This is a genomic window from Bacillus sp. LM 4-2, from assembly GCF_000978495.1.
GTDB lineage: Bacteria > Bacillota > Bacilli > Bacillales > Bacillaceae > Bacillus > Bacillus subtilis.
Genome location: NZ_CP011101.1, coordinates 576,201 through 925,000, shown reverse-complemented (window position 1 = coordinate 925,000; position 348,800 = coordinate 576,201). Strand labels below are relative to the sequence as shown.

316 protein-coding genes, 4 tRNA genes, 5 rRNA genes, 14 pseudogenes and 3 riboswitches (2 of these 342 cut by a window edge) are annotated in these 348,800 nt (G+C 44.9%); of the genes and pseudogenes, 94 read left to right on the top strand and 245 right to left on the bottom strand.

Annotated elements, in window-relative coordinates:
* The 3 genes from bslm_RS04600 to bslm_RS04590 form a co-directional block, all read right to left on the bottom strand.
* A 23S ribosomal RNA gene (locus tag bslm_RS04600) occupies nt 1–1,017 on the bottom strand (it extends 1,911 nt beyond the left edge of the window).
* Nucleotides 1,018–1,187: 170 nt separating this feature from the next.
* Nucleotides 1,188–2,737, bottom strand: a 16S ribosomal RNA gene (locus bslm_RS04595).
* The 16S and 23S rRNA genes sit together here, the layout of an rRNA operon.
* Before the next feature lie 292 nt (nt 2,738–3,029).
* Nucleotides 3,030–3,914: a nucleotidyltransferase-like protein gene (locus tag bslm_RS04590; protein ID WP_046380872.1), complete on the bottom strand. Its 885-nt coding sequence runs from the start codon at nt 3,912–3,914 to the stop codon at nt 3,030–3,032.
* Nucleotides 3,915–4,121: 207 nt separating this feature from the next.
* On the opposite strand from bslm_RS04590, the gene bslm_RS04585 reads away from it, so the two are divergent.
* Nucleotides 4,122–4,475, top strand: a complete 354-nt coding sequence (locus tag bslm_RS04585; RefSeq protein ID WP_046380871.1) for a YgzB family protein — start codon at nt 4,122–4,124, stop codon at nt 4,473–4,475.
* A gap of 34 nt (nt 4,476–4,509) precedes the next feature.
* Here bslm_RS04585 and perR read toward each other — a convergent pair whose 3' ends face one another.
* Both perR and bcp read right to left on the bottom strand, forming a co-directional pair.
* Nucleotides 4,510–4,947 carry a peroxide-responsive transcriptional repressor PerR gene (perR, locus tag bslm_RS04580; RefSeq protein WP_003223285.1) on the bottom strand — a complete coding sequence of 146 codons (438 nt, stop codon included), beginning with the start codon at nt 4,945–4,947 and terminating at the stop codon, nt 4,510–4,512.
* A 122-nt stretch (nt 4,948–5,069) separates the two neighbouring features.
* The gene (bcp, locus tag bslm_RS04575; protein WP_046380870.1) at nt 5,070–5,543 is read right to left on the bottom strand and encodes a thioredoxin-dependent thiol peroxidase; all 474 of its coding nucleotides are present in this window, start codon (nt 5,541–5,543) and stop codon (nt 5,070–5,072) included.
* 152 nt (nt 5,544–5,695) lie between these two features.
* Here bcp and bslm_RS04570 point away from each other — a divergent pair, with 152 nt between their 5' ends.
* Both bslm_RS04570 and bslm_RS04565 read left to right on the top strand, forming a co-directional pair.
* Entirely contained in the window at nt 5,696–6,985 is a 1,290-nt protein-coding gene (locus tag bslm_RS04570) for a glutamate-1-semialdehyde 2,1-aminomutase (RefSeq protein WP_046380869.1), read from the top strand.
* A 220-nt stretch (nt 6,986–7,205) separates the two neighbouring features.
* Nucleotides 7,206–8,267 (top strand): aromatic acid exporter family protein, encoded by a 1,062-nt coding sequence (locus tag bslm_RS04565; protein ID WP_003233537.1) that lies wholly within the window; start codon nt 7,206–7,208, stop codon nt 8,265–8,267.
* A 76-nt stretch (nt 8,268–8,343) separates the two neighbouring features.
* On the opposite strand, the gene bslm_RS04560 is transcribed toward bslm_RS04565, so the two are convergent.
* From bslm_RS04560 to fabL, 5 genes are all read right to left on the bottom strand, one after another.
* Complete coding sequence (locus tag bslm_RS04560) at nt 8,344–10,086, bottom strand: ABC transporter ATP-binding protein (RefSeq protein ID WP_009966836.1); 1,743 nt, start codon at nt 10,084–10,086, stop codon at nt 8,344–8,346.
* Nucleotides 10,087–10,172: 86 nt separating this feature from the next.
* Nucleotides 10,173–10,703, bottom strand: coding sequence for a nucleoside tri-diphosphate phosphatase (ntdP, locus tag bslm_RS04555; protein ID WP_003223272.1), 531 nt, complete (start codon nt 10,701–10,703; stop codon nt 10,173–10,175).
* Between the two features lie 143 nt (nt 10,704–10,846).
* The gene (locus bslm_RS04550) at nt 10,847–11,107 is read right to left on the bottom strand and encodes a YgaB family protein (RefSeq protein WP_003242708.1); all 261 of its coding nucleotides are present in this window, start codon (nt 11,105–11,107) and stop codon (nt 10,847–10,849) included.
* 172 nt (nt 11,108–11,279) lie between these two features.
* Nucleotides 11,280–11,534, bottom strand: coding sequence for a gamma type acid-soluble spore protein SspE (gene sspE, locus bslm_RS04545; RefSeq protein WP_003233541.1), 255 nt, complete (start codon nt 11,532–11,534; stop codon nt 11,280–11,282).
* 68 nt (nt 11,535–11,602) lie between these two features.
* Nucleotides 11,603–12,355: an enoyl-[acyl-carrier-protein] reductase FabL gene (fabL, locus tag bslm_RS04540; RefSeq protein ID WP_003223262.1), complete on the bottom strand. Its 753-nt coding sequence runs from the start codon at nt 12,353–12,355 to the stop codon at nt 11,603–11,605.
* 81 nt (nt 12,356–12,436) lie between these two features.
* Between fabL and bslm_RS04535 the strand changes: the two genes are divergently transcribed.
* Complete coding sequence (locus bslm_RS04535) at nt 12,437–12,661, top strand: hypothetical protein (RefSeq protein ID WP_003233542.1); 225 nt, start codon at nt 12,437–12,439, stop codon at nt 12,659–12,661.
* Between the two features lie 7 nt (nt 12,662–12,668).
* Here bslm_RS04535 and mutY read toward each other — a convergent pair whose 3' ends face one another.
* On the bottom strand, nt 12,669–13,778 hold the full coding sequence (mutY, locus tag bslm_RS04530) for an A/G-specific adenine glycosylase (RefSeq protein ID WP_003243838.1): 1,110 nt from the start codon (nt 13,776–13,778) through the stop codon (nt 12,669–12,671).
* A gap of 214 nt (nt 13,779–13,992) precedes the next feature.
* On the opposite strand from mutY, the gene bslm_RS04525 reads away from it, so the two are divergent.
* Entirely contained in the window at nt 13,993–14,976 is a 984-nt protein-coding gene (locus bslm_RS04525; RefSeq protein WP_003244136.1) for a metal-dependent hydrolase, read from the top strand.
* Here bslm_RS04525 and bslm_RS04520 read toward each other — a convergent pair.
* The 6 genes from bslm_RS04520 to bslm_RS04495 form a co-directional block, all read right to left on the bottom strand.
* Nucleotides 14,969–17,554 carry a YfhO family protein gene (locus bslm_RS04520; protein ID WP_046380868.1) on the bottom strand — a complete coding sequence of 862 codons (2,586 nt, stop codon included), beginning with the start codon at nt 17,552–17,554 and terminating at the stop codon, nt 14,969–14,971. The two genes, bslm_RS04525 and bslm_RS04520, sit on opposite strands and share 8 nt — an antisense overlap.
* A 71-nt stretch (nt 17,555–17,625) precedes the next feature.
* Nucleotides 17,626–18,615: a glycosyltransferase family 2 protein gene (locus bslm_RS04515; protein WP_003244113.1), complete on the bottom strand. Its 990-nt coding sequence runs from the start codon at nt 18,613–18,615 to the stop codon at nt 17,626–17,628.
* Between the two features lie 231 nt (nt 18,616–18,846).
* Nucleotides 18,847–19,707: an epoxide hydrolase EphM gene (gene ephM / locus bslm_RS04510; RefSeq protein ID WP_014479220.1), complete on the bottom strand. Its 861-nt coding sequence runs from the start codon at nt 19,705–19,707 to the stop codon at nt 18,847–18,849.
* 1 nt (nt 19,708) lies between these two features.
* Complete coding sequence (gene spdL, locus bslm_RS04505; RefSeq protein WP_038428649.1) at nt 19,709–20,026, bottom strand: SdpC immunity protein SpdL; 318 nt, start codon at nt 20,024–20,026, stop codon at nt 19,709–19,711.
* A gap of 84 nt (nt 20,027–20,110) precedes the next feature.
* Nucleotides 20,111–20,629 (bottom strand): SH3 domain-containing protein, encoded by a 519-nt coding sequence (locus bslm_RS04500; protein ID WP_029317456.1) that lies wholly within the window; start codon nt 20,627–20,629, stop codon nt 20,111–20,113.
* A 144-nt stretch (nt 20,630–20,773) separates the two neighbouring features.
* Complete coding sequence (locus bslm_RS04495; protein WP_015252516.1) at nt 20,774–21,043, bottom strand: YfhJ family protein; 270 nt, start codon at nt 21,041–21,043, stop codon at nt 20,774–20,776.
* A 124-nt stretch (nt 21,044–21,167) separates the two neighbouring features.
* On the opposite strand from bslm_RS04495, the gene bslm_RS04490 reads away from it, so the two are divergent.
* Complete coding sequence (locus bslm_RS04490) at nt 21,168–21,320, top strand: small, acid-soluble spore protein K (RefSeq protein ID WP_003223241.1); 153 nt, start codon at nt 21,168–21,170, stop codon at nt 21,318–21,320.
* Nucleotides 21,321–21,351: 31 nt separating this feature from the next.
* Here the strand turns inward: bslm_RS04490 and bslm_RS04485 are convergent, their stop codons facing one another.
* From bslm_RS04485 to recX, 3 genes are all read right to left on the bottom strand, one after another.
* Nucleotides 21,352–22,545: an MFS transporter gene (locus bslm_RS04485; RefSeq protein WP_003243500.1), complete on the bottom strand. Its 1,194-nt coding sequence runs from the start codon at nt 22,543–22,545 to the stop codon at nt 21,352–21,354.
* A gap of 142 nt (nt 22,546–22,687) precedes the next feature.
* A complete protein-coding gene (locus tag bslm_RS04480; protein WP_003244592.1) occupies nt 22,688–23,002 on the bottom strand; it encodes a YfhH family protein in 315 nt (104 codons plus the stop codon).
* A gap of 1 nt (nt 23,003) precedes the next feature.
* On the bottom strand, nt 23,004–23,798 hold the full coding sequence (recX, locus tag bslm_RS04475; protein ID WP_029726844.1) for a recombination regulator RecX: 795 nt from the start codon (nt 23,796–23,798) through the stop codon (nt 23,004–23,006).
* A gap of 88 nt (nt 23,799–23,886) precedes the next feature.
* On the opposite strand from recX, the gene bslm_RS04470 reads away from it, so the two are divergent.
* The 3 genes from bslm_RS04470 to bslm_RS04465 all read left to right on the top strand — a co-directional run bounded on the left by bslm_RS04470 (nt 23,887) and on the right by bslm_RS04465 (nt 25,221).
* Nucleotides 23,887–24,798 (top strand): TIGR01777 family oxidoreductase, encoded by a 912-nt coding sequence (locus bslm_RS04470; protein WP_033883295.1) that lies wholly within the window; start codon nt 23,887–23,889, stop codon nt 24,796–24,798.
* A gap of 54 nt (nt 24,799–24,852) precedes the next feature.
* The gene (locus bslm_RS20480; protein WP_003223230.1) at nt 24,853–24,963 is read left to right on the top strand and encodes a YfhE family protein; all 111 of its coding nucleotides are present in this window, start codon (nt 24,853–24,855) and stop codon (nt 24,961–24,963) included.
* A gap of 66 nt (nt 24,964–25,029) precedes the next feature.
* A complete protein-coding gene (locus bslm_RS04465; protein WP_003233561.1) occupies nt 25,030–25,221 on the top strand; it encodes a YfhD family protein in 192 nt (63 codons plus the stop codon).
* A 38-nt stretch (nt 25,222–25,259) separates the two neighbouring features.
* Here the strand turns inward: bslm_RS04465 and bslm_RS04460 are convergent, their stop codons facing one another.
* The 4 genes from bslm_RS04460 to bslm_RS04445 form a co-directional block, all read right to left on the bottom strand.
* Nucleotides 25,260–25,844, bottom strand: a complete 585-nt coding sequence (locus tag bslm_RS04460) for a nitroreductase family protein (RefSeq protein ID WP_032723010.1) — start codon at nt 25,842–25,844, stop codon at nt 25,260–25,262.
* Between the two features lie 87 nt (nt 25,845–25,931).
* Nucleotides 25,932–26,813, bottom strand: coding sequence for a PhzF family phenazine biosynthesis isomerase (locus tag bslm_RS04455; protein ID WP_046380867.1), 882 nt, complete (start codon nt 26,811–26,813; stop codon nt 25,932–25,934).
* A 114-nt stretch (nt 26,814–26,927) separates the two neighbouring features.
* Nucleotides 26,928–27,959: a FecCD family ABC transporter permease gene (locus bslm_RS04450; RefSeq protein WP_003243057.1), complete on the bottom strand. Its 1,032-nt coding sequence runs from the start codon at nt 27,957–27,959 to the stop codon at nt 26,928–26,930.
* The gene (locus tag bslm_RS04445) at nt 27,956–28,957 is read right to left on the bottom strand and encodes a FecCD family ABC transporter permease (protein WP_003233570.1); all 1,002 of its coding nucleotides are present in this window, start codon (nt 28,955–28,957) and stop codon (nt 27,956–27,958) included. Before bslm_RS04445 ends, bslm_RS04450 begins: the two co-directional genes overlap by 4 nt.
* 130 nt (nt 28,958–29,087) lie before the next feature.
* Here bslm_RS04445 and bslm_RS04440 point away from each other — a divergent pair, with 130 nt between their 5' ends.
* Complete coding sequence (locus bslm_RS04440) at nt 29,088–30,065, top strand: ABC transporter substrate-binding protein (RefSeq protein WP_014479212.1); 978 nt, start codon at nt 29,088–29,090, stop codon at nt 30,063–30,065.
* Nucleotides 30,066–30,082: 17 nt separating this feature from the next.
* Here bslm_RS04440 and mprF read toward each other — a convergent pair whose 3' ends face one another.
* Nucleotides 30,083–32,653 carry a bifunctional lysylphosphatidylglycerol flippase/synthetase MprF gene (gene mprF / locus bslm_RS04435; protein WP_015715530.1) on the bottom strand — a complete coding sequence of 857 codons (2,571 nt, stop codon included), beginning with the start codon at nt 32,651–32,653 and terminating at the stop codon, nt 30,083–30,085.
* Nucleotides 32,654–32,824: 171 nt separating this feature from the next.
* Here mprF and bslm_RS04430 point away from each other — a divergent pair, with 171 nt between their 5' ends.
* Nucleotides 32,825–33,307, top strand: coding sequence for a MarR family transcriptional regulator (locus tag bslm_RS04430; protein ID WP_003233577.1), 483 nt, complete (start codon nt 32,825–32,827; stop codon nt 33,305–33,307).
* Between the two features lie 111 nt (nt 33,308–33,418).
* Nucleotides 33,419–34,975: an MFS transporter gene (locus tag bslm_RS04425; RefSeq protein ID WP_046380866.1), complete on the top strand. Its 1,557-nt coding sequence runs from the start codon at nt 33,419–33,421 to the stop codon at nt 34,973–34,975.
* Here the strand turns inward: bslm_RS04425 and bstA are convergent.
* Nucleotides 34,972–35,509 (bottom strand): annotated as a pseudogene (gene bstA / locus bslm_RS04420) (bacillithiol transferase BstA). The gene bslm_RS04425 and the pseudogene bstA sit on opposite strands and share 4 nt — an antisense overlap.
* A 122-nt stretch (nt 35,510–35,631) precedes the next feature.
* Here bstA and bslm_RS04415 point away from each other — a divergent pair.
* Entirely contained in the window at nt 35,632–36,885 is a 1,254-nt protein-coding gene (locus bslm_RS04415) for an MFS transporter (protein ID WP_014479207.1), read from the top strand.
* A complete protein-coding gene (locus bslm_RS04410) occupies nt 36,851–37,468 on the top strand; it encodes a TetR/AcrR family transcriptional regulator (protein WP_046380865.1) in 618 nt (205 codons plus the stop codon). The genes bslm_RS04415 and bslm_RS04410 overlap by 35 nt, the downstream gene beginning before the upstream one ends.
* Before the next feature lie 35 nt (nt 37,469–37,503).
* Here the strand turns inward: bslm_RS04410 and bslm_RS04405 are convergent, their stop codons facing one another.
* Nucleotides 37,504–38,592: an acyltransferase family protein gene (locus bslm_RS04405; RefSeq protein WP_003242504.1), complete on the bottom strand. Its 1,089-nt coding sequence runs from the start codon at nt 38,590–38,592 to the stop codon at nt 37,504–37,506.
* A gap of 188 nt (nt 38,593–38,780) precedes the next feature.
* Entirely contained in the window at nt 38,781–39,413 is a 633-nt protein-coding gene (estB, locus tag bslm_RS04400) for an esterase EstB (RefSeq protein ID WP_003243184.1), read from the bottom strand.
* 271 nt (nt 39,414–39,684) lie between these two features.
* On the opposite strand from estB, the gene padR reads away from it, so the two are divergent.
* A complete protein-coding gene (padR, locus tag bslm_RS04395) occupies nt 39,685–40,233 on the top strand; it encodes a transcriptional regulator PadR (protein WP_003233588.1) in 549 nt (182 codons plus the stop codon).
* 72 nt (nt 40,234–40,305) lie between these two features.
* On the opposite strand, the gene lnrN is transcribed toward padR, so the two are convergent.
* From lnrN to glvA, 16 genes are all read right to left on the bottom strand, one after another.
* Entirely contained in the window at nt 40,306–41,463 is a 1,158-nt protein-coding gene (lnrN, locus tag bslm_RS04390; protein WP_038428638.1) for a linearmycin resistance permease LnrN, read from the bottom strand.
* 13 nt (nt 41,464–41,476) lie between these two features.
* Nucleotides 41,477–42,667 (bottom strand): linearmycin resistance permease LnrM, encoded by a 1,191-nt coding sequence (gene lnrM / locus bslm_RS04385; RefSeq protein WP_038428637.1) that lies wholly within the window; start codon nt 42,665–42,667, stop codon nt 41,477–41,479.
* Between the two features lie 11 nt (nt 42,668–42,678).
* Nucleotides 42,679–43,614, bottom strand: coding sequence for a linearmycin resistance ATP-binding protein LnrL (gene lnrL / locus bslm_RS04380; protein WP_024572985.1), 936 nt, complete (start codon nt 43,612–43,614; stop codon nt 42,679–42,681).
* Nucleotides 43,615–43,756: 142 nt separating this feature from the next.
* Nucleotides 43,757–44,419, bottom strand: coding sequence for a two-component system response regulator LnrK (lnrK, locus tag bslm_RS04375; protein ID WP_038428636.1), 663 nt, complete (start codon nt 44,417–44,419; stop codon nt 43,757–43,759).
* Nucleotides 44,416–45,618 carry a two-component system sensor histidine kinase LnrJ gene (gene lnrJ, locus bslm_RS04370; protein ID WP_017696465.1) on the bottom strand — a complete coding sequence of 401 codons (1,203 nt, stop codon included), beginning with the start codon at nt 45,616–45,618 and terminating at the stop codon, nt 44,416–44,418. The genes lnrK and lnrJ overlap by 4 nt, the downstream gene beginning before the upstream one ends.
* 123 nt (nt 45,619–45,741) lie before the next feature.
* Entirely contained in the window at nt 45,742–46,923 is a 1,182-nt protein-coding gene (locus bslm_RS04365; RefSeq protein ID WP_010886447.1) for a Gfo/Idh/MocA family protein, read from the bottom strand.
* A 9-nt stretch (nt 46,924–46,932) separates the two neighbouring features.
* Nucleotides 46,933–47,874 (bottom strand): sugar phosphate isomerase/epimerase family protein, encoded by a 942-nt coding sequence (locus tag bslm_RS04360; protein ID WP_003244504.1) that lies wholly within the window; start codon nt 47,872–47,874, stop codon nt 46,933–46,935.
* Between the two features lie 26 nt (nt 47,875–47,900).
* The gene (locus bslm_RS04355; RefSeq protein WP_003244331.1) at nt 47,901–49,349 is read right to left on the bottom strand and encodes a sugar porter family MFS transporter; all 1,449 of its coding nucleotides are present in this window, start codon (nt 49,347–49,349) and stop codon (nt 47,901–47,903) included.
* A 174-nt stretch (nt 49,350–49,523) separates the two neighbouring features.
* A complete protein-coding gene (locus bslm_RS04350; RefSeq protein WP_003243004.1) occupies nt 49,524–50,468 on the bottom strand; it encodes an AraC family transcriptional regulator in 945 nt (314 codons plus the stop codon).
* A gap of 93 nt (nt 50,469–50,561) precedes the next feature.
* Nucleotides 50,562–51,419 carry a catechol 2,3-dioxygenase gene (catE, locus tag bslm_RS04345; protein WP_003233597.1) on the bottom strand — a complete coding sequence of 286 codons (858 nt, stop codon included), beginning with the start codon at nt 51,417–51,419 and terminating at the stop codon, nt 50,562–50,564.
* A 17-nt stretch (nt 51,420–51,436) separates the two neighbouring features.
* Nucleotides 51,437–51,841, bottom strand: coding sequence for a DoxX family oxidoreductase CatD (catD, locus tag bslm_RS04340; protein ID WP_015252533.1), 405 nt, complete (start codon nt 51,839–51,841; stop codon nt 51,437–51,439).
* Nucleotides 51,842–51,994: 153 nt separating this feature from the next.
* Complete coding sequence (locus bslm_RS04335) at nt 51,995–53,809, bottom strand: ABC transporter ATP-binding protein (RefSeq protein ID WP_042978122.1); 1,815 nt, start codon at nt 53,807–53,809, stop codon at nt 51,995–51,997.
* A complete protein-coding gene (locus tag bslm_RS04330) occupies nt 53,803–55,524 on the bottom strand; it encodes an ABC transporter ATP-binding protein (protein WP_029317467.1) in 1,722 nt (573 codons plus the stop codon). The genes bslm_RS04335 and bslm_RS04330 overlap by 7 nt, the downstream gene beginning before the upstream one ends.
* Before the next feature lie 105 nt (nt 55,525–55,629).
* On the bottom strand, nt 55,630–57,213 hold the full coding sequence (gene malP, locus bslm_RS04325; RefSeq protein WP_003233606.1) for a PTS maltose transporter subunit IIBC: 1,584 nt from the start codon (nt 57,211–57,213) through the stop codon (nt 55,630–55,632).
* Between the two features lie 14 nt (nt 57,214–57,227).
* Nucleotides 57,228–57,992 carry a MurR/RpiR family transcriptional regulator GlvR gene (gene glvR, locus bslm_RS04320; RefSeq protein ID WP_015482966.1) on the bottom strand — a complete coding sequence of 255 codons (765 nt, stop codon included), beginning with the start codon at nt 57,990–57,992 and terminating at the stop codon, nt 57,228–57,230.
* Between the two features lie 64 nt (nt 57,993–58,056).
* Nucleotides 58,057–59,406, bottom strand: a complete 1,350-nt coding sequence (glvA, locus tag bslm_RS04315) for a maltose-6'-phosphate glucosidase (protein ID WP_017696475.1) — start codon at nt 59,404–59,406, stop codon at nt 58,057–58,059.
* Between the two features lie 335 nt (nt 59,407–59,741).
* Here glvA and bslm_RS04310 point away from each other — a divergent pair, with 335 nt between their 5' ends.
* Genes bslm_RS04310 through bslm_RS04285 form a run of 6 tightly spaced genes read left to right on the top strand, consistent with a single transcriptional unit; the run spans nt 59,742 to nt 63,584 of the window.
* Nucleotides 59,742–60,056 carry a WXG100 family type VII secretion target gene (locus bslm_RS04310; RefSeq protein ID WP_046380864.1) on the top strand — a complete coding sequence of 105 codons (315 nt, stop codon included), beginning with the start codon at nt 59,742–59,744 and terminating at the stop codon, nt 60,054–60,056.
* Between the two features lie 5 nt (nt 60,057–60,061).
* On the top strand, nt 60,062–61,285 hold the full coding sequence (locus bslm_RS04305) for a hypothetical protein (protein WP_003243998.1): 1,224 nt from the start codon (nt 60,062–60,064) through the stop codon (nt 61,283–61,285).
* Nucleotides 61,286–61,296: 11 nt separating this feature from the next.
* Nucleotides 61,297–62,064, top strand: coding sequence for a hypothetical protein (locus bslm_RS04300; RefSeq protein WP_024571964.1), 768 nt, complete (start codon nt 61,297–61,299; stop codon nt 62,062–62,064).
* Nucleotides 62,065–62,095: 31 nt separating this feature from the next.
* Nucleotides 62,096–62,653 carry a YfjD family protein gene (locus bslm_RS04295; protein WP_003244496.1) on the top strand — a complete coding sequence of 186 codons (558 nt, stop codon included), beginning with the start codon at nt 62,096–62,098 and terminating at the stop codon, nt 62,651–62,653.
* Between the two features lie 9 nt (nt 62,654–62,662).
* A complete protein-coding gene (locus bslm_RS04290; protein WP_033883271.1) occupies nt 62,663–63,205 on the top strand; it encodes a YfjD family protein in 543 nt (180 codons plus the stop codon).
* A 49-nt stretch (nt 63,206–63,254) separates the two neighbouring features.
* Complete coding sequence (locus bslm_RS04285; protein ID WP_010886445.1) at nt 63,255–63,584, top strand: YnfA family protein; 330 nt, start codon at nt 63,255–63,257, stop codon at nt 63,582–63,584.
* Nucleotides 63,585–63,619: 35 nt separating this feature from the next.
* Here the strand turns inward: bslm_RS04285 and bslm_RS04280 are convergent, their stop codons facing one another.
* The 12 genes and pseudogenes from bslm_RS04280 to bslm_RS04230 all read right to left on the bottom strand — a co-directional run bounded on the left by bslm_RS04280 (nt 63,620) and on the right by bslm_RS04230 (nt 76,424).
* Entirely contained in the window at nt 63,620–63,799 is a 180-nt protein-coding gene (locus bslm_RS04280) for a small acid-soluble spore protein H (RefSeq protein ID WP_003233621.1), read from the bottom strand.
* A gap of 53 nt (nt 63,800–63,852) precedes the next feature.
* Nucleotides 63,853–65,670, bottom strand: coding sequence for an acetoin dehydrogenase operon transcriptional activator AcoR (gene acoR / locus bslm_RS04275; RefSeq protein WP_046380863.1), 1,818 nt, complete (start codon nt 65,668–65,670; stop codon nt 63,853–63,855).
* 115 nt (nt 65,671–65,785) lie between these two features.
* On the bottom strand, nt 65,786–67,162 hold the full coding sequence (acoL, locus tag bslm_RS04270) for an acetoin dehydrogenase complex dihydrolipoyl dehydrogenase (protein ID WP_029317474.1): 1,377 nt from the start codon (nt 67,160–67,162) through the stop codon (nt 65,786–65,788).
* Between the two features lie 20 nt (nt 67,163–67,182).
* Entirely contained in the window at nt 67,183–68,379 is a 1,197-nt protein-coding gene (gene acoC / locus bslm_RS04265) for an acetoin dehydrogenase complex dihydrolipoyllysine-residue acetyltransferase (RefSeq protein WP_033883268.1), read from the bottom strand.
* A 13-nt stretch (nt 68,380–68,392) separates the two neighbouring features.
* Complete coding sequence (gene acoB, locus bslm_RS04260; protein WP_046380862.1) at nt 68,393–69,421, bottom strand: acetoin:2,6-dichlorophenolindophenol oxidoreductase subunit beta; 1,029 nt, start codon at nt 69,419–69,421, stop codon at nt 68,393–68,395.
* Nucleotides 69,422–69,424: 3 nt separating this feature from the next.
* Entirely contained in the window at nt 69,425–70,426 is a 1,002-nt protein-coding gene (acoA, locus tag bslm_RS04255) for an acetoin:2,6-dichlorophenolindophenol oxidoreductase subunit alpha (protein ID WP_015252546.1), read from the bottom strand.
* Between the two features lie 231 nt (nt 70,427–70,657).
* Nucleotides 70,658–70,747, bottom strand: a pseudogene (locus bslm_RS21630) (hypothetical protein); the annotation flags it as partial.
* A 67-nt stretch (nt 70,748–70,814) separates the two neighbouring features.
* The gene (locus bslm_RS04250) at nt 70,815–71,267 is read right to left on the bottom strand and encodes a DUF6884 domain-containing protein (protein WP_019712688.1); all 453 of its coding nucleotides are present in this window, start codon (nt 71,265–71,267) and stop codon (nt 70,815–70,817) included.
* A gap of 192 nt (nt 71,268–71,459) precedes the next feature.
* The gene (locus bslm_RS04245) at nt 71,460–72,437 is read right to left on the bottom strand and encodes a tRNA dihydrouridine synthase (RefSeq protein ID WP_015715509.1); all 978 of its coding nucleotides are present in this window, start codon (nt 72,435–72,437) and stop codon (nt 71,460–71,462) included.
* Nucleotides 72,438–73,173: 736 nt separating this feature from the next.
* Entirely contained in the window at nt 73,174–73,440 is a 267-nt protein-coding gene (locus bslm_RS04240; protein ID WP_009966802.1) for a YfzA family protein, read from the bottom strand.
* Nucleotides 73,441–74,046: 606 nt separating this feature from the next.
* On the bottom strand, nt 74,047–75,447 hold the full coding sequence (gene rlmD, locus bslm_RS04235; RefSeq protein WP_046380861.1) for a 23S rRNA (uracil(1939)-C(5))-methyltransferase RlmD: 1,401 nt from the start codon (nt 75,445–75,447) through the stop codon (nt 74,047–74,049).
* Between the two features lie 113 nt (nt 75,448–75,560).
* Nucleotides 75,561–76,424 carry a DNA-3-methyladenine glycosylase family protein gene (locus tag bslm_RS04230; protein ID WP_046380860.1) on the bottom strand — a complete coding sequence of 288 codons (864 nt, stop codon included), beginning with the start codon at nt 76,422–76,424 and terminating at the stop codon, nt 75,561–75,563.
* A 117-nt stretch (nt 76,425–76,541) separates the two neighbouring features.
* Here bslm_RS04230 and corA point away from each other — a divergent pair, with 117 nt between their 5' ends.
* Both corA and bslm_RS04220 read left to right on the top strand, forming a co-directional pair.
* A complete protein-coding gene (corA, locus tag bslm_RS04225; protein WP_003233650.1) occupies nt 76,542–77,501 on the top strand; it encodes a magnesium/cobalt transporter CorA in 960 nt (319 codons plus the stop codon).
* A 98-nt stretch (nt 77,502–77,599) separates the two neighbouring features.
* Nucleotides 77,600–78,460 carry an NAD(P)-dependent oxidoreductase gene (locus bslm_RS04220; protein ID WP_046380859.1) on the top strand — a complete coding sequence of 287 codons (861 nt, stop codon included), beginning with the start codon at nt 77,600–77,602 and terminating at the stop codon, nt 78,458–78,460.
* Between the two features lie 36 nt (nt 78,461–78,496).
* On the opposite strand, the gene pdaA is transcribed toward bslm_RS04220, so the two are convergent.
* Nucleotides 78,497–79,288 (bottom strand): delta-lactam-biosynthetic de-N-acetylase, encoded by a 792-nt coding sequence (pdaA, locus tag bslm_RS04215; protein WP_014479173.1) that lies wholly within the window; start codon nt 79,286–79,288, stop codon nt 78,497–78,499.
* A 100-nt stretch (nt 79,289–79,388) separates the two neighbouring features.
* Nucleotides 79,389–79,574 (bottom strand): SE1561 family protein, encoded by a 186-nt coding sequence (locus tag bslm_RS04210; protein ID WP_003223132.1) that lies wholly within the window; start codon nt 79,572–79,574, stop codon nt 79,389–79,391.
* 144 nt (nt 79,575–79,718) lie between these two features.
* On the opposite strand from bslm_RS04210, the gene yfkAB reads away from it, so the two are divergent.
* Both yfkAB and mscC read left to right on the top strand, forming a co-directional pair.
* Nucleotides 79,719–80,840, top strand: coding sequence for a radical SAM/CxCxxxxC motif protein YfkAB (gene yfkAB, locus bslm_RS04205; RefSeq protein ID WP_003233655.1), 1,122 nt, complete (start codon nt 79,719–79,721; stop codon nt 80,838–80,840).
* Entirely contained in the window at nt 80,841–81,683 is an 843-nt protein-coding gene (mscC, locus tag bslm_RS04200; RefSeq protein WP_010886444.1) for a mechanosensitive ion channel protein MscC, read from the top strand. It begins immediately after the preceding gene.
* A 38-nt stretch (nt 81,684–81,721) separates the two neighbouring features.
* Here mscC and bslm_RS04195 read toward each other — a convergent pair whose 3' ends face one another.
* Together bslm_RS04195 and cax are read right to left on the bottom strand one after the other, a co-directional pair.
* Complete coding sequence (locus bslm_RS04195; protein WP_003233657.1) at nt 81,722–82,516, bottom strand: YfkD famly protein; 795 nt, start codon at nt 82,514–82,516, stop codon at nt 81,722–81,724.
* Nucleotides 82,517–82,586: 70 nt separating this feature from the next.
* Nucleotides 82,587–83,642: a calcium/proton exchanger gene (cax, locus tag bslm_RS04190; RefSeq protein WP_046380858.1), complete on the bottom strand. Its 1,056-nt coding sequence runs from the start codon at nt 83,640–83,642 to the stop codon at nt 82,587–82,589.
* A 167-nt stretch (nt 83,643–83,809) separates the two neighbouring features.
* Between cax and bslm_RS04185 the strand changes: the two genes are divergently transcribed.
* Nucleotides 83,810–84,985, top strand: a complete 1,176-nt coding sequence (locus tag bslm_RS04185; RefSeq protein ID WP_046380857.1) for an MFS transporter — start codon at nt 83,810–83,812, stop codon at nt 84,983–84,985.
* A gap of 198 nt (nt 84,986–85,183) precedes the next feature.
* On the opposite strand, the gene bslm_RS04180 is transcribed toward bslm_RS04185, so the two are convergent.
* The 3 genes from bslm_RS04180 to yfkJ are packed head-to-tail and all read right to left on the bottom strand — an operon-like array spanning nt 85,184 to nt 86,843.
* On the bottom strand, nt 85,184–86,011 hold the full coding sequence (locus bslm_RS04180; protein ID WP_046380856.1) for a YihY family inner membrane protein: 828 nt from the start codon (nt 86,009–86,011) through the stop codon (nt 85,184–85,186).
* Between the two features lie 23 nt (nt 86,012–86,034).
* Nucleotides 86,035–86,355, bottom strand: a complete 321-nt coding sequence (locus tag bslm_RS04175) for a hypothetical protein (protein ID WP_046380855.1) — start codon at nt 86,353–86,355, stop codon at nt 86,035–86,037.
* A 17-nt stretch (nt 86,356–86,372) separates the two neighbouring features.
* Nucleotides 86,373–86,843: a protein-tyrosine-phosphatase gene (gene yfkJ / locus bslm_RS04170; protein ID WP_024573443.1), complete on the bottom strand. Its 471-nt coding sequence runs from the start codon at nt 86,841–86,843 to the stop codon at nt 86,373–86,375.
* 202 nt (nt 86,844–87,045) lie between these two features.
* Between yfkJ and bslm_RS04165 the strand changes: the two genes are divergently transcribed.
* Both bslm_RS04165 and bslm_RS04160 read left to right on the top strand, forming a co-directional pair.
* Nucleotides 87,046–87,261 carry a DUF1128 domain-containing protein gene (locus bslm_RS04165; protein ID WP_010330293.1) on the top strand — a complete coding sequence of 72 codons (216 nt, stop codon included), beginning with the start codon at nt 87,046–87,048 and terminating at the stop codon, nt 87,259–87,261.
* Nucleotides 87,262–87,370: 109 nt separating this feature from the next.
* On the top strand, nt 87,371–88,561 hold the full coding sequence (locus bslm_RS04160) for an MFS transporter (protein WP_003243812.1): 1,191 nt from the start codon (nt 87,371–87,373) through the stop codon (nt 88,559–88,561).
* A gap of 39 nt (nt 88,562–88,600) precedes the next feature.
* On the opposite strand, the gene yfkM is transcribed toward bslm_RS04160, so the two are convergent.
* The gene (gene yfkM, locus bslm_RS04155) at nt 88,601–89,119 is read right to left on the bottom strand and encodes a general stress protein 18 (RefSeq protein WP_003233673.1); all 519 of its coding nucleotides are present in this window, start codon (nt 89,117–89,119) and stop codon (nt 88,601–88,603) included.
* A 243-nt stretch (nt 89,120–89,362) separates the two neighbouring features.
* Between yfkM and bslm_RS04150 the strand changes: the two genes are divergently transcribed.
* Complete coding sequence (locus bslm_RS04150) at nt 89,363–93,751, top strand: multifunctional 2',3'-cyclic-nucleotide 2'-phosphodiesterase/3'-nucleotidase/5'-nucleotidase (RefSeq protein ID WP_080265328.1); 4,389 nt, start codon at nt 89,363–89,365, stop codon at nt 93,749–93,751.
* Nucleotides 93,752–93,788: 37 nt separating this feature from the next.
* On the opposite strand, the gene bslm_RS04145 is transcribed toward bslm_RS04150, so the two are convergent.
* The 4 genes from bslm_RS04145 to treP form a co-directional block, all read right to left on the bottom strand.
* Nucleotides 93,789–94,454, bottom strand: a complete 666-nt coding sequence (locus bslm_RS04145; protein ID WP_029726870.1) for an NAD(P)H-dependent oxidoreductase — start codon at nt 94,452–94,454, stop codon at nt 93,789–93,791.
* Nucleotides 94,455–94,593: 139 nt separating this feature from the next.
* A complete protein-coding gene (gene treR / locus bslm_RS04140; RefSeq protein WP_046380854.1) occupies nt 94,594–95,310 on the bottom strand; it encodes a trehalose operon repressor in 717 nt (238 codons plus the stop codon).
* A 20-nt stretch (nt 95,311–95,330) separates the two neighbouring features.
* On the bottom strand, nt 95,331–97,019 hold the full coding sequence (gene treC, locus bslm_RS04135) for an alpha,alpha-phosphotrehalase (RefSeq protein WP_046380853.1): 1,689 nt from the start codon (nt 97,017–97,019) through the stop codon (nt 95,331–95,333).
* A gap of 69 nt (nt 97,020–97,088) precedes the next feature.
* A complete protein-coding gene (gene treP / locus bslm_RS04130; RefSeq protein ID WP_003233682.1) occupies nt 97,089–98,501 on the bottom strand; it encodes a PTS system trehalose-specific EIIBC component in 1,413 nt (470 codons plus the stop codon).
* 188 nt (nt 98,502–98,689) lie between these two features.
* On the opposite strand from treP, the pseudogene bslm_RS04125 reads away from it, so the two are divergent.
* The 3 pseudogenes from bslm_RS04125 to bslm_RS20465 form a co-directional block, all read left to right on the top strand.
* Nucleotides 98,690–98,866: pseudogene (locus bslm_RS04125) on the top strand (spore germination protein); the annotation flags it as partial.
* A gap of 135 nt (nt 98,867–99,001) precedes the next feature.
* Nucleotides 99,002–99,082: pseudogene (locus bslm_RS21835) on the top strand (spore germination protein); the annotation flags it as partial.
* 48 nt (nt 99,083–99,130) lie between these two features.
* Nucleotides 99,131–99,403 (top strand): annotated as a pseudogene (locus bslm_RS20465) (endospore germination permease); the annotation flags it as partial.
* Here bslm_RS20465 and bslm_RS04115 read toward each other — a convergent pair.
* The 3 genes from bslm_RS04115 to bslm_RS20460 form a co-directional block, all read right to left on the bottom strand.
* On the bottom strand, nt 99,400–100,815 hold the full coding sequence (locus tag bslm_RS04115) for an alanine/glycine:cation symporter family protein (protein WP_029726873.1): 1,416 nt from the start codon (nt 100,813–100,815) through the stop codon (nt 99,400–99,402). The pseudogene bslm_RS20465 and the gene bslm_RS04115 sit on opposite strands and share 4 nt — an antisense overlap.
* Nucleotides 100,816–100,939: 124 nt before the next feature.
* Entirely contained in the window at nt 100,940–101,332 is a 393-nt protein-coding gene (locus bslm_RS04110; RefSeq protein ID WP_003233692.1) for a DnaJ family domain-containing protein, read from the bottom strand.
* Nucleotides 101,333–101,350: 18 nt separating this feature from the next.
* Entirely contained in the window at nt 101,351–101,488 is a 138-nt protein-coding gene (locus tag bslm_RS20460; protein ID WP_010886442.1) for a hypothetical protein, read from the bottom strand.
* 100 nt (nt 101,489–101,588) lie between these two features.
* Here bslm_RS20460 and ltaS point away from each other — a divergent pair, with 100 nt between their 5' ends.
* On the top strand, nt 101,589–103,538 hold the full coding sequence (gene ltaS / locus bslm_RS04105; RefSeq protein WP_003233694.1) for a lipoteichoic acid synthase: 1,950 nt from the start codon (nt 101,589–101,591) through the stop codon (nt 103,536–103,538).
* A 33-nt stretch (nt 103,539–103,571) separates the two neighbouring features.
* Here the strand turns inward: ltaS and nagE are convergent, their stop codons facing one another.
* The gene (nagE, locus tag bslm_RS04100; protein ID WP_003243372.1) at nt 103,572–104,930 is read right to left on the bottom strand and encodes an N-acetylglucosamine-specific PTS transporter subunit IIBC; all 1,359 of its coding nucleotides are present in this window, start codon (nt 104,928–104,930) and stop codon (nt 103,572–103,574) included.
* A 171-nt stretch (nt 104,931–105,101) separates the two neighbouring features.
* On the opposite strand from nagE, the gene map reads away from it, so the two are divergent.
* From map to bslm_RS20450, 4 genes are all read left to right on the top strand, one after another.
* Nucleotides 105,102–105,851, top strand: a complete 750-nt coding sequence (gene map / locus bslm_RS04095; protein WP_038428604.1) for a type I methionyl aminopeptidase — start codon at nt 105,102–105,104, stop codon at nt 105,849–105,851.
* An 81-nt stretch (nt 105,852–105,932) separates the two neighbouring features.
* Entirely contained in the window at nt 105,933–106,247 is a 315-nt protein-coding gene (locus tag bslm_RS04090; RefSeq protein WP_003233700.1) for a DUF3243 domain-containing protein, read from the top strand.
* A 106-nt stretch (nt 106,248–106,353) separates the two neighbouring features.
* Entirely contained in the window at nt 106,354–106,509 is a 156-nt protein-coding gene (locus bslm_RS20455; RefSeq protein WP_032722995.1) for a hypothetical protein, read from the top strand.
* Between the two features lie 156 nt (nt 106,510–106,665).
* Nucleotides 106,666–106,803: a YflJ family protein gene (locus tag bslm_RS20450; protein ID WP_003239885.1), complete on the top strand. Its 138-nt coding sequence runs from the start codon at nt 106,666–106,668 to the stop codon at nt 106,801–106,803.
* 40 nt (nt 106,804–106,843) lie between these two features.
* On the opposite strand, the gene bslm_RS04085 is transcribed toward bslm_RS20450, so the two are convergent.
* Nucleotides 106,844–107,509, bottom strand: coding sequence for an MOSC domain-containing protein (locus bslm_RS04085; RefSeq protein ID WP_038428602.1), 666 nt, complete (start codon nt 107,507–107,509; stop codon nt 106,844–106,846).
* Between the two features lie 66 nt (nt 107,510–107,575).
* Here bslm_RS04085 and bslm_RS04080 point away from each other — a divergent pair, with 66 nt between their 5' ends.
* Nucleotides 107,576–107,851 carry an acylphosphatase gene (locus bslm_RS04080; RefSeq protein WP_038428601.1) on the top strand — a complete coding sequence of 92 codons (276 nt, stop codon included), beginning with the start codon at nt 107,576–107,578 and terminating at the stop codon, nt 107,849–107,851.
* On the opposite strand, the gene nosA is transcribed toward bslm_RS04080, so the two are convergent.
* The 10 genes from nosA to bslm_RS04035 all read right to left on the bottom strand — a co-directional run bounded on the left by nosA (nt 107,842) and on the right by bslm_RS04035 (nt 118,130).
* On the bottom strand, nt 107,842–108,933 hold the full coding sequence (nosA, locus tag bslm_RS04075) for a nitric oxide synthase (RefSeq protein WP_003233711.1): 1,092 nt from the start codon (nt 108,931–108,933) through the stop codon (nt 107,842–107,844). The genes bslm_RS04080 and nosA overlap by 10 nt on opposite strands.
* Nucleotides 108,934–109,051: 118 nt before the next feature.
* Entirely contained in the window at nt 109,052–109,846 is a 795-nt protein-coding gene (locus tag bslm_RS04070) for an MBL fold metallo-hydrolase (RefSeq protein WP_038428600.1), read from the bottom strand.
* A 55-nt stretch (nt 109,847–109,901) separates the two neighbouring features.
* Nucleotides 109,902–111,203, bottom strand: a complete 1,302-nt coding sequence (citM, locus tag bslm_RS04065) for an Mg(2+)/citrate complex secondary transporter CitM (protein WP_003242978.1) — start codon at nt 111,201–111,203, stop codon at nt 109,902–109,904.
* Between the two features lie 42 nt (nt 111,204–111,245).
* Nucleotides 111,246–111,371, bottom strand: coding sequence for a hypothetical protein (locus tag bslm_RS21760; RefSeq protein ID WP_003233716.1), 126 nt, complete (start codon nt 111,369–111,371; stop codon nt 111,246–111,248).
* A 26-nt stretch (nt 111,372–111,397) separates the two neighbouring features.
* Nucleotides 111,398–112,357, bottom strand: coding sequence for a tripartite tricarboxylate transporter substrate binding protein (locus bslm_RS04060; protein ID WP_038428598.1), 960 nt, complete (start codon nt 112,355–112,357; stop codon nt 111,398–111,400).
* 2 nt (nt 112,358–112,359) lie between these two features.
* A complete protein-coding gene (gene citT / locus bslm_RS04055; protein ID WP_038428596.1) occupies nt 112,360–113,040 on the bottom strand; it encodes a two-component response regulator CitT in 681 nt (226 codons plus the stop codon).
* A complete protein-coding gene (gene yflR, locus bslm_RS04050) occupies nt 113,012–114,640 on the bottom strand; it encodes a two-component sensor histidine kinase CitS (RefSeq protein ID WP_038428595.1) in 1,629 nt (542 codons plus the stop codon). The genes citT and yflR overlap by 29 nt, the downstream gene beginning before the upstream one ends.
* 127 nt (nt 114,641–114,767) lie before the next feature.
* Nucleotides 114,768–116,204 (bottom strand): anion permease, encoded by a 1,437-nt coding sequence (locus tag bslm_RS04045; RefSeq protein WP_003233725.1) that lies wholly within the window; start codon nt 116,202–116,204, stop codon nt 114,768–114,770.
* 126 nt (nt 116,205–116,330) lie between these two features.
* Complete coding sequence (locus bslm_RS04040) at nt 116,331–117,593, bottom strand: pectate lyase (RefSeq protein ID WP_038428594.1); 1,263 nt, start codon at nt 117,591–117,593, stop codon at nt 116,331–116,333.
* Between the two features lie 189 nt (nt 117,594–117,782).
* Complete coding sequence (locus bslm_RS04035; RefSeq protein WP_003233729.1) at nt 117,783–118,130, bottom strand: YflT domain-containing protein; 348 nt, start codon at nt 118,128–118,130, stop codon at nt 117,783–117,785.
* A gap of 243 nt (nt 118,131–118,373) precedes the next feature.
* Here bslm_RS04035 and bslm_RS04030 point away from each other — a divergent pair, with 243 nt between their 5' ends.
* The 6 genes from bslm_RS04030 (at nt 118,374) to bslm_RS04005 (ending at nt 123,807) form a co-directional block, all read left to right on the top strand.
* On the top strand, nt 118,374–118,742 hold the full coding sequence (locus tag bslm_RS04030; protein WP_015252572.1) for a YfmB family protein: 369 nt from the start codon (nt 118,374–118,376) through the stop codon (nt 118,740–118,742).
* A 109-nt stretch (nt 118,743–118,851) separates the two neighbouring features.
* Nucleotides 118,852–119,799: a Fe(3+)-citrate ABC transporter substrate-binding protein YfmC gene (yfmC, locus tag bslm_RS04025; protein WP_003243996.1), complete on the top strand. Its 948-nt coding sequence runs from the start codon at nt 118,852–118,854 to the stop codon at nt 119,797–119,799.
* Nucleotides 119,800–119,870: 71 nt separating this feature from the next.
* Complete coding sequence (fecD, locus tag bslm_RS04020) at nt 119,871–120,872, top strand: Fe(3+) dicitrate ABC transporter permease FecD (protein ID WP_033883245.1); 1,002 nt, start codon at nt 119,871–119,873, stop codon at nt 120,870–120,872.
* Nucleotides 120,869–121,870, top strand: a complete 1,002-nt coding sequence (gene yfmE / locus bslm_RS04015) for a Fe(3+)-citrate ABC transporter permease YfmE (RefSeq protein WP_003243506.1) — start codon at nt 120,869–120,871, stop codon at nt 121,868–121,870. Before fecD ends, yfmE begins: the two co-directional genes overlap by 4 nt.
* A 12-nt stretch (nt 121,871–121,882) precedes the next feature.
* Nucleotides 121,883–122,683: a Fe(3+)-citrate ABC transporter ATP-binding protein YfmF gene (gene yfmF / locus bslm_RS04010; RefSeq protein WP_003233737.1), complete on the top strand. Its 801-nt coding sequence runs from the start codon at nt 121,883–121,885 to the stop codon at nt 122,681–122,683.
* 104 nt (nt 122,684–122,787) lie between these two features.
* The gene (locus bslm_RS04005; protein WP_033883243.1) at nt 122,788–123,807 is read left to right on the top strand and encodes an NADP-dependent oxidoreductase; all 1,020 of its coding nucleotides are present in this window, start codon (nt 122,788–122,790) and stop codon (nt 123,805–123,807) included.
* 52 nt (nt 123,808–123,859) lie between these two features.
* Here bslm_RS04005 and bslm_RS04000 read toward each other — a convergent pair whose 3' ends face one another.
* Together bslm_RS04000 and bslm_RS03995 are read right to left on the bottom strand one after the other, a co-directional pair.
* Nucleotides 123,860–124,306 carry a GNAT family N-acetyltransferase gene (locus bslm_RS04000; protein WP_038428593.1) on the bottom strand — a complete coding sequence of 149 codons (447 nt, stop codon included), beginning with the start codon at nt 124,304–124,306 and terminating at the stop codon, nt 123,860–123,862.
* A gap of 67 nt (nt 124,307–124,373) precedes the next feature.
* Nucleotides 124,374–125,504: a DEAD/DEAH box helicase gene (locus bslm_RS03995; RefSeq protein ID WP_038428592.1), complete on the bottom strand. Its 1,131-nt coding sequence runs from the start codon at nt 125,502–125,504 to the stop codon at nt 124,374–124,376.
* Between the two features lie 172 nt (nt 125,505–125,676).
* Between bslm_RS03995 and bslm_RS03990 the strand changes: the two genes are divergently transcribed.
* Nucleotides 125,677–127,233, top strand: coding sequence for an ABC-F family ATP-binding cassette domain-containing protein (locus bslm_RS03990; protein WP_038428590.1), 1,557 nt, complete (start codon nt 125,677–125,679; stop codon nt 127,231–127,233).
* Between the two features lie 119 nt (nt 127,234–127,352).
* On the opposite strand, the pseudogene bslm_RS20440 reads toward bslm_RS03990, so the two are convergent.
* The 7 genes and pseudogenes from bslm_RS20440 to yfmT all read right to left on the bottom strand — a co-directional run bounded on the left by bslm_RS20440 (nt 127,353) and on the right by yfmT (nt 134,524).
* Nucleotides 127,353–127,506, bottom strand: a pseudogene (locus bslm_RS20440) (hypothetical protein).
* A 291-nt stretch (nt 127,507–127,797) separates the two neighbouring features.
* Nucleotides 127,798–128,988, bottom strand: a complete 1,191-nt coding sequence (locus tag bslm_RS03980; RefSeq protein ID WP_003233759.1) for an MFS transporter — start codon at nt 128,986–128,988, stop codon at nt 127,798–127,800.
* 65 nt (nt 128,989–129,053) lie between these two features.
* Entirely contained in the window at nt 129,054–129,476 is a 423-nt protein-coding gene (locus bslm_RS03975) for a MerR family transcriptional regulator (protein WP_014479143.1), read from the bottom strand.
* Between the two features lie 124 nt (nt 129,477–129,600).
* Nucleotides 129,601–130,047, bottom strand: coding sequence for a YfmQ family protein (locus tag bslm_RS03970; RefSeq protein WP_038428587.1), 447 nt, complete (start codon nt 130,045–130,047; stop codon nt 129,601–129,603).
* A 122-nt stretch (nt 130,048–130,169) separates the two neighbouring features.
* Entirely contained in the window at nt 130,170–132,059 is a 1,890-nt protein-coding gene (locus bslm_RS03965) for an ABC-F family ATP-binding cassette domain-containing protein (RefSeq protein WP_038428586.1), read from the bottom strand.
* Nucleotides 132,060–132,192: 133 nt separating this feature from the next.
* On the bottom strand, nt 132,193–132,597 hold the full coding sequence (locus bslm_RS21830) for a methyl-accepting chemotaxis protein (RefSeq protein ID WP_369888597.1): 405 nt from the start codon (nt 132,595–132,597) through the stop codon (nt 132,193–132,195).
* Between the two features lie 469 nt (nt 132,598–133,066).
* Nucleotides 133,067–134,524 (bottom strand): benzaldehyde dehydrogenase, encoded by a 1,458-nt coding sequence (gene yfmT / locus bslm_RS03955; RefSeq protein WP_019712579.1) that lies wholly within the window; start codon nt 134,522–134,524, stop codon nt 133,067–133,069.
* Nucleotides 134,525–134,773: 249 nt separating this feature from the next.
* On the opposite strand from yfmT, the gene bslm_RS03950 reads away from it, so the two are divergent.
* The 3 genes from bslm_RS03950 to bslm_RS03940 all read left to right on the top strand — a co-directional run bounded on the left by bslm_RS03950 (nt 134,774) and on the right by bslm_RS03940 (nt 138,300).
* Entirely contained in the window at nt 134,774–136,159 is a 1,386-nt protein-coding gene (locus tag bslm_RS03950; RefSeq protein WP_029946523.1) for a branched-chain amino acid transporter BcaP, read from the top strand.
* Between the two features lie 92 nt (nt 136,160–136,251).
* On the top strand, nt 136,252–136,959 hold the full coding sequence (locus bslm_RS03945; RefSeq protein ID WP_015252588.1) for a YjjG family noncanonical pyrimidine nucleotidase: 708 nt from the start codon (nt 136,252–136,254) through the stop codon (nt 136,957–136,959).
* Nucleotides 136,960–137,070: 111 nt separating this feature from the next.
* Nucleotides 137,071–138,300, top strand: a complete 1,230-nt coding sequence (locus bslm_RS03940) for an MFS transporter (RefSeq protein WP_003243467.1) — start codon at nt 137,071–137,073, stop codon at nt 138,298–138,300.
* 30 nt (nt 138,301–138,330) lie between these two features.
* Here bslm_RS03940 and bslm_RS03935 read toward each other — a convergent pair whose 3' ends face one another.
* The 7 genes from bslm_RS03935 to cypD form a co-directional block, all read right to left on the bottom strand.
* A complete protein-coding gene (locus bslm_RS03935) occupies nt 138,331–139,266 on the bottom strand; it encodes a putative nucleotide-diphospho-sugar transferase (protein ID WP_015252589.1) in 936 nt (311 codons plus the stop codon).
* Nucleotides 139,267–140,445 (bottom strand): glycosyltransferase family 2 protein, encoded by a 1,179-nt coding sequence (locus bslm_RS03930; protein WP_003233779.1) that lies wholly within the window; start codon nt 140,443–140,445, stop codon nt 139,267–139,269.
* A 28-nt stretch (nt 140,446–140,473) separates the two neighbouring features.
* On the bottom strand, nt 140,474–141,385 hold the full coding sequence (locus bslm_RS03925; protein ID WP_038428585.1) for a putative nucleotide-diphospho-sugar transferase: 912 nt from the start codon (nt 141,383–141,385) through the stop codon (nt 140,474–140,476).
* Nucleotides 141,386–141,408: 23 nt separating this feature from the next.
* Nucleotides 141,409–142,377: a GDP-mannose 4,6-dehydratase gene (locus bslm_RS03920; RefSeq protein ID WP_003244102.1), complete on the bottom strand. Its 969-nt coding sequence runs from the start codon at nt 142,375–142,377 to the stop codon at nt 141,409–141,411.
* A gap of 6 nt (nt 142,378–142,383) precedes the next feature.
* The gene (locus tag bslm_RS03915; RefSeq protein ID WP_014479136.1) at nt 142,384–143,148 is read right to left on the bottom strand and encodes a glucose-1-phosphate cytidylyltransferase; all 765 of its coding nucleotides are present in this window, start codon (nt 143,146–143,148) and stop codon (nt 142,384–142,386) included.
* A 236-nt stretch (nt 143,149–143,384) separates the two neighbouring features.
* Complete coding sequence (ltaS1, locus tag bslm_RS03910; RefSeq protein WP_003243930.1) at nt 143,385–145,304, bottom strand: lipoteichoic acid synthase LtaS1; 1,920 nt, start codon at nt 145,302–145,304, stop codon at nt 143,385–143,387.
* Between the two features lie 446 nt (nt 145,305–145,750).
* Nucleotides 145,751–148,936 (bottom strand): bifunctional P-450/NADPH--P450 reductase, encoded by a 3,186-nt coding sequence (gene cypD, locus bslm_RS03905; RefSeq protein ID WP_038428584.1) that lies wholly within the window; start codon nt 148,934–148,936, stop codon nt 145,751–145,753.
* 149 nt (nt 148,937–149,085) lie between these two features.
* On the opposite strand from cypD, the gene bslm_RS03900 reads away from it, so the two are divergent.
* Nucleotides 149,086–150,156 (top strand): DUF3900 domain-containing protein, encoded by a 1,071-nt coding sequence (locus bslm_RS03900; RefSeq protein WP_003233793.1) that lies wholly within the window; start codon nt 149,086–149,088, stop codon nt 150,154–150,156.
* 34 nt (nt 150,157–150,190) lie between these two features.
* On the opposite strand, the gene bslm_RS03895 is transcribed toward bslm_RS03900, so the two are convergent.
* On the bottom strand, nt 150,191–151,300 hold the full coding sequence (locus tag bslm_RS03895) for an FAD-dependent oxidoreductase (protein WP_015715487.1): 1,110 nt from the start codon (nt 151,298–151,300) through the stop codon (nt 150,191–150,193).
* A gap of 162 nt (nt 151,301–151,462) precedes the next feature.
* On the opposite strand from bslm_RS03895, the gene yetL reads away from it, so the two are divergent.
* Nucleotides 151,463–151,966: a transcriptional regulator YetL gene (gene yetL / locus bslm_RS03890; RefSeq protein WP_038428583.1), complete on the top strand. Its 504-nt coding sequence runs from the start codon at nt 151,463–151,465 to the stop codon at nt 151,964–151,966.
* Nucleotides 151,967–151,989: 23 nt separating this feature from the next.
* Here the strand turns inward: yetL and bslm_RS03885 are convergent.
* The 4 genes and pseudogenes from bslm_RS03885 to bslm_RS03875 form a co-directional block, all read right to left on the bottom strand.
* Nucleotides 151,990–152,142 (bottom strand): annotated as a pseudogene (locus tag bslm_RS03885) (DMT family transporter); the annotation flags it as partial.
* Nucleotides 152,143–152,205: 63 nt separating this feature from the next.
* The gene (locus bslm_RS03880; RefSeq protein WP_038428581.1) at nt 152,206–152,850 is read right to left on the bottom strand and encodes a Bax inhibitor-1/YccA family protein; all 645 of its coding nucleotides are present in this window, start codon (nt 152,848–152,850) and stop codon (nt 152,206–152,208) included.
* A gap of 109 nt (nt 152,851–152,959) precedes the next feature.
* A complete protein-coding gene (locus tag bslm_RS20425) occupies nt 152,960–153,127 on the bottom strand; it encodes a YezD family protein (RefSeq protein WP_003244522.1) in 168 nt (55 codons plus the stop codon).
* A gap of 154 nt (nt 153,128–153,281) precedes the next feature.
* Entirely contained in the window at nt 153,282–154,154 is an 873-nt protein-coding gene (locus bslm_RS03875; RefSeq protein WP_038428579.1) for an STAS domain-containing protein, read from the bottom strand.
* 197 nt (nt 154,155–154,351) lie between these two features.
* On the opposite strand from bslm_RS03875, the gene bslm_RS03870 reads away from it, so the two are divergent.
* The 3 genes from bslm_RS03870 (at nt 154,352) to hmoA (ending at nt 155,826) form a co-directional block, all read left to right on the top strand.
* Nucleotides 154,352–154,942 (top strand): hypothetical protein, encoded by a 591-nt coding sequence (locus bslm_RS03870; protein ID WP_038428577.1) that lies wholly within the window; start codon nt 154,352–154,354, stop codon nt 154,940–154,942.
* 91 nt (nt 154,943–155,033) lie between these two features.
* Complete coding sequence (locus bslm_RS03865; RefSeq protein WP_003233803.1) at nt 155,034–155,396, top strand: VOC family protein; 363 nt, start codon at nt 155,034–155,036, stop codon at nt 155,394–155,396.
* 103 nt (nt 155,397–155,499) lie between these two features.
* The gene (hmoA, locus tag bslm_RS03860; protein WP_003243958.1) at nt 155,500–155,826 is read left to right on the top strand and encodes a heme-degrading oxygenase HmoA; all 327 of its coding nucleotides are present in this window, start codon (nt 155,500–155,502) and stop codon (nt 155,824–155,826) included.
* A gap of 36 nt (nt 155,827–155,862) precedes the next feature.
* Here the strand turns inward: hmoA and bslm_RS03855 are convergent, their stop codons facing one another.
* The 37 genes and pseudogenes from bslm_RS03855 to bslm_RS03675 all read right to left on the bottom strand — a co-directional run bounded on the left by bslm_RS03855 (nt 155,863) and on the right by bslm_RS03675 (nt 193,526).
* Nucleotides 155,863–156,558, bottom strand: coding sequence for a DUF421 domain-containing protein (locus tag bslm_RS03855; protein ID WP_015252601.1), 696 nt, complete (start codon nt 156,556–156,558; stop codon nt 155,863–155,865).
* 74 nt (nt 156,559–156,632) lie between these two features.
* The gene (lplD, locus tag bslm_RS03850; protein ID WP_038428576.1) at nt 156,633–157,976 is read right to left on the bottom strand and encodes an alpha-galacturonidase LplD; all 1,344 of its coding nucleotides are present in this window, start codon (nt 157,974–157,976) and stop codon (nt 156,633–156,635) included.
* Nucleotides 157,977–157,984: 8 nt separating this feature from the next.
* Complete coding sequence (locus tag bslm_RS03845) at nt 157,985–158,872, bottom strand: carbohydrate ABC transporter permease (protein WP_003242715.1); 888 nt, start codon at nt 158,870–158,872, stop codon at nt 157,985–157,987.
* Between the two features lie 13 nt (nt 158,873–158,885).
* Nucleotides 158,886–159,842, bottom strand: coding sequence for an ABC transporter permease (locus tag bslm_RS03840; RefSeq protein ID WP_038428575.1), 957 nt, complete (start codon nt 159,840–159,842; stop codon nt 158,886–158,888).
* Between the two features lie 54 nt (nt 159,843–159,896).
* Nucleotides 159,897–161,411 (bottom strand): extracellular solute-binding protein, encoded by a 1,515-nt coding sequence (locus bslm_RS03835; protein WP_046380851.1) that lies wholly within the window; start codon nt 161,409–161,411, stop codon nt 159,897–159,899.
* A 121-nt stretch (nt 161,412–161,532) separates the two neighbouring features.
* Complete coding sequence (locus bslm_RS03830; RefSeq protein WP_046380850.1) at nt 161,533–164,106, bottom strand: exo-rhamnogalacturonan lyase family protein; 2,574 nt, start codon at nt 164,104–164,106, stop codon at nt 161,533–161,535.
* A 43-nt stretch (nt 164,107–164,149) separates the two neighbouring features.
* The gene (gene yesZ / locus bslm_RS03825) at nt 164,150–166,141 is read right to left on the bottom strand and encodes a beta-galactosidase YesZ (protein ID WP_046381488.1); all 1,992 of its coding nucleotides are present in this window, start codon (nt 166,139–166,141) and stop codon (nt 164,150–164,152) included.
* A 7-nt stretch (nt 166,142–166,148) separates the two neighbouring features.
* The gene (locus tag bslm_RS03820; RefSeq protein ID WP_017695600.1) at nt 166,149–166,802 is read right to left on the bottom strand and encodes a rhamnogalacturonan acetylesterase; all 654 of its coding nucleotides are present in this window, start codon (nt 166,800–166,802) and stop codon (nt 166,149–166,151) included.
* A 157-nt stretch (nt 166,803–166,959) separates the two neighbouring features.
* Complete coding sequence (rhgX, locus tag bslm_RS03815; protein ID WP_046380849.1) at nt 166,960–168,798, bottom strand: rhamnogalacturonan exolyase; 1,839 nt, start codon at nt 168,796–168,798, stop codon at nt 166,960–166,962.
* A 46-nt stretch (nt 168,799–168,844) separates the two neighbouring features.
* Nucleotides 168,845–170,689 carry a rhamnogalacturonan lyase gene (rhgW, locus tag bslm_RS03810; RefSeq protein WP_046380848.1) on the bottom strand — a complete coding sequence of 615 codons (1,845 nt, stop codon included), beginning with the start codon at nt 170,687–170,689 and terminating at the stop codon, nt 168,845–168,847.
* 138 nt (nt 170,690–170,827) lie between these two features.
* Nucleotides 170,828–171,454: a YesL family protein gene (locus bslm_RS03805; RefSeq protein WP_046380847.1), complete on the bottom strand. Its 627-nt coding sequence runs from the start codon at nt 171,452–171,454 to the stop codon at nt 170,828–170,830.
* Nucleotides 171,451–172,113, bottom strand: coding sequence for a YesU family protein (locus bslm_RS03800; protein ID WP_038428566.1), 663 nt, complete (start codon nt 172,111–172,113; stop codon nt 171,451–171,453). The genes bslm_RS03805 and bslm_RS03800 overlap by 4 nt, the downstream gene beginning before the upstream one ends.
* Nucleotides 172,106–172,804 carry a rhamnogalacturonan acetylesterase gene (gene rhgT, locus bslm_RS03795; protein ID WP_082098068.1) on the bottom strand — a complete coding sequence of 233 codons (699 nt, stop codon included), beginning with the start codon at nt 172,802–172,804 and terminating at the stop codon, nt 172,106–172,108. The genes bslm_RS03800 and rhgT overlap by 8 nt, the downstream gene beginning before the upstream one ends.
* Before the next feature lie 13 nt (nt 172,805–172,817).
* Nucleotides 172,818–175,103 carry a transcriptional regulator YesS gene (gene yesS, locus bslm_RS03790; RefSeq protein WP_038428563.1) on the bottom strand — a complete coding sequence of 762 codons (2,286 nt, stop codon included), beginning with the start codon at nt 175,101–175,103 and terminating at the stop codon, nt 172,818–172,820.
* 22 nt (nt 175,104–175,125) lie between these two features.
* A complete protein-coding gene (gene yesR / locus bslm_RS03785) occupies nt 175,126–176,160 on the bottom strand; it encodes a rhamnogalacturonyl hydrolase YesR (RefSeq protein WP_038428562.1) in 1,035 nt (344 codons plus the stop codon).
* Nucleotides 176,161–176,175: 15 nt separating this feature from the next.
* Nucleotides 176,176–177,066 carry a carbohydrate ABC transporter permease gene (locus tag bslm_RS03780; protein WP_038428560.1) on the bottom strand — a complete coding sequence of 297 codons (891 nt, stop codon included), beginning with the start codon at nt 177,064–177,066 and terminating at the stop codon, nt 176,176–176,178.
* A 3-nt stretch (nt 177,067–177,069) separates the two neighbouring features.
* Complete coding sequence (locus bslm_RS03775) at nt 177,070–177,999, bottom strand: carbohydrate ABC transporter permease (RefSeq protein ID WP_080480984.1); 930 nt, start codon at nt 177,997–177,999, stop codon at nt 177,070–177,072.
* On the bottom strand, nt 177,996–179,279 hold the full coding sequence (locus tag bslm_RS03770) for an ABC transporter substrate-binding protein (protein WP_046380846.1): 1,284 nt from the start codon (nt 179,277–179,279) through the stop codon (nt 177,996–177,998). The genes bslm_RS03775 and bslm_RS03770 overlap by 4 nt, the downstream gene beginning before the upstream one ends.
* 103 nt (nt 179,280–179,382) lie before the next feature.
* A complete protein-coding gene (gene yesN, locus bslm_RS03765) occupies nt 179,383–180,489 on the bottom strand; it encodes a two-component system response regulator YesN (RefSeq protein WP_046380845.1) in 1,107 nt (368 codons plus the stop codon).
* Nucleotides 180,489–182,222, bottom strand: coding sequence for a two-component system sensor histidine kinase YesM (yesM, locus tag bslm_RS03760; protein WP_046380844.1), 1,734 nt, complete (start codon nt 182,220–182,222; stop codon nt 180,489–180,491). Before yesM ends, yesN begins: the two co-directional genes overlap by 1 nt.
* Nucleotides 182,219–182,848 (bottom strand): YesL family protein, encoded by a 630-nt coding sequence (locus bslm_RS03755; RefSeq protein ID WP_072173406.1) that lies wholly within the window; start codon nt 182,846–182,848, stop codon nt 182,219–182,221. Before bslm_RS03755 ends, yesM begins: the two co-directional genes overlap by 4 nt.
* Nucleotides 182,849–182,962: 114 nt before the next feature.
* Nucleotides 182,963–183,265, bottom strand: a pseudogene (locus bslm_RS03750) (YesK-like family protein).
* Between the two features lie 22 nt (nt 183,266–183,287).
* Nucleotides 183,288–183,830, bottom strand: coding sequence for a GNAT family N-acetyltransferase (locus tag bslm_RS03745; protein ID WP_046380843.1), 543 nt, complete (start codon nt 183,828–183,830; stop codon nt 183,288–183,290).
* A gap of 122 nt (nt 183,831–183,952) precedes the next feature.
* Nucleotides 183,953–184,522, bottom strand: coding sequence for a spore coat protein CotJC (cotJC, locus tag bslm_RS03740; RefSeq protein ID WP_003233850.1), 570 nt, complete (start codon nt 184,520–184,522; stop codon nt 183,953–183,955).
* Between the two features lie 14 nt (nt 184,523–184,536).
* Complete coding sequence (gene cotJB, locus bslm_RS03735; RefSeq protein WP_003219491.1) at nt 184,537–184,800, bottom strand: spore coat protein CotJB; 264 nt, start codon at nt 184,798–184,800, stop codon at nt 184,537–184,539.
* Nucleotides 184,784–185,032 carry a spore coat-associated protein CotJA gene (cotJA, locus tag bslm_RS03730; RefSeq protein WP_003219489.1) on the bottom strand — a complete coding sequence of 83 codons (249 nt, stop codon included), beginning with the start codon at nt 185,030–185,032 and terminating at the stop codon, nt 184,784–184,786. The genes cotJB and cotJA overlap by 17 nt, the downstream gene beginning before the upstream one ends.
* A gap of 126 nt (nt 185,033–185,158) precedes the next feature.
* A pseudogene (locus tag bslm_RS03725) lies at nt 185,159–186,024 on the bottom strand (NmrA family NAD(P)-binding protein).
* A complete protein-coding gene (locus bslm_RS03720; protein ID WP_046380841.1) occupies nt 186,021–186,467 on the bottom strand; it encodes a nuclear transport factor 2 family protein in 447 nt (148 codons plus the stop codon). Before bslm_RS03720 ends, bslm_RS03725 begins: the two are co-directional and overlap by 4 nt.
* A gap of 79 nt (nt 186,468–186,546) precedes the next feature.
* On the bottom strand, nt 186,547–187,131 hold the full coding sequence (locus tag bslm_RS03715) for a TetR/AcrR family transcriptional regulator (protein ID WP_046380840.1): 585 nt from the start codon (nt 187,129–187,131) through the stop codon (nt 186,547–186,549).
* A gap of 114 nt (nt 187,132–187,245) precedes the next feature.
* Nucleotides 187,246–187,692, bottom strand: a complete 447-nt coding sequence (gene yeeK / locus bslm_RS03710; protein WP_046380839.1) for a spore coat protein YeeK — start codon at nt 187,690–187,692, stop codon at nt 187,246–187,248.
* Nucleotides 187,693–187,825: 133 nt separating this feature from the next.
* Entirely contained in the window at nt 187,826–188,545 is a 720-nt protein-coding gene (locus bslm_RS03705) for a YebC/PmpR family DNA-binding transcriptional regulator (protein ID WP_003233863.1), read from the bottom strand.
* A 159-nt stretch (nt 188,546–188,704) separates the two neighbouring features.
* A complete protein-coding gene (gene phrH / locus bslm_RS03700) occupies nt 188,705–188,878 on the bottom strand; it encodes a phosphatase RapH inhibitor PhrH (RefSeq protein WP_032722986.1) in 174 nt (57 codons plus the stop codon).
* Complete coding sequence (rapH, locus tag bslm_RS03695; protein WP_046380838.1) at nt 188,868–189,998, bottom strand: response regulator aspartate phosphatase RapH; 1,131 nt, start codon at nt 189,996–189,998, stop codon at nt 188,868–188,870. Before rapH ends, phrH begins: the two co-directional genes overlap by 11 nt.
* Before the next feature lie 163 nt (nt 189,999–190,161).
* The gene (locus bslm_RS03690) at nt 190,162–191,019 is read right to left on the bottom strand and encodes a hypothetical protein (protein WP_046380837.1); all 858 of its coding nucleotides are present in this window, start codon (nt 191,017–191,019) and stop codon (nt 190,162–190,164) included.
* A 127-nt stretch (nt 191,020–191,146) separates the two neighbouring features.
* Nucleotides 191,147–192,150, bottom strand: a pseudogene (locus bslm_RS03685) (hypothetical protein).
* A gap of 104 nt (nt 192,151–192,254) precedes the next feature.
* On the bottom strand, nt 192,255–193,175 hold the full coding sequence (locus tag bslm_RS03680) for a DUF5655 domain-containing protein (RefSeq protein WP_046380836.1): 921 nt from the start codon (nt 193,173–193,175) through the stop codon (nt 192,255–192,257).
* A gap of 12 nt (nt 193,176–193,187) precedes the next feature.
* Entirely contained in the window at nt 193,188–193,526 is a 339-nt protein-coding gene (locus bslm_RS03675; RefSeq protein ID WP_021481280.1) for a hypothetical protein, read from the bottom strand.
* A gap of 166 nt (nt 193,527–193,692) precedes the next feature.
* Between bslm_RS03675 and yeeF the strand changes: the two genes are divergently transcribed.
* The 6 genes from yeeF (at nt 193,693) to bslm_RS03645 (ending at nt 198,788) form a co-directional block, all read left to right on the top strand.
* Nucleotides 193,693–195,699, top strand: coding sequence for an LXG family T7SS effector deoxyribonuclease toxin YeeF (gene yeeF / locus bslm_RS03670; protein ID WP_046380835.1), 2,007 nt, complete (start codon nt 193,693–193,695; stop codon nt 195,697–195,699).
* A gap of 4 nt (nt 195,700–195,703) precedes the next feature.
* Complete coding sequence (locus bslm_RS03665) at nt 195,704–196,174, top strand: antitoxin YezG family protein (protein ID WP_046380834.1); 471 nt, start codon at nt 195,704–195,706, stop codon at nt 196,172–196,174.
* A gap of 332 nt (nt 196,175–196,506) precedes the next feature.
* On the top strand, nt 196,507–196,899 hold the full coding sequence (locus bslm_RS03660; protein WP_046380833.1) for a CDI toxin immunity protein: 393 nt from the start codon (nt 196,507–196,509) through the stop codon (nt 196,897–196,899).
* A 167-nt stretch (nt 196,900–197,066) separates the two neighbouring features.
* Nucleotides 197,067–197,285, top strand: a complete 219-nt coding sequence (locus tag bslm_RS03655) for a hypothetical protein (protein WP_372553893.1) — start codon at nt 197,067–197,069, stop codon at nt 197,283–197,285.
* 188 nt (nt 197,286–197,473) lie between these two features.
* Complete coding sequence (locus bslm_RS03650) at nt 197,474–198,601, top strand: response regulator aspartate phosphatase (RefSeq protein ID WP_052728183.1); 1,128 nt, start codon at nt 197,474–197,476, stop codon at nt 198,599–198,601.
* Complete coding sequence (locus bslm_RS03645; protein WP_003240078.1) at nt 198,591–198,788, top strand: hypothetical protein; 198 nt, start codon at nt 198,591–198,593, stop codon at nt 198,786–198,788. Before bslm_RS03650 ends, bslm_RS03645 begins: the two co-directional genes overlap by 11 nt.
* Nucleotides 198,789–199,165: 377 nt before the next feature.
* Here bslm_RS03645 and bslm_RS03640 read toward each other — a convergent pair whose 3' ends face one another.
* The 6 genes from bslm_RS03640 to srfP form a co-directional block, all read right to left on the bottom strand.
* Nucleotides 199,166–201,037 carry a hypothetical protein gene (locus bslm_RS03640; protein ID WP_046380831.1) on the bottom strand — a complete coding sequence of 624 codons (1,872 nt, stop codon included), beginning with the start codon at nt 201,035–201,037 and terminating at the stop codon, nt 199,166–199,168.
* Complete coding sequence (locus tag bslm_RS03635; RefSeq protein ID WP_046380830.1) at nt 201,037–201,639, bottom strand: hypothetical protein; 603 nt, start codon at nt 201,637–201,639, stop codon at nt 201,037–201,039. The genes bslm_RS03640 and bslm_RS03635 overlap by 1 nt, the downstream gene beginning before the upstream one ends.
* A 229-nt stretch (nt 201,640–201,868) precedes the next feature.
* Nucleotides 201,869–204,871: a DEAD/DEAH box helicase gene (locus bslm_RS03630; protein WP_046380829.1), complete on the bottom strand. Its 3,003-nt coding sequence runs from the start codon at nt 204,869–204,871 to the stop codon at nt 201,869–201,871.
* Nucleotides 204,872–205,920: 1,049 nt separating this feature from the next.
* Nucleotides 205,921–207,303: a 23S rRNA (uracil(1939)-C(5))-methyltransferase RlmD gene (gene rlmD, locus bslm_RS03625; RefSeq protein ID WP_046380828.1), complete on the bottom strand. Its 1,383-nt coding sequence runs from the start codon at nt 207,301–207,303 to the stop codon at nt 205,921–205,923.
* 256 nt (nt 207,304–207,559) lie between these two features.
* Complete coding sequence (locus bslm_RS03620) at nt 207,560–208,471, bottom strand: diacylglycerol kinase (protein ID WP_003233894.1); 912 nt, start codon at nt 208,469–208,471, stop codon at nt 207,560–207,562.
* 323 nt (nt 208,472–208,794) lie between these two features.
* A complete protein-coding gene (gene srfP / locus bslm_RS03615; protein ID WP_046380827.1) occupies nt 208,795–211,953 on the bottom strand; it encodes a surfactin resistance protein SrfP in 3,159 nt (1,052 codons plus the stop codon).
* Between the two features lie 131 nt (nt 211,954–212,084).
* On the opposite strand from srfP, the pseudogene bslm_RS03610 reads away from it, so the two are divergent.
* Nucleotides 212,085–212,955: pseudogene (locus tag bslm_RS03610) on the top strand (TetR/AcrR family transcriptional regulator).
* Nucleotides 212,956–212,969: 14 nt separating this feature from the next.
* On the opposite strand, the gene gatB reads toward bslm_RS03610, so the two are convergent.
* The 3 genes from gatB to gatC are packed head-to-tail and all read right to left on the bottom strand — an operon-like array spanning nt 212,970 to nt 216,177.
* Nucleotides 212,970–214,400: an Asp-tRNA(Asn)/Glu-tRNA(Gln) amidotransferase subunit GatB gene (gatB, locus tag bslm_RS03605; RefSeq protein ID WP_003219444.1), complete on the bottom strand. Its 1,431-nt coding sequence runs from the start codon at nt 214,398–214,400 to the stop codon at nt 212,970–212,972.
* Nucleotides 214,401–214,413: 13 nt separating this feature from the next.
* Nucleotides 214,414–215,871, bottom strand: a complete 1,458-nt coding sequence (gatA, locus tag bslm_RS03600; protein ID WP_003233901.1) for an Asp-tRNA(Asn)/Glu-tRNA(Gln) amidotransferase subunit GatA — start codon at nt 215,869–215,871, stop codon at nt 214,414–214,416.
* A gap of 15 nt (nt 215,872–215,886) precedes the next feature.
* Nucleotides 215,887–216,177, bottom strand: coding sequence for an Asp-tRNA(Asn)/Glu-tRNA(Gln) amidotransferase subunit GatC (gene gatC / locus bslm_RS03595; protein ID WP_003219442.1), 291 nt, complete (start codon nt 216,175–216,177; stop codon nt 215,887–215,889).
* Between the two features lie 413 nt (nt 216,178–216,590).
* On the opposite strand from gatC, the gene opuE reads away from it, so the two are divergent.
* Together opuE and bslm_RS03585 are read left to right on the top strand one after the other, a co-directional pair.
* The gene (gene opuE / locus bslm_RS03590) at nt 216,591–218,069 is read left to right on the top strand and encodes a proline transporter OpuE (RefSeq protein ID WP_003242814.1); all 1,479 of its coding nucleotides are present in this window, start codon (nt 216,591–216,593) and stop codon (nt 218,067–218,069) included.
* Nucleotides 218,070–218,175: 106 nt separating this feature from the next.
* Complete coding sequence (locus bslm_RS03585) at nt 218,176–218,874, top strand: MgtC/SapB family protein (protein WP_080480983.1); 699 nt, start codon at nt 218,176–218,178, stop codon at nt 218,872–218,874.
* A 37-nt stretch (nt 218,875–218,911) separates the two neighbouring features.
* On the opposite strand, the gene bslm_RS03580 is transcribed toward bslm_RS03585, so the two are convergent.
* The 5 genes from bslm_RS03580 to bslm_RS03560 all read right to left on the bottom strand — a co-directional run bounded on the left by bslm_RS03580 (nt 218,912) and on the right by bslm_RS03560 (nt 226,287).
* Nucleotides 218,912–219,922, bottom strand: a complete 1,011-nt coding sequence (locus bslm_RS03580; RefSeq protein WP_080480982.1) for a phosphotransferase enzyme family protein — start codon at nt 219,920–219,922, stop codon at nt 218,912–218,914.
* A gap of 161 nt (nt 219,923–220,083) precedes the next feature.
* Nucleotides 220,084–221,274: a CamS family sex pheromone protein gene (locus bslm_RS03575; RefSeq protein WP_003242795.1), complete on the bottom strand. Its 1,191-nt coding sequence runs from the start codon at nt 221,272–221,274 to the stop codon at nt 220,084–220,086.
* A gap of 15 nt (nt 221,275–221,289) precedes the next feature.
* Nucleotides 221,290–223,296, bottom strand: coding sequence for an NAD-dependent DNA ligase LigA (gene ligA, locus bslm_RS03570; RefSeq protein WP_041333598.1), 2,007 nt, complete (start codon nt 223,294–223,296; stop codon nt 221,290–221,292).
* A 23-nt stretch (nt 223,297–223,319) separates the two neighbouring features.
* Nucleotides 223,320–225,539, bottom strand: a complete 2,220-nt coding sequence (gene pcrA, locus bslm_RS03565; RefSeq protein WP_015383008.1) for a DNA helicase PcrA — start codon at nt 225,537–225,539, stop codon at nt 223,320–223,322.
* 61 nt (nt 225,540–225,600) lie between these two features.
* Nucleotides 225,601–226,287 (bottom strand): heptaprenylglyceryl phosphate synthase, encoded by a 687-nt coding sequence (locus bslm_RS03560; protein WP_014479073.1) that lies wholly within the window; start codon nt 226,285–226,287, stop codon nt 225,601–225,603.
* Between the two features lie 263 nt (nt 226,288–226,550).
* Here bslm_RS03560 and bslm_RS03555 point away from each other — a divergent pair, with 263 nt between their 5' ends.
* Nucleotides 226,551–228,128 carry an FMN-binding glutamate synthase family protein gene (locus bslm_RS03555; protein ID WP_046380824.1) on the top strand — a complete coding sequence of 526 codons (1,578 nt, stop codon included), beginning with the start codon at nt 226,551–226,553 and terminating at the stop codon, nt 228,126–228,128.
* A gap of 37 nt (nt 228,129–228,165) precedes the next feature.
* On the opposite strand, the gene bslm_RS03550 is transcribed toward bslm_RS03555, so the two are convergent.
* The 3 genes from bslm_RS03550 to bslm_RS03540 are packed head-to-tail and all read right to left on the bottom strand — an operon-like array spanning nt 228,166 to nt 231,247.
* Entirely contained in the window at nt 228,166–228,480 is a 315-nt protein-coding gene (locus bslm_RS03550; protein ID WP_003219429.1) for a YerC/YecD family TrpR-related protein, read from the bottom strand.
* 2 nt (nt 228,481–228,482) lie between these two features.
* Nucleotides 228,483–229,478 (bottom strand): DUF3048 domain-containing protein, encoded by a 996-nt coding sequence (locus bslm_RS03545; RefSeq protein WP_046380823.1) that lies wholly within the window; start codon nt 229,476–229,478, stop codon nt 228,483–228,485.
* Between the two features lie 26 nt (nt 229,479–229,504).
* Nucleotides 229,505–231,247, bottom strand: a complete 1,743-nt coding sequence (locus tag bslm_RS03540; protein WP_046380822.1) for an adenine deaminase — start codon at nt 231,245–231,247, stop codon at nt 229,505–229,507.
* 129 nt (nt 231,248–231,376) lie between these two features.
* On the opposite strand from bslm_RS03540, the gene bslm_RS03535 reads away from it, so the two are divergent.
* Nucleotides 231,377–231,604, top strand: a complete 228-nt coding sequence (locus bslm_RS03535) for a YgaP family membrane protein (protein ID WP_003233931.1) — start codon at nt 231,377–231,379, stop codon at nt 231,602–231,604.
* Nucleotides 231,605–231,618: 14 nt separating this feature from the next.
* Here bslm_RS03535 and bslm_RS03530 read toward each other — a convergent pair whose 3' ends face one another.
* Nucleotides 231,619–232,893 (bottom strand): APC family permease, encoded by a 1,275-nt coding sequence (locus tag bslm_RS03530; RefSeq protein WP_046380821.1) that lies wholly within the window; start codon nt 232,891–232,893, stop codon nt 231,619–231,621.
* Nucleotides 232,894–233,036: 143 nt separating this feature from the next.
* Between bslm_RS03530 and bslm_RS03525 the strand changes: the two genes are divergently transcribed.
* Nucleotides 233,037–233,456: an Lrp/AsnC family transcriptional regulator gene (locus bslm_RS03525; RefSeq protein ID WP_003242890.1), complete on the top strand. Its 420-nt coding sequence runs from the start codon at nt 233,037–233,039 to the stop codon at nt 233,454–233,456.
* A 39-nt stretch (nt 233,457–233,495) separates the two neighbouring features.
* Here bslm_RS03525 and purD read toward each other — a convergent pair whose 3' ends face one another.
* The 24 genes from purD to mneS all read right to left on the bottom strand — a co-directional run bounded on the left by purD (nt 233,496) and on the right by mneS (nt 260,044).
* Nucleotides 233,496–234,764, bottom strand: coding sequence for a phosphoribosylamine--glycine ligase (purD, locus tag bslm_RS03520; RefSeq protein WP_003242993.1), 1,269 nt, complete (start codon nt 234,762–234,764; stop codon nt 233,496–233,498).
* Nucleotides 234,765–234,779: 15 nt separating this feature from the next.
* On the bottom strand, nt 234,780–236,318 hold the full coding sequence (gene purH / locus bslm_RS03515; RefSeq protein ID WP_046380820.1) for a bifunctional phosphoribosylaminoimidazolecarboxamide formyltransferase/IMP cyclohydrolase: 1,539 nt from the start codon (nt 236,316–236,318) through the stop codon (nt 234,780–234,782).
* Nucleotides 236,315–236,902: a phosphoribosylglycinamide formyltransferase gene (gene purN, locus bslm_RS03510; RefSeq protein ID WP_015252651.1), complete on the bottom strand. Its 588-nt coding sequence runs from the start codon at nt 236,900–236,902 to the stop codon at nt 236,315–236,317. Before purN ends, purH begins: the two co-directional genes overlap by 4 nt.
* A complete protein-coding gene (gene purM / locus bslm_RS03505) occupies nt 236,899–237,939 on the bottom strand; it encodes a phosphoribosylformylglycinamidine cyclo-ligase (protein ID WP_003233945.1) in 1,041 nt (346 codons plus the stop codon). The genes purN and purM overlap by 4 nt, the downstream gene beginning before the upstream one ends.
* Before the next feature lie 101 nt (nt 237,940–238,040).
* A complete protein-coding gene (purF, locus tag bslm_RS03500) occupies nt 238,041–239,471 on the bottom strand; it encodes an amidophosphoribosyltransferase (protein ID WP_003233947.1) in 1,431 nt (476 codons plus the stop codon).
* Nucleotides 239,447–241,675 (bottom strand): phosphoribosylformylglycinamidine synthase subunit PurL, encoded by a 2,229-nt coding sequence (gene purL / locus bslm_RS03495; RefSeq protein ID WP_046160142.1) that lies wholly within the window; start codon nt 241,673–241,675, stop codon nt 239,447–239,449. Before purL ends, purF begins: the two co-directional genes overlap by 25 nt.
* On the bottom strand, nt 241,659–242,342 hold the full coding sequence (gene purQ / locus bslm_RS03490) for a phosphoribosylformylglycinamidine synthase subunit PurQ (protein ID WP_014663062.1): 684 nt from the start codon (nt 242,340–242,342) through the stop codon (nt 241,659–241,661). The genes purL and purQ overlap by 17 nt, the downstream gene beginning before the upstream one ends.
* Nucleotides 242,339–242,593 (bottom strand): phosphoribosylformylglycinamidine synthase subunit PurS, encoded by a 255-nt coding sequence (gene purS, locus bslm_RS03485; protein ID WP_003219409.1) that lies wholly within the window; start codon nt 242,591–242,593, stop codon nt 242,339–242,341. Before purS ends, purQ begins: the two co-directional genes overlap by 4 nt.
* Nucleotides 242,586–243,311 (bottom strand): phosphoribosylaminoimidazolesuccinocarboxamide synthase, encoded by a 726-nt coding sequence (gene purC / locus bslm_RS03480; RefSeq protein ID WP_046380819.1) that lies wholly within the window; start codon nt 243,309–243,311, stop codon nt 242,586–242,588. The genes purS and purC overlap by 8 nt, the downstream gene beginning before the upstream one ends.
* Before the next feature lie 73 nt (nt 243,312–243,384).
* Entirely contained in the window at nt 243,385–244,680 is a 1,296-nt protein-coding gene (purB, locus tag bslm_RS03475) for an adenylosuccinate lyase (RefSeq protein ID WP_003233955.1), read from the bottom strand.
* The gene (purK, locus tag bslm_RS03470) at nt 244,677–245,819 is read right to left on the bottom strand and encodes a 5-(carboxyamino)imidazole ribonucleotide synthase (protein ID WP_014479059.1); all 1,143 of its coding nucleotides are present in this window, start codon (nt 245,817–245,819) and stop codon (nt 244,677–244,679) included. Before purK ends, purB begins: the two co-directional genes overlap by 4 nt.
* Nucleotides 245,812–246,300: a 5-(carboxyamino)imidazole ribonucleotide mutase gene (gene purE, locus bslm_RS03465; protein WP_003244134.1), complete on the bottom strand. Its 489-nt coding sequence runs from the start codon at nt 246,298–246,300 to the stop codon at nt 245,812–245,814. The genes purK and purE overlap by 8 nt, the downstream gene beginning before the upstream one ends.
* 141 nt (nt 246,301–246,441) lie before the next feature.
* Nucleotides 246,442–246,543: riboswitch (purine riboswitch) on the bottom strand.
* Between the two features lie 79 nt (nt 246,544–246,622).
* Complete coding sequence (locus bslm_RS03460) at nt 246,623–246,820, bottom strand: NETI motif-containing protein (protein WP_003219403.1); 198 nt, start codon at nt 246,818–246,820, stop codon at nt 246,623–246,625.
* The gene (locus bslm_RS03455) at nt 246,820–247,374 is read right to left on the bottom strand and encodes a DUF2179 domain-containing protein (RefSeq protein WP_015482896.1); all 555 of its coding nucleotides are present in this window, start codon (nt 247,372–247,374) and stop codon (nt 246,820–246,822) included. Before bslm_RS03455 ends, bslm_RS03460 begins: the two co-directional genes overlap by 1 nt.
* A 213-nt stretch (nt 247,375–247,587) precedes the next feature.
* Complete coding sequence (locus bslm_RS20415) at nt 247,588–247,755, bottom strand: Fur-regulated basic protein FbpA (protein WP_003244066.1); 168 nt, start codon at nt 247,753–247,755, stop codon at nt 247,588–247,590.
* Nucleotides 247,756–247,913: 158 nt separating this feature from the next.
* Nucleotides 247,914–248,717, bottom strand: coding sequence for a hypothetical protein (locus tag bslm_RS03450; protein WP_046160140.1), 804 nt, complete (start codon nt 248,715–248,717; stop codon nt 247,914–247,916).
* A gap of 210 nt (nt 248,718–248,927) precedes the next feature.
* The gene (pbuG, locus tag bslm_RS03445; protein ID WP_003233968.1) at nt 248,928–250,250 is read right to left on the bottom strand and encodes a hypoxanthine/guanine permease PbuG; all 1,323 of its coding nucleotides are present in this window, start codon (nt 250,248–250,250) and stop codon (nt 248,928–248,930) included.
* Nucleotides 250,251–250,385: 135 nt separating this feature from the next.
* A riboswitch (purine riboswitch) is annotated at nt 250,386–250,487 on the bottom strand.
* Between the two features lie 147 nt (nt 250,488–250,634).
* A complete protein-coding gene (locus tag bslm_RS03440) occupies nt 250,635–252,101 on the bottom strand; it encodes a DUF4179 domain-containing protein (RefSeq protein ID WP_019712793.1) in 1,467 nt (488 codons plus the stop codon).
* Nucleotides 252,083–252,616 carry a sigma-70 family RNA polymerase sigma factor gene (locus bslm_RS03435; RefSeq protein WP_019712792.1) on the bottom strand — a complete coding sequence of 178 codons (534 nt, stop codon included), beginning with the start codon at nt 252,614–252,616 and terminating at the stop codon, nt 252,083–252,085. The genes bslm_RS03440 and bslm_RS03435 overlap by 19 nt, the downstream gene beginning before the upstream one ends.
* Nucleotides 252,617–252,724: 108 nt before the next feature.
* The gene (gene guaA / locus bslm_RS03430) at nt 252,725–254,266 is read right to left on the bottom strand and encodes a glutamine-hydrolyzing GMP synthase (protein ID WP_003233970.1); all 1,542 of its coding nucleotides are present in this window, start codon (nt 254,264–254,266) and stop codon (nt 252,725–252,727) included.
* 162 nt (nt 254,267–254,428) lie between these two features.
* Entirely contained in the window at nt 254,429–256,642 is a 2,214-nt protein-coding gene (locus bslm_RS03425) for a DUF4129 domain-containing transglutaminase family protein (protein WP_046160138.1), read from the bottom strand.
* Nucleotides 256,643–256,663: 21 nt separating this feature from the next.
* On the bottom strand, nt 256,664–257,860 hold the full coding sequence (locus bslm_RS03420) for a DUF58 domain-containing protein (RefSeq protein WP_046160137.1): 1,197 nt from the start codon (nt 257,858–257,860) through the stop codon (nt 256,664–256,666).
* Nucleotides 257,860–258,822 (bottom strand): AAA family ATPase, encoded by a 963-nt coding sequence (locus bslm_RS03415; RefSeq protein WP_046160136.1) that lies wholly within the window; start codon nt 258,820–258,822, stop codon nt 257,860–257,862. The genes bslm_RS03420 and bslm_RS03415 overlap by 1 nt, the downstream gene beginning before the upstream one ends.
* Before the next feature lie 349 nt (nt 258,823–259,171).
* Nucleotides 259,172–260,044, bottom strand: coding sequence for a manganese transporter MneS (gene mneS / locus bslm_RS03410; RefSeq protein WP_003233995.1), 873 nt, complete (start codon nt 260,042–260,044; stop codon nt 259,172–259,174).
* Nucleotides 260,045–260,116: 72 nt separating this feature from the next.
* Here mneS and bslm_RS20410 point away from each other — a divergent pair, with 72 nt between their 5' ends.
* The 7 genes from bslm_RS20410 to bslm_RS20405 all read left to right on the top strand — a co-directional run bounded on the left by bslm_RS20410 (nt 260,117) and on the right by bslm_RS20405 (nt 266,097).
* Entirely contained in the window at nt 260,117–260,404 is a 288-nt protein-coding gene (locus bslm_RS20410) for a hypothetical protein (RefSeq protein ID WP_009966725.1), read from the top strand.
* Nucleotides 260,405–260,441: 37 nt separating this feature from the next.
* Nucleotides 260,442–261,851, top strand: coding sequence for a GABA permease (gene gabP, locus bslm_RS03405; protein ID WP_003233998.1), 1,410 nt, complete (start codon nt 260,442–260,444; stop codon nt 261,849–261,851).
* Between the two features lie 151 nt (nt 261,852–262,002).
* Nucleotides 262,003–263,544: an outer spore coat copper-dependent laccase CotA gene (cotA, locus tag bslm_RS03400; RefSeq protein WP_014479048.1), complete on the top strand. Its 1,542-nt coding sequence runs from the start codon at nt 262,003–262,005 to the stop codon at nt 263,542–263,544.
* Between the two features lie 98 nt (nt 263,545–263,642).
* The gene (locus bslm_RS03395; protein ID WP_032677457.1) at nt 263,643–264,629 is read left to right on the top strand and encodes a DUF4003 domain-containing protein; all 987 of its coding nucleotides are present in this window, start codon (nt 263,643–263,645) and stop codon (nt 264,627–264,629) included.
* Between the two features lie 12 nt (nt 264,630–264,641).
* Nucleotides 264,642–265,457: an alpha/beta fold hydrolase gene (locus tag bslm_RS03390; RefSeq protein WP_041333557.1), complete on the top strand. Its 816-nt coding sequence runs from the start codon at nt 264,642–264,644 to the stop codon at nt 265,455–265,457.
* A gap of 82 nt (nt 265,458–265,539) precedes the next feature.
* A complete protein-coding gene (locus bslm_RS03385) occupies nt 265,540–265,749 on the top strand; it encodes a cold-shock protein (RefSeq protein ID WP_003234008.1) in 210 nt (69 codons plus the stop codon).
* A 189-nt stretch (nt 265,750–265,938) separates the two neighbouring features.
* The gene (locus bslm_RS20405) at nt 265,939–266,097 is read left to right on the top strand and encodes a hypothetical protein (RefSeq protein ID WP_003243985.1); all 159 of its coding nucleotides are present in this window, start codon (nt 265,939–265,941) and stop codon (nt 266,095–266,097) included.
* Between the two features lie 33 nt (nt 266,098–266,130).
* Here the strand turns inward: bslm_RS20405 and bslm_RS03375 are convergent, their stop codons facing one another.
* Together bslm_RS03375 and walM are read right to left on the bottom strand one after the other, a co-directional pair.
* Entirely contained in the window at nt 266,131–267,177 is a 1,047-nt protein-coding gene (locus bslm_RS03375) for a PD40 domain-containing protein (protein WP_042977956.1), read from the bottom strand.
* Nucleotides 267,178–267,242: 65 nt separating this feature from the next.
* Nucleotides 267,243–267,614, bottom strand: a complete 372-nt coding sequence (walM, locus tag bslm_RS03370) for a cell wall metabolism protein WalM (RefSeq protein ID WP_003234013.1) — start codon at nt 267,612–267,614, stop codon at nt 267,243–267,245.
* 436 nt (nt 267,615–268,050) lie between these two features.
* Here walM and bdhA point away from each other — a divergent pair, with 436 nt between their 5' ends.
* Nucleotides 268,051–269,091: a (R,R)-butanediol dehydrogenase gene (gene bdhA / locus bslm_RS03365; protein WP_003234015.1), complete on the top strand. Its 1,041-nt coding sequence runs from the start codon at nt 268,051–268,053 to the stop codon at nt 269,089–269,091.
* Nucleotides 269,092–269,138: 47 nt separating this feature from the next.
* Here the strand turns inward: bdhA and iolT are convergent, their stop codons facing one another.
* On the bottom strand, nt 269,139–270,560 hold the full coding sequence (iolT, locus tag bslm_RS03360) for a myo-inositol transporter IolT (RefSeq protein WP_003234027.1): 1,422 nt from the start codon (nt 270,558–270,560) through the stop codon (nt 269,139–269,141).
* A gap of 584 nt (nt 270,561–271,144) precedes the next feature.
* Between iolT and bslm_RS03355 the strand changes: the two genes are divergently transcribed.
* Nucleotides 271,145–272,170: a potassium channel family protein gene (locus tag bslm_RS03355; protein WP_003242752.1), complete on the top strand. Its 1,026-nt coding sequence runs from the start codon at nt 271,145–271,147 to the stop codon at nt 272,168–272,170.
* A gap of 46 nt (nt 272,171–272,216) precedes the next feature.
* On the opposite strand, the gene bslm_RS03350 is transcribed toward bslm_RS03355, so the two are convergent.
* The 7 genes from bslm_RS03350 to gutB all read right to left on the bottom strand — a co-directional run bounded on the left by bslm_RS03350 (nt 272,217) and on the right by gutB (nt 279,536).
* Entirely contained in the window at nt 272,217–273,188 is a 972-nt protein-coding gene (locus bslm_RS03350) for an SPFH domain-containing protein (protein ID WP_003244029.1), read from the bottom strand.
* A 30-nt stretch (nt 273,189–273,218) separates the two neighbouring features.
* Nucleotides 273,219–273,983 carry a TPM domain-containing protein gene (locus bslm_RS03345; RefSeq protein ID WP_003242723.1) on the bottom strand — a complete coding sequence of 255 codons (765 nt, stop codon included), beginning with the start codon at nt 273,981–273,983 and terminating at the stop codon, nt 273,219–273,221.
* Entirely contained in the window at nt 273,983–275,008 is a 1,026-nt protein-coding gene (locus tag bslm_RS03340) for a TFIIB-type zinc ribbon-containing protein (protein WP_009966712.1), read from the bottom strand. Before bslm_RS03340 ends, bslm_RS03345 begins: the two co-directional genes overlap by 1 nt.
* Before the next feature lie 65 nt (nt 275,009–275,073).
* Nucleotides 275,074–275,757 carry a PspA/IM30 family protein gene (locus tag bslm_RS03335; RefSeq protein WP_003243015.1) on the bottom strand — a complete coding sequence of 228 codons (684 nt, stop codon included), beginning with the start codon at nt 275,755–275,757 and terminating at the stop codon, nt 275,074–275,076.
* Between the two features lie 195 nt (nt 275,758–275,952).
* Entirely contained in the window at nt 275,953–276,915 is a 963-nt protein-coding gene (locus tag bslm_RS03330) for a carbohydrate kinase family protein (RefSeq protein ID WP_009968826.1), read from the bottom strand.
* 94 nt (nt 276,916–277,009) lie between these two features.
* Entirely contained in the window at nt 277,010–278,401 is a 1,392-nt protein-coding gene (locus bslm_RS03325; protein WP_003242688.1) for an MFS transporter, read from the bottom strand.
* A gap of 73 nt (nt 278,402–278,474) precedes the next feature.
* The gene (gutB, locus tag bslm_RS03320; protein ID WP_046381486.1) at nt 278,475–279,536 is read right to left on the bottom strand and encodes a sorbitol dehydrogenase; all 1,062 of its coding nucleotides are present in this window, start codon (nt 279,534–279,536) and stop codon (nt 278,475–278,477) included.
* A 201-nt stretch (nt 279,537–279,737) separates the two neighbouring features.
* Between gutB and gutR the strand changes: the two genes are divergently transcribed.
* On the top strand, nt 279,738–282,227 hold the full coding sequence (gene gutR, locus bslm_RS03315) for a glucitol operon transcriptional regulator GutR (protein WP_003234045.1): 2,490 nt from the start codon (nt 279,738–279,740) through the stop codon (nt 282,225–282,227).
* Nucleotides 282,228–282,332: 105 nt separating this feature from the next.
* Here the strand turns inward: gutR and bslm_RS03310 are convergent.
* The 5 genes and pseudogenes from bslm_RS03310 to ydiR all read right to left on the bottom strand — a co-directional run.
* Nucleotides 282,333–282,851: pseudogene (locus tag bslm_RS03310) on the bottom strand (alpha/beta hydrolase); the annotation flags it as partial.
* A 214-nt stretch (nt 282,852–283,065) separates the two neighbouring features.
* Complete coding sequence (locus tag bslm_RS03305; RefSeq protein WP_010886428.1) at nt 283,066–283,401, bottom strand: hypothetical protein; 336 nt, start codon at nt 283,399–283,401, stop codon at nt 283,066–283,068.
* A 573-nt stretch (nt 283,402–283,974) separates the two neighbouring features.
* Nucleotides 283,975–285,372, bottom strand: a complete 1,398-nt coding sequence (locus tag bslm_RS03300; protein WP_003234050.1) for a type-2 restriction-modification system enconuclease BsuRC — start codon at nt 285,370–285,372, stop codon at nt 283,975–283,977.
* Nucleotides 285,373–285,374: 2 nt separating this feature from the next.
* Entirely contained in the window at nt 285,375–286,406 is a 1,032-nt protein-coding gene (gene bsuRB / locus bslm_RS03295; RefSeq protein ID WP_003234052.1) for a type-2 restriction-modification system deoxyribonuclease BsuRB, read from the bottom strand.
* Between the two features lie 31 nt (nt 286,407–286,437).
* Nucleotides 286,438–287,379 (bottom strand): type-2 restriction-modification system endonuclease BsuRA, encoded by a 942-nt coding sequence (gene ydiR, locus bslm_RS03290; RefSeq protein WP_003244216.1) that lies wholly within the window; start codon nt 287,377–287,379, stop codon nt 286,438–286,440.
* A 290-nt stretch (nt 287,380–287,669) separates the two neighbouring features.
* Between ydiR and bslm_RS21245 the strand changes: the two are divergent.
* Nucleotides 287,670–289,209, top strand: a pseudogene (locus tag bslm_RS21245) (phospho-sugar mutase).
* A 95-nt stretch (nt 289,210–289,304) separates the two neighbouring features.
* Here bslm_RS21245 and bslm_RS03275 read toward each other — a convergent pair.
* The 5 genes from bslm_RS03275 to bslm_RS03255 form a co-directional block, all read right to left on the bottom strand.
* On the bottom strand, nt 289,305–290,474 hold the full coding sequence (locus bslm_RS03275; RefSeq protein ID WP_003242904.1) for a type-2 restriction-modification system methylase BsuMB: 1,170 nt from the start codon (nt 290,472–290,474) through the stop codon (nt 289,305–289,307).
* 21 nt (nt 290,475–290,495) lie between these two features.
* Nucleotides 290,496–291,779: a type-2 restriction-modification system methylase BsuMA gene (locus bslm_RS03270; RefSeq protein ID WP_003234063.1), complete on the bottom strand. Its 1,284-nt coding sequence runs from the start codon at nt 291,777–291,779 to the stop codon at nt 290,496–290,498.
* A 530-nt stretch (nt 291,780–292,309) separates the two neighbouring features.
* The gene (locus bslm_RS03265) at nt 292,310–292,462 is read right to left on the bottom strand and encodes a terminase small subunit (RefSeq protein WP_223257636.1); all 153 of its coding nucleotides are present in this window, start codon (nt 292,460–292,462) and stop codon (nt 292,310–292,312) included.
* Nucleotides 292,463–292,658: 196 nt separating this feature from the next.
* A complete protein-coding gene (locus bslm_RS03260; RefSeq protein ID WP_010886427.1) occupies nt 292,659–292,931 on the bottom strand; it encodes a hypothetical protein in 273 nt (90 codons plus the stop codon).
* Nucleotides 292,932–293,189: 258 nt separating this feature from the next.
* Nucleotides 293,190–293,570: a hypothetical protein gene (locus bslm_RS03255; RefSeq protein WP_003243716.1), complete on the bottom strand. Its 381-nt coding sequence runs from the start codon at nt 293,568–293,570 to the stop codon at nt 293,190–293,192.
* A gap of 413 nt (nt 293,571–293,983) precedes the next feature.
* On the opposite strand from bslm_RS03255, the gene bslm_RS21620 reads away from it, so the two are divergent.
* Together bslm_RS21620 and bslm_RS21615 are read left to right on the top strand one after the other, a co-directional pair.
* Nucleotides 293,984–294,289, top strand: a complete 306-nt coding sequence (locus tag bslm_RS21620) for an Arm DNA-binding domain-containing protein (protein ID WP_009966699.1) — start codon at nt 293,984–293,986, stop codon at nt 294,287–294,289.
* A gap of 625 nt (nt 294,290–294,914) precedes the next feature.
* Complete coding sequence (locus bslm_RS21615) at nt 294,915–295,046, top strand: integrase (RefSeq protein ID WP_223257635.1); 132 nt, start codon at nt 294,915–294,917, stop codon at nt 295,044–295,046.
* 87 nt (nt 295,047–295,133) lie between these two features.
* Here bslm_RS21615 and groL read toward each other — a convergent pair whose 3' ends face one another.
* Nucleotides 295,134–296,768: a chaperonin GroEL gene (gene groL / locus bslm_RS03245; protein WP_003243151.1), complete on the bottom strand. Its 1,635-nt coding sequence runs from the start codon at nt 296,766–296,768 to the stop codon at nt 295,134–295,136.
* 46 nt (nt 296,769–296,814) lie between these two features.
* The gene (groES, locus tag bslm_RS03240) at nt 296,815–297,099 is read right to left on the bottom strand and encodes a co-chaperone GroES (RefSeq protein WP_003155970.1); all 285 of its coding nucleotides are present in this window, start codon (nt 297,097–297,099) and stop codon (nt 296,815–296,817) included.
* Nucleotides 297,100–297,337: 238 nt separating this feature from the next.
* On the opposite strand from groES, the gene bslm_RS03235 reads away from it, so the two are divergent.
* Together bslm_RS03235 and bslm_RS03230 are read left to right on the top strand one after the other, a co-directional pair.
* Nucleotides 297,338–298,072 (top strand): CPBP family intramembrane glutamic endopeptidase, encoded by a 735-nt coding sequence (locus tag bslm_RS03235; protein ID WP_003234069.1) that lies wholly within the window; start codon nt 297,338–297,340, stop codon nt 298,070–298,072.
* Nucleotides 298,069–298,260: a YdiK family protein gene (locus bslm_RS03230; RefSeq protein WP_003225680.1), complete on the top strand. Its 192-nt coding sequence runs from the start codon at nt 298,069–298,071 to the stop codon at nt 298,258–298,260. The genes bslm_RS03235 and bslm_RS03230 overlap by 4 nt, the downstream gene beginning before the upstream one ends.
* A 231-nt stretch (nt 298,261–298,491) precedes the next feature.
* Here bslm_RS03230 and tatC read toward each other — a convergent pair whose 3' ends face one another.
* From tatC to moaC, 4 genes are read right to left on the bottom strand one after another with little or no spacing between them, the layout of a single operon-like run.
* Complete coding sequence (tatC, locus tag bslm_RS03225; protein WP_015252680.1) at nt 298,492–299,256, bottom strand: twin-arginine translocase subunit TatC; 765 nt, start codon at nt 299,254–299,256, stop codon at nt 298,492–298,494.
* Between the two features lie 6 nt (nt 299,257–299,262).
* Nucleotides 299,263–299,436, bottom strand: a complete 174-nt coding sequence (gene tatAY / locus bslm_RS03220; RefSeq protein WP_003234072.1) for a sec-independent protein translocase protein TatAY — start codon at nt 299,434–299,436, stop codon at nt 299,263–299,265.
* A gap of 21 nt (nt 299,437–299,457) precedes the next feature.
* Nucleotides 299,458–300,105, bottom strand: coding sequence for a redox-sensing transcriptional repressor Rex (locus tag bslm_RS03215; protein ID WP_003234073.1), 648 nt, complete (start codon nt 300,103–300,105; stop codon nt 299,458–299,460).
* Complete coding sequence (moaC, locus tag bslm_RS03210; protein WP_046380818.1) at nt 300,102–300,614, bottom strand: cyclic pyranopterin monophosphate synthase MoaC; 513 nt, start codon at nt 300,612–300,614, stop codon at nt 300,102–300,104. Before moaC ends, bslm_RS03215 begins: the two co-directional genes overlap by 4 nt.
* A gap of 125 nt (nt 300,615–300,739) precedes the next feature.
* Here moaC and bslm_RS03205 point away from each other — a divergent pair, with 125 nt between their 5' ends.
* The gene (locus bslm_RS03205) at nt 300,740–302,668 is read left to right on the top strand and encodes an ABC-F family ATP-binding cassette domain-containing protein (protein ID WP_029317385.1); all 1,929 of its coding nucleotides are present in this window, start codon (nt 300,740–300,742) and stop codon (nt 302,666–302,668) included.
* Between the two features lie 230 nt (nt 302,669–302,898).
* Here the strand turns inward: bslm_RS03205 and tsaD are convergent, their stop codons facing one another.
* The 12 genes from tsaD to bslm_RS03145 all read right to left on the bottom strand — a co-directional run bounded on the left by tsaD (nt 302,899) and on the right by bslm_RS03145 (nt 312,088).
* Nucleotides 302,899–303,939: a tRNA (adenosine(37)-N6)-threonylcarbamoyltransferase complex transferase subunit TsaD gene (tsaD, locus tag bslm_RS03200; protein ID WP_038428442.1), complete on the bottom strand. Its 1,041-nt coding sequence runs from the start codon at nt 303,937–303,939 to the stop codon at nt 302,899–302,901.
* The gene (gene rimI / locus bslm_RS03195; protein ID WP_046380817.1) at nt 303,932–304,387 is read right to left on the bottom strand and encodes a ribosomal protein S18-alanine N-acetyltransferase; all 456 of its coding nucleotides are present in this window, start codon (nt 304,385–304,387) and stop codon (nt 303,932–303,934) included. The genes tsaD and rimI overlap by 8 nt, the downstream gene beginning before the upstream one ends.
* A gap of 9 nt (nt 304,388–304,396) precedes the next feature.
* Entirely contained in the window at nt 304,397–305,086 is a 690-nt protein-coding gene (gene tsaB / locus bslm_RS03190; RefSeq protein ID WP_003234078.1) for a tRNA (adenosine(37)-N6)-threonylcarbamoyltransferase complex dimerization subunit type 1 TsaB, read from the bottom strand.
* Complete coding sequence (tsaE, locus tag bslm_RS03185) at nt 305,067–305,543, bottom strand: tRNA (adenosine(37)-N6)-threonylcarbamoyltransferase complex ATPase subunit type 1 TsaE (RefSeq protein ID WP_021481343.1); 477 nt, start codon at nt 305,541–305,543, stop codon at nt 305,067–305,069. The genes tsaB and tsaE overlap by 20 nt, the downstream gene beginning before the upstream one ends.
* 14 nt (nt 305,544–305,557) lie before the next feature.
* A complete protein-coding gene (gene thiL, locus bslm_RS03180; protein ID WP_046380816.1) occupies nt 305,558–306,535 on the bottom strand; it encodes a thiamine-phosphate kinase in 978 nt (325 codons plus the stop codon).
* 180 nt (nt 306,536–306,715) lie between these two features.
* Nucleotides 306,716–306,792, bottom strand: a tRNA-Asp gene (locus tag bslm_RS03175).
* Between the two features lie 60 nt (nt 306,793–306,852).
* Nucleotides 306,853–306,929 (bottom strand) — tRNA-Met (locus tag bslm_RS03170).
* Nucleotides 306,930–306,943: 14 nt separating this feature from the next.
* Nucleotides 306,944–307,059, bottom strand: a 5S ribosomal RNA gene (gene rrf / locus bslm_RS03165).
* 55 nt (nt 307,060–307,114) lie between these two features.
* A 23S ribosomal RNA gene (locus bslm_RS03160) occupies nt 307,115–310,042 on the bottom strand.
* Nucleotides 310,043–310,213: 171 nt separating this feature from the next.
* Nucleotides 310,214–311,763: ribosomal RNA gene (locus bslm_RS03155) — 16S ribosomal RNA — on the bottom strand.
* 161 nt (nt 311,764–311,924) lie between these two features.
* Nucleotides 311,925–311,998, bottom strand: a tRNA-Gly gene (locus bslm_RS03150).
* Nucleotides 311,999–312,011: 13 nt separating this feature from the next.
* Nucleotides 312,012–312,088, bottom strand: a tRNA-Arg gene (locus bslm_RS03145).
* 333 nt (nt 312,089–312,421) lie between these two features.
* Between bslm_RS03145 and bslm_RS03140 the strand changes: the two genes are divergently transcribed.
* The gene (locus tag bslm_RS03140) at nt 312,422–313,276 is read left to right on the top strand and encodes a manganese catalase family protein (RefSeq protein ID WP_042976998.1); all 855 of its coding nucleotides are present in this window, start codon (nt 312,422–312,424) and stop codon (nt 313,274–313,276) included.
* Nucleotides 313,277–313,334: 58 nt separating this feature from the next.
* Here the strand turns inward: bslm_RS03140 and gmuG are convergent, their stop codons facing one another.
* The 8 genes from gmuG to bslm_RS03100 form a co-directional block, all read right to left on the bottom strand.
* Nucleotides 313,335–314,423, bottom strand: a complete 1,089-nt coding sequence (gene gmuG, locus bslm_RS03135; protein ID WP_046380815.1) for a mannan endo-1,4-beta-mannosidase — start codon at nt 314,421–314,423, stop codon at nt 313,335–313,337.
* Nucleotides 314,424–314,441: 18 nt separating this feature from the next.
* Nucleotides 314,442–315,389, bottom strand: coding sequence for a mannose-6-phosphate isomerase, class I (gene manA / locus bslm_RS03130; protein ID WP_041850757.1), 948 nt, complete (start codon nt 315,387–315,389; stop codon nt 314,442–314,444).
* Nucleotides 315,386–316,285 carry an ROK family protein gene (gene gmuE, locus bslm_RS03125; RefSeq protein ID WP_014479017.1) on the bottom strand — a complete coding sequence of 300 codons (900 nt, stop codon included), beginning with the start codon at nt 316,283–316,285 and terminating at the stop codon, nt 315,386–315,388. Before gmuE ends, manA begins: the two co-directional genes overlap by 4 nt.
* A 28-nt stretch (nt 316,286–316,313) precedes the next feature.
* The gene (gene gmuR, locus bslm_RS03120) at nt 316,314–317,027 is read right to left on the bottom strand and encodes a transcriptional regulator GmuR (protein ID WP_015715336.1); all 714 of its coding nucleotides are present in this window, start codon (nt 317,025–317,027) and stop codon (nt 316,314–316,316) included.
* Between the two features lie 148 nt (nt 317,028–317,175).
* The gene (gene gmuD / locus bslm_RS03115; RefSeq protein ID WP_015252688.1) at nt 317,176–318,573 is read right to left on the bottom strand and encodes a 6-phospho-beta-glucosidase GmuD; all 1,398 of its coding nucleotides are present in this window, start codon (nt 318,571–318,573) and stop codon (nt 317,176–317,178) included.
* A 17-nt stretch (nt 318,574–318,590) separates the two neighbouring features.
* Complete coding sequence (celB, locus tag bslm_RS03110) at nt 318,591–319,919, bottom strand: PTS cellobiose transporter subunit IIC (RefSeq protein WP_046380814.1); 1,329 nt, start codon at nt 319,917–319,919, stop codon at nt 318,591–318,593.
* 18 nt (nt 319,920–319,937) lie between these two features.
* Entirely contained in the window at nt 319,938–320,270 is a 333-nt protein-coding gene (locus tag bslm_RS03105) for a PTS sugar transporter subunit IIA (protein ID WP_015252690.1), read from the bottom strand.
* The gene (locus tag bslm_RS03100; RefSeq protein ID WP_046380813.1) at nt 320,270–320,581 is read right to left on the bottom strand and encodes a PTS sugar transporter subunit IIB; all 312 of its coding nucleotides are present in this window, start codon (nt 320,579–320,581) and stop codon (nt 320,270–320,272) included. The genes bslm_RS03105 and bslm_RS03100 overlap by 1 nt, the downstream gene beginning before the upstream one ends.
* 176 nt (nt 320,582–320,757) lie before the next feature.
* A riboswitch (purine riboswitch) is annotated at nt 320,758–320,857 on the top strand.
* 55 nt (nt 320,858–320,912) lie between these two features.
* Here bslm_RS03100 and pbuE point away from each other — a divergent pair.
* Entirely contained in the window at nt 320,913–322,079 is a 1,167-nt protein-coding gene (gene pbuE, locus bslm_RS03095; protein ID WP_003234105.1) for a purine transporter PbuE, read from the top strand.
* 12 nt (nt 322,080–322,091) lie between these two features.
* Here pbuE and bslm_RS03090 read toward each other — a convergent pair whose 3' ends face one another.
* Together bslm_RS03090 and bslm_RS03085 are read right to left on the bottom strand one after the other, a co-directional pair.
* Nucleotides 322,092–322,712, bottom strand: coding sequence for a YdhK family protein (locus bslm_RS03090; protein WP_080031073.1), 621 nt, complete (start codon nt 322,710–322,712; stop codon nt 322,092–322,094).
* Nucleotides 322,713–322,853: 141 nt separating this feature from the next.
* Nucleotides 322,854–323,831 carry an HD domain-containing protein gene (locus bslm_RS03085; protein WP_046380812.1) on the bottom strand — a complete coding sequence of 326 codons (978 nt, stop codon included), beginning with the start codon at nt 323,829–323,831 and terminating at the stop codon, nt 322,854–322,856.
* Nucleotides 323,832–323,913: 82 nt separating this feature from the next.
* Between bslm_RS03085 and bslm_RS03080 the strand changes: the two genes are divergently transcribed.
* Nucleotides 323,914–324,396: a GNAT family N-acetyltransferase gene (locus tag bslm_RS03080; protein WP_080480993.1), complete on the top strand. Its 483-nt coding sequence runs from the start codon at nt 323,914–323,916 to the stop codon at nt 324,394–324,396.
* Nucleotides 324,397–324,414: 18 nt separating this feature from the next.
* Nucleotides 324,415–324,912, top strand: coding sequence for a YdhH/YoaO family protein (locus bslm_RS03075; protein WP_046380810.1), 498 nt, complete (start codon nt 324,415–324,417; stop codon nt 324,910–324,912).
* A 75-nt stretch (nt 324,913–324,987) separates the two neighbouring features.
* Here bslm_RS03075 and fra read toward each other — a convergent pair whose 3' ends face one another.
* A complete protein-coding gene (fra, locus tag bslm_RS03070) occupies nt 324,988–325,359 on the bottom strand; it encodes an iron chaperone frataxin (protein ID WP_038427459.1) in 372 nt (123 codons plus the stop codon).
* A gap of 361 nt (nt 325,360–325,720) precedes the next feature.
* On the opposite strand from fra, the gene phoB reads away from it, so the two are divergent.
* Together phoB and bslm_RS03060 are read left to right on the top strand one after the other, a co-directional pair.
* Entirely contained in the window at nt 325,721–327,109 is a 1,389-nt protein-coding gene (phoB, locus tag bslm_RS03065) for an alkaline phosphatase family protein (protein WP_080480994.1), read from the top strand.
* A gap of 65 nt (nt 327,110–327,174) precedes the next feature.
* Complete coding sequence (locus bslm_RS03060) at nt 327,175–327,885, top strand: membrane lipoprotein lipid attachment site-containing protein (protein ID WP_046380809.1); 711 nt, start codon at nt 327,175–327,177, stop codon at nt 327,883–327,885.
* Nucleotides 327,886–327,923: 38 nt separating this feature from the next.
* Here the strand turns inward: bslm_RS03060 and bslm_RS03055 are convergent, their stop codons facing one another.
* From bslm_RS03055 to bslm_RS03045, 3 genes are all read right to left on the bottom strand, one after another.
* Nucleotides 327,924–329,111: a macrolide family glycosyltransferase gene (locus tag bslm_RS03055; protein WP_046380808.1), complete on the bottom strand. Its 1,188-nt coding sequence runs from the start codon at nt 329,109–329,111 to the stop codon at nt 327,924–327,926.
* Nucleotides 329,112–329,271: 160 nt separating this feature from the next.
* Nucleotides 329,272–330,534: a glycoside hydrolase family 18 protein gene (locus tag bslm_RS03050; protein WP_046380807.1), complete on the bottom strand. Its 1,263-nt coding sequence runs from the start codon at nt 330,532–330,534 to the stop codon at nt 329,272–329,274.
* 126 nt (nt 330,535–330,660) lie between these two features.
* Nucleotides 330,661–331,335 carry a GntR family transcriptional regulator gene (locus tag bslm_RS03045; protein ID WP_003234129.1) on the bottom strand — a complete coding sequence of 225 codons (675 nt, stop codon included), beginning with the start codon at nt 331,333–331,335 and terminating at the stop codon, nt 330,661–330,663.
* A 248-nt stretch (nt 331,336–331,583) separates the two neighbouring features.
* Here bslm_RS03045 and bslm_RS03040 point away from each other — a divergent pair, with 248 nt between their 5' ends.
* On the top strand, nt 331,584–332,321 hold the full coding sequence (locus bslm_RS03040; protein WP_041336928.1) for a sulfite exporter TauE/SafE family protein: 738 nt from the start codon (nt 331,584–331,586) through the stop codon (nt 332,319–332,321).
* Nucleotides 332,322–332,355: 34 nt separating this feature from the next.
* Here bslm_RS03040 and bslm_RS03035 read toward each other — a convergent pair whose 3' ends face one another.
* Nucleotides 332,356–333,564 (bottom strand): Bcr/CflA family efflux MFS transporter, encoded by a 1,209-nt coding sequence (locus bslm_RS03035; protein WP_046380806.1) that lies wholly within the window; start codon nt 333,562–333,564, stop codon nt 332,356–332,358.
* 310 nt (nt 333,565–333,874) lie between these two features.
* On the opposite strand from bslm_RS03035, the gene bslm_RS03030 reads away from it, so the two are divergent.
* Both bslm_RS03030 and bslm_RS03025 read left to right on the top strand, forming a co-directional pair.
* A complete protein-coding gene (locus bslm_RS03030; RefSeq protein ID WP_015252703.1) occupies nt 333,875–334,369 on the top strand; it encodes a MarR family transcriptional regulator in 495 nt (164 codons plus the stop codon).
* A gap of 15 nt (nt 334,370–334,384) precedes the next feature.
* On the top strand, nt 334,385–335,014 hold the full coding sequence (locus bslm_RS03025; RefSeq protein ID WP_046380805.1) for a nitroreductase family protein: 630 nt from the start codon (nt 334,385–334,387) through the stop codon (nt 335,012–335,014).
* A 145-nt stretch (nt 335,015–335,159) separates the two neighbouring features.
* Here bslm_RS03025 and bslm_RS03020 read toward each other — a convergent pair whose 3' ends face one another.
* Together bslm_RS03020 and bslm_RS03015 are read right to left on the bottom strand one after the other, a co-directional pair.
* Nucleotides 335,160–337,817, bottom strand: coding sequence for an MMPL family transporter (locus bslm_RS03020; RefSeq protein ID WP_046380804.1), 2,658 nt, complete (start codon nt 337,815–337,817; stop codon nt 335,160–335,162).
* A complete protein-coding gene (locus bslm_RS03015) occupies nt 337,814–338,272 on the bottom strand; it encodes a MarR family transcriptional regulator (RefSeq protein WP_003242874.1) in 459 nt (152 codons plus the stop codon). Before bslm_RS03015 ends, bslm_RS03020 begins: the two co-directional genes overlap by 4 nt.
* A 168-nt stretch (nt 338,273–338,440) precedes the next feature.
* Here bslm_RS03015 and dinB point away from each other — a divergent pair, with 168 nt between their 5' ends.
* The 3 genes from dinB (at nt 338,441) to vmlR (ending at nt 342,455) form a co-directional block, all read left to right on the top strand.
* Nucleotides 338,441–338,959, top strand: a complete 519-nt coding sequence (gene dinB / locus bslm_RS03010; RefSeq protein ID WP_046380803.1) for a damage-inducible protein DinB — start codon at nt 338,441–338,443, stop codon at nt 338,957–338,959.
* A gap of 171 nt (nt 338,960–339,130) precedes the next feature.
* Nucleotides 339,131–340,507 (top strand): amino acid permease, encoded by a 1,377-nt coding sequence (locus bslm_RS03005; protein WP_014475969.1) that lies wholly within the window; start codon nt 339,131–339,133, stop codon nt 340,505–340,507.
* A gap of 319 nt (nt 340,508–340,826) precedes the next feature.
* Nucleotides 340,827–342,455, top strand: coding sequence for an ABC-F type ribosomal protection protein VmlR (gene vmlR / locus bslm_RS03000; RefSeq protein ID WP_046380802.1), 1,629 nt, complete (start codon nt 340,827–340,829; stop codon nt 342,453–342,455).
* Nucleotides 342,456–342,526: 71 nt separating this feature from the next.
* Here the strand turns inward: vmlR and bslm_RS02995 are convergent, their stop codons facing one another.
* The 4 genes from bslm_RS02995 to bslm_RS02980 all read right to left on the bottom strand — a co-directional run bounded on the left by bslm_RS02995 (nt 342,527) and on the right by bslm_RS02980 (nt 346,900).
* Nucleotides 342,527–343,348 carry a sugar phosphate isomerase/epimerase family protein gene (locus tag bslm_RS02995; protein ID WP_046380801.1) on the bottom strand — a complete coding sequence of 274 codons (822 nt, stop codon included), beginning with the start codon at nt 343,346–343,348 and terminating at the stop codon, nt 342,527–342,529.
* A gap of 15 nt (nt 343,349–343,363) precedes the next feature.
* Complete coding sequence (locus bslm_RS02990) at nt 343,364–344,707, bottom strand: sugar porter family MFS transporter (RefSeq protein ID WP_046380800.1); 1,344 nt, start codon at nt 344,705–344,707, stop codon at nt 343,364–343,366.
* A 69-nt stretch (nt 344,708–344,776) separates the two neighbouring features.
* Nucleotides 344,777–345,781, bottom strand: a complete 1,005-nt coding sequence (locus bslm_RS02985) for a LacI family DNA-binding transcriptional regulator (protein ID WP_029725836.1) — start codon at nt 345,779–345,781, stop codon at nt 344,777–344,779.
* 93 nt (nt 345,782–345,874) lie between these two features.
* Nucleotides 345,875–346,900 carry a Gfo/Idh/MocA family oxidoreductase gene (locus bslm_RS02980; protein WP_029725835.1) on the bottom strand — a complete coding sequence of 342 codons (1,026 nt, stop codon included), beginning with the start codon at nt 346,898–346,900 and terminating at the stop codon, nt 345,875–345,877.
* 397 nt (nt 346,901–347,297) lie between these two features.
* Between bslm_RS02980 and bslm_RS02975 the strand changes: the two are divergent.
* Nucleotides 347,298–347,563: pseudogene (locus bslm_RS02975) on the top strand (HIT family protein).
* Between the two features lie 10 nt (nt 347,564–347,573).
* Here the strand turns inward: bslm_RS02975 and bslm_RS02970 are convergent.
* The 3 genes from bslm_RS02970 to bslm_RS02960 all read right to left on the bottom strand — a co-directional run.
* A complete protein-coding gene (locus bslm_RS02970) occupies nt 347,574–348,047 on the bottom strand; it encodes a GNAT family N-acetyltransferase (RefSeq protein ID WP_003234145.1) in 474 nt (157 codons plus the stop codon).
* Between the two features lie 162 nt (nt 348,048–348,209).
* On the bottom strand, nt 348,210–348,554 hold the full coding sequence (locus tag bslm_RS02965; protein ID WP_046380799.1) for a DoxX family protein: 345 nt from the start codon (nt 348,552–348,554) through the stop codon (nt 348,210–348,212).
* On the bottom strand, nt 348,551–348,800 hold the final stretch of the coding sequence (locus bslm_RS02960; protein ID WP_046380798.1) for a TetR/AcrR family transcriptional regulator. The gene runs 350 nt beyond the window's last position; 250 of the gene's 600 nt are visible here — the last part of the coding sequence; the start codon falls outside the window, past its right edge; the stop codon is at nt 348,551–348,553. Before bslm_RS02960 ends, bslm_RS02965 begins: the two co-directional genes overlap by 4 nt.

The window sequence follows — 348,800 nt, the reverse complement described above, 5'->3', positions numbered from 1 at the left end:
GACTACGGATCTTATCACTCGCAGTCTGACTCCCAAGGATAAGTCATTGGCATTCGGAGTTTGACTGAATTCGGTAACCCGGTAGGGGCCCCTAGTCCAATCAGTGCTCTACCTCCAAGACTCTTACCTTGAGGCTAGCCCTAAAGCTATTTCGGAGAGAACCAGCTATCTCCAGGTTCGATTGGCATTTCACCCCTACCCACACCTCATCCCCGCACTTTTCAACGTGCGTGGGTTCGGGCCTCCATTCAGTGTTACCTGAACTTCACCCTGGACATGGGTAGATCACCTGGTTTCGGGTCTACGACCACGTACTCATGCGCCCTATTCAGACTCGCTTTCGCTGCGGCTCCGCATCTTCTGCTTAACCTTGCACGGGATCGTAACTCGCCGGTTCATTCTACAAAAGGCACGCCATCACCCGTTAACGGGCTCTGACTACTTGTAGGCACACGGTTTCAGGATCTCTTTCACTCCCCTTCCGGGGTGCTTTTCACCTTTCCCTCACGGTACTGGTTCACTATCGGTCACTAGGGAGTATTTAGCCTTGGGAGATGGTCCTCCCGGATTCCGACGGAATTTCACGTGTTCCGCCGTACTCAGGATCCACTCAGGAGAGAACGAAGTTTTGACTACAGGGCTGTTACCTCCTATGGCGGGCCTTTCCAGACCTCTTCATCTACCTCGTTCCTTTGTAACTCCGTACAGAGTGTCCTACAACCCCAAGAGGCAAGCCTCTTGGTTTGGGCTAATCCCGTTTCGCTCGCCGCTACTCAGGGAATCGCATTTGCTTTCTCTTCCTCCGGGTACTTAGATGTTTCAGTTCCCCGGGTCTGCCTTCTCATATCCTATGAATTCAGATATGGATACCACTCCATTACGAGTGGTGGGTTTCCCCATTCGGAAATCTCCGGATCAAAGCTTGCTTACAGCTCCCCGAAGCATATCGGTGTTCGTCCCGTCCTTCATCGGCTCCTAGTGCCAAGGCATCCACCGTGCGCCCTTTCTAACTTAACCGTTAAAAAGAATCACTATGTGATATCTTGTGTTACTAATTGAATGTGATGTCTACTGTTATCTAGTTTTCAAAGAACACGTTTCGAAGGAATGATCCTTCAAAACTAAACAAGACAGGGAACGTTCTGTTTATAAGACCTAAGGTCTTATATTCCGTATAATATCCTTAGAAAGGAGGTGATCCAGCCGCACCTTCCGATACGGCTACCTTGTTACGACTTCACCCCAATCATCTGTCCCACCTTCGGCGGCTGGCTCCTAAAAGGTTACCTCACCGACTTCGGGTGTTACAAACTCTCGTGGTGTGACGGGCGGTGTGTACAAGGCCCGGGAACGTATTCACCGCGGCATGCTGATCCGCGATTACTAGCGATTCCAGCTTCACGCAGTCGAGTTGCAGACTGCGATCCGAACTGAGAACAGATTTGTGGGATTGGCTTAACCTCGCGGTTTCGCTGCCCTTTGTTCTGTCCATTGTAGCACGTGTGTAGCCCAGGTCATAAGGGGCATGATGATTTGACGTCATCCCCACCTTCCTCCGGTTTGTCACCGGCAGTCACCTTAGAGTGCCCAACTGAATGCTGGCAACTAAGATCAAGGGTTGCGCTCGTTGCGGGACTTAACCCAACATCTCACGACACGAGCTGACGACAACCATGCACCACCTGTCACTCTGCCCCCGAAGGGGACGTCCTATCTCTAGGATTGTCAGAGGATGTCAAGACCTGGTAAGGTTCTTCGCGTTGCTTCGAATTAAACCACATGCTCCACCGCTTGTGCGGGCCCCCGTCAATTCCTTTGAGTTTCAGTCTTGCGACCGTACTCCCCAGGCGGAGTGCTTAATGCGTTAGCTGCAGCACTAAGGGGCGGAAACCCCCTAACACTTAGCACTCATCGTTTACGGCGTGGACTACCAGGGTATCTAATCCTGTTCGCTCCCCACGCTTTCGCTCCTCAGCGTCAGTTACAGACCAGAGAGTCGCCTTCGCCACTGGTGTTCCTCCACATCTCTACGCATTTCACCGCTACACGTGGAATTCCACTCTCCTCTTCTGCACTCAAGTTCCCCAGTTTCCAATGACCCTCCCCGGTTGAGCCGGGGGCTTTCACATCAGACTTAAGAAACCGCCTGCGAGCCCTTTACGCCCAATAATTCCGGACAACGCTTGCCACCTACGTATTACCGCGGCTGCTGGCACGTAGTTAGCCGTGGCTTTCTGGTTAGGTACCGTCAAGGTACCGCCCTATTCGAACGGTACTTGTTCTTCCCTAACAACAGAGCTTTACGATCCGAAAACCTTCATCACTCACGCGGCGTTGCTCCGTCAGACTTTCGTCCATTGCGGAAGATTCCCTACTGCTGCCTCCCGTAGGAGTCTGGGCCGTGTCTCAGTCCCAGTGTGGCCGATCACCCTCTCAGGTCGGCTACGCATCGTCGCCTTGGTGAGCCGTTACCTCATCAACTAGCTAATGCGCCGCGGGTCCATCTGTAAGTGGTAGCCGAAGCCACCTTTTATGTTTGAACCATGCGGTTCAAACAACCATCCGGTATTAGCCCCGGTTTCCCGGAGTTATCCCAGTCTTACAGGCAGGTTACCCACGTGTTACTCACCCGTCCGCCGCTAACATCAGGGAGCAAGCTCCCATCTGTCCGCTCGACTTGCATGTATTAGGCACGCCGCCAGCGTTCGTCCTGAGCCAGGATCAAACTCTCCGATAAATGGATCACAGGTTAAGTTCACCGCATCCTGCAGCGACACCTGTATGACCTGCGTCGTGCAGGCCCTAGTTTGACTGACTACGCACATCGCTGTGCGATTTTTAAAAACTGAATTAACAGGTACGTTTTGTCTTGTTTAGTTTTCAAAGATCATTTTCACTTCTTGTTGAAGCGACTTTATTAATATAACATTTTGACTTTCTTTTGTCAAATGTTTTTTTGATTTATTTTCCCGCCGCTGTGAGCTTGTTTTCTCAGAAGCGCATCAGCGACGTTTAATAATATAACACGGTCAAGAATCAGAGTCAACACCTTTTTTAAAAGAATATCCTCGGTGATAGACAGCCTGTCCTTTCGTTTCTATCTGGCAGACGTTGATAAGTCCCTTGTCCGTCAAGTAATCAAGCATAACGCCAAGATCTTGGGTAAAGTGCTTTAGGTCATGATGTTGAAGAAGCTCACCGAATTGCCAAATGTCTTTTTCTTTCATTACTTCGAAAAGATGCGCCGAACCGATCTCGGCTTTGGAATGGATGAGAAAATCATTTGCTAAGAATAATAATTCAAGTCTTTTTTCCAGGCTCTCGTGACTTTCAATCAGCTCGGAATATAACTTGTACACTTGCGGCTCCATCTGGCGCACTTGGCTCCACACCGTGGTTTCGGGATGGAATCCTCTGTCGATTACTTCAATACGTGCTAAATGATGCAGCGCATGAACAACGGCGTTGTAGGCATCTAAAAATTGATTGGCTTCAAAAAAAGCTTTTCCTTCAACATACCTTCTGATTAATTTGCCGTATTCGAGTCCGATCTTCAGTTTACGTTCGGCAAACGGAAATGTATTCAGCCTGTCAATCAGCTCAGCAACGTATTCATTACGGTCAAACAAAACTCTGCCATTTACAATCCAATCTATGATTCTTCTATTTGTTCCGAGTAAAATCCATTCTTGAATCTGAGAATCTGTTACCACATGCAAAGAAGCTGTTTGATGATCAAATTCATAATGCTTTATAAAAACTGGCTCATCAGCATCCTTTACAATCACCAGCAAAGCTGCATCAAAGTTATCTGTTAAGGAAGATGTTTTGTTTCTTCTCTCAATCATAATGACAGCCAATGTGTTGGGGTGACTTGCTCTTTCTTGGTAAATTGGACGGAGAAGATTTTCCATCACTATTCCTCCAATGCAATTGTTCAAATTTTTTTATTCTCTATTTGATTCAATTCTATGGTTAAAACGAAATTCCTTTTTTCTAAACACATTGAACTATTATAAACAATTTCACAGTAACTCTCCATATATAAATTCCAGTTCAACCGAAAACATGAAGAAAATCCCATCGGGTTTGTGCTATAGTTAAATCAGAGGGGGATGGACATGGCGAAATACTCCAGCAAAATTAATAAAATCAGAACATTTGCGTTAAGTTTGGTTTTCGTTGGGTTTATCATTATGTACATCGGGATCTTTTTCAAAGAGTCAGTTTTGCTTTCTAGCTTGTTTATGATACTTGGGCTTTTATCCATCGGTCTCAGCACGGTAGTTTACTTTTGGATCGGAATGCTTTCGACTAAAGCGGTTCGCGTCATTTGTCCAGGCTGTGATAAAGAGACAAAGGTTTTAGGAAGAGTCGATATGTGCATGCATTGCCGAGAGCCGCTGACTTTAGATAAGAGATTAGAAGGAAAAGAATTTGATGAGTCTTATAATAAAAAGAAAATGTCGAAATAAAATAAGCTGACCGTTTCGTGCGGTCAGCTTATTTTTAATGATTTTCTTTTTTCGAACACTCTTGGCAGACGCCGTAAATTTCTAAACGGTGGTGGCTTACCTTGAAGCCCGTGACGTGGGCAGCGAGCTGCTCCACTTCATCAAGGCCCGGGTAGTGGAAGTCCACAATTTTACCGCAGTTTTCGCAAATCGCGTGATAGTGATCAGATGTCACAAAATCGAATCTGCTGGAAGCATCACCGTATGTGAGCTCTTTTACCAAACCTGATTCCCGGAACACACGCAAATTGTTATATACCGTCGCTACGCTCATGTTAGGAAATTTCCCTTCCAGAGCTTTATATATATCGTCCGCTGTTGGATGAGCCATAGAGTTAACGAGATATTCCAGAATCGCATGACGTTGAGGAGTAATGCGAACTCCGGTTTCCTTCAACGTTTCTAAGGCTTCTTTTAGTTCATGTGCAGCCATCCGTCATGCACCTCTCTTCTAAAAAAAATTCTTACATTGTAATGTTTATAATTAGTGTAACTCTTTCTACGATAATTTGTCAATTGATATCAGGGTAAAAGTAAGCATAGGCTCATAGAGATTTACTTTTCCGCCATATCTTTGAGGGTTTGAAGCGCTTCGGCTACATGGTCCTTTACTTTTACTTTTCTCCATTCTTTAATGAGCCGGCCTTCTTTATCAATTAAAAAAGTGGAACGCTCGATTCCCATATACTCTTTTCCGAAGTTTTTCTTCAGCTTCCACACATCAAATGCTTCCGCCAGCTTATGCTCGTCATCAACAAGAAGCAGAAATGGAAGGTTATGCTTCTCTTTAAATTTTCCGTGTTTTTCCTGGCTGTCCGGGCTGACGCCGATAATGACGGCATCCAGTTCGGCGAAGCTTTCGTGACTGTCCCGAAAATCGCATGCTTCAGTTGTACATCCCGGTGTCATGTCCTTTGGATAAAAATAAAGCACGATGTACTTTCCTTTATAATCCGATAATTTTACTGTTTCCCCATGATCACCTTTTAACTCAAGATCAGGCGCTTTTTGTCCGATTTCTATAGTCATTACGTTACCTCCGGATGTTTTTTTATTAAGCGTATCCAATTCTTGTCCAGATTACAACCATCTCAGCTGAATCTGAAGCCCGAAGCCATTGTTCTTGTTCGGAAGCATGCTACAATAGAAAGGACGCATGGAGATATAGGAGGTTTTTATTCTTGCATACAAAATCAATTGAACTTCACAATGAGGCATTACAGCACATTGTCGGCGGTGTAAACAGCCCGTCTAGATCATATAAAGCAGTCGGCGGCGGTTCTCCTGTTGCAATGGAGAAAGCAAGAGGCGCTTATTTTTGGGATGTGGACGGCAACAAATACATCGATTATTTAGCGGCGTACGGTCCGATTATTACAGGACATGCCCACCCGCATATTACAGAAGCGATTAAAAAAGCGGCAGAGAACGGTGTATTGTATGGAACACCAACGAAACACGAGGTTACATTTGCAAAAATGCTCAAAGAAGCCATTCCCGCTATGGACAAAGTAAGATTCGTCAATTCGGGTACAGAAGCCGTTATGACGACCATCCGCGTGGCTCGCGCATATACAGGCCGGACAAAAATCATTAAATTTGCGGGCTGTTATCACGGGCATTCGGACCTTGTGCTTGTCGCCGCAGGCTCCGGCCCGTCTACTCTTGGCACACCAGACTCAGCCGGTGTACCGAAAAGCATTGCAAACGAAGTGATCACAGTACCATTTAATGATATCGATAGCTATAAAGCGGCTCTTGATAAATGGGGCAGTGAAATCGCGGCGGTTCTCGTTGAACCGATTGTCGGCAACTTCGGTATCGTGGAGCCGAAAGAGGGCTTCTTAGAAAAAGTAAATGAATTGACACATAATGCAGGCGCTCTCGTTATTTACGATGAAGTCATTACGGCTTTCCGCTTTATGTATGGCGGCGCGCAGGATCTCTTACAGGTGAAACCAGATTTAACAGCACTCGGGAAAATTATCGGCGGCGGACTTCCGATTGGCGCCTATGGCGGCAAACAAGAAATCATGGAGCAGGTAGCTCCGCTAGGACCTGCTTATCAGGCAGGAACAATGGCAGGGAACCCCGCTTCCATCCTATCAGGCATCGCTTGTCTGGAAGTGCTCAAAGAAAAAGGCGTGTATGAAAAGCTTGATCACCTTGGCGCTATGCTTGAGGAAGGTATTTTGAAGCACGCAGAAACACACGGCATCACCATTACGGTCAACCGGTTAAAAGGTGCGCTCACGGTATACTTCTCTGATGAGAAAGTCGAAAATTACGAGCAGGCTGAACGGAGTGACGGAGAAACATTCGCTACGTTTTTCAAGCTGATGCTGGAACGCGGAATTAATTTAGCACCTTCTAAGTATGAAGCTTGGTTTATTACCACAGCACATACAGAGCAGGATATTAAAGACACGCTTGCAGCGGTCGAGGATGCTTTTAAACATCTTAAAAACTAGAATCAGATACCTTGAACAGGAGCTTTGAGCTCCTGTTTTTTTTATGGAATCAAACAACGTGTAAGATTTTGGTCTTTTTCTAGAAAAATAGCTTGAATATTTGTATCGATCCCTGTATATTACTTAATTGTTTAGCAAATAAACTAACCGGGAATTTTAAGGATTAGCCCATTTGCTATGTCACACAATTTACTATAGAAAGGAATGCACGCACAAACCAATGAAACTTGGTGCCCGCATTTTCAAAACCGGGATTGCGATTACACTTGCCCTTTATTTGGCTTCGTGGATCGGGCTTCCCGCGCCGATTTTCGCTGGAATTGCAGCGATATTTGCGATCCAGCCGTCGATTTACCGCTCTTTTCTCATTATTATTGACCAGGTTCAAGCAAATATCATCGGAGCTGTGATTGCCACAGTGTTCGGCCTTATTTTCGGACCCAGCCCGATTATGATCGGGTTAACAGCAGTTATTGTCATTACAATCATGCTGAAACTTAAAATTGAACATACAATTTCAATTGCTCTTGTAACAGTCATTGCGATATTAGAATCTGCCGGTGACGACTTTTTAATGTTCGCGCTGATCAGAACAAGCACAGTCATCTTAGGGGTGCTTTCTTCCTTTATCGTCAACCTTGTGTTTTTGCCTCCTAAGTACGAAACAAAGCTGATTCATAATACCGTCGAAAACACCGAAGAAATTATGAAGTGGATCAGATTGTCCATGCGGCAGTCGACAGAGCATTCGATTTTGAAAGAGGATATTGAAAAACTGAAAGAAAAAATGATCAAGCTTGATCAGACATATCTTCTATATAAAGAAGAAAGAAGTTACTTTAAGAAAACCACTTATGTGAAATCAAGAAAGCTTGTCCTGTTCAGACAGGCCATTATTACTGCAAATCGGGCGCTTGATACATTGAAGAAGCTGCATCGTCTGGAAAACGAGATCTATCATATGCCGGAAGAGTTTCAGGAAACATTGACTGAAGAACTTGATTACCTGCTTTACTGGCACGAACGGATTTTGATGAGGTTTGTCGGAAAAATCAAGCCGCATGATGACGCGGTTGAAGAAGGCATCCGGTATAAGCAGCTTTTAACAAAGTCATTTTTAAAAAATCAGCAGAATACGGATGAGGAGCTTATTGATTACAACATGCTCAATATTATGGCAAGCGCCGTGGAATATCGCGAGCAGCTTGAACATTTAGAAACACTTATCACAAGTTTTCAAACGTATCATCCGAAAGACTGCGAAATAGAAACAGAAGAGTAACCCGGTTAAACAGCCGGGTTTTTTTATATACAAAAAAATCTTATATCCTTCGTTAAAAGGATATAAGATTGATGTTTTAGTTCAAATTTTGAATGGTAAATAAGTGCTTGTATTGGCTCTCATAGTCCATGAGTTCATCATGGGTTCCGATTTCAATGATTGTCCCGTTTTCCATGACAACAATCTTATCCGCATGGGTGATTGTCGATAAACGGTGGGCGACAACAAAAGTTGTTCTATCCTTCGCCAGTTTGTCCATCGCTTCTTGAATGTAATGCTCACTTTCCAAATCCAGAGCTGATGTAGCTTCATCTAAAATGAGGAGCGGCGGATTTTTCAGGAATACCCGCGCAATTGAGATCCGCTGCTTTTGTCCGCCTGAAAGCTTAACGCCTCGTTCTCCCACCCGGGTCTCATATCCTTCTGGAAAACTCATGATAAATTCATGGGCATTTGCAGCTTTGGCGGCTTCGATTATCTCTTCAAGTGTGGCATCAGGCTTGCCGATCGCGATATTTTCCCGAATCGTTTCACTAAATAAAAAGGTATCCTGAAGCACCATACCAACCTGGTTGCGAAGGCTTCTTGCTTCATAATCGCGAATATCCGTCCCATCAATCAGCAGTCTGCCGCTTGTTACATCATAAAATCTTGGGATCAGGCTGACGAGCGTTGATTTTCCTCCTCCGCTCATGCCGACGAGAGCTACAGTTTCTCCTCTATTTACTTTTAAGGATACATCATGAAGAATATTTTCTTTGTCCTTCTCATATTGAAACGAAACGTTTTGAAACTCCACTCCTCCGCGAATCTGATCGGCCTTTATCGCATTTGGTTTGTCAGTGAGTTCATAGGGCTCGTCAATAAATTCAAACACCCTGTCCATTGATGCGATTGACTGTGTCAAAGTTGTAGAGGAATTGATCAGCCTTCTAACAGGGTTGTACATTCTGTCAATATATCCGACAAACGCGACCATTGTTCCGACTGTCAGCGGTCCATTAATGACAAAATACCCGGCGCACGCTATGACGATGAGCGGCGCCAAATCTGTAATGGTATTAACGACCGCAAAGGTTTTGGCGTTCCAATTCGTGTGGCGGATGGCTTTATCTAAGAAATGACCGTTTTTCTCATTAAATTGAGCCTGTTCATGATCTTCTATCGCAAAGCTTCTGATGACAGGCATGCCTTGAATGCGTTCATGCAAATGCCCCTGCACTTGAGCAAGAGCCTGTGAGCGCTCCCTTGTCAGCTTTCGTAAACGGCCGTAAAAATACTTCACTGATATTCCGTATAATGGGAATAAAACGATAGAGATCAGCGTTAATTTAACGTCCAGTGTGAGCATGATCGAGATTACAATCAAAATCGTCAGCATATCGAGCCATATATTCATCAGCCCTGTGATGACGAAATCCTTTGTTTGTTCTACATCATTAATCACTCGGGAAATGACTTCCCCTGTTCTTGTATTCGCGTAAAAACGAAGGCTCAGTTTTTGTATATGGTCAAACAGCTTAGCTCTTATATCATAAAGCACCTTGCTGGCAGTCCACTGGGCAAAATATTGCCGGTAATATTCAACAGGCGGGCGCAAAATTAAAAATAAGGCGAACATGATCGCCATAATCGTGAACAATGACGTGGTTTTGTCACTGGCCGTGCCGCCTCCTTGAATAATGTCGTCAACTACGTACTTCAGAAGCAATGGGAGAGCAAGCGGAATGGAGAATTTTACGATCCCGATTAACACTGTAACGAAAATTTGCTTCTTATAAGGTTTGACGAATTGCATGTAGCGTTTCATAACCCCCACGTTGATTCCCCCTCTCTCTTTATCATGATGTGTGTGAGCCCATGTGAAAAACCTGTTGTACCCCGCAACAGGTTTTTACGTAACCATTATTTTGTATAGCGCAAATACCGTTCATACCACATATCGACAAACTCGGGCGCAAACGGTCCCTGACGCTGGTGAATCCAATGGAGCAGCGTATTTAAGTAGTCTCTTAAAATACTGTCGATTTCTTTTGGATAATTCATGGCTTTCCGATGATCATCATATTCGTCTTCATCGAGAATATTGTAGGTCATGTCAGGAAAAACCTTAACATCTAAGTCATAATCAATATATTTAATTGCTTCGCCATCATAGGCAAACGGAGAACTGATGTTGCAATAATAATGAACCCCGTCTTCCCTCAGCATCCCGATGACATTAAACCATTGTCTTGCGTGAAAATAACAGATTGCGGGCTCTCTGGTTATCCATGTCCGGCCGTCTGATTCGGTTACCATCGTCCGGTCATTGGCTCCGATGACACACATTTCTGTACTTTTTAAGATTGTTGTCTCATTCCAAATTCTATGAATCAGCCCGTTGTGCTTATAGCTGTGAATTTGAATGGTTTCTCCTTCCTTGGGATAGCCCATATTTCTCCCCTACTTTCTATAAAGCCCTACAGTTAGTATGTCCAAATTTGCTTACCGACAACGTCTTTTACCTATTATAACGTTACAAATTGAAAAATGAAAATAAAAGAGCCATTCCGGCCGGGGAATGGCACATTCCTGCACTACACAAAGGAAGACGGCTTTTCTGAGCTGCGATATGAACGAATGACCTGCTCTGTCTGCTTTTGAAACATATCCTGTATATCGGCAAGGTGTTTCCGTTTTACCGCAATTTCAGCCTGAATCCCACGCAGCCTTGCATCCCTTTCCAAATGCCGGAGTTCCGCCTCAATTTGTTTGCAGCGGTCGAGCTCTGATTGGAGATCGAGAAGCTTATCCATCGTTTTCATCTGTTCACTTACCAGCTTTTCAAATTCGGTCATCGGTTCCTCCTTCAGCCTGATGAAAGTATAAACATTTCCTCCTTTAATCATTTCGTTCTCCGTAAAGCAAACCCTTTGACTCATTCTGTAGACCTTCCACAAGTTTTGTCGTTTTTCAAACAGAAAAAAGCACTTCCACCCGAAGATGAAGTGCTTTTTTCTGTTTCAGTGATTAGCTGTTTTGTTGTTTGTTTTGTTCAGCAGATTGGTTTTGCTGTCTTACCTGCTGTGCGTCAGTTTCACTAGCGAATTCAGTGCCGAATTGACCTTGTTGTCCAGCTGATTGCTGGTTTTGTTTTCTGACTTGCTGAGCGTTTGTTTCGCTAGCAAATTCAGTGCCAAATTGACCTTGACCAGCAGCTGATTGTTGGTTTTGTTTTCTAACTTGTTGAGCGTTTGTTTTGCTGAAGTTATTTGAGTTAGCCATTGTTATCACCTCCACGGTCATTAGAATGTGCAGGTGATCGTATAGCTATTCCTCTTTTTTAAAAATTTTTAAACGAGCAGTGAGCGTCCGCCGTCAACGATAATTGTCTGTCCGCGGATCATGTCAGCCTTGGAAGACACTAGAAACTCCACAGTATCAACCATGTCTTTAATTTCGACCATGCGTCCCGCCGGCGTGTTTTGGCGCGCATCCTCAAGCAGATCTTCTCTATTCGGGAAGTGTTTCAGCGCATCTGTGTCGATCGCTCCGCCTGAAACAGCATTGACGATAATTTGTTTTGGTGAAAGCTCAACGGCAAGATAACGGGTTAAAGCCTCTAACGCTGCTTTTGATACACCGACCGTGGTGTAGTTTTCAAGATAGCGGATAGAGCCTAATGAACTAATGCTGACAATATGCCCGCCACCGTTCTTCTCCATTAGCTTGGCAGCTTCCTGAGCGCAGAAAAGCAATGCTTTCGCATTAATGTTCATCGTCCAGTCCCAGTGTGTTTCTTCTAATTCCATGACAGGTCTTAGTACTCCTGAAGCGGCATTATTGACAAAAACATCAAGTCTGCCGAACGTTTCATCAATTTGCTGAAACATTTCTTTGATTTTTGCAGGCTGTCCTACGTTTGCTTTTACGACAAGCACTTTAACGCCAAGCTTTTCGATTTCTTCCGCTGTTTCTAATGCTGCTTTTTTGCTGCGTGCATAGTTAATGACGATGTTATAGCCGTTCTCAGCAAGTCTGATCGCGGCCGCTTTTCCGACACCGCGGCTGCTTCCTGTTACGAGTGCACATTTATTTTGTTCCATTTTTCCTCATCTCCTTGTAGCGTATAGTTCTTTTATTTCCACAAACAATAATGGCAAGAACTTTAAAGGGGGTCTTCTGTTATGTATGTCGGACGTGATATGAGCGAATTGAACATGGTTTCCAAAAAAGATTGGAAGAACAGTGAACTCGCTTATTTTCATCATGCCTTTCAGCAAATTATGCCTTATTTGAACGAAGAAGGCCAATCAAAATACCGGGAATTAACGCAAGAAATTGAAGCGCGCGGCGGAATGAAGCGCAATGAAGCGGACTACAGCCACGGCACGCGCGTCTCTTACGATTAAGAATGGTTTACGGAGCAGCCGAGATGGCGGCTGCTTCTCCTGCCATCTTCCAGATTTTTTGATGTGACACCGGGAACGCAAATTGTTCGAGCTCTTCTTTCGTTACTTTTTTCAGCTTGCTGGTATCCGACACTTGTTTTACTTTACCGAAAAACACTGAAATATTCCATACCAGGTGGGTGAAAACATGCTCGACTACACCTTGCAGATCACTGATATCAGCTTGTATGCCATATTCGTTTTCTAAGAAAGCAATGAGCTGTTCACGCTCAGTTTTGATCCCTTTTTGTGTTTCAAGATTCGGGAATTCCCACAGGTTGGCGAGCAAACCTTTAGACGGCCGTTTGTGGATATACACTTGTCCGTCTTCATCAGTCAGTACGATCGCGGCCATGGTTTTGATCCCGGGCTTTTTCTTTTTGCTTTTTACCGGAAGCTCCCGTTCAGTGCCTTCTTCAAATGCTGAGCAATGCTGCTGAACCGGGCAAAGCAGGCATGAGGGTGATTTTGGCGTACAGATCAAGGCTCCCAGCTCCATCAAGCCCTGATTAAATTCAGATGGTTTTTCTTTGGAAATAAAAGCTCGTATGGCGTCTTCAAAGATCGTTCTTGTTTTTGGTTTGGCAATATCATCCCAAATAGATAGAATTCTGGACATGACACGCATCACATTTCCGTCAACTGCGGGAATGGGTTTATTGTAGGCAATGCTGAGCACCGCTCCCTTTGTATAAGGGCCGACGCCTTTTAACCCGCCAAAATCTTTCTCGTCTGGAGGAACAATGCCGCCGTATTCCTGTTTCACTTCTTTTACCGCGCTTTGCAGGTTTCTGACTCGCGAATAATAGCCAAGCCCTTCCCATGCTTTCAGCACCTTTTCTTCATCAGCATCAGCGAGCGCTTCCACTGTCGGGAATTGTTCCACAAACCGGAGAAAGTAAGGAATCACTGTCTCTACTCTCGTTTGCTGCAGCATCACTTCAGATACCCACACTTTATATGGATCTTGGTCCTCTCTCCACGGCAGAACGCGCTGCTCTCGTTCAAACCATGAGATTAAATCATCGCGAAATTGCTGTATGTCTTTTTGTTTTAATTTGTCTTCAAGTACGTTCATATGTGTTTCTCCCCATCTTTCGCGCCCCGCTTTTCTTTAGACTGTTTTTTGTTGTACACTAAGGGCACAGTACGATAATATGTTACATTAAATAGTAATAAAGAAAAAGCGGAAACATATGAGAACGATTGAATCAGTTTAAAAATTGGGTATATGAAAATGGGGAATTTCTTACAAAGTGAATGTGCAGGATCACCCTGCAAGGAGGTCACCTATGGATACGGGCACACATGTCGTTATGGGCATCGCACTGGGCGGTATTGCGACGCTTGATCCTGTTGTCGGATCAGATCCGGCAATGGCTCACGCTGTTATGATCGCAACGCTTGCGGGCTCTCAGGCTCCGGATATTGATACTGTGTTAAAGCTTAAAAACAATGCTGTTTATATAAGGAATCACAGAGGATTTACCCATTCAATTCCCGCCGTTTTGTTTTGGTCTGTCATCATCCCGGCGATTCTGTATTTATTTTATCCTCAGGCCGATTTTCTGCACCTATGGCTGTGGACACTGCTGGCAGTCGTTCTGCATGTCTTTGTTGATATATTCAACGCCTATGGAACACAAGCCATTCGTCCGTTTTCGAAAAAATGGGTTGCGCTAGGGCTGATTAATACGTTTGATCCGTTTATTTTTATCAGCCATCTGGCAGCTATCGCGATTTGGTATGCAGGCGGGAGTCCCGGCATCACGTTTCTCAGCTTATATATCATATTGGTAGGCTACTACTTGGTGCGCCTGATCATGCAGCTGAGAATTAAACGGAAGCTTCATGAGATGATTCATGATGAGATCGAAAGCATTATTATTTCTCCAACGATGAAATTCAGGCAATGGCGAATCGCAGTGACGACAGCACATGCTTTCTATGTAGGAAGAAGCATGGAAGGACATGTCGTGATTCTGGATACATTTAATCGGGTGCCTGTTCCTGAAACCGATGTAATGCATGCGGCAAAGCAGGATGATAACATCGCGGCGTTTCTGTCCTTTTCTCCGGTTTACCGGTGGGAAGTGGATACGTTTAAAGATCATTATGAGGTGAGATTTATCGACCTGCGTTATCGGAGCAAAGGCCATTATCCGTTTGTCGCAATTGTTCACATCGGCCATGATCTCACGATTCGTTCGTCCTATACGGGATGGATATTCAGCGAAGAAAAACTTCAGAAAAAATTAAAGCTCGGCTCTATATAGAGCCGGGCTTTTTACGTCTTATATAGAAAACAGCAAACAGCAGACTGACGAGAGATATGACCGCCGATATTTTGAAGTATGGCGGATAGTAAGTCAGCTCAATGTGATTGTCTCCCTTTTGCGCCTTGAAGCCTATAAAAGCATAATCCGCTTTTTCGATCTTCTGTGTTTTTCCGTTGATCTTCAGCTCCCAGCCTTTTTCATATGGGATCGGAAGCATGATGTACTGGTCTTTTGACAGATGATAGGCAAAGGTCAGTCGATTTTTGTTCCAATTCAGTTTGTCTGCTTTCTCTGTTTTATTTTGCATTACAGCGTTTTTCAGCGTTTGGTAATTTTCTTCATAGAGCGCTATGTTTCTCAGCTCATAGGTTCCTTTCGGAAGATTGATTGAGATATGGCCTGATTTAGGCACTCTTACCGTTATATTATTTACTCCGGTTTTATAGATCGATTTGTTCGATTTCCTTGTTGTGACATAATCATTTACCTTTAACGTAAATCCTTTGTCTTTTGCTTTGCTTTTCAAATAAAAGCTGACATAGTAGTCTCCCGCAGCGGATGATGGCTGTTTCGGGGTGATGATCAGCTCTCCTCCGTTTTCTCCAGTTACGGTTAGCAGCCCGTTTTGATACTGGGCTTGTTTTGCGGTGATGTCCGACTTGGTGATCAAATTGGATGGTTTTGGTGTCTGCTCCGTTTTTCCTGATGGATCTTTTAATATAATTCCTTTCAGCATCGCCTGTTCTTTCGCAAGAGCGGGCAATCGGTCCAGCTCACTTTCGCTGTATATGGCATCCGCTGTTTTGACGAATGGAAGCATGTACTGATTCTCATAAACTGCATAATGCTCTGTTTCTAAATGCTTTTTGAAGCCGTACGGGACGCTGGCTTCGTTTGTTTTTTCGGTCATATAATATTTGCCGTAAAGCAGGCTGTATAAATTCGCCCTGTCTCCCAATGACGCGTAACGGCTGACGCTTTCCCTGCCCATATCGATGCTTAAATCATTCCAATAGAAGGCCAGCAGATCTTTGTTTAAAATGCTGGAATACGCGCTGAAGCCATTAAATCCGTAAATGATTGGCGTATTATTGCGGACCCCGTTCATCCAGTCGATTCTCATGAGCGGATCATCGTCTTCCTTCTGTAAACGTCTGATGAGCTCAGATGATTCCCGCCCTCTGTATTCCTCACTTGTAAGATATTCTTTTGTCACACTATCCAAATCGCCGCCTTCTGAGAGTGCGTATTTTTGATAGGAGTTGGCGACAAACAGCGAAGAAAGAATGATTATACCGTACACAGCCATGTTTGCCCGTTTTTTCGCAAAAGCTGCAGCAAACAAGGCTGCGATTGTCATGAGTAAGAGCAATAGAATACTTTCATTCGCAGGCTTCCATATATCGAGCTTATACCTTTGGATATGATACAAGTAAAGAAGCAGGACGACAGCTGCGGCCGGGAGCAGTTCTTTCCGTTTCAATTCAGACAGCTGTGACAAACCAGCCGCAGCTGCTCCCGCAATGGTAAAGGCCAGAACATATTCAAACCGGTTTTGCGGGGCGGAAAAACCGTTAAAGACGCTTGCCGCATACGGACTGAAATGAAAAAGAATAAACAGCAGGCTCAATCCGGCAAAGAGACGAAATACACGGTTTTTGTAAAAAGAAATAATAAACAAAAACAGCAGAAAAGCGGCCGGCACAATGATGATCCGGCTCGAAAATAAGATATTATCATCGAAATTGAGCCACTCTATTTTCTGGCTGTATGGAGGGCGCAGGTTGTTTAAAAAACCGTATACTACGGGCACAAACGCCGCCGCACTGATGCCAAAAGAAATGAAGCCTGAAACCAGAAATAATCTGATTTGAATCCATCTTTTCTCTTCATGTGGTTCCAAACGGATCAGCCATCTGAACAGCAAATAGATTCCGATGAATATAAGGTTTATGTATGCAAAGTAAAAATTATTGATTAACGTCAGCGAACACGCAACGATAAACCACGCCGGACGCCGCTCTCTAATAATTTTTTCTGCACCAAGCACAAGCAGCGGAAGCCAAACCATTGTATCGGTGAAAAATTCCCAATACGCTTCGTGACGGAAATAAATAATTGAGACGCCGTATAACACGGCTCCCGTGAACGATGCCGCCCTGTGCTTGAGAAGATAATGAAAAACAGAAGCGGACGTAAAGATGATCAAGCTCAATTTGAAAATACTGATAAAAACAGCTGACTCTGCCCAAAAAAGCGTATCCGCTTCTCCGATCAGCTGGACGGCTTGAAGCAGCCAAACAGCGGCAGACACAGCAAGAAAAAGAAAAGAAGCAGAAAAATAATAGCCGAGCTGACTGAATGTGCCGCCGCCAAGTCCGAATGAATAATTGTAGAAAAAATTCCCGTGTGTATATTGGTCAAATAATAATTTTTTAAATACGATCATTTGCGCAAGCCCGTCACCCGGACCTGTCATATACCTGCCTTCCGCCCATTCTTTCACAAAAAAAGCGTGTGCCAGAACGGACACCAGCAAACTGGCCGCATAGATCATGATATGTTTTCTTTTCATATAAATTCTCCAGTCTTGCTTTTAAGATAATAGACACGCAAAAAAAGCACTGCCAATGGCGCTTGGTATTTTCAGTGCATTTTTGTCAGACGCCGCATGCTTTTTAATTCGTTCGTTTCAGGCAGGTCTTTGTTCGGGATATTCGCTTCTTTGATCAAATAATGCGGGCGTTTTTTTGTTTCATAATAGATTCGGCCGATATATTCGCCTATAATTCCGAGGCTTAACAGCTGTACTCCGCCGAGAAATAACACTGCTGAGATAATGGTGAAATACCCAGGCACAGAAATACCGTTAGTCAGAATTTTAACGAATGTGGCAATGATATAAATGATGGAAAGCAGCAGGATGAAAATGCCTGTATAAAAACATAATCTCAGCGGCTTATGATTAAATGAAACGACGCCGTCCATTCCGTAGTTAAACAGACTGCTGAACGACCATTTGGAGGTGCCGTTTTTTCGTTCGACATTTTCATAAAATACAATTTTCTGATCAAAGCCAATCCAGCAAAAAAGGCCTTTTGAGAAGCGGTTTCCTTCGCTCAGCTTCAAAAGTGCATTCACAGCTTGGCGGCTTAACAATCTGAAGTCACCGACACCGTCACGCAAATCGACTTCAACCGCTTTATTAATGAACTTGTAATACATAGATGATAAGAGTGAGCGGACAAAGCTGTCCCCTTTTCTGTTCCTTTGAGCAATGACTTGGTCATACCCTTCTTCGTAGCCTTTGATAAATTCCTTCAGCAAATATGTCGGATGCTGCAGATCGGCATCCATGACAATAACCGCCTCGCCCTGAACATGCTCAAAGCCCGCCAAAATTGCGGCTTCTTTTCCAAAGTTTCGAGAAAAAGATATATATTTTACCCGGCTGCACGTCGCTGCCAAGTCTTTGATCTGCTGAAGCGTGTCATCAACACTTCCGTCGTTTATGAAGAATATTTCATAGTCATAATGAATGTTTTTAAATTCCTTTTTTAAAGATTCATGAATGAGTTTGACATTATACCCTTCATTGTAAGACGGGATAATAATCGAGATTAATCCTTGCTTCATTAAGGCACCTTCTTTTTATTATTCTTTTTAAGTATTGCCTTAGGGGAGTTTTACACAAATCTTCAGTAAGGCTATTCCTTTTTTTAAAGTCGTTTAAACCTGTTTTTTGTTACAATTTTATGGTGACATTCATGATTTTTAATGTTATTTTGTCATGTTTAAAACAGACTATGAAAAAAACGCACAGAAAAAGTCTGCCATTATGACAGACGGATGGAGAGAAATTTTAGCTTATTGGTTCTTAAGATATTCCAAAATCAGCTGATTGACGATGGCTGGCTTTTCGTGGTTAATCCAATGGGAAGCTTCATCAACAAAGATGAGATGTCCATTCGGGCAATGCCTTTCCGTCTCTTTCGCAAGCTTTCTGCTCAAAAAGCGGTCTTCCATTCCCCAGATCATTCGGTAAGGTACTGTTTCGTAAGAGGGTTTCTCTGCCAAGCTTCCTTTTCTGAGGGCTCTGTACCAGTTCAGCATAGCTGTCAGCGCGCCCGGCTGTTTCCACGCTTCTTTGTACCTGCTGACATCCTCGGATGTAAAAAGCGCGGGACGGTCGGATAATCCAATCGCTTTGTCTAATGTTTCATAATCATTTTCCCTTAGTGATGCCTCCGGTATATCGGGGAGCTGGAAGTATGCGATATACGAGCTTTTCAGCCATTGCGGCGGATAAAGCGGCGTTACGGTTTTCATGACGTGCGGGTGCGGGATATTGATCGCGATCAGTTTTTCAAGATATTCCGGGCGTGTGGAAGCCAAATGCCATGCGACAGCCCCTCCCCAGTCATGACCGATGACAATTGCTTTTTCATCAGTGAATTGCGTAATAAGCCCGATGATATCATCTCTTAATGTATCAATCCGATATGAATCAATTCCTTCCGGTTTGTCACTGAGATTGTAGCCCCGCTGATCAGGAGCAATGACCCGGTAACCCGCATCAACAAGCGGTTTGATTTGATTTTTCCAGCCGTACCAAAACTCAGGAAATCCATGGAGCAGGACAATTAACGGGCCGTCTTCCGGTCCTGCGGCTGCAACGTGGAGCGTGATTCCGTTCGTATTGACAAACTGGCATTTAACTCCGTCCACTTCAATCTCCTCCTTGACTGTGCGTCATGATTTTCAGCCTTTTCTCCGTTAGCATAAATGTTATGACACTGGCGGCAATCAGCATGATAAGCTGAAGAATAAACAAGTTTGATCCCAGCAGCAAACCCATTCCCGCAATCACCAAGCCTGACAGGATCATTAATGATGCACTGTAACGGTTCGCTTCATTCCATAATCTTTGATCTGACATTGAGCGTCTCGTTCTGTATCCGTACACACTGTTGATCGATTTGGGAGGAAACAGTTTGATCAGTATGCCCGCAATGATCATAAGCCCTCCGCCGACTAAACCCGTCATATCATCATCTCCTTTCTCATTGTTACGTGCAGAAAGAAGAAATGTTTCATGCATAGGCAAAAAGACAAGCCTCGGCCTGCCTTTTTATCGCATTTGTAAATCCTTTGTGTGAATATAGCCTTTAACTCCGCCATAATCCACGAACGCCCAAGTGAAGTCAAATCCGCCGTTTTCACTGAATCCCCACCCAAGTATTGTCACCTCTGTTCCAGATGAGAGCTGTTTAGCTTTTCCATTTTCGGGCGTCGGTGCATAGAAGGCTGTCTGTTTCGTTGTTTTCGCTTGGCTTGCGGTTTTCATTAAAAAGTGAGTTGAAATATATGCTTTCTTTCCTTTGAAATAAATTTGAGCCCAATCGGCATTTACGAACCTATCGACTTTTACCTTTTGTTCTGATGATACAGTGCCGAGAATATCACCTTCATGATTTGGCTCAGTCCGGACATTCAGCTTTCCTGCTTTTATGATGTAAGTATCGGATGATGGCATGCTGACAGATATGTCGTGAAGGGGCGCAGCTTTTGCTGCGGGAGCGGAATGAAGTGCTGTCAAACCCAGTCCTGCGGCAGCTGTTAAAGCGAGCATTACTTGTTTCTTTTTCATATAAAGCTCCTCCTCGCATTTTGACAAGATATAAGTGGTATTCCCTGATTGACAGGCTGGTGAAACATGTTTTGTTTATGATTTCTTCCTGTTAAGGTAATTTTAAGAAAATGAAAAAACCTGCCGGTCGTTAACGGCAGGTTTTTAGTGCAAAAGGCCTTTGCTTTGATTTAAGTAATCATTCACGTCGTTACGGGAGCTTTGAAAAAGGTGGAGCTGGCCGCCATAGTTTTCAATCCATTGTGTGACGATTTTTTCAGTCATTTTTTCACCTTGATAGGCGTGTCCGGCTTTTGCATAGGTTGCTTCGAAATCACTCCATAACAATTCCACCCACGTTTTTGCCTGTATATAGCTGATCATCTCGTTCTTTTCCAGAAGCAGATTAGTCAGTTTCTCAATGTACATATTCATGTGTGCAGTCTCCTTTCTTCAGGAAAAAAATAACGCTTTATTACGTGGTGTTCTCCATATACTAACCTTACGTCTTCATCTGGAAAGACGCAACTTTTTGATCTCGAACCTAGGGGGATATGACATGGTCCGAAATAAAGAAAAAGGATTTCCTTACGAAAACGAAAACAAATTTCAGGGTGAACCGAGAGCAAAGGACGACTATGCTTCAAAGCGTGCTGACGGATCTATCAATCAGCATCCTCAAGAAAGAATGAGAGCCTCAGGCAAACGGTAAAGAAGAACAGCTGCATACACTGCAGCTGTTTTTACCCTTTATTGACTTGATATTCGTAGACGCTCTTCTTTTCTGATAAGTGTGCGAAGGTAGAAAGCACAAGTCCGCATGCAGTCATAAGCGCACCTCCTGCAAACAGCCAGGAATAAGAGCCTGTTCCGTTTAAAATCATTCCGCCGATCCATGCACCAAGGGCATTGGCAAGGTTAAATGCTGATACGCTGACAGCTGCGGCAATGGTTGTGCCGCCCTCAGATGAGGAAATGACCTTTGTTTGCAGAAGAGGCGGCGTGCCGAATGCGCATGCCCCGAATAGGAACGTTGCCACAATGGCTGCAGCCGGGTAAATGGCGATATAAGGAAATACAGCCAGAACACCGATTAAACCGATCATTACGCCGATCATCGTCCGAGTCAGCAAAGGCAGCGGTACTTTTCCAGCAAAGAAATTCCCGGCAACGCCTCCCAATCCATACGCAAAGAGAGCACCTGTAATGCCAACCGTGCTGAATCCGGCTGAATGCCTCAAAATGGGTTCGATAAAGGTGTAGGCGATAAAGACACCGGAATAGCCTAAAATGGTAATCGCGAAGGAAAACAGCACTTGTTTGTGTTTAAAAACCCCCCACTCATTCATAAGCATTGGGATCACTTTTGGTTTTCTGTTCGGCACGGCAGCCATAAGGCCTAAAAATCCGATGACACCAAGTGCCGTAATGATGGAAAACACCGCTCTCCAATTCAGGACATCTCCGAGATAAGAGCCGAATGGAACACCAAGCATTAGAGCCACTGTCAGTCCGCCGTTCATTGAAGCAGCAGCTGCAGCACGCTTTTCCGGCGGAACCATTTCACTTGCGAATACCATGGCAATCGCGAAGAAAGCGCCGTGTATGGACGCAGATAAAATTCTTGAAATGGCCAATACAGCAAAATTCGGCGCCAGTGCGCTCATCAGGTTGGAAAGGATAAATATCGCCATCAGCCCAAGAAGCACAGGCTTTCTCGGAAGCTTGACGGAAATGATGGTGACGAGCGGCCCTGTCAAACAAACGCTTGCCGCATAAGCCGTGACAAGAAGCCCTGCGGATGAAACCTGTATATGAAAGTCATTGGCAATCGACGTCAAAATACCCATCACCGCGTATTCTGTATAGCCGATTGAAAATGTACAAATCATAAGAACAAATATAATAAATTTTACAGATGGGTTTTTGATACTCAACGTCATCGCCTCCTTTGATTTTAAAAAACAACGAGTTTCATCTTAAAAGATTTTTCAAGTGAATTCAATGATTTTTTCTTTAAGAATTCGTGTAAATGTGCTGCAAACAAAAAGAGGCTGATCATCAGCCTCCTGTTACGCTTTATTCTTTTTCTTGCAATACTGAGATTGGCAGCGCTTCCTCTTGCTGAGGGGAAGAGGTCCTGTATCCCCATGCGAAAACGCCATTTAAATAACTGATGGTAAACTCGTCCTCAGTGTTTTCCACACGATATGTTTCTCCCGGTGAGTAATCTTCCGGGTTCAGCAAATATGCTTTTGCCATCGTAATTTTCCGTTCGAGCACTGCCAGTTCGTTTATGATTCCATGCTGTTCGGCTTTTCTTGCTTTTTCAGAAAGTAATGCGATTTCGGTATTGAGTTCGTGAGGTGTCATTTGACTGTATCGTTTCTCCATTTCAGTACTCCTCTTCCTGCAGTAATTGCTCGATTAAATCGAGTGAGAATCCTTTGCGGAATAAAAATTGTTTGACCTTCATGGCGCTTTCATATGAGCCGTCATAGCGGTATTTTCTAAACGCTTTTTCCGCGTGAAGGCGCAGCGCTTCTTTCTCCGTGTCTTCATCATTTTCATATTCAATCTGATCCATCGCCGCGCTGATAACATCAAATGAGAAGCCCTTGCGCTGAAGCTGCAGCTGGGCGCGCTGTTTGAATTCTTTCGTCGAAAGCTTTTTATCTTTTTTGAGAAGCTTTTCAACATGCTTGACCGCTTCTCTTGTCTGATCTTCAAAGGAAAAGGAACTTAGCGCCTCCTTAATTGTATCGTCATCAATTCCCTTCGCTCTTAGCTCTCTGAACAAAACATCAGGGCCTTTTCCGTTTGTTTTTTTGTGAGTGCTGACATAGGCTGCGGCAAATTCCTGGTCGTTTAAGTACTTGTAATCGTTAAGCCTATGGATGACTTCCGCAATGACGGGGGGCGAGGTTTCTTTTTTCTTTAAGTGGTCCTCGACCTCTTTCGTCGACCGCATTCGATAGGATAAAAAGTCAAGCGCACGGTTGAAGCCTTTCTTCACTTCATCGCCGTATTGAATCTCAATGATGTCAAGATCATCGAGTTCTTTTCCCTTCTTGAGCTCAAATTTCACGAGCACATCCGCGTCCACACTGAAGGCGTATTTATCATCCAAAAAAATATTGAAGCGTTCCGTATTCTTTTTTTGCGTTGATATTTTTGTAATAAACGGCATCTTAATCTCCCTTCTCAGGCCTGAAACGCGTTTTCTTTTATTACAATGAGGTAAAGTATATTTATTAGAACGATGAGGAGAGATGTTCATGAATATCGCAATGACGGGCGGAACCGGTTTTCTCGGCCAGCATCTGACAGGCGTTCTTACCCGCCAGGGACACCATGTTTATATTTTATCAAGAAACGCAAGGGAAACTGAACAAAAAAATATGACATATGTCCAATGGCTGTCGGAAGGAGCCGCACCGGAGCAGGAACTTCCTCATATTGATGTCTGGATAAACCTTGCGGGAAAATCGATTTTTGGCCGCTGGACGGAAAAAACGAAGCAGCACATTCTCTCCAGCCGTATCAATGCGACGCGTGAAGTGCAGCGGCTTATTCAGAAACAGAAGGAGAAGCCGCAGACACTGATCCAAGCCAGTGCCGTGGGTATTTACGGCACAAGCCTTGAGAAAACCTTTACAGAGGATTCTGCAACGTCAGATGAGGATTTTCTCAGCCATACTGCACACCTGTGGGAAAAGGAAGGACAGCATATTGAGGCGATGGGCATCAGGACGGTTTATGCGAGATTTGGCGTGATGCTTGGAGAAAAAGGCGCTCTCCCGCTCATGATTCTCCCCTATAAGTTTCTGGCCGGCGGAACGATCGGAACGGGAAGGCAGTGGCTGTCATGGATTCATGTCGAGGATGCGGCCCAGATGATCCGATATGCGGTGGAAAACGCCGGCATCTCAGGCCCAATGAATGTCACCGCGCCCAATCCTGTGGACATGAAGCAATTCGGAAAAACGATTGCACGGGTGAAGCACCGCCCGCACTGGCTCCCCGTCCCGGAATTCTTTTTATCAAAAGCATTGGGTGAAATGAGTCTTTTGATTGTGAAAGGACAGCGCGCTCTTCCGAAAAAAGCGATAACCTCTGGATTTCGTTTTACATATTCGGATCTTGAATTTGCACTCTCACAGCTCATAGCGGACCGAAAGACTGTATAAAAACAGCAGGATGCGTCAACCTTAAGAATAACATGGTTGAAGGAGGTCCTTTTTATGGAAAAAAAGAGGGAGAAGCACCAGCAAGGCGCCAACCTGAAGAAAATGCAGGAAGTTCTTTATTCAGGCGAATTTAAAAAAGCGGAAAAAGCTGCTAAGCGGAAGTAGGAATACATAGCCCCTTAAAACCAAATACTATATTTGTTTGATATCACTTTTTAGGGGGAATTTGATATGGGCAGAAATCATATCCACAAAAACCGTGATAAAAACAAACAAAAGCTTCCACAAGTTCCCGATGCATTAAAAAGGGAAACTGACGGCGTTTACGAAGAATATTCAACCGAGCTTGCTGATGCAGATGACCGCGAAGCGCAAGAGCGTGCGAAAGCAGCCGACAACAGAGCGAAAAAGAAATCTCGTTAATGAAAAACCCCTTGTCTCCGTTTGAGACAAGGGGCTTTTTACATTTCAGTAAACCGGTCGCGGATTGGTGTGCGTTTTTTCACTTCCGGCGCCTCGTCAGGATAACCTGTTTGTATGATGGCGGCGAAACGCTCATTATCCTGCAAACCAAAGGCCTGATGGACTTCTTTGTCATAAAGGATTTTTCCGCTTTTCCAAACCATGCCGATTCCTTTTTCCCAAGCAAGAAGCTGAAGATTTTGAATTAACGAGCTTGTTGCCGCAAAATCGTCGTCCCGCGCTCTTTCGTTTTCATCTTCCTGAAACACGACGAGGAGAAATCCCGGAACGCGCCCAAGTGTGTTTTTGAAATTTTGAAGCTTTTCCTCTGTCATATCCGGCTTGGATTTCATAGAGAACGCTGCAAATGTATTGATGAGGTTCGCTTTACCTGTCTCACTGGAAACGTAAATAAATCTCCATGGCTCTGTCACTCTGTGATTTGGCGCATATTTTGCCGTTTCAAGCATGTCAAGAATGACTGCTGAAGGTACTGGCTCTTGTTTAAACTTTCGAATCGATCTTCTGCTGCGTATGATGTCCCGCAGTACTGAATGCTGATGTATTTGTTCGGTTTGAGGCATACCGTCTCACCTTCCTATGCAATTGAAAATGATTATCATTTCATAATAATAACGGAAAGTGCATCTTTTTGTAAACCATCATCCGTATTAGAATTTAAGAATACGGGTTTCTGAGTAAACGGCTGTTCCTGTCATGTTCACTTTCACATGGCCGCCGGCTTCGTTCATTTCGATCTCCACTTTTCCATCTTTTCCAATTTCCTGCCCTTGTTCAATGATAAATTTATGCTGCTCGGCATTTCCATAATGTTTCATATAAGCCCCCATCACGCCGGATGCTGTGCCGGTCACGGGGTCTTCAATCGTTCCCGAATACGGGGATGAAAAGTGGCGTCCGTGCAGGTCGCTGTCGGGATGAACGGTTTCAAAGGTAAACGGATGGACTGAAGCTTTTGGCAGATCAATTAACACTTCCGGAAATTGTTTGTTATCTGGCACCATTTTTTTGGAAGCCTCCAATGATTTAAGTGGAACGATGGCTGTCCATATGCCAGTGCTGCCAAACACAATCGGAAGGTCTTCATGAAAATCCTCTTCGGTGATACCCAGTGCGTCCGCAAGTTTTTTCCGATCGCCTGTAAATGGTTTGAATTGCGGATAGGCCTGTTCAAGCGTGATATGAATACGGCCATCTTTTTCAGAAATCTTCACAGGCAGGATACCCGCTTTCGTTTGGATGCTGTACGTTTTACCGCTCTCCAGCATTCTTTTCTCACATAATGCGTAAAGAGAAGCAACTGTCGCATGACCGCACAAATTCATTTCGTGTCCAGGTGTAAAGTAACGGAGTTCAAGATCGGCCGACTCGCTTTTTCGGATAAAGGAGGTTTCTGAATACCCGGCACGCTCAGCTATGATCTGCATCTCGTCTTCCGTATAAACGTCTCCCTGCAAAACGACGCCTGCGGGGTTTCCTTTGCCGGGACTGCTTGTAAATGCTTCATATTTTAATACCTCTGCTTCTTTCATTCATCTGCCGCCCTTTCTTTATCAATGTCTCTGTCAGTATAGCAAAAATAGTTACGAATCTTCAGTCATTATCAAAAAAACCCATTTTCTTTTTTAAGAAAATGGGTGTAACGATCAAGAATTTCTTGTTTTATAGAGCAAATAAATAAAATAAGGTGCGCCGATAGCCGCTGTAAAGACGCCGGCCGGCACTTCCACCGGAGCAAATAAGGTTCTGCCGACGATATCAGCTGTTAAAACGAGCAGAGCTCCAATAAGTGCCGACGCTGGGAGCAGCGCGCCATAAGATGAGCCGACAAGCCGTCTTGCAATATGGGGCGCCATCAGCCCGACAAAACCGATTGTGCCGGCAACTGAAACTGCACAACCAGTAAGAGCCGTACTCAAAAGGAGCAAGAAAAAACGATTTCGCTGCACAGCGCTTCCTGCACCCGCCGCAATATCTTCACCCAGCACCTGTATATTCATATTTTTTAGCGCGACAAAACAAATGAATAAGAGAATGACAGATAAGATAATAGCTATTTTTACATGCTGCCAGTTTGACCCATAAACTGACCCAGTGATATACACATTGGCTTGTGATGCCCGGTAAATCGGGCCTTTGATCATTAGCAGAGTAGTCATCGCCTGCGCCGACATTGAAAATCCGATTCCGATAAGCACCAGCCGAAATGTGGAGGCGCCATTTTTGTATGCCAGTAAATAGACGATGAGCCCGACAGCCGAGGCGCCGATAAATGCAGCTGCCGGAAGCCATGACAGACTGATCGTAAGTGAACTGCTGCGGTCTGAGAAGAACATCATTAAAAGCACGACCGCTACCGCCGCTCCTCCTGTTATTCCGATAATATCCGGAGATGCGAGAGGGTTTCTGACGAGCCCCTGCAATATCGCGCCTGCCGCTGCCAAGCAGACACCGGCGCATAAAGCCGTCAAAATTCTTGGCATGCGGAACGACATGATCATCAGTTCATCCAGCTTGGAACCTGCACCAAAGAATGTTTTTGCTACATCCCAGGGAGGAATAAACCTTTGTCCGAGACCAGCGCTTATGATGAGTACAGCAGCTGTTAACCCCAGTAAAACCAAAAATACGATCCATGCTTTCTTTTCAGCCGCAGTAACGCCAAAACGAAGTTTCATAGCTTCGCCCCCCTTCTTGCGATGTACACAAACACAGGCATTCCGATGATGGCGGTCATGACCCCGACAGGAACTTCCTGAGGCATAATGATATATCGCGCACCGATATCCGCACAAACAAGCAAAATGGCACCCAAAACAGCGGAAAATGGCAGAACCCAGCGATAATCATTACCAACGACAAAGCGGGCAAAATGCGGAATAATGATGCCGATAAAAGAAATCGGCCCGGCAATGGCGACAGCGGACCCTGCAAGCATGACAACACAAAGCGCCATCACAAATTTTAACAGGCCTGTTTTTTGGCCGAGTCCTTTTGCCACATCTTCTCCCATAACGAGGAGGTTAATTTTTTGGCCGAGAAAGAAGCAGATTACCAGCGCTGCCGCTGCATATGGAAACATCGTCATCAACAGATCCAGACTCCGGCCCTGCACAGAGCCAGTCAGCCAAAAAAGCACCTGGGCAAGCTCGAGTTCGTTGACAGAAAGCAAGCCTTGTGTCAGAGAAGAAAACATGGCTGCCATGGCAGCTCCCGCCAGCGTCAGTTTGATTGGCGTCAGTCCTTCTCTTCCAAGCGAGCCTGCTGCATAGACGATCGCAGCGGTAAATGCTGCCCCAAGAAACGAGCTCCATACTAGCGCCTGAGGTGACTGAATATGCAGAAAAAACGATCCGGCAACAATAAAAAAACCTGCACCGGCGTTAATCCCGAAAATCCCAGGTGACGCAAGCGGATTTTTTGTGAGCGCCTGCATGAGAGCGCCCGCGGCTGCAAGCGAGGCGCCGACGACTGTCGCAACCAAAGCGCGCGGAAGCCTGACATCCTTGATGATGACATGCTCATTTGTTCCGTTGAAGGAAGTAAACGCCTGATAGACCTGTCTCCATGACGTACCTGTATAGCCGTACACGACGCTTGCGCAGACAGCCGCCAGTAAAATGAAAATCAGACATACTAACACAATCCATTTTGAAGATGCCTTTTTGCAGATCATGATCTAATTCTCCTAGTTATTTACTATGTAATGTTTGTTTTTGAGAATAATCCTCAATTAGGGATTGACACTCTTAACACTGCTTATTATGATCTAAATGATAATGAATTTCAATATTGGGAGGAAAAAGATGAAAAAGCATATCAGCATGCTATTCGTATTTTTAATGGCCTTTATGGTACTTTCTGCCTGTAATAGTTCAGAAAGTTCAAGCAACAGCGAGGGGTCAAGCAGCAAAACAAGAACGGTCAAACATGCAATGGGGACATCAGACAACATCCCCGCCAATCCAAAACGGATTGTTGTTTTAACTAATGAAGGAACAGAGGCGCTCTTAGCGCTTGGCATTAAGCCGGTCGGAGCCGTAAAGTCATGGAAGGGCGACCCGTGGTATGACTATCTGAAAGATGACATGAAAGGTGTTAAAAACGTCGGTCTTGAAACGGAACCGAATGTGGAAGCCATCGCAGAATTAAAGCCTGATTTGATTATTGGAAACAAAGTGCGCCAGGAAAAAATTTATGATCAGTTAAATGCGATTGCGCCGACTGTTTTTGCTGAATCTTTGGCCGGGAACTGGAAGGATAACCTGACTCTATACGCCAACGCGGTGAATAAGGCGGACAAAGGCAAGGAAGTCATTGCCGATTTTGATAAACGCGTTTCTGATTTAAAAAACAAGCTGGGCGACCAGACAAACAAAACAGTTTCAGTCGTACGCTTTTTATCCGGTGAATCAAGAATCTATTATACCGATTCATTCTCAGGGATTATTTTAGACCAGCTTGGCTTCAAACGCCCTGAAAAACAAGTAGAACTGTTCAAGAAACAAAAGGACCAATTTACGTTCTCAACTGACAGTAAAGAATCTATTCCTGATATGGATGCTGATGTGCTGTTTTATTTCACTTATAAAGCCGATAATGCAAAGGAAAATGAAAAATGGGCCAATCAGTGGACAAGCAGTTCACTATGGAAAAACCTAAAGGCCGTGAAATCAGGTAATGCGCATGAAGTCGATGACGTCGTGTGGACAACCGCAGGCGGAATTAAAGCCGCAAACTATCTGCTTGATGATATTGAAACCTACTTCTTAAAAACGAAATAAAAAAAGACTCCGTCTTATTAGACGGAGTCTTTTTTGCTTTTGCCAATCAGACGTGTAACGAGGAACATGGTGACAGAAAGAGATCTGTTTTTCCGATACGCTAAGTATTTCCCTCGCCACTCCGGTTTGTATTTTTCTTTAAAGGCTCTTAGGCCGCTGAAGCTGTACATGTATCTGACATTATTAAAAATGACAGCGGCAAACCTTTCGGACCAGAAGGATGTAAAGGCAGTGCCGACATTGGCCAAGGGTGCCATCCCCATATTAAATGACGTGCAGCCCTCTTCCTTTGCCCATAAAAACATACGGATAAACAATGCGTCCATAATGCCATTTGGAGCGTCGCCGCGATAGCGCATCAGATCAACCGATATCTCTCCTTCCTGGTACATCGGCATGACATTTGCGAATGCAACGATCTCTCCTTCTGCATTTTTCATATAGGCGATCGGCGCTTTCTGTAAATAGGAAGGATCAAAAAATCCGAGCGAGAATCCCTTCTCTTTTTTCGAGCCGAGCCATTCGTCTGAGATTTGCTTCAGCTCCTCCAAAAACGCATCAGAAAATGGGGGATGATCCACATGGAAAGTATACTCCTCCCGCTCAAAGCGGTTATTGATTGCCCGAAGGCCGGCTTTTTTCTTCCCAGTCAAGGTAAATGTATTTAAATCTACATATGCTTCCTCGCCCAATTTAAAGAAGTTGTAGCCAAAATCGTGATACAGCGCCATGTCCTCTCGTTCAATTTGATAGAACAAAACACTGAATCCCTTCTGATGCGCTTCGTTCAGAAATTCTTCCAGCACAAGCGGGAATGATTCTCTTTGGCCAGACGGATCGCCGAGCACGACCAGCCTTCTGGCGATTTTCCCAAACAGAAGCAGTGCATTCCCATCGCTGGAAAAATAAAATCGCTTATCTCCAAGAAAACCGAGATGGCTCAGCGCGTTGCCGCCTTTTTCATTAAGAAACGCAGCAAGACGCTCAGGGTCAGCTTTCTCTCCGATCGGTTTCGTTCTCTTATGATAGACCACTGTAAATATCAAGAAGAACAGCGGCACAATAATGATCGCCATGATGGTTGCATGTGTAATATGCGAGGTGCTGTGGACGAAATATTCGTGACGCAGCACCTTCTTCATCCGGTCCCAAATAAAGCCCGCGATCAGATTGTAGTTAAAGAGCGCCACAGTAAACAGCGCCACAGCGAATATCAATTGTCCCAGTGTATAGGATGCCTGTTCGCGGACAAATTGTTTTTTCAATAGCACAAGCAATACGATAATCATCGGCAGTACGAATATCGCGCTGATGTTAAGCCCTTTTAAAAAGCTGAACACAAAGCCGCCGACAAGCGCTGTAATGGCCATCGTATAGGAACGTTTTGTCCGTTTATAAAGCTCGATAGGCAAAATCAGCAGAATGAGCGCTGAGCTTAAGGACAGGCCGTTGAACAGCAAAAGCGCCGGGCGCGGAATGTGCGGTATAACCGTCAGCCGGTCAATCGGCAAGGAAACTGAGGCCAGGACAATCAGACCTGCTACGAACACAATAAGGGAAAGCGAGCCTTGCAAAATTCTCACTAATACCGCACGCTGAACAACAAGCAGAACGTTTGTCGTCTCAATTGCCGGTGCGATGCGCGGGTTCGTTTCGAGCCGCTTCATTGTATTTTCCGTCAGGTCGCCTGCGGCAAAGAACAGTCCCAAGATAAATGGGATAAATGAATAGGCGAGCCTGTACAACACAATAGAAGTAACGATGGCCTCCTGATGATAGCCAAGCTGCTCCATCCCCAGCAAAAATAAAAGGTCAAACGAGCCGAAGCCGCCCGGCACGAGGCTGATCATTCCTCCGATCGCCGCAATGACGAACACCCCGAACACATACCTGATATCTGCATGAATGCCCATAGCGAACAAAGCAAAATAGATGACGATCCCGGCCATGAGCCATTCAACAACTGAAGCTCCAATATATGCGAAAATCGGATTTTTCACTTTGTCCGCATTCTCTTCGTCCCCAGCTTTGCGGTCTTTTATTTTGGACACCGCCAAAGACAGCGGCAATATCAGCGCAAAACCGATAACGACCGCCCATAGCCAAGGCTTTTCATGAATCACTTCATCCACTGGCAGCACTCTCGCAGCGACGAAAATGCTGAAAACAGATAATCCGAGCAGCATAGATGATGTGAGCCAGGCGATTCCTTTCACGAGTGCCTTATGGTCTTTCGTATGCTCCTTATATAACATCATTCTTAACCCGACGCCGGCTAAACCGCCGAAGCCCAGCACATTATTAAATGAATTGGCGATCCAGGAAACCCTGAATACTTTTCCGTTTGTGATCGATAGGCGAAGTGAGTATTTCAGGACGTAATCATACAGCGACATGGCCGCAACAGCCAGCAAGCCGATCAACACAAGCATGAATAAGTCAGTTCGTTCCAGTCCGTTGATGACCATGAGCGTACGTTTGAATGACAGATTTGTCAGTTCTTTTTTCGATTGATAAATAACAAATAGCAAAACAGCAATAGGAAAAACGATTTTTAATATTGATAAAGCATTCTTTTTAATCAGCAATGGTCTCTCCAATCATATTCTAGTTCGATCCTCTCCCCCAATAATCTCCAACTCATTATACACTACCGTTATTTTTCGGACAAAGTCCCGCATGCGGTTTCTGCTCACTTTCTTTCAGGAGTGAAAATCGAGTAATATGGTAAGAGGAGTGAATGATGAGGAAGTGATGAAATGGAATATAATTTACACGATACAACAGTATTAAACGAAAACATTCTTTCATCGGAGGAACGGGAAATATGGGTGCTCTATATGAAAGTCTTAACGTCCGCCGGGCTCGGTGATGTGTCCGAGTGGATGAAGCTGGATATGAGCATGCCGCAAATGAAAGTGCTGATGCTATTAAACAACCATGGAACATTGAAAGTGAGCGACATTGCTGAAAAAATGGGGGCTTCTCTGTCCAATACAACTGGGCTGCTTGACCGGCTTGAAAAATCAGGATTTGTCAAACGCTCACATTCTGAAGAGGACCGCCGCTCTGTAGTTGTTCAGTTGACAGAGAATGCGAAAAAGATTTTCCGGGGTTTGTATGAAAAAGGCCACCTGAAATTGAAGCGTTCATTAGAGCTGCTGTCCCCTGAAGAAAAGCAGGCTGTTTCCGAAGGGCTGTCTATCCTTTCAAGAGCATTAGAAAAAGCGAAAAAAGAATAAATCTGTAAGTCTGTCATCCGCAAACTGCGGGAGCAGGCTTTTTTTATTTGACATTTAGTTCATTTAAAATGAATAATATACTTCGAGTGAATAAAAAAGGGGTTGATGAATATGTCTGAAGCATTAACAGAGCAGAAAGGCCAAAAGTGGGCGATCAGCCTGTTTACGATTGGTGTATTTATGGCTGCGCTAGATAACGGAATTATTTCAGCTGCCTTAACAACGATAAACGAGTCGTTTTCCGTTTCTCCTTCCTGGGGATCATGGGGCATTACCCTTTATACGCTCGGTCTTAGCGTCAGTGTGCCAATCGTCGGAAAGCTTTCCGACCGCTACGGCAGAAAAAAACTCTTTCTCATTGAGGTTTGCCTGTTCGGACTTGGTTCTTTGCTTGTTGCTTTGAGCCAAAGCTTCCCGCTCTTTCTGATATCGCGGCTGATTCAGGCGCTTGGAGGCGGCGGGATTTTCATCATCGGCAGCTCCCACATTCTCGCGACCCTTCCAAAGGAAAAACAGGGGAAGGCGCTTGGGCTGCTTGGCGCAATGAACGGGATGGCCGCTGTGCTCGGGCCAAATATCGGAAGCTTTCTGCTTGATTGGACCGGGTCTTGGCATTGGCTGTTTTTGATTAATTTGCCGATTGCCGTGCTATTGGTTGTTTTCGGCGCATGTTTTATCGCGGAAACAAAAGCACCTGAGGCTAAGCGCCTCGATGCGGCCGGAATCTTCCTTTTGTCCCTGTCGATTTTAGCTGTGATGTACGGCATGACCAATCTTGACGGGGCAAATCTCTTACACAGCTTGGGGAATCCGGAGGTTTATGGATGTATTATTTTTGGCATACTCTGTTTTGCAGCGCTTATCTCGTATGAAAAGAGAGTTGAAATGCGAGGAGGCGATCCCATTTTGGCGTATTCTCTGCTGCGAAACCATATGTTTCAGCGCACGCTTATCATCGGTTTGTTATCCGGGGGGCTCTTGGCGGCAGTCATTTTTATCCCGTCATATGTCGAACAGTATTTGGGTGTCCCTGCCGCAAAAGCAGGCTATTGGATGACACCGCTTGCGTTGGCTTCCGGAATCGGCGCTTGGCTTGGCGGAGCGCTTACCGACCAAAAAGGTCCTGTAAAAACCGTTATTCTTTCGGGAATCATCTCATGTGCGGGGTTTGCTTTATTTCCGTTCTGGGTGACGGAAAAATGGGAGTTTATGATCGCAAGTGTGGCAGCTGGGATCGGTTTTGGCTTTCTGTTAGGCGCTCCGCTGAACGTCCTTGTATCAGAAGCGGCAAAAACAAATAAGGGTACAGCTCTTGGCACGCTTTCATTAGTAAGGCAAATTGGACTGACCTTGGCGCCTACTCTTTATGCAGGTTTTATCACAGCCGGGTTTGACCAAATAGGTGATGAGATCAACAGCCGCTTATCGGACAGCGGATATTCAGAAAAGGCGATGCAGATGATTCCGGAGATCGACAGTTCTGATGTTTCTTCTTTACAAGAACAAATCGAACGCATTCCCGTTCCTGAAGTCAAAACCGCGATAAGCGACGCCATTCATGCGAGTGTCGCCAGCGGCTATGATCAGTTATATGCAGCGGCTGCTGTGATCTCACTTCTGGTGATTGCTGCTATCAGTATTCCGGCTTTCCGCCGGCAAAAGCGTTAAGACCACCCCATCCGTCTGGAAAGCTCCGTAATATGAGCGATATGATGATGTGAGTGCCAGACATACAGGCCGAGCGCGTTCTCCAGGGTAATGATCTCCTTTGTATCAGGGTGATAAAATCCGCGCTTAAATTGCTGATCCGTCAGAGTGCGGAGCAGAGCCGTCCATCTTCCGTGAAGCTCCTGCAAAAGCGCGAGTGAGCCGCTCGGATCTGCCGTTTTCGAGTCTTTTAGCTCCGACCATGCTTTTTCATCATACGGACGAATAGCCGGTGTCTCTTCCGTCAAGCTCAATTTAAAACGAATATAGCTGTTCATATGACTGTCAGCCAGATGATGAACAACTTGCCGAACGGTCCATCCACCGTCCCGGTACGGTGTGTCAAGCTGGCTGTCCGTCATGCCCTCTACAGCTTGCTTCAATTTTGCCGGCACTTCTTCAAGTACTTGAATCCATTTATCTTTTTGCTCCTTCGAGTATGGATTCCCTCGGCTTGTATTCTCCTATTGGGTAGCTTAGATTGACTGATGTCATGCATGTTCTCCCTTCTATTCAATCTTCTCCTTTATTTTACAAGAAAAAGATTGTGTATTGTGTCTTTTTCCCATACAATAAAAACGACACTAGTGTCATTTTAATAATCAGGAGGATGAATCATGGAAAAACCGTTGTTTCGCAATCAAAAAGGACTGATGACACTGTTAGCCTCGCAAACCATTTCTTCACTTGGAGACTGGCTTCACATTTTGGCCGTGCTAACATTAGCCGCTTTTCAGCTTCATGCTTCTCCATTAGATATGTCGCTTTTAATGATGTCGTTTGCTTTGCCTGTCATTGTACTCGGACCTGTATCGGGTCTGCTTGCCGACCGTTTTGACAGAAAAACGATCATGTTTCTGTCTGAAATCGGACGTGCCCTCACCGTTATCAGCTGCGTTTATGTCAGTGAGCTTTGGCAGCTTTACGTATTGCTATGCCTTCAGAGCTGTTTTTCTTCACTTTTTTCACCTGCTAAAAACGGAAAGCTTAAGGAATTGGCTCCGGAAGCACACATTCAGCAGGCTGTTTCCGCCAGCAGCATCATTGATAACAGTGCAAAAATCTTCGGCCCTGCCCTTGGCGGCATGCTGATCGCTGCTGTCTCTATACATTCTGTTTTCTATATTAACGCCGGCGCCTTTCTTCTTTCCGCTGTCATTTTGTTTTTCCTCCCCAAAGATGCTTTTTTACAAAAAGCCAATACACCTCAAGAAAAAACATCAGCACTTGCTTCTATTAAAGAAGGCCTTCAGTATTTGAAACGGATGCCGCTTCTTTTAATAGGCTTACTCACAGCTTGCGTCGTTCTCTTTGTTTTGCAGATTGGTGATTCCCAGGCTATCATTCTTATCCGTTCTTTTTCAGGCGCTCCGCCTGAGCTTGCAGGCTGGTGCATGGCCGTCAGCGGAGCCGGCATGCTCCTTACGGCGGCAATTGCCGGCAGACGGCGAATCACCTCTTATTTTCTTTATTTCTCAGCTGGGACCTTTCTGCTTGGACTAGCAACTGGAGGCGTGCCATTTCTGAGCGGAATGGGAATTGCCGGCATTGCTCTTTTTATTTTCGCTTTTTTCATCATGGGAGCGGCTTTTGGTCTGGTCCATATTCCATTTCAAATTCTCGTGCAAACAACAGTGCCGGTTGATTACAGCGGCAGGGTGTTTGGCGCCATTCAGAGCGCGACAACCCTCGCCTCCATCCTCGGCATGGCGGGCGGAGGCATGCTGGCGGAATGGATCGGTGTTTCACTTGCTTTTCTTGTCTGTGGCTGCTTGCTGATCTTGATTGGGTTGATTACACTTGTAGGTAAGAAAGTTTCAGAAAGCAGGCGATATCTTGTCACCAAAAGTAACAAAGGAGCACAAGGATAAACGACAGGCAAAGATTTTAGAGGCTGCCAAAACGGTTTTTAAACGTAAAGGATTCGAATTAACGACGATGAAGGACGTTGTAGAAGAGTCAGGTTTCAGCCGGGGCGGTGTCTATCTTTATTTTTCAAGCACTGAGGAGATGTTTCGCCGCATTATTGAAACAGGGCTGGATGAAGGACTCCGAAAGCTTGATAAATCAGCTGAACACCAAAGTGTTTGGTCCGCCATTTCAATCTATTTGGATGAACTGACTGAGGGCCTGCGTGATGTAGCAGATACGCTGGCGCCGGTGCAATTTGAATATTTAGTGACATCTTGGCGGAATGAGGAACGTAGGCAGTATTTGGAGAAAAGGTATGATCTTTTTGTGGAAAGATTTTCAAAGCTATTGCAAAAAGGGATCGATCAGGGAGAGTTTCAGCCGGTTCAGCCTCTTGCGACTATCGCCAAGTTTTTCCTCAATATGAATGACGGCATCATTCAAAACGCCCTGTATTTCGATGAAGAAAAGGCTGATGTATCTGGACTTGCTGAGTCTGCAAAACTATATTTAAAAACAGTTCTGCAAGCGGATGAGAAGTAAAGAAACGCGGCAGGAGCCCTCCTGCCGCTTGTTTTTCACCCTGCGTGATCACGCACTTCGACTGTTACCTTCTTCTGTTTTGGCTGATAAATTTTCCCCACAAATAAATACCCGTATTTGAACTTATTCAGCGCCCATGAGGTCATAATCGGGCCGGCTGTGCACACGGCAAACAACAGGAGAACAGCCGGTACGGCAGGAATTTCGGGCATATTCAAAAGCAACACGTAGCCTATAATCATAAAATAGGCATGAAGCAGATAAATCGAAAAGGAATAGTTGCTGATAAACATCATGATTTTCGGCACATGCTTCATTTTGGAAAACAAATGAAAACACAGGAAAATCATGCTTGTTGAATACAGCATGATATCAGGCCGCTTCGAGCTGATCATGCCGATTTCACCGACATAAGAAACAGTGACAACCAGCGCCCCAGAAGCAATTGCGGCGCCGTACACCACCCAGCGGTATTGGTTCAGCAGCGCTAAAAAACGCTTGTATTCTTTTCCGCAATAGTAGGCTAGACAAAAGTAGAAAAGCCAGCCTGCGAACGGAACCCAGAAGAACGGAAATGCCCCTCCCTCTTCAGAAGCAGGAGCCGGGCTGGCTGCGGAGAAATAGCCTAAATAAGCGGCTGTCACCACAAATGAGATAGACAGCACCCATTTCGGCGATGCTTTTTTCAAATACTCATGAAACATCATATGCAGCATGTAAAATTGAAAGATGACGAGAATGAAGTATCCGATAAAGTTTCCTAAGAATACGTTCGCCAGATATTTTTGCACAAACGCGAGAAAGGTTACCTCTCCCCCCATCGCACTGGTCATCAGCAGCGCATCGATGGCTGCGATAAATAAAAAAGGAACAAAAATCACTTTTCCCCGCTTCTTTAAAAAACCGTCAGGCACCCCATCAGGATAAGAACGGGCCAGTAAAAATTCAGAGATGAAAATAAAAGCGGGCGTGCTGAACATCAGGAGTGTGCGGAAAGAATCAACAGTGTGAGAAATATCTGCAAGAGCTTCTGCCTGAAGCATCAGGACCATTGAAATGATATGGAGCAAGACGACACTTAAGCACGAAATGCAGCGGATCATAAAAATTTCTTTAATTTGCATAACAGCGCTCCTTTTATTTCAAATTGATAGAAATCGATGGTTGTACCTTAACATGTCCGCTCTATTTGAAAAAGTGCCTGATGTCATAAATTGACGTATGCATGATAGACTAAGGTCATAAGACCCTATGGCTTTCTCAGACGAAAAAACCCACTGTAACGGAGGCAGCAGGTTGTTTTTTGAAGATATTAATTTGTATTGAGGCCTCCGCCATTCAGCCCTTCTTTGATATAGCCGTTCACTTGGCTATTAGAAAGCAAGCCAATATGACCGATGCCATAAAGCTGGATGTTTCGCGCTCCTTGTAACCGAGACAAGCTATTGATGACAATTTGATCATTGAGACTGTAAATAGATGTATAGAGGATCTTTTGATTAGGGTCTGTGCCCGGTAGCGCCGTTGATGATACTAAACCATTAGCCCCTCCAAGCGTTACGACATTTTGAATCTTATTGCCTCCGCCTAAATATTTAATATAGTACAGCGTATTGGCGCCTCCCATACTATGAGCCACAATATCTACTTTTTTTGCCCCCGTCTCTTTTAAAACACGGTCAACATATGAAGCAAGCTGCGGGCCGTTATTTAGGTTATTTCCTGTTTTATCATAAAAATCAATTGCGTACAGTTTGTTGCTTTGCCAGCCTTGAGAAATTAAGTAGTTTTTAATAGCGAAAAAGTTGTATGATGCACCACTTATTCCATGAACAAGAACGACAGGATTATGTACTGATTCAGCTTTTGCGCCAGACGGCGGAGCGGCTAAAACAGATAGAATCAGCGATAAACAAATAATGAATGCCATAAGTACTTTTTTCACGTTTCTTCCCCCTTAAAATGTTTATACCACCAATTTCCTATTATACATAAAAAATCAATATGGTTAATATTTTTTCTGAAAATTAAATTTAAATCTCTTTTATATGACGGAGATAAATCGGATACCTTCTGACAAACCTTTTATCTTCATTTCCAAAGAGCCCGGTTGTGTTCCCTTCCTCCCTTTTCTATAATAAGGGGAATAGGCAGTTAGAATCACAGTTGAGCACCGGCTCATCTGTTTTGCGAAACAGCCAGACACGGAGGATAGCATGAGAGTATTAAAATACGCCATATTAGGGCTTTTGCGAAAAGGCGAATTGAGTGGATACGATATTACGAGTTATTTTAAAGAGGAGCTCGGCCAGTTTTGGAGCGCCAAGCACAGCCAGATTTACCCTGAGCTCAAAAAGCTGACGGATGAAGGATTTATCACGTTTCGGACAACGATTCAGGGCACAAAGCTGGAGAAAAAGATGTACACCCTGACAGACAGCGGAAAGCAGGAACTGCATGACTGGCTGATCCGCCACCAGCCGATACCCGAGACGGTGAAGGATGAATTTATGCTGAAGGCTTATTTCATTTCTTGTCTATCGCGCCAGGAGGCTTCTGATTTGTTCAAAGACCAGCTGCAAAAACGACAGGCCAAGCTTTCTGACTTACAGGGAAGCTATGAAAAGCTTATGGCTTCAGCAGAGCCGATGTCATTTTCTTCACCGGACTTCGGCCACTATCTTGTGCTAACGAAAGCGCTGGAGCGGGAGAAAAATTACGTTTCTTGGCTGGAATCAATTTTAGCTATGATAGATAAGGATTAACCGCAGTTCAGGCTACACCCATACGAATGTACCCACATGCTAAAAAACATCTGCCTAAACGGCAGATGTTTTTTAGGCTCGGAGCGCTTTCAGCCCCGCTGCGAAAGTGATCGCAGCAAATGCAAGCAAAATGCCGCAGATTCCGAGAATATCTGTGACGCGGGCACCGTTAGCGATAATCTCCGTCAGCCCGCTCATCGCCCACTTTTGCGGAAGAAATTCAGCGATGGATTGCATAAATTTCGGTTCAATGTCGATCGGCCAATACATCCCGCTCACCATACATGTTGCGATGACAAACAAGTTGCCGAACGCAAGCTGCTGTTCTGGCGTTCTGACGTTGGCCGCAATCATCAATCCAATGCCGACAACGGTCAATAGAAAAAGTGACACTAATACAATAACTGCAGCCGGATTCCCCCAGTTGATGGCAAACAGCCAATGGGTGGAAAGAAGCAATATGCCAAATTGAATCCAGCCAATGACAAAGAAGGACAGCACATACCCAGCACCGATTTCCACTCGGCTGACAGAGGCTGTAAGCAATCTGGACCAGACGCCGTTTTTTCTTGCTTCTAAAATGGTTCCAGCCGCTCCCATCATGGTCAGCATGACAAACAGGATGGAAAAACCTGCTGCTCTGGAGGCTGTGTCACTTGCTTCCGCGCCCTCTTTTTTATCACTGAGCGTCTGCCGTTTTACAGCCGGAACTGTATCTTCATGTTTTTTGGCGAAAACGGTTTTATACGCCGCCTTCCAGTTCTCTCCCGCTGTCTGAGATGCCGTTTTTGCCGCGGTCACCTGAATATTGAGCGTTGCCAATGTGCTTTCTGCATATTGTTTGACCATCGACGCTTCCGACAGTTCAGGGCCGTGACGGAAAATCAGTTCAGGGTTTTTGCCTTTTTCCAGCTGTGTCTGGAACGAGCGGGAAATAACGATGATCCCGGCAATTTTCTTTTGTTTCAGCTTTTCTGACGCTTTGTTTTCAGACACGTTTTCGAATGTATACATATCATCGTGTGCCTTCAGCTGCCGAATATAATGCTGTGAGAGAATCGTATCGTCCTGATCAACGATTGCAAGCCGCACCTTATCATCATTGCCGCCGAGCATACTCCCAAATACAAAGGTAAGCAAAAGCGGGGCAGCAAACATGATCAAATAGTTCTGTGGCTTCTTAAAAATGAGAGAAAGCTCAATGCCGCAAATGGCTAGAATTTTTTTCACCTTTTGTACCTCCTTATCTTGTATGAAGCCGTCTGATACCAATTACAAGTGAACAAAAGCCGATCGCCGCAAAAAGAAGCACAGGCTTTTGAAGGTCAGCCCAGCCTCCCCCTTCCATTAAAGAAAGAAAGCCGTCAAGCGCCCAGCGATTTGGCACCGCTTTGGATACAGACTGCAAGACGTCCGGAAATTGGTACAGCGGCAGCATGGACCCGCCGAGAACCGCAAGCAATTGAATGCCGAAGCCGCCTATCGAGTCTGCAGATTTCATATCGCTGATGCACGACGCAAGCAGCATTGAAATACCAGATACAGCTGCGGCGTAAGAAAGCCCGAGTACACTCACAAACAGCAGATTACCGCCCCAGTCCACACCAAATACATTGATTGTGACGATCAGAAATATGAAAAATTGTATGATAGCAAACAGATACGTCCCAAGCCATTTTCCGAAGAGAATGACGGATTTTTGCGCAGGCGTCATCAGCATTCTGGCAAGCGTCTCCGTATCCTTTTCCTGTAAAAACGATTTCGCCCCGACTGTCATATGAAACAGCATAAACATGCAAAGCATTGCCGCCGAATAGTATTGAAAGCTGGTAACGGCCTTGCTGCCGACAGATTTTTCTGCAATAGTCAGCTTGTCACCTGTTTCTTTTTCTAGCGTCTTTGCCAGCTTTTCTGCAAACTGTGCAGGGTCAAGTTTTCCTTGCTGTACAGCTTCCGTTTTGCTGATGTAGTCCATTGAGGCTGACGCGGCTTCCTTTACCGCTTTATATTGCTCTATAAAAGAGCTGGCAGCTGTTTCGATGATGGAACTTTTCAATGTTTGATCAGGTGCGGCATAAACAACAGCTGAGGTTTTGCCGGCTTCCCAATGGTTCGGGATGACGATGCCTACATCGATTTTCTTTTCATCAATCAGCTTCTTCATCTTGTCTTCGCTGCCGGCTTTTGTGGCCTTTATCGACTTCATTTTTTTGAGAACATCTTTTGTAAACATGTTCGCTGCATCTGACTGGTCTGATTGAATGTAGCCGACTTTGATGTCATCAATCCGGTTGCCTCCGTCAACAACTGATCCGAGCGCCGCCCCTAAAATACACGTTAGGATCAGCGGCATTAGGATAAGCATCATAAACCCTTTTCTGTCCGTGATTCTGATTTTGACATCTTTCCATGCGATCCATATGCTTTTTTTCATTGCCGCCCCTCCTAATCCCGCAACGTGCGGCCGGTCAGATTCAAAAACAGGCGCTCCAGATTCGGTTCCTGCACCTGAAGAGACAGCAGGTTTATATGATGAGCAGCGGCTTCAGCAAGCAGACTGGTGACGACTTTCTCATGATGAGCCGCAGAAATGTCGATTTTGAGCTCTGACTCCTGGACTGTTACATCATTCACATGAGCCAGGGAACGGATCGCCAAAAGAAACGCTTCATCGATCCCGCTGACTGTGAGCTGAATGATGGTATCGCCTCCAAGGCGGCTGCACAAATCAGTTTTTGTGCCAATCGCAATCATTTCCCCCTGATCAATAATTCCGATCCGATCGCATAAAAACTCAACCTCTTCCATGTAATGACTCGTATAGATCACCGTCATGCCCGTTTCGTTGAGCTGTTTGACCGTTTCTAAAATGTGATTTCTCGATTGAGGGTCAATACCGACAGTCGGTTCATCCATAATCAGCAGCTCGGGCTTATGCATTAAAGCCGCACCGATGTTGATTCTTCGTTTCATCCCCCCGGAGAACGTTTCAATCTTATCTTTAGCCCGCTCAGTCAGACCGACATATTCAAGGACCTCAGCCGATCTTTTTTTGGCCTCGCCGTGCGTAAGTCCGTACATTTTCCCCCAAAACATAAGATTCTCATGAGCCGTCAGCGTCGGATATAATGCAATTTCCTGCGGAACAATGCCGATTTTTTGTTTCGCTTTGGCCGTTTCTTTTCCGATGACATAGCCGCCCACCGTGATGTTCCCGCTGTCATGCGGCACAAGGCCGGAAATCATCGAAATGGTTGTGGACTTCCCCGCACCGTTTGGCCCGAGCAGACCGAACGACTCCCCCTTTTGGAGGGAAAAAGAAATACCTTTCACGATTGTTTTTTTTCCATATGCCTTTTTGATGTTTTCTGCTTGCAGCACGTCGTCTCACTCCTTTTTTGATCCATTGCCATTGTAGAAGAAAGAAAGGCGTGCGGCATGTAGCGGCAGATAGAACATAGGGCATGAAAAAAAGGCCTGTAAAAGGCCTTTTCAGAGAAGCATATATGCAAAACGTCATATGTCAAAAGACAGATATACCATATCTGACCGAGTAAATGGCGGCTTGGGTTCTGTCCCTGACAGCCAGCTTGCTGATAATATTTGAAACGTGGTTTTTGACTGTGCCTTCTGTAATGTAAAGCTTTTCGGCAATTTCTTTGTTATTGAGCCCGTACCCCAGCTCAGCCAGAACTTCGATTTCGCGCTCGGTCAGGTCGAGCAGCTCGTTAGGTTTTTCTATCTCTTTTATTCCTTTCAGCTGTTTTTCACGCTTCCATTCATTCAGCATTTGGGCAGTCAATTCCGGCGGAAGCACCATTCCGCCAGAATGAACAGTCATCACCGCTTTTACAATCGTATCTGCCGACATATCCTTCAGCAGGTACCCGCTTGCTCCTTCTTCAAGCGCTTCAGCAATCAGCGCTGAATCCTTAAAGGTTGTCAGCATCAAAACCTTTACGCCGGGCAATGAGCTTGTGATTAATTTTGTTCCCTCCACCCCGTTGGAAACCGGCATGCGGATGTCCATTAATACGATATCCGGCTCCAGCTCTTTCGCCTTTTCGAATGCTTCCTGTCCGTTTCGCGCCGTTGCGATCACATCGAGCTCTTCTCGGAGCTGGAGCAGGGATGCCAGCCCTTCTCTGACGATATCCTGATCGTCGGTAATGATGATCTTAATCATGATAAACTCTCCTTTTGCTGCACGGGCCTGAAGCTCCATTTTTTATTGGCAAGTGAAAATTCTGCATTCACAGTAAATCCTTGATCCTGTTCGCTTTCAAAGCGGATCGTTCCGCCATGCTCCGCTGCCCGCTTTTTCATATTCAAGAGGCCAAAGCCAAGTGCCGCTTCGGGATTGCCTTTTCCGTCATCCTTAATGACAAGGCTGATGCTGTCCGTTGTGCAGGCAAGCTGTATCGAACAAGCTGCGGCGCCGCCGTGCCGTTTGGCATTGGTCAGCGCTTCCTGCACCGTTCTGATCAGGGTCGGATGAAGAGACAGCGGAATGATTGCAGGATCGCCGCTGACCGCAAATTCTGTTGTGACCCCTGCATTTTTGCAAAAGTCCTCTGTCAGCTGTTTCAGCGATTCGATTAGCGAAGGATCGTTTTCAGTTTGCAGAGTGCGTACTGATAAGCGGACATCATCAAGCGCTTCACGGGCAAGTGTTTCACAGACACCTACTGTCTCATCCGCTTTTTGGCTGTCTCTTTTTTGCCATTCACGCAAAAGCTGCAGCTGGACGAGAAGGGCCGTCATTTTATGCCCCACTGTATCATGGATTTCCCGCGCCATTCTGTTCCGCTCGTAAATGGCAGTCAGCTCTTCAACCTGCTTCGCATATAAATGGAGCTCCTGATGTGCAGCAGACAGCGCCAGATGGGACTCCGTCAGTTCCTGAAACTGCTGTTTTGCCGTATCCTGCGCATCCAACAGCTTGCGGATTAATTTGCCCACGACACCGCAGAAGACAACGAATGTCATGCTAGTCAAATGATCAATGACAAATTCATTGCCGAACATCGCATATGTACGGATGAGGACGGTCAAAAATAAAATAGAGGAAAGACATAAGACAGACCATGCTGTTCTTTTAGGAAACCCCCGCAGAAAAAAGGCGACCGCAACCGGACAAAGCATAATAATGAACAAACCTGTGCCGGGAAAGATAAATCCGAACGAAAAGCCGATTGCAATATCAATCAGGCAGAACCAGATGGCATTTGTCTCTTTTGTCAGCAAAACATGATTGGCTGCATACATGGCAGCACCTGCTGCTATAAATACATATCCAAACCAGTTATCCTCTTTCACAATGGACAGATACATTAAACAGCTCACCATCAAGGTGAACATTCTCGTAAAAAAAAGAGCTTTCACGCTCATCACTCCCGATACCCAATTCCCTTCTTATCATACCTGCCTCAGGGCATTTTTGACAGGAGTTTCTGGAAAATAAAAACCGCATATGAACTTTATGTCATATGCGGCGCATTCCCTCATTTATTTAAATTCAACCCAAACTGACCCTTGGTTTGCCGAGCGCACGCAGTTCTCAATCCAGCGAATGCCCTCGATCCCTGCATCAATGTCAGGATAAACCAAGTTGTTCAAGATTTCTTCATCTTCACGGTTTTTGGCGTCTATCGCAATGGCAAATTTAAGATAAATATTGGCCCATGCTTCGGACAGCCCTTCGCTGTGTAAGGCGCCCAGTCGTTCATCGGCGTTGCAAACATCATCTAAATACGGCATGCCGCGAACGAGTGTCTGGCCCGGCTCTCCCTGCACTTCATACGTCAGTTCATTTGGCTTGCTGTCCCACCACTCAATGCTTGCCTTTGAGCCGACAATCCGGATTCTATGGCCATCCATACATCCGGCATTGATTGACGATGTCCACATCGTTCCGACCGCTCCATTTTCATAATGCATCAGCACATGGGCATTATCCTCTAGCGGTGCGCGGCTGCCGACGAAGCTCTGTCGGTCACACAGCAGCTCCTTAATTTTCATCTTTGGCATAATAAGCTGTGACATATAATACGTGTGGGTAGATAAATCGCCCAGCACAAAGCTTGGCCCGGCGATCGCAGGGTCGACACGCCATTTCTGTGCAGCGCTTATCTTTTCACCTTCATCTGTTGCACAAAAACCGTGTGTGTACTGCAAGTCAACCACGCGAATATCGCCGATCATTCCTTGTTCAATCATCGCACGCATTTGAAGAAGCATTTGATTGCCTGAAAAACCGTACGTCACGCCGACAATTTTCCCTTTTTTCTCTGCGAGCGCTTTGATTTCCTGCCCCTCTGCTGAAGTGAAGAACAGCGGTTTTTCACAGATGACATGCACTCCTGCTTCAAGCGCCGCCTTACAAATCTCATAATGAGTGCCGTTCGGAGTGGCAATCGATACTACCTCTATGCCATCCTGTCTTTTCGCTTCCTCGGCAAACATGGTTTGATAGTTGGGATAACAGCGTTCCGCATCCACTCCAAGGTTCACCCCGAAATCTTTTCCTCTTTCTGCATCGATATCAAAAGCGCCAGCAGTTAATTGAAAAGCAGTATTGTCTCTCAGCGCTCCAATACGATGTTTATATCCAACCTGGCTGAGCCGCCCGCCGCCTACCATTGCCCAGCGAAGCGGCTTAGAGATGATTCTTTCTCCATTTAGCATCATGAAAACCTCCTATTGGCTGATGGTTTGTTTTAAAGCTTCTACAGAAGTACGGATGCCCGCTTCAGGTGACATCGTCAGATCCTCCATTTCTAAAGAAACCTCACCTTCATATCCCATCATTTTTACAACTGAAAAAAATTCCTTCCACCACTGTAAATCCTGTCCACAGCCGACAGCTACGTAATTCCACGCCCGGTTTGCAGGATCTGTCACTTCTTTTGTTTCTAAAAGTCCGTTGACCGCCGATAAATATCTTTCAATTCTGACATCTTTCCCATGGACATGGTGAATGGCTGAGCCGAGCTCCCTTGCTGCGATGATCGGGTCTGCGCCCATCCATAACAAATGGCTCGGGTCAAGATTCAAACCGACCATCGGGCCGACTGCATTTCTGAGCCGAAAGAGAGTCTCAGGATTATAGACTAATTGAGAGCTGAAGTTCTCAAGCGCTATTTTCCCCACGCCGCAGGCCTCCGCTTTTTTGACAAGCTTCTTCCAATATGGGATCGCAACGTCTTCCCATTGATAGTTGAGGATATCTTTTAAAACGGGAGGCCAGCTTACTGTGTATGTGATCCAGTTCGGCACTTTGTCGTCCGGGCCGCCGGCTGGCAAACCGCTCATCATGATCACTTTTTTGACGCCTAATAATCCAGCCAGCTCCATCGTTTTGTCAGTTATGTCTCTGTGCGATTTGCCCAATTCACCCGGATCTAAAGGGTTCCCCGAGCAGTTTAATGCGCAAAGTGTCATGTTCCGCTTTTCCAGCGCTTGTGAAAATTCTTTTCTTTTTTCGCTGCTTTGCAGCAATTCATCAAGATTCAAGTGAGGTGCCGGCGACCAGCCCCCGGTTGTCATTTCAAGTGTATCGATCCCAAGCTTTGCGGCAAAATTGAGCATGTCTTCAAAAGGCAAATGCCCTAGGCTGTCTGTTACATAAGATAGTTTCATTGATAGATTCCTCCTGGTATCTCAGGTTACGATAAGTGAGTTGTTTGATTTTGGATTTCCTGATCAGCGCGGCGGCCATACTGGCGAAAGGAATGCTCAAGCTGTTCAAGTGACCGCCCTTTTGTCTCAGGCACATATTTTTTCACAAATAGAATCGCTAGGATATTCATAGCGACAAAGATAAAAAATGTCGCCGACATCCCAATATGATTGAGCAAAATGGGAAAGGTGAATCCAATGAGAAAGTTAGCTGTCCACAAGCAGAAGGTGCTGATCCCCATGCCAAGCCCCCGCACATGCATAGGAAAGATTTCCGAGAGCATCAGCCACGTCACCGTAGAAATGGCAGTCTGCTGAAACGCAAGAAACAAAATGGTCAAACTCAGCACAACATACGGCAGGGCGGGTGTTCCTTCAAGGACAATGGATAAAATCCCGATCAGCAGAAGGGCTGTCATCGTGCCAATCTGTCCGATGATCAGCATGGGCCGGCGACGGACTTTGCCGAGAAGCCATATCCCAAAAATGACCGCAATAACTGAAATAACACCGTTTGCAATATTGCCGATTAATGCAGCTTCTGTTTGAAAACCGGCTTCTCTCAGAATTTCTGTCCCATAGTACATAATCGAATTGACACCGGTAATTTGCTGTACGATGGCGATTCCAATCCCAATGAATAGAATGCGCCTTATCCACGGCTCTTGAAAATCATGAAAGCCGGCCTTTTTTGCTGTGCCCTCAATCGCATGTTTGATTTCTTTTATTTCCTGCTGTGCCTGACTGTCTTCACGGATTTGCCGAAGCACCCGCAGGGCGTCACCCATTCTGCCTTTAGCTGCCAGCCAGCGCGGGCTTTCAGGCACGATGAGCATTCCGAACCATAACACAACAGCCGGAAGTGTCGCGATGACCAGCATATACCGCCATACATTTGCGCTCTCCCCCATTGTGCTGCCAATAATGGCGTTAAAGGTGTATGCCAGAAGCTGGCCAATTACGATCATCAGTTCATTTTGTGTCACGATTCGTCCCCTGCGTTCTGCCGGCGAAATTTCCGCTAAAAAGGTTGGAACCGTTACAGAAGCGCAGCCAACCGCCAGTCCAAGCAGAAAACGAAAGGCAATCATCACGGACGCGTTTGGTGAAAAGGTACAGCCAAGTGTGGCTGCGATGAAGAGTAAGGCTAAATAAAGGATCGTTTTTCGGCGGCCGTGCCGATCGGACAGACGTCCTCCAAACATCGCCCCGAAGGCTGCCCCGAGAAGCAGGGAACTCGCAACCAGTCCTTCTGTAACAGGTGTAAGATTCAGCTGACCTGCAGTTGCCATAAAAGGAAGTGCTCCATTAATGACACCCGTATCATAACCGAACAACAGGCCGCCGAATGTAGATACCAATGTAATCGTTCGTAAAAGCCCTTTATGAGCTAAGCTTTCTTTTCCTATTACAGCCTCTTTCTTTTTTGTACTCACGGCTTTCTTCCCCTTCTTTCAAGAATGGCAGAGCACCCGACACCAAGCATAAGCCAATGCATCCCTCCTTCAGCAATACCCCTTGTTGTAACCGCTTTCTAAAAAGATTATAAGACAACGAGATTTCTCGCGTCTTTATCATATGAAGACATTGTTTTGTCATTTCAGGACATCTTATTCGTGCGGCTTGGCCTGTTCGATTTTTTGAAAAGGTTTATTGATTTGAAATGCGGTCATTTTTGAGTCTTTATAAAGGGAGCGGAAAAGCCCTGGAGAGCTGCCGATTTTAGCGGAAAAGACGCGAGTGAAATAATGTACTGAGAAACCGATTTCTTCCGCTATTTCTTTAATCGACAAATTCGTTGATTTCAGCAGTTCGGCAGCTTTGTTTATTTTTTCATTTTGGACAAATTCTGAGTAGCTGACGCCCAGTTCTGCTGCAAATAAACGTGATAAATGCCTCCCTGAGATATGAAAGTGGCTAGCGACATCCGTCAGCTTTAACGGCTGTGACAGATTGTCTTTTATGTGCAGTTTCACCTCTGTCAGCAAAGCAGAAGATGTGTGAATGGGCTGCTTTTGTTTCGGGCGTTGGGCGTACGGGAGAAAGGTTTGGATTAATGACAGGATCAATGCATGCGACAAATGAGATAGGATCTCTTTGTCAAAAGCATTGACAGGTTGCGCTGCTTGCAGCATTAACGTTTTCCAAAGCAGGCCCGGCGGTTCGCCATCTTTCAATTGCATTGTGATAAAGGGGCTTTGTTTCACTTCTTCCATCACTTTGATCCATTCGGCGCTTGACTGATCCTCGCTCAGCTCGAAAGCGACGTAAAAAAGGAACAGCCCTGTTTCACTTTTGATTTGGTGCAAATGCTCCGGCTTTGACAAAAAAATCGTCTGTTCACGAAGCGGATATGTACGATCGCCTTCAAGGTAATATCCTTCACCTCTTACCACGTAACAAATTTCATAAAAGGAATGCTTATGAAGCAGTGTGTTATAGTGGTTCGTCATCGCTCCCCAGTAGTGGACGTAAAATGAAACATCCTTTTGCTCTAAGCGATGCACATATTGATTTAATGCTATTTTGCCCGTCACAAGGTGGTTGAGTTCCATGTAAACGCCTCCTAACAAGTTGGTTCTCTCATCATAACAAGGCGGACAAAAATAAAAAATCCCCCTGCCGTTATTTCGGCAAGGGGATTGCAGTTAAATCACAAATGTAATATAGGCGCCGGAAACAGGGTCTTTCACACGAAAGCTGTTTTCCGTCTCTTCAATCGAATACCCGGCATGTTTGACTCGGTTTGCCACCAAATCCAGCTCCTCTTGGTGGGGCAGGACAACAGTATAATAATCTAGTCCGCTGGCATTTGTCGGTTTAGGCGGCGCATTTCTTCCCGCCCAAATGTTTAAGCCGATATGATGGTGGTACCCCCCGGCTGAAACGAAGAGGGCGGACATGCCCGCATAGTTTCCGACAATGTCAAAGCCCAGTACATCTGTATAAAACGCCTTTGCTTCTTTCAAATCACTGACATGCAGATGAATGTGTCCGATGATTGTATCGTTCGGAAGCGATGTTTTCCGCTCATCTCCTGCCTCTTCCAGAAGGCCCTCAATGTCAACAGCGGTTGTCGTCATGACGTAGTTTCCTTCCCGATCACGCTGCCACGTGCTGCGGGGGCGGTCAGCGTACATTTCAATGCCGTTTCCGTCAGGATCAGACAGGTAGAGCGCTTCGCTGACAGCATGGTCTCCATGTCCGATAGCAATGCCGTGTTCAATCAGGCGGGCGAGCGCGATCCCAAGTTCTTTCCTGTCCGGAAGAAGAATCGCAAAGTGATAAAGGCCTGTCACAGACCGTTCAGGCAAGACGACAGCGCTCGGATTTTCTTCAAGAATAAGCAGTACGCGTTTCCCGTCAGCCGTTAATTCCGCTTGGCGATCCGTCTTTTTTAAGACTTGAAAACCGATGACGTTACAGTAGAACTGAAGCGAACGCTCCAGACTGCGAATTGTGAGTTTGGCATAGCCAATGTGTGTATCCTCATGAATGCTGGTCATGCTGCATGCCTCTTTTCTTATGCTGAAACGTTTTCGTTCTTTTTTCCTTTAAACACAAATGGGTCCAGCGCCAGGAATCGACTTCCAGTAAGCGCCAGGTGAATGGATGTCAAAAGCAGAAGGTAATCAAATTCTGCATTGCCCATGAATGGCGCTTTCAGCTTAACAGTGATGATGGCGCCGATCAGTGTAAGAGCGAACAGTACACCGACAATACGTGTAGCCAATCCGAAGAAGACAAGCACTCCGCCAATGAGTTCAATCGCTGCGATGACATACGCCATAAAGCTTGGAAGGCCTATGCTGCCGAAAAATTGGATGGTGCCCTCCATTCCCTGAAACTTTGATAAACCGTGAACAAAAAAGATAATACCTGTAATAACTCTTAAAAGTAATGTGCCAATTTCAAATGATTTATTCATTTTATCCTCCTTGATAAATGTTATCACTTACTTAATGTAAGCTAGTATATATACATAACTTGTTTACGTCAAGTAATTTTGTTACATTTTACGAAAATGAAATAAAAGTACTATAAAACTGTAACAAAAAAGACCTCTGTGCAGGACAAAGGTCTATTTCTCAAATTGGCTTTCATATAAGTCACTGTAAAATCCTTTTTGCCGAATCAGCTCATCATGGCTGCCTTTTTCAATCATTTCACCGTCTTTTAGCACCACAATCTGGTCCGCTCTTTGAATGGTGTTCAGCCTGTGGGCAATGATGACGCTTGTTCTTCCTTCCATTAAACGGGCGAGCGCTTCTTGAATGTTGACTTCTGTAACGGTATCAATGTTGCTTGTCGCTTCATCCAAAATGAGAAGAACCGGATCAGCAAGCACCGCCCTCGCTATAGAAATCAACTGCTTCTGTCCTTGACTGATGCCCGAACCGTTTTGCGTCAGCACGGTGTCATACCCTTTTGGCAGCCTTTCAATAAAGCTATGGGCATTCGCTGTTTTTGCAGCGGCTTCGACTTCCTGATCAGAAGCATCGAGCCTGCCGTAGCGAATGTTTTCTCTGATCGTTCCCTGAAATAAGAAAGAATCCTGAAGAACAAACCCCATGTTTTTTCTCAGGCTTGCTCTAGTAAGGGTTTTAATATCTGTACCGTCGATTAAAATTTTTCCTTCGTTAGGCTCGTAAAAACGGGCGAGAAGATTAGTGACGGTTGTCTTCCCCGCCCCCGTCGGTCCGACAAACGCGATGGACTGCCCCGCAGGCACGGTAAACTGTAAATGCTTCAGTGTCTGCTGCCCTTTATCGTAACCGAAGGACACATCCCGGAATTCAATGCTGCCTGTTTGGATGGGCTGATGCACGGCGTTCTTTTCATCCTCGCGCTCTTCTTTTTCATCAAGCACGTCAAACACCCGTTCAGCGCCGGCGATTGCGGACAGCATCGTATTAAACTGGTTGGCCAGATCGTTTAAAGGGCGTGTAAATTGTCTTGAATACTCGGCAAAGACGACGATGGAGCCGATCGAGATCCAGCCTTTCAGCGCAAACAAACCGCCGATTGCCGCTATCATTGTAAAGCTTAAGTTATTCAAAGAGTTCATGACCTTCGGGATAAACCCGGAAATCGTCTGCGCCCAAAAGCCCGACGTCTTGAGTGCAGCGTTTTTTTCGAGAAATTCAGCAGTAATCTGCTTCTCACGTGAATATGCTTTGATGACCTTTGCGCCTGAAACAGATTCCTCAATATACCCATTCAGATCACCAAGGTTTTTCTGCTGTTCTTTAAACAGCTTTCCCGTTCGGTTGGTGATCCATTTCAGGCTCGCTGCCATCACCGGAATAATGGTCAGCGTAATCAATGTAAGGAGCGGGCTCATGTACAGCATCACCGCAATTGTTCCGACAAAGGTGATCACGCTTGACAAAATTTGAATGACTGACGTGTTTAAGGTAGAACTGACATTTTCGATGTCATTCGTCACCCGGCTCATCAGCTCGCCGTGCCGCTGTTTATCAAAAAATGGAATCGGCAGCTCATGCAGATGGGTGAACAATTCGCTTCTCATTCTGAAAACCGTGCCCTGCGAGATCGTAATCATCCAATAGTTTTGAAACCAAAGCGACAGGGACTGAATGATATAGATAGCGAGCAGAAGAAGCAAAACAGGAATCAAGCCGCTGACCGTTTTCCCGACGATAAAATGGTCGATGGCCTTTCCGATCACAAAGGGGCCAAGGAGCCCGAATATGGCGCTGATGACAACCATCAGCATGACAAGTATGAGCAGTCCTTTTCGTTCAGCCAAGTAAGACCAGATTCGTCTCAGTGTGCCCTTTGTATCCTTTGCTTTCGCCCGCTTTTTCGCGCCTTCTTTTTTGTCAATTGGCAGTTTGGGATATTGGAAAGGCTTGCGGATGTCTTTTAGCATGACTCGCTCCCCTCCCTTCCGAATTGTGACTCGTAAATGCGCTTGTATAATTGAGATTCAGAAAGCAGCTCACTGTGAGTGCCTTTTTCAATCAGTTCGCCGTCCTCAAGCAACAAAATCTGATCAGCTTTCATCGCCGTGGTCATTTTTTGTGTAATGATCAAAGTTGTGCAATGGTATGTGCTGATTGCTTCAAGCAGCTTCGCCTCCGTTTGCAGGTCAAGCGCGCTTGTGCTGTCATCTAAAAGAAGGATAGCCGGTTTTCGAATCAGCGCCCGCGCAATGGAAATTCGCTGCTTTTGGCCGCCGGACAGGTTGACGCCTCTTTGCCCCAAAACTGTATCATATCCATTTGGGAGCTTCAAAATCGTTTCATGAATTTGCGCATGTTTGGCCGCATCCATTATTTCATCTAGTGAAGCATTTTCTTTGCCCCAAGCGATGTTTTCTTTGATTGTGCCGGAAAACAAGAGGACTTCCTGCGGTACATATCCAATTTGCCTGCGCAGCCCTTCAGCCGGAAAATCTTGAACCGGCTTTTCATCTATGTAAATGCAGCCTGAATCCGGCTGATAAAGCCGCGGAATGAGCTGAAAAAGCGTGGACTTGCCCGAGCCCGTCGCACCGAGAATCGCGATCGTTTCTCTTGGCTTTGCGGAAAATGAGACATTCCTGAGCGCTTCTCTGTCCATTTCAGGATAGCGAAAGGATACATGCTGAAACTCAATCCGTCCTGACAAACGATCAGATATGATGCCTTCCTCCCGCTCATCGCCTTCTGTTTCAAGCACCTCGCCGATTCTATCCCCTGAAGCCTTCGCCCTGGTGAAAATCATAATCAAAAACGGAAACATCGAAAGCGCGCCTGTAATTCGTGTTGCGTAGTTAATTATCGCAACAACATCGCCGACCTGAGTGCTTCCGCTCGTGATACTGTAGGACCCCGCCCACAAAATCAAAAGAATGCAGAGATTCATCAGCAGCATCAGTACAGGCATCGTGAATTCCACAAGCTGAAAGGCCGAAACCGTTTTTTCCATCAGCCTTGTGTTGGCTTTGATAAATCGTTTGACTTCGTGGCTGCCGCGAAGCAGCGCTTTGATCAGCTTGATTGCGATTAAATTTTCCTGCATGATGGTGTTCACTTGATCCAGCCTTTTCTGCACTGAGCGGAACAGCGCCCCGCCTTTCCTTAATACCCACAGCAAAAACAAGATCAGGATCGGAATGGTCACAAGCAGAAAAAAGCCGAGTTTCACATTAACGGCAAGCGACAGCACAATGCCGCCTGCAATCATTAAGGGAGCCCGCAGCATAAACCGCAAACTCATAAAAATCATATTTTGAACCTGTGTGACGTCGTTTGTCAGCCTTGTAATATAAGAAGAGGACGAAAACTGTCCAAATGTGGAATAGGAGAAGGACTGGATTTTTTGAAAAAGCCCTTTTCTCGTATCATAGGAAAAGCTTTGGCTGACATGGGCGGCATAAAAGGAATTCAGCATCCCCGCCGCAAAGGATAACACGGTCAGCCCGATCATGACCGCGCCCCATATCCATACATGCCGCAGATCTTGCTTCAATATCCCATCGTCGATGATTTTTGCAATCAATAAAGGCTGCATCAGTTCAACTGCAAGCTCCGTCAACATAAGAATCAGCGCAATTCCCGCCAGCAATGAATATGGTTTTAAAAACGACAAAGCCTTTTGCATGTAAAAGCCTCCAAACCCCTTTTTACTCGATTGTCTCTTTCTTTACTTTACTATGGCGGTCTTTTTGACGGCAAACGAAAACCCTCCCGAAAAGGAGGGCAGTCTTTATTGATTCAATATTTTTTCCACACGCTCCCGCATCTGCGGTACGCTTAATCCGATAATTACCTGAAACGCCTTCCCGTTCCTGACAACGCCGTGTGCGCCAAGCGCGCGGAATACGCTGTCGGGTTCAACCTTTGTTTCGTCCTTGACACTGACTCTGAGGCGGGTGGCGCAGTTTGTGACTTCAGTGATGTTGTCTTTTCCGCCCAGCGCTTCAATATACAGAAAAGCGGTGTCATCAGCCGTTTCAGCAGCGGAGGCCGTTTCATCCTTGTTTTTTCGTTCTCTGTATTCCTTTTTCGAATATAGCTTTGTTTCCTGCTGTTCATCCTTTTCCCGTCCTGGTGTAGCGATATTGAATTTGAGGATTAAAAATCTGAAGACGAAAAAATAAATTGCTGTAAACGAGAGCCCGATCAAAATTTGATACACATATGTCATACCGTGGCTGCCAAAGAGCGGAATCCAGTTCAAGGTTACCGCCTCAATCAGTCCGCCTCCCATATTTCCGACGACGCCGGCCATATACATAACTGTCGACATTGTGGCGGCAAGCACGGCGTGAACCGCAAATAAGAAAGGTGAAATGAATAAGAACGTAAACTCAATCGGCTCTGTAATACCGGCGACAATCGCTGTCAGTGTGACAGGAATCAGCAGCCCTGCGACGAGTTTTTTCTTTTCCTTTTTGGCTGTTACATAAAAAGCCAGGGCGATACCCGGAATACCGAAGATTTTCGAGTTGCCGTGAAGCGCGAATCCGCCTTGCGGAAAGAGCTCCTTCAGCGGTTTGGCGCTTTGCGAATATTCGCCAAGATGCTGTGCCCAATACGTGACGATCCCGCCTTCTGCTACAGCCGGGCCATAAATAAACGGCGTGTAAATAAAGTGATGAAGGCCGGTCGGAATTAAAATCCGTTCCAAAAACGTGTATATCCAAACGCCCACCGCCCCAGAAGCAACCAGGAAGCTTTGAAGCGAGCCGATTCCCGATTGAACCATCGGCCAAATATAAGACACAGCCAAGGCAATTGGGATCATAATAAAGAAGGAAATCATCACGATATATGTTGAGCCTTGAAAGATGCCGAGAAAATCGGGCAGTTTTTTATCAAAATAGCGATTATGCAAAAAGACGACAATCGAAGAAATAAAGATGGCTCCGATGATGTTGGTATCGAGCGTTTTTATGCCCGCAATCATCGTTAACCCGCTCGTTCCGCCGACCTCTTGATTCATGTCGACGCCAAATGCTCCTCCCCATACCGTCAATATCGCGCTGACAAAATAGTTGAATGTCAGGTAGACAGTAAGCGCTTCCAAACAAGCGCGTGCCTGAGCTTTCTTCGCCAAAGCAACCGGGATGCCAATGGCGAATAAGAGCGGCATTTGGTTAAAAACAGTCCAGCCGCCCTGCTCAATGATATACCAGCACTGATACCAAAAACCGTCAGGATCGGCGAGCGGTCCCATGAGGGTTTTATTTTTAAAGAGCGTGCTGATACCGACGATAATGCCGGCGAACGCGAATAATAAAACAGGCACAAACATCGCGCTTCCAAAGCGCTGAATTTTTTGCATCATACCAGAACCCCCTGCTACTCATTGTCATTTTTTTCTGCCTCTTTGTAATCAACATATGCGCGGAACAATGCTTCGCCAACGAGAAAAAACGGTGCAAAAGCGACAATTTCCGTTTTATCGCTTAATGTCACAGGTTTGCTTGTCGCATAAAGATTATGCGGAGTCAGCTGGGCGAGGACATTGTTTTTTAAATTCGTAATGGAAATAAAGGGAATACCCTTTGCAGAAAGCATTCTTGCCTGAGGAATCAGCTCCGGTGTTTCTCCGGAAAGAGAAATGATGATAAACAGATCGTTTACTTTAAAATCATCGCGCATCAAATTAAATTCATTTGTGTCTTCAATTAAAATAAGATAGCGATGGCGCGGAATAAACATTCTTTGCAGGTCGCGGGCGCATATCTTTTGCGCATTTCCAGAACCGTAGACGAAAATGCGGTCAGCTGCATCAATCAGCTGGCACATGTCCGTCATGTCCTTTGTCCGTAAGAACTTCAAATTTGCTTCAATATCATCAAGCAGCTTTTGAAAACTCATACTCTCGCCTTCTTCCGGCTGATCTTCCCACTTTAAAAAGACGCGAAATTCACTGTAACCGCTGAAACCGAGCTTTTGGGCAAGCCGTAAAATTGAGGAACGCGATACACTGCAAGCTTTGGCCAGCGCGTCGATTCCAAGGTGATAGCATGTGTGCTTATGATTCAATATATATTTTAAAATATGAAAATCGTTGTCATTCAATTTGCTGTAGTGCTGATTGATCAGTTCTTCGAGCTGCATATCAGATCCCCCCATTTTCTTTCTATTATATACAATTACAGATTCGAAAATGGGGGAATTTCAGTTATGATATACGGGTCGGGCTTTGATCAAGCTCAGGCCAGAAGCCTTTGTTGGCCTCCATTAAATCCTCGAGAATGAGTCTTGCCACACGCGCGTTCGGCACTGTTTTTGACAGGATTAGCGCCTGCCACAGCTTTTGGAACGATTTCTCCGCCCACGCTTCAACAGTCAGCTTCTCAACGGATACCTGCTGCTCCATAAGCCCTTTTTGGAATTGCGGAATGGTGCCGACGGTAATCGGTTCAGGCCCATTTGAGCCGACAATGCATGGAACCTCGACCATCGCAGTCGGGTCAAAGTTCGCAATTGCGCCGTTATTTTCAACGATCAACAGCATTCTTTCACCTGTGTTGTAGGCAATCGCCCGGGCAAGATCAACGATATATGATGCGTGGTCATCGATTTTGATTTCGCTGTTTTCTGTGGACTGCTCACGTGTAATCATGTCACATTGGCTGAAAATAAAAGCTTCGCGCCCTTCCATCACTTCATTTGCCCGCGTATGATTCGGATTTGATTTTTTCACCATATCATCCGGGAACAAATAATATTGCAAATACGTATTCGGCAGTGTATCAGGATCTGCGGCCTGCACGTCACGCGCTTTGGCGAATGTGTCATTCCAGCTCGCTTCCACCGCTTCAGCCTCTGTTTTCGGAATATAGCCGTATTGAGATACATGCTCCTTCAGCTTCGGCATTAAATCGTTGCCCTCTTGATCCTGAATTGATGTCCACCAGCCGAAGTGATTTAATCCGTAATAGCGGACCTTCATTTCTTTTCTTGAGGATAAGCCAAGAATTTGCGCCATCCGGTCTTCGATCCCAACCGGCATATCACAGATATTGAGAATTTTAGAATTCGGTCTAAGGCGTCTCGTAGCTTCAGCCACAATTGCCGCCGGATTGGAATAATTGAGCATCCACGCGTCAGGCGAGTATTTTTCCATGTAATCTAATATTTCAAGCACACCGCCGATCGAACGCATACCGTATGCGATCCCGCCCGGCCCGCACGTCTCCTGGCCGACAACTCCGTACTTTAACGGAATTTGCTCATCAAGCGCACGCATCGCGTATTTCCCTACTCTGATGTGCGCCATAACAAAATCGACATCTGTAAAAGCTTCTTCCGGGTCAGTCGTCGCTGCAAATTCAATATCCGGCGCTTTTTCTCTGATAAAAACGTCACAGGCGCCTGCAATTCGATCCTGTCTCTCCTTATCATTATCATACAGCTTCAGCTTTCTGATCGGAAACTCCTCCAAATGGTCCAAGAGCATGAGTACGATCCCTGGAGTGAAAGTGCTCCCTCCGCCCGCTATTACGATTGAGAATGATTTTTTCTTCATATGACGACCTCCTTGATAACGTTTACAATTCCATTTATACCATGAGATAGCCCGTCCCGTAACACGTTTGGCGCACTTAGGTCATTTGATCAACTTTAGTGTTTTTTCCCATAGAGCGGGAAATTTCTCATTTGCCTTATGTCTGAGGGATTTGTTTTTTTTACCTTTTTTGTAATCTTAAAGTCTCACCAACTGTGAATTTTAAGTGAATATACGCCCTTCCAATTCTTATGAAAAGGTTCTTTTGTACGATTCGGATACATGCCGAATTATTTATAATCATTTATATAAAACATCCAATTGTGCGTGAATTTAGAAAAGGCAGGGGACAAAAGTTGGACTCATATAAAGTCATTGAGCTGGCAAACAAGTACAGTGCGGCCGCAGAAGAGGTCAGAAGCTCCAAAATGCTGCTTGAATCCCGGTTATCTGCATTGGGAGATGCTTGGCAGGGCAAATCAAGAGATTCGTTTGACCAGGATTTCGAGGAAACGAAAGCCGCCTACGATCAATTCGAACAGGAGCTGCTTGAAACAAGCCAAGAGCTGAAGGCTACCGCTGTCAAAATAGAAGAACGAAAAGCTGAAATTGCCAGAATGGAAGAACTGGAGCGTAAAGCAAGAGAGGAAAGACATAAACTCGGGAGGTGAACGGTGTGTCAGGAAACATTGCAGTTGATCCGGATAAGCTCGAACAGCTTGCAAATGATGTTGTCACTGAATTAACTGATATGGAAAACAAATATAAGGACCTGCATGTGGAGCTGGGGCAGATGATTTTGCAATGCGATCCCCGCTACAGCAGCTGTTTTTCTGGAGTGGGCGATGCGTGGAGCTCAGGAAAGGCGCTCGTCACTAAGCTGAGTGACAATGAGATTTTCATCAGAAAAACAGGCGATAAATTTGTGGAACAAGATGATATTTTGCGAAAGCTCTACAATGCCTACGACAAATACGGTACGATGACAAGCTTAACCGCTCTTATGCTGACGCAGGGAAAATATTACGGATTAGGGCTTACGAAATTTGTGAAACAACCAAGCGGCTTGCATACAGCCCAGCACTCAAAACTGCTCTTGGATATTTCCAGGGCCGTTGACAGCTCACGTTATCAAAAAGCGGCAAGAGTGCTTTTGAATCCTAAATATTTGTTGAAAAAGACAAACCGTCCATTTTCAGATTTGGTACATAAAAAGTTTACAAAATACTTTCCTCAGGACACGGTGGATTTTTCAAACAGCGTCAGAAGCTACACAAAAGGATTTCTTAATGAAGCCGGCGTACGCTCCACTTTGAAGGATGTGGGAAAAACGGGCTTGAGATTCGCGAAAGGAAATGCCATTACCGCCACACTGATTACCGGAGCGACCGAAACATTCGGAGCAGGCGTGAAAATTGCTGAAAATTATGCAAAATACCAGGATAAACCGGAAGTTCTCAAGCGTGAAAACGCCAAGGCCGTCGGGAATGCTGTGAATAATACGATTTTTGTTGCCGGCGGTGCCACAGCTGGTGCTGTCATCGGCGGTGCAATCGGAAGCTTTGCAGGACCTGTGGGTACTGTCCTTCTTGGGGCAGCAGGTTCATACATTGGCGGAGTCGTCGGAGAACAAATCGCCAAATATACAGCCGGTTTTGCTGAAAAAGCAGCCTTAAAGCTGAAAGAACCGATCCATGCTGTTGTTGATACAGCCAAAAAAGGGCTGGAATCAGCCGGCAAAGTCGTCAAATCAGTGAATGACGGCATAGATGCGGCGAATAAATCGATACATAAAGGGATAGACAGCGCGAAAAAAGGAATGGAAAAAGCAAAGAAAACAGCGGATTCGCTTATACACGGCGCAACCCATTTCCTTAAAGGGAAATTTTCATTTGGATAGGAGAATAAACAATGAAGCAGTTTACAATTAGCATAGAAGAACTCTTATTTTGCTTTTACAGCGAAGGGTTTTTTGAACAGGGGATGGCCTTGAAGCAGGCCTATTTTCCGGAAATAGAAGATGAACAGCTCGGCGCTTTGTTCGAAGCAGCTTGCCGCTCACTCTTAGCTAAGGATGCAGCGGAATATCGGAACCATCAATATCGGTTAAAGGACGAGTACTGTCCGTTTATCCATGTATTAAACGACGCTGACTATACAGTGAAGCTTTCTAAATTTAACGGGCAAGGCGCCGAACAGAATGTGTCCTGCCATGTATCAAAATTCGGCACCTACTCTCACGAACTCCTTTTTGATGAACAAGTCCATCGCATTACAAAAATGGAATCAAGTGAAGGGTTACTTGCTAAGACAGATGAGTTTTTACATATAATAGATACAGAGGATAAAAGAGAATCGATTGTGACATTGACATCAAATGAATTTGAAAAACTCTTGGAGGGCGCTTCAGACAACCCTTCATATCTAAAAGAGTTCCTTGAAAAACATGACCACCAAGAGGACGTTACCCGATTTACAAATGATTTGGCTTTGCGGAAAGGGAAAATGGATACACTTATGCGTCTGGCATATGGCAAAGATAACACTCCTGAAGTGGCTGACATGGCATTTGTCCTGCCGGGGGCCCACCATACTTGGCTTGTCACAGGCATCACCCAGAATGAATTTTCTATCCTCCCTGCTCATAAGGATGTTGTAAATCAAATCATTTCACAATGATAAGAATTGAATTAACAAAAGGAGAAAAGCATTGAAAAACCAAGAAATCATTGAAGTCAAAAGCAAAATGTTCCTGAGAATATGGGCTTTTGTCGGATCTGCCGGTATGGGATTAGCATGTTTGTGGCTCTTTTATATGGGTATTACGTTTCAAACGAAATATTACCTATTAGCCATTCCTGCTGGCTTTCTGTTCACTTTGTTTTGTTTATATTTATTTATCATCTTCTTTCCGGCTTTCACCCCGCGGGGAAATACCATTTTCCGCATCAAGACAGGAAAAAATGGAGAAGTGTTCACTGACAAAGTGTCTGTTACGTTTACTGATATCAAGAAAATTGAGATGAGCCGCCATAAATTTAGTCTAAAAGGAATCTTCCAAGAAGATATATTGATCCAAACCGTTGATCAGAAGACCATTCGCATTCCCACTTGGAACATCATTCCGAATCCGTTGTTTTTCGAAGCGGTTGAACGCTATATCCTTCCCCATCTGAATGAAGAGGCGAAAAGCAATTGGATCGGACAGTTTACAGACATCCAACGCAGTGCGTATTTAAAGGAATTTGAGAATCATCCGAAGCTTTAGGGGCAGCACATGATTGAAGTAAAAAGCATGATGTTTCTAAAGGCTTGGCTGTTCCTCGCTACAGGGGGCGCCTTTATTGTGGGAGTCTGGCTGGTGTCTGAAGCCCTCACGTTTGAATCTAAATATGCCCTGCTTTATTTGGGCGGCGGATTACTGGCGATAATTTATGGATTGATCACATTCTTTATGGCTTTTCCTGCGTTCACAAGCCGTGGAAATGTCATTTTCAGCATAAAGACCGGACCTAGTGGCGAGATCTTCTCGAGAAAGCGCAGCGTGCTGTTTTCCGAGGTGAAGCGGCTTTATATGGGACGTCACCAATACAGTCTGAAAGGGATCTTTTTTGAGGATATTATCATCGAGAAAACAGACGGGAAAATCGTTCGCATCCCGACCTGGAACATCATCGCGAATCCGCTGTTTTTCGAAGCGGTTGAACGCTATGTCCTTCCCCATTTGAATGAAGAGGCTCAAAACAATTGGATCAGCCAATTTACAGAGGTTCAGCGAAAAGCGTATTTGAAGGAATTTGAGAATCATCCGAAGCTTTAAAAGCTCTCCTCCTCTATAATGAAAGATAAATGCAAATTGAGGAGTGCTCATGATGCTGATTACCATTCTTTTATTTCTCGCGGCAGGGCTTGCCGAAATTGGCGGCGGATATCTGGTTTGGCTATGGCTGAGAGAGGCAAAGCCAGCCGGCTATGGAATCGCCGGGGCGCTGATCCTCATTGTATACGGCATTCTTCCGACGTTTCAGTCCTTCCCATCTTTCGGCCGTGTATACGCCGCTTATGGCGGAGTATTTATCGTGCTTGCGGTCCTGTGGGGATGGCTTGTTGACCGGAAAACACCTGATCTGTATGACTGGATCGGCGCATTCATTTGTCTCATCGGTGTCTGTGTTATTTTATTTGCGCCGCGCGGATAACAAAATGGCCTGCTTATGAAGCGGGCCATTTTTGTTTAATCCTCTTTTAAGCTGTTCAGCTGCACTTCATGCTCCTGCTGCGGTTCGTCAAGCGGATAAATTCTTGCTGTTCCGTTTTCTTCATTCACGTGCTGAATGTATATAGGAACGCCGTTATATGTTACTTTTTTCATATCGGGAGATTCTACTATTTCTTTCGCCCTTTGAATATTCATCGTAACACCCTCCTTCAATACATAACGTTTCCATTTCCTGAAGGAAGTATGCTTTACGATTCAGCGGACAAGTTGAATTTTTTCAGGCGTTTGTAGAAAGTGCTTCGGGGAATCCCGCTGATTTTGGCAGCTTGAGAGACGTTTCCTTTTGCAGATTCAAGCGCTTTGATCATCATATCCTTTTGGATTTGCTCACGAAGTTTGAGCACGCCGGCAGCAGCGGGCTGTTTTTCTGCAGTGCTGACCGGCAGTCCAGCGGCTTCCAGTAAAGCGGAAAGCGGCTCATCCCCAAGCCCGCCTTCCGGAAATCTGATGGAAAGACGTTCAAACACATTAAATAGCTCACGGATATTTCCCGGCCACTTCCATTGCTTCAGCACATGACAAAAATCAGAAGGAAGTTCGCCTGGCCAATGATTCTTCTGTTTGTAGTACTCAAAGAGGTCCGGGATATCCTCGGTGCGATCGCGTAATGGAGGCAGTTCAATTGGATAGACATGAAGACGGTAAAACAAGTCCTCTCTGATTTTTCCGTTTTCGGCAAGCTCGCGTAAATCACAATGTGTGGCGGCAATAACTCTGATATCAACCGGAATTTCTTTCGTCCCGCCGATTGGCGTTATCTTGCGTTCCTGAAGCACCCGTAAAAGTGCAACCTGCATCGAGTGGGAAATTTCTCCGATTTCATCTAAAAATAATGTGCCTTGATTTGCTTTTTGAAAGGCGCCTTTATAGCCATTTCGTTTCGCTCCCGTAAAAGCGCCCTCTGCATAGCCGAACAGTTCGCTCTCAATCAAATCAGACGGAATCGCTCCGCAATTGACAGCAACAAACGGACCGTGACGTCTCTCACTGTTCTCATGAAGAGCGCGAGCCGCGACTTCCTTTCCCGTACCAGTTTCGCCCGACAAACAGACCGTTGCATCTGCCGCAGCTGCACGTTCAAGGTTCATCAGCATCGCTTGCGATCGGCCGCTTTTCCCGATCACTCCATTGAATCGGAACACCTTCTTTTTCTTTTGTTCCGAAAGATAAAAACAAGTGCCGCCATCTCCTATGGTGACAGCTTTTTCGATTGAGTAGCCCCGTTCTTTCAACTCATACAGGTGCCGGCCCTGCCAATCAGGCATTGAGGTTCGAATCGGTATGCTCGCACTGATGATGTGCTGCTTGTTATTGCATAGCACCATCGGCACACTGGATGCAGCCCTCTCTCCAAAACGGCTGATCAGCTCGAGCTCTTTCTCACGGCTTTTAGCTGCGAGTTCCCGTTCAGCTGCATAGGCGATCGCAGAGGCAATACCGAGCATATGAGGATGAGCGCCTGCCGCCGGACACGATATGTCAATCACACCCGCAAGGCTGCCATCCTCATGGTGAATCGGAGCGGCTGAACAGTTCCAAAGATGGGAAGCAATGGAGTAATGCTCTGATCCTTGTATCGCAACCGGCTCGCTGATGTGGAGCGCCGTGCCAATCGCATTTGTTCCGACAGCCGTTTCCGTCCAGCATGCCCCTTCGACAAAGTTGATGCGTTTGGCTTCATAGAGCGCGCGGGGATGGCCGTCCAATGCCAGAACAACACCGTCTGAATCAATTAGCAGCGCCATCATTTCCATTTCTTTTATGGCAGGCAGCAGTTTTTCGAGGTAAGGCTTTGCGGTCGTCAAGAAGAATGAATGTTTTTTTGACTGCTGATCCAGCTCCGTTTGCTGTAAAACCTTCGGGCCTTTTTCTAAATAAGGATTGACCTCAGCTTTTTTGCAGCGATGCCATGACTCTGCAATCCGTTTTCTTAATCGGGCTTCGTCAAGCACACCGTCTTTCACAAAACGTTTCCAGGTTTGCAAATCGTTTGGGACCGAATTCATTTCCTTGATCGCTCCTCCCTTACACGCCGTTTTCATCTATTGTAGGGGAAAAATAAAGCGCTTTCAACAATAAAAAAGCAGGCGCCTTATATCCATGCGCCTGCTTTTTCCTTTATTATGCATGTACCGCAAGGCCGATCGTGCTTAACAGCGCCTCATGCAATGTTTCCGATAAAGTCGGATGGGCGGCGATAAAATGCTCCGCCATATCTGCCGTCATCTCACCATTCATGATCGCTGCCGCTTGGCCGATGAGCTCGGTTACATCCGGGCCAATCATCGAGACACCCACGATTTCGCCGAATTCCGGTTCAGCCATGATTTTGACCTTTCCTTCCGCTTGCTGTTTAATGAGCGCCTTGCCGTTTGCGGAAAAAGAAAATTCGCCAATTTTCACATCGCCGTAAATGCTTCTTGCCTGTCGTTCTGTCATTCCGATACACGCGATTTCTGGGGACGTATAGATGCAGCGCGGCACATGTTTCTCATTGATTTTGACATCCCTTCCGGAAGCATGAGAAGCAGCGATGATGCCCTCATGGAAAGCGGCATGCGCCAGCTGAATGCCCCCTATAGCATCTCCGCACGCGTAAATATGAGGCACGTTCGTCTGCATGTGCCCATTCACCGGAATGCCCTTTGGAGAAAAATCAACTCCAGCCTGTTCCAGCTGTAATCCGTCAAGACGGGGTTTTCTGCCGATCGCCACCAGCACATAATCGGCCTTCGTTTTAAACTCTCGCTGACCGCTTTTCCATATTGCCGTTTTGGCCGTTTGATCCACCCGCTCTAATCTGGATGAAGTATGCACTTCGACACCGTCTTCCTCAAGTTTCTCCTGAAAGAGACGGGCAATATCTTCATCTTCAGCCGGAATCAGCTGGTCCGCTGTTTCAATGATGGTCACCTTCGATCCCAATCTGGCGAACAGCCCTGCATACTCACACCCGATGACACCGCCGCCGACAATGACTAGTGAAGACGGAATCTCGGAAAGAGAAAGCGCGTCTTTGCTGTCGATGATCCATTCGCCGTCAAACGGAGCGAAAGGCAGCTCGATTGGCTCTGATCCGGAGGCAATCAATACTTGGTCCGCCTCTCTGATTTCTTTTCCGTTTTCTCCTTCGATTAAGAGCTTTCTTTCAGAAAGAAAGGAGGCTGTTCCCTTTACAACCTGTATTTGATTTTTCTTCATTAGGTACTGTACGCCTTGGACAAGCTGACTGACAACCTGTTGTTTTCGGCTTTGCATTTTACTCCAATCGACTGATATCGCACCTGCCGGAAGTTCGATCCCAAAGCTGTCGGCATGCTTGATTTTATCAAGAACGTTTGCGCTTTCTAACAAAGACTTTGTCGGGATGCAGCCTTCATTCAGGCAGGTCCCCCCAAGCTTGCCTTTGTCAATGAGCAGCACGTTTCTGCCCTGCTGTGCCGCGGAGACCGCAGCCGCATAGCCTGCAGGTCCGCCGCCGATAATGGCTAATGTCATGTCGTTTTCACCTGCTTTTCCTATAAAATTAATGCTGCGGGTTCTTCCAAATATGTTTTCATCGCCTTCAGGAATGCAGCGGCTGGGGCGCCGTCACACGCTCTGTGATCAAATGTCAGGCTGAGCGGCAGGATCGTGCTTCTGACGATCTCCTCCCCTTGATACACCGGCGTGTCATAGCTTGCTCCGATGCCGAGAATGCCTGTTTCCGGCGGATTTAGTATCGGTGTGAAATGCTCAACTCCAAACGCGCCAAGGTTTGTAATGGAGAAGGTAGAGCCTTGCAGTTCTTCGCTTCCCGCACGTCCCTCGCGTGCTTTTTTGGCATTTTCTGAGATTGATTGAGCCAGTTCAATCAGCGATAGCTTTTCAGCATGGCGGATGACAGGCACCACTAAGCCGTTTTCCAAGGCTACAGCCATACCAAGGTGTACATGGGGATGTGTGATGATGCGCTCATTTTGATAAAAGCTGTTCAGCACAGGGTGAGCTTGCAGAGCGAGAACGGCGGCTCTTGAGACAAAATGAGTGATCGTCAGTTTTGTGCCGTATCTCTCTTCCGCAGTTGATGAAAGCTGTTTTTGAAGAGTGGCAAGCTTAGTGATATCAGCCTTCATCGTGATCGTCAGCTGCGCGCTGTTTGCCAGGCTTTCCTGCATTCGGGCAGCGATGACCTTTCTCATGCCTGTCACCGGGATTTCCTGCGCTTTCTGTTCCGAACCAGGCTTTGCCTGATCTTTTTTCTGTTCAGCAAGAGCCTTTGTTACGTCATCCTTCACGATTCGTCCGCCTGGTCCAGTTCCTTTCAGTTGTTTTAGGTCTAATCCTGCTTTTTCTGCTATTTTTCTGGCGACTGGAGATATTTTCATTCGATCTTTTTTGGAGGCTGCGGGTTTGTTTTCTTGTTTGACGGGCTGAACGGCTTGCGGCATATTGTCTTCAGCAACAGGCGCACTCGCCTCTTCCTGCACCGACTCATTGGCGTCCCCGATATAGCAGATAGCTGTGCCGGGCGGAACCTCTTCTCCCTCTTTCACTTTGATATCGATCAGCGTTCCTTTTTCAGGCGCTTCGATCTCCATTTCAATTTTCTCCGATTGAATGCTGGCAATGCTTTCTCCCTTTTCAACCGGGTCGCCTACTTTTTTATTCCATATCGATACTTCCCCTTGTTTCATGGCCATTCCCAATTTTGGCATCACTACTTTTACCGCCATTTGTGTTCCCCCTTTAATTCATTGCCGGCTCGCCAAGCAATTCAAGCGTGACGCTGACAATTTTATCTGGTGTCGGCAAATATTGATCTTCAAGCACTGGTGAAAACGGAACCGGTGTATGCGGCGCTGTAATCCGTTTAATCGGCGCATCAAGCAAATCAAAGCCCTTGTCAGCGACAAGCGCAGCAATATCCGTGGCAATGCTGCATCGCGGATTGGCTTCATCAATGATGATCAGCCGGTTTGTTTTTTCTAACGATGTGAAAATCGCATCCTCATCCAGAGGGGACAGACTGCGCGGATCAATGACCTCGGCTTCGATGCCCCTTTCTGAAAGCTGTGCAGCCGCTTCAAGCGCAGTATTGACCTGCTTGCCGACTGCAAAGAGCGTAACATCATTGCCTTCGCGTTTGGTATCCGCTTTTCCGAGGGGAATTGTATAATAATCTTCCGGCACCTCGCCCTTCATGTTGTAGGACGTTTTGTCTTCAAAGAAGAACACCGGATCATTATCTTCTATTGCTGCAAGCAGAAGACCTTTGGCATCATACGGATTGGATGGAACAACCGTCTTCAGTCCAGGGATGCTCGTGAAAAGGCCATACAGCGCTTGTGAATGCTGGGCAGCGGCCCGGAACCCTGCTCCGTATGTGGTGCGGACGGTAATCGGCACTTGCGCTTTTCCGCCGAACATATAACGGAATTTCGCCCCTTGGTTGATCACCTGATCAAAGCACGTGCCGATAAAATCGTTAAACATCAGCTCGGCAATCGGTCTCAAACCGGTTGATGCCGCAGCCATAGCCGCACCCATATAGCCCGCCTCAGAAATCGGAGTGTCCAGCACTCTTGTACGCCCGAATTCCTGTACGAGTCCCTTTGTGACCCCTAATACACCGCCCCATGCTTCATCATCCTGCAAATGATCGACCGCCGCTCCCCCGGCGACATCCTCACCGATCAAAAGCACATTTTCGTCTCTTCTCATCGCAAGCTTCATTGCTTCATTGATCGCGTCTGACATGCTTATGACTCTCGCCATCTCTTACATTCCTCCTTTTTCATATGACACGTACACATCTGTCAGCAGCTCCGAATCTTTTGGATATGGGCTGTCTTCGCTGAACGAGACGGCTTTTTCAATCGATTCGCTGACACGCTGTTCAATGTCTGACAGCTTATTAGCATCTGTTTCTTTTAAAAGGTAGTTTTTAAAACCTTGAATGGCATCTTTTTCTTCAAGGTGCTCAACTCTTTCATCCTTCGTTTTATAGGTTTGGGCATCTCCTTCGAAATGGCCGTAGTTTCTGTAGGTCATACATTCAATCAAAGACGGGCCGCCGCCGTTTCTTGCTCTTTCTATCGCTTCCTCGGCTGCCTGGTAAACTGCTAAAATATCTTTGCCGTCAACTGTCACCCCCGGCATGTTATAAGCAGCCGCCCGATCGGCGATTGAATCGCAGGCTGATGCGTACTCAAATGGGGTAGCTTCGCCATAGCCGTTGTTTTCAGCAACAAATACGACAGGAAGGTTCCATACAGCCGCTAAATTCAGCCCTTCGTGGAAGGTGCCTTGGTTATTTGCCCCGTCCCCGAAAAAGCAAACGCTTACATTTTTAGTCTGTTTATATTTAGCCGTGAGCGCTGATCCGCATGCGAGCGTAAAGCCGCCCCCGACGATTCCATTTGCGCCTAACATGCCTTTATCAAGATCCGCAATGTGCATAGAACCGCCCTTGCCTTTGCACAATCCGGTCGCTTTCCCGAAAATTTCCGCCATCATGCCGTCCAGGTCACAGCCTTTGGCGATACAATGTCCATGTCCCCTGTGGGTGCTTGTAATGCTGTCGCCATCATGTAAATGAGCGCACACCCCTACAGCCACGGCTTCCTCACCGGCATATAAATGAACGAATCCGGGAAGCACTCCCTGGGCGAACAGGTCATGCACTTTGTCTTCAAAGCCCCTGATCTCCAGCATCTTTTGGTACATCCACAGCGCTTTTTCCTCAGTTAATGACAAGCCCTCTCGTTTTAACAATTCCATTTTGTGCGCCTCCTTCTATTTAGGGTTCACCATTAAAAATGCAAGAAGTGTGCCAGTCTTTTGAGCCCGTAAAATCAGTCTTCTCGTCTTCACTTTGGAGACAGTTTGAGACGTGTGTCTCGTTTTGTCTCAAACTGATTCATTTGTCTCGTTTTACAGCATGCAAAAAAAAGACCGGATATCACCCGGCCTTTGACAATGATCGACGTATTTATTTCCTTGGAAATCTTTTTAACTTCCTAGTTCCTCTGCATCGTTTGACTGAATAGCTGCTTTTGAAAGAAAATCAATTGAATATTTGACATATCCGATACCGCCATCTTTTCGGCATCTGTTTTTGATAACCCGCTGGCACACATGATCCCACTCTTTTCTTCATATGTGCGTGCTACAGTTCATGCTTTTCTTCAACAGCCCGGTTCAGCGCTTGGAGCATATAGCCTATGCCTTTGTAAGATGATAGCGGCCAGCTGATATGCTGGTGTTCTCCGATGACGGCGTTTAGAATGCTTCGATATTTTTTTCCGCCAAGCATGACTAGCTCTTCGATATCAGAAAAGCCTTTTTCGTGAAATTGACGGCCTAGCTCGTCCGCTGTCATGATTTCCGGATGACCGGTGCCAAAAGTGACATCGTAATTTCCCGAAACGAGATCACTAGGGCGAAGAAAGCCATGCTTCGCCGACAAAATCACCCACTCATCGAAAAATGCTTTCGCATACCGCTCGCACGCCTGATGAAACGGGCTGAGATAAGCGTCCTCTGCTCTTACCGGCCCGGCATCAGGCTGGACGTCCCAGATTTTTTTCTTGCCGCAGGGGATGATGCATAGCCGTTTCATTTTTCTCTCCCCCTTTATAAGATATCTCCACTAAATATACCATTATTTTCTTACAATAAATTAGAGAAAAGACAGGCTGAGTAAAGCTGCGTACAAAAAAGACCCGGATTTACCGAAAATCCAGGTATTTTAGTCAAGAATTGTGTAAAAATCCCTTTATTTTGTTAGCCTTTTTTGAATCAAGCACTGCAGTTACTCTATCCCATCAAGATACTTTCTCTCAAAGTCGTCGAGCAATGCACGCACTTCATCTGTTGACTTTGTGTTCATGCATTGATTTCTTAATTCACTTGCCCCTCGGAACCCGCGGAGATAAATTTTGAAAAAGCGAGGAAGAGGCTTGTACGGACGGGCTTCTAATGCTGAATATTTATCATGAAGATCCAGATGCAGCCTTAAGAGATCAAGCAATTCCTTGCTGCTATGCTCTTTCGGCTCCTTTTCAAAGGCAAATGGATTTGTAAAAATACCACGCCCAATCATAATTCCATCAACACCGTATTGTTCAGCAAGTTTCAAGCCAGTTTGGCGGTCAGGGATATCCCCGTTTATTGTTAACAATGTATCTGGTGCCACCTCGTCACGAAGTTTCTTAATCTCCGGGATGAGTTCCCAATGCGCATCTACTTTGCTCATTTCTGCTCTTGTGCGCAGATGAATAGAAAGATTGGCAATATCCTGTTTCAGTATGTGTGTCAGCCACTCGCGCCATTCGTCTACATCCGTGAAACCAAGTCTTGTTTTTACGCTTACGGGCAATCCCCCTGCTTTTGCTGCTTGTATTAACTCTGCTGCAACTTCCGGCCGGCGGATAAGACCGCTTCCCTTACCGTTCTGTGTCACATTAGGCACAGGACAGCCCATATTGATATCTAGTCCTTTAAATCCTAACTCTGCCATGCCAATACTCATTTTACGGAAGTTTTCAGGCTTATCTCCCCATATATGGGCCACAATTGGCTGTTCATCCTCTGTAAAAGTCAAACGGCCGCGCACGCTATCCTTCCCATCCGGGTGGCAATAGCTCTCTGAGTTTGTGAACTCTGTAAAAAACACATCCGGTCTGCCTGCTTCACTTACTACATGCCGGAAAACAACATCTGTCACATCTTCCATTGGTGCCAGTACAAAAAATGGCCGTGGCAATTCACGCCAGAAATTTTCTGTCATAACAAAAATCAAATCCTTTCATTAGAGGATACAGCTAGACCTGTATCTCAATATTAAAAAACTGACCATGCTTCTTTTTACACTTATCGCATGCGAAAGCATTTCTTATCAATCTATAGTAAATTTTGAACATTTCACGTGGGATAATTATCTACCCTATTTTTTATATTGTGGTTAACTCGCGCTGACCTTCGTCTTTCTTAGTGGCCTTACTTTTGAACTTTTGGATAAAAAGGATTCCAACCTAAATAGAATATCATATGAGTTCTCCATATTACCAACGCAAAATAATTGCCCTGTTATTGAAGATAAGATATTTAACACTACACCATATCCGTATCTCTATATCATATTTGCGGAAAAACTAATAGAGATAAAGCAAATTGAGTTGGGGGTGGTATAACTGAGTACTCAAGAGAATAAAAAAAACTCTACTTAAGCTGCTACCACTTGTGAATCACATGGAGTAAAGAGGATGAGAAGAGAAAATAAATCCTTATTTAAAAGAATTCAAGAACTTCAATCTGAATCATTTGGGATTTGCTCATGATTTAGAAAATAACCAACGCAGCAAGTGGCAACCTACTATATATTTGTATAGGGTTATAATTCGGTAATCCTGATCCAGAACCAATAAAATAGACTGCTGACTAAATGTCGCAGTCTTCACTCATAAGATAATTAAGAAAGTGTTCATTTTCTTTCATCATTAAATAAGGCATCAGAAGTTATTGCTTTAATTTCGAATATCCTTTGTTATCCCTGTAATTATTTGTATAATAGTGAAAACTCCCAAGAAAACAGTAATAATATTAAACCATGGATTATCATAGAATGAAAGATATGTTTGAAAGAAATCTAGTTCAACTATGTTTGCTGGGAATCCATTCATTTCTCTATACTTAGGACCCCATCCCGTTAATTCTACAAAATTAAAATAAAGCTGAGATACTAAAAATGCCAAAAATGTTTGAAACCAACTTCTTTTATATACTTTATCCATTTAATTATCCATTTCCTTCTCTGCAATACTTTTTAGCCAAGTGTCAATCTAAAATCATTATATTATGAAGCATGATTGTCGCAAGGATATAACCATTGTAGGTATTACTGTAATAGTTGTTATCGTCTCGGCACTATTATTTAATTGTTGTAGTGCTCATACGTTATGCATTTTAAAATGGGGTTGGCCATCATTTTCACCTCTTTCATTTATTACAATGTTTCAACTTTTTACATCGAATGACTCTTGAAATGATATACGCCATACTTTCCTTATATTCCTATCATCAATATTTCACACGTAATAACTGCAAGTCAATATATATTTTTACAAATTATGAAAATATATCTATGATTTTACATCATTTTACTCATGTATTTTAATCATACTGGGAGGATATTTTTCCGGTTAAATAACGCTTTTTTTCACCCGCTTTTCAACACGTTTTTTCAACTCTTTTCGCCAGTTAAAATAAAGATCTCCGAGAATGAGAAGGAAGATAAAATTGGGAAAAGACAGTCAGGACAAGGGCTGCGCACGAAAAAGACCCGGAAATCGGAATTGTTTATTTTACCGAAATCCAGGTCTTATTAGGTATTGTTTATTTTAGTTAGACGATTTCAATACAAGTCTCGCCACTGCTTCAACATGCGCCGTCTGCGGAAACATATCGACAGGCTGAATATAGTCCACGCGATAGTCCTTCGACAGCGTCTGCAAATCCTTCGCAAGCGTGGATGGATTGCAGGAAACGTAGACGAAGCGTTTCGGTTTGACTTGTTTGATCGTGTCCAGGAACGTGCTGTCACAGCCGGTTCTTGGCGGGTCTACGATGACGACGTCCGGGCGGAAGCCTTCTTTCGTCCATTTCGGGAGCCAGTGCTCGGCTGTTCCTGTTACGTATGTGGCATTTGCCATGCCGTGTTTTTTGGCGTTTTTCTTAGCATCGTCAATCGATTCCTTGATGACGTCCATGCCGCGGACTTCCTTCGCTCCGTCCGCCACCCACATGCCGATAGTGCCGACACCGCAATACGCATCAACGACTTTTTCTTTTCCGGTCAGCCGCGCCGCTTTTTTCACTTCATCATACAGCTTGACGGTCTGTTCCGGATTGAGCTGGAAGAAAGCACGGGCGCTCAATTCAAAAGATACGTCGCCGAGCACTTCTTGAATTACTGTTTTTCCGGCGAGCGGTTTTGTTTTCTCGCCAAAAATCACTGAAGTTTTCGCCCCGTTTACATTCTGAATAATGGATTTGACCTCTGGCAATCGCTTTTGAATCGCTTTGACGATTTCTTCCTTGTGCGGAAGCGTTTCTTTTGCGGTTACAAGCACGACCTGCACTTCGCCTGTTTCAAAGCCGACTCTCGTCACGATCGTGCGAACGTCGCCTTTTCGTTTTCTTTCATTATAAACAGACACATTGAAGTCCTCTAAAATGCGGCGGACGATGCCTGTTGTTTTGTTCGTTGCCGGATGCTGAACGATACAGTCTTTAATCGGAACGATGTCATGAGAATCAAGGCCGTATAAGCCGGCGATGATGCTGCCGCTTTGCGAGCGCCCGATCTGGAATTGGCTTTTATTGCGGTAATTCCACGGGTTGTCCATGCCAATCGTTTCTTTGATTTCCATGTTTTCAACTTTAAACTTCGTATGGCGTTCAAGAGACTGAATGACGATATCGCGTTTTTCCCGAAGCTGCTGGCTGTATGCAAGGTGCTGAAGCTGACAGCCGCCGCATTGTTCATAAACAGGGCAAGGCGGTGCCACCCGGTGCTCAGATGCCTTGCGGATTTTCTTAATGCGGCCCTCCGAAAACTTCGGCTGGACCTTTGTGGCCTGCACAACAACTTCTTCGCCAGGAAGCGCGCCGGGCACGAAGACGACTTTTTTCTTAAAATAGCCGACACCTTCTCCGTTAATGCCGAGACGCTTAATCGTCAGCGGAAAAGTTTGTCCGACCTTCAGTTCGACGGGCGCCTGTTTCTTTTGTTGGTTCACGTTGTTCTCTCCGTTTCTATATGAAGCTTTCTGCGGATGGCAGAAAGTGAAATGGTTTTTTCACATCTTTCTAGTATAACACGTTTGCAGGATTTCCTTCATTGTCAGACGAATTATTCTATACTCCTCCACAAATATAAAGACGCATAGCTTAAATAAGGCTCCCACTCCTTGCTCATCGCCAGCATGACATCCTTTGCCGGCTTATCGTCCAGCTGAAAGTGGCGTTTGATGGCATTCTGGAGGCCGATATCGGCAAGCGGGAATAAATTGGGACGGCCAAGTCCGAACATGAGGACGTTTTGCACGGTCCACGGGCCGATACCCCTGATTTTGATCAGTTTCTTCATAATGTCTTCATCCGCCATATGCGGCAGCTGTGACAAGCTGAGTGTGCCTTCTGCGATCATCCTTGATGTATCAATGGTGTATTCCGCTTTTCTCATGCTGAATTGCAGATCACGCAGATCTTGATAATCAAGTTCCGCAATCGTTTCCGGCTTTGGATAGCACCACACGCCATCCTTCTGCTCGCCAAACGCATGAACAAATCGTTCTGTTAGCGTGTAAGCGAAGGAAAGATTAAGCTGCTGGTGGATAATGCATTTCATCATGCAGTTGTACACGCTGTAGTCCAGAACAAGCGGCGTCCCGGCATGCTCTTCAAAAATGGCGGACAGGCTCGTTTTTGAAAAATGATCCAGAACGTGCTGCAAATGATTTTCCCATTGAAAAATCCGCTTGATTTCCTTCATCATTTCTCCCTGATCCGTTTCCCCGCTGACGAGGAACTCAGGCTCGCCCGCATGGCCTAACGCCTGTACCTTTACAATACATACGTCCCCCGCTTGATTTCTGATTGGCACACGGACTTCCCTCGCCTCTCGATCAACAGCATTGAGGGGGTCTAAAGACAGCCTGTCCAGCACGCGGTCAAAATGATACGGAGGCGTGACAGATACTTTTTCCTTCCACATGAGATCCACCCTTTTTCCGTTTTTGTTCAGTATAACATGCCGCTTGAATTAGGCAGAGAGTACCGTATACTTTTCTCATAAAGACCGCATGATATAATGGCAGGTGGAGGGTTGTTTATGATCAACATTACCGCAATCACAACAGAGCATCAGCTGCTGAAAAATATACCAATCGAACGAGTGGAACAGCCTGATATTGCATGGTACTGGGTTGATTTTTACGGCCCGGAGGATACGGAAACGGCGTTATTGAGAGATTTTTTTCATTTTCACCCGCTTGCCATTGAGGATTGCTTCCAGCACATGCAGCGGCCGAAGCTTGACCATTATGACGGCTATCGTTTTTACGTGATTCATGCGCTGAATAAGGAAACACTTGAGACGGAGGAAGTCGATATCTTTCAAGGCGAAAAATTTGTCGTCACCTTTCATTTACACGAAACGCCCGGTATCGCTAAAGTCCGGGAGCGTTTGTATGCTTCACCGGACATATTGAAAAAAGGGCCCGGGCATATTTCTTATATGATCATGGATCAGCTTGTTGATGAATATTTTCCTCTCGTGTATAAAATTGAAGACCGGCTGAATGAAATTGAAGAAAGCCGTCCCCACAAAACGTATGGAACGCTGATGAACGAGGTGTTTGATCTCAGAACAGACCTATTGCATTTGAGACGGACGATTATCCCGATGCGTGATTTGCTCTATCGGATTTTAAGCCTTGACCATGTGAAAGAGCAACGGGAAACGAAAGCCTATTTCAGCGACATATATGATCATTTGTTAAAGTTGTCTGAAATTGTGGAATCCAACCGTGACATGACGTCCGACTTGCGTGACAGCTACGTGACGCTAAACTCAAACCGGATGAATGCGATTATGATGACACTGACGATCGTATCAACCATTTTCATCCCGCTCACCTTTATTGCCGGTGTATACGGTATGAACTTCGACTTTATGCCGGAACTGCATTGGAAATACGGATATTTCGCTGTACTTGGCCTGATGGCCGCGCTTGTGATTGGAATGCTGATTTGGTTTGTACATAAAGGATGGTTCAATATTTTTAAATGAGGACAGCGAGCAGCTGTTCTTTTTTGTTGTAAGCCGATCGCTATGCATATTCTGTTCATATTGTTTATAATGGAAAAAATATTCAGGGAGTGATTAGATTGAAAATTGCTGTCATCGGACTCGGCAATATGGGACAGCCCATTGCCCGAAATGTTCTTCAAGCAGGCTACGAATTGACTGTCTATAACCGGACGAAACAAAAGACAGAAGACCTTGTCACAGAAGGCGCACAGGCAGCTGATACGCCGCGGCTGGCGGCAAAGTCCGCTGATATTGTCATCACAATGCTTGCAGATGATGATTCTGTCAGCACCGTGACATTCGGAGAAGACGGGCTGCTTGAAGGATTAGCAGAGAACGGCATTCACATCTCGATGAGCACAATCAGTGTTGAGTTCTCAGAAAAGCTCGCAGCGGCTCATGCAGAGAAAGGACAATTTTTTCTCGCCGCTCCTGTCCTTGGCAGACCGGATGCCGCAGCCAAAGCCGCGCTTCGCATCATAACAGCAGGACCGGCAGAAGCGAAGCAAACCGCCAAGCCTCTGCTCGACAGCCTCAGCCAGCAGGTATTTGACGTCGGCGAAGAAAGCAAGACGGCAAATGCAGCCAAAATCAGCATCAATTTCTTGCTTGTGTCCATGCTGGAGGCGTTATCTGAATCCTTCTTAATGATGGAGAAATACGGCTTAGAACAAAAACAATTTTTAGAAATCGCCAGCGCGCTCTTTGGTTCTCCAGTCTATCAAAATTACGGAACCATTATGGCCGAGCAGAAATTTGAGCCGGCCGGCTTCAAAATGTCTTTAGGGCTGAAGGATACCAACCTGGCACTCGCCGCCGCAAAACGGGTTTCTGCAAATCTTCCTCTTGCCGAGCTGGCCAAAAGCCATTTTGAAAACGGGATTGAGAAAGGCTTCGGGGATCTGGACTGGGCCGCACTGATTAAATGTATAAAATAAAGAAAAGCCTCTCCATTTCAGGAGAGGCTCTTCTCATTACAAGGACGGCATCTTCATTTCTTTCTCAAACATCAGATCATCAATGCTTTTAAAAGTGTAGCCCTGTTTTTTCAGATCTGTAATCGCATCATCCAGTGCTTCAGCATTGTCCCTTGATACGGTGTGCAGCAGGTAAATGGCTCCCGGGTGCGCCTGCTTAATCATATGATCGTAGGCATATTTCTTCCCCTTTTGGTTGTTGATTTTCCAATCAACAAAAGCGACCGACCAGAAAACGGTTTGATAGCCGAGGCGTTTCGTTTCTTTCAGTACGTACTCACTGAACACGCCACGCGGCGGACGCAAGTACAGATTGTCCTGCTTTCCCGTAATTTTATAAACCTCTTCGTTGACTGAATCTAGTTCATCCTGAATCTGATCAGCTGTTTTTGTCGTTAAATCCGGATGGTGAAAGGAATGGTTGCCGATAATATGGCCCTCATCTGACATTCGTTTGATCAGCTGAGGCTGGTCCTTTACGAAATGCCCGGTGACAAAAAACGTTCCTGTTACGCGATGTTTTTTTAAGACATCAAGCACTTTTGGCGTATAGCCATTTTCATATCCGTTATCAAACGTTAAGTAAATCGTTTTTTCCTTTGTATTCCCTAAATAAAACGCGTCATATTTTTCAATTAAACTGTTCAGCTGCTTCCCGGCATCTGGCGGCTGATGATTGACACTTCGTTTAAAGCCCCAATTAATCGGCTCATTCGGCACCGCTTCCGCCTGTGCTGCACCTCCGGCAAGCAATACGGCGGCGCAGCATATTGAACACATCCACTTCATGGCCAGCGCTCCTTCTGCATTTTTTCTTATTTTACAGATAGGGGCTTTGTTTTATACTGTTGCTTTATGCCAATAAAAAAACCGCGGCGGGCGCGCGGTTTTATTCCCAATCTTTTTTAAAACGTTCGTATTTGGCTTCCAGGTCATCAAGCATGCTGATAAGCCTGTCTATATCTTCAACGTCGGTTGCTTCAGGGTCTAATGAATCGATGACGTTCATAAACATGTCAAGTCTGTTCTTTAAATAATCAATCTGCTGATCTTTATTGTTTACGGCATTCCCCATTCTGTTCCTCCAATCATTTTTTATTATGGTAGCTCATTTTTTGCCGTTTTTCAATCGCCGCGCTACTTGCGATCTTGGCAAATCAGGTCTAAAATTAACTGTTGGCAGCGTTAGTATGCCCATTTATAAAGGAGTTAGATAGTCATGACACAAAACACGAAGCTGCGTCCGATTACGCCCGAGTTTGACCCTTGGGAAGCCTATATGGATGTTGACCAATACGGAGACATGCAGCTGACAAACGTTGAATTCACAACAACGACACTGTGCAATATGAGATGCGAGCATTGTGCTGTAGGCTATACATTGCAGCCTAAAGACCCGAATGCTCTGCCAATAGATCTTCTGTTAAAACGGCTGGAGGAAATCCCGCGCCTCAGATCCATCAGCATCACAGGCGGAGAGCCGATGCTTTCGTTGAAATCAGTAAAAGAATATGTTGTTCCTTTATTGAAATATGCCCATGAACGGGGTGTGCGGACACAAATTAATTCAAATCTGACCCTCGACATCGAGCGGTACGAATGGATCATTCCGTATCTCGATGTGCTACATATTTCTCATAACTGGGGTACAGTTGAAGATTTTGCTGAAATCGGCTTTGCCATGATGGACAGAAAACCGACCTTCGAACAGCGCGCGCGCTATTTTGAAAAAATGATCGAAAACAGCCGCACGCTCGTGGATGCCGGAGTAATGGTATCTGCGGAAACGATGCTGAACAAACGAACACTTCCGCATATTGAGCATATTCACCGCCAAATCACAGAAGATATGAAATGTCAGCGTCACGAGGTCCACCCAATGTATCCAAGCGATTTCGCAAGCGCTCTTGAATCCCTCAGCCTGAAAGAGATGAGACAGGCCATTCACCGCTTGCTGGATATTCGTGATGAAAATACGTGGATGCTGTTCGGAACGCTGCCGTTTTATGCCTGCAGTCCGGACGAAGACGACCAAAAGCTGCTTCGCCGGCTTCGCGCGGCGAAAAACGTCACAGTGCGAAATGACCCTGACGGCCGATCCCGCCTGAATGTGAACATTTTCGACGGAAACATTATCGTGACCGATTTCGGTGATACCCCGCCGCTTGGCAACATTCAGACGGACAGCCTCCCTTCCGCCTATGAAAAGTGGAGAGAGACCAAGCTTGCGAAGGAACTAAGTTGCCACTGCCCGAATGTCCGGTGCCTCGGACCGAATGTTCTTGTCAAAAACAGTTATTATCAGGATACAGACTTCACAAAACGTCAAGCCAGGAGTTAGATGCGGATGAAAGAAACACTTACGGAGATTTTTCAAAATAAAATCGTCGATATTCTCCTCGTTGCCGTTATCCTTTGGATCGGTGTCTTTATCATCAACCGGCTGGTACAGCTATTTTTTAAACGGACGGATTTTATTGAAGAAAAAAAGGAAAAAACGATTGAAAGCCTTGTCCGTTCTGTCACCCAGTATACGGCGACAATTGGTTTTATCTTTTACGTTATTTCTTTATTTGTGCATGATTTCGGCAAGATATTGGCCGGGGCGGGCGTAGCAGGTATCGTGATCGGTTTTGGCGCCCAATCGCTGATCAAAGATGTGCTGGCTGGTGTGTTCTTAATATATGAACGCCAGCTGCACAAAGGCGATTATGTCACCGTCAACAACTTGTTCAACGGAACAGTGGAGGAAATCGGCCTCCGCTCGCTGCAAATCCGGGAATGGAGCGGGAAGCTGCTCACCATCAGCAACGGCGAGGTCAGACAAATAGAGAACTATAATATTGATTTTATGCGGATTACCGAATCCTTTCTTATCAGCTTTAAAGAAGATCCGGACCGCGTGTACAGCGTGTTGGAAGAGGCATGTGACATGCTGAATGAAGAGCTTCGTGATTCATTGAAGCGGGATGAATTCGGCAATCCGACAGAACCATTTCAAATCCACGGCATCACCGCATTGAATAAAATCAATCGCGGCGTCGAATTTACGGTTAAAGGCATGGTGAAAGATGATGATTATTTCAGTGCCAGCCTTGCAGTAAGACGGGTTCTCGTTCGCCAGCTCTACCAAAACAATGTGCAAATGCTTGAGGAAGCGGTCCGAATTGAGAGAACCCAATAAACAAAAAAACTGATTCCGAGTTGGAATCAGTTTTTTATTTATCTTGGCAGTGAGGAAAGCTGAAAACCAAACGTGACATGATCTTGAACTGGAATCCACGCGCCGATTCCCTGTGACGTGACATTTTTCACGACGAGTTTTCGTTTATTTCCTTTCAGCACTAAGTACACTTCTCCGTAAGTCACTTTTCCTTTTTCATTCACAGCCGGTGCATATGCATGTAAATAACCGATTTTTTTAGGAGCGACTTTATAAATCTGATCCCGTTTTGTGCCAGCCCCAATGACCGTCTCAAATGCAAGCGGAAGGTTCGTTTTCTTCATTGCTTTTTGCATCATCATGCTTTTGACATCTTCAGCATTTGGAACTTTAGCTGTGAGGCCGCCCTTCACTCTGTACTGCTGTTCCTGGGCATAATGCATTTCAGCCGTTTCTTTCCCGCCGCGGTTATCCGCACGGTTTGTATTGATTTTTTTATATTCCCAGTTTGCGACTGTTTCATTTGATTCATAGCCGAGCGCCCATTTCCCGAGAAATATTGTCGCCCGGTACCCTACTGCAAGCGGTGTGCCGGATATGTTGGATTCATTCAGCATTTTGATGAGATGCGGATTTTCAATCTTCACCTCAGAATGATCGAGCAATTCCTTTGCCAGCTTACTCGGCTGAAGCATTGGCTGATCCTGTGAAGCATTCGGATACGTGTTTTCCTTTGAAATGCTTGCGACAGAATTAGGAACCTTAAACTGCTTTTTCGCGTGGATGGGCTGAACGCCGAAAAAACTAAAGAATAACAACACGATAAGTGTGGAATGAAATAGCTTTTTCATCATATCACTCTTTCTATGGCATTTTCCCTTAGTCTTTTCATCCCGCTTTGTTGTTATCCATCATTTTTTCAGGTTAAAGAAGGAAAAAGCCGATCGCCATAATGACATATGCAGCAAGCAGTGTCGCCCCTTCAAACCAGTTGGAATCCCCGTCATTCGAAATCGCGATCATCAAGAGAACCGCTGATACCATCGCGACGAGCTCCGGCAATGTAAATACAAGCGGCATGCTTGTCGGAAAAAAGATAGAACAGAGGACGAGAACCGGTGCGACAAACATAGCGATCTGCAGCGTAGAGCCGACTGCAATTTCAACCGCAATGTCCATTTTATTTTTGAAGGCCATAATAATCGCTGACGCGTGCTCCGCCGCATTTCCTACAATCGCCACGATGATGACCCCGATAAACAGCTCGCTCCACCCGAACTGTTCAGCAACCGAGTGAAAGGTATGGACCAGGTTTTCGGATATGTATGCAACCACAATCGTTGCCGCAAACAAGACAATCGTCGCAACCTTCCCTGACCATTCCGGCTCTTCCTCTTCTTCAGACTGAGCGGCATTATTCGGCTGATAAACGCCCCGATGCGTGACAAGTTTAAAGTACAGCGCCGCCACATACAACAGAATCATAATGATGCTGATGCCGATGCTTAAATTGAGCTTGCTGGCGTTTCCCATACCAACAGAGAATACCTCCGGAATCACAAAGGCGACAATGATGGCAAAAATCAGAAGCCCGGAGTTATGGCGGGCATCATGGATATTAAATTCCTGCCGCTTATATTTTAAACCGCCGACAAAAAACGATAGGCCCGCTACCAGCAACAGGTTCCCCAGCACTGAACCGGTTAAAGAGGCAAGCACGATTCCTGTCAAGCCTTCTTTTAATGCAAAAAGGGAAATAATCAGCTCCACCGCATTCCCGAAGGTTGCATTCAACAAACCGCCGATACGCGGTCCTGCAATGATGGACAGTGATTCTGTCGCCCTCCCCATATAGCTTGCAAGCGCGATAATCGTCACGCAATAAACGGCAAATAGAACCGCGGAAGGCCAATGCATCAAACTGCCAATCACAGAAAGCGGAACACCGGCCGCCACTAAAATAAAAAAGATACGATTCATGGTGAAATAGCTCCTTTTTTATGACTTGTTTTATTTTTATTCTTCACAAAAACCTTCATGATTACACGAGGGCAAATGTATAGCGTGATATAGGCTTTTTTCAGGTTGCCTGCTTTTGGAAAACATTGTACGATCAACATAGATTCCACATAAGGAGAACTGACACGATGTCACGATTTCATTTCTTTATCCTTGTCTTGCTCGTATCCATTTCCGGGTTTTCACAAGGCATGCTGCTGCCTGTCATTTCAATCATTTTTGAAACAAATGGAGAATCCGCTGCTATCAACGGCCTGCACGCGACCGGGCTGTATATCGGTGTGCTTTTGGCTTCGCCGTTTATGGAAGCGCCGCTCAGAAAGCTCGGGTTCAAGCCGCTGATCGTCATGGGCGGAAGCATTGTCATTTTAAGCTTATTCGGATTTACTTGGCTTCAGTCAGTTTGGGTTTGGTTCCTGCTTCGCCTGTTCATTGGGATCGGCGACCACATGCTTCACTTTTCTACGCAAACGTGGGTGACCTCCATGTCATCAAAACAAAATCGCGGAAGAAATCTGTCTATTTATGGGCTTTCCTTTGGCCTTGGCTTTGCCGCAGGCCCGTTCATGGTGCCGCTTGTCAAGCTGAGTCCGTCGCTTCCTTTTATCGTGTCCGGCTGCATCAGTCTGTTTGCGTGGCTTTTTGTTTTCTTTCTACAAAATGCATACCCGGAAACCAGTCCTCATGAAACCAAATCAGACAATAGTTTCAGGCGATTTTATCAGGCCATGCTGTTTGGATGGGTTGCCTTTATGCCTACATTTGGCTACGGCTTTCTGGAAACGGCGCTGAACGGAAGCTTTCCGGTGTACGCGCTCCGTTTGGGGATATCAGTAGACGCAGTAGCGATCATCCTTCCCGCATTTGCGATTGGAAGCATTATCTTTCAGTTTCCGCTCGGCATCCTCAGCGATAAATACGGCAGGCGGAATGTGCTGCTGGTGATTTTGCTGACTGGGGCTCTTTGCTTTTTCATCGCCGGTGTATTTCCTTCGCCTTACGTGATCGGCGGCTGCTTTTTTATTGCAGGAATGGCAGTCGGATCAACCTTTACACTTGGCATCAGCTATATGACAGACCTTCTTCCGCCTCACCTCCTGCCGGCGGGGAACCTGCTTTGCGGCATTACATTCAGTCTCGGCAGCATCCTCGGCCCGGTTGCCGGCGGCTGGTATATGCAGACATTTGAAAGCGCAAACTTGTTCTACTTCATTACTCTCACGCTTAGCGCTGTGTGGCTGGCCCTTGTGCTGGGCAAACCGAAAAGCTGGTCACCGGCTGAAACCTATTCTTCATCTTCTTAATCAAAAAGCCTCCCGACATCATGTCAGGAGGCTTTTATGCTAATGGTAGCCGTTTTGTCCGTTGGCGCTTCCGCTTGTTTTATGGCTCGATTTGCTTTTCGAATTTTGTTTGTTATGGCTTCCGCCTTTTTTCGTATGCTTGGTCATCACGATATCCCCCCGACTTCTTTTTGAACCGAAGTTCGTTTATAGGGTGCGCTAATGGTAGGGATTTTCATCAGGAAGCTTTTTACGTTTATGTAAAAGAGCGTTGATTTCTCCGCCTAGGATAATTAAAATGCCGCTCAAGTAAAACCAAATCATCAGAACGATGATTCCCCCGATGCTCCCGTAAGTGGCGCTATAGTTCGCAAACGTGCTGACGTAAAATGAAAACAATGTGCTGACAATGATCCAGCCGATAGTCGCAAAGACCGCACCCGGTATGACAAACCGGAGAGACAGCTTTTTGTTCGGCGCAATCACATACAGCGCGGAAAAAACAATCAAAAGCACAAGCGGGCTGACACCCCAGCGAATGGCGGCCCAGACGGATAAAAACAGATCCGACGCGCCGACAAAGTCAGAAGCGAGCCTTCCAATCTCCCGGCCAAATACCGGCAGAAGCAAAGCCACTAAAATCGTAAATACCATGGCAACCGTCAAAAAAATCGAGGTTAGACGAACAATGATAAAAGAGCGGTTTTCTTCCACATCATACGCGTGGTTCAGCGACCGGACGATCGCGTTCATTCCATTAGACGCAGACCATAATGCGGCGATAATCCCGAATGACAGCAAACCGCCATTTCGATTATTTAAGGTTTGATGGGTAATGGATTCAACGAGTGACATCGCACTGGCGGGAGCATATTGTTCTATGACTCCTAAAACATCATCGGTAGAAAGCGGAAGATACGCGGTGAGCGTCAGCATAAAAATCAAAAACGGAAACAGTGACAATAGAAAAAAATACGCCAGCTCCGCTGATTTACTTTGTCCTTCATGAAGGGTGTATCTGCTGAAAAGCTCTTTCAAAAAACTCATGTCGTCTCACCTCGCATGTTTGATCATTTTTTTAAAAAATGCTCTTTCGTTTCTTGCACGAGTTCCATCACTTGCGGCGTTGTTTTCTTCAGCTCTTTCACCTGCTGGTTCACAAAGTCGACTTCCTTTGAAAGCGTTTGGGCGAGCTTTTTGGCCTCATCCACTTTTGTGATGACAGTGTTTTTTAACAGCTCCGGATTGCTTTTATACAGTGAAAGTTTATGCTTGCATGTCAGCCATCTCATGCCGCACGCCTGTCTTGTCGGCTTATGGAGCAGTGATAACGCCGCGCCTGCCGCAGCTCCGAGAAATATCCCTTTCAGCATTAAACGTTCGTTGTTCATGCAAATTCTCCTTTCACTCACAATTGTTTTTCTTTTTGAATAGACGCAAGCAGATGCTCACAGCCCGATTTGATTAATTGGCAGACTTCTTCAAAATTCCCTGTGTAGTAAGGATCGGGAACGTCGGCAAGATCTGAATCTTCAACATAGTCCAAAAGCCTTTTGATATGTGAGGTGTTTTTAAATCCCGCCATGCTTCTGAGACTTCCGATATTTTCTGCATCCATTGCAATGATGTAATCAAAATCGGCCAGATCCTGTTCGCTGACTTGACGCGCCAGCATGCCATCAAAGCTGATTCCTTCTCTGCGCAATATCTCCTGCGTTCCCTCATGCGGCGGATTGCCGATGTGCCAGCCGCCGATTCCCGCTGAGTCCGCCTTGATTTTCCCCTCTAATCCTTTTTTGGCTGCCAGGTCCCGAAAAATCGCTTCCGCCATCGGAGACCGGCAAATGTTTCCTAAACAAACAAATAACACGCTTATCATGTTGTCCAACCTCCCTATTCTTTGCCCCTATTTCTCTAAAAAGAAACCTTCATGAATATCTTAGTAGGATGTTCATTTTCTTTTCAACTGATGTCTTCACTTTTTTGGAATGAACAGCCTGCTTTTAGAATAGGGTTTTTTTCTGATGGAATTCTGTTAGAATAAAACATACCTATATTGCGCATAGAAAGGATGGAACCATTTGTCCAGCCCAAATACAGAAACATTAACTCAAATGATTGAAGAGATTTCCCAAAAGCTGAACATGCTGAACGTCGGCGTAATCAAAGCGGAGGATTTCAGTGATGAGAAGATTGAAGACCTCACGTACCTTCACAGCATGGTGATGAAAAAAGAATCATTCAGCCCAAGTGAAATGCAGGCGATTGCTCAAGAATTAGCCTCGCTTCGTAAATAATGGAGACTGGCCGGAAACTCGGCGAGTCTTTTTTATCATTTCCCCAAACCAATTTTCCTTAGAACAGTAAACAGCAAAGTGTTCGAATAAGATTTGAAGGAGTACAAGCATGCAAACGACATCTATCAAAACAGCATCCGGAATGTATATCAACTACTTCTTTCTGGGGATGGTCAACATCATTCTCGCATCCAATATGTCTTCATTAACAAAACAGTGGAATACCGATCCGACTGGCATCAGTTATGTCATTGCCGCTATCGGGTTTGGCAAACTGCTGACATACGGCATTTCCGGCGTTCTATCAGATAAAATCGGCAGAAAGCCGCTTGTTGTCGCTTCTGCAGGAATTATGGCCGTCTTTTTAGTCGGTATTCCTTTATCACCGAGCTATGAGCTGGCGTTTGTTTTCGCCTTATTAGCCGGAGTCGCAAATTCAGCGATGGATGCCGGAACATATCCGGCCCTAACCGAGCTCTTTCCGTCTGCTTCCGGTTCGGCGAATGTCTTGGTCAAAGCCTTTATGTCTGTCGGGGCCGCACTTTTGCCGCTTTTGATCACATTTTTAGCAGACCACAGCATGTTTTACGGATTTGCTTTTTATCTGCCGGCAGCGGTCTATCTCCTGAATATTATTTATTTATCAACGCTTTCGTTTCCTAAAAAACATAAGAAACCAACTAATAGCGGCCAACAGGAATCTCCCGTTTTCTTGTCTGAACCCGTTTTTCAGAAAGAAGGCACTGCACTGATTATCATCGGTTTTACATCCACGGCTTTATTTACGGTTTCTCAAATCTGGCTCCCGAGCTACGCGCAAAAGGCAGCCGGTTTAGCTGAATCAGCATCCGTTCAATTGCTGAGCTATTATAGTATAGGATCTCTGGCATCTGTTTTATTATTAGCCGTTTTGCTGAACAGATGGGTCAAACCTGTCTTCATAACGCTCTTATATCCTATTATTACTTTATGTACCCTCGCAGTCATGCTGACCGTTCATATCCCAGTTGTGCTGGACATCACTGCCTTTTTCTTAGGCTTTTCAACTGCGGGTGTGTTTCAAATTACCATTACGTTAATGACAGAGCTTTTCTGGAAGCGAAAAGGAACCGTTACCGGAATTGTAGCGACCGCTTCAAGTCTTGCATCAATTCTGCTGCCGATTGCAACAGGGCTTATCGCAAAAGCGGGGGGCATCGCCCATATTTTCATATTCGACTTCGGCATTGCGGTCATCGGAACGGCTGCAGCTGCTTTCTTGTATTACAGGTACAAGAAACTGACAGGTGCTCAAGCCTAAGCAACAAAAAAACGGACGCCCAAGAGCGTCCGTTTTTTCTTATTTCTCAAGCAATGCCAATGACTCGCGGTTAAATGCCGGTATATCGTCCGGTGTGCGGCTAGTGACCAATTGATCCTGGCAAACAACCACTTCCTTGTCCACAACGTCGGCACCGGCGTTTTCCATGTCAACACGAATGGACGTATAGCCCGTCGCTTTTCGGCCGTCGAGCGCTTTCGCATTGATTAAAAGCTGCGGGCCGTGGCAAATGGCGAATACCGGTTTTTTGTCAGTCATAAACGCTTTTGTAAATTGGACGAAACGATCGTCAGCGCGAAGCTGGTCTGGTGAAAATCCTCCGGGAATCAAAAGCGCATCAAAGTCTGAAGGGTTTACGTCGTCAATGGACGCGTCAACCGTCACTTCCGCTTTTCCCTGCTTGCCTTTTACTGTTTTTCCTTTTTCATTTTCGATGACAGTCAGTTCATGTCCCGCTTCTTTAAAGGCTTTCGCAGGCTCAGTGTACTCGCTGTCCTCAAAGTAATCTGTCAAAACAACTGCAATTTTTTTCCCCATGGTTCATAACCTCCCGCTTTATATGTCTACATAAAACACTCTACCCCAGCCACACTAAAATAAACATTTTGCGAATATGGACAAACGATAAGCATAAATACCCAGTATTTGTCGCTTGAAGCTGCTACATAGTACTCATTTTTCTCCCTTTTACAATAATCATAAAGAAACACCTACAAATAGTTACAAAATATTCTTACAATAGGAGCTGTAACACAAATTTCGTTGAAAGGTGGAGAACTGGTGAGAATACAGAAAAGACGAACACACGTCGAAAACATTCTCCGTATTCTTTTGCCCCCAATTATGATACTTAGCCTAATCCTCCCAACACCACCCATTCATGCAGAAGAAAGCGCGGCTCCTCAGGTGCATCTGAGTATTTTGGCTACAACTGATATTCATGCCAACATGATGGATTACGATTACTACAGCGACAAAGAAACGGCGGATTTCGGTCTGGCAAGAACAGCGCAATTGATCCAAAAGCACCGCGAGCAAAACCCTAACACTCTGCTTGTGGATAACGGCGACTTGATTCAAGGGAATCCGCTGGGTGAATACGCGGTGAAATATCAAAAAGACGACATTATCTCCGGCACGAAAACCCATCCGATTATCAGCGTCATGAATGCGCTGAAATACGACGCCGGAACGCTTGGCAATCATGAATTCAACTACGGGCTCGACTTTCTCGACGGCACAATCAAAGGAGCCGATTTCCCGATTGTAAATGCCAACGTCAAAACAACTAGCGGCGAAAACCGTTATACGCCGTATATGATTAATGAAAAAACCCTCATTGATGAAAACGGTAATGAGCAGAAAGTAAAAGTCGGCTACATAGGCTTTGTCCCGCCGCAAATCATGACATGGGACAAAAAGAATCTCGAGGGGCAAGTTCAGGTGCAGGATATCGTAGAATCCGCCAATGAAACGATCCCGAAAATGAAGGCGGAAGGCGCAGATGTCATTATTGCCCTCGCCCACACCGGCATTGAAAAGCAGGCGCAATCATCAGGCGCAGAAAACGCCGTGTTTGACCTTGCCACTAAAACGAAAGGCATTGACGCGATTATCTCGGGCCATCAGCACGGACTCTTTCCTTCCGCCGAGTATGCGGGTGTTGCTCAGTTCAATGTGGAAAAGGGAACAATTAACGGCATTCCTGTCGTCATGCCAAGCAGCTGGGGCAAATATTTAGGCGTGATTGACCTCAAGCTTGAAAAGGCGGACGGCTCATGGAAAGTAGCAGATTCCAAAGGAAGTATTGAATCTATTGCTGGCAACGTCACATCAAGAAACGAAACCGTTACAAACACCATTCAGCAAACACACCAAAACACACTGGAGTATGTCCGAAAGCCAGTCGGCAAAACCGAAGCAGATATTAACAGCTTCTTTGCACAGGTCAAAGATGATCCTTCCATTCAGATCGTGACTGACGCGCAAAAGTGGTACGCTGAAAAAGAAATGAAGGATACCGAGTACAAGAACCTGCCGATTTTATCCGCTGGAGCGCCGTTTAAAGCAGGCGGCAGAAACGGAGCCAATTACTATACAAACATTCCAGCCGGAGATCTTGCGATTAAAAATGTCGGTGACTTGTATCTTTACGATAATACTGTTCAAATCGTCAAGCTGACAGGCAGCGAGGTCAAGGACTGGCTGGAGATGTCAGCAGGCCAATTCAATCAAATTGATCCAGCTAAAGGCGGCGACCAGGCCTTGCTGAACGAGAATTTCCGCTCCTATAATTTTGACGTGATTGACGGTGTCACATATCAGGTCGATGTGACAAAACCGGCTAAATACAATGAGAACGGAAAAGTGATCAATGCGGATTCATCCCGGATCATCAATCTTTCCTATGAAGGCAAGCCGATCAGCCCAAGCCAGGAATTTCTCGTGGTCACCAATAACTATCGTGCGTCCGGAGGCGGCGGGTTCCCTCATCTGACGAGCGATAAAATTGTCCACGGCTCTGCGGTTGAAAACAGGCAGGTGCTGATGGACTATATTATTGAACAAAAAACAGTCAATCCAAAAGCAGACAACAACTGGTCAATCGCGCCTGTTTCCGGCACGAATCTGACGTTTGAATCCTCGCTTTTGGCCAAGCCATTTGCCGATAAAGCAGACGACGTCGCTTATGTAGGCAAGTCTGCGAATGAAGGCTATGGTGTGTATAAGCTGCAATTCGATGATGATTCAAATCCAGATCCTCCTAAAGACGGACTGTGGGACCTGACCGTCATGCACACCAATGATACGCACGCACATCTCGATGATGCAGCAAGACGAATGACGAAAATCAACGAAGTACGCAGCGAAACAAATCACAACATTCTCCTTGATGCGGGAGATGTGTTTTCCGGCGATCTGTATTTTACAAAATGGAACGGTTTGGCCGATCTGAAAATGATGAACATGATGGGCTATGACGCCATGACCTTCGGAAATCATGAATTTGACAAAGGCCCGACAGTGCTTTCTGATTTTCTAAGCGGAAACAGCGCAACCGTTGATCCGGCGAACCGCTATCTCTTTGAAGCGCCGGAATTTCCGATTGTCAGTGCAAACGTAGATGTGTCAAATGAGCCCAAGCTGAAATCATTTGTCAAAAAGCCGCAAACCTTTACGGCAGGTGAAAAGAAAGAGGCCGGCATTCACCCTTACATTCTGTTAGACGTTGACGGGGAGAAAGTCGCCGTATTCGGCCTGACAACAGAAGATACAGCCACCACATCAAGCCCGGGCAAAAGCATCGTATTCAATGATGCCTTTGAAACAGCACAAAACACCGTCAAAGCGATTCAAGAAGAAGAACAGGTAAATAAAATTATTGCTTTAACCCACATCGGGCATAACCGGGATCTTGAGCTAGCCAAAAAAGTAAAAGGCATTGATTTGATCATCGGCGGACACACTCACACCCTCGTAGACAAAATGGAGGTCGTGAACAACGAAGAACCGACGATCGTGGCACAGGCAAAAGAATACGGCCAATTCTTGGGGCGCGTTGATGTCGCGTTTGATGAAAATGGCGTTGTGCAAACAGACAAATCAAATCAGAGCGTGCTGCCAATTGATGAGCATACAGAAGAAAACGCAGAAGCAAAACAAGAGCTTGATCAGTTCAAAAGTGAATTAGAAGACGTAAAAAATGAAAAAGTCGGCTATACGGATGTGGCGCTTGACGGCCAGCGTGAGCATGTGCGCACGAAAGAAACGAATCTCGGAAACTTCATCGCGGACGGTATGCTGGCAAAAGCGAAAGAAGCAGCCGGCGCCAGAATAGCGATAACAAATGGCGGCGGCATCAGAGCCGGCATTGACAAAGGTGATATCACACTCGGCGAGGTGCTCAACGTGATGCCGTTCGGCAATACGCTTTACGTGGCCGATTTAACCGGAAAACAAATTAAAGAAGCCCTTGAACAAGGCCTAAGCAATGTGGAAAATGGCGGCGGCGCTTTCCCTCAGGTGGCCGGAATCGAATATACCTTTACATTAAACAACGAACCTGGGCACCGTGTGTTAGAAGTGAAAATTGAATCGCCTAACGGAGACAAAGTTGCTATAAATACGGATGATACCTACCGCGTGGCAACAAATAATTTTGTCGGTGCCGGAGGAGACGGATATTCTGTCTTTACAGAAGCCTCCCATGGTGAAGACCTTGGCTACGTTGATTATGAGATTTTCACCGAACAGCTGAAAAAACTAGGAAACAAGGTCTCTCCTAAAGTTGAAGGACGGATCAAAGAAGTATTCCTGCCGACAAAGCAGAAGGACGGCAGCTGGACACTTGATGAAGACAAATTTGAGATTTACGCTAAAAATGCCAACACGCCGCTTGTCTATTACGGAACACATGAAGGATCACAAGAGAAGCCTATCAATCTCAAAGTAAAAAAAGATCAGGTCAAACTTTTGAAAGAAAGAGAGTCAGATCCTTCATTGACGGTGTTCAACTACTGGTACAGCATGAAGATGCCAATGGCGAACCTTAAAACTGCAGACACTGCAATCGGAATCAAGTCGACGGGAGAATTGAATGTGTCATTGGCAGATGTATATGACTTTACAGTAAAGCAAAAAGGAAAAGAAATAAAATCATTCAAGGAGCCCGTACAGCTTTCGCTTCGCATGTTTGATATTGAAGAAGCTCATAACCCTGCCATTTATCACGTCGACAGGAAAAAGAGAGCTTTCACAAAGACAGATAACGGATCAGTTGACGATGATATGGTGACAGGATATACAAACCACTTCAGCGAATACACGATCTTAAATTCCGGTTCGAACAACAAACCGCCGGCATTCCCGTCCGACCAACCGACAGGCGGTGATGACGGCAGTCATGGCGGAGGCTCCGACAAACCAGGCGGAAAACAGCCGACTGACGGAAACGGAGGAAATGATACGCCTCCCGGCACTCAACCGACTAACGGCTCTGGAGGAAACGGTTCGGGCGGATCAGGAACAGACGGTCCGGCTGGCGGCCTGCTTCCGGACACAGCCACATCCATGTACTCGATACTGTTGGCCGGATTTCTTATCAGCGCACTCGGAACGGCAATGTACTTACATCAGAGGAGAAAACAGAATAGAACGAATCAGGCATAAAAAAAGAGCTGCTCGCTAAGCGAGCAGCTTTCTTTATTTAAACCCACTTCACAACATCTTCAACAGCAGATCTTGTTTTCGGACGAGGGTCTCTCACTCGGTAGCCAAATGCCACCATCACAGAAATATCGAAGCTTCCGTTTTCCAGAAGGCCTTCTTCTTCAAGAATACGGTGAATGTGATCGTACTGGAAGCCTTCGATCGGGCAGGAATCAACACCGATTTGCGCAGCGGCAGTCATCATGTTGCCAAGCGCGATATAGGTTTGTTTTGATGCCCAGTCAAACAATGTTCTGTCACTTTCAAGCAAATGCAAATCGTTTTTCTGGAATTCTTCTGTTTTGCTTAAATAGCCTTCGTACACGTCTTGAGGCATTTGTTTTACTTCTTTTAAATGACGTTTGATGTAGTCCGCATTATATTTGATATCCTTCGCTGTACGCGCAAGAATCAGGACGAAATGGCTTGCGGTCGGCAGCTGCTTTTGCGCGCCCCATGTGTATTCACGAAGCTTCTCGCGGAAATCCGGATTTTGGACGACGACAAATTTCCAAGGCTCAAGGCCGAGTGAGCTCGGAGACAGTCTTCCTGTTTCTAAAATAAATTCAAAATCGCTGTCTGACACTTTTTTATTCGGGTCAAATTCCTTAGTCGCATGCCTGAAATTGTATGCATCCAGAATTTGTTTCTTTAGATCTGCCATGTAAAACACCTCTCCTTTAGGTTACTCTCATCTCTATTGTAGCCATTATGATAAAAAGTAAAAGTACGCACATTTTTGTTGGATAGTATCAATTTTGATACCAAACAAAAAAGCGCACTGCCGCAGGCAGGCGCCTATCTCATCTCCCCCGCCGCGCAAAATCAACAAATCGGAATTTGTCGAGACGGTGTCTGCTTTCCGTATATTGAAACAAACTGGTATCCTCCAAAAAGACGTAGTTTCTCACCACGACCATATGGTCATAGCCGCGTAAATCGAGCAGCTCTCTGTCCTCGTCCGTACACGGCTCGGCGACAATTTCTTTTTGGGCGTAACTGATCGAAAGACCTAGCTCTCCTTCTATATATTCATATATGGAGTTTTCACAAATTTCTTTCGTCAGGTGAGGGACATGCTTTCTGAAAAAGTAATCCTTGTCCAAAATCACATGTTCCCCGTCAATCTTTCTAGACCTGATGACTTCCCAGATGTCGTCATCCAGATTGGCCCGGAGCTGTTTTTGGATCAGCTCTGACGGAGGCTCCAGCCCGAATTTGTGTACAGTTGTTTTCGTTTCTTTGCCAAGCGTTTGCGCGAGCTCCTTGAAGCTGACAAGGCCCGAAACGGGAAACTGCATTTTTTCACGATTGAGCACGACGGAGCCTTTTCCCCTGATTTTCTGAATATAACCGTTTTGCGCGAGCATATGAAGCGCCTTTCGGACCGTTTCTCTTGATGTACCGTACTGTGCGGTCAACTCATGTTCAGACGGAAGAATCTCCTCCGCTTTCCATCGGCCGCCTTCAATTTGCTGTGCGATGTCTTTATAAATTGTGATGAATTTATTCACCTTCATTATGGACCACCCAGCTTAGTTTAACACGGTTTCGTTAAACGATAAACAATGGACTCATACGGGCGAAGCGTCATGTTCTGAAGCCCTTCCCTTGCTTCATCGTTCGTCAACAGCACCTCTGCCTTCCATTCGTCAGGCGCTAAAGAGTCCGGCAGTGTAAAGGCCGCCTCTGTCCCGTAAAAATTATTGATCACGAGCAGCTTTTCATTGCTGCCGTGTCTGAGATACGCAAAAATGTTCGGGTCATCCTTTGCGATTAACTCATACGTTCCCTCTGTCACAATGTCATACATTTTGCGAATTCGAATCAATTTTTGATAATGGTAAAACACCGAATTCTGATCCCTCAGCGCCGCTTCAGCATTGATTTCCCGGTAATTTCCTGCAACCGGTATCCATGGTGTGCCCGTTGTAAAACCGCCATTCTCCGTAGCATCCCACTGAACAGGGGTTCTGGAATTGTCACGGGATTTCGCCTGCAAAATGGCTGTGATCTCTTGATCAGCCATTCCTTTTTCCTTAAAGGCGTGATACATGTTCAGCGATTCGACATCCCGATAGGAACTGATGTCAGTAAACTTCGGATTCGTCATTCCCAGCTCCTCGCCCTGATAAATATAAGGCGTGCCCTGCATCATATGAATGGCCGTAGCAAGCATTTTCGCCGATTTCACCCTATATGCGCCATCATCTCCATATCTTGATACTATGCGCGGCTGATCATGATTGCACCAGAACAGAGCGTTCCATCCCTCTCCTGCGTGCATCCCCGTTTGCCAGTCGGATAGGATCTCCTTCAGCTTCAAAAAGTCAAACGGTGCCAAGGCCCATTTTTCGCCGTTAGGATAGTCAACCTTGAGATGATGGAAGCTGAATGTCATATCAAGTTCTTTATTGTCAGGATTCGTATACCGGATACAGTGGTCTATGGTTGTTGAAGACATCTCACCGACCGTCATGCTGTCGTAATGTGAAAACACCTTTTCGTTCATTTCATGCAGAAATTCGTGCACTCGCGGCCCGTCAGTGTAAAAAGAGCGGCCGTCGCCGCCGTCCTCCGCATTCGGAAAGCGCTGATCTTTAGAAATCAGGTTGATGACATCAAGCCTGAAGCCATCTATTCCCTTTTCAAACCAAAAATGCATCATGTCATAGACATGCTTTCTGACCTCTTCATTTTCCCAATTCAAATCAGCCTGCGTCACATCAAACAGATGCAAATAGTATTGGCCCGACGCTTCGTCAAGCTCCCATACCGAGCCGCCGAATTTCGATTCCCAGTTCGTCGGAACAGAACCGTTTTCCTGCGGGTTTTTCCATATATAAAAATCACGGTACGGACTGTCTATTGAAGAGATCGCCTCGCGAAACCATTCGTGCTCTGTTGACGTATGATTGACAACAAGATCCATGACGACTTTCAGGTCTCTTTTATGTGCTTCGGACACTAGCCGCTCAAAATCCTCCATCGTTCCGTATTCAGGATAAATCGAGTAATAATCACGAATATCGTACCCATTATCATGCTGGGGAGAATCATAAATCGGCGTCAGCCAAAGCACATCCACCTGAAGTATTTTTAAGTAATCCAGCTTTTCAATAATGCCGTTCAAATCGCCGACACCGTTTCCCGTCGTATCGTTAAAGCTTTTCGGATAAATTTGATAAACCACAGCTTTTTTCCACCATGGCGTTTGTTCTGTTTTCATCTGTCTCACCACCATATTTAAATTGAAAATGGGAAAAGGGAACGTTCAACACGTCCCGCTCCCCATTTGTTATTTATGTTTGAATCTCGCATACGCGTATGTTCCGGCAAACGGCACGATCAATACAATAGCCATCCCGATTGCAAACGCGCCCCAGTACTGGCTCATGATTGAGAAAATCCCCGGCACGCCGCCGACACCAACGGAGCTTGCCAGCACACCTTGAGAAGAAATATACATTCCGGCCAGGCCAGAGCTGACCATTGCAATGATAAACGGGAATCTGTATCGCAGATTCACCCCAAAGATGGCAGGCTCTGTAATGCCAAGATAAGCAGAAATCCCTGATGTGAGGGAGAGGCCTTTTTGTTTCTCATCCTTCACGATAAACATCATGGCCAGAGCCGCCGAACCTTGTGCGATATTAGAAAGCGCCAGCATCGGCCATAAAAAGGTGCCGCCGAGCTTTGAACCGATGAGCTGCAGGTCGACTGCAAGAAACGTGTGATGCATACCGGTAATCACGAGCGCTGAGTAGAAACCGCCATATAACAGACCGCCCAGTGCGGCAAAAGAACCAAACACCGAGATAAGCCCTGAAGTCAGTACATTACCGATCGCAAATGTAATCGGGCCGATAATGATAAAAGAGGCAAATCCCGTTAAGAGAAGCGTAATTGGTGCGACAACGAGCAGCTGTATGCCCTCAGGTGTGCGTTTTGTTAAAAATACCTCAATCTTCGCCAGCATATAAGAAGCAAGCAAAATTGGGAGCACCTGGCCCTGATAGCCGACTTTCTGCACCTCTAGGCCGAATAGATTCCATACCGGGATCTCTCCGCTTTGTTCTGCCGCGCCATATCCCCACGCATTCAGCAAATCAGGATGCACGAGCATAACCCCGAGCACAATGCCGAGAAGCGGATTGCCGCCGAACCGCTTGACGGCAGACCATCCGATTAACGCAGGCAAAAACGTAAAGGCCGTGCCTGCAATCAGGTTAATCATATTAGCAAGATCCGCCCACTGCGGATAAACCTGCACAATCGATTTTGTGCTGAAGAAAATGCCTTCCGCCGTTAAAATGTTATTGATCCCCATTAAAAGACCCGCCGTAACAATCGCAGGCAATATTGGAATAAAAATATCTGCAAGCGTTTTCACAGCACGCTGCAAAGGATTCATATTTTTTTCTGAGGCCTTCTTCACTTCATCCTTTGTTGACTCGCCAATCCCCGTTTCCTTAACCAGTTCAGCATATACTTTATTGACAGTTCCCTGGCCGATTACGACCTGAAACTGTCCGTTTGTCGAGAATGATCCCTTTACCACATCAATTTGATCAAGCATCTCTTGGTCAACCTTGCTTTCATCTATTAAAGCAAAACGCAAACGTGTAACACAATGAGTTGCCGCTGCAATATTTTCAGCACCGCCGACTGCTTCGACAATCTGACGTGCCGATTTGTTCAGTTCCCCCATGCCAACCCCTCCGTATCCGTTTTTATAACTTGTATATACAACTTATAATCATATTGTATTCCTGTATATACAGGTAGTCAACACTTTTTTATAGCGCTTTCATCCTAGTCTGGAATATATGAAACAGACAAGGTTACCCTAAAAGTCACAAGCACTTATTGTGACATTAAAAAGCAGGGTGAGCCTCTATGAATATACGCGACAAAGCGCTTCAGCTCATCAAAGAGCTTGAAGACAATCAGGACAGACCGATCTCTCCCAATTTGAAGGAAAACCTCGATAATCTGACCTTATTAACAGAAGGCTGCTCAGACATCGTATTTAGACAATTTGACTTTGGAAACGGGCTGTGCGGATTTATTGTTTGTGAAGAAACTTTGAAAAGTTAATAACAGAATCGACCATCAAAGGATCGAGAGAGGGCTTCACTGAAAGCCTCAGGGTATAATGTTCAGCGCGGCGTCTGCCCGCTAGCCGATTTCTTTCCCCGCCATACAGCTGAGGCTCTCCGTGAAGAGGGAGTGCGCCTGCCGAAAACCGTTGGTCAGACGGTCAGCATCCTCGGCGCTCTTGTTATTGGGACAGTACTGATGCGGAAATTGTGTCTGCTCCATGGTGATGATTGTATCTTGGATCGTTCAGGCCTGATCATCACAGCCTTTTGGATTTCCGTCATTATAGTGAAGTATCGTGGTACAGCCTATCGCTCTTACACTCAAAAAACGACCCGAAAGCCATGTATACACCAACCGGCAGCTTTTGGTTCTTCTTACATACAAATCAGCTTCGACTTTAACAGAATCAAACCAATCATTAATGTAGTGATTTCTCTTTTGCTGCCTTTACTCATTTATTTGATCATAAAAAGCAAAGCGTTGTTCGGCGCCAAAGCAAAGCACTAGGAGTTTTTAGCTTCTTTTGTTTGATAAACAGGATTCTGTTTTGTTTTCCTTATATCTTTCAGGTAGTACTGTTCAGATGTAAAGAATTCGGTGTACAGCGCTTTTACCTTTCTGCTCAATAACAACAGCGCAATCACATTTGGAACGAGAATAAAAGCCAATGCTAAGTCCAAAAAGCCCCAAATGGCTTTTGCTCCGCCTGCGGCACCTATGATAATAGCCGCTAAATAAACGAATTTGATCACGTGTCCTGCCAGCCGCCCGAACAGAAATTCAGCTTGCTTTACGCCGTAAAAAATGACAACCATAATGGTTGATACGACAAAGAAGACTAGGGAAACCGAAACGAAGTACCCTCCGCCAGAACCGAAATAATGCTGAAATGCAGCCGTCGTCAGTGCTGCCGGGTCAATTGAGGCGTTCTTCCCTGTCCAGACACCAGATGCAAGAACGACAAAAGCGGTGGTCGTGCAGATGATCAAGGTGTCAATGACAATGCCGATCACAGACCAAAACCCTTGCCGCACAGGATGATCAGTCATTGCTGCCGCATGTGCAATCGAGGCTGTTCCCATTCCGGCTTCATTAGAATACAGCCCGCGGGCAAATCCCCAGCGAACGGTTTCCGCCAACGCAGCACCTGCGAACCCTCCAACTGCTGAAGAAGAGGTAAACGCATTTGAAAAGACGAGAGAGAAAAACGCCGGCACTGATGATAGATTCATGAGAACAATCAGGAGACCGGCACCTGCGTATGCCCCTGCCATAAGAGGCACGACAAACTCTGTTACTTTTCCGATCCGCTTTACCCCTCCTATCACCACTAACCCAATCAAAAATGCAATTCCGATTCCTGCGTATATTTTATTGAAAGAAAACGTCTCGGCAAGCGAGACTGAAACCGAATTTCCCTGAACCATAATGCTGGGAATCAGCTCCACAATCAGCGCAACAGAGAAGAATACGCCGAGCCATTTCATGCGCAGCCCTTTTGTTATGTAATACATCGGTCCCCCGACGTATTCACCCTGCTCATTTTTTTCTCTGTAATGAACAGCAAGAACACTTTCAGAAAACTTAATCGCCATGGCAAATAAGGCAATAAGCCACATCCAAAAAACCGCTCCTGGTCCCCCAAACATAATAGCGGCGGGCACACCGACAATGTTCGCTGCACCGATCGTTGAACTGAGGGCTGAGGTCAATGCCTGAAGCGGTGTGACTGTGCCTTCTCCCTTCGGCTTTTTTCCTACACTGCCGATTGTCTGTTTGAAAATGTATAAAGGATAGCGAAATTGAAAACCTTTCAGCAAAATAGTGAAATACAAGCCCGTCCCCGTCAGCAGGATGATTAGCGGCGGACCCCACAGCCAATCAGATATATGCTCTATCCATACTAATAGTCGTTCCATCCCATCACCCTTTTTTCGTTTATGAATCATTTCCCATAGATGGAAAAACATAAACCTTTTGACATAGAACTTGGAACATAAAAAGGATGGCTTTTATCAATCGCCATCCTGCAGACAAGACAAATCAGCTGGAAGAAGGTCTGTTTCGTCCAAGCCGGTCATATACTTTATTCTTATAAAAAGCGGATGCTGGCTTTGAAAACATGCCTTTTTTGTCGACAAGCTTATCAAGCAGCAATTGCTTTTCAGATTTTTTTCTGATTAATTGCTCGCGTTCTTTTTCGTCATAGCACTTTTCGATTAAATGGTCGATGGTCATAAGCTCTTTTTTGAGCGCGCCCTCGTCCTCTGCCATTCCCGCGTTTTTCAAAATACGATAGCCCATGCGCAGCGATTCCGGCAAGTGTGCCGCGTCATCCTTCGGCAGCGGCTTCCCCATTCCCGGGAGGTTTTGAAAGTCCCCGTCTTTGATGGCGCGCTTAATTTTATCTTCAGACACAATATGGGAAAAATCCATCATTTCACCTCTTTTTATCTATACCTTATATTTTATCATACAATTCTCAATGTACCATTTTATTCCTTTATTTCTAGAAAGATACCTTGTTTTACATTTGGTAATATCAAAGCGAAACGTTGATTCGACGGCGTTTTTCGCCACTTTCTCCCTCATACGATTTTCACTTTTCTAATCTGCTGATTCGTGTTATATTGGATACGTTCGTTTTTTCTATCGTTTCGCTCGAACTGGATCGGAAAAAAGGAGTGTAACAATGAAAACATTTATAAAAGAAAGAGGACTGGCCTTCTTCTTAATTGCGGTCGTCCTGTTATGGATCAAAACGTATGTCGGTTATGTCCTGAACTTCAACTTAGGAATAGACAACACGATACAAAAAATATTGCTTTTTGTGAATCCTCTTAGCTCAAGCTTGTTCTTTCTTGGCTTTGGACTCTTGTTCAAGAAAAAATTACAGCAGACAGCCATTATAGTGATTCATTTTTTAATGTCTTTTTTACTGTACGCCAACATTGTGTACTACAGATTTTTCAATGATTTTATTACAATTCCGGTCATTATGCAGGCTAAAACAAACGGCGGCCAACTCGGTGACAGCGCATTTTCGCTGATGAGACCGACTGACGCCTTTTACTTTATCGATACGATCATCCTGATCATCTTGGCGATCAAAGTAAACAAGCCTGCCGAAACGTCAAGCAAAAAATCGTTCCGAATTATTTTTGCGTCTTCAATTCTTGTGTTCTTGATCAACCTGGCAGTTGCGGAATCAGACCGTCCTGAATTGCTGACAAGATCATTCGACCGGAACTATCTTGTGAAATACTTGGGAACATACAATTTCACGATTTATGACGCTGTACAGAATATCAAGTCCAACAGCCAGCGCGCGCTTGCCGATTCCAGCGACGTAACGGAAGTAGAAAACTACATGAAAGCCAATTACGATGTGCCGAATAACGTGTATTTCGGCAAAGCGGAAGGAAAAAACGTCATTTACGTTTCACTTGAATCTTTGCAGTCATTTATCATCGACTATAAAATTGACGGCAAAGAAGTGACACCATTCTTAAATAAACTGGCACATGATAACGAAACGTTCTACTTTGATAACTTTTTCCACCAAACGGGACAAGGTAAAACATCTGATGCTGAATTTATGATGGAAAACTCTCTGTACCCGCTGGCTCAAGGTTCAGTTTTCGTAAACAAAGCGCAAAACACGCTGCAATCCGTTCCGGCGATTCTGAAGTCTAAGAATTACACATCTGCTACTTTCCACGGGAACACGCAGACGTTCTGGAACCGTAACGAAATGTACAAGGCGGAAGGCATTGATAAATTCTTTGATTCTGCTTACTATGACATGAACGAAGAAAACACGAAAAACTACGGCATGAAAGACAAACCGTTCTTCAAAGAATCAATGCCGCTGCTGGAAAGCCTGCCGCAGCCGTTCTATACGAAGTTCATTACCCTTTCCAACCACTTCCCATTCGGAATGGATGAGGGAGATACAGACTTCCCGGCTGGAGACTTTGGTGACTCTGTCGTCGATAACTACTTCCAGTCAGCCCATTACCTTGACCAGTCCATTGAACAATTCTTCAATGATCTGAAAAAAGACGGGTTATATGATAAATCGATTATTGTGATGTACGGAGACCACTACGGCATCTCTGAAAACCACAATAAAGCGATGGCGAAAGTGCTTGGCAAGGATGAAATCACTGATTACGACAACGCCCAGCTTCAACGGGTGCCGCTCTTTATCCACGCTGCCGGCGTGAAGGGCGAGAAAGTTCATAAATATGCCGGAGACGTTGATGTGGCTCCTACCATTCTGCATCTGCTCGGAGTGGATACGAAGGACTATCTGATGTCCGGTTCTGATATTTTATCGAAAGAACACCGTGAAGTGATTCCGTTCCGAAACGGAGACTTTATTTCACCGAAGTACACGAAAATATCCGGTAAGTATTACGACACGAAAACCGGAAAAGAACTCGATGAATCCGAAGTCGACAAGTCAGAAGACTCACTCGTCAAGAAGGAACTTGAAATGTCCGATAAAATCATAAACGGAGACCTGCTGCGGTTCTACGAGCCAAAAGGTTTTAAGAAGGTGAATCCTTCTGATTATGATTACACAAAACATGACGAAGATTCTTCCGAAACGTCAAAGGATAACGAAGATAAATAAGAAAAAGCGGAGAGGTTGCCCTCTCCGCTTTTTTTATTTGACAGCAGCTCTCAATTCTTCCGCCGCAAATTCCACATTCGGGCCAATAATGACTTGAACCGATTGCCCGCCCGATTTGACAACCCCTTTTGCGCCTGCTTTCTTTAGCAGCGCTTCATCCACCAAAGCGGTATCCTTCACAGTCAGTCGCAGCCTTGTGGCGCAATGATCAATGGTTTGAAGGTTTTCTTTTCCGCCGAGCCCTTTCAGCATGATGTTTTCATTTACATCCTGAACAGTATTTTCATCCAGCACTTCATCTACATCATCGTCTTCCCGTCCAGGCGTTTTTAAATTCAAAGCCTTAATCAGTACATAAAACACGATAAAGTATACTGCCGCATAGCATATACCTACCAAAAGCAGAAGCAGCGGTTTTTCTGCGATTCCATAGCTGAGCACATAATCGATAGCTCCGGCTGAAAAAGAGAAGCCTGAGCGGATGCCGAGCCAGTTGACGATAAATAAAGATAACCCGGTTAAGACCGCGTGAACAGCGTATAAAAGCGGAGATAAAAACATAAATGCAAACTCAATCGGCTCCGTAATCCCTGTGATAAACGCCGTTAAAGCAAATCCAATCATCATTCCAGCCGTCGCTTTCCGTTTAGACGGCTTCGCAGTCACAACCATAGCCAGACACGCCGCCGGAAGACCGAACATCATGATTGGGAAAAATCCGGTCATATATGTGCCCGCTGTCGGATCTTTCGCGAAAAAGCGCGCCAAATCCCCTGTCACTCCGTTATATTCTCCGAATTGGAACCAGAAAATATTGTTCAGCACATGGTGAAGGCCAAGCGGAATTAACAGCCTGTTGAATAGGCCGAATATGCCTGCCCCGATGCCACCGAGCCCGAGCATCCACTCTCCAAACGAGTTGATACACGATTGAATCGGCGGCCAGACCACTCCGAATATGCCCGCTAAAATGATCGTAATAATGGCTGTTAAAATCGGCACAAGCCGTCTGCCACTGAAGAACCCGAGATATTCAGGCAGCTTGGTATCCTTGAAGCGGTTATAGGTGTAACCGGCAATTAAACCGGCAATAATTCCCCCAAACACCGCCATGTTATTTGTTTTATCAATTGTCTTTGTTGCCGCGTCAAGCATCAGATACGATATCGCCCCTGATAAACCCGCTGCCCCATTGCTGTCTTTTGAAATGCCGATGGCAATTCCGATCGCAAAAATAAGCGGCAGATGATCAAAAACCGCCGTCCCCGCCTGATAGACAAACGGGATATTAAATACATCCTCTCTGCCAAGCGCAAGGATAATTCCAACCGCAGGCAGAACTGCAATCGGGAGCATAAATGACTTCCCGAGTTTTTGTAAAAATGAAAGCATACCCATCCCCCTCATACCCTTTTTTTTCAAATATACCACATAAGATATCTAGTGATCTATACCAATTTTCCCGGGGGTATTTCTTTTTTCCCAGGTCCGTGTGTTTCCTATTTTTAAGACAGTTGTGGTAAGCTTAATCTAGATTATTTAAAAAGAAAGCGGGAATGACAGATGATTGTAACAAACGATCAAGAATTAGAAGGCCTGAAAAAAATCGGAAGAATCGTCGCGCTTGCGCGTGAAGAAATGAAGCGGAAGGCAGAGCCCGGCATGAGCACAAAAGACCTTGACCTTATCGGAAAAGCTGTGCTTGATGAGCATGGCGCCGTTTCAGCTCCTGAGAAGGAATACGATTTTCCAGGCGTGACATGCATCAGCGTAAATGATGAAGTGGCTCACGGCATACCAAGCACATCCAAAATTTTAAAAGCAGGGGACCTTGTCAACATCGACATCTCCGCTGAATTTGGCGGCTTCTATTCCGACACAGGCATCTCATTTGTGCTCGGTGAAGGAGAAGAACGCCTTCATAAGCTTTGCCAATGCGCGGAAAACGCTTTTCAAAAGGGGCTTCAGCAGGCAAAAGCGGGCAAGCGCCAAAACCAGATCGGAAGAGCCGTTTATCATGAAGCACGCTCTCAAGGCTTTACCGTCATCAAAACCCTGACCGGCCACGGAATCGGCCGAAGCCTGCATGAATCGCCGAATCACATCATGAACTATTATGATCCGTTTGATAACGCACTGTTCAAAAATGGCACAGTCATCGCGCTTGAACCGTTTATTTCAACGAAAGCAGAAACGATTGTTGAAGCTGGAGACGGCTGGACGTTCAAGACGCCGGATAAAAGCATGGTTGCCCAAGTTGAACACACGATCGTCATCACAAAAGATGAACCGATTATCCTGACGAAACTGTAAAACACATTCCGGGCTTCCGGCAGGTTTAACCTCCTCCATTAGCAGGTAAAACATCATTATTCTGCACGAGGAGGTCTTGCAATGAACAGAGATCAAGAAAAAATCCAAATTGAAAACGAAATGAACGCGATGCATGGCACAATAAAAGAAGACATTTTAAAAGACTTTGATGAATTTAAAGGCTACCTGAAAAAACAAGTCAACCGAGGCAAAAAGCTGGGATTGGATGACGGCAAGCTTGTGAAAAGCGCTGCGATCCTGGGAGACTATCTCGCAAAGCATGAAGAGCCGCAAAACGGTGAAGAAATGCTGCTGCAAGAGCTTTGGAGCGTTGCAGACGAAGATGAGAAAGAACATTTGGCACAGCTTCTGGTCAAATTGGTTGATAAACAATAAAACATGAGCCGGGCGATATGCGCCCGGCTTTCTTGATATTATCACAGCCCGGCTCTTTCAGATATGCTACACTACTATTATGTCTGTGAAAGGAGCCTTTATCTGCATGTGGTTTATTATTTTCGGCATCATTTTTTTCATTGAAGGCATCATTATAACCGTTTACGGCGTTAAGAAAAAAAACGGGATGCTCACATATATCGGCATTGTTTTCGCCATTATGACATTTGGCGTTGTCATGATCAAACTAACCGGCCATTAAATCATATTCGGCTTTTGCTCCGCATATACATACAGAAGAACATTCGCACATCTAGTTCGAAAGGCTCAGTTTTCCCCGCATCTCTTTTCAGCATCTTTTTATAGATGTTACAATGCCAATCGTTTCGAAATCAGATAGGGAAAGGAGTTTTCTGACATGCATTACGGCAGTAAAGGCTGGTATGTGGCAGAACTAAAAAAGCAGGGGATCACGCACCATGAGGGAAGAAAGCTTCAAAGCTATAAAACCTATTTTCTTGCCAACCTGCTTGAAACAAAGAAAAAACAATCTTAAATATGGCAAAGCCGCGCACGTTGATATGCGCGGCTTTTTTCTATTCAACCGGCAGCAGCCTGTCCTTTTTTTTCATAAAGGACGCTCTCCAGCTTTCCGATAGTGCAGCCTCACTTAAAATCCGTTCAATGGCGGTGAGATTTTTTGCATCATGGTAGTTGATGCGGTTGGCGAACTGGACGGATATGCCCTTCTCTCCTCTGGACAGCAATTCAAGGTTCGCGCCGGGAGACACCCTGCCCTCCTCCAGCACGCGAAAATAAAACCCTGTATAGCCGGTTTGCTGGACCTTCAGCACCATTTCTTTTACACCAAACTTTTTCGCCAGCTTTACACACGGCTGGCGCGGCTGGCTGACCTGAACAACAGCTTCATCAAGCCTGAACACATCCCCGATGCAAACATTCTCCTCAGTCAGGCCCGCGACCGTCAGATTTTCTCCAAATGCGGCATTTGACAGCGGTCTTGAGAGGAACTCTTCCCAAAACGGATAATGCTCCGCCGGGTAGACACAGACAGCCTTATCAGGTCCGCCGTGGTTGACGAGGTCCGCCTGTCCGTCTCCTTCAAAATTCTCCCGATACAGCATGACGGCTGATTCAGCCGGACGCTTCATGATGCCGGTATCGATTTTCTTTCCGTCATATTCAAGCGTCTGCGGTTTTCCCAGATTAAGAGAAAGAACTGAATAGCGCTCTGGTTTCATACAAACACATCCCCTTTACAGGTTGTAAAATGATTGATTATCATAAAAAGAAAAGGTGGTTTTTACATGCTTCAATACCGAATCATTGTAGACGGCCGGGTTCAAGGTGTGGGCTTTCGCTATTTTGTTCAAATGGAAGCTGATAAGCGAAAACTGGCCGGCTGGGTCAAAAACCGTGATGACGGGCGTGTCGAGATTTTGGCAGAGGGTCCGGAAAACGCCCTGCAATCGTTTGTTGAGGCTGTAAAGAACGGAAGCCCTTTCTCAAAGGTTACCGACATCTCTGTGACTGAATCCCGCAGCCTTGAAGGCCATCATCGATTTTCTAGTGTTTACTCATAAGGCTTATCTTGATAAAAATAGTTCGGCTTAACGATTGAGTTATCATAGGATCGGTGGAAGATATGAGTGGCAGCGGGTGAAATTGGCGGAATCAGCCACGTCCAGTCCCCCGTCAGCTTTCTGCCCGCTTCTTCCTCCTGTTCTTCAAACCGTTTAAACTGGCTTGCCGCTGTATGATGGTCAACGATGCTGACACCCTGCTTTTTATACGAGTGCAGCACAGCTTTATTCAATTCAACTAGCGCTTGATCCTTCCATAAATCCGTATTGTAATCAGCGGCGATGCCGATCACGGACGCTACTTTTTTCAGCTTGTCGTACCGCTTTTCATCTGCGAGGTTTCTCGCTCCGATCTCCGTGCCCATATACCAGCCGTTAAATGGCGCGGCATTATAATGAATGCCCCCGACCTCAAGCTTCATATCAGAGATGATAGGCACGCCGTACCACTTCAGCTCCAAATCAGAAAACGCCTCGATGTCCGGATGTGTGATTGGAACCTCGATCACAAGTGAACGCGGCAGCTCATACCAGACAGGCTGTTCGTCGCCTTTCATGCGAAAAATGAGCGGCAGCAGGTCAAAATCCGTTCGTTCTCCGCGCCAGCCGAGCTCTTCGCAGGCTGCTGTCAGGGAACAGGAAGCCGGGTCGCCGATTCTTTCTCCGTCTGACTCATATCCAGCGTACCGGATCAGCTGATGATTCCAGATCTCGACTTGCTTTTCACCCTTCTCTTCCGGAGGGAAAATCGTAATGGTCGGTCTGATTTTCCCGTTATTGGTGGCGGTTTCAATATGGTGAAAGAGGGCGTCACGCACTTCCTCCTTCGTCCGGACGTCTCGTCTGTCAATAACATTCAGCGAATTCCAGAACAATCTGCCGATGCAGCGGTTGCTGTTTCTCCAAGCCATTTTCGCTCCGTGCTCCAGCTCTTCCTTCGTATGTACATAGCTTCCGGTCAGGTCAATTTCACTTTTAATGTCCTCGAGACGGTCTTTCACTTCCTCCTCCTTTCCCAATTCCTGATAGCATGCGGCAATAAACGCTTTCGCTTCGTTCCAGAGTATTTCTTTTTCTTCCAACAAACTCTCCCCTTCACATCACTTCATGCTTTTCATTGTATCGTTTTTAAGCGGCAAGACAAATGATTTTTCTGCAACTTCCTGGAAAACAATAAAAAACACCCGCGTGGTGCGGGTGTCAAATAGACGATAACCGATTTGCCAATTCAGTTAAGTCACTTCGAAAGTTTTTGCCGGTCATCGGTATGCCGTGCCCTGTCAATAACGCTTCCGGTTCAAGACCGGCCAGCTTTAGAATGGACTCCGCGGCCGTCTCTGTGTCAGGCGTGAAATAAGCCGGCGGCCCGTGAAGCTCCTGTTTTTGTATCAAGACGTCAGCCATTTTCTCCTGTTCCACTGTAATAACAGCATCACCTGCTACAAGCACGCGGCCGTCATCGCGGAATAACGAAATATGGCCCGGCGTGTGTCCTGGTGTCGCGATCCACATCCACTCGTCAAGAAAAGGGACTGAACCGTCTTCCGGCAGTGCCTGGACATGTGAGGAAATATCGATGGAGTGCCGCGGAAACAGCGGCGACAGCTTAGCGACCAGCCCGCTCTTGCTGTCAGGACGAGCCGGAGGATAATCCTCTTTACCTGTTACATAAGGCATTTCCCGAGAATGGACATAAACAGGCACATCCCAATGCTCAAGGATCTCTTCGATTGCCCCAATATGGTCAAAGTGCCCGTGTGTGAGGATAATCGCCTTCAGCTGAAACCCTTCACCGAATCTTTGTTTGGCTTCATTGACAATCATGCCGGCTGCTTGAGGCATGCCGGCATCAATTAAAACAAATGAGTGAGGTTCAGAAGGCAGCTGAATAAAATAGACATTCGCAATTTGCACAGTCAGGCCGTGCACCCCTTTTGCCGCTTCGAACCCCGTTCCGCTTCTGACTGAAGTCAGCGGCATATAAGGATCACTCATAATGACACCTCCGGAATGTTATATGCCGTTAGTGTGTGTCATTACGCCTGAATTATCATACGGAAATAGAGATCGCACCGATCAATAGAGCGATAGCCGTCATGACGATCACTGCGAGAACCGCCCATTTCAATGCGAATTTTTGATGGTCATCAATAGAAACTCCGACGAGCCCGACAAGCAAATGAGTGGATGGCACAAGCGGACTCAGCATATGAATCGGCTGGCCGATAATAGAGGCTCTGGCAATTTCCACTTTATCCACACCGTATGCGACAGCTGTTTCTGATAAAATCGGCAGCACCCCGTAGAAATACGCGTCATTCGGCATCAAGAATGTGAAAATGCCGCTTGTTAAGGCAACAATCGCTGGGATCAATCCGCCCATTTGTTCCGGTATCATGGACACGAGCGAGATCGCCATTTCATCAACCATTTTCGTGCCTGTCAAAATCCCCGTGAACACCCCCGCGGCAAAAATCATTGAACCGATAGCCAGCACGTTGCTGGAATGCGCCGCGATGCGCTGTCTCTGATGCTCGAGATTGGGATAATTCACAATCAGCGCAATACAAAACGCAATGACAAACAGTACGGTTAAACTGACTTTACCCGATACTAAACATCCTATTAAAGAAAGCGTTAACAATAAATTGAACCACCAAAGCTTCGGCCGCTTCCACTCATCTTCAACCGCAGCAGCCGGTTCATTGGCATTGGCTGGCTGTTTCAGTTCAATCACACCAAGGCGCTTTCGTTCCGCTTTTCCAAGCACATACGCAACTGCCACCATACAAAGCATCCCGCTTGCAATGACAGGAATCATCGGCCCTGTAAGCTCAGCTGGATCAACCCCCAGCGCACTCGCCGCCCTCGGCGTCGCACCGCCCCATGGAATCGTGTTCATGATTCCCATGCCGACTCCCGCGATTCCTGCCAAGATAATTGGCCGGATGCCTAGCAGCAAATAGAGCGGAAGCATGGCGCTTGTCGTAATCATGTACGTTGTCGAGCCATCTCCGTCCAAGGCGACGAGCATTGTAAGGACCGCTGTCCCGACAACAATTTTTAAAGGGTCTCCTTTGACCATGCTTAAAATTTTGCCAACCATTGGATCAAACAGGCCTGTATCAATCATAATTCCAAAATATAAGATCGCAAACATAATCATGACCGCAGTCGGCGCGACTTGCTGAATCCCCGAAATCATCATGTCCCCAACTTCAGTAAATCCAAATCCGGCGATAAGCGCAAACACAATCGGCGTCAAAACTAATGCTGTTAAAACAGAAAGCCGTTTTGTCATGATCAATGCCATAAACACAAGCATCATGAGAAAGCCTAAGATTGCTAACACATCCATTCCCCCTTAAATGAATCCGCTTACATTTTTTCTCCCTTACTCCCCTTTTTGTCTTGCCTTTTTGCCATCGTATGGGAAAACCAACCGCAAGTAAATAATTTGGTTTTTTTGTATTTTTAATTTTTTAAAACCGTTTTGTTCTTTTTGATCAATTTTCGGCATGAAAAAAATCCCGGGATGCCGGGATCTTAATTTCCTGTCATGATGCTTTGATAAAAAGCGGATTGCTCTTCTAAAAACCGTTTCGTTTCCCTGCTGTTTAAATAAAAGCTTTCCCAGTCCTGTTCGTTTATTTTCCGCTTCCATTCAGGTGAAGAGGTGACCTTCTTTAGCGCTTGATCCCAGTAAGAAATCTCTTCCTCAGACATATTTTTCGGGCCCAAAATCCCTCTCCAATGAGAAAAAACAAACGGGATTCCCTGCTCCTTCCACGTCGGTACATTTGGAAAACCGGGAAGTCTTTTATCAGATGTTACAGCGGCTAACGTGATATCGCCGTTTCGTTCATATGGTTTCGCTTCAGAAAGGGTCATGGAAGCCGCTTCTATCTCATGTCTGATCAGCGCCTGAATGAGCTGTTCGCTGCTGTCATACTGTGAGAATTGAATGTCAAACGGGTCAATGCCGTACATATCTGCCGCTCTGACGAACGAGAGCTGATCATCATTGCCAAACCCCGGGGCAAAGCCGATTCTCACCTTGCCGGGATGCATGTTGATCTCATTCAGCACATCCTTGCCATTTGTTAACGCTGATCCTTTTGGCAATGCAACCGTCTGCCATTCCTTGGAGAGAATGGCGAGCGGCGTAAAATCGGCCATTTTTAATTTGCTTTGCCCGAGAAGATCATTGCTCAATATTAAGCTGGACGTCATGCTGATGGTTTGTTTGCTGCTTTTGTTGACATATTTCCAGCCTTTCTCTCCCCCGCCGCCGGATTTATAGACGATATGAACATCATCCTTCACGATCTGCTTCTGCCTCAAAACTGATTGGATCGCCTGCGCTGTGACATCCCAGCCGCCAGAAGGTTCGGCAGGGACGACAATTTCTATCGGCCCGTCCGGCAGGCGCGGCGCAGCCGCCTGCCTGATATCACCCTGAGTAAAGATCAATAGAATAATCAATAGGATTATAGATTTTTTCATATCTAATCCGCCGCCAAATAATATTTTCTCTCCGGCCTGCCGATAATTCCGTATTCAAGCTCGGCTCTTGCTTCTTCCTTTGACACAAGGTACTCGGCATAACGGCGGGCAGTTGTTCGTGACGCCCCCATTTTTTCCCCAAGTTCCTCCGCTGTCAATCCTTCTGACGCAGTCTGAAGCGCTTCCTTAATTTTTCGCAGTGTAATCGAATTAATGCCAGTCGGCAAATTCTCTGCCGGCAAAGCTGTCTTCACACTGTTCCCAAAAATATGGTCGATCATGGATTGGCTGACCTCCGGCTGAGACATGAGCAGCTTCCTTTTTTCTTTATACTGAAGCAGCACCTGCCTGAACTTGTCAGCTGTTACGGGTTTGATCAAATAGTGGGCAATTCCCGCCCTTAGCGCTTCCTGCAAATGACGGGTTTCTGTTGCCGCTGTGATAATCATAATGTCCACTTCAGGAAATCGGCTTCGTATATCAGGAATCAACGCGGTCCCAAGCTCGTCCGGCATATAAATATCCAGCAGAAGCAAATCAGCCTTGTGTTCCTTCAAAAGCGCCAATGTCTCTTTTGCGTTAGCCGCCTTGCCGATAATCTTGAATCCATCAAGCTGTTTAATCAATCTCTCATGGATTTGCGCAACTCGAAAATCATCCTCCGCAATCGCGATGTGAATCAAATGGATTCCCCCTTTGTTTCTCCTTCGGTATAAACACAGTGAATACCGCCCCGCCAGTTTTTTGATTCGCCAGTTCGATCCAGCCGCCCAGTTCACGCACTGAGTCTTTCACATTGGCCAGACCGTAGCCTCTCCTCATCCCCTTTGAAGAATAGCCTCTCTCAAACACAGCTTCTATTTTCTCTGGCGGCACACCGGGCCCTGTGTCTGATACTTCAATGACAATGTCATGGCCCATATCCGTGATAAAAAACAAAACTTCCTTCACGCTTTGCTCCGCTACAGCTTCGAAAGCGTTATCAATTAAATTGCCAATAATCGTAATAAGATGGGACAAGCCGATATGCGCAGGAAGAGGCGCGAGTGAGCTGTTCTCATCAATCACCAGCTTGACCTTCTTTTCCGATGCCTTGCTTATTTTCCCTAACAAAATGGCCTGCACCTGCTGCGAATGGATGTTATGGAATAAAAGATCATGCTGTTCATTTTGTATCGCATATTCCTCTTTTATCAGATCAATGGCTTCATCATACTCCCCAAGTTCAAGCAGCCCTAAAATCGCATAAAGCTTATTTGAAAATTCATGAGTCTGCGCCCTGAGATCCTCAGAATATTTGCGAACCTCTGTCAATGTGTCGATCAGCTTCTTCAGCTCTGTTTTCTCCCTGAAGCTGACGACAATCCCATATGCCTGCCCGCCTTGATTCATCACTTTCGTATTGATAATAAACACTTGATCGTTGACGCTTACTTCCTGGTTCGGCAGCATTTCTCCTTTTTCAAGCACAGACATCAGCCCTGCTCCCGGCATGACGTCATCTATAGGAAGATGGGTCACAGGCTCGGGCAGCTTCAGCATCTCGGCCGCCGATACGTTCATCATGGTGACGACGCCTTCACGATTGGTGGCAATAATCCCTTCTCGAATCGCGAAAAGCATTGCGTTCCTCTCACGATATAGAGCCGCGATCTCATGCGGTTCAAGCCCAAGCGTATCCTTTCTGATGCTTTTCGCCAGCACGGCGGCGCCAATAAATCCGAGCAGCAGTACAAGCACAGCAATCACACTCAAATTTCTCAAATGCTTTTTGATGCTTTGCTCTGTCTCCGTTTGCAGAAAATCAACAGATACGCTGCCGATCACTTGGCTGTATCCCTTCTGTTCTTTTATAATCGGCGCGCTCCCTCTGATCACTCTTCGTCCATCCGCTTTTGTTTCAGAAACATACGAACCGCCAAACAAAATTTCTCTGCTGCGCTCCAGTTTCTTTAATCCGCTTTTTCCAGAGGCGCTGCGAATGTCTCCTTTTTCGTCCAAAACATAAATGGCAAACGCGCCAGTCTGTTCTTTCATTTGTTCAATGACCTCTTGCGTCTGAGCCGCATGTCCGTCTTTTCTCTCAATGAGCTCTTTAACCGGCGGCATATAGGAAATGGTTCTCGCCGTTTGAACCGCCAGCTGCTCTGCCTGTCTCCGTTCTCCCTGTGTATGCTGAACGGCTAACGTAATGGTCAGCACACCAATGACAAAGACCAGCAGAGCCGCAATCAGCCCCATTATTTTTGTTTGCAGGGAAAAATGGAACCGCTTTTTCACCACAGCACCAGCCGTCCTTTCTACCTAGATCATACCATTTTTCACAGGAAATTTTCTCATTTTTCAAAATCCGTTTTCTTGCGAAGGAGTGAAAATAAAAAAAAGGCAGACCGCGTCTGCCTTTTTCTTTCTACCATATTCCTAGTACTTTCCACCATAATCCGCCGATCACAAGCCATACGATGATATGAACAATCGACAGGATAAATCCGATGGACCACCATTTGCCTTGCGGGATGTAGCCTGCTCCGAAGAAGACCGGAGCCGCTCCAGAACCGTAGTGAGTCGTTGACCCGAACAGGTTACTGATGAACGCGAGGCTCAGCGCTGCTAAAAGCGGCGGTGCGCCCGCTGCCACGACGACAGCCAAAAATGCTGAATACATCGCACTGATGTGGGCTGTCGCACTTGCAAAGAAATAGTGAGAGTAATAATACACAACAATTAAAATGATGAATGCCACAATCCAAGAGAACCCTGATACGGATGATTTCATGGCATTACTGAACCAAGACACCATGCCTAATTCATTCAAGAAGTTGGCGAGCATGACAAGCGCCGCAAACCAAGTGAGCGTATCCCAAGCGCCCTGTTCTTTCTTGATATCATCCCAAGTCAGAACTTGTGATAATAAGAGAACGGCCAAACCGATCAATGCGGTTGTGGTTGCGTCGATGTTGAAGCTGCCGCCAAAAATCCACAGCACAAGCACCAAAAGAAACACGATAACCATGGAAAGCTCCGATTTTTTGAACGGTCCCATTTCTTTCAGTTTTTCTGTTGCGATTTTCGCCGCATCCGGTGTTTCTTTGATTTCCGGCGGATACAGCTTGTAAATCACAAGCGGCGTGATGATTAAGCTTACAAGTCCCGGCACAATCGCGGCAATTGCCCAGCTTGTCCATGTTAAGTCCACCCCTGCGACATCATGGGCCAGCTTGGCAATCAGCGGGTTCGCCGCCATCGCTGTCAGGAACATAGCAGATGTGATCAGATTCCCCTGAAAACCGGTTTTTAATAAGAATGCACCGATTTTTCTCTCTGTTCCATTTGCCGGGCTTGATCCGAATGTTTCGGATAATGATCTGATAATAGGAAATATAATGCCTCCTGCACGCGCCGTATTACTTGGAATAGCAGGTGAAAGTATTAAATCACTGAATAACAGTGAATAAGAAAGTCCAAGGGTTTTTTTCCCGAATTTCTGAACGAATACATACGAAATTCTCGCACCGAGCCCGGTTTTGATAAATCCCCGGGAAATAAAGAATGCGATAACGATAAGCCAAATGGTCTTATTCCCAAATCCGCTTAATGTATCCTCAATTGATAGTGTTCCAGTTAGTGCAGTAACCGCCAATGCAAAAATTGCAATTGCACCCATTGGCAAGGGCTTGGAGATAAAGCCGATAATTGTCGCGACAAAAATCGCAAACAAATGCCAAGCTTTAGGTTCAAGTCCGGACGGAGCGGGAATAAACCAGATGATTAGTCCCACAGCGACAGTAATAAGCAATGGAACAAGCTTTACTGCTGACTGTTTTCCTGCGTCTTTTTCTGAAGCCATAAATAGGTCTCCTCCTATATACTTGTTTTCCGATCCCCTTTTCCATTCTACTCCTTAACTAAGTTAATAAACATTTTAATTAATTAAAAAACACAAAGGTTAGCACCCTTTGTGTTTTTCACTTTCTTAATTTAATTTACCCGCACCCGCTTGATTTATAACATTTGATTTTACATTAGCAGAAGCATCAATCGCCCCATGCAGAGACGGCGTCCAGCCGACAGAAGAGCTCAGCCCGTTTGCAGCCGATGCGTTGATCTGTGTGCCGTTCAGCAACGTGCCGGAGTCATATAAAGCCGTTCCCCCGCTGAATACGCTGATCGTTTTAGCAGCTGAGAGTCCCGGTACGTCAATGACATTGTTTTGGGCATAGATTTTAGATGACTTTCCGATTCCCCATGCATAGCTGAAAGGATAACTTGAAGAGCTTGTGCTTCCTTCATAATAATTGTTGTATACGTGCACTTGCCCGAAGCGGACTCTCGGCGCGCGCTGGACAATATTTTTATAGCGGTTATGATGCAGCGTAATTTTTAATTTGCCGTCATCGGAGGTTTTGCTGTCACTTGATCCGAAAATGGAGCTTTTATCATGATCGTGATAATAGTTGTAGGACATCGTGATATAGTTAGCACCGTTGGAAGCATCCGTTTGGCCGTCATGGTGCTGATATTTTCTTCCATAATATTTCGGTGATGTGCTGTCCGGACGCGAACCGTCATTAAATGTACAGTGATCAATCCAGATGTGTGTGCCGCCGTTTATCGTGATGTTGTCGTATTGTGAGTTCCAGTTCCCTGAGCTTCCGTCAGTCGGATCCCATTGCGGAAAATAGTCATAGGCATCCTGGAATTCAATGTTGCGAATAATGACGTTATCACTCTTGATTTGGAAGTTTCCTCCCACGACTTTAGCGTTAGTCCCTGAACCGACGATCGTCGTGTTTGCAGGAATATCGACCATGACCCGTGCTTTTTGGTTTTTCTGCGAGCGTGCTCTCGCTTCTTCTTGTGTGCCCGACGGCTCTTTTTTGCCCCATGTGCTAGGATCATAGGCTTTCAAATATTTGTCCAAATCATACTCCGGATCTTTATAGTCATTTAGGCCAAGCGGCTTCAGATTGTCATCCACGTTCATGTCAATCGTTCCCTTGATATAAATGATTTTTGGCGTTGTGTTCGTTTCCTTCCCTAATGCCGAGACAAGCTGGTTTCTGTTGCTGACGGTATACACATTTGAGGACGATGCTTTTGATCCGCCTGTCGTGCCGGTCGAGTACGCGCCCCAGCCATCATTGGATCCCAACGTCTGGTGGCCTAAATCAGCTGCGTTCGCGCCAGCTGGAGTCAATCCTAAAAACAAAGCCGTAGCTAACATCACTTTTTTCATCCACTATGTACCCCCATTTTCTATTTTGTGAGATTTTATTCCAATTTATCACAAAAATATAATAGCAAATTGAGGGACATGCAGAACCGAAAATTTTCCGCTATCCTATTGCGGCATTCTGCAAAATGCCACCGCAAAGACCGCAAAAAAACCAAAAGGCCGTCATGGCCTTTTGGTTTTTTCCTTGCTTTATGCCCAAGCTTTCACTTTTTCGTTATCTGTCACAAAGAGAAGCACTTTTCCTTCATCTAAGCGTTTTTCAAATTGAGCGGCTTCATCTTCAGAAAAACCGATTTCGTGAATTTTATTGCGGAGCTCGTCTCCTTTTTTATTGAAGATATTTCCCACCGCGTGCTTGAAACCTGTTTCTTTGGCTCCGATCGTGTTGGCGTTCGTGTTGTCTGCCAGGCGTTCCGTTCTGTCATCGTCGTGAGCTAAGACGTATACATCCTCTTTCGCAACACCCATTTTCTGCAATTCCTCTACATCCTTCATGAGCTGTTCGTCATTTGTATACTCTTTTACAACTGGTTTCATGTCGATATTCCTCCTTCATGTTTTCTATATTTCTTTCATACCCGATCGTCTGTACCTGAAACAGATTCCAGAACATTAAAGAGAAAAACAGGAGGAATGGTAGTAGCTATTTGTTTTCCGTCCATGGTAAAGTGATAGGAACGGAACCTATTTTCAGAAAAATCAAAATTAAGGAGAAGCCGCTGCACGGAGCACACGACCATGAAACGCTGCCTTTATCCGTACGAGCAGGAGGTATGTCTAATGCAATACTTTTCACCAGAACAGCAATACAATGCTTGGATTGTGAGTGATTTAGTCAAACAGATTTTCCATAAGCGTGCCGGATGTTCACCAGGAATTCACGAGCTTGCGGTTTTTGCCGAGGAACATTTTCATATCGATATCGACTTTGTTTTCTCGATTATCATGAATATCGGCGACATTGAATTTGCACTAACAGATGAAATAGAAAAGAAATTGTCCGGTTATCTCAGCACTCTCCTTCCTTATGTCACTGCTGATATGTTCGAAACCTCTAAAGCCAACGCCCATGCGTTTTTGTCTCGAAGACACGGTAACGCTTCATACCACTTATTTGTGTCTGATGATGCTTTCATGAGAAAGCAGTAAAAAACGCAGCTTTCTTTACTAAAAAAATATTGACATGATAAGCCATGCTATTATAGTGTTACATGTGATAATGATTCTCATTACTAAATCTGAAAAAAGGAAGAATGACATGCGCACCTATTCTAACAAGTTGATTGCCATCATGAGTGTTTTATTGCTCGCCTGCCTCATTGTATCCGGCTGTTCATCAAGCCAGAATAACAACGGAAGCGGCAAAAGCGAGTCTAAGGATTCCAGAGTGATCCATGACGAAGAAGGAAAAACGACAGTAAGCGGCACACCTAAGCGGGTGGTTGTGCTTGAGCTTTCATTCTTGGATGCCGTTCACAATCTCGGCATTACGCCGGTGGGCATCGCCGATGACAACAAAAAAGATATGATTAAAAAGCTTGTCGGCAGCTCCATTGATTACACATCTGTAGGCACACGCAGCGAACCCAATCTTGAGGTCATCAGTTCCTTGAAGCCTGATTTAATCATCGCTGACGCTGAGCGCCATAAAAACATTTATAAACAGCTGAAAAAAATCGCCCCGACGATTGAATTAAAAAGCCGTGAAGCGACATATGACGAAACGATCGACAGCTTTACGACCATTGCTAAAGCATTAAATAAAGAAGATGAAGGAAAAGAAAAGCTTGCCGAGCACAAAAAAGTCATCAACGATCTAAAAGCCGAACTTCCGAAAGATGAAAACCGCAACATCGTTCTCGGCGTTGCAAGAGCGGATTCCTTCCAGCTTCATACATCATCATCCTATGACGGAGAAATCTTTAAAATGCTAGGCTTTACACACGCTGTGAAGTCAGATAACGCCTATCAAGAGGTCAGCCTTGAGCAATTGAGCAAAATCGATCCTGATATTTTGTTCATCTCAGCCAACGAAGGCAAAACCATTGTAGATGAGTGGAAAACGAACCCGCTCTGGAAAAATCTCAAAGCGGTGAAAAATGGACAAGTCTATGATGCGGACCGTGACACTTGGACAAGATTCAGAGGCATCAAGTCTAGTGAAACAAGCGCCAAAGATGTGCTTAAAAAAGTGTATAATAAATAGGACAAATGAGAAGCGAGGGGAATCCTTGCTTCTTCGTTTTTGCAACCAGACGCAGTAAGGAAGTGAGACTGTTGTATCAATCAGCCAAACGGCGCTCATCATCAAGACTGATGATGTTCATCATTGCACTGATTATTTTTATATTTGGGCTTGGGCTGAATCTTTCAGTAGGAGCCTCAGACATCGGCATCATAGATTCATTGAAATATCTTTTTGTATGGGACGGTTCAAAGGAACAGCTCATCATCTCTACTCTTCGCCTTCCCCGCACATTAATCGGCGTTTTTGTCGGCGCCAGCCTAGCTGTAGCAGGGGCGCTGATGCAGGCTATGACCAGAAACCCTCTGGCTTCACCCCAAATTTTCGGTGTGAATGCGGGTGCATCGCTTTTTGTCGTTGCTTCTCTCGTCATTCTGCCGGCATCGCCCTATTCATCTGTTATATTCGCTTTTGCGGGTGCGGCAGCAGGCGGCGCGATTGTGTATATGATTGCCTCATCCGGCGGAATGACACCTGTCAAGCTGGCGCTGTCAGGAATGGCCGTGCACTTGTTCCTCTCCTCTATGACACAGGCCATCATTATTTTAAATGAGTCAGGTGAGGATGTTCTGTACTGGATGACAGGCGCAATCGACGGCAGCAACTGGCAGGACGTCATAACCATCGCTCCGTTTTCTGTCATTGGCATCGGGCTTGCCCTCGTATTTTCCGGTTCTGTTTCTGTTCTCGGTCTCGGAGACGAAACAGCAAAAGGGCTTGGACAAAATATGAACGGCATCCGGATTCTGATCAGTTTGATTATTTTAATCCTTTCCGGCGCTTCCGTAGCCGTCGCCGGGCCGATTGGCTTTGTCGGGCTGCTCGTCCCGCATATTGTCCGCAAGCTGATCGGAGAACATTATCAATACGTGCTTCCGTTTTCGGCACTGTTCGGTGCCATTTTGCTGGTGTACGCAGATGTTCTGGCCAGATGGATTGCATTTCCTTATGAATCACCGGTCGGCATTGTCACCGCGATTATCGGAACGCCGTTTTTCTTATATTTGGCAAGGAAAGGGCGACATCTGAAATGAAGAAAACAACCAGAAAACAAAAACGCCCCTTGCTGGCGATACTCATATTGGCCGTGATTTTGATCGTTCTGTCCGTCATCAGCATTGGAATCGGTGCATTATACATTTCACCTGATGCGGTAGTGACGAATCTGCTGGGATTGGATCATTCCTTTGAATTTATCATCCAGCAATATCGTCTGCCCCGCATCATATTAGCGATTTTGGCCGGTGCTGGGCTTGCCGCTGCCGGAGCGATTTTACAGGGTGTGATCCGAAATCCGCTCGCTTCCCCAGACGTTGTCGGCATTTCAAAAGGCTCCGGACTTGCGGCGATGGCTGTGATTCTCATCTTTCCTGAGTCGCCGGTATACGTGCTTCCGTTCTCCGCATTTGCCGGAGCCGCCATTATTGCTGTACTATTATTAATGATAGCCCGAAAAAAGAGCATTCAGCCCTCTTCACTGGCTTTATCAGGCATTGCTTTAGGCGCGGTCTGCCACGCCGGAATGCAATATATGATGGTCAAGTTTCCAGGCGACGTGAATGCTGCACTCATTTGGCTGACAGGAAGCCTCTGGGGAAGAAACTGGGAAGAAGTCAAGCTGCTTGCGCCATGGCTTTTGATTCTTTTTCCGATCGTCTGCATACTCATACCGAAGCTGGATCTTATGTCACTCGGGGATGAGCTTGCACAGGGTCTCGGAGAAAACGCAAACCGGCTGAGATTCATCCTGATTTTCACCGCGGTGGCGCTGGCGGGAAGCTGTGTAGCCGTCGTCGGCTCAATCGGTTTTATCGGCTTGCTTGCTCCGCATATCGCCAGACGGCTTACCGGAGAAAAAGCTAAATATTTACTGCCTGCATCGGCATTGATTGGTGCTATTATATTATTAATTGCAGATACGTTAGGGCGCGGCATCATGCCTCCGGTTGAAATACCTGCCGGAATACTGACAGCCGTGATCGGCGCGCCTTATTTCTTATATTTATTGAAATTCGAAGCGAGGAAACAGTAGGGAGAGGATACCATGGGAAAACTGGCTGCAGACCAGCTCACTCTTTCATATGACAGTACAGTGATTATTGACGGAGTCGACTTAAAGATAGAAGAAGGAAAAATCACTGCGCTCATCGGCGCTAATGGCTGCGGTAAATCAACAATCCTCAAATCGCTCGCCAGGCTGATGGCCCCGAAAAGCGGTACAGTGCTACTAGAAGGAAAAGACATCCACCGCCAGCCATCAAAAGAAGTCGCAAAAAAACTGGCCATTCTTCCACAATCTCCTCAGGCCCCTGAAGGATTGACGGTAGAGGAGTTATGCTATTTTGGCAGACATCCTCACAAAAAGCTGTTATCCAAGCATACCCAAGAGGATCATGACATGGTAGAGTGGGCGCTGGAAGCAACGGGCATGATTGAACTGAAGGATCGGACACTTGATGCCCTCTCAGGCGGCCAAAGACAAAGAGCCTGGATTTCCATGGCACTTGCGCAAGGCACTGATTTGCTTTTGCTTGATGAGCCGACCACGTATTTAGACATCTCACATCAGATTGAAGTGCTTGAACTGCTGAAAAAGCTGAACCGCGACCATGGCCGCACCGTTGTCATGGTGCTCCATGATTTAAACCAAGCCGCTCAATACGCTGACTATCTAATCAGTGTGCTGGACGGAAAAATATACAACGCCGGAACACCGGAAGATGTGTTCACCCAGCCATTTTTCCGTGAAGTCTTCGGCTTGGAATGCTGCATCATGAGAAGCCCGATCGACCAGAAGCCAATGTGCCTGCCGACGGGACTGTGCCCGAAATTACGGGCGAAATGAAAAGGAGAGGAGCCCCCTCTCCTTTTTTGTATGCCAGCTTACCTTTTGTATTTCCTCTCCTGTCCATGTTACAGTGGTGTCAACCAAGTGATAGGAGGATGAAAATGACAGCATCTCAGCAGCAAATTCAATTAGCAAGACGTCCACAAGGTATTCCTGTTCATGAAGACTTTCGCTTTGAAACCATTCCGGTTCCTGAACCCAAGCAAGGGGAAGTGCTTGTCAAAACGCTTTATGTATCGGTTGACCCTTATATGCGCGGCCGTATGCAGGATACGAAGTCATATGTTGAGCCGTTCGCCTTGGATAAAGCGCTTTCTGGCGGGGTTATCGCTGAAGTTGTGTCAGACGGGAATCATCTGAAAAAAGGCGATATCGTCATCGGAAATCTCAGCTGGCAGGAATTTTCCGCTGTGAGCGAGTCTGCCTTGCGAAAAATTGATACAAGCCTTGCTCCCGCTTCGGCCTATCTCGGCATTTTGGGAATGACCGGCTTAACAGCATACTTCGGATTGCTGGACATCGGACGCCCGAAGGAAGGCGAAACCGTGGTTGTCTCCGGAGCTGCTGGAGCCGTCGGTTCAACAGTCGGGCAAATTGCCAAAATCAAAGGCGCGCGAGTCGTCGGCATCGCGGGCTCTGATGAAAAAATCGACTATTTAAAACAGGAGCTTCAGTTTGACGAAGCCATCAATTACAAAACAGCGGATGATATCCAAAAAGCGCTTCAAAACGCTTGTCCTGACGGTGTCGATGTGTATTTTGACAATGTCGGCGGACCGATTTCAGACGCGGTGATGAATCTGCTCAATGAATTTGCCCGCATTCCGGTGTGCGGCGCCATTTCTTCCTATAACGCAAAAAGCGAAGCAGATGACATGGGCCCTCGTGTCCAATCAAAACTCATTAAAACGAAGTCGCTGATGCAAGGCTTTATCGTAAGCGACTACTCCGATCGTTTTTCTGAGGGAGCAAAACAGCTGGCCGAATGGCTGAAGGCTGGTAAACTCCATTACGAGGAAACCATCACAGAAGGCTTCGAAAACATTCCTGACGCGTTTCTCGGTTTATTTAAGGGAGAAAATAAAGGGAAACAGCTGATCAAGGTCAGTGATCCGAGCTGAATGAAGATGAAAACGGGAGGGCTTTTTGCCCTCCTTTTGTGTTTCGATGAGATCAGTTGCGAAGAATCAGCGTAAGAAAACCATCTTCATCAGGTTCCGTGTCTTCTAAAGTGAATCCTGCTGCTTGAAAGCAAGCTAAACTGATTCGATTGTCTTCTTCAATGCATGCCACCCATTCTCGCACGCTAGTAAAATCAGGTTCGGTCATCAGCTTTTGCAGTATCCGTTTTCCGTACCCTTGAAGCCGGTACAAAGGATTGACGATCAATCCAATATACGTCCGCTCCTCTCCGAACTCAATAACGACCATCCCTGCCGGCAGCTGTCCATCATACGCCATGATGACAGTATCGTGTTTATCTTTATTTACTCGTGCATACCACTCATCTAATGGCAGCATCCCTTCCATTCTCCGCCTGGTATCCTCATTCTCAAACCAGTGTTCAAGGATTTTCAGCTCTGGCTCCTGCATTACTTGAAACCTGTCTATTGAAGACATTTTCCCACCTCCGCGCAAAATCTTTTCTATTATTTTACAACAAAAAAAGGGCTCTTCGCCCTTCTTTTTATTTCGTCTTCAGTTTTCCGCCTGCATACACAGCTTCACTCAGTTCAACACCAAGCTTCTTCGCCATTTTTTTCAGCTTTGATTCCTCCAATTTCGTCACAAGGCTCAGCACGTTGCCTTCTTTTCCGGCCCGGCCTGTTCGTCCTGATCTGTGGACATAGCCATCTTCATCAGGAATATCAGCATGAATCACGTATGGCAGGTTTTCAATGTCTAAACCGCGTGCGGCAATGTCAGTCGCCAATAAAAGAGGAAACTCTCCGTCTTCGAATGCGGCAATGATTTTTGCCCGCTCCATTTTTTTCGCTTCACTGTGCAAAACGCCGAGTTCAACGTGGTGATATGCCAGTTTTTCCGCATATACACTCAGGTTGCCGATGTCTCTCACAAATACGAGTGCCTGCATGCCTTGAAGTCTAGACAGCTTTTGCAGCAGCTTCACTTTGTCGCGCTGGTCGCAAATCAGGTATTGATGCTTCACTTTCCCTGCCTCCGCCTTGCTTCGCTGCACCTTCAACACCTCAGGCTCTTGCGCCAATTCGCGGAGCACATCCTCTGTTTCCTTTTTAAGCGTGGCAGAGAAACATAGAAGCTGGCGGTCTCTTAATGTCGTTTTAATAATTTGTTTGATCGTCTCGCGATGCTCCGGCAGGATAAGCTGATCCGCTTCATCAAGTACAATCGTTTTCACTTCATGCATTTTGAGTTTCTTCGCTTTAATCAGTTCAAACACCCTGCCCGGCGTGCCGACGATGATATGCGGATGTTTCTTCAGCTTTTCGACCTGCTTCTTCACATTCGCCCCGCCGATTAAGGAAGCCGCGCACAGCTCTGAGCCCGCTTTCCAATCCTGAATCACCTGAAAAATCTGCATGACCAGCTCACGGGAAGGCGCTAAAATCACCGCCTGCGGATGCTTTTGCTCTGGTTTGATCCGCTCCAAGACCGGCAGCGCATACGCCAGCGTCTTCCCTGTGCCTGTCGGCGATTCTGCAATGACATCCTTTCCGTCTATGATCAGCTGGGCTGCCTGCTCTTGAACAGGGGTTGGCGTTTGAAAGCCGGAAGCATTCCAATTCTCTTGTATAAATGATTGTGCATTATGTAAAAATGGCCAAGTTTGCGTCATTTTGTTCTCCTCAATTCCTGAAATCTATTCCATAGTATCTCAAAACCTCGCCCGGAACGCAATTTTTCTTTTTCTTTCCTATACCTTTCAACATTCCGAATCCTCCTTTATAATCAAAAGGGTGAATATTACACGCCGATTGTGCGTGTTTGATAACGATAGAGGTGTAAACATGAGTATTTTGTCTGTAAAGGATTTAAGCCACGGCTTCGGGGATCGGGCCATTTTTAATAACGTTTCCTTCCGCCTGTTAAAAGGCGAGCACGTCGGCTTGATCGGCGCAAACGGTGAAGGAAAATCAACCTTCATGAATATTATTACCGGAAAGCTTGAACCTGATGAGGGAAAAGTCGAATGGTCAAAAAATGTCCGTGTCGGATACCTTGATCAGCATACCGTGCTGGAAAAAGGAAAATCTATTCGCGACGTCCTGAAAGACGCATTCCATTATTTATTTGCGATGGAAGAGGAAATGAACGAGATTTACAACAAAATGGGCGAGGCTGATCCCGACGAGCTCGAGAAGCTGCTTGAAGAAGTCGGCGTCATTCAAGACGCGCTGACAAACAATGATTTTTATGTCATTGATTCCAAGGTGGAAGAAATCGCCCGCGGTCTCGGTTTGAGCGATATCGGTTTAGAGCGGGATGTCACCGATTTGAGCGGCGGACAGCGCACAAAGGTCCTTCTCGCTAAGCTTCTCCTTGAAAAGCCGGAAATTCTGCTTCTCGATGAGCCGACCAACTATCTTGATGAACAGCATATTGAATGGCTGAAACGCTACCTGCAGGAATACGAGAACGCGTTCATCCTGATTTCCCACGATATTCCGTTCTTGAATAGTGTCATCAACCTGATTTATCACGTTGAAAATCAAGAGCTGACACGCTATGTCGGCGACTACCATCAGTTTATGGAAGTCTACGAGGTGAAGAAACAGCAGCTTGAAGCGGCCTACAAAAAGCAGCAGCAGGAAGTCGCGGAGCTGAAGGATTTCGTTGCCCGCAACAAAGCGCGTGTCAGCACGAGAAACATGGCGATGTCCCGCCAAAAGAAACTCGATAAGATGGATATGATCGAGCTTGCGGCAGAAAAGCCAAAGCCGGAATTCCACTTTAAGCCGGCGAGAACGTCAGGCAAGCTGATTTTTGAGACGAAGGATCTCGTGATCGGTTACGATTCCCCGCTGTCCCGTCCGCTCAACCTCCGCATGGAACGCGGCCAAAAAATCGCCCTTTACGGCGCAAACGGAATCGGAAAAACAACGTTGCTGAAAAGTTTGCTTGGTGAAATCCAGCCGCTCGAAGGCTCTGTTGAACGCGGTGATCACATCTATACCGGCTATTTCGAGCAAGAGGTCAAGGAAACAAACAACAATACGTGCATCGAAGAAGTATGGAGCGAATTCCCTTCTTATACCCAGTATGAAATCCGTGCCGCACTGGCAAAATGCGGACTGACGACAAAGCATATCGAAAGCCGCGTCTCCGTATTAAGCGGAGGCGAAAAAGCGAAAGTCAGATTGTGCAAGCTAATCAACTCAGAAACAAACCTGCTGGTGCTCGATGAGCCGACAAACCACTTGGATGTCGATGCCAAGGAAGAGCTCAAGCGCGCCCTGAAAGAATACAAAGGCTCCATTCTGCTCATTTCCCACGAGCCAGACTTTTATATGGATATTGCGACAGAAACGTGGAACTGCGAGTCTTGGACGACGAAAGTGCTTTAATTTATAAAAAAACCCGCCTGCTAAAGGGCGGGTTTTTTACTGCCATTTATTCTGAACGATTCTCAAAAGCTCTCTGTCTTTTAAAATGAGCTGCAATGGAGATGTGAATTCATCAAGTGTCAGCTCTCTTTTGGCAGACAGCTCATAGTCTTCCTCATCAGCCCATGCGGTGAACCATTCAACCGAAAAGCTGTTTTTCATGACGCTGTGTATATAATGATAGAGCACCTGTAAACACTTCTGATCATATTCGTCAGGCTTTGCCTTATCCATGGCAAACGTCCCCTCTACAGCATGAACCATCACTTGAAATGGCAATCGTAAATGAACGGACACATTCTCAGCTTCTGCAAGATAAATCCCAGCCGCATCAATGTCTGACCGAAGCGGATGCCCTTTCCGCGAACGCCGTTCTTGCTGACCGAAAAAACCGGTTTCTAAAGGGAGTTTTCAGCCGAAAAATAGTAAAATTGTGTCATAAAGGTTGTCCTTTCCTTCACCAATTCGATTATGATGCATTATAACGAATAAAAAGACACTGCATCTTCGCAGTGTCTTTCGTTATTAATGTCCCGCCTTAATTCCAGCAAGATGTTTACGTCCCATGAGAAGGACAAGCATGCCGACAAAAACGACGATTCCGCCTACTGTATATGGTGTGCTTGCAGTAAAGTGTTCTGACAGCATTCCTGCAATCCACGGGGCGAGCGCGCCGCCGATGAAGCGGACTGAGCTGTAGGCTGAAGACGCGATTGAACGTTCAACCGGCGCAGAACCCATCACAGCGGTTGTCATGATCGTATTCACCATACCGAGGACAGCACCGGCGACAACGATACATGTAATAATCAAAGTCTGATGGTCTGTCCAGATCCCCATAATAACGAGAATGGCCGCAAAGGCGATAAAGAGAACGACGAGCGAACGCACTGTGCCCAGCGCTTTGTGCACGAGCGGCGCCGTAAAGACTGACGTAATCGCCAGCAGAAGGCCCCAGCCGAAGAAGACATATCCAAGACCGTGTTCATCTAAATCCAGAACGAACGGAGAATAAGCAAGCAAAATAAAAAATCCAAAGTTGTATAAGAATGCCGATACCGCCATTGTTAAAAGGCCTTTATATTTGAGCGCCTTCATCGCATCAAACACACCGACGCGTTTCGCCGGTTTCGGCAATTTCGGAAGCATGAATGAAATCGCGATTAACGCAATAAACATCAGGACAGATACTCCAAAAAACGGTGCGCGCCATGAAATGCTTCCAAGCTCTCCGCCTGCAAGCGGCCCGACGGAAATCCCGAGACCGAGCGCAGCCTCATACAAAATAATCGCTTGGGCGCTTCCTCCGACTGATACGCCGACGATGACCGCAAGCGCTGTTGAAATAAACAAAGCATTCCCTAATCCCCAGCCGCCGCGATAGCCGACTAACTGAGCGATTGAGCTTGAGCTGCCGCCAAGCCCCGCAAACACAATAATAAAAATAAGTCCGAGAATTAATGTCCATTTCGCGCCGATGCGGCTGGAAATGGCTCCTGAGAAAAACATCATAAATCCGGTTACAAGCAAATAACTTGTAAACAAGAGTGATACTTCACTAGGTGAAGCATGTAATTGTGCGGCAATGGCCGGAAGAATTGGATCAACCAGCCCGATTCCCATAAAGGAAATCACACAGGCAAACGCGACAGCCCATACTGCTTTTGGCTGGCTGAGCAAGCCTGTTTTCTGATTCACTTGTGTTGTCTTATCCATTTGACCTGACCTCCATCTTTATTCCATTAAAAGAAACGCTACAAAAATAGCGTTTGGCAAACTTTTCATTCGATTGATTGAATGGCACGTTCCGCTTTGCCTTTCATGCCCTGCAGGCGTTCTTTAAAGCTTTGAAATGTGCGGATTTTCTCATCAATCAAACTCAGCTGGTGATTCAGGGTTTCCTGAATTTCCTCCAGTTTTTCTTTCCGTTCTTTGGGATCCAGTGACAACAAATACCCCTCTTTGTTTAACTCTAGCTGGCGGCTGGTTTCCATGAAATGCTGAAGCTCCTGAAGGGAAAAACCGAGCACCTCTTTTGTGCTGATGACTTTCTCAAGCTCCTCCATATCATCCTCTGAATAAAGCCTTACGCCGCCGTCTGTCCGTTTCGGCGCCGGAATCAAGCCGATTTCTTCATAAAACCGGATGGTCCGCTTTGTCAGTCCGCTTCTTTTGGCCACTTGATCAATCTTCATCCATTCCAAGGTAAATCCCCCTTCGCCGTTTCTGTTACCATTATACACCTTTTGACCCTTAACGTAAACGTTAAGTTTTAAAAAACAATAAAAAAGACGAGCAGCATAAAGCACCCGTCTTTCACTTTCCTGTTTAAGCTAAACTTCCCGCCACTGACAGAGACTCTTTTTGAAGGCTTTCAGAAAGCACTCGATACGCGATCACTTTCTTCTTGTACTGTTTCACGACGTCGATATGGTCGTCATAGCGGTACACGAACAGCTTCACGTCTTTGTTTCCTTTTTTTGTATCTATCACCAGCGGCGTGCCGCCGTTTTCCGGATGTAAATAACGCTCTTCATCACCTGGATAGATATAATATTTTTCCAGGAAGATAGCTTCGTTAAATTGATCAATCACTTTCTGCTTCTCTGTACCCTTGAGACGTTTTCCATCTAGAGAGAGACTCGCATTTTCGCCACTAAGCTTGGCGTGCACTTCAAATTTGCTGAGCAGCCATTCTATGACGCCTGTAGGAAGACAGGTTAATACGATTTTCACCAGACTCATGAGAATTAACATCACGATCGCCCATGTCATACTTCATCATCTCCGTTAGTTTTCCATGTGCCGCTGACACACAATTTTATCCTAACATAAGCAAGCCGGTTCGTTTTTGTCCATTATGTGAAAAAAAGCGCGGCCTGCTGCGGCCACGCTTTTTAGTTTTCCAGTTCTTCGATCATGAGGGACAATTCTGTCCAGCGGTCCATCGCAGCCTCAAGCTCTTCCGCAGTTTTCGCCTGCTCGGCCATCAGCTCTTGGATTTTGCCAAAATCACTGCCTGCTGCGGCGATGTCAGCTTCGAGCTGTTCATGCTTTTCTTCCAGCTGGGCAATTTTATCTTCGATGCCGTCCCATTCCAGCTGGTCTTTGTAAGAAAGCTTTTTCCGTTTTTTCTTCGGCTCGGCTTCAGCCGTTTTTTCCTCAGCTGCCGGTTTTGGGACCACTTTTTTCGCTTTTGACTCCTCCATATAGTCGCTGTAGGAGCCTTGAAAGCGGGAAATGACGCCATTTCCTTCAAATACAATCAAACGGTCGACGACGCGGTCAAGGAAATAGCGGTCATGGGATACGGTGATGACGACGCCAGGGAACTGGTCAATATAATCCTCAAGAACGCTTAATGTTTCAGTATCCAAATCGTTCGTCGGCTCATCGAGAAACAGGACATTCGGCTCCTGCATGAGAACCTGAAGCAAGTATAAACGGCGTTTTTCCCCGCCGGACAGCTTGCGGATATACGTCTGCTGCATCGAACGCGGGAAGAGGAAACGCTCGAGCATTTGTTCAGCTGTAATCATATCGCCATCTGCCGTTTTTACGACCTCCGCCGTTTCTTTTATATAGTCAATGACCTTTAACTCACCGTTCATTTCACTATGATCCTGAGTATAGTAGCCGATTCTGACCGTCTGTCCGATCGTAATATCGCCTCCGTCCGGCGTATGACGGCCGGCAAGGGCATTTAACAGCGTTGTTTTCCCGATGCCGTTCGGCCCGATGATCCCGATCCGTTCACCTGGTATGACAAGTTCATTAAAACGGTCGACGAGCATGCGGCCGTCATAAGCGATCATGACGTTCTCCGCTTCAATAACCTGTTTTCCGAGACGGTGCGAGCCAATGGCAAAATCGAGTGAACCTGATGACTGAGGGCCTTTCTGCTCTTTAAGCGTCTCTACCCGGTCAATTCTCGCCTTTTGTTTTGTTGAGCGGGCTTTCGCTCCCCGTCTGAGCCAGGCCAGCTCGCGGCGCAGCAGGTTTTGCCGCTTCGTTTCCTTTTGCTCAGCCTGCGCTTCCCGTTCCGCGCGTTTTTCTAAAAACACTTCATAGTTGCCTTTGTACGTGTAGAGGCTGCCTCTTTCAAGCTCATAAATGCGGTTGGTGACACGGTTTAAGAAATATCTATCGTGCGTCACCAGCATGACGGCGCCGGGATATTGGCTTAAATACCCTTCAAGCCACTCAATCGTTTCATTATCCAAATGGTTTGTCGGCTCGTCCAAAATGAGCAGATCAGCGGGCTGAATTAAGTTTTTGGCAATGGCTACCCGTTTTTTCTGGCCGCCTGAGAGCTCATTGACCGGTTTTGTTACGTCGTTGACGCCCAGCTTAGACAATACGGTTTTTGCCAAGGTGTTTGCATCCCATGCATTGTTTGCGTCCATTTTCGCTTGTGCTGCCAGCAGGTGTTTCTGGCGCTGTTCATTTTCGGGATCTTTCCCCAGTTCATACAGCGCTTTTTCATATTCACGCAAGGTTTTCATCACAGCCGATTCACCGGAATAGATATGCTCCAGCACTGTTTGCCCCGCAGGCAGCTCCGGGTCTTGATGAAGAAATTCGACCTGCACGCTTCCGGATTTCGTGATTTCTCCTTCTTCGATAGATTCCAAGCCGGCAATCACTTTCAGCAGCGTTGATTTTCCTGTTCCGTTCGGCCCGATTAATCCGATTCTCTCATTCTCTTCAATATGAAAGGAGATATGGTCAAATAATGTTTTATCTCCGTATGTTTTATAAAGATTTTCCGCTTTTAATATGCTCATGGTTCCTATCAATCCTCACGTAAGTTCATGTGTACATTTTAAATCAGCCGCTGGAATAAAACTAGTAAAACGTCAGACGAATTTCATGGAAATGCAGGATAGAAAAAGACCGGGGACATTTGTCCCCGGTCTCTTACTCTTCCTCAAGCGCTTTTTCGGCCATTTTTGCAAGATGCTGCGCGCTTCCTGAAATCTCCTGCATCGTGGCGGAAATTTGTTCAACGGCAGCGGCTTGTCCGTCTGTATGCTGATTAATCGACTCAATGGATTCCTCCAGCCCTTTCAGCAGGCTGTGGATTTTTTTCGTAATCTGGTCAATTTGGCCGACATTTTCTTTTGAATGCGTCGCTAGCTTTCTGATCTCATCTGCGACGACAGAGAATCCTTTTCCAGACTCCCCTGCTCTTGCCGCTTCGATCGCAGCGTTCAAGCCAAGCAGATTGCTTTGGTCAGAAATGCCTTTAACAGTGACTGAAATATCGGCGATTTCACCGGCGCTTTCGCTTACTTTTTTCGCCTGAGAGGAAATGCCCGACATTTGAGTTGAAAACCCGTTAATTGATTCAGAAATGTCGGAAATGGCCGCGGCCGTTTGTTCAACAACAGCCGATAAGCTTTCCGCCACATCATGCAGCTTTGACGACTCCTCAAGGCTCGTTCCGAGGCCGACGCCTCCAATGACTCTTCCATTCTCGTCGTGCAGCGGGATGGCACGCGCGATCAATGGGAAGCCGAACAATTCTTTCGGAACCATGCTCGTCTTCTTCTGATTGCTTCGGATGGCATCTGTGATAATATCCCCTTCCTGCAGCGGATCGCCGGCTTTTACGTTCAGCGAAAAGGTTTTGGCCGGTATATTCACGAGCAGTTTTTCCGTATCATAAATGCCGATTGTAATATCATCCTGAACCAGGCTGTTTAAATAAGGGGCTACTTTGATAAATGCGTCCAGAATATCTGCGGTTTCTTTTTCCGTATTTATGGTCAATTCCATTCACTCCTTTTCATTAATAAGGGAAGCTGCGTTTTTCGTGCTGGACCGAGATCCATTTCAGCGTTGTAAATTCTTCGAGGCTCCACTCACCGTTTAAACGGCCGAGGCCTGATTGCTTTTCACCGCCGAAGGCTACATTCGGTTCATCATTGATGGTCGTGTCATTGACGTGAATCATGCCTGTTTCAATGCGTTTCGCAAAAGCCACGCCGCGCTCAAGATTTGACGTATGTACGGCACCGCTCAAGCCAAACGGGGTTTCGTTTGCGATATCCACCGCTTCGTCTTCTGAATCAAACTTCATAAAGGAGACGACTGGTCCGAACAGCTCTTCCTTGGCAATGCTCATGAACGGTTTGACGTCTTTTAAGATCGTCGGTTCCACGATCGTCCCGTTAAATCCGCCAAGCTTCACTGGTACAGCGCCTTCTTCAATTGCTTGCTCAACAGTCTTCATCAGCCCGTCCGTCTGTCTGCTGTTGATTAATGGCCCGATAATCGTATCAGGATCCATTGGGTCGCCTACTTTCAGCGATTCCACTTTTGCCTGGTACAGCTCAAGGAACTTGTCATAAATAGAAGAATGAACAAGCACGCGGTTGGCTGACATGCAAATCTGTCCTTGATGTGTAAATCGGCTGAACACCGCCGCATTGACCGCATATTCTATATCTGCATCCTCAAGCACGATGAAGGCGCTGTTCCCGCCAAGCTCAAGAAGCGGCTTTTTAAAATGTTTCATCGCAAGCTGTCCGATGTAGCTGCCGACTTTCGTAGAACCGGTAAATGAGATGATCCGCGGCACTGGATGCTCAACGAAGCTGTCGCCGATTTCAGCAATGTCTGTGACAACAACATTCAGCAGTCCCGCTGGAATTCCCGCGTTCTCAAAAATTTTCGCAATCAGCGTTCCGCCGCAAATCGGCGTTTCCTCATGCGGCTTTAGCACAACGCCATTGCCGGCTCCGAGTGCAGGCGCCACTGATTTCATAGATAAAAAGAATGGGAAGTTAAACGGACTGATGACACCGACAACGCCTGCCGGCACGCGATATAATCTGTTTTCCTTGCCATCTATTGTGGACGGAAGAATTTTGCCTTCCATGCGGACAGGGAACGTTGCCGCTTCTTTTATGATGTTTTTGACAAGACCGATTTCAAAAGCTGCTTTGAGCCTTGTTCCGCCAAGCTCTTCCATAATCAAATAAATGATGGCTTCTTCGTTCTCTTCGATATACGTGACGGCTTTTTCTAAAATGGTTCTTTTCTCAAACGGATTGACCGCATCCCATTTTTTCTTTGCCAGCGCCGCTGCCCGATACGCTTCATCTACATCGTCAGCAGTCGCTTTACGGAATGTTGTGAATGTTTTTTGAGTATAAGGATTTTTGTTTTCCAATACATTTGGGCTGCTGCCCTCCTGCCATTTCCCGCCGATAAACTGTTTATTCAACTCTTCATATTGAAACATGGTCAGCATCTCCTTTATAACCGCAAATCAAAATATGGGCGAATCTATTTTTTCTATCGGTTCATCTTGCATAAAATTGAATATACGATTAGTAAAAATTACTATCCTATGATACGGCAACGCTGTTTCGCTTCTATCATTTAAAGCAGAAAAATATTTTATTGACTGCGTCAAATTTCGACAATATAATACAACAAGAACTGCATATAATGATTAGAATATTTTGAATATTTCTAGGAGGAACTTTTGATGAGTTCATTATTTAGAAAAAAACCGCTTGAAACATTGAGTGCGCAGAGCAAGTCAAAAAGCCTTGCCCGTACGTTAAGCGCATTTGATTTAACCTTGCTCGGTATCGGTTGTGTCATCGGTACAGGGATTTTTGTCATTACAGGAACAGTGGCAGCGACCGGTGCAGGTCCCGCCCTCATCATATCGTTTATTTTAGCGGGGCTCGCCTGTGCGCTGGCTGCTTTCTGTTATGCTGAGTTTTCGTCTTCCATTCCGATTTCGGGAAGCGTGTACTCATACTCATACGTGACACTTGGAGAGCTGCTCGCCTTTTTGATCGGATGGGATCTCATGCTTGAATATGTCATTGCACTGTCGGCGGTTGCCACCGGCTGGTCTTCATACTTTCAATCACTGCTTGCCGGCTTCAATCTTCATATTCCGGCTGCACTGACAGGAGCGCCGGGAAGCACGGCGGGCGCCGTATTTAACCTTCCGGCTGCGGTGATCATTCTCCTCATCACTGCGATTGTCAGCAGAGGCGTCAAGGAAAGCACACGCTTTAACAACGTCATTGTACTGATGAAAATCGCGATCATTTTATTGTTCATTATTGTCGGCATCGGCTATGTGAAACCGGACAACTGGTCTCCTTTTATGCCATTCGGGATGAAAGGCGTCATACTTAGCGCTGCCACTGTATTCTTCGCGTACCTTGGGTTTGACGCGGTTTCTAACGCATCAGAGGAAGTGAAAAATCCGCAAAAAAACATGCCCGTCGGCATTATTTCAGCTCTAGCCGTCTGTACGGTTCTGTACATCGCGGTATCGCTTGTGCTGACAGGCATGATGCCTTATGCCAAATTGAATGTCGGAGATCCTGTATCCTTTGCGCTGAAATTCGTCGGACAGGACGCTGTTGCCGGAATTATTTCTGTCGGTGCGATTATCGGGATTACGACGGTGATGCTCGCTTTGCTGTACGCTCAGGTTCGTTTGACATTTGCCATGAGCAGAGACGGCCTTCTCCCTGGATTGTTCGCAAAGGTTCATCCGTCATTTAAAACCCCGTTCCGCAACACATGGCTGACAGGGATCGTTGCAGCGGGAATCGCCGGCTTTATTAACCTCGGAACGCTGGCCCACCTGGTGAACATGGGAACACTTGCTGCGTTTACAGTCATATCTATTGCTGTCATTGTGCTAAGAAAGAAACATCCTGAAATCAAGGCGTCCTTCAGAGTGCCGTTCGTTCCGGTTGTGCCGATTATCAGCGCAGGCATCTGCATTTGGTTCATGTACAGCCTTCCCGGCGTCACATGGCTTTCATTTGTCATCTGGATCGCTGTCGGAACGCTGGTTTACTTCCTATATTCGAGAAAACACAGCTTATTAAACAAATAATCTCTTTTTAGCCGGCGGTGCCTCACCCGCCGGCTTTTTCCTTTTTTTATGTGCTATACTTTGAATACATATGAGGAAAGGGAGACACACAGATGAAACGATACCGCACTTTATTATTTGATGTAGATGATACCATCCTTGATTTTCAAGCGGCAGAAGCTTTAGCCCTGCGTTTGCTGTTTGAAGATCAGAACATTCCTTTAACAAATGACATGAAGGCGCAGTATAAAACCATCAATCAAGGTCTCTGGAGAGCCTTTGAAGAAGGTAAGATGACACGGGATGAAGTCGTAAACACACGTTTTTCCGCTTTGCTCAAGGAGTACGTTTACGAAGCGGACGGCGCTTTGCTTGAGCAAAAATACCGCCGCTTTCTTGAAGAAGGACATCAGCTTATTGACGGTGCATTTGATCTCATCTCAAATCTGCAGCAACAGTTTGATTTGTACATCGTGACAAACGGCGTGTCTCACACACAATATAAGCGTCTCCGTGATTCAGGATTATTTTCATTCTTCAAGGACATTTTCGTTTCTGAAGACACAGGCTTCCAAAAGCCGATGAAGGAATATTTCGATTACGTATTTGAACGGATTCCTCAATTTTCAGCAGAGCACACATTAATCATTGGGGATTCACTGACTGCTGATATCAAAGGCGGACAGCTCGCCGGGCTTGATACTTGCTGGATGAACCCTGACATGAAGCCGAATGTGCCAGAGATCATACCAACCTATGAGATTCGTAAGCTTGAAGAGCTATATCACATTTTGAATATCGAAAATACTGTCAGCTGCTAATCAGGCTGACGGCGTTTCTTTCATAAGAGTCTTTTTTCCTCTTGATAAATTCTTCACCTTATGAATAATATGGTGGTATGCTTTGGTTATATATGTAAGGAGGAGACTCAATTGGCTATCGCCGCCCCGTTAAAAGAAAAAACAGTTCAAAAACCAGGCACCACGGTGTATCCGATTTTGATTATTATCGGAATTTGCCATATGCTCAACGATTCGCTTCAGGCTGTGATTCCGGCCATGTTCCCTATTTTGGAACGCTCCATGAGCCTGACGTTTACACAGCTCGGCATCATTGCTTTCACATTAAACATGGTGTCATCCGTCATGCAGCCTGTTGTCGGCTGGTATACCGATAAACGGCCGCGGCCGTATGCGCTGCCAGTCGGTTTGACCGCCAGCATGCTTGGCATTTTGGGCCTTGCATTTGCCCCGTCATTCATAACGATCTTATGCTGTGTGTTTTTCATTGGATTAGGCTCGGCCATTTTCCATCCGGAGGGCTCCCGTGTGGCGTATATGGCCGCCGGCACAAAACGCGGGCTCGCCCAGTCGATTTATCAGGTGGGCGGAAACTCAGGCCAGGCGATGGCGCCGCTGATCACCGCGCTGATCCTTGTGCCGCTCGGGCAATTCGGCGCTGTTTGGTTCACGCTTGTCGCCGCGCTTGCTGTTATGTTTCTCATGTATATTGCGAAATGGTACGCCTCACGTCTCGGCAGCCTTGCCCAGAAATCAGGCAAGCAAAAGAAAACGGCTGAAAACACGGCCATCACCAAATCTGTTGTATCTGCTCTTATTATTATTATATTTCTCATTTTTGCTCGTTCTTGGTATACGAGTGCGATCGGTAACTTTTACACGTTTTACGCGATGGATACATATCACGTAAGCATTCAGCAGGCACAAAGCTATATTTTTGTCTTCTTGCTGTTCGGCGCGATCGGCACGTTTCTCGGCGGCCCGCTTGCAGACCGTTTTGGAAAACGCTTCGTTATTCTCGGTTCGCTGTTATGCTCGGCGCCGCTGGCGATTGTGCTGCCATTTGCCGGCCCGGTTCTCGCCTATGGCGTGCTCGCATTGATTGGCTTGGTTCTGATGTCGAGCTTTTCTGTAACGGTCGTCTACGCACAGGAGCTAGTTCCTGGAAAAATCGGCACAATGTCCGGTTTAACCGTCGGGCTTGCCTTCGGGATGGGCGCAATCGGCGCTGTGGCGCTGGGCGCTCTGATTGACGCCGCGGGCCTGACCCCGACGATGATCGCCATTGCCTTTCTCCCTGTTCTCGGCATCCTTGCCTTCCTATTGCCAAGTGACCAGAAGCTGAGAGAATGGCATAGCTGAAAAAACCCCTGCCAGGCGGCAGGGGGTTTTTTAATCCAGCTGGATAAAATGAGTGTCAGGCACTGCGTGCTTCGGGATAAAGCCATCCGCAAAGTCCGGAAACGCCGACTGTATTTCATCAATCCATCTTTTCAGATTTAATATATACGGCATATAAATCATCTCAATTGTCGCTTCGTCTTCAATCCGGTAGTACCAGCAAAGATTAAACTCTTTTTCTGTCACCAGTGTAAACCCAGAGAAATGATAGAAAATCAGCGGCGTTTCATCTATATACACGCGGCCGTCCTTTTGCCCGACCTTATAGTTTTCGATATTCCAAAGCGCTGTATTGGCTCCTATTGATTTGACAACATGAACACCTTTAAACTGCTCCGGCCATTTCTCCACATATCTTTGATCACCATATGTCTTTCGTTCCGTATCCATTTCGACCGTGCAAAATTCAATACAGTCCTGTCTCCACTGCCACACCGCTTCATATGCTTCCTTTGTATTACCGGCGCCGACAAAGCCTGTATTAAAGCGTCCGGTTCGGTCGTAGTAGGACATGAAGCGCGGCGAATTACGATGATCAGTCAAATACAGAGACGCCGTTGGGTTTTCTGCAAAAATACGTGCCGGATCAGAAAAGAAAAATAGATCCGTATCCATATGGGCAAAGTATTCAGCGTCATCCCACTTGCTCATCACATGAAACAAAAAGGCGGGCTTTAACGTCCAGCAATATTCATGAAACGTTCTGTTGCTTTTCGCTTTCAACAGCTCCGGGTCTTCCATTTCATGCAGCTGCACAAAGGTTACATGCTCCCATGGAACGTGCTGAAGCAATTCATACGCTTTCTGGTCGACACACAGCACATATAAATGAAAATCATCGCAATGCTCATGGAGAGAATGAATCATAGGCATGAGCTTAAAGATATGTGTCCTTGACACTATCGTTGAAAAATGAAATGTACTCACTTATACCACATCCAATGATCTAAGATCCACGTGCAGCAAATCGTTGACAAGCGCATACAGTGCGTTGGCAAAATCGTTCACGCCTAGCTTTTTCTTCGCCTTAGGCAGAAGCTTGCGGACAGTTTGTAAATCAAAGCTTTTCGCCGTCACCCTTGGGGATTTCTTTCGCCAATCCGGATCAATGTTGCGCTCTTTAACAACATGCAGAAGCTCAAGAAACAGATTCAGCAGCATATCATATTTCTGTGATTCCAGCAGCTTTTGAATATCAGCCATGATTCTGTTCGTCATGTCAGGCGGGAACGGCCCATTAAAAGCGAGATGAACGTCTAAGGAGCGGATGTTATTGTATTTATCGCACATATAGGCAATGTTTGCCCGAATATCGTCTACAGACTTACAATTGCTTGGATGTTCCTGATGAACACTGACAATATCACGGCGAAGCCTGAAGGTCAATCCGGCCTGATGAAGCCTGATCCCGAGGTCATAATCCTCAAACCCGTACCGCACAATGCCTTCGTCAAATAAACCGAGGTCAACCACATGCTTGCGTTTCACAGAGGAATTATTCGTGATAAAAAAGCGCCATGGCATATGATAGCCTTTCAAGTCATCGCCGTACTCATCTAAAATCTTCTTGAGCACGTCTATAAAGTCGGTATCGAGGTCAAAGCTTTTATCAAGAAAGCTTCCGTTTTTGATGTCCGCTTCCTCCAGCAGCTTTTGTTTGTCTTTCTTCGGCATTTCACCTGTGAGCTTTGCGAGCTGTTCCTTATGTTCTTCTTCAAACCGTTCATAGTAAAAACTGTAGATCCGTTTCCAAAACAACCCGCACACGACGAGATTCTCTTCGTTCTCATGGGCTTTAATATGTTTTGCCACAAGGTCCTTTGCCGCAAGCATATCGCTGTCATGGAAAATCAGGATGTCTCCTCTGGCATTGCGAAGCGCCTGATTTCGTCCGTACGCAATGCCCCTGTTTTCTTTAATCCGTGTAAAGATCAGCGGAAAATCAGCTTGAAATGACTCAAGCATCGAGAGCGTCCCGTCCTCAGAGCCATTGTCCGCTACAATGACTTCGAATTCTTCATCGCACTCCTGCTGGTTTAATGACAGAAGGCTGTTGTAAAGACGCTCCTTTGAATTATATGCAGGAATAATAACGCTTGCTTTCACTTCATTTTCACTTCCTGTATTTACTCATTTATTTGTTGTCATCTTTTGAAGCAAAACCGTTAAATTCAGGGTCTAACGTTTTGATGTGCTGAATGATATGCGGCAGTGTCTCTTGATACAGTTCATGCACAAACGGCAGATCTGTGCGGGTTGTTTCATGAATCTGTTTGATTTCATTGATGCTGACGATTCGGTATCCGCTGAAATGATAAAAGATCAGCGGACTGCCATCCTCCAGCACGATCCGGCCATCTTTCCAGGAAAACGTATGCTGCCCATAATTCCAATGGCCGATGTTCACGCCGGGTGTTGTAATGTCACACACATTCGGAAACAGCTCAGACATATAATCCAAATAGCCCTGATCACCGAATTTTCCTTCACCCGGTGCATTTTTGCATTCCTCAAGACAGCGTTCCTTCCACCACTCCAAGCAATCCGTGCCTGCATCATCATGCTTGAAGCTGATAAACCCGGAATTATATCTGCCTAAAAGACGCTGCAGCATGTCAATCTGCTCTTTCTCAAAAGAAGGGATTACAATATCCCCCCGTGAAAGCAACACCGAGCAGTCCGGCTGGTTTTCAAAAATCGGCGATGGATCTGCATAGAAAAAGAGATCCCCGTCAATATACGTCACGCGCTCCAGCTCGGGATTGCTGTTCAGCACAGCTTGCAGAAAGATCGGCTTCATCGTCCAGCAATACTCACTTTGATCTCTAGTTTCCTTCAGCTTCAATAGCAATTCATTTTCAAGAGCGGCCACCGGCACAAGGTTCAGCTGCTTCATCTTCAGCTTCTGTAACACGCGGTGCGTATCTTCATCCATGCAAAGTATAAAAATGGGACTGTCTTGATCAACTTGCTCTAACGACTTAAACAAAGCGACTGCCTGATATAATCTTCCTTTTGATAAAACGGTGCAATACGCGCTGGTCACAGTCTTGTTCACCTCGTTTCACATTACTTTTTGAAGAATTCCGTATACCACTCAATCGTTTTTTCAAGTCCCTCATCAATAGTGTAGGCCGGTGTCCAATTCAGCAGCTTTCTTGCTTTTTCCGCGGATAAATATTGATGTTTGATTTCATTGCTTCCCTGATTCAGCACCTTAGGTTTCAGATTACTGTTCATTTTCTTTAATATTTTCTCTACCAGTTCAAGTACGGTCAGCTGGATCTCATTGCTGAAGTTAAAGGCCTCTCCGGCAAGATTGTTTTCTTCCATTTTTTCTGCAAGAAGCAGATAAGCCTGAACGGCGTCTTCAATATAGAAGTAGTCCCGTACAAAGGTGCCGTCGCTTCGGATTTCCGGCGCTTCCCCGTTCAGCACAAGCTGAATCGTCTGAGGAATGATGCGGTTGAAGTTCAAATCTCCGCCGCCGTATAAGTTTCCGCAGCGCGTAATGCAGACCGGAAGCCCGTACGTGTGAAAATAGGTGTGGCTGATCAGATCTGCGCAGCTTTTTGAGACGTCGTACGGGTGCTTGCCTTGCAGCGGCATGTTTTCATCGTATGGAAGGTTTTCTTGATCGCCGTAAGCTTTATCACTTGAAGCGACAATGACCCGCTTAATTAACGGATGCTTGCGGCAGGCTTCGAGAATATTCCAGGTGCCGAGGATATTCGCTTCAAAGGTAGAAATCGGGTTGCGGTTTGCCACGCCGACAATCGCTTGTGCAGCAAGATGAAAGACTGTGTCGATCTCATACTCGCCAAGCGCGCGTTCAATCACAGCCAAGTCCTCAAGAGAGCCCCGCACGATGTTCATTTTCTTGATATGTTCTCCCTGATAAAGATTGGATTGAGGCACATGATCCCTGACAAGCCCCGTAACGTTTGCGCCCTGTTCAATCAGCTCTTTCACCAAATAGCTTCCTAAAAGACCTGTGCATCCCGTGACAAATACGTTTTTATTTTTCCAGAAACTCAAATCGATTCACCATACCTTCCATACTTGTTGTCCTTGATTCCACATTTTGTTGACTTCTAAGAGATTTTTATACGTATCGATGGCCGTCCAAAATCCGTAATGGCGGTACACAGCAAGCTCCCCATCTTTAGCAAGATTCTTCAGCGGTTCATCTTCGAACATCGTGTTTCCGTCCTTCGGCAAATAATCGAAAACCTTTGGACTGAGAACGAAGAATCCGCCGTTGATGATTCCGTCACTTGATGTCTTCTCAGAAAATGTTTTCGCCATGCCGTCCTCAACCGTCAAGGTGCCAAACTGCGAGACTTTGTCAATGCCGGTGACAGTCGCGGCAGCACCTTTTGTCTGATGATAGCTGATGAGATGGAAAAGATTGATATTGGCCAGCCCGTCCCCATAGGTAAGCAGAAATGTTTCATCACCGATATAGTCTTTCGCCTGCAAGATTCTTCCGGCTGTCAGCGTATCTTCCCCAGTCTCCAAAAACGTAATTTTCCACGTTTCAGGCTGTCCCAGCATCTGTACCTCTCCCGTAGAGCTGTCGAGTGTCAGGCTGTTGTGCTTCCATTCATAGTCGAGAAAGTATTCCTTGATTTTTTCTCCTTTATAGCCCAAAAGCAGAATAAACTCGTTTACTCCGTAGTACTGATAAATTTTCATAATATGCCATAGAATCGGTTTGCCGCCTATCATGGCGAGCGGTTTAGGAATGTCATTCGTGACTTCACTCATTCTCGTTCCTTTTCCGCCGCAGAGAATGACCGCTTTCATCTCTACCCCTCATCTCTATGAATATTGAGTTCGAAACCTGGTACATCTTCACAATCTATCAAGGCATTTCCCCGATAATTTGTCCGATTTCAATCCGGTTTCAAAATCTACTGTAATGATATGAGAGAAAGCCAGCCTTGGTGACCAAATGGAATCTATTTTTTCAAGTTGGTTGTATAACCAAAAAAAAGAGCCTTGAGCGAAGGCAATGCGCCCGCTCAAGGCTCTTTTTCATCTTATTTGATTTCTTTCTCCTTGCCGTAATGATAGTCAGACGGATCAACGGCTTTGAAATCATTTAGTTTATGGAACCTCAGCAAGTCTTTGTACAGGACACTGTCTGAAAGGCTCAGCTGCTGGTTCACTCTTGTTTTCAGATTCTTCGTTTCTTCATTCGCTTTCAGTTTTTCACCTGTCTTCGTATCGTAAATGATATTGTCGACTGATGTGTACTTCGGCGTTACGAAGTCTCCGTTTCTGAATGCCACTGTATCGTCGTGGTCTTTAGAGAATAAGTCAGTACCAAAGTTGATGTATTTCTGAGAATCAATTCCTTCTAAGTGCAGAAGTGTCGGCATGACGTCAATTTCGCCGCCATACGTATGGTTCACTCCGCCTTTTTTGCCAGGAACGCGGATCATCAGCGGCACACGCTGGTTCTGTGCGTTTTGATAATCTGTGATCTCTTTTCCAAGAATCTCTTTCATCGCTCGGTTATGGTTTTCAGAAATACCGTTATGGTCACCGTAAATCATGATGACTGAGTTGTCATACAGCCCGGCTTCCTTCAGCTCCTTGAAGAATTGCTCAAGCGCTTCGTCAAGGTAACGCGCTGTCTGGAAGTAGCTGTCAACTGTGTTATCGCCAGTTGTCGCTTTTTTAAGAGACGCGTCTTTTTCATCAAGGTTAAACGGATAATGGTTTGTCAATGTAATCAAATGCGCATAAAATGGCTGTTTAAGAGATTCAAGCTTTGGAATCGATTCTGTAAAGAACGGCTTATCCTTAAGCCCCATATTAATCACATTTTCATCTGACATATCATACGTGCTTGCGTCGAAGAACTTGTCATATCCGATATGTTTGTAAATCTGGTCACGGTTCCAGAACGATTTGTAATCACCATGCAGGACGGCGCTTGTATAGCCTTCCTTCTGGTCTAAAATCGCAGGAAGCGACTGGTAGGTGTTTTCGCCTTTCGTCACAAACGCGGAGCCTTCAGGAAGACCGAAGATCGAGTTATCCATTGTCAGCTCGGCATCAGATGTTTTTCCCTGGCCTGTCTGATGGAAGAAGTTATCAAAATACGTCACATCTTCCCCGCCGTGCGCAAGTTTATTTAAGAAAGGCGTCACCTCTTCACCGTTTAGCTTGTAGTCAATCAGGAATGACTGGAAGCTTTCGAGGTGAATTTTAATGATATTTTTGCCTTTGGCAGAGCCGAAGTACTCGGCGTTCGGTTTTGCATAATGAGACGTCGTGTAATTCTCGACGCTTGTTAAATCATCGCTGCTTGCATAGGCCCGTTGCGTTTCTGTTTGAGCCGTCTGTACACCGTCATAAATGGTGTAGTTGTATAAACCTAAATATTTCACAATATAATTGCGGTCAAACGTTCTTGTCAGCAGCTGCGGACGGTCTTTTTCCGCATAGTGCAGGTTGATGAAAAACAGTGCGATCCCAGAAAGGATCACTAAAGATGCAAAGCGTTTTTTCATTTTGTATTCTTTTAATTCAGGTCTCCAGATCAATACCGCAATCAAAATGATAATATCTAAGAAATAGAAAATATCATGACCGGCCATGATACTGAAAATCCCGTCTCCCATGTTTCCAACGTTTCCGGACTGTTTAATGTTCGGGAACGTCAAGAAATCGTCAAAGAAACGATAGAATAAAATATTTGCATATAACACAAATGTCATCAAGAAATCGATAATCAGCATAATAATGGCTGATTTACGCCCTTTCGCCAGCAAAGCCAGTCCTAAAAAGAAGACGGCGCTTGAGAATGGGTTAAATATCAGGAGGATCTCCTGAGTTGTGCCTTTTACCCCAAGATTAAACTCAGTCTTGTAGGATAAATACGTTTTTGCCCAAAACAGTATAACAGCCAGCACAAAAAAGCTAAGTTTGTAAGAAAAAAGTTTCTTCATGGCAACCTCTACTTTCTTAAACACTTTAAGTTCTTCATTCATATTTACCTGCTCTTTATATTCTGCCTTCCAATTCCTTCTTTCCAAACAAAATCAAGGCATCACACAACAAGAAATACACCGCGGCAAGCCGGAATATTTATGTTTCGCACCATATCATTTTTATTACAACCATTTGGAAACCAATCACTGGACGAAAGAAACCTTCATTTCGTTTCACATTTTTTTCTCGGAAATAAAAAAAGGATTTCTTTTGTCATGTGTGCCTTTGAAAAAAGAAATAGATACCGAGTATAAGAATAACATAAACTAGCAAAAACGAAAAATAGGTTTTGCAGACAGCCCGCCCTTCCGGCGGACTGAAGTTATTGTATGCATGAATGTTTAGCGCGATCACCATTTTTTCGATAGGACAAAAAAGACTGGATGTCTCCAGTCTTCTTTATCTATATCCCTGCCCAGACATCCTTAGCGTACATACCGGTATCCTGCAGATGTCTCAGCCAGTTTTGCGCTTCTTGCTCCCCGGTGCCATGGACAGACTGATACGCCTTTTGCAGTGCCGCCTCCACATCCGGGGCCATTTTGCTGCCGTCACCGCATACATAAAGCCTGCCTCCGCGATCAAAAATTGATATTAACGTTTCTGCATGGGCAGCCATGACATGCTGGACATACGTTTTCGGCATGCCTTCTTTGCGGGAAAAGGCTGTGTGGACAGTGACAATTCCGTCTTTTTCAAACTGCTCAAGCTCATCGCGGTATATAAAATCACGATCGTTCCTGCATCCAAAATAGAGATGAGCTTCACCGAGCGTTTTCCCTTCCCGCTTTAAAACTTCGCGGGCTTGAAGGAAACCGCGGAATGGCGCGACTCCCGTGCCAGGTCCGACCATAATGATTGGCGTTTCAGGGTCTTTCGGAAGCTGAAACCGGGATTCCGGTGTGCGGATAAACATCACGACATCATCACCGGCTTGACGCTCAGCTAAATCATTTGATGCCACACCCCTGTATTCGCCACGGCCGCTCCACGCCGGGCCGCGCACAACGCCGACTGTGATTGATGCTTGCCCCGGATTCACTCTTGGAGAGCTTGAAATCGAATAATATCTCGGTTTTAACGGGCGTAATAGCTCTAAAAATCGTTCAAACGGCATGTCACATGCTTCGTACTTTTCAAGCAGATCCAGCATGGAAATTCGTTTTTTCAATATTTGTTCCTGATAAACACCCTCTGCTGTCAGTTCTTCTAATTCGCGCTTATGCGGCGGACACACTGTAAAAGCGGCCAGTTCACGTATTTGCGCTCTTGTGGCTGCTTCCTGCACCTCGACGCTGTAGCTGAGAAGATCATGCAGGCTGACAGGACGGCCCAATGGCAGATGCCCCGCACTGCGGCCGCTTGCAGACAATGTCACTTGATCGGTTCCCTTCAGACCGAATCTGTGGAGAATCCGGTTGACATTGGTTTGGCTGTTTTTTGGCAATACGCCAAGATGGTCGCCCTCTTGATATTCAACATCCGGCGGCAATGCAATTTCGATATGGCGAGTGCTTCGATCGCTGTCTGCGGACTGGAGTTCACGATTTTCGGCAATGGATGCGTGAGAGGCTTCGTACGATCTAGCGAGCGGAGACTCGCCCAGCCCTCTGACAAACTGAAGGCTTAGCGTGCTTCGTTCCTTATCGGCGTTTTCATTCAGCTCCAGTCCGAATGCCTTAATGGCGTCCGCCCACATGCTTTTTTTCCACTCGTCAAGCTGCCCTTCAAAATCACCGCTGACATCACCTTCCCCGCGCGCAGAAAACCGAGTCGCGCCTTTCTCCGCAAGCTGCTCATCAATGAATCTCGGCACGTATTGATACGTGCTCGCCCAGTTGTGGTCGCCGCAGCCAAATACCGCGTAATGGACGCCCTCAAGCTCACCCGGTTTGATTTCTTGAAGCCACTGCACGAACTGTCCGGCATTGCTTGGCGGCTTTCCATTATAAGACGAGGTCACAATGACAACCGCTCCCTCTTTCGGCAGCTTTCCAATCCGGTCGTTCAGAGGTGCTGTCTCTGTCCTTACGCCGTGAAGACTGGCAGTATCAGCAAGCTCCCGGGCGACGCCTTCTGCGGTGCCGGTATCTGAGCCGTACAGCACGAGAAGCGGGCGGTTGTTAAGACCGATGACTGATGTGCCCTTTGCTTCCGTTTTCTCCTTTTGCTCATCAGACGCGGCTTTTTCAGCTGCCCGGACGTCTGCATGAATGGCTTCCAGATGACGGCTTTGAACCCTGATGTGAAAATCGCCCGGCTTAAGTGTTAAGGTTTGTTTGATATCAAGCTCATAATTCTCATGATCAATCAGCGTGAAATATTTTAGAATCATGCCCAGCACAAGTGTGGCTTCATGAAGGGCAAACTGCATGCCGATACAGGCCCGTTGTCCATTTCCGAATGGTTTGTACGCATGATGAGGCACTTGGTCCTGATGCTCAAACCGTTCCGGCCGGAATTCTTCTGCGTCCTTTCCCCAAGCGTCTCGATCACGATGAAGCTGCGGAATCAGCACAGAAATTCTGTCATTCGTCGTGATCGGGAATTTCCCGCCAATGACTGTGTCTGCTTTTGGATAAAGGCTGAAAGCCGGAGCTGTCGGCCATAAGCGCAGTGATTCATTTAAAATCATCCGTATGTATGTAAGCTCCAGCACTTGTTTATAGGTCGGCGCTGCATCCGTCAGCACCCGATCGACCTCTTCATACGCCTTTTTCAGTTTGTCAGGATGCTTCAATAAAAAATAAGTCGCAAAGGAAAGCAGGCCGCTCGTTGTTTCATGGCCGGCAATCAAAAACGTAATGATTTGAAAGCGGATATTTTCGTCGTCGAGCTTTTCACCCGTTTCCGGATCTTCCACATTCAGCATGCGGGCGAGCAAATCTTTTTCATCCTGGTCTCCATTCGCCCTGCGCTCTGCAATAATGCTGTCGACTAACGAAAACATCGTTTGAATATCATGGCGGAATTGCCGCTTTGTTCTGACCATAAGCTTATCTTGAACATCAAGCCGCTGCATTTGATGCATCGCTTCATCAAGCGCCCGCACCATGCTGTTGATAAACGGGTGGGGCGTTTCTCTGTAGTAACTGTTAAAGCGGTAGTTAAACCCGCATAGCCCAATGGTGTCGAGCGTCAGCCGGGTCATATCTCCCGGGACATCGACTGCTTCATTCGGATTGAGCCTTGCCCATTTTTGAATGAGCTGAACAGCGATATCGACCATTTTCTCATGATAGTCCTTCATGGCCCGCTGGCTGAACGTCGGCATCAGAATGTTGTGCGCTTTTCTCCAGTTAGGCTCATGCGTCCAGCTCGTAAACAATCCGTCACCGGAAAATGCGCGAACCTTTTCCAAGGCGCCTTCAATGCTTTTATCAAACCGTTCTTCATCACAAACCTCTTTCACCAATTCGTGGCCGGACACTACAATGGTCGTGCCCGCGGGTGTATGGATTTGAAAAATCGGGCCCTGTTCTTCCGCCAGTTTGATCAGCGAAAGCGTCGGCTTGTCTTTATCGATTAAAGGCAAATTGCCGAGCGGCCCAAACGTCTTCGGCTGAGGAATCGGGCTTGTTTCCTTCATCGAACCATTCCTTTCCGTATGAGATGCCTTCTATTTGACTACATTTCCCTTTCATGGTCATGATTATTCCGTTCTCCCAATTGACGCATGATCGCTGTTTTTTCTATACTTGAGAAGCTGTACAATACGCGAATAAGGTGAGTTTATATATGGATTTTGAAATTCGGTTTTTATCCTTTTATGTCATACAGGTGGAAGGCAAAGATGAGCAGGCGAACAAGCAGTTCAAGCACTTCCAGACCCTTGATACGGGCGAATTTGAAGAAAGCGAGCTGAAGGACTTTCTCGACGGGGAACTGAAAAAAATCGTCAAACGGAAAGCAGACCGCCATCCGCAGTCCGAGCAGGTGCCGACGAAAATCGGCCATTTTATCGTCGAGCCCGGCCACGAGCTCGATTCCAACCCAAACTACAACATGTTCAACCGCGCGCGTCTGGCGGAAACAAAAGAAGACTTCAATGAGCTGAGCGAGCAGTTCGTCCGCACGTACCTTGACACAAGCGCGGTTCGCGGCGGCGTGTTTCTCGTCGCTTCGGCCGTACCGAGAAAATACTTTGATGAGTCATTTGTCTTCATTATGAAATGTGATTTTGAGCCGAAGGTCGCCCGCATCTCTGACGCGTCTTCTCTCATTAAAAAAGTCGAAATGGCGATCACGACAAAAAACATGAAAAGCATCCAATACCCGTACATGCCAGAGGAAGGAATGGTCGAGGAAGGTGAACTGAAAATCCACCAGGCCTCGCACGCCCGCTATTTTGAGGACTTTCTGAAATTCGTCGAGTACGGAGAATCGATGCCGGAAATCATGAAAAACCAGGTCATGAACATGGTACAGGAGCACGTCTACGAGACATTTGAAGACAACAGCGAAGAGCTCAAGCAGTTCGAGCACGACATTGAGATTTGGGAAGCAAGCGAAAAGCGGGAAATCCAAGAGCGCCTCGACACCCATCAAGTCATCGAAGCCTCCGCCCAAATCATCGAGCACACGCCAGAGGCCCAGCTGAAAATGAAAGTCGGAGAAACAGAGATTAAGGGATTGCTAGCGGATTTTGGCGATTCTATTCATCTCGCAAAAGTAAACGGGCGCTATGTCGCGCTGATTGAAGCCGAGACGATTTCGTTTGAGAAAGGCAGTTCACCGGTGGAGTTTTATAAGCCTGAGGGGCTGCATGAGGTGATTGAGCGGATAAGGAATAAAACAGAGCAAGATTAAAAAGTCCAGAAATCACTTTCTGGACTTTTCCTATTTAATACCCTTCCCTCAACACCGCATAGCACTCCCCAATCAGTTCTTCCGCTCCCGGCTCTCCTTTCAGCCCACGGCGGACGATTTCCGATGATAGGTTCTGGACTTTGAGCGCTCGTGGGGCTCTTCTTTTGTAGTACGCCTGTAATGCTGTTTCGTGGTCGGCGTGGTTTTGGAGTTCTTCGGCGAGGACGATGGCATCCTCGATCGCCATTGCCGCTCCTTGCGCCAGGGTCGGCGCGCCGGCGTGGGCGGCGTCTCCTCCGATGATGACGCGGCCTTTATGCCATGGCTCCTGCACGGCGACCTGCTCCAGTTTGTTAAAGATGACAGGATGCTGTTTTGACATGTGCTTTGTGACAAAATCCAGCCCCCGAAAACTAGAAAGAATCTCTTTTACTCTATCAAACCGGGTATCTTCCTCATCCCAGTAATCGCTCGTGCAAGGCTGGAGGACGAAGACATAGCCAGCGTGTTCTGCCAATGGCACCACCCCGATTTGTGTGTCTCCGCTTCTATACATGAATGTTGCGTCCTCGAATGTGTAATCAGGAAGTTCGATATAAAAGCGCCACGCTCCCATGCCGAGATGCTCTTTTTCCGTCTCCTTTTGCAGCATTATATCGCGAACAACGGAGTGAATGCCGTCAAAGCCCGCCAGAATGTCAGCCTGCATCTTTTCTCCATCTTCACATACGGCAGTGACCGATTCAGCTGTTTCTTCATAAGCGACAACCTTTTTCCCCCACTTGATGTCTACACCCACTGCCTCGGCATGCTTCATGAGAATGTCATTTAACGTTTTGCGCAGGATATTATTGCGTCCCGGAAGTGAATCGTCTAAAAAGGATTCACTGACTTGAAACAGCAAATTCCCCTGTTCATCAAACGTTTTAAACCATTCTGTTTGAAAGCCGTGCTTACAGCACTCTTCGAATACGCCCAGTTCTTTCAACACCGCCAGTGCGTTTTGCGGCTGAAGAATCCCCGCACCTGTTTTTCGGTTTTCTGAAGCCGCTTCACATAAGGTGACGGAAAACCCTGCCTTACGGAGAGAAATGGCCGCTGACAAGCCGCCGATGCCGCCTCCTGCAATTAACATATGTTTCATATCAATAACCACCTTTTCAGCTCTATATGTATTAGTTAGGCGCCTAACTATATAACCTTACTATGTCCCAAGAAAAGCTGTCAATCATCTCCAAGCCAAGTTGCGTTATGGTTTTCCCTCCTTTATAATCGTGTCACAACGAATGTACGGGAGCTACTTGCGATGGAATTAAAACATTTACCGAAATATAAGCATATAACAGAGCACGCCGAAACGTATGCCAATATTGACGCCGGCTCTCTTGAATTGTTTTTATCTCTTTTTGATATTTCAAAAAAAATGAATCATGTGATGGAGCATTACTTTGCTGGCCGAGGGCTTTCAGAAGGAAAATTCAAAATCCTGATGCTGCTCTTTGATGCCAAGGATCATAGGTTAAGTCCGACAGAGCTTGCCAAACAGTCAAACGTCACGAAAGCGACGATTACAGGCCTGCTGGACGGACTGGTGAGGGACGGTTTTGTCAGGCGCAGGCATCACACAGAGGATAAACGAAAAATCAGCATTGAACTGACAACGGAAGGCAAAGCACGCCTTGAGGAATTTCTGCCCGGCCATTTCAGCAAAATCTCAGCGGTCATGGAAAACTACAGCGACGAGGAAAAAGACATGTTCGTGAAGATGCTTGGTGATCTTTTTGAAAGGCTGAGCGTGTTTAAAGACTAAAAAACCCGTCCGATCCGGACAGGCTATAGCGTCTTTTCTTCTGCAGCCGGATACGCATCCGGCTGTTTTTTCTTTATGACCGTAACAAATATGCCGCCGATGACACATGCAATGCCAATCAAATGCACAAGCTCAAACGGCTCCTTTAATATCACGCCTGACAACATGACAGACGCACGACTCCACCTGCCTTTTTATGTATAGCAAAAAGGGCCTATCCAAAGACAGGCGCTTTTTCATTAATCATCACTGCTCAAAATGCCGAAGAAGCGGAGCAGGTTGATGAACAAGTTGATAAAGTCTAGGTACAGCGATAACGCCATAACCGGAATCAAGTCTTCCGTAATGTGGCGGTGTTTGATTTGATTCAAATCATACAAAATGTAAAGGGAAAAGACGATGGTTCCGATCACGGAATACGCCATCATCGCCGCTGAGTTTAACGGGCTGAAAATGTTGAAAATCCCTACCACAACGAGGGCGAGCACCGCTACCAGCAGAAAGGACCACAGGAAGGATAAATCCTTCTTCATTTTTGCTCCGATTGTGCCTAAGACGGCAAAAATGACAAATGTAGAGCCAAAGGCTTCAAGCACGACATAGGCGCCGGCGATGGAAGCGTAATGGCTGACGATCGGAAATAAGGTAATGCCGGAAACAAACGCGAATGTATATACAAACGCATACCCGACCGCTTTTCTTCTGCGCATCCAGAAGGCCAGAATAATCATCGCCACTTCAAGAATAGAAAGCGGCAGCATCAAAGCGGCAGGAACAAATTGGCCGATAAAAAGGCCGACAGTCGCGATCAGCAAAGTGAAGACAAAGACTGTCAAAATGCGTTGCATGATCGATTGCTTACTCTCGTGAACCGTAGCTTGCATGTCAAAAATCCTCCTAAAAAATGATCTTAAAGGTCTATTATATAAAAATTGGATGAAATATGTATATGTTTTAAGGAGAATTTAATGAAAACAAACGCCCTTTACATTATCATTTTGATTCTTTCCTTTTCAGCGAAAAACGGTGCTTTTCTATTTTCTCAATTTGGGTAATCTGAGAATCATGAACCGTAATCTGAACGGTGCCGAAATCGAGTGTTTCCAGCGAGCTGATTATTTTTTCAATCACTTCCGGATCAATCGTTGATTTAGAAACCAAAAGACCTTCCCCCCTGTTGAATAGGTTTTAATTCACAGTATTCTTATAAGAATTATAATATTATGTTTTTTTTGATAAATCAATGGTGATTTCTGTTCAAATCAAAAAGGCATATGATCACCCGGTGACGGTCAATCATATGCCTGGAAAATTCCTATTTGTTTTCTTCCAATTCCTCAACAATACAGCGGACACCCATATTTTCTAATGCCTGCTTCAGCGTGCCGTACGTTTCATATTCACTAAAATCAAGCCCCAATTGAATCGAAGTTTGGGCCACATCCGGGCGAATCCCTGAAAATACGGCTTTGACGCCTAATAAGAAAAGCGTTTTAGACAGGTTGTACAATTGCTGAGCCACCATGGTATCCACAATCGGAACACCTGAAAGATCAACGACGAGGCTTGTGATTTTTCTCTCGACACAGCGGACCGGCACTGTTTCTAAAATGACATGTGCCCGTTTTGTATCAATGGAGCCGATAAGCGGCAATATCCCGATTCCATCGGCAATGGAAATGACCGGGCAGCCAAGCTCTGAGATCAGTTCCTGCTGAGATGTGAGCCTCATCAGCATGAATTTTTGGTACTGCTCGGAGAATTCAATAATCAGCTTATCGAACGATTGATTCACAATGCGGTTCCATCGGTCTGCATCCTCATTTGTCACAATCTCCTGATTCTCTTTTATAAATGTGGCGACTGCGTCCCAGAATGAGATTCTAGAGTTGGATATGGCTTCTACGACCTCATGCACTTGAACATCCTGCTCTACCCTGTTTTTCGCAACGTTTTGCGCCCATTTTGTCATGTTTTCTTGAAAATCGGTTTGATCCTCCAGAAAAGCGCTTGCGATTGTTATATTGGTAAATGTATGCTGCTCGGTTAAAAGTGTTTTCGTTTCTTCACTTAAATGGCTGGCGGAATATAGCTCGCCTTTTAGCTGGCAACGCAAACTGAACCATTTCTCAGTAATATCCGCAGTGTTGTCTATGATATATTGATATAATAATTGATCGATATTCACGGTCTGTCTCCTTTTTCGTAATAGAAGCACTTTCATTATAAAATGATAAATCGGAATTGTGAATAAGACTAGAGAAAAATCAAATGATTCTGCTCTCTGAGAGCATTCCTGCTTCATATCCTTAGGCGAATGCACCAATAAGAGTCCGCCCGCATAAACTGCAATGTACAGTTTACAATGAGAAAGGACGTTATCACATGTATTATGTTGATCCTTATATGTTAGCGGGGCATTTTTATGAGCCTTGGCCTGCTTTTGAATATGAATACCGATATCCATGGCCTGGCATTGGCAGCGGTGCTGTTCCGGGCTCTGGCGGCGGCTCCGGCCCTGGCATTGGCGGCGGCGCTGTTCCGGGCTTCGGCGGCGGCTCCGGCCCTGGCATTGGCAGCGGCGCTGTTCCGGGCTCTGGCGGCGGCTCCGGCCCTGGCATTGGCGGTGGCGCTGTTCCAGGCTTTGGCGGCGGCTCCGGCCCTGGTATTGGCAGCGGTGCCAGCCCAGGCTTCGGCGGTGCGCCGCAGGGACCTCCTCCTTCCCAAATACCAGCGAAACCCCCAAAACCGCAGGGTTCTCAAGGAGCCGTTTTGTTAGTTGAACCAATCACCATTCGTCCTTGCCTTTTCCGATTTACCTATGTTTGGTTAACCAATGGCCGCTCATTTTGGTTCTACCCAATTATCCTTGGCAGAAGATCCGTCGGCGGCTTTTATTGGGATTCCTCACGGCGCCGCTGGGTTTATTTCGCCTTAGACACAAATCACATCGATGTTGTCAGCTGCTCATTTTAAAAATCAGCCGGTTTCCCGGCTGATTTTTTTATGTTACTTCGGCCGTAAACAGGTTATAGTATTATTATCTTTTCAACTTGGAGGTTTCCCTATGATCAAACAAATTGGCACTGTTGCTGTATATGTCGAGGACCAGCAGAAAGCGAAGCAATTTTGGACAGAGAAGGTAGGCTTTGATATTGCAGCGGACCACCCAATGGGACCTGAAGCAAGCTGGCTGGAGGTTGCGCCAAAAGGGGCCGAGACTCGTTTAGTCATTTACCCGAAAGCCATGATGAAAGGCTCAGAGCAAATGAAGGCTTCTATTGTGTTTGAATGCGAAGACATCTTTGGTACATACGAGAAAATGAAGACAAACGGTGTAGAATTTCTCGGTGAGCCCAATCAAATGGAGTGGGGCACCTTCGTTCAATTTAAGGACGAAGACGGAAATGTGTTTTTATTAAAAGAATAAACTGTTGCGCACGGCGGTTCGATTCCGCCCTGCGCTTTCTTTGACTTTGAGAATGAATTTCATTTACAATTATTCATATGTGAGAATGATTGGAGTGAGACAAATGTTTGTACAGTTGAGAAAAATGACGGTTAAAGAAGGCTTTGCAGATAAAGTCATAGAACGTTTCAGCGCTGAAGGAATCATTGAAAAACAAGAAGGTTTAATTGATGTGACAGTGCTTGAGAAAAATGTGCGCCGCGGTGATGAAGAAGTTGTTGTCATGATTCGCTGGGAATCAGAGGATCACTGGAAGCAATGGGAAAAAAGCGATGCGCATATCGCCGGCCATAAAGCAAACAAAGGCAAACCAAAGCCTGACTATCTGATCAGCACTGAAGTGAGCATGTACCATGTACGTGCTGTCAAACAAGGGACATACAATCAATAAAAAGCTTGCGCCTTGCTGCAAGCTTTTTTCTAAGAGTCATGTTGATCTGCTTTGTTCGTATGTTACGGTATACAGCGGCTTATTTTTATGCCATTCTGCAAATAACACGTCCTCTGTCTTATCAATGTTCTTCTTTTTCAATTCTTGCTTCAGCCACTGTTCATCCACACCTGCTTCCTTCAGATTATCCCGGACAAGCTCTCCATCTATGATTAACGTGATTGGCAGGGAAACAGACTTCGAAGGAACCTGCAAATCCTTATTGGTCGGTTTGTCAAAGTCTGATTTTGGAAGCACGCTGACCATCCCGTTTGTTTCCAAAATCGCATATTCTACTTCTTGGATCGAAAAGCTCCCAGCTTGCCTCAAAAGGCTTTGCAGCTGGTTAATGTCCATCTTATTTTTCTTCAATACTTTATATTGAAGCTCCCCTTTGCGGATGACGATATTCGGCTCGCCCTCCAAGAACTTTCGCGATGATTTCATTTTTTGCGTGATAAATTCAATAATATAAATCAGCACGCCCCACAATAGCGAAGCAAAAATAATTTCTTTGATTTTGATTTCATGATCGTAAACGGCATTTCCGACCAATTCTCCTAAAATTAAAGCAGAGATAAAATCAAACGGCGTAATTTGAGAAAATTGGGTTTTCCCGAGAAGCTTTAAGATGATAAATAAAATGCCTAGACCGCAGACCAGTTCTACCGCAACGCTTAAATAATTTCCCATATTGATAGCACCTACTTCTTGATTATACTATCAGTATGGTCAATGCTTTCCTTTCTAAACCGGAAAAGCTCCGCTCAACGTTGCATGGTGAATTGGAGCATGTCATTGAAAAGCTGCTCTGCATCACTGCGGTCAATCTTGACAAGCGGGTCATTGAGGAAGGCTTGAAACGCGAGGCCAGTGTCCTTTGTTAAACCTGCTTCCGCCACTGCCTCCTGATTGGATATATGCCTAGCCGCCAGCATTTCCACACCTTTCGGAAGCGCTCCGGACAAAATCGGCTGGACACGGTTCCTTGTGATGAATGCGTTTGTTTCGACAATGGCTTGTATAGGAAGGTTTGAGACCTGGCCTTGATTCGGCATATTTACATTTGTGACGAGTTCACCCAATCCGAGAAGAGCCGCTATGATATTCACGCCTTCTTCTCCCGAAGCTTTCTCAGCAACGCCTCGTTGTTGCACGATCAACCGTTCTGTTTCTTGTCGTTTCTCAGCTCTGTCTTGTTTTCTGAATGATATAGGTGTGAGATGAAATTTCCATACTTCAGGCTGTTTGAGGTATGGGCCGGGAAGAAACTCTGCCAGATGCCTGTCTCCCGCAGCAGGGATGGCGCCATACGTTTCAAATAAATCAAACGCAACACGGTGTGCCGAACAAAAGACGCTGTCCCTCCAGCTTTCCCCCTCCAGCTCATATCCTCCTGATTCCCCATAGTGCGCGCTGAATTCACGGAATATAGGCAGCAGGTCAATATGGCGGTAAGAGGCTTTTGTGATCCATGTAAAATGGTTAATGCCGAGCACATTAACGCGGATATCCTCACGCCGCGGCACCTCAATCCCCAGCCTTTCCGTGACCATTTCCGCCAATAACTTTTGCGTCCCGAATACCTCGTGGCAGCAGCCAATCGCTTTGATGCCGGGAAACACTTTATACAGCACTCTTGTACAGACAGACATCGGGTTTGTATAATTAATGACCCATGATTCAGGTGCGTAGTCTCTTATTGCCCGGGCAATTTCCGCAAATATCGGCACAGCACGCAAGCCCCTGATGATCCCTCCAGGCCCGACAGTATCACCTACAGACTGATAAATACCGCAGCGCTCAGGCAAGTGGACATCGACTTCCATATCATCCAGTGATCCCGGCAAAATGGAAATAATGACGATATCCGCGGCTGATAACGCCTTTTTCAAAGTAGAAACAGCCTCATATCTCCATCTGCCGTTCCCGCTGTGATTGCCGATCACTTCATTTTTCTGAGCGGCTTCAAAATCAAGATCATAGAGCGCCACCGTGCCTGACATCCGTTCATCAATCGACAAATCACTCATCAGGCTTCTGGCCCAGCCTTGGGACCCCCCGCCGATATAGGCAATCTTAATCCGATCTAATGTACTGATATGAAACACTCCCTTTCTCAGCCTTTCACCGAACCAATCAGCATCCCCTTTGCAAAGTGTTTTTGTAAAAATGGATAGACCGCCAAAATCGGCAGCGTCGCTATGACAATGACAGCGAGTTTAATTCCCTGCTCCGGCGGAACGGCATTTTGCATCGTATCGCCATTGGTCGCCGTTAAATCCGATAAAATCGTGACTTGGCGAAGCACCATTTGCAGCGGCCATTTTGCACTGTCATTGATATATAAGAGAGCGTGGAAGAAATCATTCCAAATCCCGACCGCATAAAACAGCGCAAAGGTCGCTATGACCGGCTTTGACAGAGGCAGGGCGATCCGCCAGAAGACGCCGATTTCGGAACAGCCGTCAATTTTTGCTGATTCCTCCAGCTCGCGCGGCAGCTGCTGAAAGAAGTTTTTGATAATAATAAGGTTGAACGGATTAATCGCCATCGGCAGAATCAATGCCCAATACGTATCCAAAAGGCCAAGTGATTTTACGACAAGGTACGTCGGAATCATGCCGCCTGAAAACAGCATGGAGAAAATCACCAGATTCAACAGCAGATTCCGTCCCTTCACATGCCGTTTCGCCAGCGGATACGCCATCGTGAAGGTAAAAAACAGCTGTACAGCCGTCCCAACCACCGTGATGAAGATGGACACGCCCATGCTTCGAAGGAACGTCGGTGTCGAAAACACATACTTGTAAGCATCAAGTGTAAAGGTTTTCGGGAAAATAAAGAAGCTCCGCTGGGCGAGTTCCGCTTCTGTCGCAAAGGAACCGGCGATAATATATAAAAACGGCAAAATGGTAATCGCGCCGACACCGCCGAGAAACAGAATGTTGCAGACGTCAAACACCCGTCCGGCTTTGGTGTTGTGCATCGTGTGAATTTCAGCCATACCTCTCCCTCCTCTAAAACAATCCTTCCTGATCAAACTTTTTCGCAATGTAATTGGCGCCAAAAATCAAGATAATCCCGACAACTGATTTAAACAAACCGACCGCCGTGCTGTAGCTATACGCCCCTTGGGTAATCCCCATCATGTACACATACGTGTCGAAGATGTCAGCCACACTGCGGTTGAGCGAGTTCGTCATCAAATACACCTGTTCAAAGCCTAGATTCAAAAAGCTGCCGATTCTTAAAATCAACAAAACGATAATGGTGCTTCTAATCGCCGGCAGCGTAATATGCCACATTCTCCTGAACCGCCCCGCTCCGTCCATGATGGCCGCTTCATACTGCTCTTGATCAACCGTAGCAAGCGCTGCCAAAAATAGAATCGTTCCCCAGCCCGTCTCCTTCCAAATGCTTTGCATCACAATCATTGGCCGGAACCAGTCTGCATCCGACAAGAAAGAAATCTGCTCACCTGTCAGGCTCATGATCATTTTGTTGATCACACCTGTATCGACAGTAAAAAAAACGAAGGTGATGCTGATCACAATTGTCCATGATACAAAATGGGGTACGTAAATAAAGGTTTGGATACATCTTTTATACACAGCCTTTCTTACCTCATTCAAAAGCAGGGCCAAAATGAGAGGCGCGGGAAAGGCAAACAAAAGATCCAGACTCGCCAGCATGAGGGTGTTGCGCAGCAGCCGGAAAAAATCCGGATTCATAAAAAAGTCTTTGAAATAATCAAAGCCGACCCATTCGCTTTTCCAGAAGCCGAGATATGGCGAATAGTCTTTAAAAGCGATCAGCACACCCCACATCGGCAAGTATTTGAAAATCAAGAAATAAAGCAGACCGGGAATAAGAAGAAGATAAAGCCATTTGTCCCGTTTGAGCGCAGCCATCCAGCTGATGCCTTTTCCAGCGGTGAGAACAGGTGCATCTCCCTTCTTCGGCACTGTTTCCATATCTGTTCTCCTTTCGTGATACCGGGGCGCCCGCCGAAAGGCAGGCGCATCGGTTTATTTTGACGATTGGTACAATTTGTTCAAGTCCTTCATCAGGTCATTGCCGCCGCTTTTTTTCCAAAGCTCCACTGCATCAGCGAACCCTTTTTCATCAATTTCTCCAATGATAAATTGTGTTCTCGCGTCGAGGATGATGTTGTCAAGCTGGGCTCCTTTTTGGGTATAGACATCAGATACAAGCGACTCAGCAGGGTTAAAGACGGCTATTTTTTCTCCTTCGGTTATGATGTCCTTGCGATGCTGGAAGAGCTTGGTTTTCTGGTCTTCGATGTAATACTCGCTTTTCGGAATCGACATGCTGAACTGTGCCAAGCCTTCATGCTCATACAGGAGAGATTTATTGTTTTTTTCAAGTGAGGTGAATACGCCGTCCTTGAGCTCGTAATTGCGGCCCTTCACTCCGTTGTTCGTGAGAATCTGCGCTTCCTTATCATTCATCTTATCGAGGAAGGACAGCACCTCTTTCAGCTCTTTTTCGGTTTTGACGCTTGATTTTGGTATCGTGATCATGCCTGAATAACCAGATGTCGGGAAGGTGCGCTTGCCATTCGGTCCCTCAAGCGAGCCGACGATATCAATGATATCCTTGTTCGACTCATCCTCATCCGCCTCCTCCATCGCGCTTTGGATTTGAGACGCTCTTGAGCCTGTATCAACGATGACACCCGCTTTTCCTTTTACAACCGGATCATTCCACTTCGCAGAATCCATGACAGCAAAGTCCTTATTGATCAAGCCCTCATCATAGAGCTTTTTAAAAAACGTGAGCGCATCCATGTATTCCTTCGTTGTAAAATCTGGAATCAGCTTTCCGTTTTCAACACCGTAGCGGTTCGGAGCGCCGAACCAGATTTGCAGAACATCCCATGGGCTTCCGTTGCCGAGTCCCATCCATTTCGGCACGACCATGCCGTACGTATCATCCTTGCCGTTTCCGTCAGGATCTTTTTCCTTAAAGGCTTTCAGCACTTCATAGAAATCATCAAGCGTTTCCGGCATATCCAGACCGACATTTTTCAGCCAGTCGGTTCTGAAGATCATACACGCCCTGATCAGATCCCTCGTTCTGTAGATTCCGTACACCTCGCCGTTCACCGAGCTGTTCTTCAAAATCTTTTCATCTGCCTGGCTTAAATTCTTGTAGTCTTTTAAATAAGGAGACAGCTCCCAAAACGCCCCTGCTTTGACAGATTTGATAAAGCCGGCTGACTTATCTTTAATGACAATCGCGTGAGGCATCTCTCCTGAAGCCATGACGATGTTGAATTTGTCGTTGTAGGATGAATCAGGCACCCATGTGACCTTAATCTCTTTGCCTGTGTATTTTTCGAGCGCTTTTAATGAAGGGCTCTTATCACTTGGGCTTTCCGGCGATAAGAGCGGCGCCATAATTTTGATCGTATCTTTCGAACCGCTTGCTGAATTGGATGTTTCCGAATGGCTGCATCCGGCGATCATCATGGCAGCAAGCGGCAAGGCCATCCATTTTTTTCGCATTCTTATTTTCATGTTGCGTAAGTCCCCCTTTTTTCAATTTGCATTTCCCCTTTGCCCCTCTCAATATAAAGCGCTTACATAAATTCTTGCAATCTTCATTTTTTGCACCATTTCTCCTATGAAATTCCGGCTGTTATCCTTTTTTGCCCGATGTTTCTTTTTTTGCCGGAAGGGAATCTCCGATCAGTTCCAGCGCCGCTATGACATTTAAACACCATTGAGAGACAGTGTTCGTTGTCACCCATGGAAGCTCCTCTAGCTGCGTCCATGTCTCGATGCGCTCCGGTTTGATCGGAAGCGGCGTATGGCTGAGCTTATCATCGAGCAAAAGATTCCACGCTTTGGCGGCGAGATGAGGATCTTGTTTTTTTCTCGCGGCGTAGGCTGTCATACCGGCGGCGAACATCGGCCAGTGAAAATGCCTGTCATGAAGAGCGCCTCCGCTTTTTTTCCGTTTTTCCTCATCACTGAGTGTGTAAAATTCGCCGAATTCACTCAGCATATCCTCCCATTCCCGGTCATCAAGAAGCTCAGCCAGCTCCATCCACACTTGCGGCGCGCCGAAGGCAATGATCATATGATATCCGCCCGCAATGCCGTCTCCCATGTGATGAAGCATCGAGGTCGCCGGGTCATATTCAAATGTCGGGCCGGATAATAAGCGGAGCGGCAGCAGCTTCAGACAGTTGATTCCCGTTTCGATTTTTTTGAGATATTTCGGATTTTCGGTCCGCTCCCATTCCGCCAGCCAGTTCGAGCAAAACGCCGCCCAGTCCGGTCCCGTTCTGGCGTGAGTCGGGTGCTTGCCTTTCTCGTAAAAAGCGCGCATCGGATCGGTTTTGACGAGGGCATAATCGGCATCCTTCACTTCTGTCAAAAGATCTCCCGTCCGCTCATCACCCGTCAGATAATAATAGAATTTATAAAGCCCGGCCATGCTGATTCTCGCTTCCTTGCAGCCGCATCCCCAGTGCACAACGTTATGCCGTGAACCAAGCCCGGCGTATTCACCGAGGTGAAAGCTGTCCGTTTCGCTCGTATGGCGGGTCATGGCTTCTGCCATGCGAAAGATATCCTCTCTGCCTGAGCGGAAAAACGCCTGCCACAGCCATAGGGTCGGAACGAGCTCATTGTTTTGCCATGCGTATCCACCGAGATCGTACCGCCACATATGCCGGATCGGGTCATACGTATGCATGACATCGCCATAATGCCAAAAACCGTACCATCTGCGTTGCTCTACTTCCTTTTTATAAAACAGAAAGGCCGCATCAAGCTGTTCTTCCAGCTCTTTTTTGAGCGGATGGGATGTGTCAATGATGCTCCAAACCCCGAGTGCTTTTGATTCGTAATAAACGTCCGGCTCGCATACAATGAGCGGCGGCGCCTGCCATTTGTCAGCGAGTGCATTAAGGACTTCGTCAGACGGCATGTGCGAAAAGCACGCCAGGCTGATTTCATTTGTGTTCGCAATGCCTGTCGGATCAGAGCGCATTTCATCAAAGCCTTCATACGCGCTGGCCACGTGGGTGTTTCCTGTATAATGCCGCAAATCCATCGCTTCGCCGTCCGGGGGCCAAAGCCAGACGGTCATTTTGGGGCGGCTGCCGGCAAGACCTGTGATTTCCAGTGCTGAAGGGTATTTCTCAAAGAAATACCGCAGGCCGAGAGCCACACCGCCATTTTCTCCGCCCGCATAGCAAAGCCCCTTCGCCCGGCTGCCATGCAGCATTCCAACCCACGCATAATCTTTTCCGGTCCGTTTTGACAGGCTGTAATGATCGCTGGAATCCTGAACAAGCTTCACATCTTCCCAAACCGCATTCTGTGTGCCATGTGCAAACCATTCCTTATGCTCTTCATCTGGAGACAGCATTTCGCCATTGATTTGTTTTTCATAAAGCGGATACCGTTCATTGAATTTACGTGTGCCAAATAGCTGGGCGGGTTCTTTGTACATCCCTTTCTCTCCCGCAAAGCGGAAATGGCGGTTGTACGGCTCTCCCTCCAAAAAAAGGGCAAATTCGATACCGAGCCCCTTAATGAATTCTTGTTTACCGCTCCTGTCAATCAGCTGCGTGTGCACAAGGCCGATCTCAGACAGCCCGGCATAAAACGTCAATCGGATGACAAACGGCAGCCATTCTTCATTCGTTTTATGGAGCACATGCACTCCCTCGATTTTGACTACTGCTTTGACAGGACCACTCTGCTCAATCGCAGCCCGTTTGATAAAGCTGACAGACCTTTCATGCAAAAGAACCGTTTCCGCCGCTGACTCCTTTCTCGTTTCTCTTATGGCAACGAGCCTCCCGCCTGCGGCGATCGGCTTTCCATTGATCTGCAATGATTGAATGAAATCAGATCCTGTTTTATCAATGGTACAAACGAGTGCTCCTGTATCCACTTGGAAATCATGCTCTGTCTCATGAATACTGAGCGATTCAGTTGGCTGCGGGACTTCTCTTTTTTGCACGATAAAGTTTTGGTTTTCCTTACCGCCAAACACCGCCGCGTGCTTTGTCCACTTGATGCTCCCGTCCGGCCAATAGGCCGACGGTTCGCTTTGCACATATCGCGTTTCCGCGTTTTTATTCATAAGCGCCAGACGGTCACCCTTTTTTAATTCTCCTTTTTTCCATGGCACGCCCCACGTCACACCGCTTATCACCTTTGGCTGTCCTGATAACCATTTGATCTTTTTCATCGGTCTCTCCCTCCATAGAAAAAAGCTGATTCGATGCAAAGAATCAGCTGGGATTGTCAAATTGAATCACACGGTATTCATGCGGTCCGACCGCCAGCCTCCCCGCCTTTTCCAAGCGGTGCGTCAACAGATCTGTTCCCGCTTCCGGCAGTGTCACACTTCCTCCTTTTCCATCCATATTCACGATGATCCACACAAGGCCGTTATCGCCTTTGCGCGGGGCAACGATTGTGCCGGGCGTAACATCCGACCGGCTGGAAATAACAGCTTCCTCCGCGTAATGCCTAACGAGCGCTTCCAGCATCGCATCCCCTTCTTTCCCGGATGGAAGCGAGCCCAGCATGACAATTTTCCCCTCGCCGTAATTCCGTTCCGTCAGAAATGCATGGCCCGCCCCCGGTCCTGATTCAACCGTGCCAAGGGTGTTTCCGCTCTCTGTGTCAAACACCGCGCTCCATAGTCCGAGCGGCGCCGTGATGCCAAACGCTTTTCCTGTATTCACGTTCTCATTCATCGGAAAGGTAAACAGTGTTTTGATCCCTGACGTTTTCTCAAGTTCGCCAAGTCCGCAATCGGTATGAATCGTATGCTCGCATGTGCGCCCTCCTGTCAGCGGCCCGGCGATCCAGATGCCGCCCGCTTCAGCGAATGCCGAAGCTTTTTTGATAAATTCAGCAGACAAATACGGCACAAATGGCGTAAACAGCAAGCGGTAGCCGTCCAGCGGAGCGCCTTCCGGAATAAGGTCACGGTGAATCCCCGTGTTGAGAATACGTTCATAAAAATGCGTCACAAGCGAACGATGCCGGAGTCCCCGGTGAGGCTCAGTTTTAATAAATGCTTTTGCTCTGTCAGAGTAAGTCATCGCCGCCTCGGCTTGAACGGGTTCAGTCGATAGAATAATAGGCTCGATTTCCTTTCTTGCCCGCTCAACCGCCAGCACATTTTGGTAGCCAATGGTGGGTTCGCCCCAGGCACTGAGAACCGAACCGTGGGAAATCTCGCTGCCTGAACGCTGCTGTCGCCATAGCCAGTAGCAAAATCCCTGGCTCCCTAAGGCGTAGGACGATACGGCTTCGGCCTGCAAATACCCGTCTGCGTGCGGGTAAGCGGAGCTTTCAAGCGAGGCGGCATACGACGGACTCGTTTCCAAAATCCAAAACGGGCGCCCCTGTTTCAAATTTCTCCATAAATCACAGTTCAATAAAAAGGCAGAGGCGTTTTCCTGCGAAGCGTACGTGTCATAGGAGGCAAAATCGAGATTCTGAAACATTCGCTCATTGTCCACGCTGAACATGACTGATCCGTTATGCGTGATCGGCGCATCTGAATAGCAGCGGATGATTTTGGCCTGTTCATCCGCAAACGAAGCGATCATCTCCATCGAAAACAGCTGATACATAGTGCTTAAAGAGGCATGATGCAGAAACGGGGCCGGTCCCGGCTGCGGGACTTGCTCAAACGTCTGATAGGTTTCGCTCCACACATCGGTTCCCCAAGCTTCATTCAACCGCTCAATCACCCCATAGCGATTTTTGAGCCAGTCATGCCATAAGCGCAAGCATGTCTCACACATGCATTCTGCAACATGGCATTTAAACTCATTATCTAGCTGCCAGCCGATCAGCCCCGGGAGCCGGCCAAGCTCCTTGGCGATGGCTGTGGTGATGATGGCGGCTTTTTTTCGGAAATACGGGTTGTTCGTGCAGGCGTGCTGACGGGAGCCATGCCCCATGATCTCTCTTTTTTCATTGACATGCATGCGTTCGGGCCGGTCGTGTGACAGCCAAATCGGCGGGGTAGGCGTCGGCGTGCACATAATCGTTTCGATCCCGCTGTCATACAGCCGGGCGATGATTTCTTTGAAAAAACCGATGTCAATTTTTCCTTCTTCAGGTTCCATGACAGACCAGGCAAATTCACCGATCCGCACAACATTTACGCCAACTTCACGCATGATGTCAATGTCCTGCTGAATCGTCTCTTCATCCCATAATTCCGGATAATAGCAAGCGCCATGATACAGTTTTCTCATCACATTTTCACCCTTCTTTGATGATCGATTCTGTCAATGGCAGGCCGAGCTCCTTTATGCCTTTTGCCACAAGTTTCGCCATTTCATTTGCGCCTTTTTTTGTAAAATGCGTGTAATCGTTAATCCCTTCTGAAACCATAAAATAGGTGTACACTTTTTCCTCGCCCTTCTCAGTAAAGAAAGCAAGGCTTTTCTCCATCAGATCAATGAGCTGGACATTCTCCTCTTCAGCCGTCTGCTTCATGGCAATGCAGTAATCTGGAAAATCGTTCAAAAACACGCCATTTTCGTAATGAAAGCGGGCTACGGGGGTAATGAGAAGCGGATGGGCGCCTTTTTCCCGTGCGCCTGCGATATACTGCTTTAAATATTGTTTATAAGTAGTGTAGGGCTCGGTGTAGCGCTCCGGCTTATTTTTCGACGCGTCATTATGGCCCATCTGCACGAACAGCCAATCATCCGGCTCAATCACATCAAGGATCGCCTGAAGCCTGCCCTCTTCGACAAATGTTTTCGAACTTCTTCCCCCGATCGCTCTGTTTATCACTTGAATATGCTCAGGCAGATGCGAGCCGAGAAACTGCCCCCAGCCCCCTTGATTTGTGCTGTCTCCATACGTTTGAACAGTCGAATCGCCGGCAAGATAAATATGATTTGCCATTTTTTCATTCCTCCTCGTTTTTTATACAGCTTCCATCACGGATAGCTCTTCCCTTGAAAAGACCGGTGCGTACAGCGCTTGAGCATTGGTTCGTCCTGCCCGTTCGTTAATCATCTTGTCGTAGCGTTCAGCCTTTGCGTCTTATCCCTTAGTCCTCCTACAGCGGCGCCTCCGCTTTGCTTCCCGCTATGTACAGGACGGGCTTCGGCGGTTTTTTCATTCCCGTTCCGAGGTAAAAGCTCGTGTGCGGCGGCTGGTTGTAGGCGGTATTCTGCCAGGCGATGCCGAGCCTGTAAACCGGATCATGCATCAGCGTGTAAAAGCGGTGGCGGGTGAGATGTGTCGTTGTATAGATACGGAGCGCGCTGCTGTCTTCCGTTCTCCATATCACTTCTTCCCGCCAGTCTCCGAACAGGTTGGCCTGAAGAACCGGGTTTCCTTTCGTGCCGTTGTTGGACAGCACGCCGGCCGGCTGAAATATCGTCTTCAGACAGCCGTTTTCAGCATCCCATTTTTCAATCTTTGGCCTGCCGATCGTTCCGTCCCAGTCATGATCAAGCAGTTCTCTGACCAAATCACCGTCCCACCATATGGCGAAATTGGCTGAAGCGGGCGCTTTGTCGCTGATTTTTTCGCCTTTGCTCGTGAAAAGCCCATACGACATGCCATCATTGCCCGGCGGATCAATTCCCCAGACAAGCGATCCTTTGTAGCTTGGGTCAATATGAGCCGCCATGCCCCGGCCAACGTCAGTTCCAGCATGGACGCCCCATAATATCTCACCGGTTCCGGCATCTCGGAGTGACAGTCCGTACGGCTTCGTGGCGTCCTCATGCACCTGAAACACTTCAAGCCCTTTTCGTGACGGGTCCAGATCCCCTACATGCATCGCGTCTCCGTGCCCGAGCCCCGTTGAGTACAGGCCGGTTCCGTCATGATCGACAGCCATTGCGCCGTATATGATTTCATCTTTTCCGTCTCCGTCAACGTCTGCCACGCTCAAGCTGTGGTTCCCCTGTCCTGCGTACGCTTCATGGCCCTGCTGGTTGGAGTCAAATAGCCAGCGTTTTTTGAGCCTTCCGTTTCTGAAATCGTATGCTACGAGAACGGCTCTCGTATAATAGCCCCGCGCCATCACGAGGCTCGGCCGCTCCCCATCCAAATAAGCGATCCCGGCGAGAAAACGGTCCATCCGATTTCCATAGCCGTCTCCCCAATCCTCCAGTTTGCCGCGGGGCGGTTCATATTCCACGGTCGTGAGCGCCTCACCGGTTTCTCCTTTAAACACCGTCAAATATTCCGGTCCGGACAGAATCCTTCCCTGTTCATTTCTAAAATCGGCATGCTCATCACCGATGATATGTCCTTTCCCGTCTGTTGTGCCGTCAGCTGTTTTCATGGCGATTTCTGCTTTTCCGTCACCGTCAAGGTCATACACCATAAATTGCGTGTAATGAGCGCCCGCTCTGATGTTTCTGCCGAGGTTGATGCGCCACAAAAAGGTGCCGTCCAGTTTATAGGCATCTATGAGCACCTCCCCGGTATAACCGTCATGAGCGTTGTCTTTTGAATTGGATGGGTCCCACTTCAGGATCATTTCATATTCTCCATCCCCGTCTATATCCCCGACACTGGCATCATTGGCGCTGTAAGTGTACGGCTTTCCGTCCGGCGCCACACCGCCTTCCGGTTTGGCAAGCGGAACCTCCAGGACATTTTCCTGCCAAACACGAGCTTCCTTGGAAAGCTTTTCTTCCCGTCCTTTATTGACAGCCGCCACTTGATAAACAGAGTCAGCCGTTCCATTTTGATCGAGAAAATTAGTGCTTTCATCGATTGGATCGCGGGTGATCCGCTTTCCATCCCGATAAAGGTGAAAAGCCGTCGTCTCATGATCCGTGCCGAGAAAACGCCAGCTGACAAACACGCCCTGTTCTGTCTTTACCGCAATCAAACCTCTGGTCAGGTATTCCATTTGCCTCTTTTTTGGTTTCATTTTAATGGGAACGGGCTGCGCGCAGCCCGTTCCTTCCCCCTTTCAGTTAAGGCGTATACATATTTGGTTTTGGCTGTTCCGCCATGCCGTCTCCTAAAAAGAAGCTTGTGTGCGGCGGCTGGTTATAGGCGACATTTTGCCAGGCGATGCCAAGCCGGTACACCGGATCGTGTATCAGCGTATACAGCCTGTGCTCAGTCGGAATGGTCGTCGTGTAAATGCGCAGTGCACTGCTGTCCTCCGTTCTCCACACCACTTCCTCGCGCCAGTCACCGAGCAGATCAGCCTGAAGCGTTGGTGTTGCTTTTGTGCCGTTGTTAGCCGCTGCGCCTGATGCAGTCAGCACATTTTTCGATACGCCGTTTTGATAATCCCACTTATCAATTCGGTTGCTGTCCAGCTGTTCCCGCAGCAGATCGCCGTCCCACCAGATGCCGAAGTTGGTCGAGGACGGAGCCCCGCTTCCGATTTTGACCCCTTTCGCTGAGTAGAGAGAACCGTTTGCCCACACCTCCTGTCCCGGATAACGCGGGTCAATATCAGCAGCCATTCCCCGGCCTACATCCTTGCCGGCATAAACGCCCCAAAGGATTTTTCCGGTTGCAGCATCCCGAAAAGATAAGCCGTATTTTGCATTTTTGTCCTCATGAACTTGAAACACCTCAAGCCCCGGCCGGCCCGGATCAAGATCTCCTGTATGAAGGGCATCCCCATGGCCTAATCCGGTCGAGTACATGCCTTTCCCGTCATGATCAACAGCCATTGAGCCGAAAATAATCTCATCTTTTCCATCCCCGTCAACGTCCGCGATGCTCAGGTTGTGATTCCCCTGTCCAGCAAACGCTTCATTTCCTGACTTTGAGGAGTCCAGCGTCCAAAGCTTTGACAGCTTTCCATCCCTGAAGTTATAGGCAACTAGCATGGTTTTAGCGTAATACCCTCTGGTCATGATCAGGCTCGGCCGCTGTCCATCAAGGTAGGCAATGCCGGCGAGAAAACGGTCAACACGGTTGCCGTAGCTGTCTCCCCAATCCGACACATTGCCGCGCGTCGGTTCAAAATTTGCGGTGACAAGCTCTTTCCCGGTTGAACCTTGAAACACAGTGAGATATTCAGGGCCTGAAAGCACACGCCCCTGTTCATTTCTGTAATCTGCATTGGCATCTCCAATTACTTTGCCCGTGCCGTCTTTTGTCCCGTCTGCCGTTTTCATTGCCACTTCCGCTTTTCCGTCACCATCAAGGTCATACACCATAAACTGGGTGTAGTGCGCGCCCGCTCTGATGTTTTTGCCGAGATTGATCCGCCATAACTTTGTGCCATCCAGTTTATACGCGTCAATCAGCACGTCACCCGTATAGCCATCCTGTGAATTGTCTTTTGAGTTAGACGGGTCCCATTTCAGGATCAGCTCGTATTGCCCGTCACCATCCACATCGCCAACACTTGCGTCATTAGCGCTGTACGTGTAAGCTTCACCCTTTGGCGTCGTGCCGCCAGCCGGTTTATCCATCGGGACGGAATGATACGGCTGCGCCCATACGGAGGCTTTTTCAGAAGCCGGCTGTTCGGTACCGTTTACAACAGCCCGAACCGTATACGTTGAGCCCGCCGATCCGTTTTTATCCACATAGTTCGTTGTTTTGACAGGCGCAGCATTCAGTTTTTGCCCGTCTCTGTACACATTGAACAAAACAGATGCGTTTTCGGTTCCAAGAAACCGCCAGCTGACAAAAATGCCCCCGTCCGTCTTGACCGCTACAAGCCCCCGGTTCAGCGCTTCCATCTGCCGCGCTGCCCCTTCAGCTTTCACAGGACATACAGAGGCTCCCATCACCAACAAGACCAGCAACGTAACAGCGGTAAACATGCGTTTCCTTTGTGTAATCATCAGACAGCTCCTTCTCATTCATCTGTAAGCGCTTACTTAAATTGGATTTTATGCGCTGTGTGAGCTGTCTTCAATTTCACTTTTTTGCATCTGCCTATTTCGGACACTGCACTTTTTTGCGTATTTGTCATTTTTTTGTTACCCGGCTTGATGGTGCTGGGCCTCCGTCTTTTGAAATCCCCTAAGAGCAAAAAACATCAACACAAGCCCAAATAAACACGGGCCGTAAAATGGGATCAGGCCAGGAAGCGTATAAAGCAAATAAAGGACAAATCCGCACCCGATCAGCATACAGCCGGTCGTCAGCGGCCTCATGGCGCCAAACAGCAGTGCCTGCGGTATATATTTGCGAAGCGGGAGCTGATAATGCACATAAAGGGGAAACACATACATCAGCGCGATGATATACAAAAGCCCTGCAAGCAGCGTGCAGCTTGTTACGGCAAAGGACAGCCAATTCGTACTGGCAGAAAAATAATGATAGTTGGCAGACAATATGATCAAAAGAGCCGAAAACGCCAATCCGATCGCATTAACCTTGAGAAACTCTTTTTTATAGGTATCGAGAAATAACGGAAATATCGGGACATCCTTTTGCCCCATCAGCCATTTCCTTATAACGGCACACATCGCGGCTGTGCTCGGCGCCCATCCGAAAAGAACGCCGCCCAAAAGTGTAAACAACAGCCACAGCCCGTTGAGCCATGCTATTTTCACCACCGCTTCGCAGCCTGCATAAAGCGCATCCGTTACATTCGTCTTCATCTTCTCACCGCTTGATGCACGGCAAAATCCCTGTAAACGGCTTTCATGGGGGCCATCTGCCGGAACCCGATTTTTCCTTTTGTTAACACAGGCCCATATGTGCTGCCGTCGTCCATCCACTCAAGAATGGGCAGACCATTGATTGAAAAGTGCACATAGCCTTTGTCTTTGATCAGCTTCATACGATACGGAGAATCAGCGTCGTCTGGAGCAGGCAGCGGATCGGCACCCATTGCGGCGAGGTGGAAACCGCGGCTTTTTCTTAAATTGCAGGTGCGGAATGCTCTTTCCTCCGCGTATTTTCTGCGGAAATACGACAGGTGGAGAGCGTTGACGTCCCCCGAATGATACTCGGGGTATTGTCCCGTTCTTTTCTGGAGACTTGGATCAAACAAATCCTCGCCTCCCATTCCCGCAGCAGAAAAAAACAGCATACACAATCCCGGCTGCTCGATCGGAGAGAAATCCCATGTCACAATGATGCCGTCTGGAAAGGTTTCCGGACACCAAAAGACAAAGTGCGCTTCATCCTGGACATGTGACAGGTGCAAGCTGTGATCGTCAAATGAGATCTGTCCGCCTCCCTCCATCCGCCAGTCCTTCACATCGCTTTTAGACCGGAGCGGATTGCGGTACAAGCAAGCGCCTTCCTTATACATGTTCTTTTCCCTCCCGGCTCACAAGGTGGTCCTTAAGCGGAAGTCCGAGCTCTTCAATGCCTTCTGCCACAAGCTTCGCAACCTCCATTGCCCCTTCTTCCGAAAAATGCGTATTGTCCTCAATGCCGTCCGGGTAATTCGGATGTTCATTCGGCTGAAACCAAACGAACAATCGCTTCGACTCCTCCGGCCCGTATGCTTCATACAGCACCTTTGTTTTCGCAAGCAGATCAATCACAGGTACATCGAGCTCCTTCGCCAGTGCTTTCATCGCATCAGGGTACTCGCCGAGCGTATGCTCAATCCGTCCGTTTTCATCAAAGCGGCGGCGCTGCACCGATGTGACGAACACAGGATGCGCGCCCTTTTCGCGTGCCGTATCTGCAAACAAGGTAAGAAACTGCTGAAATGTGGAGTACGGCTTCGTCCCCCGCGGTTTTTGGTCATTGTGGCCGAATTGAATCAACAAATAATCGCCTTGTGTGATGCGTTCGGCAATTGCTTGAAGCCTTCCTTCCTCCACAAAAGAATTGGTGCTCGCTCCTCCTTTGGCATGATTGCGGACCAGCACATCTTCAGAAAACAATTGCCCGAATACCTGCCCCCACCCCGCCATCGGCGCTTCATGAGGCGGGCAGTCACTCACAGTGGAATCCCCCGCTAAAAATACTTGAATCGGTTTCTTCATCACATGTTCTCTCCTTTCACGGCGTTTCCTGATACATTTGCCTGAAGACACCCGGAGGCATGCCGACCTGTTTTTTAAAAATCCGGTTAAAGTAATTGTGGCGGTAGCCGACTTCTTCTGATACGTCATGAATTTTTTTATTCGTATTGACCAGCAGTTCTTTCGCCTTTTCGATTCTGATCTGGGTCACATAATCGATAAAATTAATGCCGGTCACTTGCTTAAATGCCTTGCTTAACGTATATGAATTCATGCCAAGCGCATCGGCACAGCTTTCCAATGAAATGTCCGCCATATACTGTTCGTGAATCATCGCAATCACACGTTCTGCCAGCTGCTTTTGCTGTCTGTTTTTTCTGCCCTCAAGCTTGGAAAGGTAAGGCGTCACCACTGCATCCATCAGCCAGGCCGCCGCTTCATTTGGTTCGCGCAATTCTGAAATATCAAGAAACGGATTCCGATGCTGAAACAGTTCGCTGGGATTGAGCCCGGAATGCAAAATATCCTCCTGAATGCGGGAAAACAGCTGAATCAGGGCGGAATGCACATGCCTGTCTATGGCCGCCTTTTCCGCCAGTTCCCTCATACATCCATCTATCAGTTCCTTGGCTTCCTGTTTTCTTTCCAGCCGGATGGCCTGAACAATTTGTTTTTCCAGCTCAAAGGGGTAATAAGGGGCGAACTGCTCATCCTGAGGGAAGTCGGCCTGCAAATCAATGACCTGATCCCGGTTAGCAAACTGCCTGCGGGATTTGCCGCTTTTCACATTCTGAAATAAAGAAGGAATTTCCGTGACACGCTCCGTCTCGCTGCTCAATGTCGAGGTCAGGCATAGTCCGGTTACATTCCCAAATTGGCGTGCCAGCTCTGTTATATACGCCTTCAGATCAGAGCTGTTTGTTTTTATCACAAGAACGGTGACAGAAAGCCGGCCGATATCAAGTATGGAGAGCTGAAAAACGCGTTTATCCGCCAATTCCTCAGCGATATTAGTCAGGGTAAACACGGCAAGCTGTTCATCACCTTCACGGAAGATGCTTTTTTCACAGCGGAGCCCTGTCACCTGTAGATCCAGCACATGAAACACGTTTCCGCCGATGTTCCAGCCAGCCTCCTCCATCCGAGATCTGAGACTGTCCTCGTTGTCATAGTAAAAATCCCCCTGCAAGAGGTGCTGCAAAAAACTCTTTTTCATATGGGGCGTCTGCCGCAGGAGCTGCTCTTGGAGCTTCCGGCTTTCAAGGGATAGATCCTGCCATCTCTTTTCAATCCACTTGAATTCATCCTGCCCGGACGCCTGCCATACTTTCTTCTCTCCACCGGTAAACAAGCCAAGCAAATGCTGAATGGGACGATAGATTTTTTTTGATGCATACCATGTCATGCATACCGCCAAACCGATGCAAATGACCAGCATCACGATGATCACTTTTGATAAAAACACCATCGGCGCTGTAATAGCTGAAAGAGGCGCCGCTGACACAAAGGTCCATTGCTGATGCATCCGGTTCATTTCTCCAAAGGAGACAGAATACACCTTGCCTTCCCATTCCATCTGAAAATGGCCGTTCTCAGCAGGCTGTTTTTTTATCTCTTGAAGTAAAGTCTTTTTAAAATCTTTTTCTCCCTCATGAAACAGCACCTCTCGATTTTGATCCAAAAGCAGCGCACTGCCATCAGGATAGGGGGACAAGCTTTGCAGGATTGATTCCATTTCTTTCGGATCAACCGCCAGCATGATCGCGCCGAACGGTTTCTCCGCCGCGCCCGGAATGAGCTGGATCAGCATCGCTTGGTTTCCCGACCGTTTCCAATAAATGCTGTGGTCTGAGGAAAGCAGCGAGCGATACTTGCGAAGCGCCTCCTGTTCTGTCAAAGCGCTGTATTCAGGGCTCAGCACAAGTGGCCGGGGGCTGTTCAGAAAGATGGAAGCCTGCTCGATCAGCGGCTGCTGGTCCCGCAAAAGAAACAGCTTTTTCGTTAATTGATAGGAGAACGTAAAGTCTTTCTCCAAATCCCTCTCGGCCAATCCGTTCATCAGTGAAGAATCGTAGGCCATCTGGGTGAGTGCCAGTTCAAGCACTCCCAGCTTCTCATCCATTCGGCTGACCTCACGCGCCACCTGTGTTTCATGCGATCTCTGCAGCTCTTTCTCCACCTTGTCGATCGAAAGAAAGTAGATTGCGCCGCCAGTCAGCAATCCGGGAATACAGGCAATCAGCAAAATGAAGACAAAGTTTCTTTTAAAATACGTTCCCTTCCAGCGAGAAACCCGTTCCTTCTGTTGAGGCTGTTTTTTCATCCCTTTCCCCCCGCCGCTGTCTTTACTGATACACGCGTTTTTTCGTTTTCAAAACATCAGCAAGAAACGTCAGCGCAAGTCCCTGCCCCCATCCTTGTATTCGTTTGTAAGGCACCTGTTTGTATCCTTCGGCATTTTTCATGACGGCTGTCCCGGCCGATACCTTGCTGACCCGTCCGTCCTCTTCCACTGCATCCAAAATGGCGGCAAGCGATTTCTGCACATATTTTGTATACAGCTTTCCGCTCGATATCAGAGCAGAAGCAATACCCGCTGATGCCGAAACCTCCAGATAAGAATCCGGATCATCCAAAATCGTATGCCACAGCCCTGATTCATCCTGAAGCCGGACAAGCGCGCTCAGCTGGTCTCTGAGCGATCCGTCGATGATCATAAAGGAAGGATGTGTCACCTCAATGAGCGGGAGCGCCTTTGCCATCGTGAGTGCCGCCCAGCCGTTCGCCCTGCCCCAATAAATCCCCGACAGATGATTTTGCGCTTTGTTGTCCCAGGCGTGGTAGTACAAATTCGTGACAGGGTCCTGAAGCACATCCTCATGTCCGTGAAACTGGCGCAGGCCGTCTTCAAAATAATCCTCACGCTCCATGATCCGCCCAATTCTCAGCATAAACAGCCCAGCCATCATCAGCGTATCCGCCCATGCCTGCTCAGGAAACACATATTCTGCCGCATTCACCGTATGCTGAAGGATACCCTCGCCAAAGCGCGGCGCCTTATGCAGCACATATTCCGCCATCTCGGCCGCTGTTTCCAAATACACGTCATCACCCGTCACCTTGTGGAGGAACAAAAGCGTATGCCCGATGGAAACTCCGTTGATTGAAAGCGGCGGCAGCCCATCCTCCAGCTGTTCATCCACCCACGTTTTTAACAGATTGATATATTCCTCGTTTTCCGTCGCTTCATAGGCCTCCGCCACGCCGTAAAACGCGACGCCGCCCGGCCAATCCCACGCAAAATCCATCTGAAATGTCCGTTTCACGATCCGGTCAATAACCGACGTCACCTTTTCTTCATCAAAGATAAGCTGTGCCATCTGCAACACTCCTTTTTATTTTAATCCGGTCGTACTGATGCCCTGAACGATATATTTCTGAAACAAAAAGAAAACAAGAATCACAGGCAATAACGAGACGGCCGACATGGCAAACATCGCACCCCAGTTCGAAGCCGACTCTGTATCGAGAAAAAGCTTCAGCGCAAGTGAAACAGGATAAAGCTCCGGCTTATTCAAATACAAAAGCGGCTGAATCAGCTCCTCCCACTTCCAATAGAAGGAGAAAATCGCAGACGTCGCAAGCGCGGGGGCAATCAGCGGGAGAATGATTCGCCAAAAGCAGGCAAAGCGCCCGCATCCGTCGATTCGCGCGGCTTCATCCAGCTCTTCGGGAATCGTCCGGATAAACTGGATCATCAGAAAGATAAAAAACGCATGCCCGAAAAATTGCGGAACGACAATTGGTTTAAAGGAATTCAGCCAGTCTAATTTCGCAAACATAATATACTGCGGAATCATCAACACTTCATGAGGCAGCATTAACGTCCCCATCATGCACGCAAACCAAAATTTTTTTCCCTTAAACGGAATACGGGCAAATCCGTACGCAATGACAGCCGATGACAGGACGGCACCGATTGTTGACAGTCCGACAATGATCGCCGAGTTTTTAATAAACGTCAGAAACGGCTGTCCCGCAATGCCCTTCCACCCTTCAGCATAGTTACTGAGAATAAAAGGGTCGGGAATGAGAGAATGTGAGGTTGTAAAAATACTGGCGCTTTCTTTAAACGAGCTGACAAACAGCCAAATGACCGGGTACAGCAGTAACACCGCCAGCGTTGCCGTACAAACATGGAACAGTATGCGTTTGGGACTGACGCGCCCGGCTTTTTTTCTTTCTAAAACCGGGGCTTTTCTGACAGGCTCGTTGACCGGCTCCATCCGTCATTCCTCCTTTGACTCGTAATGAACCCAATATGACGATGTTTTAAACAATATGAGCGTAATCAGCCCGACAATGACAAGCATGACCCACGCCATCGCCGATGCGTAGCCCATTTGAAAATAGTTAAACGCCCGCTGGAACAAATAGAGCGAATAGAGAAGTGTCCCGTCAAGCGGCCCGCCCTCGCCCTTCGAAATGATATAGGCAGGTGTAAATGTCATAAAAGCAGAAATCGTCTGCATCACTAGGTTAAAGAAAATAATCGGTGTAAGAATCGGAAGCGTGATCTTGAAGAAACGCTGCACCCGATTTGCCCCATCCACACTTGCCGCTTCCAAATAAGAAGACGGAATGTTTTTCAGCCCGGCCAGAAAAATCAGCATTGACGACCCGAACTGCCAGACGGACAGCAGAATCAATGTCCACAGCGCACTTGTCGGATTCTGGTACCAAAGAATTTTTTGATCAATCCCGACAAAAAACAGCAGCGCATTGATGACCCCGTCATTGCCAAAAATATTGCGCCACATAATCGCCACGGCGACGCTCCCGCCGATGATCGAAGGCAGATAAAAGAGCGTTCTGTAAATGGCCGTTCCTTTTGCTGCATTGTTTAAAATGACAGCGATAAAAAGCGCGAAGCCGAGGCGGAGCGGAACCCCGGCAAGCACATACGTAAACGTCACCTTCAGAGACTGCCAATACTTTTCGTCACCCGTAAACATTTCCTTAAAGTTGTCGAGCCCGATCCATTTCGGCGCCGTAAACAAGTCATAGCTCGTGAAGGACAGAAACAGGGACGCCCCCATCGGAATCACCGTAAAGCATAGGAACCCGATGATAAACGGAGAAATAAAAGCATATCCCGCCAGATTGTCTTTTCTTATACTCCGGCTTTTTTTCATTGCGTCAACCCCATTTCCCGTCAATTATTCCTCTCTAATATCTCATTGGCCTTTTTCCGGAACGTTTTGGCGGCTTTTTCCGGCGATACCTTCTGATACAGAATCTGATCTGACGTATCCTTCAGCAGCTTGATGACCTCTGCGCTTCCCACAGGCTCTGGCGGATCGGCTTTGCTGATGTTTTTTGACGCGGTTTCTACATACTCCACGATGTTGGTTTCTTCCTCATTCAGCTTCGGTTTAATCGCATCCGCCACCTTGTCGGAGACTGGAACGCCTCGCTCGCCTTTAATCAGCTGGTTCGCTTCCTCATTATTCACGAAGAAATTAATAAATTTCGCTGCCTCTTTTTTATGCTCAGAGCTTTTCGGAATGGAAAACAGCATACTCGGCTTCAGTGTCAGCGCCTTTTCCTTCATTTGCTCCGGCGGCAGATAGAGAGACAGCTGCGAGTCTGTCAGCCGGGCAAAGCCCAAATATTGATTGGAGTAGTTCCATGTAATCGCTGACTTGCCTTTGACGATAAAATCGTCTTCCATCCCTTTAATCTGTGCGCTTTCATCAGGTGTTGGGGACGTTTTCGCTTTCACCAGCCTCAGCTGCCGTTCAAAGTAATCGACAAACAGCTGATCATCTTGATACGCGAGGCCAGTGCCGTCTTCTTTATAAAAGCGCTCACCCTTTGTGCGCAAATAATAAGGGAAGAAAATATCAGGCGGATGCATTCCGTTGGAACCGTAGACACCGGCTTTTTCCTGAAGATCATACGCCAGCTTCTCGTAATCCTCCCACGTCCAGTTTTCCTGATTGATAGACACACCGGCTTTTTTCAGCAAATCTTCATTGGCAATCACAGACAGCACGTTGACACCTAGCGTAAATCCATATAGCTTATTGTCGATTTTTCCGCCCGACAGCATATTCTCGTCGATTGAACTGACGTCAATCGTTCCATCCTTTGTATACGGCGTTAAATCCTCCAGCTGGTTCTTCTTTCCGTATTGGGCTAAGTAAGCGGTATCCATTTGAATGACATCAGGAAGCTGGCCGGCGGCAGACATGGGCGCGAGCTTTTTCCAGTAGTCATCCCAGTTCGCAAATTCCGCTTCAATATGGACGTGCGGATTCTTTTTCTCGTATAGTTCAATTACCTTAGTTGTATAATCATGCCTTGGCTGCCCGCCCCACCACGCGATTCTGAGTGTAACATCTTCTTTTTTTCCCGAGGCCTCTTCACCCGCTGAACATCCGCTGAACAAAAAGACGCAGACAAGGGATAACAGCACGTAACAAATCTTCTTCAAACCAATCCCCCCTTTAATGTAAGTGCTTACATTTTATTTTAAAGCGTTCGGATAGGGCGAAACACTCAAAAAACAGTGGCGAAAGTCAAAAAAACAGAGATGGCTATCCTGCGGAAGCGCCTCCCTGTTTTCTTCTGAATTCTGACGGTGTCAGACCGGTATATTTTTTAAAAACAAGACTGAAATACTTCGGATTATCGCCAAACCCGATTTCTTCAGCAATTTCTGATACACTCGCATCCCGCCTCATTTTCATCTGTTTCATCGCATGTTCAAGACGCACTCGTGTAACATATTGGGAAAATTTCTCGCCTGTTTCCTGCTTAAATAACTTCCCGAGATAATCAGGATTCATAAACAACATATCCTTCGCCGCCCATTTTAAGGACAGATTCGGATTTCCGAGCTCGTCGGCAATAAGCCTGATCATTTTCGAAATCACTGCGCTCCCATGCAGGTCACCAGACGCTTCAGCTGTGTCACGAAACAGCTGCCCCGCGTGCCGGAGTTCTCCCGCCTGACTGATGGCCAGCTTGCGGGTTGCAAAAACCTCCGCCGCCTTTTCAGCGGCGTTCTCCTCTACGGCGAGTACGGTCCATTCTCCGCTGCTGCAAACCGCTGTCAGTGCCGACCCGAGTGCCTCTCTGGCTGCGGCATCAATAGATTGTTCCCCTTTTAAGATCAAGAGGCGGATCTTTTTTCCGGCAAGTGAAGGCGGCGGAGAAAGCTGGGCCACACCGGCGATCAAGCCTTCCAAGTATTGATCGGCTGCAAAGGAACGGATATGGTCGAGCTCGTGTTTTAGATGGGCTGTTTTCTTTTTGTGCACATCTTGCCGCTTCAGCTCAGCAATGATTTCCTCCAGCGAGCTGATAATCTGCTGTTCATTGCAGGGTTTCAGCAAATAATGCTTCACCCCATATTTCATGGCTTCCTTTGCGTACTCAAACTCTCCAAACCCGGACAGGACGATAAATTGCACCGACGGGCTGACGGCTGACACCTTTTTGATCAGCTCAAGCCCGTCCATGCCGGGCATTTTGACGTCTGTGATGACGATATGCGGCTGCTTATGTACAATCTTTTCATATGCTTCATGTCCGTTCTGCGCTTTTCCGATCAATGAGGCGCCAAGCGACTCCCACTCAATGATTCCCGCCATTCCATCAAGGATAATCCTCTCATCATCAGCCAGCAGTATTTTATACATCACACCACCTCATTTCGGCACGGTATTGTGATCACAATCCTCGTCCCCTTTTCATGCTCACTATGAATCCGCAATCCGTATGGCTCTCCGAATGTCAGGCTGATGCGCTCGCGAATATTCCAAAGTCCGATTCCTCTTCCCCCCGTTGATTCAAGAATCCGTCCATCCATGCCAGGGCCGTTATCTTCGACCGTAATACAGACACAGCCCTTCGCCTTTTTCGCCTGAATCCGGATGGCGCATGGCCTTGTAAAGGGTTCAAGCGCGTATTGAATCGCATTTTCCGCAAGCGGCTGGAGCGTCAGTTTCGGAATGAGGCAATGCTTCACCTCATCGTCAATATCCAACGTGAAATTCAGGCGCTCTTCAAATCGAAATCGCTGAATGGTCATATAGTGACGTACAATGTCCGCCTCCTCCTGAATGGTCACGATATCCTTTTTCATATGTATGCTGTTTCGCAGAAGAAAACCGAGCGATTCCACCATTTTTGAGATTTGCTTTTGCTGATTCGCCTTAGCCAGCCAATTGATGGACTCGAGCGTGTTATATAAAAAATGCGGATTGATCTGGGCTTGCAGTGCTTTCAATTCGGTTTCTTTAATAATGAGCTGTTTTTCCACATTTTCTTCCATCAGCTCATTAATCCGTTTCATCATGACAGTAAAATGGCGGTTCAGCATGCCGGCCTCATCCTGTGTATGTTCCGGCAGAGAAAGCGACACACCTGCTTCAATGCCGCCGTGCTGCACCGATTTCATCGCGGTCACAAGCTGTTCAATCGGCTCCGTGATGCTGTTGGCGATTTTCCTTCCGAAAAGCAAAACCACACAGAAAAAGAGAAGAAAGCATGTGCCGATCACTGTTTTCATAAAGGAAATTTTTGCGAACATCTGATCAAAGGGGATAACGTTATAGTAGCTCCAATTTTGGTAGGATGATTGAAGATAAGAAATAAAGTAACGTTTGCCATTCTTTTTTATCAAGTCATAACCGGGGTGCTTCAGCGTCTCTTTTGCTGCCTCAGGAACATGCGCTGATGCATGTGCCGTATACACCAAATTCCCGCCTTGGTCAGCAATCATAATGTCTCCGACTGAATCGCCCCAATCCTTCGGCACATCACGAATCATCTGTTTTACATTGACCTGGATCAGCACCATGCCCAAGCCGTTCAGACTCAGCTGGTGATAGGACCTGATCTGCCGTGCTGAAATCAGGACGGGATCTGACCCGCCGAGCGTCATCCAAAGATTTCTTCCACTTTTCGCTTTCGCTCGCTTAAATACCTCTTCCTGCTCCTGCTGCAAAAGATCTGAAGAACTGCTTCCGGCTGAATACTCTGAGCCGCGGGCATCAATCACATGAATGGAATCGATGTACTTTTCATCGCTGGCATATCCCGCAAGCTGATCCCACAGCTCCTGCTTCATTTGATATTGATCATACGTATCATCCCGATTTTGCATGCTCAGGATGCGCTGAATCTGTTCGTCTGTAATGATTTCATATGACACATCCTCTATCTTCTTCAGCTCGTCTTCGATCCTTTCAGAAGACATCCGAAGCACCTCCGAGGACTTGCGGTAAATCTGCTCATCATACACATGAAAGGCATACTGGACCCCGCTGTATACAAACAGAAAGGATACGGCCATAATCAACGATAGAAACACAAACAGCTTATCCTTAATCTTCATCCGCCTGTACCAGCCAGCAACTCTTTTCTTCATGCCGCCTTTTCTTTCTCCTGCCGCTGATCCATTGACCGAAACGCTTTAAAGGACAGCTTCGTTAAGATCAGGCTGAGTAAACTCCCGCTGAAAAACAATAGAAACGTGACATGAAACAGAACGAGACAAAGCACACCGACAGCGCCCGCCGCCATCAAAAGCGTCACCGCCGGACGGCTGAAGGCAATGAAAAAGCTGATGCTCAGCACCTCTCTGATTTTTACGTCAAAATGAGAAAATACCGGGAACACATACAGCACAACAAACGCGAAAATCAAACTAATGCTCAGGAATACATTGACGAGCACAGGCTGGTCCATCTGAGCCGCTATCCGCATATCCGCAAACAGAAACAGGGCAGCCGTCACAACGATAAGCCCGAGGATCTGTGATGCACGCCATTCCTTTTTAAACGTCCGAAAAAAGACAGAAAACACCGGGGCATCTGTATTCCCCTTCGCCCATTCTCTCGCCACTGTAAACATCGCGGCAGTAGCGGGCATCAGCCCAAACACAACCAGGCCTGCAAGAGAAAACAAAATCCAAAGCACATTCAAATAGGCCAGTCTCATCACCCACGTACAAAAACGATTCAGCCCATTTGTCACACTGTGTATCATCAACATCACCTTCCCGCTTTGGAAAACGCTTTCATTTTAAAGTAATATGTATTTCTCCTTTCGAAAGAAAATTCCTGCCGGTCTGTGAAAATTTCGACATGATGAGAGACGGCAGCAGCCTTATCTTTTCCTGTAACGCCGGATGGCCTTATCGATCAAATATCCGGCAATGGCTCCGAAAATGACATTGAATCCAAGCATTCCGAGCGCAGCCCCTTCCCAGCCGCGTACATACACGAGGCTCTACCAGATCAGAAACACACCAAGGACGATCAGCCCGGCCAACATCCATTCCGGCCGACTTTTGTCAGGAAATCTCATCCGCATCAAAACGGATACGCCAGCAAACAGACAAGCCGTACGATCCCTGTCACAAATAATATTGCCCACACATCGCCTGCCCTCCCTTTTAGAAAAAGACAAAAAAGCCCCCTGCAAAGGACGCTTATTCTGCCGTAATCTCTTTCTCAAACAAATGATATCCGGACGCATCAGCACCCATGAATTCATATCCCATACGCCGATAAAAGGAATGCAGGGCGTCGCTATCAGCGACACAGTCAAGCCGGATCCGCGTTTTTTCCGGAAAGTGTATGCCCGTCTCCGCCCACTGAAGGACGCGGGCTCCTAGCCCCTGTCCCGCAAACCGGCGGCTTACTGCGAGGCGATGCAAATAAATGGACTCCTCATGCCCATCGTCTCTCCAAAGCGTCCGGTCCCACTCGCTCGGTGCAGGCAGCAGCATCACGACAGCCGCAAGCTCTTCATCTTTCTTAAACACAAACACATGTCCCTTTTCAATTGACCCCGTGATATCATGTATATCTTGCCCTTTGAGAAGTCCGCTCCATTGGTTAGAACCCCGATCCCGGAGCCATTCAGCTGTTCGGACGAGCAACCCGGTAATCGATTCTGCATCCTCATAGACGGCCGGACACGCGTAAAATCCATCTGCAATCGTTTCGTTCTCAATCTTAAAAGCTGACATAAAGGCCTCCCAATCAAAAAGTAAGCTTGCACACACCTTGATTATAATGCAGACCAAACTGCAAAAACAGACCATTTTCTCTGTATGTAAAAGGGTGTATGAAAGAGAGGCCAATCTGCCTATTAGAAAATCTTCTTTTTATCCCGTTCTTCTTTTAAAATTTCAACCGCTTCTCTGAAGCGCATAGAGTGTACGATTTCACGCTCACGCAAAAAACGCAGGGAATCGTTTAAATCAGGATCATCCGAAATATCAATCAGCCATTGATACGTCGCCCGCGCCTTTTCTTCTGCGGCAATATCTTCGTATAAATCGGCAATCGGATCGCCCTTCGCTTGGATATAGCTCGCGGTAAACGGCACGCCCGCCGCATTATGATAAAAAAGCGCGCTGTCGTGATTGACGTAATGATCGCCAAGCCCGGCTTCACGCAGCTGCTCCGGTGTGGCGTCTTTTGTTAACTTATAGACCATGGTCGCAATCATTTCCAAATGGGCAAACTCCTCCGTGCCGATATCTGTTAAAAGGCCGATGACCTTATCAGGAATCGTATAACGCTGGTTCAAATACCGGAGAGCTGCGGCCAGCTCGCCGTCCGCTCCGCCATACTGCTCAATCAAATACTTCGCCAGCGTCGGGTTGCACGTACTGACCTTGACAGGGTATTGCAGCTTCTTTTCATACACCCACATTCAGGCATTCCTCCTTATACTTGCCACGGCCATGGCCCTTTTCCCCAATCCCAATCCTTGCCCGCGGGGCTGTTGCCGAACTGCAGAAGCGGTCCGTAAGAGGATTCGAACTGTCTTTTTAAGTGCCTTGAATAGCCGGAATATTGATTGAATTGCTTCAGCGCATCTTCATCATGAGGATGTGTATTTAAATAAAGACTCAGCTCAACAAGCACAAAATCAGCAGCCTGTATTTGCTCAAGCTGACGATAATATTCGGCGTCAACCTTTTTTGCCATGTGCGTCTCCCCCTCGATAAGGGTTTTCATAAAAATCATAGAGATCCTTCCAAAGGGTGCCTTTCCTCAAAGCCTCCATCGGCGAAAACTGCTCCATGTGCTCAGGCTGAAAGGTCATATAAAGGTTAGGGGGCGTTCTGTAATATTTCTTCCCTATGGGCGGACAGGGATCAAAACGGCTGTGAAAGGGCGTATATGATTTGACAGGCGTAAACGGCTGCATATCCTTCATTCCGGCTCCTCCTTTCTCAAAAACAATGACCTTAATAGGTATGAGGCAGGAGGCATGATTATGACTAAAACACGACTTAGCTTTTTCAATAAGAAGACCTTCGGAAGCGCCGAAGGTCTTTCTAGACTATTCAGTCCAAAATGAGGTCAGTGTTTCCAATACACAGCATGAGCAGCCGCAAACTCTGACAGCGAACGAGGTTCTTTTTCCGTCACACGCTTCACTGTATCCGTTACCCGATGTTCCGCACCATGGCTGATTGCCTCATCAAGCCCCGCCATAAATTCCGCATAATCAGCCGGCAAACCAGCTGCCTCCATCCGATTCTGCAGCTCGGAACGAGAAATGCTGACATGCTCCACCCGGCGTCCCACCGCAGCACCGATCATCTCTGCCGCTTCGGCATAGCTCAGCGCCTCGGGTCCTGTCAGGATATGATGTGTCTGATGAGGGACGGCATCAGTCAAAGCACGCACGGCTGTTTCTGCAATGTCATCAGCATCAATGAATCCTAGCTTTCCCTCGCCCGAAGCCGTGATGATGCGCCCCTCCGATTGAATAGACATGCGATGCTGGACATTGATGAAATTTTGCATAAAGTATGAGGGCCGCAGCACCGTCCATTCTGGAAACTCGCGCACTGCCTGGTGAAGCGCGCCAAACACAGGACCGTTCTCGGAGACAACAGACGCACTTAGCATCACTACCCGCTTTGTACCGAGACGCTTTGCCTCCTTTAAAAAGGGGAGCACATAGGGAGCCGGATCAAATACACCGACCGGAGCAACAAGATAGATCTGTTTTACCTGTTCAAGAGCAGGCGTAAAACTGGAGGCGTCCTTCCAATCAAAATACACATACTCAGCATCAGCAAGCGCGCCCTTTTTTCGGCTCGCAATACGCACCCTGTGCCCCAGCTCTATTAAACGGCTGGCGATTCGGCTGCCGGTTGTGCCGGTCCCGCCTGTAATTAAAATCGGATTCTGTTTCATCGTTTTCCACTCTCCTCTGTTTGCAAAAATGATCCTCCAAAAGCCTCTTTTACAACAAGCGGATTCCAATAATCCTTATAACGCACAATGCGGCCGTCTCTCGTTTCGATGACACTGATATAGCTTTGGCGATAAGGCAGTCCAGTCTCAATCACATGGCCGTCACATTGAAACTCCGCAATCACCGTATTCGAGTCTGCTGAACGGTACACTGTCGGAGTGGTAAATGAAGAAAGATGGATCTGCTTAGGATAATCCTTAATATAGTTGTAAATGGCCGCTTTTCCTTCTATTTTTTTTGGTGATCCCTCCGGCGCATAAGGAAACTCAAATACAGCATCCTCATCCCAAAGCTCCACCCAGCTCTTCATGTCCTTCTCAAGCATATAAGCCATAAACTTTCTCAATGTTTCAGATGCTTTTTCAAATTCATTCATCAACATTCATCATCACCTCTTTTTTTATTTTCAGACCATTCAGTCCAAAAAATGCACACATGGGCAAAGAATTCTTTACCACATGTTAATCAAGCACTGATAAACTCACGTCAACATGGTCCTGAAGACGATCCATATCTGCCGTCACTTTTGCAATAAATGTCAGTGACAGCCTGCTCTGATTCAGGTACCGGGCGAGCGCAGATATATCATGATCTTCGCCATTCAATTCTCCTTGATCCTTCGCCCTTAAAAGCGAATGATAAAAAGCGTCCTCAAGCTGCTTGGATTGTCTTTCAAAATACCGGGCAAGCTCAGGGTCATGCGGAATCTGTTCAATCGCGCTGTTAATGATATAGCACGCCTTCGCCCGATCAGGATCCCTCAGGGCATTGACACCTTCTTGAAAAATATCACGAATGGCTTCCTTTACAGATCCTGGCGCTTCAAGCCTTTCCATAACTGCAGCGTTTTTCCCTTCAAGATACGATTTCACCGCGGACAAAAACAAATCACGCTTCGTGCCATACGTATCATACAAGCTCTGGCGCGCAATGCCTAAATGAGAGAGCAGATCCTGAAGAGACGTTCCTTCGTAGCCATACTCTCCAAAAACCTCTATCGCCCTGTGAAGAACAAGTGCCGTATCAAATTCTTTATTCCTCCCCAAAAAACGATCACCTCCTGAAACAAAGGTTACCATTTTCCAGACTGAACAGTCAAGAAAAAAAGATAAAAAACACTCTTGATCTGCAAGAGTGTCCTCTTTATACCATCCTCTTCTTTATTTATAACCGTCTTTTCCCCAGTGGCCCATATGGTGGTGATGGTGGCCATAATGACCATCATGATGGTGGTGATAATTATCCTTTCCAACATGGTGATGATGGTGATGAAGATTATCTTTTCCATCATGATGATGGTGATAATAGTGGTAATGGCCATCATTTTCATGGTGCATGTTCGGATAACTTACAGTTCCCGGAGAGCCTCCATAGCCGCCGCTTGGGTAACCGCCGGATCCTCCGTACGTTCCATATCCCGGATAGCCGCCGACTCCTCCATGTATGCCGTGATCTGGGTAGCCTTGCATGCCATAGCCCGGGTGGCCTCCATACATGCCATAGCCCGGATAGCCTGTGCTTTGCATGCCATAGCCCGGGTGGCCAATACCAAAGCCCTGATAATGACCAAAACCAGGTCCGCCATACATATGTCTTGTATCAGTCATATTCACTCTCTCCTTCACATAGGTTACAGTCCAGAGTATGAGAATATCTTATAGATCGTATAGGCGGCCGCCTACATACAGCTAAAACAATTTCCGGGACAAAAAAAGCAGGCCATAACAGCCTGCTCACTCCTTACTCACCTAAATCAACGTTATGATATACCTGCTGAACATCTTCCAAATCTTCTAATGCATCAATCAATTTTTCAAACTGTTCCTTTGCATCATCCGGAAGCGTTACTTCACTTTGCGCAAGCATTGTCAGCTCCGCTACTGTAAATTCCTCGACACCCGCGTTTTTAAACGCCTCTTGCACCGCATGGAATTGATCAGGCTCAGCATATACGATCACGCTGTCATCCTCTTCTAAAATGTCACGTACATCAACATCCGCTTCCATCAAGATTTCAAGCGCTTCGTCAGCAGTTTTGCCTTCCACACCGATTACAGCCGTCGCGTCAAACATGTAAGCAACAGATCCGCTCACACCCATGTTTCCGCCGTTTTTCCCGAACGCCGCACGCACTTCCGGCGCCGTACGGTTTACATTATTCGTCAGAGCATCAACGATAATCATTGATCCGTTCGGCCCGAAGCCCTCATAACGAAGCTCATCGTAATTCTCTTCCGCTCCGCCCTTCGCCTTCTCGATCGCACGTTCAATGATGTTTTTCGGCACGCTGTAAGTCTTCGCACGCTCAAGCACAACCTTCAGCGCCTGGTTGGACTCCGGATCAGGCTCGCCCTGTTTCGCCGCCACATAAATCTCACGGCCAAACTTCGCATAAATCCGACTCGTATTTGCGTCCTTAGACGCCTTCTTCTCTTTAATATTGTTCCACTTACGGCCCATGATGTTCCACTCTCTTTCATATATATCAATCTAAATACTGTTATTCACTTTATCCATTATACCTCAAATGGTTTGGTTGTTTCGAGTGTCTTGCGTTAGAAATAGAAGGAATGCCGCGATGTGGAAAATGGAACGTCTTCCGTAAAGCAAGAAAAAGCCCTAGCTAAGGGCTTTCTTCTGATCACTAAGTTTGTAAGGGGAATGATCGATATACGTCGTATTTCGATCTGTTGATTCCTTAAATCCACCGGAGTTTGCCAGGAATGGAAACGACATGCTTCCGAAAACTAGAGTAACAGCCAGGCACATCATCACTTTTTTCTTAATAGGCATATAAACACTCTCCTTTTAAAATATCTTCTTGGGCTTTCAGCACTTTCCGATAAAACGCAGCGGCTTGTTCAAAGTGACAGCTGCTTTCAAAAACAGCGGCAGCACTCCGGGCACATGCTTCAATGTAAGCGTGCAGGTTCTTTTTTTCGAAATAGCTTATAAGATCATGAATTTTTCGTTCGTCAACAGTCTCCTTGTACACGGCCTGCAAGAACAGAAACAATTCTTTATAAAATTTGTGAGAACGTGCTGTGATATGGTCTAATCCTTCCTCTATGAACTGAAACGCCTTCTGTGTTTGGCCCGCTTTACATAATGTCCAGCTTAATCCAAACAAGACTTTCGGAAGCAGATCAGGCACTTTCTCTCTGCTTACTTTCGCCGCTTTTTGGAAATGTTCTACAGCCATCTGATCATCTCCTGATCTGTCATAGCTGTTCGCGATGTTCAATAGAGAAATGGCGATAAACCTGTCATTTTGAATGTCCATTGCCAATTCCAGCGCCGCCTCTAAATGCGGGAGCGCTTTATCATAATGTTTGAAATCATCATAGTTGCCGGCGATCACAAACAAGCTTTGTATCGTTCTAATGCTGTATAGGGGATTTTTTTGATAAATGTCTAAGGCTTGAAGAATATGATGCATCGACACATGGGTTTGCTTCATGTGATAATACGCTTCGGCCACTTTAAAATGGAATTCCGCTTTCTCAATTTCATCTGACACAAACGGCAGTTCTTTCTCCGCCTCGCGATAATACCCGATCGCTTCCACATATTCTTTTTGATCAAATTCATACATGCCGCGGAAAAACAAAGAGTAGTATTTCAAAAGGCCTGTGAGTTTTTTCTGAGGGGTCTCAATCGATTCAAGAAGCTCTGTCACTGTAGGGCGATTCCCGTAAGGTTGTCCCGGCTCCAAATAATCCAGCATCAGCTGGTGCCGGAAACACATCAGAGAATAATAGATCAGCAAATCCTGATCCTCTTCCATCCTCTGAATGTCCTGCTCCACCTCCGCTTTCAGAACCTCAGCATCCGGAACACTGAACTGGCGAATCATTTTATACCATTCATTAATCTTAACACCAACACGCGAAGACGGTATGGCTTGACTCAACGGCTTCCCTCCTTCTCTATGAGATATGTCATATTCTATCAATCCCAAATTTTGAAAACAATACAGAAGGAAGAAATTGTTTTTTCATCCTGTCAATTTGTTTTTTTCATAAAAAAGAACCCTTTATGCAAGGGTCCATATCAATCTTATTTCATATACGTATTCACGAGCTCGTAACAGCGCTGATTCTTCGTTTTACTTGTTCTAAAAAAGCAAATACGTCCTTAGCAGGCATCAGGTTTTCCAGCAATTGAATGACATTCTTTTTCCCCACAATTAACTCCTGATCTTTTAACATTACAGGCGTTTCCTTAAACACATGCCAAGGATAAAATAACCTGAGAAAAGGATCAGAAAAATAAATCCCTTTGTCTGTTAATGTGATGCCATCTGTTTGCTTCACGGGAAAAGTACTCCAGAAGGAGATCATCTCCTGATCCTTAGGAATATGCAGCCGTTTTCTCAATCGTACCTCTCTCTTTTCAGAAATCTCGTTACCGACCAGTAGCCCATTGGTCAAACCGAACATCTTGTCATGTTTGTTCTGAAACAAAATACTGATTTCCCTCAATTCACTGGCAGAAACAGATACATGATCTATCCGGGGTTCCGTAAGCAAATCCAAGCCATTTTCACTAAGAGATTGCTGAATTATCCTCAACAGCTCTGCCAACAGATCCGCAGGATATGAACTGAAGCCGACATCAAAAACCTCTACTCCATCAAACCAAATCTCATAATCATCCGTCGATTTAATCGATTGGATATCAGTGAATGCTTCCCAAGTCACACATCCCTCTTGTTCTCCAAATCTCTTCCAGTACAATCCCTTACTCGTAAACATAACAAAACTTTTCGCTTTACTTCCCATGGAACAATTCAGTAAGGCCGTCACCGTTTCTTTCTCCGATGACGGGAATAACTCATACGCATATGTCAAAAGCTCCTCAGGGACAAATCCGGTAAAGAACTTATCTTTTTGATACATTGAACACAAATCACTCAAATATAAACCACCCATTGCTTCATCGTCCTCCTTTTGGTTCATATACGCGTACTTTGAATGAAAGTTTCACAGATTTTCGACACTGTTATCAGCAAAGATCAACACTTGAACAAAAAAGAAAAAGACGCTAAGAGCTTTCACTTTAATCAACCACAACAAAATCCTGCACCTTCACCTGTTCCTCAGGCAAATCAAACTGATAAAGCATCTTCTTAGAATGAATATCAAACACACCCACATACCCGCCGATGCCCTGTTTATGCTCTTCCTGGGCAACTATATACAATAGATTCCCCTTAAACTTCGCTTCCATATAAGGGAAATTCAAACTATATGTATGAAAAATTCCTTCCCATACTCCAGCAAGTTCGCCTCACCCTCTTTGTCCTCGTACGTAACGTAAAAACTGCCGCTTTCTTTGTCATAATACACAGTATCTGCATATTCAAGATCTTCAGGATACGCAATATATGTCGCCTTCCATGTCTCTTTTTCAATCACAGTCAATTCATGCTCCGAGCTCGCAACAATAAATTCCTTCGAGTCTGCGAATTGATCAGCGTATGAGGCTAAGCTCAGGGTCTCAATCATTTCCTCTGTTTTTCTGTCAATCACGTAAATAGACATACTTTGAATGATATAAATATAGTTCTCATCACTGGCCCCCATCGTGACAAGCGAAGGCAAGGTAAGGGTATATTCCTTCTTCATTTTTTTATCATTTATGCGGATCTCATTCCCCGTCGTATCAACATTATAGGCCTTAACAGACACATCCTTCCCCTCATACCAAAACGCAAATGGATCTGACAGCGGATGCTCTTTGATCACATCCTTCTTTAACGTATAGTAAAAAGGCTCGTGTTCCGCTAATAATACAATGTCTGTGGATTTGTACGACTTCGTTTGAATAAAAGGCACATCTGCCACCTTGAACGTGCGCCTGTTAAACCGTTCGCCTGTTGAGGTTGAAAGCAGCGTGCTTTCTTTTATGAAAGGGTTGGAGTAGATAAAAAAGATGCGGTCTTCTTCGGGGTGGATGACGGGAGATTGGACAGGATGCGTATTCTTATTTTGAAAGGAAATATAGACAGCCAACATAAAAACACTTGCGAACAAACCCAATAATATAAAACGCTTCTTCATATAAACAACTCCCAATATATGGTCCGGAACTCTATATCGTTTTCAACATGCCCTGTACATTTCCCTTGGAACCCAATAAAAAAAGAACCTCTCAATGGAAGTTCTCATTTATTTTTCTCATAGGATTGTTTGATCAACCCCATGATATATTCAATGTGTTCATCATCTTTTATGAAAATCTCATAGTCGCCATTTCCCCAGTGGCCGGTCTCAGAGACATCGCGCATTTTCTCCTCGGGATCATGCAATTCTCCCTTTTTCATATTCACCCACACCTTAAGTCCGCTTTTTAAAAGTAGAATATCAACGAAGTTTCGCTTACTAGATGTAAACGCAATATAAAGCTTGGTCGGTTTGATTGAAATATGATCGTCCAAATTAAAAATGAATTCCTTTAGCTGCTGATAAAGCTCTATGATGTCAAACGGTTTATCTGCAAGATGATCCTCTTCAGAAAACACTTTAATTTCTTTGCTGACCTCTTGAATGGTCTCACTTTGCCGTGAAATGGTCTTAATCGACTCGGAGACGCCATCAGCCTTCATTTGATTCAACTGGATCAGATCATTTTCGTACCTTTTAATCTCCCACAATTCAATTGGCAGATCTTTAAAATGGATCGATTGCTTTTGATACACCGTAAATACAGGTGAGATAAAAATGACCTTCGACTGCGACCAGTCTACATCATCCCGCTTTAACGGAAGATCATGATTTTCATTGTACTCAAGAATGAAATCTGCTTTATGATTGAGCATTGCCGCTAAGTAGGCGTAGCCCTGATCAACAACACTGAAGTTTTTCGTATTTTTATACTCGATAATCACAAAAGATTTCGTCTCAGCATCAAACGCTAACGTATCAATGCGGAAATTACTGATTCTGAATTCAGATTTCACAAACCCTAGCCCCAACATTTGCTGAAGATTGGCTTCACATAAATCCTGAATCTCTTTTTCTTTTTTAAACGGTTTCTCGCGAATATCTTCGATTTGATTTTGATTGTTTACTTTATAGAGATACATGCTGGACCCCTTTTATTTTACTAGTTCCATTAAGGTTTCTAAGGATAGACTCGAAACCGGATTTTGCGTTTTTGTTTTCAGCGTACCGCCAATCAAATAAGAATAGTCTCGGCACTCTGCCAATTGAAACCGGACTCTATTGTTCGTTTTAGTGATTTTGGCTGGTTCATCAGATTCCCAAGCGTCAACGATCTTGTAAACATTTAAAATCACACCGCTCCGAACAACAATTGCCCGTTTACATTCCTTTGCTCTGGACAATTTCATATCCCAGTTCCCGCAAGCGCGGTTCGTTAGCGTGTCGCCTTTTTGAATATCCTTGATCTTTATGATTAAGAAGTCTTTATCCAAATGAGCTCTTCCCCTTTTTATTGATCTATCATTATCTTATCAAAACCGTGCACTTAGACACATGCCAAATGACTCATTTTTCCACCAAAACACGTTCTCACACCCACCATCATCCCACCCCGTGGTAAAATTTTGATATTGAGTGAACAAAAGAAGGGAAATGGTCATGAAAGTATTTGAAGCGAAAACACTGCTTTCGGAAGCGACAGACCGTGCAAAAGAGTACAAAGAACTAAGAACGCAAATGGTCAACTTGAGAAAAGCGTTAAAAGGAGTCGCTGATCTCAGTGACAGTGAATTCTCAGGAAAAGGCGCCAGCAACATCAAGGCATTCTATCACGACCACGTCGGCGTCGCCGACCAGTGGATCGACTACATCGACATGAAAATCGCATTTTTCAACAGCATCGCCGGAGCCGCCGAAGACAAAGGCCTCTCAGACGCATACATCGAAGAATCCTTCCTGGAGCACGAACTGGCAAATGCCAATAAAAAATCTAAATCCATCATGTCCGAACAGAAAAAAGCGATGAAAGACATCCTAAACGATATCGACGACATCCTCCCGCTCGACCTGTTTTCAACAGAAACCTTCAAAGACGAGCTGGCCGATGCCAACGACAAACGCAAAAAAACACTGGAAAAATTGGACGCCTTGGACGAAGACCTGAAAACAGAATACGCCCTGTCTGAACCAAACGAACAATTCATCAAATCCGACTTCCAAAAGCTCCAAGAAGCAACGGGTAAAGGCAAAAACGCCACACCCATCCACTACAACGCCAAGGCGTACCGTGAGAGTGACATACATAAGAAAAAAGGCGACATTGAAAAGCGGACTGAGGCTTACTTGAAGATTAAGAAAGAGGAAGCGAAGGAACGCGAGATTGAGAAACTGAAAGAAAGACTGAAAAACTACGATTATGCAGATGCCGATGAATTCTACGAAATGGCAAAAACGATCGGCTATGAAAATCTGACAGCTGAACAACAGAGATACTTCACCCAAATTGAAAACACGCGTGAGCTTGAAGCAGGCTTCAAAGGGGTTGCCGTCGGCCTTTATGATTCCGGGAAAGACGCGGTCGTAGGCCTGTGGGATATGGTCACAGATCCGGGAGGAACCGTTGAAGCGATTACCGGAGCGATGGCTCACCCGATCAAAACGTATGAAGCCATTTCAGCGGCAATCGAAGAATCGTATCAAAAAGACATGGTGAATGGTGACACCTACTCAAGAGCAAGATGGGTGTCATATGCGGTTGGCACTGTTGTCACATCAATTGTCGGCACAAAAGGCGTAGGAGCCGTCTCAAAAACTGGCACAGCCGCCAAAGTGACGACCAAAGTCAAAACAGCAGCAAGCAAATCAGCAACAGCCCAAAAAGCCATAACAGTCTCAAAACAAACCGTTGATCACATCAAACAAAAAGTAAACACAGGCATTGAAGTATCAAAAAAACACGTCAAAACCAAGTTAAATCAAATCGGAGATCTCACACTTGCGGATATTCTCCCGTATCATCCCCGTCATGATTTAGTGCCGGCAGGCGTTCCTTACAACGCAGTCAACGGGGTCACGCTTAAAGAAGGACTGCAAAAATTCGCCAAGGTCATCCTGCCGAAACCATACGGAACGTCATCAAGCGGAAGACGAACTCCAGCGCCACATGTACCGCCGGTAACCGTCAAATACGGCGAGCATTTCGCAAGATGGAGCAGAAAGAAAGTGCTGAAGCCTAATATCATCTACAAAACAAAAGAAGGCTACACGTACACGACTGACAACTATGGTAGAATTACAAGTGTCAAAGCAGACTTGCAGCTGGGAGAAGCGAAACGAAACCAATATGCACAAACGAATGCTGGAAAGCCGCAGGACCGAAAGCCTGACGATGACGGCGGCCATTTAATCGCCACCCAATTCAAAGGCTCAGGCCAGTTTGACAATATCGTGCCGATGAATTCTCAGATTAATAGGAGCGGTGGGAAATGGTATGAGATGGAGCAAGAATGGGCAAAGGCTCTTAAAGAAGAACCCCCTAAAAGAGTTAATGTTAATATAGAATCTATATATAAAGGTGACTCTTTAAGACCTACAAAATTCATAATCGAATATACGATTGGAAATAAAACGAAATTCGTGACAATAAAAAACCAAGCTGGAGGTTAAAGCTATGGAAACTGAGAAAATGGGACAGTTATATCAACAAATAGCAGAACAACTTAATGAAATGATTCCATCTGAATGGACAAAAATCGTTCTTTATGCGGAAATATTAGATGATTCATCAGAAGTTTACTTTTTCTTCAATACACCGCAAAGTGAAGAATATATCTATTCTCATGATATACCGAAACAATTCGATGTTAGTAAAAAAATATATGTAAGTTTATTAATTGAACTTCAAGAATTATTCGAGGAGTTAAGAGAAGAATTTAAAGCAAACAACCAAGATACTTGGACCAATTTAACGCTTAAACTAGAGAATACCGGCAAATTCTCGATAGACTACGATTACACCGATGTCATTGCCTCAGACTTAAACGGAACACAACGGCAAGTAGTATGGGAATATAAGAATTTAGGTATCTTGCCTGAAGATAAGGAAGACAAAGATTTTGTAATAAACTACTTCAGTCTATAAATCAAAAATGGCTCAGCTCTTTACTGCTGGGCTATTTTTATTTCAGATTGGCTTGGCTATTATGGAAACCGAAAAAGGCCTATTATATAAAAAGTCAGCCGAACAATTTAATAATTTGTTACTTCTGAATGAAATAAGGCTGACCTATACGCTGAAATTTTAGATGAGTATAGACTTTTCTTTAGTACAGAAAAAAGAAGAAAACTAATCATCCCACGAATCATCATATTTATGATAATTTTTTTATTGCACTTTAAAATTAATTTGACGAACTGATGAAAACACCTTCATATCATTACTTAAACATCTTAACAAATAACGAGGTGGAAATTTTGGACTTATTTGAAGAATGCATCGAAGCCCTTAAAGATCCTAAAGAAATTTTATCAGATGAGCTAACCGAACAATACTTTGAAACACTAAACAATAAATTCCCGATAACCAGTTGGGCTAGAATTGATTGGGACAAAGTACCTCAAAAAGAAAGTATAGAAACCTATGATGATCTATATAATTGGTTAAAGTTTCAAGGGATTGTAGATACAACCATTAATCTTCTATGGAATCCATCGGATGTTCCTGTTGTGAGGACTACATTAGAGAATGCATTAGAAGTGCTAGATGACGTACTTGCTGTAGGTTCAGATACTTTTATGTACAGCGACCACGGCTTTGTTATTGAATTTTTCCATGATGGTGAGGTCACAATCGGGAGAAGTGAATAGTAGTAAGCTGCTTCAGCCAAAATTCAAAAATGGCACACCCCAGCTCTGCTTAATAAATCTAAAGCCCTCTTAATTGAGGGCTTTAGATTTATCCCATCTCACTTTATAAAAGGAGCATCACCTTGACAGTAAGAGAAGAATTAATAAAACGGAATCCAACTCCAATAATGAAAAACATATTAAAAAGATATGAAGAGGCAAAAGAATTTATCCAACATTCAACAAAGGAACAATTCGAAGAAGACCTCTCTAGAGTTAAAAATAAACTAGATACTCTGACAAGAGCATATCTAGAATCAGCTAACGACTATATGAATCCTATGCTCAGAGAAATGTATAAGACAGAAAAACTGCTAAAAGAGTACGACGAAACTGCTCAGTCGTGATAACCGCAATCCAAAGTTCAAAAGTTGAGATTGTACTACCTTCACAAAACCAAATATAATGCGAAACACCCAAACTCCCTTTTGCGGACTGCACCGAAAATTTTTTTTGCGGTCTCTCAACCCCTTTCTATTAAAATTCAGTATTGATAAAATTTACATAATTAGTGAGAAGAGGAAGGGTGAGAAGTTTGGGCACGATTTCGTCTCCGCACGTTGGGATGAAAATTAATGAGTGGAACCGGCATATTCAAAAGTTTAATGTGACTGACGCTGAAATGCTTAAAGCTGAGATCGAACGGGACATTGACATCATGGAAGAAGACCAAGACCTCTTGATTTACTATCAGCTCATTGCATTTCGCCATCAGCTTATGATTGACTATGTGATTCCTACTGAAGGAAACCAAATGGAGTTATCAGAATATTTAAAGAGAATTGAAGGCAGCAACAGGAAGATGGAGAAGCTCGTTGAATACTACTATTACTTTTTTCAAGGAATGTATGAATTCAAAGAGGGCAATTTCTTAAGTGCCATTACATTCTATCAAAAAGCGGAAAACACAATTCCCTATATTTCAGATGAAATTGAGCGGGCGGAATTTTATTTTAAAATGGCTGAAGTGTTTTATCATATGAAACAAACCCACGTATCCATGCACTATTCTTCTCAGGCGTATAACATCTATAAAACGCACGACCTTTACTCAGTCCGCCGCATACAATGCCATTTTGTAATAGCAGGTAATTACGACGATTTAGAAAGTCATGAAAAGGCGCTCCCTCACCTCGAACAGGCACTAAAAGGCGCACGGCTGCTTGAAAGCAAAAACAAGCGGATTTACGGCCAAGCTTTATTCAATATCGGAAATTGTTATCTTAAAATGGGAGAATTGACGAAAGCAGCAAAATACATGGAGAAATCGATATTCCAATTTAAAAAATCAAATTTCAACAACTTGACACAAGCTTACCACGATTTAGCCTTAATTTATTTTCTTCAACATAAACAAGAACAGGCAATGGATTGTTTCAGAAAAGGCGTACGCTTCGCATGTAAATTCGATGATGACCTATTTAAAATTATGTTTGAAGGATTGCAGACGCTGTTTATCAAAAAAGGAGAAGCGTCCATTTTATTAAATGTTTTCAACAAATTAGAGACATCCCAAGGATATCCTTATATGGAAGAGTTGGCATTATTAGCCGCAAAGTTTTATACTGAAATTGGGCAGATGGATGATTCTGTTATCTGTTTCAAAAAGATGGTTCATGCCCGCAAACAAATTCAGAGAGGGGATTGTTTGTATGAAATTTAAACTGACTTTGTGCGCTGTAATTGCTTTGATCGGTGTAAGTTTTATTAGTTCTTCCTTGGGAAATGAAGTAAACGTAGCATCCAGAAACATGACAAGCAAAGCTGCAAACGATTCAACGAACTCCCTAGCAGACAAAGCCATCTTTGACAAGGAAATGACGATTGCAGAAAACGGAACGCTTGGTTAAGGACAAGACGCAGCTTTAGGCTGCGTCTGTTTTATAAAAACACGAGAAATTTCAGGTTACAATTAGTATAATTAGAGCAATCAAAAGCAAAGATGTAACTGATTAACAAGCTAGCTCCATTTATCTTTTAAAACCTCACGCTCAATATGGAGTTTCTGTTATATCTCCTTCTAATATTGATATAGAAAAGATTGAAGCTACTCTATATAAAAAAGAAGAGTGGATTATAGAGCAACTTTCGGATTTTCAAAAAAATGCAATAGCATGTTCTATGTGAACTTTTATTCCGCGGAAAAACTTCCTTCATTAATTATATTAGTGTGGTCAAATCAAAATGAAGTCCAGAAAACCATACTTACAAAAATATAGTTTGGTAGCTAAACTTTTGAAAATTGAGTTATTATGTTATCTACTTCTTTTAATTTCATAATTTTCCCTATATTATTATTAACATCTGTGCAAATACAAATATTTATCCCAGTTTCCAAAATATATTTTTCTATGATATTCCAATAGTGTCTGTCTATTCCGACCACTTCTAATTTATGAGCCATGGAATCCGTTGTGAATATTTTTTTTCTATAATTCACGGCATCATTTTTATTAAGAAAGAATATTATTGTATTTTGATTAGTTGCTTTAAAAGATCCTATATTCTCTCCATTTTCAAATTCCATCAAAGAATAAAACGGTTCTCCAATGGTTTTCTTTGTGGGGAGAGCAGCCCAATGGATATAATAATTTGGGATTTTTATCTTCATCACATCATCAAATAACGATCTTGTTAAATTAAAACTCATTTTGGTTGCAGGGTCTCCAATTGATGTGAATATACAACTACTCTTCATAATAAAGCTAAATATCCATTTGATGAACTTTAACATCTCTACTTCACAATTGAATATTGAAAGAATTTTTTTAAAACGTGTATCTTTTGAATATACTAATATATCCTCTATTCCTAACTCTTTCACTAATCTAATTGACATTTTTTTTAAAGTAGGAAAGATATAAATTATTTTTGGTTCAGTTCTCTCCCTGAAAAACAGAATTGTAGAAAAATTTTTAACAGTTTGTTCATATAGATCTCCAACGTACAACTCACCATTCAATAAAACCTTTAAAATTTTTTTTGCGGTGTTATAACTATCTATTAACACAACTATTGGAGTGTCTTTTACTTCTATATAATTAGGTTTCATTTTAGCTATATCAAATTCTTGACTAGGTATACCAATGACTTTGATTTTAGGGTTATTTAAAAAATCATACGAGACTTCTTCACTTATATATGAGGGAGTCAAATTAATCAATGCTTCAGTAATATAGTAAAAGTTCTCTTTGTTAATGGTACTCTCATAATTTTTAATAGCAAAAATACCAAAATTTAAATGGTTTGATATATCATCAACTTTTATAACATCGAGATTGTAAAAATCAAATAACTTCACCCTTTCATCCATTCTCTTTTGGTTTAATTCTATAAATTTTTTTATGTCATTCTCACATAAATAATCTCCAATCTTAAAATTAGTCGCATTTGGTTCCAATTGAGATAGTATCTCGTTAAAATATTTTATTATATTTATCTTTTTTATTTTAGAAAGAATGTCTTGAATCCTTATTTCAACAACTCCATCAAATTTTTCATTTTTGGAATATTTCACTAGAGCTTCATCAAGCCTTTTATTCGGATGATTTCTGGAAAGATATTCACTTAACTTTTGTCTAGATTTCAATGCTTCAATAAACTTATCAGAAAAAATCTGAATATTTAATGCATAAAAACATACTCTATCAATCCAATATCTTTTTTCTTCATTATTTAGACGCATATCATTCGTAATGATATTCAACTTATTGCAATATTCTTGATATTTTTTAGGCTTAAGTTTAAAAGATTTTTCCTTAAATTCAGAGTTAATATTGTTTTCAAGCCAAAGTAGTTCTTGATTATTCGCATAGACCTCTTGAACATCTACTGTTCGGTTAAAGATAATCGTAGATAATTCCTTAATTTGATTATAATGTAATTCATCTTGGTACTCTAAAGATAGGTTACACTCTTTTTCAAATAAGAGTAGCAAGAAACCTAAACTTGAGTAATTTGTAAGATGCATATGGAACAATTCATGTATATAAGTATTTATTTCCGTCCCTAGCTCCAAATTTTTACCCATAGAAAAATTTATACTTCCCCCTTCTCTTACACTATAACTGCCTAAGACTTCAACATTTTCATATTTCATTAGTCTTCCTCCAAAATATACAGCCATGTAGAACTTTTAACATCTTCATTTAGCCCCTTAATATAGTTGGTTATATTCCCAATTTTGCTATTGATGTTTTTTTGAGACACAGCTACACTGTGTAAATCCCCCACTATATTACAACTTATCCTATAAAATTTATCGAGTAATATTTTTTCTGGGCTAATAAAAGTAGTTTTTATATTTCTTCCTCTATTTATTTGTTTTATCTGATATTCCAAACTTCGTGAATTAACAAAAAAAGTATTATCTAAAGCTTCATACCAACCCATACTGTCTCCAAAAGAAGGTAATGCATAATATGTATTTATATTATTGGCTTTGCGGTTAATTGTTTTAAGTTGTTCTATTTCAATCTTCCAATGGTATGTGTCTTTAGGTATTACCTTATATGGTCTTTTATATTGTATAAAAAATGATTTTTCTGACATTTTATAACCAAAATCGTAACCTTCCTTTTTTTCTTCAATTTGGCTAATACTAAAAGGATAGATTTTTTTTTCTAATGTAAACTCAAAATAATTTACTAAATGATAAGTAATACATGCTTCGTAATACTTTTCAGGTGGGATTTTTGACATAGGAAGCCTCCAAATAATATAAAGTAAGTAATTTAAAACCGACGCTCACTAATTATAATAAATCAGAAGGCAGAGGACCTATTCTCTGCCTTCTGATTTATAATCTTCCCTATCCAGCACAGCCAGACACTCTAAATATGTTGAGTACTTTTTGCAGATGATAAATATCTTATAAAGAGCTCTTATACCTATGCAAATGAAAGTAAAATTGTATATACCTACATAAAATTTATTTACTAAAGTAACAATTTAAATCTATACCATATGTTTCCTTCAAATAAGTGTCTGTAGCTAGTAGAAGTTGATTCATTTGTTGAGAAATATTGGAGATGGATACTCCAGGTTGAACAATTGATATCTTCATTTCTGTTTCAAAACCAGATCTAATCTGATTCTCAATTGTTTTTAAATCTGACAAATTTCCTTTTTCAAATCGTGATGTTTTATTTTCATTTATTCTCTTATTTTCTCGGAATCGCATCCGTTTAAGCAACTCAACCATTGAGTCATTCCAAGTAATAGATCTTTCTGCTTGTCCACAAACTTCATAAAGATCTAATAATCTAGCACCTGGATTTGTCCCATGAGAGTATTTACAATGATACAGTTGAACTGTAATTTTTCTATGTTCTTCGTTAGTGGATATACAAACAATATCCGCAATTTCTCCAGAATTATCATCATCAAAAATAATAAGTGAATCTACTGGGACTATGTTTTTAATTGACGCATATTGAATTGAATTATTTAGCTTTGTTAATCCCTGTGACTCTATTGTAATATCTACTTTAAGCTTCTTCCAGTCAACAATATGAAGTTTTTCTTTAGGAAATAATACTTCTGCTAAGGGTTTTTTGTTAACAACTAAATTTCCTTCAACTATGGATAATGAACCATCTTCATTAAAAAAGGTTACTTGTGGCAAATTATCTTGAAGATATTCTTCCACAGTAATCATATTTCGCGATTTTTTTATCTTGATATCTTTCCCTAAAATTCTATTAATTACGAACCCTCTTTCTTTTAAAGTTTGTGAAAATGTATACTTTCTTTCATTTATCCATAATTCAAATAATAATTGTTTCCCATCAAGTCTTGGATTGTTGAATTCACATAAATAAAATGGGATTTCTTTATCCTCATTCGGAATATAGAATGCCTTTAGTTCTGAATTTGATAGTTCAAATTCAACAGGCATCTGAATTTTGTATGGTATTCCTCTAGGATATTCAGTTATTTCTTCACTTTGAAGGGAATTTTCTAAAATGTAGTCTGTATTAATTGAGCTGTCTAGTATTTGTGAACCAATTTTTTGACACCACTTTCTCCAAAAAACGACACTGTCTACCCACCTCATCCATACCTTACCTTTATACGAACAGCCAATACTAATTTTATTGTTATCTTTATATCCTGTGGCAAATAAATTTGATTTTGTTGTACTTGCTCTTGCTACTTGATTAATTCCGTCCTTTATATTAGTTCCTGCGAACATTCTGAAACTTATTCTACCAGAGGGTTGTTCCTTCAATCCTAATGTGCCGATCATTAATTGATTAATTCCATCCAACACTCTAAAAACTCTTTCTCCAGAAATTTGGTTAGCTTCAGAAAACATATATTTTATTAATTGATTTCCTTTACTTGCATTAGTTTCATTGATAAAGATAAGTTTATTTTTTTTATCTACATAAATAATAAAAACATCATAATTATACTTAGAAATATCTTTTTGATCCGACCAATCAACTTGGGACTCTATACTCTCAATTAAAATCATTACAGAGGATTCTTCATTTATAAAAAATTCAGTCTTATCTACATTTAGGACTGACCTCCAGCCTTTTCTATTCCAATGAACCCCACCTAAATAAAATACTCTTGTGCTAATCCTCATCTTTATTTGACTAATATCAATATTAATATTATCATTTGAATAAAACTGATTAATAAATTTGCGATGACTTATTTCGGTTTGGATTGCATCAGAAGAATGCATACTTAACAATTGATTCCAATCCGCATCTTGGCTATATAAAGATTGAAGTGCATCTTTTAAATCATCATTAGCAATATTAGTCACTATTCTGGCATTGCCTATTCCACTTTTAGAACGCGCAAACCTCCCAATAAATTGAAGAGTGATAGGTAAAGACTTATATTTATCATGAATTGCTGCTATTTTTAGATTTGGTATGTCTATTCCTTCCCCAAACATATCAACACAAACAACGATTTTCGCGATTCCTTCCCTAAGCTTCTTTAAGTTCTCTTTATTTTTTTTAGATTGCCCACTTATGATTAACACGGGATTGAATTTTTTATATATCGAATAGATTTTATTGTATAACTCTTCTGCTCTCTTTTTAGAATTTGCTCGGACAAGCAATTGGTGCATGTACTTATCTTCTAAATCTTTATTCAACAATTCAACAGCTTTTTCAGCAATTTGTATATCACCAAGCTCTTCATTAAATTCTTCAATAGGATAAAAATCAATGGGTTTGAAATATCCATCCTTTTGAGCTAGAGAAAGACTATAGTTATAAATAATATCTCCATCAATTTTCTTCCCATCTGCTCTGAAAGGAGTTGCTGTAAATTGAAGTATTCTCTTGTTCAAAAACTTCTCTCGAAGACTACTCCAACCACCTGCCGCGATATGATGAGCTTCATCAATCATTAACACATCAACTTTTTCTACTAACTTATTTAGAATAGAAGTAGACAAACCGTTAACAGCATTCACAGTAGACACAATGACGTTGGCTTCTGAAAACCACTCCCAAACTTCTGTTTCATCTTTAATTCTGGTTTTATATAGAACTGTATTCGGATACAAAATATTTTTGCCAACCATTTTCAAATCCGGTAATATTCCAAAAGATTTAGCTTTTTCAAAGGTTTGGTCTCTTAACAAGTTTGAAGGAACAATTATAAGTACTGACTCAATCTGCTCAGATAGAATTGTTGCTAACATTGTTTCTGTTTTTCCGGTTCCAGTTGGTAAAACAATTGTTGCCGGTTTTGAACTAATTGTCCAATGGGCTCTTATTGCTGATAACGCCCCATATTGTGGTTTGCGTAATCCCCCATTATTTCCATTTCTATTAATCTTTTCAATAAATCCATTTTGCCAAGAATCTGTCACTTCTTTAGAAGATATTTTCCTCCCGTTTTTTTTAAAATTAATTACTATTTTATTGTTATTTATTATCTTAACTTCTCTCATACTTTTTTCATCTCCTTTCTATATTTTTTAAAAAATTCTATTTACCATCTATGCTCAATATGTATTATACGTCACTCTTTTTCCTTTATAAAATAACAGTTCTATTATTTCATTATACATTAATCTGGTATTTAAATACACTAATTATAAAATTTTCTAACCGAATGGCTATAGGATTTCAAATAGTCAATTGATATTAAGATATGATGATACAATAGAGGTATTTCGTGATATTCTTTGCAAATTTTTAGAAAATCAAGAAGATGACAATCAGATATTTTGTGTAAAAAAATGTTCATCCCCCCTCCCAAGTAGCTGAAAAGCGCAATGTTGTATTAAATGGCAAGTTTCTTTCGTACGAATCATATTACAAAATCCTCACTATACCATGATCTTGTACCAGGTAGTAAAACCACAATGAATGTCACAAATCGAGAAAAAAAATGAACCAAGAAAATTGGAATTGTCATTCCAAACGCTCATGAACCGGTTTTTTAAGAGAGATATTTAAATTAAGCTTAAAATCTCCTAAAACAAAATGCGAAACGCGATAGAGGAGGAACCAAGTGAACAAGCATTTTTTTAACAATATTGCTTACCTGTGCAAATTGTGGAAAAGGTATGTGGTATTGTTCCAATTGTGAAGGAAAAGATGTACAACAGCTTAGAACACCTGAACTATATGAGTTAAATCCAAAACAAAATGTTAAAAAAAGAATGCAGCTCGATTAAAATATATTGTAAAGCTAAGGGAGTGACAACTGAACTTGAAACGAAATGTCTTGTGAAAATTCGTTCAAGAGGATATTACCAAAAAGGACTATGTCGATTTTGTAGCAATGGTTAAAGAGGAACTTCAACGTTTAGAAATAGAAGTCAAAAAATAATGGTAGTAAGGTTATTCATTGAATAAGCTTACTACCATCAAAAAACAATTAAATGAATTTTTTCAGTTCAACACTTTAACCATAGAAATGTTACTTCGTTACCTGGAAAAAATCAAAATAAAGATATAACGAATTCACAAAGGTTTAGGAGCTATAATCCCCTCAACTATCTTTTAAAATTAATTGTGATACACACTCCACATGATTCGTATGCGGAAACATATCCACAGGCTGCACTTCGCGCGTCACGTACCCGCCATCCTCAAGCACCCGCAGGTCTCTTGCAAGCTTACCAGGATTACAGGACACATACACCACCCGCTTCGGTTTCATCTCCACAATTGTCCGCAGGAGGGCTTCGTCGCAGCCTTTTCTTGGCGGGTCGACGACTAGCGTATCTGCCGTGATGCCTTCTTCATACCACTTTGGAATTACGGTTTCCGCTTCTCCGACCGCGAACTCTGCGTTTGTGATGCCGTTGAGCTCGGCATTTCGTTTGGCGTCTTCAATCGCTTCCGGCACAATCTCTACTCCGTACACTTTTTTCGCTTGCTTCGCCAAGAAGAGAGAAATCGTTCCGATTCCGCAGTAGGCGTCGATGACGGTTTCTTCACCTTGAAGCTCCGCATATTCAAGCGCTTTGTCGTAGAGCACTTTTGTTTGCTCCGGATTAACCTGATAGAACGATCTGGCGGAGATGGCGAATTTGACGTCTCCGATGAGGTCGTAGATGTATTCTTCGCCCCAGATGACGTTTGTTTCGTTTCCGAAGATGACGTTTGTTTTGTTCGGGTTGATGTTTTGCACGATGGATTTGACGTGCGGGAATTGCGCTGTGATGTCTTCGATGATCTTCGCTTTGTGCGGAAAATCGTTCGTTCTTGTGATGAAGACGATCATCATTTCTCCCGTTACCACACCGTATCTGACCATGATGTGTCGGAGCCAGCCTTTGTGGCGTTCTTCGTTGTAGGCTTTGACACCGTAGTTTGCGCAAATGTCTTTGACGGCTTGGACGGCTTCGTCGTTTTTGGATTGCTGGATCAGGCAGGCGCTCATATCGATGATGTCATGGCTTCTTTGCTGATAAAATCCGGCGACGAGTCCGCCTTCCCGTTCTCCTACCGGCACCTGTGCTTTGTTTCTGTAGTTCCAAGGGTCTTCCATGCCGAGTGTCGGGTGCACGGTGACTTTTGAAAGGTCCAGCTTGCCGATGCGTTCTAAGACGTCTTTGACTTGTTTCTGTTTAAACAAGAGCTGGCCTTCATAGGTCATGTGCTGCAACTGGCAGCCGCCGCATTGCTTGTAAATTGGACACGGGGCGTCGGTTCTATGCGGGCTTTCTTCCTTCAGCTCAATCAGGCGGCCGAAGGCGAACCCTTTTTTGACACGTGTGACTTTGATTTGGGCTTTTTCCTCCGGCAGGGCGTTCGGCACGAAGATCGGAAAGCCTTGGACCTTTGCGACGCCCGCTCCTTCATGTGTCAAATCCTCAAATGTCACGTCGTAGTATTCGTTTTTTTCTACTGGGGGTTTCATTTTCATCTATAATCACCTCTAGTTTTAAGCGAAAGAAAAACTTGGCCTATTCAAGCCAAGTTTCAGCGTGTAGGTAAACCTTCGCATTCGTTGTCAGTCCTGTGCTTCGGTGCTCACGAATTCAACATTCGCTCCGCTCCAATGCTCGTCCTTCCTAGACTTCAAAGGTTTTCAATCACGCTGAAAAGATGACAAAATCCTAAAACGAAAACTGTTTTAGGATTTTGTCAACATTCTGAGCTTGGCTTACCAAGCCAAGTTTTTAGTCATCCAGCTGTTCCGCTTTCTCCTTCGGCATGACGACGTGAATGTGCCGATACAGATTCACGAATTCGCCCGGCAGCATGCCGCCGTACTCGCCGTCCAGGTTCAGCTGCATCTTTTCTGATACATTGACTTTCACGCGGTTCGCTTTTGTATAAATAATGTGCTGGTCGTTGATGTGTTCGCCGCGAAGCGCCATCGTAGCGACCCTGATAAATTCAGCAAGGTTTGCTTTCTTTAGTATCATCAAATCAAACATGCCGTCATTCAGGCTGGAATCCGGCGCGAGTTTTTCGAACCCGCCGACGGAGTTTGTCAGCGTGACCAAAAACAGCATGATTTCACCCTGAAACAGCTTGCCGTCATATTCAATCTCGACTTCTGTCGGACGAAGTGAAGGCAGCATTTCCATTCCTTTTAAATAATAAGCAAGCTGGCCTAGCATTGTTTTGAGTTTGCTTGGCACGTCGTACGTCAGCTCCGTCAGACGGCCTCCGCCGGCGATATTGATAAAATACTGGCCGTTGACCTGTCCGATATCAATCGGGCGGGCAACGCCGTTAATGACCGTATCTGCCGCTTTTAAAATATCCTCTCGCGGAATGCCGAGCGCTCTGGCGAAGTCGTTCGTTGTGCCGACAGGAATGACACCAAGTGTCGGACGGTTGTCTAAAGGCGCAAGCCCGTTGACGACCTCGTTGATCGTTCCGTCTCCGCCTGCCGCAATGATCAGGTCAAACTCACGCAATGCCGCTTCCTTGGCAGCGTGTGTAGCGTCTCCTGCGCATGTCGTCGCATGGGTGGAGGTTTCATAGCCGGCTTGTTCAAATTTTTGCAGGACCTGGGCAAGATGCTTTTTAAAGATCTCCCGTCCTGAAGTCGGATTGTATATTATGCGTGCACGTTTCATTATCTCATCATCCTACTTAAGAGTATCCGATCCATTTTTACACTAACAACCTTTAATTATACTATGAGTTAAAAAAATCGCAACAAAATGTACATAATCTTACAGGTGAAAACGCACAAAAGCTCAAAACTGATTCTTGTTTTGAGCTTTTGTCATCCTTAACATTCTTTCAGCTTGATTGAAAACCCTTGTAGTCTAGGAAGGGGGAGCATTGGAGCGGAGCGAATGTAGAATTCGTGAGCACCGACGCGCAGACCTGACAACGAATGCGAGGGTTTTTCAACAAGCTGAAAACCTCAGCAGAGCTGAGGCTTTTAGTTTTTTTACTCTTCTTCCGTTCCCGGTTTTTTCTTGCGGAACTTCGCCAATACTTCATATACGATTGGCACGATCAAGAGTGTCAGAAGCGTTGAACTGATTAAACCACCGATAACCGTGACGCCGAGTCCTTTTGAAATGACCTGGCTTCCGCCTTCGAAGCCGAGTGCTAATGGAATCAAGGCGCCGATTGTCGCAATGGCTGTCATCAGGATCGGACGGAGTCGTGTAGAGCCGGCTTCCAGGAGCGCTTCTCTCGTAGACAGGCCTTCCGCTTCCTTATGAATCACGCGGTCAATTAAGACAATGGCATTCGTGACAACGATACCGATCAGCATGAGCATACCGATCATGGCGTTCAGACTGATCGTTTCACCTGATACGTAAAGTCCGACCAGTGCACCGATGACTGTGAACGGCAATGAGAACAGAATCGCAAATGGCGCTAGTGCTCCACCGAAGGTAATCACGAGCACAAGGTAAACGATCGCTATTGCTGCCAGCATCGCTAAACCGAGCTTCGTGAAGGAATCAGCGATATCCGCTGATACGCCGCCTGTGTCAATCGATACGTTATCAGGATGGTCAAGCTTATCGATTTTCTTCTGGATAGCAGCTGATACGGCTGTGACGTTGTCAGAGGTAACCTCACCTGTGACATCTGCATAGACTTTTCCGTCACGTTTTGACACGGTATCTGATGTTGATCCTTCCTTCACTTTTGCCACATCGCCGATTTTGACTTCCTGGCCAGTCGCGGAAGTGATCTTTTTATTCTCTAAATCTTTCACACTCTTATACTCGTCTTTTTCTGTCTTAATGTTCACATCAAGCTCTTTGCCGTCTTTTTTCACTGTTGTGAGCGGTTCTTGCGATGTTTGTGACATTAAGGCCTGAGAAATTTGAGACGCGGTTAAACCGAGCTTGCTTAGTTTTTCTTGGTCAGCGACAAATGTGTACTCATCATATGTGCTGGAAAGGCCTGAATTTACGTTTTTCAGATCCTTTTCATCTTTCATGATTTTTTCAATGTCTTTGACCGTGTCTTTAATATCGTTTTCAGAATCACCATACACATAGTATGTTAATTCGTTGTTATTGCCTGAAGAGCTGAAGTCCTGTGACTTCCATTCTCCGCGGTCAGATTGCTTTTGGATTTCCTTCAGAACGTTATCTTTTTCTTTATCAAAGTCAGGTGTGTCGCTTTCATATTTGATATAGAATAACGCGCCGTTAGAATCTCCTCCGGCAAGCGGGCTGCCAGAGCCTAATGAATACTGAACCGTATCGACATGCTTGCGGTCAAGCAGGATTTTTTCCGCTTTTTCAGCTTCATTTTCGGCTTCTTTTTTCGTTTCACCCGGTTCTGGGCTGTATGTGAGCTGCATCGTTTTTTCTTCCTCGGACGGCAGGTAGCTGGCACCGATTAACGGTACGAGGAACAAGCTTCCAAGGAGCATCAGAACAGCGATGATAGACGTGATCCATTTGTGGCTCAGCGCCCAGTTCAATACTTTTTTATAGATGTTTGCAAGTCTGCCAGGTTTGTGTTCTTTCGCTTTAATCGGCGCGCCCGTTAATGATTTTTTGAACAGGCTGTGTGCGAGCATCGGCACAAGCGTGATTGAAATCACCAGGGATGCGGCAAGCGCAAAAACAATCGTTAAGGCAAATGGAATAAACAATTCACCGATTTGTCCGCCTACAAGTGCGAGCGGCAGGAATACCGCGATTGTCACAATCGTTGATGACATGATCGGTTTAAACATTTCCTTCGTCGCTTCACGAACCAAGGCTTTTCCGCGGAGCGGCTCATCTTTGAGTCTCATGCGGCGGTAAATGTTCTCGATCACAACGATGGAGTCATCGACTACACGTCCTATGGCAACGGTCATTGCGCCGAGCGTCATAATATTCAATGTGATATCAAGCTGCTGCAGCACAAGGAGTGCGATCAGCAATGATAATGGAATTGAAACTACCGAAATTAATGTTGATTTGATATCTCTTAAGAATAAGAGAATAATCACAATCGCAAAAATAGCACCGAAGATAGCTTTGCTTAACATCGTGTCAACTGACTGTGTGATCGGATCCGCCATGTCGAGAGTTGCGCTGTAATTGAAGCCTTTATGGTCTTCTTTGAACTTCTTCAGCTCAGCTTTGACATTGTCGGCAACCTCTACCGTATTCGCATCGTTTGCTTTGACGATGTTGATGCCGATGCTGTCTTTGCCATTTGTGCGTGAAACGGATTCAGCTTTTTTCACATCTTTAATTGTGGCAATGTCAGAAAGCTTGACCGTCGGCACTGCTGTGCTTGCGCTTTGCTGCGCCTGTGCTGCCGCTTGTGCGCTTTGGGCTGCTTGAGCACTCTGCGCACCCGCTTGAGATGCTGCGCTGCTGCCTGCACTTGAAGCAGATGCCGTCGGGATTCTCATATTCTTCAAATCTTTAATTGTTTCAATATCGCCGCTGACGACGACAGATTTTTCTTCATTTCCGAATGTGTACAATCCAAGCGGAGTTGTCACATCTGAACCTTGAATCACTTGCTTGACTGTATCTTCATCAAGGCCGTATTCCTTCAGTTTGTCTTCTTTGAAAGAGAATTCAACCTCTTCCACCTGCTGGCCTGATACTTGGACGGACGCAACGCCTTCTATGCCTTCAAGTTTAGAAACGAGGCTGTCCTCCACTTGTTTCGTCAGCTCTTGTAGATTATCTTTATCACTGGACACGCTCAGCGTCAGAATCGGGAATGAATTCAAGCTGTAGCGTGAAATCTCCGGATCCTTCGCGTCATCAGGCAGGTTGACGTTTTCTAACGCTTCAGCTGCTTCTGTTTTCGCTTTGTCCATATCTTTCTCATAATCATATTCAATCATGACCGACGATGCGTTTTCATAGGACGTCGACGTCACAACACTGACACCGTCCAAGTTCTGCACGGCTTGTTCAACCGGTTTGGTCACTTCATCAGCCACTTGGCTTGGTGTCGCACCCGGATATGTCGTGCTGATCGTCAAGTAAGGCATGTTCACGTCAGGAATAGACTCTTGCTTCATATTCATACCCGCATACAAGCCGGCTGCCGTTACAATAATCGTCATCAGCCATACGGCGAATTTGTTTTTCAGAACGAAATTAATAACGTGATTCATCATATCCTCCATTACATTTTTTATTGACTGACTGGTCATTCTATATAATACTAAACGTTATAACGCAACAACGTCAACTCATATACCAGAAAATTTTACTAAATTTTTCAAGGATTAAGGGGAAGCACGTCATGAATGAAAAAAAAGAGAGAATCATAAAAACCAGCATTCGTTTATTTGCAAAAAAAGGATTCGCAGCTACGACGATCCAAGAAATCGCCAGTGAATGCGGCATTTCGAAGGGCGCTTTTTATTTGCACTTCAAATCGAAAGAAGCGCTGCTGTTATCTGCCTGTGAATATTATATCGGTATGTCTATGAACAAAATGAAAAATATAGAAGAAGATCTCGCCGGAAAGCCGCCTAAGGAAGTGTTAAAAAAGCAAATTGGCGCTCAATTTGAGGATTTTCGCGATCATAAAGATTTTATCGTTCTTTTGCTTACTGAAAATATCATTCCGGAAAATCAAGAAATCAAGCAATACTTTTACAAAGTAACCATGGAGACGGATAAGCTGTACCGGAACGCCTTGCTGGTATCCTATGGCGAAGGAATCGAGCGGTATGTCGCAGATCTGTCCATCATGGCAAGAGGCATTGTGCATTCCTATATGAACGTGATGGTATTTAACGGTGAGCTTAATATCGATGCAGAAGAAATCTCAGCCTTTATTATTGAGAGACTGGATGATCTTGTACAGGGGCTGAGCCGTTCTGCACTCAATCCGATTGTATCAAAAGACATTTTCAACCCGATGCCTGCGGGAAAAGACCAGCTGCTTGAGGACATTCAGAAAGTGAAAGAAAACAGCACGCTGCCCGAGGATATCACCGTGTCACTTGATGTTATCGAGGAAGAATTGACTCAGGATAAACCGCGCAAGCCGATTATTAAAGGCATGCTGTCCAATTTGACCGGAACCAACGACAAAGAAGTTGAAAGGCTTCGGGCCCTCATCTCTGTCTTTATCTCGATTTGACTATAAAAAAAGCAGCCTCTAAGGGCTGCTTTTTTATTAGCGTTTTTTAATTTCTTCAAGCAGAATTTTGTTGACCATCGGCGGGTTGGCTTGTCCTTTGGACGCTTTCATAATCTGTCCGACTAGGAAGCCGATCGCGCGGTCTTTTCCGTTTTTAAAGTCTTCGATTGATTGAGGATTGTTGTCAAGCGCCTCAGTGACAAGCTTCAGAAGCACGCCTTCGTCAGAAATCTGAACAAGGCCTTTCTCTTTCACAATCTTCTCAGCGTCGCCGCCTTTTTCAATCAATTCTTTAAACACTTTCTTCGCGATCTTAGAAGAAATGGTTCCTTTTTCAATCAATTTGATCATGCCGGCAAGGCCTTCAGGTGTCAGGGCAACATCGGCAAGCTCTTTTTGCTCAGCGTTTAGGTAAGCTGACACTTCACCCATCAGCCAGTTAGACGCTTGTTTGGCTTCAGCGCCTTTTTGAACGGTTTCTTCGAAGAAATCAGCCATTTCTTTTGTCAGCGTCAGAACCATCGCGTCATATGCAGGCAAGCCAAGCTCTTCGATATAACGCTTGCGGCGCTCATCCGGAAGCTCAGGAATGCTTGCTTTTACGCGTTCCTTCCATTCATCATCAATGTAGAGCTCGACTAGATCTGGCTCTGGGAAGTAACGGTAGTCGTCAGATCCCTCTTTGACACGCATAAGAATGGTTTTCTTCGTTGCTTCATCATAACGGCGAGTTTCTTGCTGGATGACGCCGCCGGAAAGAAGAACCTGCTCCTGGCGTTTTTCTTCATGCTCAAGGCCTTTTTGAACAAACGCAAAGGAGTTCAAGTTTTTCAATTCTGTTTTTGTGCCGAATTCCTCTTGGCCGATCGGACGAAGAGAGATATTGGCGTCACAGCGAAGTGAGCCTTCTTCCATTTTACAGTCAGAAACGCCTGTATATTGGATGATGGATTTCAGCTTTTCAAGATATGCGTACGCTTCTTCCGGCGTGCGGATGTCCGGCTCTGATACGATCTCAACAAGCGGCGTTCCTTGACGGTTGAAGTCAACAAGAGAATAGCCGTCGCCCGTATGCGTCAGTTTTCCGGCATCCTCTTCAAGATGAAGGCGCGTGATGCCGATGCGTTTTGTTTTGCCGCCGACTTCAATTTCGATCCAGCCGTTTTCGCCGATTGGCTTATCAAATTGAGAAATCTGATACGCTTTCGGGTTGTCAGGATAGAAATAGTTTTTGCGGTCAAACTTCGTATCCGTTGCGATCTCACAGTTGAGCGCCATAGCGGCTTTCATTGCGAATTCAACGGCTTCTTTGTTCAGAACAGGCAGGACGCCCGGATATCCGAGGTCAATAACGCTTGTCTGCGTATTCGCCTCCGCGCCGAATGGCGTTGGAGAGCTTGAGAAAATTTTTGATTTTGTTTTTAACTCAACGTGGACTTCAAGTCCGATTACCGTTTCAAAGTTCAATTCTTTTCACCCCTTACAGTTCAGGTTTTGCTTTATGATGGTCTGTCGCTTGTTCAAATGCATGAGCAACGCGGTATACAGTGCTTTCATCAAAGTGTTTTCCGATGATTTGCAGGCCGAGCGGAAGTCCGTCTGCTAATCCGCATGGCACGCTGATTCCCGGTACGCCGGCAAGGTTGACCGGAATCGTTAAGATATCGTTTGCGTACATTGTGAGCGGATCCTTCGTGTTTTCACCGATTTTAAACGCAGGTGTCGGTGTAGTCGGTCCAACAATAACATCATATTTTTCAAATACGTCCTCGAAATCCTTCTTAATCAACGTACGCACTTTTTGCGCTTTTTTGTAGTACGCATCGTAGTAGCCTGAGCTTAAAGCAAACGTTCCGAGCATGATGCGGCGTTTGACTTCATTTCCGAAACCTTCAGCGCGCGTTTGCTTGTAAAGGTCGATCAGGTTATCCGCGTTGTCTGTGCGGTAGCCGTAACGGATGCCGTCAAAGCGTGCAAGGTTCGCTGACGCTTCAGAAGATGACAGCAGGTAATATGTCGCAAGCGCGTATTTACTGTGCGGAAGAGACACTTCTTCCCATGTAGCGCCGAGACCTTCAAGGACTTTCAGCGCTGCCAGGACAGATTCTCTCGCTTCTTTGCCGACACCTTCACCAAGGTATTCTTTCGGAACGGCGATTTTCAGTCCTTTGATGTCGCCAGTTAATGAAGAAAGAAAATCAGGCACGTCCACATTTGCACTCGTGGAGTCCATTTTGTCTACGCCGGAAATCGCTTGAAGTAAAAACGCGTTATCCTCAACCGTACGTGTAATCGGCCCGATTTGGTCTAATGAAGACGCAAATGCGACCAGACCGTAACGAGATACACGTCCGTATGTAGGTTTTAATCCGACAACGCCGCAGAAAGATGCCGGCTGACGGATGGAGCCGCCTGTGTCAGATCCAAGAGAAAACGGAACTTCTCCCGCAGCAACCGCAGCCGCAGATCCGCCGCTTGAACCGCCGGGAACTGTTTCTAAGTTCCAAGGGTTTTTCGTCAGCTTGTAAGCTGAGTTTTCTGTAGATGATCCCATGGCGAATTCGTCCATGTTCAGTTTTCCGATTGTGACCGCTTCAGCGTCTTGAAGGCGCTGAACGACAGTAGCGTCATAGATCGGATCAAAGTTTTCGAGAATTTTGCTGGAGCATGTTGTGCGCAGCCCTTTTGTTACGATATTATCTTTTACGCCGATCGGCATACCGAAAAGAAGACCGTGCTCAGAACGGCCGTCAACCGCCTCATCAAGCTCCTTCGCGTATGCGCGCGCTCTTTCTTCATCTAATGCCAAAAAGGCTTGTACCTTATCATCAACCGCTTGGATGCGTTTATAAGATTCGTCAACCAGATCAGAAATCTTAATCTCTTTTTTATGTATGAGCTGTTTTAATTCTGTGATTTTATGATCAAATAATGACATTCTTGTGTCCCTCCTTTAGTCCAGAATTGATGGCACACGAATATAGCCGTCTTTATGGTCAGGCGCATTTTTCATGACATCCTCAACCGGAAGACCTTTACCCGCTTCATCTTCTCTCATGACATTTTTCATTTTCAGCACGTGAGTTGTAGGCTCCACATTGTCTGTGTTAACCTCATTAAGCTCCTCGGCAAATGAAATGATACTGTCGAGCTGTTCAGTGAACATTTTTGCTTCTTCTTCAGTAATCGCAAGTCTTGCAAGGTGCGCAACGTGCTTTACTTCTTCTATTGAAATTCGTGACATATGATCCACCTCCACATATTTCTCCGTTAAGTCATATAATACTGATCATATCAAAAACAAGCCCTTTAAAGCAACAAAACGCCTTGAGACAGGCCTGTGTTTTCGAAACAATACCCTATATATTTTATACTAAAATGAGGAGAAGGAGAAACGAAATATTTTTCTGAATATTTTTACTTTAATTATTTCTTGAAAGCGTTTTATTCTTTATTCCCTTCTAGGTTTGCAACGGTATTTCCAGCTTATGATCAATGTTTCATCGCTTGAATGGCCGGGAATACTTTGTTAGGTTAAGTTACCAAGTGCACCCGCAAAAGAATTTCTTTTGTTTTGCACTTACGCCAGGCTGCTTAACTGGCACCATCAATTTGAGAGGTGATGCAACATTATTAGAAATGAAGAGAGGGTAAAACGTGAGTATTGAAATTATTATATCTTTAGGAATTTACTTTATTGCCATGCTGTTAATCGGCTGGTATGCATTCAAGAAAACCACTGACATCAATGATTACATGCTTGGAGGAAGAGGCCTCGGACCATTCGTTACTGCTTTGTCTGCCGGCGCGGCCGATATGAGCGGATGGATGCTGATGGGTGTTCCCGGCGCGATGTTTGCGACAGGGCTGTCCACCTTATGGCTTGCTTTAGGTCTTACAATCGGGGCGTACTCAAATTACTTGCTGCTGGCTCCAAGGCTGCGTGCTTATACAGAAGCGGCAGATGATGCGATTACAATTCCTGATTTCTTTGATAAACGATTCCAGCATTCTTCATCACTGCTGAAAATCGTATCTGCATTGATCATCATGATCTTTTTCACATTGTATACCTCTTCCGGTATGGTATCTGGCGGACGGCTGTTTGAATCTGCTTTTGGTGCGGATTACAAATTAGGCCTGTTTCTGACCACCGCAGTTGTCGTGTTATACACACTGTTTGGCGGTTTCCTTGCTGTCAGTCTGACTGACTTCGTGCAGGGTGCGATCATGTTTGCAGCACTAGTGCTTGTGCCGATCGTTGCTTTTACCCATGTGGGCGGCGTTGCTCCGACTTTCCATGAAATCGACGCTGTTAATCCACATTTATTGGATATTTTTAAAGGCGCGAGCGTCATTAGCATTATTTCCTATTTAGCCTGGGGGTTGGGCTACTACGGCCAGCCTCATATCATCGTCCGATTTATGGCCATTAAAGACATTAAAGATTTAAAACCTGCACGCCGAATCGGCATGAGCTGGATGATCATTACAGTTCTAGGTTCCGTGCTGACGGGTTTAATCGGTGTTGCATACGCCCATAAATTCGGAGTTGCTGTAAAAGATCCGGAGATGATTTTCATTATCTTCTCTAAAATCTTGTTCCACCCATTAATTACAGGGTTCTTATTGTCAGCTATTTTGGCTGCCATCATGAGTTCGATTTCCTCACAGCTCTTGGTCACAGCAAGTGCTGTAACAGAGGATTTATACCGGTCATTTTTCAGACGAAAAGCTTCTGATAAAGAATTGGTCATGATCGGGCGATTGTCCGTCTTAGTCATTGCCGTTATCGCGGTACTCTTGTCATTGAACCCGAACAGCACCATTCTTGATTTGGTCGGATACGCTTGGGCCGGCTTCGGTTCAGCTTTCGGGCCTGCGATTCTGCTCAGTCTGTATTGGAAACGAATGAACGAATGGGGCGCGCTTGCTGCCATGATTGTCGGGGCTGCGACCGTGTTGATCTGGATTACAACCGGCCTGGCAAAATCAACCGGTGTGTACGAAATCATCCCTGGGTTTATTCTCAGTATGATTGCCGGCATCATTGTCAGCATGATCACAAAACGTCCTGCAAAAGCCTCTTACCGATTATTCGGTGTCATGGAAAAGCTGTTAAAACGCAAAAAGTAAGCAATAAGCCATCAAGCGCAGCTTGGTGGCTTTTGTGCTCTTGTTTTGCTATAAATACTGTGAGAAAATCATATTTATTTAAAAACACCATAGAGAAGGGGGAAGTTTGCTGTTGAGCTGGTATATTGATCCTGATATTTTATTGAAATTGGGCATTGCCACATTGATTGGCATGGTCATCGGGCTTGAACGCGAATTAAAAAATAAGCCGCTCGGATTAAAAACCTGTATTGTCATCGCAGTCAGCTCATGCATGCTGACGATCGTCAGTATTAATGCGGCATATCATTTCCCTAAATACTACCGCATCATGATGGATCCGCTTCGTCTGCCGGCACAAATCATCTCCGGCGTCGGGTTTATCGGCGCCGGTGTCATCCTGCGAAAAAGCAATGATGTCATTTCCGGCCTGACGACATCGGCCATGATCTGGGGGGCAGCGGGGCTCGGGCTTGCTACGGGAGCCGGTTTTTATAAAGAAGCGTTTGCCAGTCTTCTGTTCATCCTGATCAGCGTGGAATTTCTCCCATGGGTGGTCAGAAAAATCGGCCCCGACCGCCTGCAGGAAAAAGACATCCGCATCAGAATGTCACTTTCTGATAAAGACAAAATGACAGAGATTTTAAAAGAAATGAAAAGAAGAGATATCAAAGCACACTCCGTTCGGATCGACGACCTGGGCGAAAAGGATTTTCCAATTGTGGAAGTGAAGGTCCGCGTCCATAAAAACAGATACACGACCGATGTCTACTATGACATTAAAGCCATTGAAGGCGTAGTCGGCGTGAAGTGTGATACATTATAAAAGCCAATGGGACTGGAATCCCATTGGCTTTTTCTATCTACACCAGTGCTGAAAAATCAAATGCTGTAATCGGCGTGCCATTCTCTATATCTCTTCTGAAACCGGCCAGCATTTCTTTTTCCTCTTCTCCTATTGTGTTAAGGTCAAACATCTGATGCAGCAATCCGTAAATCAGCATATGGCGAAGGCGGAGGAAATCAGGTATTATCATCAGCCATGCAGGGTCAAACTCATTTTCCTCCCAGTACCCTTTCATAAAATGCGTCATAAATTCTTCTGTAAACGCAGCTTTATCATCATATGGCACAACAGGATACCACAGGACATTGTAGAGAAGAATGCTAATATCGTTAACAAACCAATTGTAGCCGATATCATCAAAATCAAATGCCGTGATTTTGCCATGATCCCAGTTAAAATTGCCATGGTGCAGATCCGCATGCACCAAGCCGTAGCTGTCCTGGCTTTTCGGGAGCCTCCGCAGTTCATTCATCAAAGAATCGGCTTGCTGAAACACCTTTATCTGATCTTCAGGCACATATTTTCTCAGCTTTAATTGCTCCTCTTCATCCCATTCCTGTCTTTTGAAAGCGGGATTGCTCAATTTGTAGCTTTTTGTCAGGCTGTGCATGCTGCCTGTGTATCTGCCAAGCTCATAAAATAGCGTTTCATTCCAGTCCGATTCATCCACTTTTTGCCCCGGCGCTTTCTCATACACTCTCAATAAAAATGACCCGCCGTTTCCGTCCGGCACTGCTTCTACGTCTTTTCCGTTCAGCGACGGGAGCGGTTTGGCTACTGAAATTCCCCCTATTGCAAGGTGACGGAGCCATTCCATCTCTCCCATTATATAATCAGAAGATCTCCGAATCGTATGGGTAATCTTTAAAATATAAGGTTGATTGTCTTTCATACATTCATATACATAGTTTTCCGCATCAGCCAGAAAACGCACCTGATCTTTTGAGAAACCGTATCTCGCTGCAGCTTCTGCCAAAACCTGCTCTTCATGAAATATTTTTTTGATATCTTTATGCACGTCTAACATCCTTTCATTGCTATAGATTTGATAATGATTGTTTTCACACGATTTCCAGCATCAACATACCTCCCCTTGATTTGTGTTTCGGCAGAAGCGGAAACATTTTCCCTTTTCCTGTTAATTGTAACATAAAAACCCTTGTGCCAATATGGCACAAGGGTTTTCTATCAGTCATAAATGTGAACAGTCGGCTCTTTATCTCCGGCATTGCGGATAATGACCGCTTCCTGTCCGTCTGAGGACGTGATATTGACTTCGACATCAACTGAGCTCTTAGAGTAGTAGTCCATCACTTCACCCGTTAAGAACTGGGTAAACGCGACAACTTCACTTTTTCCATAGAATTGCATTGGTATGTCAATCTTCATTTTCTTCATTTCATCATTTTCATACAGCGCTGTACCGACAACGCCTGTATAGTTTGGGAAATATTCTTCAATTGAGTTTTTGAACCGCTTAAAGACCTCGGTGTCATCCGGGTACTTTTCTGCTGTGGTTGTATCCGCCGGATAGAATACATATTTTTCATTGATGTCATCCCAATTTGAGATATCAGTAGAGCCTGCTTTGACCTCTGTTTTGGCGATGAAGTTCCCCGGCACAATCGATGTTTTTGACGCCTGCTTGTAGAGCGCGACGGTAATCGGCACATTCTTCAAGTTATCTTTTTTGCGGAGGCGGTTAATAACCTCCTGTGCAATTTTTTCTCCCTGCTGGCGAAGCGTGCTGTCTTTAATCTCCACTTCTTTTTGCGGGTCGCCAGTTTTTTCACGATAGTAATACACTGAGTTTAACGCCAGTCCGATCATGACGCCGCCAAGCTGGATAGAATTCTTGTCTTTTCTGACTAAATAATCGTGCTCAAGCATGGATGCTAAATAAATCGGGCTGCTTTCGTTCTTTTCTTCTGTTGAACCAGAGCTCGGGAGCGCCGGGTTCAAGCCTTCATTTTTGAAGTTTTTATCTTCTTTTTCGGCTTTTTTCAAATCAGAGCCCGTTTTTTTCCGTGCCAGCCAGCTTAATACTGTATCCTCATCTAAATATTGTCCTTCTTGGAACAGATAATCGTCAGTCGAGAAAGAATCTTGGGCAAGACGCATCAGCCCTGTTTCAAACTCGTCAATGTCCAGCCTAGTATTCAGCTGTTCCGTTGTTAAGCCGCGCGCTTTGCCTGCCTTAAACGGCAGCACCATTTTGTAATAGGAGTCAGAGATATTATATTTCGGGACAATCGCTTTTTCTGACGATTTCGCCGTCTTTTGCGTAATCTCTTCCTCCTTCTCCCCCCCGAAACCTGACGAGCAGGCAGACAGCATTAATACTGCCGCCGTTGCCGCCAATGCCAACGTCTTTTTCAATAGAAAACACTCCTCTTATTTCTTTAGCTCTCCCATTAACTGTTCTTCATTCCACACTTCAATGTTCAGCTCTTGTGCTTTTGTCAGCTTGCTTCCCGCTGCTTCTCCGGCGATGACTAAGTCTGTGTTTTTGCTGACGCTTCCAGTCAGCTTTCCGCCCAGCGCTTCGATTTGCGCTTTGGCTTCGTTTCTTGACAGCTCTTCCAGCTTTCCTGTCAGAACAATTGTTTTACCGGCAAAGTAAGAGTCGCTGTCCTCTGCTTTTACTTTTTTCGGGCCTTTGTAGAGCGTGTTTACGCCCAGCTCCTGAAGTTCATTCAAGAGTTCAAGCATTTCTTCTTTATGAAAATAGGTGATCACAGCATCAGCCATTTTTTCACCGATTTCATCTACCGCGAGAAGTTCCTCTTTAGAGGCTTTTTTCAGGTTCTCCAAGCTTTCAAAATGCATGGCGAGCGTCTTTGCGGCCTTTGATCCGATAAAACGGATGCCAAGCCCAAACAGCAGGCGCTCTAACGAATTTTCTTTTGATTTTTGGATGGAGCTGATCAGGTTTTCAGTGGACTTTTCACCCATGCGCTCGAGCTGGATGACTCGTTCCTTCGTCAGCTTATATAAATCTGCCACATTGCGGACAAGGTTTTCCTCAAACAGCTGTGTAATCACTCGTTCGCCGAGCCCGTCAATGTTCATGGCATTCCGGGAAACGAAATGGATCAGCCCTTCCCGGATTTGCGCCGGACATTCAGGGTTAATGCAGCGAAGCGCCACTTCTCCTTCGATCCGGACGAGCTCACTGCCGCATTCAGGACATTCCGTCGGCATGCTGAATTCCTTTTCTTCTCCTGTGCGCTGTTCAACGAGGACATTCACAACTTCCGGGATGATATCGCCCGCTTTTTTGACGACAACCTTATCCAAAATCCGAATGTCCTTCTCTTTAATTAAATCTTCGTTATGAAGGGATGCTCTTGAGACCGTTGTGCCGGCAACTTTTACCGGCTCAAGAATCGCGGTCGGCGTGATCACACCCGTTCTGCCGACATTTAATTCGATATCAAGAAGCTTCGTCACGACCTCTTCAGCAGGAAACTTATACGCGATGGCCCAGCGCGGGCTTTTCGCCGTAAAACCGAGCTCCTCCTGTTGATCGAGAGAATCGACTTTAATGACAATGCCGTCTATTTCATACGGCAGGTCTGCGCGCTTCGCCTGAAACTCATCGATCAGCACTATGACTTCTTCTATGCTGCCGCATTTTTTTCGTTCCTGATTCGTTTTAAATCCGAGTTCGTCGAGAAAATCAAGCCCCTGGCTTTGCGTCTCCACACCCATCTCGTCAAGCTCCGCTATACTGTAGACGAAGATATCGAGGTTTCGTTTCGCTGCAATTTTCGGATCAAGCTGTCTAAGTGATCCCGCCGCGGCATTTCGCGGATTAGCGAACGGTTCTTCCTCATTTTTAATTCGTTCCTCATTGAGTGCTTCAAACGAACGTTTCGGCATATACGCCTCTCCGCGCACTTCGATTGACAGCTCACGGTTCATTTTAAGGGGGATATTGCGGATCGTCTTCAGGTTCTCCGTAATATCCTCTCCCGTCGTTCCGTCACCTCTTGTGGCCCCTCTGACAAAATAGCCGTCTTCATAACGGAGAGAAACAGCAAGACCGTCTATTTTCAGCTCCACATTATACGCCACATCGTCGCCGACGGCTTGGCGCACACGGCGGTCGAAATCACGAAGATCATCAGCATTAAAGGCGTTGCCCAGACTGAGCATCGGTGTGCCGTGGGTGACTTTCTGAAACGCTTCAAGCACGGCTCCGCCGACGCGCTGCGTAGGAGAGTCAGGCGTTCTGAGGTCTGGGTGCTCATCCTCGATCGCAATCAGCTCCTGCATCAATCTGTCGTATTCGGCATCTGGGACGCTCGGTTCATCTAAGGTGTAATATTCATAGCTATACTTGTTGATGGTGCGGCGCAGTTCTTCTGCCCGCTGCTTCGCTGTTTCTTTGTCCATCTGCTTCTTCCTTTCCTCTTCAATTACTGCTTTTCAATAGGAGCAAATGCTGCTAACAGGCGTTTCACGCCGACAGGGCTCGGGAAGGCAATATCAAGCTCTGTCCCTTCTCCTTCGCCTTTCACGCTGACGACAGTTCCTGTTCCCCATTTTTTATGGCCCGCCTTATCTCCGACTGCCCAGTTCAAGGTGTCGCCGCCTGTTTTGCTGGCGTAGGATACCGGGCGTGAAACAGGGCCGCGTCTCGGCTGCATTTTTCTCGCAGACGTCGCTCTCGTTTCTTTTTTCTCATTTAGGTTTTCCAATAAATCATCCGGTATTTCAGCAATGAAGCGAGATTCCGGGTTCATATTTGTCCGGCCAAACAAGGTGCGCATTTTAGCATTGGTCAGATAAAGCTCCTGTTCCGCCCTTGTAATCCCAACGTACGCAAGGCGGCGTTCTTCTTCCATTTCCGCTTCCTCCATGAGTGAACGGCTATGCGGGAAGACTCCTTCTTCAAGCCCCATCAAGAAAACAACCGGGAACTCCAGTCCTTTCGCGGCGTGCAGTGTCATCAGGGTGATCGCATCCTTGCCGCCTGACTCTTCCTCCTTCTGATCGAGCTGATCAATATCTGCGATCAGCGCCAAGTCTGTCAGGAACGCAACGAGTGTCTTGTCTTCACTTTTCTGTTCAAAGTTTTTCGTAACAGACAGGAACTCGTCGATATTTTCTAAACGGCTTTGGGCTTCGATCGATTTCTCCGCCTTCAGCATTTCTCTGTATTCCGTCTTATCAAGAATTTCTTCTGTCAGCTCTGTAATGGATAAGTAATCCTGCATATTGGTCAGGTTTTCAATCATCTGTCTAAAGCTGTCAAGCGCGTTTGCCGCTTTGGCACTGACGCCGATAAAATCAACCTGCTGAATCGCTTGGAAAAATGACAAACCGTTTATGGCCGCATACGAAGCGATTTTTTCAAGTGATGTCGCGCCGACTCCGCGCTTCGGCACATTGACAATGCGCGTGAAACTGATATCGTCATCCGGATTGGATACGAGGCGCAGGTACGCAAGAATGTCTTTAATTTCTTTTCTGTCATAGAACTTTGTGCCGCCGACAATGTTATAGTTCAAGCCCGCTTTGAGAAGCGTTTCCTCAATCACACGGGACTGCGCGTTTGTCCGGTATAATATGGCGATATCAGACAGCTTCCGCTTGCCTGAGCTGTGAAGCTGATGAATTTTACCGGCCACAAACTGTCCTTCTCCGAATTCATTATCACCGCGATAATAGGAAATTTTTATGCCTTCATCGTTTTCCGTCCACAAATTTTTCGGTTTGCGGTTAGAGTTGTTTTTGATGACCTCGTTAGCCGCACGCAAAATCCGTTTCGTTGAACGATAGTTTTGTTCTAGCAAAATCACGCTTGCATTCGGATAATCTTTTTCAAATGAAAGGATGTTGGTGATATCCGCGCCGCGCCATCTGTAGATTGACTGATCAGAATCCCCCACAACGCAAAGGTTCTGGAAACGCTCGGCAAGCTGCTTAACAAGCATGTATTGCGCCCTGTTCGTATCCTGATACTCATCAACATGGATGTATTGGAATTTGCGCTGATAAAATTCAAGTACTTCCGGCACTCGGTCAAACAGTTTAATCGTCGTCATAATCAAATCGTCGAAATCGAGCGACTGGTTTTTCAATAGCTTCTTCTGATAATCAGCATATACATCGCTGACCACCTGATCGTAGTAGCCGCCAGCAACTTTAGAGAATTCCTCCGGTTCGGTCAATTCGTTTTTCGCACTGCTGATCGTACCGAGGATGCTTCTCGGGTCAAACTTCTTCGGATCAAGATTGCGCTCCTTCAAAATCCCCTTGATCACTGAAAGCTGGTCAGCCGTATCAAGGATGGAGAAATTTCGGTTGATCCCAATCCGGTCGATATCTCTGCGCAAGATCCGCACGCACATGCTGTGGAATGTGGAAATCCAGATATCGTCCGCGCCGGGTCCGAGGATGCTTTCCACACGTTCTTTCATTTCGCGTGCCGCTTTATTTGTAAATGTGATCGCCAGAATGTTCCACGGCGCCACATGCTTTTCCGCCATTAAATAAGCAATTCTGTGTGTCAGGACACGCGTCTTTCCGCTTCCCGCTCCCGCCATCAGCAAAAGAGGCCCGTCCGTTGTTTTGACTGCTTCCTGCTGAACGGGGTTTAAACCGCTTAGTAATTGATTGCTAATATAATTCAAAATTTGTTCACCCGCCTATACAAAACATATGTTCTATCATAAACCAAATCCGTACAATTTACTACTCGCCTTTCACAGCCGCTACTGTTTTCAAAGCCCTGTCAAAATCTTCATACACAGCATTGCCTACAACGATCACGTCCGCATGCTCTGCATACTGTTTGGCCGTTTCCGCATCCTTGATGCCGCCCCCATAAAACAAGGTTGACGTTTCCAATACAGCCTTCGTTTTCTTGACAGCTTCTATGTCTCCAAGCATGCCGCTGTATTCTAAATAAAAAATCGGCAGTTGCAGCAGCTCCGACACACGCGCATAGGCGACAATATCATCCATATTCAGATCGGCGTCCGCTTCAGTCAGTGCCGCGGCTTTGCAATCTGGATTTGCGATGCAGTAGCCCTCCGCCACGATTTCTTCCATAGACATCAGTTCTCCGTATTCCTTCATGGCTTTCTGGTGCATTCCGACAATCCAATCCGCGTTTTTGCTGTTTAATACACTCGGAATAAAATATAAGTCAAAGCCGGGAACGATCGCTTCAATCGCTGATACCTCAAGGACACACGGCACCAAAAACCGTCTTACCTTAGACATCATCCGCAGGACATTATCCTCTGTTACACCATCACTGCCTCCGATAATGACCGCATCCGTTCCTGATTCGCAAAGAATCTCCAGCTGTTCGTCAGGCAAATCTTTATTTGGATCGAGTTTAAAGACATGCTTCCACTCCGTTACATCGTACACGTCATACGTTCCTCCATTCGTTTGTTACCATTTAAACATTATAACAAATTCACATAGCGCGGAAAAACGGAAAAAGCCGTTAATCTCGTTATTCACTGAAAAAGGTGTTTTGATTCTATTTTCATAAAAAAGAGAGCATATGGCAGTACCTGCATGGTGAGTCCTGTATCGGCAGGAGCACACATTTTTCACCAGATTCCTTCTGCTATTGTTTGGAAAGTGTTCTACTGTGGAAATGGTTACATAAAAAGGGAGGCTGAGAGATGGAAACCATCATAATAGCACTCATCGCATTTATCATTGGGATCATCGCTATCCCGATCGTCTTGTTTGCCTGGATCTACATAAAGGATGAAAAACAGCAGGAGCACTCAATTCTTCGCAACTATCCCGTCATCGGAAGGTTTCGGTATATCCTTGAAAAAATCGGGCCGGAGCTCAGACAGTATTTATACAGCAATGACAATGAAGAGCAGCCATTTTCACGAAAGGAATATGAGCAAACCGTCATCTCCGGCAAATACAAAAGCAGAATGATGGGCTTTGGATCTGTAAGAGATTTTGATAAACCTGGCTATTATATCCGTAACGCTATGTTTCCAAAACAAAGGGAAGAAATGCATGTAAATCAAACGCCAAAAATTGAAACCCAAATCTATAAAATGGATGCTGACAATCTGTTCAAACGCAAGGAGCATGCCGAACATATCAAGGCAGACCCGTATTTTCTCCATCCTGATGATGTACAGGTGATTGGCGAGCATACATGCGAGAAGCCATTTTATGTGAAGGGCTTAGTCGGCCAGTCTGCCATGAGCTACGGCTCTCTTGGAGAACGGGCTGTTACGGCGCTCTCAAAAGGGCTCCACCAGGCAGGCGGAACCTGGATGAATACAGGTGAAGGAGGATTGTCTGAGTATCACTTAAAGGGCGGCGCCGATATCATTTGCCAAATCGGACCGGGCCTATTCGGCGTGCGCAAAAGAAACGGGGAATTTTCATGGGAGGAATTTAAAAGAAAAAGCAGGATTGACCAGATTAAAGCGTTTGAGCTAAAGCTGGCACAAGGAGCGAAAACCCGCGGCGGCCATGTGGACGGCGCCAAAGTATCAGAGGAAGTGGCAGACATTCGGAATGTCGAACCTGGAAAGTCGATTGACAGCCCGAACCGTTTTTATGAATTCTCAAACCCTCCTGAAATGCTCGATTTTATTGAAAAACTTAGAGATGTCGGGCGAAAGCCAGTCGGCATCAAACTTGTCGCAGGGCATCCTGAAGAATTGCATGAGCTTTTCTCTTATATGCAGAAAAGCGGAAAGCATCCGGATTTTATCACGATCGACGGAAGTGAAGGCGGTACCGGAGCTTCCTTTTACGAGCTCGCGGATACAGTCGGCCTTCCGATTATGACAGCGCTGCCTATTGTTGACACGCTTCTTAAACAGTACGGCTTGCGCAGCCAGCTGAAAATCTTTGCTTCCGGAAAGCTCCTGACTCCTGATAAAATCGCGGTAGCCTTAGCCCTCGGCGCTGACTTTGTCAACATCGCACGCGGCATGATGTTTTCCGTTGGCTGCATCCGCGCTCTCGTCTGCCACACCAACACCTGTCCGGCAGGTGTGGCGACGACAGATCCGAAATTGCAAAAAGCGTTGAGCGTTGAGGAAAAACAGCATCGTGTCTGCAACTACGTTATTTCCCTGCGCGAGGGGCTGTTTAACCTTGCAGCCGCAGCAGGGATCAATTCGCCGATTCATTTTTCCAAGGAGCATGTTGTCTATCGGAAAGAGGATGGCAGTCTCATCGATATCGACAACCTGATCCATCAATTTGTTTCATAAAGAAACCGCCCTTGCCGAACGGCAGGGCGGTTCTATGTTATTTTGAAGAAGACTCAGTTTCCGTCTCCTTCACACGGTCAAGCGCCATTTCATAAGCGTCATTTCCGTAATTTAAGCAGCGTTTCACACGGGAAATCGTAGCCGTGGAAGCGCCTGTTTCTGTTTCAATCTTATGATACGTGTTTCCCTCGCGAAGCATGCGCGCCACTTCAAGGCGCTGAGCCAGCGATTGAATTTCGTTAATTGTGCATAGATCATCGAAGAATCGGTAACATTCCTCCAGGTCTTTCAGCGATAAGATCGAGTTAAATAACTGGTCCAGCTCTTTGCCGCGTAATTTATCGATTTGCATCGTTACACACCTTCTCCTTTACTAATGGAAGCCGCATCAAGATCAGGTACGATATTGACCCAAGTCTTTCCTGGCACAAACGGAAGCCACTTGCCGTCTTTTACCGGCACAATTCTGCCATTCACTTGTTTCCAGTCTGTTTCAATGACGTTTCCGTGCTGAAACAACAGACCTTTTCCCCCTGATTCCAAGTCGATGTCCCGCCTTCCATCTTGATCAATAATATGATGGCTGGCTTCAACAATGAAAATATTTTGCATTGCAACCGGCTTTCCGGTTTCCCGGTCTGTCGTTATGACACCATCAGAGCTTCTTGTATAAGATTCAGCTTTTTTATCATAGTTGTATTCGACAAGATTTGTAACGTTTTTTGTTCCATAATCTACCCGAACATTGTAAGATTCATTTGCAGGTTTTGCATCTGATGTTTGAAACAGCAGCGGATTTGTTTCCTGCTTCAGCTTATAACCCTTTTGTTCCGCCGCCTTTTTTATGTAATCATAAGACGTATAGGAATTGTGGGGCGGTTTGCTGAAATCAGCTCTCCAAAATAAGCTTCCGTCAAAATCCAATCCGTTCATATAATCGGCAGCTCCGGATTCCAGCTGCTCTTTGGCGCCGGGACTCCAGCCGTGATGGACAAATATGCTGTCAAAGCCATTGCTGAGAGTGACGAAATATTCCCGCGCGCTCCGCACAGGTCCGACAGTTTCAGGCATCTGGCTTTGGAAAATGGCCAGAAATCTTGTGATTTGCCCTTCGGCTAGCGCTTCTATGACAATGTCGGCTTTAGACAGACCCGACTGCGGCCTCGCCTTCGGGTGATTGTTCACCACAACAGCAACAGGCCGGCGTTCAGTCACCTTCTGTTCAGTCTTTAGCCCCGTTAAAGGAGCTTTCAGCTTCTTTGCAGTATCCGGGACAGCATCCTTCTGCTGGCAGGATACCAGCAGAAAAAACACGAAACACAGCGCGCAAACTGTCATCCATTTTTTCATATGTCGGCTCCCTGCTCTTTTATATTTTAACGCATTATCGATGGAAAGAGTACAGTTTTTTTCATGACGTCGAAGATTCCTCTTGGCGTAATGCGTATATACGGAAGGTGCGTACTTTGCAAAAAGAGCAGCGTATAGATAGGATCGCAAAACTCATAGCCTCTTTCAGTCAAAAGATCTCTCAGCTTTTGTTCCTTCTCAAGCACGTCTTCATACGCTTCCGAAGAGGCGCAGCCGCACAGCGCAAGCGGGATTTCATGCAGAATGTTTCCGTTCTCCGCTAAAACAATTCCTCCTCCGATTTCTTTCATGCGGGCGAAAGCGAGCAGCATATCCGCTTTATTTTTTCCAATCGCGACAATGTCGCCCGTCGTCGTAAAGGAGCTTACAAATCCCTGCACGCTTGAGGCAAACCCTTTTATCATCGTATTGACGCGCCATTTCCCGTGTCTGTCGAGCATCAACAAATAACTTTCATCATGGTCAAACGAGAGCTGTTCCATCGAATTGTCGATCTCAATCATATATGGCTCCATAATAACCGCATTCCGCATTTTCACGCCCATCGGCATAGAAAACTGCAAGTCATCCATCGTCATATCATATGAAAGCTCAAGCGGGACAAGACCGCCTTTGTGCCAGTCCGTCTTTGTAAACGCCTTCAAATCACAGCCGTCTTCACGCAGAATGGTCCCTTTTGACAGAACAGTCACGGGATTCGGATTTAACGGATCTTCCAGTATGTTGAGCGATGCCAGTCTGCCCGGTCCGACAACTCCTAAATAATCATCCATTTGGTAATACTTTGCGATATTAAATGATGCCATATTGTAGGCGTCGATTGCAGGTACGCCTTCTTCTAAAGCGATGCGAATCAGCTCGTTTGTCATGCCGCCTTTATAGAAATTCGGGGTTGCGCCATCTGTCGTGTAAAAGAAGTGGTCATAATAGCGGAAGCCCTTATCATGCAGCTCTTGCAAGATTTTTCTTACATCAGGGCGAATGGAAGAGTTCCGAAGAGAAACATAATAGCCCAGTTCCAGCCTTCTCATCACTTCATCACCTGTCATCGCTTCATGATCACAATCCGCTCCGAACAGCTTCATTTTTGTAAGCGTTTTATCAGAAGCGCCGGGAAAATGCCCTTCAATGCGTTTTCTCTGTTTCTTTGTAGCTTGCATGCAGTGGAGCATTAAATCATCACCATCTACCAGGCGAGGCCATCCGGTCATTTCTCCGCCTTGAATCACATCCGGATGTTCAATCCACTGTTTTCTGACGTCAAACGGAAGGACGTGGTCCTCGTTCAGAACCTCGGTCTGGAGGTCATAGCGTGACCACCAAAAATACTGGACAGGCTGCTTTTTGAGTTCATTCAAAATCGTAAGCGCTTTCTTTTTTCCGCTTTGCAAAAGCAAAAATAAGTTATCATTCACGAATGTCGTTGTTCCATATTGAGACACATATTCCGCCAGTGTTTGGGGATTATATATTTGAAAAGGATGTGCGTGCGGTTCAATATAACCTGGCACAATGTATTTTCCTTCACAATCAATCGTATGAATTTCTTCGGCTCTATTCGGAAGTTCATGACCCACATAAACAATGCGGTCCTGATAAATCCAAATGTTTTTTTTCAGCCATTGTTTTACATATGGATTTAAGACGAGAGCATTCCGTAAAAGGAGCGTTGGAAGCAGCTTTGAGTCTACAACATCAACCTGTGCCCTGATGTCTTTGTTTTTCCAGTTAAAGGTGCGTTCGGACATTCACATACTCTCCTTTACATGTATTAGACTCATGGTATCACATCCTTCCTCATCACGCACGATAAAAACGTTACAAATTTTTGAAGGTTCGGTTAAAAAACTTTTTTTAAGTAAAAGGAGCGGATTTCCTTGAAGCCAAACATCAGTCTCATCAATGCCGTGTTCAGAATCGCCTGCGGATTGACGATTATGTCAGCCGCAAGCGCAAAGTTTACGAAAAAACCTTGGTGCAGAATGCATCTCTTTTACATCTTTATGGGGGCCATGAAAGCGGGTTCGGGAATCTTGCGCTTCTGTCCTGTGACCTACATGTTTCAACACAGTGATTCTGGAAATAACGAGCATCAAAACGGATAAATGAAAAAGCTTGATCACAAAACGTGATCAAGCTTTTTTTTATGCCCTCCCTTTGTTTTCATATAGAGATATCCTGCAGCTGCCAGCACTGCCGGATAAAGCAGTGCCCAGCCGCTGAATGAATAAATCACCGCGCACGCCACAAACGCCCCGAGCGCCATCCACCAGCCTGAATCTCTCCAGCTCAGGAGTTTCAGTGCTGCCGCCAATGTACATATGTAAGATGCGATGAAAGCCGCGCTCGGCCCTTTCAACAGAGTCGACAAATCGATTTGAAAGACGCCATGCGCTGCAAGCACTAAGCCAAACACCGCGGCCATCGCTGTCAAAACACGAATAGGTGTACGTTTTGTCACATTCAGTTTTCCAAAATATACGGGAATGTGCCCCTCTCTCGCCAATGCGTACACCATTCTTGAAAAACCAGCAATATTGGCATGGATGGTAGCGAATGTAATAAACAGCGCTAAACATACCGTGACATATACACCGCTTTCCCCTGCTCCTTTTGAGATGAGCATGGCAAGCGATGCAATTTCTCCATTCTCTCCATATGAATGAGTACCCACGGTCACAAATGACAGCATGATATACAGCCCCGCCACACAAGACGCTGCCAAAAACAAGCTGAGCGGGACATCTTTTTCAGGACGATGAAATTCCTCAGCCAACGGGGTAATCATTTCCCAGCCTACAAAAGAGAAAAAAATCATAACAGAAACAGATCCAGCGGCAGACCAGCCATGCGGAAGAAACGGCTTGAATTCTGCTATCGTGACGTGTGGCAATGACACAGCAATAGAAGTGACAAGCAGAAATACGATGACACATATAACGAGTGTACTAATGTTTGCTGATAGTTGAATCCCTCTCATATGAAGCAAAATAGATATAGCCAGCATGCAACCAGCAATCAATGTAATCTGCCAATCGGCCGCCTCTGTGATGTAACTGACGTAATGCGCGCCAGTCAAAGCGATGATGGGAACGCCGATCGGAACGGACCCTAACATGATCCAGCCCAAAATAGCCCCGGCTTTTTTCTGAAAGGCCAGCTGCACATAAGCCGTGATTCCTCCCGCGCTAGGCGCTATTTTCACAAGCCGGGCCAGCGTGCCGACAAGAAAAAAGGATAAGAAGGACATGAACACCCAAACAAATAAAGAAGCGGGGCCGGCCGTGTCCGCGGTGACAGACGGCAGGATTAATATCCCGCATCCTAAAACCGCCCCAATCGTTAACGCCGTCCCTTGTATCCAAGTAATAGAGCGCTGCAATTCTGGCAACATGATGCCCCCTCTCTGATTGATGGCTTTATTATAGAAAAAATAAGACGGCATCCATATGCTACAATGAAGTTAAATCAACAGCATTACCTTACGATCAAAGGAATTTTCATTCATTCGCCTAAATATGTAAAGGAGCCAGACAAATGGACGATACAGACCTTCAGATTCTCTCGCATTTGCAGCGAAACGGCAGATTAACGATGGTTGAGCTGGGAAAGCTTGTCGGACTCAGCTCGCCAAGCGCGGCGGAGCGTGTCAGGAAGCTGGAAGACAAAGGAGTGATTACCGGCTACAGCGCGAATATCTGTTACGAAAAACTAAACAAGCATGTCACCGCTTTTATTCTCATGGAGCCGAAAAGCTGCAAGCACTACGCCGCCTTTGCAACATCGCATCCTGATGTAGCAGAAAACCACCGCATCACGGGGATGTACAGCTATGTGACAAAGGTCGTGACTGAATCGGTACATACGCTTGAGGATTTTATTGACACCTCGATGGCCCATGGAAAACCAACCACGCTCGTTGTGCTTTCTTCTTCTAGCTGCCATCCCGCTTTTTGATAACAAAAAACCCGCAGCTATTCTGCGGGTTTTCCTCACTTATTTTTGGGCAGCCTTTAAAGCGCGTGCCCCAATGTCTTTTCTGAAAAAGAGTCCCGGTTTGAAAATTTCATCAACCGCTTTGTACACTCGGTCTCTAGCCGCTTCAAACGTTTCATCAAAAGCCGTCACATTGGCGACGCGCCCCCCGTTTGTAACGAACTCTCCACCTTCTGCTTTCGTTCCGGCATGGAAGACCACGACCTGCTCAGTTTCTGCTGCAAGGCTGCCGATCGGCGTGCCTTTTGCATAGCTTTCCGGATACCCTTCTGATGCAAGCACAACACTCACTGCCGCGGTATCCTTCCATCTTAAGTCAACTTCCTTATCATCTAAAAGATCAAGAAGCACCTGTACCAGATCAGATTCCATGCGCGGAAGCACGACCTGTGTTTCCGGATCGCCGAAACGGGCATTAAATTCAATGACCTTCGAGCCGTTTTCAGTAAGCATCAATCCAGCGTACAAAACGCCAGTGAAGGAACGGCCTTCTTGTACCATTGCTTTTGCAGCCGGCTTAACGATCGTTTCTACAGCATGGCGGACCGTTTCTTCCGAAATTTGCGGAACTGGCGAGTAGGCGCCCATGCCGCCTGTATTCGGGCCTTTGTCTCCGTCAAACGCCCGCTTGTGATCCTGGGCAATCACCATCGGATACACCTTTTCCCCTTTGACAAAGGCCATTAGAGAAAATTCTTCACCAGAAAGATATTCTTCAATGACAACGGACGCGCTCGCATCACCGAACTTTTCATCTTCAAGAAAGTCATGCAAGCACGCAATTGCTTCTTCCTCTGTCATAGCCACAGTAACGCCTTTTCCAGCTGCAAGTCCATCTGCTTTTATCACAATCGGAGCACCTTTTTCCTGCACATATGCCTTCGCCTCATCAAAGGATGTAAACGTCTCGTATTCTGCGGTCGGAATGTCGTATTTCTTCATTAAATCCTTAGCGAACTGTTTGCTTCCTTCGATGATCGCCGCAGCTTTTGACGGACCGAACACATGTAAGCCCGCTTTTTCGAATTCATCCACCAGACCTTCAATTAAAGGAACCTCAGGGCCGACAATGGTCAGGCCGACCTGATTTTGTTTTGCAAATGAGACAAGCCCTGCGTGGTCGCTTTCCTCAATGTTTACAAGCTGAGCGGAAGCTGCCATGCCGTCATTTCCGGGAGCGGCAAATACATTCTCGACGAGGCTGCTTTGCGCTGCCTTCCACGCCAGCGTATGTTCTCTTCCGCCTTTACCGATAATTAATACATTCACGTCGTTTTCATCCCCTTAATGTTTGAAGTGTCTGATGCCGGTGAATACCATGGCAATGCCGTATTCATCCGCTTTTTTGATGGAATCCTCATCTCGGATCGATCCGCCTGGCTGAATGATGGCTGTAACGCCCGCTTTTGCCGCTTCTTCGACAGTATCTGGCATTGGGAAATATGCATCCGAACCGAGCGCGCTGCCCTTCGCTTTTTCCCCTGCTTGCTCGATTGCGATTTTTGCCGATCCGACGCGGTTCATTTGGCCTGCTCCCACGCCGACTGTCATGTTGTCCTTCGCGAGAACAATCGCATTTGATTTCACATGCTTCACGACTTTCCAAGCAAGCTTCAAGTCTTCCCACTCTTGCTCGTTCGGCTCTCTTTTTGTCGGAATGCTAATCTCAGCATCATCGAAGCCGTGCATATCTAAATCTTGAATCAGCAGCCCGCCTTGAACAGATGTCAGTTGTTTTTCCTTTTGAACAGCGGCGGATACGTCAAGCGTCAGCAGACGGAGATTTTTCTTCGCAGTCAGGACGTCGAGCGCTTCTTGGCTGAATGAAGGCGCAATGATGATTTCTAAGAAAATGTTGTGAAGCGCTTCGGCAGTTGCCTTGTCCACTTCACGGTTCAGCGCGATAATGCCGCCGAAGATAGATGTTTTATCCGCTTCAAACGCTCTGTCAAACGCTTCTGCGATCGTTTTTCCTGTTCCTACACCGCACGGGTTCATGTGCTTCACAGCAACAGCAGCCGGTTCAGTGAATTCACGAACGATTTGAACTGCCGCATCCGTGTCTTTAATGTTGTTGTAAGAAAGCTCTTTTCCGTGAAGCTGTTCTGCTTGCGCAATGGAGCCTTTGACAGGAAGAGCTGTTTGATAGAAAGTTGCTTCCTGATGCGGGTTTTCTCCATAGCGAAGCGATTGTTTTTTCTCAAATGTCACAGTGAATTGCTCTGGTTCTTTTTCACCGACAACATTTGTCAGATAGTCAGCGATCAGTGCATCATATGCCGCAGTATGACGGAATACCTTTGCCGCGAGCTCGCGTTTTTTCTGAAGAGATACGCTGCCTTCTTCTTTGATTTGATTCAGCACTGGGCTGTAATCGGCCGGATCGACGATAACCGTGACATCCTGATGGTTCTTTGATGCCGCACGCAGCATGCCAGGTCCGCCGATGTCGATATTTTCGATCGCTTCTTCATATGTGACGTCTTCCTTAGAAATCGTTTCTTTAAATGGATAGAGGTTGACGACAACGAGGTCAATCGGCTGAATCCCGTGTTCATTGATCTGCGCCATATGCTCTTCATTGCCGCGAACCGCCAGAAGGCCGCCGTGAATATTCGGGTGAAGGGTTTTTAACCGGCCGTCCATAATTTCAGGGAAGCCTGTCACTTCCGAAATTCCGATCACATCCACACCGTTTTCTTGAAGAAGCTTTTTCGTTCCGCCTGTGGAGATGACTTCAACGCCAAGCTCTGTCAGTTCTTTTACGAAAGGAACGAGATTTGTTTTATCTGAAACACTGATTAATGCACGTTTAATGGTCATGCCTTTTCACCTCTGTTATTTAATCCTAATAGCTGTTTAATCACACTCGGATACCATTTATGCTCAAGCTTGTGAATTCGCTGTTCGATTGTTTCCAATGTATCATGTTCATCAATTTCGATTGCCTTTTGAGCGATGATCGGACCTGTATCCATTCCTTCATCGACATAATGCACGGTGATTCCGGCCACCTTCACACCCGCCCGGAACGCCTGTCCGACTGCGTCGATTCCAGGAAACGCCGGAAGAAGCGACGGGTGAATGTTAATGATTTTTCCTCCATATGCTTGAAGGAGCGTATCACCGATCAGCCTCATATAGCCGGCAAGAACAATCAATTCAACCTCGTGAAGACGAAGCTGTTCAATGATGGCTTGTTCAAATGCGGCCTTGTTTTCATAAGACTTCGGCTCAAATGCAAAGGATGGAATGTGGAATGCTTCCGCCCGTTCGATGACTTTCGCCTGCGGTTTGTCGCAAACGAGGAGCGCTGCTGACGCATCCCAGTTCTCCTCCTTCAAACGCGTAACGATGGCTTCGAAGTTTGAACCGTTTCCTGATGCAAATACCGCAAACTTTTTCATGAAAGTGCCGCACCGCCGAATGTGACGCCTTCACCTTTTTTCACACGCCCGATTAAATAGGCTTTTTCGCCATGGCTTTCAAGCGTTCCGATCACATCTGTCAGATGCTCTTCTTTGACAGCCAAAACAAAACCGATCCCCATATTAAAGACGTTGAACATGTCTTCTTCCTTCAGCTTGCCGTACTCTTGCAGGAAAGAGAAAATCGGCGGGATCGGCCATGAGCCATGATCAATTTCCGCACTTAAGCCTTCCGGAAGCATACGCGGAATATTTTCAATAAATCCTCCGCCTGTCACGTGCGCCATGCCGTCGATTTTTCCGCTTTTGACCGCGGCAAGCACAGGCTTCACGTAAATCCTTGTCGGTTCAAGCAATTCCTCGCCAAGCGGGCGTTCAAACGGCTCATATGTTGTATCGAGGTCCAGCTCCGCATCATCCAGAAGCACTTTTCTGACAAGGGAAAAGCCGTTGCTGTGAAGGCCGCTGGAGCTGAGACCGATCAACAGATGGCCCTCTTCAATGTTTTCTCCAGTCACGATTTCGTCCTTTTCTGCCACTCCGACTGAGAAACCGGCAATATCGTATTCATCAGCTGTATAGAGCCCCGGCATTTCAGCCGTTTCACCGCCGACTAAGGCTGAACCTGACTGCTCACAGCCTTCCGCAACACCTTGTACAATCTGTTCAATTTTCACTGGGTCCGCTTTGCCAACCGCTAAATAATCGAGGAAAAACAGCGGCTCTGCACCTTGTGCCAGCACGTCATTGACACACATTGCAACAGCGTCCACGCCAATCGTGTCATGCTTATCCATGGAAAAAGCGAGCTTTAATTTTGTGCCGACACCGTCCGTTCCCGAAATGAGAACTGGTTTTTGATAAGAAAGCTCAGACAGGTCAAACATGCCGCCAAAACCGCCAAGGCTGCCCATAACGCCAAGCCGTTTCGTGCGCTCCACGTGTTTTTTCATTCGTTTTACAGCTTCATATCCGGCTTCGATGTCAACTCCTGCGTTTTTATATGCTTCAGACATCCTATTCACTCCTTTAAGGCGCTTTTCAAAATATCTCCCCGAACGAGGGCAGAAAGAGAAAGGCAGCCGAACTGCGCTGCCTTTATGTCATTTTTCAAGTTTTATTTGGTTAATACTGCTTCTTTTACGTGAGGAAGCACTGTATCCTGGTAAATTTCAGTCGGATATTTTCCTGTAAAGCAAGCGAGACACTGTCCGCAATTCGAGTCATCGTATTTTCTGCCGATGCCTTTCAGCAGCCCTTCCACACTCAAAAATGAGAGGGTATCGGCTCCGATTTCCTGACGGATTTCTTCAACAGAATGCGAAGACGCGATCAGTTCTTCATGTGTGGAAGTGTCAATGCCGTAAAAGCACGGATGAGCGATCGGCGGTGAACTGATTTTCACATGCACCTCTGTCGCACCCGCTTCTCTTAGCATCGTGACAATCCGGCGGCTAGTTGTTCCTCGCACGATAGAGTCATCCACCATCACGACGCGTTTGCCTTCTACAACCCCGCGCACCGCAGACAGCTTCATTCTGACGCCTTGCTCACGCAGAGCCTGGGACGGCTGAATAAACGTTCTGCCAACATAACGGTTTTTGATTAAGCCAAGCTCATACGGAATGCCTGTTGCCTCTGCATAGCCGATCGCCGCAGAAATACTGGAATCCGGAACCCCGGTTACGACGTCAGCTTCAACTGCGGATTCCTGAGCCAGCATTTTCCCAAGGTTTTTACGGGCACTGTGTACGTTAATACCGTCAATATTGCTGTCTGGTCTGGAGAAATAAATGTACTCCATGCTGCAAATGGAACGGTTGATATTCATGGAAAAACGCTCTGATTTCATTCCTTCATCATTAATGATCAGCATTTCTCCCGGCTCTACCTCACGAAGGTACGTTGCGCCGACGACGTCAAATGCGCATGTTTCTGATGCGACCACATAAGCGTCGCCCATCATGCCGATGGATAGCGGTCTCAGCCCGTTTGGATCAAGTGCGACAATCATTTCTGTTTCGGTCATGATCAGGAACGCGTAGGCGCCTTTCAGCATAGAAAGCGAGTTTTTAATTTGGTCCTTCAGCGTGAAGTGTCCGCTTCTTTTGATCAGGTGAGCCAAAACCTCTGTATCCGAAGAGGTTTGAAAGATGCTCCCTTGATTTTCGAGCTGCTGCTTTAGCTGAGTGGCGTTGACAAGATTTCCGTTATGAGCAAGCGCCAGGCTGCCATTGTTTTGGGAACGGAAGAGGAGCGGCTGAACATTTTCGTATCCGCCGCCTCCAGCCGTTGCGTACCGAACGTGCCCGATAGCGCCTTTTCCCTTTACTTTGCTGAGTTCGCCGTTTTGAAATACTTCAGTGATCAGACCTTGGCCTTTGTGAGCCGTCAGCTTTTCACCATCAGTCGCTACGATGCCCGCACCCTCCTGTCCTCGGTGCTGAAGGCTGTGGAGACCGTAATACGTGATTTGCGGGGCTTCTTCATGTCCCCAAATCCCAAAAACGCCGCATTCTTCATTTAAGCCTTTGATTTCAGCAAGCATGGGATAGCTCCTTTCCATACGCGTTCAAGCTCTTTCGTTTGCGCATGAATCATTTGTTGTCCGTCTTGGTTTTGAATCGCCAGAATTCCGTCAGCTGTTACCTCACCAATATGAATCGCATCTTTGACAGTTGCTTCAAACGCAGCTTGATGTTCTTTTTTCACTGAAACGACGAAGCGGGATTGAGATTCAGAGAATAATAACGCCGCTTCCCCTTCTACAGTCACATTAGCGCCAAGGTTTTCCGTCGTCATGACACTTTCCGCAATCGCTACGCCTAAGCCGCCTTCAGACACATCATGCGCAGATTGAACGAAGCCTTTTTTAATCGCGTCAAGCAGTGCTCTTTGGCGAGACAGCTCGACATCAAGATCGATTTGCGGCGCTTTGCCGTAAATGCGGCCTTCTGTCATTTTTTGCAGCTCGCTTCCGGCAAACTCTGGTTTTGTTTCGCCGATCACATATACGAGATCTCCCGCTTGTTTGAAATGCTGTGTTGTAATGTGTGCTGTATCTTCAATTAAGCCAACCATGCCGATAACTGGTGTCGGATAGATCGCCGTGCCGTTTGATTCGTTATAAAGCGATACGTTACCGCCGATAACCGGTGTGCTGAGAACATTGCACGCTTCGCTTATGCCGTCTGCCGCTTTTTCGATCTGCCAGAAGATTTCCGGCTTCTCCGGGTTTCCGAAGTTAAGGTTATCTGTGACCGCAAGCGGTTCTGCGCCTGAGCAAATGATGTTGCGCGCTGCTTCAGCGACAGCAATTTTCCCTCCGACTTCAGGATCAAGATAGAGATAACGCGCGTTACAGTCTGTCGTCATCGCCAGCGCCTTTTTCGTTCCGCGGATTCTGAGAACACCAGCATCAGACCCAGGAGCGACAACTGTATTCGTGCGCACCATGTAGTCATACTGATCATACACCCACTCTTTACTCGCAATCGTCGGCTGCTGAAGAAGGGCCTTCAGCGTTTCATTCGCATCTTCAATTTGCGGAGCCTGAACGTCCGTTTCCAAAAACTCGCGATAGTAAGCAGGCTCTTGAGAAGGCTTATGGTAAACCGGTGCTTCTTCTGCCAAGGCATCAACAGGCAGCTCGCACACAACCTCTCCTTTGTGTGTCAGGCGAAGCATTTTATCATCTGTCACATGTCCGACAGAAACCGCTTCAAGATCGTACTTGTCAAAAATATCGATGATTTCCTGCTCACGTCCGCGCTCAATAACCAAAAGCATCCGTTCTTGTGATTCAGAAAGCATCATTTCATACGCGGTCATGCCTGTTTCGCGCTGAGGAATCAGGTCAAGGTTCATTTCAATGCCAGAACCGGCTTTACTTGCCATTTCTGCACTTGAGCTTGTTAAACCGGCAGCTCCCATATCCTGAATGCCGACTAAGGCGTCGCATTGGATGACTTCCAGACATGCTTCAAGCAAAAGCTTCTCCATAAACGGATCGCCGACTTGGACAGCAGAACGCTTTTCTTCAGACGAGTCTGACATTTCTTCAGAAGCAAACGTAGCGCCGTGGATGCCGTCACGCCCAGTTTTCGCTCCTACGTACATTACTGTGTTGCCGACACCTTTTGCCTGGCCTTTTTTGATGTCTTCATGATTGATTAAACCGACGCACATTGCGTTGACGAGCGGATTTCCTTCATAGCTGCTGTCAAACTGCACTTCTCCGCCGACTGTCGGGATGCCGATACAGTTGCCGTATCCGGCGATACCCGCTACTACTTCTTCAAACAAGTACTTCACGCGTGGTGAAGTCAGTTCACCAAATCGAAGAGAGTTCAATACAGCGATTGGGCGTGCACCCATTGAAAATACGTCACGGATAATTCCGCCTACGCCAGTCGCAGCGCCTTGGTAAGGCTCGAGAGCTGATGGGTGGTTATGTGATTCAATTTTGAACACAACCGCTTGGTTATCACCGATATCCACGATTCCGGCGCCTTCCCCCGGCCCCTGCAGCACACGCTCGCCGCTTGTCGGGAATTTACGCAGAATCGGCTTTGAGTTTTTATAGCTGCAATGCTCAGACCACATGACAGAAAAAATTCCGATTTCTGTGTAGTTCGGCAATCTTCCAAGAATGGATTCTATCAATGCAAACTCATCATCACTGACACCCATTTGCTGATACAGTTTCTCTTCTTTTATTTGTTCTTTACTTGGTTCAAGCAGTAGTGACATGAGTTTCCCTCCAATTTTTCACGATAGACTGGAACAATTTAAGACCGTCGGCGCTTCCAAGCAGTTCATCGACCGCGCGCTCAGGGTGAGGCATCATGCCTAATACATTGCCTTTCTCATTCACGACACCGGCAATGTCGCTGACACTTCCATTAATATTAGAGCCGTATGTGAAAGCAATTTGATTGTTTTCCTTTAATGAAGCAAGCGTCTCGTCATCACAGTAGAAATTCCCTTCACCGTGGGCAACCGGGATTGTAATCGATTGTCCCTTTTCGTAGGAAGCTGTGAATAACGTTTCGTCGTTCTGAACAATTAATTCAACCGGACGGCAAATGAACTTCAAATCTTTGTTGCGTCTCATTGCACCTGGCAGAAGGCCAAGCTCCTGTAAAATCTGGAATCCGTTGCAGACGCCAAGAACAGGTTTTCCTTCAGCCGCTGCTTGTTTGACAGCTGGCATAATATTCGCAAATCGGGCGATGGCGCCGCATCTTAAGTAATCGCCGTAAGAAAACCCTCCCGGAATTAACACGCCGTCGAAGCCGTCAAGACTTGTTTCCTCATGCCAGACGTATTCCACTTCATGGCCGAGCTCATCCTTTACAGCATGATACATATCGATATCACAGTTGGAGCCGGGTAACACAATCACCGCAAATTTCACTGTGCGACTACCTCCTCAACCTCGTATCTGTAATCTTCAATCACTGTGTTCGCAAGAAGTTTTTCGCACATTTCTTTCACTAGCACGTCAAGATCACGGTCAGATTTTTCAATGGTAAGCTCCATGTATTTCCCGATGCGCACATCTTGAACTTCGTTATAAGTCATACTGTGCAAGGCATGCTGGACAGCGCTCCCTTGTGGATCCAGTACACTTTCTTTTAAGCTGACATAAACTTTTACTTTATACATGATGAATGCCTCCCAGTCTTTTGAAAATCTCTTCGTATGCGTCGGTTAAGCTTCCCAGATTGCGTCTGAATAAATCTTTGTCCAGCTTTTCGTTCGTGTTTTTATCCCACAAGCGGCATGTGTCAGGAGAAATTTCATCCGCCAAAAGCACTTGCCCTTCTGCATCTAAACCGAATTCAAGCTTGAAATCTATTAATCTGACATGACAATCGTCGAAAATGCTTTGAAGCTCTTCATTTACTGTTTTTGTAATGGACTTAATGGTTTCTACCTGCTCAGGAGTCGCCGCTTTCAAAAGCCAAATATGATCTTCTGTGATGAGCGGATCACCCAGCGCGTCATCCTTGTAGTAAAACTCGATAATCGGCTGCTCAAGCTCCGTGCCTTCTGGAATGCCGAGACGTTTGGACATGCTTCCTGCCACAACATTTCTGACCACGACTTCAAGCGGCACAATCGTTACCTTTTTAATAAGCTGTTCCGTTTCCGAAATGCGCTCGATAAAGTGATTGTTAATGCCCTTTGCATGAAGGTGTTTGAAAATTAAGCTTGAAATCTCGTTATTTAAGCGCCCTTTCCCGCTGATTTCTGCTTTTTTCTCGCCGTTAAAGGCAGTGGCGGAGTCTTTATACACGACATACAGCGTGTTTTCGTCATCGGTTTTGTAGATCTTTTTTGCTTTTCCTTCGTATAAAAGTTCATTCTTCACAATATTCACGGAAGGCCTCCTAACCCGAATGTTGGGAATTTTCAAACTGCGGCGGCATAGAAGAAGCCGCTAAAAGCTTCTTCTATGCTAAACCTAAACGTTCAAAGATCAGATCAACATTTTTCAGATGGTAATTGTAATCAAAGCAGTCAGCAATTTTTTCCGGAGAAAGACGTGACGTGATTTTCTCTTCCGCTTCAACAAGTTCGCGGAACGGCACTTGTTTTTCCCACGCTTCCATTGCTTTCGGCTGAACTGTATCATAGGCTTCTTCACGTGTAAGGCCTGTGTCAATCAAAGCAAGCAGCACACGCTGAGAATAGATAAGACCGAGAGTGCGGTCCATGTTGCGCTTCATGTTTTCCGGGAAGACCGTTAAGTTCTTCACGATGTTGGAGAAGCGGTTCAGCATGTAGTTCAGCGCAATTGTCGCATCCGGAAGAATAATTCGTTCTGCTGAAGAATGAGAAATATCGCGCTCATGCCATAATGGAACATTTTCGTAAGCTGTCATCATGTAACCGCGGATCACACGCGCCATGCCTGTCATGTTTTCAGAGCCAATCGGATTTCGTTTATGCGGCATTGCAGATGAACCCTTTTGCCCTTTCGCGAAAAATTCCTCAACTTCACGTGTTTCACTCTTTTGCAGTCCGCGGATTTCCACAGCGAATTTCTCGATGCTTGTCGCGATCAAAGCAAGTGTTGCCATATAGTCAGCATGGCGGTCACGCTGAAGGGTTTGAGTTGAAATCGGTGCTGCTTTCAATCCGAGCTTCTCACAGACATATTGTTCAACAAATGGATCAATGTTCGCATATGTGCCGACAGCACCGGAAATCTTTCCAACCTCGATGCCTGCTTTCGCTTGTTTGAAGCGCTCAAGATTACGTTTCATTTCTTCATGCCAAAGCGCAAGTTTTAAGCCGAATGTTGTAGGCTCAGCGTGTACGCCGTGTGTGCGCCCCATCATGACTGTGTATTTATGTTCTTTCGCTTTTTCTTTTATAATGTCAACAAATCTCTCAAGATCCTTGAGCAGAATATCGTTTGCCTGTTTTAATAAGTAGGAAAGAGCCGTATCAACAACATCAGTTGACGTTAAGCCGTAGTGCACCCATTTTCTTTCTTCACCCAGTGATTCGGAAACGGCGCGTGTAAAAGCGACAACGTCATGGCGCGTGTCCTTTTCGATTTCTAAAATACGGTTGATGTCAAATGACGCGTTCTCGCGCATAACTTTTACATCTTCTTTCGGAATGACACCAAGCTCCGCCCACGCTTCACAGGCAAGAATCTCTACCTCCAGCCATGCTTGAAATCTGTTTTCATCCGTCCAAATCGCAGACATTTCAGGTCTTGAATAACGTTCGATCATTCTGCTTGTCCTCCGTCTCTATTCATCCATTTATTTGTGATCTCCTGAATCCATTCGTCTTCAGGCTGCTTCATAAATGTAATATGCCCCATTTTGCGGCCTTTTTTGATTTCATGTTTTCCGTATATATATAGCTTTGCCTCTTTTAAAAGCTCCGGGTCTTCCTCAACAAGCTTCACTTCATCGCCGAGAAGATTCACCATCATGCCCGGCTTCAGCAAATCTGTCTTCCCAAGCGGAAGCCCGCATACCGCTCTGATATGCTGCTCAAACTGGCTCGTCTCGCAAAGGTCCAGCGTATAATGCCCAGAATTGTGCGGTCTTGGCGCCAGTTCATTGACCAAAAGCTCTCCGTCCTCTGTCAGGAACATCTCAACAGCAAGCGGTCCGACAAGGTTAAGCTCATCTGCAAGCTTAACTGCGAGATCAGCAGCCTTCTGCTGAATCCCTTTCTCTACCCGTGCGGGCACGATGCTTTGGAAAAGAATATTGTTGTGGTGAATGTTTTCAGCTGTCGGAAATGTTGAAATTTCACCGTTTACCGATCTGACGACGATCACCGACAGTTCCATTTTAAAAGAAACCCAGCTTTCAAGAATGCAAGTTCCGTGTTCTAACAGAGCGGCTGCCTGCTCCATTTGCGCCTCTTCTTTTATCACAAATTGGCCTTTGCCGTCGTACCCGCCGCGGCATGTCTTCAGAACTGCGGGTAACCCGAGCTCCTGTACCGCCTGTTTCAATTCATTCTTTGTTTTGACGATGCTGTACGGTGCGACTTCACAGCCCGCGGATTGAATTGCTTTTTTCTCTGTTTCACGGTTTTGGGTAATGAGCAGCAGCTCACTTCCTTGCGGGAGATACGCATGATCTTTTAGCCAATGCAGCGCATCATAGTCGATGTTTTCAAACTCATATGTGATGATATCGCTGATTTCAGCCAATTTTCGAATCGCTTCACGGTCATTATAATGAGCGGTAATTTCGACATCCGCAACCTGCCCGCACGGCGAATCTTTCACCGGATCAACGACCGCGACTTTATACCCCATTTGTTTGGCGGACACAGCCATCATTTTCCCAAGCTGGCCGCCGCCGATAATGCCGATTACAGCTCCCGGATAGATGATTTGTTTAGACAAGCTGATCACTGCTTTCTAACACCGTCTGTTTTGTATTTTCTCTTCTCTCATCCAGCTTACGGGCAAGGTCTTCGTCAAATGCTGACAAAATTTGCGCCGCTAACAGGCCTGCGTTCACAGCACCCGCTTTGCCGATGGATGTTGTCGCAACAGGCACGCCTCCAGGCATTTGGACGATGGAAAGAAGTGAATCCATTCCGTTCAGCGCCTTGGACTGAACCGGAACTCCAATGACTGGCAGTGTTGTTTTCGCAGCCGTCATCCCTGGCAGATGCGCCGCTCCTCCGGCACCGGCAATAATCACCTTGATGCCTCTTTCTCTAGCAGTTTCAGCATATTCAAACATGAAATCAGGCGTCCGGTGAGCGGAAACGACCTTTTTTTCGTACGGAACATTGAGTTCGTCAAGTATGTCGCATGCGTGTTTCATTGTCTCCCAATCGGAAGTGCTTCCCATGATGATTCCTACTAGCGGCTGCATTCTGTTCCCCACCTTCTAATGCTTTTGTTTTCAGAAAATAAAAAATACCCGCTCTGCATTGCACTTATGAGGAAGCAATACAAACCGGGCATGGTACATGTATCGTCAGTCGTTCGCTTCTGCGATATATCCATGTCAGTTTTATCGATCACTTTCCTGCATAGTCCGGCAATTTACGGTTGCCGGGTAGAAACTTATGGGCCATATTCCCAAGATTATATGAGGTCGTGTTTTGATTTCATGTTTATCTTAACAACGGACATGGATAATGTCAACGATATTATCGAACGATACAAAAATTCATTCTACTAATGTTCGTGTTTTAGATCAATTTCCCTTCAAATACGATTTTTTTCCCGCACGGAACGATCTGAATTGACCCATTTTCCTTTTTTTCCATAAAAATAGGTTCTTCCATTCGCCTTACAGGCAGATATCCTTCTTCTTTCATTTGCTGAAGCACCGCATCAATCGTTTGCTGCTCTGTCACTTCAAACTTTTTCTTCTTCGGCTTTGCCATTATTCTTTAATTCTCCTCTTCTTCACCGCTTTGACCCAGAAGCCGCCGTGGATTGTTTTTGGTTCGTACGCAATAATAAAGGCTTTTGAATCAAGTGTTTTAATCGTATCATATAGCTGGAGTTCATATTTTCTCGGCGTCAGGATCTGAAGGGCTGTGCGGTCGCCTTCAAGCCCGCCTGCCACCCAATTTGTCACGCCGTAGCCTTTTTCACGGAGCTGCTTCGGAAGATCAAGATCGAGCTCCTTCGTAATCACATTGACCATAATATAGCCAAGCGCCAATTTTTCTTCTATTTTCATGCCGACAATTACGCCAAGACCGTAACCAAGCGCGTACGCGATCACATTTTGAATCTGGTCTAAGTTATCGAGCACCAGACTCAGTCCTGTCACATAAACCAGTATTTCAATCGTACTGATGCCGGCCGCTAAATAACGCTGTCCTTTCAGCGTTAAAATCATTCTTATCGTAAAAAATGACACATAGACAATATTAATAATGAGAATTATGAGAACCATGGCTATCCCATTTGATAAGATGGTTTGCATCATTTTATTCATCCCCCTACTCTTCAGCTTGCACAAAGCATTCATATTCTACTAGAGAAATGAGCCGTTTACAATCAGCTTCGCCCATAAGCTTAAGCAAAATATTTCGACATGCTTTTATGCGTTGAACAGTAGTAGTTTACCCTCTTTCTCGCCTTTTCAAAATCAAAACAAAAAAGCCCGCTTTTCAGCAGACTCACCTCTTTATATCTATTGTCAGATCTCTTTTTTCATTTTCTGAAGGGACTTGTATTCTTTCTCAAGCTCACTCAGCGTGTAGTCCGCAAGCTGTTCCCCTCTTCCTTGATAAAATTCCGAGAGCAGTAATTTGGTTTTTAAAAATTGCTTCTTTTGGTTAATTGCTCGGCGAAGTACATCAGCCATGTCCATCATCCTCCTTAAACATAAAGGTTTTTGCGCTGGACGTTTTCAGCATTTTCCCCATCATACACGGGTTAATCCTACAAATCAACTATGTTTTTTAGATATATTTGTAAAAAGTGTGACATAAAAAAACCGGCTAGGATTAGCCGGTTTTTTCATTAAAGCGGAATCAGCGACGCCGTAAAATATTCCGAAATAAACGGCCAAGTCACTGCCGTAAACAGCAGCGCTATCGCAACCACTGCAAATACACAATAGATATAATCAATTGATGCATCTTGTGCCGCCTGGTACACACGCTGTACATACAGCGCGATGATAAAAAAGATGGAAAACAAGATCAGCACCGTAAACAGTACTGTCAGCATTGGGATATTTACGATCGCAAAGATCAGCCAAAGGATTGAAACAGCAATTACGGGTACAAGCAATGAACCCAATACGGCAGCCGCTTCTCTGAACGTCACCTTCTGCTTCATCATATAGCGGGAGACAGCCCATATAGCAAAGACCATTACCGCGAAAAAGATCAGCAAATACACAAGAACAACTAAAAACCCGTCATAGAAAGCATGATGGCGTTCTCCGAAACCGAGCGGCCGATTCCAGCTTGCCTTTAACTGAAACCAATTCCCAATTGAAAAAATGATACTGAATATAAGCATTGAAATCAGACCGTACTTATAATGAGAAAAACCATCCGTTACGACAGTTTTCGCCGGAGATTTTAAAATCGAGAACGCAAAACCGCAATATCTGTTGATGGCTGCCCAAACAGACGCAAGCTTGTCTTTAACAGTTGATTCACCGCGTTCCTGGCGCGGTTTCTGCTTTTGTTTTTGCTTCTGCTTGCTTTGCCGGCTCGCCTTTCTGGACATTCTCGATAGCGGTTCTTCATCTGCATCTATTCTTTCACTCTGGTTAATTTCTTCTTCAAACGTTTCTTTTCTTTCTTCCGTCATGTCAGCAACTCCTATCAAAAAAATACGGCGGAATACCATTCAGCAAGAAAATAAAACACTTATATAAGGTACCGAAGCCTTCCTGAACAGTCAAGTCATTTCCATTTAAGTAAAGCATGGCGGCACATCTACATGACGGTATATCGTATGAAATGGTTTTATCTTTTGCAACAAAAAAACCAGCTGCCGGTGCAGCTGGTTTTTCAATTCTTATTTTAAGAAGATAAAGTACAGGATAAATACGATAAACAGCCCGTACATGATTGGATGAACCTCTTTGGCTTTTCCTTTGCACACCATTGTAATCGGATAGAAAATAAACCCGATGGCAATACCAGTCGCGATGCTGTACGTTAACGGCATCATGATCATGGTAAGGAAAGCAGGAACGGCCACCTCGAACTTATCCCAAGCGATTTTGCCAAGCGGCGCCACCATCAATGCACCCACAATAATAAGCGCCGGCGCTGTTACATTTGACGTAACGACTGATAGGAGTGGAGAGAAAAACGTAGCCAGTAAAAAGAGAATTCCTGTTACAATTGCGGCAAATCCTGAACGGGCACCCGCAGCGACACCTGAGCTTGATTCCACGTAAGAAGTTGTTGTAGACGTACCAAGCACGGCACCGATCACAATAGAAGATGAATCAGCTAAAAGCGCACGGCCCGCACGCGGCAATTTGTTTTCCTTCATTAAACCAGCTTGTGTTGCCACAGCAACAAGTGTACCAGCTGTATCAAAAAATCCGACAAACAAGAATGTTAAAATAACGATCAGCATTTGTACAGAGAAAATATCCGGGAGGTGAATCCACGCTTGTCCGAAAGTCGGCGCAAGGCTTGGCACACTGCCGATAATTTGAGTCGGAACCGGAACCAAACCGAAAATCATGCCGGCTACCGCTGTTAATAGCATCCCGATAAACACGCCTGCGTTCACGCGAAGCACCATTAAAATAACCGTGACAATCACACCGAAAATCGTTAACAGCACAGGACCGCTGTGAATGTTTCCGATCGTGACGAGCGTAGAAGGATTTGCAGTAATGATTCCTGAGCCTTGTAAGCCAACGAATGTAATAAACAGGCCGATCCCCGCACCGACTGCCAATTTCAGCTCAGGCGGAATGGCGTTGATGATTTTTTCACGAAAACCTGTTAAAGAAAGAGCAACGAAAATAAGACCTGAAATAAAAACACCGGACAAAGCTGCCTGCCATGAAATACCCATACCAAGGACAACAGAAAACGCAAAAAACGCGTTCAGCCCCATACCCGGCGCAATGGCAATCGGATATCTCGCTATTAATCCCATTAAGATACAGCCTGCTGCAGACGCCAGCGCTGTCGCCGTAAAGACCGCACCCTGGTCAATTCTCAGCGCCTCCGGAAAATCTTTCACGCTCTCCAAAGCAAGCGTAATCGGATTGACGAACAGAATATATGCCATAGATAAAAAAGTCGTTAATCCGCCAATGATTTCATTGCGATAGCTGGTGCCCAGCTCATCAAACTGAAAAAACGTTTTCAAGCTATTTGACTCCCTTCACTCTTTGCTATTTATTCTGTCCTGAAAACGCCAAATAAAAAACGTCCCAATACATTTTGGGACGCTTGACTACAGACGGATTTCAGTTCGAATAAATAAACGTGTTTTATTTATATCAAACGAAAGAAATGTTTACGTAGTCAAGCCATTTACGGTAGCTTGGTAGAGACTTGCGAGCCATATTCCCGCGATTATACGAATTCATCTTATTTGATTTCTGTGTCTATTGTACCAAGTTCATTTTGAATTGACAATATAAACAACGAACATTACTTATTAAAAAAATTGGTTTATTCGTCTATTGACTAAATTGGTAACAATGATAAAAACCGTATGTATGGCAACATACGGCTTTTCAACTTATGATTATTTTTTTTCGGTAGGCTGACTCACCTGATGCACTGGTACAGTAAACGAGAATGGCTTTAGTTGAATCAGGTCATTTAAAACGCCGTTATCAATATACAGACCGTATTCATTAAACTCAAAATGCTTTAAAGACAGCTTATCATTATAATCATCATCCAGTTCAAAAGTAGATACCATTTCGGCTGTTTTCATATTTTTCACTTTAGCAATATTTCCTTTCAAATAATAACCTTCTTCATAATCACCTACTGGATCAGGCCAAGATTGCATTTTTTTTATATCACCAAGGCCAATCGTTTCACCTATATTCACTAAGTCATCTTTTGACATATTTGAAGTATCAACTCCAGTGAAACGGTAATGAACCAATACTTCCCTCCCCTCTTGTTTAATGTTATTGATTTCTATCCCTATGTTTTGATGCTTTGTTTCCGAAAGACGATACGGCATCTCTGCATTTAGAGGGACGATTTCACTGCCCTCAGCCTCAGATCTAATATCTGCAATTAATGTTAGCTTTTTCGCTTTTGGATTGATTGGTGATTCTAACTGTGTTTGTCCTTTTGCTCTAACCGTTCTCTCGTTTACCTTTATGCGATCTCCAAGTTCGATGTTTGATGCTGACATCTCGTATGTGTTTCCTAAATCATCTTTAACTTCGTTAATTTCAACCGTATCATGCTTTGCTATGCCTTGATAATCGATTGTAAATTGAAGGACAGATCCAAGTTTCCCGTTTTCCACTTGAATATTGGAAAATTGATAACGATTATGATAAGCCGATATAACTTTTGAGCTTTCTAAATAACCCGCATTCTTTTTGGTAATAGGCAGTTTGAATCTCCAATTTCCCTGTATTTCATTGATATGAGTAATTACAAAGGGCACGGTTTCCCCATTTTTTATTTCAGTACCATTTGTATAAATCCTTAATTGTCCTGCGTATTGCTTGTTATTTAATTTTTTAAGCATTAAGGAATCGTAGTTGATTGAAAAGTTGTCGCTATAACTCGTTTCGTCGACATCATACATGATCTCTTTTTCATCAGAGTGGAAGTTATCAACAGTGAAGTTATAAACAAGCTGTCCGGCATCGTAATAGGAGCTGTTTACAGAAACAGTGATTCCCCTGGAGTCTGCTTTTTCATTTAAAGCTGTGACCAAATTGCTTTTAAACAATGATAGACCAACTTTATCTTGAAAATCCTTATAAATTTGTCCGACAATGGGTATGCTCCCCATCGCTTTGTTTACAGAAGGCAGAAAAAGGCCGGACGTTAAATACAGTATACCTACCACAGCAGCAACAGCAATTCCATTTGTAAAGGTTCGTCCCCATTTAAAACGGCGCCTCGTGTTACCTTCGTTTTCAGCACGAACGACAGCTTGATGTACTGTCTTTTTTAGCGCTTTCTTAGGCACTTCAATATCATCAAATATCTGCTTTACTTGGTGTTTGTCCATTTGTTTTGATCCTCCTTTTCCAGCTCCTGTTTCAATGCTTTTCTCGCTCTATGTAAATGGGTTTTAATTGTGCCTTCTGCCATTCCTGTTTGTTCAGCTATCATTGAAATCGAATAATCTTGAAAATAATATAGCTGAATTGTTAACTGAACATGTTCATCAAGTGTATCCAGCGCATTGCGCAAGTCTATATATTCTTCAATATTCCTTTGGTCCGTGCCAGTGTCATGATGGCTTTCAAACGGAACTAATTCCCCCTTCTTTTTCTTCATTGCAAAAATTGAATTAATAAGAATTCGGGTGAGCCACGTTAAAAAGTACTTTGGCTCTTTTAGTTTTTCTATACCTATAAAAGCTTTATAAGCCGTTTCCTGTACAGCATCAAGTGCATCTTCTTTATTTCTTAAATAGAGATAAGCTGTTTTATATAAAGTCTCCTGATGTGCCAGCATAAGCTTTTCAAAGGCCCGAGCATTTCCTTTTCTCGCCTTTGTAATCAATCTTTCTTCCTTCACCTTATCCACCTCCTATGTTGTTAGATACGAAAACTGTCGAAACGGTTTCAAAAAGTTAACAAAAAAACGCCCCTTTTGAAAAAGGGACGTTTTTCCTTTGTTATTTTCTTATTCCCACTCAATCGTCGCAGGCGGCTTACTTGTAATATCGTACACCACGCGGTTAATGTGCTTCACTTCGTTTACGATACGTGTCGAAATGACTTCAAGCACATCCCACGGGATACGTGCCCAGTCTGATGTCATGCCGTCTATTGATGTAACGGCACGGATTCCGATTGTGTAATCATATGTTCTTGCGTCACCCATAACACCAACGCTGCGGATGTCAGGAAGAACAGTGAAGTATTGCCAGATATCACGCTCTAAGCCGTGATTTGCAATTTCTTCACGCAAGATTGCATCTGATTCACGAACGATTTCAAGTTTTTCTTCTGTTACTTCGCCAAGAACACGGATTCCGAGGCCCGGTCCTGGGAACGGCTGACGCCATACGATTTCATCCGGAATGCCGAGCTCTGTGCCTAGCGCGCGCACTTCGTCTTTGAAGAGCGTGTTTAACGGCTCGATCAGCTCAAACTGCATGTCTTCAGGAAGCCCGCCGACATTGTGGTGAGATTTGATCGTTTGCGCCGTTGCTGTACCGCTCTCGATGATATCTGTGTAAAGCGTTCCTTGTGCAAGGTAGTCGATGCCTTTGAGCTTGTCCGCTTCATCATCAAACACGTAAATGAATTCATTACCGATGATTTTGCGTTTTTGCTCAGGATCAGAAACGCCTTTTAGTTTGTTTAAGAATCGATCTTTTGCGTCTACTTTAATCACATTCATGTTAAAGCCTTCGCTGAATGTTTTCATAACACCCTCAGCTTCGCCTTTACGGAGAAGACCATGGTCTACAAAGATACAAGTCAGCTGGTCGCCGATCGCTTTATGAATCAAAACAGCAACAACAGAGGAATCAACGCCGCCGCTTAGCGCGCAAAGAACCTGTTTGTCTCCGACCGTTTCACGGATTTTTTGCATTTCGATTTCGATAAAGTTCTCCATTGACCATTCGCCTTCGCATTCGCAAACACCGAATACAAAGTTTTTCAGAAGATCATTGCCGTATTCAGAGTGGCGCACTTCCGGGTGGAACTGAACGCCATACCATTTTTTGTCCGCTTTGCTCATCGCTGAGTTCGGGCAGTGATGGCTTGTCGCGTCAACAGTGAAGCCTTCAGGAACTTCTACAACCAAATCGCCGTGGCTCATCCAAACCACTTGTTCGTTTGGAAGATCTTTGAACAAATCAGGTGTGCCTTCGATGCGGATGTTTGCTTTTCCGTATTCACGCTGGCTTGCCGCTTCAACTTTACCGCCAAGGTAATGAGTCATCAGCTGCATGCCGTAGCAAATTCCCAAAACAGGAATATCAAGCTCGAAGATTTTCTCGTCACAGCGGAAAGAGTTTTCATCATACACACTGTTTGGACCGCCGGATAAAATAATTCCTTTTGGATTCATTTTTTTAATTTCTTCAGCCGTCAATGTATGTGGATGCAGCTCGCTGTAAACACCGAATTCACGGATACGGCGTGTAATCAGCTGGTTATACTGACTGCCGAAATCAAGGACAAGAATCATTTCATTCACTAACTTTGTCATGGTTGTCACCTAATCTCCTCTAAGTTTTTTGACACAGAAAAAAACGAGGACAGATATGAAGCTCGCTCCGCCCTCTTTGGCAAGGCCGTTTGCCGGAGTCAGGCCAACTCGCTCCCAGACTCCGATAATATTCACTAATTCTAACAACACGTTGATAAGCGGTCAAGACCATCTTCTTTTAATTAAATTTTCCCATAACTCTCTGGAATCATTCCAAAGCGCTGAAGAATCTTCATTTCTGTAAAGCGCCCTTTCATAGCTTAATGTCAGCTTTGACATGTCTTCTATGTCGTATTTTTCATCGATTCGTTTTGCATAATCACGCAGCGTTTCACTGCCTCGTTTCGGCAGCCCTTTTCTCTTCAGTTGTTTCAGCAGCGCGTCATATGCCTCAAAAAACGCGTGCTGATCGTTGCGCCGCTTCAATTTCCTCACGGCGAAAACAGGAATCCATAACGAGCGGAAAACATACAGCAATACAGCTGCCACCAGGAGGACTGCAAGAATCGCAAGCGCTGCATACAAGCCCGCACCGGCATTGGTATGTGAAGCGGACGGCTTTTTAGAAACAGCTGGCTCCCGCTTTTCCTTTTGTTTTTCCTCTTTTTGCGGCTGTTTTTTCTCTTCTTTCTGTTTCTCTTTTGCTTTCTTCGGCGAGCTGCTTTTATCGCTGCCGGAGTCCTTTGTGTCAGAAGAAGTAAATTCAGCCGGATTTGTAAACCCTTTAGTCGGCTCAAATGTAACCCAGCCCTGTTCCGGGAAATACACCTCTACCCAGGAATGGGCATTGTTATTTGTCACTTCGTAGATGCTGCCATTTTTGTTTCCTGCTTCTTTGTATTCGCCGGACGTATAACCCTTTACCCAGCGGGCCGGAATGCCGGCCGAGCGCAAGAGCACCACCATGGCGGAAGAAAAGTTATCACAATAACCCATTTTCGTTTCAAAGAGAAATTGATCGACATAATCTTCATCATTCTTAGGAATGGTCACGTTTTCTGTTTCATAGGTGAACGCATTTGACCCTAAATAGTCCTCAACCGCTTTCACCTTATCAAACATATTGTCGTGATCCTGAGTCAGTTTGATCGCAAGGGTTCTCACCCGCTCTGGCAGTGAATCTGGAAGCTGCATGTAGCGATCGCTGAATGTGTACTCCTCACTGTTTTTTCTCACTTTTACCTTTCTCAGTTCATCCAGCTTATAAACCGGGGAATTGTACGTTACAGTATAATTCCCCATATTTCTGATTTCACCGGCTTGTTCACTGATCGGAGAAATTTGCTCCGTGTTGCCGTTCATTTCAAGTGAGACAGCCTGCTTTGGCTGAATGGTTTCCACACCAATCGGATACATCAGATGGTTATACCCGTAGTGCTTGTCGACTTTTACACGGACGGTGCGGCGCTCTGTCGCAACTTTATGGTCAAACCACAGATTTTCAACTTTTCCTCTGCTAAGCTGATACGACATGCCTGTGTCTGTTTCAATCCAGCCTTTTCCGGTATACGTGTCCTTCGTTTCCACACGGAAATACGTACGCTCTTTTCCCTGCCATGTAAAAACAGGTGTAGCATCCTGCTGGAACGGGCCGCCGAGTGATTCATCATGATTCCCGTATCCGATTTTGCTTTCCCCTGCAGACACGCGGTCTTGATGAGTGATTTTTTTAAGAAAAGGCACCGGATCAGGCCAGGCTGGATCTGATTTTGGAGCGGCGAGTCCGAATCCCGTTGCAGCCAAAACCAATACAGATAAAGGAAGAAACCATTTGAGGACAGATGTTTTTGGCAGTGTGATTCTTTCCATCAGCTTAATGCGCTCCAAGTATAAAAGGCCCAGCATAAAGAAGCCGATCAGCACGATACGGATGACGGCAAAAGTGGCATCATATGGCGTAAAGGTATCAAGAATCGTAATATACGCTACTGTCATCATAAAGAAAAACAAAATTCTTCTCTGGTAAATCACCCAATAATGCAGGAGATAGACCAGCAGCCACAGCAGCACAAAAAACAGCAGGGTCCGAAAAGAAGGAATCATGTCATTCCATTGCCCTGATTGAATCAGCGTGATATTCAAATAGACATCCTGCAAAAAAGAGCTGACCCAGCTCAAGTCGAATATAGATCCTTGATAAAACAGGATGTGTATCGAGATCAATGTAAATATGACACAAAAAGGAACGGTGACAAACCACCTCATCCTGAAAAAAGTCAGCAGAAACGTCAAACCGATAAAGACACTAAAAAAGCCTGTATGTTTCGTTTCAGTAAAACTGTCAAGCGGCCTGAGCCACTCCCACAGCAATAAAAAAGCCAGAAAATAAAATAACAGCAAGCTCAAACGGCTTCCCTTGTGATCATCGTGCGGCATGTGAACCAGTCACCTCTCTTTCTAAACAACACGCGAAACTCGCCCGCCCCTCATGACCCGAACTCTGATTTGGCGTTTCATCATGCGTTCAATCATGACATTTTCAGCTTGAGAGAGCTCAGCATCTTTCTCTTTTGCCAGTATCACCGTAACCCGGCCGCCTCCTATTTCTGCGAGGTGCAGCATATCTTCCGTTAACTGTCCCGTGACAACAACTTGATCAGCTTGGCGAACAGATGGCTTTCCCAGCTCTTCCCGTGCATATCGGCTTATCGGGTCTGCCGCATCACAATGAGCGATGGCTAAATGCCGAAGCATGTGCTTAAAATGCTGATCCCCTTCCTGAATAGGGAAAATGTTTTTTTCCTTCCCGATGGAAGCCAGACCAGCACCCGCGCCGTTTTTTAAAACAGAATGAAGAATCGAAGCTGTCACTGAAACGACCTCTTCGAATGCGTCTGAGGAAAAACGGTCCATCAGCAGAAACAGATTTTTGCTGCGAGAAGGCTCAAATTCCTTCGTCATCAGCTGGCTCCGCCGTGCAGAGGTCTTCCAATCTAACGCAGCAAACCGGTCTCCCGGCTGATAATTCCGCACACTTGCTGCGACTGAGGAATGGTGCTGATGAATAGGAGAAGAACCGCTTACACCGTCTTCCTGATGCCTCTCATTCACCTGATAGGAAAAACGCTGATAGAATGGATAAACAAACAAGGTATCATTCAGCTCAAAAAATGCTGTTTTTTCAATCAAGCCAAGAACATCCCCGGTTCGCACCCTGACAGAATGAAAGTGATGCTCTCCGCGCGGTACCCGAGCTAATTCATACGACATCGTCATGCTCCGTTTAAACCAAGGAAAAACGAGCCGTTTGGCCGCGGCTCCGTCTCGATTTAATGACTCGATACCTTCTGGCAGGCAATCTTCAATCACCATATACATCAGGGGAAATGGCAGCTTTCTTCTCAGCGTAACCGTTACGCCCAGCCTGTCCCCCGCATGTAATTGTGTTCTATCCATTTGCCTTGAAGCCTGAAAAGAACGGAGCGGATACAAGGCCAGCAGCCCGGCATACAAGACAAAAGGGAGAAACGCGTAAAACAAAAACCAGCTGACAAAGCCGCCCTGAAACATCGCATAAGAAAAAACAGCAGCCGTCAATAAAATTAATATAATCAGCTTCCAACCATATACGAGCCATTGCCATTTCTTATTCATCAGCGGACCGACGACCTTTGAACCGGCACCTTCACAGCTGACATGATCTCCCTTACGATCGCTTCTGCCTGAATCCCTTCAAATTTTGCCTCAGAATGAAGCATCATCCGGTGCGGCAGCGTGAAAGGAGCTAAATATTGAATATCATCCGGTATGACATAGTCGCGATGATGCAGCAGCGCGTATGCCTGTGCCGCTTTCATGAGGGCGATTGAGCCGCGCGGACTGACGCCTAATTGAACAGAAGGATGCTGTCTCGTTTTCTGCACAATTTCAACGATATATTCCTTAATGCTGTCATCAGCACGGACATTTTGCACTTCCCTCTGTAAACAGATGAAGTCTTCTTTTGCAATAACCGGCTCAAGCGTCTCAATCGGATGGCTTTTTTCCTGAAGAGATAAGACGTCAAGCTCTTCATTAAAGGACGGATAACCCATCCGAAGTTTGAATAAAAAACGGTCAAGCTGAGCTTCCGGCAAAGGATAGGTCCCTTCATATTCGACCGGGTTTTGCGTTGCCATCACAAAAAACGGATCGGCAAGCTGCATCGTATGGCCATCTACCGTGACGCTCCCCTCTTCCATCGCTTCGAGCAAAGCCGACTGTGTCTTCGGAGAGGTACGGTTGATTTCATCTGCCAGCACGATATTTCCCATAATTGGGCCGGGACGATATTCAAATTCCATCGTTTTCGCATTATAGATAGATACCCCTGTTACATCAGATGGCAGCAAATCCGGAGTGAATTGGATTCTTTTGAAATCGGCGCCGATTGACTTTGCCAGCGCGCGGACCATCATCGTTTTTCCGACTCCGGGTACATCCTCAAGCAGCACATGCCCTTTGGCAAGAAGGGCTGCTAAGCTGAGTATGGCGATGTCTCGTTTTCCAACCATTACTCTATTAATATGTTCAACTGCTTTCCCCAGCAAAGGATGCAGGTCTTCTTGATATGCCATTATTTTCCTCCTAGTCATCTACAAAATTCATCATAATGTAACCTAACTTTACCACAAAAAGCAATCTGTATAAAAAAACGATTCTAGCAAATTGTTACCAATAAAGCTGGCCAAAACACACAAAAAAGCTTCCTGTGGCAGGAAGCTCCAGATTGTTGACAAAATCCTAAAATGGCTTTCATTTTAGGGTTTTGTCATCTTTTCAGCGTGATTGAAAACCCTTGAAGTCTAGGAAGGACGAGCATAGGAGCGGAGCGAATGTTCTAATTCGTGAGCACCGAAGCGCAGACCTGACAACGAATGCGAGGGTTTGTCGACACGCTGAAGCTTCCTGTGACAGGAAGCTCCATTATTTTTGTTCTAAAGGCTCCATATGAACATGCGAATAATCAATCGCATGCTCCTCCTTCATTCTCCGCTCAATTTCATTGGCTATATCGTGGCTTTCCGTAATATTTAAATCTGCCGATACCTCAACCACCACATCAACATGAACCGTACTGCCCAAGTATCTTGCTTTTATGTCTTTTAAACGGCTCACACCGGAGATTTTTTCGATTGTCTGTTTATAAGCGGAAATGTCCTTTATGTCGAATCCATCTGTCAAAGAGTGAGATGACTCTTTAAAGATATCCCATGCGGTCTTGCAAATAAGCAGACCGATCACAAACGCAGTGACCGTATCAATCCAAGCAAGATGGAATTGAGCAGCCACAATGCCGATAAATGTGCCGATACTGACGAATGCGTCTGATTTATTATCAGCAGCCGCAGCAAGGAGCGCCTGGCTCTTCACCTTTTTGGCCAGCCTTTTATTGTACCGGTAAACGATCAGCATCAGGACTGCCCCGCCCGCTGCCGTCCAAGCCGCAATCATATCTGGCGTCTCTTGTTTAGCAGAAAAAATAGATTCTCCGGCGCTGAACAGCACTTGCAGTCCGACAACCATCATAATAAACGATGCGATAAGCGATGCAATCGTTTCCGCTCGAAAGTGGCCGTATGGATGATCTTCGTCAGGAGGCTTTTGAGAGATGCGCAGGCCAATCAGCACAGCAACAGAAGCAATAATGTCAGTTGTGTTATTTAACCCGTCTGCCGTAAGTGCTTCCGAGTGAAAAAGATAACCGATGATCAGTTTAATTGCGGAAAGAACTAGATACGCGGCAATGCTGACCAGCGCTCCGGATTCTCCCTTTTTCAGTTCATCATATCTCTCCATACAAAACCTCCTCTCGCTCACATTTTCCTATTATTATCTTACAAAGCTGATCCGCAGTGGGTCTACAGAAACATGATTCACCCGCCACAGAAAAATAGTGACGAAGGAACACTTTTTCTCTCATCCAATTTATTTGCTCCGCCAAAAATCCCATCAAACCCAAGGACACCAGTGCTTCTCGCATTCTATCGAATTGTAAATATTACGCAAAATCACACAGCGAATAAAAAACGAAACATTTTTTCCACACATTCGCTGAAAGCGCAAACAAAACACTACAAATTTGAAATAAGCTGGTATATTTTCTTACACGAATTTTCGACAAACTGTATATTTATGATAGAGTTTCAATTATCATAATATTCAGTAATGATTGCATTTTAAAAGGAGGTAACTTATGAACCAGTCTCAATCAGGATTAAAAAAGGAATTAAAGACCCGCCATATGACAATGATTTCGATTGCCGGTGTAATCGGAGCCGGCCTATTTGTAGGCAGCGGTTCAGTGATTCACTCGACCGGTCCGGGTGCCGTTGTTTCTTACGCGTTAGCCGGATTATTGGTGATTTTTATTATGAGAATGCTCGGTGAGATGTCTGCCGTAAACCCGACGAGCGGATCGTTTTCTCAATACGCTCACGACGCCATCGGACCGTGGGCAGGATTTACAATCGGCTGGCTGTACTGGTTTTTCTGGGTGATCGTCATAGCGATCGAAGCCATTGCCGGTGCTGGCATTATTCAATACTGGTTCCATGATATTCCGCTGTGGCTGACAAGTTTGATCTTGACCATTGTGCTCACCCTGACAAACGTCTACTCCGTTAAGTCTTTCGGTGAGTTTGAATATTGGTTCTCCCTCATTAAAGTTGTGACTATCATTGCTTTTCTAATCGTTGGTTTTGCCTTTATTTTTGGCTTTGCACCGGGCAGTGAGCCAGTCGGTTTTTCGAATCTTACAGGCAAAGGCGGATTTTTCCCGGAGGGCATCAGCTCCGTATTGCTCGGCATTGTCGTTGTCATCTTCTCTTTTATGGGAACTGAAATCGTTGCCATTGCAGCAGGGGAAACATCCAACCCGATCGAATCTGTGACAAAAGCCACCAGATCCGTTGTATGGCGCATCATCGTCTTTTACGTGGGCTCAATCGCCATTGTCGTGGCGCTGTTGCCATGGAATTCAGCAAATATTTTAGAAAGCCCTTTCGTCGCTGTACTTGAGCATATAGGAGTGCCGGCAGCCGCACAGATTATGAACTTTATCGTCCTCACAGCCGTACTCTCTTGCCTGAATTCAGGTTTGTATACCACATCCAGAATGCTGTATTCACTTGCAGAAAGAAATGAAGCGCCGCGCCGTTTTATGAAATTGAGCAAAAAAGGCGTTCCCGTACAAGCCATTGTGGCCGGGACATTTTTCTCTTATATCGCGGTCGTAATGAACTATTTTTCACCGGATACCGTCTTTTTATTCTTAGTCAACTCATCAGGCGCAATCGCTTTACTCGTCTATCTTGTCATCGCCGTTTCCCAGCTGAAAATGCGGAAAAAACTCGAAAAAACAAACCCAGAAGCATTGAAGATCAAAATGTGGCTCTTCCCTTTCCTAACCTACTTGACCATCATCGCCATTTGCGGAATTTTAGTGTCCATGGCGTTTATTGATTCCATGAGAGACGAGCTGCTGCTGACAGGCGTCATCACGGGAATCGTTTTGATTTCTTACCTTGTGTTCAGAAAACGCAAGGTGAGCGAGAAAGCGGCTGCCAACCCAGTCACACAGCAGCAGCCCGATATCCTGCCTTAATGCTGATCAAATCCTAAACGGCCTGCCGTTTAGGATTTTGTTATTTTCTTCTTCGGGTGGTCTGCAGCACGAAGATTTTTTGTAACCATCACGTCCTTATTGTCATTAACTATAGTACCAATTTGGAAAATTTAGATAAGGACAGATGAAAATGACACTTGAAAAATTTGTGGATGCTCTCCCAATCCCAGATACACTAAAGCCAGTACAGCAATCAAAAGAAAAAACATACTACGAAGTCACCATGGAGGAATGCACTCATCAGCTCCATCGCGATCTCCCTCCAACCCGCCTGTGGGGCTACAACGGCTTATTTCCGGGGCCGACCATTGAGGTTAAAAGAAATGAAAACGTATATGTAAAATGGATGAATAACCTTCCTTCCACGCATTTCCTTCCAATTGATCACACCATTCATCACAGTGACAGCCAGCATGAAGAGCCCGAGGTAAAGACTGTTGTTCATTTACACGGCGGCGTCACGCCAGATGATAGTGACGGGTATCCGGAGGCTTGGTTTTCCAAAGACTTTGAACAAACAGGACCTTATTTCAAAAGAGAGGTTTATCATTATCCAAACCAGCAGCGCGGGGCTATATTGTGGTACCACGATCACGCCATGGCGCTCACCAGGCTAAATGTCTATGCCGGACTTGTCGGTGCTTATATCATTCATGACCCAAAGGAAAAACGCTTAAAACTGCCTTCAGACGAATACGATGTGCCGCTTCTTATCACAGACCGCACGATCAATGAGGACGGTTCTTTGTTTTATCCGAGCGCACCGGAAAACCCTTCTCCGTCACTGCCTAATCCTTCAATCGTTCCGGCTTTTTGCGGAGAAACCATACTCGTCAACGGGAAGGTATGGCCATACTTGGAAGTCGAGCCGAGGAAATACCGATTCCGTGTCATCAACGCCTCCAATACAAGAACCTATAACCTGTCACTCGATAATGGCGGAGAGTTTATTCAGATTGGTTCAGATGGAGGGCTCCTGCCGCGATCTGTTAAACTGAATTCTTTCAGCCTTGCGCCTGCTGAACGTTATGATATCATCATTGACTTCACAGCATATGAAGGAGAATCGATCATTTTGGCAAACAGCGCGGGCTGCGGCGGTGACGTCAATCCTGAAACAGATGCGAATATCATGCAATTCAGAGTCACAAAACCATTGGCACAAAAAGACGAAAGCAGAAAGCCGAAGTACCTCGCCTCATACCCTTCGGTACAGCATGAAAGAATACAAAACATCAGAACGTTAAAACTGGCAGGCACCCAGGACGAATACGGCAGACCCGTCCTTCTGCTTAATAACAAACGCTGGCACGATCCCGTCACAGAAGCACCAAAAGTGGGCACAACTGAAATATGGTCCATTATCAACCCGACACGCGGAACACATCCGATTCACCTGCATCTAGTCTCCTTCCGTGTATTAGACCGGCGGCCGTTTGATATCGCCCGTTATCAAGAAAGCGGGGAATTGTCCTATACCGGTCCGGCTGTCCCGCCGCCGCCAAGTGAAAAGGGCTGGAAAGACACCATTCAAGCGCATGCAGGTGAAGTCCTGAGAATCGCGGCGACATTCGGTCCGTACAGCGGACGATACGTATGGCATTGCCATATTCTAGAGCATGAAGACTATGACATGATGAGACCGATGGATATAACAGATCCCCATAAATAACCCGACAAACTTGCCTCTAGCAGGCAAGTTTTTTCCTTATGAAACCTTTGGCCCTATTTATCGTATTACGTAAAAACAGCAAAAAGGAGCTGCTTTTTATGCTGACACACGACCTACATGAAAAAATAAAGCAATACATTTCCATTTATGCTGAATTAAAATCAAAATTAAAATGGAAAGTTTCACACGATCAGATATTAATGCTCATTTCTTCTGCATATATTGTGAATAAAAGAGAGTTTGATTTTCAGCGCTTTTATGATTTGAGCAGCTATATCAAATCAAACATCGGCAGCTTCTCAACACTCAATTCACACCACCGCTTTACTGTTGCATCTATTCTGGACATTCATTTTCAGCATGAGGCAAAACAAACATTTCATACTTTTATCGATGTATACAATGAAATGGTGAAGCTAGGATATAAGCGGGATATGTTCACATACCTTTCCACTCTGATCTTGCTCACCGGCAAATCTGAAACGACAAACCAAAAAGAACAGATGAACATGGGGCTAGCAGTTTATCAGCAGATGAAGAAAAATCATTATTTCCTCACTTCAACTCAGAATGTTCCGCTCGCCATACTGCTTGGAGAAAACGGAAAAGGTTTGCAGGCGCTACAGAAGGCGGAAACATGCTATCAACTGCTGGCAGCCAACGGCTTTAAAAAAGGACAGTACTTACATCAGGTCAGCCATATTCTGGCCTTGCAAAGTGAAAAAGAGCCCGAAATGCTTGTTTCCGCTTGCAAACAGATATATCAATCGATCACTGATGTCAAAAAACCAAAGGATTATCATTATCCAGACCTTGCTCTCCTCACATTTCTGGAAGAGCCAGATATCAAAACCGTTTTGTGCATCACTGACGAATTAAACCAGGAAAAAGCTTTTAAATGGCAAAAGGAAATGAACTTTAAAATTGCTGTCAGCCTCTATCTCAGTGAGCATATGGAGAAAAATCTGCTGATGGAATCAGGACTATACACCGCTATCGAAACAGTCATTCAAGCACAGCAGGCAGCCGCGACAGCTGCCATCATCAGCTCAACAGCAGCCAGCCATACTCATGATGGAAACTAAAGGAGGAGAAACATGCCATACATCACATTAGAAGATCAGACACGCCTTTACTATGTAACACACGGGAACGGGACGCCGATCCTGTTTATACATGGGGTGCTGATGAGCGGACAATTTTTCCACAAACAATTTTCGGCGCTTTCTGCCAATTATCAATGTATTCGTCTTGATCTTAGAGGACACGGCGAATCTGACAAAGTGCTTCACGGCCACACCATTTCCCAATATGCCCGTGACATAAGGGAATTTCTAAATGCAATGGAGCTTGACCATGTCGTTCTTGCCGGCTGGTCAATGGGCGCTTTTGTCGTATGGGATTATCTCAATCAATTTGGGAATGATAACATTCAAGCCGCTGTGATCATCGATCAATCCGCTTCCGACTATCAATGGGAGGGCTGGGAACACGGTCCATTTGATTTTGACGGCTTAAAAACAGCGATGCACGCCATTCAAACTGACCCGCTGCCTTTCTACGAAAGCTTCATCCAGAACATGTTCGCAGAACCGCCTGCCGAGACCGAAACAGAATGGATGCTGGCAGAAATCCTCAAACAGCCGGCTGCCATTTCTAGCACGATTTTATTTAACCAAACGGCCGCTGATTACCGGGGCACCCTCCAAAACATCAATGTGCCGACATTGCTGTGCTTCGGGGAAGACAAGAAATTTTTCTCTACAGCAGCTGGGGAACACTTGCGCAGCAATATTCCGAACGCGACACTCGTTACCTTTTCTAAAAGCAGCCATTGCCCGTTTTTAGAAGAGCCAGATGCTTTTAACAGCACACTCCTCTCCTTTTTAGATGGGGTTATTGGAAAGTCATAAAGAAAAAGGAATTAGGAGATTAGGGAAAAGTATGAGACAATAAGGAATGTGCAGTAAAATACATGAGGGAAGAAGTGACTTTATGTCTTACTATAACAAACGAAATCAAGAACCGCTGCCAAAAGAAGATGTGAGTACTTGGGAATGCACAAAAGAAGACTGTAATGGCTGGACCCGAAAAAACTTCGCCAGCAGTGATACGCCATTGTGCCCTTTGTGCGGAAGTAAAATGGTCGACGGCATCCGTTCATTAGTGAATCTCCAAAACAACAGCCAAACGAAAACAAGCTAGTTCTTCCCTATAACAAATGCAGTCTCCTGCAAGCAAACAAACCCCGAACGGAGACAAAATTCTATATTTCAGAATAAAAGCCTCTCATTGCAAGAGGCCAAATACGAAGAAAGAAGCCCAAAACTGTAAACGTTTAGGGCTTTTTTGTCTGTTTCAATGGTATAATATGGATATAAGAGGAGTGATAACGTGATCTCAAACCAGCAGCAAAAAGACTTGAAAAAAAGAGCTGCGTTCAAAAAGCTGAATGTTGCAATGAACTCATATGTTGAACTTCTGTTTTTGTCAGTACCTCTGATTCATATCTTTAAATGGCTCGGATCATTAGCCCTGCACCTCATCCATTAAAAAAGCCACTCAGCTTATGCCGAGTGGTTTTTATTAGTTTATCACAGAAAAGCTGTTGATGATGCCGTTTGGATTTTCCCATACTTTTTTGAAGGTCTTATTTTCAAGGCTATAGGAATAAATCGTCCGCACCTTAGCTTCACGCCCTGTTTCATCCTTCAGTTTTTTAGCCCCCTTGGCTTCGGCAAGAAAATAAATGTTCTTTCCATCCTTAGAGAACTGAGGCTGTGCGTCAATTAACAGCTTAAATGATTTTTGATTTGAGATGATGCTTTCATACTTTTTCGTATCCGCATTGAGCATCTGAATAGAAGCGGTTTGCTCCGTTCCTTTCTGCGTATATGATGTGAATAAAATACGTTTATCATCATCAGAAACAGCAATATCGCTGATAAATTGGTTCAGGCTTTTCAGCTCATTAAATTTATGTTGGCGGCCTTCCGCAAAATGAATCGTTGTCGGTTCTGGGTCGATGCCCTTTTCGTTTGCTTCATCTGTTTTCTTGTAGTCTTCTTCTACAGAATAATGAAGCAATGCAAATGAATCGTTTTTTTGGTTATAAAAGAAGCTGCTGACGGTGTTATCCTGATCATTAGCGGCAGGATAAAGATTTTTGTACTTTTTCGTTTTCAGATCAAAAGCGGCGATCCGAAAATTGCTTTCGTCCGATTTTCCTAAGCGGAAATAGATGGTTGAACGGTCCTTTGATAAAAACAAACTGTCCGCACTCTCCGCGCCTTTATAAAGCACCGTCTTTTTATTAGACTTTAGATCCAGTTTAAAAAGCCTCATTTCATTCTGTTCATTATTGCCCGTATAATAGAGCACCTGCTGTTTTTGATCCAAGGCAAATGCCGGATAGCTGGTCAGCTTCTCCTCATGGATCACCTTGTCATTTTCATAATACTTTGTCAGCAGATCCGTATCTGTAATTGAAACCAGCAGCTCATCACCGCTTTCAGTATTGACTGAAACATCAGCAGCCTTCTCATGGCCTTTATCCTTTGCAACATAAAACGCAACCCCCGCGGCAGCTGCCGCTATTATCACTGCTAATAATAATATGATTCTTTTTTTCATCTTTTATCTCCACCAATAGAAAAAGCAAGAATGTGACTTCTTGCTTTCCAGATTATATATGTACATTAATAGCTGTAATGCCCCGCTACTTTCCCTTTGCTTAATGGGTATCCAAGCGCTTTAAACGCTTTAGGGCTAACATCCAGCACTGCATTAGGCATTCTGCCAACATCATTTTTATAAACCGTAATCACCTTTTTAGGCTTCGCTTTTGCATAAGCTCTGATTTTTGTCCCGTTTCTAGGAACATCAAATCCGATTTTGGTCGCACAATCCCAATGTCCAAGTTTCTTACCTGAAGAGCCTTTTTTCCCGACTCCGTTATACCAAGTAATATTTCCGTTCACATGTTTCGCACTGGCATCTGATGAAAAACTAAAAGCTCCCAAAGTACTTCCTACTAAGATAAAAGCGGCTAAAATGACTTTCTTCAACATTTCGTCCCCCTGTTTGTTAACATCTAGGAAGATTATACACGATCAACCAGCTATTTTTTATTTCAATATCCTTACAGTAATGTTACAAAGTCAAAAAGTTACCTCTGCTAAATTAAACCATGGAAGATTATCCTATTATAATAGCGGTATTAGCGTTATAATTATTGATAGAGTAGTTGTCGCATTCAATATGAACGAACCATTACCGTATTGTTCAAACCAAATTCATAGCTATGTAAACGATTGATACTCTCATATAAAGAAAAAAGAGTGTGCGAGACCCTTTTTTCTTTAAAGTTTCTTTTTTCAAAAAAACGTAGATTATATTATATAAAAATTTCATTTCTTTTTTGGTTTTAAAAATGGCGATTTTGTGAACAGTTCATATTGACCGGTGCGGAATTACTCACATCAAAAGTTATAGGAGTGGTAATCCATGAAGGCAGCAAGATGGCATAACCAAAAGGATATCCGTATTGAACATATCGAAGAGCCAAAAACGGAGCCGGGAAAAGTAAAGATCAAAGTCAAATGGTGCGGCATCTGCGGAAGTGATTTACACGAATATCTGGGCGGCCCGATCTTTATTCCGGTTGACAAACCGCACCCATTAACAAATGAAACGGCACCTGTCACAATGGGGCATGAATTCTCCGGTGAAGTTGTCGAAGTCGGAGAAGGCGTTGAAAATTATAAAGTTGGAGACCGCGTTGTAGTCGAGCCGATTTTTGCTACACACGGCCACCAAGGCGCCTACAACCTTGATGAACAAATGGGATTCCTCGGCTTAGCCGGCGGAGGCGGCGGTTTCTCTGAATACGTCTCTGTAGATGAAGAGCTTTTGTTCAAACTTCCTGATGAATTATCATATGAACAAGGCGCGCTCGTTGAACCTTCTGCAGTTGCTCTATACGCTGTCCGCTCAAGCAAACTCAAAGCAGGCGACAAAGCGGCTGTATTCGGCTGCGGCCCGATCGGACTTCTTGTCATTGAAGCGCTGAAGGCTGCCGGTGCAACTGATATTTACGCTGTTGAGCTTTCTCCTGAACGCCAGCAAAAAGCTGAGGAGCTTGGCGCGATCATCGTTGATCCGTCTAAAACAGACGATGTAGTCGCTGAGATTGCAGAACGTACAGGAGGCGGTGTTGACGTAGCATTCGAAGTCACTGGTGTCCCAGTGGTGTTACGACAAGCCATCCAGTCCACTACAATTGCCGGTGAAACCGTCATCGTCAGCATTTGGGAAAAAGGTGCTGAAATCCATCCGAACGATATCGTAATCAAAGAACGTACAGTAAAAGGAATTATCGGATACCGCGACATCTTCCCGGCTGTATTGTCATTAATGAAAGAAGGCTATTTCTCAGCCGACAAACTCGTAACGAAAAAAATCGTACTAGATGATTTGATCGAGGAAGGCTTCGGGGCTCTTATTAAAGAGAAAAGCCAAGTCAAAATCCTTGTTAGACCTAACTAATTTGAAACCAAAAAGAATCCGCACTCGGGTGCGGATTCTTTTTTAAATTATCCAATCACTTCAGCCCCAGAATCCTTCTTTGCCCCGCTGTGATCATAAGCGCGGAAGTTTTCCTCCAGCTGCTCAAGCGAAAGCCCTTTCGTTTCCGGCAAAAACCTCTTCACAAACAAGACAGAGCAAATTCCTAATCCAACGAAGATAAAGAACGTTGTGGACAGCCCGATAGCTGCCAGCAATATCGGAAACGTGAAACTGACTGCAAAATTCACCATCCACAGACAGAATACCGTAACACCCATTCCCAGTCCGCGAAGGCGAAGCGGGAAAATTTCAGATAGCATCAGCCAAGTCACTGGTGAAATGGCGCCCTGCTGAAAAGCAAGAAATGTGACCGTTAATGACAGGACTACATACGGAAGTGCCGGTGATCCTTCAAGTACAAGTGAGAATATCCCGATTAGCAATAACGCTGTTGTCGTACCGATCAAGCCTGTCATCAGCATCGGCCGGCGCCCCACTCTTCCCAGCAGCCAGATTCCGACGAATGTTGCCAATACCGAAATCACGCCATTCGCAATATTTCCGATTAAAGCGGCTTCCGTTTGGAAACCGGAATTTCTTAGAATTTCAGTCCCATAATACATAATCGAATTCACACCTGTAATTTGCTGTACAATCGCAATCCCTAATCCAATAAACACAATACGGCGCACCCATGGGACTGAAAGATCTTTAAATGTCGCTTTTTCAAGCTGGTCTTCTTTTTTGAAAGCGAATTCAATTTCTTGCAGCTCAGCTGCTGCCCGTTTTTCGTCCCTGATTTTTTTCAATACACGCAAAGCATCTTCTTTTCTTCCTTTAGAAACAAGCCAACGGGGACTCTCGGGCATTCTGATCATGCCGAAAAACAGGAACAAGGCTGGAAGTGACGCAATGACCAGCATAAACCTCCACACATGGGAGTTGTCTCCCATTGTTGTTCCAAGGATCGCATTAAAAACAAAGGCCAAAAGCTGTCCTGATACAATCATCAATTCGTTCTGCGTCACCATCCGTCCCCTGCTTTCCACAGGAGACATCTCTGCTAAATAGGCAGGCACCGTTACGGATGCACCCCCAACCGCAATACCGAGCACAAAACGGGAAATAATCATGACCGTAACATTTGGTGCAAACGTACACCCAATCGTTGAAATAAAAAATATAACAGCGAGGAACAAAATATTTTTGCGGCGGCCGTTAAAATCAGACATCCTGCCGCCAAACACAGCACCCAGTGCCGCTCCAAAAAGAAGTGAACTGGTGACAAGGCCTTCTGTGAAGGCATTGAGATTAAGCTGATCCGGCTCTCCCATATACGGCAAAGCTCCATTGAGCACACCGGTATCATAGCCAAAAAGAAGCCCGCCGAAAGTGGAGACTAAAATAATTGTACGTAAAAATGACATTTGATTTCCTTGTTTATTCATACTGTTTCCCCCAGTCTTTTTCAAAATGCGTATGTCAAAAACTTATTCCAGGGCTGCTGCCTTCCTCACATTTCGTAAGCAGGCTTCAGAAAATAGTTGTTCATGTTTTTATCCAATAACCTCATAACCTTCCCTTCTTCTTAGCATGTCAATCCCTATGGAAGCGATTTCATTTCTCGTTAAAAGAACAATGGTCATTTCTTTGTGCATAACCTCGTTCATTTGGTATTTATTAGTCACTTAATAGTTCAATTGTAGTGATGTTATAGTGACATTTTTGTTATATCTGATATTATCATAATTATAAAAACGCTTTCAGTCAATATAAATTTCTGAAAATTTTTTACTCTATAAAAGGAAAATCACCAATTCAAGGGGAAAATGAACGTTTTTCTTCATGAAAATGTGTGAATCAAGTCAAAAATCTTGTGATTTTCTGTTCATATCGAAAAATGAGTAAGTGTTGGGTAACTCCCACCTATTTTTCTCTGTAAAATCAAACATTCGTTCAATTGTTTCAGACTCAGGATAAAAGGAAATAGAGAAGAAAATAAAAGAAGGCTGACTTAAGGGAGGCAACCAAAATGAATGAGGGTTATATCATTGCAGGCCTTTTATTATTGACAGCGGGGATGATTGATTTTTTATGGACCACGTTATGGTTAGAGAGCGGTGCCGGCCCGATCACAAGATGCCTGTCTGCCTGGCTGTGGAAGGGCTGCCGCAAAATCAGCGGTGACCACGCAAAGGTTCTAAGTATGGCTGGTCCTCTGCTGTTATGCCTGACGTTAGTGATATGGATCAGTCTATTTTGGAGCGGGTGGGTTTTGATTTACTCGAGTGACCCTCACTCACTTATGGAAACTCAATCAAAAGAACCGGCTTCCTGGTCAGACCGAATTTATTTTTCCGGCTATGTCATGTTTACATTAGGAAATGGCGACCTCGCTCCGAACGGAGGCCTATGGAAGCTTGTCACGATTATTGAAACAGCTCAAGGACTGCTTACCATCACATTTTCTGTCACGTATTTGATTTCCGTCTTGAGTGCGGTTAATCAAAAACGCTCCTTTGCCCAAAGTGTATTAAGTCTAGGGCATGACGGAACTGAAATCGTCCATAATGCATGGAATGGCAAAGATTTTCACGACATTGATTTTCTTCTTGTCGCTGCCTCATCAGAACTGGGAAAGCTGACCGCTCAGCATAACGCCTTCCCCATCCTTCATTTTTACCACAGCACGCAGCATCAGGAATCATCCATTATAGCTGTTGCTGTATTGGATGAGGCTCTAACCATTTTCAAATACGGAATTCCTGAACAATATCAGCCGAATCAGCTTCATATCAAAGAAGCGCGCTCAAGTATCAAAAACTATCTGGATACCGTTCATACTGCCTATATCCATCCTGCAGAACAAGCGCCGCCAGAACCAGACATCTCAAAGCTTCAACAATCAGGCATACCGGCTTTATCAAAGCAAACATTTCAAATTGCCGTCAATTCAATAAAGGAACGTCGTCAATTGCTGCTGGGAATTATCCAAGCGGGGGCTCGAAAATGGCCTGTTCAGGAGCAAGCAATAGGTAATGCTTATTCTCCTAAATAAAAAAGTCCCGAGTGCTGATCACTCCGGACTTTTCACTGTATGATTCTTATACAAGCTTCTGGCCGCAATTCGGACAAAAATTGGCTTCGCCCGTTTTTGTTCCGCAGTTTGGACAGAAATTCGGTTTGCTTCCGCTGCCAGTTGACTGTGGGCCTGATGACTGTGCCTGCTGATTCTGATTCATTTGGTTCATCATCTGATTGGCCATATTCATTCCCATCATCATTCCAGCCATATCCGAAGCCGCTCCGCTTCCGCTCATCTTTCCGGATGCCATTCCATCCGTCATTGATATTTGCTGGTATCTGTTCACATCCCCAACCATACCGTAGGAAGCGTTCTTTGTAATCATATCTTGAACCTCTTGAGGATAATTAAAGCTCATGATTTGAAAACCAGTGACCGTCATCCCGTCGCTTATTAATTGCATATCTAAGTCCTCTTGAATTCCCTTGGCAATATCAAAAGCGTTTGCTTGAAGATTAAACATATCTTTCCCTTCTCTTGTGATCCACTTCATGAGAAGCTGATCCAGAATAGAAATGATACGGGTTTTAATATCCTCTACAAAATATTGATCTTTCACGCCAGCGATTTTATCAATCAGGCTGATATAGTCCTGCACCTTGAAATTAAATGTGCCGTTTGCGCGAATGGGCATCCCGCCTGGCATTCCCGCTGCCGGAATATTTATCGCCTGTTTTGTTCCCCATCTTACGGTAAATTCCTTCGTATTGACAAACAGCACCTCAGCTCGCATGCCGCTGTTAAAGCCAAACTTAAAGCCCTTTAACGTTGAAAGGAATGGAATAATTTCTGATTCAATATCATAATCGCCATCATCTTGAAAGACTCCTTCAACCCGCCCATTGTTCAAAAAGACAGCATCCTGTCCGGGACGAATGATTAAACGGCTCCCTTTTTTGATTTCACGATTGTTCCATTTATAAAAAATCATATCATCTCTAAATTCTTCCCACTCTACTACATTCGCTAATTGATTTCTGAAAAACGACATTACGCCTCTCCCTTTCTCTATTTCTTACATTTAAAAACTGCCCCGGCTCCCACTGTATGACGTGCCGCCTTTCGTAACACCGCCATCGCTGCCGCTGTCTTTATCTGATGGTTTTCTTTCTCTTGTTACAGTCGTTCTAATATAAGTGTCGTATTGATCAATCACATCAGACGTACGCTGATCCATATATGTACTTCCATTAACCGTTACTTTGCCGCCTGCATGATAAAGCATGATTGAAACCGCAATTCCCCCGACTGCGATGGCAGCAATCAGCTGAAACCACCATGTAAAGAATATGTTGTCAGGGTTTACTCCCGGTTTTATGCCCATATCTTTATAGGAAAGCTGAATATATGTCTCAAAAGCTTCAAAATAATTTTCATTGGATAAATCAGATGAAATCGTATTTCTGATGCTATTGAGCCTGCTGTTGTCCAAATACTGTTCGGCTTTTTTAAAGCCTGCGATAAACACTTCTCTGTTTGTCATATCAATCGTCAGAATGGCTGTACTGCCTTTTCCGTAACGATCATAAAAATCGCCGGTATAGTCTGCAATATCTTCACCGTTTGTGCTTTTGGTCGTAATAATGATGAAATCAGTGTCCCTCTTTGCACCCAGCTTTGCCGAGAGAGATTCAAGTTTTCCGATCTCCGCTTTTGACAATAGATGAGCGCGATCGTACACATGCTGCTGCAATTCAGAGGCTCTTACCGCTTCGATACCCAGTAAAGGCATCATGATGAAAACAGCCAGCACAACAAAGATCGCTTTCCCAAAAAATCCACGCATCAAAATCCGCCTCCCATCATCAATGAGACGAGCTTCAACGCAAGAAATGTCCCGCCTGCTATTCCGCTAAACCATGCAGCCACTTTTCCTCGACTGATCGGCGGCTTTCCAACGACCTTTCCTGTTTGCCCGTTCATCGCAAAGATATGCTCCGCTCTTTCATAATCGTAACTGACCATCCAAACAGGAAGCAAAACGTAAAAGCTGTTCACGTTTTTCGTGTGAATATGTTTGTCCCTCACATTGACTGACGTATATCCGGAAAAAGTAGAATGGATGTATGAATCTATATAACTGCTGATTTTCTCTTTTGCCCTCGGAAAAAGCTCCTCATCGGTATAATTGTACTTTTCCGCAATATAACCGGCCAAATATGCCGTTTGAAAGTCCTTCAGCTCTTCGTATGAATAAGGCTCCAATTTGTCCATTAATTCGTCTTTCATTTTTTCAGAGGCATCGACAGGGATTTTCAAATAATCGAGATTGATATCACGAAACGCTTCAAAGTGCTCTGTTTCCGTGCAAATATAATCCCCTTCTTCATATTGATGGACTCTGGTACAGTTTGCTCTCACCTGTACTTCACTATTTAAATCAAACATCCAAAATGGAATATACATGCCGGTGATGCTTTTGATACGATCAGCAGACATGAAACCTCTTGGTGTCAGAAGGCCTTTTTTGCACCACTTTCGAAATGCCTGCTCCGCTTCTTGCTTGCTGATTGTAAATGGAATGACCTTCGCCGGCGCCAAATGTCCTGATAAACGATCGGCAAGTATTGCAGCACCTCCGCAGAAGCTGCACGTCGTTGCTGTCGTTTCAGCTTCCGTGATCAAAACGGCACCGCAGTTTTTACATTGATATTCTTTTGCTTCATCATCAGAAAACCGTGCCGCAATGTTTTCTTTCGGAAGGCTTTCAATATTGTCCTGTCTTCCGCAGCTGCTGCAGGATAACGAGCCGGTTTCACTGTCAAATGCCATATCACTGCCGCAGTTCGGACACTTATAAGATATTATCATTACCGTTCCCTCTCACATTTTATGATAAAATGACGCCGCAGCCGAAAGCTGCGGCCTCCTATGTATTACTTATCGAGCATCATTTTCGCTTTTAACGCCGCAAGTTCATCATCAACCTGGCTTGAACCGCCAGTGTCATACTTTGCAGACAGATCAGCCATATCATCCTGCGGAGCGCTGTTCAGTTCAGCCATTGCATTGGCCTGATCAAGTGCCTTATTTACTTTGTCCTCCATTCGGCCGAATGCAGACATTGATTGGCTTGTACTTGAAACAGAAGCGCCCAGTTTGTTCATTCTTTCTTGCGTTTTCGCTACTGCCCACTTCGCCTTGATCATATTTTTGCGTGCTTCCAGCTCTCCAATGTCAGATACCAATTTGTCATGCATCTTTCTCATCTGTGCGGCATTGGTTGCAGCAATTTGATTCGCCGCCTGCAGCTCAGAAAGCTTTGACTCCAAAGATGTTTTTCTTTCAAGAAATTTTCTCGCATCGCTCTCATTCCCGGCTTGCAGCGCCTTCATTGCATAGCTTTCCATCTTTTCCATATCCGCCTGGCATTCGTGATATTCTCTTTTTGCTCTCTGCTCCTCAGCCATAACAGCTGCTGTTTCTGCCTTAACCTTAGCCAAATCGCTATTCATATTTCTTAAATATTGATCTACCATTTTCTCCGGATTTTCAGCCTTGTCCAATAAAGCATTGATATTCGCAGACATAATATCTTTAAATCTTCCAATTATACTCATTATATCGTTCCTCCTAAAGCTAATTCGGTAACCCTTGTTACATATACTATTTATTATCGTTAAAAGTTTCACTTTTTTAATAAAAAATGACATTTCAAACAAAAAATATACAACTTTTTACCTGAACAAAAATGTAAGCAATAAAAAAAGATGCCCCCAAAAGTCCAAAGACTTTCAAGAAACATCTTCAATGATTTACAAAGAAACTCCAATCTCATCCAAACTCGGCAGTGCATCAATCGCTCCAATTTTAGTGCACACAAGAGCTCCGACCTTATTGGCAAACGCCACAATCTCACGCAGTTTCACAAAATCAGCATCTACAGATTGAATCTGATCCGTGTTTGCCAATTGATATAAAGCCGCACCGACAAAAGCATCTCCCGCCCCTGTTGAGTCAATTGATGTCACCGGAATGCTTGGAATGATTTCACGGTCTTTTCCATTGGAAAGAAGCGTTCCGCTTTTCCCAAGTGTCACAGCGACAATGTTGGCTCCGATCTCATGAAGGATCGCAACTCCCTTTTCATGATCCTTCACACCGCTGATAATCTCAAGTTCCTCGTCACTGACTTTCACAAAATCACTTACAGCGATCGCTTTTTTCGCAACACTTACAAACTCTGAGACTCTTCCCCTCCATAAATCTTCACGGTAGTTAGGGTCAAACGAAATAAACTGTCCATTGTCTTTCGCAATCGACATCAACCGTAAATAGGCTGAGCAAAACGGATCCGATAACAGTGCCGTCGCAGAGCCGAAATGAAGGATTTTCGCTTCGTTTAGTTTTTCCTGGTCAATGTCCTCCAGCGTAAACAAAGCGTCCGCGCCTCTATTAAAAACAAAGTCACGCTCTCCATTTTGTTTTAATGAAACAAAAGCAAGCGTTGTAGGCGCTTTCTCATCCATCACCAGCATAGAGGTATCGACATGTACAGCGTCCAATGTTCGCTTCAGAAAATACCCAAACGGATCCTTTCCTACTTTTCCGCTGAAAGCGGCGTCTCCGCCCAGCTTGGCAATCGCTGCCGACACATTCGCCGGTGCCCCGCCGGCACTTTTCAGGAATTGGCGCCCTTCCATTAAATCAACGTCAACATCGGTACAAAAGAAATCAATCAACAATTCCCCAATACAAACTACAGAATGACTACGCATATTATCACACTCATTTATAAAGTCTAGATTACAGTCTCAGTATATTACTTTTTGCCATAAATACAACATTGAATATTAAAAATTTTACATCTATTTATCTCGCAGACCTTTGCTCCAGCTCAGAGATGATGTGTTTATATCTTTTTTCCGTTAAAGGATAGAAGGCGATAAGAATAATAGAAAGCAAAATGAAAAATCCCGGAATCAAAGCATTCATATTTTTAATCGCATTCAACGACGCAACTGTCTGGTCTGTATTCGCCACATACCCGGCGATTCCTAAATAAATGGCCGAAAATGACCCGGCTAACGCAACACCCAGCTTATTAATAAAGCTCATGCTCGAAATCACAACACCATCCGCGCGAATTCCGGTTTTCCATTCCGCATAATCGACGCAATCCGCAACCATTCCCCAAGCAAGCGTATTTAAAGGCGTTGTGAAAAATCCCGAAGCGAAAAGCCAAATGAAAATGAGTGGAATTGAAGAATACGGCGTAAAATGCAGGCCGGCATAAGAAATAAGCGATAGAGCTGCCGTGATAATCATGACTTGTTTTCTGCCCCACTTCTCAGAAAAGAAAGGAATAAACAAATTGCTGATCAGCGCTGCCCCGAAAAATAAAACGGTGCCCATAAACACGAACTCTTTATGGTTTACGTTATACGTAAAATAATACACCATCGTGCTGAGCTTAATATTAAACCCGATCGCAAAAGCCAAAAATGATGAAATTAACATGAGCAAGGGTTTGTTTTTGAATAAAACGGATAACGTCTTTTTGATCCCTTGTTTTTTTCTCTTTTTAGGCTGAATCCGCTCCCGTACAGTAAAGAAACTAAATAGATTCAAAACGATGCTGACAGCCGCATAGATGAGCGCCGTCATCTGAAATCCAAACGCCTGATCCTCTCCTCCGATAGCAGTTGCAAGCGGTGTCGCACAGGAAATGGATAAAAGAATGCCGATATACACCAAAATCATCCGGGTTGTGGTCAGAACCGTTCGTTCCTCCACCGAATTCGTCATCCGCCCCGTTAAGCTGTTCACCGGGATCGTTTGCATACTAAAGGACATCCCAAGCAGAATATAAGTGACATACGCATATACCATATTTCCGGTCTCACCGAAATGAGGCGTCGTGAAACATAAGAATGTGAATAGCGCAAAAGGAAATGCCACCCACAGCAAATATGGCCTTGCTTTTCCCCACCTTGTATTCGTTTTATCTAAAATCAATCCCATGATCGGGTCAAAAATAGCATCCAGCACACGCACAACAAGAAACAAAGTTGCGATTACCGCAGGCTGAATGCCGCCGACGTCTGTATAATAAAATAATAAGTATGCGTTTACAAACTGAAAGATAATATTATACGACATATCGCCGAATCCATAACCGATTCGTTCAAACCAGGACAGGCCGGTGCTGGATTTTGACTGATGCTTCGCCTTCAATGCCGTTACTTTTTCTGTTCCAATCATCATTTCCCACCCCAAGAATCCGTTTTCATTTCCAGTAAACAAGAGGGAGAATACGAAGATCCTCCCTGTTCACTCAGCGATTTGGATACACCATCACTTTTAAACATTCATTCTTAAATTGAAGCGCCCGCTCCATCGCATCTTGCGTCTGCTCCAGCGAATATTGGTCCGTTACTAGATGCTTCGTGTCCACAATGCCTGAAGCAAGAAATTCGATTCCCTTTGGATACGTATTGGCATAACGGAAGATCCCGTAAATATCAATCTCATTATCCGCAATAAACGGCACGTTGAGCGGAATCTCGTTCTGTGAAGGCAAACCGACAATCGCCAATTTTCCGCCCCGGCGCACAGAAGCCAGTGCGGATTGCAATGCCGCTGGATTCCCTGCTGTTTCCCAAGCAACATCAACGCCTCTATCATTCGTGATCGTTTTAATCTCTTCAAGTGCATCCTGTTCACGTATATTAATAATGTGAGTCGCTCCCATTTTTTTCGCAGCTTCTAACCGCAGCAGCTCTAAGTCGGTGACAATGATTGTGCCTGCCCCAAATGCTTTAGCTGCGGCAACAGCCATTAACCCAACAGGGCCCATCCCCATAATCGCAATCGTTGATCCGGGCTGTAGCTTCGTTCTGGCCGCCGCATGGATACCGACAGAAAACGGCTCGATCAAAGCAGCTTCTTCATAAGAAAGTGAGTCTGGGATTAAAAAAACAAAGTCCTGACGCATTTTAATATATTGGACAAACGCACCGTCTACCGGCGGTGTAGCCAAAAACTGTACATCCGGGCAAAGATTATAGCGTCCTTCTTTGCACGCCTCACAGCGTCCGCACGTAACACCCGGCTCTACAGCGACGCGGTCTCCCACCTTGAATTGATCGACAGATGATCCGACAGCGGCAATTTCACCCGCACATTCATGCCCAAGGATAAATGGTTTTTCCACAACATAGTTGCCTATTCGGCCATTTGTATAGTAATGCAGATCAGATCCGCAAATTCCGACAGCCATCACCTTAATCAACACTTCATCATGATTGATATCAGGCACAGGCAATGTTTCAATTTTGATCTCTCTTGTGTTGTGCATAACAGCCGCTTTCATGTTTTGAGGTACTGTGTGAGTCATTTGGCAAGTTCCTTTCTTTAGAAAATAAAATGTAAGTGCATACATTTTTGTTTTCTCTGTTACTGCCCCCATTTTATCTGCTTTTTAACACGTTCAACAGCCTTTCCTGCTGTATAAAAGGACAGCGGCACTGTACTTTTATTTTTTCATATACAAAAAACGCTGGATTGATAAAATAGTACTAATAGGAGGTGCAGGCTTATGGCTGAACTTGAAAACCGAAAACAATTTGCACAAATGCTGGCACCTGGCGTCAAAACGCTAAAACTTCATCCTGATTATAAAGTCAGAAGGAAAAAGAATGAAAAAACAGGACAGTCTTACATAGATAAAATCGCACTCCAGCTGGGAGTCTCCCCAAACACGATCAAAAGCTGGATCGGACAGATGGGGGCAAACTACATTCCCGGAAGAATCGACGACGGAAAACTGTTCGGAATGATCTGGATCATTCTCGAAAAGACCGACTTGGATATCGAGTGGTTGACCGACTTGCTGGAAGCCACCACTATCCCAGTCATCAAACCCGCATTGCCTGTATGGGCAGCATCCTGTTTGAAAAAAGCGAAAATACTGCGAAAAGACGGATTATTCGGGGCTCCGAGTGAAGGCGAAATTGAAAATGTAGTAAAACGGCTGTTTCATGACAGACCCGGCCAAGAAACGAATGCGCTTACAGAACAGCCCATCACGCATAATTTACCCTCACGCTGGTCCGGACGCTTTATCGGACGCAGCTTTGATATGGAAGCGATACGGCAATGGATGCTTTCTCCATCACCAGTCTGTTTAATCACCGGCTGGGCCGGCATGGGAAAAACCACAATTGCTCTTGAAGCCGCCTATTCCTGTGTCGACGATACTTCAGTTTGGCCGGCATTCAACAGCATCATCTGGGTCAGCGCTGATTGGAAAGGATTAAGCTTTAGCGATTTTTTAAATACGATCGCCTATCAGCTCGGACGCAAAGAACAAATCGATAAATCAATCAATGTAAAACGGTTTGTCGTCCGCAATGCGTTAGCCAATTACACTAGAGAAAAACCGATCCTGCTGATCGTTGACAGCATTGATACTGCAGAACGTGACATTCATGAATTTATCACCAGCCTTCCGCAAGGCGTAAAAGTTCTCCTTACAGCGCGGGAAAACGTAAAGCAAACTTATCGGGAAAGCTTCGGAGAAATGACAGCCATTCAGCTAAGCGGTCTTGACCAAACAGATGCCCACGAATTTTTTCAACAAGAAGTGCATCACTGCTTACAAACATGCAACCTCCCACGTAAACGGGAAAAGCTGGAGCAGCTGTTACATCTATCATCTGACCTGAAAAACGAATTCATTTCAGCGACTGCCGGAAACCCGAAAGCCATGGCACTCAGCATTGCCTATATGTCAGACGATGACATCCCCGCTCAGCAGCTGATTCATGAGCTTGGAAAAGCAGGCTACTCACTGCTGGAATTGTTTGAATTCCTCTTTGGCCGCACCTGGGATAGATGCAATGAAGATACGCGAAAGCTCTGGCAGACGCTTTGCTTTTTCAGCAAGCCGCCTGATGAAAAAAGCCTGGCGGCAGCAGCCGGATTAGACGCCCGCCGTTTTCATTACGCTATGGAACAAATGCGGTCATATGCGCTGATTCAGCCGGAACGAAGCCAAGGCAGGACACAATACTTAGCGCACCAAACCGTTGTCGCTTACGGAGAACAGCACTTGTCCGAACAGCACGAATATGAAAAAGAAGCCCGCAATCGCTGGGCGCACTATTATATTGATTATGCCGAAACCCATTTAAAGCGGGAACAGCCCAACTCTATCTATTGGAGCTACCTGCTGGGACGGAACTTAGATCAAATGAAACAAGAATGGCCAAACATCTTAAAGGTCATCCAATGGGCAAGTGAAACTGAACAAAAAGAAATCCTAATCGAACTCATCACCCGCATTAGCCATTTTCTAAGCAGAATCAACCTGCCCCTGCGAATCGAATACGGACGCAAAGCGGCCGACGCCGCCCATCACTTAGGCCAACACACACGAGAAGCGTACTTCCGAATCGACACCTCAGGCTGGGCATTGATGGAAGTCAATGATTTAGACGGAGCGCTTCAGCAAATAGAAGCCGGGCTGAAGATTCTTGAACAATCAGACGCTCACGATGCCTATGATCTAAAGGTTTGGGGACATGCACTCAAAGCAAGGCTGTTTTTAAAAGACGGGCAACAGGAAAAAGCAGAGACAATTTTAAACGAAATCGAAAATCAACCGATTTCCCCTACCATTCAACACAGAGTTCTATTGGTTCGCGGTGACTTAAGCTTTGCGAGAGGTTATCATGTAGAAGCCATTCAATTATACGAAGCGGCAAATGAAATCAGCTCCACATACGGCGGCGAAAAAACGATAGAAGCCTATTTCAATCTGGGTGTCGCTTACGTGAAATGTGATCAGTTTGAAAAAGCGGAAGAAGCCTTTGAGCAAATGCTCTATGACAAACATAACGCCAATCAAGTTGAACTGATCTACTATCACTACGGAATGGCGCAGCTGTTGTATCGTAAAGGAGAGAAAACGAAAGCGGTGGAATCTAATCAGAAGGCGATTCGTTTGATTGATTCGTGGGAGCCTGCGATTGGGATTCGGGGAGAGGTTGAACGATTAGCAAGGGCAACTAAAGAAAACGAGTAGTACGTAGTTCTGTCAGCAATCTCACTCAATTTCTTTATTATAAATAGGAAAGGCCAACTGAAGTCGCAGTTGGCCTTTCGTTTCTTATTAAAGTCTACAAATGTATCAAACCAGTTTTTCTCGTATAAAGGAAAGCGTATCATTTGCCAGCTTTTTGCGACAAAGAACAATACCGGAATGACCACAATTGTAGACATATCTTGTAGGTCTCCCCCAACTTTCCCATAAATAATCTGCATCTTTCAAGTCAATATATTGATCATGTTTAGCAGAAATCAGCAGTACGTTATCTTTATTAACTTTCGGCAAGGCTTGACTAGGATCTGTGATATCCCAATATTTTATTAACTCATTATAGGTCACACCATTTTGTTCTAATTCTTCTCTTATGTATTTACCTGGGATCGTGTTCCATATCGAATAAGAAAGGCGATTGGCATAAAAGATAGATACCACTACATCAATTTTCGATTCCAGGGTAGCAATTAGATTAGTAACCCATCCCCCAAGGCTTACTCCGACTATGATAACAGGCCCTTTTTTATTTGCTTTTATCCAGTGAATGAACGCCCGTAAATCTACAATAGCCTGTCTTGTCGACTCAATTGTACGATCAATATTAACTAAGAATAAACAGAAAGGAAAGACTGATTTATCATGGTATATTCATTTAAAAGAGACCCTTTAGGATACTTAAGAATAGTTCTTCCAACAAGAACAGAACTAGAATACTTTTCCGATTTCATTGAAGATATTGTTTCAGTAGAGGAAGCTGATGAATACTTTAAATATTGTTCAAGAAGTATTGAATGGTTCTTCTGAAGAATATGAGATTCAATTAAACACCACTAGATTCATTCAAATCAATTGAAACATCAGCTATATTTGCACTGTAAAATTCCTCTCTATCATTGATATCGACTGTAAAAGCAGCAGAAAAATGTTTATCTATGCTTCTTTTTCTGTGTAAATCATATAAAGCCAAACGATCTATCATTTTTGAGACATGCACTATTAAGTCCTCCTTGATAATATCAGAGTTGATAATTAGGTTGTCTATCTCCATAGCGTCGGGACGGATTTTATTAAGGTACTGTTGGAAGAATCTAACTCCATCGACAGTGAATTTTTGGGGATCAGATGTCATTATTCTGTCGCTCTTTATATTTAACATAAAAGACGAGTTCCTTATTGCAAGGAAAACATCGTCTTTTAGCTAAAAAAGCAAAGAAGCACAAGATTTAACAGGATTCCTCTTTGACAGTGCTTTTCTAGGGGAAACAGTCTAAGAGTGGGTGGCACTACTTATTTAGATAACTGGGTCTTTTTTGTGTCGTATGAGAGTATACCAATAGGGTATCCTGTCTGCAATAGAGAGAGAAGCGGTCCATAAATGAAATGCCATGTAAGCTTGTACACACTACACATGTTTATTTATACATCAAAAAAGAAGCTTCTCACAAGTTCGGTGAACTCATGAGAAGCCTTGAAAATTTGCAAATGGCCAAAAGGGCATCAAAAATAAAAGTCCGTTGCCGACAAACCCCTGTTTATCAAGAGTTTTTTGTCGGTTTTACATCATGCAACCCATTCATTCCGACTAATAACAGTTGAAAATAGTATTAAAAAAACCAGCTCAAAATACTGTTTTTTAGACTTAACATTTAATGCTGATAAATATTTTTAAAACTATAGGAGGACAAAACCGAGGACAAGTATTATGTTATCGGCTTTTAACCTTCTAGAACTAATTTTTATCACTTAATCTTTTTGTAAACAAAAACATATTACCATACAATGTTGAAGTTATAACGCTATGTCGTTTTTTTGACTTATTAATTTCACTTACAAATTTAAATAAGTCATCAGTGGAAAATGTTTTATTTTCAAGATATAAGTTATAAACTTGTTCAGCAGAAATATAAACAAGAGTTACAGCGGCTATATCAAGAAAATCAAAATCAACAGAACCAAATACTTTAAAGGTATTGGTTGAATTAGAGGAAGGAAACAGAAAAGCATTATGTTTTGTTTTACCTCTGGACAGTTTTTCAAGTGCCTTATCATATAACAGCTGCTTAGTTATATCTTCAACCCCAGGATTCCCCTCCAGCTTTTTTCCGTCAAAATTTATATTATAATATTTAGCATCTAATATTAAAAAGTATTCTTTTGAACGGTATTCGAAAGCCTTAATAATATCGGGTTCTAGTGTTTTTTTCTCTTTATTAACCTCTATATCCGTAAAGTTAATCCAATTTGGCCTTGATATCTTTTTTACGTATTCATTAACATGGGAAAATACGGTCTTACATACTTCCTCCCATACTCTGTGAAAGTATTTTGTTCCATACAGAGAAAGAGTGGGTCGTTTAGAAAACTGATTCTCTTCCCTATCAATTGCGGTTTTCAATGCCTTTAACAATTTAACGTCACGATCAACATATGTGTTCACGATTTCTTTATTTATTACTGAGCCAAAAAAATCAGCGTAGTCCAAAATTTTCATACCATCACAGGATTTATCAAATTCTAGTCCCGTAAAACCTAAAATGACTCCGAAATCATTAAAATATTTACTTAAAGCCCATTTATGAATTTTAACTATCAAGTGATACTCGTCTTTTTGTACCACTTCATTATAAGTACTGAAATAATATGGAACTCCCTTTGAGAATACTGGGGTAATTTCATTAACTGTCTTACTCCAATCTATAATTCCTTCTCCATCAATTTCATATTCAGTAAATTTTTTTTGATAATACCCATTCAATGAGAAATCATTAAGCAAATAATCTGCTATCATAAAGTCGGAGACTTCATCACTATCTAGCTCCGATACGAAATAATCAGATTCCCGGCTTTTATTTAAACCTGAATATTTTTTAAAAATCTTCAGCAACTTATTAAACAAAGTCCGCTTTGAATGTTCATCTAAGTGCCTGTTACAGTATTTAGGCAAAATGAATATTACATTGCGCCCATTAGATATAACACCTACATAGTTAAATATTAAATCCCCACTAGAATCTTCATATAATATACCTTTACTTTTGAGTAAAGCTAAATTACCACCGAGTACACGTACAATCCTTTCTTTATTGTATTTTTGATCTTCAAAGAAGAACTTACTTGACTTATCCATAGTTAATCACTCACAAAAGACGAATCATCTATGTCAAAAGTAAAAATGTTATCCGAGCCATCATATTTTTCAATTAGCTCAGAGAAAGTACTAGCATTTAAAAAATCAATCGTTGGATTATGCTTGAAAACATCTTCCTTCAAATAATAAAGCAGTTTATTTTTAAATACATTCTGATTCCACAGTTCACTTTCTTTCAGGAAAAAAGGTCCAAGCAGCTTATCCTCTGGTACTTTTCCTTTAAGACGCTTATTAATAATGTCTCGGAAATCATTCCACATAATTACTTTATTATGACCTTTATATCTGAGGCTCAGCTTCCAAGAGTCCACTGCCTTTCTATACTTTTCCAACTCTAAATATTCAAATGACCACCTTCTCTTAAAAGCGGTATCGAGCGGTAAAACACCCTGATCCGCATTATTCATAGTTGCCCAAATAAAGAAATTGGATGGTAGCTTAATCATTTCATCTTTAATTCCGTTTCTCGCTAAATAATTCATAATGTCCGGCCCGAATGTAACAGGATAATCACTTTCACCGTTTTTATTTCTGTCTAATAATTGAAAAATATCACCAAAAACACTTGCTGCATTGGCACGATTAATTTCTTCGATAATTAATATAAAATTAGTGTATCTATTTTTCAGAGCTTTAATTAATACATCGATAAATGGGCCAGGAACAAATTGATAATCAATCATTGGCTCAAAGTTTTCCATCTTATCCCTAAAGTTTGAACTAAATATCTCTTCCTCACCGCTTAATTTTTTATATATAGGAACCGGTTTATAAGCACCTATAAATTGTCCATATGTATAACCAGGGAAAAAAGTAACTCGGGTGAATACATATGGATTATCACCAAAGATCTTTCCCACTTCCCTTTCTAGATAATTACTCTTCCCTGTTCCTGGTGCACCATAAATAATCCTATTCCTAGGAATACTGCGTAAAACGCTGAATTTTGGTAAAGTGCCTTTTTTCTTTTCTAGGCTCAATAATAAATCTGAAGTTTGTTTGGATATTTCCATCAGTTCATTTCCCCTATTTAAAGTTTATCGCTTAGTTATTTTCAAAGTCTTCCGGTAAGTCATCCGATGATGTAGTAGCGTTCTCATCAACAATGTCCCCAGATACAAATCCCTCACTTCCATTTTGGACATTTGGATGTAAGTCTAGAAATGAAATCAAATCTTGTTCAATATTTACAAACTTAAGCAGTGAATTCTTATCAACAGGTTCATTATATTTATGTTTTATCTTACACACCACAAGATTTTCAACGACTTCAATTACTTCCAGTCTGCGTGTGATAGCTGATGAACCATTAGTATGTGAAGCCGTCCAAATCATATCACCAATTCTATAGGTTTTGTCTTTATCTTCTACAAATTCCACAATAGAACCATCTTCCTCAATATCAAGGAAGACTACATAGCTCTTTGCACTTTCCTCATCTTCATTTTTAGCGCTTTTGTTATTTTCCTGGGCTGGGGATTGATTAGCTCGCGGGTATTCTTTGAGTTCAATTCCTGGAATCAATTCCTCAGCCTTTTCCTTTAATTCAAAATCGTTCTCGAAAACTAAGAATGCTAGCGGATACACTTTGGTTTCACCCTCAAATACTAAAAAAAGTAATATTCCGTCAAAAATCGTGCCCCTTTCTTCCCCGTTACAGAATTTAGATGAGGTTGTAATTGCACTATTTCTCGTTCTTATAATTAGTTCATCTAATTCCGAATCGTCCACAGAAGGTATAGAAATAAAAGCAACTGCCATCCGGGTATGTTTATTCCGTTGATTTCCTTGAGCAAACCGAGTGTCCAAATTGCTAATCCTTCTTGATGTTCCCGTTACATACACTTCATTTTCACCGATCAAGAAGGCTTCTGAAACAATCTTTCGTATTTCGTTATACTTACTAGTACTGGTACTAGATACTCCGGCAGGGTAATTCCCTAATAGAGTTTCATAAGCGTCCTCTAATCTTTTTATAAAAGTCATTGATTTTACCCCCATAAAATCACACAAGCTAATATGTATGTATTTTCTAATTAATATAATTGTATCATAATAAATAAAGAGGATGGAATTGTTTGAGAGACCAATTCAAATATCGAATTGGTACTGATTGGGGCTGTCGAAAAAGAAATTCCTCGCCACCATGATCTCATCAAATTTAGAGACAAAATAAAAAAAACCAACTATAACTAGACATAATCAGACAAGAGCACTCGATTTATGTCAGAAAGTCGTCGTTCGAAAACCTCTAGACTATATTATAATGAACAATAATGTTATTTTATTGTAGGTCAATCATAGGCTGGAAAAACAAAACAGAAAAATGGCTACAGTTTAGTCAACTTGCACCGAGCTAAAATCGGGGTTGGGTAAATCAGGAAGGAATGAGAAAGACCTGGAAGATGCTTTTTATAAGGAATTTGGGATATGGAACAGGAGGCATGCGCGGGGAAATTGGAGCTGGAACAAACCGGATGACATCTATACGTTAAGGAAAGTTTCTGCTGGGTTGGCGGCTTTTATAATGGAAGCCGCCAGGACACTGGCATCCAGCGCATACGTTTTCGAGTCATTAAGGCCTACAACCGTGTTAAGTTTGCAGTACGTCACCTTCATGGTTTTGCCGGTATTGTTGTGACTGCGAGCCATAACCCGCCTGAATACAATGGATATAAAGTTTATGGGCCAGATGGCGGCCAGCTTCCTCCTAGCAAAGGGCCTGATCAAAATATAGCGCAGAGGTGGACAAGGCATACCTTGAACTATTTCAGAAAACTCAAATATTTAAGATGAAACAGACATCAAGGTTGTATTTACGCCGCTTCATGGTACAGCAAATCTACTGCAATGGCCTTGGCGGCAATGAACTACAAGCATGTAGCGGTGGGAAAAGAACAGGAGCAGCCTGCCCTCTGTTTTCCACTATCACCAGTCCAAATGCTGAAGAACATGCCGCGTTTGAGCTGGCCATCAGGGAAGGCAGCAAATTGACGCCGATATTTAATTGCAACAGATCCCGATGCAGACAGGCTTGGAATTGCTGTTAAAAATGAAAATGGTGAGTATACGGTTTTAACCGGAAATCAAACCGAGCCACTTCTGCTCCACTATATCTTAACCCAAATAAAAAAGAAAGGAACACTTCCATCTAATGGGATCGTTCTTAAAACGATTGTTACCTCGGAGCTTGGGAGGGAAGTTGCAACCTCTTTCAGAGTCGAAACAATCGGTGTATTAACGGGATTTAAGTTCATTGCCAGAAAGATTAATGGCTACTACAAGACAGGAGAACATAATTTCCTCTTTGGGTACGAAGAGAGCTATGGCTATCTGATTGGCGACTTTGTCCGAGACAAGGATGCTGTTCAGACGGATGTCCTTGCAGTTGAGGTATGTGCTTACTATAAGAAAAAAGGATTTCACTATACGAAGCTCTCCTTAGTATTGAAGAATATGGCTACTTTCAGGAAGGCCTGCGCTCATTAACACTAAAGGGAAAAGAAGGGGCAGAACTGATTCAGCAGACCCTCGCTGCCTTCCGTTCTGAATTTGGCCAGCTTTGGTTCCGTCAAGGTTACCACTGTTGAGGATTACTTGACCGGAATCGAGAGACTGTGGAAGGCCCTGAGGAACTCATGGGCCTTCCACAGTCAAATGTTCTTAAATGTTTTCTTGAAGTCGGATCCCTGGATGTGCCTGCGACTTTCAGGAACAGAACCAAAAATCAAATTCTACTTCAGGGTAGATGAAAGTCTTGCCGAGACCCGAAACCCCCAAAGAATTGAAAAGGAGTTTATGGAACTGGTCGAATAAAAGATGGAATAATGCAAAAAAAATTAAAGATAAAAAACGGAGCTGGTTTTATCCAGCTCCGATACTTTTTAGTATGCTCTCTTTAATGTGAAAAGTTAAACCTTTTGAAGTTGCCTATCCTTACAACGTTCTAACGAGTTAATAAATTCATCCGAATAATTTACATTTGTACACCTGGCTGCTCTACCTAAAAAACCGTTTAATGCCCTAGCAGATAAAGGTTTTAATGGATGATTTAAAAACTCTGAAATAGCTATTTGTTCTGTGTTTGCAACCCATTTTGATACGGGAACTTTATACTTTTTATCTCCGTACCCCCATGCTGCACTTGGCCAAGTCTTGGTCACTAATTCACCTTCAAAATCTGATATCGACCCTTTTGGCTGACTTAAGTTTTCACCAATCCATTTAGAAACCCTTACCGAAACAGCATTTCCCACCAATCTCCATCTGGCACCTTCTTTTATATCCTTACCTGTTTCAGTAGTGATATTTGTCCAATCTTCCGGGAATCCTTGTAGGCGCTCAGCATCCCTTATATTAATGGTCCCTACTATATCCTCGTAAGGAGACCAAACTGCAGGTGGAGAGGCTATACCTACAGACGATCCGCATTTTATAGGTGGAACTGCTTCACGTGCCCAGCCGACACCTCTTAACCCTTCCGTCCAATAAAAACCATAATAGTTGGAATGATCCACAACAGAAGGCTTTCCATCTAAATCTGGTTCTGAATGATCCTGTGAAAAAATCACATCTTTTGGATCTTCAAATAAAGAGGCTAACAAAATAACTCTATGTCTTCGTTGCGGTAAACCAAAACAACGAGCATCAACAGTTCGATATGCCCAAGTATAACCTAATTCAGAAAGGACAGATGTTAAATATGACATAGCTTTACCACGGTTTAACCTTAACATATATGGGACATTTTCAATTAGTATCCATGGAGGGCGATTTGCATGTTCTTTCTTTTCTATAAGTTCAAATAGTTTCTTAACTAAACCGGAGCGTGATCCGTCAATCCCTTCTTTACCTCCAGCTTGACTTAAATCTTGGCATGGAAACCCTGCCGCAACTAAATCACAGCTTGGTAACTCTCTAATTTCATTAATATCATCTTCTATCTTAACGCCAGGGAAGTTTTTTGATAAAACAGCTTTTGCCAAAGGATCAACCTCACAAAATATTTCTGTTGTATGTCCTGACTGATGAAGGCCAAGCTCTATTCCGCCTATGCCGGAGAATAAACTAACAACTTTCAAAGATATCAACCTCAAATCTTTTTATCTTAATTGATGTAATGCTAATAAATAGGATAGTTTGGAAGGCACAGCATTACCGATAACGTCTTGATACTGTCTCCTCCGAAGGTCACCAAAGTTAAAAAAGTCCGGGAAGAACTGAATCCTAGCTGCTTCATGGGGAGTTATCGTTCTCTTTAACAAAGAATGAACAAATCTCCCTTGACCTGTTGATCCAAACCCTCTGGTTATAGTGGGAGCAGGTCTATCCCAATACATTCTGCCATACACAGATTTGTATGAATGTGGTTTTAGCCGATGACAATCCGGTCTTTCTGAATTAGGTAATTCAAACAAGTTATTTTCAAAAAGATATTCTATTCTCCTTTTGTTTTCCAATGAATGCTCGGAAGCAGTGTTGAATATATCATCACCTACATTTTCTACTAAATCTGATATTGCCCAACTAATTGGCCTACTATTGGTTGAATAAAATTCATTTATTTGATTTAAGGAAGATACAGGAGTTTTTGAAGCAAAAATAAAATATCTACGACGTGCTTGTGAAACACCTAGTTTTTCAGCATTTAGTACGATTTCATCGAAGTAATAACCTTGTGTCTTTAAATGATTCTTAAATTCTTTAAAAGAACCAGATTTATCATGAATAATTCCTGGTACATTCTCCACTAATACTGAAGAAGGTTGGAACAACTCTATAACTCTACTTACTCTCATTAGTAAAGCGTTTCTAGGGTCTTTTCGTCTAGTATGGTTATTAAGATCAGAATGCCCTTGGCAAGGAGGACCTGCTAGAATGAAATCTATTTTTTTCACCTTATCTTTTATTCTTTGCTCTTCAACAGTTAATGGAGCACCTAACTCGCCATTAATATGTTTTTCGATGGATTCATTCAAGCTAAAATCGGGAGAAAAGTTTTTTTCGTACACAGATAAGGCAGCTTCGTTAAGATCACAAGCAAACGAAAATCTTGGATTTATCCCCAGGGCACGGCATGCCTCCCAAACCCCTAAGGATAGACCTCCACATCCACTAAATAAATCCGCAATATTTATACTCTCAGTAGTGAGCTCAGTATTGGGTCTGTTTTTCATACGGAGCCAAGATTCATCGTATAATTCATGAAGGTTCTTGTTTTCTAAATCTTGGGTGCTAAGGACCGGAACCCGTGATGTAACTCCTGAACCTGATCTACGGATTATCTTTCGGACTAAATCTGTACCATCTATATAAAAATTTTCTATGTTCTCATCTTCAATTGCCAATGATAACTGTTTATTTTCATTTAAAATAAAATTTGTCATTATATCACCCTAAGACATTATTTTCATTCTCAGAGAAAGTACCCCATACAAGAACGAATGTTCTTTATCATTATACCTTTTATACAAAACTTTTTCAGTAGCTTATATAATACTTTAAATTCATGAAAGAATGAAGGTTTTTGCTTTGGATATATCATCCTCTTGAGGGCATTTACGGTATTTTTAGTTGTAATGTGCGTTAATGAACACCTTATCATTCCTAGTATTACACTAAACTTGATCACTTAATCCTTCTATATAAGCTTGCTCACGTTACCACACCTCCATATACAATTCTAGAAGCCTTAGATCACTCTCATTCGAATTTAGCTTCTTCCTCATTCCCTGTTTTAATTTCACCAGTATGTTCAATCTATTCCTTGAAGGCCGCATTTGTTTTAGTAATATACTCAGACGCCTTTAGTCGCTCTTTAACCGAACTATTCCATCGCGTATAATAATTGTCCAAAACATTTTTACCTCAATAATGTTTGCTATGCGCTCCGCTTCTAGTTGATTATTTCTTTGCTCTATATAGTTTGAATGTCTAGTTTTGACAAGTTTTGAGAAGCTACTCTGTTGAGATTTTTCCCTTTGTTTCCGGCTAGACGCGTAGCCTCTGTTGTATTTCTAGTTTCTGTAAAGAAATCACAAAAGCGTCGTTGTCTCTCTGTCAGCTTCATTTTTTGCCCTTCCTTCTCAACTAGCCCATTATCCGCCAATGAAAAGCAACTCCCGCTTGGTGATATAACACTAGCAGGAACTATATCCTTTTTTTCGCGTCCGTTATCGTTTGAGGCTAGTTCATAATGAACACTGTTTCTTTCGATATTAGACAGTTTCTTAAAAGGGTGAATCACTCCTACACGCCATGATGAGCTATTCTTCAAAGTCCCCGCTATTCTTGATTACCGTTTTATATAAGACATTTCCTTTTATCTTAAACGGCTGGGGAATAACATTTTGATGCGATTTTTTTGTGGATTCTAAATACAATGGAAACTGAGCTTGTTCCAGTTTCCATTTGATAGCATATATGGTGAGTTTATAAAATTCCTCCAAAGAGAAATCTTTTTTATCCAGCAGAAGGTATTTATAAATCAATTCCATGGCCTTGCTAATTTCGTATGGTTCCACCTTCCAGGCTTTCAAATGTGTAGCAAATTTAAAGTATCATTTCTGCTACCAACTCTGTCGATTGGTACAGGGAATACATATTTTTCACCAGTGTTGTTGTCCTTTACATTAACAGAATTCCGTACAGGCCTCAGATAATTAGGTATTTCATCTAACTCATTAGGACTCTTAGTTACTATATATCGTCCTCAGTGTTACTTGTTGGGAAAACAATATAGCCTGCCCCAGCGATCCCAGCATCGACTATGATACCTATTTGAGTAAAAAATTTGGTTATTTGTTTAATTTTCTTTTCCCCATGTTGGTTATCCTTAAAAATAAACTGCCACCCATTAGGGTCCTAATACAATGACAATGAAAGTTTTGCGCATCTAGTAAACCTTTCACTAGCTCTCCCTGTTTTGAATCATCAATATCGATGACAATTCCGCCAGCTGGAATGCTTGCACCAATCCAATGACCTTTTCTAATCAGAATTGCTATCTCTGATCCGGATAAACCTGCGGCGACCTTCCACTTTTCTACCGGGGATTTTGCAATGGTGTATACTTTGTGGGCCCTGCTGTATCCCCTCAATTTGATTACTTTTGCACCTGGCAATAGATACTGTACATTCTCCAGTGTTTCGGAAACAAAATTATTATCACTTAGCATAATTTTCACCTCACATCGCTTATCGTTTTATTAAATTTTGCTAGTTAGGCGAAAGTGAAAGATATATCAGGCCCTCTTTTTCCTTTTAACCTCAATTGACCACCAATCAATGTATTCTTGGACTTCTTTCTTGTTAAAAAGCCATTTGTTCCCCAATCAAATAGATGGAAAATTAGGCTCGATTAAGAAGGTCTGTTGCACAGTAGGCCAGGATAAAATTAGAAATTTACAAAGCTTTTAGAATCCATCAGGATTGATTCCATCTCAAATTTATCCAATCTTTTGAAATATGAAGGGCAATTATTGACCAGTCGAGAGAAACAAAAATTATTAAACTCACTTAAAGACCAATTTGATGAAAAAAAATTAGTTAGGGACAAATAAATGGCAAAACTCAAGCAATGCGGTAAGACGTGGAGTTATCATATCTACTAGGCATTGACCCTTTAACCAAAAAACGTCTAGAAATATCCAAAGGAAGATTTAAAACAAAGAAAGAAGCCCCAGTAGCAGCCCGTCACGTAGAACTCCAAAACGACAACGGGACTTTTATTAAGGAGTCAGATATGCCCTTCAAAACATTTGCAAAAGGTTGGCTTAAGATTTACAACCGGAGTGGGGTAAAAATAAGCAGTGTACGGGCCAGTGAAAAGAAAATGATGCATTTTATCGCAGTATTGGGTCAATACCCGATTAGCAAAACACAAAAAAATGTATGAAGACCGCACGTTAGAACTGAACGAGCAATACAGTCACAATTGTTTGGGAGGTATTCATGCCTGCGGCCGTATGATTTTCCGAAAAGCTAAAACTCAAGGGATTATTAAAATGAACCCAACTGGGGATTTTCAATTACCCAAGAAGCAACAAAGCATTGGAAAAAGAGGTGCTGACACATTTTCTAAAGCTCGCTCAATCTGACGGGCTAGAAATGGACCATTTGGTCTTTACCGTACTTGCCTAGACCGACCTAAGAATTGGTGAACTTCTTGCTTTAAAATGGACAGATTTCAATGATAAGCCAGGTCACAAAGACCCTATACACCCCTAACAATCAAATTGAAAAATACCAATTGCTAACACCTAAAACAACAGGATCTGTTGATATCGTTCGAATTGATGAAACGATGTCAATCTACTAAAAAAAAATAAAATTTATCAAAATGAAATTAAGCTTAAAAATAGATTGATTTATCAAGACTCATCATTTATTTTTGAGCGGGAGGATGGTCATCCGCAATTAAGAAAGGTTATTGAGACTAGACTTAAACGGCTGCTCAAAAAAGCTGGGATAAAAAGAATGTCACCCCCCACTCTTTTAGGCATACCCATACCTCCTTACTAATTGAGGCAGGAGTAGGCATTAAAGAAATCCAGCAACAATTTGGTCATTCGGACATAAATACGACGATGGACATTTATGCTCATATGACCGCTAATATGGAGAAAAGGTCTCCCAACAGTTTAGTAAACTGATGAAAGACCTTCTCTTTTTTTATTCACGCTTTGTCTAGTTTTTTAAGACGGTTAAAACATTGATGTATAAGGGTTAATATCCCTTTATTACATCATTCCACCCATACCGCCCATGCCGCCCATATCAGGCATTCCTGCGCCGCCACCGTTTTCTTCTGGCTTGTCAGCGACAACAGCTTCTGTTGTTAAGAACATTGCAGCTACAGACGCAGCGTTTTGAAGAGCTGAGCGTGTAACTTTAGTTGGGTCAACGATACCTTTTTCGATCATGTTTACCCATTCGCCAGTTGCAGCGTTGAAGCCTACGCCGATTTCTTCGTTTTTGAGGCGCTCAACGATGACAGATCCTTCAAGACCAGCATTGTGTGCGATTTGACGGATTGGCTCTTCAAGCGCGCGAAGCACGATGTTGATACCTGTTTGAGCATCGCCTTCAGCTTCAACTGCAGCGACTTTGTTATATACGTTTACAAGCGCTGTACCGCCACCGGATACGATGCCTTCTTCAACAGCTGCGCGAGTTGAGTTCAAGGCGTCTTCGATGCGAAGTTTACGCTCTTTCAGCTCAGTTTCAGTCGCAGCGCCGACTTTGATGACAGCTACGCCGCCAGCAAGTTTCGCAAGACGCTCTTGTAATTTTTCTCTGTCGAATTCAGAAGTTGTTTCTTCCACTTGAGCGCGGATTTGAGTCACGCGGGCAGAAATTTTGTCTGTTTCGCCAGCGCCTTCAACGATTGTTGTGTTTTCTTTAGTAACGACAACTTTAGAAGCGCGTCCCAATTGAGCGATTTGAGTAGATTTCAGGTCAAGGCCAAGATCTTCTGTGATGACTTCTCCGCCAGTAAGGACAGCGATGTCTTCAAGCATTGCTTTACGGCGGTCACCGAAGCCAGGAGCTTTAACAGCAACTGCGTTGAATGTGCCGCGAAGTTTGTTCACAACAAGTGTTGCAAGTGCTTCGCCTTCAACATCCTCAGCGATCAGAAGCAATGGTTTGCCTTGCTGAACAACCTGCTCAAGCACAGGAAGGATTTCTTGAATGTTTGTGATTTTTTTGTCTGTGATTAAGATGTAAGGATTGTCAAGAACCGCTTCCATCTTATCAGAGTCAGTTACCATGTAAGGAGACGCATATCCGCGGTCGAATTGCATACCTTCAACAACTTCAAGCTCAGTTGTGAAGCCTTTAGACTCTTCGATTGTGATAACGCCGTCGTTTCCTACGCGCTCCATTGCTTCAGCGATAAGGCTTCCGACTTCCTCATCAGCAGCAGAGATCGCAGCAACCTGAGCGATAGACTCTTTGCCTTCGATTGGCTTAGAAATTTCTTTTAAGTTTTCGATCGCAACCGCTACAGCTTGTTCCATCCCTTTACGCACGCCTACAGGGTTAGCGCCTGCTGTTACGTTTTTAAGGCCTTCACGGATCATTGCTTGCGCAAGAACTGTTGCAGTTGTTGTACCGTCACCGGCAACGTCGTTTGTTTTGCTGGCTACTTCAGCAACAAGCTTAGCACCCATGTTTTCAAACGCGTCTTCTAGCTCGATTTCTTTAGCGATTGTTACACCGTCATTTGTGATTAACGGAGAACCGAATTTTTTCTCTAGAACCACGTTGCGTCCTTTTGGTCCTAAAGTTACTTTAACAGCATCAGCAAGTGCATCGACACCGCGAAGCATTGCGCGGCGAGCTTCTTCACTAAACTTAATTTCTTTTGCCATGTTTACAAGACCTCCTCAAATGTTTTAAGTATTGTTTATTTAAGAATTAGCCGATAACAGCTAAAATGTCGCTTTCACGTAAGATTAAGTATTCAGTACCTTCGTATTTCACTTCAGTACCTGCGTATTTTGAGAAGATAATGCGGTCGCCCTCTTTTACTTCTAAAGCAACGCGCTCTCCGCTTTCTAACACGCGACCTGAACCAGCTGCCACGATTTTGCCTTCTTGCGGTTTTTCTTTTGCAGAATCCGGCAACACAATTCCGCTGGCAGTTTTTTCTTCAGATTCTACGAGTTCAATGACAACGCGATCACCTAATGGCTTTAACAATGTAATAACCTCCTCAATAGTATGAATATGTAATTTTAGCACTCAGCACTAAAGAGTGCTAACACAATTCTTATAATAAAGAATCTCCCTTCCAATTTCAAGTGATAAGATAAAAAATTTTTCACGCTTACATCATTCTTTTCCGCTCCCTTTTCCGTTAGCTTTTTCACCCCCGTACCGATTATGTTACAATAGCTGTAGATGAACGAAACCCACTTAACAAAGGAGTACATACCATTTGAGAAAACAGTATTGGTTTATTATTTTGACATATATCATCATGCAGTTTTCCGCATTAATCGCGATTCCCTTGTTATTTAAATTCGGTTATGCCGGAGGACAGCCTACAGATGAAAATATGCTGCATGCACAAGGATTATGGTCCGTTATCAGCTTTATCGCCTGTCTCGTTGTTGTTCTGCTCATTCTGAGAACCGTTCCGAAAGAAACGCTGCGAAACGGACAGAAGGACTCAATCGGACTTTCTATCCTTTGGGCGATAGCCGGTTTTTTCATTGCCCTTTTCTCTCAAGGAATAGCAGGCTCTATTGAATATTATGTTTTTGGCATCGGAAGAGAATCAGAAAATACACAAGCGATTCTGGATGTCATTCAGGCAGTCCCGCTCATGATTATCGTTTCTTCCATCGTCGGGCCTATATTAGAAGAAATCATCTTCAGAAAAATCATTTTCGGCGCGCTGTACGAAAAAACGAATTTCTTTTTCGCAGGACTGATCAGCTCGGTTATCTTCGGTATTGTTCACGCTGATTTGAAGCATCTTCTTCTATATACAGCAATGGGCTTTACCTTTGCCTTTTTATATGCGAGAACAAAACGGATATGGGTGCCGATTTTCGCCCATTTAATGATGAATACATTCGTCGTCATCATGCAGCTTGAGCCTGTTCGGAATTACCTTGAACAGCAGAGCACACAAATGCAATTGATTATTGGAGGATTATTTTTATGAGAAACCCGGTAGTTTGGGGAATGATCTACTTTGCCGTAGGGTGCATCTTTACTTATCTTGCCGCAAGCTCGCCAGGCAGCATGTGGTCATTTTACTCCATCCTGCTGATGGTGTTCGCCGCTTACAACATCAGCATTTCTTTTAAGATGTTCGCCTTTTCATTTAAAATCAAAAAGAACCAAAAATAAAGAAAATCCATTTCTGAATGAGAAATGGATTCAAATTAAATCCTAAAACGGCTTTCGTTTTAGGATTTTGTCATTTTCAGCGTGATTGAAAACCCTTGAAGTCTAGGAAAGGCGAGCATTGGATCGGAGCGAATGTTTTCATTCGTGAGCACCAACGCACAGACTTGACAACGAATGCGGGGGTTTGTCAACACGCTGAATCCATTTCTCGCATGAGAAATGGATTTTTTATTATTGCCCAGAAGACACGTCCTGATCGGCTGCACTGCTTTTCTGCGCTTTCCGATAGGCGGCCTTCGATATCAGAATACTGATTTCATATAAAATCAAAAGCGGGACTGTGACCATCATATGGGACAGAAGCTCAGGCGGTGTAATCAGGGCTGCGATCACCAGCAGCGTAAAATACGCATACTTTCTGATTTTCGCCAAGAACATCGGTGTCACAATTCCGAGCCTGGTCAAAAACATGAGGATGACCGGCATTTGGAACAGCAGTCCAAACGGAATCGTCAGCTGCAGAAGAAAATGAAAATATTCATTAATTCCGATCACCTGATTGACATTCAAGTCCTGAGAGATCCGCTTCATAAAATCAACAACAAAAGGAAATAAAATATAATATGAAAAAGATAAGCCCGCTAAAAACAGCAAAATAGAGATCGGAATGTAGCTGAGCGTTACTTTGCGCTCTTTCTCATAGAGGCCCGGGCTCACAAAAGCCCAAAGCTGATAAAGAATAACTGGCGAGGTCAGGACTATGCCGATGATAAACGCAAACTGCATAAACACATAAAGCGGGTCTGTCAGGTTAAACGCGTTAAGCGTAAGCTGCTTCGCTTCATCTGTTTCTTGCAGATACACAATAATCGGCTTCGCTAAAAAAAATCCAGCTATAAAGAAAACGACAAACGCCAGCGCTACAATCAGCAACCGTTTTCGAAGCTCAGCAATATGCTCCAGCAGCGACATTTGATTCACTTTCATTCGTGTCATCCTAACTTACTGATCTTCTTTCTTTTTTTCCTCTTCATCACTCGTTAATCCTTTTGTAGCGTTTTTGAATTCACGAAGTGTGTCTCCCGCTGCTTTCCCCAATTCAGGCAGCTTTTTAGGACCGAAGATAATCAGAGCAACGATTGCGATAACAGCAAGGCTTCCAGGACCGATCGGCATATTTGGGCTCCTCCTTTCCCTCTATTCGATTTCCTCTAAAACTGAATAATGCTTCAAAAAATAAACCAGTGACTGAAGCTCAACTGCTAAATCTATATGATGAATTCGAATGTGTTCCGGCACATTCAAACGGGCCGGCGTAAAATTAAGGATTCCCTTGATTCCTAATGCGACCAATCTGTCTGTAATGGATTGAGCGGCAACTGCTGGCACTGTAAGAATGGCAACTGATTCATCTTTTACGTGTTGTTCAAGGTCATCAAGGTTATAGACGGGCACGCCGCCTACCTCAGTTCCTATTTTACTCTCATTTATATCAAAAGCCATAGAAATTTTTGTGTTATTATTTTTTGTGAAATTATAGTGAAGAAATGCCGTTCCCAAGTTTCCGACACCAATCAAGATGACGTCTGTCATCTCATCCTGATCTAGCGTTTTCCGGAAAAAAGACAGCAAATAATCCACATTATATCCGTATCCTTTTTTGCCAAGAGCTCCAAAATAGGAAAAATCCCTCCGAATCGTGGCAGAATCAACCTTTACGGCATCACTGAGTTCAGCGGATGATACACGCTGTTTTCCTGACGCATGCAGATTCTTTAAAAAGCGATAGTAAAGCGGCAGCCGTTTCGCCGTCGCCTGCGGAATTTTTGATTGATCCTTATTCATTTTTGGTCCTCCAAATTATACTCGGATAGTTCTCTTTTAAAGTCACCGTTTTTCCCGCCTGTCTTCTCCAGCAAGAAAGTAGGGCCGATGACCATCCCCTTATCAAGGGCCTTGCACATATCGTAAACGGTAAGAGCACACACCGATGCAGAAGTGAGCGCTTCCATTTCCACACCTGTACTCCCTTTCGTTTTGACCTGTGCTTTTATATGAAGTATAACTTCTACTTCTTTTATTTTCCAGTCAAAAGATATATCTACCCCGCTCAATGAAAGCGGATGGCACATCGGAATGATATTCGACGTTTGCTTTGCGGCCATAATGCCTGCCACCTGTGCGACAGCCAGTACATCTCCTTTGCCGATATCGTGACTTTGTATTTTCTCGTACACTTCATTCTTCATGTGTACGCTTGAAACAGCCGCCGCAGTACGGACAGTCGAAGATTTTTCGCTAATATCCACCATCTGGGCTCTGCCCTGTTCATTAAAATGAGAAAATCCATTCATATTAAAACGCTCCTTAAACAGATCATACACTATTTTCTTCTCTATGTCTTATATGGCCAATGTATTGTTTGCTGACTTCTGGTTCATAAGCTACACTTAACTTATTATAGCAGAGGTGAAATAATATGATGATCTTACAAGTTAATCAGCTGTCCAAATCATTTGGTGCTGATACTATTTTAAACAATATAAAGCTGGAAGTCAGAAATCGTGATCGCATCGCCATTGTAGGAAGAAATGGCGCCGGAAAATCCACGCTCCTTAAAATTATCGCAGGCCAGCTTTCGTATGAAAAGGGCGAAATTATTAAACCGAAAGATATTACAATGGGATATCTCGCCCAGCATACTGGCTTGGATTCTAAGCTTACCATAAAAGAAGAGCTGCTGACTGTTTTTGACCACTTAAAAGCAATGGAAAAGGAAATGCGGGCTATGGAAGAAAAAATGGCGGCAGCTGACCCGGGTGAATTAGAAAGCATCATGAAAACCTACGACCGCCTTCAGCAGGAATTCAAAGATAAAGGCGGCTATCAATATGAAGCGGATGTAAGATCTGTGCTGCATGGTCTCGGCTTCAGCCATTTTGACGATTCTACACAGGTTCAAAGCCTCAGCGGAGGCCAGAAAACAAGACTGGCTTTAGGTAAGCTTCTGTTAACACAGCCTGATTTGCTCATTCTCGATGAGCCGACAAACCATCTGGATATTGATACGCTTACCTGGCTTGAGCATTATTTGCAAGGCTATTCAGGCGCCATTCTCATCGTTTCGCATGACCGCTACTTTTTGGACAAAGTAGTAAACCAGGTATACGAGGTATCAAGAGCAGAAAGCAAAAAGTATCACGGCAACTACAGCGCTTATCTCGACCAAAAAGCCGCGCAGTATGAAAAAGATCTGAAAATGTATGAAAAGCAGCAGGACGAAATTGCAAAGCTGCAGGACTTCGTAGACCGAAATCTGGCGAGAGCCTCTACCACCAAAAGGGCGCAAAGCCGCAGAAAGCAACTGGAGCGAATGGAAGTCATGTCAAAACCGCTTGGCGATGAAAAATCCGCAAACTTTCATTTTGATATTACAAAACAGAGCGGAAATGAAGTCCTCCGTGTTCAGGATCTCACAATCAGCTATGAAAACCAGCCGCCGCTTTTAACAGAAGTGTCATTCATGCTGACAAGAGGAGAAAGCGCCGCGCTTGTCGGCCCTAACGGAATTGGTAAATCAACATTGCTGAAAACATTGATAGACACCCTAAAACCAGATCAAGGAACGATCTCATACGGCTCAAATGTCAGTGTCGGCTATTATGATCAGGAACAGGCTGAGCTGACTTCCTCTAAACGTGTCCTTGATGAGCTGTGGGACGAGTACCCCGGGCTCCCAGAAAAAGAAATCAGAACGTGTCTCGGAAATTTCTTATTCTCCGGAGATGATGTGCTGAAACCAGTTCATTCACTGAGCGGAGGCGAAAAAGCAAGATTGGCTCTAGCTAAGCTGATGCTTCAAAAAGCCAACTTTCTCATCCTTGATGAACCGACTAACCATCTGGATTTAGACAGCAAAGAAGTTCTCGAAAACGCGCTGATTGATTATCCAGGCACACTGTTATTTGTCTCACATGACAGATATTTTATTAACAGAATCGCCACAAGAGTATTGGAGCTTTCTTCAAGCCATATAGAGGAGTATCTGGGAGATTACGATTATTATACAGAGAAAAAAACAGAGCAGCTTGAATTGGAGAAAATAAATCAACAAGAGGAAACTGAAAAAACGCCAGCTACAGTGAAGTCTGACTCCAAACGTTCCTACGAGGAAGAAAAAGAATGGAAAAAGAAAGAGCGCCAACGACTCCGTCGGATTGAAGAAATTGAAACCACTGTTCAAACCATTGAAGAAAACATCAGCCGCAATGATGAATTGCTATGTGACCCTGAAGTCTATCAGGATCATGAAAAAGTACAAGCTATCCATGCAGACAATGAGAAGCTCAATCAGGAGCTGGAATCTCTTTTGTCCGAATGGGAAGAACTATCCACAGAAGAAGATTAAAAAAGTCAAGCACCTCTTTTTAGAGGTGCTTTTTATCCACAGAACATACCCTAATAAGCAAAACAAAGTAAGCGCTTTATACACAATATCCACAAAATATTCTGAATTTATCCACTTTATTAACAGCGACTTCAGCCCTTTATCCATCTATATCTCTATAATTACTCACAGACATGTGGATAAATTGTGAATTATCTGTTAATAACAAACATATAAAAAGTCTCACGCTATTATCTCGTGAGACTTTTATAAGAAGTCAATTCAAGGCCGGGCTGGCCATTCATATCATATGCACCGCGAATTCCTTTTTCAAAAGCAATTGTACCAGCAGCAGCAATCATCGCAGCATTATCCGTGCATAAAGCTAATGGAGGAATGACAAGCGTAATCCCTTCATGCTGGGCAAATTCCTTTTCTAATGCAGCTCTGAGGCCTCTGTTTGCAGCTACTCCTCCGGCTAAAAGGACCTGTTTGACATCATATTCCTTTGCCGCGCGCGCCGTTTTGGTTACCAAGACATCGATCACACTATTTTGGAAGCTGGCAGACAAATCTTCCGGAGCAATCTCTTGCCCTTTTTGGGATGCATTATGAAGCGTATTGATCACTGCAGACTTCAACCCGCTAAAGCTGAAGTTGTAAGAGCCTTCTTCAAGCCATGCGCGAGGAAGCGGAATATTGTCTTTCCCTTTTTCAGCTAGCTTGTCAATTTGCGGTCCACCCGGATATGGCAATCCCATCGTCCGCGCCACTTTGTCGTAAGCTTCTCCTGCCGCATCATCAAGGGTTTCCCCAATGACTTCAAATGATCCATGTTCCTTCATATAAACCAGTTCTGTATGGCCTCCTGAAACGACCAATGCCAGTGCCGGGAACACGATGTCTTCTACAAGACGGTTCGCGTATATATGACCGGCTATATGATGAACGCCTACTAACGGAATGTTATGTGCAAAGCTCAATGCTTTAGCGGCATTCACTCCAATAAGAAGCGCCCCCACCAGTCCCGGACCTTCTGTTACTGCAATCGCATCAATATCACTATACGTCATGCCAGCTTTGCGAAACGCCTCTTCTATAACCAAAGTGATTTGTTCAACATGATGTCTTGAAGCAATTTCCGGAACAACGCCTCCGAAGCGCTTATGGCTTTCAATTTGAGAGGCTACTACGTTTGAAATGATCTCTTTCCCGTTTTTCACAATAGCTGCAGCAGTCTCATCACAGCTTGTTTCAATTCCTAATACGTACATGTCTTTTTGCTCACTCATTTATCGTCACCCACATAATTAACGCATCTTCCCCGTTATCAGTATAATAGTTCTTTCTTATTCCGCCGGGCTGCATCCCGAATTTCTTATATAAGCCTTGAGCAGGATGATTCGAAACCCTCACTTCAAGCGAAAGCCGCCTTGCGTCTTTTTCTTTGCACAGTTCAATAGCTGAGCGAAAAAGCGTTTCTCCTAAAGACTGGCCGCGATACTCTGGTTTTATCGCTATATTTGTAATTTGGGCATCGTCCATCACAATCCAAATCCCGCAATACCCAGCAAGATGGCCGTCCTTTTCAATCACGAGATAATGAGCATACGGATTTTCCAGCAGCTCATGATAAAACGAATCCTTCGTCCAAGGAGACGTAAAGGAGGATGCTTCGATTTCGTATACGTGATCTATATCTTCAGGCCGCATATTTCTGACCGCTGCTTTTGTTTTCATCCTATCACCCTACTTTTGACTTTCAATCCATTTCGCTTCAGCTTCTGCCAGCCGCAAGTAATCCGGGACAAGCCCATGAACATCAGCTGCTTCCTTTTCCTTCCCGAGAAAAGCCAATTCTGAAGGACGCGGGTTATGCTGGGCGGCAGTTCCAATGAACCCTTTTGTTCCAAGCACATCCTCGATCATCTGCTTGTGAAGAGAAGTATCATGGCCTAAAAACAAAACAGGGCGGTCCTTTTCTTTTAGCATCTCCAGCCAATCTGCCAGCATCACATTTTGATCTGGAACAACTTGCTCTAAAAGCCCATTTTTATATTGATACAGACCTGTGTACACCTGTCCCCGTCTAGCATCAAAGATTGGGCTGATCAGACCGTCAAAATGCCGGCCATTTGCCGCAAGCGTCTCAAGACTTGATACAGCACTTATTGGAATGTCTAAAGACCAGGCAAGTGTTTTGGCCAACGTCACACCTATTCTTACTCCTGTGTATGAACCAGGGCCTTTTGCAACGACAATTTTAGAAAGGTCCTGCGGTGCCATATCACAATCATTCAGCAATGAATGAACAGCAGGCATCGCTCTTACAGAGTGGTTTTTTTTCAAGTATGTAATGTATTCTGCTATAACGGTGTCTTCTCGAAGCAGCGCAATGCCCAATGTATAATTTGATGTATCAATTGCTAATATTGTCATGTCTACTTAACTCCTCACAAAGCATTTCATACCGATTCCCGACAGCAGTAAAGGTAATTTCCCGCTCATCATCACCAGCTCTTTTGATGACAATTTGCAGTCGCTCCTGCGGCAGCTGTTCTTCAATTAAATGAGCCCATTCAACGAGACAGACACCTTGTCCGTGAAAATATTCATCAAGTCCCAAATCTTCACTTTCATCTTCCATTCTATACACATCCATATGATAAAGAGGAAGTAAGCCATCGTTATATTCTTTTATAATTGTAAAAGTCGGACTGTTTACAACACGTGTAATTCCCAGCCCTTCTGCAAAACCTTTCGTAAAAGTCGTTTTTCCTGCACCTAAATCGCCCTCTAATGTCAGGACGTCTCCCGGTTTAGCAAACGATGCCGTCAGCTTGGCAATTGCTTTTGTTTCTTCTGGATTTACAGTTCTCCATTTTAATTGCTTCACACGAGTCACCCGTCTTATTTAAAATGATTATATCCCTTTTTCTCTAAGATCATTGATGTTTGATCTGTTTTTAGGATCACTTTAGATTTTGTTTTTTCCCTGACATGGCCAATCTTTGTAATGGGAAGTTGACGTGCTGCGCACTGTTGCTTCAACACTTCCCACTCCTCATTTGAAACCGTCCCTGTCAGCTCAAAATCCTCACCGCCAAACAAAGCCCATTCTTTCCAGTTAGGATGAAGCTTAGGTAAATCAGAATGAATTGGAAGCATGCTTTCATCAATTTCAATTGAAACACAGCTGGCTTCTGCAATCTCGTTCAGTTCACTAGCCAATCCGTCACTAACATCATTTAAAGCTGCCCGTTTAAAAATCGAGCATAATCTGCCGACGCTTACTCTTGGCTCAGGCCGTTTATGCCTGTGGATAAAGTAATCCGTTTCCACAGATGAGTTTTGAGGATTAGTCTCTTCCAGCAATAAAGAAAGCCCTGCTGCAGAAGAACCGATTTCACCGGTTACAAACACAATATCATTCGGTTTTGCTAAGCTGCGCAAACAGGCCTGTCCCTTTTCAACTTCACCGATCACAGTGACTGTAACGACTAATTTGTCAGCGGTAGAAACTGTATCGCCGCCAATCAGATCCATCTGATATAGTTTCGCCAGTTCATTCATTCCTTCATACATCGCCTTGATTTCGGATGCCGTCCATTTTGAAGGTACCGCAAGTGATACCAAATAAAATTTCGGAATGCCTCCCATCGCGGCAATATCACTTATATTAACGGCTAACGCCTTATACCCGATATCTTCAGGTGAGGAATAGTGTAATTTGAAGTGCACGTCTTCTACCATAGTATCAACACAAACAATTTCCTGAACGCCGTGTTTCGCAGTGTAGAGCGCTGCATCATCACCTATTCCTACATCAACGGAAGAATGGTGAATGGTCCGCGGAGTAATGCTATGTATCAAATCAAATTCATCCATGAACCAAAACCTCCTTTCAACCCTGCTTATGCCTATTTGTGCTCTTCCTAGTTTATCGAATTTTGCTGGAATATCCAAGATGTTCCCGATATAAAGAAAGCTTGGCTATGACACCAAGCAGAAGATACAGTAAAAGAAAACACAAAAAAAACGAAAACATGATCGTTTCGTTTACATTAATGGCGGTCCGGACGGGACTCGAACCCGCGACCTCCTGCGTGACAGGCAGGCATTCTAACCAACTGAACTACCGGACCATATTTGTATAAGATTATTTTAGTTGTACCCTTAGGACACTACTTATTTAATCATATATTTGGTTGCGGGGGCAGGATTTGAACCTGCGACCTTCGGGTTATGAGCCCGACGAGCTACCGAACTGCTCCACCCCGCGATGATAAAAGTAATGCTTGGCGGCGTCCTACTCTCACAGGGGGAAACCCCCGACTACCATCGGCGCTGAAGAGCTTAACTTCCGTGTTCGGTATGGGAACGGGTGTGACCTCTTCGCTATCGCCACCAAACAAATTGAGAGTGTTCTCTCAAAACTAGATAACAGATGTGACATCATTCAAAAATATGGTTAAGTCCTCGATCGATTAGTATCTGTCAGCTCCATGTGTCGCCACACTTCCACCTCAGACCTATCAACCTGATCATCTTTCAGGGATCTTACTTCCTTGCGGAATGGGAAATCTCATCTTGAGGGGGGCTTCATGCTTAGATGCTTTCAGCACTTATCCCGTCCGCACATAGCTACCCAGCGATGCCCTTGGCAGAACAACTGGTACACCAGCGGTGCGTCCATCCCGGTCCTCTCGTACTAAGGACAGCTCCTCTCAAATTTCCTGCGCCCGCGACGGATAGGGACCGAACTGTCTCACGACGTTCTGAACCCAGCTCGCGTACCGCTTTAATGGGCGAACAGCCCAACCCTTGGGACCGACTACAGCCCCAGGATGCGATGAGCCGACATCGAGGTGCCAAACCTCCCCGTCGATGTGGACTCTTGGGGGAGATAAGCCTGTTATCCCCGGGGTAGCTTTTATCCGTTGAGCGATGGCCCTTCCATGCGGAACCACCGGATCACTAAGCCCGACTTTCGTCCCTGCTCGACTTGTAGGTCTCGCAGTCAAGCTCCCTTGTGCCTTTACACTCTGCGAATGATTTCCAACCATTCTGAGGGAACCTTTGGGCGCCTCCGTTACCTTTTAGGAGGCGACCGCCCCAGTCAAACTGCCCACCTGACACTGTCTCCCCGCCCGATAAGGGCGGCGGGTTAGAAGGTCAATACAGCCAGGGTAGTATCCCACCGATGCCTCCACCGAAGCTGGCGCTCCGGTTTCCAAGGCTCCTACCTATCCTGTACAAGCTGTACCAACATTCAATATCAGGCTGCAGTAAAGCTCCACGGGGTCTTTCCGTCCTGTCGCGGGTAACCTGCATCTTCACAGGTACTATAATTTCACCGAGTCTCTCGTTGAGACAGTGCCCAGATCGTTGCGCCTTTCGTGCGGGTCGGAACTTACCCGACAAGGAATTTCGCTACCTTAGGACCGTTATAGTTACGGCCGCCGTTTACTGGGGCTTCAATTCGCACCTTCGCTTACGCTAAGCGCTCCTCTTAACCTTCCAGCACCGGGCAGGCGTCAGCCCCTATACTTCGCCTTACGGCTTCGCAGAGACCTGTGTTTTTGCTAAACAGTCGCCTGGGCCTATTCACTGCGGCTCTCTCGGGCTTGCACCCTAACAGAGCACCCCTTCTCCCGAAGTTACGGGGTCATTTTGCCGAGTTCCTTAACGAGAGTTCTCTCGATCACCTTAGGATTCTCTCCTCGCCTACCTGTGTCGGTTTGCGGTACGGGCACCTCTCACCTCGCTAGAGGCTTTTCTTGGCAGTGTGGAATCAGGAACTTCGCTACTATATTTCGCTCGCCATCACAGCTCAGCCTTGCGGGAAACGGATTTGCCTATTTCCCAGCCTAACTGCTTGGACGCGGATATCCAATACCGCGCTTACCCTATCCTCCTGCGTCCCCCCATTGCTCAAATGGTGAGGAGGTGGTACAGGAATATCAACCTGTTGTCCATCGCCTACGCCTTTCGGCCTCGGCTTAGGTCCCGACTAACCCTGAGCGGACGAGCCTTCCTCAGGAAACCTTAGGCATTCGGTGGAGGGGATTCTCACCCCTCTTTCGCTACTCATACCGGCATTCTCACTTCTAAGCGCTCCACCAGTCCTTTCGGTCTGGCTTCACAGCCCTTAGAACGCTCTCCTACCACTGTTCGAAGAACAGTCCGCAGCTTCGGTGATACGTTTAGCCCCGGTACATTTTCGGCGCAGAGTCACTCGACCAGTGAGCTATTACGCACTCTTTAAATGGTGGCTGCTTCTAAGCCAACATCCTGGTTGTCTAAGCAACTCCACATCCTTTTCCACTTAACGTATACTTTGGGACCTTAGCTGGCGGTCTGGGCTGTTTCCCTTTCGACTACGGATCTTATCACTCGCAGTCTGACTCCCAAGGATAAGTCATTGGCATTCGGAGTTTGACTGAATTCGGTAACCCGGTAGGGGCCCCTAGTCCAATCAGTGCTCTACCTCCAAGACTCTTACCTTGAGGCTAGCCCTAAAGCTATTTCGGAGAGAACCAGCTATCTCCAGGTTCGATTGGCATTTCACCCCTACCCACACCTCATCCCCGCACTTTTCAACGTGCGTGGGTTCGGGCCTCCATTCAGTGTTACCTGAACTTCACCCTGGACATGGGTAGATCACCTGGTTTCGGGTCTACGACCACGTACTCATGCGCCCTATTCAGACTCGCTTTCGCTGCGGCTCCGCATCTTCTGCTTAACCTTGCACGGGATCGTAACTCGCCGGTTCATTCTACAAAAGGCACGCCATCACCCGTTAACGGGCTCTGACTACTTGTAGGCACACGGTTTCAGGATCTCTTTCACTCCCCTTCCGGGGTGCTTTTCACCTTTCCCTCACGGTACTGGTTCACTATCGGTCACTAGGGAGTATTTAGCCTTGGGAGATGGTCCTCCCGGATTCCGACGGAATTTCACGTGTTCCGCCGTACTCAGGATCCACTCAGGAGAGAACGAAGTTTTGACTACAGGGCTGTTACCTCCTATGGCGGGCCTTTCCAGACCTCTTCATCTACCTCGTTCCTTTGTAACTCCGTACAGAGTGTCCTACAACCCCAAGAGGCAAGCCTCTTGGTTTGGGCTAATCCCGTTTCGCTCGCCGCTACTCAGGGAATCGCATTTGCTTTCTCTTCCTCCGGGTACTTAGATGTTTCAGTTCCCCGGGTCTGCCTTCTCATATCCTATGAATTCAGATATGGATACCACTCCATTACGAGTGGTGGGTTTCCCCATTCGGAAATCTCCGGATCAAAGCTTGCTTACAGCTCCCCGAAGCATATCGGTGTTCGTCCCGTCCTTCATCGGCTCCTAGTGCCAAGGCATCCACCGTGCGCCCTTTCTAACTTAACCGTTAAAAAGAATCACTATGTGATATCTTGTATTACTAATTTGAATGTGATGTCTACTGTTATCTAGTTTTCAAAGAACACGTTTCGAAGGAATGATCCTTCAAAACTAAACAAGACAGGGAACGTTCTGTTTATAAGACCCAAGGTCTTATATTCCGTATAATATCCTTAGAAAGGAGGTGATCCAGCCGCACCTTCCGATACGGCTACCTTGTTACGACTTCACCCCAATCATCTGTCCCACCTTCGGCGGCTGGCTCCTAAAAGGTTACCTCACCGACTTCGGGTGTTACAAACTCTCGTGGTGTGACGGGCGGTGTGTACAAGGCCCGGGAACGTATTCACCGCGGCATGCTGATCCGCGATTACTAGCGATTCCAGCTTCACGCAGTCGAGTTGCAGACTGCGATCCGAACTGAGAACAGATTTGTGGGATTGGCTTAACCTCGCGGTTTCGCTGCCCTTTGTTCTGTCCATTGTAGCACGTGTGTAGCCCAGGTCATAAGGGGCATGATGATTTGACGTCATCCCCACCTTCCTCCGGTTTGTCACCGGCAGTCACCTTAGAGTGCCCAACTGAATGCTGGCAACTAAGATCAAGGGTTGCGCTCGTTGCGGGACTTAACCCAACATCTCACGACACGAGCTGACGACAACCATGCACCACCTGTCACTCTGCCCCCGAAGGGGACGTCCTATCTCTAGGATTGTCAGAGGATGTCAAGACCTGGTAAGGTTCTTCGCGTTGCTTCGAATTAAACCACATGCTCCACCGCTTGTGCGGGCCCCCGTCAATTCCTTTGAGTTTCAGTCTTGCGACCGTACTCCCCAGGCGGAGTGCTTAATGCGTTAGCTGCAGCACTAAGGGGCGGAAACCCCCTAACACTTAGCACTCATCGTTTACGGCGTGGACTACCAGGGTATCTAATCCTGTTCGCTCCCCACGCTTTCGCTCCTCAGCGTCAGTTACAGACCAGAGAGTCGCCTTCGCCACTGGTGTTCCTCCACATCTCTACGCATTTCACCGCTACACGTGGAATTCCACTCTCCTCTTCTGCACTCAAGTTCCCCAGTTTCCAATGACCCTCCCCGGTTGAGCCGGGGGCTTTCACATCAGACTTAAGAAACCGCCTGCGAGCCCTTTACGCCCAATAATTCCGGACAACGCTTGCCACCTACGTATTACCGCGGCTGCTGGCACGTAGTTAGCCGTGGCTTTCTGGTTAGGTACCGTCAAGGTACCGCCCTATTCGAACGGTACTTGTTCTTCCCTAACAACAGAGCTTTACGATCCGAAAACCTTCATCACTCACGCGGCGTTGCTCCGTCAGACTTTCGTCCATTGCGGAAGATTCCCTACTGCTGCCTCCCGTAGGAGTCTGGGCCGTGTCTCAGTCCCAGTGTGGCCGATCACCCTCTCAGGTCGGCTACGCATCGTCGCCTTGGTGAGCCGTTACCTCACCAACTAGCTAATGCGCCGCGGGTCCATCTGTAAGTGGTAGCCGAAGCCACCTTTTATGTTTGAACCATGCGGTTCAAACAACCATCCGGTATTAGCCCCGGTTTCCCGGAGTTATCCCAGTCTTACAGGCAGGTTACCCACGTGTTACTCACCCGTCCGCCGCTAACATCAGGGAGCAAGCTCCCATCTGTCCGCTCGACTTGCATGTATTAGGCACGCCGCCAGCGTTCGTCCTGAGCCAGGATCAAACTCTCCGATAAATGGATCACAGGTTAAGTTCACCGCATCCCGCGGTGACACCTGTGTGACCTGCGTCGTGCAGGCCCTAGTTTGACTGACTACGCACATCGCTGTGCGATTTTTTAAAACTGAATTAACAGGTACGTTTTGTCTTGTTTAGTTTTCAAAGATCATTCAATAATGGAGCGGGTGATGAGAATCGAACTCACGACATCAGCTTGGAAGGCTGAGGTTTTACCACTAAACTACACCCGCGTGGTATCTTATATGGCGCGCCCGAGAGGAGTCGAACCCCTAACCTTTTGATCCGTAGTCAAACGCTCTATCCAATTGAGCTACGGGCGCTTATGAGCGACTTAACTATCATACTATCATTTGATGTTGAAGTCAAGAAGTTTTTTAAAAATGTTTTCCGAATGTTTTTCAATTCGACTTTTCTTATTATACACATTTTTAAAATCTTGTAAACACCTTAGAAAAACTTTTTTGTTTTTCGTTTTGTTTCACGCTGTTCATCAGCGACGTTTAATAATATACCATGCCTGTTTTATTTGGTCAACACTTTTCCTGTATTTTTTTATTTTCTTCTTTCACGCCTTCCCATGCTTATCATGTATATATTTTATCTCATCTTACAAATAATATAAGAAAATCTCTTAAGAAGAAATGAGGCGTGTTATGTATTACTACAAAGAGGAACTGATTAATATCATTAAACCGGACAAGCCAGACCCGGCAGCTGCTAAGGTCCTGCAGGAGATATTAGGCGGTCATTACGGAGAAATGCGTACAATGATGCAGTTTTTTTTCCAAAGCTCTAATTTCAGAGGAAAGCAGAAACAGTACCGCGATCTGCTTCGCGGCATTTTTTTAGAGGAGATTGCCCACGTTGAACTGGTTCAAAACACAATCAATGCTTTATTAGATGAATCAGGCGGTGAAGGTGTCGGCAGTCAAGGTACAGATCAAGCGCCACTTGATGAAGCGGTTAAACATGCTAATCCTCATCATTATATTATTGGAGCGCAAAGTTCCCTTCCCGTTGATGCAGGGGGCAATCCGTGGAACGGGTCGTGGGTGTATAACCACGGAAACTTAATTACTGACCTGCTTGATAATCTGCTTCTTGAGTCGACAGGTGTGCTGCAAAAAACAAGAATTTATGAAATGAGCTCTAATCAGACGTTCCGCGAAACACTTGCTTTTCTGATTGTACGCGACAATGCTCACCAGAATGCATTCGCGAAAGCGCTCGAGACATTGGGCGTTGAGTGGGCGAAGCTCCTCCCTGTACCGAATTATGACATTAATAAATATCCTGAGTGCAGAAAGTATGTCGAATTAGGCTACCATAATGCACAGTTTAACTTTAGGTTGGATGAAACGAGAATCGGTGAAATCTATCAAGGGAAATCTCCAAGCCGAAATGGCGGAGAGTTACAAGTAATAGATCCTCCGGCAGGGTTTCCCGTACCAGTGCTTCCTGAAATACCGAATGAACACAGTCCTGGGTTAGGCGATATGAATGCTTAATCCAGTGGGAAGGTGCTCAAGAAACTTCTTGAGCACCTTCTTATTGTACATTACTGATTCATTCAACGATTGGCGTTAAAGAATCACCATTCCATATTTCTCCCTTGTTGAGTGTCCAGCTGTCATGATATAAAGCTGAAGCACCCTTGTTTACTGCTGGGCTCCATTCATCATTCCATGCCAGAAAGTAAATGGTTTTAGGATATTTTTGTTTTATTGCATTGATGAACAGGCTGTAATCGAAGCTGCCGTTTGCTGTTTGCGGGCCGACTTCTGTAAAAGCAAATGGTTTATTAAGCGCTGTTAGCTGATCGTATCCATTGATCGAGTAGGCATCTTGAAAATACGCATCTAATCCGACAATATCCACGTAAGACGCGCCCGGGTAAAAATCAGTTTTAAAATCTCGGTTGGCGTCGGGAGAGTAAACCCAAATCAAATGATCAAGTCCTCTTGTGTCGGTCATATAATGATAGATTTTCTTGTAGAGCTGTTTATATAGAGAGATTCTTTCATTATCCTTTTGGTTATATGATGTAAGTCCCCACCAAAACCATTCGCCGTTCATTTCATGCAGCGGCCTGAACAGAACAGGCACACCTTGGTTCTCCAGCTCTTGAAGTCCGTCAGCAATTTTGCTGAGCATGGCATTTAGCCGTTTTCCTTCTGCTGTTGAAGAATCTAGTATTTTTTTATACTGATCGTTTGTAATCGGTGTTTTAAAATGCCCTGACTGAAAAGCAGGGTTCGCCAGGTGCAAACTGATTTGCGGAATTCCGCCATTTTTCCAATACGACATTAAATCACCGTTGCAGCTTACATCTATTGAATCTTCAATTTTAGCTGTTTCAAGCCACCCTCTGGCATAATCGCAGCCGTAAATAGCAGGCGATTGCCCGGTGGCGCTTCGGATTCTATCAGCCTCAGCCATAGAAAATGTGTCATGACTGTAACCTCCGAACGCTCCGGAAAGGACTCTGTTTTCCGTTCGGTTCGGCAGGTGTGCAAGCCAGTTCATCACTGCTTTTGTTGTCTGCTGGGCATTAGGATTCACAGGCGACACAGTATGCGCTTCAATTGGTTTTGCTAAAACAGCAGACGCAAGTAAAAATATAATGAGCAAAGAGATCGTATGTTTCTTAAACAAATGCAACTCCCCCATTCATTAAGGATGAGATATCATGAATTCACATGTTCCTTCTATTGAAAACTCGCCAAAATGCGCAGGCAAGACAAAGTGTGAGCCTGCATTGCATTCATACTGAATACCATTATTTATGATTCGTCCTGATCCGCTCAGAACACTCCCCAGCAAATAGGTTTGATGTGAAGGAAAAGCAGCTCGGCCGCTAATCTTCCATTTGTACACTGAGAAATAATCTGATTGCACATAAACAATGATCTCAGCGTTACCAACTTCTTTTACTTCCGGTGTATGCACTTTATCGATATGCGGTATCGTTATGACTTCCATGGCTTTTTCTATATGAAGAGTTCTTTTTTGGCCCTGGTCATTACAGCGGTCATAATCGTATACGCGATACGTTGTATCAGAGTTTTGCTGGATTTCAAGGACAAGGGTTCCCTCACATAATGCATGGAGTGTACCGCTTGGCACATAAAAGAAATCTCCGGGCTTGATTTTGATTCGCCTCAGCAGCCCGTTCCAATCACCGCTTTCTATTCGTTGTTTGAATTCCTCCTTTGTGCTTGCGTGATGTCCCAAAATCAGTTCGGCGTCATCTTTGCAATCAATGATATACCAGCACTCCGTTTTACCAAGGTCGCCATTTTCATGCAGTTTTGCATAATCATCATCAGGATGGACTTGCACGGAGAGATCCATATTGGCGTCCAGCAGCTTTACCAGCAGCGGAAACACCTTACCATCCGGAAACCCGAATATCTCTGGGTGATCTTGCCATACTTGATCTAGTGTCTTTCCTGCCAGCGGGCCGTTCTTTACAGCCGACGGGCCATGGGCATGTGCAGAAACGGCCCAGCACTCACCTGTTTTTTGTGAGGGTATTGCGTAGCCAAAAGCGTCACGAAGCTTCGTCCCTCCCCATAGTCTTTCTTTAAAGACAGGCTCTAAAAATAATGGATGCGTCATGATCGCACCTCCCCGGATGCTGCCTCTGCTTGTAAGGCCTGATGCGCTAAAACTAGCGTGCCGATGATTCCGGCGTTACTGCCTAAACGTGGAGGTACAATATAATCACTTATATCATCTGACAATTCAGAAAAATCTAAGTAGTTGTTCATGATTTTCGGTACATATTGATAGATATAAGAAAACACTTGTTTCTGTTGCATGACGCCGCCGCCAAGAATGATTTTTTTAGGTGCAAGGATCAAAATATACTGAGCCAGTGCTTGGGCAATATAGTACCCTTCCAGTTCCCAGACTTGTGCTATACCTGATAAATCCGCGGCTTTTTTTCCCCAGCGCGCTTCAATGGCGGGACCGGAAGCCAAGCCTTCAAAGCAATCTCCATGATAAGGACACTTCCCTTGGTATGCGTCATCCGGGTGCCTCCGGATATAAATATGGCCCATCTCTGGGTGCGACAGCCCCTGAAGGAGCCTGCCCCCTACAATTGCGCCCGCACCGATGCCAGTACCAATCGTTATATACAGGCAGCTGTCGAGACCCTTCGCTTCACCGAAAAGGAATTCACCCAGCGCCGCAGCGTTGACATCTGTACTAAATCCGACTGGAATTTTCATTTCGTTCTTAACAGTTTGCAAAAAGGGGTAGTGTCTCCAGCCCGCTTTCGGCGTGGCCATAATGGTACCGTATGTTTGACTGGTTTTATCGTTATCAACGGGGCCAAAGGAGCCGATGCCGATCGCCTGTAATGAAAATTGGCGAAAATATTGAATCACTTTCTCTATCGTTTCATCCGGCATCTTTGTAGGGAATTCTATTCGGTCAATGATTGTTCCATCTTCTTTACCGACAGCACAAATAACCTTTGTGCCGCCTGCTTCAATACCGCCAAGCATGCAGATGGCCTCCTTGTTGTCTCCGCAATCAGCGCCGTATGTTTACAGAAGTCACAACAAACTTGTCATGCCGATGACGTGAAAAGGAATATTCAAATGGAATCCCGGTATCTAAGAAGCCCACATGTTCCACTTCAAGAATTGGATCATCCTGTTTACAGCCCAGATGCTGCTGGTCAATATGATCAGATTTGCAGGCTCTGATTTTCCGATGCGTTCCGGCGATTTTGAGCTGCAGCACATTTGTAATGTGATTGTAGATCGAATCATGAAGGACATCGTCATTAATGCCCGGTATTAAATGAGTCGGCATATATGTTTTTTCTAATACATAGGGTTCACCTTCTACAATTCGCAGCCGAACGACATAATAAACCGGTGTTTTCTGATCAATAGACAAATGGGCGGCCACTTCCTCAGTGGGAAATTGCACTTCAAACTGAATGACCTTGCTTTGGATTTTTTTATCTTTCAGCAAGTTGGTCAATCCGAGAATCTCATTGCTGACTACATGTACATGGTCATCCTGTATTGCAGATTGAATAATAAACGTGCCATGGCCTCGTTTTCTGAACAGCAGACCCTCGGCAACTAAATTATCCAAGGCTCTCTTCATCGTCATGCGGCTTGAGTTAAATTCTTTTGCAAGAGATACTTCATCAGGAATGGGCTGATCGATCGGATATACGTTATTTTTAATTCTATTTCTCATTTCATTTGCAATAATTTCGTATTTATTCATTGGCATCCTCCGGCAGCTGTTAGAGTCTGATATCACATAAGCTTTTACGGATATCATAAGTTCTTTTCCCTATTTCATCAATGTTGCGGATTTTCGTCATCTCTATTCGTTATGATGATTGCCGGAAGATCTTGGCCTTTAGGAAAATCTAGAAACCGCTATGTTCAGCAACCTTTTTAAACCATTTTCCGCTCTTTTTGACGGTTCTTTCCCCGTCTTTCTCAAGATTGACTGATACAAACCCGTATCGGTTTTTATAGGCATTTGTCCAAGACCAGTTGTCCATGAACGTCCATAAGTGATAGCCTTTTACGTTCGAGCCTTCCTGTATGGCGCGGTGAATCCATTTGAGGTGCTCTTTTATAAATTCAATCCGGTAATCATCTTGAATGATGCCTTGTTCATCCCTGAATCGCTCTTCACCTTCAACCCCCATACCGTTTTCAGAGATAAAACACTCGATGTTGCCGTAGTTTTCTTTTAAATTAATTAAAATATCATAAACGCCTTTTTCATAGATCTCCCAGCCGCGATGCGGATTCATTTTGCGGCCCGGCATGACGTAGGGATCAAAATACCTGTCAGGCAAAAAAGGAGCGTCGGGATTCGGAAGATGTTCTTTCGCTTTCACACGTCTCGGCTGGTAATAATTCACTCCCAACAGGTCAACCGTGTTCTTTTTGATGATGTCAAGATCTTCAGCGTTGTAATCAGGCATAAAGCCTTCATGCTTCAAAATGTCAACCAGCTCTTTTGGAAATTCGCCTTTGACAGATGGGTCTAAAAAGGATCTGTTAAAAAACGCGTCTGCGATTTCCCCGGCTTTTACATCCGCCGGATGGCTGCTTCTCGGGTATGATGGGGTCAAATTTAAAATGATTCCGATTTTTCCGTCCTGCTCCATCTCCCTGTAAGCCTGAATGGCGCGGGCACTTGACAGCATCGTATGAAATCCAACCTGGACGGCCTCTTTAAAGTCTACCTTGTTTGGATAATGAAAATCATATAGGTATCCGCCTTCTACGGGAACGATTGGTTCATTATGCGTGAACCATTTTTTCACCCGGCCGCCAAACAAACGGAAGCAAGTTCTTGCATAGTTTTCATACGCGTCAACCGTCTCTCTGTTGACCCAGCCGCCGATTTTTTGAAGCGCCATCGGCATATCGAAATGAAACAAATTGACAAAAGGTTCAATTCCGTTAGCGATTAACTCATCAATGACATTGTTATAGAAATTTGCGGCTTTATCGTTGATCTCGCCCGTTCCGTTTGGTATTAAACGTGACCAGGAAATCGACATCCGGAACGAGTTGTGGCCAAGCTCCTTCATCAGCCTGATATCTTCTTTATAGTTGTCGTAAAATTGGGATGTGTCTGCGGGGCCGACATGATCAAAAAAACGATGCGGTTCTTTTTCAAACCAATAATCCCATATATTCTGGCCTTTTCCGTCTCTGTCGGCGGCACCCTCCGTTTGTGTTGCTGAAGCCGATGATCCCCACCAAAAATCCTTTGGAAAACGATATTGTTCTGTTTGTGCCAAGTCTCTCTCCCCTTATGTCACATTTTTATGCTGTTATCATTTTGCTGAGCAGCTGTCTCCTGCACAGCCTGTTCTTTTTCTTTTGCCAGATTTAATTTATCCATTGCTTTTAGGAACGGAAACCAGATCACGAAGACAATCAGCAGATTGATAAGCTGCATCACGCCCCCCATGATTGAGTTCGTCGCCATGATGCCATTAATGAACAATGGAACCGTCCACGGCACTGTCACACCAGTCGGAGGCGGAACGAGCCCGGCTGACATAGCCAGATAGGTGACGAGCGTAACAACCATCGGTGCCAGCACCCAAGGCACAATAATGATCGGATTCATGACAATCGGAAGCCCGAAGATAATCGGTTCGTTTACGTTAAAAATACCGGGAGCGAGGCCAAGTTTTGATACTTGCTTCATCTGCCTGCTTTTCATGAATATGAGAATGGTAAACACAATCGCAAGCGTCATCCCGGTTCCGCCCATCCCTACTGTATAAATCTCCATAAACGGTTTTGAAATAATATGAGGGATTTCTTTTCCCGCCATGTAAGCAGAAAGGTTTTCTACCTGCAGTGTATTCCAAATCGGGTCCATCACGGAGTTGATAATGATCTGTCCATGCAGTCCGAAAAACCAAAGAATTTGTATGAAAAACACGGCAATCAGCGTTGGAATGATACCGCTTCCAAGTCCGACAAGCGGAGCCTGAATCGCGTGATAAATAACGTCGTGCATATTTGTTTTAAAAAACAGAGTCACCATTACGTTAATCAACAAAAATACGGTCAATGTGATAAAAGCCGGAATAAGTGCGGCAAATGATTTTGCTACAGCAGGCGGAACGCCGGCTGGCATTTTGATTGTCAGGTTTTTTTGAACGATTCTTCTGTAAATTTCACCAGAAAGAAATGCCGTAATCATCCCAAGAAACATCCCTTTTGCACCGAGACGATCGACCGGGATAACCCCTGTAATGGCATCTCCTGTTTCTGGCTGAATGATAAATGGCGTTAAGAGCAAAAAGGAAACCAAAGCGATCGCTCCGCCAAATACAGCTTCGACCTGATAGCTTTTTGACAGGTAATAGCCTATCCCGAACACAACAAAGACAGACATAATGCCCATTGTCGCCGTGGAGGCAATGCCGAAATGAGACTGAAACGACGTAAGCATTGAGGCGTTCATGATTTTGTTTAGAAACGGCAAATTCGTTAACACAACAAAAATGGACCCGAATATCGTCAGCGGGAAAGCCAGCATAAATGCATCACGCAACACTTGCAAATAGCGGTTATTGTTTAACCTCCCTGCAATTGGAACAAGGAATTGGCTGATTTTCTCGAACACCCTATCCACCCCGATTATTTATAGATTCTTGGTTTTAAAGAGATCAAGCATCTCTTTCACTAATTCTTTCATGGATAATGTTGACATCAGATGATCCTCTGCATGCATAAGCAGCAATGAAAAAGCTGTTGCTTCTCCGCCGGATTCCTTCTGTATCATTTGAAAGTGAATGTCATGGGCCGCGGATAAATCCTGCTCAGCCTTGGCAATGAGGGCATCAGCCTCGTCCTTGTTCCCTTCTTTGTAGGCGCGCAGTGATTGTATGATGCAGCTGCGGGCATTTCCGCTGTGCAGGATTAGCTGAAAACTGATTTGCTCGTCTGTTAAATTCGTGATTTTCATCTGTTCCATTATTGATTCACCATTAAGGACAATGCCTGCTCATACGCTTTTTTCCCATCTGCCATTCCGTAGGCCATCATGTCAATGACTTCAACCCGAATGTTGTATTGATCCGCTTCTTTTTGGAGTTCGCTTTTCAGAAAGCTCATTTGCGGACCGATCAAAACGGCATCCGCTTTTCTCATGTCTTCTTTTGCTTTATCCTGGCCAACAGACCAAATCTCTGCTTCCTCACCGATAGACTGTGCGTATTCCTTCATTTTTGTCACCAATAAACTGGTAGACATTCCTGAACTGCACGCGAGTAATATTTTTTTCAACTGCTATCCCCCCTTGTGATTAAAACGCTTACATGGATTATTATAGTCATTTATTTTTAAATGTCTATACTTTTGTAAAATAAATATAATCATATGCTTGTCCGGTTCATCATTTTGTAAATTTTTCTATGGAAGATTCATTCATAATGTGGTACACTCATCAACGGAAACGAATCAATTAAATAGCTATTATCACTTGTATAACCTCAATAATATGGTTTGAGGGTGTCTACCAGGAACCGTAAAATCCTGATTACAAAATTTGTTTATGACATTTTTTGTAATCAGGATTTTTTTTATTTATCAAAACATTTAAGTAAAGGAGTTTGTTATGAATTTCAAAGTTTTCCTGCTTGCAGCTTCTACGATTGCAGTCGGATTGGTTGAGTTAATTGTGGGGGGAATTCTTCCTCAGATCGCAAATGATTTAGACATTTCCATTGTTTCAGCCGGACAGCTGATCAGTGTGTTTGCGCTGGGATATGCAGTATCTGGGCCGCTGCTTTTGGCATTGACTGCGAAGATTGAGCGGAAGCGCTTATATCTAATTGCTTTATTTGTTTTCTTCCTTAGCAATCTTGTCGCCTATTTCAGCCCTAATTTCGCAACACTGATGGTATCTAGGGTATTGGCAGCAATGAGTACAGGGCTGATTGTTGTGCTTTCTTTAACAATTGCCCCGAAAATTGTAGCGCCTGAATACAGAGCCCGCGCAATCGGAATTATTTTTATGGGATTCAGCTCTGCTATCGCATTAGGCGTGCCGCTCGGAATCTTAATCAGCGATTCCTTCGGGTGGCGGATTTTGTTCCTTGGCATCGGCCTGTTGGCACTGATCTCCATGCTGATTATTTCAATCTTCTTTGAAAGAATACCGGCGGAGAAAATGATTCCTTTCCGGGAACAACTCAAGACGATCGGTAATCTGAAAATCGCGAGTTCACACCTCGTCACGATGTTTACATTAGCTGGCCACTACACGCTTTACGCTTACTTTGCGCCGTTTTTAGAAGAGACTCTTCACCTGAGCTCTTTCTGGGTCAGCATTTGTTATTTCCTTTTTGGGATATCTGCTGTATGCGGAGGCCCTTTCGGAGGAGCGCTATCTGACCGGCTTGGTTCCTTTAAGAGCATTTTGCTGGTGACCGGTTCCTTTGCCATCATTATGTTCTTACTGCCGCTGTCTACATCGTCTATGATTTTCTTTTTGCCTGTCATGGTGATTTGGGGTCTTCTGAGCTGGAGCCTCGCCCCGGCTCAGCAAAGCTATTTAATTGAAATTGCACCTGATTCGTCTGACATTCAGCAAAGCTTTAACACATCGGCCCTCCAAGTCGGAATTGCCCTTGGCTCAGCCATTGGCGGTGTTGTTTTGGATCAGACAGGTACTGTAGTGTCAACAGCATGGTGCGGCGGATCGATTGTGATCATCGCTGTCCTGTTTGCTTTCATTTCTTTAACAAGACCTGTTCAAACAGCAAAAAAATCCTCCTTGTAAAAGGAGGATTTTTTATGATTTAGCAGAAAGCTCATCTTCGGTGACCCATTTGTGGTTTTTCACTTTTTCGCCGCTTGTTGTCGATGTATAGTCAACCATGTATACAGTTGTTTTTTCCGCGGAATCGATCTCGGCTGTTGCTCCTTTCATGCCTTTCATATGAGAAGCCTCTAAAATCACCTGATCTCCGGGTTGTAACGTTTTATCTCCGGCATCTTTGATTTCTTCTTGGATCACCCATTTGTGATGATCCACACGCTGTCCCCCATTAGTCGGAGTATAAGAAACAACATACGCAGTTGTATCATAGGCGCCTGTTACCGTAGCTTCAGCACCTTTCATGCCTTTCATATGGGAAGTATTGATGATTACCTGGCTGCCTACTTTGTATTTCGGATTTTTAGATTCCTGTAATCCCTCTGGAACGTCAGCTGATCCGGAATGGTCCATCTCTTCATGTGTTGAGGAGTCTGAATGATTGTCATGTGTGCTTTCTTTCGTACTGTTGTTATTGCCGCATGCTGATAAAACAAAAACAAGAGATAACATCAGAATTCCCAGTGCATTTTTAGAGATTTTCATGTTCATTCTCCTTTGCTTCATTTTTTTCCTGTAACTTTTGCCCGCAGACAATGAAAACATGCCCTCTCGATAATACTATACCCCCGAACGGTATGTAAATACGCTGATATTCTCATAATGCGTTCCCGCAGTTTGTCCTATTCCCCTTTGTTTGCAAAGCCAAACATAAAAAAAGCCGCTGTCAGGCGGCATTTATTGATTTAAGACTTTTATATACACACCTTTTTTTGCTTTTTGATAAGCGGCCTCCCCCATTTTCCTCACCTTTTCAGAAGCATCTGAGGATTTGATCCATTCGTCATCAAGAAAAATGGATGGATCGATTAGGCGCATTTTCTTCTTTTGATGGAAATCGTACTGGATGTCATCTTCTATTACTTGTATGCCGGGATGAATAGATGTAAGCAAGCTCAGAACTTCTTCATTTTTTGATGCACGCAGGATGTTCAGTACCTCTTGGTCCGTTTTCAGCAGATCCTCTGCGGATATGACATCATGCCGCAGCGCTGCCTTCAATGCTCGCGCTAAATACTCATATCCATATACATTCACGGGATTCAAAAAGAAATCAATCACTTCCTTGTAGTACACACTGACAAACCATTCGGCAGCTTCAATACTATCAGGAAACATCCTTCCGTTTCTCACAATAAGATGATCCAAAAAGGTTTGCGCTTCGTGCAGGTTAATGTGTCCATATCGGTACATATCACGCAGCGTATAGTCTGTCCGATCAGCACACAGCTCCGGTGCGGGCTGTTCGAGCAATGTCCACTTTGAATCGTCAGATAAAAGTTCTTCAGTATGATAGCTGTGTTTTTGTAGAATGTCCGGGATTTCAGAGTGAACAATGACTTGTTGAAAGATGTTTTCATGATAGTCTTCTGCTTGATTTTCAAAGACAACGTCAACCACATGAGAAAAAGCTGTGTGTGATACATCGTGGAGCAGACCTGCAATCTGTTCTTCTATCGTTCCTCCGAGCTTTTTGATGAGGAGCATTACGCCGATGGAGTGCTCATACCTGGTCACATTCCACCTTCGATTGACTAAAAAGCTTGCTCCGCCTTGATAGATCCCTTTTAATCTTTGCACAGGCGCGCTTTTGATAAGCTCTTCCAGCACTCCGTCTATATGGTGGTGCCCGTAAATAACATCGCTGATTTCCATGCCGTCACCTCAACATCTATTTTTTTTGTTATATATTGTTTATATTGATAGTACATATGCAATCTTTCAATAGAGGAGTGTTATGATGATGATCATCCCAAACAATGAGATAGCGAAACAGATGTTGATCGATTTTTTTGCCAAGCATTGGGGTACACCCGAGATGGCGATTTCCAGCGGCATTTTTCGGTGTGATGAATTAGATGGATTTGCCGCAGTAAATGAAAGCGGCGAAATCATTGGCTGTATTACATACACAATAGATGGGAAAGATTGTGAAATTATTTCATTAGATAGTATGATTGAAAATAAAGGAATCGGCACAGCTTTACTCCAGCAGGTTGAAGAGACGGCTAAATATGCACATTGTCAACGAATAAAGCTTATTACAACGAATGATAATGTACATGCGATGGCGTTTTATCAAAAGAGAGGCTATCAATTCGCCGCAGTGTTTCCGAACGCAGTTGAAAAAGCGCGCCGACTCAAGCCGGAGATTCCCGCGGTGGCTGAAAACGGCATTTTGATTCGGGATGAAATTCTATTTTCGAAGGTAATTGATTAAACGAATAGGAGTCTTTTTATGTCCAGTCATTATAAATACCCTCTCATTTTCACGGCATTCCCATTAATCGCTTTCTGCTTGATCTTTTTTTCCTATCACCTGATTCATCATGTTCGTTTGGAGTATCCGAATTGGCAGGGAGAAAGCAAAGATCAGAATTGGGAAGCTGTTTTCACAAAAAATGAAGATGCACCGAATGAATACAGCGGCGAACTTTATTGGATCGGTGAACCACATGAAACAGACAACACTTATTTGGAATCACTGATTGTAAAAAAGGATGATGAAATTCTGCTGAGTTCTGACACGGAAATCCCGATGCATGATTATTCTGGAGGCACTTTTTCTGATGGAAGCGCAAAAGAAAAGTCCGTTTCTTTTTTAGAGCGGTTAGATGAACATGAGCTTGAAGGCCATGATATTACGATTGAAGTGAAATGGAAACAAGGTAATCATTATTCTGCGAGCCAGCTTACGCTCAATGAAAAGACCTTGTTTGAAGAAAAGCAGCAATAGATGATCAAAACGAAAAATAGACAAATGAAAAGGCGTAACATATTTTATACAGCTCATATGTTATGCCTTTTTCCTTCATTTTCGCCAAAAAGTGGAGCATTCCGCCTTGTCCAGAATATTAAACTCAATCATTTTCTCAAGTAGCGTGTAATCAACTGGACCATTCCAAGGGATACGTATTAGCTGCTCGGTGTAATCATATCCGGCCTTCACAATATCATCCTCTACGTGCGCTATCGTTACTTTTTCAGGAGCGACAGCTAAATGCTTTTTAGAAACACTAAAGCCAATAATAAATGTACCGTGATCCGTAAACATCGGTTGGTTCCATTTTATTTCTGTATGTAAATTTGGATATTTATTTTTTATCCAAGTTAACACCTCTTCCGTTCTTTCTCGGTGGAACGGGTCATCAATCCCCGCTAAATACTCAGAAAAAACGTCCATGTTGTTCCCTCCTAAAATAAAATGATGCCACTCCATATGAACTGCTCAGACATGTACTTACACAATACCTCTTTCCAACATAATCCTTAAAATTGTTCAAGATGTAAGCGGGTTGCTTCTATGCGACTATAGCAGATTTCAGTCCGCCTATCCACGGCCAGTATCTATTCCTCCAATTTATTTCTTTAGTACTATCACTCTTTCCTTCTAAAACTTCTCATAAAAGAATAACCATTATTTAAGGGTGCCAGTTCATTATTCTTGTAAATCCAATCTTTAAAATCGATTAATACTAGCTTAACAGTTTAAAAATATAATTGGGTTGTCATTGAGATTTATCTATTTTTAGGAGGTTATCCAGTTGAAAAAATTCCCGAAGAAATTACTGCCTATCGCGGTTTTATCATCAATTGCGTTCAGCAGCTTAGCCAGCGGCAGTGTGCCTGAAGCCAGCGCCCAGGAAAAGAAAAAGGGAAACCAAGACGAAATTAAGAATGTTATTGTTCTGATTGGTGATGGTATGGGTGTGTCTTATACGTCTGCTTATCGATACTTAAAGGATAATAAAAAGACAAAAGTTGTGGAGCCTACGGCTTTTGATCAGTATCTTGTCGGCCAGCAAACAACTTACCCCGATGATCCTGAACAAAATGTAACGGATTCTGCAGCGGCGGCAACGGCTATGTCTGCGGGAATTAAAACATACAATAATGCCATAGCGGTGGATAACGACGGATCAGAAGCCAAAACGGTGCTTGAAGCTGCGAAAGAAAAAGGAAAAGCAACAGGACTTGTGGCCACTTCAGAAATTACACACGCCACTCCGGCCTCTTTCGGTTCACACGACCACAGCCGAAAAAATATGAACTCAATTGCGGATGATTATTTTGATGAGATGGTCAACAGCAAGCACAAAATTGATGTCCTTCTAGGCGGAGGAAAGAGCAATTTTGACCGTAAGGACCGTAATTTGATTAAGGAATTCAAAAAGGCGGGGTACAGCTACGTGGATGATCGCAAAGACATGCTGAAAAACAAAGACAGCCAAGTTCTCGGCCTATTCGCTGACGGCGGCCTACCTAAAAAGATTGACCGGACGAAGGATGTTCCATCACTTAAAGATATGACAAACACAGCCATTAAAAAATTAAACAAGGATAAAGACGGATTCTTCCTCATGGTGGAAGGCAGCCAGATTGACTGGGCGGGCCATGACAATGATATCGTCGGCGCCATGAGCGAGATGGAAGACTTCGAACAAGCTTATAAGGCGGCTATTGATTTCGCTAAAAAAGACAAGCACACATTGGTTGTCGCAACGGCTGACCACTCAACCGGCGGATATTCCATCGGTGCGGACGGCATCTACAATTGGTTCAGTGAACCCATTAAAGCCGCAAAGCGCACACCTGACTTTATGGCAGAAAAGATCTCTGACGGCGCGGATGTTGAAAAAACGTTGAAAACATATATCGATCAAAAGAAATTGGCTTTAACAAAAGCCGAAATTCAATCTGTTGAAGAAGCGGCAAAATCGAAGGAAGTACTGGATATCGATAACGCAATCGAGAACATCTTTAATAAACGCTCTCACACTGGATGGACAACAGGCGGACATACCGGTGAAGATGTGCCCGTCTATGCATACGGTCCGTCTAGTGAGACATTTGCCGGCCAAATTGATAATACAGAAATCGCCAAAAATGTTTTCAAGGCTTTACAATACAACATTAAGATTAACGATAAGTAAAAGAATACAAGGTGTCCCGTTGCTTGTATGAAGTAACGGGATCTCTTTTTAATGGAGGAATCATCATGAGAAGAATTCTTTCAATTTTCGTTTTTGCTATCATGCTTGCGGGCTGCTCATCAAACGCCAGTACTGAAAAACAGCATGCAGGCGGGGAGAAAACAGTAAAAGCTGAGCCGCAAAGCACTTCATCCCAGAAGGACAGCACAGATGATTATCAGCCTAATTCCCAGGTAACTGATGACCGGACATTGCATAAGGTCGGCCAAACGTTTTCAGATGATAAAGGAAAAGCTGTCTTAAAAGATATCAAACAAGTGAACAAAACCTATAAAATTGGCGACGTGGAGTTAACAGTAAAAGAAATGAAGCTGATCCACTTGCGCCCGGACTACAGCATGATTGATTACTTTCATGAGTTAACACACGATGAAGAGTTTGATTTCGTTAAGGTTTTCGTTGATATCAAGAACACCTCTACAAAAAAAGTAAATGTTGCGCCGATTGCATTGATGAAAACAAATACGGGTGAAACCTTTGATTGGAACAAAGATATTTATCTTGAAGAGTTAAACGGCGAATTGGAAGGCGGCGCCGAAAAGTCCGGAAATCTCGGCTTTATTGTGAACGCATCAAGCGGCCATGCTCATGATAAGGCCGCGGATGCTGAGAAGAAAACAAAAGAGATCAAGTGGATCGAAATCACGACAAGTGACGTCTTTGACCATAACCATAAGAAAATCAGTGATGCTCAAAAAATCAAAATCAAGTTTTAAATCAAGAACTCCCGTACAAGGTACGGGAGTTCTTTTTCTTATTTGTTTTTTTGGCGAATCAACTCATCAATCCGCTCCATCACTTCTTCCATGTCCATACATTCTTTGAAGCTTTGATTGATTTTTTTAATGCCTGCCGTATACTGATCGTTGCGCAAAACCTCATCTACGGCCTGTTGTAATATTTGGGCATTGACTTCATCTTTAGAGATGACATAGCCTGCATGGAGTTCAGAGAGACGCTGCGCCACCATCGGCTGATCCTTGTCATGAGGCATGACAACCAGTGGCACGCTGAAATGAATGCCTTCGTTTACGCTGTTCATTCCGCCGTGTGTAATGAAAACATCCGATTGCTCCAGCACTTCCAGCTGAGGGACATACGGAGCAATGATAAAGTTTTCCGGCGCCTGCTTTAATTTGGTCAGGTCCGCTTTTTCTCCGGCAGCGATGACGACTTTTCCGTTAAAGCTTGAAAATGCATCAATACAAAGGTTGAAGAAATCCTCTGTATGATCCAGTACAGTCCCCATTGAAATATAAATGACCTTCTCATCTTTTAGCTGTTCAATCGGGAAATCTGTTTTTTCCGCTCTCTTTGGAAAGCTCGGCCCGATAAACAGACATTCATCCCCGAAACGATCACTTTCCGGCTGAAAATAACGGCTTGTATACACTACGTTCAATTCCCCTTTATTGTTCATGAATTGAACCAGGTTTTTCGGGGCAACACCGTACGTTTCTTTCATTTTTGCCAAAAGGTCTTCGCACTCTTGATCCAATTCAAGCGGCGCTCCAGACTCCGGATGCAGCGGCAGGATTTTCAGGTGCTCCTCGCCAAACAAGAAAGACGCCGATGAAGAGACTCCTGGAATATCTAAGTAATCCCTTACCAATTCCCCCGCGCCGAATTTATCATAATAAACAAAATCAAATTCAATGCTCTTAGATAAGTCTTTGACAATCTGTAAAATGTCCAATGACGTTTTGATATGGATTTTCACGAAATCAAGAATGCCATTGGGCGAACCGACATGAATAGGTGTCGTTCGCAGCAGATCCCGGTGAAGATGGACCGTTGCTCCCGCTGCTTCTAATCGTTTTTTATATTTTTCAGTGGATATATAATGGACATCATATCCCTTATCGGAAAACGCTTTTGTAATGCCTAAGGTAGGATTCACATGGCCTTCCGCAGGAAAATTCAAAATCAATACTGTCTTCATGTAGACAACTCCCTCTCAAATCGTATTCTGACTCTTTGTTTGATCAGACTACTACTAATCGTAAAATGGGAACACAACCCATGCAAGGTACAAATGAATGAACTATTCTGCTGCTCTGGACTTAATCAAAAAAAAGACACCCAAGCTCTGGTGTCTTTTTTCACACTTTTCTGATCGTAAAAAATTTCCGCAGAAGCCATGGGCCCGGTGTAAAGCCCAGCGTTAACTGCCAAGCGCCAATAGCCTGCAATCTGTATTCGCGGACGATCTGCATCTTCCGGCTCATGCTCCTGACATCCTCAAACCATACCTCATGCGTCCGCCCCTGCTGATCACTGTACCGGAAAAACGGTGATTGATATTCGGCTGAATATTGTATCGGGGCTTGGTACCTCATCGCTCTTTCGATTGCGTTTTGATTTGAAATCGCTGAAGCAACTGTGCCCGGCTGGTACGGGATGATCCAGTCGTACCCGTAGAGCGGGACTCCGATAATGATTTTTCTGCTCGGCACCTGCGCAATCGTAAACTCAATGGTTCTCCTTATTTCAGTAATCGGCGCTACAGGACCCGGCTCACTTCCGGCATGATGCCAATCATAAGCCATGATAAACATATAATTGACAACCGCTCCTATCCCCCCGTAATCGTAGCCTCTCAGCCATGGAATATTATCGCTTGTTTTTGCAGGAACGGCTATCGTCAGCACATACCCTCCCGCCTGAAGGCGATCTCTCAGCTGGCGTAAAAACCCAGTGAAAAGATCGCGATCCGCGGCGCTCACCTGTTCAAAATCGATTGTCACACCGCCATATCCCCTTGTGGAAACTAAGTCATAAATATTGTTGACCAGATTGGTTCTCGCTGTGGGATTGTTTAGCACTTGGTGAACAATCTCCGTACTGAAGCCTCCTGATGTAAGGTTCGTTATTGTTGCCAGCGGCGTGACTCGTCTTTGCCATGTTGTCTCAATAGCGGCCGCATCATCTAACTGGTTTGCAATGTCGCCGTTAGGTGCAATATGATATTCAAAAATCGAAATTGAAGACGAGTATGGCGCATAATCATTGATTAATTCCCGATCGAGGTCTGGGTTTCGTAGCACATAAAAACTTAACGTTCCCGCAATGTAATTTGAGATCGAAGGAATCGTTATTTTTGCTCCCGCTTGTAAAGCATTTGGGCTGATGCCCGGATTGGCGGCTCGCAGTCGCTCTAATGGCACAAACGCTTTTGCCGCAATGGCGGTAAGCGTGTCTCCCGGTTGGACTGTATATACATAAAGAGGGATAAGCAGAGCCTGCCCCGGCACGATATTCGTTTCATCTAAACCATTCACACCCCGTATTTGATCAACAGAAGCACCGTATCTTCTGCCTATCGAAAACAAAGAATCACCAGGCCCGACGATATGGATAAACATGTTTAACCCCCATTATTCGTTAGTCAAACCATCATAAAATCTTATTAACGGGGCCTCTTAGATATGTGGTGAATACATAAAAAAATACCAAGGGTTCTGCTCCCCCTTGGTACCGGATCATACAAATCAATTCTCTTTTCCTTCTTCAAGCACATGCTTCAAATGCTCACAGTCATGATTGAAATGAGCCAGCACATGCTGTTTGGCTGCTTCTTTGTTTTTCTTTTTCACTTCTTCAAATATCCTGCGGTGCTCACGCAGTATCGTTTCTGCACGGTGGTCGCCGGTATAATTAAGGATTCTGCAAAAATGAATCAGGTCATTTACATGCTCAAGCAAATTTTTCAAATGTCTGTTATGGCTGAAATCAACCAGCAGCTCATGAAATTTTTGGTTTAAACGAATGATTTCTGTATCTTCCGTGCCGTTGTGAATCGCTTTCTCTGTTTCTTCAAGCTGTTTTTCGAGTATGGTCAGCTCTTCTTCGTCCGCTTCGTCTATGACTAATTCGACTGCCAGCTGCTCCAGCGGAATTCTGATTTTATAAATCTCATCTACATCTTTTGCCGTTAATGACGTGATCGAAAATCCATTTCGGTCATCCGCTTTTAACAAACCATCTTTCTCAAGCAATCGCATGGCTTCCCTTATCGGAGAGCGGCTGACGCCAAAGCTTTTCGCCAGCTGTGTTTCGTTTATCCGTTCCCCAGGCTTAAAAGTCCCGTTGAAGATCATTTTTTTTAGCTGGTTATAAAATTGCAGGTAGTAGGGAGTCGGCTTATCTAATTTAAAATCGTCCATATATAATACCTCTTTTGAATATATTCAAGGGCTTTTCTTCATCAAAATCATATAACAGATGGTAATGGGAAGCAACAAACTGCCTTGTCAGATCCCAGAATTTGAGGTACGATATGTTTGCTGAACGACGGTCGACGGACTACTGGCAACTGAAAAAACGGCGTGTTTTTCTTCGTCAATAGGACACCATACCTCCGCCAGAATAGCACACGATTACATTTTTACATCTTTTCAATGGAGGAAAAAATATGCTCATTATTCTTGTTATGTTTCTTCTAGGAATTATTTTAGGCTTTATTGGCGCCGGTGGAGCCGGCTTTGTCATTGCCCTTTTAACGCTTCTTTTTCATATCCCGATTCATACGGCTTTAGGCACTTCGCTTGCCGGCATGGCTTTTACAAGCTTATCAGGGGCATACAGCCACTATCGCGAGGGCAACATTCAAATGAAAATCGGCTTAATAGTCGGAGGCTTTGCTGCGGTTGGCTCATTTTTCGGCGCCAAGCTGACATCTTTTATTCCAGCTGATTTGCTTCATTATTTGACGGCTGGAATGTTATTTTTATCAGCAATTCTCATTTTAATCAGATTATTTATTTTAAAAGAGAAGGCTCAAGTGAATCAAAGCACTCTTTCAACGTATACGAGAGCGGTCATCTTAGGAATTGCAGCCGGCGTTCTTTCCGGCACATTCGGCATCGGGTCGGCACCTTTTATTCAAATCGGTTTAATGATTATGCTGAATCTGTCCATTCGCCATTCTGTCGGAACGACGATGCTTGTGATCATCCCTCTGGCTGTAGGTGGAGGCATCGGATATATCACAGAAGGTTTTGTTGATTATGTATTGCTGATCAAAGTTCTGGTCGGGACAATGTGCGGTGCCTATGTAGGCGCGAAATTCACCAACCTCATGCCAAAGGTGGTTTTGAAATCAGCCATCTTTTTGACTCCGGCGATTGCAGGCCTGCTGTTGTTATTCTAAATAAAACAAAAAACCTGACATCATGTCAGGTTTTTTATGAATTCTGCCCTACTCGTTCTTTCGTTAATCCAAAAAACGCTAATGAGCCGATGACAGCTGTTACAAACATGATGGCTCCCATCGGAACGGCTGTTGTCTCATTAATGCCTACAAGCGGTGACACGATTGAACCGAGGAGCAGCGGAAGCATTCCAAGCAGCGCACTTGCACTTCCGGCGCGGTGCCCCTGCTTTTCCATGGCCAGGGTAAACGTGCTGGTCAGAACCATGCCGATCGTAATCATGTAAATGAAAATGGATATGACTAATGTAGCAAGAGGACCGTGAATCATGGTCATGGTTAATAGCACAGCCGTCGCAATCATAGCCGTAATGGCCGCTATACGAAGCAGGCTTTTTTCATGAATGATTCCGCCAAAGCGTCCGATGATAAAGCTGCCCGATATAATCGCCAGCCCGTTAATGCCAAAAAGAATACTAAATACCTGCGGAGACACCCCGTAGATATCCTGGTATACAAAAGGCGTACCAGACACATATGCAAAGCTTCCCCCGTGAATAAATCCGACAGTTAACGCGTACCCCATAAAGGAGCGATCCTTCAGCAGGCTGCCCATCGTTTTGACGGATGTTCCGATTGAGCTTGGAATCCGTTTTTCCGGCGGAAGCGTTTCTTTTAACCTCAATGCAATCAGAAGAACTAGTAAAAATCCGATGATCATGAGGACGTGAAAAATTGTATGCCACGTTGCGAACGGCAAAAGCAAAATGGCACCGCCTGTCATAGGCGCAACCATTGGCGCCACCGCGGTAATGACCATTAACAGCGAGAAAAATTTAGAAAGCTCTCTTCCGGTAAACACATCGCGGACGATTGCGCGAGACAGCACAAGCCCTGCAGAAGCAGTGAAGCCCTGTAAAAAACGCGCAGCCACTAAAGTTGTTATATTGGGTGACAGTGCACAAAACAGAGAAGATAACGCAAATAAAAAAATACAGATTAATAGCGGTTTTCGTCTTCCCTGCGCATCGCTGACCGGCCCGACAATCAGCTGGCCGATCGTAAGTCCGACCAGACAGGCTGTTAAACTTAACTGAACAAGTGAAGCACTTGCTGATAAATCTTCCGCGATTTCAGGAAAACTTGGCAAATACATATCTATATTAAGCGGGCCCAATATAGCAAGCATGCCGAGCAGAAACGCTAGTGCCAAGCGTTCTTTTCCAGTTGGATTGTGCAGCATGTTATCAAACCTTCCCTTCAACCTAGTCCCTTATATAATGGATGTCAGCTCCAACTATGGATTGAAGCTGTGAAACATTTGTATATTGTATCATAACTTTCAGCCTGTGAAAGCCGCTTGAGCACGGGCTAGGCAAAGTGATATTCAGAACACCTATAAAGGGAATGATGCGGGGAATCATCGTGATCAGCATCATCTGAAGAAACGGCCAGCTTTTTTTGCTAAGTTCTAGCCTAGCGAATTTTATGCGCTGGGAGGTTGTTCAAAAGTGCAAATGGCTTGCAAGATGAAATCAATCGTTGTATATTAATTGACGTGTCAATCATTGATATATCAATTAATAGTTTTGACAGGAAAGAAGGGATGGGTTTTGGCGTCATTTTGTTCAGAGGAAGCCGAGATTTTATATCAGCTGCAAGGCGTGAACAAGGTGATTGGCGTGAAGTTCGAGGCATGCACGGGCATCAGCCAATCTCGTTTGGAATTGCTGACATTGCTTTATCATGCAGATGAGATCAGTCAAAGCGACCTTCAAAAGAAAGTAAATATCGATAGCGCAGCCGTTACCAGACACCTGAAACAGCTGGAAGCTAAAGGCATGGTATCAAGGCGGCGCAAGCCTGAGGACAACCGCATCACCCTTGTTCGGTTAACAGACCAAGGAAGAGAGCGAATTGAGTCTTCTAAGAAGGAAAAGGAGCGTTTCATGAAGGAAATGCTCGCAAATGTAAGCGCAGAAGAACGCCGCCTGCTCATTGATGTGCTGGCGCGCATGCGAAACAATATAAATAATATCGAAGCTTAAGAGGAGTGTATCAACATGATCAAAACAAACGATTTTATGGAAATTATGAAAGGCCGCCGTTCTATCCGCAACTATGATCCGGCAGTAAAAATCAGCAAAGAAGAAATGACAGAGATCTTAGAGGAAGCAACAACTGCCCCATCTTCTGTTAACGCGCAGCCATGGCGTTTTCTTGTCATTGACAGCCCGGAAGGAAAAGAAAAGCTCGCACCGCTTGCAAGCTTTAACCAAACACAGGTCACAACATCATCTGCTGTCATCGCTGTATTTGCAGACATGAACAATGCAGACTACTTAGAAGAAATCTATTCAAAAGCTGTGGAACTTGGTTACATGCCGCAGGAGGTCAAAGACAGACAAATCACCGCGCTGACCGCACATTTTGAAAAGCTTCCGGCACAGGTCAACCGTGAAACGATCCTGATTGACGGAGGTCTCGTTTCCATGCAGCTGATGCTGACTGCACGCGCGCATGGCTACGATACAAACCCGATCGGCGGATACGATAAAGAAAACATCGCGGAAACCTTCGGATTAGATAAAGAACGTTATGTACCGGTTATGCTACTTTCTATCGGAAAAGCAGCAGACAAAGGCTATGCTTCCTACCGTCTGCCGATTGATACAATTGCAGAATGGAAATAAAACAAAGAGCCCGGGAATGTTTTCCGGGCTCTTTGTTTTTAAGTACAGCCGCCGTTTGATCGTCTGATCTTTTTGGGTAACACGTCTGAAGTTAGTCGTTTAGTCATGAAAAAAGAGTGATGACCATTCATCACTCTTCTCTCGATTACTCTTTTCCTTTCTTCCTGCCGAACGGCCACCAGTTTCCTTCTCCAAAGGTCGCAATGATTGCCGGGATGAAGAGCGGAAGTATGACAAGGCCGTAAAGCAAGAGCCCGATGATGATAACACTTGCCACCTGCATCAGTGTATTAACACCTGAAGGCATCATCGCCGCGAACGTACCGGCCAATATAATGGCAGCTGTAATAATGACAGATCCCATTTTGCTCATTGACCTGACGACACCTTGCTCAATGCCAAGGTGCACCTCTTCCTTAAATCGATCCAGCAAGAAGATCGAATAATCTACCCCTAACGCGATCAAGATGACAAAGCTGAAGAATGGCACTGCCCAGCTGACACCCGCGTTTCCTAAGCCGTTTACAAAAATTAATTCTGTTATGGATATCGACGTATAGTACGTCAGCAGCAATGACGCGATCATATAAATCGGCATGATCATTGAGCGGAACAAAATGGTTAACACGATAAACAGGCCTATAATCATAATCACCATTGTTCTAGAGAAGTCCGTTGTGGACAGCTCTTTTAAGTCCGCATTCATACTCGTGACCCCGCCGTACACGATCTGTGCATTCTCCAAAGGAGTGCCGTCAACTTCGTTTGCGACAGCTTTTTTGATTTGGTTTATTGTCGTAATAGCTTGTTCTGAGTACGGATTTGAATCCAGAACGACACTTAATTGAACACCTTTGCCGTCTGCAAAGGAATACTGGTCAATTGACTTCTTAAAGTCTTTGTCCTTCATTACTTGATCAGGAATGAATATGCCAGTATCTCTTACAGTTGGACTTTTGCTCATGTCCTCTAATATATCACTGGAAGCTGTAATACCGTCAGAGACTTTCGTCAGGCCCTCATTTGCGCTTTTCACGCCTTCGGACAGCTTTTTCAGGCTTTCTGTCAGCGTTCCGGCTTGTGCCTGCTGGCCTGAGAGCTGTTGGTTCGCTTGTTCAAGGCCGGTTTGAATCTGGCCAAGCTGTCCGCTTATTGCCGTAAGCTGCTGCACGGTCTGTGCGGTATTGCCGGTTTGGGAAATCTGTTTGCTCACGAGCTGCAGCTGCTGATTGATTTTGCCCAAGCCATCTGCCGCATCGCCCAGTGAACCGCCAGACCCTCCATTTGAGGCCGAGCCGGTTTGCCCTGCCATTTGATTCAGTCCGTTTTCTATATCCGTTAATCCGCTTTGGACATCGGCAATCCCTTTTACCGTCTTATCCAGCCCGTCTGAAACCGATCCTAGCTGGTTATCAATATATAAATCTTTGATTTTTTCACCAGTCGGCTGCGTAATGGTCATAACAGAGTCAACATGATCAACTTTCTCGATCGCTTTGCTGATATTTCCTAGATAGGGGATTGTATCAGCTGTTGTAAGATCTTTGTCTCCTTTTACGACAACATTGATCGGGAACGCTTTTCCTTCCCCGAATCCATCCTTAATGGCCTCGAGAGCTTTTATAGATTTATAATCGCTGCTGATTTCCGCAGTTGAGTCGAATGAAATCTGGTCATCATAGGTCAAGATGAACGGAAGCGTAATCACCACCGTGATGACAATGAACAGAAACGGACGCGCAACGGAGTGTCTGCCGAGAAACGCCCATAGTTTGTTATCACTGTGTGACAGCACTTTCTTAGAAGGCCAGAATAATTTTTCTCCCAGCGTCACCATAAATAATGGTAGCAGTGTGTAGAGGATGATCATTAAAATTCCCACACCGACTGCTACCCCTACTGCGGATTGGAAAATCGCAAACTTCGCAAATCCTAAGGCGGAAAATCCGATCAATACCGCAAATCCGCTGATAAATAAGGTTTTTCCCCCTGTGCGGTAAGCGATAAGCGCCGCTTCTTTTTTATCATGCCCGTTTGCCAATTCTTCACGGAATCGTGTAAGAAGCAGTATGCAGTAATCTGTTCCAATGCCGAACAGGATCGCGACTAAGAAGGTTTGCGTAAACGTCGAGATTGGAAAATCAACATTGTATACAAGGATGCCCAGTATGGATTGACTGATCAGATAAGAAAAACCGACAACCACAATCGGGATAAAAGGCGTCACAACAGATCGGAACACGATCAACAGTAAACCGATGATCAGGCAGACTGTGATCACTTCCGTTTTCTTAAGCCCTTCCTCTGAGCTGTGAGCGAAATCCTGGTTGATAAGGGAAGCTCCCGTAATATATGCCGTCAAGTCATCAGGAACGATTTGATAAATCTCGTCCGCAATTTTTTCCGCCTTTTTATCAGAACCTGTAATCGTGACAGGCATGAGAACGGTTTTCTTGTCTTTCGACATCAACTGGTCTTTGACTTCTTTTTCCGCTGACAGAGGAGATGTTACCTCTTCTACACCGTCGATCTTTTTAATTTTATCGATCATTATCCGGAGCTGATTCTCTGTTTCTTTCTTTAAAGCGTTGTCTAATGTAAAGACAACACTGATCGAATTATTGTCTTCTCCTGCTTGTTTTAAAATGGCGTTTGCCCTTTCTGAAACAGCATCAGCGGGAAGCTGGGCCTGCCCCTTTTGATTGGCCAGCTCCGTTAAGTTCGGAGAAAACAAACTCAAAACGACGGTAAGTGCTAATACTATGGCTGCAATTGCCCACTTGAATTTGATGATTGCTCTCATTCGGCAGAATCTCCTCCTTTAAATTTGCTTTTTAAAATGGTGAATATCTCGATGATGGAATGTAAGTGTTCCTCATCTATATCATCAATCAGCGGTTTGAGCGCGTTAAAGATGGCTGAATCTAATTCTTCTAGTATGTGTTCACCACTGGGTGTAATGTTAATAAGCTTAGAGCGCCTATCACTTTTTTCCGGACAGTCGTCCCATTGAACCAATCCCTTTTCGAGCAGCTTTTTCAGTCTGTTAGAGATCGCGCTCTTATGTACATTTTGGTACATGGCCAGGCTGCCGGGAGAGGTTGGGCCCTTGACTTTTAAAATTTTCAACAGGTCTGCCTGTTCCCTTGAGATATGCTTGAAGACATCCTGATTGATTTCACGATGCACAAATTCTGTCCCTTCAAGCAGGACTTCCACAAACAGGTTTATCGCCTGACATAGCTTTTGTTCATTCAATATCTTCCCCTCCTCATTATAGTTTACCCCACTAAACTTTATGTTCAATGTCAATTAGTTTATTCCTCTAAACTATATATGTCAACAAATTTTATTTTCGAGCACTCTACATAAGAACTCATGTTCGTGTATAATGGAAGCTATACACACGAAAGGGGGAATTTTAACATGTCAGATTTGGCATTCAAATTGTATGAATATAACGTCTGGGCCAATCAACAAATATTCAACCGATTAAAAGAGCTTCCAAAAGAGATATACCATCAAGAAATTCAAAGCGTGTTTCCGTCAATATCCCATGTATTGTCTCATGTTTATCTTTCTGATCTCGGCTGGATTGAAGTGTTTTCCGGCAAAACCTTGAGCGATGCGTTGGCTTTAGCTGAACAGCTTAAAGAACAGACAGAGGCTAAAGAAATAGAGGAAATGGAAGACCTTTTTCTGAGGTTATCCGAGCGCTATATACTATTTTTACAGCAAAAAGAACAGCTCAATAAGCCACTCCAGGTTCAAAATCCCTCAAGCGGAATCATGAAAACAACTGTTTCCGAACTGCTTCCCCACGTTGTCAACCACGGGACATACCACCGCGGCAATATCACAGCAATGCTGCGGCAGGCAGGCTACGCATCCGCACCGACAGATTACGGGCTCTACCTGTTTATGACAAAAACTGAAAAAGCATAAAAAAGCGGCTCCCTAAATGGAGCCGCTTTTTTCGGGAAATAGTCCAAATCACATTAAAATTCTTTTCATCAATCCTTTTTTAGTAAAAAAGATAGAAATTTTAGTGTTATAATAATCATTAAAAATAGATTGCTGACTCAATAAACAATTTTCAATGGAGGAACACATAAAGTGACAGACGACATGACGAAAGACAATATAAATCAGCAAACGTTGCAGAGAGGCTTGAAAAACAGGCATATCCAGCTCATCGCCATCGGCGGAGCCATTGGGACAGGCTTATTTCTCGGCTCGGGCAAATCGATTCATTTTGCCGGACCTTCGATTTTATTTGCTTATATGATCACAGGGATCATTTGCTTTTTAATTATGAGATCGCTGGGTGAACTGCTGTTATCAAACTTGAACTATCACTCTTTTGTGGATTTTGTACAAGACTACCTAGGCGATATGGCAGCATTTATCACCGGCTGGACATATTGGTTCTGCTGGATTTCCATTGCGATGGCTGATCTGACAGCAGTCGGGCTCTACACTCAATATTGGCTCCCGGGTGTGCCGCAATGGGTGCCTGGCTTAATCGCTCTAATTATTTTACTGATTATGAACCTGGCGACAGTCAAGCTTTTTGGAGAATTAGAATTTTGGTTCGCTTTGATTAAAGTCATTGCCATTTTGGCGTTAATCGTCATTGGCCTTGTGATGATTTTCAAAGGCTTTTCCACAAGCTCAGGAGTGTCCAGCTTCACAAACCTCTGGAGCCACGGAGGCCTGTTCCCGAATGGCATGCACGGGTTTATCCTCTCGTTCCAGATGGTTGTGTTTGCTTTTGTCGGCATTGAGCTTGTCGGGCTTACGGCCGGTGAAACAGAAAATCCTGAAAAAGTAATCCCTAAGGCGATCAACAATATTCCTGTCCGTGTGTTGCTTTTTTATATCGGGGCTCTTCTCGTGATTATGAGCATCTATCCTTGGGATGTCATCAATCCCAGCGAAAGCCCATTCGTACAAGTATTTGTCGCGGTTGGCATCGTCGGGGCTGCAAGTATTATCAACTTTGTTGTATTGACTTCCGCTGCTTCAGCGTGCAACAGCGCTGTATTCAGTACAAGCCGTATGGTCTATTCCCTGGCGAAAGATCACAATGCGCCTGAGTCAATGGCGAAACTGACTCAGCGTAAAGTGCCAAGAAATGCTTTATTCTTTTCAGCTATCGTGATTTTAATCGGTGTTACGTTAAACTACATCATGCCAGAAGGCGTATTCACCCTGATCACAAGTATTTCAACCGTATGCTTTATCTACATTTGGGGAATTACGGTCATCTGCCATATGAAATACCGCAAAACAAGACCTGAATTAGCGAAAACAAACAAGTTTAAGCTTCCGCTTTATCCGTTTACAAATTACCTGATTCTTGCGTTCCTGGCGTTTGTTCTGGTTGTGCTGGCACTGGCACAGGATACTCGTGTTTCCTTATTTGTCACACCGGTTTGGTTTATTTTGCTGATTGTGATTTATAAAGTGAGAAAAGCGAAGCATCAATAACACTCGAAACTCCTGCCTCAAAAATGAGAGCAGGAGTTTTTTTGATGAAAATGACCTTTGCTTTTGAATTTGAAGGTATGCTATAGTGTTTGTAATCAAAACAAGAAGGGATGATGGGTGGACAATGATTAACTAATCTTATTTTTACCGTTTGAAATCAATATTTCAAATCAAAAAAATAGGATTAGTCTGCCCATTTTCTATATAAACGACACTGCTATTTATAAAAAATAGCTTATTGATCATGCACAGGCACGGCTAATCCTTCCAACACATTTGGGAGGATTTTTTTATTCTCCCTTTAAAGCGAGGGATATGGATGAAAGAGATCGTAACATTAACAAACGTTAGCTATGAAGTAAAGGATCTGACTGTTTTTAAACATGTAAATGCCAGTGTTCAGCAAGGAGATATCATTGGGATTATCGGAAAAAACGGCGCTGGGAAATCTACGCTGCTGCACCTCATTCACAATGACTTAGCCCCTGCACAGGGTCAAATCCTTCGAAAGGATATAAAACTGGCTTTGGTTGAACAGGAAACAGCGGCATATTCCTTTGCGGATCAGACACCTGCCGAAAAGAAGTTACTGGAGAAATGGCATGTGCCTCTTCGTGATTTTCATCAGTTAAGCGGCGGTGAAAAACTAAAAGCGCGGCTGGCGAAAGGACTATCAGAGGATGCAGATCTGCTGCTGTTAGATGAACCGACAAACCACCTTGATGAAAAAAGCCTGCAATTTCTCATCCAACAGCTGAAACATTATAACGGCACTGTGATTCTCGTTTCTCACGATCGATATTTTTTAGACGAAGCCGCAACAAAAATATGGTCGCTTGAGGATCAGACGCTGATTGAATTCAAAGGGAATTACTCCGGGTATATGAAGTTCCGGGAGAAGAAAAGACTCACCCAGCAGCGTGAATATGAAAAGCAGCAAAAAATGATTGAACGGATTGAAGCACAAATGAATGGGCTCGCTTCTTGGTCGGAAAAAGCCCATGCTCAATCGACGAAAAAGGAAGGGTTTAAAGAATATCACCGGGTAAAAGCGAAGCGTACGGATGCCCAGATAAAATCCAAGCAGAAGCGGCTTGAAAAAGAGCTTGAAAAAGCAAAGGCGGAACCCGTTACCCCAGAATATACAGTCCGCTTTTCAATCGATACAACCCACAAAACAGGAAAACGTTTTTTAGAAGTTCAGAATGTAACAAAAGCGTTTGGAGAAAGGACCCTCTTTAAAAACGCAAACTTTACGATTCAGCACGGCGAAAAGGTTGCGATCATAGGCCCCAATGGCAGCGGAAAAACGACATTACTGAACATCATTCTTGGACAGGAAACAGCAGAAGGAAGCGTATGGGTGTCGCCGTCCGCAAACATCGGCTATTTAACGCAGGAGGTGTTTGATTTGCCTTTAGAACAAACACCGGAAGAGTTATTTAAGAATGAAACATTCAAAGCAAGGGGGCACGTTCAAAATCTGATGAGGCACTTAGGTTTTACAGCCGCCCAATGGACTGAACCGATCAAGCATATGAGTATGGGTGAGCGTGTAAAGATCAAGCTGATGGCATATATTCTGGAGGAAAAAGACGTGCTGATTTTAGATGAGCCGACAAACCATCTCGACCTGCCGTCACGCGAACAGCTGGAAGAAACACTATCACAATACAGCGGCACATTGCTGGCGGTTTCACATGACCGATACTTTCTCGAAAAAACAACAAACAGTAAACTCGTCATCTCGAACAATGGCATCGAAAAGCAGTTAAATGACGCCGCTCCTTCTGAAAGAAATGAGCGGGAGGAGCTTCGCTTAAAGCTTGAGACAGAAAGACAAGAAGTGCTGGGAAAGCTCAGTTTTATGACGCCAAATGATAAAGGGTATAAGGAGCTTGATCAGGCTTTCAATGAGCTTACGAAACGAATAAAAGAGCTGGATTGAAGCCGTGAGAACCTCTATGGATATAAAGACGCATGGCAATAAAAAGGACAACAGCTGTTGTCCTTTTTTCTTTATATGTTCAAGCCTTCCCATGACCTTAATGTCTCTAATGATGACTTATAGTACCCTGCCACTGCTTCCAAATAGTCATTTCCTTTGATCGGGGTGAACGGGTCTGGTCCAGCTGCCACCATCTCCATAATAATCGGGCCTTTATAACCGATAGAATGAAGCGCTTCGATTTGCCTTTCCAGATTCGCATGGCCGTTTCCGATGGCCTGGCGATTTGAATCAGCCACGTGATAAACGCCGAGTTTCTGCCCTGTCAATTCAATGGCTTTCACAGGGTCAGCTTCTTCTATGTTCATATGATACGCATCGAGAAGAACATAGAGATTGGGGCTGCCGACATCACTTATTAATTGCAATGCTTCTTCCCCAGTGACCACTTGATGATTTTCGTATCGGTTCAATACTTCAAATACAACCTGAATCTGTAATTCCTCCGCTCTGGCCAGGATCTTTTTAGCGCTTTCGACCAATAAACTCCAATCCCTCGCCTCATCCCCGCTCCCTCTCACTTTGCCGACATCACCGTGAAGACAGATACGAGGAGCTCCTAAAGCCACAGCCCAGTCTAATAAATCGAAGTAATACTGTACAGCCTTTAACTGAACCTCTTCATTTGCGCTTGAAATATCCACATTCCTTGGTGTTATTGATAAAACCTTTACATGATGAGCAGCAAGTGTCTCGGCAAGGTCTCTCGGATTCAGCGAAATATCTCCTTCAACCTCCACTCCGTCTACTCCAATTTCTGCAGCCAGCCGGCATTTTTGTTCAAATGGAATGCTGCCAAAAGTCCATAAGCATATACCATATTCTCTTTCCATATTGAAATCCCCCTTTTATAAAGGTGAAACTGTATTCTTTGCCATGATTTCTCCCTCAATTTGCTCCAATGATTTGCCTTTTGTCTCCGGCACAAATTGATAAACAAAGAGAAAGGCAAGAATGCCAATGGCGCCGTACATGAGAAATAAAGAACCTGTACCGATCAGATCTAAAAGCAGCGGGAAGGACAGCGACACTGCAATATTCGCCAGCCACAGACAGGTACTTGCGATTCCCAGCGCCGTCCCCCTGATCTGTAACGGGAAAATTTCAGCCAGCACAACCCAAACGACCATTCCCCAGCTTGCTGAATACGCTACCATAAACAAGCATAAGCAGGATAACAGTAGCCACCCGGGTGCATGAAAGAATAGCGTACTGACACCCAAAATACCAAGTGCCAAGGACATTCCGACATTGCCGATCAGCATGAGATTTCTTCGCCCTATCATATCAATCAGCAGCAAGCCAAGGATCGTAAATAAGACATTGATGACGCCGATGCCGATGGTTCCCGTGATGGCACTAGAAGCGCCGAACCCCGCATTTTCTAAGATGGTCGGTGTATAATAAATAATCGTATTTGTGCCTATTACTTGCTGAAAGATGGCGACCCCAATACCGATAAATAAGATCGGCCTGATTGCCGGAGATAATAAAGTTGATATGGAAACACGCTCTTTCGTCTTAATCTCTTTCATACTGCGGATCTCAGCATCGATTGTTTTCGGATCTCTCGTCAGAAGCAAAATATGGCGTGCTTCCTCCTCACTTTTTTTCTGCAACAACCATCGCGGACTTTCTGGCATAAAAAACATACCGGCCATGAGAATGAAGGATGGAATCACTGCTAATAGGAGCATCAGATCCCACCTGCCGGAAGATGAAAAAACGAAGTTTACAATATAAGCCATGAGAATCCCGAAGGAATTCATCAATGTATTCAATGAAGCAATTCTGCCTCTGATCGCAGCAGGCGCCATTTCTGACAGATATAAAGGAACGATTGCAGAAGCTCCTCCAACTGCTATGCCCAGTTCTATTCTGAATAGTAACAATATTCCGATATTACGAGCTAAACCTGTACCAATGGCTCCAATTGTAAAAAGCACCCCCAGCCAGATGATTGTTTTTTTCCTGCCATAGCGGTCGGAAAATCTTCCGCAAAAGGCTGCTCCGGCTAAAGCACCGATCAGCACTCCGCTGACAACTAATCCTTCTAGTAATGGCGACAGCTCCATGTCTTCTCTTATAAACAGCAGCGCGCCGGATATTACACCCGTATCGTACCCGAACAGCAAACCTCCTAATGCCCCGAAAAAGTAAATGAGACTGATATAAGCCTTTTTGGACGTCATCAAGAAACCTCCGACTCATTGTATTTAAACGTTTAAGCAAGGGAGATCTCTCAAAGATCCCCCAAATCGTCATAACTGTGATGCGGTTGAATCCCGTACAATTAATGAAGGAGACAGCATCACGCGCTGTATCACTTTCTTTTGTTTTGAATCGGCCATGCCGTCCATCAGCAGTTCAATTGCTTTTTCCCCCATTTCTTCAGTCGGCTGTGCGATAGTTGTTAATTGGGGATCACTGATCTTTGCAAGGATGCTGTTATCAAACCCAATCAGAGAAAGAGATGAAGGAATAGGAATATGAAGCTGCCTTGCAGCCTGCAAAACGCCTAAAGCAAGCAGCTCAGTCGTCACAAAGACAGCCGTCGGCCTTTGTTTTTGATTAAGCAGCTTTAAACTGATGTCTTTACTGGCTGACAAATCATATGGACAGTCTAGAATGGCTGATTCATCGATTTGGATTCCTGAAACCTGCAGTCCTTCTTGAAAGCCGAGGACACGATTTTTGATTGATGTATTGTTAATCTTTTCTGCTATGACAGCTATATTAGTATGCCCTAATTGGGCTAAATGGACGGCTGCCTCGTATCCCCCTTTAAAATCATCCGCAACTACAGTGTCTACAGGCAGGTGCGGTATATCTCTCGATAGCATGACAACCGGCATGTCGCTTTCAATCAGTTCCCGTATCGCCTGACTGTTTTTGAGGCCCGTCGCCACAATAATGCCGTCTACATGCTTTTGCTTCAGCATGGCGATATATTCTTCTTCTCTCAGCGAATCGTTGTCCGTACTGCATATGATGACGCTGAAGTCCTTTTTACGGCCGCTGTCCTCCACAGCTCGGGCAAGTTCGGCCATAAAAGGATTGGCGATGTCAGGAATGAGCAGCCCGATGGTCTTCATCATTTTTCTCGCTGACGTTACAACACTTGGCTGATATTGAAGCTCCTCAATCACTTTCCAAATTCTATTTTTGGTTTTCTCACTTATATTGCCTGTGTTATTCAGAACCTTTGAAACCGTAGAGATTGAAACGTTTGCTTCCTTAGCAACATCATAAATGGTTGTTTTCATTAAGAAGGCCACCTTTATATAATAGATCCTCTTTAGTATAAACGAATGCTTACCAGAATTTCTTTTTAAAAAGGCGCTTCTTCTATCAAATACTCAAACCGTTTGCGGCACTCCATTTTTTAACGTGACAGGCTGCTTCGTTTTGCAAGACTCTATACAAGCTGCGGCAATGGCAAGTGCTGCACGCGCATCTTCACCTGTTACTGAGGTTGGTGAATTATTTCGAACAGCGTCAACAAACGATTGTAACTCATCAACATAAGCATCAAATAATAAATCTTGGTCGTAGCGAATCGTGTTGTAGCTGACTCCGTCTTTGTTATACCTTGTCATGTTTGTATGGCGGAGATCTCCGATGGTCAGCATGCCTTCAGACCCAAACACCTCTCCGCGGACATCATATCCATAAACCGCTTGAAAGTTTGCCTCCGCCGTTGCAATCGCTCCGTTATCAAATTTGATCGTGACTACTGCCGTATCCAAAAATCCTTTGTCTTTAAAATCAGGCCTGACAAGCGCATCAGCCGAGGCATAGACTTCAATCGGCTTCGCATTTGGATTGAGGTAAAGTAACGTATCAAAGTCATGAATCAGCGTCTCTAAGAAGATCGTCCATTGAGGAATTGGTGTTGGATCGCCGAGTGCCGGGTCTCTTGTAATGGAACGCATTAACTGAGGCGTTCCGATTTTTCCTGCACGGATTTCCTCATATGCACTGCGAAAGCCTTTAGCAAAACGTCTGTTAAAACCGATCTGAAGCGGAACAGACTCTTCATTTACTACCCTTATGACTTCATCCGCTTCTTCCAGTGTGACAGCCATCGGTTTCTCACAAAATACAGCTTTCCCCTTCTTTGCCGCTGCCATAATGTTTGCTGCATGCGTCCTTGCCGGCGAAGCAATGATGACCGCATCAATATCAGGATGCTCCAGCATTTCTAACGGATTTGTAAACGCTTTAATATTTGAGCCGATTGTTTTTGCAAATGCTTCTGCATTCCCCGGAACCGGATCTGCAACTGCATACAAATCTGCTCCTTTCACACGAAACGCAATACTCTCTCCATGGAAAGCTCCCATCCGTCCCGCACCTAATAGCCCAACCTGTACATTTCCCATCAGCACCACTCCCATTCTGCAAATATAAGGAAAGTCTTTCCTTGATTATCTCATATAAAAAAACAAATCATGAAATTGCTATAATATTAGTTTATTAATGAAGGAAAGTCTTTCCTAATTGTTTTCAATTGTAACCCCTTACATTTTACAGGTCAATCTTTTTTTCTGTTTTTAAAGCCAACCTCTCCTATAGCCGCCGTTCAAGCCTGCGATGGGTTAGGAATTTAGGGAGCAAAAAAATACCGAGGGTGTGCGGCACCTCAGGTGGAAATTTCCCGCAATAGAAGAAGGTGATGAAGAAAAGCAGAATATGAAATGAAACAAACAAAGTGAGGATGATATGACTGAAGACTTTTACTGAGATGAAGTATTTAGCGGCAAAACGAAAGTAAAGAAGGTGCTAGAGACAGATTACGTATTGGCTGATTACATACAAAGCCTTTTTATCCAGTCCATATTGTGGCTGTCCCTAAGAAACATATTTCCTCATTGATCACTCTAGAAGAGAACGACCATGACTTGCTTCTTGAATTAATGGGTATCATTCAAAAGATCGCTTCCATGATGACGGAAGAAAAAAGCGGTGTGATCACCAACTCAGGAGCTTACCAGGACTCTAAACATCTACATTGGCATATTGTGTTTGGGAAGCCGCTTAAGTAAGCAGCTTTTATCAGCATAGCTGTTTCCGCATACGTATATTGGTCATGGCATAGCCCATCTTCTGATAAAGATAGACGGCTGTCTCGTTGTGTGCAAATACATGTAGAGCCAGCCTTTCCGCACCAAGCTCTCTTGCTCTTTCATCAAGCGTTTGAAGCGCCAATTGAGCAAGTCCTTTTCCGCGAAAGGCTTCATACAATCCAAAGGAATAGATAAACGCTTCCTTTTGCGGATGTAATGGATCAGCATACAGCCAGAGCCAGCCCATTCTTTCTCCTTGGTCATTTGTGATGTTCCAAAAATAATGATTACTGCTGTCTCGCCCATTCGGAATCATGTTTTCATATGCCTGCTCCGATTTCTCAAACGCCTCTTTTTCCGTCCAAGTTCCTGACGTTATGTTTTGTTTCGCAAAATTTTGCACGGACATCCCGCGAAAGGCTTCGAACTCTTCCTCAGTCATGTCTTCCAAAGTGAATGCCATCCTGTATTCCTCCTTTATAAAAAAAGCCCAGCTGATGCCAGACGAATAACACAGAAATGGAGCTCTATTTTACTGATTCAGTTAATTCCTGGACTTTCTATTATTCGATAAGAAAAGGAGATTTCCTGCAAATGGGCTTGTTCTTAAACATTAGTGAAAAGCTTACGTGTAACTCCCCATGATGATCATGATAGAAACAATCAAACAAATCATCGCTGGTATCGCCATGATGACCGATTGTCTTGCTCGAAACATATGCGCATGAGTTGCTCCCGCCATGAGAACGACAAACAGAACACCTGCTCCAATCGCTGCATACCGATTCCAAATTCCCGCTGTCATAGCAAGTGCCCCGGCTATTTCGAGAATGCCGGTAACAGTCAGAAACCATAATGGATATTGATAATGCCGCCAATGCTCAACTTGAAAGGGAACACGGCTTACCTTTATGATGCCTCCCGCAAGCATAAAAACTGCCAAACTGACTTTCATCATAATAGATATCATCTTACGTCATTCCCTTTCGGAAGCATCCCGTATATTAAAAGATTCACAACCTCTGCTGCGAGGCTTGCCGGATCTTTGATTCCGGTTAACAAAAATGAATCGGTTAAATGTTCAATCATGCCGATCAAACACTCAGCGACAGTTTCCATATCCAGCTCAGAGTGAAAATAGCCAAGCCGCTGTTCTGCTTCTAAGTTCTCTTTCAAAACCATCGCCAAGTCTTTTTTCATTTGTTTTGCTTCCGGG

Coding starts and splice junctions, on each gene's coding strand:
- bslm_RS03425 (WP_046160138.1), bottom strand. CDS start 256,642: ATGCCGCACGATGATCACAAGGGAAGCCGTTTGAGCTTGCTGTTATTT.
- bslm_RS04425 (WP_046380866.1), top strand. CDS start 33,419: ATGTCTGAAGCATTAACAGAGCAGAAAGGCCAAAAGTGGGCGATCAGC.
- pbuE (WP_003234105.1), top strand. CDS start 320,913: ATGAATTTCAAAGTTTTCCTGCTTGCAGCTTCTACGATTGCAGTCGGA.
- bslm_RS20450 (WP_003239885.1), top strand. CDS start 106,666: ATGCATTACGGCAGTAAAGGCTGGTATGTGGCAGAACTAAAAAAGCAG.
- bslm_RS03040 (WP_041336928.1), top strand. CDS start 331,584: ATGCTCATTATTCTTGTTATGTTTCTTCTAGGAATTATTTTAGGCTTT.
- cotJA (WP_003219489.1), bottom strand. CDS start 185,032: ATGAAGGATATGCAGCCGTTTACGCCTGTCAAATCATATACGCCCTTT.
- bslm_RS02990 (WP_046380800.1), bottom strand. CDS start 344,707: ATGACGTCCAAAAAGGCTTATATCAGTCTCATTTACTTTTTCGGGGCA.
- gutR (WP_003234045.1), top strand. CDS start 279,738: ATGGCTGAACTTGAAAACCGAAAACAATTTGCACAAATGCTGGCACCT.
- bslm_RS03025 (WP_046380805.1), top strand. CDS start 334,385: ATGATCAAAACAAACGATTTTATGGAAATTATGAAAGGCCGCCGTTCT.
- bslm_RS04005 (WP_033883243.1), top strand. CDS start 122,788: ATGACAGCATCTCAGCAGCAAATTCAATTAGCAAGACGTCCACAAGGT.
- bslm_RS03780 (WP_038428560.1), bottom strand. CDS start 177,066: ATGGAGCCGGTCAACGAGCCTGTCAGAAAAGCCCCGGTTTTAGAAAGA.
- sspE (WP_003233541.1), bottom strand. CDS start 11,534: ATGGCTAACTCAAATAACTTCAGCAAAACAAACGCTCAACAAGTTAGA.
- bcp (WP_046380870.1), bottom strand. CDS start 5,543: ATGACTATAGAAATCGGACAAAAAGCGCCTGATCTTGAGTTAAAAGGT.
- bslm_RS04495 (WP_015252516.1), bottom strand. CDS start 21,043: ATGAATATGTACATTGAGAAACTGACTAATCTGCTTCTGGAAAAGAAC.
- bslm_RS03325 (WP_003242688.1), bottom strand. CDS start 278,401: ATGATTGGAACAGAAAAAGTAACGGCATTGAAGGCGAAGCATCAGTCA.
- bslm_RS03980 (WP_003233759.1), bottom strand. CDS start 128,988: ATGGATAAGACAACACAAGTGAATCAGAAAACAGGCTTGCTCAGCCAG.
- corA (WP_003233650.1), top strand. CDS start 76,542: ATGATCAACATTACCGCAATCACAACAGAGCATCAGCTGCTGAAAAAT.
- iolT (WP_003234027.1), bottom strand. CDS start 270,560: ATGAATAAACAAGGAAATCAAATGTCATTTTTACGTACAATTATTTTA.
- yfmT (WP_019712579.1), bottom strand. CDS start 134,524: ATGTTTCAATATGAAGAGTTGAATAAACAGTTTATCGGCGGGAAATGG.
- cax (WP_046380858.1), bottom strand. CDS start 83,642: ATGAATCGTATCTTTTTTATTTTAGTGGCGGCCGGTGTTCCGCTTTCT.
- bslm_RS04110 (WP_003233692.1), bottom strand. CDS start 101,332: ATGGATTTTTCCCATATTGTGTCTGAAGATAAAATTAAGCGCGCCATC.
- cotJB (WP_003219491.1), bottom strand. CDS start 184,800: ATGGCAAAAAAGGTTGACGCCGAATATTATCGTCAGCTTGAGCAAATA.
- tatC (WP_015252680.1), bottom strand. CDS start 299,256: ATGACACGAATGAAAGTGAATCAAATGTCGCTGCTGGAGCATATTGCT.
- acoR (WP_046380863.1), bottom strand. CDS start 65,670: ATGAATTCGGTCCCAAACGATTTGCAAACCTGGAAACGTTTTGTGAAA.
- bslm_RS04520 (WP_046380868.1), bottom strand. CDS start 17,554: ATGAAAAGAAAACATATCATGATCTATGCGGCCAGTTTGCTGGTGTCC.
- bslm_RS03215 (WP_003234073.1), bottom strand. CDS start 300,105: ATGAATAAGGATCAATCAAAAATTCCGCAGGCGACGGCGAAACGGCTG.
- walM (WP_003234013.1), bottom strand. CDS start 267,614: ATGTTGAAGAAAGTCATTTTAGCCGCTTTTATCTTAGTAGGAAGTACT.
- bslm_RS03870 (WP_038428577.1), top strand. CDS start 154,352: ATGTATTATGTTGATCCTTATATGTTAGCGGGGCATTTTTATGAGCCT.
- acoC (WP_033883268.1), bottom strand. CDS start 68,379: ATGGCGGTAAAAGTAGTGATGCCAAAATTGGGAATGGCCATGAAACAA.
- bslm_RS03965 (WP_038428586.1), bottom strand. CDS start 132,059: ATGAGCATATTAAAAGCGGAAAATCTTTATAAAACATACGGAGATAAA.
- bslm_RS03900 (WP_003233793.1), top strand. CDS start 149,086: ATGGATTTTGAAATTCGGTTTTTATCCTTTTATGTCATACAGGTGGAA.
- bslm_RS03950 (WP_029946523.1), top strand. CDS start 134,774: ATGAGTTCATTATTTAGAAAAAAACCGCTTGAAACATTGAGTGCGCAG.
- ltaS1 (WP_003243930.1), bottom strand. CDS start 145,304: ATGAAGAAACTTTTTTCTTACAAACTTAGCTTTTTTGTGCTGGCTGTT.
- lnrK (WP_038428636.1), bottom strand. CDS start 44,419: ATGATTAAGATCATCATTACCGACGATCAGGATATCGTCAGAGAAGGG.
- bslm_RS03995 (WP_038428592.1), bottom strand. CDS start 125,504: ATGACGCAAACTTGGCCATTTTTACATAATGCACAATCATTTATACAA.
- bsuRB (WP_003234052.1), bottom strand. CDS start 286,406: ATGGAAATATCCAAACAAACTTCAGATTTATTATTGAGCCTAGAAAAG.
- bslm_RS03680 (WP_046380836.1), bottom strand. CDS start 193,175: ATGTATCTCTATAAAGTAAACAATCAAAATCAAATCGAAGATATTCGC.
- bslm_RS03205 (WP_029317385.1), top strand. CDS start 300,740: ATGATGATCTTACAAGTTAATCAGCTGTCCAAATCATTTGGTGCTGAT.
- bslm_RS20480 (WP_003223230.1), top strand. CDS start 24,853: ATGGAAAAAAAGAGGGAGAAGCACCAGCAAGGCGCCAACCTGAAGAAA.
- bslm_RS04590 (WP_046380872.1), bottom strand. CDS start 3,914: ATGGAAAATCTTCTCCGTCCAATTTACCAAGAAAGAGCAAGTCACCCC.
- tatAY (WP_003234072.1), bottom strand. CDS start 299,436: ATGCCGATCGGTCCTGGAAGCCTTGCTGTTATCGCAATCGTTGCTCTG.
- moaC (WP_046380818.1), bottom strand. CDS start 300,614: ATGAATGGATTTTCTCATTTTAATGAACAGGGCAGAGCCCAGATGGTG.
- bslm_RS03305 (WP_010886428.1), bottom strand. CDS start 283,401: ATGTTAAATATAAAGAGCGACAGAATAATGACATCTGATCCCCAAAAA.
- bslm_RS03720 (WP_046380841.1), bottom strand. CDS start 186,467: ATGTTGATGAATGAATTTGAAAAAGCATCTGAAACATTGAGAAAGTTT.
- bslm_RS04525 (WP_003244136.1), top strand. CDS start 13,993: ATGGATACGGGCACACATGTCGTTATGGGCATCGCACTGGGCGGTATT.
- bslm_RS03455 (WP_015482896.1), bottom strand. CDS start 247,374: ATGATGCAAACCATCTTATCAAATGGGATAGCCATGGTTCTCATAATT.
- bslm_RS04160 (WP_003243812.1), top strand. CDS start 87,371: ATGCAAACGACATCTATCAAAACAGCATCCGGAATGTATATCAACTAC.
- tsaD (WP_038428442.1), bottom strand. CDS start 303,939: ATGAGTGAGCAAAAAGACATGTACGTATTAGGAATTGAAACAAGCTGT.
- bslm_RS03230 (WP_003225680.1), top strand. CDS start 298,069: ATGAGAAACCCGGTAGTTTGGGGAATGATCTACTTTGCCGTAGGGTGC.
- vmlR (WP_046380802.1), top strand. CDS start 340,827: ATGAAAGAGATCGTAACATTAACAAACGTTAGCTATGAAGTAAAGGAT.
- purS (WP_003219409.1), bottom strand. CDS start 242,593: ATGTATAAAGTAAAAGTTTATGTCAGCTTAAAAGAAAGTGTACTGGAT.
- bslm_RS03840 (WP_038428575.1), bottom strand. CDS start 159,842: ATGGAAACAGTGCCGAAGAAGGGAGATGCACCTGTTCTCACCGCTGGA.
- bslm_RS03835 (WP_046380851.1), bottom strand. CDS start 161,411: ATGAAAATAAGAATGCGAAAAAAATGGATGGCCTTGCCGCTTGCTGCC.
- yetL (WP_038428583.1), top strand. CDS start 151,463: ATGGAATTAAAACATTTACCGAAATATAAGCATATAACAGAGCACGCC.
- map (WP_038428604.1), top strand. CDS start 105,102: ATGATTGTAACAAACGATCAAGAATTAGAAGGCCTGAAAAAAATCGGA.
- bslm_RS21830 (WP_369888597.1), bottom strand. CDS start 132,597: ATGTCGGGCATTTCCTCTCAGGCGAAAAAAGTAAGCGAAAGCGCCGGT.
- bslm_RS04045 (WP_003233725.1), bottom strand. CDS start 116,204: ATGGCTTCAGAAAAAGACGCAGGAAAACAGTCAGCAGTAAAGCTTGTT.
- rlmD (WP_046380828.1), bottom strand. CDS start 207,303: ATGAAAATGAAACCCCCAGTAGAAAAAAACGAATACTACGACGTGACA.
- gatA (WP_003233901.1), bottom strand. CDS start 215,871: ATGTCATTATTTGATCATAAAATCACAGAATTAAAACAGCTCATACAT.
- rhgX (WP_046380849.1), bottom strand. CDS start 168,798: ATGAAACCAAAAAAGAGGCAAATGGAATACCTGACCAGAGGTTTGATT.
- treP (WP_003233682.1), bottom strand. CDS start 98,501: ATGGGGGAACTGAACAAATCGGCACGTCAGATTGTCGAAGCAGTCGGC.
- cotJC (WP_003233850.1), bottom strand. CDS start 184,522: ATGTGGGTGTATGAAAAGAAGCTGCAATACCCTGTCAAGGTCAGTACG.
- malP (WP_003233606.1), bottom strand. CDS start 57,213: ATGATGCAAAAAATTCAGCGCTTTGGAAGCGCGATGTTTGTGCCTGTT.
- mutY (WP_003243838.1), bottom strand. CDS start 13,778: ATGAACGTACTTGAAGACAAATTAAAACAAAAAGACATACAGCAATTT.
- bslm_RS04365 (WP_010886447.1), bottom strand. CDS start 46,923: ATGATGCTAAATGGAGAAAGAATCATCTCTAAGCCGCTTCGCTGGGCA.
- bslm_RS02995 (WP_046380801.1), bottom strand. CDS start 343,348: ATGGAAAGAGAATATGGTATATGCTTATGGACTTTTGGCAGCATTCCA.
- bslm_RS03045 (WP_003234129.1), bottom strand. CDS start 331,335: ATGGACGATTTTAAATTAGATAAGCCGACTCCCTACTACCTGCAATTT.
- bslm_RS03440 (WP_019712793.1), bottom strand. CDS start 252,101: ATGGACAAACACCAAGTAAAGCAGATATTTGATGATATTGAAGTGCCT.
- rimI (WP_046380817.1), bottom strand. CDS start 304,387: ATGAAAACAAAAGCAGCGGTCAGAAATATGCGGCCTGAAGATATAGAT.
- glvR (WP_015482966.1), bottom strand. CDS start 57,992: ATGCAGCTCGAAGAACTGATCAATCAGCACTACAGCAAATTGAATGAC.
- bslm_RS02965 (WP_046380799.1), bottom strand. CDS start 348,554: ATGATATCTATTATGATGAAAGTCAGTTTGGCAGTTTTTATGCTTGCG.
- bslm_RS04440 (WP_014479212.1), top strand. CDS start 29,088: ATGAAAAAGCATATCAGCATGCTATTCGTATTTTTAATGGCCTTTATG.
- bslm_RS04040 (WP_038428594.1), bottom strand. CDS start 117,593: ATGAAAAAAGTGATGTTAGCTACGGCTTTGTTTTTAGGATTGACTCCA.
- bslm_RS04535 (WP_003233542.1), top strand. CDS start 12,437: ATGTATGTCGGACGTGATATGAGCGAATTGAACATGGTTTCCAAAAAA.
- bslm_RS04450 (WP_003243057.1), bottom strand. CDS start 27,959: ATGAAACTTCGTTTTGGCGTTACTGCGGCTGAAAAGAAAGCATGGATC.
- rhgW (WP_046380848.1), bottom strand. CDS start 170,689: ATGATTACACAAAGGAAACGCATGTTTACCGCTGTTACGTTGCTGGTC.
- bslm_RS04335 (WP_042978122.1), bottom strand. CDS start 53,809: ATGCTAAAAGACATCCGCAAGCCTTTCCAATATCCCAAACTGCCAATT.
- bslm_RS04030 (WP_015252572.1), top strand. CDS start 118,374: ATGCAATACTTTTCACCAGAACAGCAATACAATGCTTGGATTGTGAGT.
- bdhA (WP_003234015.1), top strand. CDS start 268,051: ATGAAGGCAGCAAGATGGCATAACCAAAAGGATATCCGTATTGAACAT.
- bslm_RS03865 (WP_003233803.1), top strand. CDS start 155,034: ATGATCAAACAAATTGGCACTGTTGCTGTATATGTCGAGGACCAGCAG.
- acoB (WP_046380862.1), bottom strand. CDS start 69,421: ATGGCGAGAGTCATAAGCATGTCAGACGCGATCAATGAAGCAATGAAG.
- recX (WP_029726844.1), bottom strand. CDS start 23,798: ATGCCGTTTATTACAAAAATATCAACGCAAAAAAAGAATACGGAACGC.
- purF (WP_003233947.1), bottom strand. CDS start 239,471: ATGCTTGCTGAAATCAAAGGCTTAAATGAAGAATGCGGCGTTTTTGGG.
- bslm_RS02980 (WP_029725835.1), bottom strand. CDS start 346,900: ATGGGAAATGTACAGGTTGGGCTATTAGGTGCGGGACGGATGGGAGCT.
- bslm_RS03550 (WP_003219429.1), bottom strand. CDS start 228,480: ATGCAAATCGATAAATTACGCGGCAAAGAGCTGGACCAGTTATTTAAC.
- bslm_RS03755 (WP_072173406.1), bottom strand. CDS start 182,848: ATGTTGATGATACACAGTGTGACAAATGGGCTGAATCGTTTTTGTACG.
- bslm_RS03330 (WP_009968826.1), bottom strand. CDS start 276,915: ATGCGTAGTCATTCTGTAGTTTGTATTGGGGAATTGTTGATTGATTTC.
- bslm_RS03335 (WP_003243015.1), bottom strand. CDS start 275,757: ATGAGTATAATTGGAAGATTTAAAGATATTATGTCTGCGAATATCAAT.
- bslm_RS03350 (WP_003244029.1), bottom strand. CDS start 273,188: ATGTCGTTTTTCAGAAATCAATTAGCGAATGTAGTAGAGTGGGAAGAA.
- bslm_RS20460 (WP_010886442.1), bottom strand. CDS start 101,488: ATGAGGGAGAAAGTGGCGAAAAACGCCGTCGAATCAACGTTTCGCTTT.
- bslm_RS03075 (WP_046380810.1), top strand. CDS start 324,415: ATGTCCAGTCATTATAAATACCCTCTCATTTTCACGGCATTCCCATTA.
- bslm_RS03460 (WP_003219403.1), bottom strand. CDS start 246,820: ATGGCAAAGCCGAAGAAGAAAAAGTTTGAAGTGACAGAGCAGCAAACG.
- bslm_RS04070 (WP_038428600.1), bottom strand. CDS start 109,846: ATGAGTGATCCTTATATGCCGCTGACTTCAGTCAGAAGCGGAACGGGG.
- bslm_RS04145 (WP_029726870.1), bottom strand. CDS start 94,454: ATGGCAGATCTAAAGAAACAAATTCTGGATGCATACAATTTCAGGCAT.
- lnrM (WP_038428637.1), bottom strand. CDS start 42,667: ATGAAAAAAAGCATATGGATCGCATGGAAAGATGTCAAAATCAGAATC.
- bslm_RS03830 (WP_046380850.1), bottom strand. CDS start 164,106: ATGAAAAAGATCAAATGGTTATCAGGACAGCCAAAGGTGATAAGCGGT.
- bslm_RS03665 (WP_046380834.1), top strand. CDS start 195,704: ATGGAAACTGAGAAAATGGGACAGTTATATCAACAAATAGCAGAACAA.
- bslm_RS03050 (WP_046380807.1), bottom strand. CDS start 330,534: ATGTTTATCCATATCGTCGGGCCTGGTGATTCTTTGTTTTCGATAGGC.
- bslm_RS04240 (WP_009966802.1), bottom strand. CDS start 73,440: ATGGATAAAGTATATAAAAGAAGTTGGTTTCAAACATTTTTGGCATTT.
- bslm_RS04090 (WP_003233700.1), top strand. CDS start 105,933: ATGAACAGAGATCAAGAAAAAATCCAAATTGAAAACGAAATGAACGCG.
- bslm_RS03855 (WP_015252601.1), bottom strand. CDS start 156,558: ATGGGAAATTATTTAAGCGTTGCGGTAGAACTGGTCTGCGGTCTAGGC.
- bslm_RS03970 (WP_038428587.1), bottom strand. CDS start 130,047: ATGACATGGGCGATCGTGATGTTAATTCTCATGAGTCTGGTGAAAATC.
- bslm_RS03530 (WP_046380821.1), bottom strand. CDS start 232,893: ATGTTGCCAGAATTGCAGCGCTCTATTACTTGGATACAAGGGACGGCG.
- yesR (WP_038428562.1), bottom strand. CDS start 176,160: ATGGCACAGCTTATCTTTGATGAAGAAAAGGTGACGTCGGTTATTGAC.
- ltaS (WP_003233694.1), top strand. CDS start 101,589: ATGAAAACATTTATAAAAGAAAGAGGACTGGCCTTCTTCTTAATTGCG.
- yeeK (WP_046380839.1), bottom strand. CDS start 187,692: ATGACTGATACAAGACATATGTATGGCGGACCTGGTTTTGGTCATTAT.
- bslm_RS03635 (WP_046380830.1), bottom strand. CDS start 201,639: ATGTCAAAAATCCCACCTGAAAAGTATTACGAAGCATGTATTACTTAT.
- bslm_RS03895 (WP_015715487.1), bottom strand. CDS start 151,300: ATGAAACATATGTTAATTGCAGGAGGCGGCATCGGCGGCTTGTCAGCG.
- bslm_RS03945 (WP_015252588.1), top strand. CDS start 136,252: ATGAAACGATACCGCACTTTATTATTTGATGTAGATGATACCATCCTT.
- groL (WP_003243151.1), bottom strand. CDS start 296,768: ATGGCAAAAGAAATTAAGTTTAGTGAAGAAGCTCGCCGCGCAATGCTT.
- bslm_RS04180 (WP_046380856.1), bottom strand. CDS start 86,011: ATGAGTTTTTTGAAAGAGCTTTTCAGCAGATACACCCTTCATGAAGGA.
- bslm_RS04285 (WP_010886445.1), top strand. CDS start 63,255: ATGATGCTGATTACCATTCTTTTATTTCTCGCGGCAGGGCTTGCCGAA.
- ntdP (WP_003223272.1), bottom strand. CDS start 10,703: ATGGGCTATCCCAAGGAAGGAGAAACCATTCAAATTCACAGCTATAAG.
- bslm_RS20415 (WP_003244066.1), bottom strand. CDS start 247,755: ATGGCTGATGTACTTCGCCGAGCAATTAACCAAAAGAAGCAATTTTTA.
- bslm_RS04360 (WP_003244504.1), bottom strand. CDS start 47,874: ATGAAACTATCTTATGTAACAGACAGCCTAGGGCATTTGCCTTTTGAA.
- bslm_RS03385 (WP_003234008.1), top strand. CDS start 265,540: ATGTCTTACTATAACAAACGAAATCAAGAACCGCTGCCAAAAGAAGAT.
- spdL (WP_038428649.1), bottom strand. CDS start 20,026: ATGACGGGTTTAGTCGGCGGAGGGCTTATGATCATTGCGGGCATACTG.
- manA (WP_041850757.1), bottom strand. CDS start 315,389: ATGACGCATCCATTATTTTTAGAGCCTGTCTTTAAAGAAAGACTATGG.
- bslm_RS03020 (WP_046380804.1), bottom strand. CDS start 337,817: ATGAGAGCAATCATCAAATTCAAGTGGGCAATTGCAGCCATAGTATTA.
- guaA (WP_003233970.1), bottom strand. CDS start 254,266: ATGACAAAGTTAGTGAATGAAATGATTCTTGTCCTTGATTTCGGCAGT.
- catE (WP_003233597.1), bottom strand. CDS start 51,419: ATGACCAGCATTCATGAGGATACACACATTGGCTATGCCAAACTCACA.
- purH (WP_046380820.1), bottom strand. CDS start 236,318: ATGACCATTAAACGTGCATTAATCAGTGTTTCAGATAAAACAAATCTC.
- yesM (WP_046380844.1), bottom strand. CDS start 182,222: ATGAAGAAAAGAGTTGCTGGCTGGTACAGGCGGATGAAGATTAAGGAT.
- mscC (WP_010886444.1), top strand. CDS start 80,841: ATGCGGATGAAAGAAACACTTACGGAGATTTTTCAAAATAAAATCGTC.
- gmuR (WP_015715336.1), bottom strand. CDS start 317,027: ATGAATAAATACGAAATTATTGCAAATGAAATGAGAAATAGAATTAAA.
- yfmF (WP_003233737.1), top strand. CDS start 121,883: ATGGGAAAACTGGCTGCAGACCAGCTCACTCTTTCATATGACAGTACA.
- yeeF (WP_046380835.1), top strand. CDS start 193,693: ATGAAAGTATTTGAAGCGAAAACACTGCTTTCGGAAGCGACAGACCGT.
- bslm_RS03450 (WP_046160140.1), bottom strand. CDS start 248,717: ATGACGGAAGAAAGAAAAGAAACGTTTGAAGAAGAAATTAACCAGAGT.
- bslm_RS03055 (WP_046380808.1), bottom strand. CDS start 329,111: ATGAAGACAGTATTGATTTTGAATTTTCCTGCGGAAGGCCATGTGAAT.
- bslm_RS03645 (WP_003240078.1), top strand. CDS start 198,591: ATGAAATTTAAACTGACTTTGTGCGCTGTAATTGCTTTGATCGGTGTA.
- bslm_RS03690 (WP_046380837.1), bottom strand. CDS start 191,019: ATGGGTGGTTTATATTTGAGTGATTTGTGTTCAATGTATCAAAAAGAT.
- bslm_RS04565 (WP_003233537.1), top strand. CDS start 7,206: ATGAAACTTGGTGCCCGCATTTTCAAAACCGGGATTGCGATTACACTT.
- bslm_RS04280 (WP_003233621.1), bottom strand. CDS start 63,799: ATGAATATTCAAAGGGCGAAAGAAATAGTAGAATCTCCCGATATGAAA.
- bslm_RS04550 (WP_003242708.1), bottom strand. CDS start 11,107: ATGACCGAATTTGAAAAGCTGGTAAGTGAACAGATGAAAACGATGGAT.
- yfmE (WP_003243506.1), top strand. CDS start 120,869: ATGAAGAAAACAACCAGAAAACAAAAACGCCCCTTGCTGGCGATACTC.
- bslm_RS03800 (WP_038428566.1), bottom strand. CDS start 172,113: ATGTATAAGGAAGGCGCTTGCTTGTACCGCAATCCGCTCCGGTCTAAA.
- bslm_RS04515 (WP_003244113.1), bottom strand. CDS start 18,615: ATGAAGCAAGGATTAATCTCGATTATTATCCCGTCTTACAATGAAGGG.
- bslm_RS04490 (WP_003223241.1), top strand. CDS start 21,168: ATGGTCCGAAATAAAGAAAAAGGATTTCCTTACGAAAACGAAAACAAA.
- nagE (WP_003243372.1), bottom strand. CDS start 104,930: ATGCTTTCATTTTTACAAAAACTCGGGAAGTCATTTATGCTCCCGATT.
- bslm_RS03390 (WP_041333557.1), top strand. CDS start 264,642: ATGCCATACATCACATTAGAAGATCAGACACGCCTTTACTATGTAACA.
- gutB (WP_046381486.1), bottom strand. CDS start 279,536: ATGACTCACACAGTACCTCAAAACATGAAAGCGGCTGTTATGCACAAC.
- bslm_RS04350 (WP_003243004.1), bottom strand. CDS start 50,468: ATGGAACTCAACCACCTTGTGACGGGCAAAATAGCATTAAATCAATAT.
- tsaB (WP_003234078.1), bottom strand. CDS start 305,086: ATGACAATATTAGCAATTGATACATCAAATTATACATTGGGCATTGCG.
- bslm_RS04405 (WP_003242504.1), bottom strand. CDS start 38,592: ATGCAAATTAAAGAAATTTTTATGATCCGCTGCATTTCGTGCTTAAGT.
- bslm_RS04245 (WP_015715509.1), bottom strand. CDS start 72,437: ATGACAGAAAATTTCTGGCGTGAATTGCCACGGCCATTTTTTGTACTG.
- bslm_RS03300 (WP_003234050.1), bottom strand. CDS start 285,372: ATGGATAAGTCAAGTAAGTTCTTCTTTGAAGATCAAAAATACAATAAA.
- purB (WP_003233955.1), bottom strand. CDS start 244,680: ATGATCGAACGTTATTCAAGACCTGAAATGTCTGCGATTTGGACGGAT.
- bslm_RS04115 (WP_029726873.1), bottom strand. CDS start 100,815: ATGGAACGACTATTAGTATGGATAGAGCATATATCTGATTGGCTGTGG.
- bslm_RS04080 (WP_038428601.1), top strand. CDS start 107,576: ATGCTTCAATACCGAATCATTGTAGACGGCCGGGTTCAAGGTGTGGGC.
- dinB (WP_046380803.1), top strand. CDS start 338,441: ATGTCAGATTTGGCATTCAAATTGTATGAATATAACGTCTGGGCCAAT.
- bslm_RS03805 (WP_046380847.1), bottom strand. CDS start 171,454: ATGAAGACGAATGTAACGGATGCGCTTTATGCAGGCTGCGAAGCGGTG.
- bslm_RS03085 (WP_046380812.1), bottom strand. CDS start 323,831: ATGGAAATCAGCGATGTTATTTACGGGCACCACCATATAGACGGAGTG.
- bslm_RS04465 (WP_003233561.1), top strand. CDS start 25,030: ATGGGCAGAAATCATATCCACAAAAACCGTGATAAAAACAAACAAAAG.
- yesN (WP_046380845.1), bottom strand. CDS start 180,489: ATGTATAAAATACTGCTGGCTGATGATGAGAGGATTATCCTTGATGGA.
- catD (WP_015252533.1), bottom strand. CDS start 51,841: ATGAATAAATCATTTGAAATTGGCACATTACTTTTAAGAGTTATTACA.
- acoL (WP_029317474.1), bottom strand. CDS start 67,162: ATGACATTAGCCATTATCGGCGGCGGACCTGCAGGCTATGCGGCTGCG.
- bslm_RS03880 (WP_038428581.1), bottom strand. CDS start 152,850: ATGCAAGCTACGGTTCACGAGAGTAAGCAATCGATCATGCAACGCATT.
- bslm_RS04415 (WP_014479207.1), top strand. CDS start 35,632: ATGGAAAAACCGTTGTTTCGCAATCAAAAAGGACTGATGACACTGTTA.
- bslm_RS03845 (WP_003242715.1), bottom strand. CDS start 158,872: ATGGCTGAAATTCACACGATGCACAACACCAAAGCCGGACGGGTGTTT.
- bslm_RS03745 (WP_046380843.1), bottom strand. CDS start 183,830: ATGTCAGCTTTTAAGATTGAGAACGAAACGATTGCAGATGGATTTTAC.
- bslm_RS03035 (WP_046380806.1), bottom strand. CDS start 333,564: ATGCTGCACAATCCAACTGGAAAAGAACGCTTGGCACTAGCGTTTCTG.
- bslm_RS04210 (WP_003223132.1), bottom strand. CDS start 79,574: ATGGGGAATGCCGTAAACAATAAAGATCAGCAGATTGATTATTTAAAG.
- gabP (WP_003233998.1), top strand. CDS start 260,442: ATGAACCAGTCTCAATCAGGATTAAAAAAGGAATTAAAGACCCGCCAT.
- bslm_RS04585 (WP_046380871.1), top strand. CDS start 4,122: ATGGCGAAATACTCCAGCAAAATTAATAAAATCAGAACATTTGCGTTA.
- bslm_RS04455 (WP_046380867.1), bottom strand. CDS start 26,813: ATGAAAGAAGCAGAGGTATTAAAATATGAAGCATTTACAAGCAGTCCC.
- bslm_RS04250 (WP_019712688.1), bottom strand. CDS start 71,267: ATGAAACGGCTATGCATCATCCCCTGCGGCAAGAAAAAAATCTGGGAC.
- bslm_RS03340 (WP_009966712.1), bottom strand. CDS start 275,008: ATGATAATATCTTATAAGTGTCCGAACTGCGGCAGTGATATGGCATTT.
- bslm_RS03080 (WP_080480993.1), top strand. CDS start 323,914: ATGATGATGATCATCCCAAACAATGAGATAGCGAAACAGATGTTGATC.
- bslm_RS03355 (WP_003242752.1), top strand. CDS start 271,145: ATGAATGAGGGTTATATCATTGCAGGCCTTTTATTATTGACAGCGGGG.
- bslm_RS03820 (WP_017695600.1), bottom strand. CDS start 166,802: ATGGCAAATCATATTTATCTTGCCGGCGATTCGACTGTTCAAACGTAT.
- acoA (WP_015252546.1), bottom strand. CDS start 70,426: ATGGAATTGTTAAAACGAGAGGGCTTGTCATTAACTGAGGAAAAAGCG.
- purN (WP_015252651.1), bottom strand. CDS start 236,902: ATGAAAAAGTTTGCGGTATTTGCATCAGGAAACGGTTCAAACTTCGAA.
- bslm_RS02985 (WP_029725836.1), bottom strand. CDS start 345,781: ATGAAAACAACCATTTATGATGTTGCTAAGGAAGCAAACGTTTCAATC.
- bslm_RS03395 (WP_032677457.1), top strand. CDS start 263,643: ATGCTGACACACGACCTACATGAAAAAATAAAGCAATACATTTCCATT.
- phrH (WP_032722986.1), bottom strand. CDS start 188,878: ATGCCTATTAAGAAAAAAGTGATGATGTGCCTGGCTGTTACTCTAGTT.
- treC (WP_046380853.1), bottom strand. CDS start 97,019: ATGAAAACAGAACAAACGCCATGGTGGAAAAAAGCTGTGGTTTATCAA.
- fabL (WP_003223262.1), bottom strand. CDS start 12,355: ATGGAACAAAATAAATGTGCACTCGTAACAGGAAGCAGCCGCGGTGTC.
- pdaA (WP_014479173.1), bottom strand. CDS start 79,288: ATGAAGTGGATGTGTTCAATATGCTGCGCCGCCGTATTGCTTGCCGGA.
- bslm_RS04290 (WP_033883271.1), top strand. CDS start 62,663: ATGATTGAAGTAAAAAGCATGATGTTTCTAAAGGCTTGGCTGTTCCTC.
- bslm_RS03545 (WP_046380823.1), bottom strand. CDS start 229,478: ATGAAAAAATGGATGACAGTTTGCGCGCTGTGTTTCGTGTTTTTTCTG.
- bslm_RS04195 (WP_003233657.1), bottom strand. CDS start 82,516: ATGATGAAAAAGCTATTTCATTCCACACTTATCGTGTTGTTATTCTTT.
- bslm_RS02970 (WP_003234145.1), bottom strand. CDS start 348,047: ATGGCATTCACTTTGGAAGACATGACTGAGGAAGAGTTCGAAGCCTTT.
- ligA (WP_041333598.1), bottom strand. CDS start 223,296: ATGGACAAAGAAACAGCGAAGCAGCGGGCAGAAGAACTGCGCCGCACC.
- bslm_RS03415 (WP_046160136.1), bottom strand. CDS start 258,822: ATGGCATATCAAGAAGACCTGCATCCTTTGCTGGGGAAAGCAGTTGAA.
- bslm_RS21760 (WP_003233716.1), bottom strand. CDS start 111,371: ATGCCGAAAATTGATCAAAAAGAACAAAACGGTTTTAAAAAATTAAAA.
- bslm_RS04445 (WP_003233570.1), bottom strand. CDS start 28,957: ATGATCTGCAAAAAGGCATCTTCAAAATGGATTGTGTTAGTATGTCTG.
- yfkJ (WP_024573443.1), bottom strand. CDS start 86,843: ATGATAAGCGTGTTATTTGTTTGTTTAGGAAACATTTGCCGGTCTCCG.
- purM (WP_003233945.1), bottom strand. CDS start 237,939: ATGTCTGAAGCATATAAAAACGCAGGAGTTGACATCGAAGCCGGATAT.
- gmuE (WP_014479017.1), bottom strand. CDS start 316,285: ATGCTTGGCGGTATTGAAGCAGGCGGCACAAAGGTTATTTGTGCTGTC.
- bslm_RS03525 (WP_003242890.1), top strand. CDS start 233,037: ATGGACGATACAGACCTTCAGATTCTCTCGCATTTGCAGCGAAACGGC.
- yfkM (WP_003233673.1), bottom strand. CDS start 89,119: ATGGGGAAAAAAATTGCAGTTGTTTTGACAGATTACTTTGAGGACAGC.
- bslm_RS03265 (WP_223257636.1), bottom strand. CDS start 292,462: ATGAAGCTGACAGAGAGACAACGACGCTTTTGTGATTTCTTTACAGAA.
- gatC (WP_003219442.1), bottom strand. CDS start 216,177: ATGTCACGAATTTCAATAGAAGAAGTAAAGCACGTTGCGCACCTTGCA.
- bslm_RS04060 (WP_038428598.1), bottom strand. CDS start 112,357: ATGAAAAAATCTATAATCCTATTGATTATTCTATTGATCTTTACTCAG.
- bslm_RS04230 (WP_046380860.1), bottom strand. CDS start 76,424: ATGTGGAAGGAAAAAGTATCTGTCACGCCTCCGTATCATTTTGACCGC.
- bslm_RS03555 (WP_046380824.1), top strand. CDS start 226,551: ATGGAAACCATCATAATAGCACTCATCGCATTTATCATTGGGATCATC.
- purE (WP_003244134.1), bottom strand. CDS start 246,300: ATGCAGCCGCTAGTAGGAATCATCATGGGAAGCACTTCCGATTGGGAG.
- bslm_RS03655 (WP_372553893.1), top strand. CDS start 197,067: ATGAAAAACATATTAAAAAGATATGAAGAGGCAAAAGAATTTATCCAA.
- yesZ (WP_046381488.1), bottom strand. CDS start 166,141: ATGAGAAAACTGTATCATGGCGCTTGCTATTATCCGGAATTATGGGAT.
- glvA (WP_017696475.1), bottom strand. CDS start 59,406: ATGAAGAAAAAATCATTCTCAATCGTAATAGCGGGCGGAGGGAGCACT.
- fra (WP_038427459.1), bottom strand. CDS start 325,359: ATGGACGTTTTTTCTGAGTATTTAGCGGGGATTGATGACCCGTTCCAC.
- bslm_RS20410 (WP_009966725.1), top strand. CDS start 260,117: ATGATTCACCCGCCACAGAAAAATAGTGACGAAGGAACACTTTTTCTC.
- bslm_RS03105 (WP_015252690.1), bottom strand. CDS start 320,270: ATGGAACAGATGAAAATCACGAATTTAACAGACGAGCAAATCAGTTTT.
- bslm_RS04480 (WP_003244592.1), bottom strand. CDS start 23,002: ATGGAGAAACGATACAGTCAAATGACACCTCACGAACTCAATACCGAA.
- bslm_RS03630 (WP_046380829.1), bottom strand. CDS start 204,871: ATGAGAGAAGTTAAGATAATAAATAACAATAAAATAGTAATTAATTTT.
- hmoA (WP_003243958.1), top strand. CDS start 155,500: ATGTTTGTACAGTTGAGAAAAATGACGGTTAAAGAAGGCTTTGCAGAT.
- purL (WP_046160142.1), bottom strand. CDS start 241,675: ATGTCACTACTGCTTGAACCAAGTAAAGAACAAATAAAAGAAGAGAAA.
- bslm_RS03640 (WP_046380831.1), bottom strand. CDS start 201,037: ATGAAATATGAAAATGTTGAAGTCTTAGGCAGTTATAGTGTAAGAGAA.
- bslm_RS04460 (WP_032723010.1), bottom strand. CDS start 25,844: ATGCCTCAAACCGAACAAATACATCAGCATTCAGTACTGCGGGACATC.
- bslm_RS20455 (WP_032722995.1), top strand. CDS start 106,354: ATGTGGTTTATTATTTTCGGCATCATTTTTTTCATTGAAGGCATCATT.
- bslm_RS03580 (WP_080480982.1), bottom strand. CDS start 219,922: ATGTTAGACGTGCATAAAGATATCAAAAAAATATTTCATGAAGAGCAG.
- bslm_RS04330 (WP_029317467.1), bottom strand. CDS start 55,524: ATGCAAAAGGCTTTGTCGTTTTTAAAACCATATTCATTGCTGGCGGGA.
- bslm_RS04085 (WP_038428602.1), bottom strand. CDS start 107,509: ATGAAACCAGAGCGCTATTCAGTTCTTTCTCTTAATCTGGGAAAACCG.
- bslm_RS04035 (WP_003233729.1), bottom strand. CDS start 118,130: ATGAAACCAGTTGTAAAAGAGTATACAAATGACGAACAGCTCATGAAG.
- bslm_RS04185 (WP_046380857.1), top strand. CDS start 83,810: ATGTCACGATTTCATTTCTTTATCCTTGTCTTGCTCGTATCCATTTCC.
- bslm_RS04430 (WP_003233577.1), top strand. CDS start 32,825: ATGGAATATAATTTACACGATACAACAGTATTAAACGAAAACATTCTT.
- yfkAB (WP_003233655.1), top strand. CDS start 79,719: ATGACACAAAACACGAAGCTGCGTCCGATTACGCCCGAGTTTGACCCT.
- ydiR (WP_003244216.1), bottom strand. CDS start 287,379: ATGACTTTTATAAAAAGATTAGAGGACGCTTATGAAACTCTATTAGGG.
- bslm_RS04300 (WP_024571964.1), top strand. CDS start 61,297: ATGAAGCAGTTTACAATTAGCATAGAAGAACTCTTATTTTGCTTTTAC.
- srfP (WP_046380827.1), bottom strand. CDS start 211,953: ATGAATCACGTTATTAATTTCGTTCTGAAAAACAAATTCGCCGTATGG.
- bslm_RS03270 (WP_003234063.1), bottom strand. CDS start 291,779: ATGACAAATTTTATTTTAAATGAAAATAAACAGTTATCATTGGCAATT.
- padR (WP_003233588.1), top strand. CDS start 39,685: ATGAGAGTATTAAAATACGCCATATTAGGGCTTTTGCGAAAAGGCGAA.
- bslm_RS03060 (WP_046380809.1), top strand. CDS start 327,175: ATGAGAAGAATTCTTTCAATTTTCGTTTTTGCTATCATGCTTGCGGGC.
- bslm_RS04500 (WP_029317456.1), bottom strand. CDS start 20,629: ATGAAAAAGAAACAAGTAATGCTCGCTTTAACAGCTGCCGCAGGACTG.
- bslm_RS03620 (WP_003233894.1), bottom strand. CDS start 208,471: ATGAAACGTGCACGCATAATATACAATCCGACTTCAGGACGGGAGATC.
- bslm_RS03375 (WP_042977956.1), bottom strand. CDS start 267,177: ATGAAAAAAAGAATCATATTATTATTAGCAGTGATAATAGCGGCAGCT.
- thiL (WP_046380816.1), bottom strand. CDS start 306,535: ATGGATGAATTTGATTTGATACATAGCATTACTCCGCGGACCATTCAC.
- bslm_RS03990 (WP_038428590.1), top strand. CDS start 125,677: ATGAGTATTTTGTCTGTAAAGGATTTAAGCCACGGCTTCGGGGATCGG.
- bslm_RS04470 (WP_033883295.1), top strand. CDS start 23,887: ATGAATATCGCAATGACGGGCGGAACCGGTTTTCTCGGCCAGCATCTG.
- bslm_RS03540 (WP_046380822.1), bottom strand. CDS start 231,247: ATGTCCGAACGCACCTTTAACTGGAAAAACAAAGACATCAGGGCACAG.
- cypD (WP_038428584.1), bottom strand. CDS start 148,936: ATGAAGGAAACAAGCCCGATTCCTCAGCCGAAGACGTTTGGGCCGCTC.
- bslm_RS04175 (WP_046380855.1), bottom strand. CDS start 86,355: ATGAACAACGAACGTTTAATGCTGAAAGGGATATTTCTCGGAGCTGCG.
- perR (WP_003223285.1), bottom strand. CDS start 4,947: ATGGCTGCACATGAACTAAAAGAAGCCTTAGAAACGTTGAAGGAAACC.
- bslm_RS03420 (WP_046160137.1), bottom strand. CDS start 257,860: ATGAATAAGAAATGGCAATGGCTCGTATATGGTTGGAAGCTGATTATA.
- yesS (WP_038428563.1), bottom strand. CDS start 175,103: ATGAAAAAACAGCCTCAACAGAAGGAACGGGTTTCTCGCTGGAAGGGA.
- bslm_RS03345 (WP_003242723.1), bottom strand. CDS start 273,983: ATGCGTGGATTTTTTGGGAAAGCGATCTTTGTTGTGCTGGCTGTTTTC.
- bslm_RS03705 (WP_003233863.1), bottom strand. CDS start 188,545: ATGGGCCGTAAGTGGAACAATATTAAAGAGAAGAAGGCGTCTAAGGAC.
- mneS (WP_003233995.1), bottom strand. CDS start 260,044: ATGGAGAGATATGATGAACTGAAAAAGGGAGAATCCGGAGCGCTGGTC.
- treR (WP_046380854.1), bottom strand. CDS start 95,310: ATGAAGGTGAATAAATTCATCACAATTTATAAAGACATCGCACAGCAA.
- bslm_RS04000 (WP_038428593.1), bottom strand. CDS start 124,306: ATGTCTTCAATAGACAGGTTTCAAGTAATGCAGGAGCCAGAGCTGAAA.
- cotA (WP_014479048.1), top strand. CDS start 262,003: ATGACACTTGAAAAATTTGTGGATGCTCTCCCAATCCCAGATACACTA.
- yfmC (WP_003243996.1), top strand. CDS start 118,852: ATGCGCACCTATTCTAACAAGTTGATTGCCATCATGAGTGTTTTATTG.
- bslm_RS03255 (WP_003243716.1), bottom strand. CDS start 293,570: ATGCTAAGTGATAATAATTTTGTTTCCGAAACACTGGAGAATGTACAG.
- bslm_RS03915 (WP_014479136.1), bottom strand. CDS start 143,148: ATGAAAGCGGTCATTCTCTGCGGCGGAAAAGGAACGAGAATGAGTGAA.
- bslm_RS03140 (WP_042976998.1), top strand. CDS start 312,422: ATGTATTACTACAAAGAGGAACTGATTAATATCATTAAACCGGACAAG.